The sequence below is a fragment of the Acinetobacter sp. CAU_H_29a_1 genome (assembly GCF_058599505.1).
Genome location: NZ_CM178655.1, coordinates 2,187,787 through 2,649,159, shown reverse-complemented (window position 1 = coordinate 2,649,159; position 461,373 = coordinate 2,187,787). Strand labels below are relative to the sequence as shown.

At 40.8% G+C, this 461,373-nt stretch carries 435 protein-coding genes, 19 tRNA genes, 1 other RNA gene, 20 pseudogenes and 5 other annotated features (2 of these 480 cut by a window edge); of the genes and pseudogenes, 267 read left to right on the top strand and 208 right to left on the bottom strand.

Annotation, left to right across the window (positions count from 1 at the left end):
- Together AC4MDD_RS13300 and AC4MDD_RS13295 are read right to left on the bottom strand one after the other, a co-directional pair.
- Positions 1-321 carry the 5' portion of an OmpP1/FadL family transporter gene (locus tag AC4MDD_RS13300; RefSeq protein ID WP_491881819.1) on the bottom strand. The gene continues 951 nt to the left of window position 1, outside the view, so only the first 321 of its 1,272 coding nucleotides appear in the window; the start codon lies at positions 319-321; its stop codon lies off the left edge, out of view.
- A 459-nt stretch (positions 322-780) separates the two neighbouring features.
- Positions 781-2,000, bottom strand: a protein-coding gene (locus AC4MDD_RS13295) for an IS3 family transposase (RefSeq protein WP_336000913.1) whose coding sequence is annotated in 2 segments (ribosomal slippage) — positions 781-1,724 and positions 1,724-2,000 — 1,221 coding nt in all. Because the reading frame shifts where the segments join, the coding sequence is not laid out codon by codon here.
- Positions 1,609-1,725, bottom strand: a sequence feature (AL1L pseudoknot). It overlaps the preceding gene by 117 nt.
- Positions 2,001-2,069: 69 nt before the next feature.
- Here AC4MDD_RS13295 and AC4MDD_RS13290 point away from each other — a divergent pair.
- Positions 2,070-2,516 carry a hypothetical protein gene (locus tag AC4MDD_RS13290; RefSeq protein WP_491881818.1) on the top strand — a complete coding sequence of 149 codons (447 nt, stop codon included), beginning with the start codon at positions 2,070-2,072 and terminating at the stop codon, positions 2,514-2,516.
- A 12-nt stretch (positions 2,517-2,528) separates the two neighbouring features.
- Entirely contained in the window at positions 2,529-2,837 is a 309-nt protein-coding gene (locus tag AC4MDD_RS13285) for a hypothetical protein (RefSeq protein WP_227509192.1), read from the top strand.
- Positions 2,838-2,938: 101 nt separating this feature from the next.
- Here the strand turns inward: AC4MDD_RS13285 and AC4MDD_RS13280 are convergent, their stop codons facing one another.
- Complete coding sequence (locus AC4MDD_RS13280; protein WP_491881817.1) at positions 2,939-3,958, bottom strand: AraC family transcriptional regulator; 1,020 nt, start codon at positions 3,956-3,958, stop codon at positions 2,939-2,941.
- A 70-nt stretch (positions 3,959-4,028) separates the two neighbouring features.
- Between AC4MDD_RS13280 and AC4MDD_RS13275 the strand changes: the two genes are divergently transcribed.
- Positions 4,029-5,119, top strand: a protein-coding gene (locus tag AC4MDD_RS13275; RefSeq protein ID WP_100607965.1) for an IS4-like element ISAba1 family transposase whose coding sequence is annotated in 2 segments (ribosomal slippage) — positions 4,029-4,569 and positions 4,569-5,119 — 1,092 coding nt in all. Because the reading frame shifts where the segments join, the coding sequence is not laid out codon by codon here.
- A gap of 27 nt (positions 5,120-5,146) precedes the next feature.
- On the opposite strand, the gene AC4MDD_RS13270 is transcribed toward AC4MDD_RS13275, so the two are convergent.
- Positions 5,147-6,559: a surface lipoprotein assembly modifier gene (locus tag AC4MDD_RS13270; RefSeq protein ID WP_283290187.1), complete on the bottom strand. Its 1,413-nt coding sequence runs from the start codon at positions 6,557-6,559 to the stop codon at positions 5,147-5,149.
- 83 nt (positions 6,560-6,642) lie between these two features.
- Positions 6,643-10,056, bottom strand: a complete 3,414-nt coding sequence (locus AC4MDD_RS13265) for a factor H binding protein domain-containing protein (protein ID WP_491881816.1) — start codon at positions 10,054-10,056, stop codon at positions 6,643-6,645.
- 207 nt (positions 10,057-10,263) lie between these two features.
- On the opposite strand from AC4MDD_RS13265, the gene AC4MDD_RS13260 reads away from it, so the two are divergent.
- The 3 genes from AC4MDD_RS13260 to AC4MDD_RS13250 all read left to right on the top strand — a co-directional run bounded on the left by AC4MDD_RS13260 (position 10,264) and on the right by AC4MDD_RS13250 (position 14,814).
- A protein-coding gene (locus tag AC4MDD_RS13260; protein ID WP_125625403.1) for an IS4-like element ISAba33 family transposase occupies positions 10,264-11,354 on the top strand; the annotation gives its coding sequence in 2 pieces (ribosomal slippage) (positions 10,264-10,804 and positions 10,804-11,354; 1,092 coding nt in all).
- Between the two features lie 181 nt (positions 11,355-11,535).
- Positions 11,536-12,981, top strand: coding sequence for a coniferyl aldehyde dehydrogenase (locus AC4MDD_RS13255; protein WP_491881815.1), 1,446 nt, complete (start codon positions 11,536-11,538; stop codon positions 12,979-12,981).
- 114 nt (positions 12,982-13,095) lie between these two features.
- On the top strand, positions 13,096-14,814 hold the full coding sequence (locus AC4MDD_RS13250; protein WP_491881814.1) for a GMC oxidoreductase: 1,719 nt from the start codon (positions 13,096-13,098) through the stop codon (positions 14,812-14,814).
- A 286-nt stretch (positions 14,815-15,100) separates the two neighbouring features.
- Here the strand turns inward: AC4MDD_RS13250 and AC4MDD_RS13245 are convergent.
- Positions 15,101-16,191, bottom strand: a protein-coding gene (locus AC4MDD_RS13245; RefSeq protein WP_341120667.1) for an IS4-like element ISAba33 family transposase whose coding sequence is annotated in 2 segments (ribosomal slippage) — positions 15,101-15,651 and positions 15,651-16,191 — 1,092 coding nt in all. Because the reading frame shifts where the segments join, the coding sequence is not laid out codon by codon here.
- Positions 16,192-16,482: 291 nt separating this feature from the next.
- Between AC4MDD_RS13245 and arsC the strand changes: the two genes are divergently transcribed.
- The 6 genes from arsC to AC4MDD_RS13215 all read left to right on the top strand — a co-directional run bounded on the left by arsC (position 16,483) and on the right by AC4MDD_RS13215 (position 20,757).
- On the top strand, positions 16,483-16,917 hold the full coding sequence (gene arsC / locus AC4MDD_RS13240; protein WP_195728750.1) for an arsenate reductase (glutaredoxin): 435 nt from the start codon (positions 16,483-16,485) through the stop codon (positions 16,915-16,917).
- Positions 16,918-16,976: 59 nt separating this feature from the next.
- On the top strand, positions 16,977-17,297 hold the full coding sequence (locus tag AC4MDD_RS13235; RefSeq protein ID WP_491881813.1) for a metalloregulator ArsR/SmtB family transcription factor: 321 nt from the start codon (positions 16,977-16,979) through the stop codon (positions 17,295-17,297).
- A gap of 6 nt (positions 17,298-17,303) precedes the next feature.
- Positions 17,304-17,777, top strand: a complete 474-nt coding sequence (locus tag AC4MDD_RS13230; RefSeq protein ID WP_004723198.1) for an arsenate reductase ArsC — start codon at positions 17,304-17,306, stop codon at positions 17,775-17,777.
- 7 nt (positions 17,778-17,784) lie between these two features.
- Entirely contained in the window at positions 17,785-18,828 is a 1,044-nt protein-coding gene (gene arsB, locus AC4MDD_RS13225) for an ACR3 family arsenite efflux transporter (RefSeq protein WP_491881812.1), read from the top strand.
- A 5-nt stretch (positions 18,829-18,833) separates the two neighbouring features.
- Positions 18,834-19,538 (top strand): arsenical resistance protein ArsH, encoded by a 705-nt coding sequence (gene arsH, locus AC4MDD_RS13220; protein WP_114836886.1) that lies wholly within the window; start codon positions 18,834-18,836, stop codon positions 19,536-19,538.
- Positions 19,539-19,692: 154 nt separating this feature from the next.
- Complete coding sequence (locus tag AC4MDD_RS13215) at positions 19,693-20,757, top strand: ArsO family NAD(P)H-dependent flavin-containing monooxygenase (RefSeq protein ID WP_491881811.1); 1,065 nt, start codon at positions 19,693-19,695, stop codon at positions 20,755-20,757.
- 274 nt (positions 20,758-21,031) lie between these two features.
- On the opposite strand, the gene AC4MDD_RS13210 is transcribed toward AC4MDD_RS13215, so the two are convergent.
- The 3 genes from AC4MDD_RS13210 to fahA are packed head-to-tail and all read right to left on the bottom strand — an operon-like array spanning position 21,032 to position 23,572.
- The gene (locus tag AC4MDD_RS13210) at positions 21,032-21,607 is read right to left on the bottom strand and encodes a VOC family protein (protein WP_005005954.1); all 576 of its coding nucleotides are present in this window, start codon (positions 21,605-21,607) and stop codon (positions 21,032-21,034) included.
- A 21-nt stretch (positions 21,608-21,628) separates the two neighbouring features.
- Entirely contained in the window at positions 21,629-22,267 is a 639-nt protein-coding gene (maiA, locus tag AC4MDD_RS13205; protein WP_491881810.1) for a maleylacetoacetate isomerase, read from the bottom strand.
- 21 nt (positions 22,268-22,288) lie between these two features.
- Positions 22,289-23,572: a fumarylacetoacetase gene (fahA, locus tag AC4MDD_RS13200; RefSeq protein WP_491881809.1), complete on the bottom strand. Its 1,284-nt coding sequence runs from the start codon at positions 23,570-23,572 to the stop codon at positions 22,289-22,291.
- A 185-nt stretch (positions 23,573-23,757) separates the two neighbouring features.
- Between fahA and AC4MDD_RS13195 the strand changes: the two genes are divergently transcribed.
- The gene (locus AC4MDD_RS13195) at positions 23,758-24,579 is read left to right on the top strand and encodes an IclR family transcriptional regulator (protein ID WP_278345210.1); all 822 of its coding nucleotides are present in this window, start codon (positions 23,758-23,760) and stop codon (positions 24,577-24,579) included.
- Positions 24,580-24,836: 257 nt separating this feature from the next.
- Here AC4MDD_RS13195 and AC4MDD_RS13190 read toward each other — a convergent pair whose 3' ends face one another.
- The 14 genes from AC4MDD_RS13190 to AC4MDD_RS13125 form a co-directional block, all read right to left on the bottom strand.
- Positions 24,837-26,063 carry an amino acid aminotransferase gene (locus AC4MDD_RS13190; protein ID WP_491881808.1) on the bottom strand — a complete coding sequence of 409 codons (1,227 nt, stop codon included), beginning with the start codon at positions 26,061-26,063 and terminating at the stop codon, positions 24,837-24,839.
- Between the two features lie 29 nt (positions 26,064-26,092).
- Positions 26,093-27,493, bottom strand: a complete 1,401-nt coding sequence (locus AC4MDD_RS13185; protein WP_004981288.1) for an amino acid permease — start codon at positions 27,491-27,493, stop codon at positions 26,093-26,095.
- A gap of 165 nt (positions 27,494-27,658) precedes the next feature.
- Complete coding sequence (hppD, locus tag AC4MDD_RS13180; RefSeq protein WP_062034383.1) at positions 27,659-28,720, bottom strand: 4-hydroxyphenylpyruvate dioxygenase; 1,062 nt, start codon at positions 28,718-28,720, stop codon at positions 27,659-27,661.
- A 781-nt stretch (positions 28,721-29,501) separates the two neighbouring features.
- Entirely contained in the window at positions 29,502-29,705 is a 204-nt protein-coding gene (locus AC4MDD_RS13175) for a helix-turn-helix transcriptional regulator (protein ID WP_119064304.1), read from the bottom strand.
- The gene (locus tag AC4MDD_RS13170; protein ID WP_491881807.1) at positions 29,702-29,941 is read right to left on the bottom strand and encodes a hypothetical protein; all 240 of its coding nucleotides are present in this window, start codon (positions 29,939-29,941) and stop codon (positions 29,702-29,704) included. The genes AC4MDD_RS13175 and AC4MDD_RS13170 overlap by 4 nt, the downstream gene beginning before the upstream one ends.
- Positions 29,942-30,024: 83 nt before the next feature.
- A complete protein-coding gene (locus AC4MDD_RS13165; RefSeq protein ID WP_491881806.1) occupies positions 30,025-30,234 on the bottom strand; it encodes a hypothetical protein in 210 nt (69 codons plus the stop codon).
- A complete protein-coding gene (locus AC4MDD_RS13160; RefSeq protein ID WP_491881805.1) occupies positions 30,227-30,529 on the bottom strand; it encodes a hypothetical protein in 303 nt (100 codons plus the stop codon). The genes AC4MDD_RS13165 and AC4MDD_RS13160 overlap by 8 nt, the downstream gene beginning before the upstream one ends.
- Positions 30,529-30,798: a hypothetical protein gene (locus AC4MDD_RS13155; protein WP_491881804.1), complete on the bottom strand. Its 270-nt coding sequence runs from the start codon at positions 30,796-30,798 to the stop codon at positions 30,529-30,531. The genes AC4MDD_RS13160 and AC4MDD_RS13155 overlap by 1 nt, the downstream gene beginning before the upstream one ends.
- Before the next feature lie 9 nt (positions 30,799-30,807).
- Positions 30,808-31,122, bottom strand: coding sequence for a hypothetical protein (locus AC4MDD_RS13150; RefSeq protein ID WP_275895069.1), 315 nt, complete (start codon positions 31,120-31,122; stop codon positions 30,808-30,810).
- Complete coding sequence (locus AC4MDD_RS13145; RefSeq protein ID WP_491881803.1) at positions 31,122-31,382, bottom strand: hypothetical protein; 261 nt, start codon at positions 31,380-31,382, stop codon at positions 31,122-31,124. The genes AC4MDD_RS13150 and AC4MDD_RS13145 overlap by 1 nt, the downstream gene beginning before the upstream one ends.
- Before the next feature lie 9 nt (positions 31,383-31,391).
- Positions 31,392-32,075: a hypothetical protein gene (locus tag AC4MDD_RS13140; protein ID WP_491881802.1), complete on the bottom strand. Its 684-nt coding sequence runs from the start codon at positions 32,073-32,075 to the stop codon at positions 31,392-31,394.
- Positions 32,076-32,098: 23 nt separating this feature from the next.
- Positions 32,099-32,371, bottom strand: a complete 273-nt coding sequence (locus AC4MDD_RS13135) for a hypothetical protein (protein WP_491881801.1) — start codon at positions 32,369-32,371, stop codon at positions 32,099-32,101.
- A gap of 81 nt (positions 32,372-32,452) precedes the next feature.
- Positions 32,453-33,313 (bottom strand): DUF2303 family protein, encoded by an 861-nt coding sequence (locus tag AC4MDD_RS13130; RefSeq protein ID WP_491881800.1) that lies wholly within the window; start codon positions 33,311-33,313, stop codon positions 32,453-32,455.
- 51 nt (positions 33,314-33,364) lie between these two features.
- The gene (locus tag AC4MDD_RS13125) at positions 33,365-33,697 is read right to left on the bottom strand and encodes a YfdP family phage-associated protein (RefSeq protein WP_005400134.1); all 333 of its coding nucleotides are present in this window, start codon (positions 33,695-33,697) and stop codon (positions 33,365-33,367) included.
- A gap of 159 nt (positions 33,698-33,856) precedes the next feature.
- Between AC4MDD_RS13125 and AC4MDD_RS13120 the strand changes: the two genes are divergently transcribed.
- Together AC4MDD_RS13120 and AC4MDD_RS13115 are read left to right on the top strand one after the other, a co-directional pair.
- Positions 33,857-34,132: a hypothetical protein gene (locus tag AC4MDD_RS13120; RefSeq protein ID WP_491881799.1), complete on the top strand. Its 276-nt coding sequence runs from the start codon at positions 33,857-33,859 to the stop codon at positions 34,130-34,132.
- 184 nt (positions 34,133-34,316) lie between these two features.
- On the top strand, positions 34,317-34,694 hold the full coding sequence (locus tag AC4MDD_RS13115; RefSeq protein ID WP_419380971.1) for a hypothetical protein: 378 nt from the start codon (positions 34,317-34,319) through the stop codon (positions 34,692-34,694).
- Here AC4MDD_RS13115 and AC4MDD_RS13110 read toward each other — a convergent pair.
- Positions 34,691-35,005, bottom strand: coding sequence for a hypothetical protein (locus AC4MDD_RS13110; RefSeq protein WP_419380972.1), 315 nt, complete (start codon positions 35,003-35,005; stop codon positions 34,691-34,693). The genes AC4MDD_RS13115 and AC4MDD_RS13110 overlap by 4 nt on opposite strands.
- Before the next feature lie 28 nt (positions 35,006-35,033).
- Positions 35,034-35,813, bottom strand: coding sequence for a LexA family protein (locus AC4MDD_RS13105; protein ID WP_491881798.1), 780 nt, complete (start codon positions 35,811-35,813; stop codon positions 35,034-35,036).
- 4 nt (positions 35,814-35,817) lie between these two features.
- On the opposite strand from AC4MDD_RS13105, the gene AC4MDD_RS13100 reads away from it, so the two are divergent.
- From AC4MDD_RS13100 to AC4MDD_RS12930, 35 genes are all read left to right on the top strand, one after another.
- The gene (locus AC4MDD_RS13100; RefSeq protein ID WP_010326038.1) at positions 35,818-36,048 is read left to right on the top strand and encodes a transcriptional regulator; all 231 of its coding nucleotides are present in this window, start codon (positions 35,818-35,820) and stop codon (positions 36,046-36,048) included.
- Between the two features lie 67 nt (positions 36,049-36,115).
- A complete protein-coding gene (locus AC4MDD_RS13095; protein WP_491881797.1) occupies positions 36,116-36,616 on the top strand; it encodes a phage regulatory CII family protein in 501 nt (166 codons plus the stop codon).
- 46 nt (positions 36,617-36,662) lie between these two features.
- Positions 36,663-37,391 carry a phage antirepressor KilAC domain-containing protein gene (locus tag AC4MDD_RS13090; protein ID WP_491881796.1) on the top strand — a complete coding sequence of 243 codons (729 nt, stop codon included), beginning with the start codon at positions 36,663-36,665 and terminating at the stop codon, positions 37,389-37,391.
- Entirely contained in the window at positions 37,391-37,810 is a 420-nt protein-coding gene (locus AC4MDD_RS13085) for an HNH endonuclease (protein WP_491881795.1), read from the top strand. Before AC4MDD_RS13090 ends, AC4MDD_RS13085 begins: the two co-directional genes overlap by 1 nt.
- Positions 37,791-38,627 (top strand): phage replication initiator YdaU family protein, encoded by an 837-nt coding sequence (locus AC4MDD_RS13080; protein ID WP_491881794.1) that lies wholly within the window; start codon positions 37,791-37,793, stop codon positions 38,625-38,627. Before AC4MDD_RS13085 ends, AC4MDD_RS13080 begins: the two co-directional genes overlap by 20 nt.
- Positions 38,624-39,232 carry a restriction endonuclease gene (locus AC4MDD_RS13075; protein ID WP_491882622.1) on the top strand — a complete coding sequence of 203 codons (609 nt, stop codon included), beginning with the start codon at positions 38,624-38,626 and terminating at the stop codon, positions 39,230-39,232. The genes AC4MDD_RS13080 and AC4MDD_RS13075 overlap by 4 nt, the downstream gene beginning before the upstream one ends.
- Positions 39,229-39,492 carry a hypothetical protein gene (locus tag AC4MDD_RS13070; RefSeq protein ID WP_078388967.1) on the top strand — a complete coding sequence of 88 codons (264 nt, stop codon included), beginning with the start codon at positions 39,229-39,231 and terminating at the stop codon, positions 39,490-39,492. Before AC4MDD_RS13075 ends, AC4MDD_RS13070 begins: the two co-directional genes overlap by 4 nt.
- Positions 39,489-39,851 carry a hypothetical protein gene (locus AC4MDD_RS13065; RefSeq protein ID WP_491881793.1) on the top strand — a complete coding sequence of 121 codons (363 nt, stop codon included), beginning with the start codon at positions 39,489-39,491 and terminating at the stop codon, positions 39,849-39,851. Before AC4MDD_RS13070 ends, AC4MDD_RS13065 begins: the two co-directional genes overlap by 4 nt.
- Positions 39,844-40,278: a hypothetical protein gene (locus AC4MDD_RS13060; protein WP_491881792.1), complete on the top strand. Its 435-nt coding sequence runs from the start codon at positions 39,844-39,846 to the stop codon at positions 40,276-40,278. The genes AC4MDD_RS13065 and AC4MDD_RS13060 overlap by 8 nt, the downstream gene beginning before the upstream one ends.
- Before the next feature lie 13 nt (positions 40,279-40,291).
- Entirely contained in the window at positions 40,292-40,711 is a 420-nt protein-coding gene (locus AC4MDD_RS13055) for a Mor transcription activator family protein (protein WP_491881791.1), read from the top strand.
- A gap of 60 nt (positions 40,712-40,771) precedes the next feature.
- Positions 40,772-41,152 (top strand): hypothetical protein, encoded by a 381-nt coding sequence (locus AC4MDD_RS13050; RefSeq protein ID WP_491881790.1) that lies wholly within the window; start codon positions 40,772-40,774, stop codon positions 41,150-41,152.
- Positions 41,152-41,769 carry a lysozyme gene (locus AC4MDD_RS13045; protein ID WP_348923313.1) on the top strand — a complete coding sequence of 206 codons (618 nt, stop codon included), beginning with the start codon at positions 41,152-41,154 and terminating at the stop codon, positions 41,767-41,769. The genes AC4MDD_RS13050 and AC4MDD_RS13045 overlap by 1 nt, the downstream gene beginning before the upstream one ends.
- Before the next feature lie 6 nt (positions 41,770-41,775).
- A complete protein-coding gene (locus AC4MDD_RS13040) occupies positions 41,776-42,369 on the top strand; it encodes a hypothetical protein (RefSeq protein WP_491881789.1) in 594 nt (197 codons plus the stop codon).
- A 62-nt stretch (positions 42,370-42,431) separates the two neighbouring features.
- On the top strand, positions 42,432-42,935 hold the full coding sequence (locus tag AC4MDD_RS13035; protein WP_279698867.1) for a terminase small subunit: 504 nt from the start codon (positions 42,432-42,434) through the stop codon (positions 42,933-42,935).
- The gene (locus AC4MDD_RS13030; RefSeq protein ID WP_491881788.1) at positions 42,928-44,928 is read left to right on the top strand and encodes a phage terminase large subunit family protein; all 2,001 of its coding nucleotides are present in this window, start codon (positions 42,928-42,930) and stop codon (positions 44,926-44,928) included. The genes AC4MDD_RS13035 and AC4MDD_RS13030 overlap by 8 nt, the downstream gene beginning before the upstream one ends.
- A 76-nt stretch (positions 44,929-45,004) precedes the next feature.
- Complete coding sequence (locus AC4MDD_RS13025; RefSeq protein ID WP_131230003.1) at positions 45,005-45,250, top strand: hypothetical protein; 246 nt, start codon at positions 45,005-45,007, stop codon at positions 45,248-45,250.
- A 2-nt stretch (positions 45,251-45,252) separates the two neighbouring features.
- Entirely contained in the window at positions 45,253-46,137 is an 885-nt protein-coding gene (locus AC4MDD_RS13020; protein ID WP_491881787.1) for a hypothetical protein, read from the top strand.
- Complete coding sequence (locus AC4MDD_RS13015; RefSeq protein ID WP_491881786.1) at positions 46,134-46,469, top strand: hypothetical protein; 336 nt, start codon at positions 46,134-46,136, stop codon at positions 46,467-46,469. The genes AC4MDD_RS13020 and AC4MDD_RS13015 overlap by 4 nt, the downstream gene beginning before the upstream one ends.
- A gap of 115 nt (positions 46,470-46,584) precedes the next feature.
- Complete coding sequence (locus AC4MDD_RS13010; RefSeq protein WP_491881785.1) at positions 46,585-47,130, top strand: hypothetical protein; 546 nt, start codon at positions 46,585-46,587, stop codon at positions 47,128-47,130.
- A gap of 3 nt (positions 47,131-47,133) precedes the next feature.
- Positions 47,134-48,693 (top strand): phage portal protein, encoded by a 1,560-nt coding sequence (locus AC4MDD_RS13005; RefSeq protein ID WP_491881784.1) that lies wholly within the window; start codon positions 47,134-47,136, stop codon positions 48,691-48,693.
- Positions 48,694-50,673: a phage major capsid protein gene (locus tag AC4MDD_RS13000; protein ID WP_491881783.1), complete on the top strand. Its 1,980-nt coding sequence runs from the start codon at positions 48,694-48,696 to the stop codon at positions 50,671-50,673. It abuts the gene before it with no gap.
- Positions 50,674-50,718: 45 nt separating this feature from the next.
- Entirely contained in the window at positions 50,719-51,027 is a 309-nt protein-coding gene (locus tag AC4MDD_RS12995) for a hypothetical protein (protein ID WP_119064367.1), read from the top strand.
- Positions 51,027-51,356, top strand: a complete 330-nt coding sequence (locus AC4MDD_RS12990; RefSeq protein WP_119064369.1) for a head-tail joining protein — start codon at positions 51,027-51,029, stop codon at positions 51,354-51,356. The genes AC4MDD_RS12995 and AC4MDD_RS12990 overlap by 1 nt, the downstream gene beginning before the upstream one ends.
- Positions 51,353-51,862 carry a hypothetical protein gene (locus AC4MDD_RS12985; protein ID WP_491881782.1) on the top strand — a complete coding sequence of 170 codons (510 nt, stop codon included), beginning with the start codon at positions 51,353-51,355 and terminating at the stop codon, positions 51,860-51,862. The genes AC4MDD_RS12990 and AC4MDD_RS12985 overlap by 4 nt, the downstream gene beginning before the upstream one ends.
- Complete coding sequence (locus tag AC4MDD_RS12980; RefSeq protein WP_490752127.1) at positions 51,847-52,422, top strand: hypothetical protein; 576 nt, start codon at positions 51,847-51,849, stop codon at positions 52,420-52,422. Before AC4MDD_RS12985 ends, AC4MDD_RS12980 begins: the two co-directional genes overlap by 16 nt.
- Positions 52,419-53,054, top strand: coding sequence for a phage baseplate assembly protein V (locus AC4MDD_RS12975; protein WP_491881781.1), 636 nt, complete (start codon positions 52,419-52,421; stop codon positions 53,052-53,054). Before AC4MDD_RS12980 ends, AC4MDD_RS12975 begins: the two co-directional genes overlap by 4 nt.
- A complete protein-coding gene (locus tag AC4MDD_RS12970; RefSeq protein ID WP_178318471.1) occupies positions 53,054-53,392 on the top strand; it encodes a GPW/gp25 family protein in 339 nt (112 codons plus the stop codon). The genes AC4MDD_RS12975 and AC4MDD_RS12970 overlap by 1 nt, the downstream gene beginning before the upstream one ends.
- Positions 53,389-54,306, top strand: coding sequence for a baseplate assembly protein (locus AC4MDD_RS12965; RefSeq protein ID WP_491881780.1), 918 nt, complete (start codon positions 53,389-53,391; stop codon positions 54,304-54,306). Before AC4MDD_RS12970 ends, AC4MDD_RS12965 begins: the two co-directional genes overlap by 4 nt.
- The gene (locus AC4MDD_RS12960) at positions 54,303-54,833 is read left to right on the top strand and encodes a phage tail protein I (RefSeq protein ID WP_490752133.1); all 531 of its coding nucleotides are present in this window, start codon (positions 54,303-54,305) and stop codon (positions 54,831-54,833) included. Before AC4MDD_RS12965 ends, AC4MDD_RS12960 begins: the two co-directional genes overlap by 4 nt.
- Complete coding sequence (locus AC4MDD_RS12955; RefSeq protein ID WP_491881779.1) at positions 54,833-55,768, top strand: phage tail protein; 936 nt, start codon at positions 54,833-54,835, stop codon at positions 55,766-55,768. Before AC4MDD_RS12960 ends, AC4MDD_RS12955 begins: the two co-directional genes overlap by 1 nt.
- A gap of 8 nt (positions 55,769-55,776) precedes the next feature.
- On the top strand, positions 55,777-56,259 hold the full coding sequence (locus AC4MDD_RS12950) for a hypothetical protein (RefSeq protein WP_491881778.1): 483 nt from the start codon (positions 55,777-55,779) through the stop codon (positions 56,257-56,259).
- Between the two features lie 76 nt (positions 56,260-56,335).
- Positions 56,336-57,529, top strand: a complete 1,194-nt coding sequence (locus AC4MDD_RS12945; protein ID WP_491881777.1) for a phage tail sheath subtilisin-like domain-containing protein — start codon at positions 56,336-56,338, stop codon at positions 57,527-57,529.
- Positions 57,530-57,541: 12 nt separating this feature from the next.
- Positions 57,542-58,051: a phage major tail tube protein gene (locus tag AC4MDD_RS12940; protein ID WP_279734042.1), complete on the top strand. Its 510-nt coding sequence runs from the start codon at positions 57,542-57,544 to the stop codon at positions 58,049-58,051.
- 3 nt (positions 58,052-58,054) lie between these two features.
- Positions 58,055-58,330 carry a phage tail assembly protein gene (locus AC4MDD_RS12935; RefSeq protein ID WP_491881776.1) on the top strand — a complete coding sequence of 92 codons (276 nt, stop codon included), beginning with the start codon at positions 58,055-58,057 and terminating at the stop codon, positions 58,328-58,330.
- A 270-nt stretch (positions 58,331-58,600) separates the two neighbouring features.
- Complete coding sequence (locus tag AC4MDD_RS12930) at positions 58,601-59,212, top strand: hypothetical protein (protein WP_428871827.1); 612 nt, start codon at positions 58,601-58,603, stop codon at positions 59,210-59,212.
- Between the two features lie 62 nt (positions 59,213-59,274).
- Here the strand turns inward: AC4MDD_RS12930 and AC4MDD_RS12925 are convergent, their stop codons facing one another.
- Positions 59,275-59,505 carry an excalibur calcium-binding domain-containing protein gene (locus AC4MDD_RS12925; protein WP_428871826.1) on the bottom strand — a complete coding sequence of 77 codons (231 nt, stop codon included), beginning with the start codon at positions 59,503-59,505 and terminating at the stop codon, positions 59,275-59,277.
- 125 nt (positions 59,506-59,630) lie between these two features.
- Here AC4MDD_RS12925 and AC4MDD_RS12920 point away from each other — a divergent pair, with 125 nt between their 5' ends.
- Positions 59,631-60,404 (top strand): DNA-methyltransferase, encoded by a 774-nt coding sequence (locus tag AC4MDD_RS12920; RefSeq protein WP_491881775.1) that lies wholly within the window; start codon positions 59,631-59,633, stop codon positions 60,402-60,404.
- On the top strand, positions 60,401-61,759 hold the full coding sequence (locus AC4MDD_RS12915; protein ID WP_491881774.1) for an ISL3 family transposase: 1,359 nt from the start codon (positions 60,401-60,403) through the stop codon (positions 61,757-61,759). Before AC4MDD_RS12920 ends, AC4MDD_RS12915 begins: the two co-directional genes overlap by 4 nt.
- A gap of 52 nt (positions 61,760-61,811) precedes the next feature.
- Here AC4MDD_RS12915 and AC4MDD_RS12910 read toward each other — a convergent pair whose 3' ends face one another.
- The gene (locus AC4MDD_RS12910) at positions 61,812-62,063 is read right to left on the bottom strand and encodes an Arc family DNA-binding protein (RefSeq protein ID WP_428871825.1); all 252 of its coding nucleotides are present in this window, start codon (positions 62,061-62,063) and stop codon (positions 61,812-61,814) included.
- Positions 62,064-62,173: 110 nt separating this feature from the next.
- Here AC4MDD_RS12910 and AC4MDD_RS12905 point away from each other — a divergent pair, with 110 nt between their 5' ends.
- From AC4MDD_RS12905 to AC4MDD_RS12880, 6 genes are all read left to right on the top strand, one after another.
- Positions 62,174-62,338: an Arc family DNA-binding protein gene (locus tag AC4MDD_RS12905; RefSeq protein ID WP_428871823.1), complete on the top strand. Its 165-nt coding sequence runs from the start codon at positions 62,174-62,176 to the stop codon at positions 62,336-62,338.
- A 111-nt stretch (positions 62,339-62,449) separates the two neighbouring features.
- A complete protein-coding gene (locus AC4MDD_RS12900) occupies positions 62,450-63,343 on the top strand; it encodes a KilA-N domain-containing protein (RefSeq protein ID WP_428871822.1) in 894 nt (297 codons plus the stop codon).
- 91 nt (positions 63,344-63,434) lie between these two features.
- Positions 63,435-65,795 (top strand): phage tail tape measure protein, encoded by a 2,361-nt coding sequence (locus AC4MDD_RS12895; RefSeq protein ID WP_491881773.1) that lies wholly within the window; start codon positions 63,435-63,437, stop codon positions 65,793-65,795.
- Positions 65,795-66,253 (top strand): phage tail protein, encoded by a 459-nt coding sequence (locus AC4MDD_RS12890; protein ID WP_490752145.1) that lies wholly within the window; start codon positions 65,795-65,797, stop codon positions 66,251-66,253. The genes AC4MDD_RS12895 and AC4MDD_RS12890 overlap by 1 nt, the downstream gene beginning before the upstream one ends.
- Positions 66,254-66,463, top strand: coding sequence for a tail protein X (locus AC4MDD_RS12885; RefSeq protein WP_119064391.1), 210 nt, complete (start codon positions 66,254-66,256; stop codon positions 66,461-66,463).
- Positions 66,454-67,446 carry a phage late control D family protein gene (locus tag AC4MDD_RS12880; RefSeq protein ID WP_491881772.1) on the top strand — a complete coding sequence of 331 codons (993 nt, stop codon included), beginning with the start codon at positions 66,454-66,456 and terminating at the stop codon, positions 67,444-67,446. Before AC4MDD_RS12885 ends, AC4MDD_RS12880 begins: the two co-directional genes overlap by 10 nt.
- A 52-nt stretch (positions 67,447-67,498) precedes the next feature.
- Here AC4MDD_RS12880 and AC4MDD_RS12875 read toward each other — a convergent pair whose 3' ends face one another.
- The 3 genes from AC4MDD_RS12875 to AC4MDD_RS12865 form a co-directional block, all read right to left on the bottom strand.
- Positions 67,499-68,743: a tyrosine-type recombinase/integrase gene (locus AC4MDD_RS12875; RefSeq protein ID WP_491881771.1), complete on the bottom strand. Its 1,245-nt coding sequence runs from the start codon at positions 68,741-68,743 to the stop codon at positions 67,499-67,501.
- Between the two features lie 167 nt (positions 68,744-68,910).
- Positions 68,911-68,986 (bottom strand) — tRNA-Arg (locus AC4MDD_RS12870).
- A gap of 79 nt (positions 68,987-69,065) precedes the next feature.
- Positions 69,066-70,418: an amino acid permease gene (locus AC4MDD_RS12865; protein WP_491881770.1), complete on the bottom strand. Its 1,353-nt coding sequence runs from the start codon at positions 70,416-70,418 to the stop codon at positions 69,066-69,068.
- A gap of 331 nt (positions 70,419-70,749) precedes the next feature.
- On the opposite strand from AC4MDD_RS12865, the gene prpF reads away from it, so the two are divergent.
- Positions 70,750-71,940, top strand: a complete 1,191-nt coding sequence (prpF, locus tag AC4MDD_RS12860; RefSeq protein WP_491881769.1) for a 2-methylaconitate cis-trans isomerase PrpF — start codon at positions 70,750-70,752, stop codon at positions 71,938-71,940.
- Between the two features lie 316 nt (positions 71,941-72,256).
- Positions 72,257-73,168, top strand: a complete 912-nt coding sequence (locus AC4MDD_RS12855; protein WP_058952533.1) for a polyprenyl synthetase family protein — start codon at positions 72,257-72,259, stop codon at positions 73,166-73,168.
- 142 nt (positions 73,169-73,310) lie between these two features.
- Here the strand turns inward: AC4MDD_RS12855 and AC4MDD_RS12850 are convergent, their stop codons facing one another.
- The 4 genes from AC4MDD_RS12850 to AC4MDD_RS12835 all read right to left on the bottom strand — a co-directional run bounded on the left by AC4MDD_RS12850 (position 73,311) and on the right by AC4MDD_RS12835 (position 76,367).
- Complete coding sequence (locus AC4MDD_RS12850) at positions 73,311-74,168, bottom strand: SPFH domain-containing protein (RefSeq protein WP_004981272.1); 858 nt, start codon at positions 74,166-74,168, stop codon at positions 73,311-73,313.
- Positions 74,169-74,183: 15 nt separating this feature from the next.
- On the bottom strand, positions 74,184-74,657 hold the full coding sequence (locus tag AC4MDD_RS12845) for an NfeD family protein (protein ID WP_004694603.1): 474 nt from the start codon (positions 74,655-74,657) through the stop codon (positions 74,184-74,186).
- A gap of 97 nt (positions 74,658-74,754) precedes the next feature.
- Positions 74,755-75,672, bottom strand: a complete 918-nt coding sequence (locus AC4MDD_RS12840; protein WP_242760163.1) for a patatin-like phospholipase family protein — start codon at positions 75,670-75,672, stop codon at positions 74,755-74,757.
- A gap of 65 nt (positions 75,673-75,737) precedes the next feature.
- Complete coding sequence (locus AC4MDD_RS12835; RefSeq protein WP_491881768.1) at positions 75,738-76,367, bottom strand: 1-acyl-sn-glycerol-3-phosphate acyltransferase; 630 nt, start codon at positions 76,365-76,367, stop codon at positions 75,738-75,740.
- 136 nt (positions 76,368-76,503) lie between these two features.
- Between AC4MDD_RS12835 and AC4MDD_RS12830 the strand changes: the two genes are divergently transcribed.
- The 5 genes from AC4MDD_RS12830 to AC4MDD_RS12810 all read left to right on the top strand — a co-directional run bounded on the left by AC4MDD_RS12830 (position 76,504) and on the right by AC4MDD_RS12810 (position 83,109).
- Positions 76,504-77,760, top strand: a complete 1,257-nt coding sequence (locus AC4MDD_RS12830; RefSeq protein WP_491881767.1) for an MFS transporter — start codon at positions 76,504-76,506, stop codon at positions 77,758-77,760.
- A gap of 141 nt (positions 77,761-77,901) precedes the next feature.
- Positions 77,902-79,026 carry a porin gene (locus tag AC4MDD_RS12825; RefSeq protein ID WP_491881766.1) on the top strand — a complete coding sequence of 375 codons (1,125 nt, stop codon included), beginning with the start codon at positions 77,902-77,904 and terminating at the stop codon, positions 79,024-79,026.
- A 422-nt stretch (positions 79,027-79,448) separates the two neighbouring features.
- Positions 79,449-81,107: a phosphoethanolamine transferase gene (locus AC4MDD_RS12820; RefSeq protein WP_491881765.1), complete on the top strand. Its 1,659-nt coding sequence runs from the start codon at positions 79,449-79,451 to the stop codon at positions 81,105-81,107.
- A 3-nt stretch (positions 81,108-81,110) separates the two neighbouring features.
- Positions 81,111-81,791, top strand: a complete 681-nt coding sequence (locus AC4MDD_RS12815; RefSeq protein WP_004981249.1) for a response regulator transcription factor — start codon at positions 81,111-81,113, stop codon at positions 81,789-81,791.
- A gap of 1 nt (position 81,792) precedes the next feature.
- Entirely contained in the window at positions 81,793-83,109 is a 1,317-nt protein-coding gene (locus tag AC4MDD_RS12810) for an ATP-binding protein (RefSeq protein WP_279676748.1), read from the top strand.
- On the opposite strand, the gene AC4MDD_RS12805 is transcribed toward AC4MDD_RS12810, so the two are convergent.
- Positions 83,099-83,809 (bottom strand): phosphatase PAP2 family protein, encoded by a 711-nt coding sequence (locus AC4MDD_RS12805; protein ID WP_491881764.1) that lies wholly within the window; start codon positions 83,807-83,809, stop codon positions 83,099-83,101. The genes AC4MDD_RS12810 and AC4MDD_RS12805 overlap by 11 nt on opposite strands.
- A 163-nt stretch (positions 83,810-83,972) precedes the next feature.
- On the opposite strand from AC4MDD_RS12805, the gene AC4MDD_RS12800 reads away from it, so the two are divergent.
- Entirely contained in the window at positions 83,973-84,665 is a 693-nt protein-coding gene (locus AC4MDD_RS12800) for an HAD family hydrolase (RefSeq protein ID WP_491881763.1), read from the top strand.
- A 70-nt stretch (positions 84,666-84,735) separates the two neighbouring features.
- Here the strand turns inward: AC4MDD_RS12800 and AC4MDD_RS12795 are convergent, their stop codons facing one another.
- Positions 84,736-85,923: an ammonium transporter gene (locus AC4MDD_RS12795; protein ID WP_130235131.1), complete on the bottom strand. Its 1,188-nt coding sequence runs from the start codon at positions 85,921-85,923 to the stop codon at positions 84,736-84,738.
- Between the two features lie 725 nt (positions 85,924-86,648).
- Here AC4MDD_RS12795 and AC4MDD_RS12790 point away from each other — a divergent pair.
- Positions 86,649-87,371: a carbonic anhydrase gene (locus AC4MDD_RS12790; RefSeq protein WP_491882621.1), complete on the top strand. Its 723-nt coding sequence runs from the start codon at positions 86,649-86,651 to the stop codon at positions 87,369-87,371.
- 62 nt (positions 87,372-87,433) lie between these two features.
- On the opposite strand, the gene AC4MDD_RS12785 is transcribed toward AC4MDD_RS12790, so the two are convergent.
- The 5 genes from AC4MDD_RS12785 to AC4MDD_RS12765 form a co-directional block, all read right to left on the bottom strand.
- On the bottom strand, positions 87,434-88,159 hold the full coding sequence (locus tag AC4MDD_RS12785; protein WP_010326224.1) for an amino acid ABC transporter ATP-binding protein: 726 nt from the start codon (positions 88,157-88,159) through the stop codon (positions 87,434-87,436).
- Positions 88,160-88,173: 14 nt separating this feature from the next.
- Entirely contained in the window at positions 88,174-88,857 is a 684-nt protein-coding gene (locus tag AC4MDD_RS12780; RefSeq protein WP_491881762.1) for an ABC transporter permease subunit, read from the bottom strand.
- Positions 88,857-89,600 carry an amino acid ABC transporter permease gene (locus AC4MDD_RS12775; RefSeq protein WP_004981232.1) on the bottom strand — a complete coding sequence of 248 codons (744 nt, stop codon included), beginning with the start codon at positions 89,598-89,600 and terminating at the stop codon, positions 88,857-88,859. Before AC4MDD_RS12775 ends, AC4MDD_RS12780 begins: the two co-directional genes overlap by 1 nt.
- A gap of 68 nt (positions 89,601-89,668) precedes the next feature.
- Complete coding sequence (locus tag AC4MDD_RS12770; protein WP_279739637.1) at positions 89,669-90,613, bottom strand: transporter substrate-binding domain-containing protein; 945 nt, start codon at positions 90,611-90,613, stop codon at positions 89,669-89,671.
- A 568-nt stretch (positions 90,614-91,181) separates the two neighbouring features.
- The gene (locus tag AC4MDD_RS12765) at positions 91,182-91,604 is read right to left on the bottom strand and encodes a hypothetical protein (protein WP_004694572.1); all 423 of its coding nucleotides are present in this window, start codon (positions 91,602-91,604) and stop codon (positions 91,182-91,184) included.
- Positions 91,605-91,892: 288 nt separating this feature from the next.
- Between AC4MDD_RS12765 and AC4MDD_RS12760 the strand changes: the two genes are divergently transcribed.
- The 4 genes from AC4MDD_RS12760 (at position 91,893) to AC4MDD_RS12745 (ending at position 94,613) form a co-directional block, all read left to right on the top strand.
- Positions 91,893-92,171 (top strand): hypothetical protein, encoded by a 279-nt coding sequence (locus AC4MDD_RS12760; RefSeq protein WP_159151709.1) that lies wholly within the window; start codon positions 91,893-91,895, stop codon positions 92,169-92,171.
- A 163-nt stretch (positions 92,172-92,334) separates the two neighbouring features.
- Entirely contained in the window at positions 92,335-94,041 is a 1,707-nt protein-coding gene (locus AC4MDD_RS12755; protein ID WP_005399955.1) for a mechanosensitive ion channel, read from the top strand.
- Positions 94,042-94,101: 60 nt separating this feature from the next.
- Positions 94,102-94,293, top strand: a complete 192-nt coding sequence (locus AC4MDD_RS12750; RefSeq protein WP_010326226.1) for a hypothetical protein — start codon at positions 94,102-94,104, stop codon at positions 94,291-94,293.
- A 167-nt stretch (positions 94,294-94,460) separates the two neighbouring features.
- Positions 94,461-94,613: a hypothetical protein gene (locus AC4MDD_RS12745; protein ID WP_005399953.1), complete on the top strand. Its 153-nt coding sequence runs from the start codon at positions 94,461-94,463 to the stop codon at positions 94,611-94,613.
- Positions 94,614-94,634: 21 nt separating this feature from the next.
- Here the strand turns inward: AC4MDD_RS12745 and AC4MDD_RS12740 are convergent, their stop codons facing one another.
- The 5 genes from AC4MDD_RS12740 to AC4MDD_RS12720 all read right to left on the bottom strand — a co-directional run bounded on the left by AC4MDD_RS12740 (position 94,635) and on the right by AC4MDD_RS12720 (position 100,222).
- Complete coding sequence (locus tag AC4MDD_RS12740) at positions 94,635-95,834, bottom strand: BaiN/RdsA family NAD(P)/FAD-dependent oxidoreductase (RefSeq protein ID WP_491881761.1); 1,200 nt, start codon at positions 95,832-95,834, stop codon at positions 94,635-94,637.
- Positions 95,835-95,898: 64 nt separating this feature from the next.
- Complete coding sequence (locus AC4MDD_RS12735) at positions 95,899-96,768, bottom strand: 1-aminocyclopropane-1-carboxylate deaminase/D-cysteine desulfhydrase (RefSeq protein WP_491881760.1); 870 nt, start codon at positions 96,766-96,768, stop codon at positions 95,899-95,901.
- A gap of 62 nt (positions 96,769-96,830) precedes the next feature.
- Positions 96,831-97,991: an HlyD family secretion protein gene (locus AC4MDD_RS12730; RefSeq protein ID WP_491881759.1), complete on the bottom strand. Its 1,161-nt coding sequence runs from the start codon at positions 97,989-97,991 to the stop codon at positions 96,831-96,833.
- Between the two features lie 32 nt (positions 97,992-98,023).
- Positions 98,024-99,661, bottom strand: coding sequence for an MFS transporter (locus tag AC4MDD_RS12725; protein WP_491881758.1), 1,638 nt, complete (start codon positions 99,659-99,661; stop codon positions 98,024-98,026).
- 12 nt (positions 99,662-99,673) lie between these two features.
- On the bottom strand, positions 99,674-100,222 hold the full coding sequence (locus AC4MDD_RS12720; RefSeq protein WP_178905302.1) for a TetR/AcrR family transcriptional regulator: 549 nt from the start codon (positions 100,220-100,222) through the stop codon (positions 99,674-99,676).
- 545 nt (positions 100,223-100,767) lie between these two features.
- Between AC4MDD_RS12720 and AC4MDD_RS12715 the strand changes: the two genes are divergently transcribed.
- Positions 100,768-100,971, top strand: a complete 204-nt coding sequence (locus AC4MDD_RS12715; protein WP_279670532.1) for an NF038215 family lipoprotein — start codon at positions 100,768-100,770, stop codon at positions 100,969-100,971.
- 207 nt (positions 100,972-101,178) lie between these two features.
- Here AC4MDD_RS12715 and AC4MDD_RS12710 read toward each other — a convergent pair whose 3' ends face one another.
- Positions 101,179-101,634 carry a DIP1984 family protein gene (locus AC4MDD_RS12710; protein WP_491881757.1) on the bottom strand — a complete coding sequence of 152 codons (456 nt, stop codon included), beginning with the start codon at positions 101,632-101,634 and terminating at the stop codon, positions 101,179-101,181.
- 471 nt (positions 101,635-102,105) lie between these two features.
- Positions 102,106-103,725 carry an oleate hydratase gene (locus AC4MDD_RS12705; protein WP_491881756.1) on the bottom strand — a complete coding sequence of 540 codons (1,620 nt, stop codon included), beginning with the start codon at positions 103,723-103,725 and terminating at the stop codon, positions 102,106-102,108.
- 441 nt (positions 103,726-104,166) lie between these two features.
- On the opposite strand from AC4MDD_RS12705, the gene AC4MDD_RS12700 reads away from it, so the two are divergent.
- The 5 genes from AC4MDD_RS12700 to AC4MDD_RS12680 all read left to right on the top strand — a co-directional run bounded on the left by AC4MDD_RS12700 (position 104,167) and on the right by AC4MDD_RS12680 (position 108,036).
- Positions 104,167-104,790: a LysE family translocator gene (locus AC4MDD_RS12700; RefSeq protein ID WP_078388386.1), complete on the top strand. Its 624-nt coding sequence runs from the start codon at positions 104,167-104,169 to the stop codon at positions 104,788-104,790.
- Between the two features lie 110 nt (positions 104,791-104,900).
- On the top strand, positions 104,901-105,572 hold the full coding sequence (locus AC4MDD_RS12695; protein WP_491881755.1) for a CsgG/HfaB family protein: 672 nt from the start codon (positions 104,901-104,903) through the stop codon (positions 105,570-105,572).
- A 13-nt stretch (positions 105,573-105,585) separates the two neighbouring features.
- On the top strand, positions 105,586-105,963 hold the full coding sequence (locus AC4MDD_RS12690) for a DUF4810 domain-containing protein (RefSeq protein WP_078388388.1): 378 nt from the start codon (positions 105,586-105,588) through the stop codon (positions 105,961-105,963).
- On the top strand, positions 105,960-106,640 hold the full coding sequence (locus tag AC4MDD_RS12685; protein ID WP_491881754.1) for a DUF799 domain-containing protein: 681 nt from the start codon (positions 105,960-105,962) through the stop codon (positions 106,638-106,640). Before AC4MDD_RS12690 ends, AC4MDD_RS12685 begins: the two co-directional genes overlap by 4 nt.
- A 91-nt stretch (positions 106,641-106,731) precedes the next feature.
- Positions 106,732-108,036 carry an IS4 family transposase gene (locus tag AC4MDD_RS12680; RefSeq protein WP_062032364.1) on the top strand — a complete coding sequence of 435 codons (1,305 nt, stop codon included), beginning with the start codon at positions 106,732-106,734 and terminating at the stop codon, positions 108,034-108,036.
- Between the two features lie 110 nt (positions 108,037-108,146).
- Here the strand turns inward: AC4MDD_RS12680 and AC4MDD_RS12675 are convergent, their stop codons facing one another.
- Positions 108,147-109,121, bottom strand: a complete 975-nt coding sequence (locus AC4MDD_RS12675; protein WP_491881753.1) for an MBL fold metallo-hydrolase — start codon at positions 109,119-109,121, stop codon at positions 108,147-108,149.
- Between the two features lie 145 nt (positions 109,122-109,266).
- On the opposite strand from AC4MDD_RS12675, the gene AC4MDD_RS12670 reads away from it, so the two are divergent.
- From AC4MDD_RS12670 to AC4MDD_RS12650, 5 genes and pseudogenes are all read left to right on the top strand, one after another.
- Positions 109,267-109,839 (top strand): hypothetical protein, encoded by a 573-nt coding sequence (locus AC4MDD_RS12670; RefSeq protein ID WP_491881752.1) that lies wholly within the window; start codon positions 109,267-109,269, stop codon positions 109,837-109,839.
- A pseudogene (locus tag AC4MDD_RS12665) lies at positions 109,814-110,556 on the top strand (IS3 family transposase); the annotation flags it as partial. The gene AC4MDD_RS12670 and the pseudogene AC4MDD_RS12665, both read left to right, overlap by 26 nt.
- Positions 110,089-110,205: a sequence feature (AL1L pseudoknot), on the top strand. Its footprint overlaps the pseudogene before it by 117 nt.
- Before the next feature lie 504 nt (positions 110,557-111,060).
- On the top strand, positions 111,061-112,302 hold the full coding sequence (ltrA, locus tag AC4MDD_RS12660; RefSeq protein ID WP_004826931.1) for a group II intron reverse transcriptase/maturase: 1,242 nt from the start codon (positions 111,061-111,063) through the stop codon (positions 112,300-112,302).
- Positions 112,303-112,381: 79 nt separating this feature from the next.
- Positions 112,382-112,867 (top strand): annotated as a pseudogene (locus AC4MDD_RS12655) (IS3 family transposase); the annotation flags it as partial.
- Between the two features lie 133 nt (positions 112,868-113,000).
- Positions 113,001-113,576, top strand: coding sequence for a toll/interleukin-1 receptor domain-containing protein (locus AC4MDD_RS12650; RefSeq protein ID WP_491881751.1), 576 nt, complete (start codon positions 113,001-113,003; stop codon positions 113,574-113,576).
- 62 nt (positions 113,577-113,638) lie between these two features.
- Here the strand turns inward: AC4MDD_RS12650 and metG are convergent, their stop codons facing one another.
- Positions 113,639-115,696 (bottom strand): methionine--tRNA ligase, encoded by a 2,058-nt coding sequence (metG, locus tag AC4MDD_RS12645; protein ID WP_491881750.1) that lies wholly within the window; start codon positions 115,694-115,696, stop codon positions 113,639-113,641.
- A gap of 351 nt (positions 115,697-116,047) precedes the next feature.
- On the opposite strand from metG, the gene AC4MDD_RS12640 reads away from it, so the two are divergent.
- The gene (locus AC4MDD_RS12640; protein WP_491881749.1) at positions 116,048-116,848 is read left to right on the top strand and encodes a hypothetical protein; all 801 of its coding nucleotides are present in this window, start codon (positions 116,048-116,050) and stop codon (positions 116,846-116,848) included.
- A 149-nt stretch (positions 116,849-116,997) separates the two neighbouring features.
- The gene (locus tag AC4MDD_RS12635; RefSeq protein WP_491881748.1) at positions 116,998-117,462 is read left to right on the top strand and encodes a hypothetical protein; all 465 of its coding nucleotides are present in this window, start codon (positions 116,998-117,000) and stop codon (positions 117,460-117,462) included.
- A gap of 43 nt (positions 117,463-117,505) precedes the next feature.
- On the opposite strand, the gene AC4MDD_RS12630 is transcribed toward AC4MDD_RS12635, so the two are convergent.
- A complete protein-coding gene (locus tag AC4MDD_RS12630; protein WP_058869148.1) occupies positions 117,506-117,835 on the bottom strand; it encodes a hypothetical protein in 330 nt (109 codons plus the stop codon).
- A 317-nt stretch (positions 117,836-118,152) separates the two neighbouring features.
- Between AC4MDD_RS12630 and apbC the strand changes: the two genes are divergently transcribed.
- Positions 118,153-119,430, top strand: coding sequence for an iron-sulfur cluster carrier protein ApbC (apbC, locus tag AC4MDD_RS12625; RefSeq protein WP_114837858.1), 1,278 nt, complete (start codon positions 118,153-118,155; stop codon positions 119,428-119,430).
- A gap of 51 nt (positions 119,431-119,481) precedes the next feature.
- Here apbC and AC4MDD_RS12620 read toward each other — a convergent pair whose 3' ends face one another.
- The 3 genes from AC4MDD_RS12620 to AC4MDD_RS12610 are packed head-to-tail and all read right to left on the bottom strand — an operon-like array spanning position 119,482 to position 122,971.
- The gene (locus AC4MDD_RS12620) at positions 119,482-121,494 is read right to left on the bottom strand and encodes a TRAP transporter permease (protein ID WP_491881747.1); all 2,013 of its coding nucleotides are present in this window, start codon (positions 121,492-121,494) and stop codon (positions 119,482-119,484) included.
- On the bottom strand, positions 121,491-121,964 hold the full coding sequence (locus AC4MDD_RS12615; RefSeq protein WP_114837856.1) for a DUF1850 domain-containing protein: 474 nt from the start codon (positions 121,962-121,964) through the stop codon (positions 121,491-121,493). Before AC4MDD_RS12615 ends, AC4MDD_RS12620 begins: the two co-directional genes overlap by 4 nt.
- On the bottom strand, positions 121,961-122,971 hold the full coding sequence (locus AC4MDD_RS12610) for a TAXI family TRAP transporter solute-binding subunit (RefSeq protein ID WP_114837855.1): 1,011 nt from the start codon (positions 122,969-122,971) through the stop codon (positions 121,961-121,963). The genes AC4MDD_RS12615 and AC4MDD_RS12610 overlap by 4 nt, the downstream gene beginning before the upstream one ends.
- Positions 122,972-123,289: 318 nt before the next feature.
- Between AC4MDD_RS12610 and AC4MDD_RS12605 the strand changes: the two genes are divergently transcribed.
- The 9 genes and pseudogenes from AC4MDD_RS12605 (at position 123,290) to AC4MDD_RS12565 (ending at position 132,967) form a co-directional block, all read left to right on the top strand.
- Positions 123,290-124,380 (top strand): IS4-like element ISAba33 family transposase gene (locus AC4MDD_RS12605; RefSeq protein ID WP_491882620.1). Its coding sequence is split into 2 segments (ribosomal slippage): positions 123,290-123,830 and positions 123,830-124,380, totalling 1,092 coding nucleotides; the frame shifts between segments, so codons are not numbered across the junction.
- A gap of 141 nt (positions 124,381-124,521) precedes the next feature.
- Positions 124,522-125,115 (top strand): LysE family translocator, encoded by a 594-nt coding sequence (locus tag AC4MDD_RS12600; protein WP_114837866.1) that lies wholly within the window; start codon positions 124,522-124,524, stop codon positions 125,113-125,115.
- Between the two features lie 114 nt (positions 125,116-125,229).
- On the top strand, positions 125,230-125,799 hold the full coding sequence (gene dcd / locus AC4MDD_RS12595) for a dCTP deaminase (RefSeq protein WP_004694514.1): 570 nt from the start codon (positions 125,230-125,232) through the stop codon (positions 125,797-125,799).
- A gap of 237 nt (positions 125,800-126,036) precedes the next feature.
- Positions 126,037-126,597, top strand: a pseudogene (locus AC4MDD_RS12590) (hypothetical protein); the annotation flags it as partial.
- Positions 126,598-126,653: 56 nt separating this feature from the next.
- On the top strand, positions 126,654-127,682 hold the full coding sequence (locus tag AC4MDD_RS12585) for an IS701 family transposase (protein WP_007116247.1): 1,029 nt from the start codon (positions 126,654-126,656) through the stop codon (positions 127,680-127,682).
- Between the two features lie 15 nt (positions 127,683-127,697).
- Positions 127,698-128,585: pseudogene (locus AC4MDD_RS12580) on the top strand (hypothetical protein); the annotation flags it as partial.
- Positions 128,586-128,594: 9 nt separating this feature from the next.
- Positions 128,595-129,278: a hypothetical protein gene (locus AC4MDD_RS12575; protein ID WP_114837864.1), complete on the top strand. Its 684-nt coding sequence runs from the start codon at positions 128,595-128,597 to the stop codon at positions 129,276-129,278.
- 26 nt (positions 129,279-129,304) lie between these two features.
- On the top strand, positions 129,305-131,590 hold the full coding sequence (locus AC4MDD_RS12570) for a DUF6160 family protein (RefSeq protein ID WP_491881746.1): 2,286 nt from the start codon (positions 129,305-129,307) through the stop codon (positions 131,588-131,590).
- Positions 131,591-131,614: 24 nt separating this feature from the next.
- The gene (locus AC4MDD_RS12565) at positions 131,615-132,967 is read left to right on the top strand and encodes a hypothetical protein (protein WP_491881745.1); all 1,353 of its coding nucleotides are present in this window, start codon (positions 131,615-131,617) and stop codon (positions 132,965-132,967) included.
- Between the two features lie 59 nt (positions 132,968-133,026).
- Here AC4MDD_RS12565 and AC4MDD_RS12560 read toward each other — a convergent pair whose 3' ends face one another.
- The 4 genes from AC4MDD_RS12560 to AC4MDD_RS12545 form a co-directional block, all read right to left on the bottom strand.
- Positions 133,027-134,745, bottom strand: coding sequence for a proline--tRNA ligase (locus AC4MDD_RS12560; protein ID WP_491881744.1), 1,719 nt, complete (start codon positions 134,743-134,745; stop codon positions 133,027-133,029).
- Between the two features lie 95 nt (positions 134,746-134,840).
- Positions 134,841-137,945, bottom strand: coding sequence for an efflux RND transporter permease subunit (locus AC4MDD_RS12555; RefSeq protein ID WP_491881743.1), 3,105 nt, complete (start codon positions 137,943-137,945; stop codon positions 134,841-134,843).
- Positions 137,946-137,965: 20 nt separating this feature from the next.
- Positions 137,966-139,093: an efflux RND transporter periplasmic adaptor subunit gene (locus tag AC4MDD_RS12550; protein ID WP_491881742.1), complete on the bottom strand. Its 1,128-nt coding sequence runs from the start codon at positions 139,091-139,093 to the stop codon at positions 137,966-137,968.
- Positions 139,094-139,150: 57 nt separating this feature from the next.
- Positions 139,151-139,789 (bottom strand): hypothetical protein, encoded by a 639-nt coding sequence (locus tag AC4MDD_RS12545; RefSeq protein ID WP_087010454.1) that lies wholly within the window; start codon positions 139,787-139,789, stop codon positions 139,151-139,153.
- A gap of 280 nt (positions 139,790-140,069) precedes the next feature.
- On the opposite strand from AC4MDD_RS12545, the gene pilG reads away from it, so the two are divergent.
- From pilG to AC4MDD_RS12525, 4 genes and pseudogenes are all read left to right on the top strand, one after another.
- Positions 140,070-140,453, top strand: a complete 384-nt coding sequence (gene pilG / locus AC4MDD_RS12540; RefSeq protein WP_004694493.1) for a twitching motility response regulator PilG — start codon at positions 140,070-140,072, stop codon at positions 140,451-140,453.
- Between the two features lie 30 nt (positions 140,454-140,483).
- Entirely contained in the window at positions 140,484-140,852 is a 369-nt protein-coding gene (locus AC4MDD_RS12535) for a response regulator (protein WP_004694491.1), read from the top strand.
- 5 nt (positions 140,853-140,857) lie between these two features.
- A complete protein-coding gene (locus tag AC4MDD_RS12530) occupies positions 140,858-141,394 on the top strand; it encodes a chemotaxis protein CheW (RefSeq protein WP_279691184.1) in 537 nt (178 codons plus the stop codon).
- Positions 141,395-141,444: 50 nt separating this feature from the next.
- Positions 141,445-142,509: pseudogene (locus AC4MDD_RS12525) on the top strand (chemotaxis protein); the annotation flags it as partial.
- A 17-nt stretch (positions 142,510-142,526) separates the two neighbouring features.
- Here the strand turns inward: AC4MDD_RS12525 and AC4MDD_RS12520 are convergent.
- Positions 142,527-143,617, bottom strand: a protein-coding gene (locus AC4MDD_RS12520; RefSeq protein ID WP_100607965.1) for an IS4-like element ISAba1 family transposase whose coding sequence is annotated in 2 segments (ribosomal slippage) — positions 142,527-143,077 and positions 143,077-143,617 — 1,092 coding nt in all. Because the reading frame shifts where the segments join, the coding sequence is not laid out codon by codon here.
- 72 nt (positions 143,618-143,689) lie between these two features.
- On the opposite strand from AC4MDD_RS12520, the pseudogene AC4MDD_RS12515 reads away from it, so the two are divergent.
- A pseudogene (locus tag AC4MDD_RS12515) lies at positions 143,690-144,706 on the top strand (methyl-accepting chemotaxis protein); the annotation flags it as partial.
- Between the two features lie 165 nt (positions 144,707-144,871).
- Positions 144,872-145,666 (top strand): annotated as a pseudogene (locus tag AC4MDD_RS12510) (Hpt domain-containing protein); the annotation flags it as partial.
- A 26-nt stretch (positions 145,667-145,692) separates the two neighbouring features.
- Here AC4MDD_RS12510 and AC4MDD_RS12505 read toward each other — a convergent pair.
- Positions 145,693-146,393, bottom strand: a protein-coding gene (locus AC4MDD_RS12505) for an IS1 family transposase (protein ID WP_491881741.1) whose coding sequence is annotated in 2 segments (ribosomal slippage) — positions 145,693-145,769 and positions 145,769-146,393 — 702 coding nt in all. Because the reading frame shifts where the segments join, the coding sequence is not laid out codon by codon here.
- Positions 146,394-146,470: 77 nt separating this feature from the next.
- On the opposite strand from AC4MDD_RS12505, the gene AC4MDD_RS12500 reads away from it, so the two are divergent.
- Together AC4MDD_RS12500 and AC4MDD_RS12495 are read left to right on the top strand one after the other, a co-directional pair.
- Positions 146,471-150,145: a hybrid sensor histidine kinase/response regulator gene (locus AC4MDD_RS12500; protein ID WP_491881740.1), complete on the top strand. Its 3,675-nt coding sequence runs from the start codon at positions 146,471-146,473 to the stop codon at positions 150,143-150,145.
- 4 nt (positions 150,146-150,149) lie between these two features.
- Positions 150,150-150,611: a hypothetical protein gene (locus AC4MDD_RS12495; RefSeq protein WP_078425400.1), complete on the top strand. Its 462-nt coding sequence runs from the start codon at positions 150,150-150,152 to the stop codon at positions 150,609-150,611.
- A gap of 59 nt (positions 150,612-150,670) precedes the next feature.
- On the opposite strand, the gene dapE is transcribed toward AC4MDD_RS12495, so the two are convergent.
- From dapE to AC4MDD_RS12480, 3 genes are all read right to left on the bottom strand, one after another.
- Positions 150,671-151,804, bottom strand: a complete 1,134-nt coding sequence (gene dapE / locus AC4MDD_RS12490) for a succinyl-diaminopimelate desuccinylase (protein WP_078388413.1) — start codon at positions 151,802-151,804, stop codon at positions 150,671-150,673.
- 116 nt (positions 151,805-151,920) lie between these two features.
- A complete protein-coding gene (locus AC4MDD_RS12485; RefSeq protein WP_010326244.1) occupies positions 151,921-152,067 on the bottom strand; it encodes an entericidin A/B family lipoprotein in 147 nt (48 codons plus the stop codon).
- Between the two features lie 157 nt (positions 152,068-152,224).
- Positions 152,225-153,103 carry a DUF1853 family protein gene (locus AC4MDD_RS12480; RefSeq protein ID WP_491881739.1) on the bottom strand — a complete coding sequence of 293 codons (879 nt, stop codon included), beginning with the start codon at positions 153,101-153,103 and terminating at the stop codon, positions 152,225-152,227.
- 97 nt (positions 153,104-153,200) lie between these two features.
- Between AC4MDD_RS12480 and AC4MDD_RS12475 the strand changes: the two genes are divergently transcribed.
- From AC4MDD_RS12475 to AC4MDD_RS12415, 13 genes are all read left to right on the top strand, one after another.
- On the top strand, positions 153,201-153,593 hold the full coding sequence (locus AC4MDD_RS12475; RefSeq protein WP_062034333.1) for a YbaN family protein: 393 nt from the start codon (positions 153,201-153,203) through the stop codon (positions 153,591-153,593).
- On the top strand, positions 153,593-154,096 hold the full coding sequence (gene elsL / locus AC4MDD_RS12470) for a cell wall-recycling L,D-carboxypeptidase ElsL (RefSeq protein WP_178896076.1): 504 nt from the start codon (positions 153,593-153,595) through the stop codon (positions 154,094-154,096). Before AC4MDD_RS12475 ends, elsL begins: the two co-directional genes overlap by 1 nt.
- Positions 154,097-154,402: 306 nt before the next feature.
- Positions 154,403-154,478 (top strand) — tRNA-Val (locus AC4MDD_RS12465).
- Between the two features lie 25 nt (positions 154,479-154,503).
- Positions 154,504-154,580: transfer RNA gene (locus AC4MDD_RS12460), tRNA-Asp, on the top strand.
- Positions 154,581-154,629: 49 nt separating this feature from the next.
- Positions 154,630-154,706, top strand: a tRNA-Asp gene (locus AC4MDD_RS12455).
- A gap of 21 nt (positions 154,707-154,727) precedes the next feature.
- A tRNA-Val gene (locus tag AC4MDD_RS12450) sits at positions 154,728-154,803 on the top strand.
- 13 nt (positions 154,804-154,816) lie between these two features.
- Positions 154,817-154,893 (top strand) — tRNA-Asp (locus tag AC4MDD_RS12445).
- Positions 154,894-154,960: 67 nt separating this feature from the next.
- Positions 154,961-155,036 (top strand) — tRNA-Val (locus AC4MDD_RS12440).
- An 11-nt stretch (positions 155,037-155,047) separates the two neighbouring features.
- Positions 155,048-155,124, top strand: a tRNA-Asp gene (locus tag AC4MDD_RS12435).
- A 64-nt stretch (positions 155,125-155,188) separates the two neighbouring features.
- Positions 155,189-155,264: transfer RNA gene (locus AC4MDD_RS12430), tRNA-Val, on the top strand.
- Positions 155,265-155,314: 50 nt separating this feature from the next.
- Positions 155,315-155,391 (top strand) — tRNA-Asp (locus tag AC4MDD_RS12425).
- 88 nt (positions 155,392-155,479) lie between these two features.
- Positions 155,480-155,555 (top strand) — tRNA-Val (locus AC4MDD_RS12420).
- A gap of 85 nt (positions 155,556-155,640) precedes the next feature.
- A complete protein-coding gene (locus AC4MDD_RS12415; RefSeq protein ID WP_004694470.1) occupies positions 155,641-156,102 on the top strand; it encodes a DUF2750 domain-containing protein in 462 nt (153 codons plus the stop codon).
- 17 nt (positions 156,103-156,119) lie between these two features.
- Here AC4MDD_RS12415 and AC4MDD_RS12410 read toward each other — a convergent pair whose 3' ends face one another.
- The 4 genes from AC4MDD_RS12410 to yccS form a co-directional block, all read right to left on the bottom strand.
- On the bottom strand, positions 156,120-156,899 hold the full coding sequence (locus AC4MDD_RS12410; protein ID WP_491881738.1) for a YdcF family protein: 780 nt from the start codon (positions 156,897-156,899) through the stop codon (positions 156,120-156,122).
- Between the two features lie 94 nt (positions 156,900-156,993).
- Positions 156,994-159,660, bottom strand: a complete 2,667-nt coding sequence (locus AC4MDD_RS12405) for a PepSY domain-containing protein (protein WP_491881737.1) — start codon at positions 159,658-159,660, stop codon at positions 156,994-156,996.
- A 171-nt stretch (positions 159,661-159,831) separates the two neighbouring features.
- Positions 159,832-160,392, bottom strand: coding sequence for a hypothetical protein (locus AC4MDD_RS12400; RefSeq protein ID WP_491881736.1), 561 nt, complete (start codon positions 160,390-160,392; stop codon positions 159,832-159,834).
- Between the two features lie 85 nt (positions 160,393-160,477).
- The gene (gene yccS, locus AC4MDD_RS12395) at positions 160,478-162,652 is read right to left on the bottom strand and encodes a YccS family putative transporter (protein WP_491881735.1); all 2,175 of its coding nucleotides are present in this window, start codon (positions 162,650-162,652) and stop codon (positions 160,478-160,480) included.
- Between the two features lie 141 nt (positions 162,653-162,793).
- On the opposite strand from yccS, the gene AC4MDD_RS12390 reads away from it, so the two are divergent.
- Positions 162,794-163,984: a multidrug effflux MFS transporter gene (locus AC4MDD_RS12390; RefSeq protein WP_491881734.1), complete on the top strand. Its 1,191-nt coding sequence runs from the start codon at positions 162,794-162,796 to the stop codon at positions 163,982-163,984.
- An 84-nt stretch (positions 163,985-164,068) separates the two neighbouring features.
- On the opposite strand, the gene AC4MDD_RS12385 is transcribed toward AC4MDD_RS12390, so the two are convergent.
- Positions 164,069-164,284, bottom strand: coding sequence for a nitroreductase family protein (locus tag AC4MDD_RS12385; protein ID WP_491881733.1), 216 nt, complete (start codon positions 164,282-164,284; stop codon positions 164,069-164,071).
- An 80-nt stretch (positions 164,285-164,364) separates the two neighbouring features.
- Positions 164,365-164,568 carry a hypothetical protein gene (locus AC4MDD_RS12380; RefSeq protein WP_491881732.1) on the bottom strand — a complete coding sequence of 68 codons (204 nt, stop codon included), beginning with the start codon at positions 164,566-164,568 and terminating at the stop codon, positions 164,365-164,367.
- A gap of 518 nt (positions 164,569-165,086) precedes the next feature.
- Between AC4MDD_RS12380 and AC4MDD_RS12375 the strand changes: the two genes are divergently transcribed.
- The 3 genes from AC4MDD_RS12375 to AC4MDD_RS12365 all read left to right on the top strand — a co-directional run bounded on the left by AC4MDD_RS12375 (position 165,087) and on the right by AC4MDD_RS12365 (position 169,676).
- Entirely contained in the window at positions 165,087-166,379 is a 1,293-nt protein-coding gene (locus AC4MDD_RS12375; RefSeq protein WP_491881731.1) for a DcaP family trimeric outer membrane transporter, read from the top strand.
- Between the two features lie 505 nt (positions 166,380-166,884).
- On the top strand, positions 166,885-168,126 hold the full coding sequence (gene gltS, locus AC4MDD_RS12370) for a sodium/glutamate symporter (RefSeq protein WP_004981109.1): 1,242 nt from the start codon (positions 166,885-166,887) through the stop codon (positions 168,124-168,126).
- Positions 168,127-168,200: 74 nt separating this feature from the next.
- Positions 168,201-169,676: an alanine/glycine:cation symporter family protein gene (locus tag AC4MDD_RS12365; RefSeq protein ID WP_078388425.1), complete on the top strand. Its 1,476-nt coding sequence runs from the start codon at positions 168,201-168,203 to the stop codon at positions 169,674-169,676.
- Between the two features lie 54 nt (positions 169,677-169,730).
- Here the strand turns inward: AC4MDD_RS12365 and chrA are convergent, their stop codons facing one another.
- Positions 169,731-170,909: a chromate efflux transporter gene (gene chrA, locus AC4MDD_RS12360; RefSeq protein WP_491881730.1), complete on the bottom strand. Its 1,179-nt coding sequence runs from the start codon at positions 170,907-170,909 to the stop codon at positions 169,731-169,733.
- 138 nt (positions 170,910-171,047) lie between these two features.
- Between chrA and AC4MDD_RS12355 the strand changes: the two genes are divergently transcribed.
- Both AC4MDD_RS12355 and AC4MDD_RS12350 read left to right on the top strand, forming a co-directional pair.
- Positions 171,048-172,046, top strand: coding sequence for a patatin-like phospholipase family protein (locus AC4MDD_RS12355; RefSeq protein ID WP_078388427.1), 999 nt, complete (start codon positions 171,048-171,050; stop codon positions 172,044-172,046).
- Positions 172,047-172,340: 294 nt separating this feature from the next.
- Positions 172,341-172,862 carry an acyl-CoA thioesterase gene (locus AC4MDD_RS12350; protein WP_004694449.1) on the top strand — a complete coding sequence of 174 codons (522 nt, stop codon included), beginning with the start codon at positions 172,341-172,343 and terminating at the stop codon, positions 172,860-172,862.
- A 245-nt stretch (positions 172,863-173,107) separates the two neighbouring features.
- Here AC4MDD_RS12350 and AC4MDD_RS12345 read toward each other — a convergent pair whose 3' ends face one another.
- Positions 173,108-173,311 carry a hypothetical protein gene (locus AC4MDD_RS12345; protein WP_004694446.1) on the bottom strand — a complete coding sequence of 68 codons (204 nt, stop codon included), beginning with the start codon at positions 173,309-173,311 and terminating at the stop codon, positions 173,108-173,110.
- 474 nt (positions 173,312-173,785) lie between these two features.
- Here AC4MDD_RS12345 and AC4MDD_RS12340 point away from each other — a divergent pair, with 474 nt between their 5' ends.
- The 4 genes from AC4MDD_RS12340 (at position 173,786) to AC4MDD_RS12325 (ending at position 177,783) form a co-directional block, all read left to right on the top strand.
- Positions 173,786-174,787 (top strand): CobW family GTP-binding protein, encoded by a 1,002-nt coding sequence (locus tag AC4MDD_RS12340; protein ID WP_491881729.1) that lies wholly within the window; start codon positions 173,786-173,788, stop codon positions 174,785-174,787.
- 71 nt (positions 174,788-174,858) lie between these two features.
- Positions 174,859-175,389, top strand: coding sequence for a YaeQ family protein (locus tag AC4MDD_RS12335; protein WP_004694442.1), 531 nt, complete (start codon positions 174,859-174,861; stop codon positions 175,387-175,389).
- Between the two features lie 49 nt (positions 175,390-175,438).
- Positions 175,439-175,777: an FKBP-type peptidyl-prolyl cis-trans isomerase gene (locus AC4MDD_RS12330; protein ID WP_004981094.1), complete on the top strand. Its 339-nt coding sequence runs from the start codon at positions 175,439-175,441 to the stop codon at positions 175,775-175,777.
- A gap of 158 nt (positions 175,778-175,935) precedes the next feature.
- Entirely contained in the window at positions 175,936-177,783 is a 1,848-nt protein-coding gene (locus AC4MDD_RS12325; protein ID WP_491882619.1) for a sensor domain-containing diguanylate cyclase, read from the top strand.
- Between the two features lie 32 nt (positions 177,784-177,815).
- On the opposite strand, the gene AC4MDD_RS12320 is transcribed toward AC4MDD_RS12325, so the two are convergent.
- Complete coding sequence (locus AC4MDD_RS12320; protein ID WP_078388431.1) at positions 177,816-178,262, bottom strand: GNAT family N-acetyltransferase; 447 nt, start codon at positions 178,260-178,262, stop codon at positions 177,816-177,818.
- Between the two features lie 33 nt (positions 178,263-178,295).
- On the bottom strand, positions 178,296-178,997 hold the full coding sequence (locus AC4MDD_RS12315) for an IS1-like element ISPa14 family transposase (RefSeq protein ID WP_219349264.1): 702 nt from the start codon (positions 178,995-178,997) through the stop codon (positions 178,296-178,298).
- A 399-nt stretch (positions 178,998-179,396) separates the two neighbouring features.
- On the opposite strand from AC4MDD_RS12315, the gene AC4MDD_RS12310 reads away from it, so the two are divergent.
- Entirely contained in the window at positions 179,397-179,873 is a 477-nt protein-coding gene (locus tag AC4MDD_RS12310; protein WP_491881728.1) for a hypothetical protein, read from the top strand.
- Between the two features lie 8 nt (positions 179,874-179,881).
- On the opposite strand, the gene AC4MDD_RS12305 is transcribed toward AC4MDD_RS12310, so the two are convergent.
- Genes AC4MDD_RS12305 through AC4MDD_RS12295 form a run of 3 tightly spaced genes read right to left on the bottom strand, consistent with a single transcriptional unit; the run spans position 179,882 to position 182,231 of the window.
- The gene (locus tag AC4MDD_RS12305) at positions 179,882-180,466 is read right to left on the bottom strand and encodes a TetR/AcrR family transcriptional regulator (RefSeq protein WP_491881727.1); all 585 of its coding nucleotides are present in this window, start codon (positions 180,464-180,466) and stop codon (positions 179,882-179,884) included.
- Positions 180,467-180,472: 6 nt separating this feature from the next.
- Positions 180,473-181,381, bottom strand: a complete 909-nt coding sequence (locus tag AC4MDD_RS12300) for an alpha/beta hydrolase family protein (RefSeq protein WP_491882618.1) — start codon at positions 181,379-181,381, stop codon at positions 180,473-180,475.
- 52 nt (positions 181,382-181,433) lie between these two features.
- Positions 181,434-182,231 (bottom strand): crotonase/enoyl-CoA hydratase family protein, encoded by a 798-nt coding sequence (locus tag AC4MDD_RS12295; RefSeq protein WP_491881726.1) that lies wholly within the window; start codon positions 182,229-182,231, stop codon positions 181,434-181,436.
- Positions 182,232-182,430: 199 nt separating this feature from the next.
- On the opposite strand from AC4MDD_RS12295, the gene pnuC reads away from it, so the two are divergent.
- From pnuC to AC4MDD_RS12280, 3 genes are all read left to right on the top strand, one after another.
- The gene (gene pnuC / locus AC4MDD_RS12290) at positions 182,431-183,006 is read left to right on the top strand and encodes a nicotinamide riboside transporter PnuC (protein ID WP_005399896.1); all 576 of its coding nucleotides are present in this window, start codon (positions 182,431-182,433) and stop codon (positions 183,004-183,006) included.
- An 8-nt stretch (positions 183,007-183,014) separates the two neighbouring features.
- The gene (locus AC4MDD_RS12285; RefSeq protein ID WP_005399895.1) at positions 183,015-183,284 is read left to right on the top strand and encodes a hypothetical protein; all 270 of its coding nucleotides are present in this window, start codon (positions 183,015-183,017) and stop codon (positions 183,282-183,284) included.
- Positions 183,285-183,418: 134 nt separating this feature from the next.
- Entirely contained in the window at positions 183,419-183,928 is a 510-nt protein-coding gene (locus AC4MDD_RS12280; RefSeq protein ID WP_201703955.1) for a DUF2505 family protein, read from the top strand.
- Between the two features lie 70 nt (positions 183,929-183,998).
- Here the strand turns inward: AC4MDD_RS12280 and AC4MDD_RS12275 are convergent, their stop codons facing one another.
- Positions 183,999-185,276, bottom strand: a complete 1,278-nt coding sequence (locus AC4MDD_RS12275) for an MFS transporter (protein ID WP_491881725.1) — start codon at positions 185,274-185,276, stop codon at positions 183,999-184,001.
- A 213-nt stretch (positions 185,277-185,489) separates the two neighbouring features.
- On the opposite strand from AC4MDD_RS12275, the gene def reads away from it, so the two are divergent.
- Positions 185,490-185,975, top strand: coding sequence for a peptide deformylase (def, locus tag AC4MDD_RS12270; RefSeq protein WP_004694417.1), 486 nt, complete (start codon positions 185,490-185,492; stop codon positions 185,973-185,975).
- Positions 185,976-185,989: 14 nt separating this feature from the next.
- Here def and AC4MDD_RS12265 read toward each other — a convergent pair.
- A pseudogene (locus AC4MDD_RS12265) lies at positions 185,990-186,771 on the bottom strand (AraC family transcriptional regulator).
- 104 nt (positions 186,772-186,875) lie between these two features.
- On the opposite strand from AC4MDD_RS12265, the gene AC4MDD_RS12260 reads away from it, so the two are divergent.
- On the top strand, positions 186,876-188,090 hold the full coding sequence (locus AC4MDD_RS12260; RefSeq protein WP_491881724.1) for an MFS transporter: 1,215 nt from the start codon (positions 186,876-186,878) through the stop codon (positions 188,088-188,090).
- A gap of 136 nt (positions 188,091-188,226) precedes the next feature.
- A complete protein-coding gene (locus tag AC4MDD_RS12255; RefSeq protein WP_491881723.1) occupies positions 188,227-188,685 on the top strand; it encodes a hypothetical protein in 459 nt (152 codons plus the stop codon).
- 2 nt (positions 188,686-188,687) lie between these two features.
- Here AC4MDD_RS12255 and AC4MDD_RS12250 read toward each other — a convergent pair whose 3' ends face one another.
- On the bottom strand, positions 188,688-188,891 hold the full coding sequence (locus tag AC4MDD_RS12250; protein WP_148826465.1) for an amino acid transport protein: 204 nt from the start codon (positions 188,889-188,891) through the stop codon (positions 188,688-188,690).
- Positions 188,892-188,971: 80 nt separating this feature from the next.
- On the opposite strand from AC4MDD_RS12250, the gene AC4MDD_RS12245 reads away from it, so the two are divergent.
- The gene (locus tag AC4MDD_RS12245; protein ID WP_491882617.1) at positions 188,972-189,352 is read left to right on the top strand and encodes an endonuclease domain-containing protein; all 381 of its coding nucleotides are present in this window, start codon (positions 188,972-188,974) and stop codon (positions 189,350-189,352) included.
- 89 nt (positions 189,353-189,441) lie between these two features.
- Here the strand turns inward: AC4MDD_RS12245 and AC4MDD_RS12240 are convergent, their stop codons facing one another.
- Together AC4MDD_RS12240 and metH are read right to left on the bottom strand one after the other, a co-directional pair.
- The gene (locus AC4MDD_RS12240; RefSeq protein WP_279044053.1) at positions 189,442-189,837 is read right to left on the bottom strand and encodes a hypothetical protein; all 396 of its coding nucleotides are present in this window, start codon (positions 189,835-189,837) and stop codon (positions 189,442-189,444) included.
- 444 nt (positions 189,838-190,281) lie between these two features.
- Positions 190,282-193,968 carry a methionine synthase gene (gene metH / locus AC4MDD_RS12235; protein WP_279044051.1) on the bottom strand — a complete coding sequence of 1,229 codons (3,687 nt, stop codon included), beginning with the start codon at positions 193,966-193,968 and terminating at the stop codon, positions 190,282-190,284.
- A gap of 426 nt (positions 193,969-194,394) precedes the next feature.
- Between metH and AC4MDD_RS12230 the strand changes: the two genes are divergently transcribed.
- A complete protein-coding gene (locus AC4MDD_RS12230) occupies positions 194,395-196,014 on the top strand; it encodes an inorganic phosphate transporter (RefSeq protein ID WP_491881722.1) in 1,620 nt (539 codons plus the stop codon).
- A gap of 88 nt (positions 196,015-196,102) precedes the next feature.
- Here AC4MDD_RS12230 and AC4MDD_RS12225 read toward each other — a convergent pair whose 3' ends face one another.
- From AC4MDD_RS12225 to AC4MDD_RS12215, 3 genes are all read right to left on the bottom strand, one after another.
- On the bottom strand, positions 196,103-197,650 hold the full coding sequence (locus AC4MDD_RS12225) for a hypothetical protein (protein ID WP_491881721.1): 1,548 nt from the start codon (positions 197,648-197,650) through the stop codon (positions 196,103-196,105).
- A gap of 144 nt (positions 197,651-197,794) precedes the next feature.
- Positions 197,795-197,962, bottom strand: a complete 168-nt coding sequence (locus AC4MDD_RS12220; RefSeq protein WP_004694400.1) for a hypothetical protein — start codon at positions 197,960-197,962, stop codon at positions 197,795-197,797.
- Between the two features lie 128 nt (positions 197,963-198,090).
- Positions 198,091-198,708: a rhomboid family intramembrane serine protease gene (locus tag AC4MDD_RS12215; protein ID WP_005399883.1), complete on the bottom strand. Its 618-nt coding sequence runs from the start codon at positions 198,706-198,708 to the stop codon at positions 198,091-198,093.
- A gap of 160 nt (positions 198,709-198,868) precedes the next feature.
- On the opposite strand from AC4MDD_RS12215, the gene nfuA reads away from it, so the two are divergent.
- Both nfuA and AC4MDD_RS12205 read left to right on the top strand, forming a co-directional pair.
- Positions 198,869-199,507 carry a Fe-S biogenesis protein NfuA gene (gene nfuA, locus AC4MDD_RS12210; protein ID WP_004981041.1) on the top strand — a complete coding sequence of 213 codons (639 nt, stop codon included), beginning with the start codon at positions 198,869-198,871 and terminating at the stop codon, positions 199,505-199,507.
- A gap of 173 nt (positions 199,508-199,680) precedes the next feature.
- Positions 199,681-201,737 (top strand): annotated as a pseudogene (locus tag AC4MDD_RS12205) (TonB-dependent receptor domain-containing protein).
- Between the two features lie 54 nt (positions 201,738-201,791).
- On the opposite strand, the gene AC4MDD_RS12200 reads toward AC4MDD_RS12205, so the two are convergent.
- Positions 201,792-202,793, bottom strand: coding sequence for a hypothetical protein (locus AC4MDD_RS12200; protein ID WP_491881720.1), 1,002 nt, complete (start codon positions 202,791-202,793; stop codon positions 201,792-201,794).
- A gap of 15 nt (positions 202,794-202,808) precedes the next feature.
- Positions 202,809-203,840 (bottom strand): alpha/beta fold hydrolase, encoded by a 1,032-nt coding sequence (locus AC4MDD_RS12195; RefSeq protein WP_491881719.1) that lies wholly within the window; start codon positions 203,838-203,840, stop codon positions 202,809-202,811.
- Between the two features lie 310 nt (positions 203,841-204,150).
- Here AC4MDD_RS12195 and AC4MDD_RS12190 point away from each other — a divergent pair, with 310 nt between their 5' ends.
- Positions 204,151-204,765, top strand: coding sequence for a carbonic anhydrase (locus tag AC4MDD_RS12190; protein ID WP_004981036.1), 615 nt, complete (start codon positions 204,151-204,153; stop codon positions 204,763-204,765).
- 30 nt (positions 204,766-204,795) lie between these two features.
- Here AC4MDD_RS12190 and AC4MDD_RS12185 read toward each other — a convergent pair whose 3' ends face one another.
- A complete protein-coding gene (locus tag AC4MDD_RS12185) occupies positions 204,796-205,437 on the bottom strand; it encodes an arylesterase (protein ID WP_126035831.1) in 642 nt (213 codons plus the stop codon).
- 11 nt (positions 205,438-205,448) lie between these two features.
- Here AC4MDD_RS12185 and AC4MDD_RS12180 point away from each other — a divergent pair, with 11 nt between their 5' ends.
- Together AC4MDD_RS12180 and AC4MDD_RS12175 are read left to right on the top strand one after the other, a co-directional pair.
- Positions 205,449-206,177, top strand: a complete 729-nt coding sequence (locus AC4MDD_RS12180) for an ABC transporter ATP-binding protein (protein ID WP_491881718.1) — start codon at positions 205,449-205,451, stop codon at positions 206,175-206,177.
- A 2-nt stretch (positions 206,178-206,179) separates the two neighbouring features.
- Positions 206,180-208,669, top strand: coding sequence for an ABC transporter permease (locus AC4MDD_RS12175; protein ID WP_491881717.1), 2,490 nt, complete (start codon positions 206,180-206,182; stop codon positions 208,667-208,669).
- Positions 208,670-208,699: 30 nt separating this feature from the next.
- Here AC4MDD_RS12175 and AC4MDD_RS12170 read toward each other — a convergent pair whose 3' ends face one another.
- A complete protein-coding gene (locus AC4MDD_RS12170; RefSeq protein ID WP_491881716.1) occupies positions 208,700-209,515 on the bottom strand; it encodes a rhomboid family intramembrane serine protease in 816 nt (271 codons plus the stop codon).
- 77 nt (positions 209,516-209,592) lie between these two features.
- On the opposite strand from AC4MDD_RS12170, the gene mtgA reads away from it, so the two are divergent.
- Together mtgA and ppk1 are read left to right on the top strand one after the other, a co-directional pair.
- Positions 209,593-210,267 carry a monofunctional biosynthetic peptidoglycan transglycosylase gene (gene mtgA, locus AC4MDD_RS12165; protein WP_004694386.1) on the top strand — a complete coding sequence of 225 codons (675 nt, stop codon included), beginning with the start codon at positions 209,593-209,595 and terminating at the stop codon, positions 210,265-210,267.
- A 110-nt stretch (positions 210,268-210,377) separates the two neighbouring features.
- Positions 210,378-212,462 (top strand): polyphosphate kinase 1, encoded by a 2,085-nt coding sequence (gene ppk1, locus AC4MDD_RS12160; RefSeq protein WP_004694385.1) that lies wholly within the window; start codon positions 210,378-210,380, stop codon positions 212,460-212,462.
- Positions 212,463-212,550: 88 nt separating this feature from the next.
- On the opposite strand, the gene oxyR is transcribed toward ppk1, so the two are convergent.
- The 4 genes from oxyR to rubA all read right to left on the bottom strand — a co-directional run bounded on the left by oxyR (position 212,551) and on the right by rubA (position 215,874).
- Entirely contained in the window at positions 212,551-213,453 is a 903-nt protein-coding gene (oxyR, locus tag AC4MDD_RS12155) for a LysR family transcriptional regulator OxyR (RefSeq protein ID WP_004694384.1), read from the bottom strand.
- A gap of 13 nt (positions 213,454-213,466) precedes the next feature.
- Positions 213,467-214,405, bottom strand: coding sequence for an alpha/beta fold hydrolase (locus AC4MDD_RS12150; protein WP_004694383.1), 939 nt, complete (start codon positions 214,403-214,405; stop codon positions 213,467-213,469).
- Positions 214,406-214,462: 57 nt separating this feature from the next.
- Positions 214,463-215,641, bottom strand: a complete 1,179-nt coding sequence (locus tag AC4MDD_RS12145; protein WP_004694382.1) for an NAD(P)/FAD-dependent oxidoreductase — start codon at positions 215,639-215,641, stop codon at positions 214,463-214,465.
- A 68-nt stretch (positions 215,642-215,709) separates the two neighbouring features.
- Positions 215,710-215,874 carry a rubredoxin RubA gene (gene rubA / locus AC4MDD_RS12140; RefSeq protein ID WP_004694381.1) on the bottom strand — a complete coding sequence of 55 codons (165 nt, stop codon included), beginning with the start codon at positions 215,872-215,874 and terminating at the stop codon, positions 215,710-215,712.
- Positions 215,875-216,389: 515 nt separating this feature from the next.
- Here rubA and AC4MDD_RS12135 point away from each other — a divergent pair.
- Positions 216,390-216,932 carry an adenine phosphoribosyltransferase gene (locus AC4MDD_RS12135; RefSeq protein ID WP_058869209.1) on the top strand — a complete coding sequence of 181 codons (543 nt, stop codon included), beginning with the start codon at positions 216,390-216,392 and terminating at the stop codon, positions 216,930-216,932.
- A gap of 36 nt (positions 216,933-216,968) precedes the next feature.
- On the opposite strand, the gene AC4MDD_RS12130 is transcribed toward AC4MDD_RS12135, so the two are convergent.
- Positions 216,969-217,475 carry a YqiA/YcfP family alpha/beta fold hydrolase gene (locus tag AC4MDD_RS12130; protein ID WP_114837258.1) on the bottom strand — a complete coding sequence of 169 codons (507 nt, stop codon included), beginning with the start codon at positions 217,473-217,475 and terminating at the stop codon, positions 216,969-216,971.
- A 277-nt stretch (positions 217,476-217,752) separates the two neighbouring features.
- On the opposite strand from AC4MDD_RS12130, the gene lysS reads away from it, so the two are divergent.
- Complete coding sequence (gene lysS / locus AC4MDD_RS12125) at positions 217,753-219,279, top strand: lysine--tRNA ligase (RefSeq protein ID WP_491881715.1); 1,527 nt, start codon at positions 217,753-217,755, stop codon at positions 219,277-219,279.
- A gap of 44 nt (positions 219,280-219,323) precedes the next feature.
- Here the strand turns inward: lysS and AC4MDD_RS12120 are convergent, their stop codons facing one another.
- A complete protein-coding gene (locus tag AC4MDD_RS12120) occupies positions 219,324-220,658 on the bottom strand; it encodes an IS4 family transposase (protein WP_201953753.1) in 1,335 nt (444 codons plus the stop codon).
- Between the two features lie 152 nt (positions 220,659-220,810).
- A protein-coding gene (locus tag AC4MDD_RS12115) for an IS3-like element ISAba22 family transposase (RefSeq protein WP_491881714.1) occupies positions 220,811-221,976 on the bottom strand; the annotation gives its coding sequence in 2 pieces (ribosomal slippage) (positions 220,811-221,718 and positions 221,718-221,976; 1,167 coding nt in all).
- Between the two features lie 506 nt (positions 221,977-222,482).
- Here AC4MDD_RS12115 and cysD point away from each other — a divergent pair.
- Positions 222,483-223,397, top strand: coding sequence for a sulfate adenylyltransferase subunit CysD (gene cysD / locus AC4MDD_RS12110; RefSeq protein WP_004694369.1), 915 nt, complete (start codon positions 222,483-222,485; stop codon positions 223,395-223,397).
- Between the two features lie 166 nt (positions 223,398-223,563).
- Positions 223,564-225,180 carry a sulfate adenylyltransferase subunit CysN gene (cysN, locus tag AC4MDD_RS12105; RefSeq protein ID WP_491881713.1) on the top strand — a complete coding sequence of 539 codons (1,617 nt, stop codon included), beginning with the start codon at positions 223,564-223,566 and terminating at the stop codon, positions 225,178-225,180.
- A gap of 72 nt (positions 225,181-225,252) precedes the next feature.
- Here cysN and AC4MDD_RS12100 read toward each other — a convergent pair whose 3' ends face one another.
- Together AC4MDD_RS12100 and AC4MDD_RS12095 are read right to left on the bottom strand one after the other, a co-directional pair.
- On the bottom strand, positions 225,253-225,723 hold the full coding sequence (locus tag AC4MDD_RS12100; protein ID WP_005399975.1) for an IS5/IS1182 family transposase: 471 nt from the start codon (positions 225,721-225,723) through the stop codon (positions 225,253-225,255).
- Entirely contained in the window at positions 225,671-226,066 is a 396-nt protein-coding gene (locus AC4MDD_RS12095) for a transposase family protein (RefSeq protein WP_039889777.1), read from the bottom strand. The genes AC4MDD_RS12100 and AC4MDD_RS12095 overlap by 53 nt, the downstream gene beginning before the upstream one ends.
- Positions 226,067-226,241: 175 nt before the next feature.
- Here AC4MDD_RS12095 and AC4MDD_RS12090 point away from each other — a divergent pair.
- Positions 226,242-226,514 (top strand): annotated as a pseudogene (locus AC4MDD_RS12090) (hypothetical protein).
- Positions 226,515-226,633: 119 nt separating this feature from the next.
- Here the strand turns inward: AC4MDD_RS12090 and AC4MDD_RS12085 are convergent.
- Complete coding sequence (locus tag AC4MDD_RS12085; RefSeq protein ID WP_234962829.1) at positions 226,634-227,797, bottom strand: sterol desaturase family protein; 1,164 nt, start codon at positions 227,795-227,797, stop codon at positions 226,634-226,636.
- A gap of 244 nt (positions 227,798-228,041) precedes the next feature.
- Here AC4MDD_RS12085 and AC4MDD_RS12080 point away from each other — a divergent pair, with 244 nt between their 5' ends.
- The 6 genes from AC4MDD_RS12080 (at position 228,042) to AC4MDD_RS12055 (ending at position 231,875) form a co-directional block, all read left to right on the top strand.
- Positions 228,042-228,563: a PadR family transcriptional regulator gene (locus tag AC4MDD_RS12080; protein ID WP_491881712.1), complete on the top strand. Its 522-nt coding sequence runs from the start codon at positions 228,042-228,044 to the stop codon at positions 228,561-228,563.
- A gap of 9 nt (positions 228,564-228,572) precedes the next feature.
- Positions 228,573-228,881, top strand: coding sequence for a DUF3861 domain-containing protein (locus AC4MDD_RS12075; RefSeq protein WP_491881711.1), 309 nt, complete (start codon positions 228,573-228,575; stop codon positions 228,879-228,881).
- Positions 228,882-228,951: 70 nt separating this feature from the next.
- Complete coding sequence (locus AC4MDD_RS12070) at positions 228,952-229,164, top strand: DUF2798 domain-containing protein (protein WP_491881710.1); 213 nt, start codon at positions 228,952-228,954, stop codon at positions 229,162-229,164.
- A gap of 230 nt (positions 229,165-229,394) precedes the next feature.
- A complete protein-coding gene (locus AC4MDD_RS12065; protein WP_491881709.1) occupies positions 229,395-230,387 on the top strand; it encodes an NAD(P)H-quinone oxidoreductase in 993 nt (330 codons plus the stop codon).
- A 203-nt stretch (positions 230,388-230,590) separates the two neighbouring features.
- Positions 230,591-230,821 (top strand): hypothetical protein, encoded by a 231-nt coding sequence (locus tag AC4MDD_RS12060; protein WP_406935408.1) that lies wholly within the window; start codon positions 230,591-230,593, stop codon positions 230,819-230,821.
- 148 nt (positions 230,822-230,969) lie between these two features.
- Positions 230,970-231,875, top strand: a complete 906-nt coding sequence (locus AC4MDD_RS12055) for a helix-turn-helix transcriptional regulator (RefSeq protein WP_004694351.1) — start codon at positions 230,970-230,972, stop codon at positions 231,873-231,875.
- A 140-nt stretch (positions 231,876-232,015) separates the two neighbouring features.
- Here AC4MDD_RS12055 and AC4MDD_RS12050 read toward each other — a convergent pair.
- Both AC4MDD_RS12050 and AC4MDD_RS12045 read right to left on the bottom strand, forming a co-directional pair.
- Positions 232,016-232,101, bottom strand: a tRNA-Leu gene (locus tag AC4MDD_RS12050).
- A gap of 10 nt (positions 232,102-232,111) precedes the next feature.
- A tRNA-Cys gene (locus AC4MDD_RS12045) sits at positions 232,112-232,185 on the bottom strand.
- Positions 232,186-232,337: 152 nt separating this feature from the next.
- Between AC4MDD_RS12045 and folD the strand changes: the two genes are divergently transcribed.
- Together folD and AC4MDD_RS12035 are read left to right on the top strand one after the other, a co-directional pair.
- Positions 232,338-233,186: a bifunctional methylenetetrahydrofolate dehydrogenase/methenyltetrahydrofolate cyclohydrolase FolD gene (gene folD, locus AC4MDD_RS12040; RefSeq protein ID WP_491881708.1), complete on the top strand. Its 849-nt coding sequence runs from the start codon at positions 232,338-232,340 to the stop codon at positions 233,184-233,186.
- A gap of 336 nt (positions 233,187-233,522) precedes the next feature.
- Positions 233,523-234,209 (top strand): class I SAM-dependent methyltransferase, encoded by a 687-nt coding sequence (locus tag AC4MDD_RS12035; RefSeq protein WP_491881707.1) that lies wholly within the window; start codon positions 233,523-233,525, stop codon positions 234,207-234,209.
- A gap of 21 nt (positions 234,210-234,230) precedes the next feature.
- On the opposite strand, the gene AC4MDD_RS12030 is transcribed toward AC4MDD_RS12035, so the two are convergent.
- Positions 234,231-234,659: a hypothetical protein gene (locus tag AC4MDD_RS12030; RefSeq protein ID WP_491881706.1), complete on the bottom strand. Its 429-nt coding sequence runs from the start codon at positions 234,657-234,659 to the stop codon at positions 234,231-234,233.
- 171 nt (positions 234,660-234,830) lie between these two features.
- A complete protein-coding gene (locus tag AC4MDD_RS12025; RefSeq protein WP_491881705.1) occupies positions 234,831-236,150 on the bottom strand; it encodes an MFS transporter in 1,320 nt (439 codons plus the stop codon).
- 537 nt (positions 236,151-236,687) lie between these two features.
- On the opposite strand from AC4MDD_RS12025, the gene glpD reads away from it, so the two are divergent.
- Positions 236,688-238,205 carry a glycerol-3-phosphate dehydrogenase gene (gene glpD / locus AC4MDD_RS12020; protein ID WP_491881704.1) on the top strand — a complete coding sequence of 506 codons (1,518 nt, stop codon included), beginning with the start codon at positions 236,688-236,690 and terminating at the stop codon, positions 238,203-238,205.
- A 71-nt stretch (positions 238,206-238,276) separates the two neighbouring features.
- On the opposite strand, the pseudogene AC4MDD_RS12015 reads toward glpD, so the two are convergent.
- Positions 238,277-238,360 (bottom strand): annotated as a pseudogene (locus tag AC4MDD_RS12015) (hypothetical protein); the annotation flags it as partial.
- Positions 238,361-238,447: 87 nt separating this feature from the next.
- Between AC4MDD_RS12015 and tnpA the strand changes: the two are divergent.
- The 4 genes and pseudogenes from tnpA to AC4MDD_RS11995 form a co-directional block, all read left to right on the top strand.
- Positions 238,448-238,831: an IS66-like element accessory protein TnpA gene (gene tnpA, locus AC4MDD_RS12010; RefSeq protein WP_491881703.1), complete on the top strand. Its 384-nt coding sequence runs from the start codon at positions 238,448-238,450 to the stop codon at positions 238,829-238,831.
- A complete protein-coding gene (gene tnpB, locus AC4MDD_RS12005) occupies positions 238,828-239,163 on the top strand; it encodes an IS66 family insertion sequence element accessory protein TnpB (RefSeq protein ID WP_004684362.1) in 336 nt (111 codons plus the stop codon). Before tnpA ends, tnpB begins: the two co-directional genes overlap by 4 nt.
- A gap of 74 nt (positions 239,164-239,237) precedes the next feature.
- A complete protein-coding gene (tnpC, locus tag AC4MDD_RS12000; RefSeq protein WP_491881702.1) occupies positions 239,238-240,842 on the top strand; it encodes an IS66 family transposase in 1,605 nt (534 codons plus the stop codon).
- A 26-nt stretch (positions 240,843-240,868) separates the two neighbouring features.
- Positions 240,869-240,988, top strand: a pseudogene (locus tag AC4MDD_RS11995) (transposase domain-containing protein); the annotation flags it as partial.
- On the opposite strand, the gene AC4MDD_RS11990 reads toward AC4MDD_RS11995, so the two are convergent.
- A complete protein-coding gene (locus AC4MDD_RS11990; protein WP_491881701.1) occupies positions 240,985-241,311 on the bottom strand; it encodes a hypothetical protein in 327 nt (108 codons plus the stop codon). The pseudogene AC4MDD_RS11995 and the gene AC4MDD_RS11990 overlap by 4 nt on opposite strands.
- Before the next feature lie 104 nt (positions 241,312-241,415).
- On the bottom strand, positions 241,416-243,248 hold the full coding sequence (locus AC4MDD_RS11985) for a phosphoenolpyruvate carboxykinase (GTP) (RefSeq protein WP_005399853.1): 1,833 nt from the start codon (positions 243,246-243,248) through the stop codon (positions 241,416-241,418).
- Positions 243,249-243,663: 415 nt separating this feature from the next.
- Here AC4MDD_RS11985 and AC4MDD_RS11980 point away from each other — a divergent pair, with 415 nt between their 5' ends.
- From AC4MDD_RS11980 to groL, 4 genes are all read left to right on the top strand, one after another.
- Positions 243,664-244,587: a diacylglycerol/lipid kinase family protein gene (locus AC4MDD_RS11980; protein WP_279698884.1), complete on the top strand. Its 924-nt coding sequence runs from the start codon at positions 243,664-243,666 to the stop codon at positions 244,585-244,587.
- Positions 244,584-245,360 (top strand): metallophosphoesterase family protein, encoded by a 777-nt coding sequence (locus AC4MDD_RS11975; protein WP_491881700.1) that lies wholly within the window; start codon positions 244,584-244,586, stop codon positions 245,358-245,360. Before AC4MDD_RS11980 ends, AC4MDD_RS11975 begins: the two co-directional genes overlap by 4 nt.
- Before the next feature lie 194 nt (positions 245,361-245,554).
- The gene (locus AC4MDD_RS11970) at positions 245,555-245,845 is read left to right on the top strand and encodes a co-chaperone GroES (RefSeq protein WP_010326285.1); all 291 of its coding nucleotides are present in this window, start codon (positions 245,555-245,557) and stop codon (positions 245,843-245,845) included.
- A 67-nt stretch (positions 245,846-245,912) separates the two neighbouring features.
- A complete protein-coding gene (groL, locus tag AC4MDD_RS11965; RefSeq protein WP_004694331.1) occupies positions 245,913-247,547 on the top strand; it encodes a chaperonin GroEL in 1,635 nt (544 codons plus the stop codon).
- Positions 247,548-247,800: 253 nt separating this feature from the next.
- Here groL and AC4MDD_RS11960 read toward each other — a convergent pair whose 3' ends face one another.
- Together AC4MDD_RS11960 and AC4MDD_RS11955 are read right to left on the bottom strand one after the other, a co-directional pair.
- Positions 247,801-248,016 carry a hypothetical protein gene (locus AC4MDD_RS11960; protein ID WP_094148767.1) on the bottom strand — a complete coding sequence of 72 codons (216 nt, stop codon included), beginning with the start codon at positions 248,014-248,016 and terminating at the stop codon, positions 247,801-247,803.
- 323 nt (positions 248,017-248,339) lie between these two features.
- Positions 248,340-249,038 (bottom strand): hypothetical protein, encoded by a 699-nt coding sequence (locus AC4MDD_RS11955; RefSeq protein ID WP_491881699.1) that lies wholly within the window; start codon positions 249,036-249,038, stop codon positions 248,340-248,342.
- A 607-nt stretch (positions 249,039-249,645) separates the two neighbouring features.
- Between AC4MDD_RS11955 and AC4MDD_RS11950 the strand changes: the two genes are divergently transcribed.
- Positions 249,646-250,596: a MobA/MobL family protein gene (locus tag AC4MDD_RS11950; RefSeq protein ID WP_151862591.1), complete on the top strand. Its 951-nt coding sequence runs from the start codon at positions 249,646-249,648 to the stop codon at positions 250,594-250,596.
- Positions 250,597-250,655: 59 nt separating this feature from the next.
- Here AC4MDD_RS11950 and AC4MDD_RS11945 read toward each other — a convergent pair whose 3' ends face one another.
- Both AC4MDD_RS11945 and AC4MDD_RS11940 read right to left on the bottom strand, forming a co-directional pair.
- Positions 250,656-251,504: a hypothetical protein gene (locus AC4MDD_RS11945; RefSeq protein ID WP_491881698.1), complete on the bottom strand. Its 849-nt coding sequence runs from the start codon at positions 251,502-251,504 to the stop codon at positions 250,656-250,658.
- Positions 251,491-251,832, bottom strand: a complete 342-nt coding sequence (locus AC4MDD_RS11940; protein ID WP_094148771.1) for a hypothetical protein — start codon at positions 251,830-251,832, stop codon at positions 251,491-251,493. Before AC4MDD_RS11940 ends, AC4MDD_RS11945 begins: the two co-directional genes overlap by 14 nt.
- A gap of 1,100 nt (positions 251,833-252,932) precedes the next feature.
- Between AC4MDD_RS11940 and AC4MDD_RS11935 the strand changes: the two genes are divergently transcribed.
- The 3 genes and pseudogenes from AC4MDD_RS11935 to AC4MDD_RS11925 all read left to right on the top strand — a co-directional run.
- Positions 252,933-253,541: a hypothetical protein gene (locus tag AC4MDD_RS11935; RefSeq protein WP_094148777.1), complete on the top strand. Its 609-nt coding sequence runs from the start codon at positions 252,933-252,935 to the stop codon at positions 253,539-253,541.
- A gap of 30 nt (positions 253,542-253,571) precedes the next feature.
- Complete coding sequence (locus AC4MDD_RS11930) at positions 253,572-254,921, top strand: CAP domain-containing protein (protein WP_491881697.1); 1,350 nt, start codon at positions 253,572-253,574, stop codon at positions 254,919-254,921.
- Positions 254,911-255,471, top strand: a pseudogene (locus AC4MDD_RS11925) (hypothetical protein); the annotation flags it as partial. The gene AC4MDD_RS11930 and the pseudogene AC4MDD_RS11925, both read left to right, overlap by 11 nt.
- Before the next feature lie 37 nt (positions 255,472-255,508).
- Here AC4MDD_RS11925 and AC4MDD_RS11920 read toward each other — a convergent pair.
- A protein-coding gene (locus tag AC4MDD_RS11920) for an IS3 family transposase (protein ID WP_491881696.1) occupies positions 255,509-256,728 on the bottom strand; the annotation gives its coding sequence in 2 pieces (ribosomal slippage) (positions 255,509-256,452 and positions 256,452-256,728; 1,221 coding nt in all).
- Positions 256,337-256,453, bottom strand: a sequence feature (AL1L pseudoknot). (Overlaps the previous gene by 117 nt.)
- A 51-nt stretch (positions 256,729-256,779) precedes the next feature.
- Between AC4MDD_RS11920 and AC4MDD_RS11915 the strand changes: the two are divergent.
- From AC4MDD_RS11915 to AC4MDD_RS11895, 5 genes and pseudogenes are all read left to right on the top strand, one after another.
- Positions 256,780-257,142 (top strand): annotated as a pseudogene (locus AC4MDD_RS11915) (hypothetical protein); the annotation flags it as partial.
- 96 nt (positions 257,143-257,238) lie between these two features.
- Complete coding sequence (locus AC4MDD_RS11910) at positions 257,239-257,484, top strand: type II toxin-antitoxin system HicB family antitoxin (RefSeq protein ID WP_199935025.1); 246 nt, start codon at positions 257,239-257,241, stop codon at positions 257,482-257,484.
- 32 nt (positions 257,485-257,516) lie between these two features.
- Positions 257,517-257,798, top strand: coding sequence for a hypothetical protein (locus tag AC4MDD_RS11905; RefSeq protein WP_094148776.1), 282 nt, complete (start codon positions 257,517-257,519; stop codon positions 257,796-257,798).
- Between the two features lie 20 nt (positions 257,799-257,818).
- On the top strand, positions 257,819-258,457 hold the full coding sequence (locus AC4MDD_RS11900) for a DUF6088 family protein (RefSeq protein ID WP_227556820.1): 639 nt from the start codon (positions 257,819-257,821) through the stop codon (positions 258,455-258,457).
- A 256-nt stretch (positions 258,458-258,713) separates the two neighbouring features.
- A complete protein-coding gene (locus tag AC4MDD_RS11895; RefSeq protein ID WP_094149123.1) occupies positions 258,714-259,019 on the top strand; it encodes a hypothetical protein in 306 nt (101 codons plus the stop codon).
- A gap of 405 nt (positions 259,020-259,424) precedes the next feature.
- On the opposite strand, the pseudogene AC4MDD_RS11890 reads toward AC4MDD_RS11895, so the two are convergent.
- Positions 259,425-259,874, bottom strand: a pseudogene (locus AC4MDD_RS11890) (SDR family oxidoreductase); the annotation flags it as partial.
- Between the two features lie 64 nt (positions 259,875-259,938).
- Between AC4MDD_RS11890 and AC4MDD_RS11885 the strand changes: the two are divergent.
- Positions 259,939-260,871, top strand: a complete 933-nt coding sequence (locus AC4MDD_RS11885) for an IS5-like element ISAba12 family transposase (protein WP_490792603.1) — start codon at positions 259,939-259,941, stop codon at positions 260,869-260,871.
- Positions 260,872-261,327: 456 nt separating this feature from the next.
- Here AC4MDD_RS11885 and AC4MDD_RS11880 read toward each other — a convergent pair whose 3' ends face one another.
- Positions 261,328-262,305, bottom strand: coding sequence for a GlxA family transcriptional regulator (locus AC4MDD_RS11880; RefSeq protein WP_125275154.1), 978 nt, complete (start codon positions 262,303-262,305; stop codon positions 261,328-261,330).
- Positions 262,306-262,437: 132 nt separating this feature from the next.
- On the opposite strand from AC4MDD_RS11880, the gene AC4MDD_RS11875 reads away from it, so the two are divergent.
- A complete protein-coding gene (locus tag AC4MDD_RS11875; RefSeq protein ID WP_094149107.1) occupies positions 262,438-263,322 on the top strand; it encodes an MBL fold metallo-hydrolase in 885 nt (294 codons plus the stop codon).
- Positions 263,323-263,405: 83 nt separating this feature from the next.
- Positions 263,406-263,948: a cysteine hydrolase family protein gene (locus AC4MDD_RS11870; protein ID WP_087014584.1), complete on the top strand. Its 543-nt coding sequence runs from the start codon at positions 263,406-263,408 to the stop codon at positions 263,946-263,948.
- Between the two features lie 76 nt (positions 263,949-264,024).
- Here the strand turns inward: AC4MDD_RS11870 and AC4MDD_RS11865 are convergent.
- From AC4MDD_RS11865 to AC4MDD_RS11840, 6 genes are all read right to left on the bottom strand, one after another.
- Positions 264,025-265,190, bottom strand: a protein-coding gene (locus AC4MDD_RS11865) for an IS3-like element ISAba22 family transposase (RefSeq protein WP_085940844.1) whose coding sequence is annotated in 2 segments (ribosomal slippage) — positions 264,025-264,932 and positions 264,932-265,190 — 1,167 coding nt in all. Because the reading frame shifts where the segments join, the coding sequence is not laid out codon by codon here.
- A 139-nt stretch (positions 265,191-265,329) separates the two neighbouring features.
- A complete protein-coding gene (locus AC4MDD_RS11860; protein ID WP_087014582.1) occupies positions 265,330-265,551 on the bottom strand; it encodes a DUF6500 family protein in 222 nt (73 codons plus the stop codon).
- A gap of 56 nt (positions 265,552-265,607) precedes the next feature.
- Entirely contained in the window at positions 265,608-265,826 is a 219-nt protein-coding gene (locus AC4MDD_RS11855; RefSeq protein WP_010326906.1) for a hypothetical protein, read from the bottom strand.
- A gap of 4 nt (positions 265,827-265,830) precedes the next feature.
- The gene (locus tag AC4MDD_RS11850; protein WP_010326905.1) at positions 265,831-267,126 is read right to left on the bottom strand and encodes a Y-family DNA polymerase; all 1,296 of its coding nucleotides are present in this window, start codon (positions 267,124-267,126) and stop codon (positions 265,831-265,833) included.
- 12 nt (positions 267,127-267,138) lie between these two features.
- Positions 267,139-267,774 (bottom strand): LexA family protein, encoded by a 636-nt coding sequence (locus AC4MDD_RS11845; protein ID WP_010326904.1) that lies wholly within the window; start codon positions 267,772-267,774, stop codon positions 267,139-267,141.
- A 107-nt stretch (positions 267,775-267,881) separates the two neighbouring features.
- Positions 267,882-268,532 carry an SOS response-associated peptidase family protein gene (locus AC4MDD_RS11840; RefSeq protein WP_010326903.1) on the bottom strand — a complete coding sequence of 217 codons (651 nt, stop codon included), beginning with the start codon at positions 268,530-268,532 and terminating at the stop codon, positions 267,882-267,884.
- A gap of 215 nt (positions 268,533-268,747) precedes the next feature.
- Here AC4MDD_RS11840 and AC4MDD_RS11835 point away from each other — a divergent pair, with 215 nt between their 5' ends.
- Positions 268,748-268,888, top strand: coding sequence for a hypothetical protein (locus tag AC4MDD_RS11835; protein WP_004981682.1), 141 nt, complete (start codon positions 268,748-268,750; stop codon positions 268,886-268,888).
- 67 nt (positions 268,889-268,955) lie between these two features.
- Here AC4MDD_RS11835 and AC4MDD_RS11830 read toward each other — a convergent pair whose 3' ends face one another.
- The 5 genes from AC4MDD_RS11830 to AC4MDD_RS11810 all read right to left on the bottom strand — a co-directional run bounded on the left by AC4MDD_RS11830 (position 268,956) and on the right by AC4MDD_RS11810 (position 273,924).
- Positions 268,956-271,034: a catalase gene (locus tag AC4MDD_RS11830; RefSeq protein ID WP_491881695.1), complete on the bottom strand. Its 2,079-nt coding sequence runs from the start codon at positions 271,032-271,034 to the stop codon at positions 268,956-268,958.
- A gap of 290 nt (positions 271,035-271,324) precedes the next feature.
- Positions 271,325-272,008, bottom strand: coding sequence for a DUF421 domain-containing protein (locus AC4MDD_RS11825; protein WP_491881694.1), 684 nt, complete (start codon positions 272,006-272,008; stop codon positions 271,325-271,327).
- Between the two features lie 71 nt (positions 272,009-272,079).
- Entirely contained in the window at positions 272,080-272,376 is a 297-nt protein-coding gene (locus AC4MDD_RS11820; protein ID WP_004981674.1) for a hypothetical protein, read from the bottom strand.
- Positions 272,377-272,483: 107 nt separating this feature from the next.
- Positions 272,484-272,660, bottom strand: a complete 177-nt coding sequence (locus AC4MDD_RS11815; protein WP_491881693.1) for a hypothetical protein — start codon at positions 272,658-272,660, stop codon at positions 272,484-272,486.
- A gap of 238 nt (positions 272,661-272,898) precedes the next feature.
- Positions 272,899-273,924, bottom strand: a complete 1,026-nt coding sequence (locus tag AC4MDD_RS11810; protein WP_491881692.1) for an IS30-like element ISAba125 family transposase — start codon at positions 273,922-273,924, stop codon at positions 272,899-272,901.
- Between the two features lie 442 nt (positions 273,925-274,366).
- On the opposite strand from AC4MDD_RS11810, the gene AC4MDD_RS11805 reads away from it, so the two are divergent.
- Positions 274,367-275,773, top strand: a complete 1,407-nt coding sequence (locus AC4MDD_RS11805) for an iron-containing redox enzyme family protein (protein WP_078424965.1) — start codon at positions 274,367-274,369, stop codon at positions 275,771-275,773.
- A gap of 200 nt (positions 275,774-275,973) precedes the next feature.
- Here AC4MDD_RS11805 and AC4MDD_RS11800 read toward each other — a convergent pair whose 3' ends face one another.
- On the bottom strand, positions 275,974-276,207 hold the full coding sequence (locus AC4MDD_RS11800; protein WP_004772208.1) for a DUF2171 domain-containing protein: 234 nt from the start codon (positions 276,205-276,207) through the stop codon (positions 275,974-275,976).
- A gap of 264 nt (positions 276,208-276,471) precedes the next feature.
- Between AC4MDD_RS11800 and AC4MDD_RS11795 the strand changes: the two genes are divergently transcribed.
- The 6 genes from AC4MDD_RS11795 to AC4MDD_RS11770 all read left to right on the top strand — a co-directional run bounded on the left by AC4MDD_RS11795 (position 276,472) and on the right by AC4MDD_RS11770 (position 282,245).
- Positions 276,472-277,485 carry an acyl-CoA/acyl-ACP dehydrogenase gene (locus AC4MDD_RS11795; RefSeq protein ID WP_151862442.1) on the top strand — a complete coding sequence of 338 codons (1,014 nt, stop codon included), beginning with the start codon at positions 276,472-276,474 and terminating at the stop codon, positions 277,483-277,485.
- Positions 277,473-278,249 (top strand): PIG-L deacetylase family protein, encoded by a 777-nt coding sequence (locus tag AC4MDD_RS11790; RefSeq protein ID WP_491881691.1) that lies wholly within the window; start codon positions 277,473-277,475, stop codon positions 278,247-278,249. The genes AC4MDD_RS11795 and AC4MDD_RS11790 overlap by 13 nt, the downstream gene beginning before the upstream one ends.
- A complete protein-coding gene (locus AC4MDD_RS11785; protein ID WP_078424968.1) occupies positions 278,242-278,841 on the top strand; it encodes a class I SAM-dependent methyltransferase in 600 nt (199 codons plus the stop codon). The genes AC4MDD_RS11790 and AC4MDD_RS11785 overlap by 8 nt, the downstream gene beginning before the upstream one ends.
- Positions 278,838-279,503 (top strand): glycosyltransferase family 2 protein, encoded by a 666-nt coding sequence (locus tag AC4MDD_RS11780; protein ID WP_491881690.1) that lies wholly within the window; start codon positions 278,838-278,840, stop codon positions 279,501-279,503. The genes AC4MDD_RS11785 and AC4MDD_RS11780 overlap by 4 nt, the downstream gene beginning before the upstream one ends.
- A 46-nt stretch (positions 279,504-279,549) precedes the next feature.
- A protein-coding gene (locus AC4MDD_RS11775; RefSeq protein WP_100607965.1) for an IS4-like element ISAba1 family transposase occupies positions 279,550-280,640 on the top strand; the annotation gives its coding sequence in 2 pieces (ribosomal slippage) (positions 279,550-280,090 and positions 280,090-280,640; 1,092 coding nt in all).
- A gap of 414 nt (positions 280,641-281,054) precedes the next feature.
- Positions 281,055-282,245 carry an MFS transporter gene (locus AC4MDD_RS11770; protein ID WP_151862440.1) on the top strand — a complete coding sequence of 397 codons (1,191 nt, stop codon included), beginning with the start codon at positions 281,055-281,057 and terminating at the stop codon, positions 282,243-282,245.
- A 61-nt stretch (positions 282,246-282,306) separates the two neighbouring features.
- Here the strand turns inward: AC4MDD_RS11770 and AC4MDD_RS11765 are convergent, their stop codons facing one another.
- Complete coding sequence (locus AC4MDD_RS11765; RefSeq protein WP_125274839.1) at positions 282,307-283,743, bottom strand: trehalose-6-phosphate synthase; 1,437 nt, start codon at positions 283,741-283,743, stop codon at positions 282,307-282,309.
- Complete coding sequence (otsB, locus tag AC4MDD_RS11760; RefSeq protein ID WP_125274840.1) at positions 283,731-284,582, bottom strand: trehalose-phosphatase; 852 nt, start codon at positions 284,580-284,582, stop codon at positions 283,731-283,733. The genes AC4MDD_RS11765 and otsB overlap by 13 nt, the downstream gene beginning before the upstream one ends.
- 261 nt (positions 284,583-284,843) lie before the next feature.
- Here otsB and AC4MDD_RS11755 point away from each other — a divergent pair.
- A pseudogene (locus tag AC4MDD_RS11755) lies at positions 284,844-285,047 on the top strand (transposase); the annotation flags it as partial.
- Between the two features lie 46 nt (positions 285,048-285,093).
- On the opposite strand, the gene xseB reads toward AC4MDD_RS11755, so the two are convergent.
- Together xseB and xseA are read right to left on the bottom strand one after the other, a co-directional pair.
- Positions 285,094-285,288, bottom strand: a complete 195-nt coding sequence (xseB, locus tag AC4MDD_RS11750) for an exodeoxyribonuclease VII small subunit (protein ID WP_094148961.1) — start codon at positions 285,286-285,288, stop codon at positions 285,094-285,096.
- The gene (gene xseA / locus AC4MDD_RS11745) at positions 285,281-286,543 is read right to left on the bottom strand and encodes an exodeoxyribonuclease VII large subunit (RefSeq protein ID WP_094148960.1); all 1,263 of its coding nucleotides are present in this window, start codon (positions 286,541-286,543) and stop codon (positions 285,281-285,283) included. Before xseA ends, xseB begins: the two co-directional genes overlap by 8 nt.
- Before the next feature lie 562 nt (positions 286,544-287,105).
- Here xseA and AC4MDD_RS11740 point away from each other — a divergent pair.
- Both AC4MDD_RS11740 and AC4MDD_RS11735 read left to right on the top strand, forming a co-directional pair.
- Positions 287,106-287,333, top strand: coding sequence for a hypothetical protein (locus tag AC4MDD_RS11740; protein ID WP_004984985.1), 228 nt, complete (start codon positions 287,106-287,108; stop codon positions 287,331-287,333).
- 94 nt (positions 287,334-287,427) lie between these two features.
- On the top strand, positions 287,428-287,697 hold the full coding sequence (locus AC4MDD_RS11735; protein WP_004984984.1) for a hypothetical protein: 270 nt from the start codon (positions 287,428-287,430) through the stop codon (positions 287,695-287,697).
- A 25-nt stretch (positions 287,698-287,722) separates the two neighbouring features.
- Here AC4MDD_RS11735 and AC4MDD_RS11730 read toward each other — a convergent pair.
- A protein-coding gene (locus AC4MDD_RS11730; protein WP_125625403.1) for an IS4-like element ISAba33 family transposase occupies positions 287,723-288,813 on the bottom strand; the annotation gives its coding sequence in 2 pieces (ribosomal slippage) (positions 287,723-288,273 and positions 288,273-288,813; 1,092 coding nt in all).
- A 574-nt stretch (positions 288,814-289,387) separates the two neighbouring features.
- Between AC4MDD_RS11730 and AC4MDD_RS11725 the strand changes: the two genes are divergently transcribed.
- The gene (locus tag AC4MDD_RS11725) at positions 289,388-289,597 is read left to right on the top strand and encodes an acyl-CoA thioesterase (RefSeq protein WP_151862436.1); all 210 of its coding nucleotides are present in this window, start codon (positions 289,388-289,390) and stop codon (positions 289,595-289,597) included.
- A gap of 230 nt (positions 289,598-289,827) precedes the next feature.
- Here AC4MDD_RS11725 and AC4MDD_RS11720 read toward each other — a convergent pair.
- Positions 289,828-291,047, bottom strand: a protein-coding gene (locus AC4MDD_RS11720; protein ID WP_485138916.1) for an IS3 family transposase whose coding sequence is annotated in 2 segments (ribosomal slippage) — positions 289,828-290,771 and positions 290,771-291,047 — 1,221 coding nt in all. Because the reading frame shifts where the segments join, the coding sequence is not laid out codon by codon here.
- Positions 290,656-290,772, bottom strand: a sequence feature (AL1L pseudoknot). It overlaps the preceding gene by 117 nt.
- A gap of 408 nt (positions 291,048-291,455) precedes the next feature.
- Between AC4MDD_RS11720 and AC4MDD_RS11715 the strand changes: the two genes are divergently transcribed.
- Positions 291,456-291,815: a hypothetical protein gene (locus AC4MDD_RS11715; RefSeq protein ID WP_227556819.1), complete on the top strand. Its 360-nt coding sequence runs from the start codon at positions 291,456-291,458 to the stop codon at positions 291,813-291,815.
- A gap of 22 nt (positions 291,816-291,837) precedes the next feature.
- Here AC4MDD_RS11715 and AC4MDD_RS11710 read toward each other — a convergent pair.
- A pseudogene (locus tag AC4MDD_RS11710) lies at positions 291,838-292,770 on the bottom strand (IS5 family transposase).
- Between the two features lie 79 nt (positions 292,771-292,849).
- Here AC4MDD_RS11710 and AC4MDD_RS11705 point away from each other — a divergent pair.
- Genes AC4MDD_RS11705 through AC4MDD_RS11695 form a run of 3 tightly spaced genes read left to right on the top strand, consistent with a single transcriptional unit; the run spans position 292,850 to position 293,958 of the window.
- Positions 292,850-293,278, top strand: coding sequence for a hypothetical protein (locus AC4MDD_RS11705; protein ID WP_094148950.1), 429 nt, complete (start codon positions 292,850-292,852; stop codon positions 293,276-293,278).
- A gap of 3 nt (positions 293,279-293,281) precedes the next feature.
- Positions 293,282-293,584 carry a hypothetical protein gene (locus AC4MDD_RS11700; protein WP_201703900.1) on the top strand — a complete coding sequence of 101 codons (303 nt, stop codon included), beginning with the start codon at positions 293,282-293,284 and terminating at the stop codon, positions 293,582-293,584.
- On the top strand, positions 293,572-293,958 hold the full coding sequence (locus AC4MDD_RS11695; RefSeq protein ID WP_151862434.1) for a DUF3325 domain-containing protein: 387 nt from the start codon (positions 293,572-293,574) through the stop codon (positions 293,956-293,958). Before AC4MDD_RS11700 ends, AC4MDD_RS11695 begins: the two co-directional genes overlap by 13 nt.
- A gap of 76 nt (positions 293,959-294,034) precedes the next feature.
- Here AC4MDD_RS11695 and AC4MDD_RS11690 read toward each other — a convergent pair whose 3' ends face one another.
- The gene (locus AC4MDD_RS11690) at positions 294,035-295,252 is read right to left on the bottom strand and encodes a tyrosine-type recombinase/integrase (RefSeq protein WP_094148954.1); all 1,218 of its coding nucleotides are present in this window, start codon (positions 295,250-295,252) and stop codon (positions 294,035-294,037) included.
- Positions 295,253-296,213: 961 nt separating this feature from the next.
- On the opposite strand from AC4MDD_RS11690, the gene AC4MDD_RS11685 reads away from it, so the two are divergent.
- The 3 genes from AC4MDD_RS11685 (at position 296,214) to AC4MDD_RS11675 (ending at position 299,161) form a co-directional block, all read left to right on the top strand.
- The gene (locus AC4MDD_RS11685; protein WP_491882616.1) at positions 296,214-297,473 is read left to right on the top strand and encodes an anaerobic sulfatase maturase; all 1,260 of its coding nucleotides are present in this window, start codon (positions 296,214-296,216) and stop codon (positions 297,471-297,473) included.
- 142 nt (positions 297,474-297,615) lie between these two features.
- Positions 297,616-298,392, top strand: coding sequence for a sulfatase-like hydrolase/transferase (locus AC4MDD_RS11680; protein WP_491881689.1), 777 nt, complete (start codon positions 297,616-297,618; stop codon positions 298,390-298,392).
- 55 nt (positions 298,393-298,447) lie between these two features.
- Entirely contained in the window at positions 298,448-299,161 is a 714-nt protein-coding gene (locus tag AC4MDD_RS11675) for a sulfatase-like hydrolase/transferase (RefSeq protein WP_491881688.1), read from the top strand.
- Positions 299,162-299,275: 114 nt separating this feature from the next.
- Here the strand turns inward: AC4MDD_RS11675 and AC4MDD_RS11670 are convergent, their stop codons facing one another.
- The gene (locus tag AC4MDD_RS11670) at positions 299,276-299,752 is read right to left on the bottom strand and encodes a copper resistance protein NlpE (protein ID WP_491881687.1); all 477 of its coding nucleotides are present in this window, start codon (positions 299,750-299,752) and stop codon (positions 299,276-299,278) included.
- A 277-nt stretch (positions 299,753-300,029) separates the two neighbouring features.
- Here AC4MDD_RS11670 and AC4MDD_RS11665 point away from each other — a divergent pair, with 277 nt between their 5' ends.
- The gene (locus AC4MDD_RS11665) at positions 300,030-300,626 is read left to right on the top strand and encodes a 1-acyl-sn-glycerol-3-phosphate acyltransferase (protein WP_171263891.1); all 597 of its coding nucleotides are present in this window, start codon (positions 300,030-300,032) and stop codon (positions 300,624-300,626) included.
- Between the two features lie 69 nt (positions 300,627-300,695).
- Here the strand turns inward: AC4MDD_RS11665 and AC4MDD_RS11660 are convergent, their stop codons facing one another.
- From AC4MDD_RS11660 to mrdA, 5 genes are all read right to left on the bottom strand, one after another.
- Complete coding sequence (locus AC4MDD_RS11660) at positions 300,696-301,031, bottom strand: hypothetical protein (protein WP_224466888.1); 336 nt, start codon at positions 301,029-301,031, stop codon at positions 300,696-300,698.
- 164 nt (positions 301,032-301,195) lie between these two features.
- Entirely contained in the window at positions 301,196-301,768 is a 573-nt protein-coding gene (locus AC4MDD_RS11655) for a sulfite exporter TauE/SafE family protein (protein WP_491882615.1), read from the bottom strand.
- Positions 301,769-301,777: 9 nt separating this feature from the next.
- Positions 301,778-301,930: a hypothetical protein gene (locus AC4MDD_RS11650; RefSeq protein ID WP_491881686.1), complete on the bottom strand. Its 153-nt coding sequence runs from the start codon at positions 301,928-301,930 to the stop codon at positions 301,778-301,780.
- Between the two features lie 206 nt (positions 301,931-302,136).
- Positions 302,137-302,703, bottom strand: a complete 567-nt coding sequence (gene rsmD / locus AC4MDD_RS11645; protein WP_491881685.1) for a 16S rRNA (guanine(966)-N(2))-methyltransferase RsmD — start codon at positions 302,701-302,703, stop codon at positions 302,137-302,139.
- Between the two features lie 2 nt (positions 302,704-302,705).
- Complete coding sequence (gene mrdA, locus AC4MDD_RS11640) at positions 302,706-304,751, bottom strand: penicillin-binding protein 2 (protein ID WP_491881684.1); 2,046 nt, start codon at positions 304,749-304,751, stop codon at positions 302,706-302,708.
- Between the two features lie 241 nt (positions 304,752-304,992).
- On the opposite strand from mrdA, the gene AC4MDD_RS11635 reads away from it, so the two are divergent.
- The 4 genes from AC4MDD_RS11635 to AC4MDD_RS11620 all read left to right on the top strand — a co-directional run bounded on the left by AC4MDD_RS11635 (position 304,993) and on the right by AC4MDD_RS11620 (position 307,907).
- On the top strand, positions 304,993-305,511 hold the full coding sequence (locus AC4MDD_RS11635; RefSeq protein ID WP_491881683.1) for a hypothetical protein: 519 nt from the start codon (positions 304,993-304,995) through the stop codon (positions 305,509-305,511).
- 63 nt (positions 305,512-305,574) lie between these two features.
- The gene (locus tag AC4MDD_RS11630) at positions 305,575-306,891 is read left to right on the top strand and encodes a DUF445 domain-containing protein (protein ID WP_004694304.1); all 1,317 of its coding nucleotides are present in this window, start codon (positions 305,575-305,577) and stop codon (positions 306,889-306,891) included.
- 76 nt (positions 306,892-306,967) lie between these two features.
- Positions 306,968-307,627 carry an adenylate kinase gene (adk, locus tag AC4MDD_RS11625; RefSeq protein ID WP_004980915.1) on the top strand — a complete coding sequence of 220 codons (660 nt, stop codon included), beginning with the start codon at positions 306,968-306,970 and terminating at the stop codon, positions 307,625-307,627.
- Positions 307,628-307,709: 82 nt separating this feature from the next.
- A complete protein-coding gene (locus AC4MDD_RS11620) occupies positions 307,710-307,907 on the top strand; it encodes a hypothetical protein (protein WP_168159165.1) in 198 nt (65 codons plus the stop codon).
- Positions 307,908-307,919: 12 nt separating this feature from the next.
- Here the strand turns inward: AC4MDD_RS11620 and nth are convergent, their stop codons facing one another.
- Both nth and AC4MDD_RS11610 read right to left on the bottom strand, forming a co-directional pair.
- The gene (gene nth / locus AC4MDD_RS11615; RefSeq protein WP_010326297.1) at positions 307,920-308,630 is read right to left on the bottom strand and encodes an endonuclease III; all 711 of its coding nucleotides are present in this window, start codon (positions 308,628-308,630) and stop codon (positions 307,920-307,922) included.
- 2 nt (positions 308,631-308,632) lie between these two features.
- Complete coding sequence (locus tag AC4MDD_RS11610) at positions 308,633-309,427, bottom strand: RnfABCDGE type electron transport complex subunit B (RefSeq protein WP_491881682.1); 795 nt, start codon at positions 309,425-309,427, stop codon at positions 308,633-308,635.
- Between the two features lie 346 nt (positions 309,428-309,773).
- Here AC4MDD_RS11610 and gdhA point away from each other — a divergent pair, with 346 nt between their 5' ends.
- Positions 309,774-311,117 (top strand): NADP-specific glutamate dehydrogenase, encoded by a 1,344-nt coding sequence (gdhA, locus tag AC4MDD_RS11605; RefSeq protein ID WP_004980905.1) that lies wholly within the window; start codon positions 309,774-309,776, stop codon positions 311,115-311,117.
- A 76-nt stretch (positions 311,118-311,193) separates the two neighbouring features.
- Here gdhA and AC4MDD_RS11600 read toward each other — a convergent pair whose 3' ends face one another.
- The 3 genes from AC4MDD_RS11600 to rlmH form a co-directional block, all read right to left on the bottom strand.
- On the bottom strand, positions 311,194-311,976 hold the full coding sequence (locus tag AC4MDD_RS11600) for a DUF4377 domain-containing protein (RefSeq protein ID WP_491881681.1): 783 nt from the start codon (positions 311,974-311,976) through the stop codon (positions 311,194-311,196).
- Between the two features lie 142 nt (positions 311,977-312,118).
- Positions 312,119-312,895: a dioxygenase family protein gene (locus AC4MDD_RS11595; protein ID WP_491881680.1), complete on the bottom strand. Its 777-nt coding sequence runs from the start codon at positions 312,893-312,895 to the stop codon at positions 312,119-312,121.
- 108 nt (positions 312,896-313,003) lie between these two features.
- A complete protein-coding gene (rlmH, locus tag AC4MDD_RS11590; protein ID WP_004980899.1) occupies positions 313,004-313,486 on the bottom strand; it encodes a 23S rRNA (pseudouridine(1915)-N(3))-methyltransferase RlmH in 483 nt (160 codons plus the stop codon).
- Between the two features lie 146 nt (positions 313,487-313,632).
- On the opposite strand from rlmH, the gene AC4MDD_RS11585 reads away from it, so the two are divergent.
- On the top strand, positions 313,633-314,574 hold the full coding sequence (locus AC4MDD_RS11585; protein WP_159127829.1) for a M28 family peptidase: 942 nt from the start codon (positions 313,633-313,635) through the stop codon (positions 314,572-314,574).
- Between the two features lie 245 nt (positions 314,575-314,819).
- On the opposite strand, the gene AC4MDD_RS11580 is transcribed toward AC4MDD_RS11585, so the two are convergent.
- From AC4MDD_RS11580 to AC4MDD_RS11565, 4 genes are all read right to left on the bottom strand, one after another.
- Complete coding sequence (locus tag AC4MDD_RS11580) at positions 314,820-315,200, bottom strand: VOC family protein (RefSeq protein ID WP_279746554.1); 381 nt, start codon at positions 315,198-315,200, stop codon at positions 314,820-314,822.
- A gap of 130 nt (positions 315,201-315,330) precedes the next feature.
- Positions 315,331-317,760 (bottom strand): endopeptidase La, encoded by a 2,430-nt coding sequence (lon, locus tag AC4MDD_RS11575; protein ID WP_491881679.1) that lies wholly within the window; start codon positions 317,758-317,760, stop codon positions 315,331-315,333.
- Between the two features lie 148 nt (positions 317,761-317,908).
- Positions 317,909-318,499 carry a 5-formyltetrahydrofolate cyclo-ligase gene (locus AC4MDD_RS11570; protein ID WP_491881678.1) on the bottom strand — a complete coding sequence of 197 codons (591 nt, stop codon included), beginning with the start codon at positions 318,497-318,499 and terminating at the stop codon, positions 317,909-317,911.
- Positions 318,500-318,570: 71 nt separating this feature from the next.
- Entirely contained in the window at positions 318,571-318,966 is a 396-nt protein-coding gene (locus AC4MDD_RS11565; RefSeq protein ID WP_205666915.1) for a MerR family transcriptional regulator, read from the bottom strand.
- 82 nt (positions 318,967-319,048) lie between these two features.
- Here AC4MDD_RS11565 and AC4MDD_RS11560 point away from each other — a divergent pair, with 82 nt between their 5' ends.
- The 9 genes and pseudogenes from AC4MDD_RS11560 (at position 319,049) to AC4MDD_RS11520 (ending at position 333,946) form a co-directional block, all read left to right on the top strand.
- On the top strand, positions 319,049-321,964 hold the full coding sequence (locus tag AC4MDD_RS11560) for a heavy metal translocating P-type ATPase (RefSeq protein WP_004694276.1): 2,916 nt from the start codon (positions 319,049-319,051) through the stop codon (positions 321,962-321,964).
- Positions 321,965-322,306: 342 nt separating this feature from the next.
- Positions 322,307-323,218: a LysR family transcriptional regulator MumR gene (gene mumR, locus AC4MDD_RS11555; RefSeq protein ID WP_491881677.1), complete on the top strand. Its 912-nt coding sequence runs from the start codon at positions 322,307-322,309 to the stop codon at positions 323,216-323,218.
- Positions 323,219-323,564: 346 nt separating this feature from the next.
- Positions 323,565-324,819: pseudogene (locus tag AC4MDD_RS11550) on the top strand (NRAMP family divalent metal transporter).
- 35 nt (positions 324,820-324,854) lie between these two features.
- Positions 324,855-325,637, top strand: coding sequence for a LamB/YcsF family protein (locus AC4MDD_RS11545; RefSeq protein ID WP_491881676.1), 783 nt, complete (start codon positions 324,855-324,857; stop codon positions 325,635-325,637).
- Positions 325,630-326,436, top strand: coding sequence for a putative hydro-lyase (locus AC4MDD_RS11540; RefSeq protein ID WP_491881675.1), 807 nt, complete (start codon positions 325,630-325,632; stop codon positions 326,434-326,436). Before AC4MDD_RS11545 ends, AC4MDD_RS11540 begins: the two co-directional genes overlap by 8 nt.
- Positions 326,437-326,469: 33 nt before the next feature.
- The gene (locus tag AC4MDD_RS11535) at positions 326,470-328,053 is read left to right on the top strand and encodes a 5-oxoprolinase subunit B/C family protein (protein WP_491881674.1); all 1,584 of its coding nucleotides are present in this window, start codon (positions 326,470-326,472) and stop codon (positions 328,051-328,053) included.
- A complete protein-coding gene (locus tag AC4MDD_RS11530) occupies positions 328,053-329,774 on the top strand; it encodes an acetyl/propionyl/methylcrotonyl-CoA carboxylase subunit alpha (RefSeq protein ID WP_491882614.1) in 1,722 nt (573 codons plus the stop codon). Before AC4MDD_RS11535 ends, AC4MDD_RS11530 begins: the two co-directional genes overlap by 1 nt.
- Positions 329,775-330,156: 382 nt before the next feature.
- A protein-coding gene (locus tag AC4MDD_RS11525) for an IS3 family transposase (RefSeq protein WP_223235881.1) occupies positions 330,157-331,289 on the top strand; the annotation gives its coding sequence in 2 pieces (ribosomal slippage) (positions 330,157-330,409 and positions 330,409-331,289; 1,134 coding nt in all).
- 437 nt (positions 331,290-331,726) lie between these two features.
- Positions 331,727-333,946, top strand: coding sequence for a TonB-dependent receptor (locus tag AC4MDD_RS11520; protein ID WP_491881673.1), 2,220 nt, complete (start codon positions 331,727-331,729; stop codon positions 333,944-333,946).
- A gap of 121 nt (positions 333,947-334,067) precedes the next feature.
- Here the strand turns inward: AC4MDD_RS11520 and AC4MDD_RS11515 are convergent, their stop codons facing one another.
- The gene (locus AC4MDD_RS11515; RefSeq protein WP_078389624.1) at positions 334,068-334,721 is read right to left on the bottom strand and encodes a YajG family lipoprotein; all 654 of its coding nucleotides are present in this window, start codon (positions 334,719-334,721) and stop codon (positions 334,068-334,070) included.
- A 354-nt stretch (positions 334,722-335,075) separates the two neighbouring features.
- On the opposite strand from AC4MDD_RS11515, the gene AC4MDD_RS11510 reads away from it, so the two are divergent.
- The 3 genes from AC4MDD_RS11510 to AC4MDD_RS11500 are packed head-to-tail and all read left to right on the top strand — an operon-like array spanning position 335,076 to position 338,943.
- Entirely contained in the window at positions 335,076-336,692 is a 1,617-nt protein-coding gene (locus AC4MDD_RS11510; protein ID WP_491881672.1) for an alkaline phosphatase, read from the top strand.
- 14 nt (positions 336,693-336,706) lie between these two features.
- Positions 336,707-338,218, top strand: a complete 1,512-nt coding sequence (locus AC4MDD_RS11505; protein ID WP_491881671.1) for an alkaline phosphatase — start codon at positions 336,707-336,709, stop codon at positions 338,216-338,218.
- Positions 338,219-338,253: 35 nt separating this feature from the next.
- Entirely contained in the window at positions 338,254-338,943 is a 690-nt protein-coding gene (locus tag AC4MDD_RS11500; protein WP_491881670.1) for a hypothetical protein, read from the top strand.
- Between the two features lie 74 nt (positions 338,944-339,017).
- On the opposite strand, the gene AC4MDD_RS11495 is transcribed toward AC4MDD_RS11500, so the two are convergent.
- Together AC4MDD_RS11495 and AC4MDD_RS11490 are read right to left on the bottom strand one after the other, a co-directional pair.
- A complete protein-coding gene (locus AC4MDD_RS11495; RefSeq protein ID WP_491881669.1) occupies positions 339,018-340,019 on the bottom strand; it encodes a helix-turn-helix transcriptional regulator in 1,002 nt (333 codons plus the stop codon).
- Complete coding sequence (locus tag AC4MDD_RS11490) at positions 340,016-340,942, bottom strand: diguanylate cyclase domain-containing protein (protein ID WP_058869258.1); 927 nt, start codon at positions 340,940-340,942, stop codon at positions 340,016-340,018. The genes AC4MDD_RS11495 and AC4MDD_RS11490 overlap by 4 nt, the downstream gene beginning before the upstream one ends.
- A 324-nt stretch (positions 340,943-341,266) precedes the next feature.
- On the opposite strand from AC4MDD_RS11490, the gene AC4MDD_RS11485 reads away from it, so the two are divergent.
- The 5 genes from AC4MDD_RS11485 (at position 341,267) to AC4MDD_RS11465 (ending at position 347,830) form a co-directional block, all read left to right on the top strand.
- On the top strand, positions 341,267-343,753 hold the full coding sequence (locus tag AC4MDD_RS11485) for a TonB-dependent receptor (RefSeq protein WP_491881668.1): 2,487 nt from the start codon (positions 341,267-341,269) through the stop codon (positions 343,751-343,753).
- A gap of 76 nt (positions 343,754-343,829) precedes the next feature.
- Entirely contained in the window at positions 343,830-345,809 is a 1,980-nt protein-coding gene (locus AC4MDD_RS11480) for a phytase (RefSeq protein ID WP_491881667.1), read from the top strand.
- A 105-nt stretch (positions 345,810-345,914) separates the two neighbouring features.
- A complete protein-coding gene (gene tolQ, locus AC4MDD_RS11475; protein WP_039889736.1) occupies positions 345,915-346,613 on the top strand; it encodes a protein TolQ in 699 nt (232 codons plus the stop codon).
- A gap of 12 nt (positions 346,614-346,625) precedes the next feature.
- On the top strand, positions 346,626-347,072 hold the full coding sequence (locus AC4MDD_RS11470; protein ID WP_490752339.1) for an ExbD/TolR family protein: 447 nt from the start codon (positions 346,626-346,628) through the stop codon (positions 347,070-347,072).
- Positions 347,069-347,830 (top strand): energy transducer TonB, encoded by a 762-nt coding sequence (locus AC4MDD_RS11465; protein WP_218954028.1) that lies wholly within the window; start codon positions 347,069-347,071, stop codon positions 347,828-347,830. Before AC4MDD_RS11470 ends, AC4MDD_RS11465 begins: the two co-directional genes overlap by 4 nt.
- 1,052 nt (positions 347,831-348,882) lie before the next feature.
- On the opposite strand, the gene ssrS is transcribed toward AC4MDD_RS11465, so the two are convergent.
- The 3 genes from ssrS to AC4MDD_RS11450 form a co-directional block, all read right to left on the bottom strand.
- Positions 348,883-349,066, bottom strand: a non-coding RNA gene (ssrS, locus tag AC4MDD_RS11460) — 6S RNA.
- Between the two features lie 99 nt (positions 349,067-349,165).
- The gene (locus AC4MDD_RS11455; protein WP_004694243.1) at positions 349,166-349,450 is read right to left on the bottom strand and encodes a cell division protein ZapA; all 285 of its coding nucleotides are present in this window, start codon (positions 349,448-349,450) and stop codon (positions 349,166-349,168) included.
- Positions 349,451-349,452: 2 nt separating this feature from the next.
- Positions 349,453-350,004, bottom strand: coding sequence for a hypothetical protein (locus tag AC4MDD_RS11450; protein ID WP_004980866.1), 552 nt, complete (start codon positions 350,002-350,004; stop codon positions 349,453-349,455).
- A 64-nt stretch (positions 350,005-350,068) separates the two neighbouring features.
- Here AC4MDD_RS11450 and AC4MDD_RS11445 point away from each other — a divergent pair, with 64 nt between their 5' ends.
- From AC4MDD_RS11445 to AC4MDD_RS11435, 3 genes are all read left to right on the top strand, one after another.
- Positions 350,069-350,701, top strand: coding sequence for a UPF0149 family protein (locus tag AC4MDD_RS11445; RefSeq protein ID WP_004980864.1), 633 nt, complete (start codon positions 350,069-350,071; stop codon positions 350,699-350,701).
- Between the two features lie 80 nt (positions 350,702-350,781).
- Positions 350,782-352,104, top strand: a complete 1,323-nt coding sequence (pepP, locus tag AC4MDD_RS11440; RefSeq protein ID WP_491881666.1) for a Xaa-Pro aminopeptidase — start codon at positions 350,782-350,784, stop codon at positions 352,102-352,104.
- Positions 352,105-352,249: 145 nt separating this feature from the next.
- Positions 352,250-352,513, top strand: coding sequence for a hypothetical protein (locus tag AC4MDD_RS11435; protein WP_491881665.1), 264 nt, complete (start codon positions 352,250-352,252; stop codon positions 352,511-352,513).
- Here AC4MDD_RS11435 and AC4MDD_RS11430 read toward each other — a convergent pair.
- Positions 352,496-353,715 (bottom strand): IS3 family transposase gene (locus AC4MDD_RS11430; protein ID WP_336000913.1). Its coding sequence is split into 2 segments (ribosomal slippage): positions 352,496-353,439 and positions 353,439-353,715, totalling 1,221 coding nucleotides; the frame shifts between segments, so codons are not numbered across the junction. The two genes, AC4MDD_RS11435 and AC4MDD_RS11430, sit on opposite strands and share 18 nt — an antisense overlap.
- Positions 353,324-353,440: a sequence feature (AL1L pseudoknot), on the bottom strand. Its footprint overlaps the gene before it by 117 nt.
- Positions 353,716-353,799: 84 nt before the next feature.
- On the opposite strand from AC4MDD_RS11430, the gene AC4MDD_RS11425 reads away from it, so the two are divergent.
- The 6 genes from AC4MDD_RS11425 to AC4MDD_RS11400 all read left to right on the top strand — a co-directional run bounded on the left by AC4MDD_RS11425 (position 353,800) and on the right by AC4MDD_RS11400 (position 359,326).
- Complete coding sequence (locus AC4MDD_RS11425; RefSeq protein ID WP_491881664.1) at positions 353,800-354,489, top strand: aminoglycoside phosphotransferase family protein; 690 nt, start codon at positions 353,800-353,802, stop codon at positions 354,487-354,489.
- Between the two features lie 88 nt (positions 354,490-354,577).
- The gene (locus AC4MDD_RS11420; RefSeq protein WP_126035910.1) at positions 354,578-354,967 is read left to right on the top strand and encodes a tautomerase family protein; all 390 of its coding nucleotides are present in this window, start codon (positions 354,578-354,580) and stop codon (positions 354,965-354,967) included.
- A 364-nt stretch (positions 354,968-355,331) separates the two neighbouring features.
- Entirely contained in the window at positions 355,332-356,360 is a 1,029-nt protein-coding gene (locus AC4MDD_RS11415) for an IS701 family transposase (RefSeq protein WP_491881663.1), read from the top strand.
- An 89-nt stretch (positions 356,361-356,449) separates the two neighbouring features.
- Positions 356,450-357,658 carry a 2-octaprenyl-6-methoxyphenyl hydroxylase gene (gene ubiH, locus AC4MDD_RS11410; RefSeq protein WP_491881662.1) on the top strand — a complete coding sequence of 403 codons (1,209 nt, stop codon included), beginning with the start codon at positions 356,450-356,452 and terminating at the stop codon, positions 357,656-357,658.
- Positions 357,655-358,899 (top strand): FAD-dependent monooxygenase, encoded by a 1,245-nt coding sequence (locus AC4MDD_RS11405; protein ID WP_491881661.1) that lies wholly within the window; start codon positions 357,655-357,657, stop codon positions 358,897-358,899. Before ubiH ends, AC4MDD_RS11405 begins: the two co-directional genes overlap by 4 nt.
- Before the next feature lie 175 nt (positions 358,900-359,074).
- Positions 359,075-359,326: a hypothetical protein gene (locus AC4MDD_RS11400; protein WP_004694228.1), complete on the top strand. Its 252-nt coding sequence runs from the start codon at positions 359,075-359,077 to the stop codon at positions 359,324-359,326.
- Positions 359,327-359,458: 132 nt separating this feature from the next.
- On the opposite strand, the gene AC4MDD_RS11395 is transcribed toward AC4MDD_RS11400, so the two are convergent.
- The 7 genes from AC4MDD_RS11395 to AC4MDD_RS11365 all read right to left on the bottom strand — a co-directional run bounded on the left by AC4MDD_RS11395 (position 359,459) and on the right by AC4MDD_RS11365 (position 365,921).
- A complete protein-coding gene (locus AC4MDD_RS11395; RefSeq protein WP_279043529.1) occupies positions 359,459-360,115 on the bottom strand; it encodes a DUF2238 domain-containing protein in 657 nt (218 codons plus the stop codon).
- A 96-nt stretch (positions 360,116-360,211) separates the two neighbouring features.
- A complete protein-coding gene (gene purB / locus AC4MDD_RS11390) occupies positions 360,212-361,600 on the bottom strand; it encodes an adenylosuccinate lyase (protein ID WP_004980844.1) in 1,389 nt (462 codons plus the stop codon).
- 57 nt (positions 361,601-361,657) lie between these two features.
- Positions 361,658-362,389 carry a high frequency lysogenization protein HflD gene (gene hflD, locus AC4MDD_RS11385; protein WP_004980842.1) on the bottom strand — a complete coding sequence of 244 codons (732 nt, stop codon included), beginning with the start codon at positions 362,387-362,389 and terminating at the stop codon, positions 361,658-361,660.
- A gap of 13 nt (positions 362,390-362,402) precedes the next feature.
- Positions 362,403-363,536, bottom strand: coding sequence for a tRNA 2-thiouridine(34) synthase MnmA (mnmA, locus tag AC4MDD_RS11380; RefSeq protein WP_004694222.1), 1,134 nt, complete (start codon positions 363,534-363,536; stop codon positions 362,403-362,405).
- Positions 363,537-363,540: 4 nt separating this feature from the next.
- The gene (locus AC4MDD_RS11375) at positions 363,541-364,026 is read right to left on the bottom strand and encodes an NUDIX hydrolase (RefSeq protein ID WP_005399799.1); all 486 of its coding nucleotides are present in this window, start codon (positions 364,024-364,026) and stop codon (positions 363,541-363,543) included.
- Between the two features lie 255 nt (positions 364,027-364,281).
- Complete coding sequence (locus AC4MDD_RS11370; protein ID WP_491881660.1) at positions 364,282-365,226, bottom strand: phosphatidate cytidylyltransferase; 945 nt, start codon at positions 365,224-365,226, stop codon at positions 364,282-364,284.
- Positions 365,223-365,921, bottom strand: a complete 699-nt coding sequence (locus AC4MDD_RS11365; RefSeq protein WP_491881659.1) for a lysophospholipid acyltransferase family protein — start codon at positions 365,919-365,921, stop codon at positions 365,223-365,225. Before AC4MDD_RS11365 ends, AC4MDD_RS11370 begins: the two co-directional genes overlap by 4 nt.
- 160 nt (positions 365,922-366,081) lie before the next feature.
- Here AC4MDD_RS11365 and AC4MDD_RS11360 point away from each other — a divergent pair, with 160 nt between their 5' ends.
- Positions 366,082-367,110, top strand: coding sequence for an IS701 family transposase (locus tag AC4MDD_RS11360; RefSeq protein ID WP_082188993.1), 1,029 nt, complete (start codon positions 366,082-366,084; stop codon positions 367,108-367,110).
- Here the strand turns inward: AC4MDD_RS11360 and AC4MDD_RS11355 are convergent.
- From AC4MDD_RS11355 to AC4MDD_RS11310, 10 genes are all read right to left on the bottom strand, one after another.
- A complete protein-coding gene (locus AC4MDD_RS11355) occupies positions 367,087-367,518 on the bottom strand; it encodes a hypothetical protein (RefSeq protein WP_491881658.1) in 432 nt (143 codons plus the stop codon). The genes AC4MDD_RS11360 and AC4MDD_RS11355 overlap by 24 nt on opposite strands.
- The gene (locus AC4MDD_RS11350) at positions 367,515-368,873 is read right to left on the bottom strand and encodes a phosphatase PAP2/dual specificity phosphatase family protein (RefSeq protein WP_491881657.1); all 1,359 of its coding nucleotides are present in this window, start codon (positions 368,871-368,873) and stop codon (positions 367,515-367,517) included. Before AC4MDD_RS11350 ends, AC4MDD_RS11355 begins: the two co-directional genes overlap by 4 nt.
- 77 nt (positions 368,874-368,950) lie before the next feature.
- Positions 368,951-370,699: a bifunctional alpha/beta hydrolase/class I SAM-dependent methyltransferase gene (locus tag AC4MDD_RS11345; RefSeq protein ID WP_491881656.1), complete on the bottom strand. Its 1,749-nt coding sequence runs from the start codon at positions 370,697-370,699 to the stop codon at positions 368,951-368,953.
- Positions 370,700-370,723: 24 nt separating this feature from the next.
- Positions 370,724-371,362 (bottom strand): CDP-alcohol phosphatidyltransferase family protein, encoded by a 639-nt coding sequence (locus tag AC4MDD_RS11340; protein ID WP_005399793.1) that lies wholly within the window; start codon positions 371,360-371,362, stop codon positions 370,724-370,726.
- Positions 371,363-371,591: 229 nt separating this feature from the next.
- Positions 371,592-372,128, bottom strand: a complete 537-nt coding sequence (locus tag AC4MDD_RS11335; RefSeq protein ID WP_491881655.1) for a gamma carbonic anhydrase family protein — start codon at positions 372,126-372,128, stop codon at positions 371,592-371,594.
- A 95-nt stretch (positions 372,129-372,223) separates the two neighbouring features.
- Complete coding sequence (dacC, locus tag AC4MDD_RS11330) at positions 372,224-373,372, bottom strand: D-alanyl-D-alanine carboxypeptidase PBP5/6 (protein ID WP_004694204.1); 1,149 nt, start codon at positions 373,370-373,372, stop codon at positions 372,224-372,226.
- A 117-nt stretch (positions 373,373-373,489) separates the two neighbouring features.
- Positions 373,490-373,876 (bottom strand): MCR_0457 family protein, encoded by a 387-nt coding sequence (locus AC4MDD_RS11325; protein WP_491881654.1) that lies wholly within the window; start codon positions 373,874-373,876, stop codon positions 373,490-373,492.
- A 193-nt stretch (positions 373,877-374,069) separates the two neighbouring features.
- Positions 374,070-374,444 carry an MCR_0457 family protein gene (locus tag AC4MDD_RS11320; protein ID WP_436905433.1) on the bottom strand — a complete coding sequence of 125 codons (375 nt, stop codon included), beginning with the start codon at positions 374,442-374,444 and terminating at the stop codon, positions 374,070-374,072.
- A 255-nt stretch (positions 374,445-374,699) separates the two neighbouring features.
- Entirely contained in the window at positions 374,700-374,975 is a 276-nt protein-coding gene (locus tag AC4MDD_RS11315; protein ID WP_491881653.1) for a putative quinol monooxygenase, read from the bottom strand.
- A gap of 8 nt (positions 374,976-374,983) precedes the next feature.
- Positions 374,984-376,138 (bottom strand): catalase family protein, encoded by a 1,155-nt coding sequence (locus AC4MDD_RS11310; protein WP_491881652.1) that lies wholly within the window; start codon positions 376,136-376,138, stop codon positions 374,984-374,986.
- A gap of 349 nt (positions 376,139-376,487) precedes the next feature.
- On the opposite strand from AC4MDD_RS11310, the gene AC4MDD_RS11305 reads away from it, so the two are divergent.
- From AC4MDD_RS11305 to AC4MDD_RS11285, 5 genes and pseudogenes are all read left to right on the top strand, one after another.
- Complete coding sequence (locus AC4MDD_RS11305; protein WP_104221957.1) at positions 376,488-377,369, top strand: IS982 family transposase; 882 nt, start codon at positions 376,488-376,490, stop codon at positions 377,367-377,369.
- A 32-nt stretch (positions 377,370-377,401) separates the two neighbouring features.
- Positions 377,402-378,105 (top strand): annotated as a pseudogene (locus AC4MDD_RS11300) (DUF1003 domain-containing protein).
- Positions 378,106-378,577: 472 nt separating this feature from the next.
- Positions 378,578-379,348, top strand: coding sequence for a 5'/3'-nucleotidase SurE (gene surE, locus AC4MDD_RS11295; protein WP_058869283.1), 771 nt, complete (start codon positions 378,578-378,580; stop codon positions 379,346-379,348).
- A 153-nt stretch (positions 379,349-379,501) separates the two neighbouring features.
- Positions 379,502-380,320 carry a peptidoglycan DD-metalloendopeptidase family protein gene (locus tag AC4MDD_RS11290; protein ID WP_005399783.1) on the top strand — a complete coding sequence of 273 codons (819 nt, stop codon included), beginning with the start codon at positions 379,502-379,504 and terminating at the stop codon, positions 380,318-380,320.
- Between the two features lie 95 nt (positions 380,321-380,415).
- Positions 380,416-381,345 carry a LysR family transcriptional regulator gene (locus AC4MDD_RS11285; RefSeq protein ID WP_010326350.1) on the top strand — a complete coding sequence of 310 codons (930 nt, stop codon included), beginning with the start codon at positions 380,416-380,418 and terminating at the stop codon, positions 381,343-381,345.
- Between the two features lie 208 nt (positions 381,346-381,553).
- Here the strand turns inward: AC4MDD_RS11285 and rsmI are convergent, their stop codons facing one another.
- A complete protein-coding gene (gene rsmI / locus AC4MDD_RS11280; RefSeq protein WP_419282243.1) occupies positions 381,554-382,399 on the bottom strand; it encodes a 16S rRNA (cytidine(1402)-2'-O)-methyltransferase in 846 nt (281 codons plus the stop codon).
- A 330-nt stretch (positions 382,400-382,729) separates the two neighbouring features.
- Here rsmI and AC4MDD_RS11275 point away from each other — a divergent pair, with 330 nt between their 5' ends.
- Genes AC4MDD_RS11275 through AC4MDD_RS11265 form a run of 3 tightly spaced genes read left to right on the top strand, consistent with a single transcriptional unit; the run spans position 382,730 to position 384,755 of the window.
- Positions 382,730-383,137 (top strand): YraN family protein, encoded by a 408-nt coding sequence (locus AC4MDD_RS11275; RefSeq protein ID WP_078388871.1) that lies wholly within the window; start codon positions 382,730-382,732, stop codon positions 383,135-383,137.
- Between the two features lie 60 nt (positions 383,138-383,197).
- Complete coding sequence (locus AC4MDD_RS11270; RefSeq protein WP_491881651.1) at positions 383,198-383,881, top strand: BON domain-containing protein; 684 nt, start codon at positions 383,198-383,200, stop codon at positions 383,879-383,881.
- Positions 383,871-384,755 carry an alpha/beta hydrolase gene (locus AC4MDD_RS11265; protein WP_491881650.1) on the top strand — a complete coding sequence of 295 codons (885 nt, stop codon included), beginning with the start codon at positions 383,871-383,873 and terminating at the stop codon, positions 384,753-384,755. Before AC4MDD_RS11270 ends, AC4MDD_RS11265 begins: the two co-directional genes overlap by 11 nt.
- 41 nt (positions 384,756-384,796) lie before the next feature.
- On the opposite strand, the gene nudC is transcribed toward AC4MDD_RS11265, so the two are convergent.
- The 3 genes from nudC to dnaQ form a co-directional block, all read right to left on the bottom strand.
- Complete coding sequence (gene nudC, locus AC4MDD_RS11260) at positions 384,797-385,573, bottom strand: NAD(+) diphosphatase (RefSeq protein WP_491881649.1); 777 nt, start codon at positions 385,571-385,573, stop codon at positions 384,797-384,799.
- On the bottom strand, positions 385,573-387,216 hold the full coding sequence (locus tag AC4MDD_RS11255) for a chemotaxis protein (protein WP_491881648.1): 1,644 nt from the start codon (positions 387,214-387,216) through the stop codon (positions 385,573-385,575). Before AC4MDD_RS11255 ends, nudC begins: the two co-directional genes overlap by 1 nt.
- 126 nt (positions 387,217-387,342) lie before the next feature.
- Complete coding sequence (gene dnaQ / locus AC4MDD_RS11250) at positions 387,343-388,764, bottom strand: DNA polymerase III subunit epsilon (RefSeq protein WP_491881647.1); 1,422 nt, start codon at positions 388,762-388,764, stop codon at positions 387,343-387,345.
- 208 nt (positions 388,765-388,972) lie between these two features.
- On the opposite strand from dnaQ, the gene AC4MDD_RS11245 reads away from it, so the two are divergent.
- From AC4MDD_RS11245 to AC4MDD_RS11220, 6 genes are all read left to right on the top strand, one after another.
- Positions 388,973-392,242, top strand: a complete 3,270-nt coding sequence (locus tag AC4MDD_RS11245; RefSeq protein ID WP_491881646.1) for a LysM peptidoglycan-binding domain-containing protein — start codon at positions 388,973-388,975, stop codon at positions 392,240-392,242.
- Between the two features lie 35 nt (positions 392,243-392,277).
- The gene (locus AC4MDD_RS11240; RefSeq protein WP_491881645.1) at positions 392,278-394,119 is read left to right on the top strand and encodes an extracellular solute-binding protein; all 1,842 of its coding nucleotides are present in this window, start codon (positions 392,278-392,280) and stop codon (positions 394,117-394,119) included.
- 21 nt (positions 394,120-394,140) lie between these two features.
- Positions 394,141-395,202 carry a microcin C ABC transporter permease YejB gene (gene yejB / locus AC4MDD_RS11235; protein ID WP_491881644.1) on the top strand — a complete coding sequence of 354 codons (1,062 nt, stop codon included), beginning with the start codon at positions 394,141-394,143 and terminating at the stop codon, positions 395,200-395,202.
- Positions 395,202-396,215, top strand: a complete 1,014-nt coding sequence (locus AC4MDD_RS11230) for an ABC transporter permease (protein WP_279670381.1) — start codon at positions 395,202-395,204, stop codon at positions 396,213-396,215. Before yejB ends, AC4MDD_RS11230 begins: the two co-directional genes overlap by 1 nt.
- Positions 396,190-397,779, top strand: coding sequence for an ABC transporter ATP-binding protein (locus AC4MDD_RS11225; RefSeq protein ID WP_491881643.1), 1,590 nt, complete (start codon positions 396,190-396,192; stop codon positions 397,777-397,779). Before AC4MDD_RS11230 ends, AC4MDD_RS11225 begins: the two co-directional genes overlap by 26 nt.
- Before the next feature lie 118 nt (positions 397,780-397,897).
- Positions 397,898-399,142 (top strand): NADH:flavin oxidoreductase/NADH oxidase family protein, encoded by a 1,245-nt coding sequence (locus tag AC4MDD_RS11220; protein WP_491881642.1) that lies wholly within the window; start codon positions 397,898-397,900, stop codon positions 399,140-399,142.
- Positions 399,143-399,149: 7 nt separating this feature from the next.
- On the opposite strand, the gene AC4MDD_RS11215 is transcribed toward AC4MDD_RS11220, so the two are convergent.
- Entirely contained in the window at positions 399,150-399,815 is a 666-nt protein-coding gene (locus AC4MDD_RS11215; protein WP_491881641.1) for a glutathione binding-like protein, read from the bottom strand.
- 62 nt (positions 399,816-399,877) lie between these two features.
- On the opposite strand from AC4MDD_RS11215, the gene AC4MDD_RS11210 reads away from it, so the two are divergent.
- Positions 399,878-400,486, top strand: coding sequence for a YiiX family permuted papain-like enzyme (locus tag AC4MDD_RS11210; protein WP_491881640.1), 609 nt, complete (start codon positions 399,878-399,880; stop codon positions 400,484-400,486).
- Positions 400,487-400,563: 77 nt separating this feature from the next.
- On the opposite strand, the gene AC4MDD_RS11205 is transcribed toward AC4MDD_RS11210, so the two are convergent.
- From AC4MDD_RS11205 to AC4MDD_RS11180, 6 genes are all read right to left on the bottom strand, one after another.
- Positions 400,564-400,639 (bottom strand) — tRNA-Glu (locus AC4MDD_RS11205).
- A gap of 47 nt (positions 400,640-400,686) precedes the next feature.
- A tRNA-Glu gene (locus AC4MDD_RS11200) sits at positions 400,687-400,762 on the bottom strand.
- 24 nt (positions 400,763-400,786) lie between these two features.
- Positions 400,787-400,862: transfer RNA gene (locus tag AC4MDD_RS11195), tRNA-Glu, on the bottom strand.
- Between the two features lie 132 nt (positions 400,863-400,994).
- Positions 400,995-401,900 carry an alpha/beta fold hydrolase gene (locus tag AC4MDD_RS11190; protein WP_491881639.1) on the bottom strand — a complete coding sequence of 302 codons (906 nt, stop codon included), beginning with the start codon at positions 401,898-401,900 and terminating at the stop codon, positions 400,995-400,997.
- Between the two features lie 80 nt (positions 401,901-401,980).
- Positions 401,981-403,393 carry an amino acid permease gene (locus AC4MDD_RS11185; protein WP_491881638.1) on the bottom strand — a complete coding sequence of 471 codons (1,413 nt, stop codon included), beginning with the start codon at positions 403,391-403,393 and terminating at the stop codon, positions 401,981-401,983.
- 109 nt (positions 403,394-403,502) lie between these two features.
- Positions 403,503-403,578 (bottom strand) — tRNA-Glu (locus AC4MDD_RS11180).
- Between the two features lie 256 nt (positions 403,579-403,834).
- Between AC4MDD_RS11180 and AC4MDD_RS11175 the strand changes: the two genes are divergently transcribed.
- Positions 403,835-404,925, top strand: a protein-coding gene (locus tag AC4MDD_RS11175; RefSeq protein ID WP_491881637.1) for an IS4-like element ISAba1 family transposase whose coding sequence is annotated in 2 segments (ribosomal slippage) — positions 403,835-404,375 and positions 404,375-404,925 — 1,092 coding nt in all. Because the reading frame shifts where the segments join, the coding sequence is not laid out codon by codon here.
- Positions 404,926-404,945: 20 nt separating this feature from the next.
- On the opposite strand, the pseudogene AC4MDD_RS11170 reads toward AC4MDD_RS11175, so the two are convergent.
- From AC4MDD_RS11170 to pyrC, 5 genes and pseudogenes are all read right to left on the bottom strand, one after another.
- Positions 404,946-406,373: pseudogene (locus AC4MDD_RS11170) on the bottom strand (amino acid permease); the annotation flags it as partial.
- A gap of 125 nt (positions 406,374-406,498) precedes the next feature.
- Positions 406,499-406,660, bottom strand: coding sequence for a hypothetical protein (locus tag AC4MDD_RS11165; RefSeq protein ID WP_491881636.1), 162 nt, complete (start codon positions 406,658-406,660; stop codon positions 406,499-406,501).
- Positions 406,661-406,785: 125 nt separating this feature from the next.
- A tRNA-Glu gene (locus tag AC4MDD_RS11160) sits at positions 406,786-406,861 on the bottom strand.
- Positions 406,862-406,881: 20 nt separating this feature from the next.
- Entirely contained in the window at positions 406,882-407,541 is a 660-nt protein-coding gene (gene rnt / locus AC4MDD_RS11155; RefSeq protein ID WP_491881635.1) for a ribonuclease T, read from the bottom strand.
- Positions 407,526-408,560 carry a dihydroorotase gene (gene pyrC / locus AC4MDD_RS11150; protein ID WP_178928079.1) on the bottom strand — a complete coding sequence of 345 codons (1,035 nt, stop codon included), beginning with the start codon at positions 408,558-408,560 and terminating at the stop codon, positions 407,526-407,528. The genes rnt and pyrC overlap by 16 nt, the downstream gene beginning before the upstream one ends.
- A 151-nt stretch (positions 408,561-408,711) precedes the next feature.
- Here pyrC and AC4MDD_RS11145 point away from each other — a divergent pair, with 151 nt between their 5' ends.
- Complete coding sequence (locus AC4MDD_RS11145) at positions 408,712-409,974, top strand: GGDEF domain-containing protein (protein ID WP_178928078.1); 1,263 nt, start codon at positions 408,712-408,714, stop codon at positions 409,972-409,974.
- 55 nt (positions 409,975-410,029) lie between these two features.
- Here AC4MDD_RS11145 and argG read toward each other — a convergent pair whose 3' ends face one another.
- Positions 410,030-411,373 carry an argininosuccinate synthase gene (argG, locus tag AC4MDD_RS11140; protein ID WP_004694013.1) on the bottom strand — a complete coding sequence of 448 codons (1,344 nt, stop codon included), beginning with the start codon at positions 411,371-411,373 and terminating at the stop codon, positions 410,030-410,032.
- A 626-nt stretch (positions 411,374-411,999) separates the two neighbouring features.
- Here argG and lldP point away from each other — a divergent pair.
- The 6 genes from lldP to AC4MDD_RS11110 all read left to right on the top strand — a co-directional run bounded on the left by lldP (position 412,000) and on the right by AC4MDD_RS11110 (position 419,948).
- The gene (gene lldP, locus AC4MDD_RS11135; RefSeq protein ID WP_178928077.1) at positions 412,000-413,667 is read left to right on the top strand and encodes an L-lactate permease; all 1,668 of its coding nucleotides are present in this window, start codon (positions 412,000-412,002) and stop codon (positions 413,665-413,667) included.
- Positions 413,668-413,699: 32 nt separating this feature from the next.
- Positions 413,700-414,443, top strand: a complete 744-nt coding sequence (gene lldR / locus AC4MDD_RS11130; protein ID WP_419274953.1) for a transcriptional regulator LldR — start codon at positions 413,700-413,702, stop codon at positions 414,441-414,443.
- 2 nt (positions 414,444-414,445) lie between these two features.
- Positions 414,446-415,600 (top strand): FMN-dependent L-lactate dehydrogenase LldD, encoded by a 1,155-nt coding sequence (gene lldD, locus AC4MDD_RS11125; protein WP_116762315.1) that lies wholly within the window; start codon positions 414,446-414,448, stop codon positions 415,598-415,600.
- A gap of 249 nt (positions 415,601-415,849) precedes the next feature.
- Positions 415,850-417,544 (top strand): D-lactate dehydrogenase, encoded by a 1,695-nt coding sequence (gene dld / locus AC4MDD_RS11120; RefSeq protein ID WP_491881634.1) that lies wholly within the window; start codon positions 415,850-415,852, stop codon positions 417,542-417,544.
- Positions 417,545-417,733: 189 nt separating this feature from the next.
- On the top strand, positions 417,734-419,770 hold the full coding sequence (locus AC4MDD_RS11115; RefSeq protein WP_491882613.1) for an FAD-dependent oxidoreductase: 2,037 nt from the start codon (positions 417,734-417,736) through the stop codon (positions 419,768-419,770).
- Between the two features lie 87 nt (positions 419,771-419,857).
- A tRNA-Ser gene (locus AC4MDD_RS11110) sits at positions 419,858-419,948 on the top strand.
- 103 nt (positions 419,949-420,051) lie between these two features.
- On the opposite strand, the gene AC4MDD_RS11105 is transcribed toward AC4MDD_RS11110, so the two are convergent.
- Positions 420,052-420,474: a hypothetical protein gene (locus AC4MDD_RS11105; RefSeq protein ID WP_005242960.1), complete on the bottom strand. Its 423-nt coding sequence runs from the start codon at positions 420,472-420,474 to the stop codon at positions 420,052-420,054.
- A 417-nt stretch (positions 420,475-420,891) separates the two neighbouring features.
- Here AC4MDD_RS11105 and AC4MDD_RS11100 point away from each other — a divergent pair, with 417 nt between their 5' ends.
- Complete coding sequence (locus tag AC4MDD_RS11100; protein ID WP_491881633.1) at positions 420,892-421,959, top strand: 4-phosphoerythronate dehydrogenase; 1,068 nt, start codon at positions 420,892-420,894, stop codon at positions 421,957-421,959.
- Entirely contained in the window at positions 421,956-422,939 is a 984-nt protein-coding gene (gene epmA, locus AC4MDD_RS11095) for an EF-P lysine aminoacylase EpmA (RefSeq protein WP_491881632.1), read from the top strand. The genes AC4MDD_RS11100 and epmA overlap by 4 nt, the downstream gene beginning before the upstream one ends.
- A 52-nt stretch (positions 422,940-422,991) precedes the next feature.
- Here the strand turns inward: epmA and AC4MDD_RS11090 are convergent, their stop codons facing one another.
- The 6 genes from AC4MDD_RS11090 to ahcY form a co-directional block, all read right to left on the bottom strand.
- Positions 422,992-424,215 carry a multifunctional CCA addition/repair protein gene (locus AC4MDD_RS11090; protein WP_491881631.1) on the bottom strand — a complete coding sequence of 408 codons (1,224 nt, stop codon included), beginning with the start codon at positions 424,213-424,215 and terminating at the stop codon, positions 422,992-422,994.
- A gap of 83 nt (positions 424,216-424,298) precedes the next feature.
- Positions 424,299-426,578 carry an NADP-dependent malic enzyme gene (locus AC4MDD_RS11085; RefSeq protein WP_017397204.1) on the bottom strand — a complete coding sequence of 760 codons (2,280 nt, stop codon included), beginning with the start codon at positions 426,576-426,578 and terminating at the stop codon, positions 424,299-424,301.
- Positions 426,579-426,726: 148 nt separating this feature from the next.
- The gene (locus AC4MDD_RS11080) at positions 426,727-429,594 is read right to left on the bottom strand and encodes a bifunctional diguanylate cyclase/phosphodiesterase (RefSeq protein WP_491881630.1); all 2,868 of its coding nucleotides are present in this window, start codon (positions 429,592-429,594) and stop codon (positions 426,727-426,729) included.
- 182 nt (positions 429,595-429,776) lie between these two features.
- On the bottom strand, positions 429,777-430,493 hold the full coding sequence (locus AC4MDD_RS11075) for a 16S rRNA (uracil(1498)-N(3))-methyltransferase (RefSeq protein WP_491881629.1): 717 nt from the start codon (positions 430,491-430,493) through the stop codon (positions 429,777-429,779).
- Between the two features lie 40 nt (positions 430,494-430,533).
- Entirely contained in the window at positions 430,534-431,370 is an 837-nt protein-coding gene (metF, locus tag AC4MDD_RS11070) for a methylenetetrahydrofolate reductase [NAD(P)H] (protein ID WP_491881628.1), read from the bottom strand.
- Positions 431,371-431,555: 185 nt separating this feature from the next.
- Entirely contained in the window at positions 431,556-432,938 is a 1,383-nt protein-coding gene (gene ahcY / locus AC4MDD_RS11065; RefSeq protein WP_491881627.1) for an adenosylhomocysteinase, read from the bottom strand.
- A 220-nt stretch (positions 432,939-433,158) separates the two neighbouring features.
- On the opposite strand from ahcY, the gene AC4MDD_RS11060 reads away from it, so the two are divergent.
- Together AC4MDD_RS11060 and AC4MDD_RS11055 are read left to right on the top strand one after the other, a co-directional pair.
- Positions 433,159-433,692, top strand: a complete 534-nt coding sequence (locus tag AC4MDD_RS11060; protein ID WP_114837006.1) for a cysteine peptidase family C39 domain-containing protein — start codon at positions 433,159-433,161, stop codon at positions 433,690-433,692.
- 20 nt (positions 433,693-433,712) lie between these two features.
- Entirely contained in the window at positions 433,713-434,663 is a 951-nt protein-coding gene (locus AC4MDD_RS11055; protein WP_491881626.1) for a DUF4424 family protein, read from the top strand.
- Between the two features lie 268 nt (positions 434,664-434,931).
- Here AC4MDD_RS11055 and AC4MDD_RS11050 read toward each other — a convergent pair whose 3' ends face one another.
- The 4 genes from AC4MDD_RS11050 to AC4MDD_RS11035 all read right to left on the bottom strand — a co-directional run bounded on the left by AC4MDD_RS11050 (position 434,932) and on the right by AC4MDD_RS11035 (position 437,950).
- Complete coding sequence (locus AC4MDD_RS11050) at positions 434,932-435,450, bottom strand: tetratricopeptide repeat protein (RefSeq protein ID WP_491881625.1); 519 nt, start codon at positions 435,448-435,450, stop codon at positions 434,932-434,934.
- 79 nt (positions 435,451-435,529) lie between these two features.
- Positions 435,530-435,868: a DUF3325 domain-containing protein gene (locus AC4MDD_RS11045; RefSeq protein WP_491881624.1), complete on the bottom strand. Its 339-nt coding sequence runs from the start codon at positions 435,866-435,868 to the stop codon at positions 435,530-435,532.
- Positions 435,865-437,592 carry a PepSY-associated TM helix domain-containing protein gene (locus AC4MDD_RS11040; protein ID WP_491881623.1) on the bottom strand — a complete coding sequence of 576 codons (1,728 nt, stop codon included), beginning with the start codon at positions 437,590-437,592 and terminating at the stop codon, positions 435,865-435,867. Before AC4MDD_RS11040 ends, AC4MDD_RS11045 begins: the two co-directional genes overlap by 4 nt.
- Positions 437,593-437,599: 7 nt before the next feature.
- Entirely contained in the window at positions 437,600-437,950 is a 351-nt protein-coding gene (locus tag AC4MDD_RS11035) for a hypothetical protein (protein WP_005399742.1), read from the bottom strand.
- Positions 437,951-438,223: 273 nt separating this feature from the next.
- Between AC4MDD_RS11035 and AC4MDD_RS11030 the strand changes: the two genes are divergently transcribed.
- A complete protein-coding gene (locus tag AC4MDD_RS11030) occupies positions 438,224-438,484 on the top strand; it encodes a hypothetical protein (RefSeq protein ID WP_125273050.1) in 261 nt (86 codons plus the stop codon).
- A gap of 191 nt (positions 438,485-438,675) precedes the next feature.
- Here AC4MDD_RS11030 and AC4MDD_RS11025 read toward each other — a convergent pair whose 3' ends face one another.
- The 3 genes from AC4MDD_RS11025 to lipA form a co-directional block, all read right to left on the bottom strand.
- Positions 438,676-441,150 carry an acyl-CoA dehydrogenase gene (locus AC4MDD_RS11025; RefSeq protein ID WP_491881622.1) on the bottom strand — a complete coding sequence of 825 codons (2,475 nt, stop codon included), beginning with the start codon at positions 441,148-441,150 and terminating at the stop codon, positions 438,676-438,678.
- A gap of 261 nt (positions 441,151-441,411) precedes the next feature.
- A complete protein-coding gene (locus AC4MDD_RS11020) occupies positions 441,412-442,716 on the bottom strand; it encodes an IS4 family transposase (RefSeq protein WP_062032364.1) in 1,305 nt (434 codons plus the stop codon).
- A gap of 124 nt (positions 442,717-442,840) precedes the next feature.
- Positions 442,841-443,854, bottom strand: coding sequence for a lipoyl synthase (gene lipA / locus AC4MDD_RS11015; protein WP_004693928.1), 1,014 nt, complete (start codon positions 443,852-443,854; stop codon positions 442,841-442,843).
- 208 nt (positions 443,855-444,062) lie between these two features.
- On the opposite strand from lipA, the gene sthA reads away from it, so the two are divergent.
- Positions 444,063-445,478, top strand: coding sequence for a Si-specific NAD(P)(+) transhydrogenase (gene sthA, locus AC4MDD_RS11010; protein ID WP_004693926.1), 1,416 nt, complete (start codon positions 444,063-444,065; stop codon positions 445,476-445,478).
- A 310-nt stretch (positions 445,479-445,788) separates the two neighbouring features.
- Here sthA and AC4MDD_RS11005 read toward each other — a convergent pair whose 3' ends face one another.
- Both AC4MDD_RS11005 and AC4MDD_RS11000 read right to left on the bottom strand, forming a co-directional pair.
- A complete protein-coding gene (locus AC4MDD_RS11005) occupies positions 445,789-445,929 on the bottom strand; it encodes a hypothetical protein (RefSeq protein ID WP_004693924.1) in 141 nt (46 codons plus the stop codon).
- Between the two features lie 420 nt (positions 445,930-446,349).
- Positions 446,350-447,282, bottom strand: a complete 933-nt coding sequence (locus AC4MDD_RS11000; protein ID WP_491881621.1) for a hypothetical protein — start codon at positions 447,280-447,282, stop codon at positions 446,350-446,352.
- A 266-nt stretch (positions 447,283-447,548) separates the two neighbouring features.
- Here AC4MDD_RS11000 and AC4MDD_RS10995 point away from each other — a divergent pair, with 266 nt between their 5' ends.
- Complete coding sequence (locus tag AC4MDD_RS10995; protein WP_004693920.1) at positions 447,549-448,019, top strand: YaiI/YqxD family protein; 471 nt, start codon at positions 447,549-447,551, stop codon at positions 448,017-448,019.
- Between the two features lie 13 nt (positions 448,020-448,032).
- Complete coding sequence (locus AC4MDD_RS10990; RefSeq protein ID WP_491881620.1) at positions 448,033-448,944, top strand: DMT family transporter; 912 nt, start codon at positions 448,033-448,035, stop codon at positions 448,942-448,944.
- Positions 448,945-448,959: 15 nt separating this feature from the next.
- Here the strand turns inward: AC4MDD_RS10990 and AC4MDD_RS10985 are convergent, their stop codons facing one another.
- Positions 448,960-449,529 (bottom strand): PilZ domain-containing protein, encoded by a 570-nt coding sequence (locus AC4MDD_RS10985; RefSeq protein ID WP_010326393.1) that lies wholly within the window; start codon positions 449,527-449,529, stop codon positions 448,960-448,962.
- Between the two features lie 24 nt (positions 449,530-449,553).
- On the opposite strand from AC4MDD_RS10985, the gene AC4MDD_RS10980 reads away from it, so the two are divergent.
- The 3 genes from AC4MDD_RS10980 (at position 449,554) to AC4MDD_RS10970 (ending at position 454,038) form a co-directional block, all read left to right on the top strand.
- Complete coding sequence (locus tag AC4MDD_RS10980; protein ID WP_004980646.1) at positions 449,554-450,789, top strand: lipoprotein-releasing ABC transporter permease subunit; 1,236 nt, start codon at positions 449,554-449,556, stop codon at positions 450,787-450,789.
- Positions 450,782-451,465, top strand: coding sequence for a lipoprotein-releasing ABC transporter ATP-binding protein LolD (lolD, locus tag AC4MDD_RS10975; RefSeq protein WP_004693913.1), 684 nt, complete (start codon positions 450,782-450,784; stop codon positions 451,463-451,465). Before AC4MDD_RS10980 ends, lolD begins: the two co-directional genes overlap by 8 nt.
- Positions 451,466-451,566: 101 nt before the next feature.
- Entirely contained in the window at positions 451,567-454,038 is a 2,472-nt protein-coding gene (locus AC4MDD_RS10970) for a DNA internalization-related competence protein ComEC/Rec2 (protein WP_491881619.1), read from the top strand.
- On the opposite strand, the gene AC4MDD_RS10965 is transcribed toward AC4MDD_RS10970, so the two are convergent.
- A complete protein-coding gene (locus AC4MDD_RS10965; protein ID WP_491881618.1) occupies positions 453,938-454,927 on the bottom strand; it encodes a lysophospholipid acyltransferase family protein in 990 nt (329 codons plus the stop codon). The genes AC4MDD_RS10970 and AC4MDD_RS10965 overlap by 101 nt on opposite strands.
- Positions 454,928-455,054: 127 nt before the next feature.
- Between AC4MDD_RS10965 and sppA the strand changes: the two genes are divergently transcribed.
- Complete coding sequence (gene sppA / locus AC4MDD_RS10960) at positions 455,055-456,074, top strand: signal peptide peptidase SppA (protein ID WP_491881617.1); 1,020 nt, start codon at positions 455,055-455,057, stop codon at positions 456,072-456,074.
- Positions 456,071-456,871 (top strand): alpha/beta fold hydrolase, encoded by an 801-nt coding sequence (locus tag AC4MDD_RS10955; RefSeq protein WP_491881616.1) that lies wholly within the window; start codon positions 456,071-456,073, stop codon positions 456,869-456,871. Before sppA ends, AC4MDD_RS10955 begins: the two co-directional genes overlap by 4 nt.
- 53 nt (positions 456,872-456,924) lie before the next feature.
- Here AC4MDD_RS10955 and purN read toward each other — a convergent pair whose 3' ends face one another.
- Positions 456,925-457,554 (bottom strand): phosphoribosylglycinamide formyltransferase, encoded by a 630-nt coding sequence (gene purN, locus AC4MDD_RS10950; protein ID WP_078388910.1) that lies wholly within the window; start codon positions 457,552-457,554, stop codon positions 456,925-456,927.
- A gap of 5 nt (positions 457,555-457,559) precedes the next feature.
- Positions 457,560-458,630 carry a phosphoribosylformylglycinamidine cyclo-ligase gene (gene purM, locus AC4MDD_RS10945; protein ID WP_491881615.1) on the bottom strand — a complete coding sequence of 357 codons (1,071 nt, stop codon included), beginning with the start codon at positions 458,628-458,630 and terminating at the stop codon, positions 457,560-457,562.
- A gap of 132 nt (positions 458,631-458,762) precedes the next feature.
- On the opposite strand from purM, the gene cxpE reads away from it, so the two are divergent.
- From cxpE to rbtA, 3 genes are all read left to right on the top strand, one after another.
- Entirely contained in the window at positions 458,763-459,983 is a 1,221-nt protein-coding gene (gene cxpE, locus AC4MDD_RS10940) for a chloramphenicol efflux transporter CxpE (RefSeq protein ID WP_087010788.1), read from the top strand.
- Positions 459,984-459,998: 15 nt separating this feature from the next.
- Complete coding sequence (hda, locus tag AC4MDD_RS10935; RefSeq protein WP_004980630.1) at positions 459,999-460,703, top strand: DnaA regulatory inactivator Hda; 705 nt, start codon at positions 459,999-460,001, stop codon at positions 460,701-460,703.
- Positions 460,704-460,825: 122 nt separating this feature from the next.
- A protein-coding gene (gene rbtA / locus AC4MDD_RS10930) for a rhombotarget A (protein ID WP_491881614.1) crosses the window boundary here: on the top strand, positions 460,826-461,373 show its beginning. Its footprint extends 1,258 nt past the window's final position; 548 of the gene's 1,806 nt are visible here — the first part of the coding sequence; its start codon is at positions 460,826-460,828; its stop codon lies off the right edge, out of view.

The window sequence follows — 461,373 nt, the reverse complement described above, 5'->3', positions numbered from 1 at the left end:
GTCGTAAAGTAAACCAAAAGAAAAATGATCTGTTACTTGTAGTTTTAGTGCAGCACTTGGGAAGTAATAATCATCGCCCATGTCACTTAGGTTAGTATTTTGTAAGCCAATCGCACTTGGAGGTGCTGCGCTTGGTGAATATCCATTACGTACTTTACCTGAGACACTTGGATCTAGTACAGAAATACCTGCTTCAAAGTAGTTACCAGGTTGCAAGAATGCAGAGATTGACTGACCTGAACGATCTAGAGCAGCAGCAAATGCCCCCGTCATTGGTACAGTTGCTAAAATCATTGCTGTCGTTAATGTCTTTAATTTCATTCTACGTCTTTCCTTGAGGTGCAAATGCAAATGTTTGTTGCTCATTTTGTGTTTATGTTTTTTGGCTTTTGGAGAAGTCGGTTAACCGAAATCATTTGTTACTCCGTGTCACAAAAATAGCACAATTAAAATAAGAGTAAATACTCTAGGTATAACTAATCAGTTCAAAAAGTAATCATAATAGAGTTTTTATACTAAAAATATACATTTATACAACCTAAATTAATGAAAAATATAAATATATAATTTGAAATATAAATTTTATTTTTTGGTTAAATTTTAATCAATTGAGCTTATAGATAAACCATTTTTGTGATGCTGATCACTTGTTTCATTACTGTATTTATAATACAAAATTATATTTTGTAGATCATTTATTGATTATTTTTATTTAGAAGATCGAGTTATTGTTTTTTACATGTGAACCGTACCGACTATATCGGAGACAGTTTATTTAAGTTATGCAACACAATCTAAGGTGTTGATTTTATCATAGTACATATTTTCAAACTCAAATGGTGAAACATAGCCAATAGAACTATGTAGCCGCTTTTTGTTAAACCAGTCTACCCAATTCAATGTAGCTAATTCAACATCAGCTAAGCCTAACCAATCAGATTTCAAATATTCAATCACCTCCGTTTTATATAAACCATTCACTGTTTCAGCCAGTGCATTATCATACGAGTCTCCCGTTGTTCCTACAGAGGCTCTTAAGTTCGCAGTTTCCAATCGCTGAGTATAGCGGATTGAAAGATACTGCACCCCTCGGTCACTATGATGAATCACATTCTTAGGCATACCCCGACTATTGAGTGCATGCTCAAGGGCATGAAGTACCATATCGGTATTCATTCGGGTGGAAACTTTCCAACCAACGATTGCTCGTGAGAACACATCAATGATAAATGCCGTATATACCCACCCAGAATGAGTCTGAATATAGGTAAAGTCAGCGACCCAAAGGTTGTTGGGATGTTGAGCTGTGAAATCACGCTTAACTAAATCATCAGCTCTTTTTTGCTGATCATCATGATGTGTCGTACGCTTATTCTTACCACGCCATACACCTTGTATTTCAAGTTGTTTCATCAAGCGTGTTACCGTGCAGCGGGCAATAGAATATCCTTCTTGTTTAAGTTGTTGCCAAACTTTACGAATGCCATAACGCCCATGGCTCTCTTGCCAAATTAACTTAATTTGCTCAGCATAATGTTGATCGTGTAAATCTCGTTTCGAACGCTTTTCAGGGTTCTGTACTAGATCAAGCTGGCGATAGTAAGTGGATGAGGCAATTGGCAATATTTGACAAATCGCTTCAACACCATACAGGGCTTTATGATCACGAATGAAATCAACCATTATTTGTGTGGGCGGCCTAACTCCGCCTGTGCGAAAAAAGCAGCTGCCTTACGAAGAATTTCATTGGCTCGTTGTAGCTCTTTGTTTTCACGTTCTAGTTGTTTGATACGCTGTTGATCTGACAGAAGTTGCACTACGGCTGGATTCTGTAGTTGTTTATGTTTTTGATGCCAAGCACGCAAAGTTTCAGGGGTACAACCGATTTTAGGAGCAATAGCTGTAATTGCAGCCCAAGTAGAAGGATAATCTTGTTCAGATTCAAGCAGCAAACGTACTGCTCGTTCTTTGATTTCTGCGGTGTATTTTAATCTTGTCATAGCGACATTCTCTCAAGAAAATGTGTCTCCTACAATCTCGGTACGGTTCACTTACTTCTTCTTAGCATTTTGGGAGGATTAGGAGCTTCTCAGGCTTATGCCGACGATGGTGCAGATTTGGCCCAACAGTTATCAAATCCTGTCGCGAACTTGGTTAGTGTGCCATTTCAGTTAAATTATGATGAAAACATTGGTGCGGCTGAAAATATAGAACGTTATCAACTCAATATTCAGCCTGTTATCCCGATTGAATTAAATGAAAATTGGAATTTGATCTCTCGTACTGTATTACCCGTAAATTATCAATTTTATAATGAAGGGGGGCGTGATGATGATTGGGGCGTGGGTGATATTGTACAAAGCTTATTCTTTTCTCCCTCAAAAACATCGGACAGTGGGGTTACATGGGGTGTAGGTCCTGCCTTTCTATTTCCAACTGCTTCTGAAAAAGCCTTGGGTGCAGATCAATACGGTGCTGGCCCAACTTTTGTCGTTTTGAAGCAAAGTCACGGTTAGACATTTGGGGCATTGGCAAACCATATTTGGGGAGTAGAGCATGAAGATGATGTTGAGGCGATCAGTAGTACCTTTGTGCAACCTTTTATTAGTTACACTTATCCAAATAGTACGACGGTGGCATTGAATACTGAAACGACATATGACTGGAATGCAGAAGAAGCCACAGTTCCTGTCAACTTGACTGTGACCAAAGTGATTCGCCTAAATGGTCAGGCGATTAGTGTGGGCGGTGGTGCTCGATATTGGGTTGATGATACTGACGGCAGCCCGAAAGGTTGGGGGGCACGTTTGGTCGCATCCTTTGTTTTCCCGAAATAATCAATTGAGTCTGTATTGATTAGAGTGACATTCAATGGATTTAAACTATATGCTTGAATTCGTTGGGTACTTTTTATTTAACGAAGTAGCAAAACCAGAAGTCATACAATATGGCTTCGACTTTTGTCTCTTAACTCGGTTGGAGGAACGCCAAACCAGCTTTTAAAGTTGCGACTGAAAATAGATAATTCTGCATAGCCCAACTGTAGAGCAATATCCGTCAAATTCACATTGCCTGTATCAAGCATACGAAGTGCTTCTTTTTTTCGGACATTTTCGAGTATATCTCGATAGGTTGTTCCTTGTATTTTTAAAGCGCGCTGAAGCTTTTTCGGATGCATGCCCATACACAGCGCGATATTTTCAATGCTGCAGTCTCCTGTCGCCATCAGCATGCGGACTGAACTCTCTATCAGTGCGGTATTGTCTTCAGTTTTGGTGCTGCTTTGTGTTTCAAGCTGCTGTACGATCAGTTGATTGATGGCATCTTCATTAAAATTATAGGGTTTATAGCTTAAAAAGCTTGCGGGAAAATAAAGCGCATCTTCATCGGTTTCAAACTCTACCTGACATGAAAAATGTGCTTGGAAAGTTTGAGCACCTTTTTGTGGTGTTTTTTGCTTGAAGCAAATTTTTTCTGCATGCCACTGTGGGCCAATCAAATCTTTTAAAATATTCGCGACAAGGCAAATGGCCAGTTGTGATTTTTGTGGTACATCGGTGTTGTATTCACTTAAGCGCACAAAGTTCAGCTTACAGAGCAGAGCATTATGTTGCGAGACTTGGAAGACAATGCCTTCAGCATGTAAATAGACATATTTTTGCGTCACGCTTAAGGCTTCAAGTATGGTCGTTTGTCGGGACATATAGACGCCAATCAAACCGATTGTGCTAATATTTTGGAGTGCACCGAGTTTTAAACCGAAGCAATCATCCTGACAAGCTAAGGCCGCTTTTTCCAATAAATTTAAATAATGATCATAATGAATAAATGAATCTGGATCACGGAGTAAAGCAGGTAAAATCCCGATCTCTTTCAAGATTTCTATAGGATTTATGCCATAACTACGGACTAAATCTTCAAAACCGCCGAGGCTGGCTGCACGAATATAACTTCCCACTCTGTACACGACAAAAATAGATAACTCATTGAAATAATGTCACAATAATTGTTTTCTAACGACGAATACTATGATACATCTCAATGAGTTATATCTTATCTTAAACAAATCTCTAAAATGGAACAAGTCACATTTAAAGTGCTTTGCGCTCATCATGCTTGTGATTATTTTAAAGCAAACATGTAATCTTTCTTCTGCATCTAAAGCCTTGCCCATCAAGTGCTTACCACAATCATTTTATCGACGTATGCAGCGCTTCTTTGCAGGTCAGTATTTTGATTATCGTCAAATTTCTCAGTTGATTTTCAATATGTTTTCATTCGACCAAGTGCAACTGACTTTAGATAGAACCAATTGGAAATGGGGAAAACGAAATATTAATATCCTGATGCTCGCAATCGTTTATCGTGGAATAGCGATACCTATCCTTTGGACATTGCTTAATAAACGTGGAAATTCAGATACGAAAGAGCGTATTGCTTTGATTCAACGCTTTATAGCCATTTTTGGTAAAGACCGTATTGTGAATGTGTTCGCAGACAGAGAGTTTATCGGTGAGCAGTGGTTTACATGGTTAATTGAACAAGACATCAACTTCTGCATTCGTGTTAAAAAAACTTCATTGTCACCAATCATTTAGGAAAGAATCATAAAATTAGTGATTTATTTCGCCATCTTAAAGTTGGTCAAATTGAATGTCGTAAACGACGGATTTTGGTTGGTCGGGTGAAACTATATATAAGTGCACTACAGTTAGAAAATGGAGAGCTTTTACTCGTCGTTTCTCCTCAGTTTAATGCCAATGCTATTCAGGATTATGCATTACGCTGGGAAATTGAAACCTTATTCAGTTGTCTCAAAGGACGCGGGTTTAATCTTGAAAATACGCGCTTGACAGACCCTAGACGAGTGAAAAAATTGATTGCGGTGTTAGCTATAAGCTTCTGTTGGTGTTACTTAACGGGTGAATGGCAACATGATCAAAAAAAAGCGATAAAAATAAAGAAGCATGGACGACTCTCAATGAGTTTATTTCGCTATGGTTTAGACTATGTTCAAATGGCGATTCAGCGTTTAATTGGTTTTGGGAAAAAAGAAGAGTTTAAGGAAATTTTGGCAATTTTAAGAAGGCAGAACCCTGATAGGATAAGGGTTCTGTGAAATTTGTCGTGTACAGAGCTTATTTAATTAAAAACTCTTATCAAAAGAGATAAACCAATTATTATTTTGGCGATCATATAAATCTAAATTACTAGCAATTTTTTGATGGCTATAATTTAACTTTGGTTTAAATCCATGCCATTGTAATTTTTTATGCGACAAGCTGGCATTGAACTGATACTCGTCATCATGGCGTTTTTTGTCATACCAAAAGTTATCTGCCCAAAAGTCTCGCTTGGCATAGCGAATACTGCTACGCCATACGAGTTGTTCGCCAGAATACACGCCGCCTAATCGAATACCTTTTCGGTTCGAAGACTCTGCTTCATCAGATAAGTCATCGCGCATATAGTCAGCCCCACCATACACTAACCAATTTGGCTTTGGTTGATACAATACAAGCCCAGCAATACTGTTGCTATGACCATCATAACGATCGGCGATACTGCTATCTTGATAGCGTTTTTGAATATGCCCAACATTGCCTGAGAGTTGCCATTGTTGATTAAGCTGACGATTGTATTCAAGGGTGGCACCATAGTTTTGGTTATAGCGCTCGCCACCTAACCAGTTTTGTTCAAACAGTGGAATAATACCCCATGATTGGTGAATGTCCTTATAGCGGTAGCCTAAATTGGCTCTTGCGGTGATCTCGCTATAGTCATGGTTATCCCAATAATCGACGCCATCAACCTCGAAGTTGCTATATAAATAATGATTACCGCTTAAGTTTAGTTCACGTGATGTACCCAACGTATAGTCGATACCGTGTGCCGATTGGGGCAAGGAATCGCCGCTACGGACAAAAGTGGCATTACCCAATCTAATTTCTTTGAGATCGGAAGCCTGATTGACGTTATCGGTGGATTCATAACTTAAATTTAGGCTCGGTTGCCAACGTTGTGCCTTTTGCATGTTGGCTAGAATTTGATCGACTAATCGCTGTAGTGGCAGGGCTAAATGCGGTTGAGCAAGCTCTAATTCAGTCTTGGCAGCTTGATATTGTTTGTCTTCAAACAGCATCATGGCTAAGTCAAAACGTGGGTAATGCAAATCCGGTTGCCGTGCTAAAATCTGACGGTATAAAGCAATTGCTTGTTTTTGTTTGCCCTGATGGCGATACAGTGCGCCCAAACCATAGTCATAAAGGGTTTGGTCTTTGTCAGCCACCTGTTGGTATTGCTTGAGCAGTTGTTCTAGTTGTACCCAGTCTTTGCCCATGATGGCGGCGTTGATACGTGTTTCCAGAGTGTTATCTGATGCAACCGGTGCTGCGGCAGGGGTGGCGATTTTAGGCTGATTTAGCAGGAGATCAGGCTTAACTAGTGGATCTTTGTCAAAGAATACGTTGGGTTCCTGGGTCAGGTTTTGCGGTGGTTCTTGGGCATAGAGCGGAGTGCTTAAGGCGAGCGTGCATAATATCAGGTGTTTTTTTTGCATGAGTTAATGACCGGTAAGACAGTAAAAACCGTCTGAAGTCATAGCAACTTCAGACGGTGATTTAATGGTTAAGGAATGAGCAGTTATTTGGTGATTTCGCCGCGTATGCCGCCAAAGCCGATTTCGTATTTACTATTAGCATTTTTATAATTGGAATAATCACGCCCAGCACCATTCATTTCAACAGAGCCTGAAATTTCCTGAGCCTGTGAGCCATAAAAGCCTAATGAATAATTACCAGTCGTTCCATCAAGACCTTTAGCTGTGCTAGTAATTCCTACTACATCATTTCCTTTTAAATTAATTTTGCTAATAGCACCTTCATCAAGGTTAATTTTACCACCATAATTGCTGGCTTTAAGCAAATAACCTGATCCAGTTTGCTTAGAAAAATCTACATTGTAAGCAAGATCAAAGCTATCATTTAAACGCACCCCGGAACCTGTATAAGTGGCTTTACCTTCAGTGGGAATAGCTACAGATTTAGTGTCAAAGCCAGCTATATCTACGTTATAAGTTGAGCCATTTTGCAACTGATTGACATCATCTTTAACATAACTATATAACCATGTCCCTAAAACCATAGAATATGGTTGTTGGTAACTATAGTTCCAACCTTTACGTTCAGTATACTTACCCTCGCTATTTAGCGTACTTTCATTAATATCCTGATTTTTATAATCATTTAGAGAGAATTTGTTCTTATCAGCAAACGACTTTTCAATTTCAGTAGCTTGAATTAATGCCTCAATATTCAACGCAGTTTTAAGCTGTTCCTGTGAAGTATCGAGATTTTTAGTTGCATAGGTCTGAGCATGGCTATCAGTTAGACCAATCGCTGTACCTTGTGCTACCAACTTGGCTAAATCATCGGCTTGGATTTGAATAGCTGTTTTTAAAGCATCAGCGGCATTATCTTTACCAACATAGGCATCAGCATAAGCTTGGGCACGTGTGACAGATAAACCTGCATCAGTTGCGACCTTTTTCAAGGTAGCATTAGCATCTTTTTGACCTGCAAAGCCGATTTCTTTTTGATCAATCGTGGCTTTACCTGCCACTTCATCAGCCTGTGGACCGAACAGACCCAGCGTATAGGAGCCTGCTGCATTCGCTTGCGCACTACCACTTACACCAGTAACTGATTTGCCATTCAGATTGACTTTGGTCAAATCACCTTCTAGCAATTTAACCGCACCAAATTCTGACAAGCCTTGAATGTCGCCTGAACCTTTACGCTTATCAAAATCAACCAGATAGTTTAACTTACCATTGTCAGATACAGCCGAGAATGCACCGCCGGTATATACGGCTTTACCAGTAGTCGGTACATTTTGGTCAAGAGTAGCTAGACCAGCGACTTTATCAATCTTAAACGTACTCGAAGTCGATGAGTTAGAGCTACTATAATGATCTGTAGTTGTACTGATTGTACCCTTACCTACCACTACCGAATAAGGTTGATTATAGGTCTTATCAACCGATTCCTCGGTTTTAGTGTATTTTGTGTAGGTTGTACCATAAGGCGTGGTAATTTGACCATTACCTGAAATTTGAGAAGTTACCTTAGTATCATTGGTTAAACCACTACCTGTATATGTGCCACCTTTATCAGCCGTTACTGCCTTAGCAACATCCGCCGTCAGCGCATTAGCTACATCACCATCTGCTGTATTCACATTATTATTAGCAAAGGTCTGCGCACGAGTCGCATCCAAACCAGCAGTCTGCGCCTTAGCAAACAAATCCAGTTTCTTATCAGCAATCCGTTTGTTTTCCGCCACAATACCATCAAGGGCAGTTTGTGCAGCATTAGCGTCGACTTCTTTGTTAGCTGCTGCATAGGCAGTAGCTTGGGCGTCAGTTAATCCTGCGGCTTTGGCTTTAGCAACCAAGGCAACACGGTTGGCTTCAATCTTCGCTAAACGTTCTGCTTCGGCTTTTTCGGCAGCAGCTTTTTCAGCGGCTAATTTTTCAGCAACTAAATTATCCAATGCCTTTTGAGCGGCAGCAGCGGTTGCTTCTTTATTAGCTGCTGCATAGGCAGTTGCTTGGGCGTCAGTTAATCCTGCGGCTTTGGCTTTAGCAACCAAGGCAACACGGTTGGCTTCAATCTTCGCTAAACGTTCTGCTTCGGCTTTTTCGGCAGCAGCTTTTTCAGCGGCTAATTTTTCAGCAACTAAATTATCCAATGCCTTTTGAGCGGCGGCAGCGGTTGCTTCTTTATTAGCTGCTGCATAGGCAGTTGCTTGGGCGTCAGTTAATCCTGCGGCTTTGGCTTTAGCAACCAAGGCAACACGGTTGGCTTCAATCTTCGCTAAACGTTCTGCTTCGGCTTTTTCGGCAGCAGCTTTTTCAGCGGCTAATTTTTCAGCAACTAAATTATCCAATGCCTTTTGAGCGGCAGCAGCGGTCGCTTCTTTGTTAGCCGCTGCATAGGCAGTGGCTTGGGCATCGGTTAACCCTGCGGCTTTGGCTTTAGCAACCAAGGCAACACGGTTGGCTTCAATCTTCGCTAAACGTTCTGCTTCGGCTTTTTCGGCAGCAGCTTTTTCAGCGGCTAATTTTTCAGCCACTAAATTATCCAATGCCTTTTGAGCGGCAGTAGCGGTCGCTTCTTTGTTAGCTGCTGCATAGGCAGTGGCTTGGGCGTCAGTTAACCCTGCAGCTTTGGCTTTAGCAACCAAGGCAACACGGTTGGCTTCAATCTTCGCTAAACGTTCTGCTTCAGCTTTTTCAGCAGCAGCTTTTTCGGCAGCTAATTTTTCAGCCACTAAATTATCCAATGCCTTTTGAGCGGCAGTAGCGGTCGCTTCTTTGTTAGCCGCTGCATAGGCAGTGGCTTGGGCGTCAGTTAACCCTGCGGCTTTGGCTTTAGCAACCAAGGCAACACGGTTGGCTTCAATCTTCGCTAAACGTTCTGCTTCAGCTTTTTCAGCAGCAGCTTTTTCGGCAGCAGCTTTTTCAGCCACTAAATTATCCAATGCCTTTTGAGCGGCAGTAGCGGTCGCTTCTTTGTTAGCCGCTGCATAGGCAGTGGCTTGGGCATCGGTTAACCCTGCGGCTTTGGCTTTAGCAACCAAGGCAACACGGTTGGCTTCAATCTTCGCTAAACGTTCTGCTTCAGCTTTTTCAGCAGCAGCTTTTTCGGCAGCTAATTTTTCAGCCACTAAATTATCCAATGCCTTTTGAGCGGCAGTAGCGGTCGCTTCTTTGTTAGCCGCTGCATAGGCAGTGGCTTGGGCATCGGTTAACCCTGCGGCTTTGGCTTTAGCAACCAAGGCAACACGGTTGGCTTCAATCTTCGCTAAACGTTCTGCTTCGGCTTTTTCGGCAGCAGCTTTTTCAGCGGCAGCTTTTTCAGCGGCAGCTTTCTCAGCAGCAGTCTGTTCAGTAATTACTGGAGAAGTAGATGTTGTTGAATGACTTCCACCACTACTACAAGCAGCAGTACTTAGTGCCAAAATAATAGCAGCACTTAGCGTTGTTAAATTCATTGATTGCATAGATACCCTAAATTAAATTATGGATTTAATGTGTAATTAATGTTTGTTTGTATTACATTACGTTTCAACTTATTATAGTAAATATCTAACTAAAAAAATGAGTATTCTTAAAAAAAAACTTTTTTTTCTTTGTACACGACAAAAAAAGATAACTCATTGAAATAATGGCATAATACTTGTTTTCTGACGACGAATATGATGACACATTTCAATGAGTTACATCTCATCTTAAACAAATATCTAAAGTGGAACAAGTCACATGCAAAATGTTTTACACTGATTATGCTTGCATTAATTGTAAAACAGACATGTAATCTTTCTTCTGCATCTAAAGCCTTACCCATCAAGTGCTTACCACAATCATTTTATCGACGTATACAACGCTTCTTTGCAGATCAGTATTTCGATTATCGTCAAATTTCTCAGTTAATTTTCAATATATTTTCATTCGATAAAGTCCAATTAACTTTGGATAGAACTAATTGGAAATGGGGAAAACGAGATATCAATATCTTGATGTTAGCCATCGTCTATCGTGGAATAGCGATACCTATTGTTTGGACATTGCTCAATAAACGTGGAAATTCAGATACAAAAGAGCGTATTGCTTTGATTCAACGCTTTATCTCCATTTTTGGTAAAGATCGTATTGTGAATGTGTTTGCAGACAGAGAATTTATCGGTGAGAAATGGTTTACATGGTTAATTGAAAATGACATTAACTTCTGTATACGTGTTAAAAAAACTTTATTGTGACCAATCACTTAGCCAAGAATCATAAAATTAGTGATTTATTTCGTCATCTTCAAGTTGGTCAAACTGAATGTCGTAAACGACGTATTTGGGTTGGTCGAGTGAAACTGTATATTAGTGCGCTACGATTAGAAGATGGAGAACTTTTACTTGTTGTTTCTCCTATGTTTAATGCTTCTGCTATTCGTGATTATGCATTACGCTGGGAAATCGAAACCTTATTTAGTTGTCTCAAAGGACGTGGATTCAATCTTGAAAATACTCGTTTAACAGACCCTAGACGAGTCAAGAAATTGATAGCAGTGCTAGCTATCGGTTTCTGTTGGTGCTATTTAACAGGTGAATGGCAACATGATCGGAAAAAAGCGATAAAAATAAAGAAGCATGGACGACTTTCAGTAAGTTTATTTCGCTACGGTTTGGACTATGTTCAAATGGCTATTCTACGTTTGATTGGTTTTGGAAAAAAAGAAGAATTTAAGAAAGTGCTAGCAATTTTAAGAAAGAAAAAGCCTGATAGGACAAGGGTCCTATGAAATTTGTCGTGTACAGAGAACTTCCCATTACAACATTCCATGTTGTCCTAAAAGATCAATTTAGTGTCCTAAAAAGTCAAGCATAATTCAAGTCATTTGTTAAAGTAGGATAAGAGATTGTCTCAACCAACATAGAAAAGAAGTATTGAATCACCATTTTTAACCGTGAAAGGAAAAGCATATGCAACTTACGGTTCAGTCTCATATCGAGCAAACAGTGATAGAACAGACATTACACGATTGTTTTCAATTACAGCGCAAAAGCTTTCATCAGCAAGGCATTGAAACGATTGCGCAACGTAAGCAACATTTACTGAATTTAAAAGCATTGATTAACGATCACCGTGAAGCAATTATTGACGCCCTGAATCGTGATTATGGCAATCGTTCACGTCATGAAACCTTATTGGCAGAAATTATTACTGTCACGGATGACATTAACGGCAGCATCAAACATTTGAAGCAGTGGACTAAAGTACAAAAACGACATGTCGATCATAGCCTGTATTTTGGTGCGAAGAACCGCGTAATTCCTCAGCCACTGGGGGTGATTGGAATTATTGTGCCGTGGAATTTCCCCATCAATTTGATGTTTTCACAGTTGTCGGCCGTGTTTGCTGCGGGAAATGCGGCTATGGTTAAAATGTCTGAAAATTCAAGACATTTGGCTGAATTGCTGATTGAGTTAAGCCCCAAATATTTTAAAGCGGAAAAATTACAGATTTTCGATGAGACTGGTGAAGTGGGCATCACTTTTTCAAAACTGCCGTTTGATCACTTGATGTTTACTGGCTCTGGTGCGACAGGGCGTAAAGTCATGGCTGCTGCAGCACAAAACTTAACCCCTGTGACTCTGGAACTGGGTGGTAAATCTCCTGCGGTGATTGACCCTGAATACCCTATTGAGAAAGCTGTAGAACGCATTATGTTTGTGAAACAGTTTAATGCGGGACAAATTTGTACCAATGTCGATTATTTATTTGTACATGAGTCGAGGTTACAAGCGTTTATTCAAGCGGCATCAGTTTGGGTGCAGGAACATGTGCCTGATATTCATAGCAAAGATTATACTTCTGTGATTGATGAGCGTGCATTTCAGCGCTTAGTACATAGCTTGGCAGATGCTGAAGCCAAAGGGGCTAGTTTAATTAATTTAAATCAGCAAGAGCCAGATGCTGCGACACGAAAATTTCCACTGACTTTGGTGTTGAACAGTAATGATGAGATGGAAATTGATACGCGTGAAACCTTTGGCCCGATCTTGATGGTCAAAACCTACCAGAAGCCTGAAGATGTGGTTGACTATATTGTTCAGCGTGATCGTCCATTGGCCTTTTATCCATTTAGCAATAACAAAAGCTTAGTCGAATTTTATATCAGCAGAGTTATGTCGGGCGGGGTTTCGGTCAATGATGCCTTATTTCATGTCAGGCAACATGACTTACCATTTGGTGGGGTCGGTGCCAGCGGGATGGGGCATTATCATGGCTATGAAGGCTTTTTGACTTTTTCTAAAATGCGCCCTGTATTTTATCAGGCAGGTTTCTCAAGTTTGAAGTTTCTCGCGCCACCGTATGGAAAATTTGCTAATTGGCTGCTGAATTTATTGATTCGAATGAAGTCATAAGCGCTTAAATGTTAAAACCTCAACATCACTTTTCATTTCAAGATGGGTATTTTGAAGTGAAGGGATTGGTGTGTTTAAAAACAGAAAAATAAAACTATTAAAGGAGTTAATAGGATGAAGAATACAGATTTTGATTTTGATCAAATCGTGATTGGCTCAGGCTTTGGTGGATCGGTCAGTGCTTTACGCCTCAGTGAAAAAGGCTATAAAGTCCTGATTTTGGAGAAAGGTTTACGCCGTGAAGACAAGGATTTTCCAACCACCAATTTAGACACCAAAAACTATTTGTGGCGGCCTGAACTGGGATTCAGAGGTACGATGCAATTTACTTTCACCAGTAAAACCACCATTTTGCATGGAGTAGGCGTCGGTGGGGGCTCACAAATTTATGCCAATGTACACTTAATTCCACCTGATGCGGTTTTTGAGTCCGAGGCATGGACCAAGATTCGTAAAGACTGGAAAGAAACCTTAAAGCCGTTTTATGGTCTCGCTCAACGCATGTTAGGTACAGCGAATAATACTTATACCAATATTGCAGACGACACGTTAAAAGAAGTTGCGAGTGACATTGGATATGCAAACTCCTTTAAAACGGTGAATACGGGGGTCTTCTTTTCGCAAGTAGCTGGTCAGGAAGGACAAGTAGCGAAAGATCCGTATTTCAATGGAGCTGGACCAGATCGTAACTCCTGTATTTATTGTGGTAGTTGTATGTTGGGCTGTCGTAATAATGCCAAAAACACCCTCATGAAAAACTACTTGTATTTTGCTGAACGTAATGGCGTTGAGATTCGACCAAGTTCAGAAGTGGTGAAAATTACACCATTGAATGAAGATGGTAGCGCAGGTTACGAAGTAATAGTCAAAGAAACTCTTGGGAAACAAGTTCGTCAGTATAGTTTGCGCAGTCGAGGGGTAGTGTTATCTGCAGGGGTGATGGGTACGGTACCGATGTTGTTAAAAATGCGTGATCAGCATAAGACTTTACCCAATATTTCTTCATTGCTTGGACAGGAGGTTCGGACGAACTCAGAAACCCTGACCACAGTGAACAACACAGGGAAAAAACTGGATGATGGGGTGGCAATCAGCTCTTTTATTTCGGTCGATGCAGATACCAATATCGAGGTCACACGTTTCCCTGAAGGTGCAGATGCTTCATGGATTTATATTCCATATGTGCCGATGGTGACTGGTCAGGGCTTTATGCGCTTTATGAAGTTTGTGTCCAATACACTGTTACATCCCTTAAAAACCTTTAAAGTACTGCGTTATAAGGGTAAAGCCAAAGATTCGATCATTTTATTGGTGATGCAAAAATCTGAAGCATTCATTCATTTTGAATGGCGTAGAAAGTGGTATAGATTATTCCAGAATAGTATCACTGCCGTGCAAAAAGAAGGGGACACGCCACTCACCGTTTCATTCCCAGCGGCTGAAGAAGCCACTAAAATGATTGCACAAAAGTTAGGTGGAGAACCGGGTTCTGCACTCACCGAAATTTTACTGGGAACGCCAACGACAGCACATATTATGAGTGGTGTCGCGATGGGCAATGACAAGTCGAATGGCGTTGTGGACTTCACTGGTCAAGTCTTTGGTTATCAAAATTTACGCGTATTAGATGGTTCGATTGTACCTGGAAATTTAGGTGTGAATCCCTCACTGACCATTACCGCACTGTCTGAATTTGCGATGAGTCAAATCCCAGTGTTCTCCGCAGAGCGGGCAGCAAAGATTCAGCGTATCGAATTTAGTCAGCCTTTGGACGGACAGGTGTCTGACTTGAAGGGTACTGGTGATTTAGCCAGTGCATTAACTAATGCTTAAAAAAGTGGATACGGTTTGGGCTGGTGATGGTGCCTAATACGGCAAATTTGACATCTGAAGCAATACAATCTTGAGATCATTATCCCTCTAACGCTGTATGACAGTGTTAGAGGGCGTTGCTGATTTTATGGGCTATAATTCAGAAATTCCTAAGCTAAGAAGAGAGCGAAAAGCTGTCTTACCTTGTTACCGATTAATTGGGCGGGCATTACTGAGTCTATTCGTAAACCCAAAAGCCATGGTTTATTTTTTCTTTTTATAAAATATGCTCTGTACACGACAAATTTCATAGGATCCTTGTCCTATCAGGCTTTTTCTTTCTTAAAATTGCTAGCACTTTCTTAAATTCTTCTTTTTTTCCAAAACCAATCAAACGTAGAATAGCCATTTGAACATAGTCCAAACCGTAGCGAAATAAACTTACTGAAAGTCGTCCATGCTTCTTTATTTTTATCGCTTTTTTTCGATCATGTTGCCATTCACCTGTTAAATAGCACCAACAGAAACCGATAGCTAGCACTGCTATCAATTTCTTGACTCGTCTAGGGTCTGTTAAACGAGTATTTTCAAGATTGAATCCACGTCCTTTGAGACAACTAAATAAGGTTTCGATTTCCCAGCGTAATGCATAATCACGAATAGCAGAAGCATTAAACATAGGAGAAACAACAAGTAAAAGTTCTCCATCTTCTAATCGTAGCGCACTAATATACAGTTTCACTCGACCAACCCAAATACGTCGTTTACGACATTCAGTTTGACCAACTTGAAGATGACGAAATAAATCACTAATTTTATGATTCTTGGCTAAGTGATTGGTCACAATAAAGTTTTTTTAACACGTATACAGAAGTTAATGTCATTTTCAATTAACCATGTAAACCATTTCTCACCGATAAATTCTCTGTCTGCGAACACATTCACAATACGGTCTTTACCAAAAATAGAGATAAAGCGTTGAATCAAAGCAATACGCTCTTTTGTATCTGAATTTCCACGTTTATTGAGCAATGTCCAAACAATAGGTATCGCTATTCCACGATAGACGATGGCTAACATCAAGATATTGATATCTCGTTTTCCCCATTTCCAATTAGTTCTATCCAAAGTTAATTGGACTTTATCAAATGAAAATATATTGAAAATTAACTGAGAAATTTGACGATAATCGAAATACTGACCTGCAAAGAAGCGTTGTATACGTCGATAAAATGATTGTGGTAAGCACTTGATGGGTAAGGCTTTAGATGCAGAAGAAAGATTACATGTCTGTTTTACAATTAATGCAATCATAATCAGTGTAAAACATTTTACATGTGACTTGTTCCACTTTAGATATTTGTTTAAGATGAGATGTAACTCATTGAAATGTGTCATCATATTCGTAGTCAGAAAACAAGTATTATGCCATTATTTCAATGAGTTATCTTTTTTTGTCGTGTACAAAGTAAAATATGACAAGTAAAATCAAAATAATAACTAAGATCAAAGTAATCATAACTGTTTCCATAGCTTGACCTCTAAATCTTGGATTTTATCTAATTTTAACACGCTCATTCGATCACTATATATTCAAAAAAGATCATTTTTCATTCTTTAAATATGGAATTGCATATATATGTTTATTCATATATAAGTATATATAAAGATTCAATTGAGTTTGAGCAAATGACTGCTACTCCAAAAGTTAAGATTTATCATAACCCTGAATGTGGTACATCACGTAATACATTGGCATTAATTCGTAATGCCAATATTGAACCTGAAGTGATTGAGTACCTTGTAACACCTCCATCTAAAAATGAACTAATTCAAATGATCGCGGATGCAGGTTTAACGGTGAGAGAAGCGATTCGTAAGAATGTTGATCCTTATCGTGATCTCGAGTTGGGCCGTGAGGACTGGACGGATGAACAGCTTTTAGATTTTATGCTGCAGCATCCAATTTTGATTAACCGTCCATTTGTAGTGACTGAGTTAGGAACTCGTTTAAGTCGTCCGTCAGAATTGGTTTTAGAAATTCTGCCACTCCCACAAAAGGGTGCTTTCACTAAAGAAGATGGTGAACAAGTACTGGATGCAAATGGGCAGCGATTGAAATAAAAATTTCATGGATATATGTGAATATTGATATATCCATATATTTGAGTGAGTAAAAAAATATGGATCAAATCAATTTCTTTAAATGTTTGGCTGATGAAACGCGATTCAACATCGTCATGTTGGTTCTTGGAAATAATGAACAATGTGTTTGTGATTTGGCTGAAAAATTAGAGTTGAGCCAACCCAAGATTTCACGGCATTTAGCCTTATTACGCTCTTCTGGTCTTTTACAAGATCGACGTCAAGGGCAATGGGTCTATTACAGTCTCAATCCCAATTTACCCACTTGGTGCGTAGACGTACTTAACACCCTTAAAAATGCTGATTTACAGCCAAAAGTTGCTCCATCATTTCAACAAATCAATAGTTATTGCGAGTAGAACAATATGAAATTCCTTTTTTTATGTACTGGAAATAGTTGTCGTAGCATCCTGTCAGAAGTGCTGTTTAATAGTCGTGCCCCAGAGGGTTGGAAAGCATACAGTGCAGGTAGTAAGCCATCAGGGCAAGTACATCCATTGACCATTGAAACATTAGAAAATTTGGGTCTTTCAACAGATGGTTTGTGGAGTAAAACCATTGATGATTGTGAACAATATCAACCTGACGTGGTGATTACGGTTTGTGATTCGGCAGCGCAAGAAGCGTGTCCACTGTATTTAGGCGGAGCAATCAAGGCACATTGGGGCTTGGCTGATCCTTCGCATTTAGACTTGCCGAAAGAAGAGAAGCTCAAAGCATTCCAAGTGACTGTAGACCATGTCAATCGTCGTTTAGATGCATTGTTGGCACTCGATACAGCGCACATGTCTCGTCCTGAATTGATTGCTGCAATCAATCACATCTCAGATATTGAATGAGAACATCATGGCTCAACAAAGACTGTCATTTTTAGATCGTAACCTCACGCTATGGATTTTCATTGCGATGGGGTTGGGAATTGCGATCGGTGTGTTCTTTCCACAAGCCTCAGTGGCATTGGATAAAATGAGTGTGGATTCCGTCAATATTCCAATTGCGATAGGTTTGATTTTGATGATGTATCCACCTTTGGCAAAAGTGGATTATGCCGCGCTACCACAAGTGTTTAAAGACAAAAAAACCTTAACTTTGTCTTTGGTACAGAACTGGGTGATAGCACCAGTACTAATGTTTACATTAGCCATTATTTTTCTACATAGCTATCCAGAGTATATGACAGGCTTAATCCTGATAGGACTGGCTCGTTGTATTGCGATGGTCTTGGTGTGGAACGGTTTGGCCTGTGGGGATAACCAATATGTTGCTGCATTGGTGGCCTTTAACAGTATCTTCCAAATTTTATTTTTCAGTACCTATGCTTGGTTGTTCTTGACCTTCTTACCACCTTATTTTGGTGTTGCAGGGCAAGTGATCAATGTCGATTTCTGGACGATTACCCATGCGGTACTGGTGTATTTGGGAATTCCATTTTTCCTTGGCTTTATGACGCGATTCACTCTAGTGAAAGCTAAAGGTTTGGATTGGTATCAACATGTCTTTTTACCGAAGATCGGTCCGCTGAGTCTGTTGGCTTTATTATTCACGATTGTGGCGATGTTTAGCCTGAAAGGAAACGATGTGGTGAGCTTGCCACTCGATGTCTTGCGTATTGCCATTCCATTGACCATTTACTTTATCGTGATGTTCTTCATCAGCTTCTTCATGAGCAAATGGATGGGGAACGATTATCCTAAAACCACAGCCATTTCTTTTACTGCTGCGGGAAATAATTTTGAATTGGCGCTGGCTGTAGCCATTGCAACTTTTGGTTTAGCTTCACCTGTGGCGTTTACTACTGTAATTGGTCCACTGGTTGAAGTACCAGTGTTGATTGCTTTAGTCAGTGTGTCTTTGTGGCTTAGAAAAAAGTTTTTTAAAGAAGAGGTGTAATTTCTATGACTCTCCCAAATGTAGATATGAATCTTCTCGATCAACCGACTTTAGAAAAAGTACAAGCTAAAGAGCTGGATCATCCACCCCGTATTTTGCTGCTGTATGGTTCAAACCGTGAGCGTTCATACAGCCGTTTGGCTGTAATGGAAGCAGGACGTATCTTGGAGCAGTTTGGTGCCGAAGTAAAAATCTTTCATCCTAAAGGGCTGCCTTTACCTGAAGATGCGGACACTGAGCATCCCAAAGTTAAAGAGTTGCATGATCTACTCGCATGGGCAGAAGGGATGGTATGGTGTTCGCCGGAACGTCATGGCTCCATGAGTTCAATTTTTAAATCACAAATTGATTGGATTCCACTGGCAGGTGGTGCGATTCGTGCAACCCAAGGCAAGACTTTGGCGCTCATGCAAGTCAGTGGTGGTTCGCAGTCTTTTAATAGCTTAAACCAGATGCGTATTTTAGGCCGCTGGATGCGCATGATCACCATTCCAAACCAATCGTCTATTCCCAAAGCTTTTTTAGAGTTTGAAGAAGATGGACGAATGAAACCTTCAGCCTTTTATGATCGAATTGTCGATGTTATGGAGGAGCTGTATAAATTCACGCTACTGACGCGTGGGCAAAGTCAGTACCTTACAGACCGCTATTCAGAGCGAAAAGAGTCGGCAGAAGAATTATCTAAGCGTGTCAATCAACGGAGTTTATAAACTCTAGATGATCAAAGATGTTGAAAAGTAGCTTGTGTAATTGAAAAGTCCAATTACAGATTTGATCAGTTTTTAAAAGTCACTTAGTTTGTTGAATAGACTGGGCTTTTTTAATTATGAATATGGCTTCACTATAATCAAGAGGAGAGATGCTTTGGCACAACTACAAGCACAAGTCGATGTGGTTATTATTGGTGGTGGTCAGTCGGCACTTGCTACAGCTTATTTTCTCAAACGTAAAAAAGTTCCATTTGTGATTTTAGATGATCAATCGCAGGCGGGCGGTGCATGGCTGCATGCTTGGCAGTCGCTACATCTTTTTTCACCGCATACATGGAGTTCGTTGTCGGGTTGGATGATGCCAACGACTGAACACACCTACCCAACGCGAAATGAAGTGATCGAGTATTTGTTGGCATACGAGCAACGCTATCAATTTCCGACCATTCGGCCAGTCCATGTCGATCATATTGAACAAAAAGATGACTATTTAGATGTGTATGCTGGCGAACAATATTGGCGAGCTAAAGCGGTGGTCAGTGCTACAGGAACATGGAGTCAACCTTATATTCCACATTATGAAGGACATGAGCGATTTGAAGGGATACAAATACATTCAGCTCATTACGTAAATCCAGAGCCTTTCATCAATAAAAAAGTGATCGTGGTTGGAGGTGGCAACTCTGGTGCACAAATTCTTGCTGAAGTCTCAAAAGTTGCAGATACCACTTGGGTCACAGTAACACCACCTCAATTTTTATCGGATGATGTTGATGGGCGGGTCTTGTTTCTTCGGGCAACGGAGCGTTTAAAAGCCCAACAGGAAGGTAAAGTGATCAATCAGCCTGTTGGTGGTCTGGGTGATATTGTCATGATAGACACTGTCAAAGAGGCCCGTGAACGTGGCGTATTACATAGCCGAGAACCGTTTAATGCATTTGAAGAACATTCAGTTGTTTGGGCGGATGGTACAACACAAGCCGTAGATGCTGTGATTTGGTGTACAGGGTTCAAAGCTTCACTGAATCATTTAATAAGTCTTGATGTGGTAGAACCTGATCAAACGGTTGCTGTCCATAATGGGCGTTCAATGAAAGTAAATAATTTATGGTTGGTTGGCTATGGTGAGTGGACAGGCATGGCATCGGCGACTTTAATTGGAGTGTCCAGAACAGCAAGAGCTGCGGCTGATGAAATTGCTGCCTACTTGACTAGCTAAAACGTATAAGTTTAAATGGATGCATAGACAGGTTTCATACATGAACAATTCGATTTGATTCGATACGGAGGAGGACGGAAATAGAATTCGCCGTGAAGCAAATGGAAAGCAATTATTGATGATTGATAGGAGATTTAAGCTACTCTAAGTAGCTAATTAAAATAAGAAAACCTATCTATTGAAATCAGAAAAGCAGCCGAAGCTGCTTTGTGTTTTTTTATCATCGTTGAACTTGCCTCTAAGGCATTCACCATCAGCACAACTTCCGCCAGACTTAGGCGTCTACTTTGGCGGTACGAGAGTTATGGCTTAATTCATCTGCATGTAGGAAATGCGTATGCTGCGGTGCGCGTTTGGTTTTGCTCCATTCTTCCAGCATGTCATATTTCATTTGTTCAGTAATCATGGCAATTTTTTGTGGTGCTTTTTCATCGTCATAGGCCAGTTCCAAACGATGGCCATTTGGATCAAAGAAATAAATTGAGTGGAAAATACCATGATTGGTAATGCCCAAGACCTCTATGCCATTGGCTTCTAGGTGTTCTTTAGCATCAATCAGTGCCTGACGGTCTTTGACTTTGAGTGCAATGTGCTGCACCCATTTTGGGGTGTTTTCATCACGACCCATTTCAGGCTGGGTTGGTAGTTCAAAGAAAGCCAGCACATTACCGTTTCCTGCGTCTAGGAATAGGTGCATATAGGGATCAAAGGCTTTGGTTGAGGGGACATGGTCTTCAGCAAAGGCGAGAATGAAATCCATATTTAGATTTTTTTTGTACCATTCCACCGTTTCTTTGGCATCTTTACAACGGTAGGCCACATGGTGGATTTTTTCAATTTGAATGGTCATTTTTATATCCTTATAAAAAACTTAAGCAGCTTCAGGCTGCATTTCAGGTGCAGCGTGTTGAAAGGCCTCTAAACTGTTGCAATGGGTATAGATCGAACAAATTTTTGGATAATCGGATAAATCAAGATTAAAACGTAGAGCGTTATAGACTTGTGGAATCAGGCAGCAATCTGCGAGGGTAGGCTGATTGCCAAAACAGAATTTGCCATTTGACTGTTCCAGTTGTGCTTCAAGGGCTTTAAAGCCCGTTAAAACCCAGTGTTTATACCAAGCTATTTTCTGCGCATCACTTATTTCCAATGTACCCGTCAGGTACTGAAGTACCCGTAGGTTGTTGAGTGGGTGGATGTCGCAGGCAATACTCAAACTAAATGCACGGATCAAAGCACGCTGCTGCAAGTCTTGAGGGAGCAAGGCCATGTCTGGGAATTTTTCTTCTAAATATTCAAGAATACTTAGCGATTGAGTCAGAACAAAATCTTGCTCTGCCCATGTGGGCACCAGCTCACTCGCATTGATCTGACGGTAGCTTTCACTATGCTGCTCGCCGCCATTATTGACTAAGTGCACAGGTACATGTTCAGCAGTCAGACCTTTTAAATTCAGGCCAATACGAACTCGGTAAGCCGCAGAACTACGAAAATAGGTATACAGTTTCATGGGCAACATCCTGGTCTGCAATTATTGGGTAAAACCAAAATCCACTGCTGGCAGAATTTTGCCGCTGACTTCACCAAAGCCAATACGCAAATCATCTTTTTCGCAATAGCCTTTCATAATGACGGTATCGCCGTCTTGAATGAAGTTACGCTGTTCGCCATTTGATAGCGTTAAAGGTTTGGTGGCATTCCAAGTGATTTCGAGCAATGAACCATAAGAATCTGGAGTTGGCCCTGAAATGGTCCCTGAACCCATCAAATCACCGACCTGCAAGTTACAGCCCGCAATCGTATGATGTGTCAGCTGCTGAGCCATGGACCAGTACATATATTTAAAGTTGGTTTTGCAGATCACATCACTTTTTTCGTCATTCTCAGGCTGAATTTCAACCGAAAGATGAATGTCATAGCTGTTGCTGCTGTTGTCTTCACACAGATAAGCCAAAGGTTTTGGCTCTTGTTCAGGCGAACTGGTTTTAAATGGCTCAAGTGCTTCCAGCGTCACAATCCAAGGTGAAATAGACGACGCAAAAGTTTTGGCATTAAACGGACCAAGTGGCACATATTCCCATTGCTGCAAGTCACGAGCAGACCAGTCATTAAACAGCACCATACCGAAAATATGATCCCAAGCGTTTTCAATTGGAACAGGTTGACCCAGCTGACTTGCCTTGCCTACGATAAAACCAGTTTCAAGTTCAAAGTCGAGTTTACGGCAAGCAGAAAATACGGGACGTTCTGAATCTGGCAGCTTGATTTGTCCTGATGGACGGACAATGTCTGTACCACTCACAATGACCGAGCTGGCACGACCGTTATAACCAACAGGGAGTTCTGACCAGTTGGGCAGCAGCGCATTTTTCGGGTCACGGAACATGCAACCGACATTGGTGGCATGTTCTTTAGACGAATAGAAATCGGTATAGCCTGAGATGTTTACAGGCATATGCATTTTAACGTCTGATTGTTTGAAGAAAACCTGATCACGCAGGGTCTGATTATCACGAAGTTCAGGATTATCTGCGGACAACAAAACTTGTAATTCAGCGCGGACCTTAGACCAATTGGCTTGACCTGATTCAATAAACAAATTCAGTGTCGGCTGATTAAAGAGCAGTTTACCATCTGCCACTTTGCAATAACCATGCGCTTCCAGTACCGCCAGATCAATTACCCATTCTCCCAGTGCTACGCCAGCACGAGGCTGCGAATTGTGTTTTTCACTAAAAATGCCATAAGGCAGGTTTTCTAGCGGGAAATCTGAATGTGCAGCAATTTCAACAAATGACTTCAAGCGTTTGCTCATGGATATTGATCCTTTCCGTGGAAAATTTAAGTTCTAGATAGAATCATACTTATATTTTAAAATTACGCAATAAATAATTTATTTATGAATAGTGTAAATTATTGAGCTATACTACTCTGAATGAGAGAGTCAGGTTTAGATGGCTCACATTTTTGATTTAAGTAGTACAATTCACCAATGGAGTTATGACAACTAATGCAGCTATGCAGGGTAAAGCGATGAGTGTTGAGGAAGAAAAAATACAGGGAGGGGTTCAGTCTCTGGAAGTTGGATTAACCGTATTAGATGCATTAACTGCACATAATGCACCGATGATGTTAAAAGAGCTGTCCGAAGTTTTATCCATGCATCCGGCCAAAGTACACCGTTATGTGGTGAGCTTGATTCGTAAAGGCTATGCTCAGCAATTAACGGATGGGCGTTATAGTTTAGGTGAGCGTGCACATGCTTTTGGGGTGAATGCACTCAAACGAACAGATATGCTGGAATTAAGCCAGCGTTATATTCAGGACATTCAGCAACATCTGAATTGCAGTATTCATGTCAGTAAATGGTTTGCCGATGGCGCGGTCGTGGTTCAGTCTCTAGAATCTAACCATGTCTTTAATATTATTACCCGAGTCGGTTCACGCATGCCGCTGCTGAAATCTGCGACAGGGCGCTTGCATGCCTGCTATCAGTCTGAGCACATCATCAAGCCATTATTGGAAAAAGAATGGGAAAGTAGCGTTAAGTCAGAGCAGTATCCTGCAAATTGGGAAGATTTTTTAGAGCTGAAAGCGAAAATCCTGAGTCAAGGTTATGCTTCAGTCACAGGAGATATGATGGCTGGGATCAATGCGATTAGTATTCCAGTCTTTAATTTCACGCAGCAACTGGATCATGTCATTACTTGTATTGGCACAGAAGATCAGTTACCCGAAGGGCAAATGCAGCAAGCAATTGATTATGTACTTGGCGTACAGCGACAGATCGATGCTTTATTTTGTCCAGCTGCTGCCATATAAAAGCGTCGATTGCATTGAAAAGATGAATTAAGTTTTAAATCCGCCCTTTGGTGGATTTTTTTATGGGATGTGGTCGTGCTAGACAGTATAAATATTTCATTTTCTGCCACGCTGTCTAAAGGAAAAGGGGAAATTAGGAAATAGACAGTGACGCTTAAACCCGTAGACTTAGGTTGCCTTGATTCAAGTTCTGAAAAATAACGATAAAAAAGGCTTCTAACCCTAGAGTGAGAAGCCTAAGTGAACATGATATATTTTTAAGCAAGCACAGACTCAGCGGAGCTTGCCGCTTTAAGCACAGTCGCCATCGACTCAGCCACATAATCAATATTGTTTAAATTTAGGCCAGCAGTACACATACGGCCGCTGCGGACTAAATAAATACCATAATCGTGTTTCAGCAAATCGACCTGTTCTGCACTTAAGCCCGTATAACTAAACATGCCTTGTTGCTGGGTCAGATAGCTAAAGTCCATATCTGGTAGCGCTTGACTGAGTTTGTCTTCAAGTAAGCGACGCATCAGTAAAATGCGCTGACGCATTTCTTCTAATTCAGACTGCCATAGCTGAGACAATGCTGTGTCATTTAATACCTGACTCACCAATAACGCACCGTTAGCTGCTGGGCTAGAATAAATGCGACGGACTGTCGCTTTAAGCTGGCCCAATACATTTTGGGCAATGTTTGCGTCATCGCAGACAAAGCTCAAGCTACCAACACGTTCGCCATATAAGGAAAAGATCTTGGAAAAAGAATGGCTGACAATAAAGTTCATACCAGACCGATCTAGCGCGTGGATTGCATAAGCATCTTGTTCTAATCCTTGACCAAAACCTTGATAGGCCATGTCCAAGAAAGGAATCAAGTCATTTGCTTTTAGAACCTCAATCACTTGATCCCATTCATGAGGTTCTAAATCTGCACCTGTCGGGTTATGACAGCAAGGATGCAGTAGTACGATACTTTGAGCAGGCAGCTGCTTTAAGGTATCTAGCATCGCAGTTAGATTCACGGCATGGGTGTCCGCATCATAATAAGGGTAGAAATGGGTTTGAACACCAGCACCATTAAAGATCGCAATATGGTTTTCCCAAGTCGGTTGACTGACCCAGATCTCGGACTGCGGAAAGTATTTGTTTAAGAAGTCTGCACCTACTTTGAGTGCACCAGAACCACCCAAAGTCTGAATGGTGACGACACGCCCTTGCTGACGAGCAGGGCTAGCCTGACCGAAAATGAGTTCTTGTGCAGCCTGATTAAAGCTCTTGAGTCCATCCATAGGCAAATAGACTCGGACTTTGTCATAGTCAGGAATTAAATGAGTATAGGCTTTTTGAACCGACTGTAGCTGTGGCACGATATTATCTTCATTATAATAAAGTCCGATACTGAGATTGACCTTATTCTGGCGCGTATCTTTGCTGAATTCCTCCATCAGAGAAAGAATCGGGTCACCTGCATAGGCATCAATATGTTGAAACATGAATACATCCTAATATGATAAATACGATATTACGCTTCTGGTAAGGAAGTGATTTTACTTTTTTCAAGCAACGCAACATGATCTTCTTGCTTCCGTTTAAAGAGATAAGCCGTCAGTAAAATCGCAATCCAGACTGGAATCATGAGAACTGCAATTTGCATATCTGGGCTACGACTCATAATGAGCAGAATACTCGCCATGAAGGCAATACATAAATAATTGGTAAATGGATAGGCCACACTTGGAAAGTGAGTTTTTACCTGCATGCGATTCATGGCTTTTTTAAACTTTAAATGTGTATAAGAAATCACGACCCAGTTAATCACAATAGCCGCTACGACCAGCATCATGAGTAAGTTAAATGCTTTTTCAGGAAATAAATAGTTAATCAGAACACATATTAAAGTAAAGAAAGCTGAAACCATAATGGCATTTACAGGAATACCACGCGGATTAATTTTGCTTAAAAATTTTGGGGCATTGCCTTGTTGTGCCAGACCAAGCAGCATTCGGCTGGTACAGTAATTGGTGCTGTTATAGACAGAAACAGCCGCAGTCAAAACTACAAAATTCAAAACAGCGGCCACGGTTTGGCTGCCCAACGAGTCGAAAATCAATACAAAAGGACTACCTCCTTCAGCCATCATATTCCATGGATAAAGTGACAAAATCACGACCAAGCTTAAGATATAAAATAACAACACGCGGTAAACAATTTGATTGACGGCTTTTGGGAGGGTTTTCTGAGGATTATCTGTTTCTGCTGCTGCAATACCTACCAGCTCAATTCCACCGAAAGCAAACATAATCATGGCCATAGCCATCACTAAGCCTGTAATACCATTGGGGAAGAAGCCACCGAGCTGCCATAAATTTTGTAAGCTAGACTGGCTATGACCACTACCGCTAGCCAGCAAGTAACTACCAAAAGCAATCATGGCAATAATTGCCACGACCTTAATAATGGCTAACCAGAATTCCATTTCACCAAATAATTTCACGTGCAGTAAATTAATGACATTAATGAAAATAAAGAAACCCAAAGCAGAAACCCACGTTGGAATATCAGGCCACCAGTAATGGATATAGAGGCCGACAGCGCTGAGTTCAGCCATACATACTAAAATATTGAGTACCCAATAATTCCAGCCAGACATAAAGCCCGCAAATTTGCCCCAGTATTTATAAGCAAAATGACTAAAAGAACCACTCACGGGTTCATGCACAATCATTTCACCGAGTTGGCGCATCATAAGAAAGGCTATAAGGCCTGCGATGGCATAGCCTAAAATAACAGAAGGTCCTGCGAGTTTGATGGTTTGTGAAATACCGAGGAATAACCCTGTGCCGATAGAACCACCGAGGGCGATGAGCTGAATATGACGATTACTTAAACCTTTTTTCAGGTTTCCTTGTTCAATGTGCTGCATTTTTATTCTTCATCCATGTGAGATAAAGCCCTGAGCCATGATGATGTTTAGTTATTTTTATATTGTCATCGGAGCGGACTTTAATTTTTACGAGTATAATTTTTGCGCAAAAGTTAAATTTCCCTGTACATAAAACTATATGTACAGGGAAATTCTAGAAATCGTTTAAGCTTTAGATACATCTAAAACGCCACGTTTAATTTGGTCGCGTTCAATCGACTCAAATAGCGCTTTAAAGTTGCCTTCACCAAAACCGTCGTCATCTTTACGCTGAATAAATTCAAAGAAGACTGGGCCTAGCATATTTTGAGAGAAAATTTGCAAGAGGAGACGCTTATTACCGTCTTTAGTATTGCCATCCAGCAAAATGCCACGTTTTTGTAGTTCATCAGCAGGTTCGCCGTGGTTAGGCAAACGTTCATCTAGCATTTCATAATAGGTATTGGGTGGAGGTGTCATGAACTTGGCACCTAAAGCTTTGAGTTTGTCCCAAGTGCTAATTAGGTCATCACAAATGAAGGCAATATGCTGAATGCCTTCACCGTTAAATTCATTGAGAAATTCAGCAATCTGACCATTTCCTTTATCCGAATCTTCATTGAGCGGAATACGGATTTTGCCATCGGGCGCCGTGAGTGCCTTGGATGTCAGGCCAGTATATTCACCTTTAATATCGAAGTAGCGAATTTCTTGGAAGTTGAAAATCTTTTCATAGAAATCAGACCAATACTGCATACGGCCTTTATACACATTATGGGTCAAATGGTCGATTTCATATAAACCTGTGCCGACAGGATGGGATGGCACATCATCAAAGAAGATGAAGTCATTTTGGTAAATGTCACAATCGACGAGGAAAATAGGAGAGCCGCCAATCCCTTTAATTGCTGGGATATTTAGCTCCATCGGACCAACTTGGTTGTAAATTGGTTCAGCACCAATTTCTATCGCCTTTTTAAATGCCTTTGCCGCATTCTTGGTACGGAAGCCCATTGCACAGGCAGAAGGGCCGTGTTCTTTATAGAAATAAGCTGCATACGATTCAGGCTGATAATTAAGAATGATATTAATTTTGCCCTGACGCCATAAATACGCATTTTTAGACTTATGCTTTGCCACTTTGCTGAACCCAATGGTTTCAAACACCGCATCTAGCTGACCATCTTTAGAAACAAATTCAATAAATTCGAATCCACACAATTCTAGTGGGTTGGCTAATTCATTCATACAACGTCCTCATTTCTTTTTTAAGCAATCCTATTGCTTATCTTTTTAACGATTCCTTTCAGAGCCAACGGACTGGTCGCTACAATTCTAGAGCGAGAGAGACAAATCCGTTTGTCTGAAATGGGGCACTTGTTCAGCAGCATTCTCAATGTTGAGTGAGCAAGTGTAGAAGTTTTAATTCATCATACTTGATCTAAATTATTATTCAATACGTAATTTGATTACGTAATAAATAAAATTGGCAAATGATTGACCTATAAATTAAATTAATATTATTCATAAAAATATTTTTTAAAATAGGGGGCACTTTGTTATACCAAGATTTCAGAATGAAATCTGTGCTATAGCACTAAAATAGAAGGGAAAAATTGTGTATGGAATTTGGCTCATTCCGTGCATCTGTTGAGAACAGCTATTTTAAACAGCCAAACAACTGATTCGAGCACGAAAATTAATTGTAAAGTCTCTAGAACAGTTTGACTTAGTTAGACCTGATTTGAAAACCCAGATGTAGGTGTCGCCGCGAGCGAGTTTGAGCGGCTGTTGAATCAGCGTCCAAGTTTGAAGGGGATTATTAGTATCACATGTGATAAATCGAATTTTTAGTGTTTATGATTAAGCTTAGAGAGGTTGAAAACAACCATAAAATGGTGCGCTCTGCGGGACTCGAATGATGGGGTTAAGAATCTAATAATTAATAATTAATATTTTTAATTGGCTATATATACCGTAAAAAATACCGTAAAAAATAAAAGTACTCATATTATTAAAAAGCCTCTTATTAGGAGGCCTTGGCTTTGTGTTGCAAAATCCATTCATCAAGTTCAGATTCTTTCCATCGAGCAATTTTACGCTTTCCAGTACCCAGTAATATTGGTTGAGGGAATTCACACTGCTCGATCCATTTATAAATGGTTGACTTGCCAATTTGAAGTTTTGCTATAACTTGATCAATTGGCAATAATTTTGTTGACTGATCGCTCATGACACCTCTCCTAAAGACTTCACCACACCAACTGGCAACCCAAACACATCACGGAAAGCCTTATCAAATTCACCGCTTTGGATGAACTGATCGATCAGGTTTACTTGCTTATCGATCTCTAATTCTTTGTCGACATTTGTTTGTTGAATTTCAGTCATTAGACGCCTCGGTAGTTGAATAAAGAATGTCGGGTTCTGCCGTAAGCTCGAAAGTCTTTTTACATTCCGGGCACTCAACTTTCCATTCACCTAAAACATCATCTTCATGGATGCAGGTATCTTCTTTATTCATGCCGTGTTCGCAATAAGGGCAGTAAAAATCAGTCATTGGTTGGCTCCTGTGCTTCATCCCAATTCACCCAAGCAGTTTCACCATCTGCTTCTATTTCACCAGTATGCCCACACTCACCACATGTAACTTTGTCGCCGCTATAAAGCCATTCGTTTGTACCTTCAACTGTTTCAACAACATGTTCTGAGCAATCGCATTTTGGGCAAGAGTCGAGCCAATCAATTTCGATTTTATTCATGACTTTGCTCCTGTGCTTCATCCAATACTGCTGCAATATCTGTAAAACTCACATAATCGTCACCAAGTGCTTTTTTACCAAAACTGTCCATATTTGCCATAAGTTGAGCAAGTTGATGTTTATCAACCAAAACAAAACCTTCAGGCACCGCTTGAGCTTTGTCTGATTGCCATGCATCACGTGCACCTTTTAAATATTCACGTTCAGCAATAGTTAAATCTCTTTCTTTGCATGCTTGGTAAAGCTTCGCTACCTCTGGTAAGGCTGCAAAATCTTTATCGTTCTGAACAACCATCACTCCACCTCATCCAAAAAAGTTGTTTCATCCCACCAATTAGGGTTTTCTTCCAAATATTTAGAATGTTCATCAGCAGAGCGATTCCATTCTTCAAGTGTGATTGCTTCAGCGATACAGTCACCAACAAATTCAAAAGCCTGAATAGCCTCTTTACGCAAACGTTGAACAACCTGCTCACCCAATTCTTTTGATGGAACAGGGTATAAAATTTCTTCTGAATCAGGTTCTTCGGGAATATTGACTGCCCATAATTTGTTATCTTCCATCACGCCACCTCAATCCATTTGCCAGTGCATATAGCAATCAACGCCATTATTTTTCATGTAATCCATTGCAACTGATAAGCCTTTACAGTTTTTATTACCCTGACCAAATGAACTACTTAAAATAAATGTTCCTGGGAAACTCCAATGCTTATAGCAGTTGATACCAGCATTATTTAACGTGCTTTCACGAACACCTTTCAGACCACTGATACAAATGCGGTCATTGTTGGCGGTACCACCATCATCAACGTGTTTTGCAGCTTCACGACCTAGACTTAGCGCTTCATTGATTATTTTACTTAAGTCGCTGTATTTGTTTTCCATCACGCCACCTCAATCTTTTTATTCAATGCTTCAATAAATTGCTTACCAATAACTAACCAGTGATTTAGAAAATCCCACCAAAGCAACTGGCATGCTTTATTCATTTTTCCGTTCTGCCAAAGCACTATTTGTCTGCGATCTTTCGGCATTTTCGGATTAATACAAGTGATAGAACCATCAGCATTTGTCTTTGCGGTAAAACCAACAACAGATAAAAACATCGTGAATTGGTCCATGTGTCTTTTAGGGACTTTTTTCATTTTAGTGACTCACTCATCCTCATCTTCTTCGGATGGGTCATATCCCTTGAGCTCTTTGCATAAGGAGTCGCAATCTTCTTTTATTGTGTCTCTTTCTGATTCAAGTACGCCGTCTTTGTAGTTTCGAATGAACCAAAAATTATGGCCTTCATCAAAAGCTTTAACGGTGCAACTTAATTTAAATTGAGCAATCCATGCGTCCAAAACAACGATAGGTGAGTTCCAAGCGGTATCAAAAGTCACTTGGGCATCTGCCACATTCACATCGTATGCATTCCACTTCGTTCCCCAGTTTGGGATCGCCCATTGGTACCAAGTTTTAGCGCCGTGGTTATCTACGTTCGAAATGATCTGTTGCCCGAGCTTTAATAGGTTTTCAGGGGTTTCAGAATTGTCATCAATTAGATGTTTAGCGGTAGCTAGATCACGTTGAGCTATAGCTTCTTTTGAAGAGAAAAAACCATCTTCGAAGTATTTCTCAATTTGATCGGCTGTAATCTCTGACTTGAAGCCTTCAGACAAAGCATATGCGAGTGCAGCATCAGTACGAGATCCTGATTCAACATTTAGAGCTTCAGGAATTGGAATGACTTTATTGAAGTCAAATTCACATGCATCTGTACGCATGAAATCAAGTGCATCTTTTGCATTTGCAGAAGTGATCTCAATCTTATTAGTCACATGGTTTGGCATTGTAATATTCCTATGTTTGAAAATTAGTTTAGAGACGCAAACTGCATTTGATGCTTAACTGCCATAGCTTTCTGATGTTCAACATCGTCGGCACAGCCTTTCAAAATAACTAAACAAATACCGAAAATACTGATCATTAGTAGGGTGCTTGCTGCAAAGTTCTTTACGAACTCGATAACTGGCTTATGTTGTGGCTTGGTTTCTTCCAAGGTCGGTTCTTGGTAGAGGATTGCAGAAGTTTGGCTTTTGGTTGCGCCAAACTCAGGTAGTTTGCTATGCGATGCGCGTTGATTCATAATTAGTCCCGTAAGCTTGCAAGTGTTTACAAAGAGCCCTGATCGCCGTGCAAAGTAATCAGGGCTTTTTAATGTCTAAAATTAAGCTGTGAATGTTCCGATACGAACAGGGTTGTCAGGCAGTAATTCAATTACTTTGGCTTTAAAGTCTTGAATGATTTCGTCTAGCAATAATTCTTCTTTTACGATCTGAATTGAGAAGGCTGGCTTGTCATCATTTGTGTGGATGACTAAACGCAGAACAATAAGACGCTCATCTAAACCAAAATAAGCAGAGTCACGGATCTTGAAATATGCAGGCGTAAATTCTTCTTTAGAACGCGCTTCAACTTGGTCAAAGCGAGAGCGACTTTCAGACATATTGCCAACTGAGTGATCAGCGCTAACCGTCGCATCAATTTTCATATTGCGGACAGCTGCCAATGCTTGCGCACCGCCAATTACATTACCTACAGCATCAGTAATTTCTAATACGCTTACCCAGTCTTCTAAGAAGACAGCAAAATCACGTTGAGAAAGTTTGCGGTCTTTAAGTGCATTCAGCTTTGACCAAACAACCGTTGGTTCTAGTTGTAATAGGGCTTTATGGTCGCAATGGCCTTGTGAAAAACCTTTTAAAGAAAAGTTTAAAATTGCAGTAGCAGATACGTTTTTATGATCAACAAATACTGGTGCAGGGGTAGGCACAACCAATTCATCTTCATTTTTGTGAGGGTTACTATCTAAAACAAAGCTTTTGAAATCTTCAAAAGATGGGGTTTTTAGCAAACCGCGTGCACGGTTGCGACCATGTGCGAAAACCTCCAGATCCTCAATGCTGTAATCGTTATTTACAGCAATTAAGTCACCGCGTACCAATTTTTCAACAGGTGGTTCAACACTAATTGGTTCTAAGTGACCGATTGAAACGCCTAGAGTTGATTCTGTGTTTGAGTTTTCCATTTGGAACATTCCTATTGATGGTTAAAAAAATTAAAGGTTTTGTGTTGTTGGTTAAGCTTTTTCGAATTCGTTAAACAATTGTTTTGTGTGATTGGCAAAGATAGTGACGCTGCCATCGTTGTTTAAATACATTGGTGTTTCAGAGGTTGTGTCTTCTGAGCGTTTGCCTTTGGCAGTAGGTTCTACATAGGCAAGGGTGTGCGAGATATTCACTTGGTTTGATTCACCAATACGTGAAATGTCGATAGTCACTTTGACTTGGCCTTTTTTGCCGTTTGCTACAACGCCTTGAGCTACTTCTGAAATAGCGATACCAAGTTGCTGCGAGAAATTACCGCCTGAGAGGTCGGCAACGAATTGAGGTGCATCTGTTTGTTTTGTCATTTTTGGTTTACTCACATTGGGTTGGTGTGTGATTTAAATACTACTTTAAGTAGAATTATTGTCAATAGATAGTAGAAAATATTTTCTACCTAAAGTTGTAAATATGATTTAATAGGCAAAAGAAAACCCACCGATGGGGTGGGTTGGATGGAGTTTGTTATGTCAGAAGATCAAAAATATAATCTCATGTTGGCTTTAATTGCAAAAGGGGTTTTAAACCCTATTGAACTTCAAGAAGTTTTTGCTAAGTTGGAGGCTATACTTAATCCTGAGAAATTTAGAGAGCATCAAGTATGTTGTAAATGTAAGAATCAAAATGTGAATGTTCGCCTTGAAGGTATATTACACGGTAAGACTTTTCTTGATCGTTTAGCCAACTTTGTATATTTGCTAGAAGATGAGAAGCGAGAGCAAGCTCAAAAAGAAAAACACTAGAGGAAATTATCTCATAACCATTTTGTGATTCTGCACCTGCTAACTCATTAAATCTATTAGGGTTAAATTGATGGTCTTTCAGAATCAATAAAGCTTTCATTTTTTTCTCCACCCGATCTGTTGTAAGGACTGTGTCGGGTTCACAGTTAATTTTATAAGTACATTTGAATTAGGAATTTAAAATATGAATATCAAACATAATCCAGCAAGTGTTAGTCATTTAACTTCGGGTGACTGGCGTTATAGAACCCTATTATTATTAACGAGAGCTGGGATAAAAGCCCCTGAGGAAATTATTGAAAAAACCAAAGCCCTTGAAGAATATTTTTTTAAAGGAAACTTTAATGACTTTGAAGCGAAAAGTAGTGAAGATCTCTTACTTTTAAACTTTAAAATGAAGATGGTTCATTTTTATTTAAGTGAAAATACCGCCAATATTGATGATATTGTGAAAACGATTGATAAGTTAAAACCTTATTTTTTAGACCACATCATAGAGTCGGTAAAAGACAAACCTTTATCCGAAATAATGAGTGATAGATGTGGTGCAAACTTCTACTAGCCTTTTAATGATTTAATTAATTTCTCTTTCATGTCGATTAATTGTTCTGCAACACCATTTTGATTAGCTCCCTTGATTTCCCAATCTTCACCATCAAACATTAAGGGAGCAACAAAAACATGACCATGGTTTCCTACTAAATCATCAATATCATCTATAAATGAGCTTAGTCGATAATTTACATATTGTAGAATATATGCATCATTACTAATTCTAACAAAATCAATCATATCTTTTGAAAAAAAGCCTTTTAACTTTAGATGTGTGTTTTGGTTATTATTTTCAATAACAAGTATATATACAGTATCCATAATTAATCCTTTTTACTTAATTCAGCTTTTATATTTTTCTATACAAACCAACAACCTTGCCAACCAATCTACAATCTTCGCTAAGTTTAATAATCTGCTCTGGCCAGTTGGGATTTAACGGCTGTAAGTACTTGTTATCACCTTCAATAATTAATTTTTTAAAGGTAGCTTCAGTTTCTCCATAGCACGCAATAATGACTAAATCGCCAGTTTGTAAATCAAAAGTTTGCACCTCAGGATTCACATAAATACGGTCGTCTGGAAGAAAGAAGGGTGACATTGACATGCCAGTAACTTTTAAGCCGTAACCACTTTTTCCACAGTCTTTATTTGGTGGAAGCCATTCATCAATTTCAGTGTCTTTTAAAACGGTCTCAATTGAAGAAAGTGAGCCTGCCGCAACCCATGAAATAACAGGAATAGGGCGACCCTCTAAGGGGATTTTTTTTGATAGATCAATGTTGTTATCAAACTTTATACCGTGATCTAAATAACTGATGTCCACATGAAGAACATCAGCCAGTACCTTTAATTTTTCTTCACGCGGTTTAGCAGTACCCAGCGTGTAGCGCCGTGCCATTTCATAAGTGACCCCAAGAGCATCTTTTAATTGGTTCACTGTTTTAATTTCAGATCCATCTCTGTCCATTAACTCTTTAAGCCTTAATGAAAAATCAAGGTATTTCGGCTCAGACATTAAGGGCGTCCTATTTTCTACTGTAGGTAGAATTTTATCTTGTATTTTAGGTTGCACCAATTCTATTTTTGGTAGTATATTATCTTCTACTTTAAGTAGTGAATTTAGCATAATTATGATTTCCCCATTAGAAGCTTTTAAAAAAGCTGTGCAAATCGCTGGGTCGCAAGCAGCCTTGGCGCGCGGCATTGGAATTACACCTTGGGCACTAAGCAAATGGAATCTTTCAAAAATTCCTACAGATCGTTGTGAGCAAATCCAAGAATTCACCAATAACCAAGTTTTAGCAGAACAACTGCGTCCCGATATCAATTGGGCTTATTTGCGCTCAATTAAACCGAATTAACTTCATAACCCAATTATGTTTCGGTCAATGTTTTAAATAAACGTGAAAAATCAAAAGGATTTCACAAATGCAAGAAATATCACTTAGCCGCGAAGCACAAACGGCCATTTTTAAAATGATCAACCAGACTAAGGGTATTTCACCAAAAGAAATTGCTCAGGTTACTGGTGATTCGCATAACACAATCTGCAACTACGGAAACGTAGGCATGCCAAACCACCTACCGAGTTTAAAAAAGCTCGAAACAATCATGATGTATACGCAGAACCCAGAAATTTTAAAAGTGTGGGCACATCAACTTGGCTATGCATTGGTACCAGTGAGCTGCGACTCAAGCAAACATCATGAGTTATCAATTTTTGAAGCAATGATGCAGCACAACATTAAGAGCGGAAAGGCAAACCATGTTGTGTATGAAGCTTATGAAGATGGCGTTATCACACCTGCGGAATATGAAGAAATTCACCAGTTGACGCAGAGCTTAACAGAGTTGATCGCAGCGGTTGATCAAGCAGCGCTTAAGCAAATGAAGAAATACACATCAAGCGCAGAAACAGAAAAAGCCTGATGGACGAGATCAGGCTTTTAACGTTGATAACCAAAAAGGAAATCAAATGAACATGCCAATAAGTATACCACAAGCAATTACAGGTTCAATCAATCACATTGAAATTGCTCAGATTGCTCATACAGAACCGCGCAATGTGAAGCTTTCTATTGAGCGTTTAGCTAATAAGGACGTAATTCAACTACCGCCAATGGCGAAAGTTGAAAACAAACAATCACTTAGCCCTAATCGCTTCTCTGATGCATACGTTTTTAGCGGTGAGCAAGGGAAATTAGACAGCATTACCGTGGTTGCACAGCTTTGCCCTCAATTCACGGCGCTCCTGGTAAAGCGTTGGTATGAGTTGGAAAGCCAAACTGCAAAGCCTGTCGAACTCAGCCGAATGGATCTAATCCAATTGGCCTTAGCTGCTGAACAAGAAAACCAAGCGCTTAAGGACCATGTCGCCGTGTTAGAGCCTAAGGCACAGGTCATGGATGTGATTGCAGACACTGTAAACACGTATTCAATCCGTGATTCAGCAAAGACCATCGGCATTCAAGAATCAAAGCTCATTGACTTCATGTTGAAGAAGCACTGGGTATACCGAGAAAACAGCCGTCACCGACGGTTATGTGCATACGCGCAACGAGTAGAGCAAAAGGTAATGGTAAACAAGGTTTCACAGGTGATTGCATGTGTAGAGGGTGACAAGGTGTACACCCAAGCACGCATTACAGCCTTTGGATTAACAAGATTGACGGCGCTCGTTGCTGCTGCGGGGTTATTAAACTAATGAGTGGAACATATAAATTTGACTGTGAAACACCAGAGGTGTGTCGAAACTGCGAAGAAGAGTATTCAAACCCAGCTTACACAAATATTTGTGCAGATGTTGTTATTTGCAACCTTTGCGCGAACACCATTTTAAATGTGGTTCATAAAGCACAGTACGGTACGTTTTTTTCTTGGACAGAAGAGACTCCAGTTCTACAGAAGGGTTATAAGAAAAAACACATAGGTAACAGCTTGAGAATGGCTGTATATGAGCGAGACGGCTTTAAGTGTGTGACCTGCGGGATTCAAAAAAACCTTACTTGTGACCATATCAAGCCAGAATCAATTGGTGGTGAAACTACATTCGAAAATCTTCAAACCATGTGTAAAAGCTGCAATTCAAGCAAAGGAGCTCGCTATGTCAAAGCTTCTGATTAACGAATCACCATTACAGGTTCAGCCATCACTAGCCAAAGCTATTGGTTTAAATGAAGCTGTTTTTTTACAACAGCTGCATTATTGGCTAGGTGTTTCAAAGTTTGTGCGAGACGAGAAGAAATGGGTTTATAACACCTACGATGAGTGGCTAGACCAATTTAAATATATGTCGCTTTCAACCCTAAAACGCACAATAAAATCGCTTAAAGATCAGGGGTTATTGTGTGTAGAGCAATTTGATAATAAGCGATCAAATCAAGTTAATTATTATGCGATTAACTATGAGGTCTTAAATAAAATTGGTGAGGAAAATAGCCAAGCTATTGATTCTATTGATAAGGTCAAAATGAGCCAATGCAATGGCTCAAAATGGACTGATGGATTAGGTCAGAATGAACCAATGGATAAGGTCAAAATGAACCAATCTCCATTGGGTCAAAATGAACCAATCTGTAATACAAGAGACTCTCAGGAGACTTCGCAGGAGAATAATAAGAAAAAAAATAAATTTGATGCAGCTCAGGTTGAGTTACCAGTGAATGTAAATCGTGATTTGTGGATTCAGTTTGTTGATATGCGCAACAGCATCAAAAAACCACTGACTGAAAACGCCGTGAAGTTGCTGATCAACAAATTAATTGGTTTCGGTATAGGGGCAAATCAATCCTTGGAATCGTCGATCATTGGCAGTTACCAAAGCGTGTACCCACCGAAGAACACATCAGCACCAGTTCAACAACCTTCGGAACGCCGTCGTTTTGGTAGCCAAGCAAATCAACCAGTACCAATGCGAAATGTTCAAGGAGAGTGTGCATGAGCAATATCCAATTATTCGAACAAGCATTTGCGATTGATTTCCCGATTGAAGTAGCGGACATGGTTCTTCAGCGCATGAGTGATCTTTACGGGTCAGCATTCACGAAAAATTTTGAAGTTTATGCGGATGAAGAACTTCGCCAATTGGCCTGCACAGTCCTAAATGGCCTAACCCCAGCAGATATCGCACGTGGCTTAGCGCGCATGAACTCTGAAGAGTGGTGCCCGAAGAATTTACCGACATTCCGCAGCTGGTGTGAACAGGGCGGTGATTGGTGGACTGCTGATATGGCGTGGGCAAAGGCCATGCAGTTTGGATCAGATCCACAAACGAAGATCACAACGCTGACCAAGCGCGTACTTGATGAAGTTCGCCATGTGTTGAGCGCAGAGGGACAGAAATCAGCTCACTTCGCTTTCAAAGATATTTATGTGGATTACCTACGCCGTGCTAAGGCGAGTGGCAAGACTCAAGAAATGTGGGTGAAGCCTAAGGCTCCAAAGCAGCTCGATAACAATGACCGCAATCGTACTGGTGTTCCTTGCCCGCCTGAGTTGGCAGCAAGAATAGGGAAGACGTTTAATCGTGTTGGGGGTGAAGTGTGAATCAAGCATTTTCAAAGCTCAATAGCGCCGCCGTGCTAGAGCGTGGAATCGATGTTCTTTTAGTTGTTAAAAACACATCAGTAGCAACAGCATCAGAAATACAGCTACAGGTAATGCCGCAGGTGACGAAACGTGCTGTACAGCGCTATTTAAAAAATTTGGTTCAGATGGGGCTTCTGTATGCAAAACACAGTGAAGGCCTAGAAAATCGATATTACCTGAGTGGTAAAGCTAAACAGTTATTTGAGGTGAAGGGATGAATAAAGGCGACCGCGTAAAAGTGGATTTTGTTGGTGAATCAGCAACGATTTACTCAGGCAAACGCTTCACTGGGTACGGTGTATTGGATCGTGTTGAAGATGGTCGGGTATTTGGGCGCTTAGATGATGGAACGCCGTTCATGTGTTTGTGTGCTGATGTGGAAGTAATCCCACTAGTGGATCGCACTGAAGAATTTGAAGCATTTTTTACAGCACAACCATTCTTTAAAAACTTGAGATTTATACACGGCGATAAGCTCTTTGATTTTGACAAGGGCATCGGGTACCGCAATTTAACCGTTCAAGTTGGCTATGTGTGTTTTTGCAAAGGTGATGGGGAGTTTGTATTGAATGACTAAGTATCTCATTGGCATCGATACAGGTGTGAACACAGGCTACGCCGTGGCAGAAGACAAAGGCAATGGTGGTGAACTATTTGAAGTTAGATCCTTAACGATTACTCAGGCCATGAGTCGCACGCTTGAGTTTGTTGTGCACTATGGAAAAGAAAACGTCTGTTTATTCATTGAAGATGCTCGGCAGCGCACCTGGTTCACTGGTGGTCGTGAGAAAGCACAAGGTGTTGGATCGGTAAAGCGTGATGCACAGATTTGGGAAGATTGGTGTAAGGAGCAAGGGTTGAATTACTTAATGATTCATCCAGCAGCCAATGCAACCAAAACAAAGGCCGATGTATTTAAAAAGCGCACCGGTTGGATTGAACGTACGAATGAGCATGCGCGTGATGCAGCAATGTTGGTTTTTCGCCGTATAGCTAAACACTAGATAGGGTCGTGATATGGAAAGTATTGGTGATTTGAATGGGGATTTAAAAAGTATTGCTGAGGTCATTGGTCGACATAATGCACTTTATCTTGTTAGCCAATGCCCACGATACAAAACAGAAAAACGTGCAGGACAGGGACAATTACTTCTTTATGTGCCAAAACTGAAAAGACTCGAGATGAATCATTTCCTTGTAAAAACTCTTGGTTATCCAGATGCAGAAAAACTTTCCAAAGAATTTGGTGGAGAGTTACTTGTGTTAGCTCAGTGTAAACAACTCATTTTGAAAACACGCGACAACGGTATCCGCCAAATGATTAAAAGCGGTTTGGGTATTCAAGAGCTTGCGAATATTTTCAATGTAACTGAACGAATTGTATCAAGAATCTATGAGGTGGAATTAAGTAAACAGCAGATGACTTTTAAATTGTGAATAATGAAAATTCAATTGTGATACTGAACAATAAAAAAAATTATCGCAGGTATTTGTGCAATGGGTGGAAACGAATGGTGGGTCGCTATACTTAAATTCCTAAGTGACTCTCTTAATGTAATGCAGTATTGGATTGCAGGTTTAGTGGGGGCAATAGTGGCTACTAGATACAACAAAGAGCAGCTTAAAACACCCAAAGACTACGCCGTGTTTTTACTGTCGGGTGCATTTACAGCACATTACCTCACTTTACTCATTATGCATTACACGGCGCTTGCACCGAGTCATGCGGGTGGTATTGGTTTTTTGACTGGAGCGCTTGGTGGGTTGGTCTTACAAGAGTTCTTCGCTTGGATTAAATCGGGTGCATATAAGCAGGTCGGATTTACATCATTTTTCATAGAAATGATGAAAAACTGGTTTAAGCGGGGTGGTAAGTGATGAGTATTGATCAATCGAGTCAAGTTGCACAGGCATATTCATGGTTACGATCAATGTCAGGCGGAAAGCTTGAGCAGTCACAAGTGATTGCTGGCGATGAAATTATTGCATGCCATGGCTTAACAACATTCGCAACGCTGATCGGGTTTTCATTAACTAATACTGTAAGTGGTCATTTTGATATTTCAGGTTATGGCTATTCCATCATCCGTGAAAGTGAAGGCTTTCGGAACCAAGCTTATAAAGATACTGGCGGTGTTTGGACGATTGGCTATGGAACGATCAAGTATCCAAATGGTGTGACCGTCAAACAAGGTGATACCTGCACCCAAGGCCAAGCAAACTTATGGCTGATGAACGATTGCAAATGGGTGGATGCATGCCTTGATAAACACATCAAAGTAAAACTCAATCAAAACCAATTCGATGCATTGGCTTCATTTGTTTACAACGTTGGCGAGACAGCATTTGTGAAAAGCACCATGCTGACGCTAATCAACCAATCAAAGTTTGGATTAGCTGCTAATCAGTTCGACCGTTGGATCTATGACAATGGCAAAGTCATTAACGGGCTGGTGAACCGCCGTGCTAAAGAAAAACTTCTATTTTTGAAATAGGTCGATATGAACATCAAACTCATTGTTGCTCTTGGCTTCTTACTGACCAGTATTTTCATTGGTTGGTGCTGTTATGACTATGGATATAACAGTGCTCAATCAGAACAAATACAGACTTATGAGACGCAGCTCGAAGACCTTAAAACACAGGCTGATAATGCGTTAAATCGTGAGCGTAATAGTTACAAAAAACAAGAGCAACTTGAGACTAAGTACCTTGAAAAGATTAAGGAATTACAGCACAATGAAACAACTCTTATTGATGAGTATCGCGCTAACAATCTCAGCTTGCGCGACTCACTCAAAGCCAAGAAATGTCCCGATGTGTCCATCGTTGCCGACAGCACCGTCAGTCATCATGCAGCCACAACAGGCGGACTTCACGACACAGATGTCGAATTTCTTATTCGGTATGCCGCAAGAGCAGACGCCGTAGCAGAGCAACTCAAGAGTGCTCAAGCGCTGATCCAGCAGGACAGAGCCTTATGCAACGGTCAGACCGAACCATCTAATATCAATGAAAAAATAGTTTCCCAAGGTACTTCCAGAGGGGCACCCAAGGCGGGGGCAAAGACCTCGCAGGTTTTCATATCTGTGTGAATTTCAAAATCGCTACATACTACTACTTCTTAAATATAAATAGGTTTGGATGATGTCTTGTCATGACGAATGCTGTAAAGGGTCAAAACGTAAGTAGAGCAGGGCTTGCAGAGGTTTTTGGGGTTGCTTTAACAACCGTTGATTCGTGGGTAAAAAAAGGCTGCCCAGTAGTAGTGCGTGGTCATGGAAAGGGGCAAGAATGGAAGTTTAATACAGCCCAAATTTCATCATGGCTCCAAGACGAAGCAGTTGATCGAGCAACAGGTGGCATTCCAGATGACCTCGAAGAATTAAAATTGCGTGAGCAAAAAGCAAAAACAGAACTTACTGAATTAGAGTTGGCCACAAAAAAAGGTGAGGTTGCATTAATTGCAGAGTTTGAGCGTGCTCAAGCAATGGTATTTGCTGCTATACGTGCAAATATTATGAATGTGCCGCAGCGTGCCGTTTTACAGCTACTTGGTGAAACTGATGAAAGAGCTTTTAAAGAGAAATTAAAAGCTGAATTGGTCTTGGCGCTTGAAACTTCAGCGGAAGAGGAGCTGGAGGAGGAAGAGATTGAGTGATTTATCTATATTCAGTAATCACGGATCTGTTTTAGATGCTGTAAAACGCTCTATGCATCATCTGGTACCGCCACCAGATATTTTGCCAAGCAAGTGGGCAGAAAAAAATATTAAAATCCCTGTGGGTAATGCGATACCGGGTCCTATTAATTTTGATAACGCACCTTATCAAAGAGGGATGATTGACGCCATTAAAGAATATGGTGTTCGTCGCATCACCTACATGACAGGCGCGCAGCTTGGTAAAACTACCATTCAGCAGTGCGCAACCGGTTATTTCATTGCTCATGAGCCTAAATCACAAATATTCGTACAGCCAACACAAGGCGATGTGCAAACTTTTCTAGAAACTAAGCTTCGTCCAATGATTGAAGCGAACAAATCTATTTCTCAAAAGATGGCCAAGCCTCGTAGCCGTGATGGTGTGAATAACAGTCGCATGATTTCTTATGTTGGCGGGTGGTTGATGTTTTCATGGGCAGGTTCTCCAAAGACATTGCGCTCACGTTCTGCACCAATTACGCATGCCGATGAAATTGACGGCATGGAGGCAACGGCAGAAGGTGATCCAATTGAATTACTTGCTCAGCGTTCAGCAACATTTGGCGACCAAGCATTAAGAACTGAATCAAGCACACCAACCATTGCAGGTGCAAGCCGTGTTGAAAATGCATTTAAGCAAGGCGATATGCGCCGTTACTATGTGCCATGCCCACATTGCAATGAAGCGCAATTTTTAAGGTGGGAAAATGTTACTTGGCAAGGCCGTAAATCTACTAACATTCAAGATGCAAAAGAAGATCTAGACCAAGAGCATGATGTGGAAACTGCAGGTTATCGCTGCGAATGCTGTGGTGACATTTGGTCTGATGGTGAGCGCATTGCATCGATTCGCAATGCTGAAAAACTTGGTCATGGTTGGAAAGCCGAAAAGCCTTTTAAGGGGCATATTAGCTTTCACGCACCAGAGATGCTTTCTACATTCCGTAAGATGCGTGACATCGTGCAATCCTATTTGGATAAATTGACACTTGATGATTTACAGGTATTTGTAAATGTGTCACTGGGTGAAACTTATGAAGAAAATGGAGATAAGGCAGATCCTGAAATACTTCAATTGCGTGCTGAGGAATATGTCGCACGTGTGCCGAACGCAGGTGTCTATCTAACTTGTGGTATCGACATGCAGATGGATCGTTTAGAACTTGAGATTGTCGCTTGGGGAGTCGGTGAGGAAAGTTGGTCTATTGATTACCGTGTACTTTGGGGTGATCCGCTGGGTGATGAAATCTGGGAAGAATTAGACGACATTCTTGAAGCTACGTATTTGCATGAATCGGGTGCACAACTGAGTGTTTCGGCTGCATGTTTAGATACGGGTGGTACCGCTGGCTATACACAAAGGGCTTATGAATATGTAAAGAGCCGTAGAAACAGAAAAGTCTTTGCGATTAAAGGGCGTGCAGGTTGGGGGATGCCGATTGTGCAAAGCCCTCAGCGTAAACAGTCAGGTAAAGATAAACGAAAAATTGATTTATTTATTGTCGGGGTCGACGAAGCAAAACTGACAGTCATGCGCCGTTTAGATTTGGAAAAGAAAGGACCAGGATATTGTCACTTTCCACATGACCGAGAAATGGAGTGGTACCGACAATTAACAGCTGAAAAATTGATTATTCGTTATGTGAAAGGACAGCCGATTCGTGAGTGGCACAAACCAGATCGGGCACGTAATGAGGCACTGGATTGTCGTGTATATGCTTTGGCTGCTTTAAAAATTATGCAGCCGAATTTAAAGCGTGTAGCTGAGCGTGTATCAATAGATGTGTCAGATCAACCTGTGATTGAAAATAAAGAGAATACCGAATCTAAGCCTAAAACTGTTGTTAAACGTAAGGTTGTTAAAAAGCCACAAGCAAAAATAGTCATGCCAGCTATCAAGAGTGCTGTGGTTAAGAAAAAACGAATATTTGGAAATAAGAAGCCGTCCTAAATACCAACAACAAAACTGAATAATGATTTCAAAGTTAGCTTTGACTACATTCAAATTTTATATTTGAGTAAATAAAATGGTTACTGAAATCTCTCCAGCTGAGCTAGTTACTCTTAAAAATGGTCAAATTTACAAAATAAAAGGCTTGTCATCTCTATATACATATCAATCAACAGCAACAGCGAGTGCTGTGTATGGGAGTCACGATCAAGTCAACTGGGTCAAGATTGTAGATTTGGCTATTAATGATTCATCTGTATTACAGCAAAGCTGGCATTACATCAAAGTTGTTGGTGGTGATGTTTTATTAAGACGAGGTTAATTATGGCTATCGTCAATTCAAGAGCAGCTATTGAGCCCAAAACTGGTAAAGCTGCCATTTTTGTTAATGAAACCATACACTCACTAATGCGCAAACTATTCTCAAACGGTGAACAGGGCTTCTTCTACGACCCTAATGATCTAAGTACTATGTATCAGGATGCTGCGGGGACTATTCCAGTTACAGCGGCAGGGCAGCCAGTAGGGTTGGTGTTGGATAAGAGTAAGGGGTTGGTTCTGGGTAGTGAGTTGTTTGATGATGCTAAGGTTACTTCTCTTGGTGGCTCAACAAAGATTTCAGCAAATACATACAATGTATTCACTGCTGATTCAACAGCATCTTATGTGGGTATTCCGACTGTAGGGGCTAATAAGAGATGGGCGATTGTAGACTTTGAGGTGGTACGTCAAGGTAGTGGAGGTATACGAATTGATCATAGTGTTGGAATTTCATACATAGTACCTAAAAGCGTAGGTAGGTACAGAGTAATCTTGCTGTGCAATCGCACAGATAATACAATTTATTTCCATAGGGACGTACATCCAACTGATGTGGATATAAAATTTCATTCGATTAAGGCTATTTCTGGAAACCATGCCTATCAATCCACTTCAGCTTCTCGCCCTATTTTACAAGACTCCCCGCGTCGAATTGATTTTGATGCTGTAGACGACAAGCTCATCACAAACCTACCTGCGCAATTAACAGGATGCACAGTGATTCGATCGGTTCCAAATGTCGGTACGCAGATTCTCACCAATCAAACCATCCCTGCAACTTATGAGGACAATAAAGACCATTGTGGATTGTTGGTGATTAACAGGGCTTTAACTCCCAGTGAAGCATCTGCTATTACTACTGAATTCAACAAGAGGGCTGGTGTATGAAATTTAACTTATCAGTCGTCAACATCATCCCCGATGCTCACAAAGACGCGATCAATCAAATTGCTGAACTCTACGGATGTGGTGAAAACAACTTATCTGTAAAGTTAATTGACAGTAATGGTGTAATCTATTGGGGCTGTCATTCGTGGTGGAAGCCTGAAGATTATGCTTTATTCAGTGATGATGAATTGCGACAGCAGATAGTGCCTACAGAGTTACAGCCATCGCTTGAGTTTCTGTATGAGCGCCTGATGCTTGATGGTGATGCTCAGGAGAATTGGCAGGCTGCATTAGCCTTAAATGGGCTTTCTGAAGTTCTGGAAGAAGTTTAAATTTAAATTTTTACAAGCATCCGAAAGGGTGCTTTTTGCAATTGTGAATAATGAAAAAAAACGCCTAAAAAATAATGATAAGACCAAGAAAACACGCATTTTTGGTTAAAAATACATGAGTGGTCAGCAATTTCCAAACCAAATCAAATCAGGTACTACGTTTAAATTTAGTTTGAATTTGACCGCTTATCCTGCCTCCGATTGGACAATTCACGCCTATTTACGTGGTGCTGATGCAATTGATATGCAGGCAGAACCACAGGGCAATATGCATATTTTCAATATTTCAGCTTTGGTTACTAAAGAATACAAAGCGGGTCATTACGGCTATTCACTTCGAGCAATTCAAACTGAATCTGGTGAAGTTGATGAACTTGAAGCTGGTGCTGTTGAGATTAAAGCAGACTTGGCAGCGATATCTACAAGCCAAGATTTAAGAAGTCATGCACGTAAAACATTAGATGCAATTGAGGCAACTATTGAAGGGCGTGCATCTCTTGATCAAGAACGATACAGAATTAACAACCGTGAACTATATCGAACACCACTAGAAACTTTAAAGAAACTACGTGATCAGTATCGAGCAGAAGTGAGCCGTGAAGAAGCAAAGCTATCCGGCAAAAGCATGTTCGGTAAAACATTACGTGTGCGTTTGGGGTAAACCATGTTTGGATTAATAAAGAAAGAAGACCAAATCAGAACTCCACACGTTACAGAATTGAATGACGTAACTGTGAACAAGCCTAAAAAACTATATCGAAATATGGTTCGCTCTTTTAAAGCTGCTGTTTCAAGCCGCTTAAACAGTAAGTGGCCATCTATGCCGATCAGCGCGGATATAGTAATTGAACGCAATCAAAGAATTTTAGTTGCACGTAGTCGTGAGCAATGCTCAAACAATGACTATGCGAAAAACTATGTTCGCATGGTGCACCAAAATATTGTTGGCCCTACTGGTGTGACACTTCAAGCACAAGTTAAAAACTCCGCAGGTAAACTTGATGCCCAAGCCAATGATGCACTTGAGTTTGCATGGTCTGATTGGTCGAAAAAAGAAAATTGCGATATTCAATCAAAGAAAACATGGCGCTCTATTCAGCGTACTTGTGTGGTTTCAGCCGCCAAGGATGGTGAATTTTTTGCACGGATCGTTCGCGGTGGTGACGCTGGGCCGTGGGGGTTTTCGTTACAGCTGATTGATGCACAACGTTGTCCAATTGATTACAACGCTAAGTTGAAAAATGGCAGATTTATTCGCCAAGGCATTGAGTTTAATACTTATGGCAAGCCAATCGCATATTACTTTAATGCTACAGATGGTGATGATGTTTACTATCGAACAGCGACTAATAATTACACTCGCGTAGAAGCATCTGATGTAATTCATGGATTTTTAGAAGACATGGTTGGGCAAAAGCGTGGCTTGCCTTGGACTTCTACAAGCTTATTCCGATTACATCAAATTTCAGAATTTGAAGACTCAGCTATTGTGAATGCACGTGTATCTGCTTACAAAATGGGTTTTATTCAGTGGCGTGAGGGGTTCGGTCCTAAATTTGAAGAAGACGACGAGATTCAAATTGAATCGCAAGCGGGCGAATTTCCGATGCTGCCAGAAGGCGCTGAACTTAAAGAGTGGTCGCCAAATTATCCAACCGGTGAATTTCTACCATTTCACAAAGCAATGCTTAGATCGATGGCCGCAGGTTTGGGGGTTTTATATAACAACCTTGCTTCAGATTTGGAAAACGTCAACTTCTCAAGTATTCGTCAGGGCACATTGGATGAGCGCGAACACTGGAAAGAACTACAACAATGGCTAATTGAAACGCTGATTGAGCCTGTATTTTTTGAATGGCTCAAATATTCGCTATTGAAAGGCCATATTAAGAAAAAAAATGGTTCTTCATATCAAGCCTTGGAACTTGACCGATTAAGCAAGGTTTCTTGGCAAGCACGTCGTTGGACGTGGATCGATCCATCAAGCGAAGTAGCAGCCGCTGAAAAAGCAAAAAATAACATGCTGACTTCTCCAGGCTCTGTAATTCGCGAACAAGGTAAAGATCCGCAGACTGTGTGGGCGGAATCCGCGCGTGATTTAAAAACAATGAAAGACGAATACATTAATCAAGGTTTTTCTGCTGAAACCGCAGAAGAAATGGTGCTTGCCAGCATGGGGCGCAAACAAACAGGGGCGGTAGGTCGTCCAAAGGAAGGTATGTAAATGAAAATTAACCGTATCAATTTAGCGATGGCTTTGGCTGGTACCTATTTTACACGTGATGCATCAAACACTGTGTTGCCTGAATTTAACAAGGAGGCATTAACGCGTTCTTTTACTTTTGAGCGCGCTTCAATTGATGAAGAAAAACGCACTGTAGAGCTTTCATTTTCAAGTGAAGTGGAGGTTCAGCGTTGGTTTGGTTTTGAGGTACTAGATCATAGTGCTGGCGCTATGCGTATGGACCGCATTATTGGTGGTTCTTTGTTGCTGAATCATGATTGGGATGATCAGGTAGGTGTTGTTGAATCTGTGCGCATTGATGCAGATCGTAAAGGTCGTGCGGTAGTTCGTTTTGGGCGCTCAGCACATGCAGAAGAAATTTTTCAAGATGTTAAAGATGGTATTCGTAAGCATGTATCTGTGGGTTATCGCGTACTCGGTGCCAAGTTAAAAGAAACACGTGATGATAATGATGTCTATCTCATTACAGATTGGGAGCCTTATGAGATTTCACTTGTATCTGTACCTGCGGATATCACAGTGGGGGTGGGGCGTTCTGCAATTGTGAATAATGAAAACACGCCTGCGAATTTGCAAAATGAAAAAATAAACAATACTCAAATTCCTCATCAACAGAGAACACACATTATGAATTGGGAATATTTTACTGACGAAAAGGGCAACCAAGTACGTCAACAAGTAGACGCAGAAGGCAAGCGTTTTGGTGCAATCGAATTGGTTCGCGCTGTTGATGATACAGCAGAGCAAGGCGCGCAAGCAGAGCGCAAACGTGTAAGCGATATTATTGCTTTAGGTGAGCGTTTTGGTGCGGGTGACTTGGTTCGTCAATTTATTGATGAAAATAAAACAGCAACAGATTTGCAAGCTGCAATTTTAGAACGAACCCATAAAAAACAAAGCAAACCGTTACGCGAACAAACGCGTGATAGTAACCTTGGTTTATCTGATTCAGAAGTTCAGCGTTTTAGCTTGGTTCGCGCAATTCGTGCATTACTTCCAAATGCAACACAAGCAGATAAAGAAGCAGCTGCTTTTGAAATGGAATGTAGCCGTGAAGCTGAAAAAGCGTATGGTCGTACTGCACAAGGTATCTTAGTTCCATCAGATGTATTAAATCGTGCATTTGAAAAAGGGGGTACTACAAGCTCTGGCGCAAGCATTGTTGCTGAAGACCATCGTGCAGACATGTTTATTGACATGCTTCGTAACCGTACATCAATCATGGGTCTTGGTTATGTGATGGGCGGTTTAGTAGGTGATGTTGATATTCCAAAACAAACCGCTGGCTCAACAGCATATTGGTTGGGTGAAGATGAAGAGGTTGGTGCTTCAAACCCTACCACTTCACAATTGAAAGCATCTCCTAAAACAGTTGGTGGCCGTGTTGAGATTACACGTAAGCTTTTACAACAAAGCTCTCCAGCAGCAGAAGATTTGGTTTGGAATGATTTAAACCGTTCAATTGCATTGAAAATTGACCATGCTGCTTATTACGGTTCAGGTTCTGCAAATCAGCCACTAGGCCTTAAAAATATTTCAGGCATTAACGCCGTGAATTTTGCTGCGGATAATCCTACTTTTGCTGAATTGGTGAAAATGGAGTCTGAAATTGCATCTGATAATGCAGAAGCAGACCGTATGGCATATGTGATTAACGCAGCAATGCGCGGTCATGCAAAAACAACAGCGCGTTTTGGATCTGGTACAGAAAGTACAATCTGGGAAGCAGGCAATACAATGAACGGCTACCGCACAGAAGTAACCAATCAAATTGCCAATGGTGATGTGTTCTTCGGTAACTTTGCTGACTTAATCATCGCACTTTGGGGTGGTCTTGATATTACTGTCGATCCGTATTCATCAAGTGCTAAAGGTGGCGTGCGCATTGTTGGCTTCCAAGACGTAGACTTTATTCTTCGCAATACTGCATCAATTTGCTATGGCAAGAAACCAGCTTAATGCTGGTTTCTAACCTGTCTTTAGACTTTATATAGGCATATAAAAATGGTTAAGAAACTAACTGTAGTTATCGCTTTAACTTCCGCTGTTGCAATTGATGGTGAAATTCGTGTTGCAGGCGCTGAAGTTGAAGTTGATCAAGATCTTGCAAAAGATTTATTGGCGCGTGGTCGTGGCGTATTGGTTGAAGCAACCGATTCCACCCAAGAGGGGGATGAAGAGATTGATTTGGCTAAAATGACAAAAGCTCAATTGGTTGAATTTGCACTACATGAATATGAAATTGAACTTGATGCATCGCTTACCAAGGATGCGTTAATCGAAGCGATTCAAGCAGCTGCGGAAGACGAATAATGACTTCGCCGAGTTGGGAAAATTTAGACGTTTTCCTACAAACTGATGCGGTAGGTGGCTTTGCTATTACCGCAACGATTCAGTTTGCGGATGGGTCTGATGATAAGCCAGTAACAGGCATATTTGATGAGCCATATCTAAATGCTCAGCTTGGCGAATATGAAGTTGACGATGCTCAGCCACGCTTTACATGTAAATCAAGTGATGTGAAAGGTGTGGCGCGTGGTGATGACTTGTTACTCCCCGACGGTCGCAAATTTCATGTGATGACATATCCACAGCAAGACGGTACTGGAATGTCTATTCTTAAGCTTGAAGTGAATGCATGATTTCTCTTGATATTAGTGCTCAAGGCATTGAATCAATTATTGCTGAGTTAGAGCCTACGGAAAAACAAGTTAATGCTGCATTAAGCCGTACTTTAAATAAGATGGCCAAGTGGATTCAAACGAGAACTGTAAAAGGTTTGAGTGTTGAATTACAAGTTATGCAGAAGGTTTTACGCAGAAGAATGCGTAAGACGACGATTCTAAAAACAAGTACAGGTTGGACAATCAATCTTTGGTATGGCTTAAACGAAATATCATTGATTCATTTAAATGCACGTGAAACTAAACGTGGCGTGACTGCTGGTAGACATAAGCGAGACAGTGCTTTTATTGCCAAAGGTCAAGTTTTTAAAAGACAAGGAAAAGAGCGTTTGCCACTTGAAAAGCAAACGTTAGAAATTAAAGAAAAAGCAGATTCATATTTAGATGGACAGGCTTTTTCTAATGGGTACCAAGAGCAATTTTTTAAAGTTTTGGAGCATGAATTAAAATGGCAGATGCGATAGAGGGCACAGACATCGTTGCAATGCATGAGAACATTGTAAAAAAACTTTCAGATCAATTTAAAGATGATTTTAAGTTGATTGAATTTTATCGAAGTGAAAATGAACGCTCGCCATTAAAAAAAGAAAATTTACCAGCATTGTTGCTTGAGGTTCCTGACTTTGAATTGAATCTGGAAGAAGATGCAGGTACAGAGCAATTGCCTATGTTTGCTCGCATTGAAGCGCGCGTTGTTATTGATGCAATGGAAAAAGAACAAGACAATCCAACTTTTGCAAAATTAAAGGTAAGAGCACTTGCCTTAAAACTCGCTCAATACCTTTTTAAAAACAAACATTTTCACGAATTAAAAACAGGTCCATTAACTCTTTTAGATGTGACCGAAGATGCATTTTACCCAGGACTTGATCGGTTTGATGTTTGGCGTGTGGATTTTTCCATACCTATTCATATTGGTGAAAGTATTTGGAAATCTGGAGGTGTGACGCCTACAGCATGGTTTGGTTGGTCGCCTGAAATTGGTAGCGCTCATTCAAGTGCTTATCAGGAGATACTGCCATGAGTTATGCATTAGCACAGATGGATCGCATCCTTGCAAACCTTATAAAGATAGGTCGTGTAGATAGCGTTGATTTAGCCGCTGGTACTGCAACAGTAAATTTTGATGGTGAGTTGGTATCGGGTCTTGAGTGGGCTAAATCACGTGCTGGAGCAGATCGTTCATGGAATGGTGGTTATACCAAAGGCGAGCAAGTTGTAGTGCTATCTCCATCGGGTGATTTGTCACAAGGTGTTATTGCATTTGCGATATCTCAAGATGCTTTTCCGAATGCTGGTGATAGTGAAAATCCGAAGCGTGTTTTTGCGGATGGCACAACTATCGAGTATGACAAATCAAGTCACACACTATTCGTTGATGCCTCGGCTTCTAGTGGTCATGTCGTTATTCGATGCAATACAGCTCAAATCCAAGCTGAATCAACAATCACTATGGATGCACCAAATACAATTTGTACTGGAAATTTAACCGTAGCTAAGTCATTAAGCATGGGTGCTGGCGGTGGAACTGCGACGTTGGAAGGAAATGTCTCTTTTAGTGGTGGTTCATTAACCCATGACGGGAAAAATATTGGTGAATCACATACGCATAAAGGTGTCCAAACTGGTGGTGGCAACTCAGGAGGCGTGAACTAATGGGTATGAATGCTGAAACGGGTCGTGAATTGACAGGGTTGGAGCATTTAAAACAATCGATTGCTGACATTTTAAATACTCCGATTGGTTCGCGTGTGATGCGCCGTGATTATGGCTCTCGATTATTTGAGTTAATTGATGCTCCAATTAATAGAAGTACAGTGGTTGATATTGTTGCAGAAACCGCAGAAGCACTGATGAAGTGGGAAGATCGCCTTGTGGTTAGTGCTGTAGATGTAACGAGCGCAGTAGTAGGACAGATTGTTCTAAGAATTACTGGTAAATACAAACTTGATGGAAAAACTGTTCAATTAGATGGGATTGTGGTGGGCAAATGAGTACAGTCGATTTTTCACAGCTTTTACCGCCTAGCTTAATCACAGAATTAAGCTACGAAGCTATTTTCACAAAAAGAAAAGAAAGCTTCATATCTCTATATGATGCATCTGAACAGCAAGCAGTACGAGAGTTATTGCAACGTGAATCTGAACCAGTAGTGAAGTTACTACAAGAAAATGCATATTTGGAAATGCTTTATCAAGCAAAATGTAATGCTGACGCTAGATCTTTATTGCTTGCTTATGCGGAAAAATCAGATTTAGATCATTTGGCTTTAACAGAATACGGGCTAACACGCTTAGTCGTCACGCCTGCTGATAACACAGCGATACCGCCAGTTGAAGCTGTGTATGAATCTGATGAGCGATTGCGTGAGCGTTGTATTTTGTCCTTTGATGGTATGAATACGGCTGGATCTGCAAATGCGTACCGTTATTTCACATTATCGGCAGATGGTCGCGTTGATGGTATTAAAGTCCGATCAGAGCCTGAGAATCCATATTTATTAGATGTTGTGATTACACAGGTTGATAGTATCAATGGGCAAGCATCAGAAGAGTTGGTTTCAATTGTTCAAGCTGCATTAGATCCTGATCATGTGCGTCCTATCTGTGATAGACCAACAGTAAAATCTAGTTTGGCCACAAATTACCAAATTGAAGCAGTTTTATATGTGGGTAAAAATGCTGAAGATGCATTGTTACTTGAAGCTGCAAATATTCGATTAGATAAATACATTAAAAATGCTCAAAAAAACGGTGAAAGTATTTACCTATCTGCAATTTATGCTGCATTGCATGTAGATGGGATTGAGCGAGTACAAATTATTTCACCGACAGCAGATTTGGTAATGGATAATTATCACCATCCATATTGCACCACTAAAAGTATTACGGTTGGAGGTGTAATTTGACAAGTTTACTTCCTCCAAATTCAACAGACTTAGAGAGAAAATTTGCTGAAGCAGGTAAAGATGCTTTTGATTTACCATCAATTCGTATCATCAAAGATATCGATCAGGTGCCAGCGCAGTTTTTACCATTTATCGCATGGCAAAAGTCAGTGGACTATTGGGATGAAAATTGGCAGGAAGCGTTAAAACGTAAAGTCATTAAAGAATCACGAGCTTTACATCGTTTAAAAGGCACGCCAGCAGCAATTAAACGTGCACTAGAACCCTTTGGTTATGAAGTGAACTTAATTGAGTGGTTTAAAGCGGTACCTAATTTAGTGCAGGGCACTTTTAATTTAGAGCTAAACGTCATTGGCAAAAGTTTAAATGCAGAAACATACGCTGAAATTAATCGCTTAGTTTCGGAATCAAAAGCAGCATCACGGCATTTAGCAAACCTTACCGTAACAATTAACCCAATTTTAACGATACGCAACCTTATTGTGCATCAAACAGCATTAACGTATATAAGTGAGCCGAGGTCATAATGCCTGAGTATTATAATGTCACAACTAATTTAGGCGATGCTGAAATAGCAAATGCTATCGCCACAAATACAAAGTTGAATATCACTCATATTGCTTTTGGTGATGGTAACGGTTCAGTACCAACGCCAACAAAAACACGGACATCTTTAGTTCGTGAAGTTCATCGTCAAGCTGTCACTAAATACGAGCGACACGCAACAAATGCTAATTGGATTGTGATTGAAACTATTATTCCATCTGATATCGGTGGCTTTACAATTCGTGAAATTGGCATTATCGCGAATGGAAAGTTGATTTCACATGGTTCACATGCACCTTTTGAAAAGGTAGCTGATCCAAGCGGTGTGAGTGAATATCGACTTAGATTTACGCAAAACGTAACGGATGGTTCTGTTGTTGAATTAACATTAGATCAGTCTTTGATTTATGCCACACAAGCATGGATTGACGAAAATTATATTAAACGTTCTGAAATCGTAGATAACTTAACAACGGATGATGCAGACAAAGTTGCTTCTGCACGTACTGTAAAAGAACTGCAAGACAATAAACTTGAAAAGACCGATTTAAAAGATGCAAGCGCAGATCAAAAGGGCGTAGTAAAACTAAACAACACACTAACCAGTACAAGCACTACACAAGCATTGACTGCTGCACAAGGTAAAGTTCTAAATGATAAAGCATTTGGAGTATCTCAATCATCTAAATCAGTAACTCTTATATCTGGTACAACATACACAAACACAAAGAATAAACCTATCACCATTGCTGTGGCGACTAATGGTTCAAGTAGTAAAGCTGCTTCTATAACAATAAATGGTATTCAACTATTTAGCACAACATCCTCAAATCTGTATTCTTGTGGGTTTACAGTTGGAGTTGGTGAGTCATATAACGTGACAGGTAATAACATTACAGCAATTGAATTTTCATGAGTATTAAGATGCAAAAATATATTAAAACTGATTTATCAGAAATTCGTTATTTTGAAGACGAAGTCAAAGTCTGTGATTGGATTGATTTAAAAGAATATCGATTAATGACTGAAACAGAAATTATAAAACATGAAACACCAAAACCAACAGAATTTCACACTATTTGGGTGTGGGATAATGAGCCTAGTGCAGGCCATTGGGAAGATGGTCGCACCGAAGAAGAAAAGCTTGCATATAAGCGTTCACAGTATCCAAAACTAACACGCTATCAATTTATGCGTGGCATGTTGGAGTATGGTTACAAATCATCTGACATTGAAGCTCAAATCATGCTCATTGAAGATGAATACACACGTGAATTAACAATGATCGGGTTTAAAGATGCGACTAACTTTGTTCGTACAGACCCAAGTATTGATGTTATGCGTGGCATGTTAAAAAGAACAGATTTAGAAATTGATGAGTTTTGGGAACTGTGTATGACGTTTTGAGTCACAATTGTGAATAATGAAAACTACTACATAAAGCGTAAAAATTAACTAAAATCTTCAACTGAGATTGCGGTTAATGAGCGATTTATTTTTACATGGGATTCAAAACGCCACAGTAGATGATGGTGAACGTCCCATCACTACTGTGCGTAGTTCCACTATTGGCGTGATTGGGTCTGCACCAGAAGCCGATCCTTTAATTTTTCCACTGAATAAACCTGTTTTAATTGCAGGGTCACGCACGCTTGCAGCTAAGCTTGGTGAAACAGGAACATTGCCACAAGCACTAGATTCTATTTTCGACCAAATTGGCGCCGTGGTTATTGTTGTACGTATTGATGAAGAAGAAACAGATCCAGCTACATTAGCAAATGTAATTGGTGGAGTAGATGCAAACACTGGTACTTATGAAGGTGTGCATGCATTCTTAGCATCTGAAAACATCACGGGCTTTGTCCCTAAAATTCTAATTGCGCCTGGTTTTACACATACGCGTACAGAAGCTGTTGGCGAAACACCAGCTACATCAAATCCAGTTGTTGCGGAATTAATTGGTATTGCAGAGCGCTTAAAAGCAGTCATTGTTGCTGATGGTCCTAACACTAATGATGCTGATGCAATTGCATACTCAGAAGACTTTGGTTCTAAACGCGTATTCCTTGTTGATCCTAAAGTTCTAAAATCAGTCGACGGTGAAACTTCTCAAGAATGGGCAAGTGCTTGTGTTGCTGGTTTAATTGCTAAATCAGATAATGATCGTGGTTGGTGGTGGTCTCCGTCTAACCAAGAAATTAATGGTATTGTTGGTACTGCTCGCGCAATTGATTTTGCAATGGGCGACGCGAATTGTCGTGCGAATTTGCTCAATGAAAAAAATATCACAACAATTATCCGCCAACAGGGTTATCGTCTTTGGGGCAACCGCACACTTTCAAGTGATTCAAAATGGGCATTCTTATGTGTTGTACGTACAGCAGATATGATTGATGAATCATTAAAAGCGGCACACCTTTGGGCTGTAGATCGTGGCATTACAAAAACTTATGTAGATGATGTGATTGAGGGGGTGAATGCTTACTTGCGTTACCTCACAAACATCGGTGCTATTTTGGGTGGTTCTTGTTGGGCGGATCCTGATCTAAATTCAGCAGATCAAATCGCACAAGGGAAAATCTATTTCGATTTTGACTTTACGCCAGTGTATCCAGCCGAGCATATTATTTTCCGTTCTCATTTGGTTAATGACTATATCAAAGAGATTTTTTCTTAAGGAGTATTTGAGATGGGTGTAGCAAAGGATATTCGTAAGAATTTTAATTTATTTGTTGATGGTCGTGGCCATGCTGGTAACACAGATGAAGCCAATATGCCTGAATTGTCTTTACAAACTGAAGAATACCGCGCTGGTGGTATGGATGCCCCGATTGATATCACAATGGGGATGGAAAAGTTAGTTGCTGACTTTACTTTGAATGCACATGATCGTGATGTCTTGTCTTTGTTTGGTGTGAAAGAGGGTAAAGAGACCGCATTCACAGTGCGTGAAGCGATGGAATCTTATGATGGCACAGTAACAGCCGTGGTTCATAATTTGAGAGGTAAAATTGTCAAAATTAACCAAGGCACCTCAAAAGCTGGTGAAGCACCTAAAGATAAATATGACTTGTCTTTGACATATTACAAGCAAACGATTGGTGGTCAGGTTATCCATGAAGTTGATGTGATTAACATGGTTCGTATTATTAACGGTACAGATGTGCTTGCAGATATTCGCTCAGCATTAGGAATGTAAAAGATGGAAAATCAGGAAAAAGCTTATATTAAGGAAGGTGAGGGCAAAAACACAATTGAATTAAGTCGTCCTTATGGTGGCATTCAATTTGTAGATATGCGTGAGCCAACAGTACAAGATTTACTGACAGCTGAATTACAAAGCAAAGGTAAGTCCAGTGCTGAACAAGAAATTACGATGTTTGCAAATCTTTGCGAAATTGAACCCGATTTTATTAAAGGTTTGGGTTTACGTGATTATGGTCGTATTCAGGATTCATATCGACTTTTTACATCTTAAGTGCAAATAACATTCGTCAGCATGTAATTGCACTATCATCATTTACATCATGGTCATTGACTGAAATTGAGAAGTTACCAATTTCAAGATTGATTTGGTGGTGTGATGGATTGCCAAGAGAATAAAGCACCTTAGGGTGCTTTCTCTAATTCCTCATTTGAAATTTGGAAATCTTAAAGGGTGGCATTTGAGATGCGGCCCTTTATTTTTGAATATGATTGTTTTTTGTTATGATGTTGGCACTTTTACTTGATAAGAATAGGGTTATATATGGGGGCTTTGAATAATTGCATTCTAGTACTTCTAATTGCAGTATTGGTTGGATGTTCCTCTGATGAGACGCCAAAAACGCAAGAACAAGTTGCGGCAGATAATGCTGAGAAAATCAAAAAAATTACAGAATCAGTAAAGTTGAGTGTGTCAGATAATACGCCTATTGATCGAATACAGGCTGTTATTGAATCGCTTGATGAAATTGAAGATGAAATTCAAGACGCTCAATTTTTTAATAATCAAATTATCAATATTCGATTGAAAGCACATGATTCCACAGATTATTTAACAGTCGTTCACACTGCGGAAAATGCTAAGAAGGTCATTGATGCATTAAAGAAAGAGAATGTTACCGATCTCAAACAATTTAATGTTATGCAGAATGTGACCCTAGTCGATAAATACAACAACAAACATGATAGTGAACTTTATACACTAAAGTACAATTACCCAGAGCTTATGAAATTTAATAGTGATGGGAGTACAACATATTTTAATTTTCTAAAGTTTGCTGAGTACTCAGCTAATAATAGGCTTGGGAGTGAGACTTTTTTAAATTTTTGTCTTGAAGGTGCTCAGTTTACTGGGGATTTTTGCAAGATTAGATAGTTTTAATAGAAGTAAAAATGATGCTCAGATTTGAGCATCATAGAAAATGCTTTGATCTGCTATCATTTTTTCTTAGTGGGGCAGTTTTTACCATTACCACCAGGTAGACAATCACAGGCTCTACCATCACCGTCACGATCTAGGCTTTTCCATCCTGCTTGACCTGACTTTTTGCGTGCTTCATACCAATTTTGTGCTTGCTGTTGAGTAGAAAAGTCTTTGCATTTTTTCGCTGCGGCAAAGGTTGTTGTAGCGGGTAGTATTATTAGCAGTGTAAGTAGGATGATTTTCATTGTGTTTCCAAAGAATAAAAGCAATAGATGTATATTTAAATTATTTTTTGGCTCTACGGAATAACGTGTGTAATTGATTAAGCTATGTTATATTCTTATTCAGGAATATCGTGTGGAATATAACAATGAATTATAACTTGTTCGGCAATGTTGGTACCGATAAAAACATAGAGTTACTTCATGGTGATTGCCTTGATTTAATGATCTCTATACCTGATAAGTCAGTTGATCTAATCCTTTGTGATTTACCATACGGTACCACTTGTTGTGCTTGGGACATTGTTATTCCTTTTGATCAGCTGTGGGGACATTACGAAAGAATTATCAAAGATGATGGAGCTATCGTTTTATTCTCTGCACAACCTTTCACAGCAGTACTTGCAAGTTCTAACTTAAAACTATTTCGCTATGAATGGATTTATGAAAAACCCGCAGCCACAGGTTTTTTAAACGCAAATAAACAACCTTTAAGAGCGCATGAGAACATTCTTGTTTTTTACAAGAAACAGCCAACATATAATCCTCAAAAAACATTTGGTCATCAAAAGAAAAAAGCTCGACGAAAAGATATAGGTAGTGAGGTTTATGGTAAAGCTTTAAAGATTCAAGATTATGAATCAACAGAGCGGTACCCAAGATCAATTCAAGTTTTCAATAGTGACAAGCAAAACAATGCTTTACACCCTACACAAAAGCCTGTTTCTATATGCGAATATTTAATAAACACATATACAAATCAGGGTGATTTAGTGCTTGATAATTGCATGGGTAGCGGTACCACTGGTGTAGCTTGCGTTAATACAAACAGAAGATTCATCGGCATTGAAAAGAATGCTGCATACTTTGAAATAGCTCAAAACCGCATATTAAACCTACTGCAGATGGATGTGGCCGTATGACTGACATCCTAGCTCTTTCAAATTGGGCCGTATTAAGTGTTGAGCATGGTAAAGAGTTAATTATCAAAGCTGAATACTTGGTACAGCCTGATTGCTGTTTAAAATGTGGCTCTGAGCACTTCTACAAACATGGCCCAAAGACCGTAGCTTACCGTGATGGTCCAGTGCGTGGCTCACCTGTCATTGTTCAGGCTGTATTGAAGCGATACCGTTGCAGAGATTGCGGTGGTACGTTCATTCAGCCTATTGATGGTATTGAGCCAAATACACGAATGACAGAGCGTTGCGTCGAGATTATTCAAAATGAATGCTTTACCGATACCTTTGTGAACATTGCAAAGCGTATAGGTTGTGATGATAAGACCATACGTTCCATAGCAAATGAGTACGTTAGCCGCCTAAATGAAGCGTATGAGCCTGATTTAAGTGGCTGGATCGGCATTGACGAAACCATGATTGATGGCAAGCAACGCTTTGTAGTTGTTAATGTTGAGCAGCGTCGATACATCGACATGTTTGATACACGCGATAAGGCTGCTGTTTCCAACTGGCTGCAACGCAACAGGAATGCACATATTGAAGGCTTTGTCATGGATATGTGGAAGCCCTACAAAGATGCTATTCGAGCTGTATTTCCAAATACACCGATCATTGTTGATAAGTTCCACGTTGTCCGCATGGCAAACCAAGCTATGGATGGCGTACGTATTCAATTATCAAAAGATCGCACGAAAGCGATTGGCAAAGACTGGATGCGTCGTAAATCCCTGCTTCGTATGCGTTATAAGGACCTTGATGAACATGGTCTGTATAACACTGATATGTGGCTTGCAAACGAACCACATGTAGCAATAGCGCATAATCTTAAAGAGCTGTTCTACTGTATCTATGACCAAGATAATCGGGCAGATGCAGAGCAAGTACTTAATGACTGGCTAGACATCATCCCACCAGAGATGAAGAAAACAGCCAAAGACTTCAAGCCGTTGGTTACAGCAGTTAAGAATTGGCGAGAGGAAATACTTGCATACTTCGACAAGCCATTAACAAATGGTTATACAGAAGCTATGAACGGTGTGGCCAAAGTAATTAATCGTCAAGGTCGAGGTTATAGTTTTGAGATGTTAAGAGCAAAACTATTGTTCAAAGATAACCATAGAGAGATTCTTGGCAATGTTGTCAAACATTCAGATTTCTTGTCTGAGGAAGAACTAATTGCATTAATAGAACAGTCTCATGTATGTCAGATTTGTTCAGCCAAGCCTATAGGTGAAATATCTGGTATAGGACTTGGCTACTGTAGTTCTTGTTTTGATAAATTGCTTAATGAGGAAGTAAATTCCACACAGAGTTAAGAAATTTAACCATGCTCTATGGAATAGACTTACACATCATATTCCGTAGAGCCTATTTTTTAATGCGTGCGACTTCTTCTACCGTAAGATGAAGTCCTCTTGAGTTTAATTTATTGAAAATAAAATATATAAGTTCATCAGCACTCAAATCATCAAGAGATTTATTAATATTTTTAAAACTTTGCTCTAAGCGATAAACAGCTTCAGCGTTAATTGATCGACCGCTCAATTTAGCAGCCTCTTCTACCTGTTGTTTCAATTCAGCGGGTACTCGTAGATTGAATTGCGGGTCAGTTCTAGCCATTGTGTAATATCAAAAGTTATCTGTAGGTTGTAAGAATATGTTAGTACGGTGCTTGACATCAATATTAGCACCGTATTAGCATTAGCACTGTAATATTACAGAGATTCGAAATGGCGAGAACCGATAAGCAAATGAATTTCCGCATGCCACATGAGAACGTGGATAAAGTAAAAATTCATGCAAAAAATGAAAAACGATCAGTAACGGCTCAGTTAAATCTGATTATAGAAGAATGGCTTGAAGCAAAAGAACGAAAAGAGAGTGCGAAAGCATGAAATCAACTTCGGTCAATTTGACCGAACAGCAGACAACAAAAAAGCGCACCCTGACCTGAGAAATCAAATGCGCTTTCGTGTTGTTTAACCCAAACCAATAGGATTAGAACTATGTCTAATTTAACACAAAATTTCTCAAGTCCAAACAACCAGCCCTTAGTCATTGGTGAATTTGCTATTCGCCAAGACGATGAAGGTAGATATTCACTTGCTGATTTGCATAAGGCGAGTGGTAATCTTGCTAAGCACAAACCTTCTAACTTTTTGCGTGTTGAACAAACACAGGAGTTGATTAAGGAAATTGAGCAATGCTCAGATATAAGCCTTTGTGAAAACAACCACTTCTCAAATATGAGAAGTGCTGTAAAAGTAATTAATGGTGGTAATAATCGTGGTACGTACGCGGTTAAGGAAATGGTTTACGCATACGCAATGTGGATCTCCGCAAAATTCCATTTAATGGTTATTCGTGCTTACGATGCTATGGTTATGCAATGGCAGATTAGCGATAGAAAATCCATTTCACCTGAGCAACAGGCTTTATTACATGAGATTGTAGATCGTCGATCTAAAGGTGAGCGTAAGATTTATGCTGAAATGTGGAGTCGCCATAATCGACACTTTAAAATCCCACGTTATGCGGAACTTTTAGCTATTCATTTTCCTGAAGCAGTGCATTATTTAGAAACAATGGAGCTTAAGGCTAAGATTGTTGAGCCAAAACAAGACTTGATTGCGGTAGATCGACACTACGATCAATCAGTGCAAGGGTTAGCTTGGCACATGCTTTGGGTTCGTGAGTGGTGGCGTGAGTTTGGTGAGGCTATTCGCACTATTAGCCCGCACATGGCTGGCGCGGTGCATGACCACTTTCAGGATGGTGCAATGTTTGCTTTTCATTTCATAGATAAAGACGAGTTGAAGAAGCAGCGTGATCGGATGGATTACTATCAATGGCATCTAAACCCCGCAGAACGCATGGCATTAGATTACAAGCGCAAATAAAACACAAACCTCCTTCGGGAGGTTTTTCTTTGCATAAGTGAATAATGAATAAAAGGCATTAAAAATAACAAAATGGCACATTGGTTTAATTGTGTCAGATGCAATGTCAAATAAGAAATTAAATGCCATCATCACGATTGGTGGTGAAGTTGCAGGCTCTTTACGCACTGCGATAGGAAGTACCACATCACAGCTCGGTAAAATTGGGTCTGAAATTCAGCGCGTTAAAAAACAGCAATCTATGCTAGGCGAATCTATTCGCACATTCGGAAGCATGGGTAAAAATGTTGATAATTTACGTGCACGGTACTCTGGTGTTACTGATGAATTGAAGCGCTTAACGCGTGCACAAGAAAAATTAACAAAAGTCGAAGCATCAAGAGTTGAAAATCAACAAAAGCTTCATGAGCTCACAAGTCAAATCGGATCTACTGTTGCAACTGCAGTTTCATTCGGTGCGCCTATTGTGATGGCTGCTAAGTTTGAAACAGCAATGCTTGGCATCGCAAAACAATTAGATGGTGCGCGGGATGAAAGCGGGAAGCTAACCAAAGACTTTTTTAATATGCAGAAAGAAGTTCAATTGCTTGGACGAGAACTACCAATTGCCACAAATGAAATCGCTCTTATGGTTGCTGAATCATTAAAAATGGGTGTGGCCAAAAAAGATGTAATTGAATTTACAAAAGTTGTTGCTGAGATGGGGACAGCATTTGAATTACCAGTTGATCAACTTGCTCAAGATATGGGTAAGATTGCTAATATGTATAAGATTCCAATAAAGAATATTGATGATTTAGCAGATACCATTAACTATCTTGATGATAATGCTATTGCATCTGGTAAAGATATTATTGATTTTATGCAACGCGTGGGTGGTACAGCGTCCATGGTTAAAATATCAGACAAGCATACAGCTGCCTTGGGTTCAACATTGCTTACACTTGGTGAAAAAGCTGAAACGTCATCAACAGCCATTAACGCTGTATTCTCAAAACTAGGCGCCGCTAATACTCAGTCAAAACCATTTAGAGAAATGGTCGAAGAATTAGGCTTGACGACTGGTCAATTGGGTCGTGGAATGCAAACTGATGCAATCGGCACTATTTTTGAAGTAATGGATAAGATCAAGAAGCTTCCTAAAATTGCTAAGGATGGTCAAACATCACAGATTGATGCTGTTGCAACTTTATTTGGTGCTGAACATTGGGATACATTCTCTAAATTAATGGAGAATAGGGCCGAGTTAGAAAAACAATTGCGCCTTTCTACAAGTAGCGATGCAAGTGGAAGTATGAGTCGAGAATTTAAGGCTCGAATGGAGACAACAGAGGCGCAGTGGCAAACATTTAAAAACCGAGGTTCGGAATTAGCTGTCAATATTGGAAGTGTTCTTTTACCTGCAGTAAATTCAATTATGGCAAGTGTTGGAAATGTCGTTTCTGTATTTGCAGATTGGTCTAAAGAGCACCCTAAGCTAACTAAATTTATAGTGACCACAGTTGTAGCGCTAGGTGCATTTAAAGTTGGCTTATTAGCGGCTCGTCTAGCAATCCTTGCTATTAAATCACCATTTTTATCTTTATCTAGTGAATTTGTAAAATTGTCTGCTTCTGGTGGTATTACAGGGAAAGTATTTACAGCTTTACTTAATCCAGTAGGTTTATTGAAATCCGCATTCGGTATGGTTGTTCCAATAGTTAAGCAGGTTGGTTTTATTCTTTTACGCACGCCGTGGGGGATAGCTGCTGCAGCAGCTGTCGCAGCAGGTGTTTTGATCTACAAATATTGGGATCGCATCAAAGCGTTCTTTAGTGGTTTTTGGACTGGATTAAAACAAGGACTTGAACCTGTAGTCGCATCATTCACTGATCTTTATAAATCGATGTCATGGCTAGAGCCAGTAATTCAAATGATTGGTAATGGTATTGGGATTGTCTATGACTGGTTTATGAAGCTTATAGCGCCAACAAAGGCCACGGATGAACAGTTAAGAAATGCTACAAGTGCGGGTGAATCCTTTGGCAAGATTGTTGGTGGAGCAATCAACATTGCTTTGGCACCTGCAAAAGCGCTTATGGGTGTACTTGAGTGGATTCATAAACATATTGGTGGGGTGATTGGTCAAGTCGCGGATCTGGCAAATAAGGCGCCCAGTGTTGGAAGTTTTTTTGGTTCGGTTAAAAGTACTTTTGGTTTTGGAGCATCCGAGCAGAAGAAGCCTCAAGCATCTCGCGCCGTGCCATATCGTACTGCTGGGCCAGCTCCTCAGATTCGTGGTGCAAATACTAAGAGTATTGCACCACAGCAACACATTACACAGTCTTTCACTGTGACCGCCGCACCAGGACAAAATCCAAATGAAATTGCCAATTTGGTGATGCAAAAACTGAAGAGTGCGAATGCCGTTGCCCAACGTGGCTCAATGATCGATGCGGGGTATGCACAATAATGGACGGTCAAATTTTTGGTACATTCCTCTCAATGATGAAGTTGGGAACATTTAGGTTTTGTATTTATACAGCTGCATATCAAGAACTGAATCGAACCACAAATTATAAGTGGGGAGAACAAGCGGTTTTTGGCGGTTGGGATAACTTACAGTATTTAGGACCGGGTGAAGATGCAATTTCATTAACAGGCGTAGTTTACCCTGAGTTTAAAGGTGGTACGGGGCAAATTGACGACCTAAGAGCATTGGCTGCAACAGGACAACCTCAATTACTTGTGAGTGGTACAGGTAGAATTTTAGGTTATTGGGTCATCAATAGCATTACAGAAGGCCAGACTAGGTTTGCTGCTTTTGGTGTTCCTCGCCGGCAAGAATTTACAGTGAATATGCGTAAATACTCTGATAGTCCTGAGCGCTTAGGTTTACTTGGCACACTAATGAATGCAATAGGTATATAAATGGCTCAATATTCAACGAAAGATGGTGATACTTTAGATGAAATCGCTTATCGCTATTATGGAAACACGAACAACAAAGTCGTGGAAAACATTATTGAAGCGAATTTTGGTATTACAGATTATCCAGCAATTTTACCTGCGGGTGTTTTGATTGAGCTGCCTGAAGTAACACAATCAACTGAAAAGCAGAAGGTGAAATTATGGGATTAAAACCTTGCTTCTCTGTCATTGCGAATGAAACTGATATCACCAGCATCATTTCAGATTTATACGAATATATCTCTATTACTGATGGCACAGGCTATGAATCAGATACTTGCGAAATATCTTTAATTGATGACCCTATTCGTCCTATTGAGTTACCCAAAAAAGGGGCTGAGTTAAGAATCTTTATGGGATACGACTTAGCAATGGTCGATATGGGGCTTTTTATTGTTAGTGAAGTTTCGTTGTCTGGACCACCTGAAAAAATGGTGATTCGTGGTCGTGCGGTACCACAACTTACAAGTAAAAATGGCATCACTTCATTAGCTTCCCAAAAAACAAGATCATGGCCAAAGGACACAACCATCTCTACTGTGGTGAGTAAAATTGCAAAAGAGCATGGCCTTGATTCGCTGGTAAGTGAAGCGGTAGCACAAATTAAGTTGCCACACTTTGATCAGTCGGATGAATCAGATTTAAACTTTTTACTACGTATTGCAAAACGCTATGATGCTGTTTGCAAACCCGCAGGCGGAAAACTGCTTTTTGTGAAACGTGGTGATATTGATTTACCGACTCTGACGTTAGCAAAAGAAGAAGTTAGCGACTGGGAAATGACATCAAGTACAAGTGATAGCGCGGGTACTGTGATTGCTTATTGGCATGATAAAAAGGGCGCTAAAAAGCATGAGGTGAAAGTTGGTGATGGTGAGCCAGTTAAAAGATTAAGACATACTTATCAAGATGAGAAAAGTGCATACGCAGCTGCCCAAGCATCACTTGATCAAGCGCGCCGTGATGAGGAAAAGTTAAGTTTAAATTTACCAGGTAATCCTCAAATTTCGGCAGAAATGCCAATAACACTTGTGAATTTTAGAGAGGGTATTGCTGGAGATTGGATTGTTGAGCAATGCGCGCATAATATTGATAAGAGCGTTGGTTTTAAAACATCTGTTAATAGTGTAAAAAGCTTAAAAGAGGAAGAATAGTCGTAGTTGGAGTGGATTTACAATCTTATTCCGTAGAGCCAAAAAATGTGGTTTACATAATTTCACGGCTTTTAACTTCGCGAGATTTAGAGTAATTATTTTTGATTTCATCGCAATAATCAGACCAGTGTTGCATCATTTTTCTACGTTTATCCAAATGTTTAGTTCGATTATAAGCGCGACCATGCATATCTTTAACTTTGTGCGCAAGCTGTTGTTCAATAATCTCAATAGGGTAGCCCAAGACTTCTTCAAGTATTGTTCGAGCGGATGCGCGAAAACCATGTCCACATACCTGCTCAGATGTATAACCCATTCTCCTGAGCGCTTGGTTAATGGTATTTTCAGACATTGGCTTTAACTGCGTGGTAATCGCAGGGAAAACAAATTCACTGCATCTTGTGATGGGTTGCAGATCAATTAGCGCCTCAACAACTTGTTTAGATAGTGGGACAATATGCTGAACACCAGTTTTACTGCGAGTCTTTGGTGGTGTGTAGGCCCAAGTGCCTAGATCTAAATCTATATCAGACCATTTTGCATGACGTAATTCACCCGGACGAACAAATACGAGAGGTGCGATTCTTATCGCAGTCTTTGTAATAAAAGTTCCTTCGTAGAAATCGATATCATAAAGCAACTGAGCAAAGTCAAACACTTCTGTAAGCGCGGATAAATGCTTTACCTGAGGTGCTTTCAATGCGCCTCTTAGGTCTTGAGTAACATCACGCTCACAACGACCAGTGGCAACTCCATATCTAAAGATTTGACCGCATTTTACTTTTACTTTTTTTGCGGTTTCGAGCTTGTCTTGTTTTTCATAGAAACGGCAAATATTAAGCACCTCAACAGGTGTAATTTTATCGATCGGTTTTTTACCGATATATGAGTTAATAACTTCAAGCAGACGAGCTTGACCTTTAATCGTAGACTCAGCCAAATTTTGTTTAGAAACCCATTCTGCAGCAACACCCGCAAAGGTATTTTTCTCAGACAAAATGTGTTCTTGAATGATGCGCTTTTTCTCTTCATGCGGATCGATGTCTTGTGCTATGAGAGAGCGTGCATCTTCACGTTTCTGTCTTGCTTCAGCAAGGCTTACCTCAGGATATGGCCCAAAACTTAAAGTATTTCTTTTTTTAGTGAATGGTCTGGAATAATCAAAACGCCAAAATTTCTGTTGGTTCTTGTCAATATAAAGATACAAGCCATAGCCATCCGATAGTTTGGCTGGCTTGCCTTCTGATTTAGCTCTTTTTATCTTTGCATCGGTAAGTGGCACAACGGTTTTAGGCATTTTTGCGGTATCACTTTTGCGGTATTTTCACTCATACCGTAAAAGATACCGTGAAAAATACTGTGTTATGGTGGACTATCATGGACTATTAAACGATATAAAACCCGCCAGATCAATTGATTTCACTATGCTTTATGGACTATGGTGGCCGACCATAGAACTTAAAGTGGTGCGCTCTGCGGGACTCGAACCCACGTCGGTCGCTTAGGAGGCAACTGCTCTATCCAGTTAAGCTAAGAGCGCAAAAGTGCGGTTAATGTAGCTGATTTTACTCAAAAAAAATAGTTATTGCCGAAACAATAACTATTTAAAAATGAATATTTTATGCTTTTCTATACAGAATTTTGTATAGAACGAACATTAATACGATCCAGATTGGAATCATGATCACAGCGCCGCTTAAACCTTGAGTCCACATGATGTAAAGCACTACAGCAATAAATGCAAGAACAAGGTAGTTACTGAAAGGCGACCAAAGTGCAGGAAATAATGGTTTTTTCGCTTCGCTTTTCATGGCCTTCATAAATTGAAGATGAGTTAAGCTGATCATGGCCCAGTTCAATACCAAAGCACCAACAACAATATAAATTAAGTTGCTGAGAGCATCTTCTGGCGCAAAATAATTCAACAGTACACAACCGAAAATGAGCAATGCTGAAAACAAGACTGCTGGAATTGGTACGCCTTGCTTATTGGTTTTACTGAATATTTTAGGTGCATTACCTTGCTGTGCTAAACCAAACAGCATGCGGCTGTTAGCATACATACCGCTGTTATATACAGAAAGTGCTGCAGTCAAGATAATAAAGTTCAGTAAATGCGCAGCCCAACCGATACCTAATTGACTGAAGATCATTACAAATGGGCTCTTATCTAAGCCACCAAGTTGCAAATCATTCCAAGGTACAAGCGATAACAAAATGGTCAATGAACCCACATAGAAAATGAGGATACGGAATACCACTTGGTTGATTGCTTTAGGAATTGATTTTTGTGGATTATCAGCTTCTGCTGCAGCCATACCAATCAATTCAATACCGCCAAAGGCAAACATGAGGAAGGCAAGCATATAGAAGAGACCTTCAACGCCATGTGGGAAGAAACCGCCATGTGACCAAAGGTTGCTAAATGAAGCCGTGGAATCTGCACCTGCCGTGGCCAAAAGATAAAGACCAAATACAATCATGGCGACGACGGCCGTGACTTTGATAATAGCTAGCCAGAACTCTGATTCACCGTAAAACTTCACATTACCTAAATTGACTAAGGTAATGATAACAAAGAAGGTTAAAACAGATGCCCATGCAGGAATATGAGGCCACCAGTAGTTGATATACTTCGCAACAGCGGTAAGTTCGGTCATGGCTACTAGAACATATAGAATCCAGTAGTTCCAGCCAGCCAAAAAGCCTGCAAATTTGCCCCAGTATTTGTTTGCAAAATGACTAAAAGAACCGGCTACAGGTTCTTCAACGATCATTTCCCCGAGTTGACGCATGATTAGAAATGCAATTAAACCGCCAATTGCATAGCCCAAAATAATGGATGGGCCAGCAGATTCAATCACATGTGCGGAACCTAAAAATAAGCCAGTACCAATTGCGCCGCCCATGGCAATCAATTGAATATGACGGTTCTTTAAGCCACGCTGAAGTTGAGACGACTCTTTATTCAAGTTATTTCAGCCCGACAATGGATAAGTGTTTCCGATTGTAATAGATCGCGAAGAAATCGCATAGTAGCTCAAAATTCATGAAAAAAAGTTATTATTCATATGAAAAATAATGTGTAATGAATTGTAAATAAAAAACATATGAATCAATATATTAATTTTATTTAAATTATCAAATTGGGAATTTTATTTGGAAACCGGACGTTCACAAATGATGTTTTTTTAGACTTAAGTCTGTATTTTACGTAGGCATAGGGAAAAAAGGTATGATGATCCTAAGTTAAATCAGATCTTTTGACTTAACACAATGATAAATATGAAGGATTCAATAAAAATGAGTTTTGCACCGCAAATCAAAATTCCAGCAACGTATATGCGTGGAGGGACCAGTAAGGGCGTATTCTTTAAATTAGATGATCTCCCAGAAGCTGCGCAACAGGCTGGACGCGTTCGAGATCAGTTATTGCTCCGTGTAATTGGTAGCCCCGATCCTTATGCAAAGCAGATTGATGGTATGGGTGGTGCAACATCGAGTACCAGTAAAACGGTGATTTTAGCGAAGAGCCAACAGCCCGAACATGATGTCGACTATTTATTTGGGCAAGTGTCGATTGATCAGCCTTTTGTCGACTGGAGCGGAAACTGTGGCAACTTAACGGCTGCTGTAGGCTCATTTGCGATTTCAAATGGTTTGGTCGATGCTGCACGTATTCCAGAAAATGGCATCTGCACAGTCCGCATTTGGCAGGTGAATATTCAAAAAACCATTATTGCACACGTACCTATTACGCAGGGGCAAGTTCAAGAAACAGGTGATTTTGAACTTGATGGCGTGACGTTCCCAGCTGCAGAAGTGCAAATTGAATTTTTAGATCCAGCCGATGATGGTGAAGATGGTGGTGCAATGTTCCCAACAGGGAATCTGGTTGACACTTTAGAGGTTCCAGAGATTGGTCGCTTTCAAGCAACGTTTATCAATGCAGGTATTCCGACCATTTTCTTAAAAGCAGAAGACATTGGCTACACGGGGAGTGAATTACAAGACGCAATTAATGGCGATGCCAAAGCTTTAGCGCGTTTTGAAACCATTCGTGCCTATGGTGCAAAACAGATGGGGCTGATTCAAGACATTTCTGAAGCTGCCAGTCGTCAACACACGCCTAAAATTGCTTTTGTTTCTAAGCCAAAACAATATGTCTCGTCGAGTGGTAAAACCATTACAGAGCAAGACACCGATTTATTGGTTCGTGCACTTTCTATGGGTAAATTACACCATGCGATGATGGGGACAGCAGCTGTTGCCATTGGTACCGCAGCAGCGATACCAGGAACCTTGGTCAATTTGGCCGCGGGTGGTGGAGCACGTGAAGCAGTTCGTTTTGGCCATCCTTCAGGTACCTTACGTGTCGGAGCGCAAGCGATACAAGAAAAGGGTCAGTGGGTAGTGAAAAAAGCTGTCATGAGCCGTAGTGCTCGTGTGCTGATGGAAGGTTGGGTGCGTATTCCCGCTGAAAGCTTGGATTAACACGATGTAAAAAGCCTCTCTCTGTAGAGGCTTTTTTATGTCAACTCTAGGCCTGTGATAAGCATGCTAAAAATAACCAAGAGCATGAGTGGTGACTTTTAGGGCTTGATTGCTTGAGTAATGATTGCTTGAAATAGTAGAAAAGTCATTCTTATCACCTCGTCTGCAAAAATTAATAGAATACTGCGCCTTGTTTGTACTTTCGGCATAGAGAAAGCGGGCAGAAAGCAGTATCATGCCAACAGATCACTTCAAATGATCGACTCAGTCAAACTGAGCACCAGATTAATTTATCCTATTGTTATTCGAGGCGAATGTGTCAGCACTAACCGACGTATCAGCAAATGCACTCCAACAGGCTCAACAACGTATTCACGATGATTTATTGACTGCACTTGATGCTTTTTCAATTCCGGAACCGTTAAAGAGTGCTGTGCATCATGCGGTCATGTTAGGTGGAAAACGTGTGCGTCCTGCGCTGTGCTATGCCACGGCACATTTAAATCCAAACAATAATGCAGCTGCCGTGCGCCGCGCCGCTGTAGCTGTGGAACTGATTCATTGTTATTCCTTGGCACATGATGATTTGCCGTGTATGGACAATGATCTTTTGCGTCGTGGTCAGCCGACCTGTCATGTGGCTTATGGTGAAGATACGGCTTTGCTTGCGGGCGATATCTTACAGTCCATGGCATTTGAAATTTTAGGTAGCCGTCTGTTTGATGCTGGCCCAGTGGTTGATCAAGGTATTGTACTGAAGCAGATGCAAATTTTAGCGACAGCGAGCTCTAAAATGGTGTGTGGCCAAGTCCTTGACCTGCAAGCCGAAGGTAAACGTGTCGATCAGACTGCACTTGAAAATATCCATCGAAATAAAACGGGTGCATTGATTTCTGCTGCGGTGATGATGGCCGCAGTGACTGTATTTGATGGTTGCGATCAAGCGATTCCAAAGTTACGCGAATATGCGCAGGCAATTGGTTTGGCTTTTCAGGTGCAAGACGATATTTTAGATATCATTTCAAATACAGATGTCCTGGGTAAAACTGCAGGGAAGGATGAGCAAGTCGAAAAATCGACTTATCCAGCTTTGATGGGACTTGAGGCTGCACAAGACTATGCCAAGACTTTGCATGATCAAGCCTTTGCTGCTTTGGCTTATTTCCCAACGGATGCGGCAGCAGAACTTAATCAGATTTCACAGTTTTTATTGGCTCGTCAAAGCTAAGTTTTAGTGTTTATATTAAAAAAGAGGACCTAGCGTGTCCTCTTTTTTTTAATGCTTGTTTCTTAGAGGCTTGAGTTTTTCCTCAACCAAAATAGTGAGGACAGCTCGAAAGATGTCCTCATTCAATGAAACTAAGCATTAGTTAGATGTCTTTACGTCCCATAACACCACGGATGGTACTTAAAATATCGGCTGGCAACACCACTGTTTTAGCATTGTTCGATTTAGACATGTCTTGCATCGCTTTGACATATTGTTCACCCAATAAGTAAGCCACAGGAATTTCCTTGTCACCTACAGCCGAAGTGACCATTTCAATGGCACGCTGAGAAGACTCTGCTAAGACCACTTGTGCTTCTGCGTCACGACGAGACGCTTCTAAACGGCCATCTGCCTCTAAAATCGCTGCTTGTTTTTCACCGTCTGCTTTGGTCACGGTCGCACGACGTTGACGCTCAGCCGCCGCTTGAGCTTCCATTGCTGCTTGCATGGTTGAAGAGGGTTGAATGTCTTGGATTTCAACGGTTTTTAGAGTAATGCCCCAGTCTGAAATATCATCAGAAATGGCGGCTTTAAGTTTGGCTTTAATGTGATCACGAGATGATAGTGCATCATCGAGATCCATTTCACCAACGATTGAACGCAGTGACGTTTGCACTAAGTTTTGAATGGCCCATGTATAGTTTTCAATTCCATAAACGGCATTTACAGGCGTGGTGATATTGATGTAGGCCACTGCATTCATAAGCAAAACGGCATTATCGCGGGTAATCACTTCTTGAGAGGGAATGTCTAATACAATGTCTTTGGTCGTCACTTTATAAGCCACTTCATCGACATAAGGAATCACAAAGTTGAGACCTGGATTCAACGTGGTATGGTATTTACCCAGACGTTGCACGATCCATTTATAACCTTGTGGAACAATACGGACACCTTTAAAAATGGTGACAGCGGCAAAAGCTAAAATTGCTAAAACGACAATAAATCCACCAGACATATGCTTAACTCACTTTTATCTATTTTCGTTGGTTGAGAGATGTGCTTTGACCATTAAATCATTGCCCAGTATTTCAACGACACGCACTCGGTCGCCGACGTGGACTTTATCTAAAGTACGACAGTTCCATTCATCTGAACCGAGTACTGGAATGGGGAAACGAACGCGAATGTGTTCACTTTCAGGACTCGCTTGAATCACCATGCCAATTTGACCGATGGTTGCTTCGCGAGACAGTCCTGCTTTGGTTTTGTCAGTCGAAAGCGGTTTAATAAATTTAAACCAAAGTAAAGTGCATAAAATCGACAAAATAATCCACGTCACAAACTGCGTGGTAACACCCATCATGGGGAACATCCAGTACAAAATACCGACCATAATGGCCGCAATACCGAACCACAATGCGGCAAAAGCAGGCAGAATCAGCTCTGATAACATTAACAGAACGCCCAATACAAACCAGTGCCAAGGTTCAAAAGCAAATTCCATACATCTACTCATATATTCGTTATAGGGATATAGATGCAGAAGCATCTATATCAATTTAGCAGATGAATAAGTCTTTGAATATTAAAAATCAAATTTTTTAGAATTTGGCTTTGGGCGCAGGTTTAAAAGCAGCTGGGGTCTTTTTAAAATCGCCTATGGCTTTTTCGATCGATTTAATTTTGAGCTGCGCGGCTTTTTCACCTTCTAAAATAGATTGATTGCTGGCTTTTAAGTCTAAAGTACCTAGGTGGCCAACTTTGGGTTGAATCACTACAGTTGCTTGGCTTAGCTCTTCATTGATGCTTTGCTGCCCCATAATATTAATGGTCTGATCGAGCAAACCCCACATATTCAGTGGCTTGTTTCCAACGGGACGGGCTGAAATATCAACCGCAATTACAATATCCGCGCCCATGTCCTTGGCTGTTTTGACTGGAATTGGGCTGACCAGACCGCCATCGACATATTTGGTTCCACCAATCACCGCAGGGACAAAAACGTTCGGAATACTACAGGATGCTCGAACAGCTTGGCCCGCATTGCCTTTAATAAAGTCGGCTTTTCGTCCTGTATCCAGACGGGTAGCGACTGCAGCGAAGCGGATAGGGAACTGTTGAATCGGTTTGTTGCCGACATGTTTGTTGACATAGTCTTGCAGCTTTTGACCTTGAACAAACCCTTGGGAGTTGAGGGTTAAGTCTCGAATGTCCGATTCTTTTAAGGTCAAGGCAATTTGCTGAAGTTGGAAAGGCGTTTTACCACTGGCATAGATACTGCCCACAAAACTTCCCGCACTGGTTCCCGTAACAATTTTAGGTTTAATACCATGTGACTCTAAAACTTTAAGTACCCCAATGTGTGCAAAACCTTTGGCACCGCCACCGCCGAGTGCAATCGCAATCACAGGTTCACGAGCTTGAATGGGAGTTGTTGTTGGTGTTTTCTTTGATGCAAGATCACATCCTGCCATAGTCAGTGTGAGTGCACCAATCAGAGATAAACGAGCAAAATTCATGGTCAAAAATACTAAAACGCAAAACAAATAATGCTGCACATCTCAGCAGATTCGACCTTGATTTACTAGCTATTTTTTAAGCGTTTTTGTAAAGGCTTGACCAACCATTTTGGGTTTTTCGCTGAAAATTTGCCGATATACAGATCTAAAATATGCTCTAGGTCTTGCTCAAAATACCCTGTGGGATGAAACACGCCCAAGCAGTAGATAGTTTTTTGCGCATAGTCAAAGGAAAACATCACAATTGGAATCTGTGCACCATACGCAATGCGATAAAAGCCACTACGGATGGCTTCGGCTTGCTTACGTGTGCCTTCAGGCGCCATACCGACCCAAATTTTTTCTTTGCTGTGAATAATATCGATAATATTTTGGGTTAACCCTTGAGCATGGGTACGATTGACTGGAATGACGCCAATCCACTCAAGTAACGGTTTCAGTGGGGTATGAAACAAACTGTTCTTGCCAAAAATGGTGATTTGCAGGCCTAAGCCCAATAGAGCCGTAAAGCCATGCCATGCATCGATATTTGAGGTATGCGGTGAAATAATTGCTACCGCTTTAGGTAGATTGGGAAATTTGCCAACAAAGCGCCAACCTTGCGCCAAATAAAGCTGCTTAAAAATAGCGCGAGTGAATGCAGATGAGTTACGACTTGGAACTTGATCTGGTAGCTCTGGAAAATATTGGTTCATTGTTATTATACTCAATCGACCAAGATGTATATGATCTCATCATAAGCACTGATCGGCTTGAATTCATTGGCAAAAAAAGTGAAGGGATAGCGATCTCAGATGAACATTTTGACCAATCCATGTATATAGGAACAGCATGCTACAGACTCGCAATGTATATATTTTGCTGTTTTCATTGTATTGGGCGCAGGGCTTACCTGTTGGGTTTATGACCCATGCCTTGCCTGTCATTTTAAGAGCACAGGGTGTGTCATTGGCACAGATTGGGGGCTTCGGACTGCTGATGTTGCCGTGGTCGATCAAAGTGTTTTGGGCACCAGTATTAGATCGTTTTGGAATCACCCGTTTTGGCCACTATCGGAGTTGGATTATTCCATTGCAGTTCCTTACGGTGCTGGTGCTGATCGGACTGTCTTTCCTCCCGATTGATGGATTAAATCAACCTATTTATTTATGGGCTTTCTTTGTGGCCCTCCTGAGTATGAATTTGCTAGGGGCAACGCAAGATATTGCAACCGATGGATTGGCGGTCAATATTCTAAAAGGGGAACAACAGCACTGGGGCAATACCTTTCAGGTGATTGGATCGCGTCTGGGTTTTATTGTCGGTGGTGGGGCAATCTTGTGGGCATTAGATTGGCTGAGCTGGCAGAGCACTTTTTTGATGCTGGCGGCAATCGTCTTTATAAACACGTTGCCGATTTTAATTTATTCAGAGCCAAAGCATCGAGAGGTTCCAGCAGCTCAGATCACACCTTTCAATCTCCAACAGATCAAAAACTATTTGGCTTATTTTGTCCAGAGTCCCGTACTCGCAGCATGGTTAGCAGTGCTGTTGAGCTTTAAAATTGCTGATGGTTTAGCAGGGCCACTTTTAAAACCTTTAATGGTCGATTTGGGGCTGAGTTTTTCTCAGATAGGGCTTTATGTCACCATGCTAGGTGCATGTGCCGCCTTAATAGGTGCAGGACTTGCGGGCTATAGTTTGAAGTTGATTCGCCGTGCCACGGCTTTAGTGCTGTATTCAGTGCTTAAAATATTCAGTCTGGCGGCTTATACATGGTTAGCCTTTCAATATGAAAACCAGCACAGTATTCAGCCGTGGCTGATTTATCTGATTAATGCCTTTGAAGATATGACCTCATCGATGCTGTTGGTGGTCATGCTTACCCTAGTAATGCAATACAGTCGTAAACATCTGGCAGGCACGGACTTTACTTTTCAAGTGGCGCTGATGGCCACTGTCAGTGGTGGTTTGTATAGTGTGAGCGGTCTACTGGGAGATTGGCTCGGCTATTTTAATTATCTGTGTATGATTGTGGTCATTGCGATGTTGAGCCTGTGGTTTATCTTCAAATGGCGTGGCATTGCGATGCATTCAGACCTTTCATAATTCATTCATAAATAAATCATAAAAAGTGCTAAATAGTAATGTAAACAATTAAAAAATATAACTAAATAATTTTTTAATTGTTCTGTCATATATGTCTGAACGGTAATATTTGTAACAAATTTACCGTAGGATATTTTGATAATGAAAACACAAATTGCAGCCGCAATCGCTTTAAGTTTAGTGGCAGGGGTAACATTCGCAGCACCTACTTTTTATGGTGAAATTGATGTCACGGCCGATTATTTACCTGAAGACAATGCTTCGCCAAATAAAGACCGCGATGTGGTCGAGTTGAATTCTAACAACTCCTTTTTGGGGTTAAAAGGCGAAGAGAAGCTGACAGATCGCTTAAATGCACTATACCAAGCTGAATTTACCTTCTACGTGGACAATGGCGGTAGCACGGATACTTTCGTTCCGCGTAATTTACTCGTTGGCTTACAAGACCAGAAATTGGGTACATTGAAAGTCGGTAAAATTGATACCCCCGTTAAACAACTGTCTTCAGTGGTAGATACCTTTAATAACTATGTGTCCAACAAAGCCGATGTGGCGGGGATTTTCACGGGTGAAAACCGAGTCAATAACGTGCTAGTCTATGAAACACCTGCTTGGGGAGTGGGCGCAGGTAAACTGAAAGCTGCGGCACTGTTAGCAACAGGTGAAGCTGGTGGTATTGAAAAATCTAAAGGCGGGGCAAAAGTTGCAGGGCGTGGTCTGGGCGATGCTTGGTCAGCATCAGTAGTCTATGACAGTAAAAAGTTTGTTGCAGGGATTGGTTATGATAAGGCCATTCCGTCAACCTTTGCAGGACGTGGCACTTTAAATGCTTCAGCGGCTGAAGTGACTGGCGGGGTTGCAGGCAGTGCTTTTGCAGCAGCAGATACCTTACGCGCGATTGGTCGAGTAAATCTCAATAATGGTTTGGCGCTGAAAGCCTTATATCAAACTTCTGAAGTGGCGGATGTACAAGGCAATGATGCTGCCGCAGCTGCCATAGACGATGCACAAGGCTGGTTGGTTGGGGCTGAATATAACTTACCGACTGCCAAAGCTTGGACAGTGAAAGCGCAATACAGTCAAAACTCAACCAGCTTTAAAACATCTAAAGATGACTTTGATGCACAGCAGTTTATTGCAGGTGCTGATTATGCCTTTACTAAGCAAGTTAAAGCTTATGGTTACGCAGGGATATTGACACTTGAACAAGCATCATTTGAAACCAAACAACCTGTAGTAGGCACGGGAATTGAATACAAATTTTAATGTTTAAGTGATAGAAAGGGCAAAGTCTCTAAAGATTAATGCGAATGAGTTAAGGAGTTTTATAGAAACTCCTTAACTTTTTGTCGCTTACGATGGAATCTTCGTATTTTAAAATTCAATATTTGGAGCTCGTCCGTTCTTTTGCGTAGCCAAAAGAACCAAAAACATTTGTCTTCCGAAAAACCTTTTCCTTTTCTGCATTTAAATGATCATTTTGCAAAAACATTCCTTTTAAATGGACATGCAGGTTGCGGATGACGTTTCCGCGTATCAAATAATATTGGGCGGCTCAAAAAGGGCATCTGATTGCTTAACTGATCGGTATGACTTTATATATTCGGCCACAGCGCCTTTTTTATTTAAGCGAGTTTTAAGTTTAGAAAACTACATTGGGGCATCCGCTCAGCAAGACATGATTTAAAATGTTCAATTTGCAGTCTATATTTAAAGAAGTTTCACTTTCGCGCTTTAACGTATATTTGGCGCTGTGGTTAGCCGTGGTTTTAAACGTGATGTTCTATAAGCAAGTTCAGTTGCTTACACCGTATCACGGTTTCAAAGCTTATGCCTTTATCGGCGCTACTGTTTTGGTGGTGTTGGCTTTTTATCATTTGGTTTTTCAGCTGTTACAGTGGCGACCGATGGCTAAAGGGTTGGCTGCGTTATTGATCATCATTGGTGGAATGAGTGCCTATTTTGTCAACAGTTTAGGCGTTTCGATCACACCAGATCAAATTCAAAACATGATGCAAACCGATGGCAATGAAGTGCGCGACTTGTTGTCATGGCGTCTTGTGCTGTGGATTGGGGCGATGGTAGTACTACCTTTAGTCGTTTTATTTAAGGTTAAAATCCGCCGTGATCCTTTTAAAACCGTGTTATTGCACAAGCTGTTCGGTAGTGCAGTTTCTATCTTGCTGATTGCAGGCATGTTGTTTATTTTCTTTGTCGATTATGCCGCGATTTTCCGTGAGCATCGTGATCTCAAAGGGATGATTTCACCGCAAAATGCGATTAGTTCAACGCTGTCATATTATAAAAAAAATCGACCACAGCAGCATTTACCGTTGGTGACTTATGGTGAAGATGCCCATTTGGTGAAGCAAGTCGGACAGCAAAACTTGCCGAAATTGATGGTTTTGGTGGTCGGTGAAACGGCACGTGCAGAAAGTTTTTCTTTAAATGGCTATGCGAAAAAGACCAACCCTGAGCTGGAAAAACTCAATGTCATCAACTTTAATCAAGTCAGTTCTTGCGGGACAGCCACTGCGGTTTCTGTGCCTTGTATGTTTTCAGGCATGCCACGTGAAAACTATGATGCACAGTTAGCGCACCACCGTGAAGGTTTATTAGATCTTGCACAGCGTGCTGGTTACAAAGTGACATGGATTGACAATAACTCTGGCTGTAAAGGCGTTTGTGATCGGGTTGAGCAGTATAAAATTCCAGAACCGATACAGAAAAAATGGTGTTCAGCCGATGGTGAATGTACCGATGAAATTTTGGTGGATAGCTTAAAAGCGTATATGGCTGGTATTGCGGCTGATGATAAAACGCCACGTTTAGTTGTGTTACACCAAATGGGCAGTCATGGACCAGCTTACTATAAGCGTTCAACGCCTAAGTTTCAGCCTTTCCAACCGATGTGCGAAACCAATGCCATTCAAGCCTGCACACCTGAACAGCTGAAAAATAGTTATGACAACTCCATTGTTTATACCGACCATGTGTTGAGTCAACTGATTGGTGTATTGAAGCAAAACTCAAACTTTGAAACAGGTTTTTGGTATTTATCTGACCATGGTGAGTCGACTGGTGAGCACGGTCTGTATTTACATGGTTCACCTTATGCTATTGCACCGAGTCAACAGACCCACGTACCGATGCTGATGTGGTTTTCAGAAACATGGCAAAAGCAGAATCCGCAACAAATCGCTTGCTTAGGGCAACAAAAAAGCCAAGAATTAAGCCAAGATCATTTGTTCCCAAGCTTACTGAGTTTACTTGGGGTAAAAAGTACGGTGATTGATTCAAAAAATAATATGTTAGAACACTGTACTGCGACCAAAGCGAGCGCTTAGACCATGTCAAAAATATTGATTATTGAAGATGATTTTATGATTGCAGAGTCCACACAAACGCTGCTGCGTTATCAGCAGTTTGATGTGGTATGGGTCAACAATGGTTTTGATGGTTTAAAGCAATTACAACAATATCCATTTGATGTGGTGTTGTTGGATTTGGGCCTGCCGATGATGGATGGGATGCAGGTCCTAAAAAATATTCGCTCGCTTTATCCGACTTTGCCTGTGCTGATTATTTCGGCACGAGATCAGTTACAAAACCGAGTCGATGGTTTAAACCAAGGCGCGGATGATTACTTAATTAAGCCTTATGAGTTTGATGAGTTACTGGCACGTATTCATGCACTATTACGTCGTAGTGGCGCGTTAAAACAGCAAAAGCAAAGCCAGACTTTGAGTTATGCAGGTCTAGAGTTAGATGAAGATTTGCACTTAGCCAAGTACAAAGGGCAGACCATTGATTTATCGAACCGAGAATGGGCTATTTTAATTCCTCTGGTCAGTCATCCCAATAAAATTTTTTCCAAAACTAATTTGGAAGAAAAGCTCTATGACCTTGACTCGGAAATTAACAGCAATACCATTGAAGTTTATATTCACCATTTGCGTGCCAAACTTGGCAAAGACTTTATCCGTACCATTCGAGGTTTAGGCTATCGTTTGGGGCAGGTTGAAGCATAAAATGGCGAAGTCGACTCCTGTTTCCTTAAAGCGTCAACTGATTACCTATACCTCTTTATTTAGTATTGTGATGGGCTGTTTGTTGGTGATTGCAGCATATCGCATTGCACTTGAAGAGACCAATGAGATACTCGATGCACAAATGCGTAATTTGGCTGAGCGTGTTGCAGCGCATGATCCCGCTCCAATTAAGAGCGAGTTTGAAGCGGACAGACACTATCACGAAGAAGATTTATTTGTAGATGTCTGGTCGTATGGACTGCCTGAACAACGGCAACATGAGTTTGATTTATTAATACAACCTGTTAAAAAAGCTGGATTTTATACCCATCACACAGCACAAGGCTTATGGAATACCTATGTGCTGCCAACAGAGAAGTACCAGATTCAAGTCAGCCAGCAGCGCAGTGTAAGACAAAAACTGGCTTTAGAGCTGGCGGCCAATATGTTGATTCCATATTTACTGTTTATGCCTTTGGCTTTATGGGGACTGAGTTGGATTATTGGGCGTAGTCTAAAACCCTTAGATGAGTTTAAAGCGGAACTTGCACAGCGTGAACCCTATGAACTAAGTGAGATTCGGCCCGATGGTTATCCACTGGAAATTCTTCCGACCATTAATGAAATGAATCGTTTATTTGAACGAATTTCGCTGTCGCAACAAGAACAAAAGCAATTCATTGCCGATGCTGCGCATGAGCTCAGAACCCCCATTACAGCACTGAATTTGCAAATGAAAATTTTGCTGCATGAATTTCCTGAACACCAAGCCTTAAAAAACCTAAGTTTAGGCTTAATTCGGACTCAACATTTGGTGTCACAACTGCTCAATTTGGCAAAACAGGATGCTTCTGTACCGAGTTTAGAACCTACACAAAGACTAGGGCTAAGTGATGTAGCGGTTGAATGTATGGAGCAACTGATGGAGCTGGCGCTAGCGAAAAACATTGATTTGGGCTTAGAACAGCATGAAGCACTTTGGATAGAAACTCAAAGTTCAGCCTTACATTCGATTGTTTATAATCTCTTGGATAATGCGATTAAATATACCCCTGAACAGGGCGTGATTAATGTCTCTATTTATCAGCAAGATCAACAAGCGATTGTTCAAATTGAAGACAGTGGGCCGGGCATTGCACCAGAACTTTATGATCATATCTTAAAGCGCTTCTATCGCGTACATCATCATCTGGAAGTCGGCAGTGGACTGGGCTTATCCATTGTCGATAAAGCCGCGGAAAAAATTGGCGCCAAACTGCACTTTGGACAAAGTACAGGATTGGGCGGCTTACAAGTTCAAGTGATCTTTAAGCTGTAGTTTCGGCTTGAGTTGGGCTGGACAGTGTAAATTGCTTATAACACAGCGCATATGCCAGTACATTGACCAGCCAAATCACCCATGCCGTCCATAAATTGTGACTGAGGAAATGTGCACCCCGCATCATTTGCGCCCAACCCATTACAAAGCCTAGAACTAGGGCAGCAAGCAAATAAAACCACGCCCGTTTGGGTTCATTTAGACGGTATACGAAATATCCCACAAAGAGCGCAAAACCTGTCGCAGCATGTCCTCCAGGAAAACAATGTCCTGCGCTGGCGGATAAGTCCCAAAAGAAATCATGTGTCGTGGCTAGAGTCATGTCCCATGGACAGGCATGTGCGGATTGTGATTTTAAAATCCCAATGAGACTGGTACTGATGAGTACTAAACCAATGAAATAGCCATTTTGCCAACGCTGGGGTTTTAACGCAGCCCATTTATATGAAGCGAGCCATTTCAGCAAATAAATCACATACACCGCGATGATGATGTCTTTGACATAACGGTGATTCAGTTCTGCTAAGGCCCAGTCGCGCTTTAGTGGAAAATGACCTGTTTGATCCATAAAAGGGTGAATCAGTTGTAAGTCGATGGTGCCCGCCACAGGGAAGAGCAGCCACAATACGGCAAAACCTAGCGTCAAAATAAAAAACTGAAGGATGAAAAAACGTTGCTGATCCGACACAAGTGAGGCCATGTTCTGAAAATAAGCGCTATTCCAACAGCGTCAGCTTAAACGAGGCTTAACATAAACGCTGTTTCATCTGCTTTAGCATTATCTATGCTTTGGTTATCGCTTTAAGGCGAATAAAAAGTGCCAGTTCAGTGTTACATTTGCTCTAAATACATGAGGTTTAAACATGTCGATACATGCTGTTCTATTTGATTTGGATAATACTTTGACGCATCGTGGACGAAGTGTTGCGGTTTTTAGTCAAGGCCTTGCCGACTATTATCAAAGCCAACTTAACTGCGTTGATGTGGAGCAGATTGAGTCGATTGTGAATCGGATTGATAATGGTGGTTATCCCTTAAAAAAGTATTTAACCCATCCCAGTATCGGTGCTTCTGTGGCTTATGCGTTGCTAAAAGAATTAAACTGGCAGGTGGCTCCGCATTTAGAAGAGTTAAGCAATTTCTGGTTTGAACAGTTTGGTTGCAGCGCTGTGGCAATGCCTGAGGCTGAGCAAACACTGACCCATCTAAAGCAAGCAGGATATAAACTCGCCATTATTTCAAATGGCGGTCATTCCACACGGCTGTCTATATTAAATGGCTTGGGCTTTCAGCATTATTTTGATGTGATCAATAGCTCTGGATTGTTTGGCCAAGCCAAACCCCAAGCTGATATTTTTATTGACACCGCACAGCAACTGGCTGTTGAGGTGGAGCAATGCTTATTTATCGGTGATCATCCTATTAATGATGTACAAGGTGCACAGCAGGCAGGAATGCAAGCACTGTGGTTATCAGGCTTTCATGTTCCTTCAGTACAGATGTCTGCACCGAGTATCACTGTATTGTCCGAGATTTTTGATTATTTAGAACGCTAACAGCCTCTTATAATTTTGAATACGAATAAAAAAAAGCGGCCCATGTGAGCCGCATTAAAATGGAAATGCTTTAGAACATACTGTCATCTGAGTTAGCAGAGATTTTATGAATAGATAAATCTGCACCGCGGAATTCATCTTCTTGGCTTAAACGGATGCCCATCGTGGCTTTTAAAGCGCCATAGACCACCAATCCGCCAACGACAGCTATACCAATAGCCAATAGCGTACCAATCAGCTGTGACATCATCGCAACACCGCCCAAACCACCAAGCCATTTTTGACCAAAGATCCCGACTGCAAGCCCCCCAAAGGCACCACAGACGCCGTGCAAAGGCCATACACCGAGTACATCATCGACTTTTAGCTTGTTTTGAGTGTAGGTGAAAAGTTTGACAAAAATCAGTCCAGCAATAGCGCCAATCACCAATGCCCCAATCGGATGTACGACATCTGAACCTGCGCAAATTGCCACAAGACCCGCTAAAGGGCCATTGTGTAAGAAGCCAGGGTCATTTTTTCCTGCGAAGTTGGCTGCCAAAGTACCGCCAACCATGGCCATAAGTGAGTTAATCGCCACCAGTCCTGAAATTGCATCTAAACGCTGCGCACTCATCACATTAAAGCCGAACCAACCAACAATCAAAATCCATGAACCTAGAGCCAAGAACGGAATAGACGAAGGAGGATGCGCACTGACACGGCCATCTTTTTTGTAGCGACCATCACGTGCACCGAGTAGAACCACCGCAGCCAGAGCGATCCATCCTCCCATAGCATGTACCACCACTGAACCTGCGAAGTCATGGAAACTTGCACCGAAAGTGTCTTGTAGCCACTGTTGTAAACCAAAGTTGCCATTCCATGCGATTCCTTCAAAGAAAGGATAAACCAAGGCCACCAATAACACGGTTGCAATTGCTTGTGAGCGCATTTTGGCACGCTCGGCAATACCGCCTGAAATAATGGCTGGAATTGCGGCCGCAAAAGTGAGCAGGAAAAAACAGCGCATCAGGTTATAGCCATGATCCGCCGCTAAGGTATCTCCGATATGGAAAAAATGATGCCCATAGGAAATGTAGTAACCTACAAAGAAGTAGGCGATTGCGGAAAGTGAAAAGTCCGTTAAAATTTTGCTTAAAGCGTTGACTTGATTTTTATGACGAACTGTCCCTAGTTCTAAAAAAGCAAAGCCCGCATGCATGGCAAGGACTAAAACCGCACCAAGAAGAAGAAAAAGTAAGTCAATATTTTGCATGTTTAGGTTCCATTTGAGTGCAAAATTTTGCAAAAAGAAACTCAGTATACTGATGCCTGTAATTTCGTGAAGATCTCAGCAAAAAGGAAATATTGATTAAGTTTTGCTTAAAAATAATAAGACTCGATATAAAGCAAAACTATGCACCATGATGGTGTTTGTGCATTGCAGTGGTGCATGGGTTAAAATATAAGTTAATATTAAGTTTATGAATATATTATGTTTATCTAAGTTTCTTTATTTTAAATATACAGGTGTATAGTTTATCTTTTGAGTGAAACCCAAAAAGTAGCAACACAAAAAAATGATAAAAAAATTCGGTTAGCAGCTATTGTGAGCCGAGTCTCCGTTGCTTTGTTCTCTTTTGGAACGCACATACCATGAAATGTGCGTGCTGATTGTGCATCAGTGAAAGTTTTTAAACATGATTGTATTTTCTCATTCTTATTTTAATTTATCACTGATAAAACATGAATAATCACATAACTATATGTAATTAATTGTAATTATTGTCATATATGATCAGTCCTATTTCATCGTTTTACATCTACAACGAGACAAAATAGTCGGGCAATATTGGCTTTTTGCTGAAAAGTCATGATTACAGAGTTTGCACAAAAAACAAAGACAAGCAGGCAGAATTGGCATTTTAGGTTTTGCTGCTTGAGCGTGATTTCTTAGAGGATATTGGGGCGTTTTAAACTGATATTTTTTGATGGATTATGATGAAGAAAAAACTAATAGCAATATTGTTTGGTCTCCCATGTGTGATGGCTTGGGCCAGTAGTGAAGTAACTTCGGATTGGGGTTATCAAGCACAAACAGCACCGCAGTATTGGAGCCAGCTCAACACCAAATACCAAACTTGTGCGGGGCATAATCAATCGCCCATTAATCTTGAGCATGTGATTTCAGCAGACCTTGCGCCACTTGATTTTGATTATAAAACGGCTGCAACGAGTATTGTGAAGCTCCCTCATACTTTACAAGCCAATTTTCATCAAGGCAGTTATTTAAGTTTAGAGGGAGAACGATTTCAATTATTGCAAATGCATTTACATAGCCCTTCAGAAAATACGATTCACGGCAAAAGTTTTCCGATGGAATTACATTTAGTCCATGCTTCTGAAAAAGGAGAGCTGGCTGTGGTTGCGGTGATGTATGAACAAGGGAAAAAGAATCAAGCACTTGATGGACTATGGCAGCAGTACAGGTACCCCCAGAAAGTACTCACTTTAAACGCAGATCAATTTCTGCCGACACATCGCGAGTACTACCGCTTTAATGGTTCGCTCACGACACCGCCGTGTACTGAAGGTGTACGTTGGGTGGTCTTAAAAGATATTCAGCAGGCATCAGCACAGCAAATCGCAAACTTCGCTGCACTGATGGGGTATCCGAATAATCGTCCTGTTCAAGCCACCAATGCGCGCTTGGTTTTAGACTAGAGCGTGAATTAAAAAAGCAGATCGTGTGATCTGCTTTTTTAATGTGGGATAACCCGTCTGTGCTAGTGCAAGATCTTGTCTAAGAACTGTTGAGCACGATCACCACGTTTGGTGTTAAAGAAATCATCTTTGCTACAGTCTTCGACAATTTTACCTTGATCCATAAACAACACACGGTTGGCCACTTGGCGGGCAAAGCCCATTTCATGGGTGACACACATCATGGTCATGCCTTCATGTGCTAACTCGACCATCACATCAAGAACTTCATTAATCATTTCAGGGTCAAGCGCCGATGTCGGCTCATCAAACAACATGGCAATCGGATCCATACTTAAGGCGCGGGCAATTGCGACACGTTGCTGTTGTCCACCCGAAAGTTGTGCTGGAAATTTATGTGCATGTGCACTTAGCCCAACACGCTCTAAATAGCCTAAGCCTTTCTTTTTCGCTTCAGCTTCAGAGCGTCCCAATACTTTAATTTGGGCAATGGTTAAATTCTCGGTAATACTGAGATGCGGAAACAACTCGAAGTGCTGAAACACCATGCCCACGCGACTACGTAATTTGGTCAAATCTGTTTTAGGGTCTTTGATGGGAATTCCATCGACGGTGATTTGACCTTGTTGGAAAGCTTCTAGTCCATTCACTGTTTTAATCAGGGTCGATTTGCCTGAGCCGGATGGACCACAGACCACCACTACTTCACCTTGGCAAATTTGTGTGGTGCAATCGGTTAATACTTGAAAATCGCCATACCATTTACTGACATTTTGGAGGTCAATCATTACTTTTTGGTCGCTCATATGCTTAACCTCCTTTGTAATCGTTTTACTGCATATGTGGCTAGCATACTGATGGTGAAGTACACTAGGCCTGCAAATAAAATATATTGCGTTAATAGAGACATCAAATCGCCCCGCACGTAGTTGGTGCGGAAAAAGTCGAGTAGGCCAATGGCGTACACCATGGTCGAGTCTTGGAACAAGATGATGGTTTGCTGTAACAGCAGCGGTGTCATTTTACGAAAGGCTTGCGGCAAAATGATTAAGCGCATGGACTGACCATAGGTCATGCCTAGTGCATAAGCCGCGGCAGACTGTCCTTTAGGAATCGATTGAATCCCTGCACGTACAATTTCCGAGAAATAAGCCGCTTCAAACAGCATGAACGCCACAATACTTGAGACCAAAGCGGTATCAATGGTCAGGTAATTTCCCGTGACTGTGGTGTAGATGAACGGTACAGCAAAGTAGAACCACATCAATACCAACAGTAGAGGAATCGAGCGGAATAAATTGACATAGCCTTGGGCAATTAAATTCAAGATGCGAATTGAAGACAAACGCATCAGTGCCAACAGCGTGCCAATGAAAATACCACCAATGGTGGCGATGATGACCACTTTTAAAGTGATACTTAAACCATGCCATAGGGCGGGTGCAGATAACTGCAAATCATGGGTAAATGCGGTGAGCCATTCCATTATTTAGCTCCTGCAATTAAACCTGGGACACGTAAACGTTTTTCCAGCAGCGTCATTAAGGTAATTAAGCACACGTTGATAACGATGAAAATAATCGTGACATAGGTATAGATTTCAATGGTGTTCTGCGTATATTCGCTGATGGTTTTCATCTGCGAAATAATCTCGGAAACCCCAACTAAAGAGGCCACAGAAGTATTTTTGACGCAGTTGGTCAGCTCTGAACTCAGAGGCGGCAAAATCGTACGGAAGGACTGCGGTAAAATGACATAGCGGTATAGCTGTGCGGTACTAAAACCCATGGCATAACCTGCATTGACCTGTCCAGTAGGTAAAGCTTCAATACCTGTGCGGACTTGTTCGCAGACACGTGCTGCAGTAAACAGTCCAAGACCAATACTGGCTGAAATCAGCGCTGTTGTTCCTGCACTTAAATCATTAATCCACCATGACTTAATCGGGCCAGGTAAGAAATTCGGCACAACATAAAACCAAATAAATAATTGGATCAGTAGAGGTACATTACGAAAAATGGTGACGTAGCCAGTGCCGATAGCACGTGCGGTTTTATTGGGAAGCGTGCGCATAATGCCGAGAATACTTCCGAGCACCATTGCAATGCTCCAAGCCACAATGGCAATAACAACCAGCCAGCCTAAACCAATTAAAATCCAACTGAGATAGGTGCTATCTCCGACGCCTGTGGATTGCCAAAGGACGCCCCAGTTCCAGGTATAATTCATGACAATCCCCTAAAATAGGTCAGGCAAAGAAACTTTGCCTGAGTGAACATTAATCTTTCCTTTATCGTTTACTGATCACGGTCATGTGGGTTTGCAATTAAGGCTTTAAGTTGGTCTGACATAGCAAAGTTCAGGTTAATATTTTTCGGTGGAATCGGTTGTTCAAACCATTTGTTGTACATTTTGTTAATTTCACCTGAGCTATAAGTGGCTTTAATTGCATCATCAACCACTTGCTTAAAGCCAGTATCGCCTTTACGCAACATACAGCCATAAACTTCTTGAATTGGTGCTGTACCAACAATGTGCCACTTGTTTGGATCTTTGGCTTTCGATTTTTCTCCAGCAAGTAAAATGTCATCCATCATAAACGCAGCAGCACGACCGCTTTGGAGCATCAAGAATGATTCAGCATGGTCTTTGGCAGAAATCACTTCACCAATACCGAGTTCTTTTTCATGCTGACGGATATAGCGTTCAGAGGTTGTCCCTGCTGTCGTTACTAATTTTTTGCCTTTTAAGTCAGCAAAGTCCTTCACACCTGAATCGGTTGCAGTAAGTAAACGTGAACCCACTTCAAAGAAGCCCACAGAAAAATCAACTTGTTGCTGGCGTTCTTTGTTGTTTGTAGTTGAACCACATTCAAGATCGACTGTGCCATTTGAAACCAATGGAATACGGTTTTGGCTGGTGACTAAGTTATAGCGAACTTTTAAATCAGGCATATTCAGCTTTTGTTTAACAGCCTCAACCACTTTGAGCTGTAAATCATGTGCATAACCGACAGGTTGATTTGGGTTGTCTGCGATATAGGAGAATGGAATAGAGGAGTCACGGTAACCTAAAACAATGGTTCCTGATTTTTTAATCTTATCTAAAGTGCCTGACTGTGAAGCATCTGCGCCAGTGCTAGCTGCATCCGCTGCAGGTGCTTTGTTGTCGCTGCATGCACTGAGGCTCAGCGCAAGTGCACTTGCACAAAATAAGGTAGAAAGATTACGTTGCATGGTCATGTACAAACTCCTTTTGTTTGCAGCATCAATTGCATTGTTTTTATCAAAAACGTCAGAATTGGGATAAAGCTTTATTCTGTGCAAAAGATGTTCTTTTTATGGTATTTTTTTACAGCTTAGTCTGCATCTTAATCGAGATTGCTTTTGCTGCTCAAGAGGGATATTTAATATTTTGTTAATAATGCTTTAAATAAGTGCATCGCTATATTCCTCTGATATTAAAAAATAAAATTATGCATAATGCGTGCCATTTCAAGTTTTATAATTCATTTTATTGGGCTAATGTCTAATGCTATAGGGTTGGTTATGCGTTTCGTTATGAATGCATGACAGAATGGATTTTGTTCGTGTAGAACATGCTAAAACGGCAATAAAAAAGAAAAGTGCTTTATTTTGAAGATGAACTGTTTTATGACGCAGTATATAAAAGTCAGTTAGATTCGGTTTACTGTCCTACGTTTTCCGCAGCAGATTAAAAACTAAAAAATAAAAGCGACTGTACGTTATGAACAAATGACGGGGCACAATCGCAAGGGGAGGAGATGAGCAGGTGTGTATCGAGAAGTGCTTAGTGCACAAACATATCCATATATTCACGGATTTCAGAAATAGCCGTTTCAATATCCGTCGTCAGCCATGTTGGCTCAAACAGTCCAATATAGTGATCTAAACGGTCTTGAGGTACAACTAAACGCACAGGACATTCTTCTTCCAGTAAGCGCCAAGGAATGATGGGTGTTTCATTGTCTAAAAAGGCTTGCACATTTCGAATGTCAATAATCATGGCATTGACACATTCAGGAAAAGGCATCACTGAAAACTCTTCAGTACGACGACGGAAAAACTCCAGATCGCCCCATTTTAGAATATAACTAGGCTTAGAAAATTCAATAATACCAATAAGATGTTGGTCTCGCGTGTAGTGCAAATGACATTGGTGCGTAACATCAGTGTCTAAATCAAGCGTTACACTTTGTTGACGATATGCCATAAAGTCCAAAAACAGCTAAAACAAGGTGCATAATTATAGCGCAAATTCAGTTGAAGAGCGCTGTTCGCCAGACTCTTTTTGTCTACGCCTATATGAAATACTTTTTATATGACCTTTAACATTGATTTGACAGAAGAGTGACTTTTTTTAAAACCATAAAAAATAACAATTTAACTTAAAATAAAGCGCTTGTTTACTATCTCACTATGCTTTGAAACACAATGCTACACAAGCAGTTGTTAGTATGAGAATTCGACAACTTGATAATAGAAAATTGAGGGGGAACATATGCCACATGATTTCAATAAACCGTCCCATGTACAAACGCCAGAGGAGCGGCAGAAGAAAAAACGCGTGCCCTTGTATATATTGGCATTGGTCGGAATTTTCTTAATCGCATTATTATTTTATATGTTTGCAGATACCAAGCCAAATCCGAATGAGGCGCCTCCAGGTCATCCGAATCCGAGCGCAGAGCCTGCAACACCGAATAATAGCACCACTGCAACAGCAGGTGACGAAGCGGTAGCCACCGATAGCAATACGGCGACTGCAACTGACCGCTAAATGTGACTAAAGCCCTTGTAATGTACAGGGGTTTTTTCTTTAGCAGTCATCAAAAGGTATTCCATTTCTCATTCATACCTCATGGCAGACAATCACTTCAAAACTAAAATCTGTAGTTGAGCAAAGGTCGCTGTGATGTAGACACAACAAGAGGGAGAACAAAATGAATGATTATGTAGGGCATCAGGGTCGATTTGATGCGATGTATTATTGGGACCAGTTTCACCCAATCCTGTCCGCAATCGCCATCCTGATCATTGGTTGGATTATTGCATTATTGATTGCAGGTGCTGTGAAAAAGGTTTTAACCAAACTCGGGACCAACCAAAAACTTTCCAGTGCTACTGGCCATCGCTCGAATATTGAAAATATTATTTCTCGAGTTGTGTTTTGGCTCATCTTGATTATTGCGGTGATCGGTGCACTCAATGTTCTCAATCTCACCAGTGTAAGTGGGCCATTTAGTAATATGGTTCAACAGTTCTTGTTGTTTATACCACAATTGTTGGCTGCTGTTGCTGTGGGCTTTATTGGCTGGATTGTGGCAAAGCTGGTCAAAGTGGGTTTACAAAAAGGATTGGATCGAACTCAGTTAGATGAAAAACTCAGTCAGGATGTCGGAGTCAGTACGCTGAGTCAAAACATCAGTGAAATTGTCTATTGGTTGATTTTATTACTATTCTTACCCATTGTTTTGTCGATACTCGGTCTGACTGGGCTGCTCTTTCCGATCCAAAATATGGTCAATGAAGCCGTACTGTATCTACCAAATATCTTTATTGCGGGTGTAATTGTTTTTGCAGGTTATATTCTAGCCAAAATTGTACGGGGCATTATTGAGGGCTTATTGAGAAGCCTAGATGTACAAAAACAGGTTGAAAAAGTAGGACTGTTTAAAAACTCAGATTTGGCTAAAGTGCTCGGATCTTTTGTTTTTGCAATGGTTATTATCACAGCGCTGATTATTGCGTTTGAAGCTTTAGGCATTGATGCAATTTCTCAACCAGCGACGGCCATGCTGTATGAAATCATGAATGCAATTCCGCACATCATTGCAGCGGCATTAATTTTAATTTTGGCCTATGTGGTGTCACGTTTTGTCGCAAGTCTTGTGGTTGAAGTCTTGTCGGGAACAGGTGTAGATGACATTCCAAACAAAGTTGGCTTGCAACGTTTCTTAGGAAACACCAAAGCGTCTTGCGTCGTGGGTTATTTCATTGTGTTCTTTACCATGTTATTTGCGGTCTCTGAAGCAGCAAATCGACTCGGCTTTGAACAGATCAGTGGTTTGATTGCGATGTTTATCCAGTTTGGTGCAAACATCCTATTGGGTGCAGTCATTTTGGGTGTGGGCTTCTGGTTGGCGAACTTGGTTGCACAGGTGATTGAGCGTGGTGAATACAACAGTTCTCGTTGGGTGGCGAACATTGTTCGTGTCTTGATCATTGGCTTAGTGTTGGCGATGGGCTTGCGTGCAATGGGTATCGCAGATTCGATTGTGAATTTGGCCTTTGGCTTAACGCTTGGTGCGGTTGCTATTGCTTTTGCACTGGCTTTTGGTCTCGGTGGGCGTCAACCTGCGGAACGGGTTTTGACCGATTTGTTAGATAAAGCCAAAAAAGAAGGTACGCAACCGAATCCACTTTATCAGGCCAAAGCTGAAAGCACACAATCCGCACAAGGCAAAGAAGAGCATGCCTCACTGAAAGAGCAAATGGATACACCAACGGTTGCAGAGGAATATCAACATGCAGATGATATTCCAACTACAGCAGAGGTCGATCCTGCGCATAAACCTTTAAATAAACCTTTTGGTTCAACGGGTGAAGCTGAGCAAGATATTGATGTTCATCCCAAAGATCCAGACTAAATTAATCACCCTAAACACCGACCACTGATGGTGGTTGGTGTTTTTTATTGGAGTAAACCGATGTCAAAAAAAGCCCCAAATAAATACTTTGCCCCAATCATCATTGCAGGTATTACGGTTGGATTTTTTGTGAGTGCTTATAAATTTGTATTTGCAAAACCGAAGATCGATACAACAACACACGCTAATGTTGAAAAAATACCGACTGCGGCAACTGAAGGCCGTGATGCGGATGAATCTGATGAAAAATAATACAAAAGTCTATAGTGAGGAATGAAATTTAATTTGGTATGTTTGATGCATGTGGAATATGGATATTTCATAAATTAGAAATACTTACATGCCTATACTTTTGTGATAGCTGCATGGACATTTCACGATTTATTTTTATAAATTGCAGTTTAAAAAGGAAAAAACAGATGATACAAATATTAAAAAAAACATTGATGGCGAAACGTTCAGTGATCCAGCCGAGCCATGTCCATATTGCCATTGCGAAAATGGACTTAGCACTTGCCCGTCAGCGGAAGCAAAAGCAGTGCGTACTGCTACGCACTGATTATTTAGAATAATTTATCATTTAAGCAGATGGTTTAGACATATTCTGATGCGGCATGCGCAGATGACCATGCCCATTGGAAGTTAAAACCACCCAAATGTCCTGTCACATCCAATATTTCACCGACAAAGTACAAGCCTTTTTGCTTTTTACTTTCCATGGTTTTCGATGAAACTTCAGTGGTGTCTACACCGCCTAAAGTCACCTCAGCAGTACGGTAGCCTTCAGTTCCTGATGGTTTGACTTCAAACGCATGCAAGCGTGTTGCAATGTGCTCCAGTTTTTCATCCGACAGTTGGCCAATCGCTGTTTCAGCCAGTTCAGACCAAATGAGGTTTTGCAGTTCAAGCACCACACTTTTAGGCAAATGTTCACCCATTAAAGTGCGAAGTAAGGCTTTGGGTTGACTGTGCTTCTTAGCTTTTAAATAGTCGTGCAAATCCACACTTGGCAGGAAGTCAATTTTGAAGCTTTGTCCGACATCCCAATAATTCGACAGTTGTAGCGAGCTTGGCCCACTGAGTCCACGATGGGTAAATAAAAGGGCCTCAGTGAAAGCGTTTAAGTCATTTGATAAAGTCGCATCGACCGCGTTGCCACTTAGGCGAGTGGTCACTTCTTTAAAGCTATCTGAAAAGGTAAAAGGCACCAAACCTGCGCGAGTTGGATATACATGGTGACCAAATTGCTTTGCAATTTCATAGCCAATGCCTGAACCGCCTAAGGTCGGAATAGATAAACCACCCGACGCAATGACTAAAGATTCGGCTTCAAAATAACCCAGTGTCGTAGCAATTTGAAAACCTTGCTCATCGAGTGCGGTAATGGCTTTTACTTCACAGTTGGTTTTAATGTCGACCAAACCTGTTTTTTCACACTCGCTCAATAGCATGGCTAAAATTTCTTTGGCACCTTTTAGGGTGAACAGCTGACCGTGTTTACGCTCTTCATATTCAATACCATACTCACAAACCATCCCAATAAAGTCCCAATTGGTATAGCGAGTGAGGGCTGAAATCACAAAGTGTGGATTATGTGAAATAAAGTTGCTTGGCTCGACATACAGATTGGTAAAGTTACATTTACCCCCACCTGACATGAGAATTTTTTTGCCGACTTTATTGGCTTTTTCTACCACCACCACTTTACGTCCGCGTTGAGCTGCCATATAGGCTGTCATTAAGCCAGATGCACCTGCACCTAAAACTAAGACATCATATTGATTTGCGGACATGACACACTCACGGGAGAATAAAGCAGGGCATTATAGACCATCTTTTTTGCTTTTTCAGGACTATCTAAAGTGTGGCTAAACGAGCTTGTAGCCCACCTGAATGAATCACCAAAATACGATGATCTAGGGGAAATGTACCTTGTTGAATTAAATCGGTTAAGCCCAACAGCATTTTGCCTGTGTAAATCTGTTCCAGTGGAATGTCATATTGCTGTTCAAAAGCATGGATAAACTGCAAGAGTTCAGCATTAGTTTTGGCATAACCACCACAACAATATTGATCAGTAATTTGCCAATTTCGTTTTTCAGTCAGTTGCTGTAGTTCTCGACTCAAAAAATCACCTTTGAGTGCGGAGAAGCCCAAAATTTGCTGTTGACGATCACTGGCTTCAATCAGACCCGCAATGGTGCCACCCGTCCCCACGGCACAACAAATCAGATCGAAATTTTCTCGATCCGCATCAGAGAGAATTTCTGTGCAGCCTTGAATGGCAAGGGGATTGGTTCCCCCTTCGGGAATCACATAATAATCAGGATAATCTTGTTGTAACTGTGCTAAGTATGCTGGATTTTGCTTTTGACGATAGGCTTCACGGGACACAAACTGCAATTGCATGCCGAATTGCTGTGCTGTATTTAAAGTTGTATTCAGGGGTTTACAGGCCAGTTCTTCGCCTCGAATAATGCCTAGACTCTCAAAACCAAATAACTGCGCTGCATAGGCCGTGGCGGCAATATGATTGGAATAGGCACCGCCAAAAGTCAGCAGTTTTTTATAGCCTTGTTGCTGCGCCGCCAACAGATTGTATTTCAGTTTAAAAAATTTATTGCCTGAAATGTGTGGATGGACCAAGTCTAAACGTTTGATGCTGATCTCAAATCCTTCGACAGTAATTTGCTGATAGGGAATGGTTTGGGCAATTTGGTCAAACATAGAATTTTATCAATTTGGCTCAAGGCATAGTGTAAGTGAAAAGTCGTGGTTTCTGCACAGAATTAACGCTGTGCAGATTGGGTATCGACCGAACTAATTACGGACATGCCTGGACGTAGGGTTTCAATGCCCGTTTGATTCGGATCAATTGCAATCCGTACCGCAATGCGTTGTACCACTTTGGTAAAGTTACCTGTCGCATTATCAGCTTTAAGCACGCTGAACTCTGAACCCGCCGCTGGGGAAATTTGCTCGACATGACCTGTAAATTTCTGATGATTGAGGGCATCCACCGTGAACCATGCTTTTTGCCCAATTTTCATGTTGGCAATTTGAGTTTCTTTAAAGTTTGCGGTGACCCAAGTCTGCTGTGGAATCAGATAGAGCAACTGTGTGCCTGCGGCCACATATTGTCCCACACGTGGATTGACTTCACCCAGTTGCCCATCCATCGGGGCGATAATACTGCTGTAGTTTTTGGTGGTTTGGGCTTGATCCAGTTGTGCAGCGGCATTGGTTACTTGCGCTTTGAGTCCAGTTTCAGCAACTTGTGCGGTTTTTAACGCTTCTTGAGCAACCAGTACATTGGCTTGTGCCTGTTGTAATAGGGCTAAGTTATTTTGCGTATCTGCAACGGCTTTGTCTTGTTCTGATTTAGATGCTGCACCAGAGTCCCCCAACTGTTGATAACGCTGCTGTTGTGCCAATGATAGTTGGTAGGCTGTTCGCGCTTGTTCAACTTTGGCTTCTGCCGCCACAATATCGGCTTTACGCTGAGCAATATTTTGGCTTTGATTGGACAGAGCATTCTGCGCTTGATCCACCCCAGCTTCAGCCTGTGTGACTTTTTGGTCATAGGTCGTGGCATCAATATGCATTAACACCTGTCCTTTTTTGACGTGATCAAAATCACTGACCAACACATCTTTGACATAGCCGTTAATTTGCGAAGAAAGCACTGTGGTTTTGCCTTTGACATAGCTGTTGTCAGTGGACTCAACGGTACTGTCAAATGGCCCAATTTTCCATGCCCATAAAATGATCCCGATACCGATGATGAGTATTAAAAACATCAAGATCAGTGTACGTTTCGCTGTTGGAATCAGTTTACTCGAAGGCGGCGTAATCGGTGTTGCTGCAGCCACGGGCTGTTCAGGCTGAGAGACATCTTCAGAACTTGCGGTTGTTTCAGCGGGAGCTACTGGTTTTTGATCTTCAGACATAACAATTTCTCAATAAATAGGGAGCAGTGGCATTAGACATGACCGATTTTCGCTTGTTGTCGCAGTTGATATTGATTCCGTGCAATCAGGAATGTCCCCCACAGCAATAGCAGCATGGCAACGACGCCATTGAAACTAATCACATCGTTATAGGCACGGACTTGAGCTTCTCGAGTCACCACTTGATTTAAATTTTTTAAGGCTTGTTGTTGATCCAGCGTGTAACTATGCGAACTTTGTTGATACGCTAAAAGACGCTGCGCAATCAATGGATTGGTTTCGGGGAGTTGTTGAATCATCTCAGCACGGTAGTTTTGGGTTCGGACTTGTTGATAGGTGGAGTAAAACGATGAACCCACTAAGCCGCCAAAAGTTTGGGTCGCTGAAAATAAAACAATGAACGTGACAATATGGGTGGGGCCTTTTTGCATGGCGCTTAAGATACCCGTGATCAAGAGTGGGCCAATAAACACACCACTGGCAAAGCCCACCAAAAACTGACTGCCGTAGAAGTTGGAAGGGCGAATATCGCTGGTGAGATGAAAATCCAACCCGCAAGCAATCAACACCAAAGCTTCGGCTAACAGTAGGTGCCAAATAATCCGTTCACGTGAAAAAGTAATCGCACTAAATAAGGTACCAGACACGATGCCTAAAAAGATCACCACATAGAGCGGGACAAATTGATCGGGGCCCATGCCCATAGTTTTGAGAAAACTCACGGCAGCATAACTTTGCTCCGACATTAAGAAGCGTATTGCAAAGGCACCGATGATAAAACGCACCGTGGATGATGTCCCCAGCCAACGCGTCATAATCAATGGATTGACCCGATAATGCTCGTAGACCAAACCAATCACAATTAGGCTGAACCCTGCAATGAGCAAATAGGCTAACCATTTCACTTCAAACCACCACAAGATAGGCCCTTGGGTCAGCACAATACACAAAAAGGCAAAACCGGGCGCAAGCAGAGCAAAGGTGAAGAAGTCTTGCTTTTCAAAAACAGCAATTCTTAAACTGCGGGGTAATTTAAGCGACACCACCATTGCGAAACAGCACAGCGCTAAACCAATTTCAAAGGTATACAGGACATTCCAGTTATTCACATCAATGAGGTATGGAGAAATGATCCATGCCAAGGGAATACCGAGTTGTTGGAAGCCTAAAGCCAAATAGATACTGCGACCAAAATTTTCCCGCTTAAAGGCCTGCATAATGTAATACATGCCTAAAGAGCTGAGTGGTGCTGCAACCATGCCGCTAATGAAACGTACCAATACCGCCATTTCAAAGGTATGCACAAAGACGTGTAAAACCAAAACCACAATAAAAATGAGTAGACCAATTTCAGAGAATAGACGCAGACCATATTGTTGGCGGGCTTTAAACAGAATCAGGTTCGCACTGACATTAGCCATGACATAAGCTGCGGGGATCCACGCTACCTCAGAAGGAGTAAGTCCATATTCACCCTGAATTAAGGGTAAATTTGCGGTAATAAAACCGTTACTGAGACTTGCAGACAGTGCGACAAACAAACCAATAAAAAAATAGATGAAGCGCTTAGGTGTGGAGTGCGCAATCACGGCAGGAGAGCCAGGCAGGGTTGGCTTTTCTTCTGCTGTCCAGTTTGGCGCAGGTTCGAGTAAACGCGGTGGCTGTGTCATGAGTGGTGACCTTTATGCCCGAATACCATTGAGGAGTAGCTCAATCGCACGTTGTGCAAGTTGTTGTTGCTCTGTATCGGTCAGCCCTTGAAATGAAGTCCTTAAAATGGCCGTAATCATGGCGTAATCTTGGGTGGTCAAATCAGGGCGACATACGCCGTGCCGAATGGCTTGATCAATCAAAGGCTGTAAAATCGCATCGCGGCGCGCGTAGATATCGACCATGACGGGATCATTCCGCTCAATCACCCGCCAATATTCCATCAGTGCAGTTAAATACGGCAAGTTATAGACATGGTTTTCAATTAAACGAATAAAACCATCCTCATATTGAGAAAACGCTTCAGCACGAACTGCAAGACGTTCCAAAGCTTGCTCCATGAGTGCAATCACTAAGGCACGACGGTCATCAAAATTACGATAAAACGTCGCCCGTCCGACATTGGCGGCATCAATTACCTGTTGTAAGGGCGCATTTATCCCGTGTGTGCGAAAAACCTGAACTGCGGCTTCCAGCAATTCCTCACGGTTTTGTGCAGCACGCTGTTGACGACTGGTCATGGTGATTATTTCATTTGATTTGAGGGTGCTATTATTTAACGGACAAAAGTGTCCGTTGTAAATATTCAATCCTGTAAGATTTTGTAAATTACTTTGTCTTTTTCTAATTTAATCTAATTTCGATAAGAAATAGGCGACTCGGAAACGTCATCTGCAACCTGCATGGTGTAAATAAGATAATGTTTTATTCGCTATATTTTAATGAATCCAAGAAATGAACAGGTTTTGCAGATGACAATGGTTTTGCCTACTTTTGCCTAAACAAAAGTAGGGCGAGCCGCAGGCTGATGAAGAAATTGAATAAAACAAGATAAGACTCCGCCAAGATAGTTTTTTAATACGTCGGATAAATATTTAGATCAAATTTTGGTTAACTTAAATCATTCATGTTATTGTTTTATCTATGAATGATTGATATTTATTTTAATAAAGAAAATACGCAGAGAACCCTCATGTAGATGGATAAGAGTTGTAACAAAGTCGATAGGATTGGAAAAATAAAAGTGCTATGCTGAAAGCACAATAATGATAAATGAGGGGATATGATGAAAACCTTATCTACCCTAGTATTGGTTTTATTGCTCACTCAACTGACCGCGTGTGATGCAAAAAAGGATTTGAATCAGCCTAGAACTGAAGCTCGTACCATGATTATTGGTGGTGTTCCTGTGCATGATCGTGATTATAAACTGCCATCACAAGATATGGCTTTTAATCAGAAATCGTCTACACAGGCTGATGCGTACTAATAGGTGAAAATAGGGAGGCATATTGTCAGTACATGGTGGTGCAAGGTGCGATGTGCAGTATAAAAGATGCATTGTGCTACGTCAGATTTGTAAAAATGTGAAGTAGACGTCTTACTTCCTGCAAACGTTTGTTGAATTAAAGCCTTACAAACGTATAAAAGGCCTTGTACTCGCCCAATATGCCCAAACTGTTGTGGCTCAAATTGGCTAGATCAGTTCGATTTGCCAATTTGAAGCTTGAATCTCTAAGTTATTTTGCCTGAGTTGCTGGCTAATTGCATCGGCTTGTTTTTGCAAGTCTGCAACCACAATAGTTTTAACCCAGCGAATTTCACTCGAACTATAACGACCATTTTCACGTCGTGAACTGTCGATGGCCTGTTGAATAATACGATGCTGTTGTGTGAGCAAATCACGTGTGTTTAAAACACTGAGCATGGATTGGCCCGTGCTGGTTTTAGCTTGAGCATTGGTCGCATGAATTTTTTCAATCAGATGATGTAACTCTGTATTTACACTAAAGGCCTCACCCATCAGCGCATTCGGATCTTCACTCAGTTCATCGCCTTCTTGGATTAGCACATTATTGTTGATGCGTTGTTGTAAAGAAGCGAGTTTGGTTTGTAAGTCACTACGCAATAAAAGTGCTTCTGCTAGTTTCATAGGTTTATTTTTAAAGTTTTAGATGAGTCTTATGCTGCATCTGTGCAGTCAAAGCTTCAAGTGAGTTTTGTAATTTTTATGAAATCTAAAATCATGAGAAAACGATAGAAAAGCACTTAGTCAGTTTCGGAGTGTTATTTAAAACGTGGAGATGTTTTTCCGATGTTGATTAGTCAATTTATTTACTAATGAGGTATAAAGTTTTATCTAATTTTGCTTTTTATCCAATTTAAAATTAGGTGCGTACACGGCCTCAACATTTCAATAAAGTACAAAAGGTGTTTGTGTAGGCAATACCCTTACTTTTGATAGGCCAAAAGTAAGCAAAAGCCTTTGTTATCCATACATAACATCCCTATTATGATGGATAACGTGTGGCATCCCTGCCACACTCGCGTATCCAAACGTTGCTTAAATTAAACTATGTAATAGTAGCGATATAAATATGTTCTTATCACTATTATTAAAAGCTTAGTGGAACACGGTTTCCAAAGCTTTCAAACCGACTTTTGGATCAAGCAGACCATTGTAAATTTCAGGGATTTCACGTTCCACCCCAAAGAATTCATAAATGGCAAGCATCGCCCCACGAACTGAATATTCCACAGTAAAGACCACGTCATCTTCAATTTCCACAAACTGTCCAAGGAAGGCAAAGTTTTGTGAGCCTTGTGGAATTACCTGTGGACGATCCCCCGGCTTACGGCAGGCGAATAGGGCAGAGGCATATGGCATCATGGCAGTGGTTACATTGGTGGTTGCCAAAACATGATCTAAAATGTCGTCAAAACCGAGCTGTTTAATCAGTTCTGTTAGGATTTCTTGCCCTGTGGCTTCGGACATTGGTTTCTTGATGTAATCGCCCATATGGTCAATTTGGAAACCGTAGCCCCATAAGGTATACAGGCCTTCAGGTAAGTCGGCAAAGTGTGGCTGTGCAGGAACCACAATGGATAAATGCCAACCCGACTCATACCAAGTCATTAGTGCGCCTGTGCCTGGTTCATTTCCCGTATAGTCAACAATGCGTTTAAGCAGCACGTCATCTTTCATGGTCAGAGTGAAAGACTCCCACTTATGTTCATCGACATTGCCATAAAAAGTCATTGGACGGCCAAAGTCTGGGGCTTTTTGTGCCAGTGTTTCCCAAAGTGTCCAGCCATGGTCTTCACGATTACGAACGAGGGGAGGCACGTCATGATTACCACCATAACGTGAGTCTGCTGTAATAGAGCCTAAAGTGAAAATGGCTAAATCATTGGCTTTCAGATTAATTTGCTCTGAGCCTTCAGGCAATTGTACATATAGGCGCGAGGCATGGCGCTCTTGAGTTTCAGCATTGGTGATGAAGTCCGCATCTGTGACGTAGTGTCCAAAACGCACATCGACCCCTTGTGCGACTAACCAACGCTGTAGGGGCAGGATCATTGAATCATATTGGTTGTACTTGGTACGTTTCACACCCGCTAAGGTATGAATGCGTGGCAATTCTTGGATAAAACGCAAGAAATAGCGCCTTAACTCTGCTGCACTGTGCCATTTTTGAAAAGCGAAAGTTGTGCGCCACATGCGCCAGAAATTGGTTTCAAAAAAGGCTTCATCAAAAAACTCATCAATGCGGCGACTGCCAATTTTTTCTTCTTTTGAAGCCAGTAAGCGGAGCATTTGTGCACGATGTAGCGTATTCAGCCCAAGCTTTGCTGCATCCGCAATGACATGTTCGGCATCAATCAAACGTGCATTGGCGTGGGTTTTCACTTTTTCATTAAACTCACGACATTCTTCACGCACCGAAATGTCTGGATTTTCCAAAGATGGAATACTGGAAAATAAGTCCCATAGGCACAAATAAGTTTCATCGGTCAGCATTCGCCCACCACGTGTTACCCAAGCTTGCGCGGCATGCGGTGTATGTCCACCATCCATCGAACCACCTGAAATATCGAGTTCTTCTAATATATGGATATTTTTGGTAGGGACTTTGGCATCACGGATTGCAAATGCAGCAGCAGCCATACCTGCGATACCACCACCAATAATCCAAAGATGGGACTGTTGTGCGTCTAATGGGGTGCGCTTCTTCTTTTGCATGGTTCACCTTTAATAATGATGTTAAAAACTATGAAGTATAAAATGTGATTTAGAAAAACCTTAAAAATAGTATGACTTTTTATATATGAAAAATGTATGAAATGGGAAGCAATTTACTCATTATATTTTGTAATCAAAAATAAGCACATGATGGCTATCTTTAATACACATTTGTCTTTTTATTAAAATTGAATATGATCTAAATATCTGATGTTGCAGTTTATTGTTGAGTAATTGCTCTAGTATTGTTTTCACTATGCCCTATGCTAAATTTCCTTAAAAATAGGCTTTTTTATTTATCATTAAAAAATATAATGGACGTACGTGCTGCGGCTTGATCACGATATAAATGTGAAAAATAACTGATAAAGTGAATATCGTAAAAACTTTGTTTAGCGTAAAATCGCAGCTGATCAAATTCTCTCAATTTAGAGGTCACTCTTGGAATCATTTTGGATTTTGGGCTCGATTGCCTTTGCATTAATGTTAGGCGCAATGAGCCCTGGACCGACGTCGATTTATGTAGCAAAAAATTCGATTGCGATTTCTCGAAAGCATGGCCTCTTTACCGCACTGGGGACAGGAACAGGCGCAGCTGTTTTTGGTCTGTTGGCTGTACTTGGCTTACAAGCCTTTTTGTTGGCAGTGCCGTCAGCGTATTTGGCCTTAAAAATTTGTGGTGGGATCTATTTGCTTTGGCTCGCATTTAAAATTATTAAACACGCCAAAGAGCCAATTGAGGCAGATCATTCCAGCTCAAAAGCAATGACTTTACGCCGTGCCTTTATGACTGGTTTAATTACTCAGCTCTCCAACCCTAAAATTGCGATTGTTCTAGCCAGTATTTTTACTGCACTTTTACCCAAAGAAATCCCAACTTATTACTATTATGTACTGCCTATTCTATGTTTCTTTATTGATGCGGGTTGGTGTTCGTTGGTTGCAGTGGCATTGTCTGCTGAAAAGCCGCGCCGCGTGTATTTGAAGTTTAAAGCCGTATTTGACCGCGCAGCAGGGGCGGTGATGACGGTGTTGGGTTTAAAACTTATTTTTGGAATGAAGTGATAAGGTTTTCAACAACAAAACTGGATTTTGTATAGGTAACTAAAAGCTAAATGGTTATAATCCCTTTGATTTTTTAATGATTTATAAATTAAAGATTTGAGGGATAAATTTTGAATAAATCTATATTTTTGGCCGTTTTGAGTGGCTTAGCATTATCTGCATGTTCAACAACAGAAACGTCAAAAACAATTCAATCACCGCAAGTAACAGCGGCAGTGGCAACAGTCAAATACGCTGGCACTAAAACGCCTGTTTCTGTAGGAAAATTTGACAACCGTTCGAGCTATATGCGTGGCATTTTTTCAGACAATGTTGACCGTTTAGGTGGTCAAGCGAAAACCATTTTAGAAACGCATTTACAGCAATCGGGCTATTTCTCTGTCCTAAACCGTGACAACCTTGCTGAATTACAACAAGAAGCAGGCTTTACTAAATCCTCTCAATCTATCAAAGGCGCACGTTATGTATTAACGGGCGACGTGTCTGAATTTGGCCGTAAAGAAGTCGGTGATCACCAGCTATTTGGCATATTGGGTCGTGGTAAAACCCAAATTGCTTATGCCAAAGTGAACTTAAACATTGTCGATGTAAAAACAGCAGAAATTGTTCACTCTGTGCAAGGCGCAGGTGAGTATGCACTCAGTGAACGTGAAATTTTAGGTTTTGGCTCTACCGCTTCTTATGACTCAACTTTAAACGGTAAAGTTCTAGATTTGGCTGTACGCGAAGCGGTTAATAATTTGGTGTTGGATATTCAAACCAATAAGTGGTCTGCGCAGTAACTGGTTTGAATCAATGAAAAAAATCGTATTGGTTTTAGGTGCGATCTGCACCATGACTTTGGTGGGCTGTGTTTCAGCGCCAAAATCGTTATATAGCTGGGGCGAATACCCGCAGCAAACCTATTTGATGTTGAGTCTGCCAGAAAAGACTTCTCCACAAGAACAGATTGGTAAACTTGAAAAAGATATTGAAAAAGCCAAAGCCAAAAATGCAGCAGTGCCTCCGGGCTTGTATGCACATTTGGGTTTGTTGAATTTAAATATCAATAATGGGCCACGTGCTGTTCAGTATTTTGAACTTGAACGTCAAACTTACCCAGAGTCGACAGTATTAATGGATCGTCTTTTGAAAAAAATGACGGCTCAGTCTGCGGCAGGGAGTGTGAAGTGAAAAATTTCAAAAAACTATGCGTACTTGGCCTTGCAATGACACTCTTCACAGGTTGTGCTACGACACCAAAAAGCAATCGTGACTTATCTGCATATCATGCCAATATGCCAAAATCCATTTTGGTGTTGCCGCCTGTGAATGAGTCACCCGATACACGGGCAACCTATGGGTATTGGTCTACCGTGACTTTACCTGTAGCAGAAGCGGGCTATTATGTGTTCCCCATTTCTGTGGTCGATACGCTATTTAAAGAAAATGGCGTAACCAATGGCTATGATGCGCAGCAAATTCCAATTCAGAAACTCAATGACATTTTTGGAGCGGATGCCGCACTGTATGTCAAAGTTAAAGAATATGGTTCTAAGTATCAGGTGATTCAATCGACTTCGACCGTTGCGGTCGAGGCAAAATTGGTGGATTTAAAAACCGGAGCATTATTATGGGAAGGTCAGGAAAAAATCCAACAAGCCAATAATAATAGCAACGCGGGTCTGGTCGGGATGTTAGTGGGTGCTTTGATTGACCAAATTTCGAATCACTTATCGGACAAAGCCTATGTACTGTCTAACAGTGTAAGTACGCAGTTGTATGCTCCGCAGTTGATGCAGCAAAAAGGGTTGTTATATGGACCTCGTTCTCCGCATTTTGTACAAAACTCGATGAGTCCACAGCAGTAAAAAAAATCCCCTCAAATGAGTAATGCCAGTCAGTTAAGCAAAAAAAGTTAAAATGCTGTAAAAAGAGCGTATGTAAATACGCTCTTTTTTTATGAATTTATCTCAGAATCTAGATTTAACATTAAAACAAACCTTACCTTCACTTTCACAATTCAGTGAATTGATTGATTTAAACTGGATTGAAGATTGCTTAGACCAAACAGGTAAAGCATCAATTCGAAAAAGAAAACTGCCTGCTGAACATGTTGTTTGGCTGGTAATCGGACTTGCTCTATTTCGAAATCAACCGATTTGGTATGTGGTTCAACAATTGCAACTTGTTTTCGGTACGGCAGAATACTGTGTACCGAGTGCATCCGTACAAGCAAGACAACGCTTAGGCTTAGAACCCATGAGTGCTTTATTTTCGACATTAAGTCAGGCATGGTTTAAAGACTCACAACAACAATATAGCAACTTTCACGGTCTATGCGTTTGTGCTGTAGATGGTGTGGTTTGGTCTATGCCTCATACAGAAGAAAACTTTAAGCACTTTGGTTCATCCAAAGGCAAAACAGCAGCTGCACCTTACCCACAAGTTAGAGCGACTTGCCTGGTGAATACCAATACCCATGAAATGATTGATGCCCAAATGGGCAGTATGGATCAAGGTGAATTAACCTTAGCCAGTCAATTAAAAGCACCAGTTCGCAGTATTACCCTATTTGATCGTGCTTACTTCTCTGCTGATTTTTTAGTGAGCTGGCAATCTCAGGCAGAAGAGAGTCATTGGTTGATGCGAGCAAAGGACAACCTGCGTTATGAAGTGATTCATCATAATGCGGCCCATGACTTTCAGATCAAAATGCCTGTTTCAGCAAGAGCAAAAAAGATAAATCCGTCATTGGGTGACTATTGGGAAGCACGTTTAATTGAAGTTGAATATGCAGGAAAAATAAGACGTTACATTACATCATTAACAGATTCTAAAGTTTATCCATTCAAAGACCTTGCAATGCTTTATATCCAGCGTTGGGAAATAGAAATGTGTTATCGGGAAATTAAAAGTGATTTACAGGATGCAAGGATTTTAAGAAGCAAACAACCTGATTTGGTCTATCAAGAATTGTGGGGGGTATTTATTGCATATAATATCTTAAGAAGACAGATGAGGTTTATCGCTGAACATGCAAAGGTGAGTCCTTTAAGGATCAGTTTCCATGTTGCATCTATGAGTATTATCAATATCTTAAGGCACACACCTTTAGAATCAGCAGGAAACCTACCCAAACATTTAGCGCAATTATTTGAACAATCTAAAATATTTGTATTACCTGAAAAAAGGCAAAGGCAATGTCCGCGAGTAGTGAAAATTAAAGCACAAAAATATCCAAGAAAATGCCAGTCAATTTCTTAACTGACTGGCATTACCTCAAATGAGGGGATTTTTTATGATTTAATAAACTTCTATTAGGTTTGAAGAGACTTTTAACTCTCAGCCCAAAGAAGAGGTAATTTTCGTATAAATTAATCCTTAAAATGCACAGGAATCCATTGATAGCTTTTTCCATCTGCCGAATAGATATGTCCAATAGCAGGGAATGGCAAGTGTGGTGCTGCAATGGTTTTCCCGCCTTTTGCATATTCAGAAAATTGCTTTAAGCGGGTTTGCACTGCTTTTTTGGGGTCGATATCATAATCGATTGCGGTTTCTGGCTTGTCGAATTGCACAGTATGAGAGTGCACAATGTCACCAATAAATACCACTGTTTCATCTTTGGTGTTCAGCTCATAGCTAAAATGTCCGGGTGTATGCCCCGCGGTATTAATGACTTTAAAGCCCTGAACTTGATCGCCCAATTGATACGTTTTGAAGCGTTGTTTGGCTTGATAGGGCGCAATGGCTTGTTTAATTTTTTCAACAGTTCCTAAGTAGCCTGCTTGCTTTTCTTTCGGGAGTTTGTCGACCTGTTTCGGGTTTAGCCAATAGTTCGCTTCATCGTTCGAGACATAAACCGTTGCATTGGGAAAGTTTGCCACGCCATTTTGACTAATGCCACACACATGGTCTGGGTGTAGGTGCGTCAGCAAGATGGTATCGACTTGCTTTGGTTGATAGCCAGATGCTTTTAAGTTGCTTAACACTGAACCCAAATGTGCGCCAAAACAGCTCGCAGCGCCGCTATCCACTAAAACCAGCGAATGGCCTGTATTCACGAGGAAGGCATTGACTGAGGTTTGTACGCCCTTGGCTTGGTCAGCAGCATATTTCTTTAAAATTTCATGTACTTCTTTTTCTGGAGTGTTTTGAAAGAGTTTAGGTGACATGAAGTTGGTACCATCGAGCAGGGCGGTGATTTGTGTATCACCCGCTTGGTATTGGTAATAGCCTGAAACTTGTTTTTGTTGGGGGATTGGGGCAGGGGGAGTAAGGGCGAAGGTTGATGAAAACGTAGTAGATATTAAACCTAAAGAGATGAGTACTGATTTCATGTTTATCATAGGAGTTTTTATAAATTAAAAAGTGATATGTTGTTTTAGCATAGAATAGTGCAACTTTAAATTTTGTATTTATATAAAAATACATTCATAATTTCTAGCAAAATTATTAATGTATAGATTGTGAAAGAAGGTTAGAGAAACGAGCATGCAAGAAAATTATGAAGAAAAAATTAAGCTGATACACAATATTTTAATTGCAGTTTCTACTGGTACGAACATAACTCCAATTTTGAATCAAAATTATTCACAACTTCGAAATGAGTTATTATCCTCTAAGTATAAGGATGTACTACCAATATATGTGAAAAGTAGTTTGGATTTAAAACAGTTTTGGTCAGTAATTAAAAATGAAAGTCCGACTTACAAAGGTCGTAGAGATATATTGAACAGCGATTTTCTAAAATTAGAAAGTTTATCTACTGATAATTATTCTGAAAAATATCATCTTAAAATTTTAACTAAGTCTAAAAAGAAATTTTATAAATGTGATATGACATTTGACGAATTACAGAAAGTTGTAAATTCATATCATTATGCTGAAGATATGGTAATACAAGGAAATACAATACTTGCTTCTGATATTGAATCAATTTCTCTTAAAGAGAGTGTTAAAGATTTCGAAATATTTGAAAGAGAAGCTAGTGAACCGTACCGGGTTTGTCGGAGAGTCAATATTCTGAGAGACTATCCCGATGACAAAATTAAAATATACCCCTGAAATCAGAGAAAGATCGGTTCAATTATTGATTGAATCCGAAAAAGATTATCCTTCTACTTGGGCTGCAATCACAGCAATTGCTCCCAAGATTGGCTGTACTCCTGAAACACTACGTTCCTGGCATCAGAAGCATTTGAATCAACAGAATCCAATCAAAGTACAGCAGCTTTCAGACCAAGAACGCATTAAACAACTTGAACGCGAAAATAAAGAACTGCAGCGAGCCAATGAAATTCTACGCAAAGCAGCCGCTTTTTTCGCCCAGGCGGAGCTCGACCGCCCACACAAATAATGGTGGATTTTATCCATAACAATAAAGCGTTATACGGTGTTGAGGCGATTTGTAGGATTTTACCGATCGCCCCTTCGACCTATTACCGGACTTTAGATCTCGCGGACAATCCAGAACATCGAGCGAAACGAGATTTACATGACTTGCATCATGCTGAACAAATTAAACGAATTTGGAAGGAAAGTTCAGGTCGATATGGTGTACGTAAAGTTTGGCAAAAACTGAAACGTGAAGGCTATATTATTGCACGCTGTACAGTTGCTCGATTGATGCAAAAGCTAGGTATACAAGGTGTTTGGCGTGGGAAGAATAAACAAACTACCCGTAGCAGAGATGATCAAAAACGAGCAGATGATTTAGTGAAACGGAATTTTAGTGCTGATCAACCTGACCACCTGTGGGTCGCTGACTTCAGTGTGCCGCAGCAAGCGGCGTAAGAGATGAGGGTATGGCCCCTCGCTATCGGCTTGCAGGAGCAGGTAGCAAACCACCATAAGCGGCTTGGATCAAAAGTCCCGGTCGTGAGCGTTATGGAAAAGGTATCGTAGAGATGTCAGGTAAGAATTAGGAAGGCGAACAACAGTGAACTGCCGTTCAAGTGTCGAAAGTACTCAAATGACATCAAAACCGGGGATGGAAGTTACCCCGCGATTAGTTTGGCCGTTACCTGCTTACGGGCCATTCGGTGTCCGGCGTAGAGGCAGCGCGATCCTAATTCAGGCTCTTACGTTGAACTGCGGGAACCTTCGGTGGCGATGTCAAGCGAAAGGCACAAGCTCAAAAGGCAAGGCTGATAATAGCAATGCGTCACCAAGGGGCGGAGCAACTCGTAGTAGTGTTGAAGTTACTGTAATGGTAATGGAGCGAAGGGGTTGCATTATCCAGGTCTACGGATTTGTCAACTGTGCAAGCAGGAGGAGCAAAACTTTATGACCAAACCATTTAATATTCCTAAAGCGTTAATTTGGGAGGCATTTAAAAAAGTCAAAGAGAATGGTGGCGCTCCAGGCGTTGATCATGAATCTATTGAGCAATTCGAAAAGCATTTAAAGAACAACCTATACAAACTATGGAATCGACTTTGTTCTGGCAGTTATTTTCCACCGCCAGTTAAGGCTGTTCCGATTCCAAAGAAGTCAGGTGGCGTGCGTATACTAGGTATTCCAACAGTTGCAGATCGAGTCGCGCAAACAGCAGTTAAGCTCTTATTAGAGCCGAAAATTGATCCATTATTTCATCCAAACTCATATGGATATCGTCCGGGGCGTTCTGCCCATGATGCAATTGCGATAGTGAGGAGACGAAGTTGGGATTATGACTGGGTTGTGGAATTTGATATCAAAGGTCTCTTTGATAACATCGACCATGATTTACTCATGCGTGCACTCAAGAAACACTGTGAAATTCCATGGATTCTTTTATATGTGCAACGTTGGTTAAAAGCACCAATGCAACACATAAATGGCCATCTTTTAGAAAGGAATCGCGGCACACCACAAGGTGGTGTTGTGAGTCCTTTATTGGCGAATTTATTTATGCATTATGCTTTTGATATGTGGATTACGAAACATCTTCAAAGTGTACGGTTCTGCCGTTATGCAGATGATGGCGTAATTCATTGTCGGAGTTTATCTCAAGCCAAACTTGTTTTACAAAAGATCGATGCACGATTTCGTGAATGTGGTCTCGAATTGCATCCAGACAAGACAAAGATTGTTTATTGCCAAGATATTAATCGTCGTAAAGCATATCCCGATGTTCAATTTACTTTTCTCGGGTACACGTTTAGGCCCCGTAAGGCTGTGGACAAGTATAAAAGAGTTTATGTAAATTTCTCTCCTGCAGTCAGTCGTGATGCACTTAAAGCAATGCGACAGACTATTCGGAAATGGCATCTACATCTGATGTGTAATCGCGAATTAAGTGATTTATCTGCAATATTCAATCCAATTCTTCAAGGTTGGCAGCAATACTATGGTCGATTCCATGGTTCAGCAATGTCAGCGATCTGGCAACACATGAATGCTTATCTTATACGCTGGATGAGGCGTAAGTATAAAAACTTGGCCCGTCATAAAAGACGGGCTAGATATGCCTTAGGGCGACTTGCGCGTGATTTTCCAAATGCCTTTGTGCACTGGAAAATGGGATGTTTACCATCGGTTGGATAATGGGAGCCGGATGAGCTGAGAGGTTCATGTCCGGTTCTGCGAGGGGCTAAGGGTGAAATTCCCTTGGTCTACTCACCCGTATATTCAAACCAATTCAGGTTGGGTCTATACCGCCTTTATTATTGATGTCTTCTCACGAGCAATTGTTGGATGGAAAGTATCAACACGCATGAATACAGACATGGTCCTGGATGCATTGGAGCAAGCATTGCATGATCGAGGCATGCCAAAGAACGTGATTCATCATAGTGACAGAGGCGTACAGTATCTTTCCATTCGCTATACCAATCGTTTAGAAGCAGCAAATTTACGAGCTTCAGTCGGTACAACGGGTGACTCATACGATAATGCTTTGGCTGAAACGGTGAATGGCTTATACAAAACAGAGGTGATTGAATATTTAAAAGCATATTGGCAAGGTTTAGCAGATGTACAACTTGCGACACTAAACTGGGTAGATTGGTTCAATAAAAAGCGTGTACACAGTGCACTGGGTTATGTATCGCCTTTTGAGTTTGAAGCAATGTACTATGATAAGATTAACCCGTTAGGTCAGGTGGCCTAACTTAAATAAAAAAGTCTCCGACAAACCCGGTACGGTTCATAGGGTAGAATTAGATAAAAAACGTGAACAAGATTCAAATAATGGTTTATTTATTGTAGGGGGGTATGATGCCAAAAGTTACGCTTTTAGCAAATTGAAAAATGTTACTGATAAATTTATCGTATATCCATTAGGTGCTTTAAGAGTAAAAGAACCGCCTGCGCCCTCAGTAGAAAACAAAGGAAATGCATTGAAGAAAATTTTTATTAGTCATGCAACAAAAGATAAAGAAATCATAGAAGAATTAATAGATTTATTAGAAAATATTGGTATAAATTCTGCTCAAATTTTTTGCTCTTCATTTGAAGGATATGGAATACCTTTAGGTGAAAACTTCCTAGATAAAATTAAACAAGAGCTATCATCAGAAGTACTAGTATTATTTGTTATTACTAAAAACTTTTATGATAGCAAAGTCTGTTTGTGTGAAATGGGTGCAGCTTGGGCTTTGTCTAAAGGTCATATTCCAATTGTGGTACCACCATTATCATACTCTGATATACAAGGTGTAATTCCTTTAACACAAGGTCTGCTGATTAATGATATCCCGAAATTAAATAGTCTAAAAGAAAAACTAGAAGAAATCTTTGAGATTGAAGGAAAAATAAGTTTGAATACTTGGGAAAGAAAGAGAAAGAAATTTATTACAAGTCTAAACGAGTTTATATAATTACTAATTATGAAAAAAAGCCCCTACAACGTAGAGGCTTTTTCTCATCTCAGATCTAAATCTTAAGACACTTTATCACCTGGTTTAGCGCCAGATTCAGGTGAAATCACCCAAACACCTTCGCCATTGCCCGCAGCTAAAACCATACCGTTAGAAATACCAAAACGCATTTTACGTGGTGCAAGGTTCGCCACCATCACCACCAATTTGCCTTTTAAGTCTTCTGGTTGGTAGAACTCACGAATACCACTGAATACGTTACGTGGTTCAGCTTCACCAACATTTAAAGTCAGTTGTAGAAGTTTGTCAGAGCCTTCTACCGTTGCAGCTTCTAAAACTTCAGCGACACGTAGGTCAACTTTCATAAAGTCTTCAATGCCAATCACTTCTGCCTCGCCAACTTTTGGCTCAGGCTTAGTCGAGGCTTTCTTCTCTTTTTTCTTCTCAACTTTTACAGGTTCAGCTGCAGCAGCTAAAGAGTCTTTAGATGCATCGACCATTGCCGCAACTGCTTTCGGGTCTACACGTTGCATTAAAGGTTGGAACAATGCAATTTCATGATCGACCAATGACGTTTGAGCAGAAGCAAAGTCAAAGCGGTCTAGTTTTAAGAACGCTTGCACTTGAGCTGCTAAAGTCGGAAGTACAGGTGCAAGGTACACAGCCAATTGACGGAACAGGTTAATCCCGACCGAACAAACATCGTGTACTTGCTGTTCTTCGCCTTCAACTTTCGCTAAAGCCCAAGGTTTTTTCTCATCGATATATTGGTTGGCTTTATCTGCAAGCGCCATGATTTCACGAATCGCAGCAGAGAACTCACGTGCTTCATAGGCTTTCGCAATTGAGTCACCCGCATCAATAAAGCTTTGTACCAATTCAGGCTCTGCACAAGTTGCTGATAATTTATTATCAAACTTGGTGTTGATGAATTTTGCACAACGGCTGGCAATGTTGACCACTTTACCAACTAAGTCAGAGTTTACTTTCTGAACGAAATCATCCAAGTTCAAATCAGAGTCTTCAACTTTATCAGACAGTTTAGACGCGAAGTAGTAACGTAAGTACTCAGGGTTCAAGTGTTCTAAATATGTTTCAGCTTTGATGAATGTGCCGCGAGACTTCGACATCTTCTGACCGTTCACCGTCAAGAAACCATTAACGAATAAACCTGATGGCGTACGGTAGTTTGCACCTTCTAGCATTGCAGGCCAGAACAGCGCGTGGAAGTAAACGATGTCTTTACCAATGAAGTGATAGACTTCTTTGTCAGAGTCTTTCTTCCAAAAGTCGTCAAAACTTAAATCAGGACGTTTAGCTTTGATATAGTTTTCAAAACTCGACATATAACCAATCGGCGCGTCTACCCAAACATAGAAATATTTGTTTGGCGCATCTGGAATTTCAAAACCGAAATACGGTGCATCACGTGAAATATCCCAATCGGATAAACCCGCTTCAAACCATTCATCCAGTTTGTTGGCAATTGAAACAGGTAGGCGACCTTGGTCACGTGTCCATTTTTGCAAATATTCTGAGAAATTCGGCAGTTTAAAGAAGTAATGATCTGACGATTTCTCAACAGGCGTTGCACCACTTAAAGTTGATTTCGGGTTTAACAGCTCGGTCGCATTGTATGTTGTACCGCAGACTTCGCACGCATCGCCATATTGATCTTCCGATTTACATTTCGGGCATGTGCCTTTAATGAAACGATCCGATAAGAACATGCCTTTTTCAGGGTCAAAAAGCTGGTTGACAGGGCGGATGGCAATATTGCCTGCTTCACGGTTTTTTACATAAATTTCAGAAGCGCGCGCGCGGTTTTCATTGCTGTGAGTTGAATCATAATGATCGAAATGCACGCTAAAACCGTCAAAATCACGGATGTGTTCTTTTTGCACATTAGCGATCTGATCTTCAGGTGAAATACCATTGGCTTCGGCACGTAGCATGATAGCTGTACCGTGAGCATCATCCGCACATACATAAGTCACATCGTGTCCCATTGCACGCATGGCACGAACCCAAATATCTGCTTGGATATAACCGAGTAAGTGTCCCATATGGATGGGGCCATTGGCGTATGGTAGGGCGTTAGTGACTAAAATATTACGCACGGATATGACTCTCTCATTCGTATTTTATATAAGGTCAACGATTTTACCTTAGATAGCCGCGACTTGCACAAGTGAATCGGTGAAAAGTTTTCAAATGAGACTAAAGCCCATATGAATTGATCGCTAGATTGAGCATCCATCGCTAATCTGAGCAAGATACTAAAAAAATAATGGGAAATGCATGGTCTAAAACGGCATAAAACAGCTTGTTCATCTTTTCATGAAAGATTGAATGGATTGTTCAAAATTCAAATGATGGAACTTAAAACTAATGCGTATTTTTCTCTATATTCATACGCCATTAACAGCGATAATACGTGCATTCAGCCCGTTTTTAAGAGTATGCCGTCCATGATCGATGATGATTTTGATTTCGACCAACCCGTGACCCGAATTCCGCAAAATCCACAAGCGACTAAACTATTGGGCAATCGACTTTTACAACACGCTGAACAATATCTTGCTTCAATGGGTAGTCAAGCTCATGCACAATTGGTCGAGTCGCTCCGTCAGCTAGAGTTGGAAGATCCGTACTTTGCAATAATGGCCGATCAGCTTGAGTATGAAAGTGATGAACCAATGGCCAATGACGTGCTCAATCTGTTGTTTTTCTGGCAAATGGCCAATGAAAAAGAAGCGGATATATCTGAGTTTCAATTGCCCAATTTAATCCAAACGGACTATTTCCAAGCGACTTTGCTTGAAGCTTACGACGCGATGGATTTGGGTGCATTCCAAGCTCAGCGCCGCAGCGTGATTGAAGAAACCTTAAAACTGTATCAACAGCAGTGTTATGCAGGGTGCATTACAGTTCTTTATGGTCAAATAGAAGGGATTTTGACAGATGCGCTGATTGAACATGGCTATTTACAGCAAAATCAAACCAAGTTTGTCGATGTGTATAAAATCGTACCGGGTTTGAAAGGCCATGAAGTCAAAAGCCTATGGCATAAAGTCAAAATTGCCAGTGAAATCAATCCGTATTTTCTGAGCCTTGAAGCATTGAAAATGGATGCGAGTTCTAGTGTCACCGCCACTCGTCATAATATGGTACACGGTGCGGACGTGATCCATTTCACGCAAGCACGCAGTTTCATTTTGTTTATTTGGCTGTTTGCAGTTATCAGTTTTATCAGTACGTTAAAGCGTTAGTCACTGCCGTTGAGTGGGACAGGATGGTGTTTAAATTGATGCATCCTGTACAGCTATTGTTTCCAAATGATGCAAATGACGTCAGCACTTAAAAAGCAAGGTATAACTCTTAGTTAAGCAAAATTTTAAATACGAAAGAGGGCTGTGACATGACGAATGACAATAAACTCGATGATTTAAAAACCAAAGCGACTGGGTTGGGCGAAGACTTGAAGTTGAAAGCTCAAGCGGCAAAACTTGAAGGCGAGAAAGTGCTGGAAGATGTCAAACATCAGGCTACTGAAGCCAAGCTTGATGCTGAAAAGCAGCTGACTGACTTAAAGCAGAACGCAGCAGAAAGTAAAGCCGAAGGCGATGCAGCTTTTGAGCAAAAGTTGGAGTCTGCACAAGCCAAAGCCGAGCATGCGAAACAAGTCGCACAGGAGAAATTGGATCACTTTAAAGTTGAAGCAGGGCATAAACTGGATGAGGCAAAACTTAAAGCCACTGAGTTAAAGCATGAGGCTGAAATTAAACTGGAAGAATTTAAGGTGCAAGCCACTGAAAAGTTTGACGAGTTGAAAAAGAAAGCCACAGAAACACTGCAAAAGTTTAAAAAAGACGACCAAGCTTAATCCGTCTGAAATGGCGAATGTTGGCCTTAAATGTTCGCTAATACTATGGCGTAGACTGTGTACTGAGTGCAGGGTCTGCGTCCAAGTTAAACCACATGATGCTCTGAATTTGATTGTTTACGGTGCGGATGGTGTAACGATAGTTTGCAATTTCATATACATATACCGTCTCTAGTGGGCTATTCGGCACACTGCTGATTGGGGTAGAGGACATAGAAATTGGCGATAAATCGATTTTTTTCTGCATGTCTTGAACTTGATCACCGATAGTCACCGTTTGACCCGCAGGGGTTTTAAATGAATTGGTTGATGTATCTGCAAAACTAAAGCTAGATATGGTGCAAGCTAAAACAACCACGGCCCAAAGTTTCATTTTTTTCTCCCCCAAATCGCGTCAAGATAGAACAATAGAATATAGATATTTTGCTATGCAATAACATCACCTTAAATGGGGAGATTGGATTTTATTTACAATTCTTTACGTTCAAATTTGATCCAATTCACCGATTTTATTTTTTCAGTTAGCTTAAGCGACTAAGCTTCGCCCTTTGATATTCAGCGTATAAAACCAACTAAAAAGCTAGGAATACTAAATTTCATGGCATAATCCATAAATACTGAACTTAACCTAAGTTCGTTTTGTGGTTAAACTATAGCATTCAGCTGAATACTCGAATTTGGAGTACATATATGTCGTGGCTTTCTTCTCTTAAATCAGTTTTTTCTCCTGCGCAGGAGGTAAAGGAAGAAGAAATCCAAACAGTACTGCAAAACTATATCTTGCCCAATTCAAACCATGCGTTGAAAGACCGCATTACTCAAGTGAATGTGCAGGGCAATATTCTGCAAATTACCATCAATACTTTTCCTGCCGAAGCCGATGATTTACAAAAGATTCATGATGATTTGGCGGTTGCGCTTGAAGCATGCGGTATCAAAGAATTAAACATGCATGTGATTCAACAAAAAACGGGACATAAAGAAAAGTCCGGTGGCTGTGGACATCAGCATGCTGAAGGTGAGAGCTGTTCAAGCCAAGCAAAAGAGGCTGCACCGAAAAGCAATTTACCCCCAGTGATTGATGCTTCAGGCTCAGCAGCCCAAGCTGCTGCACAACCCGTTGAAACTGATCCAAACAATCCACCCATTCAAAAAGCAGCGCCACAACAACGTGATGTGCCGAAGCATCCGCGTATTCAAAATGTGATTTTGGTGTCCTCGGGTAAGGGCGGCGTGGGCAAATCCACCACTACGGTAAACCTTGCACTTGCTTTGCAAAAGCTCGGCTTAAAAGTTGGGGTCTTAGATGCGGACATTTATGGTCCAAGTATTCCGACCATGTTGGGCAATGCGGGCAAAACGCCGATGATTGAAGCGGAAAATTTTGTACCCTTAGATGCCTATGGTTTGGCAGTGTTATCGATTGGGCATTTAACAGGTGATCATAATACTCCTGTGGCTTGGCGTGGGCCGAAAGCGACAGGGGCGTTGATGCAACTGTTCAATCAAACCTTATGGCCTGATTTAGATGTCTTGATGATTGATATGCCACCGGGCACAGGTGATATTCAGTTGACGCTTGCGCAGCGTATTCCTGTGACAGGTGCGGTGATTGTAACCACCCCGCAAAATGTGGCACTTATGGATGCGACTAAAGGCATTGAGTTATTTAACCGCGTACATATTCCAGTTATGGGTGTTGTGGAAAATATGTCGACCCATATTTGCTCAAATTGTGGATTTGAAGAGCAAATTTTTGGTACGGGCGGTGGAGATCAACTGTCGGAGCAATATGATATTCCGCTGTTGGGACGTTTGCCTTTAAATGTACAAATCCGTGAAAATGCGGATGCGGGTAAGCCTTCTGTTTTAGTGGAAGACAGTGCAGCAGACAGCTATATGCAGATTGCTGAAAAAATTGCAGCCGCACTGCCTCAGGCTGAAAAAGATCAGACTCGTATTTTCTAAATCAGCCATAAAAAAAGCCCAACCTGTTGAGTTGGGCTTTTTTTTACTTTTTTAGGAGAGTGAATAGGACTGATTTTGTTTTTTGGCTTGCATAATATTAATGCTGATCGCAATCACCACCATCACAATCCCGATAATATCAGTCACAGTTTCAGGGATAATCATACATAAAGCACCTGCACCTAAGAAAATCCGCCAGAACCAATTCAAACCAATTTTAAAGTAACCTTCAACTGCTGCACCCAGCGCCAAAATACCGACTACTGAGGTAAAGACAATACTCACAATAGTTGTCCATGCAGGAAAGGCAAACTCACGTGCATTGACTGCGACGTTGGCCGTATCAATCATCAGCATGGCAGGGTTATAGACGAACAGGAACGGGACAATGAAACCTGCCAAAGAAAGTTTCAAGGCTTGGAAACCTGTGCGCATTGGATCACCCCCTGCGATTCCCGCACCTGCAAACGCGGCTAAGGCGACAGGTGGCGTAATATTGGCAAACAGACCAAAGTAGAACACAAACATATGCGCCACCAGTGTGGGAATATCAAAGTTTGCCAAAGCGGGTGCAGCCATGGTCGCGGTAATGATATAGGCTGGAATCGAAGGAAGTCCCATACCTAAAATCATTGATGCAATCATGGTAAAGAACAGCGTTAAAAATAGGCTGCCTGCACCGATGCTCATAATTGAGGAGGTCATGACAGAGCCAAAGCTGGTCAGGCTCACTACACCAATAATAATCCCCACCACAGCACAGGCTGCCATGACCGAAAGGGATTGTTTTGCACCATCGGCGAGCGCTTCTAATATTTCTTTGAAGCCCATACGGGTCGATTTGCGGAAACTCGCCACAATCACAGTTAAGACAATGGTGTAGACCGCGGCATAACTGACAGGAATGGATTGAAAGAGGAAAAATACCAAAGCCACAATTGGAATAAGTAAGTGCCCTCGCTCTTTTAGGACATCTTTAACCCGTGGCAAATCCGCTTTCGGTACGCCTTTTAAATTGTCTTTACCAGCACGGAAATGGACTTGCGCCATCACACCTAAATAGTAGAGTAAAGCCGGAAGAGTGGCTGCAAGGGCAATGGTGCCATAACTGACACCCGTGGTTTCAGCCATAATGAAGGCACTGGCTCCCATCACCGGGGGTAAAATTTGTCCACCTACAGAAGCGCTGGCTTCAACAGCACCTGCAAAATTTTTGTGGTAGCCAATTTTTTTCATCAAGGGAATGGTGAATGAACCAGTACCTACGACATTGGCCACTGCTGTGCCATTAATACTGCCCATAAATCCACTGGAAATGACAGCAACTTTTGCAGGGCCACCTTGTTTATGTCCCGCAAGTGCCATCGCAAGATCATTAAACAATTTGCCCATGCCTGATTTCGCCAGAAAAGCACCAAACAAAATAAACAGGAAAATAAAAGTGACTGAAGCACCGATTGCGGAAGAATAAAGTCCTTCGGTTTTTAAATACATTTGCCCGAAAATATCACTAATACTATATGGACGCGTCAATAAACGATCAGGGACCCAGTCATAGTGGCTAAAAAACGGGTAAGACAGAAAGACTAAACCTAAAATAGGCAGCATCCATCCCATGACCCGCCGAGCACCTTCAACCACCAGAACCACGGCTAAAATGGCAAAAACAATATCTAAAGTGTTTGGAATACCCCCACGCGTGGTCATAATGGCTTGATATTCTTTCCAAAGGTATAAAAAGGTTGCTAAAGCGGCTAAGGCAAGTAACCAATCCAACCAAGGGATGCTTTGTCGTGAACTGGACTGACGCGCAGGATAAAGTAGAAAGATCAAAACTAAACCAATAGCGACATGGGCGGAGCGTTGAATCAGTTCGGGTAGTGGATTAAAGGTAATAAATAAATGAAATAAGGAATAGAAAATAGCAATCGCCGCTATGAACCATGCCACAGATTTGTTGCTTGGGGAACGAGTCACTGACTCACGATCAAATTTTTCTAAAATGGCTTGTTGTTGTTGCTCATCTAATTGTTCAGGGGCAACTTTTTCTTCATTTTGAGTCATCGGCATTCTCCGATCTGCCATGCTTTCCACAAGGGCTGTTGTTGTGCTGTAATTTGAACCAAGGTGTAATCTGGATATTGTTGAAAAATGGGCCAGACGCTCTGGTGAATGATGATACTGCCTTGCATATTCCTGGAAATGATCCAGTTGATTTGATCAATGCGCCGATTAACTTTCATTCTGACCATACCGTCTTTTTGAAAGATGATGGGGTAGTCATTCGGTGTGCCTGCACCGAAAGAAATCAGGTCGGTGTAGCGCAATATAAAGTGCTGTTGCTCCTGTTGATAGTTTTCAATCCAACGGGTTTTTTCAACTGAATGTTTCCACTGCAAACTAAATTGTGCTGTTGAAATTCGGCACTGCATTTGAGCAACAGTTACTTCGCTATAGCGAACAGGTAAGAACAACAGCCCGCATAAACCGAGTAGAAAAAGTGCAGTAAACACTGCACTTTTTTTCAGCTTCATTTTTTCGCTGCGAGTTCGTCGTAATAACGCTTAGCCCCAGGGTGTAGCGGAGCAACCACGCCTTTTTGAGCCGTTTCCAGATTAATTTCTGTCGCTGCCTGATGTGAGTTGGCCAACTGTCCTAAACTATCAAAGAAGGTTTTGGTCAGTTTATAGACATCACCTTCAGAAAGATCGGAACGGACCACTAAAGCATTCATAATGGCTGCAGTTGGAATATCTTCTGCATTGCCATAAGTGCCTTTCGGAATATTCAGAGATAGGAAATAGGTTTGGTTTTTGGCGATTTGTTTCACTTTCTCAGGATCGATCCCGACCAGTTGTAAATCGAAACCTTGTTGCAGTTCCATCAAGGATGAGTTGGGGATACCACTGGTTAAGAATGCAGCATCAATTTTTCCACCCTTTAAAGCATCGGCGGCTTCTGCATAGCCTAGATAGTCGACCTTCACGTCATTGTAAGTAATACCAAAACCATTTAAGAGGGTGCGCGCATTAACTTCAACCCCTGAGTTTTGTGCACCGACGGCAATGCGTTTACCTTTTAAGTCTTCAAGCTTTTTAATGCCTGATTTTTTTGACGCCACAATTTGCACATAGTTGGGATAAAGTGCTGCCACTTGTTGGACATTATCAATTTTCCCACTGGCAAAACTGCCAGTGCCATTCAGTGCTTCGGTTAAGCTGTCACTCATGACAAAAGCCATTTCGACTTTTTTCTGTTTGAGTAAGTTAAGATTTTCTACCGATGCGCCTGTGGTTTGGGTTTTTGAATTTACACCGTAGGTTTTATTATAAATTTCAGCCAAACTGGTGCCAATCACGTTATACGGCCCAGATGCACCACCTGTCGCTATATTGACAAATTTAGTTTGGAGTTTGTCGGATGCTTGTGCACTGGTTTCAGTTTGAGCATCACCTGAAGTCGTGGTTTTATTGTCACTTGAGCATGCTCCTAGACCTGCAAGTGCAATTGAAAGTAGCGTGAGTTGAGTCCATTTTTTCATATACTTTTCCTCGTTTTATTATCTTCAAAGCCATTCACTTGGCTCTTTTATCCTTGATTTAGCGTGATCAGATTGATGAATAAAAATACGCATGTTTTAAAAAGTAACTGATTAAAAATCATTTGAATAGTCTTTTTTCATTAGGCATGTCTATTTGATTTATAAAATCATTGATTTGAAAAAAGAATAAAGCATGTGGCGTCATTTTTATGAATGCTAGATTGGGTAAGGGTCTTATACGTTATTTCTTTGTACACGACAAAAAAAGATAACTCATTGAAATAATGGCATAATACTTGTTTTCTGACGACGAATATGATGACACATTTCAATGAGTTACATCTCATCTTAAACAAATATCTAAAGTGGAACAAGTCACATGTAAAATGTTTTACACTGATTATGCTTGCATTAATTGTAAAACAGACATGTAATCTTTCTTCTGCATCTAAAGCCTTACCCATCAAGTGCTTACCACAATCATTTTATCGACGTATACAACGCTTCTTTGCAGATCATTATTTCGATTATCGTCAAATTTCTCAGTTAATTTTCTATATATTTTCATTCGATAAAGTCCAATTAACTTTGGATAGAACCAACTGGAAATGGGGAAAACGAGATATCAATATCTTGATGTTAGCCATCGTCTATCGTGGAATAGCGATACCTATTGTTTGGACATTGCTCAATAAACGTGGAAATTCAGATACAAAAGAGCGTATTGCTTTGATTCAACGCTTTATCTCCATTTTTGGTAAAGATCGTATTGTGAATGTGTTTGCAGACAGAGAATTTATCGGTGAGAAATGGTTTACATGGTTAATTGAAAATGACATTAACTTCTGTATACGTGTTAAAAAAACTTTATTGTGACCAATCACTTAGCCAAGAATCATAAAATTAGTGATTTATTTCGTCATCTTCAAGTTGGTCAAACTGAATGTCGTAAACGACGTATTTGGGTTGGTCGAGTGAAACTGTATATTAGTGCGCTACGATTAGAAGATGGAGAACTTTTACTTGTTGTTTCTCCTATGTTTAATGCTTCTGCTATTCGTGATTATGCATTACGCTGGGAAATCGAAACGTTATTTAGTTGTCTCAAAGGACGTGGATTCAATCTTGAAAATACTCGTTTAACAGACCCTAGACGAGTCAAGAAATTGATAGCAGTGCTAGCTATCGGTTTCTGTTGGTGCTATTTAACAGGTGAATGGCAACATGATCGAAAAAAAGCGATAAAAATAAAGAAGCATGGACGACTTTCAGTAAGTTTATTTCGCTACGGTTTGGACTATGTTCAAATGGCTATTCTACGTTTGATTGGTTTTGGAAAAAAAGAAGAATTTAAGAAAGTGCTCGCAATTTTAAGAAAGAATAAGCCTGATAGGACAAGGGCCCTGTGAAATTTGTCGTGTACAGAGACGTTATTTATGTTAAGTATTGAATGAAAATTAAAAAAACTGTTATCACGGTTCACTAAATTTGATTGCTTTCAGCATGGCAAGTCATTACGCTTATAGTTATATATATGTGGGTCTGTGAATATGGTCACTTGGTTTTTTATTGGTTTAGTGATAACCATTCTTTTAACTCCAGGACCAACCAATACCCTACTTGCGTCTTCGGGCATTCAAGTCGGTATTCGTAAATCTTTGCGTCTCATTCCAGCAGAAGCTTTTGGCTATCTCATTTCAATCACGGCATGGGGCTTCCTTATTGGAAAAGTGTCCGTACACTTGCCTTTATTGCCGACTATTTTAAAACTGTTCAGTGCAAGCTATATCATTTATTTGGCCATCAAATTATGGCGTACAGCCGATGCTGAAGTGAGTTTTAATCAACCGACTATTCGGGCACGTGAACTGTTTTTTGCAACATTATTGAACCCTAAAGCATTATTGTTTGCTTCAGCCATTTTCCCAACCATTGCGTGGACAAAACTAGATTATTATCTGTCACATATGTCGCTGTTTTTGGTTTTGATTGTTCCAATTGCTTTCTTTTGGACTTTTATCGGATCAATTTTAGCGAGCAATAAAATTCGTTGGCTCAACCAATCTACCCTGCAAAAAACAGCATCACTGGTTTTGATGAGTTTTTCGATTCCGCTGAGCTATTCTGCGATTTTAAGTTTTTAATTTAGTAATTAAAGACAGAAATTTTGCGAACTTAAACGCGCTTATTTTCATTGAAAGCGATTTCAGTTAAAGTACAACGCAATTATTGAAATTAAGCTTTTTTGGAAAGAATAAATGGCTATTAAGTCCGATCGTTGGATTCGCGAAATGAGCGAAAAACACGGCATGATCGAACCGTATGCAGAAAACCAAGTTCGTTTAGATGAAAATGGTCAAAAACTCATTTCTTATGGTGTGTCGAGCTATGGTTATGATGTCCGTTGCGCGCGTGAGTTTAAAGTTTTTACCAATGTTCACTCGGCAATTGTAGATCCAAAAAATTTTGATGATAAAAGTTTTATCGACATTGAAGCTGATGTTTGTATTATTCCGCCGAACTCATTTGCTTTAGCACGTACCGTTGAGTATTTCCGTATTCCACGTAATGTGTTGACTGTGTGTTTGGGTAAATCGACCTATGCACGTTGCGGTATTATCGTAAACGTCACACCACTTGAGCCTGAGTGGGAAGGTCATGTTACTTTAGAGTTCTCGAATACAACTAATCTTCCTGCACGTATTTATGCAGGTGAGGGTGTTGCACAAATGTTGTTCTTCGAATCTGACGAAGTGTGTGAAACATCGTATAAAGACCGTGGTGGTAAGTACCAAGGTCAAACAGGTGTGACTTTACCGAAGACCTAAGTTGTTGATATTTAAGAAAGCGGATCATTGATCCGCTTTTTTTATGTCAATTCATTCATCGGAAAATAAATATTATCGGACAGTTGGTTTTGCATTTGTGCTGAGTTTCAGCATAATCAATTGTGAATTAGAGTGCTTTGGTTGACGCAAATAAAAATTATAGTGCGCAGAGTAGAATGCCAAGCAAAGGATGCAGTACATAAAGATGCGGAGCATCGAATAATAAGGATGGTCGAGATGACGAATCGTATATATCCCGAAGGATTGAAAAAATCCTGTTTAGCTAGTCTTGTCGGACTCATGCTTGCGCAGTCTACATTTGCCCTTGAGTCACTTTCCGATGAATATCTAGCGGATACTACGGGTGAAGGCATTGCTTTACTTCCTGAAAACTTCAAGATGGTGTTCCAAGGGGCCAATGATCTCTCCACGGCTTCTAGCTACAACCGTGGCGTGGCCAATCCACAACAATACGACACGGGTTTCATTCGTATTATTCCTGTGGGTGAGAACTACTCCAAATATACCGATGCTGATGATCTGAGTGCGAAACGAACCAAAGGGGACATCTTTATTTATGGTTTCGCACTTTCACGGTCTGATAATAATGCCAATAGTCGTTTCAGTAATCAGGGCTTCACATGGGGAAGTGATGTTAACCCTTGGTTATTTCGCGCTGGCACAGCCACGGGGATTAAACAGTTTCATCAGTCGAATGCAAGTTCAGATGTAAGTTTTCTAGGGCTGGAAGCGCCTTTAGCAACGGTTGTAGCGAGTGACACAGATAATAATATTAAATAGGACTTACGCATTGACGGATTCAAAAAAGTATTAAAATACTTTATAAAGTATCTGTGATCAGACGAATTAAACATGCTTCTACAGCAACTTGTACATTACCCATTTATATGGGCTTTCTCATGACAGAACCGAACTCTATTAGCTGCACACAACTTGCCGAGACTTATAACATCTCGCATGATAGTGTAAATCGCTTTCTAGAACGTGAAGACTACACACCTCACGACCTATATCAAGAAGCAATTCAACATATTGATAATAATAAACTTATAGTCAGTATTGATGATACTGTTTTAGATAAACCCTATAGTCAACATATGGACTTGGTTAGCTATTTTTGGTCAGGCAAACACCACCGATCCGTCAAGGGTATTAATCTCATTACCTTGTATGCGACAGATCAGAATGGTCAAAATATTCCAATTAATTTCCGAATTTATGACAAATCTGAAAGTAAAACCAAGAATGATTACTTTATGGATATGTTAAGTGAAGTACTCAGTTGGGGTGCAAAGATTCAATTTATTACAGGTGATAGTTGGTATTCATCGACTGGAAATCTAAAAACCATAAGAAAATATGGTATTCGATTTATGTTTGGTATCGACTGTAACCGTAAGGTTTCCCCAGAAAAAGGACAATGGTTTCAACTGCGTTTATTGCCAAATTTCCATCAGGGTCAAGTGGTCTGGCTCAAAGATTTTGGCTTTGTACAATTATTTAAGACTCAGTTAAAAGAACAGCAGAGGTTTTATATTGTGCATCAAGATGAAGATGATTTATTGTCCTTTGAGGGTTTTCATGAATTACATTCAAGTCATTGGAAAATAGAGCAATATCACCGGGTGATTAAACAGGTTTGTCATATTGAAAAGTTTCAAGTAAGACGATCTAAACTGATTTTGAATCATATTTTTTCAGCCTTGATGGCCTACGTCGAGATACAAAAGAACCAGTTTGAGCGGATCTTTGAAAATGTATATCGTTGGCAGAAGAAATTATTTAGACCAGTTATCAAAAACTTCATTGATGACTTTATTCTCGATAAAAATCATCTGCTACCACAGAGAATCTATAAATAATAGTGCGTAAGTCCTATTAAATTAGGTCTATGGTTGGATGCTTTTTCGCGTAGCTGGAATTCTCAAAATAAAGTGGACCCTATCACTGGTGCGCCAACAACAACCAACGCGGCAGCAGATCTTGATTTAAATTTAAATCAAAGAATACGTTTACAGGCCGTTGCCAATGGGTTGAGTTTAAATGGCTCACAGGTGCGTATGTTTCAAACTCAAGCATCTACCTTAGACCAGCAAAATAAAACCTTTGGGATGGCAGCCTTACTTCGGATCAATACCAATGATGATCCATCTGGATTGGTCTATGCCAACGATGACGCAAATAAAGCGCTATTGAATGCTAAAGTCCTTCGTCTGAGCACAGCTGCGACCAACGACGGTACGGCAGTCACACCTGCACTAGATCGTTCATTGGCTCCAATTTTTGATGCCAGCGAGGGACTTTATTTATACAGCCCAAATATTAACTTGGTCTTGGGTAATATGTATCAGCCTTTTGTTGTAGGTTCGGAAGGACGCAATATTATTCTCGAAGTCACGCGTATTCCGAATGTGCCTGAGATTTATAAGCAGATTTATACCTACTACCCAGATGTACAGGGTGGAAACAATGCTGACTATAAAGGATCAACATGTAATGTGGCCTATTGTGGTTCGAATTTTGTTCAAACGGGGGCAGGGAGTACTGCGATTCAATACCAAGGAAATAACGCAACACATAGCAGTATTTCGATTGGTAGCGTGACACGAGATCCGACCACCAATACGCTTAAAGCCAATACGGCAACACAGTCAACTGGTGTGGTATTCCGCGGGATTGGAACAGCAGTTCCTGTAAATTTAGGGTCAGTTGCTATAGATGGTGTATTGATCCAACACTTAAAAATTAAGACCACAGGGTTATAGGATACTGACATGATGAAAAAATTATGTGTAACCATGTTGATGTCGGTATCCATGTTGTCTCAAGCGGGTTTGGTAGATTTGGATAATAAGGAACTGGTCGGTGTGACTGGACAGGGCGGTGCAGATTTGAGCTTAACCCTATCGATCAACCACCAATATGCCAATGATATGAGTTTAAATACGATCTCTAGGATCAATGGTGTAGATGCAAATGGGCGAGCTATTGTCACTGAAGCCTATTATCAAATGCGTGCAAATCAAGATTGCGCTTTATTAGAACTGTGTCGTATCGCTATTTCTCCAAATAATCATAAGGAAAATGGGCAACGAAAATGGCTGGTTTTCAAGCAGTTCCAAGGCACCATGCAAATTGATAAATTTTCGCTGGAAGGTACCACAATTCTGAATAAAGAAGGTAAGCCACAAACTGCGATGATGTTAAAGTTTTTCGATGATAAACCCCTTAAAATTAGAAACTTAGGTTTTGCCAGCCTTTCAGTAGAAAGTGGTGAAAATGGATATTTCAATACCTCAACGTATAACAGTTATGGTACGAGTAAAACTGTACCCACTTTTGATAAAGGTCAGGAACAAGGTTTTATGGGCTTAAATGTTCACGGAAACTTACATCTGGATGGAAATCTAAAAATCTTTAGCTATAACTGTTCGGGCACTGCGGGTAGCCGCTGTTAGACATATAGTTTCAAAAGGATATTGAGATGCATAAAATAATAAAACTAAACCTTCTGACACTGTGTATTTGTGCAGCGAATCAAAGTTATGCATTACAAGCTTTGAATGATCAGATTTTAAGTGATGTAACGGGTCAAGATGGTATTTCAATTACCCATGAAGCTTCAAAAGTTGACATTAAACAATTGAATTGGGTCGATCCTGCGGAAGTCGGAAAAACACCGATAAAACTGGGTTTGCATAATATTGAAATGAAAACGGCAACTGGTTATAACAACATTAAAACCAAACTCGATTTTGATGTGGGAACAACACAATTAGCCAATGGTACGCAAGGGGTCGGCATTCAGCTCTCTGCCAGTGTGTCACCTTTTACCGCAACGGCTGCCCAAATCATGCTGATGTGTTCACCAAATTGTGCAACGGGTGAAACGGATCAAAATTTAGGAAGTATTAAGCTTTCAACTATTTCACCTTTTGAAGTGTACTTAGCAACGACGAATGGTCTGTTTAACCGTGACTCAAAGGTGCATTTAGATTTTAAATTGCAGAATGCTAGTATTAGTTATGGACAAAATAATCAAGATTTAACCTTAAAAGATTTCAACTTCAATTTATCTGCTGATGGATATCTCTATATCGATGAAACGGAAGGTGTAGTTCTCACCTCAAAGGGTAGTGTTGGCGATAATATTGTTGTTTTAGGTCGAGTGGAAGATAAGACAGATGTACATGACAGCCGTGTAGGCAATGCCACAAATCCGGGGTTAAACGTTGATTTACGTTATGGCTCAGCAAACTCGACTCATCGAAACTTAATTCGGATAGGGGCATCAGGTGCTTTAACCAATGGCAAGATCGCATTAAATGCTGACCAGACTGGTGTTGCTAAGTTTAATACGGTCAACCGTGTTAACGGTAATGTTCAAGAAAATGAGGTGGTTGCATCTGCAGGTTATGGTTTTAAGAATGCGGGCGGTTTACATTTAAATGTATCGGCTGACTTTACCCGTGCAGGGAATAGTTTGCTTGGTGCTAGCACACCAACAACGTTTGAATTAGGACACACTGGTACAGGCAGTTACGCCATCGAGTTTTCAAATTTATCACCGCTCAATGTACGTACTTCCACTGACCCCAATTCAGCAATAAACAGTCAAAATGTCTATATTGATTTTGGCCAGATTTATATCAATAACATTCGCACCAACTCAATGGGTTTTGTAGTCAATGACCAAATTAAGACGATATTGGGTGCGCAAAACTATGAGTTGATTTATAACCCATCACCAACGGGCAATGCTTCAAATATGGCTTTTATTGCTGTACGTGGACTCGATTTTCAAGCCATTGCACGTAAAGCTCGCTTTATTTCAGATAATTCTATTGCGGTAAACAATACTAACGAAGGGACATGGGGCTTAGGTATTCCAATTTATAACCTAAATGCCAATGCAGCATTTTTTGCCAAGAAATATACCAATACCGCTGGAACAGTGAAGGATGGGTTGGGTTATGACATCGCAGTATCAACTGATGGTTATGGTGAAGATAGTCAAGGCAACCCTAAAACAACGTCTATTATCGTCATTGATGGTGCGATGAGTAAGCATGGCGAAGAAGTTAACTACTATACAGGCTTACGTAATATTGATTCATATTTTAAAGCCAATGGTGTGATTGGTTTTAATGAAAATGAAATCTATATCAAAGCCGATAGCTTATTGTTTGCTGCCAATGCGGAAATCGCAATCGGGCAGCTTCCGGGTGCACTATATAATTGTCCAGCAGGGGTAAATAGTTGTGCCAAAGAAGTCGTACCGATTAATAACTTTGCCAAAAAAGATGATGTTCTCGCATCAATTGCTTTTATGTTAGATGGTAAAGGCGAACTCTTTATTATTCCAGGGCTTGAGGCCGTAGGCGGGACACCACAAAGCAATTATTTGTCATTTAAATCCAATTTTGAGTTTAATACACTGAGTAGCACAGACCTGAGTAATGAAAGTAAAAAAGGCAGTTTTATTAGTTTAAGTAATACCGATAGTAATGGAACAGCAACAAAAACCTCAAGTTTTAACTTAAACAAAATGCAAGGTCACTTGGGTTTGAATGGAAAAATTCATATGCAAAAGGACTCAGTGGTCATAGATAATCAAGTGCAATTTAACCATAAGGCATTAGCAGGGGGACAAGGGACTGCCTTTAGAACGGAGGTTGCATTGTCTCCAACAGGTACCATGCAGAAGGTTGCAGATATTGCCATTACGGGTGGGGCTATGCGTAGCACATTAGGGATTACGCCGCGCTAAAAAGGATGACAAGGAATAAATAAAATGAATAAGTCTTTAATTTCAATTCTAATCACAGCGACATTAGGCTTGAGTCAAAGTTATGCGATGACCGCTTTAAATGATGAGGAGTTGTCAGAAGTTGAAGGTCAGTCTTTGATGAACCTAGAGTTCCAGCAGGGGACAAATACAACCGATGCACAAGGGAAAACATATAACCAATCAAACATTGGTTTTTATAAGTTAGCTCTAAGTGCCGAATTGGAGTTGAATGCCAATATTAAAAAGCTTCAGTTGGGATGTGGTGGCGACAACAATTCCATTCGAGCCAACAGTTGTGATATTGATATCGATCATATTTCTTTAAGTGGATTGCCTGATGACCCGAACTATACATCAGATCAGCGTGCAGCAACTTCGGCATTAATCACAAATCCATTTATTCAATTTGCCATTAAAAATCCGACTTCAGCTGCAACACGTGAGGTGTTAGGGTTTCGTGTTAGTGCTGAAAAGATTAAAGGCTTGATGACATTAGGTACCAATAATGATGTAGATGCAAATAATAATGCGATACCCAATGGAATTAATACCTTTAGTGGATATATGAAAACCAAAACTGCATCAGGTACTGCAGTGACAGCAGCTCGTAGCATGACCTTTGCGGATACAGGATTAACTATGAATGGTATTGTGCAAGGACGATTACTCGGAAGTAGTTCTGGGACAACTTGTGTAGGTGGTTTTTTAGACCCTTGTTATGATATTTCATATACGTCTGATACTTATAATTTAAATCTATCTTCAACTACAGCGCCTTTTACGATTAATTCGACAGTTGTGTCGGGGACTCGAATGAAGGATGTAACTTTAAAAGGGACGGGTACTGTTGGGCAAATTGATTTTAGTGGACAATTAACAGCTAAAGTACTCGGTTTTTTAAACTTAGATAAACAGGTGTCCGGCAATATTACGGGGCTTAAAACAGATATTACAGTCAATCAAAGTTTAGGCTTAATTCATGCACTGTATTTAAACAACCCTGCATCATTATCCTTGCAATCCCAAGATATTTTATGGACGGGTGCTGCGGTTGGAGCAAATAAAGGCTGGTGGCTGGCGATGGAAGATGAAGTCGAGCTGGGCAGCTTAAGTCCAACCACTAAAGTAGCGATTACTAATGAAGTCTTAAAACAAACTATTGCGGGTATTAATAAAGATCTAACGGAAAATCCTCGAAATTGCGGCAACCTTTTAACAGGGTGTGTTGGTGGTTCAGCATTAGTTGTTGGGAATGTCGCAATGAATACGACGACTTTAGATTTTCCACTGACTAATTTAAGCTTACAAGGGCAAAACTTTAGATCAAATTGTTACGGTGGTTTAAAGTTCTGTTAAATATATGATTCCATAAAAAATCCCGCGATATACGCGGGATTTTTTTAATCTAAAATGAATTATTTTGTAATTTTCGCCAATAACTCTTCTTTAGAAATGTTTACAGATTCAGCGTCACGACGGCCTTTATATTCAAAAGTACCTGCATCCAAGCCTTTCTCACCAATCACAATACGGTGAGGAATACCTGTAAGCTCAAGGTCTGAGAATTTCACGCCTGGACGTTCGTTACGATCATCCAGTAAAACATCATAACCTGCTGCCGTAAGTTCAGCATACAGTGCTTCAGCTGCTTCCAAAGTGCGTGGAGACTTATGTGCATTCATCGGCACAATGGCAACTTCAAACGGTGCAATTGCCATAGGCCAAATAATGCCTTTTTCGTCAAAGTTTTGCTCAATTGCAGAGGCAACTACACGTGTTACACCAATACCGTAACAACCCATGGTTACAGTAAATGGCTTACCATCTTCACCTAAAACTTTACAACCCAAAGCTTCTGAATACTTTTGACCGAGTTGGAAAATATGCCCAACTTCGATACCACGTTTAATTTGCAGTGTACCTTTACCGTCTGGAGACGGATCACCCTCAACCACATTACGTAAGTCGTAGACTTCGGTAAACTGTGCATCACGTTCCCAGTTTAGACCAGTCACGTGTTTATCAACCTCATTTGCACCCGCAACAAAGTCAGACAGTACCGATGCAGCACGGTCGGCAATGACCGTTAAGCCTTTTTCTACCAAGCCTTGTGGTCCACAGAAACCAGCGGTTAAACCCAGTGCAACAAGTTGTTCTTCTGTTGCAAAAGTTAATGGTGATGCGATACGTGGATGTTTCTCCGCTTTAATTTCATTCAGCTCATGATCGCCACGTAAGAACAATGCCACTACCGGTGTTGCTTGGCCTTCTTCGGCTGCAATACCTTGTACTAACAAGGCTTTTACAGAGTGTGCAGGATCAGATTTTAAGAAGTTTGATACATCTGCAATGGTTTTTTGATTTGGTGTATCGACAACTTCTAATGCTTTGGTTGGCGCTGCACGTTCACCGACTAAAACAGCCTCAGCCATTTCAATATTTGCCGCATAGTCAGATTCAGTCGAGAAGGCGATATCATCTTCACCACTTGATGCTAATACGTGGAATTCATGTGAGCCTGAACCACCAATTGAACCTGTATCGGCTTGCACTGGACGGAAATCTAAACCTAAACGGCTAAAGATTTTGCAGTACGCGTCGTACATGATGTCATAGGTTTCTTGCAGTGATTCTTGGTTTGCGTGGAAAGAATAAGCATCTTTCATGATAAATTCACGTGAACGCATTACACCAAAACGTGGACGAATTTCATCGCGGAATTTGGTTTGTACTTGATAGAAGTTTGCAGGCAATTGTTTATAGCTTTTGAGTTCATTGCGCGCAAGATCGGTAATGACTTCTTCGTGGGTAGGACCAAGCACGAAAGGGTTGCCATGGCGGTCTTTGAAACGAAGCAGTTCAGGGCCGTATTGGACGTATCGACCAGATTCTTCCCATAAAGACGCTGGCTGAGTTACGGGCATCAGGACTTCGAGTGAACCCGCATTGTTCATTTCTTCATGAACGATCGCTGCAACTTTATTTAATACGCGAACGCCCATCGGCAGCCAAGTATATAAACCTGAAGCCAATTTACGAATCATCCCAGCACGTAGCATTAGTTGATGTGAAATCACTTCTGCGTCATTTGGGGTTTCTCTTAACGTTGCAAATAAAAAGCGACTCGCGCGCATGGAAACTGTCCTAAAATTTTAAACTTTGAAAGTCAAAGATTATACGATAAAAAATGAGGAGGCATGTCGACACCGCCTCAGAAAAATGTTGATTATTATGACATGGTTTTACGTACTTGACGCAGCATAAAGTTCTTAAAGTCATCTAAATAGGTGAAGATCACAGGAACCACCACCAAGGTCAGCAGTGTCGATGTAATGACACCGCCGATCACTGCATGTGCCATAGGTGCGCTTTGTTCCCCCCCTTCACCTAGCCCTAAAGCCAGAGGCACCATGCCCATCACCATGGCACTTGTGGTCATCAGAATAGGGCGTAGACGTGTTTTACCCGCATCAATAATCGCTTGATAACGATCAACGCCGTGATCCATGGCTTTTTTAATGAAATCGATCAATAGAATTGCATTCTTGGTCACCAGCCCCATCAACATGATAATACCGATAATAGAAAACAAGTTCATAGTGGAGTTAAATAAGAAGAGCGCTAAAAATACCCCTATCAGCGATAACGGAAGGGAAACCATAATCGCCGCAGGGTGAATAAGACTATTAAACTGAGAACCTAGCACAATATAAATAAACACAATCGATAAGGTGATAGCGGTCATGGCATAGCCTGCGGATTCAGCCATGTCTTTGTTTGTACCTTGTGTGTCAAAGCTATAACCTACAGGAAGGTCAAAGTTGTCTTCAATTTTTTTAATATCTACACCAATATCGCCTGCAGGACGACCTGCTGTGTTGGCTTCGACTAAGACTTCCCTTGCTAGATCGCGACGATTAATCTGCGATGCCCCCAGACTTTCTTCTAAATGTGCAACACTAGAAAGGGGAATCAATAAAGCTTGACCATTGGCATCCATTTTTTGCGATGTGAGGTAAAGGTTTTGTACATCACTAGGTAAGCTACGCGCATTTTCAGTTAGGCGCAGGTTAACGTCATAAGTTTCGCCTTTGTTGTCTTGCCATGTGGTGACATCATCCCCTGCAATCAGTGGGCGAATGACATTGGCAATTTGGTTGACCGATAGCCCCAAATCGCTGGCTAAGACCCGATTAATATGCACGCCTAAAGTCGGTTTAGGGGCTTTAAGTGAGCTTTCTAAGTCGACAATGCCTTTGACTTGCGCAATTTCAGCCATAAAGCGGTCTGATATCTTCTGGAGTTCGGCTAAGTCAGGACCTTTGATGGAAATCATTACGGGCTTTTGTCCGCCCGATACCGTTTCATCTGCCGAGGCAATTGAGGTCACAGTAATGCCACCTACTTGTTGTAGGCGTTGGCGGAACTCATTGTTTAAGTCGGTTAAGCTTTTCTTACGCTCTGTGCGTGGCGTAACGGTTACGCGAATACTGACATGGTTTTTACCACGATCCGTAACGCCATTAATCACCGCATAAGTTGCTCGAACGTCAGGGTGCTGCTGAATAATTTTATCGACTTGCAGCAGTTTAGCTTGTGAATATTCCAAAGAGGCGTCGACAGGTGTTTCGAACTTAATCCGAATCTCACCTTTATCTGGAACAGGGACAAACTCTGTTCCAATCAGTTTAGATAAGCCTAATGCACCGAACAGTGAAGCCACAGCAATCATGAGGGTGATGAGTCGGAAGCGCAGAGCAAGCTTGAGTAATTTCTCATAGCCATGGCTGAGATTATCTAGTTTGCCAGAAATCCAATTGAAAAAACGTTTGATTCGATTTGGTGGCTTATGTGGATTATGCTGTTCAGCCCAATGCGCAGATAGCATTGGATCTAAAGTAAAGCTGACAAACATGGAGATCAGCACAGCAGTACTGACGGTTACGCCAAACTGATAGAAAAATCGACCAATAATACCGCCCATAAATGCCACAGGTAAGAACACCGCAACAATGGTTAAGGTGGTGGCTAAAACAGCGAGTCCAATTTCTTTGGTCCCATCAAGGGCTGCTGTAACAGGGTCTTTGCCCATGTCTGCATGTCGCACAATATTTTCACGTACCACAATCGCATCATCAATCAGTAGACCAATGCTGAGTGATAGTGCCAGTAAGGTCATCATATTGATGCTAAAGCCAAAGATCCAAATAAACGTCAGAGTGCCAAGGAGGGCAATCGGCAGGGTCATGCCTGTAATGGCGGTGGAACGGAATGAGCCTAAAAACAGCAGGACAATCAAAACGGCAAGAGCTGCACCTTCAATAATGGTACGTGCAACATCGGTGATGCTGTTACGAATGCCTTTAGATGAATCTACCACGACTTTTGCTGTGGTGCCTTCAGGTAACTGTTTTTGAATATCTGCTAAGGTCTCATAAGCACCATCGACCACGTCAATCACATTTGAATCGGAACTGCGTAAAATATCAATCGCAACCGCAGTTTGACCGTCTAAATAGGCACTTGACTCAAGTTCGGCTTGGCTGTCTGAAATGCTTGCAACTTGGCGCAAATAAATCGGTACACCATTTTTATTGGCAATCACCAAATCGCCGAAGGCTAAAGGATGAATCACTTTAGACTTAATTTCGACCACAAGTTCACTGTTACCATGCTTCAACGTTCCACCCGGAATCTCAACATTTTCAGCTTTTACCGTGTTGATGATCTGGTCAATACCAATCCCAAAACTTTGTAATTTGTGGGGTTCAATCTGTATGCGAATTTGTCGCTTGGCATCACCCAATAAGTTGACGGTCCCAACACCAGAAACGGTTCTAAACTGTGGAACGATGCGCTGATCCAAATAAGAACTGAGCTCTTTTAGTGACATGTTTTGTGATTCAAATACAATTGACATCACGGCATTGGCAGAAGGATCGTAACGTTCAACGATCGGGTCTTGAATTTCGTCTCGAAATTGTGCGGTGACCGGTGCAATTTTATCGCGGACATCTTGCGCGGCTATAGCAGAAGAAACATCGAGATCAAATTCAGCAATAATGGTCGATAAGCCTTCGCTAGACTGAGAAATGACCTGTTTTAAACCTGAAATGGTATTGATTTGGTCTTCCATTTTCTTGGTGATTTCAGACTCAACCGTTTCAGGCGATGCCCCTGGATAGGTGGTATAAACCACCACGAAGGGGAAATCGACATCAGGGAACTCGTCAACCCCCATTCTTTGCCAAGAGGCTAAGCCTAAAACCATCAGACAGAACATCATCATGATGGTAAAAACAGGATATTTCACACTAATACGGGTTAACCACATAGCAACAACCTTTTCTTATTTTATGGATTGATTGTCACCATTTGATGCAAATCTTTTTCATTAAAATTTATACGACTGATGCGGTCGCCAGTTTGTAGTCCCTGAACCACAGCACTGTTGTTGCTATAGCGTTGTTCCAATACTTTTATGTGAATACGTTCAATTTTATTGTGGCGAATCACCCAAACATAAGGCGAATTTTGTATATCATGAATGGTATCAAGCGGGATAATTTGGCCTGTTATGGACTGTGAACCAAGTATATTCCCCTCCACAAAGGTACCGATACTCAATGAATTAATACTTTCAATTGGCTGAGCAAAAAACTCAATTTGACGGTTTGCGGGGTCTGTAATCGGAGAAATACGAGTAAGCTTGGCTGTCAGTTTTTGAGGATTGCCTTGCAACCGATATTCAATTTTTTCTCCCAAACTTAAAGCAGCTTGTAGATCACTTGGAATTTTGGCCTGTATTTCTAAATGACTCGGATCAATGATTTCAAATAGGGTTTGTCCTGCGGATACTGTTTGTCCAGGTTCTACCTGACGTTGAGTAATAAACCCTGAAATCGGGCTTACAATAGTGCCATCGCGATCTGCTTTTTCGGCTATATCGACATTGGCTTGTTGTGCGCGAACACTTTCTAATTGAGCTTGATAGTCTACAAGGCTTTGTTCATATTCCACTTTAGAAATAAAGCCCTGATCGAGTAAACGTTTTTTCCTTTGAACCATGCTTTTTGCAAGATTGGCTTGGGCTAGGGTTGATGCAAGATTGGCTTGAGCTTGGGCAAGACGCGCAGCATTATCTTGATTATTCAATCGAACCAGTACTTGGCCTTTTTGAACGGCTTGTCCAACTTGAGCGGAGACGGCGGTGGCTGTCGCTGTCACTTGAGCCTGAATGGAACTTTGATTGACGGCTCGAATAGTACCAGTAAAGGCTGTACGTTGGATAGAAGGCCCTTCTTGGAACTGGACCAAGTCTTGTGCTATCAGCTCGATTTTAGCTGTAGACGAAGTAGGGGAGGTGACTTCATCTTGTTTTTGGCAGGCAGAGAGGAGTAAGCACAAACACAGCGGACTGAGTTTTAAAATAGGGAGCACTTGGCGGCTTAATTTGTTTTTTATACGTAGTGCAGCCTGCATTGAGTCAAATCCTTTGGTCTAGCGGCGAAAGTCAGCACACTGTAAATAAGACGCAGATTATTCAAGTGTTTTTAAGCGAGCAATAATTCTGTCGTATTCAGCCTTGGTATTACGATAGTGACTTTGTAACGATTGTATTTGCTCTTTTTTCATCACAATATTTTTGGAATTGTAATCAATCATATCTTGGAGCGGCTTCGGATTGCTTTTGCCTTTACGCATGTTCTCTTTTTCTTGGCGTAAGAATCCAATGCGGTCATTCTGTAATTGTTTTAATTCATCTTGCTGAAACTTAATCTGTTTTAAAATATAGGAAAGGGCAGTATTGCGTTTTTGAGTGGCGACTTGGCTGTTGGTATAAGCACGTTTTAATTTAAGATCTGACTCGCGTTGCTTGGCTGCTGCTGCACGTTGTGGCGCATATTGCGCATCTTTTTCTGCGTTGTATGGGCGTGCCCGTTGAATCACTTGCATGTTGCTATCGAGTGCTTCATAACCATAACGAATATGGTTGGGGGTGACACTGCTACTGACGTTTGCGATGCCTTTACTGTCGTAATATCGATACCAGACCGCTTTAGGTGGATCGGCCATAATCGAGATGGTCTGTAAACTTAGCAAAGCCAGCAAAATGACTTTCGCAGTCATCCTTTTTTTTACGATCAAAGCAAGTTTGTGATTAAACTCCCTAAGCATCGATACCCCCAGTTTAAAGTTGACTAAATTACTTATTTACAAGCAATAAATAGTGCTATATTAGTCCTAAATTTAGGAATAAAAAATATAATCAGTCAAAAAAAAATCGACGGGTATAGGAAAGTGTGAAGCCGTTCTTGAAAAGAAGATGAAGTGTGGTTTTATGCGGAAACTGTTCGTTGAAAATATAAGTAAATATATGTTAAAAGTGTACGTAACTTGTAAAGCGTCTACGAATCTGTTTCTACAAACATTCTAAAAATGGGAAGGGTCATATTAAATGGACGATAAATTCCAGAATCTAAAAGTAATGGTCATTGATGATTCAAAAACCATTCGTCGCACAGCTGAAACATTATTGCAACGTGAAGGTTGTGAAGTGGTGACTGCAGTTGATGGTTTTGACGCATTGTCAAAAATTGCTCAAGCCAATCCTGATATCGTATTTGTCGACATTATGATGCCACGACTAGATGGTTATCAAACGTGTGCATTAATCAAAAATTCACAAAATTATCAAAATATTCCTGTCGTGATGCTCTCTAGCAAAGATGGTCTATTTGACCAAGCCAAAGGGCGTGTTGTCGGTTCAGATGAATATTTAACAAAGCCGTTTAGTAAAGATGAATTATTAAATGCGATTCGTAATCACGTTTCAGCATAAATAATATAAGTGTAATTGGGGGAAAAAATTATGGCGCGTATTTTAATTGTGGATGACTCACCTACAGAGACATTCCGCTTTAAAGAAATTTTGGGGAAACACGGTTTTGAAGTGATTGAAGCGTCGAATGGTGCCGATGGTGTAACCATGGCTCAAGCTGAACTTCCTGATCTTGTGTTGATGGATGTGGTGATGCCAGGCGTTAATGGCTTTCAAGCAACCCGTCAAATTGCGCGTGGCGCAACAACAAAACACATTCCCGTAGTGATCGTCAGTACTAAAGATCAGGCTACAGACCGTGTATGGGGTAAGCGTCAAGGTGCGTGTGATTATTTAACCAAGCCTGTTGATGAAAACCAACTGATTGATGTGATTAAGCAACACCTGAACGCAGGATAAGCTCTATGGCAGCAAATGGATTTATCGAATTACTTCGACTTGCTAAACGTGGTAATAAAAACTACGTTTCAAACGAAAATGAGGTAAACCGCTGGTCGGGCATTGCTTTTGAGATGATGGGGCAATATTTCGTTGCGCCATTAGGTGAAGTTGCAGAGGTGATTTATCCTCCGAAATATACCTTAGTGCCAAATACTCAACCTTGGGTTGTGGGTTTGGCCAATATTCGGGGACGTTTACTTTCTGTTGCCGATTTAGCGCACTATGTATCAGGGCATCGCAGTGCGTATTCACCAACTCAAAAAGTACTCTGTATTAGTCACAATGACCACTATGTCGGTTTAGTTGTAGATCAGGTTCTGGGGATTCAGCACTTTAATAAGAAAAGTTTCTTTTCTAAACATCAAGATTTAGATCGGAATTTAAAAGAATATTGCCAAGGGTATTTTCACCAACACAACCAACAATGGCATGTTTTCTTATTCAGTCGCTTATTAGACAATCCAAAGTATATGAACGCATCTATAAAATTTATAAATTAATATCATTGTCGCGCGCGAAATTATAAGGGCGTAAATCGGGGAGAAGCTGCATGGGCTTTAAACTTAAAAAGAAAAATACGGATGGAAGCAGTAACCGCTCAGGTGGAAATGCTTTAGTAGCAAAACTTCAATCACAGACGGAACAGTTTTCACGTGTATTTGGTGATAGTGAAAAGTCCAAGCCATTAATTTTGGGTGCGGCATTTTGTATCGTACTGGCAATTTTCTTACTGTTGTACCTATTCTATAGTGTACCTCGAAATAACGAATTCACCCGTAGCTTGGGTGATTTACGTCTTTTATCACAAACGATTTCGCGTCAGGCAACTGAAGCAACAGCATCAGGTACCCCAGAAGCCATTAAAAAACTGACAGAATCACAAAAGTCTTTTGCTGAAAATTTAGAAACAGTAAAAGATATTCACGCGAGCACAGACGCACTGCGTGAAGTAGATGCACAGTGGAAAAAAGTTTCTGAAAATATTGATTTAATTGCTTCACAACAAAAAATCATTAACCAACTCTACGATACCAACATTGCGATTAGTGAAAGTATTCCGGGGATTCAGGCCGAATACAACTTAATGGTTGACCAAATGGCACGTCAAAATGTGCCAGCTAACCAAGTCGTAATTGCAAAAAACCAAGTATTCATTGCGGAACGTATTTTACGTTCAATTGGTTCGGTATTAACCGGTTCAGACAACTCGCGTGAATCTGCGGATGACTTTAGCTCAGATACAGAAACCTTCGCGTCATACTTAAACGCACAGTTAAATGGCAGTGCGGATTTAGGTGTAGAGCGTATTAATGACCCTGAAATGCGTGACTCTTTAACCAGTATTCAATCTGAATATGATGATGTACTGAAGTCAGCAGCAGCAACCGTCTTAAAGAACTCATCACAAATCGTTAAAGTACGCCAAGCGTCATCATCGATTTTTGAACAGTCGGATGCTTTGTTAAGCAATTTGAACAAATTGTCAGGTGGTACAGGTTTAGCGATTGCAATTCCTGCCTTAGGTCTAATTCTAGCCCTGATTGCCTTCTTATTCTGTGTATTTAAATTACTTGTACTTCGTGGCGAATCAGATAAAAAACGTGTATCTCGTCTCTCTGTACACGACAAATTTCACAGAACCCTTATCCTATCAGGATTCTGCCTTCTTAAAATTGCCAAAATTTCCTTAAACTCTTCTTTTTTCCCAAAACCAATTAAACGCTGAATCGCCATTTGAACATAGTCTAAACCATAGCGAAATAAACTCATTGAGAGTCGTCCATGCTTCTTTATTTTTATCGCTTTTTTTTGATCATGTTGCCATTCACCCGTTAAGTAACACCAACAGAAGCTTATAGCTAACACCGCAATCAATTTTTTCACTCGTCTAGGGTCTGTCAAGCGCGTATTTTCAAGATTAAACCCGCGTCCTTTGAGACAACTGAATAAGGTTTCAATTTCCCAGCGTAATGCATAATCCTGAATAGCATTGGCATTAAACTGAGGAGAAACGACGAGTAAAAGCTCTCCATTTTCTAACTGTAGTGCACTTATATATAGTTTCACCCGACCAACCAAAATCCGTCGTTTACGACATTCAATTTGACCAACTTTAAGATGGCGAAATAAATCACTAATTTTATGATTCTTTCCTAAATGATTGGTGACAATGAAGTTTTTTTAACACGAATGCAGAAGTTGATGTCTTGTTCAATTAACCATGTAAACCACTGCTCACCGATAAACTCTCTGTCTGCGAACACATTCACAATACGGTCTTTACCAAAAATGGCTATAAAGCGTTGAATCAAAGCAATGCGCTCTTTCGTATCTGAATTTCCACGTTTATTAAGCAATGTCCAAAGGATAGGTATCGCTATTCCACGATAAACGATTGCGAGCATCAGGATATTAATATTTCGTTTTCCCCATTTCCAATTGGTTCTATCTAAAGTCAGTTGCACTTGGTCGAATGAAAACATATTGAAAATCAACTGAGAAATTTGACGATAATCAAAATACTGACCTGCAAAGAAGCGCTGCATACGTCGATAAAATGATTGTGGTAAGCACTTGATGGGCAAGGCTTTAGATGCAGAAGAAAGATTACATGTTTGCTTTAAAATAATCACAAGCATGATGAGCGCAAAGCACTTTAAATGTGACTTGTTCCATTTTAGAGATTTGTTTAAGATAAGATATAACTCATTGAGATGTATCATAGTATTCGTCGTTAGAAAACAATTATTGTGACATTATTTCAATGAGTTATCTATTTTTGTCGTGTACAGAGATCTCGTCTACAAGATGAATATGACCGTAACCAAAACGCGATTTTACGTTTACTGGATGAGATTGCCGATCTTGCAGATGGTGACTTGCGTTCATATGCTACGGTATCTGAAGACTTCACGGGTGCAATTGCCGACTCGATTAACTTCGCAATTGACCAATTGCGTGACCTTGTATCGCGTATTACTGAAACCTCTCAAGAGGTTGCACAATATACGGCAAGTACGCAGGGGATTACCAACCAGTTAGCCGAAGCATCTGAACACCAAGCGCAAGAAATTGCGGGTGCATCTGCCGCGATTAACGAAATGGCAATGTCAATTGACCAAGTATCTTCAAACGCTGAAGAATCTGCGGTGGTAGCGGAACGTTCAGTAAAAATTGCTGCAAATGGCGCGAATGTTGTAAACCGTTCAATTGAAGGTATGGATATCATTCGTGAGCAGATTCAAGAAACCTCTAAACGTATTAAACGTTTGGGTGAATCTTCACAAGAGATTGGTAACATCGTTGCCTTGATTAACGATATTGCCGACCAAACGAACATCTTGGCTTTAAACGCAGCGATCCAAGCATCGATGGCAGGTGAAGCAGGTCGTGGTTTCGCCGTGGTTGCGGATGAAGTACAGCGTCTTGCAGAGCGTTCAGCTTCAGCAACCAAACAGATTGAAACACTGGTGAAAACCATTCAGACCGACACCAACGAAGCTGTAATTTCGATGGAACAAACCACGTTTGAAGTTGTACGCGGTGCGAACTTATCTAAGGATGCGGGTGTTGCGCTAGATGAGATTCAAAACGTATCGGGTAATTTGGCGAAATTGATTGCAAACATTTCGGATGCAGCAAAGCTACAATCCGCGTCTGCAGGTCATATTGCAACTACGATGAATGTCGTACAAGAAATTACCTCACAAACCACCACTGCGACGTTCGATACAGCACGTTCAGTCTCTGAACTTGCGAACATGGCGGAAGCGTTACGTGAGTCTGTAACAGACTTTAAACTGCCTGATTAAGCGCTTGCTTCGGGGGAGGTATGCTGCTCATCGCTTGAGTAGCATACCAAAATCAGGATACACATCAACTCAATTAGCTTGAGCAAAAAGACTGGTTTGGGATGATGGTTATAATGAAGTTTATGCACCTTTTTTGGGTAGCTGACAACGCAAGAAGCCTTAGCTATGAAAGAAATATTAAAACATTTAGTTGAAACGACAACGCTTCCGGAAGATAGTTATCTAGATCAAGATGCAGAAATTCTTGAAATTTTTGTTGAAGAAATTGAAGAAATCTTCGTTGAGTTAGATCCATTATTTGAAAAGTGGTACGCTGAACCGACCCATCAAGAAACCTTATTGAGCATACGTCGTCACTTCCATACCTTAAAAGGCTCTGGTCGTATGGTGGGGGCAAAGTCAGCAGGTGAAACAGCATGGGGGGTTGAAGATACCTTAAATCGTGTGATTTCAGGTGCTGTACCGCTCACAGCAACGGTTCAAAAATTTGCTAAGACAGTATTTAAACTGTATCAATTTAAACTGTATCCGACTTTTAAAGCGGTGCAGGAAATTGATCTTGATCTTCGTCCATTGGTTTTAATTGGACAACAATTACAACAAAATCAAAGTTTAGAACCTGCTCTAGAAGAGTTGCTACAACTGTCTAATCATCTAAATAGTAATGATGTCGTGACGGGACTAGAGCTGAGCGATATCGAAGTGGCTGAATCTGAGCCACAAGTTGCAGACGTTTCTGAGCAGGATGATCAAGTGCATGATGTCCTTGAAGAAACTTTAGCGATTTTCATTGAAGAAGCGGAAGACCATTTAGCGACTATCGATCAGTTCTTAAATGCAGATGAAACCAAAGTACAAGATTACAATGGTTTAATCCGTGCTTTACATACATTGCGCGGTAGTTCGTCTATGGCGCAAATTGAGCATGTCTTTAATGCCAGCTCAAAAGTTGAAAATTTGGTGGTGTTTTAAAAAGTATGCTGACATTAAATGAAGCCATTATTGATGTAAAAGAAGGTTAAGTCGAAGGCTTTAAAATGGTTTTCAAGCTTTTTGGAGAATTACAACTTCTTCTAAAACCACGCCTTATTCGATGCCTTATTTTGCAATTATTACCTTCAATTCCTACAGTAAAAAACTTACCAATACTTTGCTTGCAGTTTTTAAAAGCAGTGATGAAACTGTCCCAATGATCACTTGCAATTCGGGTGTAGTGAATACCTAATTGTTTAAGCTTTGTCTTCAACCTTTGGACTGTAGCTAAATCTCTCTTACCCCAAACATAAGCAACAATCTCACCTGTTTCTCGATGGTAAGCGTAAATAAGCCATTGTTTATTATTTTTATTTCCAACAAAAGTCCAGAATTCATCTACTTCGAGAGATTCATAATGACTTTGTTTAGGCTGAATTTGATAGGCCGATTCAGTTAAAGTCCGTAAGACTTTACCGATACTAATGCGCTCAACTTCAGCGATATCTCGTATACCGCTGCCTCTGACCATTAACTGTAATATTTTACGAGTAATGCCAGAATTACATCCTAGATAGCTCAGAGCATGGTCACCAATAAACTGACGTTTGCAGTCTTTGCATTGGTAGTTCTGTTTCCCATCTACTTTGATGCCATTTTTCTTTATATTGTCACTGAGGCAGGTTGGACATTTGATTTCTAGAGTTATTTGCATTTCTCTATTTTATCAAAATTCAACCTGCTTTTTTTTAGCATACTTTTTGATACACCACCGAAAATTTATTTAAAACCTTGGTTCAAGAAGAGATCGTTTCTACTTCGAAGGAAATCTCTTTACTCACCCAATATGCTGAATTTGTACGTGACTATTTACATGTGCTTGGGCGTGGTACGAACGAACAGCTTGACGTGATTTATGCTACGTTCACTACGGCTTGGGATAACTATGGTTTCAGTATAGAAGACGTAGACGATGAACTGAACCCACAAGGTATGGTTTCGAAGCTGATCGAGTTAAATATTGATCTGCTGCTTGACGCCGAGTTTGAGTTTGATCAGCGGGCCAAAGCTGAATATCCAGACTATATTCAGCACTTAGGTGAACAAGCAAAACAATTGCTGGAATTCACCAATAACCGTGCTGCACAAGGAATCCATGACTTTACTTCTGAGCTATATGCTGGTTATCAAGCCTTACTGGAAAAGCCAGAATTACTCAATGTAGATTATGCATACGAGTTATTTGGTCAGGCACATCAAGAATTTATCCATTTATTTGACACTTTAGCTGCGGGTCAGCGTGTCATTCTGACTGAAGAAGTGCATAAAGTTCTGAATGAATTAATGGCCTTCGTACAGCAAGATGTTGAATCGACTTCGACGACGGTAATTGAACCTGTTGCTGAGGCTATTGTTTCTGGAAATACTTTACAACCAAGCCTTGATCTTGCGCAGATTTCGCAGCAAATTGCATCGGATCATCAGTACAAGCAATCGAATACGGCCAATACCGATTTTGATGATGATTTGCTCGATATCTTCTTGGAAGAAGCCGAAGAATTATTGATGGGGATGGATCAGGATCTCAATACTTGGTCTAAAAATGGCAATGATACCGCGGCACTCAATAATTTAATGCGTTATTTGCACACCTTAAAAGGTGGTGCCAATATGATTTCTGCACCTTTTATTGGTTCGATTGCACACGAATTAGAGTCTATTTATGAACGTGTGATTCGTCAGCAAATTGCCACAACGCCACAGTTGATCAGCATCATACGTTTAGTACAGGATGACGTCGCAGACCGAATTCAGGTCATTCGCACCGAGAAGGTTGATTATCCAGCAACAGCAACCATCAAGGTACTGCATAACATTCAGAGCTTAGTTGAGGGTACGACTGTTACAACTACAGTATCCGAGCCTTTAGTTGAAGCGTTTGTTGCGGCAGTTGAAGAACCTTTATCTAATATAGATAGAACGATTGAAGCTGAGGCAGCTGCGGTTGAGTCAGCAACTGCGATTGAAGAGCCGAGTGTAGTTGATAACACTGACGTTACTGTCGTTGAACAGCTGGATACTCCGTCACTTGTCCAAGAAGAAGCATTCAGCGCTGTTGAAGAAGCAGCTAGTCTTTTATCAATTGTTGAAGAAACCTTCTTGGAAGAAGCTGAAGAAATTTTAGCGACTACGGATGGCTTACTGAAACAGTGGACTGAACAACGTAGTGACCGTAGTGTGTTACTACAATTGCAACGTGCTGCGCACAGCTTAAAAGGCGGCGCGCGTATGGCGGAGAATGAACCCGTTGGTGCGATTGCTTATGAACTAGAAACCACATTTGAGCAATTTGCTGTACATAATTTCAGTTCAAACGTGTATGACCCATTATTGCAAACTGCATTTGAATGGTTAAAACAAGCCATCTTCAAACGTGATTTCAGTAATTATGATGGTTTGAAAAATAGCTTAGCATCTATTGATTATGTGGATGTGATTGCGCAATTACCGACGCGTGTAACTCAAATTGATTTACTCAATGCGGTACCAAGTTTTGAGTTTGTGCAGGGTGATGGTACGGAGCCGCCAGCAATGCTGGGTGAGTGGAAAGAAAAGACTCACTTGGATGGCGGTAATGAGATGATCCGTATCTCAGCTGATTTGGTTGAAAAAATGATCGACCTATCAGGTGAAAATGCAATTAACCGTTCACGTATTGAAATGGATTTAGGTCAACTCGGCAATACGTTGAACGAGATGGAGCTTGCAATTAAGCGTTTGGCAGATCAGTTACGTCGAATGGAAGGCGAGCTTGAGAGTCAAATTATTGCGAAGCATGGTTCTGAAAACTCGCGCTACGCAGACTTTGACCCCTTGGAAATGGACCAATATTCATCGCTGAATCAATTGTCTAAATCCTTAGCCGAATCAGCTTCGGATTTGGTCGACTTTAAGAGCACTTTGGCTGAGAAAATTCGTGATGCGGAAGGCTTGTTATTACAACAATCCCGTATTCAAGCAGAGATTCAAGAAAGCTTAATGCGGACACGTTTGGTACCGTTCTCCCGTATGTTGCCGCGTTTGCAGCGTATTGTGCGTCAGACTGCATCAACCTTGAACCGTCCAACGGAACTGGTCGTCCATAACACAGAAGGTGAATTAGACCGTACGATTCTTGAACGTTTGGTTACGCCGTTTGAGCATATGCTACGTAACGCAATCGACCACGGTATTGAAGATGCGGAACAACGTAGTGCTGCGAAAAAATCAGCGACAGGCCAAATTGAACTGAACATTAGTCGTCAAGGTACGGATGTTATCGTCAGCTTTAAAGATGATGGTAAGGGTATTGATGAAAGCACGATTAAAGCGAAAGCGCTAAATTTAGGTTTAATTAAAACCGATCAAGTGCTAGATAAACAGGAAATCTTGCAGTTTATTTTCCATCCGGGTTTTAGTACGGCCAAAGAAGTGACGCAAATTTCTGGACGTGGTGTCGGTCTTGATGTGGTGCAAAGTGAAATTAAAGCACTGGGCGGACATGTCACGGTTGAATCGGAAATTGGATTCGGTACGACCTTCATTATTCGCGTACCGACTACGGTAGCGGTGAGTGATGCCTTGATGGTGAAAGCCGGTGATCAACAATATGCGATTCCATTGGCGCAGATTGATCGTATTGTGCGTATTGCTCCAACAGCACTGGATCACTATTTCCACAGCAAAGATGACCAATTCAAAATTGATGGTGTGAGTTATAAACTGCGCTATTTATCTGAGTTTTTATCAAATCAGCCGATTCCGCGTTTGAGTAATATTGGACATTCATTGCCAGTGTTGTTAATTAAAGGCAACAGTGGACAAACCATTGCATTGTTGGTTGATCAGCTGATTGGTTCACGTGCGCAAATTGTAGTGAAGCCGGTTGGACAACAGTTTGCCAGCATTGGTGCAATTGCGGGTGCAACGATTTTGGGTGATGGCCATGTGTGTTTGATTTTAGATGGGCAGAACATTGCACGTCAGATTTTAAGTACCAAGCGTGTGACGCATGCCGCCGATCACCGTGATTTTGGTCGCCATCAGGATACGCGTCGTTTAGTGATGATTGTGGATGACTCGGTCACGGTTCGTAAGGTCACATCGCGCTTATTAGAGCGCCAAGGCTTTGATATTGTGACTGCAAAAGATGGTGTCGATGCGATGGAGCAGCTGGAGAGTGTTAAACCAGACTTGATGTTGCTGGATATTGAAATGCCACGTATGGATGGTTTTGAAGTAACGAACTTGGTTCGTCACCACGAAATTCACCAGAACTTGCCGATTATTATGATTACATCGCGTACGGGTGAAAAACACCGTGAACGTGCTTTCAGCTTGGGCGTAACGTACTACATGGGCAAACCATTCCAAGAGGCAGAATTACTTGCCAACATTCAGCAGTTATTGGCTGAAAAGCAGGGGTAAATAAATGAATGCAAATGTTTCAAAGAGCATGAATGAGCAAATCAGTCAGCAAGAATTGCAATACCTGATTACGGTATCAACAGGTTTTATTGATGCTTATATTATTGAGTGTCATGGTAAAAACCCCATGCTCTTGCCGCAAAATATTGTTCTGTCTGCGCTCGACAGCGATACGCAAGTGAAAACGGTGGAATGGCACGATCTTCATCTGCCTGTTTATGCCATCAACCGTCCAGACCAAATGGAAGGGGTGGCGCTGGTGATTGAAGGGGATGATGCTTCTCAGCGCTTTGCTTTGATGTGTAATGAAATGCCGAAGTCAATTCGTTTGCGTATTTCTGAAATTGTTGATGATGAAAGCCCTGTGAATGATCCCACCATTTTCCAGCTGGTGCGTATGGGTGATAAGACTTACCACGTACCGAATTTAAATAAAATTCAGGCGAGTTTAGGTCTTTCTACTTAAGTTTGAATGCAATAAAAAAGAAACTCAATTGAGTTCCTTTTTTATATGGATTTGTACGCTTATGCCAAAAGACCTTCTAAAATTTGTTCGTAAATTTCAGCAAGCGGTTCAAGATCAGCGACATTTACATGTTCATCAATTTGATGGATGCTGGCATTGAGAACACCAAGTTCAAGTACTTGAGCACCTGTAGGAGCAATAAAGCGACCATCAGATGTTCCTCCTGAGGTTGAAAGCTCAGTTTCTACACCAGTCACATTACGAATAGCATTTTTAGCCGCATTCACCAACTCACCCACTGGCGTCAGGAATGGTAAGCCTGAGTGTGTCCATTTAATGTCGTAGACTAAACCATGTCGATCCAAAATTTCTAAAACACGTGCTTTTAATTCTTCAGCGGTTAATTCAGTTGAATAACGGAAATTGAAAGTCACGATCATGGTACCTGGGACGACATTGGTTGCCCCTGTACCAGCTTGAATATTGGACACTTGGAACGATGTCGCAGGGAAGTATTCGTTGCCCTGATCCCAAACCGTATCACAGAGTTCAGCAACGGCTTTAGAGGCCATGTGAATCGGGTTAATGGCCAAATGTGGATAAGCCACGTGACCTTGTTTTCCTTTCACTGTCAGTACTGCATTGAGTGAACCACGACGACCATTTTTAACAATATCACCCAGTTGATGTGTACTTGAAGGTTCACCCACCAAACACCACTTCATTTTTTCATTACGGGCTTCGAGTGTCTCGATCACTTTGACTGTGCCATTGATCGATGGACCTTCTTCATCTGAGGTGATGAGGAACGCGATTGAGCCTTTATGATTTGGGTGTTTTGCAACAAAGCGCTCAGAAGCAACCACCATTGCAGCCAAGGCAGTTTTCATGTCTGCACTGCCACGACCATAAAGCTTGCCATCACGAATTTCAGGGGCAAATGGGTCTGAGTTCCAAGCATCTAAATTACCTGTAGGAACGACATCGGTATGACCCGCAAAGCAGAATACAGGTGCTTCAGTACCTTTTCGTGCCCATAGATTATCAACATCATCAAAGCGCATAGACTCAATGTTGAAACCAATTTTTTTTAAACGTTCAGCCATAATATTTTGACAGTTGTGGTCCACAGGTGTAACCGATGGCTGGCGTAACAGTTGGAGGCTTAAATCGAGAGTAGCAGAAGAGGTCATGCGCATTTCAAAGTCAATAAAACAGTCGGCACTATAATAGGCGATTAATCTCTGGAATGCGAAACTTAGCAATAAAAAAACCTTATCTATTGATAAGGTTTTTATGCAAATATTAACTACTTGCGGATTTCATCTTGGGTTTTTTCAGCGGTATGTGATACAGCATTACCTGCTGAAGAGACATCTTTACCCATACCTTTGACGGTATTACAGCCTGTTAAAACAAAAAGCATCACTAGTGAACTTAAAACAATTTTTTTCATCGCTGTCTCCAAAATTTTTAGTGTATTCATCAAATGATTTTGTTCTGATGTTGTTTAAGATTAAAAAATAAACACTTTAAACAATAGCATCGTTTTACAGGAGATGAGTAAGCGTATGTTGCGTTATGTATTTTTGTATACACTAACTTGTGCAAAATCAAGTTAAAATCAAATTTGGATTTCGGTACATATAAAACTGATTGTTTTGATTTTGTAAGTACAGGCCATTGGTCCACCAATGTGCATTTTCGCTGCTGACTTCCGCATTTGGGCAAATCCACTCTTGACGCTGTAGGCGATAGTAATTTAAGTCGGTCGTTGGAATGATGTTACCCCAAATACCTAGTCGACGGTCAGGATTGAGCCAATGGGGGAGGGAGTATTGGTTTAAAGCATCAACTGCTGTGAAACCATTTATTATGGGGAGAAAGAGTTGTCCCTTTAAAACGGCAAAGCGCGTTTGAATGTCTGTGTCTAAAGCTTGCTGGAATTGGAACTGTTTATGGGTAAAGTGTTTTAGTTTTCGGTTTAAAGTATCGGTACGATTCAACCCATACCATGTGGTTAAGCTCAGATCTGTTTCACCCAAATAATATTTCAACGCGACTTCCCAATGCTCGATTTGATTGGTTTCGGTATTTTTAATTAAAAAGTCCAGCTCACCTGTAGTCCGTGCCCCATCAATGATTTGAATACTATGCCCCAATAATTCATATGCATGATAGTGATGATCCCGTAACCAAAACCACATAAACATTTCAAAGCGTAGACCTAGACGGGTACTTTTCAACTGAGCCATAAAGTCTTCAAGTTCTTTAGGGCCTTGATCGAGCTGTTTAAGGCGAGGTAAATAGGTTTGAAAGTGCTGTTGCCAGATCTGTGAGGGATGAAAATGAAAAGTATGTTGTATATCGAGCTCTGATGGCAACGCAGACAAAATGTTTGGACTTGCTACAGCAAAAGCCAATTGGCGAACCAATGGATGTTTGAATTGGAGCCAAGGTTCGAACAACTGATGCTGTGAAATGAGATGCATGCGAGTGCCTTAAAAAAGAAGCTAAATATGCAGAAGGACAACGGATAAAATTAAAAAACACTTTATACTACCGCAATTCGGTGCTCAGGAAAGTGGTATGAAAACGTTGTTTTGGCGTTGTTTAGTGGTGATCTTTGTCATCCTAGGCTTTATCGGTGCACTGTTGCCGGGTATGCCAACAACTGTTTTTCTGATCTTGGCCGCTTGGGCTGCATCTAAAGGTTGGCCACAAATGGATGCTTGGTTACTCAACCATCCTAAATATGGTGCAACGTTAAGAGCATGGCGTGCCAATGGAACTGTACCACGTAAAGCGAAATGGTTTGCCAGTATCATGATGTTGATCAGTGGACTGATCATGCTACTGACCAATGCACCATTTTTAGTGAAATTATTTACCAATACTACCATGCTACTTGTCGCAATATGGTTATGGTTACGTCCAGAACCAAATACTGGAATAGATAAAAAACAAATAGAGGACAACTGATGTCTTATGTAATTGCAGATGCAGACGTCTTGATTGATCTGGCTGAACAGACTTTAACGCTGCCTAAAAAGAATAAATTTTATCTGATCTCGTCAGGAAAAAATGGTATTGGCGAAACTGAAAATAGTGGTAAAACCCCACGGGGTTGGCATCTCGTTGCTGAGAAGCATGGTGCTGAGCAACCGCAAAATGCCGTTTTTATTGCTCGAAAGCCTACAGGTGAAGTATACGATACCGATTTAGCCAAGCAGTTTCCTGAACGTGACTGGATTTTGTCTCGGATTTTATGGCTGAGTGGTTTAGAAGAGGGCTTTAATCGCGGGGAAGGATGCGATACCTATCAACGTTATATCTATATTCATGGAACACCAGATAGTGAACCCATGGGGATGCCGATGTCGCATGGCTGTATTCGTATGCGTAATACGGATGTCATGGAGTTATTTGAACTAATTGATTGCAATGCGCTGGTTTATATTTCCGAACATAAACTTGAACTCTAAAAATAGCTGTTAAAAAATGTGCAAGCTTATTTTATTGAGTATTCAACGCTGTAATTTAAAATATGAATATTGAGTAGAAGAAGGGGATTAATCATAGAAAATGTGTATTTTGAGGAAAAGAAATTTAGCGAATAATCATTTTAATTTTCGCAAATATGTTAAATAACATACAGAAAATACTTGTTTTTATACCATTTGACCTATTTTTTAATCACTCGATTGCAAAAAAGCGAAAACAAGCCGAAAAGCGTTTGACAGCCTGTAAAGATTCTCTATAATGCACCTCACAAACGATAAAGACGTTAAGGGCGCTTAGCTCAGTTGGTAGAGCGTCTGCCTTACAAGCAGAATGTCGGCGGTTCGATCCCGTCAGCGCCCACCAAGCCTTTACGTTAAAGATCTTATGTGCAGCGGTAGTTCAGTTGGTTAGAATACCGGCCTGTCACGCCGGGGGTCGCGGGTTCGAGCCCCGTCCGCTGCGCCACTTAAGATTTTTAATATTGTTTGTACCACATTAGTGACTTTGTGTAAGTGCAGCGGTAGTTCAGTTGGTTAGAATACCGGCCTGTCACGCCGGGGGTCGCGGGTTCGAGCCCCGTCCGCTGCGCCATTTATACAGAATCCTTAATGAGGGCGCTTAGCTCAGTTGGTAGAGCGTCTGCCTTACAAGCAGAATGTCGGCGGTTCGATCCCGTCAGCGCCCACCAGATTTTTTGCGATGCAGCGGTAGTTCAGTTGGTTAGAATACCGGCCTGTCACGCCGGGGGTCGCGGGTTCGAGCCCCGTCCGCTGCGCCATTCAAAGAATCGATTAAATTTAAGTTCCTGAGCTTAAGTTTAAAACTAAGACTGACAATCTTAATCAGGGCGCTTAGCTCAGTTGGTAGAGCGTCTGCCTTACAAGCAGAATGTCGGCGGTTCGATCCCGTCAGCGCCCACCATATTTTACGACGCAGCGGTAGTTCAGTTGGTTAGAATACCGGCCTGTCACGCCGGGGGTCGCGGGTTCGAGCCCCGTCCGCTGCGCCATTTAAAATATAAATTTAAGTCCCTGAGCTTAAATTTGAAAACTAAGACTGACAATCTTAAATCAGGGCGCTTAGCTCAGTTGGTAGAGCGTCTGCCTTACAAGCAGAATGTCGGCGGTTCGATCCCGTCAGCGCCCACCATATTCAAGCTGTAAAGCTTAATGACCCTAATTGCATTCGCAATTACCGTTGCAGCGGTAGTTCAGTTGGTTAGAATACCGGCCTGTCACGCCGGGGGTCGCGGGTTCGAGCCCCGTCCGCTGCGCCATTTTCTAGATCCCTTGTGCTAGTAAATGGAATCAAGCAAGATTTCTTTCTTGTATCATAAAAATAGCGACGCTATTTTTATTTCTCAAGGGCGCTTAGCTCAGTTGGTAGAGCGTCTGCCTTACAAGCAGAATGTCGGCGGTTCGATCCCGTCAGCGCCCACCATATTCCCTTATCGTAAAAACCTTGCTTATCTCAAGCTGTTTTCATACACTTCTGTGCAATAATAATTTTAAAATATGACAGATTTATGAGAAACCCATATCAACGCAAAGCTGCGTCTAAAAATCAAAATACTGCTTACGATCCTCTTGAAATCTATCGTCTTTTTATCGAAACTATCGTGCATCAAGGCCATGTTATTGCCTTATATCAAGATGGCTGGGCTTTATGTGCTACGCCGACCGGTCAACGTTCTTTTGCGATGTGGCAGAGTAAAGGTTTAGCGCAGCTTTTGGTGAAAGATAATTGGGCAGGCTACGAAATCCAGAGTATTGGTCTCAGCGATTTAGTCGAAAAAGTGATTCCATTCTTGCGTTCAGAAAAAACCACGGTCTCGATGAATTTAAGCCCCGAAGGGCAAAATGTCTTGGTTGCACCAGAAAAATTATTATTAGATATCAAAAACTATTTATATCAATTTTCAATGCAGAAGCCTGAATTATTTAAACAATTACAATTACCGTCGCCACGGACAATCCGTCTTCATTAATTCATGAGGATTTCATTTTAGTATTCATTGAGTAGCCAACCACTCCAATATGCAAAATACTCACGTAACCATGCATTATAGCGAGTGGCAAGAGGTGTCTGAGCGCTGATCATGATAGGCGTTTGATAACCCTGACGTATGGCTATAGCACGACTACGGGGGATATGAAAATCGCTGGTCACAATAGCAATCGGTTGCTGTAGGGAAATATGCTGCTTGGCTAAAATCTTTTTACTATTGATCAGATTTAACTCGGTACTGGTACTTTGATCTTCGGTGTAAATACGCTGTGCTGGGATATGGTGTACATCAATCAGATACTGCCGCATTGCTTCAGCTTCACTATTTTTTTGCTGAAAAGATAGGCCACCACTGACGACCACAATGCTGTTGGGATGTAGCTTGGCATAGTTTGCCGCTTGATCTAAACGGCTGGCCAATGTTGGACTCGGTTTTCCATGCTTCAGACCACTCCCAAGAACTACAATAGCGGGTACAGCAACATGAGGGGTATTTTGTTGATTTGAAAACCCTAAAAAGACGAAGAAAATGACTAAGCTAAAAACCCAAACAAAGAAAATCGCCCAAGCCCAACGCCATATTGATTGTCTGATTGTATTGGTTTGAATATAGGCGATAAGTTTAGGATAGGCGAGTGCATAAATGATTAGACCTAGTCCAATCAATAAGGGCAAGAGGGTGCCAAAATTAAAGCGTAGTTGTAAAACAAAATACAAGCCGTCTGCGAACAGTAATGACCCGATAATAAAACTAATGACTCTTTTTGATTTTTGCATACAGGCTTGTGGGTTATCGTTTGCATGATTCTAGCAAATTTACGCATGAAAAAACCGAGCGCTGTGGCTCGGTTTTTTCATTTAGACTTAGTGTTTAGTAAACATCGCGACGGTAACGACCTTCTTGACGGAGTTGATCTAATTTTTCTTCACCTAAGATTTCAATTAGCGCCGCATCGACATCGCTCGCCATCCCATTAATGCTACCGCAGACATAAATTACGGCACCATTTTCAACCCATGTTTTAAGCTCAGTGGCTTGTTCACGTAGTTTATGGTGTACATAAACTTTCTCTACTTGATCTCGTGAGAACGCTAAATCTAAGCGTTGTAGCATGCCTGTGATTTGCCACGCTTCAATCGTACTTTGATAGAAGAAATCATGTTCACGTTGACGCTCACCAAAGATCAACCAGTTTTGCGTATAGTCTAGGCGGGTACGTGCATGGAGTAGACTCATTAAACCAGCGATGCCTGTGCCGTTTCCAATACAAATGATAGGACGGTTGTCATTGATCAAATGGAATGATTCATTGGTACGAATACGTAATGCGATAGGTTGTTGAAGCTCGGCATGTTGGGTTAACCAACCAGAACCTAAGCCCAGTTCACCTTCTGAATCTTGCTGTTGGCGCACGACCAAACGTAACACTTGTTGAGTCGGTACACTTGCAATCGAGTATTCACGTGTAGGTAAAAGGCTCAACTGTTCCAGTAAATGTTCCAAATTGGCAAAAGGCTCAATCTCTGTGTTGAGGTTCTTATCCCAAAGCGCTTGCTCAATTGAAATGGCTAAAGACTCAACGATGCTCTGTGCTGCAATATGATGCTTTTGCATGAAGGCTTGGATACGTGCGGTGCTGTTACCTGGTTGAACTTCAGCAATATCACCTGCTTGCCATGTTGCATCGAAGTTGGTTTTTAGCTCAATATTATAAGCATGTGCTCCGACACTATTTGGATTGAGTACTTCACGTTGTGCCAAATTCCATTGATCAAAGGTTTTGTCAATATTCATGGCTTGAAGCTCAAGTTTGGTTGCAGAGGCAAGAGCACTGTTCCAACGTTGAATATCATTGTTATCTGCGTTGTTGACTTCAATTATTTCAAACAAAGCATGTGCGCCATTGGCTTTTAACCAACGGTCAATACGATGTCCAAAACTACAATAGGAGTCAGGATATTCTTGAGAGCCTAAAGCCAACACGGCATAGTGAAGGTGTGACAAATCCAAAGTTGTATTTAAAAATTTCTTTTCAAAACTACTGGCTAAGTCAGGTGCTTCACCCGTGCCATAAGTACTTGCAACAAGAAGCACTTGCTCAGCAGCTTTTAGGTCATCCTGTGTTAAGTGTTGTACAGCTTTAACGCTTACAGGTTGTCTTGCTTCTTGTAAGCTGGTTGCAGTACGCCAAGCAATTTGTTCAGAAACACCCGTTTGAGTTGCATAGGCAATGAGCCATGGTTTCGCATGTGGATCAACCGGAACATTCAACGCTCCACCACGGGCTTGCTGGGTGAGTTTCTTTTGCTTACGGCGTTTAAGATACAGCATCCAACCCGTTACAAAGAACAGTGGCATCATCAGTGATGCAAACATGGCAAAGAATTGATAAATTGGGCCAAAGAAGCTACCACGGTGCACAGGAAGCATACTGCTCATGATTTTTTCATTCAGCTTCTTCTGCTCATACAACTCCATTTTTTCAATTTGTGAAGTTTGATAATTGAAGACCGCTGAGTTTCTCGCCCGCTCATGCTGTGGAATTGCATCTACAAATGAAAGCTCAAGTGTACCGTCAGACTTTTTCGGAATATTTAGGGTCAGGGTTGAATAGTCTCGACCAACTTGTGCGTTAAATCCTGTCCATGTTTGGGTTAAAGCAATTTGCACTTGTTCAGGAGATAAGCCTTTACGCTCGCCATGTTGTTCGCCTTGCCCACGTTCGCCACGTGCAGCGTGCTCACCTTGTGGCCCGCCACGACCTTGCTCACGTGATTCGCCACCACGAGCACCAGCCTGTTCGCCACGTGGGCCTTGAGCTGCACCAGTATTTGGACGGGGTCCTTCTTGCATTTGTGCTTGTGGGCGTTCAACGCCGAGGACTTTAAACATGCCATCGCGCCACCAATCATAAGACCAGTACAGTCCTGTACAGGCCAAGATCAGATAAAAAATCACCACCCAAGTACCAACAACAGCATGCAAATCCCAAATGAAGTTACGTCCTTTCAATTTAGGTTTAATAAAAAACCATTGTTTGATGGAATGACGTTTGGGCCAACGTAAGTACAGGCCACTCAATACAAAGAAAATAAGCATGAGGGTACAAGCGCCAGTAATTTGTTTACCGACAGGACCAACAGTTAAATTACGGTGCAACTGTTGAATAAAGTTAAAAAACTCACGGCCTTTAACTTCGGGTAAGACTTTAGCAGTATACGGGTTCACCATCATGTTATAACCACGACGTGCGCCTTCTTTCTCGATATTAACCGTACTTGAAGTGGTTGGCTCTTGAGCAATCGTAATACTATTGATTTTGATGGCAGGATCTTGTTTTTGGAAATGTAGATACAGCTCAGCAGGGGTTAATTTATTGTTTTGTGTTGCTTGAACGGTATAGCTTTCTGGGTTCATCCATTTTAAGATTTGTTGTTCATAAGAATAGATGGCCCCTGTGACGCCCATAAGCGACAGGATAAGACCCGCAGTGATTCCCAAAAACCAATGCACTTGGAAAAATGTTTTTTTAAACATGGCGATACTTAATGGTGAGCGATTTGTTGTGCGGAAATTATACCTGAAGATTGAGAAGATAATATGGATTTAGAAATTAATATTTATTCTCATTATCATTTGTATTCGAGGGTTTGGGATATAAAAAAACCTCCAAAAGTTGGAGGTTTTTTACAGAGGAGAAAGCAGGACTTAAAGTGGCTGTGCTTCACCAACTGTTTCTTTTAAATGTTTACGAATCGTATTAAACGAGAAGTTTTTGCTATCCATGCGTTTTGGCAGAATGTATGCACCTTCTTCGCCTTTTACTTTGAATTTAATCAACAAAAACTCAGGTGTGTTGTACCATTCGTAGATGTCTTTCCAACCAATTGCACCGACACCTTCTTGCATTCCCATTTTCTGGCGCATAATCAGGCCGTGAGGTTGTACACCTAAACGAATGCCTTTAATTTCCTGTACTGGAAATTCATTCATTTTGCGCTTCACATACCATTCTAAACCGAATTTACGGACTAAAAGGTAAACTACGACGCAGGCGATTGCGACCCAACAAAAGATGGTTGAATAATTTTTGAGTAAAATTAGGCCAAGAATCGAAAGGGCTGTAACGACAGCCATGATGATCCAAGCTTTAATGCTAATTTTGTTTGTGCTACGCCAAATTTTTAATTGAGCATCGCGTTGTTCAGCTTCAGTGATTTCATAGGTCACAGGCTGTAAAGTATAAGCGTATAAATTTTTCGCGGTCATAGTGAAAGTAACAGATTTAAAACTGCAAAAAGTTTAGCATCATTTAGAGCATTTCAGTGAGTATATTGTTCCAAAATCACCCAAATTATAATGAAGCCAGTTCTGTGGCCTCATGATCCCGTTCGTGGCTTAAACTTTGCTTCAAACGACTAAACTGATTCAAGATGCTAAACATCAACGAAAGCTGTTGTAAAATGATCAATGCTTTCTGATCTTCCTCATTATTTTGGCTTAAACGCTGACGAATGGTCTGTAGCATATTTTGCGCAGTTAAATCAGGCATTTCATCCCGCAGGAGCGCACCTTGGATATTGTCAAAAGCGCGATCCATCAATTCTAAAATTTCTGGGTCGTCAATTTTTTCACGATGTGCACCCAACGCTGCAATATAGCTAATAAAGGTATGATTGAGGCACAAGAATTCAAACGCCAAGCTCTTTTGCGTTGGGTCAAAGTCGGGCTCGGTGGCTAAAGTTGAAATGAGTGAAGCAACTTCTGCATCAGTATTGTGTGCCGCACGACGAACCACGCGATAATTCAGGCCATTGTTGCGTCCAGACTTATACTGTTCAATCACCTCAGCCAAATAATCACATTGAGCGGAAAGCGAGCGGTAAATTGTGCGGGGGAGGCGACGGAACTTCCAGTCAGGGAAAATGAAACTCACGCCTAACCATGCCAGACCACAGCCAATTAAGGTATCCATCATGCGCGGAAGGGCAGCTTCATATCCCATACCATCTAAGTTGAAATTAATCAGCGCCAAGATAGTGATGAAAGCGGTGGCTTGAGCGTATTGTTTACTGCGCAGCTCAAAGAAAAGTACCCCGCTGATGACCAAGACGAGAAGTTGTCCTTCAATCGAAGGTACAAAGTACAATACGGCATACCCTAAAATGATTCCGACCAAAGTCCCTACGATACGTAAACGTAAACGACGTTTGGTTGCGTTGAAATTGGGCTGACTGACAAATAGTGCTGTAAGTAGAATCCAGTACCCATATTCAATGTTAGTGACTTGAACAAAGATATATCCAACCAATAGCACGATAGACAGACGAATCGCGTGTCTAAATAAAACCGATTCTGGGGTGAGATGTTGTTTAATCCGAACCTTAATGTCATCCCAGCCTTTTAGATCATCATCTTTGAGCTGGCTTTCGATATGTTTGGTTTTATCGAGTTTAATATTGCGTTCAGTTTCTAAGTTACGTAGCTGTGCATCAATCGACTTTAAGTTTTGATACAGTGAAAACAGAGCATTGACCCAAATTTGGTCATATTGTTGTTCGTCTCTGAGCTTTTCTAGTGATAAACGGAGATTTTCAAAAGCATGTTTAAAGCGCTTATTATGGGTATAGGTTTGACGGTTTAAAATGCTGCTGCTTAAGTCCTTACAGGCTTTGGCTTGAATGGATAAAATTCGTTGAAAGCGGAATAAAATATCGCTGTGTTGAAAAATTTTCGCCAGTTTTTGATAGTCAATATGTGCTGAATCTGCACGCTCGTGAATATCTTGCGCCACAAAATAATATTGCAGACTGCGACGGGTATCCCGTTGTCCACGGTCACCTTTTAAACGGGTGAGTAGGGCGGTTTTCATGTCGTTGAAAATTGCAATTAATTTACCATTTTCCAACGACAGTTCAATCATGCTCTGTTGATAGCTGTTTGCTGTCATATCGACATCAAACAGGTTGGATTTTGCAAACAGAAAATCGGCGAGTGAGGAATAACACTTCGATAGATTGTCTTGTACCTGACGAACGGGAAAGAGCAGAAAACTGATGGTTGAAATAACGCTATACCAAATTGCCCCAATCACCAGCAGAGACGGTTGTGTATACCAGTTGTCAAAAAGTCCGACACCGAGCATGGAGTAAACCGAAACCACTAAGCAACCATAGGAAATGGTGGCATAACGACGTCCCAGTGAGCCCAGTAAAATCAGACCAATACACGAAACGATTAGACCCAGTGCGAATAAAATTGGATGCGGAAATAAAAAGTAAATCGACGTTGCGGTAATGAAAAAGCCAATATAGGTAAAAATTAAATTCATGATTCGCACGGAAAAGCGGTCATCAATATCACTTAAACCTGCAGCAACTGCGCCGAGTGTCAGCGGAATAGTTGCCAGTTGAAAACCCATGAGATATGGAACAAAGGCAGTCCCTGCAAAAGTAATGACCATGCGGAGGTTATACATGAAGGTTGTATTATAAGTAGCCTGTTTTAGACTGGTCAGCCATGCTTTCAAAGGGCACCTTTGTTTGTCGCTTAGGGTTGGACAATTTTCAAATATGAGAATATGTGAAATTTCACCTGCTCTGGTATAAATCATACTATGGAGCGTGTAAACTTGTCTGCAAACTCTCCTTCCAAAACATAAATTAATCCTATGTCGACTACACAGGAAAAAGCGGTCTATTCCAACGCTTGGATTCTCTTACTTGCTTCACTGACTGCACTTGGTCCACTGTCTATTGATATGTATTTGCCTGCTTTGCCACAAATGGCAAATGACTTTGGGGTAAGCACACAAATGGTGGCCAACAGCTTACCTGCGTACTTCTTAGGCTTGGCTATTGGACAACTGATTTATGGGCCGGTAAGTGATCGAATTGGGCGGAAAAAACCGCTGTATTTTGGCCTAAGTCTCTACATTATTGCCAGTTTACTATGTGTGTTTGCAAACAGTGAGTGGAGTCTCATTGCCGCTCGGGTTTTGCAAGCCTTAGGCGGTTGTGTGGGCGTGGTGATTGCCCGTGCTGCGATTCGTGATCGTTTAGATATGCAAGCCTCAGCTCAAGCATTTGCCAGTATGATGATTGTGACCACCATCGCGCCGATTATTGCACCGAGTTTAGGCGCGCTGGTACTGAGTTTCAGTAGTTGGCATAGTATTTTTGCCTTTTTGATGGTCGTTGGTTTGGGAAGCCTGTGCTGCGTACACTTTTTCTTTGAAGAAACTTTAGATCCGAAGCGTCGTTTAAAGCTTAACTTTAATCAAGTTTTAAACCTCTACGGGGCGATTCTGCAAGATTCGAGCTTTAGACGACCGATGTTTGTTGGATGTTTTGCTGGGGCTGTACTCTTTTGCTATATCAGTGCTTCTGCTGCCATTCTGATGGATGGTTATGGCTTAAATCAGCAAGTTTTTGCCTATGCCTTTGGTGCCAATGCAGTTGGGATTATGCTGTTCTCGACCTTAAATAAACGTCTGGCACAAAAGTTAAGTGTTTTTCAGCGCTTAAAATTAGGCAGTTTTTTGCAGTTGGCTGGTGTGGGGCTGCTGTTGGTAGCGGGTAGCATGACGCATGCGCCCTTATATATCGTTTGCGCAGGGATGTTTCTCGCTGTCGCAGCAATCGGTTTTACAGGGCCAAATGCCATGGCGATTGCAATGTCTGAGCAGGGTGCACGGGCAGGAACGGCCAGTGCGATTATGGGCAGCATGCAATTTGGTTGTGGTCTACTTTGTGGCGTGATTCTTAATTTTCTACTCTGGCCGCCACTTTTGAATATGGCCATTGTTATGGCTATTTTTGTGGCTTTGGCTTTGTATTATGTGTTTAAGCTTGAGCACTAAAAAGCCTAAAAATTTAAGTCGTGACTATATAAAAAAGAGACTCATTTTAGTCTCTTTTTTATATTTAAATGAATGCTTTAAATCTCACTCATTGTTTAAGAATACTGCAAAATCTTCAACTGGTACGCCATGTGTTATAAAGCGATTGACGATCTGCTCAGGATCCGCATAACCCATCGTCATGCTGCAACCAATTTTCATTCTGTTCAGCACGAGAGCATGAAGATGATTCCATGCGGCTTGTAGGCAAGTGTCTAAGACTCGTACTTTGGCTGCAATCATGACATTTTGCATCATCATTACAAATTCATTTCGCGCCGATGCTCATAGCTTGATTAACTATTAAGAATAGTCCAACAGGTGTATCAAAAAATTAGTCATTACATGATTGCTGCTGTGCGATTTTCGCTTTTCACCTTTTTGAATATTAAGCAAGCCATATAAGCCCCAACCATTTTCGCTGCGGTGCTCAATAAAAGGCGAAATCCATTTTTCTGGATAATATGCAAAACTTTTTTGTTGTTCGATGTTTTTTCAGGATGTTCAGACGGTCTAAATTGAGTATGACAGGTTTGCTCAAACATTTTGTTAGGAGTTTTCCTATGAGCACATCTATTTACCATAACCGTGTATTCGTGCTTGGGGATATTTTATTCATCATGCTCAATAATCGTCTGAATAGTTAGACTTTTTTGGTGCAAAGCTGTGATTTTGACTCATCATTGGGCATAGGTGGTTATCTATTAGACTAAGACTTTAGTTATAAGAAAAAAATATAGATCTCAAATAAAACTCAGTCTATATTTAAGAAAATATGAAGAATTGTTACTTAATTATTGCAAAAGTCTGTCTAAATTGTAATTTGATGATTCAAAGCCAATCGCGAATAACATCAATTATAGTTTGAAATTGTGTGCATTAGACTTTAGTGGCAAGAGTAATAAAAGGTCATATCTTAAAACATCGAAATGTGCGATTTTTCATCTTTATAAGATTACTTTGCATATGAAAAGACCAAAACGGAGTGGTCTTTTGTGCAAAAAATTTTACTGAAATGGAATTTTTGATTCACTATTAACAATGTAATAAAGGAAGTTTGTGTATGCGTTTAGCCCTCAATAAAAAGCCATTTATCGCTCAAAGCCTAGCACTTAGTGTGGCTGCTCTGATGATGACAACAACTCATGCTGCAACCAAAGAACAACAAGAACTCGCTCAGTTACGTGCCGAAGTTGCAGAGCTAAAAGCATTGATGCAACAGCAGCAACAAGTTCAACAACAACAAGCCGTTCAGATTCAACAAGTCAAAGCACAGCCAGCTCCTGTAAAAGCTGAATCTCCACTGTCTTCGTTCAAATCTAAGTCTGGCGCAGACATTAATCTGTATGGTTTTGTTCGTGGCGATGCAAACTACATTATTGAAGGTGCGAATAATGACTTCAATGGTGTTGCTAAAGTAGGTGGAACTGGTACAAATGATCCTGCATCTGTCAAGGATAAATTGCTCGCGACAGCAAAAACTACACGTTTAGGTTTAGATTTCAATACCAATGTGGCTGGTGATAACAAACTGGGTGGTAAAGTAGAAGTTGATTTTGCGGGCTCGACTACAGATAGCAATGGTGCTTTACGTATTCGTCATGCGTATTTAACTTATAACAACTGGTTATTTGGTCAAACCACATCCAACTTCCTTTCTAACCATGCGCCAGAAATGATTGACTTCGGCACCAACGTGGGGGGTGGTACAAACCGTCTTCCACAAGTCCGTTATGGCTTTAATTTAGCGCCTGCAACGAAACTATTTATTTCTGCTGAAGAAGGTGATAGTAGCGGCAAAAACATTAAATACAGCGTACCGAACCTAACAGCGAAATTGACGCAAGGTTTTGCTGATGGCAAAGGCTCTGTATCTGCTCGTGCTTTAGTTGAAAATTATAAATCGGCTGATGACTCTGATACAGCTTGGGGCTTAGCTGCTGGTGTAAACTATCAAGTAATGGACCCACTAAAAATAAGTGCTGATGTGTCTTATGTGGATGGTAACAGTAACTACTTGTATGGCAGCAACTCTGCATATGTGGTTAATACTTCAAATGGCAAGATCGCACAAAATGAAGCGTTTGGTGTACAAGTCGGTGGTACGTATAAATTCAACGAAAAATTACGTTCGACTTTAGCGTATGGTGCTCTATTTGCAGATGACAGCACAGATTATGCAACTTTAAACTCAACAGCAAACGAAGAAGTTTATCAAGCATGGATTAACTTCATCTATTCACCAGTTAAGCCATTGGACTTAGGTGTTGAATATATCAATGGTAAACGTGATACCTTTGCTGGTAATAGCTACAAAGACAACCGTGTTGGCTTAATGGCGAAATACAGCTTCTAATCATGTGATGAAATAGTTGTAGTTTAAAAACAGGAGCTTTAGGCTCCTGTTTTGTTTTAGTCGAGAAATTTATACAGACTAAATACATTTTGAATATAGACTTAAGTATTAAGTCAGAAAAGAATAAGTGAAATAGTTGGAAATTATTGTAAAAAAATAAAGATTATCTATAAAAAATCTGCATAATGTCCGTCTTTCGCCCATATTGTGCATTTATTGCTTGTTTTTAAAGCAATATGGGGCGGTTTTGTGATTTTTTTCAAAAAACCGTATCTGTGTCCAAACATTATTGGGCATTACGTTATTTCAGTTTACTCATCGTGTAGAACTGAACATGTTATGCATCAGATCGCTTAGTTTGTTACCAATTTACCCGTTGCCTGAATTTCCATACGCAAGACTGAGTTTGTCTCAGATTTACGAAATATCTCTTGAAGTATCAATGGATTCGGTGGCTTATTAGCCAGATAACAAAATCTAAGCATCCGCTTTATGGACAATTGTCATGGAATTTACTTTTAACGCTTTTTATACCTTGATTGCTGCTGTCATCGTTTTGTTACTTGGCCGCTTCTTGGTAAATAAAATTGGTTTCTTGAAACGCTACAACATTCCTGAGCCTGTCGCAGGTGGTTTAGTTGCAGCGATTATCTCCTTGGTTGTGCATAGTCTTTGGGGCTATAGCATCACGACCAGTAGCGAATTGCAAACAAGTTTTATGCTGATTTTCTTCGCCTCAATTGGTTTAAGTGCAAACTTTGCCAAATTGCGCGAAGGCGGAATTGGTCTGATTATTTTCTTGATGGCTGTCGCTTCATTTATTGTGGTGCAAAACTTTGTCGGCATTAGCCTTGCAACTTTATTGGGTATTGACCCACTTATTGGTTTGATTGCAGGTTCAATTACCTTAACTGGTGGTCATGGTACTGCGGGTGCTTGGGGTGAAATTTTAGAAGTTAAGCATGGTATCCAAGGTGCATTAGCTTTGGGTATGGCGAGTGCGACATTTGGTTTGATTATTGGTGGTTTGATTGGTGGTCCTTTAGCGAAGTTACTCATTAACCGCTATCAATTGGCGACGCCACGTACCAATGAACAAATTGAAAAGAGTGATAACACACCACTAACTGATATTAATTCAACAGAATATGTACCGTTTGAATATCCACATCGTGTGCGTTTAATCACTGCGGATAATGCGATTACCACATTAGGTTTGTTTGCAGGCTGTTTGGCTTTTGCTGACTTTATGACCGGCCATATGAAAGGCACAATGCTTGAGTTACCGACTTTTGTTTGGGCGCTTGCAGGTGGTGTGATTTTACGTAATGTGTTGGAAGGTATTTTCAAAGTTCAAATCTTTGACCGTGCGATTGATGTATTTGGTAATGCATCATTGTCGTTGTACCTTGCGATGGCTTTGCTTTCATTGAAATTATGGCAATTGGCTGACCTTGCTGGTCCGCTTGTGGTGATTTTAGGTGCACAAACGATTACGATGGGCTTATATGCTGCATTTGTGACATTCCGTGTGATGGGTAAAAACTACGATGCTGCGGTGTTATCTGCGGGTCACTGTGGATTTGGTATGGGTGCAACCCCGACTGCGGTTGCAAACATGCAGGCGATTACCAACATGTATGGTCCTTCGCACAAGGCATTCTTGATTGTGCCTTTATGTGGCGCATTCTTTGTAGACTTGATTAACGTGGCTGTCATTCAGTCTATTTTGCAATATTTTAACTAATTGGAAATGCAATTTGCCCTAGGAAACTAGGGCTTTTTTGCTTTCAGGTCTCTCACAATAATTAGGATATCGAGATGAATGATCAATTAAATGAAACATTACTCGGGTGGGTGAATACACTGAATGGACCTCTGTGGGACTTTTTGGTGATTTTCCTTGTTGCGGTCGGTTTGTTTTACACCCTAATTACGGGTGCAGTACAGGTTCGCTTATTTTTGCACAGCATCAAGGTCATGAAATCAAGCCGTAAGGAATGTGATGATGATCATGGCATTACACCTTTTCAGGCTTTTGTCACTGGGCTTGCTAGTCGTGTGGGTGTGGGTAATGTTGCGGGCGTTGCGATCGCAATTGCGATTGGTGGACCGGGTGCAGTATTTTGGATGTGGGTCACTGCATTTTTAGGCATGAGTTCGGCTTTTGTTGAGTCATCACTCGCACAGTTATTTAAGGTGCGCGACCAAGAAAATAAACAGTTCCGTGGTGGACCTGCCTACTATATTACCCAAGGCCTGAAACAAAAATGGTTGGGTGTAGTCTTTGCTGTTGCGCTTATTTCAACCTATGGTTTTGTGTTTAACGCAGTACAAGCCAATGCAATTACAGGTGCGACAGCACATGCATGGGGATGGGATAAAGCCAATCTAGCATTTGAACTCGGTGGCATTCATATTGTGGTGTCTTGGGTTGGATTAGGTTTAGTCTTGTTGACTGCGATGATTATTTTTGGTGGGATCAAACGTATTGCCAAAGTGGCAGAAAGTTTTGTGCCATTGATGGCTTTGTTGTATTTGGCAGTTGCTTTATATATTGCCGTAATTAATTACGCTATTTTACCTGATATCTTCCAGCTCATTTTCTCTAAAGCTTTTGAGTTTGAAGCTGCTGCTGGTGGTTTCTTCGGTGCGATGGTTTCTATGGCAATGATGATGGGGATTAAACGTGGTTTATTCTCTAATGAAGCCGGTATGGGTTCAGCACCGAATGCGGCAGCTGCATCGGATGTAAAGCACCCTGTAAACCAAGGTTTGGTACAAATGCTCGGTGTATTTGTGGATACCTTCGTGGTGTGTTCATGTACAGCGATTATTATTTTGGCCTCAGGACTTTATCATGATGCGGGCTTTGAAGGCGTAGCGCTCACCCAAATGGCTTTAGAGAGCCAAATTGGTTCTTGGGGTGATGACTTCCTTGCGACGATTTTGTTCATGTTTGCCTTTTCATCGGTCATTGGTAACTATGCCTATGCAGAAGGTAATGTGCAATTTATCAATAACAATGCCAAGGTGATGTTCGTCTTCCGTATTTTTGTTTTGATTATGGTGTATCTCGGTTCAGTGATGAGTGTGCCTCTCATTTGGAACACTGCGGATTTGTTCATGGGTATCATGGCCACCATTAACTTGTTTGCCATTTTGTTATTAACACCATTCTTATTGATGCTGTTAAAAGACTATTTAGCACAGCTGAAACAAGGTGTGAAAGAGCCAGTGTTTAAATTGGATAACCATCCTAAATTTAAAGACAAAGTGAAATCAGATATTTGGTAATCTTTTAGCACATTAAAAAAGCCTCTACATTGATAGGGGCTTTTTTATGGCTATTTAACCGCTAAAGTAAAAGAACAGCTGATAGAGTGCAAAACTTAAAATCAGGCTTAGCCAAATAGGGAGTTTGGTTCGAAGCATTAAAATAACAGCGACCACAAAAACTAAGTCAGTCCAATGCTTGAAATAACTTTGTCCCATTTGTATCACTAAACACAGCAGTAAACTTACCACTGCAGCATTAATCCCAATCACGGCTTTTCGGATCGCAGCTTGCTGCATAAGCCAAGACCAATAAGGCAAGCTTGCAAAGATTAAAAAGAATGAGGGCAGAAAGATTGCTAAGGTGGCTAGAATCGCATTCAGCCAAACAAAGGGCGTTAAAGGTAATAAAGCACCTAAGTAACTGGCGAAACTAAATAAGGGGCCAGGCATGAGTTGAGCCAGCGCATAACCTAAGTCAAATTGTTCTGCAGATAAAATATGGCTGGCGACGAAGTCCTGATGTAAAAGTGGCAAAATAATATGCCCGCCACCAAAAACCAAAGATGCGGCTTGGTAAAAACTAAACAGGCTCTGTGAGAAGAGTGAAGGCCACACCATAAAAACTACAAAAGGCAAAACAAAGGCAATCAGCCAAAAATAAGTCCGCTTTGCATGGACTTTTGCTTTTAAGCTGCTGTCTTGAAGCTTTGATGTCGAATCTGATGCAAAATAAATCCCGACCAGAGCTGCAACCAAGATGACGATGACTTGGCTAAATGACCATGGGGCAAAGTAAAGAAACAAGGTGCTAAGTAACATCAGCACATATTGCCAAATAGTTTTGCAGAAACTTCTCAACATTTGCCAAAACGCCCAGACCACCACAGCAAAAACGATCAACTGAATGCTATGCAATGTCGTTGTACTGAGTTGATTGAAATACTGCTGACCCAGTACCGCGAAACATGCCATGAGGAGCATAGACGGCAAAGTAAAACCGAGCCAAGCCGCGCACGCACCGCGGTAGCCTTGGAGTTGATAACCAATGGCAATACCCACTTGGCTGCTGGTCGGTCCTGGGAGCAATTGTGCGAGAGCAACCAACTGGGCATATTCAGCATCACTCAACCACCGAAGTTGTTGTACAAAATGTCGGTGAAAAAACACCAAATGAGCAGCAGGGCCACCAAAAGACAAGCAGCCCAATTTTAAAAAATGCAGAAAGATGCGAATGAGCTGCTGAGTGTGCATGTTGAATTATGCTGAAAAATTGAAACAGATTATAATAGGGGAATATGACGCTTTTACGAAAAAAAACAGTACTTGGACTGCTGATTTTCATACACTATGCTGCTGGAAAATTTCGCGCTATCTCAACTTCGGTGAATCATGTTGAACATTAAACTTAGCCTTATGTCGTTTACATTGCTCGCTTTAGCTGGCTGTCAAAGCATGCCCAAAGTTGCGCAAGAAACGCCAAGTCAGGCTTTTTCAGCCGAAACTGAGTCAGGGGAAGCCCAAGAGCGACTCAACCAGATCAATTTTAAACAGCTCAAAAAAGAACAGAACCGTCCAATTATTGCCTTGGTGTTGGGGAGTGGTGGTGCACGTGGTTATGCACATATTGGCGCAATTCAAGTTTTAGAGCAGTCGGGGATTCGTCCCGACTTTATCGTGGGAACCAGTGCTGGTAGTATCGTCGGCTCACTGTATGCCAGTGGTAAAAATGCCAATCAAATTCGTGATATTGCGCTGAATATGAAAGCCAATGACGTGCGCGATATTCGTTTGGACATGAAAGGTTTCTTTGATGGTCAAAAAGTTGAAGACTATGTCAATGAACAAGTGAACGACATTCCACTTCAACGCTTACCTATCCCAATGTATGTGGTGGCGACGCAGTTAAAAGAAGGTAAAAAAGTCGTCTTTAACTATGGCAATACTGGGCAAGCGGTTCGGGCATCGGTATCGATCCCGAGTATGTTTATTCCAACCAAGATTGGTGCTGATGAATATGTAGATGGTGGTTTAGTCAGCCCTGTACCTGTTGATGTGGCACGCAAGTTAGGGGCGGATATTATTATCGCGGTCGATATTCTGGCGCAGCCAATGTATACCGAAACCTCAAATGTTTGGGGGCTGTTTAACCAAAATATCAATATTATGCAAAAGAACCTTGCACAAATTGAGCTGAAAAATGCCGATATTGTGATTCAGCCAGACTTACGTGAAAAGGTGCATATCTTTGATGTCAGCGGACGTGAGTTGACCATGCAAGCTGGGGTCGATGCAACCGTTGCACAGTTAGGACAGATTCAAAAAGTTTTTGCGCAGAAAAATTATAAGCAAAAATTGAATATTCAAAGTATTCAAGTAAGAACGCATTGATCTGGCGCGATGTAGAAATAAACCCTGAATGGGCTTTTCTATAACTCGAAATACAGTGGATCAGGCTCAAAGCCATTTATGTGCTAAGAAAATATCACAGCAACAATGTTTTTGAATAAATTAAAATTTAAAGAAGGCCTATAGATTCAAAAACTTAGTCTTCTTTATATATATTTTTTTGAATGATACTTAAATCACTATAAATAATAATGATGGTTTTGTTACCAAATTTAGCGTTCAAAACCGATATAATAAATGTCACATATCCTATTATCTTACCAATTAGAGAACGCGATGTCCCCATTAGATCAAATTGCTGCGGCTGCGGATGACCAGTCTGAACTCACTATGTCGGTCTTAATGACACCTGATATGGCGAATTTTTCAGGAAATGTGCATGGTGGCACCATTTTGAAACTGTTAGACCAAGTGGCATATGCGTGTGCGAGTCGTTTTTCAGGAAGTTATGTGGTGACCTTATCGGTTGATAAAGTTAATTTTAAAGAGCCGATTCATGTGGGCGAGTTAGTGACTTTCTTGGCAAGCGTGAACCATGTCGGTCGTACTTCAATGGAAATTGGTATTCGTGTTGAAGCACAAAATATTCAAAAGCGTACAGTACGCCATACCAATAGCTGTTACTTCACCATGGTTGCGGTAGATGAAAATGGTAAGCCAAAACAAATTCCTGCATTGAATTTGGACAATGACTGGAAGCGTTGCCGTTTTGAAGCGGCAGAACAACGTAAGGTCGCGCGCTTACAAGAGAACCATCATCCTTCGTGCAGTATTTATAAAAAAGCATCGCATAGTTAAGTTTTAAAAAAAGATCTCCTACACAGGGGATCTTTTTTAATGTCTGACGTTTATGTTTTGAATAGAAGCTTATATGGGAAAACTATGCAAATTTGGCTTTCTGCACCTGTTGATCTTGAACTGCTATAGTCCATGCGCATAAATATAAAGAAACCAAGATAGGATATATCTTGGTTTCAAGTGACGCTAAAAAGTTGTTGCGATCCAGCAGGAGAGTAAAGCCACTGGATCTCTCAACATTTGAATTATTTAGCGGCTTTTTCTTGATTCGGTTGTTCTGCAGATGCTTCCGAAGCTGGTGCATTTGCACTTAAGTCTGTAGTTTCAGCTGTTTCTTGGGTTGATACCACAACTTTGTCTTCTTGAGCTGGCGCTTGTTGAGGTGCAGCAAAAGTTGCAAAGCTCGCAGCTGTTAAAGATGTTGCAATAATTAAGTGAGAAAGTTTCATGGTTTTGGCATCCTTATATTTTATAGATAAAATAGTTCAGACTGATCATCACATCAATTTGAACTGAGCTTCATGCTATCGCCTGAATATCTGCGGTTCAATCGAAGCAACAATGTGAAAAGTGCACATTACCTAAAACTACAGATGATGAAAAAATAGTGAGATTTAAGTAACAAGTAGAAGTTTTTTGTGAATAGATTGAGAGTGAGTGAAGAATTAATGATCAATATGGATGTTTGAAAACTCACATAAACTGTACAAAGCATGCGAATTAAGTGCGAAACCCTAATTTCAGTACTGAGTAAAATGTAAGGAAGTTTGTCCAATAGGGGTATAAATGAATGAAATGTCAGCCAACTGAATGCTGAGTGTTCGATGCCATGGATTTGAGATGAGAAAATTGGTGATTTAAATTAAGATGATGGCTTATTTTATTGTGCTGTTTTTATCATTTTCCATGCTAGGTATAAAATTTTGAAACTGATGTCGATGCCGCAGGCGGTTCCTACGCATATTATTTCGGGCTTTCTGGGTGCAGGTAAAACCACTTTACTCATGCATTTGTTAAGTCAGAAACCTGAACATGAAGTTTGGGCGGTACTGATGAATGAGTTTGGGAAAATTGGCGTAGATCAACAGCTCATGCCACAAACGGAAGGCTATGCGGTAAAAGAATTACTCGGTGGTTGTTTATGTTGTAGCAGCCAACTACCGATGCAAATAGCATTGTCTCGTTTGCTCTCAGAACAAAAGCCTGATCGGTTGTTTATTGAACCCACAGGCTTGGGACATCCAGCACAGTTACTGGAGCAACTGACCGAGCCACATTGGCACTCGACCCTGCACATGCGTGCACCGATCACGGTGCTGGATGGTTCGCGTTTACATGATCATGCTTGGACGGCACAAAATCTTTATCAGGATCAATTAAAAGCGGCGCAGATTGTGGTGGTTTCGCATCAAGCTCATATGCAAAAAGCAGATCAAGATGCTCTTGAAAAACTGCAAACCGAATATCAGCCTTATGCTCAGCAGTGGCTGATGGCAGAGCAGGGCAAGATTGAGCTTGCGCAAATCGATTTTGAGTACATCGGAACAAAACGACTAAAGCAGCCTTTACTGAACATTCAGCAACAGTTGAAAGCGACTCAACAAGATTTTCCTGAGATTAAACAGTTGCCGTATCACTATGTAGAAACGGCGCAAGGTTATAGTGTTGCAGGTTGGAAAATGCCGAAGCGTTGGGTTTTTGACTTTTACGATTTATTAGATTTACTTTGTGAACAGCAAGATTGGCGACGGATTAAAGGAATTTTCCATACCAATCAGGGGTGGAAGGCATTTAATTTCAATCCTGAACAATTTAACTATCAAGATGTTGAAGAAGGGATTGATAACCGAGTTGAATTGATTGTTCAAAATGAAAGAGATTGGATAAGGTTTGAAAGTGCACTTTTTGCATGCCGCATTGAGTAATGACTTAAATTGTTTTAAGCAAAAAAAGCCGAAATCTTATATGCTAGTCGGCAAATTTGAGGATGGTATGTATGGCGCTTAAAGCTACAATTTATAAGGCAGATTTGAATATTGCCAATATGGATGTCCACCAATATGGGGACTATCAACTGACTTTGGCATTGCATCCTTCAGAAACCATTGAGCGTTTGATGGTGCGTTTGTTAGCGTTTGCACGTTTTGCGGATGAAGCTTTAGAGTTTACCAAAGACTTATTTGAAACCAATGAGCCTGCGCTGTGGGAAAAGGACCTCACGGGTCAGTTGGTGAAATGGATTGAAGTGGGCAGCCCAGACGAAGATAAAGTGAAAAAAGCCAGTGCACGTTGTAAGCAAGTGGCGATTGTCACTTATGGCACAGCGGTCGATGAATGGTATAAGCGCAACAGTAAGTTGAAGACATTGAACAATGTTGAAATTTGGCAGTTGTCGACTGCAAGTACTGAAGCAGTTCAGGCCCTGTGTGAGCGTACCATGCAACTTCAGTTGAATGTGATGGATGGTGAGTGGACCTTAATTGGTGACCATGCACAAGCCATTATTGAATGGACGAAATTGCAATAAGCATGCAGTTTAACTAGATTTATTGATTGAACAGGTTGGGAGCGAAAACATGAGCGCAGAATTAGAAATTATTGATTTGGTTGTCGGTGAAGGTAAAGAAGCGGTTAAAGGTGCTTTAATCACCACGCATTATACGGGTTGGTTAGAAGATGGAACCAAATTTGACTCATCTTTAGACCGCGGGAACTACTTTGAAACTGTGATTGGGACAGGCCGTGTCATTAAAGGTTGGGACCAAGGGATTATGGGCATGAAAGTGGGTGGTAAACGTAAACTCATCGTGCCATCACATTTGGCTTATGGTGAGCGTAAAATGGGTAATATTATTCCTGCCAATTCAAATTTGATTTTTGAAATTGAGTTGTATGATGTAAAAACACGTGATTAATCAAAAATATTGATAAATAAAAGAGTCAATTACAAGGATGTATTTGATTCATTTGTAAAAACACTTGGTTTTTAAGAAAAACATTTGTAGATTAATTATTAGGCAGAGCGTATTTAAGGGAAGAGTCGCTTTTGTATAGCTCATTGAGCAAACGTTCTTTGTTTGGGTTTGTTTTAAGCTGTTTGCTGGTTTTAAGTTTGATACCTTCGACGTGGGCACAATATGAAGCTGAGCCCACGCAGTATTATTTGCATCAAAAAAATGTCAATGACATTCAATTCACCGAACAAACCACCAGTTATTTAAAAGGTACATGGTCTTATTATGACCAAGAGCTGATTACTCGGCCCAATCCCAAATTAGTTTCAAAAGCAACGGAGTTGCCAATTTCGTTTAAGGAACTTACTGGCAGTAATATTGGTTACGGCACCTTTATTGCACATTTTAAAATTCCAGAGGAATTCATTGGCCGAAGATTAGCCATTCATATCCCCAATCAAAATTGTGCTTATCGGGTTTATCTCAATGGAGACTTTTTAGTCCGTTTGGGGGATGTCGCGGATAATGCGGGAGCACAGCAAACAGAAAATGCACCGCGGATTGCTTATTTTGTCCCTGACAGCCCCTATTTTACTTTAAGTATACAAGCCTCAAACTTTAACAATTTACGCGGCGGCCTTGAAAGCCCCATGCATATTGGCATTGCTAAAACGATTAATCGACATTATCAGCAACTGATGATGAGTATCGCCATGATCTGTGGCGTGGTGTTTGGTGTAGGAATGTTCACCACCATGTTCTCGATGTTCCGTGGTTCAGATGAACGGAATAGTAAAAGTATTTTTGTTTTTGGTATTTTTATTTTATTTCTTGCCTTACATAATCTTTTTACTGCGCCATATGCTTATACGACCTTCCTAGATATCAACTGGTTGTGGGGCATACGTTTAGAATATTTATTTATCTATTTAGCGGTCATATTTTTTTTGAGCTATATGTATTTGCTCAATCAGTACTATTTACAGCGTTGGATTTATACCGTTTCCATTTTGGTTTTGACCTTGAATATCGTCATTACCTTGTTATCCGAGCAAGTTGTTTTTGAGCAGCTGGCTTTTTATAGCGCATTTTTCAGTATTGTTATTTTGCTTAATTTTGCCTATGGTTTTTACCTTACTTTAAAGACCAAACAAAAATATTCGAAAATCAATTTATACGCCGTGGTATTGCTGTGTATATCGGTCATTCATGACTTTTTACTAACGCTACATGTGATTGATTCTATTCATCTATCTTTTATCTCTACCAGTCTGTATGCACTTTTGGTGATGTTCCGACAATCACGTAACTATGCTTATCAGACTTACCATACCGAACGTTTAAATAATAATTTAATTGAATTGAATGATTCTTTAGAGCAAAAAGTGCAACAGCGCACCTCTCAATTACATGACTTAAATGAAAAACTCGAATATCAAATTCAAATTGATGCCTTAACAGGCACCTATAATCGGCGTGCATTGAATCAGGAAATTCAGCAGCGCTTTATTGAAACACAACAAAATAGTCATGCAACTTTGGTTTTTGCCATGATGGATGTCGATTATTTCAAAAATTATAATGATTTCTATGGGCACCTAAAGGGCGATGAAGTTCTGCAAAATCTGGTCAAAGTGATTGGTGCAGTACTGCCACATAATGCCTACTTAGCACGCTATGGTGGGGAAGAGTTTGCCATTGTTTTATATAATGTCCCAATTGCGATTATTAGTCAGATTATGCAAACCGTTTTAGATGCAGTGCGTAGTTCGCGCTTTGAGCATCATAACCGCCTAGATGGCAAAGATTATGTAACTTTGAGTATGGGGGTGTCGTGGATGGATCATGAAACGATTTATGCCAATATTCATGACCTTATGAAAGCGGCCGATTTAAAGCTTTATCAAGCCAAAGAAGCGGGCCGTGATCAGATGAAAATGCCCAATGAATCCTATGAAAATGAGTGAATTTAGTTGAGTCATACTTCTGTTAATAAACCTTAGGATAAGAGTTTAACCATGGTCACCATTTTGGGATTTGGAATGTCTTGGACATGGATTTGAAAGCCATGTTTTTGATAAAAAGAGCATGCTGTTTGGGTGCTTTCTAAACTAATTTGGTGAATTTTTTTACGTTTAAGATGTTCAATAACGGTTTCTAATAAGGCTTTCCCAATACCGCGCTGTTGTTCAGCGGATGAAATATAATTGAGTAAAATACGACCTTGATCACTGACCATAATAAAACCCACTACGTGCTGATTGAGTACATAAACCCAGCTGTCGTTATAGTGCATCCACATAATCAGGTTGGATTGGGTTTTATTTTCTAGCCAAATTTGAATCGTACTTTCATGGCGATGATGGTCTTTGATACATGATCGAATACTGTCGTGCACGACATTTAAAATTTCAGGAATGTCCTGAAGTTGGGCTGCCCGTATCATCTTTTCGGTGGTGTTTCAAAAAGTATGCTGACATTAAATGAAACCATTATTGATGTAAAAAAAGGTTAAGTCGAAGGCTTTAAAATGGTTTTCAATCTTTTTGGAGAAATTACAACTCTTTCTAAAACCGCGCCTAATTCTATGCCTTATTTTACAATTATTACCTTCAATACCTACGGTAAAAAACTTACCAATACTTTGCTTGCAGTTTTTAAAAGCAGTGATGAAACTGTCCCAATGATCACTTGCAATTCGGGTGTAATGAATACCTAATTGTTTAAGCTTTGTCTTCAACCGTTGGACTGTAGCTAAATCTCTCTTACCCCAAACATAAGCAACAATCTCACCTGTTTCTCGATGGTAGGCGTAAATAAGCCATTGTTTATTATTTTTATTTCCAACAAAAGTCCAGAATTCATCTACTTCGAGAGATTCATAATGACTTTGTTTAGGCTGAATTTGATAGGTCGATTCAGTTAAAGTCCGTAAAACTTTACCGATACTAATGCGCTCAACTTCAGCGATATCTCGTATACCGCTGCCTCTGACCATCAACTGTAATATTTTACGAGTAATGCCAGAATTACATCCTAGATAGCTCAGAGCATGGTCACCAATAAACTGACGTTTGCAGTCTTTGCATTGATAGTTTTGTTTCCCATCTACTTTGATGCCATTTTTCTTTATACTGTCACTGAGGCAGGTTGGACATTTGATTTCTAGAGTTATTTGCATTTCTCTATTTTATCAAAATTCAACCTGCTTTTTTTCAGCATACTTTTTGAAACACCACCCATCTTTTCTTCTTAGAGCTATAGAAACAGCTATTTCATGCTAGCGACTGTATTTATTAAATTGAATTACTGTTAGTACGGATGTAACTTTGTTGTTCAATCGCACTAAGTTAATTATTTTTTATAGTGATTTTGTGAGTGAAAAATCACATATCGTGATGCCTTTCACGTTTGTGCGAATATGTGTTGAAGCACCTGAATTGGTCTGAGAATCAATACCCAATTACAAGTCATCGAATTGAGCATTTGAGTTCATACGTAGTCTGTTTTAATTAATTTGGTGTTTATTTGAGCGATAATGCTGTATTTTAAAAGGGAATATTGGTTACGAGAGCAGGGCATGGCGACATTTTTACTGATGATTTGCATACTCATTGCTTTGGTTGCGGCATCTATTATTGTAATCAAAATTCAAAAAAAGCACCGCTTTCTGAAGCGACAAAAAAAAGTGGTTGAATCGGAAGCAGTATCTCCGCAAATGGCAACGCATACCAATAGAGCACCTCAGGTTGAGCGTGTTATTGAAGTTGATGCTTATGAACAAGAGCTGTTCGATGACGTGGCGACTCTATTTTTAGATCAAGCGATATTGCTCACGGTCGAAGAAGATGCAACGTTAATGCAAAGCACATTATTGGTCAAAATGCGTGCGAAAACCCAGACGCAAATTCGCAAAATGGATTTAAATGAATGGTCTATTTTTTGGAGCTTTTATGATCAGTCGCTTGAATATTATGTAAGTCGTTATGGCATGTTTTATACGCATATTGACCGCAGTGGATGCGAGCATAAAAAAAGCTATCGTACTCGGGATTGATCTCTTGCTTAAGCCTCCACAGCGTCCATCACAGCTATGGATAACTGCTTAAGAATTCTTTCTGCAACATGAGTTAGATAGAAGTCATCCTGTTTTAAGCGTGTCATTAAGATTGCCCCCTCATAATCGGCAACACTGATTTTGGCCAGTACCTCAGCTTGAGCAATAGGCATGACTTGCTGAAAGTAGTGTAACAACGCCAATTCCCAATCTTGAAAAATCGACTGAATTTTGAGATGAATTTGTTCGGATAAATGCGGGATTTCCAAAGACAGCATTCCGACTAAGCAACCTTGAACACCCGCACTAAAAAAGCTGACAGCTTGTTGGTGCAAGTGTTCAAAGCGAACGTAATGCTCCAAGTGCGTATTACGCAAGATGCTGAACAGTTTATGGTTTAAGTATTGCTGGCTAACTTGCAAAATATCTAAAACCAAAGCTTCTTTATTGGGATAGTAATAATAAAATGCCGCTTTACTGAGCCCACAAGACTTTGCCAGTAAATCCATACTGGTGCCTGCATAACCATGGGTTTTAAAGGTTTGCATGCAGTGCAACTGGATTTGTTCTTTACTCAGTTTTTGTGGGCGCATAGAGCTTTAACGTTCCGTCGTGGTTGGTGATGATAAATAGCCATCAAAAGTGTTCAGCATATCGTTCCAGATGGCTTCAGCCCCTTGGCGGAAATATCCCATGTGTCCAATTTCTTTCAAGCCATAGTCACTGGCTTCAACGTTGAGATAATGCATGTTCGCATGCCGATAATGCTGCATAAATGCATGTCTTGAGTTGGGTAAAGCCCAGTCATCATCCAGTGCTGAAACAGCATAGATTGGGGTTTTGACCTGTGTATACTGTTCCTGCAAGTGTTGTTGCTCGGGATCTGCAAAAAAGTAGGTTGGATTTTTACACCATTTTCGCCACTGTGTGTAGACATCGACAGGTAAATCGGAGCCCATTTTTAGCAGGCTCCAAGGCAGGTAACCCTTTAGGGCGACCATCGGCGGGAAAATAAGATTCCACATCACATGCACTTTCATTTTCTCCCGAAACGGCATATAGCCATGCCAACCTGCACCTGTGCCGAAGCAATACATCGCAGTGACTTGGTCATGGTTGTGGGTTAAACCGAGCGCTTGGCCTCCATAAGAGTGTCCAACCACAAAAATAGGTTTGTCATCTTTGCGGATAGAGTCAATGGCAGCCGACAAGTCTAGCTGCCCCCAGTCCAAATAGGACATGCTAAAACCTTTGAGTTGCTTCGGTGCAGAAAGCCCCACACCACGATAATCAAAAGTTAGGACTTGATAACCTAGCGCTACTGCATACTCGGCAAAGCGGCGATAGAACTGCTGTGGTACACCTGTTGCACTGGCAACAATGATGTTGGCTTTGATCGGTTCAGATGAGTAATAACGTGTGCCAACGAGTACATAACCATCGGTTGCTGAAAATTTTACTGTTTGTTTCTCTATTTGAGTCGAATCTAAATGGGCTGTGGCTTGCATCATCATTTCTTCTTTTTTGTTAAATACTAAAGTGGGTTCCAGACTTTAAAGTTTATTGCCCTTTAAACTGAGCAGGGCGGCGTTGCAGCATTGCCATGACACCTTCTTGGGCATCTTGGGTTTTGAGTAGCGGGCTGAGGTGCTCTTGTAAATGTGCAAAGGCATAGTCTGCGCCATGTTGTACTGCTTGTTGTGCAGAAGCCAGCGTGGCTTGAACGGCGAGTGGAGCAGCATGTGCAATCGATTCTGCAAGGGCCAATGCTCGTTCTAATGCAGCGTTTGGCGTGGATGCTTCTACGACCTCGGTAATTAAATTGAGATCGAAAGCTACTTGAGCATTGAAGCTGTCACCTGTGAGTAGATAGCGCATGGCTTTGTTCCAACCCGCCGCTTGTACAAAGCGAACCGTTGCACCGCCAAAGGGTAAAATGCCGCGCTGTACTTCCATTTGGGCAAATTGTGTATTGGCATCGGCAATCACCACATCTGCATTGAGCATCAGTTCAATTCCCGCGGTAAAGCAAAAGCCTTGGACTGCCACAACCACGGGTTTGGTGCGAGGTCTGCAACTGGTGCCCCAAGGGTTAATTTGTGACGTGGGAAAGTCGAAAACGCCTGCATTGAGCTTGGGTTGCAATTCAACCAAATCAAGCCCAGCTGTAAAGTGTTCCCCGTGTGCAAAAATCACGGCACAGCGCAGTGAAGGCTCATCCTCATATTCGGTGAGGGCCAGTGATAAGTCATGAATCATATGACTATCGAAAGCATTGCGCTTGGCTGCGCGATCTAAACCAATTAAAAATAATGAACCGCGAACTTCGCGACTGACACGACCTTGTTGTTCTGACATTTTGATTATTCCTGTATCGTTTTATAAGTTTTTAAACGATTGTTAGAAAACTGTCAAAACTTATGCGTATTCATTCTGTGACTCGACAGTTTGATCCGATTCCCCGAAAAAAGAGCGACGTTTAGATTGAGTGGAATTGTCTTGCCTTTATTGAGTTTTTTTTCATAATAGCAGCACTTCTTTGAATACCAGTTGAACCATGTCTAGCCTTGAAATATTTGCAGTCATCATTAGCTTAATCGGGGTGACGTTGACCATTAAGCGCAATATGTGGTGTTGGTGGTTTAACTTCGCTGCTTTCTTGTTATATGCCTATTTGTTTTATACCTATAAGTTGTATGGCGAAACCATTTTGCAGTTTTTCTTTGTAGTGGTGAACTTTTACGGTTTTTATCACTGGCTCAAAGGTAAACAACAAGATCATGAGATTCGGATTGAACCGATTACAGCTCGGCAAGTGATTTTGCAAATGCTACTTGCCGCTGCGGCTGGTGCAGTATTTGGTTTGAGCTTAAAGTATTTGACCGATGCTGCTGTACCGCTATTGGATGCGCAGCTCGCAGCGTTTAGTCTGTTGGCGACTTATTGGACCAGTCGTAAACATATTGCGACATGGGTGCTGTGGGTATTTGTCGATATTGTTTATGTCGGTATGTTTATCTATAAAGATTTGTTCCTAACCGCGGCTTTATATGCAGGCTTTGTTGGCTTGGCGGCTTTTGGATGGTGGCAATGGACACAGGTACGCCATAAACAACAGCTGAAAAGTGTTTAGGCTAGGCAGTGTTGATTGACTTTAAACAAATACAATTGGCTCAATTTGAGTCGGTCATTGAACGGTTAAAGGGAAGTCCACAGCAATATTTGGACTTTGCTTCGGTTGCGGATTTTTATCAGGCCACTTGGCTGGATGACTTACCCAGTAGTGCAAGTTGGGCGGTCACAGGACTGGATGATGGGGCCGAGCATTTTGATATTCGCTTGGCCTGTTTTGAGCGCGTGGTTTTTATTCATATTGCAGATGATATTGTCATACAGAATGGCACACATTGAAATCTAGATCACGGTATAGTCGGTGCTGGAGCATCGTCTATATTTGACCTTTTTACAGGGTGACGAGATCCAGTTTTTCAGTCCTGATCAGGGCATGGATGTTTACAAAAACAAAAAATAAAGGATTTAATGTTATGGCACATCAGTTTGTAGTCAATGCCACCATCAACGGTGTTTCGTTGGATGACTTCCGTCGACTCGCAGCCAATATCAGCTTACATGAAAATGTTTGTCGTCGTATTCCTGGGGAGAAGTTGGAAATTTTGGAGTCGAATAAAGTTGGCGATATTTATACCCTTAAGCGCGCGTATAATTTGGATGTCAATATTCCCGATATTGCGAAGAAATTTCTAAAAGATGCATTTCGTTTACAACGTACCGACGTCAGCAATTTAGTTGTATTGAGCTCGGAAGTTCGTTTAGATCCTAACCTACCTTTAGAAGCTGTGTGCCAACGTAGTGTATCGGGTAATGATAAGCAGATTCACTTTCAACTGGAATGGACGGTAAAAGTGAAAGTGCCATTAATTGGCGGTATGTTAGAAAAACATGCTGAAGGCGAAATTCGTAAGTTTAGCCAAATCGAGCTTGATATTGTGGAAGATGAACTGCGCCAAAATCTGCATGCAGAAACTTTAAGCTAAAGGCTTTGACCTCATGTTTTCAAAGTAGCTTGCATAAAAAGAAACCCTTCGATTGAAGGGTTTTGTCATTTTAGTGCTTCGTCTCGAACCGAGTTCGATAAACCAAAGCTGTGAAGAAGCAAACCAAACAGACCAGCCAAATATAATACATCGCGCCAATGTTGCTATAGAGACTGAGCCATTGAACCAGAGGCAGTGTGATGCCTCCTGCAATGGCATAGGCGACATTGTAGGAAAACGAAATGCCCGAAAAGCGGATCGAAGCAGGGAACATCTTGACCATGCTATAGGACACAAGCCCAACCGTGCCTGAAAAGAATCCCAAAAGCATATACAGTGCAAACACCGTAGTTGGACTGACCGCACCTAAACTGTGATAGAAAATGGTTGCGATAGCGGCGACACCGAGCGAGCCAAAAACCAAGACCTTGGCTGCACCAAAGTGATCTGCCAATGTCCCAGCGAGTATGCATCCCAGCATTTGCATGATGATCGCAGCACTTTGCATTTGAAAAGCATCGCTACGTTCAAAGCCAAAGGCACCCGTCAGTAAGTTTGGCATGGCTAAAATCAGGACCACTACACAAGCAGTTAAGAACCAAGTCAAGAGCATGCCAATCACTACGGCGGTTTTATGGCTGGCGAAGACTTGTTTCACCGGCATTTCTTTAGACAGCTCTTTACGTGCTTGCATGGCTTTGAATACGGGTGTTTCTTTCAAATAACTGCGTAAATACAAGGCCACTAAGCCAAAAATACCGCCCACAATAAAGGGAATACGCCAAGCCCAATCATGTATAGCTGCTTCACTAAATTGAAGAGAAATGAATAGTGACATTAAAGCACCGAGCAAGATGCCGAGTGACAAACCAGCCGTAAGTAAGCCATTGGCAAAACCAATTTTTTCAGATGGAACATGTTCAGAAACAAAGGTCCATGCCGCTGGAATTTCTCCACCAATTGCAATGCCTTGTACCACCCGCATAAGGAGTAAGAGTAAGGGTGCGGCATAACCAATCGTTTCAAAAGTTGGCATAACCCCGATCATGAGGGTAGGCAAAGCCATGAGCAAAATAGATAAGCTAAATAGACGCTTGCGCCCGATGAGGTCGCCAAAGTGCGCCATGACTACACCGCCAAGTGGACGGAAGAAGTAACCTGCGGCAAAAATACCGTAAGTATTCAGCATAGCCCAAAATGGGCTGAGCCCTGCGGGAAAGAACAGCTCAGAAATAATTTTGGCGTAAAAAACATAAATAACAAAGTCATAGAACTCAAGTGCACCACCGAGTGATGACAGACCAAGGGTACGTTTGTCTTCTCTGGTCAAACGTGGTGTTGCGTCCATGCGTATAATTCCAAAGCTGAATAAAGGTTTATATTTGATTTTAAAGAAGTCTTTTTTGAATGAATAATCAATCTTTCTTTACGGTGTTTGAACTAAAAATTATACATGAATCAACATCATTGATTTGACGGTCAACGTAAATATATAACGCAGGCAAGATAAAAAGCTTATGATATAAAAAGAATAAATAGGTATAAAAATTAGGATTTGTGTATGAGTGTCATTTTACCTGTTGCGCAACGTGGTGAAGATATTTTAAGACTCAAAGCTGCTCGCGTCGCAGATGCAGAATTTAATAGCGACTGGCTCATGCAGTTGGCTTCTGCCATGATTGCGACCATGTTAGAGCGGAGTGGTGTAGGCATTGCTGCACCACAAGTCTATATTTCAAAGCGGGTTATTATTGTGGCTTCACGGCCAAATTTACGTTATCCCGATGCGCCTGAAATGGACGCCGTGGTGATGGTCAATCCTGAAATTTTAGAGTTTTCTCAAGCAACGACCTTAGGTGAAGAAGGCTGTTTAAGCGTACCGAATGAGCGTGGTCAGGTACAGCGTGCGCAAAGTATTAAGGTGCTGTATCACACTTTGACTGGTGAGGTAATGGAAAGCACTTTTGAAGGTTTTCCTGCGCGCATTGTGCAGCATGAAATCGATCATCTCAATGGTATTTTATTTGTCGATCGCCTGAGTGCTTAGGTGCGAGTATCCTTCTATTCATCTTTATATTTAAACTGTTGCGGGGTCTGTCCCAAATGACGTTTAAACATGCTACTAAATGCACTCGGATTGCTATAACCAAGAGATCTTGCAATCTGTGCGACAGATTCACCACTGGCAATTTTACTTAAGGCATGGGCAATATGCATTTGCTGAACCCATGCGCGATAAGACAGCCCCGTTTCCTTTTGGAACATGCGCATCAAGGTTCTGGAGCTGGTGCCAATTTCATCTGCCCATGTGCTTAAATCTTTTAACTGATCGGGGTACTTAACAGCGCTTGGCAAATATTCATTAAGCGTCGATCTTGCGGCCATGGAATCTGAATCGGCAACAGATTGGCCTTATGAATTTCATCAAAAATTAAAATTTGTAAAGATCGTGACAGTTCATCTGAGCTGATCAGCTTAGAAGGTGGAATGTGTTCAATCGCATTTAAGCGAATCAATAGTTCATGCAATAACTTGCTGACCCGAATAATAAAACAATGTTGCCCCAGCAGTGCAGCGGCATCGGCTTGAACCAATGCCGTATTGAGTTTTACTCGGCTTAATGAAATCACACTATGCTCGACATGGGTCGGAATCCAAAGTGCACACATCGGCGGCACGATCCAGACATGATTCGGGGTGAACACTTGAATCATCCCTGTCGAAGCATACAGAAACTGCGCCCGCGAATGTGTGTGTGCAGGGGTAATCTCTCGATAGGTATGCTCAGAAGACAGCCCAATCACCAATTCGGACATTTCGGTTTGAATCAGAGAGTTTGGCATGTGTGGTTTAAAATTGTCAGTTATACAATGATTATTGGAAGATAGTCTTATGAATGACATTTTACAATCAATACCTGATGAAAAATACATGGAGTTTGCGAGGTATGTCGTCTTCAATTCAAATGAAAGAGGGTATGGGCGAAGCTACGATCAATGAACAACCGCAAGGCATGATTATAAAAGTAGTGGGAGCGGTAGCGCATTTGCTCAATGACTTGATTCAAGCTGTTTTGCCAGCCATTTATCCGATGCTGAAAACCAATTTTTCCTTAAGCTTTGCGCAAGTCGGACTGATTTCATTGGTGTATCAAATTACGGCATCGCTACTGCAACCTTGGATTGGACTGTATACCGACAAACATCCGAAACCTTATCTGTTACCACTCGGCATGGTGGTGACTTTTAGTGGCATTTTACTGTTGGCCTTTTCACCGAATTTTATCGTACTACTTATGGCTTCAGCATTGATTGGTGTGGGGTCTTCAACTTTTCACCCTGAAGCCTCACGTGTGGCACGAATGGCTTCAGGCGGGCGCTTTGGCACAGCACAATCGACCTTTCAGGTCGGTGGCAATACAGGTACAGCGATTGGGCCTTTATTGGCGGCGCTGATCATTGTGCCGTTTGGACAGCATGCCGTGGCATGGTTGATTGTATTTGCCTTACTTGCGATTTGGGTGCTGTTTGGTGTCAGCCGTTGGAGCATCAGCCACAGTAAAAAACAATTGGCTGCCAAAGCACATCAAGTGCAAAGCAAACTACATGGGCGTCAATTGGTTATTGCGCTGTCGACCATTTGCGTGCTGATGTTTGCCAAATTTACTTACATTGCCAGTATCAGCAATTATTTCACTTTTTATTTAATGCATAAGTTCCATCTTAGTTTACAAAGTGCGCAGTTGCATTTGTTTGCCTTTTTGGCAGCGGTGGCTTTAGGTACATTTGCCGGTGGGTCAATTGGAGACCGAATTGGACGTAAAGCAGTAATTTGGGTGTCCTTTGTCGGCATGGCGCCGTTTGCTTTGATGATGCCGCATGCCAATTTATTTTGGATGACTGTGCTGTCGATTGTCACAGGTTTAGTGCTGTCCTCTGCCTTTGCTGCCATGGTGGTCTATGCGCAAGAAGCTGTTCCGGGACGGGTAGGGATGATTGCAGGTTTGATGTTTGGTTTAATGTTCGGTGTGAGTGGCATCGCTGCAGCAGGCTTAGGATATTTGGCTGATGTCAAAGGTATTGAATGGGTGTTTGGCGTGTGTTCGTTATTGCCTTTACTCGGTTTGGCAACCTTCTTTTTACCGAAGACTCAAGCAAACTAACTGAATACGGCTGACCTTCAGTTTCAATCGCGCTATCTTATCAAACGAAGATGGCGCGATTGCATTTCGGTAGTTTGATTATCGTTATGTATAAATACATTGGGGCTATGTGCTTTGACTTTGGAGTATTGAAGCGATGACTGATCTGAATGGTGTATTCAAATTTTCATTAGGCATAGATCAGCTTTCATTTGAAATGGATGGACAGCATATACAGTTGGATCAAGGGTTAAGCTTTATACAGTCAAACAGTATGCGTCATGAGGTGTTGGATGAGCTTGCGATTGAGTCAATGATTTATGTGATTGAAGAGCTGTTAGAGTCCGTTCAGATGCAATATGCCCAACCCAAAACTGCCGTGACTTCAGATGTATTATTCCAAAAGGTTTTAACATTATTTTTTTCAGATCAGCAGCAACTTGACCGTGTGCAACTTGAAAGTGCGTTTAATACATTTGTTGAGCGCAGGGAATACTATGTGTCTAAAGTGGCTGATGACGGTCTTTCTAGTTTGGTTTACTTTATTGTACTGCGGGAGATAATGCATCACTGGAATGTGGTGGAGATTCAATTAGAACAGCTTGATTTTGAGTGAGATTAAAAACGTAAAAAGTAGGGAGCAGCAGATAAAAGTAAGCCGATACCATCTAGTAATGCGTTACTTTCAATAAAGTAAGGGAAAACCATTAAAACCAGACCGACTACAAAGGGTACGGTCATTTTTTGTTTTTTGCCATAGAGAAAATAGCCTAAACCAATTGAACTAAAGATTACACCGAGGAAAAGTTGGGTTGAATTCATGATGATGTTTCGTGCATTGTCATTTTCTGCTAGATATTATGCCAAGATTCTTAAAAGAATATTTAAAAAAGAGCATCGTAATGCAACCCTACAATAAGAACTTAAAACAGCCATCTCGTGATTTACGTAATAATATGACTGATGCTGAACAACTATTATGGCAGAGATTAAGACGTAAACAGATTTTAGGGCTACAGTTTTATAGACAGAAGACGATTCTCAATTTTATCGTCGATTTTTATTGTCCTGCTGCAAATTTGGTGATTGAGTGTGATGGTGGGCAGCATTACACAGCAGAAGGGTTGGAGGCTGATCGGGCGAGGGATCAAGCTTTGGCGCAGTTGGGGTTGAACGTGCTGAGGTTTGATAATAGGCAGATTTTGACTGAGATTGATGGGGTGGTTGAGAAGATTTATTGGATTGCTAAACATAGATTGGAATCCCCCTCTTGCGAAACGTAGTTTCTCACCTTTGAAAAGGGAGACTTTCCGTGAAATTTATGATGGTTGTAGATTCGTGGTATTCCTCCCTTTTTTAAAGGGAGTGTAAATTAGATTTTATTGAAATTTTTCAAAAAATTAGTAGGATGTTGATGGAAGCGAATATGATTTTGAGATTTTAAATTTCGCTTTTTTTCCTTGAATGCTGGAACAATATAGCCCCATTCTGCATTTCTTGAGAAATATATGACATAGTCAATATCAGCATCTTCCCATTTATTTTCAACAACAATATTATCATCTGCAGAATATAAGCTTTTGACTTGGATACGATATACAGTACGGCCATCTAAAATTTGAATATCAGTTTTGGCATATACATCCAAACTAGGCATACTTGCATCCCAGCCATCACTTAAGAGCCAAGAGAGTAGTAAATATTCATAAGAATGATTTTTGTATTGAGATAGGGTTTGTTCTTTAAGCGCAGTCTGACGAACAGGCATAAAAACTCCTTAAAGCTTTTAATGCCGTAAGTCGTTTTGGCTATGGATTCACGGATACATAGATTTGATATAACTCTTAATAAAACCATGCTTTTATTTAAGAGGCACTACTACATTTACGTTACATAAATGTCCAATTGATATCGGTTACCAAACCCTTATTAATTAAAAGTGTTCTTAATTAATATTCATCAATATTCAGCTCATCGCGAGTCTGTAGTGTCTGAATTTTATTGAAAATATCTGGTCTACAATTTTTTGTCAAATTTTAAATCCCACCCAACCTCCCTTTGGAAAAGGGAGGAGCTGTCACGTAATTCATTTACTCACATGACATCCCCCTCTTTTTAAAGAGGGGTTAGGGGAGATTTTTTTATTTGGTTTGATACGAATTGATTTTCTTCCCCCTTTATTAAAGGGGGATTGAGGGGGATTGAGGGGGATTTAAACAATCGAATCATCTAAATTCGGCGCTAACCAACGCTTAGCTTCATCCAAAGTCCAACCCTTACGTTTTGCATAATCCTCAAGCTGATCTTGAGAAATTTTACCCACGTTGAAGTATTCACTTTCAGGGTGCGAATAATAGAAACCACTGACAGAAGAAGGTGGCATCATCGCAAAGTGTTCAGTCAGTTTCGTACCGATTTTTTCTTCAGAACCTAACCAGTCGAACAACACTGCTTTTTCAGAATGCTCTGGGCAAGCAGGGTAACCTGGCGCAGGACGAATACCGACATACTTCTCTTTGATCAATTCTTCATTACCCAAAGTCTCATCGGCTTTATAGCCCCAGAACTCTTTACGAATACGCTCATGCAAATGCTCAGCGAAAGCTTCGGCAAAACGATCCGCTAAAGACTGAACCAAGATTGCAGAATAATCATCACCTTTGGCTTTATATTCATTTGCCAATTCTTCCGCACCAAAGATCGACACAGTGAAACCACCGAGATAGTCAGTATTGTCTTTCGAGGTGCTAATAAAGTCGGCTAAAGATAAATTCGGCTTACCTGTGACTTTGTCCGACTGTTGACGCAAATGTTCAAAAGTATGCGTGACATTCTGCGCTGTTTCATCAAACACGCTGACTGTATCCGCAGCTGTACGTTGTGCAGGGTATAGACCAAATACAGCACGGGCATCGAAACGGTTATTTTCGATCACATCTTTAAGCATGGCTTGCGCTTGATTATACAAATCCGTTGCAGCTTCACCGACAATCTCATCTTCTAAGATTTTCGGGAATTTACCTGCCAAACTCCAAGAGATAAAGAATGGTGTCCAGTCAAAATACTCCACCAATGTTGCAAGTGGGTAGTTGGTGAGGACGTGTGTACCCATCGTATTTGGAATTGGTGGCACATAATTCGCAGCCACTTTAAAGCCATTTTCAATCGATTCAGCATAGCTGAGTTTGGCTGCTTTTGGCTGCTTATTGGCTAAACGTTCACGAATCTTGGCATATTCAGCGCGATGCTCAGCAATAAAGTTACCACGCATTTCTTTCGAGAGCAGGGTGGTTGCTACACCGACTGCACGCGATGCATCGGCGACATAAATCACCGCATCATTTGAATATTGCGGATCAATTTTAACGGCTGTATGCGCTTTCGATGTGGTTGCACCACCAATTAACAAGGGAATATTAAAGCCTTTACGTTGCATTTCTTTGGCTACAAACACCATTTCATCCAAAGATGGGGTGATCAAACCTGATAAACCGATAATGTCACATTTTTCATCAATCGCGGTTTGCAGGATTTTTTCCGCAGGCACCATGACGCCGAGGTCAACGATGTCATAACCATTACAGCCCAAAACAACACCCACGATATTTTTACCAATATCATGTACGTCACCTTTTACCGTTGCCATCAACACACGGCCTTTAGATTGTGCATTGCCTTTTTCGGCTTCGATGTACGGGTTCAGCCAAGCTACGGCTTGTTTCATCACACGTGCAGATTTGACCACTTGAGGTAGGAACATTTTGCCTGAACCGAACAAGTCACCGACCACGTTCATACCATCCATCAAAGCGCCTTCAATGACATCTAAAGGACGTTTGGCTTTCAGGCGAGCTTCTTCAGTATCTTCATCAATATACGTCGTGATGCCTTTAACTAAGGCATATTCAAGACGTTTTTCTACAGACTCATTGCGCCATTCAAGGTTTTCTGCTTCACGTTGCGCACCGCTATGACCACGGAATTTTTCAGCAACTTCGAGTAATTTTTCTGTAGCATTTTGACCAGATTCACCTTGGTTCTGGTTCAGGACAACATCTTCAACCGCATCTTTGAGCTCTTGTGGGATGTCATCATAAATCGCCATTTGACCTGCGTTCACAATCCCCATGGTCATGCCTTGTTTGATGGCATGGTAAAGGAATACCGAGTGAATCGCTTCACGCACAGGCTCGTTACCACGGAAAGAGAACGAAACGTTCGATACACCACCAGAAATCATGGCATGCGGTAGGTTTTGCTTGATCCAACCTGTGGCTTCAATAAAGTCTACGCCGTAGTTATTGTGTTCTTCAATCCCTGTTGCCACAGCAAATACGTTCGGGTCAAAAATAATATCTTCGGCAGGGAAGCCAACATCATTGACTAAAACATCATAAGAACGCTTACAGATTTCACGCTTGCGTTCAGCAGTATCAGCTTGTCCTGTTTCATCAAAGGCCATGACAATGATTGCAGCACCGTACTGTCGGCATAAACGCGCTTTTTCGACAAACTCGTCATAACCTTCTTTTAAGGAAATCGAGTTGACGACTGGCTTACCTTGTACGCATTTCAAACCAGCTTCAATGATTTCCCATTTTGATGAGTCAATCATGATTGGCACACGAGAAATATCAGGTTCAGAAGCGACAAGGTTAAGGAAATGCACCATCGCATTTTGCGAATCGAGCATCCCTTCATCCATGTTAATGTCGATGATTTGTGCACCAGCTTCAACTTGTTGTTGTGCAACTTCTAAAGCTTCAGCAAACTTTTCTTCACGGATGAGACGTAGGAATTTTTTTGAGCCTGTAACGTTGGTACGTTCGCCCACGTTAACAAACAAGGAATCATCATAAATATTAAATGGTTCTAAACCACTTAAACGACATGCGGGTCTGGTTTCAGGAATCTGACGTGGCTGAATGTCTTTAACAGCATTGTAAATGGCACGAATATGATCAGGCGTCGTACCGCAGCAACCACCTGTAATATTGATCAAACCACTTTCAGCAAATTCTTTGATGAAGGCTGCGGTTTGCTCTGGGGTTTCATCATATTCACCGAAGGCATTCGGTAAACCAGCGTTTGGATGCGCAGAAACAAAAGTATCTGCAACATCCGCAATGGTTTTTACGTGTGGGCGCATGGCATCCGCACCGAGAGCACAGTTAAAACCAATCGAAAGTAAATCGCCGTGACGCACCGAGTTCCAGAATGCTTCTGCGGTTTGACCTGTAAGAGTACGACCTGATGCATCGGTAATGGTGCCCGAGATCATGAGTGGAAGTTCACGACCAAGTTGCTTGAACACTTCCTTGACTGCAAAGATCGCAGCTTTACAGTTCAAGGTGTCGAACACAGTTTCGATCAAGAGGATGTCTGCACCACCCTCGATTAAGGCATGCGTTGCTTCAATATAGTTTTCTTTGAGTTCATCAAAGGTAATATTACGAAAAGCAGGGTCATTTACATTGGGTGAAATTGAACAAGTACGCGATGTTGGACCCAATACACCTGCCACAAAACGTGGTTTATCTGGGGTTGAATATTTGTCACATGCCGCACGTGCTAGACGTGCAGCTTCACGGTTGATCTCTGGAACGAGGTCTTCCATGTGGTAATCCGACATTGAAACACGTGTGCCGTTAAAGCTGTTGGTTTCAATAATGTCTGCACCTGCATCGAGGTAAGCTTCATGAATGCCTTGGATAATTTGTGGCTGAGTTAGCACCAAAAGGTCATTGTTGCCTTTGAGGTCAGAAGCCCAATCTACAAAGCGTTCACCACGATAATCTTCTTCTTCGAGCTTGTGACGCTGAATCATGGTACCCATCGCACCATCGATAATAAGGATGCGCTCGGCAAGAAGTGCTTTTAAGGTGGCAAGTGTAGACATTCAAAACTCACAAACAGGTTTTCAAAACGTGCAATATTTTAGCAGAAAAGCAGGTTGATTGATGCCTAATTCAAGTGGTATTGGCTATATGGCAAATAAAAAAGGCTGATTTAGCTTTGGTTTTCACGAAAGTGAAATATAGACCCGCTATGTTTATAGATCAGAATAAATAGAGATGAAAAATATTGATTGGAGCAGATTGTTACAGACAGCATAGTCAAATGTAAGAAAATAATTCAGCGTAATCCGCACCGAAAAGTTAAATTTTGAGCCAGTACATTGCGTTCAAGGCTTATAAGCGATTTACTGCTGATCTAAAATAAGCCAATTATGAAAAAATTGGCTTCATGTGACATGCATTTGTCATATAATTGTCACAATTAAATTGAACAATAGGGGATATTGATATCCTCTTTAGCCGTCTGCATGAATTCTAATATTCCTCCCGTCCAAGATCAGGTGCACGTGACACAGGTCAAGTCGACGAATGTGCACGTACCTACACCGAAATTTTTTATGCCGGTGTTTTTAACGGTCATTATTTCAACGCTAATTTATATTGGCTTTCAGCTTTCTGCTGACTTATCGCATGTTCCTGCACTGAATCTTTACTCTTTAATCCTTTTAGCGACGGCGTTGTTCATTGCTTTGGGTTTTGAGTTTGTAAATGGCTTCCACGACACTGCCAATGCGGTTGCAACGGTCATTTATACCAATGCACTGTCTGCGCCTGTTGCGGTGATGTGGGCTGGTTTCTGTAACTTCCTTGGGGTTATGGTTGCAAGTGGTGCAGTGGCTTACGGTATTATTGCGCTGCTGCCCGTTGAGTTGATTATGAATGTCAGCTCAGGTGCAGGTTTTGCCATGGTATTTGCAATGTTGATTGCTGCGATTTTGTGGAATTTGGGCACATGGTTCTTGGGTATTCCAGCATCGAGTTCACACACTTTGATCGGTTCGATCTTGGGTGTGGGCATCATGAACTACTTGATGCATTCAGGCAGTGGTGCTTCAGGTGTTGATATGGATCAGGTGATTAAAGTCGGTAAAGCTTTATTGTTTTCACCCATGATCGGTTTTGCTTTTGCAGCAGTATTGTTCTTATTGGTGAAAAAAATCTTTAAGAAACAACTGGAACTGTTCCAACCACCTGAAGGTAACAAACCACCACCGCCACTGATTCGTGCTATTTTGATTTTTACCTGTACCGGTGTGAGTTTTGCACACGGCTCAAATGACGGTCAAAAAGGTATGGGTCTAATCATGCTGATTTTGATTGGTATCGTGCCTTTGGCTTATTCTTTAAATAAGAATTTAGATTCACAGCACATTCAGTCATTTGCTCAACTTTCAGATCAAACGGCGGCTGTGATTTATCCGAATCATAACGATATTGCAGATGAAAAAGCCCGTACGGTGATCACGCAGTATATTCAAACTAAAGAAATGACCCCAGAAGTTGTACCTGCTTTAGCTAGTTTGACAGATCATTTGGGTGAGCGTGTTTGTCATTATGGAGATCTTAAAGATATTCCTGAAGCTGAAGTTTCTGCACTACGTAATGACATGTACTTAAGCACGACAGCGTTCAAACGTTTGGATAAAGCGGATCAATTGCCGGCGATGTCTGAAGCGGGCAAGAAGACGGTAAAAGAATATCGTAGTAACCTTGATTCATTCTTACAGTACATCCCAACATGGGTAAAAGTAGCTGTGGCATTGGCTTTAGGTCTAGGTACGATGGTGGGCTGGAAGCGTATTGTCGTGACTGTAGGTGAGCGTATTGGTAAAAACCATATGACTTATGGTCAAGGCATGTCAGCAGAATTGGTGGCGATGACCACGATTGCAGCCGCGGATGGCTTTGGTATGCCAGTATCGACCACCCACGTGTTGAACTCTGCGGTAGCAGGGACCATGGTGGCGAATAAGTCAGGTCTAAACTTTGCAACAGTGAGAACCATTCTTTCGGCTTGGATCTTTACCTTGCCAGCAACGATCTGTTTATCAGGTGGTTTGTTCTGGTTGTTCCTACAGTTTGTTTAATCTGATTGGTAAAAACCAATAATAAAAAACGCTACCGAAGGTAGCGTTTTTTTAGCTCTGTATTTTCTTGAAGCGGGTATTCAAGGTCTTACTTTTTCAGTAAAGCAAATACTTTGTTGAGTGGTAGCTTGTCTGCGGCAAAACCATAAAGTGCCGCAAAGGGGAGTGCGGTACGTGCTAAATAAGCTACACGCCATAAGCCACCGTGATTGGCACCATGCATCATCAGCTCTAATGGATGTTCAAGTTTGTTCTCTGGATTGGCTACAGACTCAGGATTACGCAGATCATGGATCCATAAAGCCGCCATGATTGCATTGGTGGTTTCAGGTTTAAAGGCTTCAACATCAAACAAGCTTGCCCCATTAAATGCGGCTTTGAGCAATGGGTTTTTGGTGACAGAGTGGGTTGTAGTTGATGGTGCAATATTAATGCTGACCCGCTGACCTTCTGAGCGAGCAAGCGTTGCACGCCACTGCTGAATACGTTTAGCCAATGCATAGTTCGGCCCTTGTTCAATGACTAAGCAGTCGGTGATGCCATAAGACTTGTCATTATCCGACTCGACGAGGTCATGTAGGTTTTTCTTAAAGAACAGTTGCCCGCTGAGGGTTGAAATACTTTTACTGATCATCTGCTGAGTTTTAGAGCGTCCACTGAACTTTTGCTCAGATGCTGTAATGACTTCCTCTGGAACTGCATAGACATCGGTAGGTGTACACATATACATCAAACTGGTGTCTGCTTTTTGTGCACTGACATATTGTATGATCGCATCCATTGCAACAGAAACACGGACATGCTTTTCACCATCTAAATACGCAATCGCTGCCAAATCTAACTGATGTGGGTTTTGTACCAACCATTGTGCAATTTCAGGGACTTGTGTCAGTAGGTTTGCGCCGAGTTTTTCTTTTAAAACAGCTATAGGTGTTTCTGCACTCAATGCTTCAACAGATGGGGCATATAACGTGGCATTGCCGTGTTGAATGGTGTCTAAAATTTTGCCCCATACACGGCTATTGGGTAAATCAACCGCCACAATATTGGCTTTCCATTGGGCTAACCATGTGAGTGGACCAGCTTCAGATGCCGCACCGAACAAAACCATAGTGCGGTCAGATAAATCAAACCATTCAGGATGTTCCACACAGGCAATCAGTGCTTCAGCATGACTGGGTTCAATCACACCTGCATCTAACCACGTTTGGATTTGTGCAAGTAAAGCACCTCCTTTGAGTTGTTGGCCTTTATAAGGCACTGACCACTCAGGTGCAGCATCACTCTCACCTTTGAGCTTGATGGTATACAGCGGTGTCGTTTTAAGTGACATTACATCTTTGAGGAGATGCTTTTGGCCATCGCGATAAAACTCAAACACATTCTGTGCTTTGTTGAGCCCATCTTGTGCCATTTGAATCGGTGTAATTTGATTACGAATCCCAAATTCAACTAAGGATTTAAAATAGCGTGGATATTGTTTACGCCAGTTCTTTTCTGTAAGTGCAGTAACAGAGCTTTGGTGATCAACATTGGCTAAGGCCTCTGCAATAATCTCTTTCCCTGTACGTGAGGTGCTAACTTTTTGTGTTTTCGAGTAAATTGGAAATTGAAGACCATCTAGGGGATTGGACATGCAAGAAATCTCACTGGCATTTGCTATTTATATACAGTTGTAAACATTATCTATGCCAAATCAAATTCCTGCTTGGCATTTCATGCCAAATTTATGTAAAAATATATGTAATAAAAAAGCCTTCTGAACAGAAGGCTTTTGAGTTTAGCAGCGACCTTTTTTGGCCTGTCCGGGTGGACAGAAATCGCCTTGGCCATGAGGATAATAAGAGCGATCAGGATCGACGATAATACTGCCTTCAGGGGTGTGTACCGCACAGGCTGTAAAACTGAGGCTGATCATTAAGGCTGCAAATATAGACATTATTTTCATCGCAATTTCCTTGGTTTATAGTTGTCCTGATGTTCATTGTAAAAATCAGGACCACCCGTTGCTGTGAAAAAATGTTACTGAGCTTATATGCGTACTGATGCAATTTATTTGCAACCAAGGGCTCAACTTTAAAAAGGTAACTGGGTTAATTTGCTCAGAAAGTGTGGGAGAAGACGCGGCTCTAAAATTAAGGTCATGATGACCCCATAAGCAGCTCCCCAAAGATGGGCACTATGATTGATGTTTGAGTTGCCTTTTTTACCTGACCAGATGCTATATGCCACGTACAACACTGCAAAAATAATCGCAGGTACTGGAATAAAAAACACAAAAATTAGCTTCCAAGGTTCAAACAACACATAAGCGAACAATACCGCAGAGACCGCACCAGAAGCACCAAGGCTTGCCCAACGCACATCATTTTTATGTTTTAAATAACTTGGTAAAATGGCAAAAATTAAACCACCCAAATAAAACAAAACAAAACCTAAGTCAAAGAAGTATTGGCGATAAAAACTTTCAATAATGCTGCCAAAGAAAAACAGGGTGAACATGTTGAACAGGAGATGCATACCATCGGCATGAATAAAGCCATGTGTAATAAAACGATCGTATTGTCCACGTTGCATCGCAGGAGGCCAGAAAATCAGACGGTTCATCACGTTCTGATTTGAAAATGCCACCATAGAAATAATCACCGTAATAATAATGATCGTAACTGTATGATTAAAAGGTAAATCCAACATTTCTGAGATGTTCTGCATATAACTATCTTGTGGTCATAATGCCATTAAATTGAGCGAAAAGATGAACTTTCACAATAAATCCGACAATTTTGGTTGATTTTTTTTAATTACCCCGCATCTTCAGTTAAAATAGCAACTTCAGCTTGAGGAAATGATTGTTATGTCGACTGAGAACAGCAGCACTGCAGTTGCAGAGGAAATTCCAAACTTATTGATTACTCCGACTGCACAAGAGTATTTACGTGATTTATTAGAAAAACAAAATACACCGGGCATTGCTGTACGTGTATTTGTTGAAAATCCGGGTACACCACGTGCTGAATGTTGTATGGCATATAGCGCGCCTGAAGAAGTGATCCCAACCGATTACCGTCAAGATTATCCAGACTTTCCTGCGTATATCGATACACCGTCTATTCCATATCTATTAGATGCGGTGATTGATTACAACAAAGACCGTTTTGGTGGGCAGTTGACATTCCGTGCGCCAAATTCGAAAGTACCACGCGTCGGTCCTGATGCATCGATTGAAGAGCGTATTACTTATATTCTTCAGTCTGAAATTAACCCTGGTCTAGCAGGACATGGTGGTAACTGTGCATTGGTTGAAGTTGTTGAAGATGAAGAGCATGGTTTAACGGCTGTACTGAAATTCGGTGGTGGTTGCCAAGGTTGTTCAGCAATTGATGTCACCTTGAAACAGGGTGTTGAAACGACTCTGCAACAACACATTCCTGAGTTACGTCGTGTTATCGACCAGACGGATCATACGCAGGCAGAAGGCGCGTACTTCAAATAATTTTAAACCATTTTGATAAATAACCTCCTTAAATTAGGAGGTTATATTTTATCTAAAGCTAAAATGTAATTGAGAATAATTATTAATATTAATTGAAATATGTTTACCATTTGTTAAAATGCCCTACGAAATTTATACAATTTCTCCTTTTTTTGTATTTGGGTGTATGCGTTATGGGTAAAAATCTAACGAGATCAACTTTGGCTTTAGCGGTTGTAGGAGCAATGAGTTCATTTGCGATGGCAAATGAAACAATTGAAACCACGAAAGAGAAAGAAACAACACAATTACAGACGATTGTTGTTACTGCAGCAGGGTACGAGCAGGATGTTACACGGGCACCAGCCAGTATGACCGTAATTACAAAGGAAGAGCTCGAAAAACGACAATATAGTGATATTACTGATGTACTACGAAACACACCCGGAGTTGTAATTTCTGGAGCGGGTTCAGCTCAGACTGTAAGTATTCGTGGAATGGGGTCAAACTACACTTTATTTTTGGTAAATGGGAAACGCCAATACTCTAAAGATGTAAACCCAAATGGTGATGATAGTGGTTTTGAAAAAAATATTTTACCCCCAATGGCTGCTATTGAGCGAATTGAAGTAATCCGTGGCCCTGCATCTACATTGTATGGAACAGATGCTATGGGGGGGTTATTAATATCATTACGAAAAAAGTCAGTGATGAGTGGTCTGGAACGGTTGAATTAGGCACTGTTTTACAGGATCAAGGAAATTCTGGTGATATTAAAAATGGGACAATCTATTTGGCAGGCCCATTAATTGAAAATAAATTAGGTATGCAGTTGGGTGTAAACAAAAGTCAACGTAATGAAGATAGTTATATTGGTGGTTTTCGTGGTACAGAAGTAGAAAGTTTAAATTCTCGGTTTACATATTTAATTAACGATACACATGATCTTGAGTTAGAGGCAAACTTTACTAAACAGGAGTCAGAATCTACAGCTGGGAAAACAATTCTAAGTACAGGAACCGATTCTTATGGACGGAATTACAGAGACGTATTTAGCTTGACTCATAATGGTCATTATAGCGACTTATTAAGCAGTAGCTCATATATTCAATATGAGAATTCAAAAAACCCAGACCGTGTAAACAGCTCGACAGGTTTAAGTGGTATTGAGTTGGAAACTTGGCTTGCTAATTCACAATGGAATTTACAGTTAAGTAACCATAATTTAATTTCTGGTTTATATTTTAAAAATGAATCGCTTGTTGACCGTGCAACAAACCAAAATGCGGATTTGCCTATAGCTGAGTTGGAGCGTTGGGGATTTGCTATTTTTGCAGAGGATACATGGTCGATAACAGATCAGTTTAATTTAACTACTGGCTTACGGTATGACCATGATGAAAATTATGCTGGAAACTTCTCTCCACGTTTATATGGTGTCTACAATCCAACAGATGCATGGACATTTAAAGGCGGGGTCTCTACTGGCTACAAGCAACCTGACTTAAAGCAATCATCAAGCGATGTACACTCTGTAACAGGTAAGGGTAGTGCCTTCATTATGGGTAATGATAATTTAAAACCTGAAAAATCAGTAAGCTATGAATTTGGAACAGCATGGCAAGGGGATAAGTCTAAAACATCATTAACTGTATTCCATACTCAATATAAAGATAAAATTACAGAAGTTCGTGATTGTTCTTCACCAAATGGTAGTAACAGTAATTCAGCAACTTGGACATGTGCTGACCCATTTGGTCGTATAGACTCGACAACAGGTAACATTCGCTTATGGAACTTTATTAGCTCAAGAATTAATGTTGATGAGGCTATAATGCAAGGTCTAGAAGCGACATTTGATACAGAACTTGCCGACGGTGTGAATTTAAGTACAAACTATACTTATACAGAAACTGAGCAGAAATCAGGCGCTCTAAAAGGTGAGCCTTTGAATCAAATGCCAAAACATATGTTTAATGCGACGGTAGATTTTGATATTAATGAAACATTAGATGTTTGGACGCGTTTGCACTACAGAAGTGAAACATCCGCATATTTAGGTCGTGCCAGTATGTCTGAGCCTACACCAGCATATCAATTTTTAGATGTTGGTTTTAACTATAAATTTACACCAAGCTTGAAAGGAAAATTTGGTGTCTATAATATTCTGGATGAAAAAGCTGAAGATGCTGATGGTGAACAAGTTCTAGACGGGCGTCGTTATGGCGTAAGTTTCTCTGCAAGCTTTTAATTTATAGAAATTGGCTTAAATAAAAAGACCCGTTCAAGTAACGGGTCTGTCTCTTTAAAGCTTTAAAATCGCTTGTGCTTGGTCAGAATAATAAAACTGTTCTAAATAATAGCGTGCTCGATCACGTAAGTAATGTGATCGGATGAGCTCTTGAATAATAGGATTCAACAAATTTTGAAGTTCATTTTGAATTAAAGCTTCGTCTATATTTAAGTCGCGTAGTAGTAAATCAAAAGGACGTTCTTGGTTGCGAATGTACCAAGCGTAAACACCATCATGCACCTGTTGCTGCAGATAGTCTGTTTGACGCATATGCTCCCAAATTTCGTGCCCCATAGTGACAGTTTGAGGCAAGTCCTGTACTTCAATATAATTTTTCAAAACTGATAAAGGCATATCTTTGATTTTGTGCCAGAGGTTGGCTTGAAAGTGATATAGCTTTTCATCATTAAAGTTTTGATTTAACACTTGTTCACTCATTTGACTGAGTTTTAAGATGTTCTTTTGTAAATAATGCCCAATAGTGTCATTTAGGTTTGAGTCTGTGACGGTTTCCAGTACGGACTTGCCCATTTTCATAAAACTAGAAACACCCGGCACACCTTTAGTCATCACAGAGTTGTTCAAATAGTCTTGAATCGAGTGTTGAATCAGCTGGGTAATCATGGCTGAAAAAGCTGGGTTATTTACCACAGTTTTAATCAGGCGTTGACGGTGCCCACTTTTACTCGCGACATACTGCGCAATTTTGTCGATGGTAAGTACAGGAATCACATCGGCAATTTTTGTTGTTTCATTGATGGGGTGAATCAAAGCAAACTTGATGTGCTCAGCAATTTGTGAAATCAGATGATCGGTTGCAGGTGTGGCTAGGATTTGTTTTTGCAAAAGTGCATTGATGCCTTCAAAGCTCCACAGTTGCTGCAAAGTTTGTTTTCTAAAGCAGTGATAAAATAGGGTGAATTCATTTTGTACTGTACTTGCTTGCGAAAACTCATGATCTAAAAAATTAAGATGAGCTTCAATGAGCTGCTCAATCATCGGGTGTTTCTGCATACGTACTCAACAAAATTAATTTAGTGGAATCAGTTTATCAGCCAATGGATTTTTTAACTTTTGTGTTTTTGCAAGAAAAGGCAGGTAGTGCTGTGCAACTGCTTGTTCTGCCTCCAAAAGTGGCATATGACCAACATTGTTAAGGATGACAGGAGCTTCAGCACGTTTCAATAAAGATTTGAGCTCATTCGCCACTTCGACATTAATAATTTTGTCCTGCTTACCCCACAAAATGAGGGTGGGTGCTTCAATATTTCGGGTCACTCGAGCAAAGGAGTCAGTGGTATAAATTCGGTTCAAGGTCACCAATTGATCAATCACTTTACTGTTTTTTTCAGCCTGAGTAATTAACTGTTTTTCTTGGGCGCGTTTTAAATAATAGGGCATTTTGATTGGGGTTTGCATGACACGTTGCATCACATCATCTAAATCGCCCGGCTTGCTTACAATCAAGTGCTTTAAATATTGAGGGTCTTTGGCATAGTTGGTGTTGGCATTCTTATAAATGCCTGCACTGTTTAATAAAAACAAACTTTGCGTGTCAAAAGGGTATTGCGCGGCATATAGGGTTGCAATAGAACCACCGATAGAATGTCCTGCAACATTCAGCTTATCTTGTATATGAATGGCTTCAATAAAACGACGGAGTCGCTCTGTGACATTTGGCATAGAGAGATCAAAATCATCAGGGACTTTGGTGTCGCCGTTGGTTGGAAGGTCAGGGATAACCACGTGGTAATAAGGCGTTAGAAACTGTGCTACACGGTTCCAATTGTCTCGATTTCCAGCAAAACCATGAATCAGCAAAATCGTTGGCTTATCAACGGCACCGCCTTCGTTATAGCTCCAAACGATATCATCCACTTTAAGTGTTTTGGTTTTTAAGCCGGCGGTGACGCGTTCTTGTAGAAGGTAGCTTTGTAAACTGAGTTTGTCTTTGATGATGGTATTTTCGACCGCATGGCTGGCGAAAGGAAATGACAAAGCTAAGGCGAATAGACCGGCCTTTAAACTTTGTTTCAAGACGGATTTTGAGCGCATCATCATGGTTCATCCTTAAACGGAGATGAATGAAAAAACTGACCGAATAAGATAAAAATGCTCTGATTTTGAATGGTTTTTATGTTTATTTACAGGTCTGTTTGATTCTAATAGCTTTCATGCAAATGTCATTAATTATTTATTTGAAAGGATATACTGCATTTGGATAAAGTGTGAACTGCATAACGATTTGTTTGAGATAAAATGCAAATTTAAAATTAAGCAAAAAAAGAAGTCGCTATGTTTTTTGCAAGTGACAATCAATTTCGCTGGGATTAAACTAGTCCAACTTAATAACAACCGAGTGGGAAAGGGAATGCTAACAGCTCAAGAAGCTTTAAGCCGTCTAAAACAAGGTAACCAACGTTTTGTAGCGGGTGAGACAACCCACCATAAGCAATTGTCTCACCAAGCACGAGCAGAGATGGCGGAAGACCAAAATCCATTTGCGATTGTACTGGGATGTTCTGATTCTCGTGTGCCTGCAGAAATGGTCTTTGACCAAGGTTTGGGTGATCTGTTTGTTATTCGTGTTGCAGGAAATGTGGTTGCACCTTCGCAAGTTGGCAGTGTTGAGTTTGCGGCTGAGCGTTATGACTGTGCGGTCGTTGTGGTTCTTGGTCATAGTCACTGTGGTGCGATTCAAGCCACCATTGACACTTTGATGAACCCAGATAGCCCACCGTCTGCAAACTTGATGTCGATTGTAAACCGTGTCCGTCCTTCAGTTGAAACCTTGATGCAAACTGAACTGAAACATGATTTATGCAAACTGTCTAAACACGCGGTGCGTTCAAATGTATTTGCCTCTGTAAATCAGTTACGTCATGGCTCAGCTGTGCTTGAAAGTTTAATTGCCAAAGGCAAGTTACAAGTGGTTGGCGCTGAGTACTCACTTGAAAGTGGTGAAGTGGTTTTTTTTGACTTCTGATCAGCGGATATGATCAGAATAAAAGGCGCTTTATAAAGCGCCTTTTATATAGGGATAAGCCAAATTTAATAAAATAGGCTGTGCTTTGCCATTTGGATGGACCAAATCTTTTTGCATCAAGCTTTTATTTCCCGCTACACCTTCCAAGAAGAAGGGCAGCAATTTCACTTTGTATTGTTGACTAACCACTTTGTAATTATTTTCAAATGCCTTGCTATAGGCTGTGCCATAGTTTGGTGGCATTTTCATTCCCAAGACAACCACAGTTGCATTGGCTTTTTGACTCTGTTGAATCAGTTGCACTAAATTTTTTTGAATCATCTGAGGTGGTTGACCACGCAGCCCATCATTCCCGCCAAGCTCAATCACCACCACATTTGGCTTATGCGTTTGCAACAGTTTGGGTAAACGAGCCAAAGCGCCACTGGTGGTTTCACCACTCACACTGGCATTGACCACTTTGTGTTGTTTCGGATACTGTTGGTCTAACCGTTTTTGCAGTAAATTTACCCATGCTTGCTGTGGTTCTATGCCATAACCTGCACTAATGCTATCTCCTAAAACCATCACGGTTTTTGCAAAAACCCAAGTGGGGCTTAGGCACAGTGCAAGCAAAACCAAGTATGAACTGATACGTTTTTTAAATTTGCGATTTTGCACGAATATTTGCATATAGGGATGTTATGACCCAAGTTCACAGTGATGTAAGCATCATGCCACAAGTGATTATTTCTGCCCAGCAACTGACACAAAAGATTAAACTTCCGCAAAAAGAACTGACCATTTTCTCAGATTTGAGTCTCAGCATATCAGCAGGTGAACAAGTCGCAATTACAGGACGTTCAGGTTCAGGAAAGTCTACCTTACTGGGTATTTTGGCGACTTTAGATCAGGCTAGCGGTGGTGAGTTAATCGTTTGTGGTGAAAGTATTTCCAAGCTCAATGAAGAACAGCGTGCACAGGTGCGTTTAAAGCATATTGGCTTTGTGTTTCAATCCTTTCAACTGCTGCCACACCTGACTGCTGTTGAAAATGTGATGCTGCCGTTACGGCTTCATGCATCATTTAACTTCGCTGAAGCTGAGCAACGCGCTTTGAGTTTATTGCAAAAGGTTGGATTAGAGCGACAGGCCACCCAAACACCGAAGGTACTTTCGGGCGGGGAGCAGCAGCGCGTTGCAATTGCTCGTGCGCTGATTGCTGAGCCAAAAATTATCTTTGCCGATGAGCCAACAGGAAACTTAGACAGTCAAACTGCGAGAGAAATTGAGCAGCTATTATTTCAATTGAACCGTGAGTTGGGTACGACCCTGATTTTAGTGACGCATGACCATACGCTTGCAGAACAGTGCCAGCGTCATTTTGAATTACTCGATGGTCAGTTGATCGAACATACTCGATCGGGAGGATGAAAATGAATTCTCTATTTCAGCCCTTACTGAAGCAAAGTTTTAAAAGTAGCGGTGTGTATTTATTGATTATTGCGTTGATTCTCACGATCAGTGCAACGACCGCGCTGAAGTTTAGTAATGAGCAAATTCAAAATGCTGTAGCTCTGCAAGCCGCTGAGATGCTAGCAGGGGACTTGGTTTTAACGGACAGTCAAAAACTCGACCCGAAATGGAAAGCACAAGCGACAGCTCTTGATTTAAAACAATCCGAAGTGACGGTCTTTAGTTCGATGGCATATACCGATGATCAGTTTGTTATGGTCAATGTTAAAGCCATCGATCAAGCCTTCCCTCTGCGCGGAGAGTTACGTATTCAGCCTGCGGCGAAGCATATTGCTTCGGGTGAAGTGTGGTTGAGTCAACGTGCTATGGATTTGCTACGGGTTAAACTGGGCGATCAACTCAATATTGCAGATGGTACTTTTAAGGTGACAGGCTTGATTGAGCATGACTCCAATCAAGAGTTAGGCTTTTCTGGGTTCTCGCCAACGGTGATTATTTCTGAAGCAGATATTGCCAAGACCAATGCCATACAAGTTGGTAGTCGTATTGACTATCGCCTACTGATGGCAGGTACGGCACAAAATTCTCAGCAGTTTGAAGCAAATTTTAAGAAGCAAAATGTATCTTCTGAAGATGCCGGTGCGGCAGCTCAAAGTCCTAATGCGGAAGGACCACAAAACAGCTTACGCTTACGCAATGCCAGTGAGGGTAATACCCGCTTAATGAAACCAATTGCAAATTTGGACACTTTTTTGCAGTTAGCTAATATTTTAACGATTTTGCTGTGTGGAATTGCGATTGCTTTGACCAGTCAGCGCTTTGTACAACAAAACCAAGATCACATTGCGCTATTGCGTTGTATGGGGGCTGCGAAGTCACAAATTCTTTGGGCTTACCTTAGCTTGTTGGGTGTGGTGTTCTTGCTTGCTATGCTGGTCGGGAGTGTCGTGGGGGTAGGGCTGGGTTATGGCTTGTTACAGTTGATGTTACAACTGATTCCACACTTAAGTATTGCGTTTTCAGCGTGGGATATGCTGCTCGGGCCGATTCCGATTGCTATGTTGACCAGTGCCGTAGTGCTTCTGGGGTTTGTCTTACCAAGTTTTTGGGAGCTTTTGAATACGCCACCGATTCGTGTCATTCGCAGTCAAGAAAAATCAGTTTCGTCTATGTTTTGGATATTGCTCGCAGGAACGGCAAGTCTAGTGCTGTTTAGTATCGTTCTGACTGAAAACATGGTACTGACAGCCATGGTGATTGGTGCGATTATTATTCTGTGTGCAGTGCTATACAGTGTGGTTTGGCTGAGTTTGAAATTTATCCGTGGCTTGAAAAATACGGTTTCAGCCTATGTCCGTACGCCTTACCAGACTGCGTTTCAGATTACCGCTTTGGCTTTGGGACTTAGTTTAATTACGGTCTTAGCCGTATTACGAACCGATTTGTTAGAGCGTTGGCAGCAGCAAATTCCTGCGGGAACCCCAAATCAGTTTGTATATGGTTTACCGCCTTTTGACATGCCTAAGTTAAAAGCACAAATTGAGCAGAATCACTGGAACAGTACACCGCTCTATCCTAATATTCGAGGCAGGCTGATTGCCAAAAATGGACAGCCTTTTGCTGCGGATTTGGTGAAGCAAAATAATTCCTTACGCCGCGAATTAAATTTAACCCAAGCAGACCGTTATCCTAAAGACAATGTAATTGTCTCTGGAGTATCAAACCTGACAGCAAAAGGACAAGTTTCGGTAGAAGCCAATACCGCAACAGAGCTTGGGATAAAAGTGGGGGATCAACTGACCTTTAGCTTACCTGAGGGTGTCATTCACGCCAAAGTGGCGAACTTACGAACTGTAGAATGGGAAAGTTTTAGCCCAAACTTCTTCTTTATTTTTGCGCCACAGACCATGGATGAAAATGCGGGCAGTTATTTGGGCAGTTTCTATGTTCCTGAGTCAGACAAAGCGAAATTGGTCAGCATTATTCAGCAATTTTCCAACACCGTATTTATTGATGTCAGTTTAATTTTAGATGAAATTAAGCGCATCGTGACGGTGCTGGTGCAGATTGTCACGATCCTTGCAGTTTTAGTGAGTATTTCAGGTATTCTGGTTTTAATTGCTTGTCTGAACTTACTTATGGATGAGCGTAAACGTGAAGTGGCGTTATTACGTTCATTTGGTGGTTCCAAGCAAAAACTCAGAAACATGCTCAGTCTAGAAATTGGCTTTATTGGTTTTATGGCAGGTGTGGTTTCTTGTTTGTTTGCCGAAGCGATAAGTGCGGTAGCATGTTATCGCATGGGATTAGCTATTCAGCCGCACTGGGAAATCTGGCTCATTTTACCACTGTTTATGAGCTTACTCTGTGCGCTGATTGGGCGTTATCGCTTAAGTTATCTCAGTGATATTCCGCCTTTACAAAGTTTGAGAGAGATTAATCAATCGTGATTGATCTCTTAACATGTTAAGCGTTGAATTTTAGAAATTGAGCTGTTGACGCATCATCATTAACACTTCTGACCATAAGGGTTGAATATAGACCACAAGGTTTTGGCAGTGTAAGTAAAACCAATACGAACCGCAGGCTGCCAAAACAAGGCTCAGCGGCATAATCCAACGCTGTTGTGTCTTTTGGGAGAGATACCAAAGTGCCGCCAAAACAGCACCCATCAACATGCCGCCAATATGTGCGGCATTGTTAATCCCTGAAATCATAAAGCCCATGGCTAAGTTGATTCCCATCACGATGAGCAAAGTCTTTTTATCTAAAATAAAACGTTGCCGTGGGAGCATCGGCAGTAGCGATAGAACCGTCAGCGCTGCACCCAGTCCCATGACGGCACCTGAAGCCCCTGCACCGACACGCGGCAAGAGTTCAGGGTTTGCTAAACCCACACGAATCAGTTCATAACTGTCTTGAATGGCGATATAACCACTGAGCAAGCTACCCATGAGACCAGCAAGAACATATAGCGCAACAAAATAGACACGTCCAAACATTTGCTCCAGCACACTGCCAAAAATATACAGCGCCCACATGTTCAACATGAGGTGAACCAAGCCAAAATGAAAGAACATACTGCTCAATAAACGCATCGGCTCAGCCAAGAAGGTAAGTGGTGCATAGTCTGCTCCCCAGCGTATGGCATCAGCTGTACTTGGATTGCTGACATCCATGCCATGCAGAATTTGCCAAAAAAACAACCCAACATTCACGGCAATAATGACGGCGGTAATCCACCATAAATGTACGTCAAATTTTGTTTTGATTTGCGGAGATGTAAGCTCGGTCATGCTATTCTTGCTAAAATTTTGCTATATTTGCCCAAGCTTAGCATGAATAAAAATGATTTTTGGAGTAAGCCACTGGCATGAAAGCTTTTATTGTTCGTAGTTTGTTAGTCGTTGTCAGCTTCGTGCTTTTGGTACAGTTGTGGATTTTTGCAAGTCTTGCGTGGTGGCGTTACAAGCCAGTGGAAACCACCATGTTTATGCGGATTGATTATTGGTCTGAGCCATCTAAGCCTATTCAACACGAATGGCGTGATTATGACGAGATCAGTGAGTACATGAAAAAAGCCATTGTTGCGGCTGAAGATGGCAAATTTATGCAACATCATGGTTTTGACTGGGATGGCATTCAAGCGGCGCTTGAGCGTAATAATGACACGGGCAAAGTAGTTGCCGGCGGTTCAACAATTTCTCAGCAATTGGCCAAAAACTTATTTTTATATAACAAGCGTTCATTCATTCGTAAAGGTCAGGAAGCTGTTGCAACTTGGATGATGGAACGGATGTGGAGCAAAGAACGCATCTTAGAGGTTTATCTGAACTCGGTGGAGTTTGGTGATAATATCTATGGCGTGGAAGCTGCAACCCAACACTACTTTGGTAAAAGTTCACGTAGCTTAAGCCGAGAGCAGGCGGTCTTTTTAGCGGCCATTTTACCCAATCCGAAATACTACCAAGACCATCAAAATGACCGTAAGTTGCAAAACCGTGAGCGCATGATTCGAAAGTATATGCGCTATAGCGATATCCCTTAATTTGATTGATGTGAAAAAGCCCAAATTTATGGGCTTTTTTTTATGAAATTGTCACAAAATTGAAGCATACTTATCATGATAAAACGCATTCAAATAATCAAAGGTTAGCTATGAATACGGCAGCAAGCACATCTCCGATACTACAACCTGAATACGCGTATAACGATCGCTATATTAACCGTGAGTTATCGATATTAGATTTCCATTTACGTGTATTGGAACAAGCCGTAGATCCTTTACATCCGCTGTTAGAACGGATGAATTTCTTACTGATTTTTTCACGTAACTTAGATGAGTTCTTTGAAATTCGTGTTGCAGGCGTCATGGAACAGTTGGATCTGGGTAATGAAAGTCGTAGCCCCGATGGCTTAACCCCACGCCAAGTCCTCGACCAAATTTCGCAAACTGCACATGCTGCAATTGAACGTCAGTATCGTATTCTCAATGATGAAATTCTGCCGAAACTACGTGAGGAAGACATTTGCTTCTTACGCCGTGGGGAACTGACGCCTGCACAGTCTTCATGGGTGAAGAAATATTTCCAAGAACAGGTTGCACCTGTCTTAACACCGATTAGCCTTGACCCTGCGCACCCATTTCCGCGTTTAGTGAATAAAAGTCTCAACTTTATTGTGACTTTGGAAGGGAAAGACGCATTTGGTCGTCAGATTGATTTGGCCGTTGTTCCTGCACCACGTTCATTGCCACGTGTGGTTCGTCTACCGGATGAACTCACAGGTGGAAAAGAGCATCATGTGATGCTTTCAGCTATCATCCATGAGCATGTTTCTGACTTGTTCCCAGGGATGACAGCAACAGGCTGTTATCAGTTCCGTGTCACACGGAATGCTGATTTGGCGCTCAACGAAGATGTTGAAGACTTAGCCAAAGCACTGAAAGGTGAGTTAAGTTCACGTCGTTTTGGACGAGCAGTACGTTTGGAAGTTACACAAAACTGTCCAGAACATATTTATAACTACTTGCTAGATGAATTTGATCTGCATCAGGAGCAGTTGTATAAAGTCGAAGGACCTGTGAACTTGGCGCGTTTATTGTCCAATTTTAAACGTCCACATCTACGGTATGACGCACATATTCCTGTTATTCCTAAAGTGTTGAAAAAGTCGGAAAGCATGTTCTCTGCAATGCAGAAGCAGGATATTTTACTACATCATCCGTTTGAGTCTTTCGCACCTGTGATTAACTTGTTGCGTGAAGCTGCACGTGACCCACAAGTGTTGGCGATTAAGCAAACCCTCTATCGCAGTGGTGCAGACTCTGAAATTGTACAAGTCCTAGCAGAAGCGGCGCGTAATGGTAAAGAAGTTACCGCGGTGATTGAGCTGCGTGCGCGTTTTGATGAAGAGTCAAATATCGAAGTGGCAAATGTGCTACAAGAAGCGGGTGCTGTGGTTGTTTACGGCATTGTGGGCTATAAAACTCATGCCAAAATGATTCTTGTGGTACGCCGTGAAAATAATAAACTCGTTCGTTATGTGCACTTGGGAACGGGTAACTACCATGCGGGTAATGCACGTATTTATACCGACTATGGTTTGCTTACGACCGATAAAGAGTTGTGTGAAGATGTACACCGTATTTTCCAAGAATTGACAGGCATGGGGAAAATGGCGAAGCTGAAAAAGCTACTTCATGCGCCATTTACGCTCCATGCTCAACTGATCCACTTTATTGATGATGAAATTGCCAATGCGAAAGCAGGTAAGAAAGCGCAGATTATTGTGAAAGTGAATGCACTAACCGAAGTGCAACTAATCAATAAGCTGTATGAGGCATCACAAGCAGGTGTACAAATTGATCTCATTATTCGTTCAATTTGTTGTCTACGCCCGGGCTTGCCAGGGCTTTCGGAAAACATTCGTGTACGTTCGATCGTGGGGCGCTTCTTAGAACATACGCGTGTTTTCTATTTTAGTAATAATGGCGATGCGCGTATTTATGGTTCGAGCGCCGACTGGATGGATCGAAATCTATTTAATCGTGTTGAGGCATGTTTCCCAATTGAAGATCCAGCTTTGAAAAAACGTATTTATCAGCAAGGGTTGTTGACCTATTTGCAAGATAATCAACAAGCTTGGTTACTACAGGGTGATGGAACTTGGCTTCGTGCGACGCTAGCTGAAGGCGAAACCGAGCATAATGCACAGCGTTATTTGCTAGATGTGATTAAATAACTTTAGGGATTGTGCTTGAGTCTACTAAAGATTTAGGCACAAAAAAAAGGAGTCATGTTTGACTCCTTTTTTATGCACAAAAATAAGCTTAGTGCAGATCTTGAGTAATTTTTTTCAGGATTTGTAATAGCACATCAAATTCGCTTTGTAGTGGGGTGCTTTTACGTGTCACCAAAGCCAAGATACGGCTTGGAGCAGCTTCAATTTGTTTGACCATCAAATCTGGATTCGCTTTAATCATATTGGTATGAATTGCGATTTCAGGTAATAAGGTAAAACCAAGATTAGCCGATACCATTTCCACAAGGGTGGGTAAAGAACTCGCTTTTAAACGATGATCGTTTTTACGCTCACCAATTGGGCAGGCACTTAGCGTATGGTCACGTAAGCAGTGGCCTTCTTCAAGCAACATTAAGCGTGAAAGGTCTAAGTCATCCAGCGATTTGGCTTGGCTTGCGATATCTGATTTATTGCAGACCAAAAACAAACTTTCTTTTGCGACTTCAGCAACTTTTAAGCCACGTGTATCAAAAGGTAGAGCCAAAACGACCATGTCTAAATTGCCATGTTCGAGTTTTTCTACAATTTTCTCACTTTGCGCTTCGTGTAAATGTAGTTGAATTTTAGGGAGTTGCTTATGCACTTCATCTAACAATTGCGCCAGAATAAATGGCGCAATGGTTGGAATAACACCTAGATGTAAATCACCAGTTAAAGGCTCGCTCATTTCTCGGCTTAAACGCATCAGGTCTTGAGCATCTGCCAGTAGAACACGAGCACGAGCAACGACTTGCTCGCCTAGAGGAGTTAAGCGCACATTTTGGCGATCACGCTCTACAAGTACGCCACCGAGTAGGCGTTCAAGCTCCATAATCCCGCCCGATAAAGTCGATTGGGTTACAAATGAACGGCGTGCAGCTTCAGTAAAATGCAGCGTTTCTGACAGTGTAACGAGATATGACAGCTGTCTTAAGGATGGTAATGCAGCCATAGTGTCCTAATGATTATGATTTAAAGTGTTGTGCAAATAATTCGCTAAGATTTGGAATGAAGTGCGGTGGGATATCATGCCCCATTCCATCAATTAATTCAAATTTAGCGCCCATAATTGCCTTTGCAACGGCCTTTCCGTGACTAGGCGGGAGTAAACGGTCTCGCGAACCGTGTACCACAAGGGTCGGTTGTTGAATCTGTTTGTCCAGTTGCAATAAAGAACCTGTACATAATATTGCTAAAAACTGCTGAAGTACACCCGCAGGGTAATAACTTCGGCGATATAATTTGCGAGAAGTCTGAATTGACTCGATTGGATTGTGATAATCAGGCGAGCCAATGATCTTAAACACTTTCAAAGAGTGGCTTACAATTCCTTCTTCATCAGTCGATTCAGGTCGACCAATTAGACTAAAGAGTTGCTTTGGAAAAGGCGGCGGCAGTAAAGGTTGGTTGTTACTGGTGAACATTAGGCCGAGCTTTTTGACCTTCTGTGGATGACGCGCTGCTAGAATTTGCCCAATCATACCACCCATGGATGCACCAATCACATAACTTTCATCTAAACCTAAACGGTCTAAAAGCAGTGCCACATCGTCAGCCATGTCGTATAAGTCATAAGGTGCACCACGGTTATCTAAACCTAAAGCAAAACGCCCCATCAGTTTGAGGGTGTTTAAGCGTGGACCTTGATGTTTAATTTTTGAAGATAAACCAATATCGCGGTTATCAAAACGAATGATACGAAACCCTTGATCAATCAGAGATTTACAGAAGAAATCAGGCCAAAATAAGAGCTGTGCTCCTAAACCCATGATCAAAACAATGGTCGGATGATGGTCTTCGCCACCGATTTCGACATGGAGTTCAATACCATTGCCTAAGTCGACTTTGGTTTCGCGCATGAAAGAGGTATAGGGTGAAAGATTATATTGGAGTGCGCTATTCATTATTGTAATCCTCACATAAAGGACATCTATTGTTATAAATGTCCTTTTATTTAAACTCTAAACCTGTGCTGGAATCAAGTCTGGAACCAGTTTTGTTAATGCTAAACGTTGTTTCGCTGCGGTTGCACCGAGCAGTACGAAGCCGCGAAGTGTACCTTGACTGTCTAGGGCTTTGGCAATCATGCCATCGTCTAATTCCTCAGTTTCCCAGTTCACCTCTGCATCGATTGGCGCAGGCAAAACAGTGAGCGGCGCAGCGGGTGTTTTAACTGCTACAGGCATAGCAGGGTAATGCACCGCAGTGGTCTCACCATTTAAGGTTTTGGCTAAAGCGCGTGCTTGTTGCATGATTGGCATCACATAAGGCAGCAAGAGTCCGCTCACTTCAGCACAATCTCCTACAGCATAGATATGCGGTTGATTGGTCTCAAGCTGTGCGTTGGTCAAAATGCCACGACTGGTTTGAATATCTGCTTCTTTTGCCAGAGAAATGCTCGGTTGTAAGCCAATCGCAGATAACACTACATCTGCAACCAAAGACTGACCATTGGCCAAGGTCACAACATAGTCGCCATTTTCAATTTTAGACACTTTTTCAACTGTAGTGCCAAGGACAAAATGAATACCCGTTGCTTCAAGGTTTTCTTTAAAGGCACTTGAAACATGCGCTGGCAACAAACGGCCCAAAGGCTGGTTTGCCAAGTCGATGACGGTAGCTTGATGGCCTGTATGTTGTAAATCATTGGCAAATTCGCAGCCGATGAGACCAGCACCTAAAATGACTACACGTTTGTCTGCACGCTTTTCAAGTTCTGCACGGAAGGTTTTATAGTCGTCTAGATTGTTTACAACTTGAATGTCATTGCTTCCATCACCTGCAATGGCTAAGCGAATTGGATTTGCACCTACTGCTAAAACCAATTGAGAGTAGGGCTGTGTAGATTCAGTGCCATCTTTAACAAGAGTTAACTGCTGTTGTTCAGCATGAATTTCTTTTACCCAAGTATGCGTAGCAATCTGCATTTTCAGTTGTGTTGCCATTTTCTCTGCATCACCCAAAGCAATTTGTTCAGGCGCTTTGTTGGCAACAAAGGCATTCGACAACGTTGGTTTGGCATAATTAGTCGCATCATCTGCACATAGCATGAGCAGCTCTTGTTCAGGGTTCAGCTTGCGAAATTCACGTGCTACAGCATAGCCTGCCATACCTGAGCCAATGATGACGATGGGATGCATAAGGTTCTCCAGAGATTATTTTAAAGACGTAAAAAAAGACCATGCAGCATGGTCTTTAACACTATGAATTAGATTTCAACCATTTCAAAATCGATTTTTGACACGCCACAATCTGGGCAAGTCCAATCGTCAGGGATATCATCCCATTTCGTTCCCGCTACGATGCCATCTTGTGGCCAACCTTCTGCTTCGTCATAAATCCATCCACAAACGATGCATTGATACTTCTTCATTTGACTCTCCAAAACGCTGAACAAGAAAGGGTTCAGCAAAATAATCCATTACGCAAGCTGCTATTCATCTGAGTGGTTAGCATGCTTCGCTAACCTAAATTTTTACGCAGTTCTAATACGAATGTAAAGTAAATATCGGAGTTTAATGATTGAATCTATCTGCTAAAAGCGATGATCAGGACAAAACGTATCATTTAAAACCAGATCGTGTTTTGCGAATGTGTGAAGGTTATAGATGATTACATCTAAAAAAGATGTGTTTTTTCAATCAACTCGTCTTTTAAAATCCTTAAAAATATAGACTATGGTCGTGATGCAAATGTGGAATTGAATTGCTATTTTAATATTGAGTACATCTATACCTAATATTTATCAAATAAATGATTTAATTGAAAACAATAACTTACATAAATATTTTGGTTGTTCAGTCGGCTGCATAGCCAGTGCTTGACTGTTTTTTTAATAGATAAAGCTGTAAAATTCATCTATTCCTTTTCAAATTTTATTGATCTCCTATGAACAACTTGTCTACAACGTTGTGGTCGCACATTCGTACGGTCCAAGATTTTCCAAAACCTGGGATTTGCTTCTTCGATTTAACGCCATTGTTTATGAGCAATATTGAGCCTTTAACCGACGCGTTAATTGCAAGTATTCCTGCTGAGCAGTTGGCGGAAGTAGACAGTTTTGTTGCTGTAGAAGCGCGTGGCTTTGTGCTTGCGAGCTTATTGGCACAGCGTTTAGGTAAAGGTTTATTGTTGGTGCGTAAAGCGGGCAAGCTGCCACCACCAGTGGTGGGCGTGGGTTATAGTTTGGAATATGGTTTAGACCGCTTAGAAATGGCAGCCAATACGCCATCGCAAAAAGTGATTATTGTAGATGACGTTTTAGCGACAGGCGGTACATTAAAAGCCGTTAAACAGTTGGTGGCAAAATGTAATCATGAAGTGCTCGGTGCCAGTATTTTTCTTGATTTGCCTGATTTGCATGCTGACTTAGGTTTAAAGATTTGGTCAGTGTTAGATGACAAATCAAAACCAGAATCTGTTGCTGCATAAGCACATTAAAAAGCCTTGGTACATCCAAGGCTTTTTTTATTTATATAAATATTGTTGTTCTAGATGTTCAATCAGTTGATTAATATTTTCTGGTTTAAGTAGTCGGTGGTGTCCACCTTCAACTGCTTGAATCAACATATAATTTTCTAAAACTTCCTGTGCTGCATACATATCAATTAATTCATCTCCCAGCTCCAAGTAGGCCACTTGCGGTACATTGTGGTCTAAGTCAGTCTCATCAATACTGGGGTAATCATCACGAAAGTCAGGGGCTAAGCGTGGGTTAGCAATTACACACGGAATTTGATGTAGCAGCGACATTTTTAATGCCCAATATGCACCAATACAATGCCCAACAATAATCTCAGGTTTTATTTTTTCAATAATATCGTCGTAGAAACTGGCTACGGTAGAAAAATTGAGATAGCGATAATCGATATCGATACAAAATTTCTGCTTTGCATCAATGGCATGGAACTTAGTGGACTCGCGAGAGGAGTCTAATCCATGCAAAAACAAAATTTTAGATTCGCATCTGCTCATGATTTATCATTCAATTAAAAAACTAAATTATTTTATGAGTGGAGAAAAGTTTACTTTTCCACGATTTATAATGTCCATTGTAGATGGATTAACCGTGAAATGAAGTTAGCTTTTGGTCTAAGAAATAGGCAGACCTTTTATAGGGTGGACGTCTAAGCTCTGAAATAAACAAGATGTATACTTTTTTATATACCGCGTGGTTTTTGATGATGCTCATTCGTCTGGAATTCTGCTATGCTATGCAACTTCCGTTTTTTAATACATATACGAGGCAGAGATGACGCAACAAAACGCTCAATCGACTTCTGAACAAGCCATTTCCGAAAACGATTTAATTGCACAGCGTCATGCCAAGTTAAAGCAGATTGAAGATCAAGCCAAACAAGCGGGCACTAGCCCATGGCCAAACACCTTTAAACGTGAACATTATGCGCAAGACTTACAAGATCAATTTGCAGACAAAAGCAAAGAAGAAATTGAAGCAGCAGAGCATGTTTATGTGTCTGTAGCGGGCCGTGTGATGTTGAACCGCGGTTCATTCATCGTGATCCAAGATATGACGGGTCGTATCCAGTTATATGTAGCGCGTAAAGAGTTAGCACCAGAAACCCTAGAAACCATTAAGAGCTTAGATCTTGGCGATATTATCGCGGTGAAAGGTTATATTGGTCGTTCAGGTAAGGGTGACCTTTATGTACATATTGAACACTTTGAGCTTTTAACCAAGTCGCTTCGTCCACTTCCAGATAAATTCCATGGTCTAAACGATACTGAAGTTAAATATCGTAAGCGTTATCTTGACCTGATTGTGAACGAAGAAACACGTAAGACTTTTGAAATCCGTGCCAAAGTAGTTTCAGGCATTCGTGCGTTCTTAACTGAACAGCGCTTCATGGAAGTAGAAACACCTATGATGCATGTGATTCCAGGTGGAGCGTCAGCGCGTCCTTTTGAAACACATCATAATGCTTTGGATATGCCACTTTTCTTACGTATTGCACCTGAGCTTTACTTGAAACGTTTGGTTGTTGGTGGTTTTGAGCGTGTGTTTGAAATTAACCGTAACTTCCGTAACGAAGGTGTTTCGACGCGTCATAACCCAGAATTCACTATGATTGAATTCTATCAAGCTTATGCAGACTATAAAGACTTGATGGAACTTACCGAAAATATGCTTGAGCGTTTAGCGCTGGACATTTTGGGTTCAACTGATGTGCCTTATGGTGAAGAAGTTTATAGCTTCAAAGGTCCATTCAAGAAAATTTCGATGTTTGATGCCATTCTTGCACACAACCCACAGTTCACGCCTGAAAATGTCAATGACCGTGAATTCTTGGCAAAATTTGTGCAAGAAGAGCTGAAAGAGCAGGTAAAACTAGGTTTTGGTCTGGGCAAACTTCAAACCATCGTATTTGAAGAAACTGTTGAAACTCAGCTACGTCAACCGACTTTTATTACAGAATATCCAGCTGAAACATCGCCATTGGCACGTCGTAATGATCATAACCCACACATTACTGACCGTTTTGAGTTCTTTATTGGTGGTCGCGAGCTTGCGAATGGTTTCTCAGAGTTGAATGACCCGATTGACCAAGCTGAACGTTTCCAAGCTCAGGTTTCAGAAAAAGACGCAGGTGATGACGAAGCAATGCACTACGATGCAGACTTTGTTGAAGCACTTGAGTATGGTTTACCGCCGACAGCGGGTGAGGGTATCGGTATTGACCGTTTAGTCATGTTATTCGCTAATGCAGCAAGTATTCGTGATGTGATTCTGTTCCCACACATGCGTCATAAAAACTAAGTTTGATATGAACATAAAAGCCCGCATTCATTGCGCAATGCTGTTCACTTAAGAGGAGCAGCATTTCGATCTACTGGATAACGGGTTTTTGACATCTTAACCGTTCGGGGTGTTGTTGCCCTCGAACGCCTTTCCAGAAACAGGCTACCTATCCCTGATCTCAGCTCCGATAGCCGCCTGCCAGTTCTTGATAATGGGTTGGCATTCGCCATCACGATCAGCTGAACGGCTATGTACTGGCATACAGGCTTGAAACGGATATCCGAAGGTGAACGCCCAAAGGCTACCGCTGCAAATGCCGCTTCTCGCCGGATAATATTGTAGGTCAGCAATAGACCCCACAGCTCTTGATAAACCAGCTCTACTGTCTTGCTGCGAAGCGTGATGGCATTATGCTGCATCGAGCTTTTGATATCCCGAAAACCTAATTCGATTTCCCAGCGTTCTTGATAGAGTCTAGCGATATCCTTTGCAGGATACTGATCGGCCGGCAGCGAGGTCAGAACCGTCTTTATTCGTCCCTTATCCACAGCATAACTGACTTGCCTGACTTCCCAGTATTCGGGGAGCATCGGGTTGTTCTTTCTTGCTTGGGGTGATACTTTCATCCGTACCCGCACGTCATCTTCTGCATACGTCTCGATCACCTCACTTTTCAGATTTTTGCGTTCCGGAATCAACCAGTGACGACCTTGACCCTGCATCGAGAGTGAAAGCAATAAGTCCGCACTCCAAAAACCCTTGTCAAACAAGGTGATCGAATGATCGGGAATCTGGCTGAGAAACTTCGACGCCAGAGGAATCTCCCCCCGGCGATAGGGACTGATCTGCGCATCGACTAATATATGCGAGCGCACATTCATCAGTGCGACGAGCCGTAGCATCGGAAATGGCGTCTGGCGCTGCGTGGAAGTATTCCCTGAGCCAAAATGCTCACGAAGATCATTTGTATCTTGGGTTCGCAAGAGTGCACCGTCGACAGCAAAGACCTGAAGCCCCTGCCATTGATCATCTGGGTAACGCTCATGTCCCCAGTGCTGACCTGTCTGGCGAAACAGCCACTCCACAGGATCTGCACCCAAACGCTTACGTGCTTCAGTTACCCCGCTGCGTGCCAACAGGTCAAGAGAGGCCAGTCCTTGAGCGCAAATATTTAGTCTTCTTGCCACTTCATGGACAGGCTCATCACGAAAAATCGCCATTCCGAGAACCAGCCAAAGAACCTGATCTGCGGGCAAGCGTCGCCTGCGGATAGTAGCCGAACTGCTCAATTTAAGTGCAGATTCAACCCACTCAATGGGGATATTATGAGTAAATGTATTCAGATCCGAGAAGTTAAACAGACTGTTGAGGTCGAGAAGATCCTGCTGAAACACCATAAAAAATCCAATGCCAAACCCGACATCGGATTCTCTAACAAACTCCGCCACGCTTCAATTGCTTAAGTGAACAGCATTGCGCATTCATTGCGGGTTTTTTATATTTTATGTGATATACGCTGAATTATCAGGAGACTTTCCCTTGGGAGATTCTAGGCAGCCAACTTATAAAAGTCTTCGGCCATTTGATTTGGTGTCTTAAAACCCAAACCCTTTTGAATTCTTCGATGATTATAAAATAACTCAATGTATTTTATAATATCTGCTTTGGCTTCTTCTCTGGTTTGATAGTTATAATGATGCACTAACTCATTTTTCAGTATTCCCCAAAAGCTTTCAATCGGTGCATTATCGTAACAGTCTCCGCGCTTGCTCATTGAACCTTGAAAACCATATTGCTCAAGTATATTTCGATATTCATGGCTGCAATATTGACTTCCTCTGTCTGAATGCACAATCAGTTCTTTGGTTGGTTTTTGATTGTGAATAGCCATATTTAGCGCATTACAAACAAGCCGTGCTGTCATGCGCTCATTTAAGCTATAGCCAACCACTTGCTTCGTGTAAAGGTCTTTTACCGCTGCTAAATACAGCCATCCTTCAACAGTCCATATGTACGTAATATCACTTGACCATGCTTGATTTGGTCTAGTCATTGAGAATTGTTGCTCCAGCAGGTTTTCATAGATCGCTCGATTATGGTCACTATTCGTAGTCCTTTTAAAACGCTTGTGTCGCTTACAATACAGGTGGTTCAGCGCTTTTATCTGACGTACAGCGTACATACTCATTTTTATACCCTGAGCTTGTAAGTATTTGGTTAATCGAATATAACCATAGCTCTGCCTTGTCTCCTCATGGGCTATTTTCACCAATATCGTCTGTTGATTTCGTTGAATCGTTCTTTTGCTCACGCCTCTCTTGAGCCAATCATAAAAACATGAAACTGAAACATGAAGTAATCGAGCCATTAAGGTAATTGGAAAAGAATATCTTTTTTGTTTCATATAGGCGTACCTTACTGACTTTCTTTGGCAAAGTACGCTGCTGCCTTTTTTAAAAATTCACGTTCCATTTCAGCTATTTTGAGCTGTTGTTTGAGTTTTTTATTTTCTTCGAGTAGAGCGTTTAGATCAGGTGAATACTGTTTTGTACCTGCTAAAGTTCCAGCCTTTGCTTTGGTATTCCAATTTGAAAGAGTTTGCATTGAAATGCTAAGTTGTCTGGCTGTTTCCGAGACATTGCCTTGATTGGCTTCAATTAATTTGATGGCTTCAGCTTTAAATTCTGTGGTGTAAGTCTTGTGTTTCTTGCTCATGGTAAACTCCTGATGAGTGTGTTTAGTTTACCAAGTTAAAACCTCCTGTTTTTTCAGCACACATCAATGGATTAATCTCAAAGTAATTGGCATCCAAACTTTTTGTCTATAATGTTGATATATAAAACGAACAAGCTGGTCTGCATCTAGTGTTATTCTTAGTTTCTAGGTTGCGAGTTTGGTGAGTCACATACATAGAACCTAAATGAAACCGACTTTAGGTATTTGTAGATGTATTACCTAGCATAAACATAGATGAAAACTCGAAGCATGGAAGGGTGAACAGGCTTAGTGCTTTGAATGAAGTGGATGTAATATTTGAGTTTATTTGGGGATATCTAATTGTTGAATAAAACTTATAGGGCTTATCAATTTTGTTTTATATGAGGTTTTTGCATATAAATATAATAAAACAAGCAATAGTGTGTATAACTAAATCTTTATAATGAATATATATATTTTTAAAAGTGTAATAAGTACACGATTTTTGTGAGTTGGTGCTGTCAATGTCATTAAATGAGGAAAGACTTACTCATCTTAAACAGCTTGAAGCTGAGAGTATTCATATTATCCGCGAAGTAGCTGCTGAGTTTGAAAACCCAGTGATGCTTTATTCTATTGGTAAGGATTCAGCAGTGATGCTGCATCTGGCGCTTAAAGCGTTCTATCCTGCCAAGCTTCCATTTCCGCTTCTGCATGTAGATACGGGCTGGAAATTTAAAGACATGATTGCTTTCCGCGACAACATGGCAAAAACCCATGGTTTTGATTTGATCGTACATCAAAACAAAGAAGGGAAAGATGCGGGCATTAACCCGTTTGACCATGGTAGCTCAAAGTATACCGACATCATGAAAACTCAAGGCTTAAAACAAGCACTTGATAAATACGGTTTTGATGCGGCATTTGGTGGTGCGCGTCGTGATGAAGAAAAATCACGTGCGAAAGAACGTGTCTATTCATTCCGTGACTCGAAACACCGTTGGGACCCAAAAAACCAACGTCCTGAACTTTGGAATCTTTACAACGGTAAAGTGAACAAAGGTGAAAGTATTCGTGTATTCCCACTATCAAACTGGACTGAGCTTGATATTTGGCAATACATCTACTTGGAAAGCATTCCATTGGTTCCACTTTATTTAGCTGCAGAACGTCCTGTGGTTGAGCGTAGTGGCACCCTGATTATGGTTGATGATGAACGTATGCCTTTAAAAGAAGGCGAAGTTCCACAAATGAAATCGGTACGTTTCCGTACTCTTGGTTGTTACCCACTTACGGGTGCAGTTGAGTCAACGGCAAATACCTTACCTGAAATTATCCAAGAAATGTTGCTTGCAACCAGCTCAGAACGTCAAGGTCGTATGATTGACCATGATGAGGCGGGCTCGATGGAAAAGAAAAAGCAAGAAGGTTATTTCTAACTGTTGATAAATCTCTCCCCTTGCGCAGCAGTGCTGCTCATCTTTTTCTAAGAGAGGAGAAAAGCCCTTCTTTTGTAAAGGGGAAAGTCTCCCTTAACAAAGGGAGATTTAGAGGGATTAAAGAGATTAAAAACCGATTTCTAAAGAATATGTGGAGTTTTGAGCAATGTCTCATCAATCAGAACTGATTAGCCAAGATATCTTGGGCTATCTAAAACAACATGAAAATAAAGACTTATTGCGTTTTCTGACTTGCGGTAACGTCGATGATGGTAAGTCAACTTTAATTGGTCGTTTGCTTTACGATTCAAAATTGATTTATGAAGATCAATTGCAAGCAGTAACTCGTGACTCTAAAAAAGTCGGTACGACAGGCGATGCACCTGACTTGGCACTCCTTGTCGATGGTCTACAAGCTGAACGTGAACAAGGCATTACCATTGATGTGGCTTATCGTTATTTCTCAACTGAAAAACGTAAATTCATCATTGCCGACACGCCAGGACATGAGCAATACACGCGTAACATGGCGACTGGTGCGTCAACCTGTGATCTTGCGATTATCTTGATTGATGCGCGCTATGGTGTACAAACTCAGACGCGTCGCCATACTTATATTGCAAGCTTACTTGGCATTAAGAACATTATTGTTGCGATTAACAAAATGGACTTAGTTGAATTTTCTGAAGCACGCTTCAATGAAATTCAGACGGAGTATGCAGGTTTTGTCGCGCAATTGGGTGACCGTAAGCCAAACAACATTATCTTTACGCCTATTTCAGCATTGAATGGTGATAACGTTGTCAATAAATCACCAAATACGCCATGGTATACAGGCGAAACGTTGATGGGTACGCTTGAGTCTGTGGAAATTAACCGCAGTTCAGTGACCAACGATTTCCGTTTCCCTGTGCAATACGTGAACCGTCCAAACCTCGACTTCCGTGGTTTCTGCGGTACGGTTGCGTTGGGTGATGTATCGGTAGGTGACAGAATAGTGGCTTTACCATCTGGTAAGTCGTCGACGGTTAAAGAAATCGTTACTTATGATGGTAATTTAGAGCGTGCCGTTGCAGGTCAAGCCGTAACGCTGACGCTGAATGACGAAATTGATATTTCGCGTGGTAACGTACTTGTGCGTGCGGATCAAGCTGCGCCAGAAATTTCACGTTCGGTCAATGCCACTGTGGTTTGGATGGCAGATCAACCGCTGGTGATTGGTAAGTTGTATAACTTAAAAGTGGGCACGCAAACTGTTCCTGCAAAAGTGACTGCAATTAACTACCGTACCAATGTCAATACATTGGAAAAGGTACAAGTCGATAGCCTTGAGCTGAATGCCATTGCTAATGTTACCGTTGAGTTTGATGCGCCTGTCGTCTTTGATCGCTACCAAGACAGTCGTTATACAGGTTCATTTATCTTCATCGACCGTTTAAATAACGTGACGATTGGTGCGGGTATGGTGGAGGAGTCTATGGAATGGTCTGCTCATAGCAACCCTGTCACAGCGGAAGACCGTGCTGCACGTTTAGGTCAAAAACCTGCTGCGGTAACTGTATCTGTGAAAGCACTTGAAAATGCACAAGTACTTGAAAACTTGTTAATTCAACAAGGTGTGGTTGCGATTGCGAAAGCAGGTCTAACTGCTGATCAGGTTGCACTAGTACGTGAAACAGGTGTGGTTGTGGTGACTGACCTTGTCGACGGTACAGATGTCGCATTCACTCAAGATGCGGTTGAAGAGCTGGCTGATAAAATTGTTGAATTGGTTCGTCTATAAGAGATTGAGCTGATTTGAAGGAACCCACCGTAAGGTGGGTTTTTTATTTCTATATTAGACCTCTTTCATAAATCATTTTTTACTCAGTTCCAAATTATAGATCCCAGCAATTAGATTGAACCTCAATCCCAATCTTTTTCCTCGATTGCGATATCGCTCAGCAAGGATTTTGAAGGTTTTCAAACTGCCAAATACATGCTCAATGCCAATTCTTCTTTTGTTAATTTCTCGATTGTAAAGCTTTAGCTCAGGATCTAGTTTGCAGCGTTTTTTTGCTTTTAATGGCAATAGGCTATTTCGATACACTGTGTAAATCCCTTGATAACCCTTATCTGCAAGTATAAAGGCACTTGCAGGAATCTGATTCAAATTGCGTTTGAAAAGTTCGAAATCATGTACAGCACCACGACTTGTGCATAAACTCAGAATTTGCTGAGTTTTATAATGAACAATGGCTTGAACTTTGAAAGTATGTGCCTTCTTCTTACCACTATAGCTTTTCTTCTGTTTTTTTAGGCCTTTGTATTGGAATTTCTGTGGCATCTACGATCACCACATTCCAGTCAATACCTTCGCCTTCAGGCAAATGCTTTGGTAAATTAAATAAATTGGACTTGATGAGGCAGTCCTCTACATGGTGTACGATTCTTGAAGCAGTGGGCTCTGACACGCCATAACTTGTTGCGACATGGAATAATGTTCGGTATTCACGCCAATAGCTTAAGCATAAGAGAATCTGATCTTCTAGGCTTAATTTAGATGGTCTACCTTTGGCAGGAACATGCATTTTCAATTGCTCAACCATTAAATTAAAGGTTGACCATGAGATGCCGGTATATCGCTTAAACTGTGTTTCAGAAAGCTTCTTTGAATAGATGTATTTCATTCAAAGATTATGCCTGAATGTTTAAGATTCTTCGGTACAAATAATCAGCAATAGATAGGTCGTTTTTTGATTTATGAAAGAGATCTATTAGATGGATAAATATTATTCAAATAAATAATGTGATATTTCAATAAAAATCCAGTGCTATAGAATGCCTCTTTTGTAGAGGGGTATTATGAAAAAAATATTATTATTTATTGGTTTAACTTTAAATTGTGGTGTTGATGCTAAACAGCCCGCGCAAAGTGATGAAGCGATTAAGCAAAAAATTATTCAACAATCGATATAAGCATATTCAGGAAATTGTTCTTGTCCTTACAATACTGCAAGAAATGGAAATTGGTGTGATAAACGTAGTGCTTACAATCGAGTCGGTGGCGCTGCGCCACTATGTTATCCAGAAGACGTGAGTGATCGTATGGTCAAAGAATTTAAAAGGCGAGCGTAATTTAAGTTTGATTTACAAGGCTTGGAAAATGAAAGAAAACCTGCGGAGATACAGGTTTTCTATTTTTGTGAGGGATTAGACAAGCTTCAATTATTGAGATTGTTAATCGATTGGTTTTGTTAGGAAGTCTCATTATCTTTGTTTAAGCGCTTTTTCAGCTTATTCACATAGCGTTTAAATGGCCAAGTAAACTGCTTCACAAAACTGTTTGGAATTTTATAGCCGACGGTGCCGTATACACTGGCCAAATGATTAGGCATATAAATCGATTTAAAAATCACGTCGTAAAGTGGAATAAAGGCTGCATAATTTTTATCAATCGCAGGCTTTTCAGAAGAATGATGCCAGTGGTGAAACTCAGGTGTTGCGATCAGCCAGCGCAGATAGGGAAAGCGGAAACGCACGTTTGAGTGAATAAAAATGGCATGGAAAGAAATAAAGACCAAATAAGCAAAGACCGCAGACGTATGAAAACCTAACAAGAAAATTGGCAAGGTTGCGATAAAACGGGTCATTAACACTTCAACAATGTGTAAGCGTGAAGAGGCTAGCCAGTCCATTTGTTCTGTTGAATGGTGAATGGCATGAAAGCGCCATAAAAAATTCACTTCATGCATCGCACGGTGTAACCAATAGGTGGTGAAGTCCACCACAATTAATAACTCAATAAACTGTAACCAAATTGGCTGCGCCTGCACATACGGCACAATTGGGTTATTAGGAATATGCGTGATCCAATACTGAATAGGCATGACCGTTAAAAACGAAAAAAGCTGAATGCCAATATGGCTAAACATGAAATATTTCATGTCTGTGACCCAGCCAACGCGCAGAATTTTCTGTTCAGTGTTCTTTGCAAAGAATCCTTCAAGCGGAATAAAGACTAAAGCAAGGATGATTAAAGTAATAACGAAATAATCAAAACCTGCATAAAAGGGTAGAGCAGGCAATGTCGGTGCTTTGATCAGCCCACAGCCTAAAATAGCTGCTAAAATGGTGATACACAAACCATAAAAACCATATTTATTCTGTTTAATGATCGCACTATAGGTACCAAAACCAGCACTAACGACGATACCGAACAGTAGGGTGTAGTAGAAAACATCATAGTGTTTGCTATATAGCGGGCGTAGTTCTGGTGTGGTGAGCACAGTGGGGAATAAAAAACATAAAGCAGCAAAAATACCCAAAAAGCCTAAGGAAACAGAAAGAAATGCACTGATCTTGCCTTGCCCAGCATTGAGTTGTAGGTTTTCAAATTTTTTTCTAAGTTGATCTGTCATTTTAATTTAATTCTGAATTTTAGGAGTTTTGTCAGAGTTCACTTGAGGGGGGGGGAACGTGAAAACAGAGGTTAAATTTTAGCGGTATTGCAACTGTTCAGCAATCTTATCTAAAAATATCAAGTAATCCTTCACATTTACCCATTTGATTTTAAATTTTGATGTTCTATTTCAGGGCTTGAAGTTGCAATTCTTAAAAAACAACTTAAGATATATCTTAGTAATTTAAAGATGTATCTTGTTTATGTCTAAAGCACAAAAAGTTGAACCCTTTACTCATTTGGAAATAGCGCCAGTGTTACGTAAACAGCGCCTATTTGAAGTGGGTCAGATGAAACTTTTAGCCTTACATCTCATTTCATTTGCACCTAAATATGGCTATGACCTCATTAAAGAGGTGGGTGAAATTGTGGGAGGGGGCTATTGCCCAAGTGCAGGAACGATCTATCCAACCTTGAATTATTTGGAAGAGCAACAGTTTGTTCAGGTCGCATTAGATGGCGCTGAACGTAAGCAATACCGTATAACAACCTTGGGTTTGAAGCATCTTGAGGCTGAGCAAGCAAATGTGGAAAAGATCTTATCTCGTTTCGACACGCGTAAACAAATTCAAAATAATGAACAATATCTTGATATTAAACGTGCGATGGAAAACCTCAAAGCTTCCTTAAAGCTCAAGATACAACACAGTGAGCTGAGCCCTGAACAAATTCGTGCTATTGCAGAACAAATCGATCAAGCAGCAGTGAATATTGCACGTCTCTAGGAAAACAGAATGAAACAACATACTTATGAAGTCACACTCAAACACATTGCAGATGCTCAAGGCAACCCGTCGACCTATACTGATACTTTGAGTTTTAACAGCTATAACCACGACGATATTTTTAAAGTGTTACAGGTGATTCAAAACAGTCTAATGCTGGATGATGAAGCAGCGAAATCATTTACTGTTGGTTTAAAGCTCTTTAGTGAGGTGATGCTAGAGCATAAAAACCTTCCGCTCTTTAAAGATTTTATGCCACATTTTGGGCAGTTTATGAAAGCTTTAAAACAAACCGTTAAAACGCCAAGCCAAAGCTAATTTTTATTTACTCAGGTCGATTATGTTCAACACACTCCCTAAAATTCATATCAAACACTTAAATTGATTAATGCCTTTATTGCTTTCAGGTCTGATGAGTGGTTCTATTTCTGGTTTTAACTTACTATTAAATAAAGGCCTAGTGCATAATTTCTTCCATCTTTGGCTCAAAAGCTGGAGCTTATCTTGGTTGATTGCATTTCCACTGATTATGGTGTTTTTGCCTTTGGTTCGTAAATTTCTAATGCAGTTTGTGTCTTTGCCTGATCAACCACGCAACTGAATACCTGTGCTTTTCATCTGACCTTACTAGTTCTAAGTAATGTTTGAGAGGGATGTTGAATGCAGTCGGATTGATGTCGCAGCTTGCTTTTTTTATCAATGATTAGTGCTATCACGCAGCAAAATAGTCTTCAGGCTATACATAAGTACGGTGTTATTCATTTCAATTTATTTCTATGATCAAATAGGTCTATGAAACTTGAAAAATATCGCAAGAGTTAGGAATAAATCATGTCACAAACAACGATGCAACAGGTCATTATTACAGAGCCGGGTGGTGTGGATAAGCTGGCATATGAAACAGTGACGATCCCTGAAGCAAAAGCAGACGAAGTCTTGGTTAAGGTCCATGCGTTTGGTATTAACCGTCCAGATATTTTACAGCGTCAAGGTTTATATCCCATGCCGCCGGGGGTAACACAAGTACCAGGGCTTGAGGTTGCAGGTGAGGTCGTTGCAGTTGGAGCTGAAGTTACCCAGTTTAAAGTGGGCGATAACGTTTGTGGTTTGACCAATGGTGGTGGTTATGCAGAGTATTGCGTGGTTCCACAAAGTCAAACTTTACATATTCCAAAAAATGTAAGCTTTGTGGAAGCGGCGGCTATTCCTGAAACTTTTTTCACGGTCTGGGCCAATGTGTTCCAAATGGGTAAAGCCAAAGCAGGGGAAGTAGTGTTGGTACATGGTGGAACCAGTGGCATTGGCACCACGGCACTCATGCTATGTAAAGCATTGGGCATTAAAACCTTTGCAACCGTCGGCAGCGATGAAAAAGTACAAGCCATTGCGAATTTGACAGATGCCATCAATTATAAAACCCAAGACTTTGAACACGAGATCAATGAGAAAACGGATAATGCTGGTGTTGATGTCATTTTAGATATGGTGGGTGCACCGTATTTAGAAAAGAATTTGAACTTGCTCCGCCGCGATGGACGTTTGGTTTATATTGCCTTTTTAGGGGGTGCAAAAGCCAAAGAGGTTAAGTTGGGGCAAATTATGATGAAGCGCTTAACCATCACAGGTTCGACCATGCGTGCACGAAATACCGCTGAGAAGGCTGAGATTGCACAAGGTTTACAAGATCATGTGGCACCGTTATGGGCCAAAGGCGATTGCTTGCCGATGATTTATCAAACTTTTGAGTTTGATCAGATTCAAGCAGCGCATGCCTGCATGGACACGGGTGAGCACGTGGGTAAAGTTGTGGTAACAATCCTGTAATATTTCTAGAGTATAAAAAGTAGAGCTGACATCATGTCGGCTTTTCTTTTGCCTAAAATTTTTCCAAAAAATAAAAATAATGTACTGAAAACAGAAAATAATTTCACAAAAATTAAAAAATGATAACTGTTCGACACAACCTGTCAAAACCGTGGTGTAAATTTGAAACTAAATTTAAACCTGACAAATTTACGTGGTTTTAAATGAAAAATAAAACAGAAAAGAGGGTTGTCATGAAAATTTTATCGACATCATATACACATGCGCATGGTTTCCGTGCGCTCAAGCGCCTGCATAAGGCGGTTATCTATAATAGTGTTTTACCTGATGAGTTACATAAGCTATATAAAGCTTTAATTCATTTTGAGCGTTATATAGAGCGTTTAGCGCATCAGCAAACTGTAGTAAAGAAGAAGAAATCTAAAAAACATTGATCGATTTTTTTTTGATAAAAACATGACATAGCTTGAAAGCTGACCGTTTGTCTTTTACTTAATATTATTCAGTGACTTATATTGAATATAATGCTTAGGCATTTAACTATAAATAAAGACACAACATTGATTGTGCAGCGAGGGCAATATGAAGCGTAAAGCTTCAACACATGAACGCCTTGCGGAGCGTTTAGCGAATATTTTGACTAAATTAAATACTGGATATCAATTAGGGGTTGCAGAACTAGCACATGAATTTCAGGTGAGTACGCGAACGATAGAGCGAGATTTTGATCGTCTCAATACGTATTTGCCTTTACTTCAAGATGAATATACCAAGAAGTACTTTTTAGATCCTGTTTATCTTGGGCGCTTTAAGCTACAAGACATTCAGAACTTTGCACAGCTTTCTGGGATTGGTGAGCTCTATCCATCTCTAGATATGTCTTTTCTACGTGGCCTGCTTGATGAGCGTGCAAATCAAGTGTTCTCTGCCAAAGGTTATTATTATGAAAATGCACAGCAATTTGCTGAACATTTTCAGGTTTTTGCGGGCGCGATTCATAAGCGTCAAAAAATCAGTTTTATTTATAATGATCGTTTACGCCATGTTGACCCGTATCGTTTAATTCATCATCAGGGAAGTTGGTATTTGGCCGCAGCTGTAACTGATGAATTACGTGCTTATCGTTTAAGTAAAATAGATCAAGTGGTTGTACATGAGTCGGAGCTTTTCGAGCACCATTTAGAAGTTTTGACCCAATTAGAGCTCAGTGAGGGGATTTGGTTTGCAAAGCATAAGCAAACGGTGAAAATATCGGTGCGACCTGAAGTTGCCTTATATTTTAAGCAACGTCTATTATTGCCAGAGCAACAAATCGTACTAGAAGATGCATCAGGTGGTTTGTTAATTGATTGTCAAATTTGCCATGAAATGCAACTTTTACCTTTGGTGCGCTATTGGATTCCATACATTAAAATTATTGAGCCAGCTCATTTTCAAGAAAAATTAGAACAAGATCTGCAACATTATTTATTACCACCCTTATCGTGATAAACGAATGAGATATTATTTTTAAGAGAGTCAATGTGCTCTCTTTTTTTTTGTGCATTGTATTATGCTTTTTCTGTAGGCATAAAAAAACCAGCTTAACGCTGGGTTCTTTATATGCACCATACTTAGAAGTATAAGAATGGTGCCCGAGGCCAGACTCGAACTGGCACGCTTTGTGGGCGGGGGATTTTAAATCCCCTGTGTCTACCGATTTCACCACTCGGGCTTTAACAAGATGGAGGCGGAGGTCGGAATCGAACCGGCGTCCACGGAGTTGCAGTCCGCTGCATGACCACTCTGCCACCCCGCCGCGTCTTGTTGATGCGTATATTAGCAAGCTCTGAAAAAAAAACAATAGTGCTTTCATTCGTATGCGCATAAAAACAGCATATAGCGAAAAATATTTAAAATTATCATGTATTATGTGCAAAATTGATTCATATCAACACTTGGAGATGTGCCGTGGCATTAGTTTTAGATGGTCGTGCATTGGCAAAACAAATTGAAGCTGACTTGTTAACTCGCGTTGAAGCGCTCAAAGCAAAATCAGGTCGTACCCCAATTCTTGCGACAATTTTGGTGGGTGACGATGGTGCATCTGCAACTTATGTTCGTATGAAAGGAAATGCCTGCCGTCGTGTTGGTATGGACTCACTTAAAGTTGAACTGCCAAAAGAGACCACCACTGAACAATTGTTGGCTGAAATTGAAAAACTGAATGCCAATCCTGATGTTCACGGTATTTTGCTTCAGCATCCAGTGCCTGAACAAATTGATGAGCGTGCATGTTTTGATGCAATCTCTCTTGCCAAAGATGTGGATGGCGTAACTTGTCTTGGTTTTGGTCGTATGGCTATGGGTGAGGCAGCGTATGGTTCTGCGACACCCGCAGGTATTATGACTATTTTGCAAGAAAACAATATCGAAATTACTGGAAAGCATGCTGTCGTTGTAGGACGTTCTGCAATTTTAGGTAAGCCAATGGCTGCGATGCTACTTCAAGCCAATGCGACCGTAACGATCTGTCACTCACGTACTCAAAACTTAGCTGACTTTGTGAAACAAGCCGATATTATCGTGGGTGCGGTTGGTAAGGCAGAATTGATTCAAAAAGATTGGATCAAACAAGGTGCAGTGGTTGTTGATGCTGGTTTCCATCCACGTGATGGTGGTGGTGTAGGCGACATTCAATTGGTCGGTATTGAAGAAGTCGCTTCTGCGTATACACCTGTTCCAGGTGGCGTGGGTCCAATGACGATTACGACACTAATTCGTCAAACAGTTGAAGCTGCTGAAAAAGCTTTAGGTTAATTTTTTAATCTAAGTCATAAAAGCTGCATGGGTAATTGACCTATGCAGCTTTTATTTTAAATTTTATCTGAAATATGAATGAAAAGTGGAATGGCGGAGTCTTTTCTTTAGGCTTTGAATGTTAGGACTAACCTTCGGTTCGACCTACTTTTGTTTTGGTAAAAGTAGGCAAAACCATTGTCATCCACAAAACTCGTCAAATGTTTTCGTATATTTGATTAATCACAGAAACTTTACGCTTTATATGAAAGCCTGCCTCGGACAGTTGTGGATGACATTTACGCGTATCTGGATACTGTGAATTAATTCTTAAATAATAAATTAGGTTTTATTTGAATGAGCTGTACTTTCCAATTTCCTCAAGCACCGAAACATTTGCTAAAAGCCTTGCATGAAGTGATTCCACACTGTGAATTGCTTGCGCAACAGCTTCCTGAAACATCTATTTCTTTGTGGCTCATTCCTCCCGTATTTCCAACCGATAAACTGGATGATGAAATTATTCGCCGTATTTGGAATGAAACACCATATTGGATCTTTTGTTGGGCTTCAGGTCTAGCCATGGCGCAGTGGTTACTGGCAGAGCCTCATCATGTCAAAGATAAGGTAGTGTTGGATTTTGGCGCAGGTTCAGGTGTGGTGGCGATTGCAGCCAAAATGGCGGGCGCAAAACGTGTGATTTGTTGCGATATTGATGCAGTTAGTTTAGATGCTTGCCGTGCCAATGCAGAACTTAATAATGTAGAGCTAGAGTATTTGGATGACTTGTATCAATCTGAACAGGTCGATGTTCTATTGGCTGCTGATGTTTTATATGATCAATGCAATCGTTTCTTTTTAGATGAATTTTTAAAGTTTGCACCTGAAGTTTGGGTGGCGGATAGTCGTGTTAAAAATTTTAGCCATCCGCAATACATGAAGCTCGATGAGCGTAGTGCCACAACTTGGCCAGATCTAGATGAGTCACCAGAGTTTCGTAATGTGAGTTTTTATCGAACTTTAGAGACTCAAAAAGGACACTAAACACTTTTTTATATGAAGGTATTAAGAGCAGGTATAGCGCACAACATGCAGTGTGCTTGGGCGTGCTTCAAGTGACTCGCGTGTTGCAAAGTTTTCACCTTGATGTAGGTCCGGTGTATTGCTTAATCCAAAAGTGGCACGAGTTTGACCAATTTGGCGTCCATATTGGGGAACATCTGCTGCAGTATTAGGAATGTCATTAATACTTAAAACCGCCAATTTATAATTCTTTTGTGAACCTAAAACTTTTTGGCAAGCACGTTGTAATTTATTTTCATCAAGTTGCTGATTTTTACGAGCAGCAAGCGTATAAGCAAGGGTAGCGTTCGACGCTGATTGATGTTCAATTTGATAGTCAACATTGCCATTGTATTGGCGAGGCGTGCTTTGACATGCAGATACTGCTAAAACGATACAGCTTAAGCCTAAAAGTTTATACGTATTTTTCATATAAAAAGTTCCTAACATTATTCTTGTTCTTAGTATGCCATACGCAGGTGTAATTCACGATATTTCAATCAATCAAGTTTCGGCAAGAAATTGATCAGACATAAAAAATGCCTTCATTCGAGAAGGCATTTTTTATGTCTAGCTTATTAACTTACACACTTACTTTAAGCATCAATGATCGGTAATCATACTGTGCTTTTTGGTGTCTTTCATAAAGATGTAAGTCAGTAGAGATAAACCAATCATGAAGGTGATGTAGTAAAAGAAGTAGTTTTCATTTCCTGCATTTTTAAAACTCAACGCTACAAGCTCTGCTGTGCCACCAAAGATGGTATTTGCAATCGCATAAGGTAGGGCAACCCCTAGTGCACGAATATGTGCTGGAAAGAGCTCTGCTTTGACTACGGCATTAATTGCGGTATAACCCGTTACAATTACCATACCGCTCATACATAGCATGAATGCGGTTGTTGGGCTGTTGGTTGAACCAAGACCGTTGAAAATTGGAATCGTGAACAGTACACCCAATACACCAAAAGTGATCATAATTGGTTTACGACCAATTTTATCAGACAGTGCACCCACCACAGGTTGCAATAGCATGAAGACAAAGATTGCAGCTGTGGTGATCTCTGTTGCTGTGGTTTTCTCAAAACCTGAGGTGTTGACTAAGTATTTTTGTAAATACGTGGTAAAGGTATTGAATGCCAGTGTTCCACCTGCAGTCAGCATAATTACGGTGAACGCTTGCTTTGGATATTTGGTAAATAAAGCAAGTGCGCTAGATTTTGGGCCACCATTTTTAGCTTGTTCCTGTGCATCTTTTGAAGATTGGGTTTCAACCAGACCACGACGAATCCAGAACACCACAATGGCAAGTACAGCACCAATGAAGAAGGGAATACGCCAGCCCCATTCAGATAACTGTGCTTCGCTCATCGTACGTTGTAAAATGATCAACACACACAGCGCCAAGAGCTGACCTGAAATGAGAGTCACATACTGAAAACTAGAGAAGAAACCACGATGGTTTTTCCCAGCCATTTCCGTTAAATAGGTTGCGCTTGAACCGTACTCTCCACCGACACTTAAACCTTGTAATAAACGGGCAAAGAGCAATAAGGCAGGTGCAAGCATACCCACACTGGCATAGGTGGGTGCACAGGCAATAATCAAAGATCCCACACACATTAAAGATACAGACAGAGTAAGACCTGATTTACGTCCTTTACGGTCTGCATAAATGCCCATGATCCACGCGCCAATAGGACGCATCAGGAAGCCCAATGCAAAGACGGCTGCAGCTTGTAAAAGTTTTACCGTGTCATCCCCTTCAGGGAAAAACTGTGGCGCGAAATATAAGGTAAATGCGGCATAGACGTACCAGTCATACCATTCAACTAAGTTGCCAGCTGAACCACCGAGAATCGATTTTAAACGGGTCTTTTTATCGATGCTTACTGGAGCAGCTTGGGGGGATAGATCAGTCACAAAAATTTCCCAAAGAGAAGTTCGGAAAATACATCTTTTAACTTTTTAAGTAGAAAAAGTTAAAACAATATATTTTAAGATTAAACAAAAAATTCTGTTTCGTTATACGCCCCTTATCTTTGGACTTCATTCGACTTTAGTCTAAATGTTAGTATGATTTATATGCTGTTAAGTTTTTCTAATGAATATCTTTATTTTAATGGGAAATTATCATTTTACTTATCTAAAACAAACTCTTGTGATTTTTCAATGTGTGAATAGTCAATTAAAATACAAGGGGTTATGGTATTTTTTCTTTTATGAGGATTGTTGTCTTTTTAAAGATAAAATTGTTTTTTAGCTTGTAAATTGGTCGACTTTTCACTGAAAAATCAAAATAAAAAATTAAATTGTAAAAACAGATGCGGTGATTAATTTATTTAGAGTAGCGAATTTTCTCTGGTTTGACTGGCTTTGGAATATGACAAGATTGGATTTTGATGTTAAGTTTAGCGTGAAGAACAAAAATAACACAATAACTCAACGAGAGAGGTGAATATGCAAGACACAGATGCCATTTATGATATTGCCGTTGTGGGCGCGGGCATCAATGGGGTGGGCATTGCAAATGATGCTGTAGGGCGTGGTTTAAGTGTTTTCGTCTGCGAAAAAGATGACTTAGCCAGTCATACGTCTTCAGCCAGTAGTAAGCTCATTCATGGTGGATTGCGTTATCTCGAACAAAAAGAATTTCGTTTGGTACGTGAAGCGCTATTAGAGCGTGAAGTACTATTAAAAAAAGCCCCACACTTGATCCATCCTATGCGTTTTATTATGCCGCATTTGCCTTATTTGCGCCCTGCATGGCTGATTCGTTCAGGCTTATTTATCTATGATTATTTGGCAAAACGAGAAACATTAGAGGGCTCGGAGCTTGTTCATTTTAATGTCGATAGCCCGTTAAAAGATACGATTAAACGTGGTTTCGAATATTCAGATTGTACTGTGGATGATGCGCGTTTGGTGGTAGTCAATGCAATCCAAGCACATGAGCTAGGGGCTCAAATTCGGACACAAACGAGATGTGTTTCTGCGGTTCAGCAGGAGGGGGTGTGGTGCCTAACCTTAGAGCATCAAAAACAACACTACCAAATTAAAGCTCGAAGCTTAGTCAATGCAACAGGTGCATGGGTCACAGATTTTATTCAACAACAACTGTCCCAAACACCAAAGGCAGGCATTCGATTGGTTCAGGGCAGCCATATCATTGTGAAGCGTTTATACCCTGAACAGCATGCATTTATTTTGCAAAATGACGATCAACGCATTGTGTTTGTAATTCCTTATTTAGATGAATACAGCCTGATTGGTACCACGGACGTAGAGTTTGAGGGTGATGCAAATCATGTCCATATTACCGAGCAGGAAACGGCTTATTTGATTGATGTGATTAATGACCATTTCAAGCTTCAATTACAGCAAGGAGATGTGATGTCAAGCTTTGCAGGCGTAAGGGCGCTGTATGATGATGCAAGTACCCAAGCCTCTAAAGTGACACGTGATTATGTACTGGCGATGTCTAAGCCTGTTGCAGATGAAGCGCCATTGTTATCTGTTTATGGTGGAAAGCTAACGACTTATCGCAAGTTGGCGGAAGCGGCTTTGCTACAGCTGAAACGTTATTTTCCACACATGAAAGCGGAATGGACGGCTGAGGCAAAACTCCCAGGTGCGGAAGGTTTTAGTTCAGTCGAGGTTTTATGTGCAGAGTTGATGCATGAAATCAAAGGGCTAGAGTCTCAAACAGCGCATCGTTGGGCAAACAGTTATGGTAGTCGAGTGTGGCATATGCTCGGTGAGAACAAAGATGTACAAACTTCTGGGCAGTCTTTTGGCCATGGTTTGTATCAGCAAGAAGTGGATTATGTGGTGAAACGTGAGTGGGCTGTCAGCAGTGAAGATATTTTAAAACGACGGACTAAACTGTATTTAAAATTTGATGCACTAGAAACTCAAGCTTTAGACCTCTACTTGCAGGATTTACACCTGCGTCGTATGCAAGGGGATGCTGCATAGTGTTGAGTGAGTGTCATGGTTACATTTAATTTCGTTCTATTAAAAAAGCCGCTATCGCGGCTTTTTTAAATTTAAATTTCGATTCCGCCAAGCGCTTTACAGTCTACAGGTGTCTTCCATTTTACAGCTGTTCCCCAAACAACTGGGCGGACAATAGTAAGCGTCCGCTGAACACACCTTATGAATTCGTCCTATAAGCCTTAATTTAGTCCTCACTTAAAAACAAGTGGGGACTTAAATTTATGACTACAAATAATCAGACATCCATCGCATCTCTTACGATAATACGAAGAACATATAGTGCTGAATTTAAACAGCATATCGTTCAGGCGTGTAAAGCATCGGAGGTTTCAATTGCTTCAGTCGCTTTGCAACATGGATTGAATACAAATCTTGTATCCAAATGGATTCGCTTAATTGATGCTAAGCCAAGGAGTGATCGCTCACCACTATCGAATAAACCTGCATTTATTGCCTTATCTTGCTCTGCACCATTAGATCATACTCCTACTGACATGTTAAAAGTTCAAATTACTTTACCCCACTCAAAAGCAGAAATTGGCTTGAAATGGCAAGTATCAGAAATATCTGCTTTAGCAGAATTACTCAAGGCACTTACAACATGATCCGTATCGATGAAATCTGGTTGTCTACCCAGCCCATGGACATGCGTGCAGGTATGGATACGGCCATGGCTCAGGTGGTGAGAGCCTTTGGCTACATTAAACCGCATTGTGCTTACCTGTTCTGTAATAAACGTGGCCATCGCATGAAAGTGCTGGTACATGATGGACTGGGGATCTGGCTGTGTTCTCGGCGGTTGGAACAGGGCAAATTTCACTGGGCTAAAGTTCATCAGGGTGAAACCCTGGCACTCAGTCCAGAACAGTTACAGGCACTGATCCAGGGTTTGCCTTGGCAGCGCATTGGACGACAGCAAGTGGTCACAATGCTCTAAACTAGCTTGGTCCATTCTGCTATTCTCCAAACGTTCTATTTCATTCTTCTCATGACCTCAGGCATACTGCGGTCATGAATACACTGCCTGATTTAAGCCAACTGACCCATGAACAACTGCTGGAATTTACCCGGCAGTTGGCAATGCAGCATCAGTCTTTGGCACAATCAAATCAAGAATTAGAAAAATCAAACCAGCAATTGGATGCCAAAGTTCAACATCTTTCCATTCTCACGCAAAAATACGAGCATGAGCTCGCACTATTTAAACAGCACAAATTTGGCAGTAAAAACGAACATCTCACCGCAAAACAAATCCATCTGTGGGATGAAGCGGTCGAAGAAGATATTGCCGCTGTTGATCTGGAACTGGAACGGCTGAATGCAGATAAAACTGATGCAGCGACACACAAAGCCACAGTCAACAAACCTAAACGTCGACTGCTGCCCGATCATCTACACACCATCCGTATCGAGCATGAACCAACATCAACCCAATGTGCTTGTGGCTGCACCTTGCGTCGTATCGGCGAAGATATCAGTGAAAAACTACATTTCAGACCGGCACAGTTCTATAAGGAACAGCATGTGCGTGGCAAATGGGTCTGTGATCAGTGTGACACCCTGACTCAGCAAGCGATGCCCGCCTATGTGATTGATAAAGGTATTGCCAGTCCTGAACTACTGAGCCATGTGTTGGTCTCGAAATACGCAGATCATTTACCGCTGTACCGTCAACGTCTGATCTATCAGCGGGCGGGAATCGAGCTTTCTAGATCAACTTTATCTGACTGGATAGGTCGCTGCGGTGTAGAACTGGAGCCTCTGGCCAATGCTTTAAAAGAGGTGGTGCTGCAACAGCGGGTGCTGCATGCAGATGAAACACCAGTCACCATCATGCGGATGGGTGATGATGAGAAAAAACCGAAGAAAGGTTATGTCTGGGCCTATGCAACAACCCAATATAATCCAATTCAAGCCGTGATTTATGACTTTCAGGATAGTCGTTCAGGCCAGCATGCTGAAGCGTTCCTGAAAGACTGGCAGGGCCATCTGGTCTGTGATGATTACAGTGGTTATAAAGCACGCTTTAAATCAGGCCAAGTTATTGAGGTGGGCTGCATGGCGCATGCGCGTCGTAAATTCCATGAACTGCATGTGACCAAGAAAAGTCAGGTCGCTGAACAGGCCTTAGTGCTGATTCAGAAACTGTATGCCATAGAAGCAGAACTCAGGAGAAAGACCGATGGTACAGCAGAACAGCGCCGCGAATACCGACAACAGCATAGTCAACCGGTGATGCAACAACTGTATGAATGGCTCAACCAGCATCAACTGACGGTGCCATCGAGTTCTCCAACCGCCAAGGCCATCAATTACACTCTGAAGCGTTGGCCAGCTTTAAGCCGCTATCTGGATGATGGCAATCTACCGATTTGCAATAATTGGGTGGAAAACCAGGTGCGGCCTTGGGCGTTGGGACGTAAGAACTGGTTATTTGCAGGTTCGCTGCGCAGTGGTCAGCGAGCGGCAAACATCATGACTTTAATCCAGTCAGCAAAGCTGAATGGGCTGGATCCGTATGCCTATTTAAGTGATGTGCTGAAAAGATTGCCGACCCATAAAGTGACCCAAATAGAAGAATTGCTACCACACCGCTGGAAATCCAACTCAAATTAAAAAATAGACATGGGGTTCAGCGGACGCTTACGAATGGGCTGGATCCGTATGCCTATTTAAGTGATGTGCTGAAAAGATTGCCGACCCATAAAGTGACCCAAATAGAAGAATTGCTACCACACCGCTGGAAATCCAACTCAAATTAAAAAATAGACATGGGGTTCAGCGGACGCTTACGGACAATACGCCAAGGCCAAAAGCCAAAACGTTGGCTGGCATTGTAGTTAATGACGACGTTACCACCGACTTGATGTGCACGTTCAGCAAAACGCGGATAGAGTTCAACCACACTGCCATAAGTGCCTTTAGCGACTTTGATGCGCTTTTTGATTTCAAATTGAGTTGAATCAGGTGTGCCTTTGATCGCGCAAACATGAAGTGCTGGCTGAGTTGTTGCTACTTCTGTTTGAGCCATAACTAGGCTTGATAGACCCATTAGACCAATTGTGAGTGTGAGTTTTTTAAGCATGAATTACCCCTTGATAAATTTTTGTTGAGTTATAAAGTTTTAAAATTATAAATAGATTAAAAAAAGACCGCTTACGCGGTCTTTTTTTTGGCTTAATTTAAAGATTAAGCAGATTGCTTAACAGCATCTAAAAGTTCGTTTTGGCGAGCTTTAAGTGCAGCTGGTAGGCGGTCACCAAGTTTGTCGAATAGTTCAGTATGGCTTTCAAGCTCTTTGATCCATTGATCTTTGTCTTGAGAAGTCACAAGGTCAAACTGTGCTTTAGTGAAGTCAGAACCTGTCCAGTTCAACTGTTCATAAGTTGGAACTAAACCAATTGGGGTTTCAACTGCATCAGCACGACCTTCACAACGGTCAATGATCCACTCAAGAACACGCATGTTTTGACCGAAACCAGGCCATACGAAGTTGCCTTCAGTATCACGACGGAACCAGTTCACGTTGTAGATGCCCGGAAGTTTGTTGCCCGCAGCTTTAGCTTTTACTGCTACTTCTTCACCAAGCTCTAACCAGTGAGAGAAGTAATCCGCCATGTTGTAACCCGCAAATGGAAGCATTGCGAATGGGTCACGACGAACAATACCTTGTTGGCCAACGGCCGCAGCAGTTGTTTCAGAGCCCATAGTTGCAGCTTTGTAAACACCATCTACCCAGTCAAATGCTTCTGAAATTAGAGGCACTGTGTCCGCACGGCGACCACCAAAGATGAACGCTGAAATTGGAACGCCTGCTGGATTTTCCCAGTCAGCATCGATAGAAGGGCATTGACCCGCTGAAACAGTGAAGCGCGCATTTGGATGAGCTGCTTTTTCTGCGCCAGTGTGAGGTTGACCTTTCCAGTTAGTCAGGTTAGCAGGTGCTTCTTTAGTTAGACCTTCCCACCATACTTCACCATTATCAGTTACAGCAACGTTGGTATAAATCACGTCTTTGTGAAGTGTAGCCATACAGTTCGGGTTGGTCTTGGTATTGGTACCAGGCGCTACACCGAAGAAACCTGCTTCTGGGTTGATTGCATATAAGCGACCGTCTTCACCTGGTTTGATCCAAGCAATATCGTCACCTACAGTTTCAATTTTCCAACCTTCGTAGCCTGCTGGTGGAATCAGCATCGCGAAGTTTGTTTTACCACAAGCAGAAGGGAATGCCGCTGCGATGTAGTGTTTTTCGCCTTGAGGGTTAGTCACACCAAGGATCAGCATGTGTTCTGCTAACCAACCTTGTTGACGACCCATAGAAGAAGCAATACGTAAAGCTAAGCATTTTTTACCTAACAATGCATTACCACCGTAACCAGAACCGTAAGACCAGATTTCACGTGTTTCTGGGTAATGCACGATGTATTTTTCAGGGTTGCAAGGCCATGCAACATCTTTTTCGCCATCAGCAAGCGGCGCACCAACAGTATGTACGCAAGGAATAAATTCACCGTCTGTACCAAGAACGTCATAAACAGCTTTACCCATGCGAGCCATTTTAGACATGCTAACTGCAACATAAGGAGAGTCAGTTAATTCGATACCAATATGCGCAATATGAGAACCTAATGGGCCCATAGAGAACGGTACTACATATAAAGTACGACCTGCCATTGAACCGTCAAACAAACCATTTAGGCGAGCACGCATTTCAGCAGGCTCTTCCCAATTGTTTGTTGCGCCAGCATCTTCTTGTTTTTCAGAGCAGATGTAAGTACGACCTTCAACACGAGCAACGTCAGAAGGATCAGAATTAGCAAGATAAGAACCAGGATGCGTTTCTTGGTTAAGCGCTTGCATTGTGCCGTTAGCGATCATCAAGTTGATATAACGTTGATATTCTTCTTCGCTGCCGTCACACCATTCAATTTTCGCTGGTTTTGTTAATTTTGCAATTTCTTCCACCCACGCAATAAGCTTAGGGTGACGAACGAATTCTGGTGCGTTCACTTGGGTCATGGTGAGGCCTATCTCAAATATGTACACGTTTGTACAAAGTACAATCTCAGCAATAAAATTTACTGCAGAGATGAAAAGATGAAAAAAAAGTGGCTGTATTAAAGCATAATTTGATAAAAAAAATAAGACCAAAGGCGTATCTAAATTATGAACAGTTCGATGGGGTTGCTTCATTTTAACTATTAAAAAACAATAGTTTGTTTTGATTTTTTGCTTTTATTTTGTGTATTTATTATATTTATGAGGATTATTCATTTAAGATATTAGTATTAAAATCATATGCTTGCATTTATTTTGTGATTGAGATTTATTATTGATTAAATAAATGGTAGTCATTTGAATTTTACATAACAAAACTGTTAAGTGTTGAATATTTGGACAAAAATAGAGCAGTTACTTCAATTTTAGGTGCAAAATGTCAGAACAACTCAAACCTTTATCACTTATTTATAATAAAAAATCAGGTTTTCATGCTGCAAATAAAGATGAAGTGTATGAACAGTTGGTAGCAGATTTGAGTACTGCGGGTTTTGAAATACAGTCATTTGAGTTAAGTGAGTGCATCAACTTTGATCAGATGATGCAAGATATTTTACTACGTCATCGTCAAGCGGAGAATGTAGGGGTCGTGGTTGCTGCAGGTGGTGACGGAACTTTAAATGCAGTTGCATCTAAATTGATGGGAACGGATATTCCTATGGGGATCTTGCCTCTAGGTACATTTAACTATGTTGCGCGAGTGTTGAATATTCCGTTGGATTTATTAGATGCGGCCAAAACAATTAGTGAAGGGCAGCCACGTTCTGTACATGTGGCACAGCTGAATCAACATATCTATTTGAACAATGCCAGTTTAGGGCTTTATCCTTTATTTATTCAAAAAAGAGAACAGTTTAATAAGCATTTTGGGCGCTTTCCATTGCATGCGTATACCTCAGCATTGGATGTTCTCATCCGCGACCGTAAAGAGTTAAAACTTGAAGTAGAAGTCGATGGACAGCGCTATCCAGTGAAAACGCCATTGATTTTCTTTGGCAATAATCAGCTTCAACTGGCTGAAATGAAACTACGTATTGCCGAGGCGGCGGAAGCAGGCAAAGTGGCGGGCGTGGTAGTAGCAAAAAGTGATAAGCGGACTTTGTTCAAGACCTTATGGCAGCTGATTAAAGGCAATTTAGATCAGGCTTCCGATGTCTATAGCTTTGCAGCAGATGAAGTGATTGTTCATTCAAAGCGTAATAAGCTTACGGTTGCGGTAGATGGTGAAATTGTCACGATGACACCACCGCTGAAAATTACAGTACGTAAACATGCGTTGAATATCATGGTTCCTGCATGATTTTACATTTGTCGGATTTACACTTTGGGACCGAACGCGAAGTCTGTTTGAAGGCCATTCGTCAGTTATGTGAGGAACATCCTTTTGAAGCAGTGGTGGTCAGTGGGGACTTGACGCAGCGTGCGCGGTTTATTCAGTTTTATGCTTGTCGGCAGTTTTTAGACAGTTTAAAGCTGCCGTATTTGGTGGTGCCGGGAAATCATGATATTCCGCTGTACCATGTATGGAATCGTTTTTTCAGCCCCTTTGCACGTTATCAACTATTTTTTGGGGGGATGGAAAATACCTTAGAAACTGAACATTTTTATGTCATTGGAGTGAATAGTATTCGTCGGCGTTACCACACGCGAGGGCATATTTCACTGAGCCAAATCCAAGAGATTGACCTGAAGTTGCAGCAAGCACCAGCGCACAAAATTAAACTGATCGCCGCGCATCAGCCTTTTTATACTCCGCCAGACCATAGTCATGGTGTGAAAGACTGTCCAATGCTTGGTCGTATTGCATTGGAGCAATGGAGCCAACATGGTTTAAATGGACTTTTACATGGGCATTTACACCACGCTGCCGTTTATGATTTGAATCAGATTTATCAACTTGGGGTATCGCATCCTGTGCTGGATATTCATGCGGGAACGGCAACGTCTTATCGTTTACATGCGGGCTTGCCCAATAGCTTGAATATTATTTTGCCGAATGCTGATGTACAACATTTGAGCTTTAACGCTGAAACAAATCACTTCGAGTTGATGCAGCAAAATACGTCAGATTGAATTGAGTGCCTAAACTTTGATGAGGTTTGCTTAAAAAGAGCGCAAAAATATAAAAATATTTTGTGTTTGCCCTTGAAGCGTTTTATTCCATCCCCACAAAAGTGTCATATCAAAATTTTGTTGATGACCTAGGAATAAGAAGTCATCTTCACATCGTAAACAACGGCATTTTAAAAATGTCTATGGAGCAAGAAATGAGCAAAATTCGTCCTTTACATGACAACGTTGTGATTCGCCGCGTAGAAAAGGAAACTAAAACTGCAGGTGGTTTAATTTTGAGTACTTCTGCTGCTGAACAGCCAGCTCAAGGTGAAATCATTGCAGTAGGCAATGGCAAAATTACAGACAATGGCGTTCGTGCTTTAGACGTAAAAGTGGGCGACAATGTACTGTTTGGTGCATATGCAGGCACTAAAGTTAAAGTTGAAGGCGAAGAACTTCTTGTGATGAAAGAGTCTGATATTTTAGCGGTTCTTGAAGGTTAATTCAGAACGTTCATTTGCTGTTTAAGCAATACAATTGATTAAAATTTAAGAATATTTGGAGTTTAGTATGTCAGCTAAAGACGTAAAATTTGGTGATTCAGCTCGTTCTAAAATGATTGCAGGCGTAAACGTGCTTGCAGATGCTGTAAAAGTAACTTTAGGTCCTAAAGGCCGTAACGTTGTGATCGACCGTTCTTTCGGTGCGCCGCACATCACTAAAGATGGTGTAACGGTTGCGAAAGAAATTTCTCTAAAAGACAAATTTGAGAACATGGGCGCTCAATTGGTTCGTGAAGTATCTTCTAAAACCAATGACATCGCTGGTGACGGTACAACAACTGCAACTGTACTAGCTCAAGCAATTTTAAATGAAGGCATCAAGTCTGTAACAGCGGGCATGAACCCAATGGACTTGAAACGCGGTATTGACCTGGCTGTTAAAGCATTGGTTGCTGAAATTAAAGCAACAGCAAAACCTGCTTCTGATACTAAAGCGATTGAACAAGTCGGTTCAATCTCTGCAAACTCTGACGAAACTGTAGGTAAACTCATTGCACAAGCAATGGAACGCGTAGGTAAAGAAGGCGTGATTACCGTTGAAGAAGGTTCAGGCTTTGAAGATGCTTTGGACGTTGTTGAAGGTATGCAGTTTGACCGTGGTTATATCAGCCCATACTTTGCAAACAAACAAGACACATTAACGGCTGAACTTGAAAATCCGTTCATCTTGCTTGTTGACAAAAAAATCAGCAACATCCGTGAATTAATTACTGTACTTGAAGCTGTTGCTAAAACTGGTAAACCACTTTTAATCATCGCTGAAGATGTTGAAGGTGAGGCTTTAGCTACACTTGTTGTTAACAACATGCGCGGAATTATCAAAGTATGTGCGGTTAAAGCGCCAGGTTTTGGTGACCGTCGTAAAGCAATGCTTCAAGATATCGCAATCTTGACTGGCGCGACTGTGATTTCTGAAGAAGTAGGCATGACTTTGGAACAAGCTTCTCTTCAAGACTTAGGTACTGCGCACAAAATCACTGTGTCTAAAGAGAACACTGTGATTGTTGACGGTGCTGGTGATGCAGCTCAAATTGCTGAACGTGTCACTCAAATTCGTGCGCAAATTGAAGAATCATCGTCTGAATACGACAAAGAAAAACTTCAAGAACGTGTTGCTAAATTGGCAGGCGGTGTAGCTGTAATCAAAATTGGTGCAGCGACTGAAGTTGAAATGAAAGAGAAGAAAGACCGTGTGGATGATGCGCTTCATGCAACACGTGCTGCTGTTGAAGAAGGTGTAGTTGCTGGTGGTGGTGTTGCACTGGTACGTGCTGCAGCTGCGCTTGACGGTGTAAATGGTGCGAATGACGACCAAAATGTTGGTATCAACATTTTACGTCGTGCGATTGAAGCGCCACTTCGTCAAATCGTTGCGAATGCGGGTGATGAGCCTTCAGTTGTGATCAATGCTGTGAAAAATGGCGAAGGTAACTTCGGTTATAATGCTGCAACTTCTGAGTATGGCGACATGCTAGAAATGGGTATTCTTGACCCTGCGAAAGTAACGCGTTCTGCACTTGAACATGCTGCATCTGTAGCAGGTTTAATGTTGACAACTGAATGTATGATTACTGACGTTCCAGAAGACAAGCCTGCAATGCCCGATATGGGCGGCATGGGCGGTATGGGCGGAATGATGTAAGCTGCCTATATTTTGATTAAACTACTGTAATTTAATATAATTAAAATTTTATTAAATAAACTTACTCACAGTGTTACTCACATTTGAGTTTGTTACAAAAAAGGTCACAAATTTTATTTGTGGCCTTTTTTTAATTTTATAGTCCTATGCTTAGTTTTCTTCAAGAAGTCATAGTATGGATTAAGAATTTGACTACTAGATGAGTGGATATGTTAAAAAATCAGGCACTTTTAGTCATAGAACAACATTTACGTCAATCTGGCGTAAGAATGGAATCTTCCTCATGAAGAATACAGGCAAGCACATAACTATTAAGCCAGTAATTTTTACGCCCATCTTTTATTGGTCTTTTCACACGACCGCTTTTAATTCGATCATATAGTTCTTTTTCAGAGATATTCATTCTCAAAGCAAATTCAGCTGTAGATACGCGCCTTTCTGTGTTTGTAAGATCTATGCATACACCCATATAAATCATCTCCTTTATTATCTGGTTTTAATAGATACACTCTTAAAATAAAGATTATCAAATCAATATAAAAAAAGACGAGAAAAGTTTAAAAAAACAAAAAAAAGGTTTATTTTTTAATTTATTATATCAGTAAAATAATCTTAAGTTTGTTTAGGTGGGTATTGATTAAATTAGAAATGGTTTTTTGTAAAGTGGTTTATTAAAAAATATTATTATAAAATAAGAGTGCTTAATTTATAGAAACGCACACGACTTAGCCGACCGATGGTGTCGGTCGGCTATTAACGTTTACTGCTTTTTTTCTGTTAATTTTTTAAAATTTACTCATCGTAAATTTTGAACGGATTATTTAATTTGAGTAAAATTGAGTTCTTTTTATTGTTAAATTTTCTTCCAGTTTCTGAAATATTAAATTCATTTATCTCTTCAGTGTTAAATGATTTTCTATCAAAATAATCATGTATTAAATGGAGTTTCATGATCTCAAATAATATCTCAAGTGGATCATCGTCAATATTATTTAATTTAAGTAGTGATAGTAATGTTCCGCCTATAAAAAACTTTTTATGATTCTCTCTATTTCTCTTTTTAGTGTTTTTCTGCTTTTCTAAAGCATCATCCGTGTCTAAGATGTTTTGATGGATTTTTATTTTTATATTGTCAGGTAGTTTTGACATATAATTGTCTAACATTTTTTCAGCTAAAAAATAATGTTTAAGCACTGGTGGAACAACTTCTTTGATATAGCTGTAATCTAAAATATCCCGTTCTATTTTTGTAATATGATGATCATCTTTTTCTAAGATAAGCGTAAGTGTTTCATTGTATTTGATTCTTCTATTTATATATTGATAGGTTTTCTTGAGCAAATATTTTTCTTTATCAATAAGTTCTCCTAATTTTTTTTGTTCGATTAATTGAATGACATCATAATGTGTTTTTTCGAAAGCGGGATTATTCATTGCAAAATATTCTATTGAATAAATGTGATCTTGTGTTGTTAATGCTGTACGACTCATCTTGATATTTTCTCACTAAAAAAATAAAAAATGTATATCACATGTCAATTTTAAAACTTGAGAAAAGTTTAAATATTCAAATAAAAGTTCTGCTTTTTTTCTGCTCTCTGTTAGTCCTGTTAATTTGGCTGTTAGTTCTTCTGTTAGTGATGAGAGATAAAAATCATTTTTTGCGAATGCAAAAAAAAGATTTTTATCTCGTCTCCGTGTTCATTTCAATTCGCTTTCAGCGAATCAAAATGAACCCTACGTCTCGCCCTGCGGAGCACTTTTAGTTTCTTAAGCTATTGTATTTAAATTATATTATTTATTGTGTATTGGAAAAAGCACTTGAAATGGCTAAAAAATATACAAACGTCTGTTACACGTTAAAAATTGGGGCTGTTACATGTTTTTTTGCTTAAAGTTTGTTCGGTGTTACACGTTAAAACGGGAGGTGTTACACGTTAAAACTGGGGGGTGTTACACGTTAAAAGTACGTATATTTATGATGCTGATATATTTTCTATAAAAAAATCGCATTATTTTTCATTTTCTACATCAAACGAATAAAATTTTTGAATAATTTTATATGCTCCATTTTCATTATTTGAAATTGGATTTGTATATGTATTATTTTGATTTACGTCATAATGTGAAAGAAATAAAAATTCAGCATAAAAATTTGCGTAGAGACAAATTTAGACATTCTTCAGAACTCGGTTATCACTACATTACGCGAACATTATATTTTTCAACGCATAAACAAGATATTGAAGAGCTTGAATATACAGCATCAGCCAATATGCCAATCTGGGCAGCTGATAGCCCCGAAGTATTTTGGAATGCAGCAGATCAATATGAAAGTATGAATGGTCGAACATCTACGCATATTACCGTTGCTCTGCCGAAAGAACTTGATTGTATGCAACGTATTGAATTGTCGAATCAACTTATAGATGAATTCTGCGGTCAATATCAGATGCCCTACAGCTTTGCCATTCATAATCATGTTTCAACCCTCGATGGGCGTTACGAACAACCGCATTTGCATTTATTATATTCAGAGCGAAGTATTTATGATGGTATTGAACGAACACCAGAACTGTATTTTCAAAGACACTGTCCAAAGAATCCTGAGAGAGGTGGTGCCAAGAAACTAACAGCAGATGTAATTGGACTCGGTCGTCATCAAATTAATCATTATCGAAAAATCACAGAAAATGTCATAAATAAATTTTTAAAAGAATATGCACCAGTTAAAGAAATTGAAATTTACGGTGTGAAACTACAGGTTGAAAATAAGGTCTCATGTTTATCGAATGAAGATTATAACCAAAAAAATGGGACAAATTTAAAAGATGTTCCGCAAATACCTCGCCATTATTTACATAGTAAAGATCCGGATATTCAAGAAAAAATTCAAATGGTTAGAAAAATAGTTAAAGAGATTCGAGAAGCGAATTTATATGAATTGCATCAAGCAGAGTATCAGTTTGAATTGTGCAAAAGAAATCAGTATCAATATGAAAATAACGATATTGCTCGGAAGCCTAAATCCAATGATTTAGACTTCTAATTTATTTTGATTGTCTGGCTGAGTCATAAGTAAGTTCAATCTGAATAAGTTGAACTTGCTCACTTGATTAAATACCTGTCGATTTGTAATTGCTCAAGTAGATGCCATTGATATCGCTCCTGACCACAAAAGGATTGTTTGATGTAGGCAATATGTCGAATCACGTGTTTCTGCTGTTTGAGTAAATTTTGGATGCGCTGATCTGCATAATGAATATCAACGCGCTGCTGCAACAGTGCTTGATAAAAATGACGATGATCAGGGTTCATATTTTTCAAAACTTCCTGTGGTGCAATAGGATAGAGTGGCTGACTCAATCCTTGTGCCGTCGTATGTTCAGAAATGACAATCTTCGACTGTACGGAACATTTCTCTTTTTTTAATGACTGCTCGTGTGTAATCGTCTGATCTTTGAGAGTGTGAAACGCCTGTTGAATTGACAGCGTTAGTGTATCAGCTTGAGTGTCTTTAACTGCATTTCTACTTCTTTCAGGCTTTGTAACAGTTGTATTTGTAGTTTGCATCAACGATTGCGGTTGAGCTTGAGTTTCAGTATTCGGCTGGATCAATTGTTTTAACTTTTTATAGTTAATTGAATAAAAGTTGGTTTGGAGCCATTTATTTTTTGAGAGCTTTTTAATCACTAAAATCTCTGCCTGTTTTAATTTAGCGACGATCCGTTTAATGGTTGAGACACTATAGATCCCGAGGGTTTGTTGCCATTGCTCATAGCTATGAAACCAATACTTTTTTCCTTTGTGGACTTGAGCATCACTTTTTTCTAAGCAGTAATGCAGCTTTTGTAAAAAAGTCGCGGCTGCGACGCCATACGCTTTTGCAAGCGTAGGCGAAGCAATTAAAGGGTAGTCCGAGGGAGCCAGCAGAATATGCTGATTATGCTTGGACATAACGTGCTCCCAAAAGACGCTCAGCACGTTCAATCAGGTTTTGACGTTGATGGGTTCGGAATGCCCAGAGCGATGGGGTATGATTATTTTGATTGAGTTTTGCGACTTCAGCGATTTGTTCATCATTCATCTGGCGCATGCATTGACGAATAATTTGGTGCGCATGTTCAAGCTCGGTCAGCATGGAGTCTGCAGTATCGAGTGCTTGATAAAGATGGGTTAAGCTTTGACGCTGGGGATTTGAAATGCTTTTGCCAAGTTCAACAATCAGTTGAGAGGCTTGTTTTTTAGATGTGCAAGTGTATGCACAATGAAATTTAGCGTTCATAGTCGTTTTCTCTGATAAGTTTTAAATACTTACCAACATCACTTTCCTACGGTGATGGTGGCAGCTCGACAGAAGTAGGAAATACCGTTCAGAGAGTACGGCCAGCACAAAGCTGTCCTGTCAAGCCGCCATAACGACTGCTAAAACAGTAGGCAAAAAAATAGCCGCTAAGCGACTTTTATTTACCGCTCTCTGATGATATCAGGTTTCCTACGCCTGAACACAGATTTTGCTGTGTCCTATAAGCTTATCTGCGTATCCATTGCACTGTCAACGCTGTATTTGATTATTTTTACAAAACGCAACATTTCATTAATTCATTGATTAAACTTTAGTTATTTTCGAAGTCTGACGGCTGGGTCTACCTATGATGAACAGGAAGGTATCGTTTGACGAAGTAGAGTTTTTCTTCAGATCCACTTAAAAAAGTGAATGTTTGGCGAAGATCTATTCAATCATTTTATTCATTTATTTTATTACAGAAGAGCAGTTCATTTTAGACCGATCCATAGCATCAAAATGAGCCCATCGATGGTTTTAATTTGAGCTTATGGTCGAAATCAACAACTTAACTGAATTTATTCAAGCCGATCATGTGAATTTTATCGTATCGCAAAATTGACTAAAGCGCTGGATAAATCTAATATGAGCTCGCTGGCCTACATTGCCAGTCGGTTTTAGCAGACCGTTGATCCAGCACAGAAAATAGCCTGTCTATTTTTTGTGGACCTTCTCGTCCCCCTTTTTTTCTATGGTAGGGCAGGAGGGGGACGTCTTTGACGTGCTGGTTCCTTGGATCCCAGTCTGCTAACCCTCTTTTGCTCTGCCACCATTATTTAGCAGTAATCGGCAGAGCTTCTTAAGATTCAAGGAGCTTCTCATGCTGTACCCATCTATTCTTTATTGTGCCTCCGCACCCGTTCAACCTTGTTGTTTCCTTCAACAGGGCATACAGCACTGATTTTAATTTTTAAGCTGTATTAAAAAACATTTTTACACGAACAATCTCTAAGGTGGATGGCTCAATCACGCCTATAAAAAATACTTATTTTTATATCCCCTTGTGATTGTCAATTGCATTGAACATGCGGGGAACAATGATGTCTGAATTCACTCAACCAAAAATCATTCCAATCGAAAATCGCCCACCAAAATCCAAAGTTTTTATAAAGTGCATCGTGGTGCCGATCGTCATTTTTTTAATTATGGCTAAAGTCTTTTCCTTTGGATGGTTTGGCTCTCTATTCTTTGGCATCTGGCTGTTGTGGTTTGTGATCACTTATTACTTCTATGAATATGGCAATACTTACTTTGCAGGCATGACGGAGCAACTGACCCGTCAAGGTGAACAGTTTAATTATCACAATCGTGGGGTCTGGATTAACAGTCAGCATAAAACCATTATTCTGTTTGATGAACCTGAACAGCGTTTAGTGAAATACCCATTTGACTATATTACCTCGGTTGGCCACTTCAACTTAGTTGAAGATAAAGTCTCTTATTCCAGCACAATCACCAGCAATCCGATGACGGGAACGCATATCCACCATCACGAACATCGCAGCCCAGTCAAAAGAGAATACCAAGTCAATATTGGAACACGCGACCCATTCAAACCGCATTACTGCCTTAAAGTGTTGTTTCCTTGGCGTAGCCCAAAAATGGCCAGTGAAATCCGCCAATTACTATCGGCTGATCATTACCAATAAAAACTAAGAATAAGAGGGGGGAATAAACGTATGAAACATTCAAAAATGGGGATACCATCGATTAGAACCAGCACCTTGATGCTGGCCATCAGTATGGCGATGGTCGGATGTGGTGGTGGTTCAAGTTCTGGTGGAGTAGAAGACTCAAATAATGGCAGCACTTCACCTCAACCCGTGACGTGTGCTGAAACAGAATATCTACAAGAAGGAATCTGTAAAAACAAGACAGCACAACGCTTTGAACCCTTAGAGATCCATCGCTTTCTCAAAGGTCAGGGCTATCAGTTAAATCTGAAGACGGATCAAGATCTGACCCTCAGTTTTAGCAGTCAGAGTCCAAGTATTTGTGACTTCGAACAAGGGGAGCTCAAAGCCTTAGATTTGGGCGAATGTAGTTTAAAACTGACACAGGCAGGAACCTCACAGCTTCTGCCTGTGAATAGCACAATGGTGGTGGATGTCATTGAGAATGATACAGAGGATCTTAAGGATCTGAATGCCTGTCAGGCAGGGAGGCCCAGTGAGGCGGAGCGTCAGCTGTTTATCAATACCTTGAATGAGATCCGTGCCTTACACCATCTGCCGAAAGTTCGCTATGACCAAGCCTATGAAGATCAGATGATGCAAGCCTCTATGTTACTGGCGGTGAATGAAAAGGCCTCACATTATCCGGATCGTACGTGGCGCTGCTTTAGTGATATTGGTTATCAAGGGACTTCGACATCGAACTTGAATTTTGTTCAAGCCTATCAGCCTTTAGCCAGCTACGGTGCAGATACCCATGTGATTAATTGGTTGATTGAAAAAAACTCGGTCAGCATTGGTCATCGACGTCATCTCTTAAGTCCCTTCCTGAGCAAAACTGCCTATGGCGAAGTCTCTAATACTGAGGCTAAAAGCGTAGCGACCATCTTAGGCGCTGCCATGAAAGTGGTCTATCCCTATGCATCGCAAACCCTAAGCACCACGATGCCGAAAGGGGTGATTGCCTATCCGTATCATGTGTATCCGAAGAAATTCTTTTCAAAAACTGAACCTTTATCCCTGTCGATATTAGTCAATCCACAGAATGCCTATGCCAATAATCAAGTCGATTTTTCACAGGCGAAGCTCACAGTGACGAGACGGGATAATCAGCAAGCTCAAACGATCAGCAACATCCAGTATGACAATATCAGCTATGGTTTATTGGCCAATAACCTGCAATTTCATTTTAGCGCAATGGAATACAACGTGATCTATGACGTTAATGTGCAGCATGTGATGGTAGATGGAAAAGCTGAAGACTATGCTTACTGGTTTAAAGTTGATGATCAGTCTGGTGAACAACGCTTATCAGGAGAACAACGCTCAGCAGGAGAACCATCCGATGACATTTAAGTTGAGATCATTTTTACTCGCCAGTGCTTCATTGTTGGCATTGCAGACTGTGGTGGCACAGCCTGTGACTTTAGAGCAGGGCTTAAACTGTTTGGATTGGGCCAAGCAAGAACAGTCTTTTAGCAATCAACTGGCCACGGGCGATTGGACGCATACAGTAGCATCTAAGCTAACAACGCTGCAACAACAATTTCAGCAGCAATACACCCAGCAAAAATCATCCGTTGTGGATGATCCAGACGATGAAAACTACTGTGAGGATTGTCCTGAAATCGAGGTCTATTTGCCCAACGATCAACGCAATCCGATTCAACGGATTGAGGCTTTGATGCAGGTCAGTGTGGCTGGGGCAAGTACTTTGATTTATCGCAATGATGACATGGCCCAAACCAAAGAAAAAATTGAAGCGGGTTTAAATATTCAGTTCAGTCACTATAGCGAACAGCAATATAAACGTTTCAAGCAGCAATGGGATCAAGCCTCAGCACATGACAATGAGAAACGAACGAAGACCCAGCAGGTCTTTCAACAGTATCCGCATTTAAAAGTGAACCGTACCGGGTTTGTCGGAGGCTTTTTTATTTAAGTTAGGCCACCTGACCTAACGGGTTAATCTTATCATAGTACATTGCTTCAAACTCAAAAGGCGATACATAACCCAGTGCACTGTGTACACGCTTTTTATTGAACCAATCTACCCAGTTTAGTGTCGCAAGTTGTACATCTGCTAAACCTTGCCAATCTGCTTTTAAATATTCAATCACCTCTGTTTTGTATAAGCCATTCACCGTTTCAGCCAGAGCATTATCGTATGAATCACCAGTTGTACCGACTGATGCTCGTAAATTTGCAGCTTCTAAACGATTGGTATAGCGAATAGAAAGATATTGAACACCTCTATCTGAATGATGAATCACATTCTTAGGCATACCTCGATCGTGCAATGCTTGCTCCAATGCATCGAGCACCATATCTGTATTCATCCGTGTAGATACTTTCCATCCAACAATTGCTCGTGAGAACACATCAATAACAAAGGCGGTATAGACCCAGCCTGAATGAGTTTGAATATACGTAAAGTCACCCACCCATAGTTGGTTTGGATGATCAGCATTAAAATTACGTTTCACTAAATCATCTGCCCGTTTTTGGTCATCTCGGTTACGAGTAGTTTGTTTATTCTTACCACGCCAAACACCTTGTATACCTAGCTTTTGCATCAATCGAGCAACTGTACAACGTGCAATAACATAACCCTCACGTTTCAATTTTTGCCAAACTTTACGTACACCATATCGACCTGAACTTTCTTTCCAAATAAGTTTGATTTGCTCTGCATGATGTAAATCATGCAGAGCACGTTTCGCTCGATGTTCTGGGTTATCAACGAGATCTAAAGCCCGATAATAGGTCGAAGCTGCAATCGGTAAAATTCTACAAATCGCTTCAACACCATATCGATCTTTATTGTTATGGATAAAATCCACCATTATTTGTGTGGGCGGTCGAGCTCCGCCTGGGCGAAAAAAGCGGCTGCTTTACGTAGAATCTCATTGGCGCGTTGCAGTTCTTTATTTTCGCGTTCGAGTTGTTTGATACGTTCTTGGTCTGAAAGCTGCTGTACTTTAACTGGATTTTGTTTATCTAAATATTTTTGATACCAAACACGTAGTGTTTCAGGAGTACAACCGATTTTAGGAGCAATAGCTGTGATTGCTGCCCAAGTAGAAGGATAATCTTTTTCAGATTCAATTAGTAATTGAACCGCTCTTTCTCTGATTTCAGGGGTATATTTTAATTTTGTCATCGGGATAGTCTCTCAGAATATTGACTCTCCGACAAACCTGGTACGGTTCAGGGCTTATGTCTTAGCCTATCAAGCTGGGCTTGTGCGGGCGCCAAAGAAAGCCTTGTGGGAAAACGTCTGGTGATGGACATCCCTGAGGTTCATTGTGCAGGTTTGTCCTTCTCGAAAAATGGCAAAGATGCGGCGATGTATGCAGAACTGGGGCAATGTCAGGATCCGATGCCGCTTAGAGTCAGATGGTTAGATGACAAGACCTTTATCTTAATTGAAAAAGTACGCCTCAATGAGACGTCTCCACCCCGTAGCTTCTTATACAAAGTCAAAAGCGTCAATCGGGATTATGTAGAGTTGACTCATATATCGACAGGGTGGCGAGACTCAAAAGACGATACGCTAGGTTATTATTTTAGATAACAAGATCGGAATAGTGATCAAGACAGGCCCTTACTGAGGCAGGGGCTTTTCAAACAAGAAATGAATGGTTAAATCAGTATTTATAGGAGTTCGATCATGAGGTGTAGTCCAGTGTTTTATCCAGCAAAATTTGAAAAAGAAGGACAAGCTTATAACGTCTCTTTTCGGGATATTCCAGAGGCAATGACTTGTGGTGATAATTTTGAGGATGCGCTACAGATGGCCAAAGATGCGCTGTTTACCAGTGTGGACTTTTATCGTGAAGAGGATCGGACTTTACCTCCACCGAGTGAATGCCAAGAAGGTGAGATCATGATTGCTTTGGATCTGGCACTGAAATAAATCTCAGATGCATCAAAAGTGAGGAGATCGAGATGGAAAGAAAAGAACATGAATATTTAGAGCAACACAAAGACTTAGAGCAAACGACAGATATTTTATGTGATGTTTGTATGGAATCCACTCAACTGAACTATGCTGTCCTGTCAGCCAATTGGGGCAGTGGGTCGAAGCATAATGGAGAACAGTATGAACTGCATTTATGTGAGGCGTGTTTCTTCGCTACTGTCGTAACGTTAAAAAGAGAGCATCGGGTGAAGCAGATGTTTAATGATGATTTTAATGAAGCTGCCTTAGAAAAATTTGGTCTGAAATAAGTATATCAAGATGACGGATTGTGCCTATAGACGACAATATTAAAAGACTTTTAGTAGAAGCTGAATTGAAAAACTTATCAGCAGGCTCTGTGTTTTCTATTCAAGATATCAGTGTTGCTCTTTCTAAGAAGCAGCTATTAAGCTTTTTATCTGCCTATCTGGATCAGGGGGAGGTCAGTCAGGTTATCCCTAATATTTACTATAAAGTTAAATTCTCAAATCTTTTTAATCCGCCGAGAGCCTTACCCCCAGATCTCTCCAAAGTGTTAGCCGCGATAACTCGATTAACCGGTGAGACGTTTCAATATGATGGAGGCTATTGTGCCAATCGTTTAGGTTTAAGTACTCAAGTGCCTCTATATCATGTCTTGCATACCAATGGCTGTTCAAGGCGATTCAAACTGGCTGGGGTAGATGTGGTACTGAATCACACGGATGATCAGCGACTGCTCCAATACCCTTTACAAAAAGTAGGTATGGCGATCTCTGCTTTGTACTATTTAGGACCAAATGTTGTGGATGATAAGATCATCAAAGCGATCAAAGATCAGTTATCACCTGAGGAGTATGCAAAGTTACTTTCAGCCGATTTACCGAAATGGATCAAAAGGTTGACGAGTGATTATGAAAATTGGACTGCTACCTGCATTAGGCTCTAAATCTCTTGCTTCAGTATTTAATGCTAAGAATGTTTTGAATTCCTCATATTTTTCCTGAGTCCAATAAACAAGACAGTATTTAGTAATTAATGGGTCTCAAATATTGTATACATTGATTTTAGTTATACTATCTTGCAGTAGTTTATTTCATACTACTTGATGATATTTTTACATACTAATTTTTAATTCACAGGGGTAAAGACGATGTACTATTTCGCAGAGGATCCCTTCTAGGTAATGTTACCTAGGAGGAACAATGAAAAAACTAAAACATCAATACAAGCAATCAATACAAAGTACTCGACACGATTATCTTTGGAAGGTTTACCCTAATGTCAGAAGTTCTATATTTAAGAAATTTAGTACTCAGCAAGAGCTTAGCTTTTATTTTTTGCATCGTATTGAATACAAAAGCTATTCGCTTAAAATTCGTGTAGCACGTGGTACAGGCTTACCTCATGTTTGGGATGATTTTCCGACTTGCGTTTATAAAGTTGCTAAAAGTTGGAAACATAATTCTAAGAGAGCACATCAATACTACAAAGAACATGAACAAAAATAAAAAATGGGAGCTGTTGATCAGCTCCCATTTTTGTTGTTTCGGCATAAGCCACTTAAGAAAATAGGGCTAAAATTCCCTCTTTGAAAAATCCGATTGAGTTTATCCTAGACAGTTTTAAGCAAATATCGGTAACTGTCAGATTAAGTCAGAACTAATACAATTTAATCCATCAACACCTTGCTCAGAATATCTTTTCCACCACTTACGTAAGAAGATTAGAGGTAATTCAGTGTAAACAAAAAATCTCTTTCAGGCTTCTTTTTTCACAACAAGTTTTTTTTTCTTCTTAAAATTCTAATAAATAGAGCAAAGCATTTTGTTGTATTAGCGTGCTTTGTATACGTAGATATATGATAGTCTCGTTATGCTATAAAAAGACCTCTAGAAAGAGGTCTAATTTCAAAATTAACCATTGACTATCTCCCCACCATTCACATGTATGACTTGCCCAGTAATATAGCTTGCATCGTCAGAGGCTAGGAATAAATATGCAGGAGCGACTTCACTTGGTTGGCCCATTCTACCCATTGGGGTATCTTTACCAAATTTTTCAACTGTTTCAGCATCAAAGCTACTTGGAATTAACGGTGTCCATATGGGACCCGGTGCCACACCATTTACTCGAATTCCTTTTTTCTGCTTCATTAAATGGTTAGAAAGACTACGCGTAAATGTTGTAATAGCACCTTTGGTACTTGCATAGTCAATTAACTCATCGTGACCTTGATAACTCGTAATACTTGTTGTATTGATAATACTGTCCTCTTCTTTCAAATGAGGAAGTACTGCTTGAGTCAGATAAAACATCGAGTAAATATTTGTTTTAAATGTTATTTCTAATTGTTCTATCGTTATATTTTGAAAGGGCTTTGTTGCACAAACCTATCTGTAAAGGGTTTTTCAGCGATATAATTTTCAAATGAAGAAGCCTACACACAAAATCTACCGCACAACCAATTGGCCCGCATATAACCGAGCACTCATGAGTCGCGGAAATATTGCCATTTGGTTTGATCCTGCTACGCAATGGTATGCGCCATCAAAAGGCAAACAAGGGCGAAATCAAACCTACTCCGACGCAGCCATCCAATGCTGCTTAATGATTAAATCCTTATTCCGTCTGTCTTTACGTATGGTCACTGGCTTTGTGCAAAGTCTGATTAAACTTTGCGGATTAAATTGGATAGCTCCAGATTACACCACGCTTTGTAGAAGACAAAAGCATATTGATATTGTAATCAGCTACCAAAAAAGTAGCGATGGGCTGCATCTACTCATGGACTCTACAGGCATGAAGTTTCTAGGTGAGGGCGAATGGAAACGCAAGAAACATGGACCTGAATATCGTCGCCAATGGCGTAAACTTCATATTGGTATAGATGCTAAAACCCTACAAATACGAGCAGTTCAGCTTACAACCAATAATGTCAGTGATTCACAGGTGCTTGGTGATTTACTTAATCAGATTCCACAAGATGAGCAGATTAACTCTGTTTATACCGATGGAGCTTATGACACCAAGCAATGCCGTCAGGTCATTGCAGATCGGCAAGGGCATGCGGTGATTCCACCTAGAAAAAATGCGAAACCATGGAAAGATACAAAGAGTAGCTCGCTAGAGCGAAATGAATTACTTCGAACAATTAAAAGTTTAGGCAGGACACTATGGAAAAAATGGTCAGGCTATCATCGGCGAAGTTTGGTTGAAACTAAGATGCATTGCATCAAATTATTAGGAGATAAACTCAGTGCAAGGAGTTTTGATAGCCAAGTGAATGAGATCCATGCACGTGTAGCAGTCCTTAACAGATTTACGGAATTAGGTCGACCACTTACCCAAGTTACGCCTTAAATTTGGCTCAATTAGGGGCGCTTTGCATTTCAAATCTTTGTGCAACAAAGCCTTTATAAAATGTATTCTGTTTACATCTATATCTGAAATTTATTTCACCTAACTGATATCAGAAGTAGCACAAATGGTTAGGCTGAACTCCATAGACTACAGTGGAGCGTTTCTATTAGGCAATACTTATGAAAAGTCACTATTACTATTGAGCATATAGTGTTTTGTAGTGTAGTAGATCAGTTCACTGTTTGGGGGAATGCAGGAGGTAAAAGTATGCAAGGGCTTATTAATCTACATGCTAAAGAAAAGGCTTTGTTTCTATCATGATCAAAACATTCATGCTGTGCATCCTGCTCTCAGCCTGAACAGCGGATTCGATTTTGATAAAGGTACATGTGACTGTCTTTGTGCAGTGTGTGAATTGGAATAGTCCATTTGTGAGGGCTGATTCGAATAATTCTTTTATGGAAAGTGGGGATGATTATCTTTTTTTTTGATCCCAAATGCTTTTCTCCATGCTAGTGGGCAGGTGCCATATTTTTCACGAAAATTTTTTCTAAATGACACAGTATTATTAAAACCTGAAAGCTCAGCTATCTTTTCGATAGACAAGTTTGTCGTTTCTAAGAGTTCACAACTTAATCTGATTCTTTCAGTATTCAGCCAATCGACTAAGGTCATACCTGTAGCTTTCTTAAAATGCCGTGTGAACGTCCTACGTGTCATATGTGTCCGTTCAGCTAGGCTTTCAATATTATGTTGTATAGCTAAATTCGTTCTTAAAAAATCAAGTAATAGGTTAATTTGTGCATCTTGACTCGATTCTGCTACTGGTTGTTCAATAAACTGAGCTTGTCCACCTTCACGGTGAGGCGGAATTACCATTACTCTAGAGACTTTATTCGCAATTTGTGCATTATAGATTTCACGTACCAAGTATAAACAGCAGTCTAATGCTGCACCTGTTCCAGCAGAGGTTACGATCCTTTGGTCTTCTACATACAAGGCATCATGATCAAGCTTAACCTGTGGAAATCGCACACAGAAATCTTGTTCAGCCATCCAGTGTGTAGCTGCTTTTTTATGGTCAAGTAAACCAGCATATGCCAATGCATAAGTTCCATAGCATAACCCTACAAGTCTAATTCCAGTCTGATATGCACAATTTAGGGCATCAATAAGTACTTGTTCAGGCTCGTGATTAAAATCATCCCACCCAGGAATAATAATAAAATCCGATTCTTTAATAAGTTCAATCCCGCCATCAGGCATAATCATCATTGATTGTTCTGTTTTTACAGGCTGACCATCTATAGAAAAAATTTTAAGGTCAAATAAGGGCTTATCTTCAATTTTGATATTGAAGATAATATAGGGGATAGAGAAGTGAAATGGATTTATATTGGGATAGACGAACAATCCAATCACTGGTATAGCCATTAAACCTACCTCTCTAAAATAATAAATATAGCATTTTGTCCCAATAGTTTCGATGATTGTCCTTCAGGACAATTTTTTTGTTTGATATTTTCTATCATGATCTAGGTATGACTAAATGATTGGATCTGGAACATGAATAAAATTGTAAGTAGTTCACTTATTACACTCTCTCTAGCAATGGCCTCAGTCCATTTATCTGCGAATGATAATGTGGTTCAGCGAGATACGTCTAAAGTTACGTATATACAAGAAATTCGCAATGCAACGATTAAAGTAACCTATGCTGATACGACTTTTTTAATTGACCCAATGTTTGCTAAAAAAGGATTCTATGAAGGTTTTCCTGATACTCATCGTAGCTATTTACGGAACCCATTAGTCGATTTGCCTATCAAGCCCGAAACGATTTTAGAAGGTGTAGATGCGGTAATCGTGACCCATACCCATCTAGATCATTGGGATGATGCAGCACAAGCGACTATTCCGAAAAACATGCCGTTGTTTGTACAGAATAAAGAAGACCAGAAAATCATTCAGTCACAAGGCTTCAAAGATGTTCGTGTATTAACTCAAGCGACCTTTGAAGGGATTAAGCTCACTAAAACTGGTGGTCAACACGGTACTGATGCCATGTACCGTATTCCTAAGCTTAAAGCTGGATTAGGTGAAGCAATGGGTGTGGTATTTGAAGCTGCTGGCCATGAAACTGTTTATGTGGCAGGAGATACCATCTGGCGTTCTGAAGTTGATCAAGCGATTCAAACATTTAAACCTGATGTGATTGTCTTGAATACAGGTAACGCCTTGGTTGATGGCTTTAAAGAATCCATTATTATGGGCAAAGAAGATACTTATCATGCAACTCAGAAAGCACCAAATGCTAAAGTGGTTGCTGTTCACATGGATGCAATTAACCACATGTCGGTAACACGTGCTGAGCTTGCAGATTACGTAAAGGACAAAGGAATCCAAGATAAGGTTTTAATTCCTATCGATGGTGAAACGCTTTCTTTCTAAAGTGACTTAAAGAAGTGGAAGCATTCCACTTCTTTAAAACATAAGTAGAACAAAACAAATATTAGTTAAGTAAAGGAATAGGTATGTCAAAATCAGCTTTATTAGTTATCGACTTACAAAATGAATATCTACCTACAGGTAAATTACCATTGGTAAATATTGAACAAGCTGCTGCTAATGCAGTGAAAGTAATTGCGAAAGCCCGTCAACTGGGTACTCAAGTGATTCATGTGCAACATATTGCTGATGCTGAATCTCCTATATTTGAACCTAGCTCAAATAGTATTGAATTTCAGGACACAGTTAAGCCGCAAGAAGATGAAGCTGTAATCATTAAAAATCACATCAATGCGTTCTTAAATACGAATCTCAAAGAAATTTTAGATAGCAATCAAGTGACTGAGTTAGTCGTGATTGGTGCTATGAGCCATATGTGTGTTGATGCTGCTGTTCGTGCTGCTTCTGATTTTGGTTACAAGGTAAAAGTTATTCATGATGCTTGTGCAACGCTAGACCAAGAATTTAATGGTATCAAAGTACCTGCTGGTCATGTACATGCAACATTAATGGCTGCTTTTGAATTTGCATATGCTCAAGTAATATCAACTGAAGATTATGTTAGCTAAAGACTAAGATTTTAATATTGTACTTTGTTTATAATGATATACGCTGAATTATCAGGAGACTTTCCCTTGGGAGATTCTAGGCAGCCAACTTATAAAAGTCTTCGGCCATTTGATTTGGTGTCTTAAAACCCAAACCCTTTTGAATTCTTCGATGATTATAAAATAACTCAATGTATTTTATAATATCTGCTTTGGCTTCTTCTCTGGTTTGATAGTTGTAATGATGCACTAACTCATTTTTCAGTATTCCCCAAAAGCTTTCAATCGGTGCATTATCGTAACAGTCTCCGCGCTTGCTCATTGAACCTTGAAAACCATATTGCTCAAGTATATTTCGATATTCATGGCTGCAATATTGACTTCCTCTGTCTGAATGCACAATCAGTTCTTTGGTTGGTTTTTGATTGTGAATAGCCATATTTAGCGCATTACAAACAAGCTGTGTTGTCATGCGCTCATTTAAGCTATAGCCAACCACTTGCTTCGTGTAAAGGTCTTTTACCGCTGCTAAGTACAGCCATCCTTCAACAGTCCATATGTACGTAATATCACTTGACCATGCTTGATTTGGTCTAGTCATTGAGAATTGTTGCTCCAGCAGGTTTTCATAGATCGCTCGATTATGGTCACTATTCGTAGTCCTTTTAAAACGCTTGTGTCGCTTACAATACAGGTGGTTCAGCGCTTTTATCTGACGTACAGCGTACATACTCATTTTTATACCTTGAGCTTGTAAGTATTTGGTTAATCGAATATAACCATAGCTCTGCCTGGTCTCCTCATGGGCTATTTTCACCAATATCGTCTGTTGATTTCGTTGAATCGTTCTTTTGCTCACGCCTCTCTTGAGCCAATCATAAAAACATGAAACTGAAACATGAAGTAATCGAGCCATTAAGGTAATTGGAAAAGAATATCTTTTTTGTTTCATATAGGCGTACCTTACTGACTTTCTTTGGCAAAGTACGCTGCTGCCTTTTTTAAAAATTCACGTTCCATTTCAGCTATTTTGAGCTGTTGTTTGAGTTTTTTATTTTCTTCGAGTAGAGCGTTTAGATCAGGTGAATACTGTTTTGTACCTGCTAAAGTTCCAGCCTTTGCTTTGGTATTCCAATTTGAAAGAGTTTGCATTGAAATGCTAAGTTGTCTGGCTGTTTCCGAGACATTGCCTTGATTGGCTTCAATTAATTTGATGGCTTCAGCTTTAAATTCTGTGGTGTAAGTCTTGTGTTTCTTGCTCATGGTAAACTCCTGATGAGTGTGTTTAGTTTACCAAGTTAAAACCTCCTGTTTTTTCAGCACACATCAATAATTTTTATTGTAATAATCAATATCCTATATCAAACCATGATAGAGTTAAGCGCTCTATCATTGTTTTTTATTACTTTGACTCACCTAAAACAAGTTGCCTAACTTTAACTGCTTTCTCGAAGTGATCTAATTTGTGTTTCATAATCCACCAGTGAGCAGCCTCCATTAATAGTTCTGGATTATCATTTTTATTCTTGAAGAAAGCATAAAAGGATAGACCGACATTTTCTCCTTTTTTCTCAATTTTCTCGTTGCACCCACGAATAAAAATTTCTTTTAATTCATCTCTCATTTTTGACCTACTTCAATTGTTCAATTTCTCTAAAACCCGTATTCCTGCCGATTGTTTTAGTTTACTGTTCCCAACACTGGAATCATTCTAGGTCCAGCCTGTCTAGCCTTACCAATAATCTCAACCAGCTCATCATAAGTCAGCTCAAACTTATCCTCACTGTCAAAGACATAGACCATATTCTTGTCTTTGAATTCTTCAGGAGTAGGCGGCACGAACCGCTTAGGAATTAAAATCTGTGCCAATTGTTCATTTGAAAGTTTAAATAAATGCATAGTCTTATCTCACTCTAAAGAGTTCATTCCATTCGGTTAAATAGTTTGGGGATTTGCGTTCTTGATTCATTTGCCAGTGTTCTTCTTTTCGCCCACACAAGCCCAACGACAGCGTGTTCTTGCCATACTTGTGGGTGATGTGATCTAAGGTGTCGGAGAGCTTGGCTCGCTTAATCTGTAGAGAATAATCGGTAAATAGGTCAGGGGAGAATTTGGTTTTAGGTATGATCTCCATCAGGATGATGCCTGCCTTTTTATACTTAAATCCGGGTTTGAATATTTCATCAATGGCCTGCATTGCTATGCGGGTAATCTCTAATACATCATCGCTGTGTTCATGTAGCTGCATAATCACGTAAGGTGTGTATTTTGCACATTTATCAAAGCGACCAGTTTGAATAAACACCCCAATCATTTTGCATAGGGACATATCATCCCGAAGCCTTGAGACAGCTCTTTGCACATATAAACGCACTGAGGATTTGATATTTTCAATGTCGTAAATCGGTTGGCCATAAGATTGGCTACTGATGATTTGCTTTTTAGCAGGCGCATCACTCTCTAGATCGATGCATGAGATCCCATTCAACTCGCGTACAGTCTTTTCCATAACAATACTGAACTGCTTTTTAATCTCTGCTGGATGCGCTTGAACTAAATCCAAAACGGTACGGATATTCATTGTATTGAGCTTTTTACTGTTCTGGCGACCAACTCCCCAAACCTCGCCAACATCGATCTGTGCAAGCATGGCTTCAGTTGAGCAGGGATCCATATCGACCAGATTGCACACTCCATTAAAGAACTTATTCTTCTTGGCTAGATGATTGGCAATTTTGGCTTCAGTCTTTGAACGTCCAATGCCCACACAGCAGGGTAAAGTGAGCCACTGCCAAGCAGTCTTGCGAATGTCTTGGGCATAGTCGGTTAAATCAAATAAGTGCTCATAGCTGGTGAGATCCAAGAAGCATTCATCAACTGAATAAATCTCTTGCTCTCCTGGTGCAACATACATCCCCAGTAAAGTCATAAAACGACGAGACATGGCCCCATATAGGGCAAAGTTGCTGGAGAACACCTGAACATCATGCTTCTTGATGATGTCTTGAATCTGGAATACCGGCACACCCATTTTAATACCAATGTCTTTGGCTTCTTGGGAGCGCGCCACGGCACAACCATCATTACTCGAGAGAACAATGACCGGACGATTATTAAGGGACGGATTAAAAATACGCTCACAACTGACGTAGCAGTTATTCACGTCCACTAACGCGAATATACGATTTTCAGCTTTCATTTTTTATACTTCTTATTTGCTGGTCGAGCGTCTATAAAATTGCTTGAGGTTGAAAGTCACAACCCCTTGGATAGAGATAGACTGGCTGTCTTTAGGAATAATATGCTCGTAAGCTGGATTTTCAGCTCTCAGCCAAATAGGGGGAAGTTCATAGTCTTCATCCCCAAACATTTCTTTGATTTCTTGTTTTGACATCTTAGCGGTCATCATTAACCGCTTAAGTGTTATTTCACGCTCATCGATGAGGGCTAAAACGATATCTCTATGCTGTGCTGTAATGCTCTTATCGACCAAGAAAGGGTCATCGATTTCAAAACCAGCGTAAAGCATAGACTCACTATCAACCCGTCCCATAAAAGTGGATATGGGGTTGAAGATAAGAAAGTCATTTAAGTCGATCGACTTATCGATATGGTCTTTGGTACCAAAAGCAGGACCAGCTGAAAAACGTTCCAGTGCAGACGGAATTTCGAGGCGGGTTTTGACTGAAATTTCTTTAAGATCAAACTTAGAGCCTAGCTCATGCTTTTTTTGTATTTTTTCAAAGACAGCATTGACTGTAGGACTAGGAGCACCATCGGGACCCATGAGTGTTTGAAGGAATGACCAGACGTCATCCGAGAAATAGATCGGTAGTTTCTTTGACATGTTTGACTCCTACGCTACGAGGCGTGTTTGGAACTGAACTCTTTTTTTAGAATAGTCTGCGCTGAATTAAATTTCAAATTTAAAAGCTGTGGATAATCAAGGCACCTTCAAATTAAATTAGGTTGAGCACCATTTTCGGATAAGTGGGATTTAGGGAAGGTGATGTACTCATCCTGCATTTCAAAGAAGAACTCATGCGCCTCTTTAAAGCTGCAATTCAGCCATTCTTCGCGGTATTCGTCAGGGATTACGATGATCGAGCGCTTCTCATCTTTAGGTTTATGGAATTGCTTCATAAAGGGGTGTTTATCGGCATTGATGGTGAGCATGCTCATTGATCGGATTTGCTCCCCATCGATGACAGCATTCTCGTATATGGCCGCCACAGTAAAGGGCATGCCATCCTCACGTGCAATCCCATACCAGTGAGATTTCCCGTCAATGTATTTAGGCTCAAAGATGGTTTCGACAGGGATTAAACCAAATTGAGACTTATGCCAAGCCTCCCTAAAACTGGGTTTTTCAGCGACCGTTTCAGTCCGGGCATTGTATGTGTACTTGCCGAAATTCTTTTCCTTGGCCCACTTAGGAATCATTCCAAAATTAACCGATCGCCATTCGATCTTGCCGTCATTGGAAAAGATCAAAGGAGAGGGATAGTTAGGAAATATGTCTTCAGGAAATTGCAATTGATCAGGTTCAGGGAGATCTATCAGGAATGCACGATTCTTTCTTATCGCTTCGAAGTTTGCGCACATAGACTTATCCCTGTTTATTCTTCATGATCATCGCTCAAATAGTAACCCAACTAAGAATAAAATGATTTCAAAACAATTTAGTATCGTCAACGCAGTGCTCACATAAGAATTTGCAGTATTAAACCTAAAAACAGTGAGTTTTACATATCTATAATTGATACTCAGCTCTACAAGTCATATTTATTTATATAAGCTATACTGGTGATGGAATCGCTATGACTAATAAACAAACGCAAGAGTCCAATCCTCAAAAAGAATCAAACGATGACAAGGGTGATCAGAAAACCTATCAGAATCCGGATCCCCAAAAAAAACCTAATGAAGAGCCCGAGAACCCGCTTAAAGAGCAGAAGTAGATCAAAAAGCCCTCGTCGAGGGCTTTTTGAAATCAAATGCTTACACTACTTTTAATCTCAAATAAATTCATGCTGGAATAGCTGCGACAACTTTTTCTCTATCCCACAAACGGTGATTTTGAATAGCTTGTTTGAATTGATCTTGGATCTCTTTAAAATTTTGAGTAGAGAATAGAGCTGCATCCTTAGTGAGCTGAAACTCATCTATTAAAGCGCATTTATCACCGAGGAAAACAATAGGTTTGAGATGCTTATATGTCTCTAATACATAATGTTTAGAAACTCCATCAGCCTTAAATACTTCTAAATTATTCCCATCAACCACGATTACGGCATCATAAGTCACTGAAGGCTCGCCATTTTGTCTCCCATCTACTGGTATTTCATTGCCATCACAAGATTTAACTGGGGCTGCGTTCGGTGCTAAAGTTTCCACAATAGCTTTTTCTGCTTCAGCCCATATTTTAATATCATCTATTGATGATGCATTTACACCGTCATGAACGAGCAAGGCAATTTTTCGCTGTTTAATATCAGATGCAGGAAAAGATGAGGTACTTAATCTCTTCGAAGATGCAATTGCGGGCTGGTGCAGACTATCTTGCTGTTTAGGGGGAGTTTTAATACCTAACTCTTTCGCAACATATTCAGCTAAGTCCAAGTCAATATTAGCTAAGACAGCGTAAACTACACGTCTGCGGATATCTTCCGATTTAACCTTAGATAATTCAAAAGAATATGCATCCTTAATATGCTGTTGTTCATATTTTTCCAAACTATGATAGTGCATTGTGGCTTGCGAGAAATGATCAGCGAAACTTTCTGGTCGAACTCTTAGTTTGCTGCCTTGTACTTCTTCAGGATGTGTCTTGAAGGCACCACCGTCATTAGGTGATTCTCTTGGCCAATTTTCATCAACAGAATTAGGTTCATAATTTGCCTTTCCTTTATAAACTTCGTGATTAGCATAACCACCTCGTCTATTCGTATGAAAAGGACAAACGGGTTTGTTAATTGGAATTTGATTAAAATTTACCGTACCTAGTCTGTGTAAGTGAGTATCCGTATAGCTAAATAGCCGTCCCTGTAAAAGGGGATCGTTACTAAAATCTATACCTGAGACAATATTTGCAGGACTAAAAGCAACTTGTTCTGTTTCTGCGAAAAAATCATCTGTATTTTTGTTTAAAACAAATTTACCTAGTGGAGTGACAGGTACAAGTTCTTCTGGGATTAATTTTGTAGCATCTAAGACATCAAAGTCCCATTGTTTTGCATCTTCTTCAGAGAAAATTTGTGCGCCTAATTCCCATTCCGGGTAATTGCCACGCTCAATAGCATCCCACAGATCACGTCTGTGAAAATCGGGATCTTTGCCATTAATTTTTAAGGCTTCATCCCAGACGACTTGAGCTACCCCTTGCTTTGGAGTCCAATGGAATTTCACTAAGAATGCTTCATTATTCTTATTAATCAATCTAAATGTATGAACACCAAAACCTTGTATAGAGCGTAGATTTCTTGGAATTGCTCTATCAGACATTATCCAAGTAGTCATATGTGATGCTTCGGTGTTTAAAGAAATAAAATCCCAGAAAGTATCATGGGCAGATTGACCAGTTGGAACTTCATTGGCATCTTCTGGTTTTACTGCATGAACAAAGTCCGGAAATTTAATAGCATCCTGAATGAAGAAGACAGGGATATTATTCCCCACCAAATCATAATTTCCTTCTTCAGTATAAAATTTTATAGAAAAACCTCGTACATCTCGAACGACATCAGCCGAACCTCGCCCACCTTGAACTGTAGAAATACGGACAAAGATAGGAGTTCGATTATTTGTGTCCGTTAGGAACTTAGCTTTAGTCCATTTTTCATTACCGGTATAAGCTTGAAAGTAACCATGAGCACCGACCCCTCGAGCATGTACAACACGTTCTGGAATACGCTCACGATCAAAATGAATAAGTTTATCCCTTAGAAGAAAGTCCTCGAGAAGAGTAGGGCCTTTCTCATTAATTTTTAGACTATTTTGATTATCAGCTACGGGAACACCTAAAGAAGTGGTAAGAGTTTTACCTATAGGATCCACGTATGCTTCCTCAGAAAGCTGGTCGATTTTTGGTGTATTTGGTTCTTTCATATCACATTCTCTTATACATTTGCTTTATAACGTTTTATGAAAATAAGTATTTATTTTCACGTAAGTTAATGGCTTATTTGTTGACGGATATTTTGTGCTTATACAATTTAATAGGTTATCTACAATCGAATATGAGTTACTTGCAAGAAAACTCTTTTTTGGATCAAAGATACCCATATAAACTTTAAGTATTTATGCTTTGAGTAAGGTAAAGAAATGTGTATTTTTTGTTCGCTTAAACTATTCATTTTAAATAATATTGAAATAATCTAAGTCAAAACAAAAGCTTATTAATTTTGATATTCCTCGCAATACAAACAGGATTTAGCCCATTTTGTATTTTGACAGCGAGGGTATTCTTCATTTAAATGATTTAAACGTTGGGTTTGACCACACAACATACAAGAATAAAAGTGATCGACATTATGATGATCTGCGATTTGGTATTCATCGGGAAACAGAGGAAGGCCCCATTTTATATTTTCTTTAGAATATGGGATCACGCTTAGGCAGCCATCAGTCTCAAGCAGTGCTATTTTAACTTGTCCGAGATGCTCTATTTTTTTTTGGCGCATTTCAGCAAAGAATTCATCGTATGAATACTTTTCTTGCTTAATATCTTCAACAATCAGTAAACCATTTTTGACGATGTATATAGGTCGACCTTCCAATACGGTCTCAATAGCATCGGATTTCATCATTAAATAAGTTGTTAAGCGATATAAAGCCATAATTACTGCAAAAACGATGACAGCATGTATGATCGGAACTTCTTCATAGAACATAGCATCGCCAGCAGCAGATCCTAAACTAAGAATAATTGCGATTTCAAAGATGGAAAGTTGCCTAACACCACGTTTACCAGAAAATCTTAAAACTAAGATAATCAGGAAGTACATCAAGACACTACGAAGTACAATTTCTGCTGCAAAAGTAAATGTAGTATCAGCTAATAGTATTTTTATAAAGTCCATTTTACACCTATTTAATTATTATTTAGATGTGCTGATAATGAGCCTAAAAGGCTCATTATCATTATATTGGCTTACATTTTGTCCCATGCATCTTTAATCGCATGTTTGGCTTGTTCCCACTTTAAGCGTGATTCAGCCTTTAGTTCTTCCCATTTTACTTTTAGATCACTTTCTGAATCCTCAAATCGTGCATCAGTACCACGCTCATTTCGGGCATGCTGACCTAATTCATAGGCTGAACGAAGATCACGGTCATAATCTACATCAGGAAGTTCTCGTTGGATATCGCCGTAATATGGGCGGTTTGAATAATCTGTACGCCAATCATGCTTGATTGGGTTTTCGTCTTGATGGTCATTGATAGTCATAATGAACTCCAATTCTATCCAACTAAGAATTCAAAAAAAATTCATAGTTGGATTTAATTAATGAATGAGTTTAAGAATTTAATAATATTATTCAACATGAAAAACTATTATTTCTGTTGAGCGTGTTGGTCATTTTTCTGGTTTTGGTTCGGTTGTTTTTGCTGATTCGGATTTTTTTGTGGTTGGTCTGGTTGCTGTTGCTGTTGTTGCTGATCTGGCTTTTTTTGCGTTTGATTTGGCTGCTGCTGTTGCTGATTTTTCTGCTGTTGATTTTGATTAGTCATTTTACTGAACCTCATAAGATTAGAATTAATCTACATTAATTAATCAGTAGATTTATTATTAATATCATAATTTGTGTTTTAAAAAACATCAGAGGTGTTACATTTTAATTTTTGAGTTAAATTGTGTTTGTTTTAAAGGTTTAGGTGTTGATAATAAATGGAAATATATATTTTGTTTTTTACAAAAGGCTAACAATGTTAAATTTTATTCTTAATTCAGATTTATATCTTGGCGAATTCAAACATGAGGTGCGACAGTTTCAAAAGCCTTATGATAATCAACAAGCTGAGCAAACTTCTCTAATGGTGTAAGCCAATCTAACGCTTTTCTAGGACGAGTATTCAGTGACATGGCAACTTGATTTAAATAATGCTGATCTGCCTGATTTAAATCAATCCCTTTAGGTAAATATTGCCTAATTAAACCATTCATATTTTCGCATGTGCCTTTTTGCCAGGGTGAATGTGGGTCACAGAAATATACATCTATGCCTAAATCTTCTTCGAGTTTTTTATGTTCTGACATCTCACGTCCACGGTCATAGGTCAACGTTTTACGCAGTTCTGCAGGTAAATATTTCAGAGCTTCAGTTAAAGCCTTGCGCACGGATTCTGCCTTTGCATCAGGTAATGTTGCCAAGATACAGAGCCGTGTATTTCGTTCAATAAGTGTTGCTATCGAACTTTTATTGTCTTTACCTTTAATTAAATCAGCTTCCCAATGACCCGGTATTTTTCTTTCTTGAACTTCGGCTGGGCGCTCATGAATAGTTTTAATATCCTGTAATATAGAATCTTTTTTAGGTTCACCGTTAGCTTTTCGCTTTTTATTTTCATGACGCAGACAGGATAATAAGTCTTTTTTCAACTCACCCTTTGGTAATGCTCGTATAGTTGAGTAAATCGTTGTATGGCTTACATTCATTGTTTGATCCAAATCAGGAAATGTCTTTAAACGCTTTGCTATTTGCTGAGGAGACCATAAACAACGGATCGCTTCAACAATAAATTTCCAAAGGATTGAATCGATTTTGAGTTTTCTATGACCACGTCTACGTCTAGCGAAGGTGTGATCAGAAGCATATCGGGCTTGATAAACGTCATTGATGCTATTTCTTTTAAGTTCACGATAGATCGTACTAGGATGTCTTTTAATAAGTTCAGCAAATTTTCTGGCTGAAAAGCCTTCTTTTCTTGACTCAAGCATTAATGCAGTACGATCTTCAAAGTTAAGATGATGGTATGACAATTTTATATACTCCATAAACCCTTTAAATTAATTAGGTGGTTTATGTCGCACTTCAAGTTTTACTCTGCCCTTTTTGATTGGATTTGTGTTTGTAATTTATTGATTTTTTTGAATTTGAAAAAATAAAAATCTGTGTTGGATCAATGAAATAACGAAAGGAATAATAACGGTGCTTGTACTTTCAATAAATAAAGTTAAAAATTTTATAAATTAGATATAATGCTTTTTACTAATTTTAAACACCATAATTTTTTTAATTCCAGTGAGTGTGATTTATATCACAGATTGTGAAATGTTTCTTTATTTCAAATATTATAATTATTTACTTAAATTTTTGTATTTTAAAATAAATAAACTAAAGGATTACATTTGTTAACGTTTCTTTTCAAAGTTGTTAATTAATTAAGTGCAAGTGTCAATTATGTTGGTATAAGTTATTTACCGCGAGAGAATTATAATGCCTACTGCAGTAAAAGAGAGAATTTTAAATTTAATAACCGATGCCCATCAGAAATATTTTGAAATAACACAATTTTTCTTAGATCCATCAGTGTCGCGTTCTGCAAAAGAGTTGAAAGCTTTTCATTTCCTAGAAAACGAAATACTTCATTTGGATAGTGATTTCTCTGATTTTCCTACTAATGTTGATCAATTGGCAGTCTGGATGCAGAAACAAAATAAAACACAATGCTTGCATTACAAAGAGTACTTAGAAAGGCGTGAAAATGGGAGTGCAAGGGAGTTTTTTGGAACTACAAGTAAAGCTTATGAGTTTTTATACAAAGTAGCACCGACCAAACGTGTAGACGGGGCTTGGCTTTATAGCTTTACACAGTACTGGAATGATCCAGCTTTTAGAGACTTTATACAGATATATGTTGAGGAGTTGGGGTTAGGTTCCAGTCAAAGTAACCATGTAAAACTTTTCAATAAATTACTTCTATCACTTGGTCTTCATCAATTTTCAATGAATTTGCCTGATGAATATTATCACCAGTCAGCAATACAATTAGCTTTAGCTTATGCTCCATCAGATTTTATACCCGAGATTGCAGGTTTTAATTTTGGATACGAACAACTACCACTTCATTTACTGATTACAAATTATGAACTTAAAGAGTTAGGTATTGATTCCAAATATTTTAACCTACACATTACAATTGATAACTTTGATAATGGGCATGCTCAATTAGCTACAAATGCGATTAAATGTTTAGCCAAACGCTACCCAAATCAATCCGAATTTATTCGTAAATTAAAGATAGGCTTTTTATTGAATAATCGGGGAGTTAGCTCAGTTCAAATAATAAAGAACCTAAATACTGAGCGAGTGGTTCTGGAAATTTTCAAGAGCAAAGCTTTGGTTGGAAAGCACATGCATAATGAGAAATGCAAGTTTAATAATAAGTCTGTAAATTCATGGCTATCAGAAGAAGATCAGGTTGAGGAATTCATTAGTGAGCTAATAAAAATAGGATGGATTAAGCTTAACGAAGATCCAGAACATAGCCGATTTTGGAAGCTGATCAATGAAGAAGATGGGAAAATGTTTGGAGTTTTCTCTGCTGCAGAAAAAACTTTTATTTATGATTGGATTGCTGGTGCTAATTTAAGTAGACGCATTAATCCAGTAAATTCAGAATATATAAAAAACTTTATAGAACTAAATGATTTTAGTTATTTGTCAGAAAAAGAATTATCGCTGTTACAGCAGCAAATTCAGATATCTACAAATACTGGGCATAAAATTAGCAAATTGATGCCATATTTAGCTCCACATCAACATCACCAAGAGATTGGTTTATGGGCTACGCAAAAAGTAGTTGAGTATATTTTCCCATTCTTAGGCAGTAATTTTAAATAAGAGTAGGCTAACTTATTAATTTATACAGAATAGATGTAGTCTATGACAAATAGATTGCATCTAGCTATTTTTTACAAGTATGAAATGAAATACCTATGACTCAAACGGACATTGCGAAGGATTAGGGCTTTTTTGAAATTACTTACAAAGAAATAAAGAGTACGATCAAAGTCTAGCCGTACTCTTTATTTTACGATAATTTAAATAGCTTGCCATTGTTGCTTAACTTCTTCTGAATTTTTAATCAGAACTACTTTGTCATCTTTGACCTCACCAATCCATGCCGTTGGGATCAGATGATGCTGATCATTTTCATCACGCGTCAGTTTGAGTTGGCTATCACCTTCGAGATGATCAACTGTTCCGACTTTGGTACCACAAGAAGCAATTACATCTGAATGTTTTTTAATATCTTGAATATTTAAAGTACTCATTTCTTAAACCTCTTTTATAAACATTACAACACAGAAGCCTTTAAGCTACTGCTTATTTCATCATAATTGTTGGATTTTAAATAATCCTTACATGATGATTTTATAGATTCACATAAACCTACTATTTAGTTAACAATGAAACAAAAAGAAATAAATAGTTAAATAATTACGAATAATTATCTTTTCATTACAATTTATCTATTTAACTAAACAGATTATTTCAATTATTATTTAAATAAACTCATTTGAATTAAAATTTTAAGAATGAATAGAAAAATATTTATAAAAGGCTCAACTTTAGACATATTAAATCGCTTTGAGCAGTATTCAGCTGAAGAAAAGCTAAGTCAACGTCCGATTGTGTTGAAACAGTTGATTCATTCTGTTGGACGATTGCCTGAACCTGCTTCGGGACAAACCTATCAACGCTGGCAAATTTTTGCCCAGATAGCTGGCTTTGACCTAAGTTTAGGAAAGCTTTTTGAGTCCCATTTTGATGCTTTAAGTATTTTGCATGAACTCGGTTATCAACATGAAATCAATGAGGAGACATGGGCTGTTTGGGCTGCCGATGGTGGACCCGTGCCGTTACAGGTCGAAAATGGGCTTTGTCATGGAATTAAGCCGTGGTGTTCAGGCGCTGAATTTATTCATAAAGCATTAATCAGTTTTAAAGATCAACAGGGGCAATATCAGCTCTGCATTATTGACCTCAACCAATCATTGATCACCATTGATCTGGCTCACTGGCAAGCTATAGGCATGAAGGGAACACAGACCGCAAGAGTCAATTTTCAGGGGATAGCAGTCAAACTCATTGGTCATCCCAATGACTACCTTGATCGGGTTGGTTTTTGGCATGGTGCTGCGGGTGTTGCAGCTTGCTGGTACGGTGCCGCGGTACGGTTAGTGGATGAGCTACAACAAAGTTGCCTTAAAACCCCTAATCCTTTTAAGAAAATGTATTTAGGGCGGTTGGTAACTCGACTTGCTGTAACCCGACAATATTTCCAATATATCGCGCAACTGATTGATAGCCAACCCAAGCTTAGCCATGAACGGGATGTACGGATCTTGCGTGCGCAGGCAGAACAAAGCTGTTTGGAGGTTATTGAAGGGGTAGGAAAAGCGCTTGGAGCACGGCCTTTTTGTGAACAAGCAACTTTTGCCAGCCTAATGGCTGATTTACCTGTATTTATTCGGCAAAGTCATGCGGCATTCGATGATGAGCAAATTGCTGAACGATGTTTACAGGAGCAAATATCATGGCAGCTCTAAAACATCCTTTAGTCGAAGATCGTATTATTGAAGGGCAAGGGACCTCCCGAGAACAATGGCTGCATGCATTTGAGCAGCAGCCGCTTTCTCTACTCAATTTTAAAAAATTTCAATCTAAAAGAATCTGGATTGTCGCACCCCATCCAGATGATGAGATACTGGGGTGTGGCGGCTTGATGCAACAATTAATTATGTTGAATTGTCAGTTGGTGATCGTTGCCGTCAGTAATGGGACACAAAGCCATCCACATTCAACCAAATACAGCCCAGATCAATTAGATCAAATTCGCCCACAAGAAAGCTTAGCGGCTTTACAGTGTCTAGATATTTCTGAATATGTTCAACGTATTGCATTAAATTTACCAGACGGGCAGATTCATTTGCACAGGGAACATCTGTGGCAAGAATTAGACAAGTTGGTTAAAGCGGAAGATATTTTAATTTGTAGCTATGCACTGGATGGGCATCCAGATCATGAAGCGGTAGGAAAGACTGTACAGGCATTTGCTCTAGCTCATGACATATCATATTTACACGTGCTGATCTGGGCTTGGCATTGGGCGCGACCACTAGATCCGCGTATCCACTGGCAAAAGGCTAGAGCTTACAACTTAACTCAGGCCCAATTAATCAAAAAACGTCAGGCCATCATGCAGTTTAAGAGTCAGATTGAAGCTGATGAAAGTACAGGCAATGCTGCGATTTTATCTCCAGCAATCATCGAACGTTTGTTAATGCCTTGGGAGGTTTATCTTTGTGAATGATTCTAATCAATATTTCGAAGCCTTATATCATCACAATAATGACCCTTGGGGCTATGATTTACATTGGTATGAAGCTCGTAAAAGGCAGATTTGTTTGGCATTGCTTACTCAACAGCGTTATTCATCAGTGTTGGAAATCGGCTGTTCCAATGGCCATTTAAGTGTACATTTAGCCAAACGCGCTGATCAGCTTTTATGTCTAGATTTTTCTGAACATGCTGTTCATTGGGCCGCTAAACGTTTACAGAATTTGAAGCATGTGAGCGTTCAACACCAAAAAATTCCTGAATATTTTCCTGAACAGAAATTTGATCTGATTGTCATCAGTGAAGTGGCCTATTACTTATCAAGCAATGAACTGCATGAACTGATCGATCAGCTCCAAGACAGTTTAACGCCACAAGGTGAAATCCTGTGTTGTCACTGGCGTCACGCCATTCAGGATTTTGAACTAGATGCTTATCAAGTCCATCATTATTTAAAACAATCTTTGTTGTTCACTCATTATTTAAGTCTGAATGATCCAGATTTCATCATTGATATCTGGACGGTAAATCCTTCATCTTTGGCAAAACAACAGGGCTTAGTATGAAAATAGGTATTGTTATCCCAGCCCATAATGAGGAACAGAATTTATCCGCTTGTTTGCAGTCAATTAAACACGCTATACAGCATATAGGTCACGGTCAGGTCGAGATTCTAGTGGTTTTAGACAGTTGTACTGACCAGTCCCTCATGATTGTAAAGTCACATCAAATGAATTGGCTTGAATGTAATTTTGCTTGTGTGGGCAAGGCCAGAGACCTTGGCATTAGGCAGCTAATCGATCAAGGAGTTACATGGGTCGCTTGCACGGATGCTGATACAATTGTAGATCCAGATTGGTTACTATGCCAAATGCGACATCAGCCAACAGATGCTATTTGTGGAATCGTTATACTGGATGATCTTAGTCACTTATCAATACAACAACAGCAAAAATATCTGACGCATTATCAAGACATGATGGATCATCAACATATACATGGGGCGAATTTAAGCTTTAGTGCCGAAGCCTATATTCAGGCGGGAGGCTTTGAACCTATTCCTTGTCATGAGGATGTCTCATTAATTGAAAAATTTATTAAGCAATGTTGCAAAATCACTTGGAGCAATTTGGTTCGCGTCACCACTAGCAGTCGATTAAATGGACGTGCACCTGAAGGTTTATCGTACTTTTTAAAACATTTCTCTGTACACGACAAAAATAGATAACTCATTGAAATAATGTCACAATAATTGTTTTCTAACGACGAATACTATGATACATCTCAATGAGTTATATCTTATCTTAAACAAATCTCTAAAATGGAACAAGTCACATTTAAAGTGCTTTGCGCTCATCATGCTTGTGATTATTTTAAAGCAAACATGTAATCTTTCTTCTGCATCTAAAGCCTTGCCCATCAAGTGCTTACCACAATCATTTTATCGACGTATGCAGCGCTTCTTTGCAGGTCAGTATTTTGATTATCGTCAAATTTCTCAGTTGATTTTCAATATGTTTTCATTCGACCAAGTGCAACTGACTTTAGATAGAACCAATTGGAAATGGGGAAAACGAAATATTAATATCCTGATGCTCGCAATCGTTTATCGTGGAATAGCGATACCTATCCTTTGGACATTGCTTAATAAACGTGGAAATTCAGATACGAAAGAGCGCATTGCTTTGATTCAACGCTTTATAGCCATTTTTGGTAAAGACCGTATTGTGAATGTGTTCGCAGACAGAGAGTTTATCGGTGAGCAGTGGTTTACATGGTTAATTGAACAAGACATCAACTTCTGCATTCGTGTTAAAAAAACTTCATTGTCACCAATCATTTAGGAAAGAATCATAAAATTAGTGATTTATTTCGCCATCTTAAAGTTGGTCAAATTGAATGTCGTAAACGACGGATTTTGGTTGGTCGGGTGAAACTATATATAAGTGCACTACAGTTAGAAAATGGAGAGCTTTTACTCGTCGTTTCTCCTCAGTTTAATGCCAATGCTATTCAGGATTATGCATTACGCTGGGAAATTGAAACCTTATTCAGTTGTCTCAAAGGACGCGGGTTTAATCTTGAAAATACGCGCTTGACAGACCCTAGACGAGTGAAAAAATTGATTGCGGTGTTAGCTATAAGCTTCTGTTGGTGTTACTTAACGGGTGAATGGCAACATGATCAAAAAAAAGCGATAAAAATAAAGAAGCATGGACGACTCTCAATGAGTTTATTTCGCTATGGTTTAGACTATGTTCAAATGGCGATTCAGCGTTTAATTGGTTTTGGGAAAAAAGAAGAGTTTAAGGAAATTTTGGCAATTTTAAGAAGGCAGAATCCTGATAGGATAAGGGTTCTGTGAAATTTGTCGTGTACAGAGAAAACATTTATAAAATTGACCTAATTCGAGAGAGAAAGTTAATCCACAGCTTTAGCGGGTGACATATATTATTCAGCTTTATAAATGAGCTATTTAATTCTGTCATCTTTACAAAATTTAAGTAAATTCATATCTTTGCCTAATTAAATTGAAAAGCTAAGAAGAAAAAGTGTTAAAAATAAATGCTTTAATTTTATTTGGATAAGTAATAATAAGTTATTGATATATATAAATTTTATTTTTGTAAAAAATACTGTTTTTAGATTGGTTTTGTGTATAATTTCGTCATAAAAGCCTCTGTGGATTTATAGAACTTCTCTATAGATTAGCAGGGGTTTTTCTATGGCGATTTATCCGAGATGGACGCTCTGAGTTAATTTGTGTGGATGGTATTAAATGATCCTTTTTTCCAGAACTGCTCTTATTGATCCTGAAATTCAATTAAGTGCTCAACGTCTTTCAACTCGTTTTAGCTTTTTCGGTCTTGGTTTCGCCACGGCTGCATGGGCGCCGCTGATTCCTTTTGCCCAGCAACGTTTACATTTTAATCATGCCGATTTTGGTTTGTTGCTATTATGCAGCGGCTTAGGTGCAATGCTAGCTATGCCTGCAACAGGTAAAATTGTTCAGCGTGTTGGTTGTCGTGTGCCGATCGGTTTCGCTTTACTCTTGCTTGCCGTTTTATTGCCAAGCCTAAGCTTATGGACCACGCCGTTAATGATGGCGATCACCTTATTCTTATTTGGTACAGCAGCAGGAAGTCTGGGCGTTGCACTCAATATTCAGGCCGTAGTGGTTGAGAAAAATAGCTTAAAATCATTGATGTCTGGCTTTCATGGTATGGCGAGTCTAGGCGGATTAGCTGGGGTACTGACGATTACTGCATTGCTTGCTTTAAGTATTTCGGCTGTTATGAGCGCATTTGCTGTGAGTTTACTGTTGGTAATTATTATTTTTCTTTCAGTGCCATACAGCATAAAAGCTGTAGAAAATACCAGTCTTGAAGCATCTTCGAAAGTGAAAAAGTCGATACGCCAGCGCCTGCCACAACCTTTGATTATATTAATTGGTATTGCCTGCTTCATCATTTTCATGGTGGAAGGCGCGGCGATGGACTGGAGTGGTATTTATTTAACGCAACAATATGGAGTTAATACCACTTTTGCGGGATTGGCGTATACCTTCTTCGCGATTGCCATGACCACAGGACGTTTTACGGGGCATTATCTGATCCGTTATTTTGGTGAAAAAAAGCTTTTAACCTATAGCGCGATTTGTGCAACTTTAGGTTTAGCTTTGGTCAGTATCGCGCCTTATTGGTGGCTGGTTTTAGTGGGTTATACACTGGTTGGGACAGGTTGTTCTAACATCGTCCCGATCATGTTTTCCCGTGCTGGACGTCAGACGGTGATGCCGAGCGCAGTTGCATTGTCTTGTGTTTCGACCATGGCTTATACGGGTATTCTGTTTGGACCTGCTTTCATTGGAATGGTGAGTGAGCTGATTGGCCTAAGTACAGTGTTTATGGCACTATCGGGTCTATTATTATTGATTGTGGCTTTAAATCGGTTTACTTATGTGAAATAAGCATCATAGTGAATTGAACTGGCAATATCTGGATACTGCCAGTTCCTTACAAATCGAAGTACTATAAATTTTGATAAATAGGGTTAACGTTACGCATTCCCAGGAATCTGAAATCCTGCATAGCGGTTTTGTTCTGTAAGTCGTTAAGAAATGCATTGCGCCAGTCATTAATATCAAAATCTTTTAAACCTTTCATTAGTTGTTTGTAGCGTGAAATACGTTCTTGTCGTGGCATTTCCAGTGCTGTTTTTAAAACATCGACCATTGCCGTTTTATCGGTAGGATCAACCAGTAGTGCTTCTGACATATGCTCTGCAGCACCTGCATATTTGGATAGAATAAGTACACCAGGATTTGATGGATTTTGCGCGGCAATATATTCTTTCGCGACCAGATTCATCCCGTCTCGTATTGAACTGATCCAGCACACATCGGCTTGACGATAGATTTGCATCAAATGATGATGTTTTATTGCATCATAAATACATTCCACGGGTTGCCACTCTTCCTTTGCAAATTCCTGATTAATCATCTCGATCTTAATCTTGAAACGCTCAAATAAACGTTGATAAGCTGGAACTTCCAAACGACATGGGCAAGCAATTTGTAAATGTTGAATATGCTGCTGATACTCAGGATATTTCTCTAAGAACTCTGCATAGGACAAAAAGCGTTCCAGTAAACCTTTTGAATAATCAATCCGATCTACGCCGATAATGGTTTTTGCAGCATTCAGCTCTACTGGACGGGTAAGGAAGTCTTGTACATCAATAAACTTATGGGCCGCTTTTTGAATCGCTGTTGGATTTACACCAATTGGGTAGCATTTAATTATGGTTAAACGTTGATGGTAGCTTAACAAAGTTTGTTGAATTTTCTGTGCGTTCAATAAAGATGTGCATACTTGCATACACACTTTTTGATCTTTATCTGTTTGTAGACCCACCACATCGTATTGGCATAGATCCTCAATCAATTGTTGAGCACATGGAATTTTTTGCCAGATAAATAAAGGTGCAAAAGGAATGTGCAGGAAAAATCCAATTTTATTCTGCATACCGAGTTCACGGCAATATTTCGCCACACTTAAAAAATGATAATCATGAACCCAAATGGTATCGTCTGGATCTGCAATTTCGGCAAGTTTTTGAGCGAATAAAGAATTTACTTTTTGATATCCTTCGTATTCTGATGTTTTAAACTCAATCAGGTCTGAACGATAATGCATGGCAGGCCAAAGTGAATTATTGGCAAACCCTGCATAATAATCTGAATATTGAGAATTTGTTAAAGGACAGGTGACATAATCAACTTTATCCTTCCGAAAAATATTAAAATGTACTTCCTCTTGCTTATGAACTCGTTCGCCATTCCATCCGAGCCATACACCACCAATATCATCTAATGCATCTTGTATAGCGACTGCAAGCCCACCTGCGGTAGTTTTTTGCCCGTTGGGAATAGTGACTCGATTCGATAAAATAATTAATTTAGACATGTTTTCTCTCCATCTAAGTTGTTGTTACCCTTAAAATTGTTATCATGGCTTCGAATATGGTCTAAAAATAATTCTAAGAAATCATATACTTGCTTTGTGTCTTTAAGCTGATATTTGGCATGGGTAAGCCCTTGACCGACTTTGATTGAGATGCCATCTTCCAACTGATTCACAAAATAAAAACCATCTTCGTCCGTAACGTCATCACCAATGAAAATTGGTGTGTAAACCTCATACTGGTTTAAATGAGCTAAAACTTCCTTGATTGCCAAGCCTTTATTGGCTTGAACGGGTATTAATTCATAAACGAATTTCCCTTGAATTAATCTTAGGTTGGGGAATATCTTTTGAGCTTCTAACATTATTTTTTTTGCTATATCTTCGAGCTCTGGAGCTTTCCTATAATGCAACGCAATTGATGATTTCTTGTTTTCAATCAGTAAACTTGGATAGGCGATACATGCTCGAGCTAAAATTTTGTAAATATTTGAAATTTCTAAGAAACTCTTTGGTGTATGTAATTTTTTTTCATTTCCTATATATATTTCTAATCCATGCAATGCGGCAATTGGAAGATCAATGGATTCAAATAATTTACGTGCAGAATCAATATCTCGTCCAGTCACAGCTATAACAGGAATCTTCTTTGAAATAATTTGTCTTAAAATATTTAAAGTCTTAGTCGGAATATAACTATCGATAGGATTTAATTGAAAATCAGATAAAGTGCCATCTATATCTAAAAATAGACATGGCTTATTGTAATTTGAGCTAAGCTTATCTCTTAAAGAGTTCAAGTATTCTAGTTTTGAAATTGATTTATCTATTATGTCTCTCAATTTTTAATATCTCATATTGCGATTATATTTTATTATAGATCGATATTTTTTTTATAATACTTAAGTTGTCAATAAGCAAACACAAGCAGAACGTAATTTACATTAGTAACGCTTAGAATACATCGTAAATCTTTCTTACATGTTTAATAAGAATTCATTTTTTATATTTATTATGTCTTTGTTACACAAAGACATATAAGTTGAAGTCGCTTTATTGCATAAATTTCTTCTTGAAGGTTTTTTCAATAATATAAATTCCAAATGAAGAAGCCTGTACCTAAAATCTATCGTACAATGAATTGGTCCACCAATAACCGAGCCTAATAAATCGAGGAAATATCTCGATTGGATTTGATCTTACAACTTAATGGTAGCCTCCTCCCAAAGGTAAACATGGTCGAAATTAAACTTATTTGAACACATCTATCCAATGTTGTTTTAATGATCAAATCCTTATTTCATCTAATGTAAACCAAAAAGTAAAATCAAATTTTCCCATATTATTAACTTATTATTCCTTAAATGTCTCATTCAAAGCATTTTGCACTGCGTCCACACGTGTTTTACAGGCTTTGTATGCCACCATAGACTCTTCAACGATTTTCATTAAATTATCAATGTCGGGCTCTTCCTGTGACTCCAATAGCTCGGCATTCTTTTTAAGGACTCCATAGCCTTCCTTGAAAGAGAGTTCTTTTTTACTCATTACCAATTACCTTCATTACATTTGCTTGAATGGTACCATCCTGTAATTCGACCTGGATGTTATCACCTGAAATCTGTTGAATAGAGCGAATAGCTTTCCCTTCACTACGAACTATTCCATAGCCTTTAGCCAGCACGTTTCGCGGATTCTGGATTAGGGTTTCACGCATCAGCGATTCGACTTGATTCGTTGCCAGTTTGATCTGTTGCTGGGCTAAGTAATGTAGGATGCTTCGCATCAAATCTACGCTCTTATTTGCTTCATTAATTTGCCCATGCGCAAGCGTCTTAATCACTCTCATGTATTGATCATTTTGGCTTTGGTACGTCGTGATTTGATGTTGGGATAATAGCTTAATGGTTTGGAATGAATCTAAGACACCCTGAGTCCGTTCAGCGATAAGATTACGAATACCACCAATTACCTTACTTGGTGTGTCAAATGAACGGTTTGCAACTTCATCCAATATCGTACGGTCTTTCTCGTGACCAATACCGACCCAAATCGGAACGGTTCGTTTGGCCAACAATGCTGCCAGTTCGAAATCATTTAAATAGGCAAGGTCGTTCACAGCACCGCCACCACGGATAATCACGATGAGATCGGGTGGCGTATTGAAATCAGTAGCCCATTGTCTCAGACCATTACTTAGAGAAGTGATGATACTCTGTGCTGCCGTGTTCCCTTGAAATGTGGCTGAATAGTATTTGAAATGACATACACCAGATTTTTCTAAAGCATCAGCATCTTTTTTGAAGTCACCTAAACCTGCCGCATTCTCAGGAGCAATTACCAGGACATTCTGAATATCAAACGGAGTAGGAATGAGCTTATTTTTATTTAACAGACCTTCAGTGGTTAGTCTTTCTAATATTTGTTGATAACGCCGTGCAATGTCTCCAAGGGTATAGCTTGAATCAATATCTTCAACATTAACTGAAAAGCCATACTGTGGATCAAACTTGGCTCTGACTTTTACCAGGACATTTAAATCTTTTGAAAGCTCTACACCGCTTTCCCTTTCAAACTTAAGCACCATTTTTTGAGCTGTAAATTTCCAGATGGTTCCTTTACAACTCGCTATAACTTTGTCGGTACTTTCATCCTTTTCAGCTAACTCAAGATAGTAATGTCCGCCCTTAATATTTAGATTACGGATCTCAGCTTTCACCCATACAGGCTCATTGAAAGTAATTTGAATGACTTCCTGTACGGTTGATAGATAATCACTGAGAGAAAACTGAGGTTCAGACATTAGATCAATTATTTGAAGTGCTTAGATGAATAGTATTAAAGCAAAGCCAGAAGTGCAAATTGAGAATATGCTCACTTGACCCTGATCAAGGTATATGGCATATTTCTGCTATAGTGGACGTACATATGGAAATTCACTTAATTACCGTAAAAAGCTCATCATTTGATGGGCTTTTTTTGTTGCTAGATAATTTGGAATAAAATGTGAATGAGGTCTCAATATAAACCAAGTATATTAGTTGGTATTAAGTTCTCCATGATAGTTAATATCAGTTTATACCTGCACCTTCCCCAAGTTGCAGGTTTTTTTTCTTCATTTTTTATTCGATTAATGATTTAATTATTTTGTTGTAAATAAAAACAACGATTCCTTGTTTCGGCGCAAAAGACCAAGGGGAAAGCCTTACAGAAATGTAGGGCTTTTTTAATAGGAGCTTAACTTAAATCGTATTGGTATAAATTTTAATTTTTTATCAGATGCTTAGTCGATAAAGTGCGTTCAAATAATTGCGCTTTTTTGTTGTGATATATTTTAATCATTACTTACAACAAGAAGAATAGAAATGAATATTTATATCGGTGGTGATTTAGATGGCAGGGTAATAGTGCTTGATAAACCATGTTTTAATGCTAAAAAAGTAAACAAGACAAAAGCAGCAAACTACATTAAGCAAATGTATGTCATACATGGTGACGTCTATTATTTTTGGCGTGATGCTGAGCTTAAATTATTGGAAGTTACTCAACGTATAGAGATCTTACTGGCAAAGACTAAGCGAAAATCTATTTAACTGTCCCTGATAGTAAGTTTTTTATTGTCTTTATCCGTAAAAGAAATTAGTTTAAATTGAACCAATTGTTAAAATAATTATGAGAACGGAAAAAATGAATAGAAAATTTGAACTACATGTGATTAGCCAGATCTATGACTTTTTAGTTGAAAGAGAGGCGTTTACCTCACTAAACCTTGATCGGAAAGTTACGGAGTTTTTTCGGGAAGTACATGTAGGGCGAGAAGAAGATTTTACAATTCTTGAATCAAATAAAATCTCAGGAAACTTTGGTGAAGTTTCCTATATCAATTTATTGAATGTCCCTAATTTCAACGATAAAGATAAATTTCTGAAATGGGCACATAAAGCTTTAAATTTATAAGTTGTAACTCTGTACACGACAAATTTCATAGGACCCTTGTCCTATCAGGCTTTTTCTTTCTTAAAATTGCTAGCACTTTCTTAAATTCTTCTTTTTTTCCAAAACCAATCAAACGTAGAATAGCCATTTGAACATAGTCCAAACCGTAGCGAAATAAACTTACTGAAAGTCGTCCATGCTTCTTTATTTTTATCGCTTTTTTCCGATCATGTTGCCATTCACCTGTTAAATAGCACCAACAGAAACCGATAGCTAGCACTGCTATCAATTTCTTGACTCGTCTAGGGTCTGTTAAACGAGTATTTTCAAGATTGAATCCACGTCCTTTGAGACAACTAAATAAGGTTTCGATTTCCCAGCGTAATGCATAATCACGAATAGCAGAAGCATTAAACATAGGAGAAACAACAAGTAAAAGTTCTCCATCTTCTAATCGTAGCGCACTAATATACAGTTTCACTCGACCAACCCAAATACGTCGTTTACGACATTCAGTTTGACCAACTTGAAGATGACGAAATAAATCACTAATTTTATGATTCTTGGCTAAGTGATTGGTCACAATAAAGTTTTTTTAACACGTATACAGAAGTTAATGTCATTTTCAATTAACCATGTAAACCATTTCTCACCGATAAATTCTCTGTCTGCAAACACATTCACAATACGATCTTTACCAAAAATGGAGATAAAGCGTTGAATCAAAGCAATACGCTCTTTTGTATCTGAATTTCCACGTTTATTGAGCAATGTCCAAACAATAGGTATCGCTATTCCACGATAGACGATGGCTAACATCAAGATATTGATATCTCGTTTTCCCCATTTCCAATTAGTTCTATCCAAAGTTAATTGGACTTTATCGAATGAAAATATATTGAAAATTAACTGAGAAATTTGACGATAATCGAAATACTGATCTGCAAAGAAGCGTTGTATACGTCGATAAAATGATTGTGGTAAGCACTTGATGGGTAAGGCTTTAGATGCAGAAGAAAGATTACATGTCTGTTTTACAATTAATGCAAGCATAATCAGTGTAAAACATTTTGCATGTGACTTGTTCCACTTTAGATATTTGTTTAAGATGAGATGTAACTCATTGAAATGTGTCATCATATTCGTCGTCAGAAAACAAGTATTATGCCATTATTTCAATGAGTTATCTTTTTTTGTCGTGTACAAAGAAGTTGTAATAAATCAGTGTAATTTAATAGGAATTGTTTCATTGTTTAACAAATTCAATTACATAAATAATAATGTGGTTACATTATGAACAGTAATTCATCATAAGGCGGTTAGATAAATACAAATCACAGTGATATGTTTGAATCAAAAGTTCTACATGGATGGAATTAAAGATGAAATTCTTAACTTTGGTGAGCATAGGTGCGGTAGCAACTTTCTGTTTATTGTTAAAGAGTCACACTACTGAAAATTCATTTCATTCAAACTTCGATAAAGTTGTTCGAAATGCTGTCTTACAGGGATTCATATAAATATAGATGCCTAAGACATATACTTTTTAGGTACTTAAAGGAGGAATAAGATGATCAGATTATTAATGTGTATATTTGGCCTTCATGGTGCTAGAGAGATTGATTACACCAATGACCATAAAGAAATTTGTGTATGCCGAGAGTGCTTGAAGAAAGTCAAGAGTCCTCATGATTAGGTATAATTTCTTTTTATGAAAAGACTGTCTAAAAAACCTGAGCATATAACCTCAAATTGGTCAACCGAGCAAGATAGTTTCTTAATTGAAAATAGTGTTATGGTGATTGAGGAACTTATTAATCATCTGCCTTTTACTGAAGATGAAATTATTAAGCGCAAAGAGGTACTAGGTCTCACTAGAAGACATAGACAGATGCGTAAACTTTTAAGCAATCCATCTTAAGAGAGTTCTAAGCCTCTATTTTTTTAAATGGATCAGACATAAAAGACCCTGTTCGATATCTATTATTCGCGGAGGTTTTTTCTCTCTTATGAAATGTTGTTATAAAACTTTATACACTTAATCAACGTCACAGTTACTTTTATAAAACCTCTTACATGTCTATCCCTAGAATTTGTGATAATTGTTTGCATTGAACCGTACCGGGTTTGTCGGAGGCTTTTTTATTTAAGTTAGGCCACCTGACCTAACGGGTTAATCTTATCATAGTACATTGCTTCAAACTCAAAAGGCGATACATAACCCAGTGCACTGTGTACACGCTTTTTATTGAACCAATCTACCCAGTTTAGTGTCGCAAGTTGTACATCTGCTAAACCTTGCCAATCTGCTTTTAAATATTCAATCACCTCTGTTTTGTATAAGCCATTCACCGTTTCAGCCAGAGCATTATCGTATGAATCACCAGTTGTACCGACTGATGCTCGTAAATTTGCTGCTTCTAAACGATTGGTATAGCGAATCGAAAGATATTGCACACCCCTGTCGGAATGATGAATCACATTCTTTGGCATGCCTCGATCGTGCAATGCTTGCTCAAGTGCATCGAGCACCATATCTGTATTCATCCGTGTAGATACTTTCCATCCAACAATTGCTCGTGAGAACACATCAATAACAAATGCGGTATATACCCAACCTGAATGAGTTTGAATATAGGTAAAGTCACCCACCCATAGTTGGTTTGGATGATCAGCATTAAAATTACGTTTCACTAAATCATCTGCCCGTTTTTGGTCATCTCGGTTACGGGTGGTTTGTTTATTCTTACCACGCCAAACACCTTGTATACCTAGCTTTTGCATCAATCGAGCAACTGTACAACGTGCAATAACATAACCCTCACGTTTTAATTTTTGCCAGACTTTACGTACACCATATCGACCTAAACTTTCCTTCCAAATTCGTTTAATTTGTTCAGCATGATGCTCATCATGTAGATCTCGTTTCGCTCGATGTTCTGGATTGTCAGCGAGATCTAAAGTTCGGTAATAGGTTGAAGCTGCGATCGGTAAAATCCTACAAATCGCATCAACACCATATAAGTCTTTATTGTTATGGATGAAATCCACCATTATTTGTGTGGGCGGTCGAGCTCCGCCTGGGCGAAAAAAGCGGCTGCTTTACGTAGAATTTCATTGGCACGCTTTAATTCTTTAATTTCACGTTCCATTTGCTTCATTTTTTCTTGATCAGATATCTGTTGTACTTTAATAGGATTTTGCTGATCTAAATGCTTTTGATGCCAGGCACGAAGTGTTTCAGGAGTACAACCAATCTTAGGCGCAATTGCTGTGATTGCAGCCCAAGTAGAAGGATAATCTTTTTCAGATTCAATTAGTAATTGAACCGCTCTTTCTCTAATTTCGGGGGTATAGGTTGGTTTTTTCATCGGAATAGTCTCTCAGAATATTGAGTCTCCGACAAACCTGGTACGGTTCACATTTAGAGTCAAATGCATTCTTAATGACTAGAGCATTAAATAGAACAATAGAAGGAGATGGATATGACCTCGCAAGAAGTACTCGTATTTTCAGCCTCAGCATTTGGTCTCACATTACTCATTTATGAGTTTGGACAGATGTCCATGATGTTTAGTTAAACCACCTTCGGGTGGTTTTTTATTGCAAGATATAACTACATCACAATATGGATAGAATATGTAAACTGGTTAAATTTTAGTGTAATTGTGAATTTACAATATTTACTGGAAGTTTCATTTACGTAACAAACGAGTAATTAATTATTGATTATGTATTCACATAATAGTTTAGGTATGATTTATATAAAGGAAATTATCATGCCACAATATCTAGCTTTGGCTGAAAAAGTCATAAAAGACATTAAGGATGAGGTTGGTATTGAAAGGGATCAAAAAGGCCTTTTCACATTGATAATCCTCAAAGTTAGAGAGTATACCCACTCAAGTAATTTAAAAGTTGATCATGAAATTTGTGCGACCATTTTTGATGATGAGAATAAAATTGAGGGTATTAAAAGGTTGGATTTAACCCTAATTCCTCGAATCTCAAATGAAGATGAGTTTCTGTTATGGTTAGCAGGTTTCATACAACATATTACTATTGATGAGAGTAAGAAAGACCAGATTCCACTATCTATAGTTATGAAGGGCTTTGTTGCACAAAGATTTAAAAAATAAAATACCCCTAAGTGACTCAAATTTAAGGCACAACTCGGGTGTGTGGTCTGCCTAATTCTGTAAATTTATTTAATATGGCTACGCGTGCATGGATCTCATTCACTTGGCTGTCAAAATTCCTAGCACTGAGTTTATCGCCTAATAACTTGATGCAATGCATCTTAGTTTCAACCAAACTTCGCCGATGATAGCCTGACCATTTTTTCCATAGTGTCCTGCCTAAACGTTTAACTGTTCGAAGTAATTTATTTCGCGCTAGCGAGCTGATCTTTGTATCTTTCCATGGTTTCGCATTTTTTCTAGGTGGAATCACCGCATGCGCTTGCCGATCTGCAATGACCTGACGGCATTGCTTGCTGTCATAAGCTCCATCGGTATAAACAGAGTCAATCTGTTCATCTTGTGGAATCTGATCAAGCAAATCACCAAGTACCTGTGAATCACTGACATTATTGGTTGTGAGCTGAATAGCGCGTATTTACAGGGTTTTAGCATCTATAGCAATATGCAGTTTACGCCATTGCCGACGGTATTCAGGCTGATGTTTCTTACGCTTCCATTCGCCTTCACCTAAAAATTTTAAACCCGTAGTGTCGACGAGTAGGTGTAACCCATCACGACTTTTCTGATAGCTTATCGCAATATCAATATGCTTTTGTCGTCTACAGAGGGTGGAGTAATCTGGTGCTGTCCAATTCAAGCCACTGAGTTTAATCAGGCTTTGAGCAAAGCCAGTGACCATACGCAAAGAAAGACGGAATAGAGATTTGATCATTAAACAGCATTGAATCGCTGTATCGGAATAAGTTTGATTTCGTCCGTGCTTGCCTTGTGGTTGTGCATACCATTGGGTATTCGGATCAAACCAGATTGAAATATTCCCTCGCTTGATTAAAGCTTAGTTATACGAGGACCAATTTGTTGTACGGTAGATTTTAGATGTAGGCTTCTTCATCTGGAAATTATATTGCTGAAGAAGCCTTCAAGAATAGCTTTGTGCAACAAAGCCAGTTAAAGCTACCAAAGCAGGCAAAGTGAGCTTTGGTCATCAACTGGTAGAAAAACTCAATATTGCCACAATTGCAGGTTTGCCTTTTGCTATTGCAATGTATTTTTGGGCAAATCGTTTGATTCCCGTACCATTTGATGGACGTGCGGATTGGGAAGTCCATAGCCTGTTTATTGCATGGTTACTCACTCTTATTTATGCAATTTTCCGACCATTGATGAAAGCATGGCGGGAGATTTTAGCTTTTGCAGCCTTAGCTTGGTTACTACTTCCTATTTTAAATTTTTTCACAACAGATCGGCATTTAGGTGTCGCCATTCCATATGGCGCTTGGGTGTTAGTTAATATTGAAATCGGATTGATGCTTATTGGTCTATTATTATTATGGGCAACATTGGAAGTACAGAAAAAAATAAACACCCCTATACCAATAAAAAATCGGCTAAACGGATAGTCAATGATGAAATTTTTTAATTTCTCTGACATTGTAAAATATCGTTGGATGGTGTTTGGTCGTTGTTTTCTAGCAGCTGTGGGTGGATTTTTGATTGCTAGCATTTCGGTATCTTTAATTGCATTGAGTTCTGAGCAAAAAGCACTTGCAACCTACACAGGTTTAATCATCAGTTTTATCATGTGGTTATTAATCATTATTTATGTATTTAGTGTCAAAAGTTCGATTAAAGCATGGTGGGCTATCCTAATAATTTTAATGGTTAAGGCTACGGTGAATTGGGGCTTAAAACAATGGATAGTTTAATGTTTGGTTTGTCGGTAATTACTGTTTTTGCGACCAATTTTATCGGTATGGCAAACCTTAATTTTGCGATGGATAAAGCTCACATACAATTAATCAAATGCAAGCCTTTCTGGCTACCTGTCACTTTCCTAAAGCCAGTGTATTTAAGAGTTATGGGATGGATTTTTCTAGCTGTAGTCTTGAAGCTAAGTATTCAAATATGGGGCTTTTCGATTGGATTGGCAGCATATTTTGGTGTATTGACGTTTGGGGTGGGAGTACTGGTTTTTTTACTCAGTTATCAACTAGCATGGGTTATCAGGCTAGTAGGTTTGGCTACAATACTATGCATATTTTATGTAGGAATAATAATTTATTATAAATCAAAATTGTAGCTGGTAATTGGAATGATGTGGTGTGCGTTTAAGAACACCACTCTTTCATATGTATACTTTATTTTAAAGTAGTTTATTAATATTCCCATTTATCAATCATATCAGCCCATGTTTGTAACATAGCCTTCCTGTCTTTCAGCCACTTGGCATGATCATAAGAGGCACGTGTTTTGTTGCCTTTGGCATGGGCAAGTTGTATTTCTACCCAATCAGTATTGAAATTTGCTTCATGTAATTCTGTCGATGCTGTAGCACGGAAGTCGTGCATAGAAATATGACCAATACCCAAATTATCTAAAGCAGAATTAAGGGTGTTCTTTCCGATCATGGAGATTCCATCATCGCCGGGAAAAATGTATTCACTGTTTGGGTAAAGAATAAATTGTTCCTTTAGAATTTCAATCAATTGACTTGATAAAGGAATTATATGAATACGATTCTTTTTCATATTTCTTTTGCCAGCTAAGACTTCTTCATTAGTTGCTCTAGGAATAATCCAAGTTTTATCTTCAAAATTAATAAATGTTTTTTTAGCTCTTCGTACTTCAATTGTGCGGAGCATGCTGTAAAGCAAAGTTAAGATAGAGTTTTTAGTGCTGGTACATCCTCCGTAACTTTTTATGGTTGGAAGAATGATTTTTTTATCTTCATCACTGAGTGGTTGGGCATGTTGAACATCAGGTCTATGGATATAACGTCTTAATGCATATGTGGGGTCGGTAGTTATTCGTTGGGTAATAATTCCATACTGCAGTACTTCAGCACAAATCTGTCGTACAAATGTTGCTTTCACTTCTCCAGTACCACGTCTACTTTTGCGTATGCGTGTAATAGTGTTGTCTATAATGGTTCTAATATCACTAGAATTGACATCCTTGATAGGGGTTTTTCCTATAACCGGATAAATGTCTTTAGAAAAATATCGAGTTCTATTCATAAACCAGTCTTTAGATTTTCCTGTTTTGTACTTCTCTAGATATTCTTCTGCGACATTTTTAAAGCTATCTGCATTTGATTGAATAGCAGCTGTACGCTCTTCTTTCTGAAATTGAATAGGATCAGTACCTTTAGCTAGCTTTTCTCGATACTCCATTGTTTTACTACGTGCATAAGCGAGACTAATTTCTGGGTATTGCCCGATGGTTAGCATTTTGGCAATATTTAAATAACGGTATCTATACCGCCAAAATTTGGCACCTGTGGGACGTATCTCAATGCATAAACCGGAATGATCTGCAACTCTATAAAGTTTTTCTTTAGGCTTTAATTGTTTGATTTTAAGATCGTTTAGCATGGTGTGTGAGTAACAAGTTTGTTAATTAGATTTACTCACGATCTTACTCACATTTTTTTGAAATGTCATTGCATGCTAGGTTATACAAGGTGAAAATAAAAAACCATGTAAAACAATATGTTGCTTTTGATTTCTGGAAAGGTGATATATAGTAATAAAGCAGTGAGGAATGATGTATTCTACCCCTAATTAAATAAGTGTTTGTAATTTATTCATAGTTACTCACATATATTTGAAAAAGAAAAAGGTCGCTCAATGAGCGGCCTTTTTTATTGTACTTTTTGATGTTTCTGACTGTCTCAAAAAACAAAAGATAAGACGGAGACGAGTCAGTGCATTAGGTATGAATGGAGCATTTAAAAATTCATTACTCAGCTTCGCTATTTATTAAAGTAGTCTATGTTGAAATTCTAAAAGTGAAGCTTCACTTTTTATAAAATACGTCTGGTTTAGGTTTAACTGAATGGTGTTTAGATTCGAACGATGACGTAGTTCAAGTATATAACGACCATAAAAAATGCAATTACCATTCTTTTGAGTGGTTTCTCTATTTTCAAAGTTTGATAACGTGCTCTACCAAGCGATGCGACTGTGTGAGATGGGTCAGTATTTTTCAGAATGCTTAAATTGGAATTGGCTGTTGATTTTTACTCTTACACAGTGGCTTTGCTGATGAAAATTAAGCTTAGGGACAAGAAGAGAATGAATTATAAATCATTGAAATTATCAAAATATCCGCAAGGTCATCTTATGGCAGCTTTCATGTTGCATGTTTAGCGGCAACGGTCATTCGGGTTAATCCATTCAAAATACAAAACGGCTCTAGTCTTTAGCAGACCTCATGTAGTGAATGAAATGAAACTCTCGAATCTCTTTTCGCAGAATGAATTGTGTACATGGTTTTGTACAGTTGTGAATTTGTGCCTGAACGCTGAAAAAAATGAGGACTCTAAAATTGCGAATGATACCTATACAGGCTGAATCTCCGCCTTTAAGAAGCCTGCAAGTGCAGGGACAAACCTATCGCTATCACGTGATGATCAAACCCACTGGGGCACAGTGCAACTTAGATTGTAGTTATTGCTTCTATTTGCATAAACAAGACATGTTACAGCAACCCAAAGTTCCGCGTATGTCTGAGTCGATGCTTGAGTTACATATTAAGCAATATATCGAAGCGCAAACGGGCAATGAAGTAGTTTTCAGTTGGCAGGGTGGTGAGCCTACACTTATGGGGTTGGAGTTTTTTCAGCGGGTGGTTGAACTGCAAAAAAAATATGCGAAACCGCATCAGCGTATAGAAAATGATTTACAAACCAATGGCACGTTACTGGATGAAAATTGGTGTGCATTTTTAAAACAGCATGATTTTTTGGTGGGTTTATCAATAGATGGGCCTGCCGAGTTACATGATATCCATCGCTATAACAAAGGTGGAAAACCGACGCATGCCAAAGTCATGCAGGCTGCCGCGTTATTGCGCCAGTATCAAGTTCCGTTTAATGCCTTATGTGTGGTGAACCGAGATAATGCGAAACGGCCGTTAGAGGTTTATCGTTTTATCCGCGATCAGGTGCGACCGCGCATGATTCAACTGATTCCTGGAATGGAAAGTGCCCAGTTTCAACAGACAGCACCAGGCCATTGGAATCCTCAAGATTTACCTAAATTGGGCAGTTCAGCAGCGCAGCCGGGCAGCTCAGACTCTGTGGTGACAGACTGGTCGATTGCTGCCGATGATTGGGGCATATTCCTTTCAACTGTGTGGAAAGAATGGTTACAGAAAGACTTTGGACAGGTCTTTATCGACCAGTTTGAAAACATGGTTTCCATGATGTTTGGCTATGGGGCACAGAAATGTGTGTCGGGTCAAATTTGCGGAAAATCCTTGGCGGTCGAGCACAATGGCGACCTCTTCTCTTGTGATCATTTTGTTTATCCCGAATACAAATTGGGCAATATTCACGAGATTCACCAAGGCGATTTATTTTTTTCTGAGCGACAAAAGAAATTTGCATATGCCAAATCAAAGTCACTGTCAGAATACTGCCAAAAATGTCCATATCTTCAATATTGCTGGGGCGATTGTCCGAAAGACCGTTTTCTCAAAACCCCAGATGGAGAGGCGGGTCTACATTATCTTTGCTCAGGTTTAAAACGTTTTTTTCATAGTGCACTTTTATCTAAAAATGAAATTGCTAAACGGATACGGCCGCATTAGGAAACTATTGTCACTAGTTTTTAGAAAAGCATTTTTCTAAAAATTAAATTTGTAAGGCACTGATATGGTTTTGCGTTTAGTGCCAATTGGGTTTGAAACAAGGATGAAAATTCGTTTTATACGAATGTGTTTAAGGAAAACCATGAAAAAAAACTTAATTTCACGCTCTTTAGCTCTGGTAGGTGGAGCATTACTTTCAACAGCACTCATGGCGAAACCACCCAATATTTTGGTGATTATGTCCGATGATGTAGGCTGGCAGAACGTCAGTGCTTATAGTCATGGTGTTATGGGCTATGACACGCCGAATATTGATCGTATTGCCAAAGAAGGCGTGATGTTTACCGATCACTATGCGCAGCCAAGCTCGACCGCTGGACGTGCAGCATTTATTACGGGACAGTATCCGATTCGTTCAGGTATGACTACAGTCGGTCGTCCAGGTTCTCCTTTAGGGATTAAAGCTGCAACACCGACTTTGGCAGAAGTATTGAAACCGCTGGGTTATATGAGTGGTCAGTTTGGTAAAAACCATTTGGGTGATCGCAACGATAGCTTACCAACGGTACATGGTTTTGATGAATTCTTTGGTAATTTATATCATTTAAATACGGAGGAATTTCCTGAACAGTATGATTATCCAAAAGATCCTGAATTTGTGAATCAGTATGGAACGCGTGGTGTATTGCACTGCTATTCGTCTAATGATGCCGATGAAACTGTAGATCCTCGCTTTGGTGTAATGGGGAAACAAAAATGTAAAGATTCAGGCCCTTTAACCCGTAAACGTATGGAAACGGTGGATGATGAGTTCATTGCTGCCAGTGTAGACTTCATGAAGCGCAGTAAAAAATCGGACAAGCCGTTTTTTGTGTGGCTGAATCCAAGTCGTATGCATATGTTTCCATTTACGTCCTGAGCATCGTTACTTAGCTGCCAAAGCCACCTCAGAAGATGATTTATACGGCAGTGGTATGGTTGAACACGATATGCAAGTCGGTCAACTCTTGGATGATATGAAGAAGATGGGAGTGTTGGATAACACCATCATTGTTTATACCACCGATAACGGCCCTGAGCACAGTGCAAAAAATCATGGTGGAACCACACCGTTCCGTGGTGAAAAAATGACGACCTATGAAGGGGGAGTCCGTGTTCCAATGATGGTGCGGTGGCCGGGACATATTCCTGCGGGACAAGTGAAACACGGCATTCAGTCGCATATGGATCTGTTTACAACTTTGGCGAATGTCGCAGGGAATAAAAATGTAGTCGAGGAAATGAAAACCAATCGTAAGCAAATTATTGATGGTGTAAACAATATCGACTATTGGACGGGAAAATCAAAAGAGAGTATGCGAGATAATTTTCTGTACTATCATGAATCGATTTTACGTGCAGTTCGTATTAATCAATGGAAAGTTCATTTTGAAACCAGTGAAAATTATTACGACCAATATCAAAAGCAAAAATTTCCAGTGATGTACAACCTTCGCCAAGACCCATTTGAGACTTTTGATAGTATCAGAGACCGTTCAGATATTATTCAAACCAAGCAATGGATTTCTGAACCCTTACAGGCATTACTGGGTTCACACATTAAATCTTTGATGGATTATCCACCGGTACAAAAAGCTGCAACACTTGATTTTAGCGAGCTAATTAAGAATATGCAGACTCAAAAGTAGTAAACTCTGATAAAGGTGGCCGAAGTAATTTGGCTCCCTTTTTTTTATGCTTGGGGAGTTCATGCTGTGACAAATAAATCGGTAATTTAAATAATGCATGATGTCGCGAGTTTCTTATTCTAGGGATTTGGTGAGTTTAAAGTTGAACTCAGGTTGATCCAGCACTTGGCCTTTGTCGCCACGCATTTCAATAAATTGAGCACCAATATAATAAATACGGCTATCACCTGATGAGTCGAGCTGTATCAGTTGATCAGAGCCATTCAAAAATTGAAATGAGCCTTTCACTTCATTCACATAATTATTATTCGATTTGCCTAAAAATTTTTGTTTCAGCACGAAATGATGATCTAAGGTCAGCTCAAGTTCAGTGTCGATCCCAGAACAATCGTGACAGGGCAGAACCCCTTGATATGTGCTTACCCAATCTAAGGCATTTGCTGTGTCTGGTGTATCCATCACGGTTGCGCTAGCACTGTCGTCCAGAGATGCCGTGACATTGTGATCTGGTGGAGGATTGTTTTCATTTGGCTTTGAGCATGCAGTTAACATGGTGAAAGATAGGCATAGTGCTAAAACAGTCTTTTGCATATACAGCACCCGATATTATTCATTGTTTAGTTTTACCTTACAGTAGTGCAAGAAATGAATCTGTGAAGATCTGTGAGTGCTTCTGTATCTTCAATAAAGAATACTATTCACGTATTTTTACCTTTAATCTCAAAGACCCTGTTTTTTCTTGAAATATTTGGAATTAAATAAAATATACGTTTATAGATTAATTGTTGTTTTATTGATCGTCTCGCCGTGTATTTGATCAGCAGCATTGCTAGAATCGGCGCGGATTTTCAGTAATGTGGTATTTTTTGTGTTCGAAAAGCTTGCAGAACAAAGTTTAGCCTTAATGGGGTGGAAGATTGATAATCATTGGGATTTGAATATCGATCAATGTGTAATGATTGCAGCGCCACATACCAGCAATTGGGATGCGCTGTACGCTCGTTTGGCATTAAAGGCCTTAGGTGTGCATGTCCGTATCACTATTAAAGACAGCTATATGAAACTACCATTTGGGCCATTTGTTCGTGCAATGGGCGGGATAGGTATTGACCGTCGTCCGAAGCATGAAGGTGAACCACGTCCAAGTATGGTGCAACTCATGAGTGATCTTTTTAAAGAACACCCTAAGTTGGTGATGTTGGTTACCCCTGAAGGGACACGTGCCAAGCAGGAACAATGGAAAACAGGTTTTTATCATGTTGCAGTTAGTGCAGGTGTTCCAATTGCGTTAGCCTATATGGACTATGCGAAGAAAAAAACTGGGGTGGGTAAAATTATTTATCCTACTGGGGACTACGAAAAAGATATGGCTGAAATTATGGCATTTTATGCGCAAATTTCTGCTAAATTTCCTCAAGATTTCAGTGTCGATACTCGCTATCACAACGACTCAACTGTGTCTTAACTTCAAATTTAAGTCATATGAAATAAAAAAGACAGCTTTCGAGCTGTCTTTTTTATTGCTAACCGTATTTTAAGGGCTCTGCTGAGGATTGGGTAAAACCCCACCTAGTGACTGGCATGCGGCCGTATAACTTTGTAGCTGTGTTTCAATCACTTCGGGCAGGGGCAGGTCAAAAATTTGATCGCCATGTTGATAGCTTTCTACATAGGATTGGGCTTTTTGTTTGCTGCTGGCAAGCACTTGTTCATGATAACTGGTCATGCTGCTGTGGTCTGCCTGATCGCGTTCTATATTTTGACAGTCAAAAGATTGGAGAAGTTTTTCGGCTTGTTTTATTTCTTTGGATGAGCTTATGGAGCAAGCACTGATAAAGCAAAGACTCAGTAGTGCAAGAGGCAGTTTCATATATGGTGAGCGGTGGGTTGGAAGGTGAGCCAATTGTATAAAGATTTTTGGAGTTGGAGAAAGCCCAGTAGAGCTAAGTTGTTTAAAGATAAGCCTATTTTGACACAAAACACACAATTGCTGATTCAAGCCATTGCCAAAGTGCAGAGTCAGGTTTTATAGCACTACAGAAAACTATAGCTGATACATAGAAAACAGCTTGAACTAAACAATAAACCCAGTACCGTATGTTTGAACTGCCGCTCAGAAATTTTATAAAACAATTGCGCGCCGAGCATGGCCGGTAGGCTCACACTCAAAAGTAAGATGCCCATATAGGGTAAATGTTGCAAGTTTAAATTTCCGCGGAGCAGATAGGTGAGTAAGGTGAATAGCTGAATGGCGAAATTAAAATGCCTTAAAATTGAGCGCTGTTGCTCTTTAGGAAGGTTTTTTAACATGACCCAAGCTGAAGGCAGTGAGCCACAAAAGCCTCCTAACCCACCCAATACACCTCCAAGAAAACCAATACTGCTATCGGCGTATTTTCCAGAGTTTTGAATGAAGTGAATCTGGGGATTAAGTAGCATCAATGGACACCAAAGAATCAGAAAAATTCCTAGAACCAGTTTAAAGGTATGTGCTTGAATGATGTCTAACAGATAGGTACCCAATGGAACGCCAATCAGACCTGCAAGGATATAAGGCGTAACAAGGCTTTTATCAAGTTGAAAGGCAGATTCCGACTTTAAGGAAATTAGGTGACTTCAGACTGAGGCGAACACCACCAAGGGCGCTGCGAGCTGAGGTGCCAAGATCCAGACCCAAAATGACATGGCAATTAAGGCAAATGCAAAGCCCGTGAGTCCCTGTACAAAACCCGCCACCATTGCACCTAAGATAAAGATCAACCAAGTCATATGCGATATATTTAAAATTTTAGCGAGTGTATGGTTTTTCGATCTGTCTACATAGTTTTAGACATGAAAAATGATTGAAACCTTAGCTTGATTTTGAATATGTATATTGATCTTCATACATAGCGTAGCTCAGAACCACACTAATATGCGCTAAGACCACTTTCTTTCGTGATGGTGTCAATCAAAAGGACATAAAAGTGTCTAGATTATGGGGAAACAACCACTTTCTTTTGATATAAACCTGCACGTACAGACCCAGCTTTGGTGTTCTTTATTTGAATCCAAGTGCTTGGAAGTTTTAACTGATTCAAATCTCGGTCGGCTTCCACATAAATATAGCCATTATTTTGAATCATCGGATCCGCCAAAAGTGCCAATTCTTCCCATAGCTCTAGGCTATACGGCGGGTCTAAAAAGACCAAATCAAATTGTTCTTTTAAGGTGGCTAATGCTTGCTGTGCAGTCGCTACTTTTAACTGGGCACGAGACTTAGGGACTTTAAGGAGTTCCAAGTTTTGTGTTAAAAACTGTGCTTGACTGCGGTCAGGTTCAATCATCACTACTTTTGATGCACCACGTGATAAGGCTTCAAATGCCAACGCACCCGAACCTGCACAAATATCCAAAACATTGGTATTTTGCACATCCCACATGAGCCAATTAAACAAAGTTTCACGTACGCGATCAGGCGTAGGGCGTAAACCTTCAATATTGGCAAAAGGCAGTTGACGACGTTTCCAGTCCCCTCCAATGATGCGGAGTTGGTTTTTCATAATTAGTCTGACTCCACAGGTGCAGAAGGTGGTGTAGCTGAACGGCTTGTATTTGCCGTTGTTGAAGCGGGTGCTGTATTGGAAGTACTGGTTGGTGTAGCTGCACTTGTCCCAGTTGTAGTCGCTGGTGGAGTGCTACCACTTGGTAATTCACCCGGTTTAATCCCCGCCGTCATCAAACCACCACTAATTTGATGGTTTTGTGGACGAATTGGGTTTTTATGACGTGTGAGCAGCCAGTAGTCTAAGATTGGACGAGCCAGCTGTGCCGCAGAACCACCATGACGACCATTTTCCCAAACCACTGCAATCGCAATTTCAGGGTTTTCCGCAGGTGCAAAGCCCACAAATAAACCGTGGTCTAACTGCCGTTCGGTTAACAGGGCTTCATTGTAGCGTTTGCCTTGGGCAATACTTTTGACTTGTGCCGTACCGGTTTTACCTGCAATTTTATACATTGGCGTGCGAATGCCACGTCCAGTCCCTGTTTCAATGACATCGACCATGGCATCACGCATTTGTATCCAGTCTTGATCGGTGCCATTGAACTGGATTCTGCCATCAGGTGCATTTAAGTCTTTATGTGGTTTTGCGCCTTTACTTGTTTGTAAAACATGCGGAATCACATGTGAACCATGGTTGGCGGTAATGGCTGTTGCCATGGCCAATTGCAGCGGTGTTGCTGTAAAAGCACCTTGTCCAATACTTACTGAAATGGTTTCACCTTTGAGCCACTTGGCATCTCGGGTACGCATTTTCCATTCAGGGTTGGGGTAAAGGCCAGTACTTTCACTTGGTAAATCCACACCAGTTTTTTCACCAAAGCCAAACTGACGCATCCATGTGTTCATTTTCTCAATGCCCATACGGAACGACAGAATGTAGAAGAAGGTATCACAAGAGACCACTTGTGATTTATGCAAGTTGACTACGCCGTGTCCTGATTTTTTCCAGTCGCGGAATTTATGTGAATCGCCCGGCAGTGTGAAATAGCCATGATCGGAAATGGCCGTGCCCCAATCAATTAAGCCATAATGAATGCCACCTAAACCAAACATCGGTTTAATGGTCGAGCCAGGTGGGTAAGCGCCTTGCACAGCACGGTTATATAGTGGTTGATCGAGGTTATCGCGTAAACCACTATAGTCGGTATGACTAATGCCTGTGACAAACAGGTTAGGGTTAAAACTTGGACTTGAGACCAAGGCGAGGATTTCACCTGTACGTGGATCCATCGCCACGATTGCACCACGACGACCTGCAAGCTGCTCTGAGGCAACCGTCTGCAAGCCATAATCGAGTGAAAGATATAAGTCATTACCACGAACGGGTTCTTTGCGACCTAAATGACGTAGCACGTTACCGTGCGCATCGGCTTCGACCGACTCATTTCCTGGTACACCATGCAGCAAATCTTCATAGGAGTTTTCTACCCCAATTTTACCAATCAGGTTAGTGCCCGCATACAAATCTTTATTGATGCTTTTTAATTCTTTATCGTTAATTCGACCCACATAACCAATCACATGGGCAAACAGTTCACCATGTGGATAGTAGCGCGTCATCTGGGTTTCGATGTTAACCCCAGGGAATTGATACTTAACTTCGCTAAAGCGAGCGATATCATTTTCATTGAGATTAAGTTTAATGGAAACGCGTTCAGTTTTACGTGAGGCTTTAATACGACTGTTAAAGCGCTCAATATCATCAGGGGTGAGTTCTAAGATTGGCGTTAAGCGTTCAATCGTGGCATCAATATCCGGCACATCCGCTCGACTCATCGTCGCGGTAAAGACAGGATAGTTGTCTGCCAACAGCACGCCATTGCGGTCATAAATATAACCACGCGCAGGGGCCAAAGGTTGTAGGCGGATACGGTTTTGATCGGATGCAGTTGAAAACTCGTCAAATTGAACCAGTTGCAAATAGGCATAGCGAGTGACTAAAATCAGCAAGAAGAAAACCACAATACCCATGGAAATAAAGGTACGATTTCGAAAAATGCGCTTTTCTTGTTGGACATTTTTTAAAGGAAAGTGCTGTTTCATACCAAATCGACTTAAACACATGGATAAAGAGGAGAATACCTGCGCGCTATTCTAACGCATGTCACACTGTTTTGATATTTGTTATCGCTGCTTCTGCTTTTCATTTTTGCCTAAATTTTGACTTTATAGACATCAAAAATATAAATTGCTGTATATAAGTGTTTTATAAATTCTGCTACAGTCAAAATCCTGTAAAAAGGTACCAATTACTAAAATAACATTACGGATAATGGTGACAATAATGACAAGAATTTATCCAGTGTTGGCACTTGTTGCCTGTGCAAACGTAGCCTACGCTCAAGATAATTCCTTTTTGCCAGATGCAAAAATTCCTGCTGGCAGTGCTCAAACGTGGAATGTAGGGGCTGGTGTAACGCAGAAATTACTGCACACCAATTTGGAATGGGTGAATCCTTATGGCATTGCATATGCAAAAGCTGGGGTATTTATCAATGATGATTACCCTGTAGGTGGTCAGTTGGGGTTTAGATTTCCTGTGCATTTTACTGGTAAAGATAAAAATGGTTATTATCTCGGTGTTTACGCAGGGCATATTGACAGCAAGAAAATAGATGGCGAGTACGAATCTCGCCTTGGTGGTGGTGTAGATCTTGCTTATGTGTTACTTAGTCCTGAACGAATCAGCACTTTCAGTGTAGGGATTGGTGCAAGCGAAAAACTCGAAGCCAAATCGGGCTATATGGTTGCAGAAACTGAACCGAGACTACAATTTTCCTATACTCTAAGTTTCGGTTTATAGACACAATATCTTTTTTAAAACGCTATATAATTCAGTTAATAAAATTAAATATGGAAGTTATGCATGCTTGAGTACGTCAATCAGTTGTGGCAAACCTTTTTGAATCGACCCGATTTTTGGGCTGTACTCAGCATTATTCCTGTGACTGCTTTTGTGACTTGGGCGCACGTTTGGATGGCCCTGAAAATGGTCTTTTACCCGATTACATTTTGGGGTTTTCATATTGGACCTTTGCCTGTGGGTTGGCAGGGTATTGTGCCCAGAAAAGCGGGGCGTATTTCAGGCATCATTACCGATAACACCTTATCTAAGCTTGGTTCTTTGCGTGAATTTTTAGATGCAATGGATCCTGAGGATATGGCGCGAATCATTGGTGAGCAAGTTGGTTTTGAACTTGAGCACCTGATTGATGAAGTCATGATTGACCGCAATGCAGTACTTTGGGAAAACTTACCTTATTCGATTAAGCGTCGAATTTATGCGCAGGCACACAAACAGCTTCCGGCTGTGCTCAGAGAATTAGTGACCGAACTGACCATGAACGTCGAGTCACTCGTGGATATGCGCGATATGGTGGTCAGCCAAATGGAAGGTGATCGCAGACTGATGGTGCGTATGTTCTTGAAAGTGGGTCAGAAAGAAATCAACTTTATTTGGCATATTAGTGCACTCATTGGGATGTTCTTTGGTATCTTCCAAATGATTGTTTGGTTTGTGGTGCCTTGGCATTGGACCGTGCCATTTTGGGCGGCAGTATGGGGCTTCTTAACCAACTGGATTGCGATTTGGATGGTGTTTAATCCAATTGAGCCACACTATGTTCGATACTTGCAACTGACTGAATTAACAAAAGATCGTAAGTTTCCATGGATTAAACCTGTGATTCCGCGCATTGGGACTTATAATGTACAAGGCGCTTTCATGAAGCGCCAAGAAGAAGTGTCTGATGTGTTTGCGAGTGTAGTCACAGAAGACCTGATTACGTTAAAATCCATCATGACTGAAATGATGTATGGCAATAAAAAAGACAAGACCCGTCGTATTGTCAAACGTCATATTAATGAAATCATGGAAACACCATTGGTGAGAACATCTTTGCAGCTGTCTTTGGGGCCACGTGAATACGCAAAACTCAAGACGGACTTGATTGATCGTTCAATTGAAATTACGATGGTGCCTGTATGCGACCCAGCGTTCAATGCGAGCCGTGCACAGAAAATCTATCAAATGTTTAGAGACCGTATTCGGGAGCTAACACCGAAAGAATTTCAAAACTTATTACGTCCTGCATTTCAGGAAGACGAATGGATTTTGATTTTATTGGGTGGGGTAACGGGCTTCATTGCGGGTACAATACATTTGTTTGTAGCTTTCTTATAATTAGATGCTAAAAATATGTCGAATTTTTCGACATGTACAAAGTGTCAAATACATTGTTTAAATGAGGATGTTTTTTATGCGCATTATCTTACTCGGACCACCTGGAGCAGGTAAAGGTACACAAGCTCAGTTGATCTGTAAGCGCTACAATGTCCCACAAATTTCAACCGGTGATATGCTCCGTGCTGCAATTCGTGAAGGAACTGAACTCGGTCTACAAGCTAAAAGCGTGATGGACAATGGTGGTCTTGTATCTGATGAACTGATCATTGGTTTAGTGAAAGAACGTATTGCGCAACCTGACTGTGTAAATGGCTGTATCTTTGATGGTTTCCCACGTACCATTCCTCAAGCAGAAGCGCTTGAAAATGAAGGCATCAACATTGATCACGTGATTGAAATTGATGTTCCTGACGAAGAAATCGTACAACGTCTTTCTGGTCGCCGTCAGCACCCTGCATCAGGCCGTGTTTATCACATCGTTTACAACCCACCTAAAGTGGAAGGTAAGGACGATGAAACTGGTGAAGAACTGGTACAACGTCCAGATGACCAAGAAGCAACGATTCGTAAGCGTTTAGGTTCATACCACACTGAAACTGAACAGTTGGTTGGTTTCTACCAAGGTCGCGCAGCGTCTGGTGAAAATGCACCAACCTACGACAAGCTGAATGGCTTACGTCCAATTGACGAAGTACAAGCAGATTTGTTTGCGATTCTTGATCAAGACAAATAATTGCATGTTTTAAACATGGCAATGTTTTGACATTGAAAGAGCTCTAAGTCATATTAGGGCTCTTTTTCTTGATCCTGTTAAAATGGAGTCGCGTGTGGCACAATTTGGAATCATTGTTTTAATTATTGTTGCTGCGGCGGTATTGGTGGGTTTGTTTTACATTAGCGTAAAAATGCTACGCGATGTCAGTAAACAAGAAAAAATGTCGAAGAAGCAACCAGAACGTCAGTTACATCCGAAGTTGCAGCAAGACTTAAAAGATAAATCAAATCAACAATAAAAAAACTGAACTTTAGTGTTCAGCTTCTATCGTCGTTGTGGCAATACGTGCTGCACCAAATTCAAAACGATCTGGCCAGTTACACACATCTGAAACGATGCATTCATGGCATTTAGGTTTGCGTGCGATACAGCAGTATCGACCATGTAAAATGAGCCAATGATGTGAGTCGACAATAAATTCTTTCGGAATGACTTTCACTAAACGGTGTTCGACTTCAAGCACATTTTTGCCGACTGCTAATCCCGTACGATTGCCTAAACGAAAAATATGCGTATCGACCGCCATGGTGGGTTGTCCAAAAGCAGTATTCAACACTACATTGGCTGTTTTTCGTCCTACACCGGGTAAAGCTTCTAAATCGGCACGGTTGTTTGGCACGATGCTGTTATGTTTTTCAATCAGCATCTTACAGGCTTTAATTACATTTTCGGCCTTCGCATTATATAAACCTATGGTTTTAATATAGGTTTTTAAACCATCGACCCCTAAGGCATAAATAGTTTCAGGTGTATTGGCAACAGGAAAGAGTTTATCGGTGGCTTTGTTGACACTCACATCTGTCGCCTGAGCAGACAAGGTCACAGCCACCAACAGCTCAAAAGGACTCGAATAATTCAATTCAGTTTTGGGGTTTGGACGTTGTGCACGTAAACGTTCAAAAAAGATTTGGATTTGCTTTTTGGTCATGTTTTTTACAGGTTTTCCGCTTGTGGTTAGCATGCTTAAGCTCCCTGTAACTGATGAAGCTGTTGGGTTAAGTCATCTAACAACAGACGTTTTTTCGCATCTTCACGAACACTGAGTTGCTTTTCTAATTTTTTAATTTGTACGCGTAATTTCGCCAGCTCAATGGTGGATTTTGCATCGAGCTTTGCTGCCATTTCTGGTTCTTTTTCAATGATCTGAATATCAGGTACAGTATCGTTCTGTGCTGAAAACTGGGCAAATAACGCCGTATCAATTTCTGCACGAACCACTGGGCCTTTACGGTGCAGACGCTGTTTTTCTTCACGTTGAATATGTGCGTAATAGCGTTGTCTTAAATCATCTTGCTCAGCTTTACGCAAGATTTCCGTCGGTATGCCGTCTACATCTGGAATAAGGTCAATACAGTCGACAGGACAAGGCGGAATACACAGTTCACAGCCTGTACACAGATCAGTCAAAATACTGTGCATAAGTTTACCTGAGCCAATAATGGCATCTACAGGACAAGCACTAATACATTTGGTACAACCAATGCATTCATCCTCACGAATGATTGCTTTCATTCTCTGTGGGCGGCCATCGGCTTGAATAGGCCAAACACTTTCTTCTGCAATTAATTCTGGCCGGTTTAGCAATTGAGCCAATGCATCGGCTACAGGCTGCCCGCCAGGTACACATTTATTGGCTGCTTCACCTTCGCTGATGGCTTGGGCATAAGGCAGACATCCATCACGATGTCCGCAGAGTCCACATTGGGTTTGGGGGAGGAGAGCATCGATATTTTGGATCAGGGAAATGTGCGAATTCATGCGTAAACCAATCCTGCAGATGAATTTGCAGAGATATTAGAAGAAATAGGTAGATCACTGAATTTTACCATGTTTTTTTTGATTAATCCTGTGTTCTAAAATGGTTCATTAACTGCATCATTTTTGAGCAAAAAAAGATTTTAAACCTGTGTTTTCATTGGTGTTTTTTATAACCAATTTCTAGGTATATTTTATATAAATAATTGTTATATAAATGATAAATATGTTTTTTTATAGAAATGTGTTGTGAATTGTTGGTAAAAGATATTTAATTGTTTGCGCCAAAATTTAACATTGTTTATAAAATTTGACCAATTTTGATCCATTTTCTGCTGAGGATTAAGCGTTGAAATATAACAGCCTTAATGAGTTTTTAGATTACGTGAAAACACGTGATGAACATCAACCCGAGTTTCTACAAGCGGTAGAGGAAGTCATGACCAGCCTTTGGCCGTTCATTGAAAAAAATCCTCGTTATGCAGACCATGGTTTGCTAGAGCGTTTGGTTGAGCCAGAGCGTGCGATTCAATTCCGCGTTTCATGGGTGGATGATCAAGGTCAAACCCATGTAAACCGTGCTTTCCGTGTTCAATACAACTCGGCAATTGGTCCATTTAAAGGTGGTATGCGTTTTCATCCATCGGTAAATCTCTCGATCCTAAAATTTTTAGGCTTTGAACAAACTTTTAAAAATGCATTAACCACACTTCCAATGGGCGGTGGTAAAGGCGGTTCAGACTTTGATCCTAAGGGTAAGTCTGAAGGCGAAATTATGCGTTTCTGCCAAGCGCTAATGATTGAGCTATACCGTCACCTAGGTTCAAATACGGATATCCCTGCGGGTGATATTGGCGTGGGTGGCCGTGAAGTGGGTTATATGGCTGGCATGATGAAGAAGCTGAGTAATGACACTTCATCTGTATTTACGGGTAAAGGTTTGACCTTTGGTGGTTCTTTGGCGCGTCCTGAAGCAACGGGTTACGGCACAGTGTATTTTGCTGAAGAAATGCTGAAAACACGTGGCGACTGCTTCCAAGGCAAAACAGTCACGATTTCTGGTTCTGGTAACGTAGCACAATACGCAGCTGAAAAAGCAATGTATCTGGGTGCAAAAGTCGTTTCATTGTCTGACTCTGCGGGTACGGTATATGTAAAAGCAGGCTTTACCGATGCTTTACTGGCTGAAGTGATGGAACTGAAGAATGTGAAGCGCGGTCGTATTTCTGAGTTTGCGTCTAAGCATGGCTTTGAATACTTAGAAGGGCAGCGTCCATGGTCTATTCCATGTGATATCGCATTGCCATGCGCAACTCAAAATGAGTTAGATCAGGCAGATGCTGAAGTGCTCCTTGCAAATGGAGTAATTTGTGTCGCTGAAGGGGCAAACATGCCTTCTACCTTAGATGCAGTCGAAAAATTCGTTGAAGCGAAAATTTTATACGCGCCAGGTAAAGCATCGAACGCGGGTGGTGTTGCGACTTCTGGCTTAGAAATGTCACAAAATGCTTTGCGTTTGGGTTGGACTTTTGAAGAAGTCGATGAGCGCTTACATGCGATCATGAAAGAAATTCACCGTAACTGTGTGAAATACGGTACGCAAGCAGACGGTACTGTGAACTATGTCAATGGTGCCAACATTGCAGGCTTTGTAAAAGTTGCCGATGCAATGCTCGCTCAAGGCGTATTCTAAGTTTATATACACTTAGAAAAATCCCAATAAAAAACCGAGGCTTGAGGCCTCGGTTTTTTTCTAGGTCATTGAACGATTACAATGCGCCTTTTACCGCTTCACGTTCAATAATCATGTCTTGAACATAAGCATATTTTGATTGGTCAGCCGCAGGGTTGGCAATTTCAAAACGTTTAACACGTACGATTTGACGCTCTTTAGGGTTATGAGTGAAGCCATCGATATGGTTATAGAATAAAGTCCAGTCTTTATCGACCTGTGTTTTTACGCCATTTTCAGCATACTTAATTTCACGAACTTGTAGGCATTCCATACGAGCAACACCTGCAGAACATGTTTTGGTCTCTGGTGAAATTTCTAAGAAAACAGTTTCACCTTGGCTTTGATATTTCGCTTCAGCAGTTTGCTTACCTGTGAATACAATTTTTTCACCTTTTGCCGATACCACGGTTAGTGTTGGTGCATCAGGATCATTAAGATTTAAAACAAACGGTGCTTTACGGTTGTCAAATAAATCTGCTGCAACGCCTTCTTGAGCCATGGCTTTTGGTTCACATGCCATTTGAGTCGCCATCAGGTTACCTGTCACGATTTGATTATTCTCAATTTTCCAACTGGTACCCATACCGTTACAACTGGTTGCAATGCCTAAGCGACCTGCTTGTTTGTCAAAGTTTAAAACCAATGGTTTAGGCGCATCTGTGGTGTTCGCACTCCAATGGTAGTTTGCGAGTGTTTGATCTGCATTTTGTTGTTGTAGTACAGACACAGCCAAATCTCCTACTTTTTGAATATCAGATGATTGGCAAGCAGCCAGTGCGAGTGGGAAAAGGACAATCGCTAAATATTTTAATTTCATGGCTTACAAGTTCTTGATTTAAAATAACAAGATACATGCTATCCGATGTTATTTTTAAAAGAATGGATACATTCAGTTCTTTTGGGTTTCAAAATGTATCCATAAATATTTTTTTGATTAATATATAAGTAAAATTTATACATTAATCAAAACGGTAAATGTCCATGCCCAGTGCACCCATAGTAAAACTACTATGCACAATATTGAAACGATGACCTGTACCCATCGCAAAGAATATTGGGGCAAAGTGTTCCAACGTTGGGTGGTTACGACGGACAAAAGGAATCGATTCCCAGTCTAAAACAGCGTCAAAGTCCTGATGACTAAGTTTCGCGACCACATGATTACGAAACGTCGACGCCCACTCAGGTACCGCTTGTGACTGACCATGCCAAGACAACTCGGCTAAGTTATGGGTAATACTCCCTGAGCCAATGAGCAAGACCTGCTGCTCGCGTAGTGGCGCAAGGGTTTGTCCAATTTTATAAATCTCCTCTGCCGACAGATTCATCGGGAGTGAAATTTCCACCACAGGGATGTCTGCATCTGGATACATATGGAGTAAAGGCATCCAAACGCCATGATCACGCGGACGGGTACTGTTTGCATGAGCTGAAAAACCAGCTTCTGCCAATAAATGTAGAATTTCTTCGGCTAGAACAGGTTGACCGGGTGCTGGGTAGCGAATGTCATAAAGCTCAGCAGGAAAGCCTCGAAAGTCATGCCATGTCTCAGGACGGACTCCAGTACTTACTTCAAGTGAGTTACTTTCCCAATGAGCAGACATAATCACAATTGCTTGTGGTGTCGGTAAGTTTAGACCCAAACGATGCAACGCAGGCCCAACTTGCTCTGGATTCAACGCAAGCATGGGTGAGCCATGAGAAATGAATAAGCCGGGTAGCGTTTGTAAGTTCATTGTGAAAGCCTAATAAGGGAAGATGAAAAGAATTTTGTCAGATTCTTATCATCTGTGTAATGGGGGAAATATCAACGTATTGTTCCAAAAATGGAACATTGCTTGAGCTTAACCTGCACGATGATAAGGGTGATTATGGTTAATACTCATCGCACGGTAGAGTTGTTCAATCAGCATCACGCGAACCATCGGGTGAGGTAAGGTCAGTTTGGATAAAGACCAATGCCAAGCAGCTGCTTTACGTACTGCTTCAGAGTGACCGTCAGGCCCACCAATAGCAAGCACAATATCATTGCCCTCAAGCATCCATCCTTTCATGGTTTCTGCCAGTTTTTCGGTGCTAAACTCACGGCCACCGACTTCTAAAGCAATCAGCACTTCGTTGCCTTTCATTGCATTTAAAATGCTATCACCTTCAATTTGACGGTATTTTAAAATATCTGCTTCTGAATCATTTTTACCGCGCTTTGCCATTGGCAGTTCAATAATCTGCGTTTGCACAAAGGGTTGAATACGTTTGAAATAATCTTCAAAACCAGTCAGTACCCATGCAGGCATTTTTTGACCAATGGTCAGAATACGGATTTTCATAATGGGTCATGTATAAGGAGACGATCCATTATAACGGTGAAAGCAAGGCTTTGCAGTGAGACGAAACAAAATGCAATTGAATTCACTGAACTAATGTTGCTTAATTCAACAGATGAGAGGAATAAGAAATACTTGGAATAATAACAATGTGGCTCAAAACTTTAAAAAAACAGGCTTTTTTGTTGATTGTTGTACTGGGTACTTTCACAGGGCAGGTGTTTGCAAGCAACGTCAAAATGGCTGATGAACAAAATCTACAAGTTTATTTGGAGCAAGTGATTGGTCAGGGCAAAGCACGTAACTATAAAAACCTTGATGAACTGAACCGTGTCTCTGCATGGATCAAAGAACAAATGCGCTTATTGGGCGTTCCGTGTCACTATCAAAACTTTACGGCCAATCAGCAAATTTACCGAAATGTAGTGTGTAGTTTAAACGTCGGACGGGCAGACCGCGTGATTGTTGGGGCACATTATGACGTCTTTGGCGATCAAGATGGTGCAGATGACAATGCCTCTGGCGTTGCAGGGGTAATTGAAACGGCGCGTATTTTGGCAGAGCAAAAGTCTAAACTGCCTAACAATGTGGACTTCGTGTTCTATAGTTTAGAAGAACCACCGTTTTCTAAAACTGAACAAATGGGCAGCTATGTGCATGCGAAATCGGTTCAGTCACAAAAAGATAAGATTAAAGGTGTGTATATTTTAGAAATGATCGGATTCTTTAGCGAACAACCCATCCAAAGCTATCCTGTGGGCTTAAAGTGGATTTATCCAACCCATGGTAATTTTATTGCGACAGTGAGTAACGTGAGCTCACGTGACTTAGGCGCAGGCTATTGTACAGCGATGCAGCAACTTGATCAGTTGGAATGTCAGCGTTTGGTTGCTCCAAGCTTTGCCAACGCTTTTGATTTTTCAGATCATTTGAATTATTGGGAGTTTGATATCCCCGCAGTCATGATTACCGATACCGCATTTTATCGAAATGGTCACTACCATACCAAAGCAGACCGCTTAGCGACGTTGAATTTGACCAAAATGGCGAATGTGATCGATGGGCTGGTACAGCATTTATTGAAACCTTAATGTATTTTGAGCCATAAAAAACGCAGTTCCCAAGTAGCGAGAACTGCGATAAAAGGTCATCCGTCTGGAGAATCAGATGACCATGCAATTTCAAATCATCAATAAAAAGAAACATACAGCGCGTATCTGTTCTTATTATTTATATCGGGCTTTTTATCGATTTTTCAAGTCTGAGTCATGATTGCAGAAAAGGTTTAATACAAAAATTCAAACCAACTAAGCGAAAATTTGGAGTTTCATTCGTTTCACGTCATGGAATGTAGGCCAATCATATTTCCTTCGCTATCAAAGGCCAGCACAATAAAACCATATTCACCAATGGCAGTTTTTGCTTCATGAATTTTTCCACCAGACTCAACAAGTCGGCTCGCTTCATTCGCACAATCGTCACATGAAAAATAGATTAAGGTACTGTTTCCTCCTGCGGATAGGCCTGGCATTTTCACCAGTGCACCTGAAGCGCCATAGGCTTGCATGTCTGAGGGGAAAGCCCACATTTGCAGTGAATTCTCATCCGTTGGTGGGGTTAATTCCGTTAATTGAATATTAAAAACAGATTCATAAAATTGTTTGGCACGAGATAAGTCATCCACATAAATTTCAAACCAGCCAATCGGGTTTTTCATTTTAGTTGTCCTACATGTATCTCTTGATCAAATTATTGTAGGAAATAAAAGCATAAAGATGTGTGGTGTTATCTACAGTAAATTGTAATAAAAAAGAGAGCCGAAGCTCTCTTTTTTTTAAGATGCAGAATTAGTGGCGTGCAGCTTTTTTGCCTTCGTCGACAGCTTTCACAATTGGTGCTTTGACCAAAGGTTCAGGCATAGAGGTCAACGCCAGTGGTAAAATCTCATCAATCGATTTCACCGCTTTAATCTCTAAACCTTCTTTAACATTGTCTGGGATTTCAGATAAATCACGGACGTTGTCTTGAGGAATGAAGACCAGCTTAATTCCACCACGGTGTGCAGCCAGAAGTTTCTCTTTTAAGCCACCAATGCGCATTGCACGACCACCGAGACTGGTTTCACCTGTCATGGCAATATCCGGACGAATTGGGATGCCTGTGAAAGCAGAAACCAATGCAGTTGTTAATGCTAAACCTGCAGAAGGGCCATCTTTCGGTGTTGCACCTTCGGGTAAGTGAACGTGTACATCTGTTTCATCAAAGCGAGATGCATCAATACCGAGTTCATCTGCACGGGTACGCACGACAGTCATAGCAGCAGTAATCGATTCTTTCATTACATCGCCGAGTGAACCCGTGGTAATGAATTTACCTTTACCTTTGACCGCTGCAACTTCAATGGTCAATAACTCACCACCGACTGAAGTCCATGCTAAACCGTTGACGCGACCGACTTGAGCTTCATCTTCCGCCATACCAAAGTCAAACTTATGTGGACCTAAGTAGTCTGGAAGGTTAGCCGAAGTCACGTCGACTTGCAGATTTTTCGCCTTTTTACTGACCGCTTCTTTTACCACTTTACGAGCAATTTTAGAGACTTCACGCTCTAAGCTACGCACACCAGCTTCACGTGTATAACGTTGTACGATGTCACGAATTGCTTCTTCATGAACAGTCAATTCTTTCGCACGTAGACCATTGTTCTTCATTGCTTTCGGAACAAGGTAACGCTCAGCAATATTGACTTTTTCATCTTCGGTATACCCCGGTAGACGAATCACTTCCATACGGTCAAGCAATGCTTCTGGAATATTCATGCTGTTGGCAGTACAGATGAACATCACTTCAGACAAGTCCAGATCAAGATCTAAATAGTGATCGTTAAACTTGCTGTTCTGTGATGGATCGAGTACTTCAAGCAACGCAGAAGCAGGGTCGCCACGGTAGTCTTGTGCCATCTTGTCGATTTCGTCGAGCAAGAACAATGGGTTCTTCACGCCGACCTTCGTTAAAGACTGCACAATTTTACCCGGCATCGCACCGATATAAGTACGACGGTGACCACGGATTTCCGCTTCGTCACGTACACCACCGAGTGCCATACGTACAAACTCACGACCTGTCGCTTTCGCAACCGATTCACCCAGTGAAGTTTTACCTACACCTGGAGGGCCAACCAAACAAAGGATTGGGCCTTTGAGTTTTTTCACGCGAGATTGAACTGCGAGATATTCCACAATACGATCTTTCACGTCATCTAAGCCGTAATGATCGGTATCCAAAATTTCTTGCGCTTTGCTTAAGTTAATGCTGACTTTGCTGGCCTTATTCCAAGGCGTGTCTAAGATAGCCTCGATATAATTGCGCACCACAGCCGCTTCACTAGACGCAGGTTGCATTGCTTTGAGTTTACGGAATTCGCTTTCTGCTTTTTTGCGCACGTGTTCAGGCAAATCAGCTTCAGCAAGACGTTTTTCAATTTCAGCAACGTCATCTTCCGCGCCGCCATTCATGTCAGAAAGCTCACGCTGAATGACCTTCATCTTTTCATTGAGGAAGTATTCGCGTTGATTTTTCTCCATTTGACGCTTCACTGAGTCATGTAGAGTTTGCTCAATCTGTTGTTCTTCAGATTGCTGCAATAAATACGTCATCAGTTCTTGTAGATGTGCTTCAAACTCATCGTGTTCGAGGAATTTTTGCTTTACATCAATATTCAGTGGAACACGGGTCGCTACGAAGAATAACAATTGGAGTAAATCGTCAATCTTGTTCGCAGCAGCAATCAGTTCACGTGCATTACGCAGCTTTGCTTCAGCATATTGAGCAAATAGGGCACGTAATTCTTGCACACGTGTTTCTTGCGTGGTTTCGTCAATGTGGACTGACATTGGGCTAAGCGCATGTTCTGCGGTTAGATAATCATTTTCATCAATGATTTTTTCTAGCTTTGAACGATGCAAGCCTTCAATTAATACTTTTATACAGTTTTCATCATTTTCATGATTCACAACTTGCACAATCTTCGCGACAGTACCGTATTGATATAAGTTGTCGTGATCAATTTCTTCTGAAAGAGAATCTTTTTGAGCAACCACAAATACTAGATTGTCACTGTTACGAGCCACATCAACTGCATTGATCGATTTTTCACGACCTACAAATAGCGCGATTTGCATGTGTGGATACACCACCACATCACGTAACGCTAAAAGTGGTAATACACTTGGAACCTGAGGCTCTAAGGTTTCTTGATTCATAATAATTTCAGACATGGGCACTCCTAATGAGTGACAACGGTGTTGCCATGTTTTTTATAGTGATGGGTATTTTAAAAAATACAAGGGTAGGTCAAAATAAATTGTATAAAAAATGACTAAACATGTGATTTTTAAGTATTCTCAACAGTCAAAAATGTCAATTTTAGCGCTTGAAGCGTAAATATTGTTGAGGGGTAAGCAGACCATCTAAAGGCTGATCCCATGTTTCTCGAATCAATCGCTGCGGCACCAACTGGAAGTGATGAGCCAAACCAAGACGAAATGGACGGTGATAGCGTGCAGAAGCCAAGGTTTTGTCGTAAAAACCTCCGCCCATGCCAATGCGTGTGCCATAAGGATCACACGCCAATAAGGGTATGAGTAGCAGGTCTAAATGTGAAACATGCTGACCACGTGTTGCCATAGGTTCTTGCATACCCAGCGGATGATGGGAAAAGCGTTTATTTTGAAATTGATGACGTGAAACTTTGACCCACACTAAGCGCTGATTCATATTGCAAATCATTGGTAAATACACTGCTTTTTTTTGATGAAAACAATATTCAATGATTTTACGGGTCTGAATTTCCCCAAAAGCATGTAGGTAGATCCCGACGCGAGTGGCATGTTTGAATTCGGGCACACGTCTTAGGCGTTGTAAAATTTGCAGTTCGGACTGCTGCTGTTGATAGGCGGAAACTTGTCTGCGTTGTTTGCGAAGCTGTTTTCTGAGTTGGGCAAGTTCAATCGACATGGTGAACGCAGTCCTGAGAATCGAAAAGGTGAGTGTGAAAATGAGCGCCAAATTTAAAAGATGGTATCTGTTTATGGCGCAGTCGTTGAACCTTTTTTCAGTTCTTGCAAAATTGGGCAGCAACTGTCAGTGGTGGTTTTACATTCATCCACCCAGTTTGAAAGGCGTTGTTTCAAAGCATTCAGCTCTTGAATCCGTTGATCAATTTTTTCCAGTCGTTGCTGAATCACATCACGGACTTTTTCTCGATCATCCAGTTGCAAATGTAGTAGATCTTGAATTTCGCTGAGCTGTAAGCCCGCATCTTTGCCTTTTTGTATAAAGCTCAACGTTTCAATATCTTGCTGACTATAGTAGCGATAGTTTTGCGTGGTTTCAGGAATGCGCATCAGACCAATCCGTTGATAATAACGAATGGTTTCCACATTCACCTGACAGTGTTTTGCCAGTTTGCCGATAGTGAGCATAAAATAATCTCCAAAAGGCTTGACTCAGTACCTAGGTACAGACTTTATGCTAACACAATCAAAAAATAAAAGGTGAGTCAGAATGAGTGAGCAACACAAAACGTCTTGCTGTTCCAAACAGAAATTAGCGCCGATGGTGGTGAATATCGATCCTGTCTGTGGGATGACGGTCGCAGAGGACTCTCCTCATGTGTATGAGCATCAATCAGTTCGTTATTTGTTTTGTTGCTCAGGCTGTTTAAAGAAATTTTCGGCCAATCCAGAGGCTTACTTAACATCAGAAAGAGCGCCCAGTGTTTGTTGTAGTCAATCCAAAACAGATATAAGCGATGCTTCATCTCAGGGGAAAGAGGAAAGTGCTGTAGTTACTTCCAAAGGTTGTGGTTGCGGATCAAAACCTGTGTCAGATGCAGAGAAGACCACATTTATTGACCCTGTGTGTGGCATGACTGTAACTGATTTAACTAAACCGCATACCGAGTGGCAGGGACAGGACTACTATTTTTGTAGTGAAAAATGTTTGCAAAAGTTTATTGCAACCCCAGAGGCTTATGTAAAAACTGAAGATGCAGTATCGGTGTCTACTTCTACTGCGGGCTGTTGTGGTTCAACTCCGAAAGAGGCAGAGAAAAAAGCATCCTGTTGTGAGCCTAAGCCGCAAACAGAATCAGACAACAAAGCAAGTTGCTGTGGTGGAGGAAAGCATGAACATACTGCTCCATCTGGATCAGCTGAGTTTATTGACCCCGTATGTGGTATGTCAGTCGATCCTAATACAGAGTTAAAAACGGATTATCAGCAACAGATTTATTATTTCTGTAATCCTTCTTGCTTAGATAAGTTTAAAGGGGATCCTGAGTTTTATCTGATTCCACCCGATCAGCGTCCTGTACCTGAAGGGGCTGCGGATATGGACTATACCTGTCCGATGGACCCTGAAATTGTACAAAAGGGACCGGGGACGTGTCCGATTTGTGGTATGGCACTCGAGCCGATGCAACCGACTTTAGATGATGCACCCAACCCAGAGTTGGTGGACTTTAGCCATCGCTTTTGGATGACCTTGCCACTGACGTTGATCGTGTTTGTACTGGCGATGGGTTCACATATTCACAGTTTCATTTCACCGCATATTCAGCCGTGGATTGAGCTGGTCCTCGCGACCCCAGTGGTGTTGTGGGCAGGTAAACCCTTTATTGAACGTTGCTGGACTTCGTATAAAACCCGCAACTTAAATATGTGGAGCCTGATTGGTGTTGGGGTGTTAGCGGCCTATATTTATAGTGTGGTGGCAACGATTTTCCCAAGTGTGATTCCAATGGAAGCCAAAACTGGGCATGGCGTTGCAGTGTACTTTGAAGCAGCCTGTATGATCGTATCTTTAAGTTTGCTCGGTCAAATCATGGAGTTAAAGGCGCGTGCTAAGACCGCAGACTCACTCAAAGCCTTACTCAAACTGCAAGCCAACACAGCCAAGTTGGTTCAAAATGATCAAGTGGTTGAAGTTGATATTGGTATGGTCAAACAAGGCGATATTTTACAAATTTCCTCGGGCGAGCAGATCCCACTAGATGGTGTGGTGGTTGAAGGCAAAACCTATGTCGATGAAGCCATGATGACCGGTGAACCTGTGCCTGTGAAAAAGCAAGTGCATGACACGGTGATCGGCGGGACGGTCAATCAACAAGGCAGTATTCGTATTCAAACTACGGCGGTCGGGGCGAATACCACTTTGGCGAAAATGATTCAAACGGTAGCAGAAGCACAGCGTTCTAAAGCACCGTTACAACGTTTGGCCGATGTGTTTGCCAAGTACTTTGTCATCATTGTGCTATTGATTAGTGTGTTGACCTTTGCCGCTTGGATGGTGTTTGGTGGGGCGCAATTTGATCTGGCACTGATGTGTGCGGTGGCGGTCCTGATTATTGCCTGCCCATGTGCGCTGGGTTTAGCGACGCCAATGTCAGTAATGGCCACGACAGGGCGCGCGGCACAAAAAGGGGTACTGTTTAAAGATGCAGAGGCAATTGAAGCTTTAAGTAAAGTGAATACGCTGATTGTCGATAAAACAGGGACTCTGACGGAAGGTAAACCAAGCCTTAAAGAAATTCAGTTGCTCAGCCCAAATGTGGAACAAGCGCAAGTGGAACAGTGGATTGCCTCGATTGAGCAGTATTCTAGTCATCCGATTGCCCAGACTTTGACACAGTTGGTCCCAGCGCAGCAATTGCTTAAAGTGGCAGACTTTGAGGATGTGACTGGTTTTGGCGTCAAAGGGCAAATTGGCGAGCAAACCCTCTATATTGGTAGCCAAAAGCTGCTTGAGCAACTCGGCATTACTTTGGATGATACTTTGCAAAGCCAGTTGAACCAGCAGCGTACGACAGGCAATGTGATCAGTTTCTTAAGCAATAGCCAAGAAGTGCTGGCTTATATTTCTATTCACGATGCGATTAAGGCCAATGCGCAGCAAGTCATTCAACAGCTGATTGATGATGGTGTTGAAGTGGTGATGGCAACAGGTGACCACGAACAAAATGCCCAGTTGGTGGCTAAGGAGTTGGGTATTCAACAAGTCTATGGCAACTGTACACCAACTGAAAAACTGGAGATCGTGAAGAAATATCAGGCTCAAGGTAAGATTGTCGCGATGGCGGGAGATGGCATTAACGATGCACCTGCTTTGGCACAAGCCAATGTCGGAATTGCCATGGGCAACGGAACTGATATCGCAAAACAAACCGCGCAAGTGACCTTGGTTAAAGGTGATATTCGTGGTGCAGCCGATGCGCTACATATGGCGAAACTGGGTGTGCGGAATATGAAACAGAACCTTGCTTTTTCCTTTGTGTATAACGGTTTGGGTGTACCTGTGGCAGCAGGAATTTTCTATCCATTAACAGGGTTATTACTCACCCCAATGTTCGCTGCGGTGGCGATGTCATTGAGCTCATTGTCCGTAGTCTTAAATGCTTTACGTCTACAAAAGAGTAAATAAGCGCTTTTAGATTTTTACGGTCTCTTTTTAAGTTGAGTTTTTAAAAAAGCATCTTTTCAACAAAGGTGCTTTTTTTATGATAATTCGTGATGGAATGAAGCGCAGCGCGAATAAATATTGATTTTACAAGCGTCTTTTTTTGATTCAACTTGATTTAAAGAGCCTTGATCCGGTTAGACCGAGTAAGGTTGTAAAAGACGCAAAATTGATGTATTTGGGCAATGCATAGCGCTTGAATGAGCGTCATCTTGTGAGTCATTTTGAAATTATATAAAACAGGAACTTAAAAAATAGTGGCAACTGCCGTACTATAAGCCGGATGGAGTAAAGGCAGGGTTCAGGGTGAATTTAAAAAATCTAGAAGCATTTTATTGGGTTGTGACTTTAAATAGTTTCAATAAGGCTGCCACAAAATTACAAACGACTCAGCCTGCCGTTTCACAAAAAATCACCTCTCTTGAAAATAATCTAGGTTTTAAAGTTCTCGATCGCAGCTTTCGACAGCTTAAACCGACTCATAAAGGCATGACCCTGTTTAAATATGCTGAAAAGTTTATGCGTTTGGAAACCGATTTGGTGGCTGAGCTGACTGAAAACCAACACCTCACAGGAACAATTCGTTTAGGTGTTTCCGAGACCATCGTTTATACGTGGTTGGTTGAATATATCGAAAAAGTACAAAAAGAGTTTCCTAAAGTTTCTGTGGAAATTGTGGTGGATTTAACCCCAAATTTGCAAGAAGGTGTGCGTACCGGGGATTTGGACATGGCCTTTTTGCTGGGCCCGACTTTGGCTTTTGAGTGTGTAGAGCAGGCGCTGTGTGACTTTGAGCTGAGCTTCTTGGCAGCTCCATCTTTTAAAGGTGGTGTAGGGCAAATGTCGTTTAAGGCATTGATGTCTCATACCATTTTAACCTACCCGAAAATTACCTATCCCTATAAAGAACTCAAGGCCAGAATGAAAGAACAGGCACTGGATGAGCCGCTTTCAATTACCAGTTATTCGCTTGCGACCTTATTGCGTCTTGCGGAGCAAGGTTTGGGGATCGCCGTTGTGCCGACCTTAACGGCCTTAAAGGAAATTACCGATGGTCGTTTAGAGATTTTAAATACCCCGATCCAGCTCAAAACCTTTCATTTCACCTCGATTTATATGCAAGGAAATGATGCTGCCTTGAAAGAGAAATTAACCGATGTCGCAGTCACTGTTTCTGAAAGTGCAATGAAAAGACTGCTTGAGAAAATTAAAAAATAATTGAGGCGTACGCAGTTTTTTTGACAAGCGACGTTTCTTTATCTCAAAACGTAATTTGTTTGAAAAACTATAAAAGCAGCTTATCGTGTGTGATAAGTAAAATTTATCATTAGACTTTTAATAAATAAAAAATAATAAAATACAGTTATTTAGTTTTAATAATGGATGTAAAAAGTCGTATTGTTCATCGCGTTTGCCTATGTTCTTATTTCAAATAGAAGATTTGATCCGCCATGGCTTTGGTTGGGCAACAGGGAATCTTTGTCAGTTAAAGGGATTTAAGAACAGAATTTGCAAACAAAATGATGTTCTTGGTTCAACTTGAAAATAGCGTTATTAAGCTCAAATGGACGAGGAACGCATTAAATATGTCTTTATTAAAATCTTCTTTTTTATCAGATCGCCAATGGGCCATTGTTGCTTCAATCTTCATGATGGCAACCTCCGCCATGGGACCTGGTTTTCTCACTCAAACTGCGGTCTTTACTGTGAAATTGGGTGCGGCGTTTGGCTTTGCCATTCTCGTGTCTATTTTGATTGATTATGTGGTTCAGCAAAACATTTGGCGTGTCGTAACGCTAACGCAAATGCGTGCCTCGGATATTGCCAATAAAGCCTTGCCGGGCAGTGGTTACTTACTGGCTTTTCTGGTCATTTTGGGTGGCTTTTTCTTCAGTATTGGTAATATTGCAGGTGCGGCTTTAGGTCTCAATGCCTTATTTGGTTTGGACACCAAATGGGGCGGCATTTTAAGTGGTGCTTTGGCCATTTTAATTTTTGCTTCAAGAAAAGCCACGCTGGCCATGGATAAAAGCATGATCGTTTTGGGGTTGCTCAAAATCATCTTGATTATCATTGTTGCCGTCATTGTGATGCCACCTGTGGGCCAAGCTGTTCATCAAACGTTTGCACCCGACCAGATTGATTTTGCCATCATCACCACGATTGTTGGTGGAACGGTCGGCGGCTATATCTGCTATGCAGGCGCCCATCGTTTACTGGATAAAGGTGCGGTTGGCCCTGAAAATATTGATGAAGTTGCAAGAGCCGCAACCAAAGGTATTGTGGTTGTAGGCATCATGCGTTATGTGCTGTTTTTAGCTTTCTTGGGTGTGGTGGTAAGTGGCGCAAGTATTGATTTAGCCAGCCATGATGCCAATCCCGCAGCGCAAGCTTTTCAATATGCCGCAGGAACTTTTGGTTATAAATTATTTGGTCTAATTTTCTGGGCAGCAGGGATCAGTAGTACCATTGGCGCCGCTTATACTTCGGTTTCATTCTTTACCGCATTTAAGAAAAACCTCAGTCCAAAGCAAACCAACTACACCACCATTACATTTATCTCTTTAGCTTTATTACTGTATGTCGTACTGGGCGCAACCCCTGCTGGATTATTGATATTCGTTGGTGGCTTTAATGGTTTGGTACTGCCGATTGGTTTAACTATTTTTGTTTATGTTGCCGCTTGCCGTAAAGATATGATGGGGAATTATAACTATCCAAAATGGTTACTTATTTTGGGTGTACTCACGTGTATGTTGACATGGTGGATGGGCTATATGTCCTTTACTACAGTCTTTAATTATTTAACCAAACTTTAAGCCAGACGACGGTGAAGTGATAAAGGAATTGAGCCATGTATGTAGATTTAAATAGTGACTTAGGTGAAAGTTTTGGTTCTTGGAAAATGGGTAATGATGATCAAATTCTACCCGTAGTGACAAGTGCCAACATTGCATGTGGCTTTCATGCAGGAGATCCACTGGGGATTTTAAAAACACTGCGTAAGGCTGTTGAATTAAATGTCACGATTGGCGCGCATGTATCTTATCCAGACCTCGTCGGTTTTGGTCGTCGCAATATGGATGTGTCACGTGATGAGCTGATTGCCGATGTGTTGTATCAAATTTCTGCACTGGATGGTTTAGCCAAAGTGGCTGGTTCTCAAGTGCAATATGTGAAACCACATGGTGCACTGTATAACACCATTGCACATGATCACGCTCAGGCCGCTGCGGTGATTGATGCCATCAAGATGTATAACCCAGAACTGGTTTTGGTGGCACTGGCAGGTTCCCACTTGGTTGAGCAAGCACGTGCAGCAGGCTTAAAGGTTGTATCTGAGGCATTTGCAGACCGTGCTTATAACAGTGATGGCTCATTGGTTTCACGACGTTTGGACGGGGCTGTTTTACATGACTCAGCCTTGGTGGCACGCCGTGTGGTGTTTATGTTGAAAAATGGCGGCGTTGATTCGATTGATGGTGTATTTACCCCGATTCAAGCGGACACGATTTGCTTACATGGTGACACCGCGGGTGCTTTAGAGATGTCGGCTGCGATTAAAGCTGAACTGCTAAATCATCATATTGAAATTCGTCCCTTTGTCTTAAAGCCTCAGGAAGTACGCAATGTATAAGGATATCCGAGTCGATTCAGCGCAGCTTGAAGCCGCTTTAGCCGCACGTTTAAAAATCCGTGCAGGCTTTGACAAACCAACGGCGGGTATGGCTGCGGGCATGACGCAGGTCAATATGATTTCGGTACCTAAAGATTGGGCTTATGATTTTCTACTGTATGCACATCGCAATCCGCAAAGCTGTCCTGTTTTAGACGTGCTAGAGGAAGGTGTTTATGCCACAAGACTGGCAGAAAATTCAGATATACGCACTGACTTTCCACGTTATCGCATCTGGAAAGAGGGTGAAATGGTCGATGAAGTCACGGATGCTAGTGACATTTATCATGCGCATCCTGACTTGGTGACGTTTCTAATTGGCTGTAGTTTTTCTTTTGAAACCGCATTGCAAGAAGCAGGTATTGAAGTTCGTCATATCCATGATCAGACCAATGTACCGATGTATTTGAGTAATATTCAGTGTCAGCCTGCGGGGCGTATTTCGGGCAACATGGTGGTGTCTATGCGCCCAATTCCATCCCATCAAATCGCGGATGCCGTCAAAATTACAGCACGGATGCCAAGTGTGCATGGTGCGCCTGTACATATTGGACATCCTGAAGGTTTAGGCATTCGTGATGTGAATCAGCCAGACTTTGGTGATGCTTCACGTATTGAGGCTGGGGAAATTCCAGTATTTTGGGCTTGTGGTGTCACCCCGCAAGCAGCGGTGATGAACTCAAAAATTCCTTTTGCCATAAGCCATGCTCCCGGTCATATGTTGATTACCGACATTCCTGATCGTGCATGGATAGCTTAAGCGGGACCAAAGAATACTTAAAAGGATAGGCATATGCGTTTTTTATCGGTAAACGCGGATTGTTTTCTTATAGAGCTTGCCAGCTTAGAGGAAACATTGGCGTTGTACAATAAATTGCACACGATGCAATTGAATGGAATTAAAGACTTAGTCCCTGCTGCAAAAACGATTTTGGTATTTTTTAATGAAATTGAGACCACCTTTAAAACACTGGTTACTTCGATTCAGACTGTAAAAATTGGTTCAGGCGGTGAGCGTAATGTCCAAGAATTGATTATTCCTATCTGCTATACGGGCGAAGATCTTGCTCAAGTTGCAGAGTTACAAGGGCTTTCAATTGCTGAAGTTATCTTGAAGCATCGTCAAAGTGTTTGGAATGTGGCTTTTATTGGCTTTGCACCGGGCTTTGCTTATATGAGCAGTCCCGATCGACCATTTACAGATATTCCTCGCTTAGCTGTGCCACGTAAAAAAATACCGTCGGGTTCTTTGGGACTGGCAGGACAATATTCAGGGATTTACCCGAAAGACAGTCCGGGGGGCTGGCAGTTGATCGGTACGACTGCTGAAAAAATGTGGGATCTGGAGCGTAAAAATCCAGCGCTATTGTTACCGGGGATGACGGTACATTTTGAAGATGTCACACATCAACCGACTACGGTTAGCGTAGCACAGCAAGTCACTCGTATAGTTGAGCCCAAACAATCCATGCCTTTGTTTACGGTAACTGCACCGAGCCTACAGATGCTGATTCAAGATGAAGGGCGTTTTAACCAGACCAAGATAGGGGTTGGTGTTGCAGGGGCGATGGATGTATCGGCGATGCACAGTGCAAATCGAATTGTTGGTAACCCAACTCCGACACCTGTGATTGAAGTTTTAAATGGTGGTTTGAAAGCCAAAATGCATCAGTCCGCAGTCATTTCGGTTACGGGAGCAATTTCAAACATCCACGTGAAATTTAGTGATGGCCAAAAGGCTGACTTTGAGAGTTATCAAGCGATTGCACTTGATGAAGGTGATGAATTTCAGATTCAAGCACCGACGGCAGGGCTAAGAAATTATCTGGCGATTCGTGGTGGTATCGATGTGCAGCCTGTGCTGAAGAGTGCTTCTTTTGATAGTTTGGCCGTATTAGGACCAGAGCCTCTAAAAATGGGGGATACGGTTTATCAAGGACAGGTTGAAGTTTCAAATATCAGTATTACTGAAATTGTGAAATTGAACTTGCCCAAAGTCGGCGATGTGGTTGAGCTCGACATTGTAATGGGACCGCGAACGGATTGGTTTGAAGCAGAGAGCATTGAGCGCTTATGTCAGCAAGCTTGGCTTGTGACCAATGAAAGCAATCGGGTTGGACTGAGGCTTTCAGGTGAACAACCATTGCAACGAAAAATTACCCATGAGTTGGAAAGTGAGGGAACTTGCATTGGTGCCTTGCAGATTCCACCCAGTGGACAGCCTGTATTGTTTATGAATGACCATCCTTTAACTGGTGGCTACCCCGTCATTGCGGCTGTGGCAAAGCACCATTGGGACTTGGTGGCACAGATTCCAGCAGGGTGCCAAATCAAATTTAAAAAAATGAACGAATTTACAGATTTTGAGAATGAATGATGACTACTGAAAAATTATTAATTGCAAACCGTGGTGAAATTGCCGTTCGTATTATTCATGCTTGCCGTGATATGGGTATTAGCTCAGTTGCGTTATATGCCGATGACGATATGGACAGTATGCATGTCGAACTGGCGGATGAAGCATGGGGTTTGGCCGGTGCAACGGCACGTGAAACTTATTTGAATATTCCAGCCATTCTTGAGGTTGCTAAAAAATCCAAGGCGACCATGGTGCATCCAGGTTATGGTTTTTTATCTGAACGTGCTGAATTTGCGCAGGCCGTAATTGATGCAGGCTTAAAGTGGGTCGGGCCGTCACCCAGTGCCATTGAAAAGTTGGGTGATAAAATTGAAGCACGTAAGATAGCTGCTTCAGTGGGTGCACCTTTAGTTCAAGGTACACAAGACCCCTTAAATAATGCTGATGAAGCCCTCGAGTTTGCAAAGCAGTTTGGTTTACCTATTGCGATTAAAGCCGCATTTGGCGGTGGTGGTCGCGGTTTAAAAGTCGTTTGGAAACTGGAAGATGTAAAAGAGCTGTATGATTCGGCTGTACGTGAAGCACAAGCCGCTTTTGGCCGCGGTGAGTGTTTTGTTGAGCAATACTTAGATCAACCTCGCCATGTCGAAGCGCAAGTGATTGCCGATCAACATGGCAATGTAGTGGTTTTAGGTACACGTGACTGTTCGCTACAACGTCGTAATCAGAAGCTTGTTGAAGAAGCGCCAGCGCCTTTTATCAGTGATGCAATTTATGAAGAAATTTTAACTTCAGCCAAAAATATCTGTCATGCAGCCAACTATGTCGGTGCGGGTACTGTTGAATATTTGCTGAGCCGTGATGGAAAGCTTTCATTTTTAGAGGTTAATACCCGCTTGCAGGTGGAACATCCTGTCACGGAAGAAACGGCCAATGTCGATTTGGTAGTTGAGCAAATTCGTGTGGCTCAAGGCCATGAACTTTCAATCAAAGAAACCCCGAAAGTGCAAGGGCATGCCATTGAGTTTCGTATCAATGCTGAAGACCCTGCTCGTGGCTTCATTCCTGCATTTGGTGTATTGAATTTATTTGAAGCCCCGTTTGGTCAGGGCGTACGCGTAGACACAGGTGTTCGTACAGGCTCTTTGGTGTCGAGTCATTTTGATTCACTCATGGCCAAACTGATTATCACAGGTCCAACACGTGAGGTTGCGATTGCCCGCGCTAAACGTGCGCTGAAGCAATTTAAAATTGAAGGGGTTGCGTCGGTTTTAGACTTTCACCGTGCAGTATTAAATGAAACTGATTTTACCGACACATTTGGTGTCCATACTCGTTGGATTGAAAATGATTTTAAACAGGACTTAAAGCCAACGAAACGCAGTATTCCGAATCATCAACAGCCGATGTTACTCAGCTATATTGAAATTGATGGGAAATTACATCGTTTAGGCTTACCTGCGGGCATGTTTGCACAAAATCCTACAATCACTGCTCAAGACCAACCAGCTACAGAAACAGCAGTGAGTGTTGAACACTTACTTGCACCAATCAATGGCGTAATTAGCGCTTGGAAAGTAGAAAACGGGGAGCAGGTCGTAGAGGGGCAAGTGGTTGCGATTATGGAGGCCATGAAAATGGAAGTTCCTGTACTTGCACATCAAAGTGGGGTAATTCAGTTGATAGCTCAGCAGGGAGTGACTTGTCACGCAGAGCATATTATTGGATCGATTTGCTAAAAAATTAAATCATGTGAATGAACCTGATGCAGCATTCAGCTAAGTCAGGTTTTTCGTTTTGAAACTCTTAAAAATTGAGGGCTGGTTAGCTTTGTTTTATGGACAAATGAAGTCGAAAGATGGTTCGATAAAGATTTAATAGTCCAATAAAAGCGTTATTTAAAGGGAAATCTTGTTTTTGGCGAGATGAGACAATATTAAACAGAGTTTAAATATATAATAAGGTGAAATAAATATTTGTATTTAAAAAATAAAATACAAAACTCTATGAAAAAATACCATATTGTTCAGAAGAGAGGTGGATCAGGAAATTTGAACAACACTTATAAGTGATATTTTGCTCCCCAAATGATGTTATAAACATCAATATATGGAGTATTTTATGGCACGTAGACCAAGAAGAAATCATTCAAATGATTTTAAAGCTAAGGTAGCACTTGCTGCGATTAAAGCAGAAAAAACACTTGCTGAATTGAGTGCTGAATTTGATGTTCATCAAAACCAAATTATCGACTGGAAAAATCAACTGATTTCAGCTTCCTCGCAAGCTTTCGATCAATCAAAAGCTCCAACAGAACCACCCATCGATCTAAAAAAACTACATGCAAAAATCGGTGAGCAGGCATTAGAAATTGATTTTTTAGAAGGTGTGTTGAAGAAACTGGGCCGCTTCAACCACAAAAGTTAATCGATGACTCACTTCAGATTTCAGTATCTAAGCAAGCTCAGCTGCTGAAAGTCTCCCGTGGTTGTTATTACTATCGCCCAAAACCTGTGAGTGCATCAGATCTGAAGCTGATGCGGTGTATGGATGAGTTACATATGCAATACCCTTTTGCAGGTAGCCGGATGATGCGTGATTTGTTGAATCGTCAAGGACATCATATAGGACGACGTCATACACGTACTTTAATGAAGAAAATGGGCATTAATGCGTTATATTGCAAACCAAATTTAAGCCAGGCTAATCAAGCTCACCGCAAATATCCATATCTGCTCAAAGGATTGGCTATTCAGCGCAGTAATCAAGTGTGGTCTACGGATATAACGTATATCCCTATGGCAAAAGGCTTTGTTTATTTATGTGCTGTGATTGATTGGCATAGCCGCAAGGTACTTGCGCATAGAGTATCGATTAGTATGGAGGTTACATTTTGCATAGAAACATTAAATGAAGCTATTGAAAAATATGGTCGACCTGAAATATTTAATACAGACCAAGGCAGTCAGTTTACCAGTGATGCATTTATTGATGTATTGAAATCAAATGGCATTCAAATCAGTATGGATGGTAAAGGTCGATGGGTTGATAATGTGATGGTTGAACGATTATGGCGGAGCGTTAAATATGAAGAGGTGTATCTCAAAGCCTACAGCAATGTTTTGGATGCGAAGAAGCAATTAAACGCATATTTTGAATTTTATAATTTGAAACGACCTCATTCGAGTCTGGACAAAATGACTCCAGATGAGTTTTACTATGACCAGCTACCACAACAAAATAAGGTAGCTTAACTAGAGCAGAGTATCACTTATAAATAAGCTTTTAGTTGTTCAAACATGTGGGACCACCTCTGAAGTATAAATAATGTGCCTACCATATGCCTACTTTTTAACGTTTTCAGCCTACCATTTGCCTACTAAATTTATTTGTAAAATTTAATAAAAAAAGGTGAATTAAACTGTTTTTTGAGATGTAGAGTTTACTCATTGCCGATTCATTTAAGCAAAAGCATCTGCTTTCTTATAAATCGTTTTCGATATTTGAAATTGAAGAAAGTAAATCAGGGTAGTTACTTCAATATTAGAAAATTACGTATCAAAATAGCTGAATATTTTTTTCTTTAAATTATTTATTTACAATAAATAATTTAAAGTTATTTGATAAAAAAATTGACTATAAAGTAAACAAGAATTATTTTGATAAAAATTCTTATTACTATTTGCAAATTATGAAAAAGCCCTCTTCAATATCTATGTCTAAAAAACTTTTCCCAATATTGGCAACAACAGGGGTAATTTTCATTTCTAATTCGAGTTTTGCAGAGAACTCAGAAAAGGTTTCTCCATCAGAAAACACTGTGCAACAGCTAGAAACAATGACATTCACAGCATCACGTGCTGATGGAGTACAAGAAAAATCCAAACAAACAACAAAAATAGATGAAAAGCAAATTGAACTTTTAAAAAATGGTTCTTCAGGGAATATTGCAACTGTTTTAGCAAAAGCTGTGCCTGGCTTATCTGATTCAAGTCGTACAATTACAGATTATGGACAAACATTACGTGGGCGAAATGCACTTATCTTAGTTGATGGTGTTCCGATGAATTTAACGCGTGATACTTCTAGAGGTCTTTCTTCTATTGATCCGGAAAGTATTCAAAATATTGAAGTTATTCGAGGAAGCAACGCCATTTACGGTAGTGGTGCAGCAGGCGGGATTATATCTATAACAACTAAAGCTGCTGGTGGAGAACCTACAGCTAAAACTGTTATTGGCTTACAAAGCCCTTTAACTAATTTCCGTACAGATGCATTAAGTGGGGATATTCACCAATATTTTACGGGAAGCTTGGATAATTTTGACTATGCATTGGACTTTGGCTATCAACGTATTGGTAGTCCATATGATGCCAGTGGTGATAGAGTTGCTCCAGAACCCAGTCAAGGTGATCTTTATGATGCTGATGCCTATAGCATCGGGGGTAAAATTGGCTATCATATTGATGACAATCAATACCTACAGCTTGCGGCGAATTACTATAATGCAGAACAAGATTCTGATTATGCAGCTGATACGAGCACAAAAAAATATCCTCTTGGTAGTGTACCTGCTCAAGCAATTAAAGGTTTAAAATTAAAAGATCAAAATAAAAATGAAAATCAAATCTATAATTTGACCTATATCAATAAAGATTTATTAGGAAATAAAGTTGATGCACAACTTTACTATCGAGACTTCTTTACTCGCTTCTCACCATTTGATGCGCGTGGTAATGCAAATCGTGGAAAACAAGTCGATCAAATTTACCAAGAAAATAATGTCCTAGGTAGTCGCTTAACAGTCTCGACTCCACTTGAATTCTTGGGTGATACAACTGTAGTTTGGGGCGGTGACTTTAGTCGTGAAAAGAGCGAGATGCCCTTGGATATTTTTGACCCTCAAATTTATGATCAGTCTGGTGGTCTAGAGTTTGTTAAAATTGGGAATCTTATTTATTTGCCTGAGCTCACAACTCAAAGTCTTGGCGGATTTGTTCAATTTAAGCATCAATTTAATGACCAATGGGCTGCTGAGATTGGAACTCGTTATGAAGATAGTTACGCTGAAATCGATAGTTTCATCCCATTATCTCAGTTAGGTAAACCAAACCCTTATACAGTCCAAGGGGGTAAAGTTAAAGCTGATGCATGGTTATATAATGCAAATCTTACTTTCTCTCCAACTGATCAACACTCGATATACGGCTCTTTTAATCAAGGCTTTCAACTTCCTGATGTTGGTTTAGTTATACGTAATGCTGGAGTCGGTTTTAACCTTGCTTCATCATTTTTAGAACCTGTAAAAGTTGATAATTATGAGCTTGGTTGGAAGGGTGATTTTAAAAATATCTCATCTAGTTTTGCCGTATTCCATTCAACCTCTGACCTTGGAGGTGTCCAATCTTTTAACAATGGATTGGTTCTTGCTAGAACAAAAGAGAAAGTTTCTGGTGTTGAAGCAACTATTGACTACATTGATGATGTTAATGTTTGGGGGACTGGGGGGAGTGTAACGTGGATGAAAGGTCGTGAAACTCCACAAAACACGAATAAAGAACAAGATATGACGGGCTTCAGAATCCCACCATTAAAATTGACTGGTTACATCTCTTATAGTCCAACTGATACTTGGACGAATAGACTACAGGCAACTTACTTTGGTGCGAAGGACTACAGGTTGAATGGCGTAAACGGTTTTGGTCGTTATGATGTGAAATCTTATACAACGGCCGACTTAATCAGTAGTTTTGCGCTTAACAAAAAAGATATTGTAACTATTGGTTTAGAAAATATGTTTAACCGAAAATATTACCCACTTTATAGCCAATTGCTAAGATCTGGTGACAACACAAGTCACTTAGTAGCGAATGGAGCAACGTTAAAAGTTTCTTATAGTCATAAGTGGTAGTACTTATCTTTATTTGTGGTTAAAAAAACATGGGTCATTAAAGAATGGCCCAAGTTTTAACGTATAACATTCGTTAGCTTTTAAGGCCCTCTACATAGGGCTTTTTTTACTTTATAGCTATTTATGGATTTGCTTTTGGCAATGCAGAAATTAATTTAGACTCATAATCATCAAGTACCCCATCAATGTTTTCTACCCATTTCGTACCATTGGCAATTTGAGCTGATTTTGTCACCTTGCTATAAATGTGGAGAGGGGCTGTATTCAAGTCTTTCGCATTCACGACATTTGTATCTATTTCTGAGTGAATTTTGATTGACGCAAATCCAGGCTGGAACCATGACCAAAATTTATTAATTTTAATGGTGAGGATTAGATCGGCATTTGCTCGATTGGTTTCATTGTCTGTAATGACTTCATAACCTGATTGTTTAAGTGCATGAGTTGTGCGTTTTTGTAATAACTCAGACACGGTCTCTTTTTCTAAAAGAATATCGCCTAACGCTTTTCCGTAGCCATTTCTTTTACGCGCAACAGCTTTTGCTTTTTCTTCAGTAGTTGCTTTGGCTAAACCATCCTTTAAAGACGGAATATCAGGTGTGGTTGGTTTGTCTTGGAATGTTCTATTATCTTCGACCAGCGCGATAATTGCTTTCTTAGAACTCGGCACTTCTTGAGAGGATGCGGAAGTATTAGGCGTTGGAACTTGAATCAATCCGCGTGATGTCGCACAGCCTGAAAGAGTGGTTATTAAGAGCCCCATAGCAAGTAACATGGAAGAGCGTTTCATTTAAGATCCCCGAGATTGGTGGTTATTGTAAAAAAGTGCATAAAGTTAATAAGATACGTTATAAAAAAGCTTAACTATTTCATTTTTAGCAGTAATTCAAAAGATTGGTTTGTAGAAGGCTGGGGGATTTTGATTGAATTTTACCAAAAAGTAAATAATAACCATTGTCAAATGAGAATAAAGACGTTAGATTGCGTTACAAATTTGATGGTTAATATTGATAATTGTAAAAAATGAAAAAGCGTTTCGAAAGTGAGTAAATTTATATTGATGCTTAAATGTCATCGGATTTAAATATCCGAAGTGTATGTTTCAGCCATCTTTAGATGGGTTGATGCAATGCTCGGTTTTCTTGAAAAATTCCAATTAAAAACAATCAGTGTGGCATATATAAGTTTGAGTGCTTTATTTCTCTCCGCTTGTCAAAGTAGTGATTTAATGCAAGCTCAACCAACTCATGCAGTACAACTACTCAAACAACAAAAAGTCCAACAACCGAAACGTGTAGTGTTTTTCTTGGGTGATGGAGTGGGCATGACCACGCTTACCGCTTCACGTATTTATGCTGTCGGTGAAGATGGTCAGTTAGCAATTGATCGGTTACCTGAGTCTGCCTTTGTTCGTACCTTTTCTGAAGATGCGCAAGTCACTGACAGTGCACCTTCGATGGGTGCGTACATGACTGGTGTGAAGATGAAAAATGAGGTGATCTCGATGCAGACAGGGACAATTGCAGTTGAACCTGATTCAGCTGGGAATAACCAGTGCGGGACTAACCCACAAAACAAAAATAAGCAAAACACACAGACTTTACTCGAATTAGCCAAAGCAAAGGGTTGGGGGACAGGGGTTGTGACCACGACGCGAATCACGCATGCCACACCTGCATCAACTTATGCACATATTTGCCACCGTGATGCTGAAAATGACATTGCATCACAATTAGTACCAAGCTCTAAAGGTGATGCTTATCAAAGTTATAACCTTAAACTCAAAGATGGAGTAGATGTGGTTTTAGGCGGAGGTAAGCGTCAATTTTTGCCTAAAGATGCAGGTGGAGAGCGTACTGATGGGCGCAATCTAATTACCGAGATGCAACAGGCAGGCTACCGCGTGGTTTTTGATGAAAACCAACTTTCCCAAGTGCAACTGGCGAAAAATGAAAAATTATTGGGTTTATTTAATCACAGCCATTTAAATTATGACTTAGATCGCACCAAGAAAAATTTGGCGGAGCCGAGTCTCAAGCAAATGACGCTGTCTGCTTTAGACATTCTGACGCAGAATAAAAAAGGCTTTTTCCTGATGGTGGAGGGTGGGCGTATAGATCATGCGCTACATGACACCAATGCCAAACGTGCTTTACAAGACACGATAGCTTTAAATGATGCTTTAGAAGCAACCATTCAAAAACTTAAACAAAGTGATCCTGAACTTAAAAATACACTGATTGTAATCACGGCAGACCATGATCACACCCTAGTTTTAAATGGTTATGCCAAGCGCACAGGAAAATATATCGAAGGTAAGGAAACCAGTGTGCTCGGTCTGGTGAAAAATTATGACCAAGCGGGCTTTGCTCAAGATATTCATGGGCAACCTTATCCGATTATCGGTTTTGGTACTGGCAAAAAACGCCCTACTCAAAACCGTATGGATGACTTGGTACTGAACTTAAAAGACAGTGATGTCTGTCATCCTGTACAAGAGCCAAAGGCACCACAAGGCGAAAAATATAGCTTCACTTATCCTTTGGCTGAAACGGGTTGGTGTACAGGCACTGCTGCGGATGATTTCCAACAAGAAGCTGTGATTCAAACGGGCTATAAAGATAAAGAAACGCATGGTGGTGCAGATGTGTTTTTAGGTGCGATTGGTCAGGGAGCCGATCAGTTCTCGGGTAGCCTTGAAAATATTGAAGTCAATCATCTGATTCGTAAGATCACAGGCTTATAGCAGAGGGATATCACATGAAACCTACTTTAAAAACCATCCCATACATGATGCTTCTGCTTACAGCGTCGATTTCTTCAAATGCTTTGTATGCTGCTGACACCACACTTACACTGACTAAAAACGTTATATTCTTTTTAGGCGATGGCATGGGACCAACCACAGTGACGGCAAGTCGTATTTATGCTGTGGGGGAAAATGGCAAACTGGCCATGGACAGCATGAAGCACGCAGCACGAATTAAAACCTATTCTGAGGATGGTCAAACCACAGATAGTGCTCCCTCTATGGGCGCCTATATGACTGGGCAGAAAAATAAAAATGAAGTGATTGCCATGACAACAGGAACGGTTGCGGTCGAACCTGAAGAGGGAAAATTGCCGAATGGAAAAAGCTTAGCGAAAGCCATCAACCGTTGTCCAGAACAGGGCAGTAGTATGGCAGCAGGGATGCCTGCTTTAAGCATTTTAGAGCTGGAAAAAACGAAAGGTAAAGCAGTTGGCGTAGTGACGACGACCGAACTCACCCATGCCACACCTGCGGCAACCTATGCACATATTTGTCATCGTGATGCGCAATACGATATTGCGCTTCAAGCTGTTCCAAAAGGTAAAGCTTATAATCCAAACTTATTGGATGGCATTAATGTCCTTATGGGAGGCGGCTTAAATCACTGGACGCCTTATGATGCAGTCTCTAACCCCAAAGGGCGCTTGGATGGCCGTGATTTATTGGCAGAGTTTAAACAGCAGGGTTATCAAACCGTTTTAAGTCAAAGTGATTTGGCGCAGACGGTCAATACTCAGAAAATTTTCGGCATATTCTCGACACAATCGCATTTAAATTATGATTTGGACCGACTAAAGAAAAATATAGAGACTGAACCGAATCTGGCGGTGATGACTGGTAAAGCGATTGATGCACTGCAAGCACAGAGTAATGGACAAGGCTATTTCCTGATGGTTGAGGGTGGACGTATTGACCATGCGCTACATGCCAATAATGCCAAACGGGCATTGCAGGAAACCAAGGCATTTAATGATGCAATTCAAACTGCACTGGATAAAGTGGATTTGAGCAATACCTTGATTGTAGTGACGGCAGACCATGACCATGTGATGACCTTTAATGGTTATGCCGCACGAACGGGTCAAACGACGGAAACTAATCCAGGTATTTTGGGGCTGAGCTATGATTATAATATTGCAAAAGAGCAAAATGCTTACAGCAAAGTGCTGGCTGATGGCCAAGTACATAATCCATACCGCGATGTAAATGGGGCAACAGGAACGACGCTTGTTTTTGGAAATGGTACGGGTAAACGTTTAGATATTCGTGACAGTATTAGCAACGAGCAAGCCTTTGCTGACGACTATAAACAAGAAGTCGGGGTACAACTGACGAAAAGCGAAACACATGGCGGCGGAGATGTGATGCTGTTTGCTGAAGGAAAGAATTCAAATCTATTCAAAGGCACACAAGAAAATACATGGGTATTTGAGCAATTGAAAAAGGCGTTTGGATTATAATGGATAAAAGATTTATACGGCCGTTCAAATTCAAAATGAAATTCTTAGCATTGTCTTTCAGTTTGCTCAGTCCATGGGTATGGTCGGCCGATGAATATCGTATTGATTATCAGATTGAACGGTTGAATGCCAATGGGGTCACGACCATTCAAAAATACAGTGAGAAAATAATTCGAGATGCGCAAAATATTTGGATTGAACGTTTAAACACACAAACGCATGCTGACGAAGCCCAGACACATAGCAACACTCATGTGTCTGCCAAAACAGACACCCATGAGCATGTGAGTTTTGACAGTGCAATTCAGTGGATGCAGCGCAAAGATGTAGTCGGGCAAGCAAACGTAGAAAGTCCGTTTCAGCGTTTTTATATTTTGCCAGATGAAAAAATGCGGGTGCAATTGCAGGATGTCGATCAAGAAATGCTAGGGATGAAAAACTGTTGGCGCTGTGAATATAGTTTGATTCATCCTGACATTTTAAAGCGAGCACAATTGATTCAACGTGATCCGAAGTTAGCGCATTATCAAATACGCAGTGCTGGGCAAACGTTGAATATTATATGGAGTGAACAGGATCAACTGGTTCAAAAATATGAATTGCTCAAACCGACCTCAGGCTATGCCAAAACCTTTACCGTGCGCAAAATTGGCCAACATGTTGCTACACCTTGGACACAAACAGAAAAATACAGCGAACGTGACTATGCGGACTTTAGTGATTAGCCGATGAGTTTTTGACTTTTAATTTCGGCATTACAACAGCAAAAACCGTGATTTTGAGAGTGAAAAATAAGGGATTAGGGTTGCGCAGCTTGTACAGTTAAACCACTCCACCGCTTAAACGCACGTCGAAAATTAGTGGCATCGTTAATTTGTAAATACTGAGAAATCTGTTCAGTTTTAAAACCATGTACACGATATAAAATGATGGCTGTATGCAAACGACTTTGATCGAGTTGTGCTTGAAAATGGGTCTGATGCTTTTTAAGTTTACGTTTTAATGTGGCTGAACTCATTTGAAAATAGTCAGCGGTTTGTTCGAGTTGAATATTATTTTGAATATTCTGCATTAAATATTGGTGCAAACTAAGTAAAAAACTCTGTTGAATATTTTGAGCCATCATTTCTTTCAGCGCATATTGATAACTGATTGAAGCTAAGGTCGAAGAGGCATTGGGAAGTTTTTCATAAATCAAATCGCGAGGTAGGCTCATCATGTTGATCGGGCGATTAAACTCTAAAGCACTGCCTAAATGTGTCCAATATTGTTCAATATAATCCGGTTCAGAAAAATTAAACTCGAATTTCCACGCTAATTTGGCTTGGTACAGTTGACGGCTAAACGCTTGTACTGCACTCATTGCGCTTTCGATTAAAAAGCGATTTTCAAGCTTGTTTTCATCTAACCAATAAATATGAATATGGCTTTGACTGTACATGAGTCGAGGGCATAACCATGGTGAAACGGACGCGGAAAATGTTAAATAACGGCTAAGTGCCTCATCGAAGGTCGATGCATAAAGCATAGATTTAATGGCGTCATTAAAGGGGGTGGTTAGGCTGCGTTGACCAAATAAAAAACTGATGTCCTGATTGCGAAAACACTGTTCAGCATTTTTTAAAACCTGTTGTAACTGTTGTTGACTAATTAGTTTTTGCCCCGAAAAGATATCTTCTAAGAAAATACTGCTGCCACTGAGCAGGACGTGATGTTCGACTTCATGACTCGCTGCCAAATCAATTAAAATAGACAATTGATGATGCGCAGGAATGTAGCTGTAGTCGCATTCAAAGCTCATACCATGACTCGCTTCGGTGAGTAGTACTGCTTCACTTGGAGCAACTGCTGATTTAAGGCACTCAAGAGTTGTTGGGCAGTTTGGTATTGTCCGACAGCGCAGCAGGTCGTGAGTGCTTTTAGAGGAATGTGCACGGACAGATCACGTTGATAATAAGCACTGACCATAAGCATGCGTTCAAGTTGAGCTGCCATTTTTTCAGCCTGTTGTAGCTTAGTCTCTGGTAATAGCATAATAAAACGATCTCCTGCGAAGCGACAGAGCAGGTCTTGTGGTCGTAAGTTTAAGCTAATCAATTGTGAAACATGCTGTAAAATAGATGTGCCTTCATCAAAGCCATATGTTTGATTAATCTGATTAAAATTATGCATATCTAACAATATGACGGACATGTCGCTGGGTTCATGCAAGTTTTGCTCAATTGCAGCTTTGAGCTGAGTTTTAAAGTAATGCGCATCGGCCAAAGGGGTGAGTGCATCGAATAAGCGATGATCCCGATAAATGCGTTCTCGTTTTTGCATGTGTTTAGAAATCGCCAGTTCTTCTTGATGCCAAAAATAAATCCCGATGGTAAATAGACACAGTCCAATTGGAAAAGGAATGGACTCAAGCCATGCATCCCACATGATTTCTTTAGGCAGGCGAATAAACTCATCTAAGCTGTCCATCCACATGTGGAAAAAAATAAAACACAGTCCATAAAAGATATAGTTGGTTACACGGCCCAAAGGACGGCTTTTAATAATAAAGAAAATCCAAATACCAATAAAAACAGTTGCTCCCCCTTCACCTAAAATATCGACCCAGTTCCATTCAGCAAATGACTTGCTCTGCCCAAGTAAGATAAACAACCAAAGGGATAAGCTACAGGCAGTCGCTACACATAATAAAGGCCAGCGGTAGTAAGCAAAGTATTTAGGCATAGCATTTTTTGAAATGATTTATTTTCGCCCAAGCTAAACAGATTTAGATGACAGTTTGATGGCAATGGCTAGGGTCAAAATAGATCAGGGTATTTTTGATTTTTGAGAATAAAAATGCTGAAAAACCCTATCTTTGAGGTGAATATGCATCATTCTGTATGCTCAGTATTTTCTCTATACAGAACAAATTAGCTCACTTTTTGCTGAAAAAGGCCAAAAACAAATAAAAAGGGCAGATCGTAAAAGGCACTGTCACATCATGTTCACATTCAATTTCTATTGTGCGTTCAAACCATGCCACTTTGGCTTGAGGGGAAGAACATAATGCAAAATAATCAGAGCCGTTTCATGAAACATAAGCGTGCGGGTTTTCAGCTCAGCACACTGGTCCTGTCAATGCTGAGCATGACGCATCTACATGCCGAAGATAACACGGTGGAATATGTACAGGTCATTGGTCAAGCTGCAAGTATGGATAAAGCACTCAAAGAACAAAAACGTGCCGACCAAATCAGCAGTGTGGTACATGCCGATGGCATTGGACAATTACCCGATGACAATGCCGCAGAAGCGTTGCAACGGATACCAGGTGTATCTACAGAGCGTGACCAAGGCGAAGGACGTTTTGTTTCCGTTCGTGGTTTAGGCGCTGACTTAAATGCAGTAACCATCAATGGTACTTTGGTTCCCGCACCTGAAAGCGATCGCCGTGGCGTGGCATTGGATGTCTTACCTTCAGAGCTGGTGCAGTCTTTGGCTGTGGTGAAAACCCTGACACCAGATATGGATGCCAACTCATTAGGTGGTACGGTGCAAGTCGAAAGTTTATCGGCTTTTGACCATGACGGTTTGTTTTATACAGGAACGGTTGAAGGTGGTTATGATGAAAAACGGGAAAAATATAGCCCTAAAGCATCTGGTGCTATCAGTAACCGTTTCAGTGTTGGTGAGGGGCAAGACAACCTTGGCGTGGCACTGGCACTGAGTTATCAAAACCGAAAATTTGGCTCGGACAATGTTGAAACGGGTGGGGCTTGGGATGGTGACGCACTTGAAGAAACCGCAATGCGTCAATATGACATCGAGCGTGAGCGCATTGGTGCGGGTTTAAACTTTGATTACCGTCCGAATGACACAGGCGAATACTATTTAAGAACTTTATATAGTCGCTTTAAAGACACTGAATCACGTCAGGAAGTGGCGGCTGAATTTTCTGATCCACAACTTGCAGGCCAGCGTGGTGATACAGAAGTGACTCGTTCACTGAAGAGCCGTGAAGAAACTCAAGAAATACAGTCTTTTGTCCTCGGTGGTAAGCAAGGTTTTGGCACGTGGACGGTGGAAGGTCAGCTCGGTTATAGCGAAGCATCGGAGGAAAATCCAGGGGGAATTTCGGGGGCAAAATACCAAGGTGATTTTAGTAATGTTGGATTTAATAGTACGCAAAAACCTGTAATTACGGCAGACCAAGATTTTTATGATGCGGCCAACTATGAGTTAGATTCGGTGTCGTGGGAAAAATCTAAAACCACCGATAAAGAATACAACGGTAAATTAGACTTTTTGAAAGACTATATGCTGGGGAATTATGCTGCTGCATTGAAGTTCGGCGGAAAAATCAGTCAACGTGAAAAAACCAACAATACCGATGAATGGAAATATGAAGATCTCAGTACGTCAAGTTCAGATTTCAATTCAAACAGCCATTATGAACTGGGTCAGTTTGGTCCAACCATTAATGAAAACGCTATTAAAGATAAAATCAGTGGATTAAATCCAAATGATTATGTGGTTGCTGACGGTTCAATCATTAATGACTTTAAGTCGAATGAAGACATACAAGCGGCTTATGTCATGAATACCGTAGATTTGGATCAACTGCGTGTGATTGCAGGCTTACGTTATGAAAATACCAACTTTGAAGCACGTGGTTTTGAGTTCAACGATGATGTGATCACTGCGACTAAATATAAAAATGACTATGATCATTGGTTGCCAAGCCTACATTTACGTTATCAATTGGCCGATAACGCTTACCTCCGTGCCGCTTGGACCAATAGTGTGGTACGTCCAAACTTTGCGCAAAGTGCACCAGGTGTTTATATCGATGGAGATGAAGCTGAGTTTGGTAACCCAATGTTAAAGCCTTTAGAATCTTCTAACTTTGATTTGGGGGTGGAAAAGTATTTTGGCAAAGCCAGTATGGTGGGTTTCTACGCATTTTATAAAGATATCGATAACTTTATTTATAACACCAATATTGCAGGAACAGGGCAATGGGCTGACTTTGATGAAGCTATTACCTATAAAAATGGTAATGAAGCAAAACTGTACGGGATGGAGTTTGCCTACTCACAAAAGTTTGACCATCTAGGAGCACCATGGAACGGGTTCTTGTTGGGTTTAAATACCACCTTTAGTAAGTCAGAGGCGGATATTGATTCGATGAAAGATGGCGAACTTCTGAGCCGTCGTATTCATTTACCAAACCAGTCGGATGTGGTCGGTAATGCCATGATTGGTTGGGAAAATGAGCGCTTTGGTGTACGACTTTCAGCAAATTATAAATCGAACTATTTGTATGCATTAGGTGATATCGACACGCCAGAAAAAGACATTTATACCGATGACCAAATCTTCCTTGATTTCAGTAGTCATGTGAATTTATCTAAAAACTTACAATTGAAGTTTGATGTGCAAAATATCACCGATGAAACTTATTACAACTATGCAGGCTCTAAGGCTTATAACGCTCAATATGAAGAATATGGCCCAGCATACAAACTTGCACTGACCTACACCCATTTTTAAGTCGAATTAAATTTAGTTCTCAGGTTTGCTCAGCAAAAGCAGACCTGAGTTTCCTTGCCCAATTTTGAGTGTCTCTATGAAATTTTCATCTTTTAAATTGTCTGCTTTAAGCAGTTGCTTGCTGTTATTGAGCGCATGCAGTCAGCACAGCGTGCCCCAAGCTCCGCAAAATAGCCAGTCGTTAAGCTCGGCTGAAATACCAATAGATCAGCCTATGGCAGCGAAGTTGCAATTACGTGAAGTCGACATGAATGGGGCAAAAACTGAGGATGTGCAATGGTTAAGCTTGAGTGCATGGCCTGAAGTTGCCGCACTGTTGAGCAGTAAAAACAAAGGGCTACAAATCTTAGATGATCAACAAAATGTACTACATCAAATTCAAGGTCAGTTTGGGCGTTTTGATTATCGGATTGGTTCGGAGCGTTTATTGATTGCTGCGTCAAATTTGCAACAACAGCAAATTCAACTGATGAGCATGAACTTAAAAAATAAAGCATGGGACAAACCCAGCTTTATTCCAAAGCGTTCATTTAAGTCTGAAGATGTTTGCCTATATACCGATGCTCAAGGGCTGAGTTTTGCTTTTTTAGTAGGCGAAGAGGGGCTTGGTGAACAATGGTTGGTGGCTCAGCATGAGAAGGCTTTGGTTCAACCACAGTTGTTACGCCGTCTCAGTTTTCCACCTGCCAGCAGTGTATGCAAAGTGAATGATAGCACCGCAGAGCTGTTTATTAATGAAGCGAATGTTGGCGTTTGGGCATATCCAGCTCATTCTGAAGCAGACATGGTGCGTCAGGCGGTGGATCTTGTGCAACCCTTTGGTTCGATTCAAAGTTCACCTTCTACAATTGCGATTGTAGATGATCATGTCGCTGTACTCGATGCAGAAAAACCTTTGCTTTATCGTTATCAAAAGCAAGATAAGCAATGGAAAGCACAGCCGCCTTTACAACTAGACACGGTGAAAGAAGCAGAGACTTTGAGTGTTCAAGGTAATTTAACTGATAAATCCTTGCTGATTTTAGATGATAAAACCGTGAAAGTGACAGATGTGGAATGGGAAACTCAGACCCAGACCAAAGCCCAAAATATCATCACTATTCCAGCAGAAGTGCAGACGGAGGGCGTGCCAAGTACAGGTGATGCGGCTGATGATCCTGCGATTTGGCATAACGCTACACAACCGAGTCAATCCCGCATTTTAGTGACAGATAAACAAGGTGGTTTACAGGTTAACGATTTACAGGGCAAAACCGTGCAGTATTTGCCAGTAGGGCGATTGAATAATGTTGATGTACGCCACGGTTTTAAATGGGGCAAGCAAACGGTCGATTTGGCTGTGGCATCGAACCGAGATCATAACAGTCTGCATCTCTTTGCGATTCAACCCAAAACGGGCAAGGTTTCTGTGCTCGGCGAGTTAGCAACTACATTGGATGATATTTATGGCATTTGTATGTACCGCGATGCTCAAGGGGAAATCTATGCCATTCCCAACGATAAAAACGGGACTTTTGTTCAATACCACATCACGGCTGCACAGCAAAAATTACGGGCTGAAGAAGTACAACGTTTTTCAGTTCAAACCCAACCTGAAGGCTGTGTCGTAGACGATGCCACAGGACGTATTTTCTTGGGTGAAGAAGATGTCGCGGTGTGGGTAAAAGATCTCAACCCAAAAACTCAGCTCCCTATGCAGCAGGTGATAGGTGTAGGAGAGGTGATGCATGATGACATTGAGGGAATGGGACTTTATCACGGTAAAAAGCAAAGTTATTTGGTAGTTTCAAGCCAAGGCAATGACAGCTTTGTGGTGCTTGATGCCGCAGCACCTTATACGGTTCGTGGCGCATTTCGTGTAGGCATCAATATCGACAAAGGCATTGACGCTGTGTCTGAAACAGATGGACTAGATGTGAGTTCCCTAAATTTTGGTGGCAAATGGAAGCAAGGCATGTTGGTGGTGCAAGATGGACGTAAACGTATGCCTGAAACTAATCAGAACTTTAAATATGTGCCGTGGGGAAAAATCGCTCAAGCCCTGCATTTGGACTAAATAGCGCTTTAGTACCTGAGTGAGTACATGAGCTGCTAAAGAATCACAGCCCATTTTAAAAATATATATGTACTGCACCATGCAGTAAAAAAATTGGAGTGCGTTATGCAAGCAACAATGGATCAAATGTCGGTTTGGATGTTGATTAGCCATGCCAGTGTGTTGGTGAAAGTAGTGATGTTGATTTTGGTTTTATCCTCAGTAGTAAGTTGGTATTTAATCGTGCGTCACGGTATGTTACTTCGTGGACAAGAGCAGCTTTGGAACCGCTTTTTAAAGAATTTTAGACAGCAAAAAGATCTCAATCTTTTACAGCAAGACTACCAACAGCCTGAACAACAAAAAGGAGTTGTCAGCATTTTTCAACATGGGATTGATGAATACCATCAATTGATCAAAGATGAGCAACTCACTACAAGTGATGTAATTGATGGGGTAGAACGTCGTTTGCTCAGCAGCATCAGTGAAGAAGAAGAAAAGCTTCAGCAAAATCTCACCTTTCTTGCAACAGTTGGTTCAGTCAGCCCTTATATAGGCTTATTTGGAACGGTTTGGGGCATTATGAATGCGTTTATTGGACTGTCTGCCGTTGAACAGGCAACCCTCAATACAGTTGCACCAGGGATTGCAGAAGCGCTGATTGCAACAGCCATTGGTTTATTTGCAGCTATTCCTGCAGTAGTCGCGTATAACCGCTTTTCGGCACGTGCTGACAAGCTTTCCAGTCGTTATTACGGTTTTGCCAATGAGTTGCAAACGCGTATTTATCGTTTGTTGGGGCACACTGAGCGCGCTTCGCGTTAAGGAGCAACAGCCATGATTAAGCGTCCTCAAAAATTAAAACTCAATGCTGAAATGAATGTGGTTCCTTATATTGATGTCATGTTGGTGTTATTGGTGATTTTTATGGTGACTGCACCGATGTTGACACAAGGCATTCAAATTGATTTGCCTAAAGTGGATGCCAATGTCATGCCCGCGTCACAACAGCAGCGTATTGTCACTCTGTCTATTCAAGCCAATGGTCAGTATTACTGGAATATTGGTCCGGAAGTGAATACCGAAAAAGTCACGGATCAGGCCATTGATTTAGCCACTATGCAACAAAAACTGGTTCCGATTATTCAAAAAGATAAAAGCTTACAGTTTTATGTACGTGCCGATCAGGATGCTGATTATCAACTGGTTGCACAGGCCATAGCATCCTTGCAAAAAAGTGGGGTAACGAACTTGGGGCTAGTGACAGAGGAACCACAATCATGATGACAACCGTTTCCAAAATTAGGTTTCGTGATCAAGGCCTAGCACTTTCGGTCACGGCTGGATTGCATATTGCGCTAATTGCATGGTTATGTACGGTTGAGATGCATGAAACATTGGCGGAACCCAAGCCGAAAACCATTCAATTACAATTTGTGCAAATACCCCCTCCAGCCAAACAACAACCTGAACCTAAAAAGCCTGAGCCGATAGTCGAAGAAAAACCCTTACATGAGCCTGTCAAGAAACAGCTTGAGAAACCTACTGAAGTCCAACCGAAAACCACCAAGAAGTTTGTAGAGTCACAGAGCAACAAAATTGTACCTACAGCGTCTAAACCGACACAGCAAGTCGTGACGGAAAAGCAAACGGCAGTAGCGGAATCTCAGAAAACAGTAGATACGCAGTCTCAAGCGGATATACCAACTCAGACGAAGACCCAGAAATCAGTAGAACCTAAAGCACAAACTCATCCTGAATCATTTGATGTTAAAAATTATCAACCTGTTACAAAAATAGCACCAGCTTATCCTGAACAAGCTTTGGATCGTAAGCTGGAGGGGGATTGTACGGTAGTGTATAGCGTGAATGAAAAAGGACGGGTAGAAAATCCAAAGGCACAAGGCGACTGCCATCCGATGTTTGTACGACCTTCGATTCAGGCTGCTCTCACTTTTAAATATCAGCCTCGTCTCGTCGATGGCAAACCGACCAGTGTGTCGAATGTTAAAAATACCTTCCAATATCGTATTGAAAGTTAATTTTATGTACTAGCTCAAACCTGAGCTGGCAGTTACTCATTCTTTCATATGTCTGTCTGGTTAAATTTGAACTAAATTCTTTTTAGCCTAAATTTTCTTTCTATCAAGAAACGTTTCAAATAGTGTCAGTCTACAGCACATTTTTCCTTGAAACGTTTTATGGAAACGTTCACAACCTACATATATTTAAGGGTTACTGCTTTTGTTTTTATGTGATTAATATTCTTAATGGCTAAATATAGGTCTTCATCATGTTGTTCTACTTGACTGAAAAACTTCGTGTCGATATCTATCAGAAGTCGGAGTATAGGTACGTTTTACGATTGATAGAACCGGTTTATTCAACTTAATGTCATCTCGTGCCATTTTAGCTTCCAAGCATTTAGTTGCTTCTTAAATAAAGTTCTTAAGATCATGTCGAGGTGATATGAAGTGAACAACACTTTTTGAATCAACTACACCATTCTTGCAAAATTCATTACTGATACGATGTTGACCTACTGGATTACAAAATCGTTGATGACCTTTGATGAGTAGTGAGGAATATTTTTTGGGTTATAAGCGTCATCTAAACTCGGGATTAATTCATCTATTTTCTTTGCTTGTATGAAATTAGGTTTCAATGGCTCTTTTTGAGTAACAGGTCCAATATCTTGATCGAAATAATAAATGTTTAGCATTTGTATGTGCTTGTTCTAGGGTGGTACACACCATGGTTACCAATAGTTTTCCTTTTATTTTGGCCATTCGGCATGAGTGTTTCAATAAAGTAGATTTTAGATTGGGTAACAACAACACCAAAGCCAATGGTTAGAGAGTCACGATAAAAAACTTTTTCCCTGATATCTCTAGAGGGAGACTATCAATAAATGGTTTTATTAGCTTATGTCTTTGCCCCATTGCACTTTTTAACTGATTGAAACAATACATAGAAATATAGCACAATAATTTTAGAGCCTACCGTAATGCCTACTTTTGATGATTTATGCGGATTGAAGTGAACAGAGCGAGGGAGGAGTTCAGTTATAAGCTTATTGTTATTAAAATAAATAAAGTACTCCGAAGATGCCGCTGCATGTGTCGTTACCCTGAACCCGATGAGTTCAAGGTGGACGCGACGTATACTTGCTGGGTTTCCCACATGAAAGTGGGCATACACTCTAAATATACAGAACACATCCATAAGTTTAAGTATCGGCAGGGGAATAGACCCGCTGGCGAACACCTCAGAGTTGCCTTAAGTATAACGAATCTCACGCTGATGGCAACTCATACACCGCTACGAACTGTAAACAACTGGAGTAAGTGTTGATACTTTATTCAATTAAGTCGAGTTTAAACAAGTTCCGCAACGTCATCGATAATATTTGCCAGTAATCGTTCTGCGTGCGCATACTCTTGTAGTGTTTTATTCATCGACAACACTTCTTGCATTAACTCTAGTGCCACCATAATGATAATTTTACTGGGTTCTACACGCGGTGCTTTACGACGAAACTCATCATATTTATCATTTAAAAGCAGAGCTGCACGTTCAAGGTCGGCTTTTTCTTTTTCCGTTGTGACTAAACGAAAGCTATGACCTAAGACACGTAATTCAACGGTAATTGGTTCGCTCATGATTAAACTTCCTCGCCAGCTTCAGTAGGGTGGGCAAGTTGTTGAATTTCTTGCGCGTGATGATCTTGCTCTGTACCTAAAATAGCCAAACGTTGGATGATGGCTTCGACTTTAGCTTTGGCATGCTCATTTTTTTGTAACAATCTTTCACGTTCTTGCTGAAGTGCTTGGATTTCTTGCTGAGCTTGACGCTGATCATTGTTCATTTTTTCTTTAATTGCACGTAATTCATTACGTTCAGCCAAGATTTCCTGAAAGCGATTTTTTAAATCCGTACAACTTTTTTCCAAACGACTATACCGATCGGCCAAAGCAGTCGCATCAGTGTTCAAGTGTTGATATTGGGTCTGAGCGCTGCTTAATTGCTCAGTTAAATCATCAATTTGTTCTTGCTTCTGGGTAATTAAGCCATTTTTTTGCACAACTTGAGAACGGTGCTGTTCTTCAGCATCCAGTTTAGCTGCATTTAAAGTGCTATTTTCACTTTCAAAATGAGCAAGTCGCGTTTTTAAAACGCCAATATGCGCCTGTAGACGCTGTAATTCTTCTAACATATCGTGGTCGCACAGTGCTGCAAACAAAGGTAATATATAAGAAGTATAGAGATTGGATAAACGAATGCAAGACGATATTTCAGGTTGGTCAGAATGGCAGCCAAATTTTTCTAAAATTGAAGAGATTTCTAGCCCAAGTGAGTTACATGGTTTACTCACAGGTATCATTTGTGTAACTCAGGCACCGAGCCGTGAAGAGTGGCAACACATCCTCACGACTTTGGAAATTCCAGAGTTAAGCGAAGAAGCTTTGGCGTTGTTAGCCGATGAAGCAGAAGATGTCGCACATGCACTTTCTGACGATGAATTGGACTATTTACCATTACTTCCCGATGACACTCATACGCTGGCAGACCGTGTACAAGCTTTGGCGGATTGGTGCGCAGGCGTAGTGCTGGGCTTTGGTTTAGCGTCTGGTCATATTCGTCCAGATGAAATGGAACTGATCGAACATTTACAAGATGTGGCGGCAGTTGAGTTTGAAGAAACCGATGATGATGAAGAGGGTGAGGAGAGCTATCAAGAGTTATACGAGTTTGTACGTTTAATTCCTGTGAGCTTATCTGTAGGCCGTAAAAAGATTGCGGTTGAGGAAAGTTCTCTGCTTAAACACTTTCATAACAAGCAACAAATTGATCGTTCTGTAACAGAAGCAAACAATGTTGTAGAAATGTTTACGCCGCATCGCCCAAGCTGATTGGCATAAGACTTGCTGCGCGTACATGATAGAGTGCGCGTGGCACTTATATTCTCTGGTATAAAAAAGACAGATCAAACATGAAACTAACGCAAGTGGATTTTCAGGAACGCCGTGACCGTTTGGCTGCACAAATGGGTCCGAACAGTATTGCCATTATTGCAACCAGTCCAGTGGCGATGCGTAATCGTGATGCAGACTATAAATACCGCACCGATAGCAGCTTTTTTTATCTGACAGGTTTTGCTGAGCCCGAAGCCGTAGCAGTCATTGAAACCTTTGCTGAAGATGATGAAGACGGTTATAGCTACAGTTTGTTCTGCCGTGAACGTGACCGCGAGATGGAAATCTGGAATGGTTATCGCGCAGGTATGGATGGCGCGGTAGATGACTATGAAGCTGACGAAGCGTATGCGATAGATTTGTTAGATGAAGAAATCATTGAAAAACTCTTAAGCAAAGAAAAATTATTCTATCGTATTGGGCAACAGCCTGAATTTGATGCGCGTGTAGCAAAATGGATCACGACTGCCAATGGTGAGTCACGTCGTGGGACTGCTGCACCTGCACAATTGATACAGCTAGACCGTATTTTAGATGAAATGCGTTTGTTTAAGTCAGAACAAGAAATTGCATTGATGCAAACAGCTTCAGATATTTCCGCACAAGCGCATACTCGTGCCATGCAAGCCGTTAAGCCGGGTATGATGGAATATGCTCTAGAAGCTGAGCTGAATTATGTATTTGGTCAGAATGGCTGCGTGCCGTCGTATAACAGTATTGTCGGTGGTGGTGAAAATGCCTGCATTTTGCACTATGTAGAGAACAACAAAGAGCTGAAAGATGGCGATTTGGTGTTGATCGATGCAGCGTGTGAATATGAATATTATGCTTCAGACATCACCCGTACTTTTCCAGTCAGCGGAAAGTTCAGCCCTGAGCAAAAAGCACTTTATAATGTAATTCTTGATGCACAACTTGCCGCAATTGACGCAGTGCGTATAGGGAACTCGTATAAGGAACCACATAATGTTGCTGTGCGCATTTTAGTCCAAGGTCTACTTGATCTGGGGATTATGCAAGGTGATATTGAAGAGATAATCCAAAAGGAAAGTTTCCGTCAGTTTTATATGCATGGTACAGGACACTGGCTCGGTATGGATGTGCACGATGTCGGTTCATATAAGCAAGAAGGTGTGTGGCGTGCTTATGAAGAAGGCATGGTGGTGACTGTTGAACCGGGCTTGTACATTGCACCTGATGATGAAACTGTCGATGCGAAATGGCGCGGCATTGGTATTCGTATTGAAGATGACATCGTAGCAACCAAAAATGGTCCACTGAATTTGACTGCGAAAGTGGTGAAGTCGGTAGAAGAGATTGAAGCGTTAATGGCGCGATAAATATAATTTACTGTATAAAAGCCGATCATGTGATCGGCTTTTATTTTTTATAAGGTATTTATGTTGAATAGAGAACTATAATATTTATAAATAAAAATTTTAGTTATTTCATCATCATTTTTATTCACAACAGAAATTAGGCAGCATGAAAGATTTATCTAAGTTAAAGCATAGGATTCAGGCAAAGACGTTAGATTTAGTTACACAGAGAAATGGGGCTTCAGTGTATCAAGGGCAATCCTCTCAAGGAGAAGTCTTTATCAAAATAGCAAATATTCAAACGGCTAATGATCGTTACTGTGAAATCTTAGAAGCTCTCAAAGAATTTCCACTAACACCAAAGGTATTAAATATGAACCGTACCGACTATATCGGAGACAGTTTATTTAAGTTATGCAACACAATCTAAGGTGTTGATTTTATCATAGTACATATTTTCAAACTCAAATGGTGAAACATAGCCAATAGAACTATGTAGCCGCTTTTTGTTAAACCAGTCTACCCAATTCAATGTAGCTAATTCAACATCAGCTAAGCCTAACCAATCAGATTTCAAATATTCAATCACCTCCGTTTTATATAAACCATTCACTGTTTCAGCCAGTGCATTATCATACGAGTCTCCCGTTGTTCCTACAGAGGCTCTTAAGTTCGCAGTTTCCAATCGCTGAGTATAGCGGATTGAAAGATACTGCACCCCTCGGTCACTATGATGAATCACATTCTTAGGCATACCCCGACTATTGAGTGCATGCTCAAGGGCATGAAGTACCATATCGGTATTCATTCGGGTGGAAACTTTCCAACCAACGATTGCTCGTGAGAACACATCAATGATAAATGCCGTATATACCCACCCAGAATGAGTCTGAATATAGGTAAAGTCAGCGACCCAAAGGTTGTTGGGATGTTGAGCTGTGAAATCACGCTTAACTAAATCATCAGCTCTTTTTTGCTGATCATCATGATGTGTCGTACGCTTATTCTTACCACGCCATACACCTTGTATTTCAAGTTGTTTCATCAAGCGTGTTACCGTGCAGCGGGCAATAGAATATCCTTCTTGTTTAAGTTGTTGCCAAACTTTACGAATGCCATAACGCCCATGGCTCTCTTGCCAAATTAACTTAATTTGCTCAGCATAATGTTGATCGTGTAAATCTCGTTTCGAACGCTTTTCAGGGTTCTGTACTAGATCAAGCTGGCGATAGTAAGTGGATGAGGCAATTGGCAATATTTGACAAATCGCTTCAACACCATACAGGGCTTTATGATCACGAATGAAATCAACCATTATTTGTGTGGGCGGCCTAACTCCGCCTGTGCGAAAAAAGCAGCTGCCTTACGAAGAATTTCATTGGCTCGTTGTAGCTCTTTGTTTTCACGTTCTAGTTGTTTGATACGCTGTTGATCTGACAGAAGTTGCACTACGGCTGGATTCTGTAGTTGTTTATGTTTTTGATGCCAAGCACGCAAAGTTTCAGGGGTACAACCGATTTTAGGAGCAATAGCTGTAATTGCAGCCCAAGTAGAAGGATAATCTTGTTCAGATTCAAGCAGCAAACGTACTGCTCGTTCTTTGATTTCTGCGGTGTATTTTAATCTTGTCATAGCGACATTCTCTCAAGAAAATGTGTCTCCTACAATCTCGGTACGGTTCATAAGTTTGAATGGGAAGGTTCTTCTATCCTTGTCATGAGTGCCATAGAAGGTAGGCAAGTCGATCAAGTATTAAAAAATTGTACGCGGGTACAGAAAATCTCTTTGCTTGGGAATGCAGGACGAGCTTTGGGCGAACTTCATCGTGCGCTTCCACAAACGCGCATATTGAATATGAGGTTCTGGCAAGATCGTGATGGCTTATCAACACATTGGGTATTGTGGAAGCAACAATTAGAATTAATGATCTCAAAATGGATGTCACGTATAAATCGATTGTCATCTGATTATCATGAGTTTTGCGACCAATTGAATGAGTTACGAAAATACGCTAAAGCGATATGTGAGCCGACACAGCTTCATTTACTGCATTGTGACTATATAGGTCGAAATATCCTTGTAGACAGTGAAAATCGAATTTCGGGTATTATAGACTTCGACGCTGCTCGTATTGGAGATGCGGTCTATGATTTAGCTAAAATTATTTGGGTGGATATAGATTTCTCTGATTTAGAATTACGAAATGCTTTTTTAGAGGGTTGGGAATGTACGTATAAGCAGACTGTGCCTAAAATGAAATTTCTATTCTATGTTGGCATTCAATGTCTTGCAGCAATCGCTTGGACAGATCAAAATCCTTCCGCTGATGGGACAAATCCTATTTTTCGTGCTTCCGCAATTCGGACGCTGAGAATTGCATTAAAAGAATTAGAGATGCTTGATTAGATTCTAAGACTCTTGTTTCGTATAAGCGCCATTTTGTTAAATAGGGGAGAAACTAAGCTAAAATTAGGGTTTTAATTTAGAGAAAGTAATGTCTCAGATAAAAATTTATGCTTTAAATGAAACAATAGAATTACATCGTGATAATTTAAGTAAAGCTATCCATCAGGCTTTAGTTAAAGAATTAAAATACCCTGAAGAGAAAAGGTTTCAACGTTTTATCGCACTAGAATCTAAGGATTTTGTATATCCAGTAGATCGCAGTAAATCTTATATAATTATTGAAATTTCTATGTTCGATGGACGAACAAAAGAGACTAAAAAAGCATTTATTAGGTCTCTATTCGAAAATATAAACAATCTATGCGGTATTGATTCAAATGATGTTGAGATAACTATATTTGAAACTCCTAAAGAAAACTGGGGCATTAGAGGGAGAAGTGCGGATGAACTACAGTTGAATTATAAGGTAAATGTTTAAATTTTCTAAAATTAACATAATACACCTTATACGAAATTATTGAAATTTATCCTTCTTAATCAATACTTTAATTAAAGTTGTTCTAGTGCTCTGAACCCTAGAACGGCTTTTTATTGATTCTTCACGTTCCACGCCTACTATTTAATCAGAGCTCCAGATTTTTCATAAGTTTGCTTAAACAGTGTTCTGAACAAGTTTTGATGAAAATTAAAAAAACTGTCTTTTCAGAAATCATGGCAGGGCACTTTACTGTGAAAGTACGTAAAAACATCCATTTCATTATAAAAAAGAAAATCTTTGATGTAATATAGGACTTACGCATTGACGGATTCAAAAAAGTATTAAAATACTTTATAAAGTATCTGTGATCAGACGAATTAAACATGCTTCTACAGCAACTTGTACACTACCCATTTATATGGGCTTTCTCATGACAGAACCGAACTCTATTAGCTGCACACAACTTGCCGAGACTTATAACATCTCGCATGATAGTGTAAATCGCTTTCTAGAGCGTGAAGACTACACACCTCACGACCTATATCAAGAAGCAATTCAACATATTGATAATAATAAACTTATAGTCAGTATTGATGATACTGTTTTAGATAAACCATATAGTCAGCATATGGACTTAGTTAGCTATTTTTGGTCAGGCAAACACCACCGATCCGTCAAGGGTATTAATCTCATTACCTTGTATGCGACAGATCAAAATGGTCAAAATATTCCAATTAATTTCCGAATTTATGACAAATCTGAAGGTAAAACCAAGAATGATTACTTTATGGATATGTTAAGTGAAGTACTCAGTTGGGGTGCAAAGATTCAATTTATTACAGGTGATAGTTGGTATTCATCGACTGCAAATCTAAAAACCATAAGAAAATATGGTATTCGATTTATGTTTGGTATCGACTGTAACCGTAAGGTTTCCCCAGAAAAAGGACAATGGTTTCAACTGCGTTTATTGCCAAATTTCCATCAGGGTCAAGTGGTCTGGCTCAAAGATTTTGGCTTTGTACAATTATTTAAGACTCAGTTAAAAGAACAGCAGAGGTTTTATATTGTGCATCAAGATGAAGATGATTTATTGTCCTTTGAGGGTTTTCATGAATTACATTCAAGTCATTGGAAAATAGAACAATATCACCGAGTGATTAAACAGGTTTGTCATATTGAAAAGTTTCAAGTAAGACGATCTAAACTGATTTCGAATCATATTTTTTCAGCCTTGATGGCCTACGTGGAGATACAAAAGAACCAGTTTGAGCAGATCTTTGAAAATGTATATTGTTGGCAGAAGAAATTATTTAGACCAATGATCAAAAACTTCATTGATGACTTTATTCTCGATAAAAATCATCTGCTACCACAGAGAATCTATAAATAATACTGCGTAAGTCCTATAATATAAATCCATTAAAACTTATAGGTATTTGAAGTTTTTTACTTTAGGTACACCATAAAAAGGATAGAAGCATGCAACAAGAAGTCATCATAGTCGGTGGTGGTATGGTCGGACTGAGTCTGGCGTTGATGTTAGCGAAACAAAACATTGCGGTGAAACTTTTAGAGGCGATCAAATACCCAAATTATGATGATGTAAACCTTGCGCCATACCATTCTAGTTTTGATGCACGAAACAGCGCACTGTCTCGTCGTACAGTTCAAATTTACCAAGAACTGGGTTTATGGAGCGCTTTACAAGAACATGCAACGCCTATTTTAGAAGTAAATATCACCGAGCAAGGTAGCTTTGGTAAGGCTCGTCTCAAAGCAGAACAAGAAAAAGTCGAAAGCTTCGGGCAGGTCATAGAAAATGCATGGCTCGGCCGTGTACTACTGACAGAAGTTCAAAAACAACCATTCATTGAGCTGATTGATGGTGTACAAGTCACCCAACTGACCCAAGATGCCGATATGGCTTACATAGACGCGAGTCGTGGAGAAGAACAACTGTCATTGCAAGCAAAACTCGTCATTGCTGCAGATGGACGTGATTCATTCTGCCGTAAAGCCTTAGGAATTGGTGCTTCAGAACATGATTATGATCAGGTCGCTATCGTCACTACAGTACAAACTTCAAAACCGCACAACCATGTGGGTTTCGAGCGCTTTAGTAGTTTAGGACCATTGGCACTGTTGCCGCTTCCAGGTGAATACCGTCGCTCCGTGGTTTGGCCTGTGAAAAAAGGTACTGAAGGTGAATGGTTGGGCGATGAAAATGACCAACATTTCTTAGATGCCTTACAAGACACTTATGGCGACCGTGCAGGAAAGTTTCAAAAAACAGGTAAGCGTTTTAGTTTTCCATTGTCACAAGTGTTAGCTGAAAAGCAGGCGGTAGGACGGGTGGTCTTAATGGGTAATGCAGCGCATACCATTCACCCCGTTGCGGGGCAAGGTTTTAACCTGTGTATGCGAGATGCGCACGTCTTGGTACGTTATTTAACGGAGCAAATTGCGCAAAATGCCGACTTGGGCGATGCCGTAATGCTGCAAGCCTATGAGGCTTCACGTTTGACCGATCAACAACGCGTAATTAAGTTCTGTGATTCGGTGGTACGAGGCTTTAGCAATAGCAATCCAATCTTAAAGTTTATTCGGAATACTGGTCTGGTCGCATTTGATACGATTCCAGGCATTAAACCACTCGTTGCCAACTATGCCATGGGGCTAAAAGCATGAGTCATGTTCAAACTGATGTTTTAGATGTGGTGATTATTGGTGGTGGTTTGGTTGGTGGACTGACTGCCTTGCTTTTGGCGCAAGGCGGTGTGCAAGCTACCGTACTGGATGCTGCACCTATTTTAGATGAACACAAGACCTTAAGTGTTGCCAACCCGCGTGTTTTGGCACTCAGTCAAGCAACGATACACCTGCTTAACACCGTTGATGTTTGGGATAAAATTGCCCGCCAGATGCCGTATAGCGGCATGCAGGTGTGGAATAAAAATGGCTATGGTGAAATTAACTTTGGTCATGAGTCCAAGCAGGAACCACATGGCGAACAAGCCCTCGGTTCTATGGTCGAGCCAAGTTTGCTTAATTTAGCGATTCAACAGCAGATGCTTGCTGTACTCAACGATTACCGCACCCAAGTTAAAGTTGCCCGTGTCGAAGAAGGTGTTGGGCTATGGTATATCCATTTGGCCGATGGTACGGTGCTGAAAACCAAACTGGTGATTGGTGCAGATGGTGCAAACTCTTTTGTACGGGAACAAGCGTTTATCGATATCGATGTGCTGGATTACAAACAGGCTGGTTTAAGCTGCGCCATTCGCACGGCACAGCCTCATCAACACGTTGCACGTCAGATTTTTTTAGAAACGGGGCCTTTGGCCTTTTTACCAATGGCGAGTTTAAAACCAGAGCAAGCAGGGCATTGGCAGTCTATCGTATGGACGCTCCCCGATGATTATGCAGAAGAATATGCTGCACTTTCAGATGCTGAATTTACCCAGCTGTTAACGCGAGAAAGTCATCACATGTTAGGCGAAGTGTTGGAAGCGACACCGCGTGCCACTTTCCCACTCAAAGCACGTGCTGCACAACAATATGTTAAAGCAGGCTTGGCTTTAATTGGTGATGCGGCTCATGTGATTCATCCCTTGGCGGGGCAAGGTGTGAATATTGGTTGTCTTGATGCGGCTGTACTGTGTGATGTACTACTACATGATCTAGCACGTGGCGTGTGGGCACATGAGCAAACACTGAAACGCTATGAACACCGCCGTAAAGGACAAAATGATGCCATGATGCATAGCATGTCTGCCATCGGTTGGATGGAAACCACACAACTCTTTCCTGTGGTATGGGCGCGAAACTTTGGTTTGAAACAGGTTGAAAAACTGCCTGTATTAAAAGATGCTTTTATGGCACAGGCCAATGGTTTAGGGTTGCTCAAAGAGACGCGTTATGCTGTGTAAGAAAGGAAGTGTTATTTTTTAGCCAGTCGTAAAATAAGATTACGATTTTGATTAAAAAAGATACGATTTTCCGTTGAATAAGACTATGCGAAAGGCTGAGAGCTTGTTAAATTTCAACATAATTGGAAACCAGTAATTCATGGGAACCTAAAATGTCATTTGTGGGGAGATTAAGATGACTGATTCAAATGATTATGATGATGTAGAAGACTCAGCAGTCGACGAAGACGAAGCTCAAGCAGCGGAAAAAGGCGCATCAGATTCTTCTGATAATGCTGCAAGTGATGGTGATGTCGCCGAAGCTGAAACACTTACGGTGACTGCAAAATTAAAACAACGTCAAGCACTTGAAGACGAAGTTGCGGCATTCCTTGCTCGCGGTGGCCGAATTACTGAAGTGCCAACAGATGAGTCTGCGAAAGACTAAGAGAGTTAAAAAACACCACGCCTGACGTGGTGTTTTTTATTGTGTTTTTAAAACTGATGTACAAATCACTTGTGCTTGAATGAGTCCTGTAATAGTCGTGATTTGTTGTGTTATAGGGATGGCAGCAAAGGACTACTTTTTCAATAGACAGACTATGCCTGTGATGATCGCGCCAACTGTGGCTAAAAGCATGTCTTGATGCGCGTCCCAAATATCACCTTGTTGCCCATTGTAGTTTTCAGCATCTTCAGGTGATAAGCCCATCGCAATAAACCATTCAATCCATTCGTAAATAAGGCTACTTGCCATTACAAATTGAATGACCAGCAAGAATAGGGTGAGTCTAGAAAGTTGGGGTAACCACACTTGAAACAGACGATAGAAAAATGGGTAGAGCAGTAGACCGTACGCTAAATGTACAAAGCGATCATACATATTCCGCGTCCAACCTAAACTTTGGTTGAGGTCTAGGTTTAAATACTGCATTGACCATTCATTATAGGGTACATAAGAATACAGATAATGCGCACCGAGTATATGAATCAGCAAAAACCCAATATAAAGCATAAAGCTGATTAAGCTGAGCCCCATTTTATAAAGACAAATGATCAGCGTAACCAACATGAATACAGTTCCAACCTGATGCAAAATATAAGAGCTGAGTTCAAGGGGATGGATCGATGCGAAAGCAATGGCGACAGCGAGTACAATGAGCGCAATCCAATGCGGTTTTTTCAGTTGATAGTCAAAGTAAGCTTTCGTTGTTGTACTTTTCAGGATTGTCATCATTTTTATTGGTTTTTCAATTATGCGTATAGGAGATTCTTGTTTGCATTATAGATAAAAAAGCGAAGCCGAAGCTTCGCTTTTTTTAATTTCTAAAAATTAGATTTTAGAAATTAAGTCAGCAACTTGTTTTGCTTGTTCAGCTGCGTTACCTGTATAGGTTGCAGGTGTCATTTCCGCTAAACGTGCGCGGTCAGCAGCAGGGACAGCTTCAAGTTCATTACCATTGACGAAGTCAACCATCATGTCACGCGTCATTGCTTGACCACGTGTCAACGCTTTTAGTTTTTCGTATGGTTTTTCAACGTTGTAACGACGCATTACAGTTTGAATTGGTTCAGCTAGAACTTCTTGCGCATTGTTCAAGTCTTCATCAATACGTGCAGCATTGAGTTCAAGTTTACCAATGCCTTTTGAACAAGCTTCAAAAGCAATCAAGCTTTGTGCAAAACCAACACCCATGTTACGTAGTACAGTTGAGTCCGTTAGGTCACGCTGCCAGCGAGAAATTGGAAGTTTTTCGCCAAGGTGCGCAAGTACAGCATTGGCTAAGCCTAAGTTGCCTTCTGAGTTTTCAAAGTCAATAGGGTTTACTTTGTGTGGCATCGTTGAAGAACCCACTTCACCATCTTTGAGTTTTTGCTTGAAGAAACCAAGCGAGATATAACCCCAAACGTCACGGTTAAAGTCGATCAAAATCGTATTGAAACGACGTAAAGCATCAAACAGTTCCGCCATATAGTCATGCGGTTCAATTTGAGTGGTGTACGGGTTAAAGCTTAAACCTAAAGACTCAACGAATGCTTGTGAGTGTGCAGGCCAGTTGATGTCTGGGTAAGCAGAAAGGTGAGCGTTATAGTTACCTACTGCACCGTTAATTTTGCCTAAAAGCTCAACTTGTTTGAATTGTTTGATTTGGCGCGCAAGACGATATGCTACGTTTGCCATTTCTTTACCCAAAGTGGTTGGGCTTGCCGTCTGACCATGTGTACGAGACAACATAGGTTGGTCAGCATGCTTTTCAGACAATGCCACGATTGAGTCAATGATTTGCTGCATAGATGCAACCAATACATCACGACCACTTTTCAGCATTAATGCATGAGACAAGTTGTTGATGTCTTCAGACGTACATGCAAAGTGAATGAATTCACCCGCATTTTTAAGCTCTTCGATGCCTTCAATTTTTTCTTTCAGGAAGTACTCAACGGCTTTAACGTCATGGTTCGTGGTACGTTCGATGTCTTTAATACGGTTGGCATCGCTTTCAGAAAAGTCAGCAACAATTGCATCAAGTGCAGCATTGGTCGCAGCACTGAAAGCAGGCACTTCAGTGATTTCTGGACGGTTTGCAAGCGCTTGTAACCAACGCACTTCAACAGTCACACGAGCATGGATTAAACCAAACTCAGAGAGGAAAGGACGAAGCGCATCACATTTGCTAGCGTAGCGTCCATCTAATGGAGAAAGTGCGGTTAAAGCGTTCATAGCGATTCCTTAAACTTTGGAATTAAACGTAAAACTAAAAAGCCCGTCGATCATGTGTTAAATCACCTGATACTGTAAACGAGCGAGATCTTGAATATCTTTAAGCAACTTGCGTTTGCTAAACACCATGCCCCATGAACTTCCACCGAGCTGACGCCATAAATGTGCCATTTGTAAGCCAGTGAAGAGGGACGCACGAATGCGGTTGGTATGCGATGAATCTTTAAATGCTTCTGCATTGCCCCGCACCATAATGCGTGGGTTAATTTGCCCAGCAGTGTCGACATAGGTTTGTGCGAGGTTGGCAATGATGCTTGGGTGTAAATAGTTATTATCGAAAAAAGAAAGTTGTCTTAAGATTTTTTGTTGGGACTGTTCAATAATTTCAACGAATTTGGGGTTGCTATACACTTTCTTTTCGAGTTGTAAGAGTGCCATGGCATAAGTCATGGGAAGTTTAGCAGTGGATAATTTGGGAATTCGAGTTTTTGGTGAGGTATTAAAGGGTTGGGTAATGCTACTTTCTAAGGTTTTTAGTCCTAAGGAGATGTCCGCCAGTTGATGAAAGAAGTCTAAAGTTTGTCCGCTTTGGTTGCCCTTTGGTCGGATATTTAAACTGGCTTTAATCAATTGCTCTAAATAGAAGTTACCGCTTTCCCCAATACTTTGCTGACCGCTTAAGGCGGTCATATGCGTTAGTTGCGCGGACTGAAAAACAGCCGCCAACGCCAAAGCTCGGTTTTGGCGTTCGTTCAAAGTTTGAGGCTGTTGAAACGGTAACTCAGCCATGTCTTAAAATCCTTTAAATAAAATCAGGTTTAGGAGCATTGGTATGATGAATCACGCCACCGCCTAAACAAACTTCACCTGAGTAGAATACGACACTCTGACCCGGAGTCACAGCACGTTGGGGTTCATCGAACTCAACACGTACGCCACCTGGGGTAGTCGGATCATTAAAGATCACACAATCTTGGTCATCTTGGCGATAGCGCGTCCGTGAGGTACAACGGAAACCTGTTTCAGGAATCTGCATTTCACCTGCGACCCAGTCAATCGTTTCACTCCAAAGCGCTGTGCTTTGCATGAGTGGATGTTCATGACCTTGACCAATCACCAAACGGTTGTTTTCAATATCTTTATGTAGAACGAACCATGCGCCTTCAGCCACACCTTTCAAACCACCAATACCAATACCACCGCGTTGACCGAGCGTATAGTACATTAAGCCGTGATGTTCACCAACCTCTTTGCCATCATCTAAGACGATTTTTCCAGCTTGTGCAGGTAAGTATTGTTTTAAGAAGTCATTAAAACGACGTTCACCAATAAAACAGATGCCTGTTGAGTCTTTTTTCTTCGCCGTGACTAAGTCATATTGTTCCGCAATTTTACGTACTTCAGGCTTTTCAATTTCACCGACAGGGAACAACGTCTTATTAATTTCACGGCCATGCACAGCATGTAAGAAATAGGTCTGGTCTTTGTTTTTATCTAAACCACGCAGTAAAGGTGCGTATTCCTCACCTTTAGAGTTGGTCATAGTTTCGCCGCGACGTGCATAGTGACCAGTCGCAATAAAGTCTGCGCCCAGTTGCATAGCATGATCTAAGAACGCACGGAATTTGATTTCTTTATTACATAAAATATCTGGGTTTGGTGTACGGCCCGCAGCATACTCCGCTAAGAAATGCTCAAATACCCGATCCCAATATTCCATAGCAAAGTTAGCGGTGTGTAACTTAATCCCTAGTTTGTCACAGACGGCTTGAGCATCGGCTAAGTCTTCCATAGCCGTGCAGTATTCCGTACCGTCATCTTCTTCCCAGTTCTTCATGAAAAGACCTTCAACTTGATAACCTTGTTGAAGAAGAAGAGCAGCAGAAACAGATGAATCTACACCACCCGACATACCGACGATGACACGTTGTTGCATAGGACTAGGCATCCAAACTTGAAATAAGGGGAGAATTTTGGTGCTCATAAACGAGCGATAAAGGATATTTTTGCCCCGCGAGTGCGTCTTGAACCGCTTTAATCACCAATGGACTACGTGCACGGGCCGTTTCGAGTAGTTCATCCAAAGTCATCCATACTGCACCCACGATACCTGTATCGAGTTCAGCGGTTGGACTGTGATGAAGTGACTGCGCTAAAAAGCAGAAACGATAATACGTGCGGTCTGGAAACATGGGTGGTGTATAGGTATAAATGCCCAATAACGCATCTATAGACACTTCATGTCCAGTTTCTTCCATAGTTTCACGAATGGCAGCTTCGATGAGTGTTTCACCTGATTCAACATGGCCAGCAGGCTGGTTAAATACAGTGTGTGTCACACCCGCAGTATGCTCTTCTACAAATAGAAATTTTCCGTCTTTTTCAACAACAGTTGCGACGGTGACGTGAGCTGTCCAAGCGGTCATATAAAAGCACCATGGGGTAAAAGGGCTATTCTACAAAATTTAGCAGTGCGTGGCTATGGAGATTTGCTTTGGTTTGAGACGTGTTGGGAAGCGGTTAAGAAAATTACAAAAGGACGCTTGTAAGGTAATACCACATAGACATTAGGCAGCATCGACAAAATATCATGAGGCAGAATACAAGCCAAGCGAGTGCTGAAACTGGGTTGGTCTGGGGGAAATTTATCGTTTAAATATTTGTCTAACCCAATTTGCCAATTAACTCCACCAATATCTAAGTATATGAAAGAAAATAGGTGCAGAAAAGCAAATAGAATCAATGCGGTCTAGCATTCCGCCATGGCCATGAATGAGTTGCCCCCAATCTTTCACCCCACGATCACGTTTAATTGCTGACATGACCAAACCGCCAAAAAAGCCAAAGATACAAACAACTAATCCAATACAAGCAGCTTGAACATAGCTAAAAGGCGTTAACCACGCCATTGCAGTACCTAAAGCAGTTGCTAATAGAATACCGCCAAGTAAGCCTTCTACCGTTTTCGATGGCGATAAAACGGGTGCGACTTTATGTTTTCCAAATAATTTACCGCACACATACTGCAAAACATCAGAGACTTGAACGACCATAATCAACCAAATCGCTAACCAAATCGGTTCGCCTTTAAATTCAGGTAATTTTAAATTCAACAAAGCAGGGACATGTGAAATGCAAAATACACTGACCATGAGTCCCCATTGAATTTTTGAGCTTCGTTCTAAAAAATGGGTGGTATCTTCTTGTTTTAAACTGGCAATTGGAATCAACAAAAATACATAGAGTGGAATGAAGATTGAATAAAGCCCATACCAGTCGGTATAAACCAAATAATATTGATAAGGAATAACAAAATAGAATGCAATGAGTAGAGGAAAATAATCGCCACGTCTGGTGGGAAGCAGGCTAATAAACTCACGTAATGCAAAAAGAGAAATAATCCCAAATAACACAATAAATGCAGTTTTACCCAATAGAATGGCCGCAGCGATCACGATCAGCATGACCCACCATGCATTGATTCGTGCATTTAAATTATCAATAACCGAAGACGGTTGAGTTCCTGCTTTTTGTTTGAGAATAAAACCGACAGTTGAAGCAAAAACCAAAATCCCTGCAAAAATAGCAAACAAGAGATAAGTTTTATCAAGATTATTTAACATCATTGATTTTCAACCTCTTTTAATTCTAATAATTGCTTTTGTGCATAATTGATAAAACTTGCCTTATCCATGTCTAAATGTTGTTCTAAAGGGCAACCAAAACATACTGTAGAAAGCAAAGGTAGAGGGATAAATGCGCCTTTGGGCATAACCCGTCTTAAATTTGAAATCCAAACGGGAACAATTTCAATGTCTGGAAACTGTTTGTGCAAACTATATAAGCCACTTTTGAAGGGTAATAATTCAATATCATCATTTAGATTGCGCGTACCTTCAGGGAAAAAGATAATCGAGTAGCCTTGTTCAAGTGCATCTTTAACGGGTTGTAATGGATCAGTGTGATCATCTCGGTTGCGTTGAATCGTTATACCATTGAAGGTATCTCTAATAAGGAATTGGCGAAAGCCATCTTTCAGCCAATAATCAGAAGCAGCCACAGGCTTGGTTTTCCGTCGCATGATTGTCGGCAAAGATGACCACAGCAGTATAAAGTCGATATGGCTATTGTGGTTGGCGTAATAAATACGCTGTTTGGGCACAGGCTGACAACCGATCCATAAACTACGTGTACCCGTTAGCAGACGCGCTCCACGCCGTGTAAAAAATGCAATTAAACGGGCAATAGAATGAGTCGCAAAATGACTTTGAGTTTGCTCTAAAGCTGTTTTTTTATCGTTTTGAAGCGGAGTTTTATTCATTGCATAAACCAATTTTATCAATAATTTCAATGGACTTTTAGCCAGTAGAAAGAGGTTTATTGTGCCAATAATTTATAAATTAGAATCATTAGAACTATATATTGTAGGACTTACGCATTGACGGATTCAAAAAAGTATTAAAATACTTTATAAAGTATCTGTGATCAGACGAATTAAAAATGCTTCTACAGCAACTTGTACTCTACCCATTTATATGGGCTTTCTCATGACAGAACCGAACTCTATTAGCTGCACACAACTTGCCGAGACTTATAACATCTCGCATGATAGTGTAAATCGCTTTCTAGAACGTGAAGACTACACACCTCACGACCTATATCAAGAAGCAATTCAACATATTGATAATAATAAACTTATAGTCAGTATTGATGATACTGTTTTAGATAAACCATATAGTCAGCATATGGACTTAGTTAGCTATTTTTGGTCAGGCAAACACCACCGATCCGTCAAGGGTATTAATCTCATTACCTTGTATGCGACAGATCAAAATGGTCAAAATATTCCAATTAATTTCCGAATTTATGACAAATCTGAAGGTAAAACCAAGAATGATTACTTTATGGATATGTTAAGTGAAGTACTCAGTTGGGGTGCAAAGATTCAATTTATTACAGGTGATAGTTGGTATTCATCGACTGGAAATCTAAAAACCATAAGAAAACATGGTATTCGATTTATGTTTGGTATCGACTGTAACCGTAAGGTTTCCCCAGAAAAAGGACAATGGTTTCAACTGCGTTTATTGCCAAATTTCCATCAGGGTCAAGTGGTCTGGCTCAAAGATTTTGGCTTTGTACAATTATTTAAGACTCAGTTAAAAGAACAGCAGAGGTTTTATATTGTGCATCAAGATGAAGATGATTTATTGTCCTTTGAGGGTTTTCATGAATTACATTCAAGTCATTGGAAAATAGAACAATATCACCGAGTGATTAAACAGGTTTGTCATATTGAAAAGTTTCAAGTAAGACGATCTAAACTGATTTCGAATCATATTTTTTCAGCCTTGATGGCCTATGTTGAGATACAAAAGAACCAGTTTGAGCGGATCTTTGAAAATGTATATCGTTGGCAGAAGAAGTTATTTAGACCAATGATCAAAAACTTCATTGATGACTTTATTCTCGATAAAAATCATCTGCTACCACAGAGAGTCTATAAATAACAGTGCGTAAGTCCTATATTGTATAAACAATATAGTTATTTGCAGTTTAAACAAACGGAAACAGCCTGCAAAGCGCAAAGACCAATCTCGACCCACTTTCGATTTTGGTATGAGCTTAAATTGCAGTAATGATTGATCAAACTGTTGCGTTAAGTCTTCGATGGCCACTGTATCAGATTGTTGCGCAATCACTTCAATGAGTTCAGCATCAAATTTCAACCTGAGTGCTAGGTAATGCTGTATCGCCATCAAACCGAAACATATAAAAATTAATATCCAAAACTCAAGAGATTGCCAGCTTTTAAGTAGTATAGCCAAAATGGTTAAGACAAACGCGACATAGCCTGAAAATAACAAACCATACGTTGTAGATAAAAGTTTTGCCGCCACATAAAATTGCATTTTCATGGGGCTGATCCTTTGAGTTTTAACTGATAAGTATTGAGATTTTTGATTTGTACATCGTTCAGTCTAACCCATGGTCTAGCGGATTGAACTATTTGAATGGCCTCATTTACCTGTGTTGCATGCTGCTGTTGCATAAGCCAAGCGCAGAGAATAGCACTACTTCTGGAATAACCCAGCGCACAGTAAATTAATACATGCTGTTGTGTGCTCTGGCTTGAAGCTGCTGCCATTAATTGGTTGAACACTTCAACCGCACGTTGAAGTTGGTCGGCCTGTAAAGGAATTAAGTCTAAACTTGAGTATTGAAAATATGAATTTTTTGAATTCACTGGCAACTCTGCAACACAATCAAAAACGGCCTGATATTTTTGTATTGTAGAACGTGTTGGGATGCGCCCTAAAAAAATGGTTGTGTTTTCAATTTTTAAAATTTTGGAGTCTTCGGGATGTTTCTTTGTCCAGATTCGACTGTTCAACCACGCAAAGATTAGGTAAGGGGCAAATAACATTGTAGCGGCAATGCTCAAACTTCCATCTGTTTGCTTTTGGAAGAAATGAGGGCGAACTAAATAGTAGCTTAAAGCAACGCCAAATAGACTGATTGCTGGATAAAGTAACCATAATCCCCAAGGTTGGAACAGATAGGCCAAGATTAGGAAAAGTAATGCGCCGCATAGGTAATAACTGCCTAACTTTAAATGCTTTGGCGTTAAAGTCTGCAAACCATCTTTTTTAAAGGGTGATTTTGCCGTAATTGGAAATAACCACAAACATAATGCACCCGCCAATAAACCTGTTGGAATATCTATAAAATGATGTTGCCATGTGGTGAGTACCGATATGCCAATTAAAAATGACCAAAGGTCGACAAAGTATTTCCACTGACCTGAGCTGTGTCTGCGGAAGAAGTCCCAAAGGATGACCAATAAAACGATATGGAGAGAAGGTGCTTGGTTAAAAGGTTTATCAAAACCCATCAAAACATCAAACCATAGGCCAAAAAAGCCATCTAAAGGTGGTCGTTCAAAACTAAATTTGAGTGGAAAAAGAAGAAAGCAACTGATCGAAATCAGCTGTGCGCTAAATAGCCGAAGTGCATGCTGTTTCAGCTCAAATTTATTCCAACATAACAGCAAAGATAGACCGTAAAAAAGATCAATGGACCAATATGGCACGATGCTCCATGACCAAAGCGGAATGTGTTTTTCCCAGTCATAGACAATACTCGGCACATTGGGCAGTTGTGATGCATAGTGATTTGCAAATCCATAAGTGAGAAAGAAAAACGGTGCAAGGAAAATCAAACACAGGATTCCCCATTTCCAAGTGCCTGTTTCTTTTTTCAGTATTTGCATAAAACGTCCACAGATTATTATTTTTAAGTTTTACATGGATGACATGATCCAAAGACTGATCATGTCATCCTGTGATTTTAAAGCTTTTGGGCAACGGACACGGTAAATATTCCAAACTCATCAATACATTGATCTACTTTTTTAAAGCCTGCTGCTTCTACAAGGGCATCCATTTCAGCCTGAGAACGTAAACGCATGACCCATGCATCACCTTCACGATGTGAGGTTAGGGCGCGTGCAATAAATTCTTGCTGAGGATGCCAAATTTGACCTGTGTAAATTAAATAACCATCTTTGAGGATGGCTTTGCTTAAACCTTCCAGTGATTGTCGCAGCAGGTCATTATCACTAAACAATTCATATAAGCCAGAAACCACAGCCAACGTCGGTTTCGGTTTAACAGATGCAAGGGATTGTGTATCAAATGCATCGGCTTGAACAAATTCAGCGACATCACTTAAGCCTCGTTCTGCAATCATTTGTTGCCCAGCTTGGACATTAATATCACTATAATCGCGCAATAAAATCGAGTCTGGGCGTTTCGGAAGTTGTGTAACTGCATCTAAAATATAACGACCGTGTCCTGAAGCAATATCCATAATTCTGAGTGGTTTACGCTTTTTGATGAGAATGTCAGCGTATTTCTGCACCAGATGTTCAATGTTCTGTTTACGGACACGAATACCACGCCAACCAATCGCATTGAGATATTGTCGGTCAATGATTTTACCAATTGGGTTGCTACTTTCAGTTTGATTGCGATAAACGAAGTCTAAAGTGCTACCTGAGTCATAGCCTGTATCTTCGCCAATTTTTAAGCCTTTAGACAATTGGCTACCGATTTTCAAATTCTTTTTGGTGATTTCCCAAAATGCATTCTTCATGGATTTCACAGGCAATGGAGAACTTAAGTTTTCAGCAATGGCACAACTTGAACCAATTTTATCTGCATTTAAAAGATCAGGTGCTTGATATTCCACAGCAAAACATTGCTGAATAAAACGACGGATTTTTTCAGTCGCTATATGACGGTCTTTTTCACCCAAAGTATCGTGAAAGAAGCCATCTAATATATGAAATTCTTTTTTGGGATGCGGTAGTTTTTGATAAAACTGTTGCTGCGGTTTTTGGAAGACCACAAAATCTGAGCCTGAACATAAAACTTGTGTTGGAACAAAGATATTTTGTGCATCCGCGACAATACGTTTTGAAGCATCATATAGCCCCAATAACATTCTGACTGAAATCGCTTTGGCAATTTTGGGGTCGGTATCATAGCTTTGAGCACGTTGTTTATCATGCGTGAGCATATTGGCTTTTACATAGCTTTGTATAAAGAAATTGCCACGCAACTTTGCCATCACCCTTAAGCTTGGTTCAGCAAAAGGCACATATAATTTAATATCAAAAGCAGGAGAGGCTAAGCAGAGCGCACGAATTCTAGGTGCATAATCATGCACCCAAGTTGCAGCTAAAACAGCACCAACACTTTGAGCGACTACGGCAATATTTTCCGCAGAAATGGCATATTGCTGTTCAATATGTTGTACGAAAACTTGAATGTCTTTGACACATGCAGAAAAGCTTGGCGCATCACCTCGCTCACCGGGCGAATGACCATGGCCACGTGCATCCCATGCAAAGAAATCGAAATCTGGTAAATTAAGTTCGTTAACTAAATGCGCCATACGCCCCGAGTGTTCATGGCCACGGTGAAAGAGAATAATGGCTTTTTTTGTTGTAGATGGTGTAGCCGTTGCCCAGTGTTGGTAAAACAGTTCGGTCCCATCATGACTGGTAAAAGTGTGTTGACTATTGTTATACATCTATTTTTACTCTGAATAATAAAATTATGAAGAAGTTGTCTTTAAACTATTTTTAATTCGGTTAAATATGGTGAGCAGAAGCAGTAGAGCAATGAGAATAAGAATGCCATTACAAATTCTACCGAGAAGTTGTAGATTTGTACTGATGTATGGAAATATCACAATAATAACAGCAATTAAACTGAGCCAAAAAGCGCGATCACTTTTACCCATTGGGCCATCGTAACGCCGTTCTTGGCCAATAAGTGGCGCCATTACACCTGCATATTCGCTGAGCAGGGCAAGAAAAACGACAAGCAATAATAGTTTTGCATTAATAAAACCAAAGGCAATAAAACAAAGATAGAGTGCGGTATCGGAAATAATGTCACACAATTCATTATAAAAAGCACCCAAGTTGGACTGCTGTTTAAACTCACGCGCTAACATGCCATCAATTGCATTGAAGGCCATACGAATGAGCATCCATAGTGGAAATAACAATAAAAGCCCAGAAATAGGATGGGCTAAATAATGTTGATATAGAAAATAGCCTAAGCAAATTGAAATAAACATCGCCAATAAAGTGACTTGATTTGCTGTAATTCCAGATTTATATAACAGTTGTACAAAAGGTCGTAATAGATTTTGAAATGCTGGTTTTAATTGATAGATAGATGGCATCGTTTTAATAGTTAATAATAGTTGTTGAAATTTTAGTCAGATTGCACAAGGTTTATCAAGTGCTATTAAGAGGCTAAAAATTAAATGATTTCCTTGTATGAATTTTCGGTGTTTATACTCACAGCATCGTCAGGCAATATGATATGCGAACAAAAAAACTCAAAAGCTTTGCAGCAGATTCTAAGAACATTATTGTATCTGTCAAATGCGGGGGAAATACTCCCAATGATTATGACTCTAAATAATGCCCCGATACTTTGACATAGTTTTGTGCTGAATACGGTAAAAATGCCAACTCTTTTTCTGTCAGAGGACGAACTTTTTTGGCAGGACTACCGACATATAAGTAGCCACTCTCAAGCACTTTCCCTGGTGGAATTAGTGTTCCTGCGCCAATCATAACATCGTCAGGAATGATAGCATCGTCCAAAACAATGCTATTGATACCAATCAAAACACGGTTGCCGATGGTACAGCCATGTAAGGTGACATGGTGACCAATGGTAACATCTTCACCAATGATTAAAGGCGAGCCATTTGGTTTATCTGCTTTTTTATGACTAACATGCAGCATTGCATGGTCTTGTACATTCGAGTTTTTACCAATCCGAATATGATTTACATCACCACGAATCACGGCAAAAGGCCACACAGAAACATTTTCAGCCAAGATGACATCACCAATCACTACCGACATTTCATAGATATAGCAGTTGTTGCCAAGCTGTGGAGTACTGTTTAAATAGGGGCGAATATTTTTAGCCATGTTGATGTTCTGCTTTTATGTAGGTACCCATTATAAAATAAAAAAGCACCCAGACCGAGGTGTGGATGCTTTAACTTAAGTCTAAATGTTGCTGCTTAGAATAAGTTTGAGAAGAATTGTTTGATGTGGTCAAGCATACGTGCAAAGAAACCTGCTTCTTCAACATCTTTTAGCGCCACAAGTGGTTTTTCAGCAATTACTTTACCATCAAGGCTTGCTACATATTTACCAACCACTTGACCTTTTTTCAACGGTGCAGTCAGTTTCGGTTGAACCACGAGTTGTGTTTTGATCGCGTTGGCTTGGCCTTTAGGCATAGTCACATTAAAGGTTTCAGCTAAACCAATTTGTACGTCACTTTCTTTACCAAACCATACCTTCGATTTTGCTAAAACTTGGTTCGCAGCTTGAACATTTTTAGTTTCAAAGTTTGCATACCCCCACGCTAAAATTTCACGTGTTTGCGTTGCGCGTTCTTGCATGCTTGGCGCACCAAAAATCACAGAAATCAAACGCATTGGGCCACGTTTAGCCGAAGTTGTTAAGCAATAACCCGCTTCGTCAGTATGACCAGTTTTTAAACCATCGACACTTGGGTCAGTATAAAGCAGGGCATTACGGTTGCCTTGTTTGATACCGTTAAAAGTAAATTCTTTTTCAGAATAAATCGGATAATATTTTGAACTGTCGTGAATGATGTGCTGTGCAAGCGTTGCCATGTCTTTAGCGGTCGAGTAGTGACCTTCAGCAGGCATACCTGTTGAGTTCATGAAGCTGGTATTGGTCATGCCGATACGTTTTGCTTCAGTGTTCATCATGTGAACGAAAGTGCCTTCGTTCCCAGCAATGTGTTCAGCCATAGCCTTAGATGCATCATTACCCGATTGGATGATAATGCCACGTAACATCTCTAATGCAGTCGCAGTACCATTTAATGGCACATACATACATGATTCCGAACTACTACCACGACACCAAGCAGACTCGTTCATCCGAACTTTTTCATCTTCGGTTAGCTCGCCCGCCAACAACTTTTGCTCAATAATGAAACTCGTCATCATTTTTGTCATTGATGCTGGTGCTAATTTTTCATTTTCATTTTTAGATGCGAGGATTTGCCCAGTCTCATAATCCATCAGCACATATGATTTATTATTTAGTTCTGGTGGTGAGGATAAGACAGTTGCTGCAAATGAAATGCTTGGTACGAGTAATGCCGCAGCAAGGGCGCTTTTTTGAATCATTCTAAGGGGTTCCGATTTCTTTAGTATAAGCACGAGAGCTCTGCATTTTAGGACAAAGTTCTGCCGACTTCTACGGGAGAAATCGGCTTATTTCAAAGATATTGTAACCAATTGGTATTATTTGCTGTAAGTGCTCAATTCTTTACAAATTTCTTGATTTTTCGCTTTACCTGCTTTTTTCGCATCGGCTTGAGCTTCGGCTAAAATAGGCTTAAATTTTTTCTCTTTGCTGAGGCTTTTAAGGTATTCAATCGGGTTTTTCTGTTGCGGTAGATACTCTTTGGCCAAAGTGTTGTAGCCATTTTCAAACTGACTCTGGTCTGAAACGAGACTTGGACAAACTTCTGATAGGACATAAATTGCAGCCAACTCTTGCTGCGTCACTTGTTGCAGTGGAGTCACTTCAATATTTTCGTCTTTATTGGCCGCATGAGCAGAACCGATGGCAATCAAAGAAGAACCACAAACTGCCAAAATCACTTTTTTCATTACATTTAAATTCATTCTAAACCCTAAGTGCATACATGTTGTTGCCATAATAGGATGAGCTTAAACAAATTTTAAGTAAATGTAAGCGTAAAAGTGTATAGAAGCTGTTGAAGTCGCTGCATCATTTTTACATTTTTCAGTCTAATAAAAAAAAGGATGAATAACCCCATTATTCATCCTTTTTTGCGATATAGATGTAGAACTTGAATTAACCTTCAAAGTTTACAACGTCATCACATACTGACTTTTGTTCTGCTTTGTCAGTACCATTTGCATCTGTACGAGCTTCTTTCAGAATCGATTGGTATTCGTTGTCTGACTGCAATTTTGCATAGGTCATCGACTTATCTGAGTAGTCTTGTAAATAGGTTTGAATTAAAGTTTGAATGTTGCTTTCAATTTTAGGGCCTTGACCCACCAAAGCAGGGCAAAATTCGGTCATGACTTGCGCTGCTGCAATATCTTCTTTTACGATGGTGTTGGCTTCTTCTGTGCTTAATCCCTCTAGTGCAAAAGCAGATTGAGAGATCATGATAGTCATGCCTAATCCGAAGAAATTACGTAATGTTAAGCTTTTAATCATTTTTAAAATCACATATTTATGGTGGATGCGGAGACTCAATATATATATTTTCAATTAGAATTCAATGAAAAGTTCTGACCAGTCATTTTTTGAATAAAGATTTTTGTGTTGAACCTTTTAATCGCCAATGATCATCCGAACTACTTCTAATCTTCAGTTTTGGTGGTCTTTAGGATGATCTGCTTGTTGGTGCGGGAATAATATTTAGGATAAAAAACGCGTATACGTGTAGGCAAGTTGTGAACCGAATAACTGTTAATCGCCCTCAGATATTTTATACTGCCGTTTAATATTTTGCGTTTTCACTCCCCAAATGGATGAGGCCGTTCTACTTTGGTGATGCTTAAAACTTTTCATGCTATCAAACACTTCCTGCACCTCCCAGATAAAAGGGTTGATGCTTTGCTTGACCTCAAAAGAAATACAACCGTCTTCTTGATGAGTTAATTCAATATGTGCTGGAAGGAGTTCTATCACCATACGGACTTCTTCTTTAGACATACAGATTAATAGGCCATTGAGTTTAACCATAGGACTCCTTATTGATCTTCGACATTGTTAGCGTTTGTTTGTTTAGCCGAATTCATCTCATGTCTGACGCGACTAATCTGGTCATATATGACTTTGCGCATTCGGTTTATCGCACCCAGTGGTTTATGTTCAGCTAATGCATGCCATGGTGTAAAGGATAGATTTTCACAAAACTTATTTTGCTCAGTGGTATCAAAAACTTGTTGAGGAATATGAATTGTGGCCACCTTATAGAAAGGAGCTTGGTCTTCTTTCCATTCAGTCATTGAGTCTTCAACAGACATTGTGCTGGATGTCCGGGGTTGTACTAGAAATTCCATGCAGGCATCACGATCTTGTAACGTCGTTCGAAGAGCCGCTCTTAAAAAGTCCTTTTGAGGAGTAACTGGAATCGGGCTAACAACGCTTGAACATGCACGAGCAGAGTACTTTACTGCTTGACGACGCGTGCCGACTCCTAACTGATAGGGCACCATAGACCAGTATCTGGTTTGCAGTGGATTTGAAATTTTATTTCTAGTGTTTAAGGCAATCCAAGTTCCTTTGGCTCCTAATGCAAAAGGGACATGCAGTTTTTTTAGCAATCGATCGCTATTGATATCTTGCATAAATGATAGATAACGAGCGGGGTCATTGGTAAAGAATACAGGGTGATTGATCATAATGAAATCTTGCGTAGCCGCAGGTTCATCTAAAAGGTTTTTCTCTGGCACGGCTAAAAGTTTGATCGCCATGCCGCGTGCATCTTTTTTTATATCTGCCTGTTTTGCATTACTCGATCCATTCGAAAAACGAATCCACGCTTGATAAGTTTTTCCTGGAATAAAAACACCATAAACCATGTTTTGAGGCAATGTTTCGTTTATCTTAAATTCTGCGCGTACGCAACCATGTGCTTTAGGGTGCGCATCACGTAGTGCGATATCTGTGGCATATTGTTTTCGGATCGTCATTTCAATGATGTTCGCGATTTCTTTAGCAGTGGCGGCCTCATTTGGATAAAGACTTTCACTTAGATCATGATCTACATCTGGGTATATAAAATCTTTAGGAGAAGTCAACATTACAGGTGGTGTATTCGCATCTACGTTAGCGGTGATACCTGTGAGCAATATGGCATGAAAAAGTAGACCCAAGTGTATAGGTCTTGCGGAGTTAGGCATTGATTGCCTCCTTGCTCTAAAGCTGGATTTTTTTAATTTTTAGCCTGATGATATGGACTTGTTTAGCCTTATTTGAGACACAGAATCATGATTATATCTGTGGCATTTTTTTATTCATGGCTACTGTCTAGAAAAATCTTAATGAGGAGCTACTCTGAGTGATGCTGAAAATTTGACATTAGTTTAAAATTTATTCGATGATGTTTATCTCCCCTAAAACTTATAATGATTACGCGAATCTCAACTTTTTAAGTCTTTGAAATAAAAAGGACATAATCCAATTTAATTTTCGACTAAGAAAAGCAAAGCAAAGCAAAGCAAAGCAAAGCAAAGCAAAGCAAAGCAAGTTATGTCCATTTACGAATTTATCATTTCTGTATTTTTAATCATAGAGCAATTTTACTCAGCGATTGTCATTCAACCTTTAAGAAGTAGAGGATTTCCACCCGCTTTAAGTGATATTGAAATTCTTACTATACAAATTGTGGGAGAGTTTCTTGGCTTAGATTCTGATAAAAATATCTGGTTCTACTTTAAAAACAATTGGTTTGAATGGTTTCCAAAATTAGGTTCCTATCCTAATTTTTGCAAACATTGCGCAAAATTATGGCATGTAAGTCAACAGATTATGTCACAACTAAAATCTTTTTTCGGTTTAGATAATATTCATTTTATCGATGGCTTTCCTATACCTGTTTGTCGTTATGCTAGAGCAAAAAAACATAAAAACTTCAAAGAGTCTGCAGGTTTTAGTTATTGTGCGGCTAAACAAGAAAAATATTATGGTTTCAAAGGACATATCGTTATTAACTTTTCAGGAATGATTACAGGCTATACTTTTGCTCCAGCTCATTGTGATGAACGTGATGTTGCACCAGAAATTACTCAAGATATTCAGGGATTACTTGGTGGTGATAAAGGATACTTAAGACCTGAATTAAAACACTATTTTATGTACCAAGATATTGATTTACAAACACCTTATAGAAAGAACATGACTGATAGCAGGTCTAAGGAAGCTATGGCGAGGCTCATGAATGCTCGTAGAAAAATTGAGACTGTTATAGGTCAATTAACTGAACGATTTCACATTCAAAAAGTAAGAGCTAAAGATTTATGGCATTTAACGCATAGAATTACGCGTAAGATTCTTTCACATACCATTGCAGTAATTTTAAATACACGATTAGGAAATCCACCTTTACAGCTGGAAAGCCTTATTCAAAGTTGAGATTGGGGTAATGATTATAAAAGAGAACGAGCATGAGCGAAAAAAATCAAAGTCATGAATGTTTAGTTTGTGGGCAGAAATTCCTCATTAAAAACCTCATTCCTATGGGGCAATACGAAAATCTATTACTGAAGAAATTTCACATGATTTTCCAGAATGGTCGCCTCAAAGTTATATATGCCAAGCAGACTTAACCAAATATCGAATTCAGTATGTTCATTCACTGTTAAAGTCTGAAAAGGGGGAAGTGACTGATCTTGAATATGAGGTGATTAAAAGTTTGCAACAACATGAAGTGATCACCAAAAATGTTGAAAATCAGTTGGATCAAAATTGGACTTTAGGGGAAAGGCTGGCAGATAAAATTGCGACCTTTGGCGGTAGTTGGGCTTTTCTCATGTGCTTTGCGACTTTCCTAGCTATTTGGATTATTGTTAATACAGTGGTCATGGTTACGCATCCTGCCGATCCTTATCCCTTTATTTTATTAAATTTAATTTTATCCTGTATTGCTGCGGTTCAAGCTCCTGTGATTATGATGAGCCAAAATAGACAGGAAGCCAAAGACAGATTGCGCTCGCAAAACGATTATAAAATTAATTTAAAGGCGGAGTTGGAAATTCAACATTTAAATGAAAAACTAGATCATCTGTTGATGCATCAGTGGAATAGGTTAGCCCAAATACAAGAAATACAACTGGATTTGTTATCCGAAATGAGTAAAAAACGCGAATAACTTGGCTCAATATCCAAACACTTAAAAGCATGTTCTGTAATAGTGAGTGATAGCTAAACTCGCTTTCTTAGATTTTTTAACTCTTTGCTTTATAGTTATTTTTCTATGTAAGAGAAGAGTGCTTTTACAAAATCAAGAGATTTATATTTTATCTTTTTGAAGGCGTACTCACCAGTAAACACTTTAAACGTATGCTTATTCTTCTATTTTTAAGCTCTCTCTTTTGTTCTGCCCATGCAAGAGTAAAGTACTCACCCAGATCAATGATTTCATCTTTTCAGATTGCCTGATCTCAATGTATAGTCTTTCTGCATCGAGGACTCTATAGCTTTTCTTTTCGCTTTAAAAATTTAGTTTTTTCAAGCTACCCATAAATCTACCTGTTTGAATTGCAGATTAAAAAGACGAAGACGAGTGCAAAATAGATGTATAAGGCTTTTACCGACTCATATAGATTGAAGAAGATCCATCAGTGAATATTTTAATAGCCAATGACGATGGTGTTTTTGCACCAGGTATTCAAGCGCTCGCACATGCTTTACGTCCATTAGGTCGCGTGGTGATTGTAGCACCTGAAAGTGAACGCAGTGGTTTTTCCAGTGCTTTGACTTTAGATCGCCCCTTACGCCCAATCGAAATTGCACCCGACATGTGGGCAGTCAATGGAACACCCGCAGACTGTGTCTATTTGTCCATGAATGGCTTATTTGATTTTGAGTTTGATCTTGTCGTTAGTGGCATCAATAGCGGGGCAAACTTGGGTGATGATGTACTCTACTCAGGTACAGTTGGAGCAGCCTTTGAAGGGCGTCTAATGAAACAGCCAGCCATTGCAGTATCACTTGCGGGCCCTGAAGTCCGTTCGTACAACCGCCCAGAAGACTATCATCATGCAGCACAGTGGGTGCATGACTTTGTGAAACAAGGTTTGCCCGCACTGCCACCACGCCATATTTTAAATATTAATATTCCTGATGTCGCTGAGTTACAGGGCGCTAAAATTACTTATCAAGGACGTCGTCGTCAGTCTAAGCCGATTACCAGTCATGTTGACCCACGTGGTCGTCAAGTGTACTGGATTGGGCTTGCAGGTGAAGCTGTGGCAGAACCGAAAAGAGGCTATGATGAGGTAGAGTCAGACTTTTTCGCTGTGGCAAATGGTTTTGTCAGTATTACGCCTATTCAGATGGATGCAACCAACTATGAAGTTTTGCATGCATTACAAGGGCAAATAAGTGCGTAAAAGTCGCTACAGCTGAGCAATACAAGGAATGTATTCAGCTGTTTGTTATAACTTTGTGAAAATACGCGCAGAGATACTATTTTCACATACTTTTTTGCTAATCTTAGCGCAAATTAAACTGATTATTTTTTGTATTTTTAGAGAGTAAGATAAATGTCTGTGTTGTCTCAAATTCGTTTCATTGCAATTCCTACAGCACTACTGAAAACTGTCGTGTTATCCACAGCTGTAGTTTCAACTGTTATTTTGAGTGGTTGTGCTTCTAAACCACAGGTTAACAATGCAACACGTTTTGCGAAAGCACCAGACTATTATACAGTTCGTTCAGGCGACACGCTGAGCGGTATTGCAACTCGTTATGGGCTGAGTTATACCTCTGTTGCAGACATGAATGATATTGCTGCGCCGTATCGTATTTATGTGGGGCAGTCATTACGTTTAAAAGGCTCGGGTAGCCCACGTACAACTACGACGCAACCTATTACACAAACCGCTCCAATTCAACGTCAAAATATTGGTCTCCCGAGTCAAAATACGACCACCACAACCACAACAACTCCTGCTAAAGTACCGACCGCACCTGTTGTGAGCTCGAAAAGTTCAACTTTACGCTGGGTAAAACCAAGTAATGGCGCTGTTTTGCAAGGTTATAATTTAGCAAATAATGTGAAAGGTATTCGCTATGCTGGTAACCAAGGTGATCCAATTTATGCAGCAGCAGATGGCCAAGTGGTGTATGCAGCAGACGGATTGAAAGAATATGGGAACTTAATTTTGGTTAAGCATATTGATGGTTATATCACAGCATATGCACACAACAGTGCGATGAATGTGAAGAGCGGTCAAAATGTGACGGCAGGACAGAAAATTGCTGAAATGGGCTCCACAGGTGCAACACGCACCATGTTAGAGTTCCAAGTACGCTTAGATGGCAAGCCAATCAATCCGACTATAGTTTTACCATTAAATTAAAAAATCTGGATGCAACGCAAAAAATTCACCGTATAATACAATGAGTTGTTTTTATCAAGTAGATGAAAACTTCTCATGAATCCAGAGAGAATTTTATGTTAGATCAACTACGGGCAATGGGTGTTTTTGCTTGTGTTGTCGAAAAGAGTTCATTTAGTGGCGCCGCGCGTGAGTTAGGCATCACTACAAGTGCTGTGAGTCAGCAAATTCGTTCTTTAGAGCAAGAGATGGAAGTTGTTCTTTTACATCGCTCAACAAGAAAGTTGAATTTAACTGAAGCAGGCCAGGCTTTTTTCCACAGCTGTCAAGAAATGCTCGCCGCTGCTGAACGTGGCAAAATACGTATCAATGAATTGCGCGATGATCTCGTGGGTGAGCTGCGAATAGCCACTACGCCAGAGTTAGGTGCCAATCATGTGATTCCTGCTTTGTCGCATTGGATGTCTGCACATCGCGGATTATCTATTCATATTGAAGCAGATAATCATTATGTGGATTTGATGAATGGGCGAATTGATATTGCCCTAAGAATGAGCCCAACAGTTGACGATCAAAGTGTACATGTCGTGCCATTGGCGCGCGTGGAACAGATTTTGGTTGCATCACCGAGCTATTTGAATCAGTCTGCACCAATTTCACGACCTGAAGATTTGAAAAATCATGATCTTATTCCGATCACGATTATGAAGAACAATCATGATTTTGATTTTAAAAATGTGGTGACAGGTGATGCGGTTAAACTTGAGATGAAATCAAGAGTAGCCAGTAATAATATTTTAGTGACAAAGACTTTATGCCAACATGGGCATGGAGTTGCACGTATTTTATATTTGGATGTACAAAAAGAATTGGTTAACGGTTCTTTAGTGGAAGTTCTTCCAGAGTGGAAGCTCCCTAACTTTACGCTATATGCCATCATTTCAAAGCATGAACAACAGCCGATGAAGATCCATCGTTGTCTGGATGCATTGAAACAATACTTTTGCCAACTACCCGGCGGTCGTATTTACCAAGAAGCAAGCTAATTCAATAGAGAATGTCATTGGCGATCAGTCAACCCATACAAATGCTTATAATTTTTAAATGATATAACAAAATAATTTGAGTTAAGCGGTTCACATGGATCCGCTTAACATGGAGAGCAGCAGAGAGAGGCCAAAGCACTTGAATCTGCCGCTCTTTATTTTTTTCATTCAAAAGAATAGCAATACTTTTCTTTCAATCCATCGAAGCCTATTCAGCCTGATCTTGTGTTAGTTCTAAAGCGCGTTGGTAAGCAATTTTCTTTTTAATGCCGGTCAAATCAGCCGCTAACTGTGATGCAGCTTTCACTGACAAATCTTCTAAGAGACGCGTTAAAAGTTGGTCGAGTTTTTCTTGTGCCATATCTTTTTCAGTGGTCGCGCCACCAACAACCAATACAATCTCACCTTTTTGTTGATGATGATCGTTTGCAATAAATTCAACCAACTCACCTAAAGTCATCTTCTTGATGGTTTCAAAGGTTTTGGTAATTTCACGAGCAAAACCGACAGGGCGGTCAGCACCAAAGACTTTAGTCATGTCACTGACACTGTCTAAAATACGATGTGGTGCCTCATAAAAAATCAGGGTTTGCGTTTCGTCTTTGAGTTTTTCCAAGCTTGCCAGTCGTTGGGTTTGTTTAGAAGACAAAAAACCTTCAAAGCTGAAACGATCACTTGGTAAGCCCACTGAGCTTAAAGCGGCAATGGCAGCACATGCGCCCGGTACAGGGATTACGCGGATATTATGCTCTTGTGCCGCACGAACCAATTTAAAACCTGGATCACTGATAAGAGGCGTTCCTGCATCACTGATAAGCGCCATATCTTCACCTTTCAACAAACGCTGAATAAGGATGTCAATTTTGTTGCTTTCGTTATGATCGTGGCATGCGGTGAGCGGTGTTTGAATATTAAAGTGTTTCAGTAATTGTGCTGAAGTTCGTGTATCCTCAGCAGCAATGATTTTGACTGATTTTAGTACATCAATTGCGCGGTAAGTCATGTCATCTAAGTGCCCAATAGGGGTTGCGACTACAAATAACTGGGCACTCATGGGTTTTCTCCGCGTTGCAAAATAATAAAATGATAGGTTGGCTTGAGTGCTTTGATGCATTCAACCGATACCGCGATAAGCATTCTACCTGAATTGTCCGTCGTGGCGTGAGTTAGAATATTGTCGGCGATGGATTTGCAGGAGTCGGGAAGACATTCGATTGAAATCTAAACGCCAAGAAGGCTTTAAAACGTAGAATGAAATGAATTGTTTGGTTCGAGAGACGCACAGCAGTGGTTTTAAATATCAAGACGTGAGATTTTTGATCGAAATTGAGCTTTTCAAAATGCACTGATTAAAAAATAAAAAGAAGTGGGGGAAGATAAAGAGATGAAGCTGGGACAATGGGCAGAGCAACAAGCTTTGACTGTGCTAGAAGAACAGGGGTATGTTCATGTACGGTCCAATTATCACTCGCGCTTTGGCGAAATTGATCTGATTGTACAAAAAGGGCAGGAATTGGTTTTTGTTGAGGTCAAAGCACGCTCAAAAACGCGTTTTGCGCAGGCTATTGAAACAATTTCCTATTCAAAACAACGCAAAATAGCAAAAACGGCCATGTTATTTTTACAAGATCATCCACATTTCCAGCAATATTATTGCCGCTTTGATGTGATTTGTTTTGATTTTTTTAAAGAAATTGCAAAAACCATACAGCAAGATTTTTCAAAATTCACTTATGATCAGCAATGGATAGAAAATGCTTTTACTTTTGATCAAGACTTTATTAATCTTTGAACAAAATCAAAGCTGAAATGCTGAATTAAAATAGTTTGAAAAGTTGAGGAGTCTTGCTGAGTGTTCAATCGTATTGCAATGACCGTATTATGCGTCGCAAGTTTATCTGGATGTGCAAGTTTCATTTCGGGTGGGACAGGAACAGCCGCTGTAGGAACAGAAAGCGGTGCACGTTCATTAGGGCAGGTCTTTATTGACTCTTCAATTGAGCGTACTGCAAAAATTAACTTATATAAATTGGACAGTCGTTTTAAACAGTCACGTGTCAATATCGAAAGTTTTCATGGGAATGTCTTATTAACAGGACAAGTACCTGATCAACACTTACGTCAGTTAGCTGAAGACAATGTACGTGCGATGTCGGATGTCAAAACCGTGCATAACTACATTACAGTTGGAAATCAAATTAGTTATAGCACCATCATGCAAGACACCTCAGTTACGGCAAATACACGTGGCTTGATCATGAAAGCTGCTGTTGTTTCAGATGCGAAAGTGCGTATTCACACCGAAGATGGCGTGTTATATGTGATGGGACGTTTAAATGGTGCTGAAATTACCGATTTAAACCAAGTTTTACAGCAAGTGGGGAATGTGACTAAAATTATCACACTGGTGGATAATATAGAGCAACAGTCCCAAGCGACTAGTGCGTTTGCGTCACCAATGATCAAGTCAACAGCGACAGAGCAAACGCCTGTTGCGATAGACCCAGACCAAGTTGAGCCAAATAATGTTCAATAAGCTTCAGCCTTTTGTTCAAAGACTGAATCGTTCGGTAGAGTATGCAAGATTACTCTATCGTGAGTTTCGTATTTATGATGTCGGTAGTTATGCCCTAAACCGTTTAACACCACGTAAGGGTTATTCGGTCCAAGAAAATGTGGCCTATGGGTTACGCGCGCGACATCGTTTAGATTTGTTTCGTACACAAGCACCGCGCGAACACCGGCCTCTGATTGTATTTGTGCATGGTGGTGCATGGATGCATGGTGATAAAAAAGATTATCGCTTTATTGGCGAAGCCTTTGCCAAAGAAGGCTTTGATGTGGCGGTGATTAACTATCACTTGGCGCCTGAGCATATTTTTCCTGCCTCTATTGATGATCTCAGCTTGGCTTTAAATTATCTCAATGTGCATCAGCTAAAATATCAAATTTCGACTGAAAAAGTCGTATTGATGGGGCATTCTGCGGGCGCATTTAATGTGATGTCTGCGCTCTATCATCCGAAACCGTATGAAATACAATGCCGTAGTCAAATTACCGCCATTATTGGTTTGGCAGGACCTTATCATTTCGACTATAAAGGCGATCCAATTTGTGCGGATGCTTTTGATCAGAACAGACCTTATCAAGAAGTGATGCCATATTATTTCGTCGAGTCGAATACAGTTAAACATTATCTGTTGGTTGCAGAGAATGATGATGTCGTCGGGTTGAGTAATGCTGTTGATTTGGATCGTAGGTTGAAAGAAAAAGGCAACTACAGTCAACTTTGGACGGTGCCGCGTATCGGTCATATTTCAATGATTGGTTCGGTATCGAGTTTGTTTAGTCGTTACTTCACGACCAAGCAAAAAATTATGCAGGCGCTCGAAGATGCGCTTAAGCACTAATTGGGTTTTAAAGTATATTTGTGTGGAGATGGTGAGTGAGCTTAGAGCCACTCACGTGTATCATCTGCGACCGTTGTGCCTTCTGTCGCATGCATGATCATGGCATGTGCAATACTGCCTTTGAACGGAATTTCAGGCAATTGATCAAACTTAAAGAATTGGGCATCGCTGATTTCTTCTTCTTGTAAGCAAAGCTCACCCGATGCGTATTCTGCTTTAAACGCAATCATTAAGTTACTTGGGAAAGGCCAAGGCTGACTCGCCAAGTATTGAACATTTTTAACTCGAATGCCGACTTCTTCCAAGGTTTCGCGGCGTACCGCTTCTTCTAAGGTTTCACCGACTTCAACAAAGCCTGCAATCAACCCATACATATTGCTACGGGTATTACGCGCATTTTTTGCCAACAGAATCTCATCTTCACCTCGTGTAATGACGGTGATAACACAGGGTTGTACTCGTGGATACTGATGATAACCGCAGGCAGGGCAGATCATGGCATATTCGCTGGCATGTGCTTCTGTGGCGTGGCCGCAATGACTACAAAATTTATGATTGCGACGCCATTCTAGCAGTTGAATAGCTCGGCTGGCCTGCTCAAATTGTGCGGTGCTCCAAAGTGGAAGCAACTGGCGAATTGGGATGAGTTCTAAACCTTCAGGAATCGGCTCATTGTCTAGCAGGTCTCGGGCAATCACTTGATCACCCGAGTGAAAACTTAAATCACTTGCTAGCTTTTCTACACGAGGCAATTGAAAGTTATGGTCCACCAACAATTGCTGTTGGCGGAAAATATAAGCAAGTGAAAGTTCTGACATTAGGCAACAGTCTTTAGTTTTTGGCTACTGTTCAATGCTACATCAAACATACTGCGTAATACAGGCTGTTTGTTTTTTAAGTTATCAATCAGCATATCTGCACTTGCGAGTGCATCAAGTACATGATTCACCTGAGCAGCAGTGAGCGCAGTTTCAGCCGTGATTTGTTGTTGCACAAAATCTGCTGAAATATTCAGGGCTGTTTGACCATTTGCTGCGCCTAAGAACAACATTGCGCCCGCAACTTCATGTAGTTGCGCAGGGGTGTTCTCAAGTGCAGCTAAATCTTGCTCTTCCTGATATTGAGCCAAAGCTTGACTACTTAAGTCAATAGACGTTTTAGCCTCTGACAATAACGCAGCATGGGCTTCATCTAAACGGTCTAGTGAAATATTCATGTTGTTCACACGAAGCTGTAGGCGGCTTGAAGTATGGTGACGTTCTAGCACGCCAATGGAGTTCATTGCCGACAAGATCACATTCATCAACTGCTGCGCAAAACCTTCATCTTTCAGCATATCTGCTTGACTAAGTGATGCTGCTTGACGGTTTAAGTCATTATGCGCCTCATTTAAGTTCAATACTTTGAAGATGTTCGCCAAATCGACCAGTTTTGCTTGGAGCTCTTGGGTCTTTTCAGGGGTCATGTTTTGATAGTTGTACTCAATGTCATTGCGGATTTGAGACATTTCGGTGGTTACCAAATCACTGATGGTATGCATCGTGTCGAAATCTGGGCCATACAGATGACGACTGAAAACTTGCAGCTGCGTATCTGTGAGTAGGTCGTCGCCAATATTGAGTTTGCCACGGATGTGTTGAGATACTTCGTCTTCTTGGCTGATACATAAGCTGAGAATGTTGGCAAGATCGGTGAGGCTGGCTTTGAAACGTTCAGGTGCAGTAAAGAACTGTGCAATGTTACGTTCGATGCTAATCAGAGTGCGTAAACGTGGTTCATTAATGAGCAATTGTTCAATTTGATTGAGTGCAACATAGACCAAGTTCCAATACTGTTTACTCGGTGTTTGTTCTGCTAGACCTGCTAAATAAGTGCCCACCAATTTCATTGCTTGTAAATCAAGTTCGCTTTCTTCTTGTTTCAGCATTTGGCTTAAAGACAGCTTGTACAGGCGGTGAACATATTGAGATTTTTCAAGACTTGGTGCTTGAGGGAGGCTGAAATCTGGGGTGATACAGTCTAGTAATGACTCAATGTGCTGACCTTCTTGCGTTAAAGGCTTTGCTAATGCAATTTCAAGACGGTTTAAGGTGTCGAGTAAAAACTGTGGAATTTTCACCTCTCTTAAGCAAATGAACTCAATATAGCGCTTCAGCATGGTCGTGCCTTCGCTGAGTGCAATCACATCTGGCGTATTAATCTGTGCAGGATTCCCTATGATCTTGCGCATAAGCTCTGCGGAATATTCAGCAATTTTGGCCAAGCTCGACATATCAATCAATGCAAGCACTTGAGCGCATTGCTCAAATTGGTTTAATGCATCGTCAATCCCAAAAGGTAAAGTCTGATCTTCTGCTAAGGTGCTCACAGCTGATTCAACCAGCTTAATGGAGTTATCCACTTCATTTTTTATTATCAGCAGCGCCGTTGGATCAAAATGAATAGAGGTTTGGTAAGACATTGATCTGCACCTATCCTAGTGTTTTATCGTGTTTATATGCGGCCCAAAGAAGGCATAGCAACTTGTTCATCACTATAGCCTAACTGAAAAATCTTGTAATACAAAAGTTAACAAAAACTTTAGAATTTATTTGGCAAAAAGGCAGGGTGTGCCATGTTTTTCTTGGTATTGTTTGACCCAAGTCTCATGTGCTTCAAGTTCTTCGGCTGAAGGCTGAATTACCGCCAGTTCAATATCCAGTGCTTGACGCTGACTTTGCCCATTTTGTTGTTCACTATGTGACAGGGCATCCATATCAAAGGAAACCTGACCACCTGTCATAGCCAAGTAAACGTCGGCTAGAATTTCAGCATCCAGTAAGGCCCCGTGGAAGGTACGGTCACGCTGCGGAATTTCGTAACGGCGAACTAAGGCATCGAGTGAGTTTTTTTGCCCCGGATGCTTAGATTTTGCCATCGCGAGGGTATCTGTCACCGCACAAACTTCAGAAAGCGCAACAAATCCTGCACGCTTGAACTCCATGTCTAAGAAGTTCATATCGAAGCTTGCATTATGCGCAATGATTTCCGCACCTTTGAGATAGGCAAATAAAGTGTCAGCAATCTCTTGATACAGCGGTTTATCTTTTAAAAAGTCATCAGAGATCCCGTGGACATTTTCAGAATCGCCCACAGGTTTTTTTGGGTTGATGTAGATATGAATCGAGCTGCCTGTGAGCTTTCGATTGACCATTTCAATCGCGCCAACTTCAATAATGCGATCACCATCTTGATAATAAAAACCCGTGGTCTCTGTATCGAGGATGAGCTGTCGAGGTCCAAAGACCTCAACCTTACGTGGAGTAATCACAATTTGCGGATGTTGTTTGAGTTGTGTTAAATCGACACTTGCCGCAACTTCAGGCGTTTGTTCAGTAGAAGCAACCGTTGTGCCAAGTTCTGGTTCAGCCATTAAACTTGGCTCTTGTTCTGCAACGTGTATTTCACTTTCGGCTAAATCTTCGCTGTCATCGGCTTCTTCGTCATCGAAACCCAAACCAAAAGGGTCGTTTAATAACCAGTCTGGTTCAATTTTTTTTTTATCTACAGATGGTTCTGTTGTCGTTGTTTTAGACTGACGAAGTTGAGCCTGTGTTTGATCGGCACCGAGGTTTGCCAATTGATCTGCCATTTCATTACCTTCATGACCTGCATGGCCTTTGACCCAGTGCCAATCGATATCACGGCCTTGGCAGGTTGCATCGAGTTTTTTCCACAAATCTGGATTTTTAACGTCTTTCCAGTTTTTCTTTTTCCAACCTGTAATCCACTCGGTAATGCCGCGTTTGACATAGGTTGAATCGGTCCAGACTACCAACTTCGCATCGGTTGGGCAGAAAAGAATGCCTTCAATGGCCGCGGTGAGTTCCATACGGTTATTGGTGGTGTTGTCTTCACCGCCACACAGTTTATGCTCTTCAGTTTCTGTAATAATGTACGCGCCCCATCCCCCAAGACCAGGGTTTCCACGACAAGCACCATCGACATACAGGGTAATTGTTTGTGACATACACAACTTCCGTAAACTGAAAATAAAACTAAGCGGGCACCATTGTATAACGCAAATGCACTAGAGAAGTGTATAAGATGCAGCTTTTTTAATTTCTTGTAACATTTATACTGATTTCAAGTTAAATTAACGCCTTGTGTCTGCGGCGTGCTTTACTACAATGGCAGATCTAAAAAATAAATTTTATACGAGTTGTTTGGATTTTCTTATGTATAAGTCAGCTGCCATTTTTGGCCAACCGATGTTACCGACATTATTTAAAATTACAGTACTCGGTTCAGCACTCGCGACACTTGGACTGGCTGGTTGCTCCTCGACGCAAAGTGCAACGCAAACATCTAAATCCAAACAAGTCGGATCGAACTACTTAGACGCAAATAGTCTAGATTCTTTAGAAGATTTACTTTCTGCAACCGACATGCGTGCGGTGGAAGGGGATCGACTGTTGGTGTTAAAGCACGGTGATGTTTGGAAGCGTATGACCGTGGGCTTTAAAATGAATAGCGATCATTGGAATCCGCGCATTGATGCACAGCGCGGGTGGTTCATTTCACGCCAGCCGTATTTGGATCGTTTAAGTGCACGTGCTTCACGTTATTTGTATCACACTGTTAAAGAAGCCGAGCGTCGCGGATTACCAACAGAGCTGGCTCTTCTGCCTGTGATTGAAAGTTCGTATGACCCTGCTGCAACCAGTAGTGCTGCGGCTGCGGGCTTATGGCAGTTTATTCCAAGTACGGGCCGCATTTATGGCTTAAAACAAAGTAGCCAATACGACGGTCGCCGTGATGTGGTCGAGTCAACGCGTGCTGCGTATGAGTTCTTGGGCAGTTTATATAATCAGTTTGGTTCGTGGGAACTTGCACTAGCGGCTTATAACGCAGGTCCGGGCCGTATTCAACAAGCGATTAACCGTAATAAAGCCGCAGGTTTGCCGACAGATTATTGGTCATTAAAACTGCCTGAAGAAACCATGAATTATGTGCCACGTTTCTTGGCGGTTGCGCAGATCATTAAAAATCCAAATGCCTATAACATTAATTTACCGCCGATTGCCAATCGTCCACACTTTAGAGAAGTTACTGTGGGTGCGGTGAGTTTAAATGAAGTTGCATCGATTACAGGTTTAAGTCGTGCCGAGCTGTATCAGTTAAATCCGGGACACCGTGGTGAATGGATTGATGGTGCAAGTCCAATGCGGATTTTAATTCCTGCGGATTTGAGTCCTTCAGTGGATGTACGTTTGAAAAAATTACAGGGTGGTTCAGGCGGCTTGTGGGCATCTGCAAATACCAAACTGCCTGAAAATAACCAAACGATTCAACCAAGCAAAATTGAACCGCCGACCTTAAACACGAAAGCGATTACACCGTCGAAAACTACACCACCTATTTTAGCGACGACAACCACAAAAAACACAACAGGAAAGCCTGTTACTTCGTCTACGGTAACGTCGTCGAGCAGTACTGCTATTGCGATGCCTACCCGTGGTTCAACGCCTAAAGGGTCTAATGCACTGGCTGCTTTTGCTGCTAATAGCGATATTCCAAGTGCGCCGCGTATTCCAGTTGCGGTTACGCCTGTCACGCCAGTGAAACCCGTTTCCGTTGAACCACCAATTTCAGCAGCAGAGCGTGAACAGTTAACCGCGGCAATTCAAGCCGAAGGTCAAAGCAAAACTGTCGATGAAGTTCTGAAACCAGTTGCGACGAAAGCAGAACAAGCTGAGGTGGTAGCTGAAATTCAGGCTTTAGCCCCTCAAGGGACAGAAATTGTAGATCCTTTGGATGGTAAAATTAAGCTGACTGCAATTCAAACCAGTCAGTCTGTGGCAGAGCTGCAAGGCAAAGAGTTAACCAAAGGTTTTGCTTATCCAAAATCTGTGGCAGACAATACCCGTTTAGATTCAGATGAAGTGAAGAGGAATCAAGGCAAAAATTTTGTTAAGACTGACTCTGAAATTGTGATTGTTCCGCCAAAAGGTAAACGTTCAACTTATACCGTACAACCGGGCGATACTTTGGCGCTGATTGCTGCCAAAAATGGGGTGAACTGGCGTGATGTGGCGAAGTGGAATCAAATGGATGCCAATGCCACACTTTATGTCGATACATCAATTTATTTATATGATGCAAAACCACAAGCTGAAAAAGTAGAAGTACGTTCTACCGTGAAAGCTGAGACTAAACCCGAGAGTTATACTGTTCGTGCCAATGATACCTTAACCGGTATCGCGGATGAGTTCGGTTTAAGCTTAAAACAGTTGGCCGACTATAACGGTTTAAGCGTGACGAGTGGTGTACGTGTGGGACAAAAGCTTTCTTTAAAAGAAACGGCTCAATCCCGTGCTAAAACCAATGATGAGAAAGCTACTAGCCAAACTAAAGTAGCAACTCAGTCGTATACGGTGAAACGTGGCGAATATCTGAAACTGATTGCAGACCGTTATGCGTTGTCAAATCAAGAATTGGCAGATTTAACACCGGGTTTAAATGCGGGCAGCAACCTGTTGGTGGGACAAAAAATTAATGTGCCACTCAATGATGTCAAAAGCTTAACGACAAGTAGTGCCAAAGCATCTCCAGTCAAAGCTGAGCCACAGTTCAAAGTTGAAAGTTATAAAGTACAACGTGGTGATACTTTGTATAGCATTGCATCACAGTCGAAGATGAGCCTGTCGGAGCTGGCTGCTCTCAATAATCTTTCAACCAATAGCGGCTTGCAAGTGGGTCAAAGTATTAAGATCCCTGCGGGTTCAAGCGTGCCAGATACTTATACCGTTCAGTCCGGAGACTCATTAACTGCGATTGCTTCGAAATATAATTTGGGTATGGATTATATTGCTGACCTCAACAACATGAGTCGTACAGCGGGCTTACGTGCGGGTCAAAAGCTCAAATTAACGGGTGAAGTGCCTGCTGTTGAAACGCCGAAAACAGTCGAAAAACAAACGACTGCAAGTAATAACTCAACGGATATTCACGTTGTGAAATCGGGTGAAACCCTAAATAGCATTGCGCGTAAATATCACTTGCAACTGAACTATTTGGCTGGATTAAACAACCTAAGCCGTACAGCCAATGTTCGTGTTGGTCAGCGTTTAAAAATTGAAGGTGATGTTGATTCAGCTCCAATCAAAACAGAAACAGTGGCAGCAAAGCCACAAGCAACTTCTAGCCGTGCAACTGAAGCTTATAAAGTGAAGTCAGGTGAGTCGTTAAACTCAATTGCAAACCGTGCTGGGATGTCTGTGTCAGAGCTTGCTAGTTTAAATAATTTGAGTCCGCGTGCGGGCTTACAAGTTGGGCAGACCATTCAAATCCCAAAACTGATTTCGCAGTACACGGTGAAACGTGGTGATACCTTAATTGGACTGGCAAGTCGTTATGGTATGGACACTTCGCAATTGGCTGAGCTCAATGACATTAAACCGAATACGCAGTTGCGCATTGGCGATGTAATTAAGGTGCCGAACTAATATTGAGTTGAAATGCAATTTCAGAGAAATCTCCGATGATGGTTAGAACAACGCTCTTGCTGTTCAGCCTTGTAACAATACCTTTAAAGGCATGGTCTGCACTGCAGCCCATGCCTTTTATTGCACCCTATAGTACGCCGAAATACAGCCAATTAGATCATCTGCCTTATGCCAATGTGCAGGCACCGAAGGGTGGTGAATTAACACGTGCAGTCATCGGGAGTTTTGATAACTTAAACAGTATGAATGGTCGCGGTACTGCGGTTGAGGGAACCAACTATTTATTTGACTCACTCATGAGTAGTTCTTTGGATGAGCCTGCGGTGATGTATCCATTGCTGGCAGAAAAGGTCAGTTATGACCCGAAAAATTTTAACGCGATCATTTTTCATTTAAACCCAAAAGCACGTTTTAGTGATGGCAGTCCTGTTACCGCAGCCGATGTAAAGTTTAGTTTTGATATCTTTCAAACCAAGTCCAATTTTGGTTTACAGATGTATTTGTCGGATTTAGCCAAGACTGAAGTGTTGTCCAAATACAGCGTCAAAATGCATTTTAAAACACGAAATAATGTGGAAATGCCTTTGATTGTGGCCAGAATGCCAATTTATTCCAAAAAAGACTGGCAAGGCAAAGACTTTAGTCAAACTTCGATCAAGCCGATTTTAGGCTCAGGCCCTTATCTCTTAGAGAAAATCAATGCAGGGCAGCGGGTTGTTTATAAGCGTAATCCAAACTATTGGGCCAGAGATTTAAAGGTTAACCAAGGGCGCTATAATTTTAACCGCGTGGGTTATGTGTATTATCGCAGCAAAGATATTGCTTTTACTGCGTTTAAGGCGGGTTTATATACCTTGCATGAGGAAGAGTCCGCACGACAATGGGTGACTGCCTATAACTTTCCCGCAGCGAAACAAGGTCTCGTTAAAAAATATCGCTTTAAGCATTTCAATCCGATTCCAACGCAAAGTTTTGTGTTTAATACCAGTCGTCAGCCTTTTCAAGATATTTATTTTCGCCAAGCTTTAACCTATGCCTACGATTTCGAATGGCAAAATAAAGCAATGTTCTATGGGCAATATCAACGTCTGCAAAGCTATTTTTCTAATAGTGAATTAGAGGCGAAGGGTCTGCCTTCGGCTGCTGAAATCAAAATATTGAAGCCTTATTTGGCGAAATTGCATCCCGTACAGCGAGATGGTGTTTTAAAGAACTGGCGTTATTCAGCTTCAGATGGATCGGGCTATAATCGAAATAATTTACTCATCGCACGACAGATTTTATTAAAAAATGGCTATACATATAATGCAAAAGGTCAACTGTTAGATCGGAAAAATAAGCCGATTCAGTTTGAGTTTCTGATTCAGCCGAGTGATGCTGTACGTGAAGTTACGCCTTTTGTTCGCCATCTAAAGCGCCTAGGAATACAGCTGAATATTCGACAGGTTGATACACCGCAGTACTATGAGCGGATGCGGACTCAAGATTTTGATATGACCCTACAAACGATGCCACAGTCTTTGACACCGGGCAAAGAACAGGTGCAACTGTGGGGCAGTGCTTCAGCCCATCAGGTGGGAAATTATAATTATTCGGGTATTCAAAATCCGGTGATTGATCAGATGATTCAACAGTTGATTCAAGCGCCTGATCGTAAGCAAGTGGTCGTTCAAACGCGTATTTTAGATCGCTTGTTGCGTGCGGGTTATTATCAAATTCCAACCTATGGTAAAGCGGATCAATGGTATGCCTATTGGAATATGTATCAAAAACCAAAACAGAGTCCGCAGTTGAATGTTGGGTTGGATTATTGGTGGAGTGATGCCAAACAGGCGAAACAGGTGAGTCAGTACTTAGGTCGGGCAGCCAAGCCATAAGCTGGCATAGGGGTTTTTGAGATGCGTATGTATATATTCAAAAGGCTGTTACTGATCCTTCCGACCTTATTTCTGATTTTGCTGATTAATTTTGCTGTAATTCAAATTGCGCCCGGTGGTCCTGTTGAGCAAGCCATTCAACAAGCGGAAGCTATGCAAAATTTGGGTAATCTGGGCGGTGCAGGTGGAGGCTCAAATGTCTATCAAGGCGCGCAAGGACTCAGTGATGAAATGCTCGCAAAGATCCAAGCACATTATGGTTTTGATCAGCCTATGCATATACGTTTCTTTGAAATGGTGAAAAATTATGCGCAACTGGACTTTGGCACGAGCTTTTTTAAAGACCAGCCCGTTACAGCGCTGATTAAGGATAAATTACCTGTATCCGTGTCTTTGGGGCTGTGGAGTGCTTTGCTGATTTATCTAATTTCCATTCCTTTAGGCATCAAAAAAGCCCGATTGCATGGCACGGTGTTTGATCAGTCGACCTCGCTACTGTTGGCAGTGGCTTACGCGGTTCCTGCATTTATTTTTGCAATTCTCCTGATTGTATTTTTTGCAGGCGGTTCTTATTTCCAATGGTTCCCTTTACAAGGTTTGGTCTCGGAAAATTTTGCGGACTTTTCGCTATGGGGCAAAATTAAAGATTATTTTTGGCATATGGCTTTACCGCTTTTGGCGATGGTGATTGGTGGCTTTGCCACAGTGACTTATCTCACCAAGTATTCGTTTATGGAAGAACTCAGCAAGCCTTATGTGCTGACGGCACGTTCCAAAGGTCTGACTGAGTCGCAAGTGTTGTATGGTCATGTGTTTCGCAATGCGATACTGATTGTGGTGGCAGGTTTACCTGAAGCTTTAATCGCTTACTTCTTTGTGGGCAATTTATTTATTGAGATCATATTTAATCTGGATGGTTTAGGCCTATTGGGCTTTGAGGCGATTGTGCAACGAGACTATCCTGTGATTTTTGGCACCTTGTTCATTTTTACTTTGTTGGGCTTGCTGCTGCGTTTAATTGGCGATGTGTTGTATCAGTGGATTGATCCGCGAATACATTTTGATTCGCAAGGGAGAGGCTGATGTCACCCATTTTACAGGCAGGTTTCAAACGATTTAAGCAAAATAAGCTCGGTCTTAGTTGTAGTATTTTATTTATCTGTGTTTTTGTACTGTCTTTAGCCTCAGAGCTAATCGCGAATGATAAACCACTATTGGTTAAGTATGATCAGACCTTATATTTCCCTGTATTGAAACACTATCCTGAAACGACTTTTGGCGGTGTTTTCGAAACTGAAACTGAATATAAAGATCCAGTGGTACAGCAGCTGATTCAAGCAAAAGGTTGGGTTGTTTGGCCGTTGATTCGATATTCATATCAAACCCCCAATGTAGATTTGACAGTCCCTGTACCGTCACCACCCACAATGCAAAATTGGCTCGGGACAGATGACCAAGGTCGTGATGTCTTGGCACGCGTGTTGTATGGTTTACGTGTCTCATTGCTGTTCGGTTTTATTTTGACTTTCAGTTCAGCTGTACTGGGCATAGTGATTGGAGCAATACAAGGTTATTACGGTGGTTGGATCGATTTAATCGGGCAGCGCATTTTAGAAGTGTGGGGCGGGTTACCCATGCTGTTCATGGTGATGATTTTAGTCAGTATGTTTAGCCCAAATATTTACTGGCTGTTTTTAATCATGCTGTTATTCAGTTGGACAATTTTAGTTCCACTGGTACGTGCTGAGTTTTTAAGGGCCCGTCAGCTAGACTATGTCCGTGCCGCGCGAAGTTTAGGTGTCACCAACCGAGCTATTATCTTTCGGCATATTTTACCCAATGCAATCAGCTCTAGCCTGTCACAACTGCCTTTTATTTTAACTGCCAATATTACAGCGCTAACAGCACTGGATTTCTTGGGTTATGGCTTACCGCCTGATGCGGCATCATTGGGCGAGCTTTTGTTACAAGGCAAGAATAATTTAAATGCACCATGGTTAGCACTGTCTGGCTTTTTCAGCTTGGCCCTTGTGCTTGCGTTGCTGATGTATATCGGGGAGGCTTTGCGCGATGCATTTGACCCTAGACGCCAATAGTACAGCCTCCATACTTAAAGTGAATGCACTGAGTATTCAAAGTGCAGAACGCCTATTGGTCGATCAGCTCAGTTTTGAACTGTATGCTGGGCAGACTTTGGCGCTGGTTGGAGAGAGCGGTTCAGGAAAATCGGTCAGTGCTTTATCCTTGATGGGTTTGTTGCCGAAAGTTTTACAAGTGCAAGGCTCAGTACTGTTAGACGGAAAAGAGCTACTCGAGCTGAGCGATGATCAGTTTAGGCAGATTCGTGGGCAAAAAATTGCAATGGTTTTTCAAGAGCCGATGACTGCCTTGAATTCTTTGCATCGAGTAGAAAAAATCATTGCCGAGACTTTGTGGTTACAGGGTTGGTCTAAAAAGCAAGCGCGGCAACGTGTGATTGCCTTGCTAGAAGATGTGGGCATTCCAAATCCTGAAAGTGTGTTGCAGCGTTTTCCTTATGAGCTGTCTGGTGGCCAACGCCAGCGGGTCATGATTGCTATGGCACTGGTGCAAGAGCCTGATATTTTGATTGCTGATGAGCCCACCACGGCACTAGATGTCATGCTGCAAGTTCAAATTTTAGACTTGCTGAAGTCTTTACAACAGCGCCATAACATGGCCATGATTTTGATTAGCCATGACCTCAACTTGGTGAAATACTATGCTGATGATGCCGTGGTCATCCATCAAGGTAAGGTCGTAGAGCAAGGGGCGGTTGCGCAGATTTTTGAGCAGTCGCAGTCTACTTATACTCAAAACTTACTCAATCATTCTTTTGGTCAAGCCATTAATGTACAAGATGCAGCACCTTTGCTCTGCTTAAAACAACTTGAGGTTAAATTTCCGATTAAAAAAGGCTGGTTTAATCGCACGACACAGTATCTTGCTGCGGTTGAAGCTTTGGACTTGAGCTTGGCTCAAGGGCATTCGTTGGGAATTGTTGGGGAAAGTGGTGCAGGCAAAAGTTCTTTGGCACTGGCTGTAGCAAGGTTGATTGAAAGTCGAGGGCAGATCCGGTTTGGAGAACATGATTTAAACCAACTCTCGCAAAAGGCATTACGTCCGCTTCGCGGTGATTTTCAAATCGTGTTTCAAGACCCGTTCGCAAGTTTGAACCCACGCATGAGTGTTGAACAAATCATTGCAGAAGGTTTAACTTTAAAGCCTTTGTCTTCATTTGAGAGGACGCAATGTGTTGAGAATGTCTTAACTCAGGTGGAGTTGCCAGTTATATTTAAAAGCTATTACGCGCATGAGCTATCCGGTGGACAGAGACAGCGTGTGGCTTTGGCACGAGCCTTGGTGCTTCAACCGAAACTATTGATTTTAGATGAACCAACTTCGGCCTTAGACCGAAGCACGCAGCGTTCGATTGTGGCGTTATTACGCCGCCTACAACACGAGCAGGGTATCAGCTATTTGTTTATTAGCCATGACTTACAAGTGGTACGTGCACTCTGCCAACAAGTTTTGGTTTTGCGACATGCCAAAGTAGTGGAATTGCAAGCCACTGAACAACTTTTTGAGCAACCGCAGTCTGACTATACGCGTCAATTGATTCAAGCCAGTCAGTATCAGTAAAATCATTTTCTAAATAAAAGATCAGAAATTTTGACAAAATGAATTGTCAAATTCTCTTGACTGTAGCCAAAAAACACATAGAGTAAAAACACTAAAAAATATTAAAGGATGAATTTTCATGAGCCAGCTTGCAAGCGCAATCGACATTGGGCAGGTCCATTTTAAAAATAAGATGATTAAAGGGGCGATGAGTGAAGCACTGGCCAATCATGCTGGCCAGCCGAATCATTTGCACTTAGGCTTGTATGAGGCTTGGGCAAAAGGAGGCCTAGGCTGTGCCATTACAGGCAATGTGATGGTGGACTTTCGAGCTAAAAATGAACCAGGCGTGGTGGTGATTGAAACTGAACGTGACTTAGAGCCACTAAAACAATGGGCTGCGATTGGTAAAAAATATGGCATGGTGCAATTGGTGCAGTTGTCACATCCGGGCCGTCAGTGTCCTAAGGGTTTAAATAAGGAAACGGTTGCACCTTCAGCAGTACCGTTTAGTCCCGCTTTATCAATGAGTTTTGGAACGCCGCGAGCGCTTCGTGAAGATGAAATCCTGGATATTATCCAACGTTTTGCAACTTCAGCTGCCATTTGTGAGAAAGCGGGCTTTGAAGGCGTGCAATTACATGGTGCACATGGCTATCTCATCAGTCAGTTTTTATCGCCATTGACCAATAAACGCCAAGATCAATGGGGTGGCTCTGCTGAAAACCGCATGCGTTTTTTATTGGAAATTTATAAAGCGGTACGTGCAGCGACCTCGGATCAGTTTATTATTTCGGTCAAACTTAATTCAGCAGATTTTCAGCGTGGTGGAATCTCGGAAGAAGATGTCATTGCGACATTTAAAGCTATTGATGCGGCTGGGATTGATTTGATTGAAATTTCAGGTGGTAGCTATGAAGCACCTGCCATGGCTGGGGTGAAGCAAGAAAAACGTAAAGCGTCGACCATTGCACGTGAGGCTTACTTCTTAGAGTTTGCTGAAAAAATTCGTGAACAAGTCCAGTGTAAGTTGATGGTGACAGGCGGTTTTCGTACGGCTGCGGGTATGAACGCAGCCTTAGAAAGTGGCGCGTGTGACTTTATTGGGATGGCGCGTCCATTTGCGGTAGAACCCGATGTGACCAATCGTTTAATTGCAGGGCAAGATGTACGTTATGCAGTCGATAAGATCAAAACAGGCATTTCGATGATTGATAAAATGGCGATTATGGAAGTGATCTGGTATGCCGCACAATTTAAGGATATCGCAGAAGGTAAACAACCAAATCCGAAAGTGTCACCGCTTAAAGTGTTTTTTAATTATTTAAAAGGCAATGTAAAGGCGGTGATTAAAGGGCAAGTCAACTCTAGAAAGTCAGCCTAAGTAGAACTTACTGTGTGATAGACCAATAGTGTTCAAAATAAGAAGCAGACCATTGCCCACGTGCCATAGCAGCATTAAAGGCAGGTCTGCTTTGTATTTGGGTGAAATAGAGTTGAATGGCGTGATACTGAGCAAACTGCGGAGTGGCATAACTGGCCGCATAGAGTGGAAACCACATCAAGATATCGGCATAACTAAACACATCGCCTGCAAAGTATGCATGCGCGCTTAAATGGGTATCAATTTCTTTAAGTTGTCGATGTAGCTCAGGGTTTAAATAAGCGTGATTGAAGGCGCCTTGAAAGGCCAAACTCACAATGCGCACAAGCAAAGGTGTTTGTTGTTTAATGTGTTGGAAAACTTGTTTCAATGCCAAATTGGGCATGAGACTGGCATCGCTATAATGGCTATAAAAACAGAAGTTCCAATACTGTGTATGGTCATGGGGAATAATCAACTTCTGGCACAGTTGGCATAGGTATTCTACAATTGCACTGCTTTCCGTAAGTCGTATCGTCTGAGTATTATGTGAAATGTCGAGCGTTGGAAATTTCAGATTTGTTTGTTTAGTTTGAGCTGTATCATAAAGTTTGAGTTCATAAGATAGTTCAAGTTCCTCAAGTAGCCAAAGAATACGTTGTGAGCGCGAGTTTTGAAGATGATGTAAGATCATAAATATTTTTAGTTTTAAGTGATTGATCGTATCTATAAAAAGAAGAATAAAGGAAATCTAGGATGAAAAATAGAAATGTTGCGATTTTAAGTGCTGTTTTACTGTTGGTAAGTCCTCAGCTGCTATGGGCGAATATGTCCTATCAAACGGGCGATATTATTTTTCATGTTTCGAAGTCTCAGCAAAGTTTAGGGATACAAAAAGCGACCAAGTCTCGTTATAGCCATATGGGTTTAATTGTTAATAGAAATGGAAAAGTATGGGTTTTAGAGGCAGTTCAGCCTGTAAAATATACGGCACTTCAGCAGTGGATTGATCGCGGGGTTGAGCGGCATTATGTGGTGAAACGCTTTAAAGCGAATTTGACTGTTCAGCAAAAGCAGCAACTGATCAAAAACGCAGAACAATACTTAGGTCAGCCTTATGATCTTTATTTTGAGTGGGACAATCGTGCGCTATATTGCTCAGAAATAGTTTGGAAGGCCTATCATGATGCTTTAGGTATTGAGTTGGCGCCGTTATCCAAACTGAAGCAATTTGATTTAAGTTCGTCTGAAGTCAAGCAACTCATGCAACAGCGATATGGGCAAAACATTCCCTTGAATGAAACTGTGATTGCGCCACAGGCTATTTTTGCCTCGACCGCTTTAGTTGAAGTTGATCGTAAATAGACAGGCAATAAAAAAGCCCAAGTCCTAATGCTTGGGCTTTTTTATGAGATGACTCTAGAAAAAATCAATCTCGAATATGGCGTCCCTACGGGGATTCGAACCCCGGTTACCGCCGTGAAAGGGCGATGTCCTAGGCCTCTAGACGATAGGGACAGTACAGAAGTGATATTTTAAAACCGATTACTTTTGATCTTAAGTAATGGCGTCCCTACGGGGATTCGAACCCCGGTTACCGCCGTGAAAGGGCGATGTCCTAGGCCTCTAGACGATAGGGACTTAATAAAACTTTACTTCTGAAATTGGCGTCCCTACGGGGATTCGAACCCCGGTTACCGCCGTGAAAGGGCGATGTCCTAGGCCTCTAGACGATAGGGACGTTTCAGAGGTGGGCGTATATTAGGGCGAAAACAGAGGGGTGTCAAACGCTTTTCTCTAAATAATTCCAGTTTTAAGTGTTGAGTGCATAAATTTAAAACAATCTAGATAAAATGATTAAAAATCATATGATTTAAGCCGATTTTTTAAGCAATTTAAGCAAGTTATTGATGAACTCGGGGTGGCGTAAATAGCCTTCGATCAGATGAGGATGAGCAATATCAGTAGTGATTTGCTTGTTGATAATGGCGGGAGTAAAAGCAAACGGTTTTTGGTTCAGTGGAAAAGCACTCAGAAAATCGGCATCTGAATAAAAATTGATCCAATCGCCATGTAAAGGTGCAGGCCGTTGAATAGGTTGCTGTAAATGACACTGGATAACGCGAAAGGCCAGTGGTGAACCGAGGGTAATTAGTGCTTGAATCTTAAGTTCAGGGTGTTGAATTAAATAATTATAGGCAATTACGCTGCCTAGAGAGTGGGCAACCACAATATTGGGTTTCGTACCATGTAAGTGCTCATGCAGACGTGTATGCACGGTGTGGATGAAGTGTGGATTGGATAAATATAGATACGCTTCCATCAAAAAACGATGAATAAAGCTGCTATGCAACTCTGGAAAGTGATTGATTAAACTGGCTAAGTCACGTAAGGCTAGATCTTTGCCGAGGAGGCTGATGTATTTAATTTTATTATTGAATGAGAGTTCATCTGAAATTGTGAGCTGAGGGTTTTTAGAAATTTCAGCTTGATGTTCGATATTGGGTGCAGCGGTGTGCGTCAGGTGAATAGGATGTAAAAAGGAAAAAGGAGACCAATCTTGTGGCATGAGGGTGCTGGCGTTGAGGGTATTTTCTAAATGCTGACGTGTTAGAAGATCTCCATAAAAGGCCAGCCGACTGTGCCGCTGAAGATAGGGAAGGTCATCTGTGCGGCCAAGTTCGCTCAGTACCTGTTGTAAGATCACAAGCCAATGTTGAAGCAGGGTACGTGCAGTCTTGTGCTGCTGATTCATCCCATGAATCCATACAATATTCATCGTGTATGCACCGATGATGTACTTGATAAAAACAGTATAAAAAAAAGAGCGACCGAAGTCGCTCTTTTTAACAATACGGATTAAGATTTCTTGTGATAAAAGGTGTAATAACTGGCATAACATACTGCAATAAACAGTAAACAACCAAAGAAGCTAATACGCATACTTGGATCAAACACCATACTGACGCAGGTGATAAAGCAGAAGATAAAGCCAAGGATTGGCACAATAGGAAACAGAGGTGCTGCAAAACCTAATTCTTCTTTTTTACGTCCTTGTTTATACCATTGGCGACGGAAGTTAAATTGGCTTAAGCAAATACTCATCCAAACGACGACCATGGTAAACGCTGCTATACCCAGTAAATTGGTAAAAATGGCTTCAGGTGCAAACTGCTCAGACAGTAAACCTGGCATACCCCCAATCATGGTCACGATAACTGCCACATAAGGGACACCACGTGCATTGATTTTTGAGAAGACTGCTGGCAACTGCTTTTGGTAAGATAGCGACCACATCATACGCGAAGCGGCAAATAGTCCTGAGTTCGCAGCAGATAGCAACGCAGTGATAATCACAAAACGAATAATATCTTCAGCATAAGGAATGCCAATGTGCTGGAATACAGTCACAAATGGACTGCTACTCACGCCTTCTGCTGCTAAACCTGCCTCTTGATGCGGAAGGAGTGAAGTCACGACCAAGATGGTGCCCACAAAGAAAATCAATAAGCGGAAAATTGCAGTATTGATGGCTTTGGGTACATTCTTAGCAGGATCTTTGGTTTCACCTGCAGCAACACCAATCAGCTCTGTACCAGAAAATGCAAAGTTCACGATCAACATGGTGGTAAAGATAGGGAATAATCCTTCTGGGAACCAACCCTGAGCTGTTAAGTTGCTAAATAAAGGCGCAGCTTCATAGCCTCTGTAGCCAATCACGCCAAAAATAGCGAGTAGACCCAATAAAATAAAAATAACAACGGTGATAACTTTGACTAAAGCTAACCAAAACTCAGATTCTGCGAACCATTTGGTCGAAATCATATTTAAACTAAATACAAATACACCAAAAATTAGGGTCCACATCCACATTGAACTATCTGGAAACCACTCCTGCATGAGCAGAGCGGCAGCTGTAAACTCGGTGCCTAGCGTGACTGACCACGTTAGCCAGTACAGCCATGTGATAGTATAACCTGTACCTGGTCCGATATAGCGTTTGGCATAGGCGCCAAATGAGCCAGACTCAGGCATATGAACAGCAAGTTCCCCTAAACACAGCATGACCATATATGCAATGATCCCGCCGAGGAAATAAGAAATAATGGCACCTACAGGCCCCGTTTGTGCAATGACTTCACCCGATCCTAAAAATAGGCCAGTCCCGATTGCGCCACCAAGCGAAATCATAACCAGATGTCGAGTACTCATAGCGCGTTTTAAAGGCGCAGAATTGCCCTGATGCGAAGCATCATTCGGAGATGAGTGCATAAGCGTTAATAAGTTCAGGAATGAAGCGGGCTATTGTAGTGAAAAACTGCAAATCTGCAATGAAATAATAGTAATTATGAATAAGTGTTGATCGGATAAGATCAAGATATGGCGTCCCTACGGGGATTCGAACCCCGGTTACCGCCGTGAAAGGGCGATGTCCTAGGCCTCTAGACGATAGGGACGTTGCGAGGTGATGCGTATATTAAGGATTAAAGGCCTATTTGTCAAAAGGGTTTTTGCTCTGTGATGGTTGAAAGTTCAAACATTAGGCAAAACAAGTAATTAAATTGAATGAATTTTTTATTGCTGCAAAAGTGAGCCCAAAAAATAAGCTTGAGCTCACTTTGCTGAAGGTACTTAGTTTTTACTCTGTACACGACAAAAATAGATAACTCATTGAAATAATGTCACAATAATTGTTTTCTAACGACGAATACTATGACACATCTCAATGAGTTATATCTTATCTTAAACAAATCTCTAAAATGGAACAAGTCACATTTAAAGTGCTTTGCGCTCATCATGCTTGTGATTATTTTAAAGCAAACATGTAATCTTTCTTCTGCATCTAAAGCCTTGCCCATCAAGTGCTTACCACAATCATTTTATCGACGTATGCAGCGCTTCTTTGCAGGTCAGTATTTTGATTATCGTCAAATTTCTCAGTTGATTTTCAATATGTTTTCATTCGACCAAGTGCAACTGACTTTAGATAGAACCAATTGGAAATGGGGAAAACGAAATATTAATATCCTGATGCTCGCAATCGTTTATCGTGGAATAGCGATACCTATCCTTTGGACATTGCTTAATAAACGTGGAAATTCAGATACGAAAGAGCGTATTGCTTTGATTCAACGCTTTATAGCCATTTTTGGTAAAGACCGTGTTGTGAATGTGTTCGCAGACAGAGAGTTTATCGGTGAGCAGTGGTTTACATGGTTAATTGAACAAGACATCAACTTCTGCATTCGTGTTAAAAAAACTTCATTGTCACCAATCATTTAGGAAAGAATCATAAAATTAGTGATTTATTTCGCCATCTTAAAGTTGGTCAAATTGAATGTCGTAAACGACGGATTTTGGTTGGTCGGGTGAAACTATATATAAGTGCACTACAGTTAGAAAATGGAGAGCTTTTACTCGTCGTTTCTCCTCAGTTTAATGCCAATGCTATTCAGGATTATGCATTACGCTGGGAAATTGAAACCTTATTCAGTTGTCTCAAAGGACGCGGGTTTAATCTTGAAAATACGCGCTTGACAGACCCTAGACGAGTGAAAAAATTGATTGCGGTGTTAGCTATAAGCTTCTGTTGGTGTTACTTAACGGGTGAATGGCAACATGATCAAAAAAAAGCGATAAAAATAAAGAAGCATGGACGACTCTCAATGAGTTTATTTCGCTATGGTTTAGACTATGTTCAAATGGCGATTCAGCGTTTAATTGGTTTTGGGAAAAAAGAAGAGTTTAAGGAAATTTTGGCAATTTTAAGAAAGCAGAATCCTGATAGGATAAGGGTTCTGTGAAATTTGTCGTGTACAGAGTAGTTTTTATTATGATAGAGCCAATAGTAACTAGCATAGCAAGCCGCCATAAAGAGTAAGCAGCCAATAAAACCTGAAAGCATTTCAGGGTCAGCCGCCATACTTAAGCCTGTTGCTGTACAGCAGATAAAGCCTAGGATCGGAACCAACGGATACCAAGGGGTACGGAATTTCAGCTCCGATAAAGCCCGACCTTGCTTTAACCATTGGCGACGAAAGTTAAACTGACTCCAGCAAATACTCATCCAGACAATCACCATAGTGAATGCTGCAATACCCATTAAGTTCTTAAAAATGACATCTGCACCAAACTGCTCAGAGAGCAAGCCTGGTAAGCCACCAATCATGGTGACCCAAATGGCAATATAAGGCACCCCAGTTTTACTTACTTTAGCAAAAAGCTTGGGGAGTTGGTTTTGTGAGGACAGAGCCCACATCATACGAGATGCAGCATATAAGCCTGAGTTCGCGGTTGATAATAATGCCGTGATAATTACAAAACGGATAAAATCTTCAGCATAGGGAATACCCATTTGGGTGAATACAGTCACAAACGGACTGCTGCTTAAGCCACCATGCCCGCCCACTTGCAAACCTGTGTTGGTGTAGCTGAGCAGTGAACTGATGACAATGATGGTACCAACAAAGAAAATAATCAGGCGCCAAACCGCAGCATGAATGGCTTTGGGCACATTTTTTTCTGGGTTTTCAGTTTCACCTGCGGCAATACCAATCATTTCTGTGCCATTAAAAGCGAAATTCACAATTAATAAGGTGGTAAACAAAGGAATAAGACCATTCGGTAGCTAGCCTTGCGCGGTCAAGTTGTTAAATAAGGGGGCAGATTCATACCCCTGAAAAGGGATGATACCGAAAATACAGGCAAAGCCTAAAAGAATGAAAATGAGTACAGTTGCGACTTTAATCATGGAGAGCCAAAACTCAGACTCTGCAAAAGCTCGGGTTGAGCTGAGGTTTGAAATCAGGACGCCACTGGCAAAGATTAGCGTCCATAACCAGATCGACGTTTGTGGGAACCATTCCTGTACCAAAATGGCTGCTGCTGTAAATTCGGTGCCGAGTGTTGCCGACCAGCCGAGCCAATACATCCACGACACCATATAACCTGTGCCAGGGCCAATATAACGTGTTGCAAAGGCACCAAATGAACCAGAAACAGGTAAATGTACTGCAAGCTCCCCGAGGCAAAGCATGACCATATATGCGATCAACCCGCCAATAATATAAGCCAGCACAGCACCAAGAGGGCCTGCCTGAGAGATCACTTCGCCTGAGCCCATGAACAGGCCTGTACCAATGGCACCACCAAGCGATAACATGATCAGGTGGCGCGAGCTCATGGCACGTTTTAATGAGGTATTTTGCGGTGAATCAGTTGAAGACTGCGAAGGCGGCGTTGCAGATTGCATAGAAAATCAAACAATGGGCTTAAAGTTATATTCTAGTTTTTAATAAGATGAAAAATCACGTGAATTGAAATTATCTGATGAACTCTCAGTATTAATTTAAAAAACAAATGCTTAAAGACTATTTTTTAGTGGTCGGGTGTTGGATAAGAAGAGCTGTTTTCAGCACTTGAATGTAGTTCTTGTGCAACAGGGTCTTGTTTGGTGTTATTGCTCCCTTGTTGGACAAACCATAGATAAAAAATAGAAGGCGATAGAATCAATAAAAAGATTAAAAATTTCTTAAGCATAGCAATCAACCTTGAAAAATACGAAGCATCGTATAGCGAGTGCATGGTTAAAATTGAAATGAAATATCGGTGGTCAATCAGAACCGATTAAATTAAAAGTGTTGTTTTGAAGAAATAGAATAAGATGGCGTCCCTACGGGGATTCGAACCCCGGTTACCGCCGTGAAAGGGCGATGTCCTAGGCCTCTAGACGATAGGGACGTTGCGAGGATGGCGGTATCTTATTGATCCGCCACCAGAGTGTCAAGTAGGTGTGGGGCGAGTTTGTTCAAAATATAACAGAACAGTTCGGCGGTCTTTTGAGTGTCGTATAAAGCCGAGTGGGCCTCTCTACCATCGAACTCAATCCCTGCTTGAATACATGACTTCGCAAGAACAGTTTGACCAAACATCACAGCACTTAAGGTGACGGTGTCAAATACAGAAAAACTGTGAAATGGGTTTTGATTTTTAGTCCCTGTACGTGCAATCGCTGCCTGTACAAAACCTAAATCAAAGTGGGCGTTATGACCGACCAAGACTGCATGTGTACAGTTTTGTTGGCGACGAACTTCATTAACGGCTTTAAAAATACGTTTTAATGCTGTTTTTTCGTCTTCAGCCATGGCCATGCGCATGGGGTTAAAGGGATCAATACCAATAAAGTCCAATGAGCGACGGTCTAGATTTGCACCTACAAAGGGGTTGATATGCGCGTGATGTGCAGGACCCGGTACAAATTGACCTTCTTCATTATAAATAATCGGAATTGCAGCAATTTCCAATAAGGCATCGGTCTGTGCATTAAAACCTGCTGTTTCGACATCGACAACAACAGGTAGAAAACCACGGAAACGCTGACCAATTATTGGCAATGTTTCATTTGTCACACTTTTCTCCATTGAATGGTTTTACCCGCATACAGCGGAATAATTTGTTCACCATCCAAATAGTCTAAACTCTCAGGGATGACTTGGTCTTCTTTTACCAGTGTAATTGTTGAAGTATTGCGCGGTAGACCGTAGAAGTCTGCACCAAAGTGGCTGGCAAAACCTTCAAGGCGTTCAAGCTTACCCACTTGATCGAATGCTTGAGCATAAAGTTCAATTGCCGTTGGTGCGCTGTAGCAGCCTGCACATCCACATGCATTTTCTTTGGCATTTTTAGAGTGTGGTGCACTGTCTGTGCCTAAGAAAAACTTAGGGTTGGCACTGGTTGCAACTTCGAGCAAAGTTTGCTGATGGGTTTGGCGTTTTAAAATGGGTAAGCAATAGAAGTGCGGTTTAATACCACCAACCAACATATCATTGCGGTTAAACAGTAAATGCTGCGGAGTAATGGTTGCAGCCACATTGCGGTCTTGTTCTAAAACAAAGTTAGCTGCTTCACTGGTCGTAATGTGTTCTAAAACCAATTTTAGTTTTGGAAATTGCTTTAGCAACGGAGAAAGAACTTCGTCTAAGAAACGCTTTTCACGGTCGAAAATATCGACATGATTGTGTGTAACTTCGCCATGCAGAAGTAATGGAACCTGATGTTCTTCAAGTTGCTCAATAACGGCATAGACTTTACGAATGTCGCTTACACCATTGTCTGAGTTGGTGGTCGCGCCAGCAGGGTAGAGTTTAATCGCATTTACAAACTCAGAGTTTTTAATTTTTTTGACTTCTTCAGGCGAAGTTGTGTCAGTAAAATACAACACCATACGTGGGTCGAAGGCATTGCCTTTTGGTACGTGCGCCATGATGCGTTCACGGTACGCATTCGCTTCCTCAACTGTTTTAACAGGAGGTACGGTATTTGGCATACAAATAGCGCGTGAAAACTGTTGGGCTAAATCGGGAACCGTACGTTGTAATGCAAGACCATCACGAAGGTGAGCGTGCCAGTCATCTGGCTGGAGAATCGTAATCGTATTCAAGGCGATTTCTGTCAAAGAAATAAAACAGATGATAATGCATATACAGCAAAAATGGTAATGACAAATAAAGGCATCTTGTCTGATTATTATGATTTATCTTTGTAAATTTGTGTTATTTTTAAGCAACTACAAGAATTAAATCTGGTCTGGTATGGAATATAAATACAACCTCGCCAAACTTCAGTACGATAAAGAAAAAATGGAAGAGCTGATTACACGACACAACCGTAGTATTGGTCAGGTTTTTCCTCAGAAATTAGAGCAAGAGTTTTGGCGACTAAACTTAGAGCGCGCGCGTCGCAATATTAATGACTTTCTTTGGTCTGGTGTTTTGGCTTATTTTGTTTTTGCCATTTTAATGATTCCGGGGGATTACTGGATTATTGAACATTCTCACTTTAAACAAGATTTTATTCATTGCTTGCTGGGCCTGCTAAATGGTGCAGTTTGTCTTTTATTCCTTTATGTTTTTTCACATTATACCAAACTAAAGCCTTTTTTTGCCTATGCAGCCATGTTTGCTGTGTTTTGGGCCGTAGTCTCGACGACTTGGTTGACCATGTCGGTACATACCGAAGCTTTGCGCCATCAAGCAATGATGATTATCTGCATGATTTATGTATTGGGGTTTTTACTGACTGGAGTAAAGCCAGGATATATTTTTATCACAGGAATAGTAGCTGCTGCCGTTTCATTTTTAGTGCTCATTTCAACTTTAGTTAAGTTTGATGCGATTGTGATGGGGCGTGTGATGTTTGGTAGCTGTTTGCTGGGGTTTATCATCAGTCGTATGATTTACGCCCGCGAGCGCATCATTTTTTTAAATATTCGCCGCGCTAAAATTAGTGAAAAAATACATCGAATACACACCTCAGAATTGCTGCATTTAAGTCAGAATGATGAACTGACGAAGATATCAAATCGGCGTAATTTTGACGAAATGATGGATACTTATTATGAGCAATCACGTCAGGATGAAACATCTTTATCCATTTTGTTTATCGATGTTGATTTTTTCAAAAAATATAACGACTTTTATGGTCACCAAAAGGGCGATGATGTGATTTCATCGATTGCAAAATCTATTAAAAATGCGATTCGGCATATGGATTTTGTGGCACGTTATGGTGGCGAAGAATTCGTAGTTTTATTGCCAGAAACCGATGCACATGGCGCTTATGCGGTTGCTTCGAATATTTACCGAGCGATTGAGCGGTTGGAAATTCCGCATGAAATGTCTGAAGTATCGCCATTTGTCACCATTAGTTTAGGGATTACAGTCTTTAAAGGCGAGGTTGATTTGAGCAAAGTCGAGTTGCTAGGGATCGCAGATCAGGCTTTATACCGTGCCAAGCAATTGGGGCGTAATCAGATTTATTATCAGCCTTTAACCACATCGACGTGTATAGAATGAATCGCTAAAATAAAAAAACCACTCATAAGAGCGGTTTTTTTGACATTCAACAAACTTACTTGTTTTTGTCTTTTAACTGTGGAACAGCAGAACCTGTACCGACTGCAAGCAAACCAGTATTGGTATAAATACCAAGTTTCGCACGAGTATCTGTGATGTCCAAGTTACGCATAGTTAACTGACCAATACGGTCCATTGGCGTAAACATTGAATCGCCTTTCTCCATCGTCAAACGCTCAGCTTCATAAGTGAGGTTTTCAGACTCTGTGTTCATGATGGTGTAGTCATTACCACGACGAAGCTCTAAAGTTACTGTACCAGTGATAGCTTTGGCAACCCAACGCTGTGCAGTTTCACGAAGCATTAATGCTTGAGAGTCGAACCAACGACCTTGGTAAAGCAAACGGCCTAAACGTAGACCGTTGATACGGTACTGTTCGATCGTGTCTTCGTTATGAATACCAGTCACCAAGCGCTCATAAGCAATATGTAGAAGTGCCATACCTGGTGCTTCATAAATACCGCGAGATTTTGCTTCAATAATACGGTTTTCGATTTGGTCAGACATACCTAGACCATGACGACCACCAATACGGTTGGCTTCAAGGATGAACTCAACAGGGTCTTCGATACGTTGACCATTGATTGCAACAGGGAAGCCTTCTTCAAAAGTAATCGATACTTCTTCAGCTTTAACTTCTACGTCGTCTTTCCAGAATGCAACGCCCATGATTGGGTCAACAATTTTGATACCTGCATTGAGGTATTCAAGATCTTTTGCTTCGTGGGTCGCGCCCAACATGTTTGAGTCAGTTGAATACGCTTTTTCTTTTGACATTTTGTAGTCAAAGCCGTTGTCGATCAAGAATTGCGACATTTCAGCACGGCCACCTAATTCATCAATAAACGTTTGGTCTAACCAAGGTTTATAGATTTTAAGTGCAGGGTTGGTCAACAAACCATAACGGTAGAAACGTTCAATATCGTTTCCTTTATATGTTGAACCATCACCCCAGATGTTGACATCATCTTCTTTCATTGCGGTAACAAGCATAGTCCCTGTTACTGCACGACCCAATGGCGTCGTGTTGAAATACGGTACACCACCAGTTGAAATGTGGAACGCACCACATTGAATCGCAGCAATACCTTCAAGTGCAAGCTGTAAACGGCAGTCAACTAAGCGAGCTTTTACTGCGCCATACGCTTCCGCTTTTTTTGGAATCGCATCGTAGTCGTCTTCATCAGGCTGACCTAAGTTTGCTGTATAAGCATAAGGTTCTGCGCCTTTTTGTTTCATCCACAAAAGTGCAGCTGAAGTATCTAGACCACCAGAGAAGGCAATACCAACTTTTTTGCCAACTGGGACATTCTGCAAGATAGTTGCATTATCAGTCATTGTTAATCCTAACGATATAAATATAGGCACCGAGAATAGGTGGCCTGAAAGAATACATATGTCCGCGATTGTAGCACTTTTCCAAATGGTTTTTCTAAAAAATCATAGGGCTTTAAAAATATTAAAGCTCATGTGCATATCGATACTGTTGAAAAATTTCTGGATAAAATCGGTTTCTATATTGTGTGCTCACTTTTTGTCTTTTTAGAAGATGTTTGGGCTGTAAATTAATCAGAAAAGTGGTGAAGTTTGTTTGGTTTTAAATTGGTGTTACCAATATTGTGTGATTTTTCCATTTTTTGAGTATTAAGATGGATTTAAGTTCGGTGATTATTTTTTATATTATTAGACTAAAGTCTAAAATTGGCATTATTTTCATAAAAATATCAGTAAAAACAATGATATTAATTTGATTGAAATATGATCTAGTTTATGAAGGTAGTTAATATTGGTCATACCAATATTAACTTTTAATTGAAGTTTTACTTCATTTTAAATCAAAATAAGCCAAGCATAAGTCATTATTGGTTTGTTTCTCTTTACGGTTGCTTATATTGGTCTGTCCAATATTGGCAAAAGTGCCAATAATATGCTCAAAATTAAATCTTAGTAAGCATTTCAAGGAGATGACAATGCTTCAATGGCAGCAAATGTATGACCCGATGGGGAATATTTGGATTTCAAGTCTAATTGCACTGATTCCGATTATCTTCTTCTTTTTGGCGCTCGCGGTATTTCGTTTAAAAGGCAGTGTGGCAGGTACCATTACCGTTGTACTTGCACTTCTTGTCTCTTTATTTGCCTATAAGATGCCTGTGCTGATGGCATTTGCATCGATGGCTTATGGTTTCCTCTACGGTTTATGGCCGATTGCATGGATCATTATTGGTGCTGTATTCCTGTATAAAATTTCAGTGAAGACAGGCCAGTTCGACATCATTCGTTCTTCTATTCTCTCAATTACTGAAGACCAGCGTTTACAAATGCTTTTGGTGGGCTTTGCTTTCGGTACCTTCTTAGAGGGTGCGGCAGGTTTTGGTGCTCCTGTGGCAATTACCGCAGCATTATTAGTCGGTTTAGGCTTTAAACCTTTATATGCAGCAGGTCTGTGCCTAATCGTAAACACAGCACCTGTGGCTTTTGGTGCAATGGGTATTCCAATTATTGTTGCTGGACAAGTCTCTGGTGTCGATACGATGGAAATCAGCCAAATGGTGGGCCGTCAGCTACCATTTATGGTGCCAATCGTGTTGTTCTGGATTATGGCAATCATGGACGGCTGGCGCGGTGTTAAAGAAACATGGCCAGCAGTTGTGGTAGGTGCAAGTAGCTTTGCAATTGCACAATACTTAACTTCTAACTTTGTTGGTCCAGAATTACCCGATATTACGGCTGCAATTGCATCCTTGGTTTCTTTAACAATTTTGTTTAAATACTGGCAGCCGAAGCACATTTTCCGTTTTGCAGATCAAGACGCAACGATGAGTGAGGATGTGGCTGCACAAAAACAGCAAAAATACACTGTAGGACAAATTGCAAAAGCATGGTCTCCATTCGCGATTTTAACTGTGATGGTGACGATCTGGAGTGTGAAACCGTTTAAGGATTTATTTGCCAAAGACGGTGCATTGCATGATCTCGTGATTTCAATCAAAGTACCATTTTTGCATCAAATGATTCAAAAAATGCCACCTGTAGTTGCTGAAATTAAAGACTATGACGCGATTTACAAATTTGATTGGATCTCGGCGACAGGAACTGCGATTTTTATTGCAGCATTGATCACTATTGCCTATTTGAAGATGAAACCGAAAGATGCTGTGGTAACTTTTGGTGAAACCCTGAATGAATTGAAAGTTCCCATTTATTCAATTGGTATGGTGTTGTCTTTTGCATTTATCGCAAACTATTCGGGTATGTCTTCGACCTTGGCTTTGGCCCTTGCACATACAGGTTCAGCATTTACGTTCTTCTCGCCTTTCTTGGGTTGGTTGGGTGTATTCCTTACAGGTTCAGATACTTCTGCCAATGCACTGTTTTCAGCGCTTCAAGCCACTACAGCTCAGCAAATTGGTGTGCCAGAAGTTTTACTGGTGGCAGCCAATACCAGTGGTGGTGTGACCGGTAAGATGATTTCACCTCAATCGATTGCAATTGCGTGTGCGGCGGTAGGACTGGTTGGTAAAGAGTCTGATTTATTCCGTTTTACCTTAAAACACAGTATATCGTTCACAATTATGATGGGTATTATGATTACTCTACAAGCCTATGTGTTCCCATGGATGATTCCATAACACAAATTGTGTATCAACGTTAAGGAAAGCAGATGAAAGTCTCCGATAAAGCTGTACAAAGCCTGCGTGTATTGATTGAACAAAGCAATATGCAAGTTGGAGACCGTCTGCCTGCTGAAAGAAAACTGTGTGAACAGCTTCAAGTCTCTCGCTCTTCTTTAAGAGAGGCCATTTCGCAGTTGACCAGCATGGGTATGTTGGTCAGCAAAGTGGGGGCGGGGACTTTTTTAAAACAATTACCAGCAACTTGGTCCAGTTATCAAATCGTACAACCGATTAGTAATTTGATGAATGAGGATCCTGCCTATCGATTTGATGTGCAAGAGGCGCGCATTATTTTAGAAGGTGGAACAACTTGGTATGCAGCACAACGCGCAACCCAAGAAGATCTGGTGAACATCCGACATCATTATGACCAGATTAACCATTTTCAGGCTTTGGGAAATGATGATGAGGCGGCTCGTGCAGATGCGAAATTTCATTTGGCGATTGCTGAAGCCTCTCATAATTTGGTTTTGATTCAGATGATGCGTGGTCTGTTCGATTTGTTGCAGTTCAACGTCGCTTTGGGACGTCGAAAAGTCTATAGCGAAGCACACCGTTTTGATCAATTGCATGATCAGCACTTTCAAGTCATGAATGCAATTGAACGTCGTGATCCAGAAGCTGCACGTAAAGCAGTCTGTGGACACATTGAGTTTGTAGTACAACAGGTGCGAATGATTGATGAGGAAGAAGCTCGTCGTCAGCGTGCCAGTCGATTAAACAGGATATAAGCATGATTATTTCTTCTGCCAATGACTACCGTGAAGCGGCACGACGTCGTTTACCGCCATTTTTATTCCATTACATCGATGGTGGTGCGTATGCAGAATATACCCTGAAGCGCAATGTAGAAGATTTATCAAAAATTGCTTTGCGCCAGCGTGTACTGAACGACATGTCACAGTTAAGTTTAGAGACCAAACTGTTTGATGAAACTTTGTCGATGCCTGTTGCATTATCTCCTGTGGGTTTAACAGGCATGTATGCACGCCGCGGTGAAGTTCAAGCTGCGGTCGCTGCAGATAAAAAGGGTATTCCATTTACACTGTCTACCGTTTCAGTATGTCCAATTGAGGAAGTGGCACCTGCGATTCAGCGTCCAATGTGGTTCCAGCTCTATGTACTACGTGACCGTGGTTTTATGAAAAATGCCTTGGAACGTGCTAAAGCAGCAGGATGTTCAACGTTGGTGTTTACCGTGGATATGCCTGTTCCGGGCGCGCGTTACCGTGATGCCCACTCGGGTATGAGTGGCCCAAATGCAGCAATGCGCCGTTATATGCAGTCGTGTTTCCACCCACACTGGGCGTGGAATGTCGGCATGATGGGACGTCCGCATGACTTGGGCAATATTTCTAAATACTTAGGTAAGCCTACAGGTCTAGAAGATTATATTGGTTGGTTAGGCTCTAACTTTGATCCGTCTATTTCGTGGAAAGACCTTGAGTGGATTCGTGAGTTTTGGGATGGCCCAATGGTCATTAAAGGAATTTTGGATCCTGAAGATGCCAAAGATGCAGTGCGTTTCGGTGCAGATGGGATTGTGGTTTCAAACCATGGTGGTCGTCAGCTCGATGGTGTTTTATCTTCTGCACGTGCACTTCCGCCAATTGCAGATGCAGTCAAGGGTGATATTAAAATCCTTGCAGATTCGGGTATTCGTAATGGTTTAGACGTGGTACGTATGCTGGCTTTGGGTGCGGACACGTGTATGCTCGGTCGTGCCTTTGTTTATGCTTTAGGTGCGGCAGGCGGTGAGGGTGTTTCAAATCTTTTAGAATTGATTGATAAAGAAATGCGTGTTGCTATGACCTTAACTGGTGCAAAAACCATTGCTGATATTACTTCGGATTGTTTGGTACGTTTAGAGCGAGAATTGGCTGAGTGATTCATTGCATTAGTAAAAGAGTTCTCACAGAGTAAACGTGCATTCAATAGGTATTTACATCAATACCGTGATTATTGCTATTTATATAATCCCTCCCAACCTCCCTTTAAAGGGAGGAGTTATACCGATTAGAATTTATGTTGTAGGTATAAATAATTTTTCTTTTACTTTAAATGTCTAAGGTAAAGAAAAAGTCCCTCTTTGGAAAAGGGGGATTCAGGGGGATTATAATCATTGGAAATAACAAATATGAACCCTCGGTCTCCACAACACACCATTGAAAATTTAATAAATATCGTCGGTAAACAACACGTTTTAACTGACGATAAAGACACACGTTTATACCGCCAAGGTCGTCGTTACGGTGCAGGAAAAGTACTGGCAGTTGTTGCACCAGGGTCATTACTTGAACAGTGGCAAGTACTACAAGCGGCTGTTGATGCAGAGTGTATTGTGATTATGCAAGCTGCCAATACAGGTTTGACTGGCGGCTCAACGCCTTTTGGCGATGACTATGACCGTCCTGTGGTTCTGATCAGCACGCGTCGATTGGTTGGAATTCAGGTTATTAATGACGGTCAGCAAGTGATTTGTCTACCTGGTGCAACACTAGATCGACTTGAAAAAGAATTGGTGCCATTTAATCGGGAGCCACACTCGGTGATTGGTTCATCGTGTATTGGAGCTTCGGTTTTAGGTGGTGTCTGTAATAACTCAGGTGGTGCTTTGGTGCGCCGTGGTCCTGCTTATACTGAGCTGGCACTGTATGCCCGTGTCAATGATGATGGTCAGTTAGAGTTGGTGAATCATTTAGGGGTAAATCTCGGAGAAACACCTGAAGAAATTCTAAGCAAACTTGAAACAAAAGATTATCAAATCGGTGATATTATCAATAACTCAGGCTGCTGCGCATCGGACCATCGTTATGGACATGATGTTAAACAAGTGGATGAAAATACGCCCGCGCGTTTTAATGCCGATCCGTCTCGTTTATATGAAGCATCGGGTTCAGCAGGTAAAGTATGTGTCTTTGCCGTACGTTTGGATACGTTTGAAAAAATTCCAAGTCAGGTATTTTACGTGGGTACAAATTCACATGATGATTTGACTGAAATCCGCCGTTTTTTACTAAAAGATTTGCCGCGATTGCCGATTGCAGGGGAATATATCCACCGCGTGGCTTATGACATTGGGGCGGAGTATGGTAAAGACACCTTCATGTTCATTGAAAAACTCGGCACAGCCAAAGTACCTGCTGCATTTGCAATGAAAGATAAGGTCGATGCGTACTTAGAAAAATTTGGTATGAAAGGACTGTCAGATAAAGTTTTGCAGCTGGTGACCAAATTTCTGCCCAATCATTTACCGAAACGGATGAATACTTTTCGTGACCTGTATGAACACCATTTGGTTATTCGGATTGAAAATCAAGATGTCGAGCAAGTTGAAAGCTTTTTAAAATGCTATTTCCAAGATAAAAGCTCAGGTGATTTTTTCCACTGTAGCGAGGAAGAAGGACGTAAAGCATTTTTACATCGTTTTGCTGTTGCAGGTGCAGCAATTCGCTATCGGGATACGCACCGTTCAGAAGTTGAAGATATTGTGGCTCTGGATATCGCATTGCGTCGGAATGATCGAGAGTGGGTGGAAACCTTACCCAAAGAGATGGATGATCTGATTGTTCATAAACTCTATTATGGTCACTTTTTATGTCATGTGTTTCATCAGGACTATATTGTGAAAAAGGGCGTGGATCCCTTGGCGATGGAACACCAAATGTGGCATTTACTGGATGCACGTGGGGCGGAATACCCAGCCGAGCATAATGTCGGACATTTATATGTAGCAAAACCTGCACTACGAACGCATTATGAAAAGCTTGATCCTACCAATAGTTTTAATGTGGGCATTGGTCAAACCAGTAAGCTGAAGCATTGGCAGTAAAAGGCTTTGGTCTAAAAAACTAAACCAGTGAGGGCAACGTCACTGGTTTTTTTATTGTCATATGTTTTTGAGAGCTCAGTTGAATTGACCGTAGATGCCAAGAATTTTTTATAAATTGTCATCCCAATAATTTAAAAAACAGCTAAAGTAGTATGCAACAAGTTGCAAAGCCAAAGATAAGGATTCATGATGACAACCAATAGCTATGCACATATTTTAAAACCCTTACATTTGGGTTTTACCACCATTAAAAACCGTGTGGTGATGGGCTCCATGCATACGGGCTTGGAAGATCGTTTTTATAATTATCCAAAATTGGCAGCATACTTCGGTGAGCGTGCTAAAGGCGGTGTTGGCCTGATCATTACAGGCGGGATTTCTCCAAACCGTCAAGGTTGGCTTCTTCCTGCGGGCGGGACGATGAATACGCTGGGGGATATTGCTCCGCATCGTTTAGTGACCCATGCAGTACATAAGCATGGTGCAAAAATTTTAATGCAAATTTTGCATGCTGGACGTTATGGCTACCAACCTTTTGTGGTTTCTGCCAGCCCAATCAAGTCGCCGATTTCGCCTTTTAAACCGCGTCAAATGTCTGAAAAGCAAATTTTGAATACCATTGATGACTATGTTAACTGTGCCAGTCTTGCAAAAAAAGCAGGCTATGACGGTGTAGAAATTATGGGTTCAGAAGGTTATTTACTGAATCAGTTCTTAAGCCGTCATGTGAATCAACGTGAAGACCGTTGGGGTGGGCCGATTGAAAACCGTATGCGTTTTGCGGTCGAAATCGTCAAAGGGATACGTGCACAAGTCGGTGAGAAATTTATTATTTGCTTCCGTTTGTCATTGCTCGATTTGGTGCATGACGGTAACACTATGCAAGAAGTAATTACTATTGCGCAAGCACTAGAAAAAGCAGGCATTACCTTGTTGAATACAGGAATTGGCTGGCATGAAGCACGTATTCCAACCATTGTGACTTCGGTACCACGTGCTGCTTTTGTTGACTATACTGCGGAAGTGAAAAAGCACGTGGCTGTACCAGTGATTGCTTCAAACCGTATTAACATGCCAGATACGGCAGAAGAGATTTTAGCGTCGGGCAAAGCTGATATGGTACAAATGGCGCGTCCGTTATTGGCTGATGCTTTTTGGGTGAATAAAACAGCAACCAATCGTGTAGACGAGATCAATACGTGTATCGCTTGTAACCAAGCATGTTTAGATCATACTTTTAAAAATCAGCGTGCAACCTGTTTAGTCAACCCACGTGCAGCGTTTGAAACAGAGTTGGTTTATTTGAAAGCGAAACAACCGAAACGAGTTGCTGTTGTTGGTGGTGGTGTCGCAGGTATGTCGGCCGCGACGGTTGCAGCCAGTCGTGGTCACCAAGTGACTTTGTTTGAAGCAAGTCATGAGGTGGGTGGTCAGTTCAACTTGGCAAAAGTTGTACCGGGTAAAGAAGAGTTTCATGAAACCATTCGTTATTTCAAAGTACAGATTGAAAAAACTGGCGTCGACTTACGTTTAAACACCAAGGTGAATCGTGAGCAGCTTGAGCGTGAAGGCTTTGAGGAAATTATCATTGCAACAGGTGTTGTGCCACGTGCATTACGTATCGAAGGGAGTGACTTACCGCAAGTTTTGTCTTATGCAGAAGTGTTACGCGGCGCACCTGTCGGTCGAAAAGTTGCGGTGATTGGTGCTGGGGGGATTGGTTTTGATGTGTCTGAGTATTTATTGAAACCAGAGCATCAACCTCAGCCACAACCGCTTGCAGATTGGCAACGTGAATGGGGTGTAGATCCAAACCCGAATTATGTCTCTGAAGGGGGCATGCAGATTGCAAAAGTTCATCCGCCTATTCGTGAGATTTATTTATTGCAACGTAAAACCTCTGCATTGGGTGCCGGCTTAGGTAAAACCTCAGGCTGGGTACACCGTGCACAGTTGAAAAAACATGCAGTTCGAATGCTACGTGGGGTGCAATATAAAGCAGTGACTAATGAAGGTCTTTGGATAGATTTGGCAGGACAAGATCAATTGTTACGTGTCGATACCATCGTTGTGTGTGCAGGACAGGAGTCAGTGAAAGATCTGATGCCAAGTGCTGAGCAAAATACGTTAGCCAATTATCACATTATTGGTGGTGCTAAACTCGCAGCTGAGTTAGATGCAAAACGTGCCATTCGTGAAGGTGCAGAAGTTGCTGCAAAATTGTAAACGTTTGATGAAACAATATGCAGTTGGTTGCTTCAAGGTGAATTTTCACTTGTCATTGAAACAAAAGCTCCGTATGATGGCGCACATGGAAGCGTGGCAGAGCGGTTTAATGCACCGGTCTTGAAAACCGACGAGGGCTTATACCCCTCCGTGAGTTCGAATCTCACCGCTTCCGCCAAATATCAACGACTTAGCCCTGACATCCTCAGGGCTTTGTTGTTTCTAGGCTTATGCAACGTAAGCCTGTAGTAAGCATAATAAAAACTTGGTTTGAGTTTAAATTATTGTTCAAGACTAAATACAATCTCAAATTGGATACCGTCCCAAATAGTTAATTCACCGATCCAATCGGTTTTTGCATTAAATCTTTTGGGGTATTGACTGCCATCTTTACCATCTAAAATATTCTGAAAATCCGAGCTTTTATCGAGCATAGCTATAATTGGTCTAATTTTTAATTTTTCTTCTAATGCAAGATCAAGGTTTTTCTTAAATTCATTACGTCCATTACCAGACCATCTATCAATACGGTCACGATAAACTTGTTTTCTTTCAGTTGGATGTTTGGACATTAAAGGTTTATGACCCCATAAACTAACAATTAGTTCATTATTAGAGCTAATTGAGGATACTGACCAGTTTGGATTTTTTAGATCAGCATCAAATTTTTTAAACTCAGAAACGATACCCACAATAATACTCATATTCAAATTTACCCTTGTTTAAGATATGCTGATCGGCATAAATTACAAGTATTTAAGGTTAATAAATGTCTGATACTCCGACTGTTTGGGGTGTACACATGGGTGTACATGTTGGAACTGAGCCTGTTGAAAAAAATTACATTGTCAGTGGCAGTGAACTTTGTTTCATAAATACCTAAAACTATGGTTTTATTATATTTATTTTTTATTGAAATTTTCGAAAATTCATTAAAAATCAATATCTTGCAAAATATTTATGCAACAAAGCCAATCTATATTAAACCAGCCTTTCAAGGATTCGGTTTTTTACCATGAAGATGAAACATCGTGACTGTTTATTCAGATGTATTGCAGAGCAACATAGTGTTGAGCTTGTGCAACGGTTATCATAGAGTCAACAAAGCGTTGGAAGACATTATGAAAATCGTGGCAGATGAAAATCTCGCATTTACCGATTATTTTTTTGCCGAATTTGGTGAAATTGAGCACAAAGCAGGGCGTACTTTAACACATGCCGATGTTGTAGATGCCAAAGCACTGTTGGTGCGTTCCGTAACTCAAGTCAATCCAGCATTAATCAATAACACCACACTTCAATATGTGGGTAGTGCAACCATTGGTACAGACCATTTAGATATTGAAGCCATTGAGAAACAGAATATTCAATGGGCGAATGCCGCAGGTTGTAATGCGCAGGCGGTGGCTGAATATGTAATTACGGCTTTACTCCATCTCAATCCAGCATTGCTGAACGCTAAAGAAAGTTTTACTTTGGGCATTATTGGCCTAGGAAATGTCGGTTCTCGCTTAGCTTATATGGCCAAACTATTGAGCTGGAATGTGATCGGTCATGATCCTTTTGTACAGCAAGATACGATTCAGCAGGTCGATTTAAATACCTTATTAAGTACTGCCGATGCGATTTCATTGCATGTGCCTTTAACCAAAACAGGATTACATCCAACCTACCATTTGTTCAACGCCGAAGCTTTCGCTGCGATGAAAGCGACAGCAATATTGATTAATTCTGCGCGTGGACCTGTAATTGAAGAGCAAGCTTTATTGGCCGACATCGAAAAAACGCAGCGCAAAGTGGTATTAGATGTCTTTGAACATGAGCCTGTGATTTCTGAACAAGTGTTGAAAGCTGTGAGTCTAGTGACGCCACATATCGCAGGTTATAGCTTAGAAGGCAAAGCGCGTGGTACACAAATGATCTATGAGGCTTTCTGTAAAACTTTCCAATTTGAAGCAGATAAAAGCTTCGAGTCGCAGTTGCCTGTGTGCGCGCAGTATTTTGAAGGGCAAGATTTGAAATCTGCACTTCAAAAGCATTTAAATGAAATCTACCCGATTGCACGAGATGACCAAGCCTTACGTGCTTGCTTAAAAGAGGGGATGATCGATCAAAAAGCCTTTGATCATTTAAGAAAAACTTATCCATTACGCCGTGAATGGGCTGCACACGGAGGACCGAAGGCATGAGTCAGGACATGATCCATTATCAGCCAACCTGTGACTTAAAAGCCATGCGTGCTCGCGCGCAAATGTATAGCCAAATTCGCCAGTTTTTTGCTGAACGTGAAGTGCTTGAGGTTGAAACCCCGATTTTATCTCAAGCTGGTGTGACCGATGTGCATTTGGCTTCAGTTCAAGCACAGCGCCATGTACAAGGTAAGCAACAAACACATTATTTGCAGACCTCACCTGAGTTTGCCATGAAGCGTTTATTGGCCAGTGGTAGTGGGCCGATTTATCAAATCTGTAAAGTTTTCCGTGATGATGAACATGGTCGTAAACACAATAGTGAATTTACCATGCTGGAATGGTATAGACCGAATTTCAGTTTGAAGGATTTGATGTTTGAAGTGACAGACTTATTGAATGTCACATTAAAGCAACGTTTTGATGAGGTTCGTCCTACCATTTTAAGCTATAAACATGCGTTTATGGATCGCTTGGATTTGAACCCACTGCAAGCCAGTTTGAAAGAATTAAAAGACTGCTGTAATCGCGTGGGTTTAAATTTGGACTTGGGTGATGACCGCCTTGGCTATATCGATTTACTGTTTTCACATTTTGTAGAGCCAAGTCTAGGTTTTGATACGCCCGTATTTCTAACCGATTTTCCGCCAGAGTTGGCCTCGCTTGCCAAAACTAAAACGGATGAAGACGGTGAATGGGTTGCAGCACGTTTTGAGCTGTATATTGAAGGTTTGGAACTCGCCAACGCTTATGATGAGTTGATCGACGCGGAGGTGTTGCGTTCACGTTTTGAAGCCGATAATGCTGAACGTGAAAAGTTAGGCTTACATGTGATGCCAATTGATGAGTTTTTATTGGCTGCTTTGCCTCAAATGGCCGCATGTGCAGGTATTGCGTTAGGTGTGGATCGTTTGTTAATGATTGCAACAGAACACATGCAGTTGGAAAAGGTGATTACCTTTCCTGCATCCATTTCTTAAGTGAAATTAAATAAAGCGCCGATTGTGGCGCTTTATTTAAGTCGATCAAGGTTTAACTGTACTGAGCCTTTAGCTCTCCAATCGCGTGTATTCGACGTTCAATCAGCATTTCACCGATATCCGGACCTTTGATATCCGCAGGTAGGTCTTGTGCTTTGATATTTCGCACCACATCCATCACCTTTAAAATATATGCAGACTGTGGGTATTCTCGATCCTCAAGCCCTAAACGACCACGTGAGTCACATTCACAGGCCTGTACAAAGGCTTCAACCCGTTCTGGGCGGCGTAGTACATCTAAGCGTTGAAGTAAGCGCCACAAAGTGCCTGGTTTTAAGGTCAGGGCTTGATGACATTTCAAATGTTCTTTACAGACCGTAATAGCGAGCTGTTTCATCTGCGTTGGGACTTTTAGACGTTCACACACCTCAGTCACAGGTTTGACCCCGCGTTCTTCATGCATGATATGACGTGGTAGCTCATCTACAGGTGTCAAAGCTTTGCCTAAGTCATGCACTAAAACAGCAAAACGAACATCCAGTGCATAGTTGGCACGACATGCTTGCTGTAAGGACATCATGGTATGAATACCACAGTCAATTTCAGGGTGATACTCAGGGCGCTGTGGAATACCGTAAAGAGCCTCGATTTCAGGAAAAAGCACTTTTAAAGCACCACAGCGACGTAACACTTCAAAGTATTCATCGGCATGATCTTCCATCAGAGCACGAGAGGTTTCTTTCCAAACACGTTCAGGAGTCAGTGCTTCCAGTTCACCTGAGTCTGCGAGTTGCTGCATCAGTGCCAACGTTTCTTTGGCCACCGTAAATCCTAGGGTTTTATAACGTGCAGCAAATCGTGCAACACGGAGGACACGTAGCGGGTCTTCTACGAAAGCATCAGAAACATGCCTTAAAACACGGAGCTCTAAATCGCGTTGGCCGCTATAGGGGTCATACAGTGTACCTTCCGCATCCATGGCGATGGCATTGATGGTAAGGTCGCGTCGAATTAAATCTTGTTCTAAGGTAACGGTACTGTCGGTATAAAACTCAAAGCCATGATAACCCTGTCCCGACTTACGTTCGGTGCGGGCAAGTGCATATTCATCTTTGGTTTCAGGATGTAAAAAAACAGGAAAATCTTTACCTACAGGTTGGAAACCCTGGGCAAGCAGTTGTTCAGGCGTTGCACCGACAACTACATAATCTTTTTCGTGATAGGGGTGACCCAGAAGCTGATCTCGGACCGCACCGCCTACTAAATAAACTTGCATGAAAAAACCTCTATTCTTGCAGCCATCATGCTACAGAATAGAGGTTTTCTCAAGTCACAAGATACGTGTATAACGACAAACAATTAGTCGCCGTTTTTCTCCGCTTCTTGAATTTCCGCTACAGTCAGCGCTGTCATATTCACTAAACGACGTGTTGTTGCTGTCGGTGTAAGAATATGAACTGGTTTCGCTGCGCCAAGTAGGATAGGGCCAATGGTGACATTATTACCTGAAGTTGATTTCAACAGGTTAAATGAAATGTTGGCTGCATCCAAGTTTGGCATGATCAATAGATTCGCAGAACCTTTGAAGCGCGAGTTTGAGTATGCAAAGTTACGGATGTTTTCATCCAATGCCGCGTCCGCATGCATTTCACCTTCAACTTCAAGTTCTGGCGCGATTTGCGTCAAAATTTCAAACACTTTACGCATTTTTTGCGCGCTTGGATCAGTTTGATCTGAACCGAAGCTTGAGTGAGAAAGTAGAGCAACACGCGGTGTCATACCAAAACGACGTACTTCTTCAGCGGCTAAAATTGTCATTTCAGCCAGCTGTTCAGCTGTTGGGTTGGTGTTGACATAAGTGTCAGCAATGAACAGGTTACGGTCTTCAAGCATTAAAGCATTCAATGTAAAGAAAGAGTTGTGACCTTCTTTTTTACCAATGATGTTTTTCACGAAGTCTAAGTGAATGTCGTAGCTTGAATACGTACCACATAGCATGCCGTCTGCTTTACCATGTTTCACCAACATCGATGCGATCAAGGTTGAACGACGACGTGCTTCACGTTGCGCATATTCAGGTGTTACACCTTTACGCTGCATAAGTGTGTAGTAGTCATCTGCAAACAATTCATAGTCAGGGTTTTTTTCTTGATCGACAATAGTGATGTTCACACCATGTTCAAGACGTAAGCCTAACTTTTTAATGTTCGCTTCAATAACCGCAGTACGACCAACTAAGATTGGTTTTGCAAGATCTTCATCGACCGCAATTTGTACTGCACGAAGTACGCGTAGGTCTTCACCTTCAGCATATGCGATACGTTTCGGGTCAGATTTTGCTTGAGCAAAAATAGGTTTCATCATCAGTGCTGAGTTATAAACAAACTCAGAAAGACGTTGACGATATGCAGAGAAGTCTTGAATTGGACGACTTGCAACACCTGAATCCATGGCCGCTTGTGCAACAGCAGGTGCAATTTCTAAAATCAGACGTTGATCGAGTGGACGTGGAATAAGGTAGTCACGACCAAAAGATGCTGATTTTTCACCATAAGATGCTGCATCTGCTTCAATGTGTGCCATACGCGCAATTGCATAGACACATGCGATTTTCATCTCTTCATTGATCGTTGTTGCGCCTACATCAAGAGCACCACGGAAAATGTAAGGGAAGCAAAGTGCGTTGTTCACTTGGTTTGGATAGTCTGAACGACCTGTCGCCATGATCACGTCATCACGAACTTCATGTGCATGTTCAGGCAGAATTTCAGGATCTGGGTTGGCAAGTGCGAAGATAATCGGATCTTTCGCCATCAACTTAACCATTTCTTTGGTTAAGATACCCGCAGCAGATAAGCCGAGGAACATGTCTGCGCCTGCAATCACGTCAGCCAGTTGAGTGCCTTCAACATCTTGTACATAACGTTTTTTAGAGTCGTCTAGACCTTCACGTTTTGTTGTAAGTAGACCTCGTGAGTCTGCAACAATAATATTTTCTTTTTTTGCACCAATGGCACAAAGTAAATCTAGGCAAGACAGAGCCGCAGCACCTGCACCTGAAGCGACGATTTTAATTTCGTCAATTTTTTTGCCATTCAATTGCAAAGCATTCAGTAAAGCAGATCCAACGATAATGGATGTACCATGCTGATCATCGTGGAACACAGGGATATTCATACGTTCACGAAGTTTTTGTTCAATATAGAAGCATTCTGGTGCCTTGATGTCTTCAAGGTTGATACCACCAAAAGTCGGTTCTAATGCAGCAACAATATCGACAATTTTGTCAGGATCATTTTCTGCAATTTCGATGTCAAATACATCAACACCTGCGAATTTTTTAAATAAAACGCCTTTACCTTCCATGACAGGTTTAGAAGCTAGTGGACCAATATTACCTAGACCCAAAACTGCAGTACCATTTGTGATTACGGCAACAAGGTTCCCACGTGCAGTATAAAGCGCTGCTTTTGAAGGATCTTTTTCAATTTCAAGACATGGTGCTGCGACACCAGGTGAATACGCCAAGGCTAAATCGTGTTGGTTGACCAGCTGCTTGCTAGGTGTAACGCTGATTTTCCCTGGGGTTGGAAATTCGTGATAATACAAAGCTTGCTGTTTTAATGATTGATCGTCCATCTGAATCTCTTTGTAGCGTGGGTTAGCCAGCGGAGCTGGTAGTTTTTAGTAGACAAGACCGAATATACCATTAGTTGCTGGCATATCCCAGTGATAGCTGGTGCTTTTTAAGGCAAACTTAGAGCTAAAACAGTCTGATTTATATTAATTATGTATACGAGGGTGTGTCGAGATGATCTCTTAAATATTGGGTAGCATCGAGCTGAGGAAGAGGTTTGGAAAATAAATAACCTTGCGCGATATCACATTCTAAGTTTTGTAGGTAACTCAGTTGTTGTTCGGTCTCAATTCCTTCCGCCACCACGGTCATACCCATGGCTTTCCCCATGGCAATCATGGCGCTCACAATGGCTTCTTGTTTGTAGTGTCCAATTTTTGAAATGAAGCTTCGATCAATTTTTAAAGTATCGATAGGGAAGTCAGTTAGGTAAGACAGTGATGAATAACCTGTACCAAAGTCATCTAAAGAAATATGAATGCCACGCAATTTGATGGTTTCAAGGAGGTTTTTCACTGCTTCTGAGTTTTCAACCAAAGTGGATTCTGTAATTTCTAATTCGAGGCTACTACCACTGATTTTATATCGATCAAGGGCTTCGTCTAAGTCCTTTAAAAGCTGTCCACGTTGTAATTGTTGGGCAACCACATTGACCGAAACACAGATATTATCAAAACCCAATTTATTCCATTCTTTGATTTGCTTAGCGGTTTGTAAAATTACAATGCGGCCAATATCTGAAATCAAGCTGGTTTTTTCTGCCATCGGAATGAAGAGACTCGGCGGCACGATGCCTTTGGTTGGGTGATTCCAACGTACCAACGCCTCAAAACCATAAATTTTCTGATTGTGAAAGTTGATTTTGGGTTGGTAATAAACCACCAACTCATTGTTTTGTATCGCTAGTCTTAAATCGCGCTCTAAATAAATCCCTTCTTCCAATGCAACGGTATTACTCAGGCTGTAGAACTTGGTCGCATTTCCACCTAAACGTTTTGCTTCACTCAGTGCCTGTTCTGCACAGTTGTTTAAGTAGTCCAGTTGACGACCATGTTCAGGGTACTGCGAAATCCCCATTGAAAGCGTAATAATATGTTCTTGATCAAAAATATCAAAAGGCAGACTAAAGGCTTTGTTAATGCGATCGATATGTTCCTGAACGGAGGGGCGAATATGAGAGACCTCATATACAATTGCAAAATCGTCACCATTTAAGTGAGCCACCATCAAGGCTTCAGCATTGGTTAAACGAAGGCGCTGAGCAACTTGGCGCAGAAGTTCATCTCCGCCATTATTGCTTAAGAATTCATTCAGTGGACGGAAACGGTCAATATTGAGTCGAATAATCGCCAGTTGTTTAATGCTGTCTTGTTGAGAAACCAAATACTGATGAAGCTGATAGTTATAGTAAAAACGGTTCGGTAAGTCGGTCAGCGTATCGTAGTTTTCTAAATAAGACAGACGCTGTTCTTGCAGTTTGCGCTCGGTTAAATCGGACACGATACCAATATAATGCGTGACACGATCTTGCTCATCGGTAATGGCATTCAGATGCATCCAAATACACAGCTCTTTGCCTGATAAGAACTTTTCATTAAGTTCACCGTCGTATTCGCCTTTTTTTAGGAGCTGTCCAATGATTTGGTTATGTGTGCTGCGTTGATGCGACTTATAGTTCGCAACAATATCAAACAGATGTTTGCCATTAATTTGTGCAGCTTCAAAGCCAGCCAAACGCTCAAAGAACGGATTTACGTCGATATAACGCAGGTCTTCATCTAAGATGAAAATCCCTTGTTCAGCTTGTTCAAGGACGCTCGCTGCTAGTCGAAGACGTTCTTGGTTGCTTTTTTCATGTTGAATATCGCGTCGAATACCGACCATTTGTAACGGTTTTTGATTGATTGGATCGCGAGCAATGACGCGTCCCGTGTCATGTACCCAGTACCATTTCCCGTTATTGTGTTGCACACGATAAGTGGCTTCATAGCGGTCTGAATGACCGCGTAAATGACTTTTCATTGCAGATTTAAACGGGGCAATATCATTTGGATGAATTAGATACTGAAGCTGAAGTTGATGCTCTGTGGAATTTTTAAGTACTTTTTCTTGTTTGTGATTGGTCAAGGAAATGAGCCGATCTTTAATATTCCAATCCCAAGGACGAATACCTGAAATTTCATGGGCAAGCGATAGGTTTTCTTGCTTATTTTTTAAGTCTTTATTGATTTGATTTACGTCAAAGGTTCGTTCACGTACTTTTTGTTCAAGCAATTGATTATTCAGTTGTAACTGTTGTTCAATTTCTTTGGATTTATTCACTTCGTTTTGTAGCTGTTTGCATAAATCATCGGTCCAAGCGACTTGTTTTTCAGCTTCTTTTTTCAGCTCTCGATTTTTAATTGAGAGGCGAGATAAGTGCTGATTAATACGGTTGGTGGCATTGGCACAAAGCAAAATCACAATCAGAATAAAGTTTACAGTGAGGTAAAAAAGAGTGTGATTGGCATCGAAGTTGATAAATTGCGAGAGGACATAAGGACTAATGGAGGGAATAAAAACCAAACAAAAATAACTAATGCGCTGCGTTAAATAGGTAAGGCAAACGGTCTGTGTGACGATCACTAAAAGTGCAGACAAGAGTAGGGCATTTGTATAGTTAAAATTGCCAGATAGGCTGGGTAAGTAGTAGTAAATACAGACGACGCCCGCTGCAACCAAAAGACCAATACTTAAACAAATGCCTTGAATCCAGCGGTGCGCATGTTTGGCAGAGTGATTTTTCGGGTTGAAATACACGGTGTTCACGAGCCAAAAAATGCTGAGAATAAACTCAGAAACAAAGAACCATAGGTTAAAATAAAAAGAATCTTGAGAAAAATTATAGTGATATGCACAGAAAATATAAAAATTAAGAATCAGTAAACTACTGATGAGGAAACGAAGATGGCTAATGGAATGCGATATTTGCGCAGTCTGCAAGTGCCGATCAAGATTTTCTGTAGAAATATCTGGCATGAATCGCGAAACCTTATTTTTTTTTATGACCCAATGGCGTTGTGTTGTGTCTTTTTTCAAATTTAAATACATTGTGTAAAACACAATCAATTTATATTTTGATATAAGTCAAGGGTAATATTGTTGTACATCATAATCAATATATTAACAGAACAAAAGGGTGACTCGGCTGTTTATGTGATTTAAAACACTAAATTGTAGTTGAGGATTGACAAAGCGACGACTGGTGCTGTCTCTGTACGTAATACACGCTCACCAATACACCAGTTAATAAAACCTTGCTCATTGGCTGTTGTAATTTCAGCCTCACTTAAACCACCTTCAGGCCCAATGAGGAGTGCAATGTTTGGTGTCGCATGTGCCAAAACGTCGAGTTTTTCTTTATTTGGGGCGAGTACAAGTCGCGTCGTAGGTAATTCAGATGCGAGCCATTTGTCTAAGCTGACTGGAGCATGGATAGTGGGAACAATGTTCATGCCACATTGTTCGCATGCCGCGATGGCAATGCCTTGCCAATGATCAATCTTCTTTTGGTCACGGTCATATTTCAAACGCATTTCACAACGTTCAGACGTTAATAGTTGAATTTCGGAAACGCCTAATTCAACTGCCTTTTGAATGACATAGTCCATACGATCACCTTTACTCATGACTTGACCGAGTAAAGTTTTAAACGCAGGTGTACGATTGGTTGGGTTAAAAGCAGTGACCTGAACTGATGCTGACTTTTTAGCAACGTCACTTAAGGTCACTTCATATTCACCGCCTTGTCCATTGAACAAGGTGGCTTGATCGCCAACTTGAGCGCGTAAAACTTTGACCCAGTGATGAAACACAGTTTCTGTTAGTTCAACAGTGTGATCAACATTGAGCTCTGCTTCCATAAAAAAACGAGGCATTCGGTTTTACTCTCAAATAGGATGAATCTAGTTTAAATGCTTATGCTAAATCGAGGTCTAGTACAAGCTGACGGGTTGGATCAGTCGTGTTCATGGTGTAGAAGTGCAAACTCGGTGCGCCACCTGCAATCAGGCGTTCGCAAAGTTTAACAATCACTTCATGACCAAATGCTTTGATGCTGGCAGTGTCATCACCATAGGTTGCCAGTTGCTTACGAATCCAACGTGGAATCTCAGCGCCTGTACCATCTGCAAAGCGAATCAAGTTGCTGGCATTGGTAATTGGCATAATGCCTGGTGCAACTGGAATGTTCACGCCTTCTTTTTGAATGCGATCTACAAAGTAGAAGTAGGCATCTGGATTAAAGAAGAACTGAGTCAGTGCCGCATTCGCACCTGCATTGGCTTTGTCGCAAAAACGTTGAATGTCTAGGTCAAAACTATCTGCTTGAGGGTGCATTTCTGGATAAGCGGCAACCTCAATTTTGAAATGATCGCCCGAATGTTCACGGATAAAACGTACCAAATCCGTAGCATAAGGTAGTTCCCCTAGGCCAACTTGACCTGAAGGTAAGTCACCACGCAGCGCCACAATACGGTCAATGCCTTGATCTTTATAAATGTCGAGTAACTCAGCAATACGTGCTTTGTCATCACCAATACAAGACAAGTGAGGGGCAACAGGTGTGCCTTTACCATTAAATTCTGCAATGGCTGCTAAGGTGCGTTCACGGGTTGAACCGCCTGCACCATAGGTAATTGAGAAAAACTCTGGGTTGAGCAGCTGTAATTCTTGGTGTACAACTTTCAGTTTTTCTGCGCCCGCATCCGTTTTGGTCGGGAAAAACTCAAAAGAAATAGGAATGTGTTTCGACATGTTCAAATCCTTTTTTATAAATGCTTTTTATTTAGACCTCTTCCGAGCCCTCTCTTGCGCGTAGATTTACAGCAGTGCTTAAAACCCGCTTTACAGGAGAGGGGACTTTCACTATAAATTGAATTAATAATGAAAAGTCCCTTCTCCCACTGGGAGAAGGCTAGGATGAGGGGGAAATATAAAACTTAGTATTTATAAGCATCCGACTTGAATGGGCCTTCAACTTGAACACCTAAGTAGTCTGCTTGTTCTTGAGTCAATTGAGTCAAGACGCCACCAAAACCAGCAACCATTGCTGCCGCAACTTCTTCATCTAATTTCTTAGGAAGTAGTTCTACGCGAATAGCCGCTTGTTTTTGATCTTCAGCAAGATCCGCAAATTTTTCAGCGAACAAGTGCATTTGACCTAGTACTTGGTTGGCAAAAGAACCATCCATAATACGTGATGGGTGACCCGTTGCATTACCTAGGTTAACTAAACGACCTTCAGAAAGCAGGATCAAGTAATTGTTTTCATCTTCTGAACGATACACTTGGTGAACTTGTGGCTTCACTTCAACCCACTTGTAACCACGTAAGTAGTTGGTGTCGATTTCAGTGTCAAAGTGACCGATGTTACATACAACAGCGCCTGCTTTTAATGAATCAAGCATTGCAGCGTCGCATACGTGGTAGTTACCTGTTGTTGTTACGATCAGGTCAGTGTTTTCAAGAAGGTCAACATTGATGTCTTCTTTCTTGCCTGTTTGTACGCCATTTTTGTATGGAGATACAACTTCGTAACCGTCCATGCATGCTTGCATCGCACAGATTGGGTCAACTTCAGTCACACGTACAATCATGCCTTCTTGACGAAGTGATTGTGCAGAACCTTTACCTACGTCACCGTAACCAATCACAAGTGCACGACGACCAGATAAAAGCATATCTGTACCGCGTTTGATGGCATCATTCAGTGAGTGGCGGCAACCATATTTGTTGTCATTTTTAGACTTAGTTACAGAGTCATTCACGTTGATTGCAGGAACTTTCAAAGTACCGTCACGAAGCATTTCATACAGACGTTGAACACCTGTCGTCGTTTCTTCAGTTACGCCGTGGATTTTTGCAATCACTTCAGGATATTTTTCATGAACAAGTAGGGTTAAATCACCGCCATCATCCAAAATCATGTTGGCATCCCAAGGTGTGCCATTCACATTGATTTGTTGTTCTAAACACCACATGTATTCTTCTTCTGTTTCGCCTTTCCAAGCAAATACAGGAACACCAGACGCAGCAATTGCAGCAGCAGCGTGGTCTTGAGTAGAGAAGATGTTACAAGAAGTCCAGCGAACTTCTGCACCTAATTCAACCAATGTTTCAATTAAAACAGCAGTTTGAATGGTCATGTGGATACAGCCAAGGATTTTCGCACCTGCAAGTGGTTTTGCAGCAGCATAACGCTTACGAAGACCCATTAAAGCTGGCATTTCAGCTTCAGCAAGTTTGATTTCTTTACGGCCGTAGTCAGCGAGTGAAATATCAGCAACTTTGTAATCTGTAAATGAAGCAGTAACCGCGTTCATCACGATCTCCTAATATAAAAAATTGATCATTCAGTTCGCGGATGCCGTTGTTGATTCAAAAGGGATTTGAACCGGATCGTCGAGCCTAGCGATTTCACATCTATGTACCTGTGAAAAAGTCGCAGCATCCCTCGACTAGCGAAGTATTGTACTTGGAAATTGATTCAGTTCCAACGATGTTTGTTTATTATCAACACAATCATCTTTTTTGAATTGTGTTATGGCTTTGAATATCCCTGAATCCTTAATGAACCTTGAAGCTAATGGCGGTATTTATGCGGTATGGATGCTACTCCAGCATTTATATATCGATGCGGATATTGAACAGTTGATAGAGGTCTGTGGTTACGATGCAGAAAACGGAACGACAACCATTGGCTTGGCAGTCGGATTAAAGAAATTTGGCTTTGATGTTCAATTTTATACTGATGAAGACCCAGAGCTTCAAGCACAAGAAAAATTGAGTTATGCAGAAGCTGAGCAACTAAACCTGCCAGTTTTAGCGGCTATCAATTACCAACAAATTCAACAGGCATTTGAGCAAAATAAATTTATCATTGTCTATTATGATACTTTAGATGGCATTGGAAATCATTCACTGGTTTATTCTATAGATGAGCAGGAAATCTGTTTCTTTGATAGTTTTGATGCGATGCCTGCATCTGTATTTGAACAGCAACGTCAAGTCGAGGGCATCTGCCGACAAGTGATCGTGCTTGATCATTCAAGCGCTCGCATGGAAACAGCACAATAAACATGAAAAGGAGGCATTAAATGAAAAAAATCCTTGGACTATGTGTGTTCATCTCTATGCAGATCAGTGCGAATGACAGCACGGGTTTTGTGGCAACGGGCGGTGTGCAATATCTGAAAAATCCAAAAATCAGTATGCAAAGTGAAGATTTGTTTATCAGTAAAAACATCATTCGGGTGAATTACCAATTTAAAAATCTTACAACTCAAGATATTACGGAAACTGTTTTATTTCCCTTGCCGCGTGTGGGCAGTTCGCGTGAAAGCGATTTTGCGCATACCGAACAATTGATTCAAAGCTTTAAAGTACAAGCCAATGCACAAAAGATTCAGCCAGAAACCCATGTGCGTACATTTTTACCCGCTTTAACAGCTAGTGGGGACTTCAATTCCAATGGTGAAGTCGTTGATGTGACTGCGGGTTTGAAAAAATGTGGTTTTTCAGATCGAGATTTGATGTATCCGTGGTTATTGCAACAAGACTCTACGCTTAATCAGCGTTTGTATCGTTGTCAGGACAAAACAGTGCAGCAGCTTTTAAAGCCCTATCAGGCGGATGATGAAATTTATTGGGAATCGCAAATTATTTATAGTTGGCAGCAGAAGTTTAAGGCCAATGCGTTGACCCATGTACAACATGAATACATGCCATTGGTCGGTGGTTCGGTCTCTTTATATCCAGAAGAAGATGAGAAGATCTATTGTATAGATCAAAACTTCAAAGCGGGTTTGAAAAAGGCCAAGTCGCAATATGCACCTTATCAAGCCTTGGGCTATATCTTAAAAACGGGTGCAAATTGGGCGAAACCTATTCAAAGTTTTAAACTGACCATTGAGCGTGACCCGAATGAGTTGGTTTCATTTTGTTGGAATGGTCAGGTGAAAAAGATCAGTTCGACACAATTTCAAATGACAGAAAAGAATTTTGTACCGAAGCAGGATTTGGATATTATTTTTGTGCGTAAGTTTTAAGTCCAATTTTTGGGGCGTTCTTTTTTTCGGTAAAAGAACCAAAAACATTTGCCATCCGCAAAATCTGTTCACTTTCTGAATGTCGAGCGCCTTTTGTTGCAAAAACAATTCATTTTAAAGGCGATTACTTCGTCTTACGCTGCAAATAAAAGCATTGCTTTTATTCTTGCTTAGGTTGCGGATGACCTTATGGCGTATCGAATGAAATTTAAAAAATGCCAGTCAGTTTATTCACTAACTGGCATGACATCAAAGGATGGACTTGTATTTATTCTTGTTCTGCGGCATCTGCTTTGTCGTGCCAGTATTTGGCTTTTTCTTCATCGGCATCGACACCTAATGCATTTTCATAAATGAATGCCAAATCACGCATGGCTTGAGCTTCACCCAGTTCCGCTGCTTGTTGTACCAGTTCAATTGACTTAGCGACATCTTTTTCAACCACATCACCACGACGGTAAAAACCAGCCAACTCTAATATTGCAGTAGGGTGTTTGAGTTCAGCGGCTTGTTTTAACCAGTGATGTGCATGTCCAAAGTAGGTTTCAGCATCGCTTGGATCTTCTTCACGAAGTTCTTTGGCATAAAAAGCATAACCTTCACCCAGCCAATACATGGCTTCCACATGACCCAATGCTGCTGCTTTGAGCGCCCATTCTTCTGCAAACGTAATGTCATCTTCATTTTCACTTTGCATATACAGTTCAGCAAGTTCAAATTGAGCGTCACTATTACCTGTTGTTGCAAGGTTGACCAATTCAGCAGGAATTTTAGGAGATTTAGGCATACAAATAACCAAAGATTTAAACTGTGGATAGCCTAATGCTTTCAAGTGAAAAAGCCAATCCGAAGATTGGCTTTTACGCTCAGATCAGGTGCAAAGTTAGGCTGAATATAAATAAGAGTAAAACTGAAACAGCGATATTCTTAATTTTTTGTTCAAAATAACTTAAGCAAAGTCCAACAAACAGTGCAGCGAAGCTAATTACGCCGACCCAATAACTGATTTCGGTGCTCCAATGTCCTTGCGTTAAGCAAATGAGCAAAGAAACAATTAACAGTAACCAACCCACAGTGGTTGCTAAGCGTGTTTGCTGAAGCGTCAGTTCTTTAGTAAAGATTTGCTTTTGGTGCTTAGACATACTGCTGGCAAGAGCAAAAAAACCTAAGGCTGCTAAAGCCCAAATGACCAGAAACCAAATCATGCTTCGGCCTCCTGAACAGGTGCTTTCACTTTTTTATCCGGCAAACCTTGATGTTTTTTAACTTTGTCATAAGCGAAATAGAAGATCACTGCCATTACCCACATGGCTAGGTCAACCGATGCAATCATCCATTGACCCTGTGCAATACTATTCCACAAAGCTTGACCGCCTGTCATCAAGTTGACCACTGGTAGCAAGGCGAAAGCGAGTGTTGCCAATAAAAGTAAGTCTAACCATGCTTGGCGGTGGTTACGGAAAATGGCATAAATCAGCGTGAGTAACCATACGGTAAAAAAGCTACGAATTTCCCAGTTCAGGCGCATTTCTACATCTGCTGGAATGAAACGGTTGGCATAAAAGTATGCCGCGCAGGCCAAAGGCAAACCAATAATGGCCGCAATATTTAGGACTTCAACCAGTCGGAAACCAAACGATTTATAGCCTTGTTTCTGCTGTTGGGGTGCACGTTTTACACACCAAAGGATCAGACCTGTCGCCACCATGAGCGTGCCTAAAATACCCGAGCAGAATAATAACCAACGCAGTGCTAAGTCGAGGCCACGCGCTTCGTGTAAGACAGTGACCACGTTATAAATGCCACTTGGAATCGATGGGTTTTTTATTCGTATATTTTTATCCGTTTCGTTTTTACCCGTGACGCCGTTATAGTTGAGGGTTGCATACATATTACGATGCGCGACGCTTTCGGCACGCAAGGCACGAAACTCAATTTTGGCTTGGTCTGTATTGGGTGAAATAATGTTAATTGAAGCAATTGGATTGTCTTTCCACTGTTGTTGTACTGCTACCATAATCGGCGCTAGTTCTGTCAGTGGGGCAGGGTGGAGTTCTGGTTGCGGACGTTCCTCACCACGACCTTGAGCATGTTCAGCGCGTTGCTGTCCCCGTTCTCCACGAGCTGCTCTTTCGCCTTCGCGTTGACTACGACCTTCGTGCTGCACATCTTCAGCCTTTTGGGGCTGCTCAATCATGCTGGCCTGTTGGTCACGTAAAAACTGTTGTCGATTTTCATAAGCTTGGTTAATTCCCCAAGGCATGAACATAAACATGAGTAGTAGTAAGCCACTAAAGGTAATCATTAGATGAAAAGGCAGTGCAAAAACAGCGGTTGCGTTGTGTGCATCTAGCCATGAACGCTGACCTTTGCCAGAGCGAAAGGTAAAGAAATCTTTAAAGATTTTTTTATGGGTAATGATGCCGCTAACAATTGCGACCAACATGAACATGGTGGCAATCCCGACCAACCAACGCGTCCACAGGCGGGGTAAACCGTACAATTCAAAATGGAAACGATATAAGAATCCACCACCACGCGTATCCCGTGGTTCAATCACTTCACCAGTCGCACTGTCTAAGGTGATGCGTGTTCCACCACGACGTGCTTTCGGGTCTTCACCAACGGCACGAATAGTCACTTCAGTTGTGGTTTGGCGTGAGTTGGGCAGTTGAATGTTCCAACTGCCAGCATCTGGGTGGTTTTTCTGTAAATATTTGAGCGCGACCTGCATCTGTTGCACTTGAGACTGCGCAGGGATAGATTGATGTGTTTCGGGTTTCATCCAAGTAGAAATTTCATTTTGGAAAAAACTCAGGGTTCCAGTTACAAAAATTGCATACAGCAGCCATCCTAAAATGAGACTGGCCCATGTATGCAACCATGACATGGATTGGCGCGGTCCTTCCGCTTTTTGATCAACACGCATTGAAAAACTATCCTAAAAATTTGAGTAGGGCATACAATGCAATACATGGCACAGCAATGCCGAGCGTTGCTTTTAAGGTTTTTTGAACCATAAAGACCCAAATAAAGGCAGCACAGTTAAGACAAAATGCAATGAGGGTGGCGCTCATGGCCGCATTTACAGGATTTGCAATAAAGACTTTAGCAATGGTTAATGCAGAGAGCGCAGCAAGGAGATAACCGCCAAGCAAGGCCAGTGCAAATCGGTACAACACCATCAAGCGGTAGCTAAGCGGTGTGTCGACTTTCTTCTTTTTGGCAGGCTTCGGACGGACTTTTTCCGAATGAACCAAGGCATCAATTTGAGTCGTGCTATTCATGGAAGAGAGTTGGTGTATTAGTAAACAATATTGCAAATGATAACAATTATTATTTAAATAAAATAGATGGTAACTTTATTTATTTTTTCTGTAACGGTAAGTGAGTTTGGTGAACAGAAAAATTTGGATTGTAGTCGCTGCCTTTTTAAATAGATTTGATTCTTCTTATTATTTTTCTGAGCAACAGCTACACATTGTTACCAAATCACATTACGTGCTGCTGTGTTCTACGTTAGTTTCATAGTCAAAACTTGTGCTAATTTGGAGGAAAAGATGGCTGCTTTTATTAATGCCGAACAGGCAAAAATTATGTCCAACCAAGCGTATTTAGATATTGGAATCTATAAATTACGTTTAGCTTCACTCATTGAGGAGAGTGCGAAACAGGGAAATACTGCGGTATTTACAGTTCTGCCAAAACATTTACCCCTAGAAGATATTCGTCATTTTTCAGCAGAATTGACCCAACTGGGATATCAAGTTCGTTTGGAAGTGGAAGAGTTCTATTATCGTTTAAACGTGTATTGGATTTAAAACTTCGCTTTGATGTCTTGGTTTATATTGTATGGATAAAATAAAAGCCCGTAGACGGACTTTTATTTTTTAGGAGTTTCGAAAACCGATGAAAGGTTATATAGCTGAATACTTAATTTATTATCACACCTAAAACCATAGGAAATGAGGTTTTACAGATGTTTCCATGTGCTAGTGTTTTTAGAATTTAGCTATAGTTGAATATAGGAAGCCTTAGTATTGTAAGGACTCTTTAAATCTAGTGTCTGTTCAAGCTCATGATCAAAAATATCGGTGAGCATACTATCGAAGCGTAGAGCATTGTAATGAATCAACTGATCGGCTTCCTGAGGGTTGATGAATCCTGTTTCAAGTGCGTGTTGGATATGTGATTCAAAATCTAAGCCTTCAAATTGTCCTTTGGATTCCGCTTTTTTAAACTTTGTCCACAGATGATCAATCTTTAATGCTGCTTGGAACGCATTTTCCATACGCCCAAAGACATCATCTGGATCGGTATTGTAAAAAACATGCTGTTTCAGTTGTTCACGGAACGGGTTATTTTCCATGATGGCAAGTCCTAATTGCATTTTTAGCTGATCACTTGGTTGCTGGGCAACACGACCAAAAGGGAAACAGATGAACTTGACTACACAAGCAGCGGCTCGCATAGGAAAATTTGCGAATAGTCCATCAAATGCATCCTGAATTTGGACAAATGCTTTTTCTAAAGCCAGTTGTGCATGCTGTTGTTCCACCTCACTACGTTGTCCTTTTTCATAAAACTTCAAAATAGCGGTCGCGATAAATAAATAAGCATGAATGTCGGCTAAACGCCCTGAAAGCATTTCTTTGCGTTTAATATCGCCTGCAAGTAAGCCTAAACACAGGTCTGCGGTTAAAGCGAAGTTGGCACTGAAACGGTTAATCGTTTTGTAAAAAGGACGTGAGAAAGCATCTGTCTGTGCGGAAGCATCTGAAGGGCCACCGAATATGCCATAACTCAATGAACGTGCTGCGCGGTTAAAAGTATAAGCTAAATGTTTAAAAAGTAGCGTGTCGAAAGGCGCTAAAGCTACCTTTGTATCTTCTGCTTGGAGGAGTTGTAGCTCTTCATATAAATAAGGATGACAGCGCATTGAGCCTTGACCAAAGATCATTAAAGAACGGCTTAAAATATTGGCCCCTTCAACGGTAATTGAAATGGGGATGGCCTGATAATTCAGTGCTAAAAAATTGCGCGGACCCATTTGTACCGCCCGTCCACCAACGACGTCCATCCCATGATTGACAATTTTACGCATGGTTTCGGTGGCATAGTATTTGGCCATAGCTGTCATAACAGCAGGTTTTCCACCTTCATTTAAACCACAGGTCACCATATAGCGAAAAGCTTCTAACATATACGCACCGCTGGCAATATCACTGGTGGCTTCTTGCACGCCTTCAAAATGTCCTACAGAAATTTTAAATTGTTGGCGGACTTTGGCAAAAGCACCGACACTTAAATAGGCCATTTCAGCGGAAGCAGTGGAGAGCGCTGGCAAAGAAATCCCACGACCTACGGCTAAGCATTCCATCAGCATGCGCCAACCTTTACCTGCATTTTCCACCCCACCAATAATCCAATCGAGTGGAATAAAAATATCTTGTCCATCGACCGTGCCATTCATAAAGGGTGAACCAGGATTATGTCGTGCACCGACTTGGACACCGTCATGACTGGCAGGTAATAATGCGCAGGTGATGCCGTATTCAGTTTTGCTTGCATCGCCTAATAGTCCATCAGGGTCATAGAGTTTAAAAGCGAGACCAATCACAGTCGCAATAGGCGCCAGTGTAATCCAGCGTTTTGAAAAGTTCATACGTAAACCAAGCACTTCTTGGCCTTCAAACACACCATAGCAGACCATGCCTGTATCCGGTATTGCACCCGCGTCTGAACCAGCCTCAGGACTGGTTAAACCAAAGCAGGGGATTTCTTCGCCTTTGGCGAGTCCGGGTAAGTAGCGTTGTTTTTGTTCCTCAGTTCCATAATGTAAAAGCAATTCACCTGGGCCTAGAGAGTTGGGCACCATACAACTGACGGCAGTGGTCAGTGAACGTGAAGAAATTTTGCTCATGATGCGGCTTTGTGCAAAGGAGCTAAAGGCACGACCGCCGTATTCTTTGGGAATAATTAAACCTAAAAAGCCTTGTTCTTTGATGTATTGCCATGCTTCAACAGGAAGATCTTTTAAGTGATGATGAATTTCCCATTCATTGAGTAAACCACAAAGGTGTTCAACTTCATGATCTAAGAAGGATTGCTCTTCAGCAGACAGAGTAGGGTAGACATAACCATCAAATTTTTTCCAGTCAGGCGCGCCCATAAATAACTCTTTTTCCCACCAACTGGTGCCTGCATCCAATGCTTCACGTTCGGTACTGCTCATACTCGGCATTGCTTTGGCTAAAGCTTTATAGGCAGGTTGAGTGATTAAAGACTTTCGTAATGGATCAATAACCACAATCAGGCTGAGAATAATTAAGGGCAGACCTAGAAGTAATGACCACGGACTGATAAAAATAGCAGCGAAGAGGGATGCAAAAATAATGATTGCAGTTGCCATTAAGCGACTGAGTTCAAAATAAAAAATAGCCCAGAGGATACAGATTAAAAACAGAATGGCGAAAATGAAACCCATTGAAACCTCCCGTTGTTTACACCGTGAGGTGAGTCATACGTTTTATAGAATTCCACGGAAAATAAGGCAAAACGTAGACTAAAAAGGTGTAATAAAATGAATTTGATGTGATGTGTAGCATCACGATTATTTTAGACTTTGAATTAGATTAGGGTGTTTATTGAACAATGACTGTGTTAGAAATGTATGAATACGTAATTGAAAAATATAAAGAACGAAGATCGTAATAAAAAAAGCCCTCATATGAGTAATGCCAGTCAGTTAAGAAATTGACTGGCATTTTCTTGGATATTTTTGTGCTTTAATTTTCACTACTCGCGGACATTGCCTTTGCCTTTTTTCAGGTAATACAAATATTTTAGATTGTTCAAATAATTGCGCTAAATGTTTGGGTAGGTTTCCTGCTGATTCTAAAGGTGTGTGCCTTAAGATATTGATAATACTCATAGATGCAACATGGAAACTGATCCTTAAAGGACTCACCTTTGCATGTTCAGCGATAAACCTCATCTGTCTTCTTAAGATATTATATGCAATAAATACCCCCCACAATTCTTGATAGACCAAATCAGGTTGTTTGCTTCTTAAAATCCTTGCATCCTGTAAATCACTTTTAATTTCCCGATAACACATTTCTATTTCCCAACGCTGGATATAAAGCATTGCAAGGTCTTTGAATGGATAAACTTTAGAATCTGTTAATGATGTAATGTAACGTCTTATTTTTCCTGCATATTCAACTTCAATTAAACGTGCTTCCCAATAGTCACCCAATGACGGATTTATCTTTTTTGCTCTTGCTGAAACAGGCATTTTGATCTGAAAGTCATGGGCCGCATTATGATGAATCACTTCATAACGCAGGTTGTCCTTTGCTCGCATCAACCAATGACTCTCTTCTGCCTGAGATTGCCAGCTCACTAAAAAATCAGCAGAGAAGTAAGCACGATCAAATAGGGTAATACTGCGAACTGGTGCTTTTAATTGACTGGCTAAGGTTAATTCACCTTGATCCATACTGCCCATTTGGGCATCAATCATTTCATGGGTATTGGTATTCACCAGGCAAGTCGCTCTAACTTGTGGGTAAGGTGCAGCTGCTGTTTTGCCTTTGGATGAACCAAAGTGCTTAAAGTTTTCTTCTGTATGAGGCATAGACCAAACCACACCATCTACAGCACAAACGCATAGACCGTGAAAGTTGCTATATTGTTGTTGTGAGTCTTTAAACCATGCCTGACTTAATGTCGAAAATAAAGCACTCATGGGTTCTAAGCCTAAGCGTTGTCTTGCTTGTACGGATGCACTCGGTACACAGTATTCTGCCGTACCGAAAACAAGTTGCAATTGTTGAACCACATACCAAATCGGTTGATTTCGAAATAGAGCAAGTCCGATTACCAGCCAAACAACATGTTCAGCAGGCAGTTTTCTTTTTCGAATTGATGCTTTACCTGTTTGGTCTAAGCAATCTTCAATCCAGTTTAAATCAATCAATTCACTGAATTGTGAAAGTGAAGGTAAGGTTTGTTTTAATGTTAAATCTAGATTCTGAGATAAATTCATAAAAAAAGAGCGTATTTACATACGCTCTTTTTACAGCATTTTAACTTTTTTTGCTTAACTGACTGGCATTACTCATATGAGGGCTTTTAATTTTTGCGTTTTAACTGTTTAACACCACAGCAAATTAAGCTTCAATTGTTTGAACAGCAATCTTTTTCGCAGGATCTGCTTTGCGACGTACTGCTGGTACAGGTTCACCATAGTATTGGCGGTCAGCGAAGTAGCTTGAACGAACCATCGGCGCTGCCCAAATATTTCTAAAGCCCAGCTTTTGACCATGCGCAGTGTAGCGTTCAAATTCTTCTGGTGTAACGAAGCGGTCAATCGGCGCATGCTCTTTTGAAGGCTGTAAATACTGGCCAATTGTTACATAGTCAACGCCGTGTGCATGCAAATCATCTAAAAGTGAAATGACTTCTTCTTCAGTTTCACCAATACCGACCATCAAACCACATTTGGTTGGAACGTCAGGGCAATATTCTTTAAACATTTTCAGCAAATTTAAAGAGTGTTGGTAGTCTGAACCTGGACGCATCGCTTTGTATAAACGCGGCACAGTTTCAATGTTATGGTTAAACACATCAGGTGGACACTCAGTCATAATGCGAAGCGCAATGTCCATACGACCACGGAAGTCAGGTACCAAAATCTCAAGTAAAGTATTCGGGCTTAATGCACGTGCTTCTTTAATACAGTCAACAAAGTGCTGTGCGCCACCGTCAAGTAAGTCATCACGGTCTACAGAAGTGATCACGGCATATTTTAAACCTAAGTTTGAAATCGTTTCAGCCATGTGACGTGGTTCGTCTGCGTCAAGTGCATTTGGACGGCCATGTGCCACGTCGCAGAAAGGACAACGACGTGTACAAATGTCACCCATAATCATAAAGGTTGCAGTACCGCCACCAAAACATTCGGGGAGGTTTGGACATGCAGCTTCTTCACAAACGGTATGTAGTTTTTGTTCACGTAGGGTTGATTTAATGCGTTGCACTTCTTCGGGTGCTGCCATTTTCACGCGAATCCAATCCGGCTTGCGTGGCGTTTCAACCGTAGGAATAACTTTTACAGGTATACGCGCGACCTTTTCTGCGCCACGAAGTTTGATACCCTGCTCAGGTTTACGGTTTTCAGACATATTCAACTATTCCACTGTTTTTGACGGGGGAGATGCTAAAAATAGCAGTATTAGTATAGCGGAAATGCGAATTGATAGGGCGGAAATACTATTCATTTACTAAATGTGGTTATCACTTAATATATGTAAGCTAAATACAGCAAATTGCCTGCAATTACGTCATAATATGCCCAAGATAAGTAATAAGTTTTTGAAGAAGGAGCGTTGAATGCCACGTAAAAAAGAGGTCGTTGGTGGAACTTTCGTTAAGTACGATGCGGTCGTTCTAGGTTCAGGCCCTGCGGGTGAAGGCGCGGCAATGAAACTTGCCAAATCTGGAAAGCGTGTTGCGATTGTAGATGTACGTGAGCAGCTCGGTGGTAACTGTACCCACGTGGGGACCATTCCAAGTAAAGCTTTACGTCAAACGGTATCGAGTATTATCCGTTATCGCCGCGACCCAATGTTTAAAAAAATGGGCGACTGGCGTCAGTTTACAATGAAGCAAGTGCTTCAAAATGCACATAAAGTGATTCAACAACAGGTTGATACACACTCACGTTTTTATGACCGCAATAAAATTGATATTTACCATGGTCGTGCCTATGTTCAAGACCAAAATACGGTTTTAGTGTTTAGCCCTGAAGGCATCAAAGAAACGATCATGTGCAAACAAATCGTGATTGCAACGGGTAGCCGTCCATACCGTCCTGCGGCGCTTGATTTTAATCATCCGCGTGTATTCGATTCGGACAAAATTTTAGACCTTGATTATTCGATCCAAAAAATCATCATTTATGGTGCGGGTGTGATTGGCTGTGAATATGCGTCTATTTTCATTGGACTAGATCATAAAGTTGATCTGATTAATACACAGCATAAATTGCTGAGTTATCTAGACGATGAAATTTCTGATGCTTTGTCTTATCACTTACGTCAACAAGGGGTCTTGATTCGCCATAATGAGCAGATTGATCATCTTGAAACGTATGATGATCACGTGGTGCTACATTTACAAAGCGGTAAGAAAATTAAAGCAGATGCTATTTTGTGGTGTAACGGTCGTTCTGGAAATACGGATGGCTTAGGTCTAGAAAATGTTGGTATTACGCCAAACAGCCGTGGTCAGATTACAGTCAATGATCAATACCAAACCGAAGTGGAAAACATTTACGCTGCGGGTGATGTGATTGGTTGGCCTTCACTGGCTTCTGCTGCATATGACCAAGGTCGTTGCGCAGGTGCAAACATGAGCGGTGAAGTGGGTGTAGAACCTGTGGTTGATATTCCGACAGGCATTTATACCATTCCAGAAATTTCTTCGATTGGTAAAACTGAACAAGAGTTAACCGAAGAAAAAATTCCGTATGAAGTGGGGCAAGCTTCTTTCCGTCATTTGGCGCGTGCGCAAATTACAGGTGACACAGTGGGTGAGTTGAAAATTTTATTCCACCGTGAAACTTTGGAAGTGCTGGGTGTACATTGCTTCGGTAATAACGCTTCGGAAATTATTCATATTGGTCAAGCGGTGATGAATAGTCCAAACAATACCATCAATTATTTCGTAGAAACGACGTTTAACTATCCAACGATGGCTGAAGCGTATCGTGTAGCGACCTTAAATGGTATGAACCGTTTGTTCTAATTTTTATAGTATTTTCAGAGACCTGCAAGTTTAGACTTGCAGGTTTTTTATATCTAAAATTGCTATTTTTTATTGTAGGTTTGTCTCAATGTCTAAAACTTTTCACCAATTTGTGCGGTGGTAGGTGAGTGTGACAAGTAGGGGGGGGGGAGTAACTTTGCTTATGGGATACAAGTAGTTTTGTGGGTGCCATGTTTCTTAGCATAGAACATGGAAAGAATGATCCAGTGATACGGCGTAGCAGATATTTTTAGACATAAAAAAACCAACAAAGTTGGCTTTCTTGAATTAGGCTGCGACGTGAAATCAGTTACAGGATGAACTGATGTAAGAAGTAGGCAGAAATCATCATGCCTAACACAAAAAACATGCACGAATAAGCGTCAAGCTGATAACGCTTTTCTAATTGATGTTCAACATGCTGTATATTTTCTTCTTGCATAATTTTCATGGAAGTTTTTATTCCGATTTAATTATCGTTAAAATCCTATTGCATTTTTGTATTTTTAACATAAAAAAATGCTTAAATAAAGTACTAATTAAAAATAATCAGATCTCCACTATACATAATCACTTAAATATTCAAGTTTATGCTGAGTTAACCCAGAAGCTAGCAGATACCAATAACTAACTATCTGAAAGTCATAGAACTTAGGATTTTATAATTCATCGTTAAAATAAGATAATTGAATTTAAAACTGTGGATAAATGTGCTTTTAAATGAATTTAAAATAGCAAGAGATAATAAAATATGTGGATAAGTTTTATACAAATGAATTCAAATTAAAATAAAACGTATTGATATAAATAAAGAAGCCAACGTAACCTATACATCGAGCTTGCATAGTTTACGTTGGCTTATTTTTATAAATTATTGATTTAATGCATAAATATTGGCTTGAATCCAAATATTGCCGCGAATGTATTGTCCAATATTAAAGTTGGTATACTCTGGATTTTTAGTGGCAATACGAATCAGTGTTGCAGGTTGGTTGTCTTCATGAATCAAGGCAACATCAAGCAGAGTGTAGTCTTGTTCCATAAATTGCATGCTGGTTTTGCCCACAATATTCCCTTGAAACCATGCTTCATCTTCCTGACCGATCTTTTCGCCATACAAATAAGCGACCATTTTTGAAAAATCGACAGTCACAGGTTCTTTGTCATCATCCGACTTTGGTTCCCATGCATCAATCTGTTCTTGCAGGTTTGCAGGAGCAATGCCATTGTTTGCTGCCAAAATATCGTTCAAGGCACGATGATGTTTAATCGATGCAGGATCATCAACCACCAGTTGCTCGTGATCTGCGACTGCTTCTAGTTCATATGCCCATGCATTGAGATGTGCGATATAGGTTTGGTCTTTTTGGTATTGAGCATGATTGACGCTATATAAGCTGTCATAAGCATAGACGATACTGTTATTGCCTAAGTTTAAGCGTAAAACGGCTTGTGTGTTGGATTGACCGCGAATGATGCGTTCAACCACAGCAGACACTTTATAGGGGCTATTAAAACTTGGAAATGCAGTTTTAACAGCCTTGGGTTTATTGTCTTCAACCGCGATGACTTGAGTCAGTTGAACAGCCGCTTGACTTGGACCTTGAATGAGCCAACAACCCGCATCCATATCTTGTTCAGTCTGGCATAAACCCATCGGCATGATTGGTGCATTTAAAGCTAAACCTAACCATTTAGGGACATCTTGTGCAGGGTTATCGGTGAGTAAATTCCAATGCTCGACGTGGCTACCAAAGTTTTGGTCATCAATGGTGATTATTTCTGGACTATTTTGATTGTTCATATGCACGATTGAATGAGGTTATATATCCCTATTAAATCGAGGGTTATTTCTATATTTCAAGTCCTATATTTTATTTTTACTGGAAAATCATCAAAAAAGACTAAAGCCTTACTTTATTTGATAGACAAAATAGTAAAAGCATTTCCTTGTGATACTTATAAAGTATGACACAAGCTTTGTATTAGGGATTTTGAGCGGTTTTATCTATTATGCTCAAGCACTGAGTTTGTTAGACTAAGGTAGTTTCTTTTGTTTATGGATGTGCAGTGCTGCCATTTAAACTCTGGGTCGATGCAGATGCATTGCCTAAAATTTTACGTGAAGTGATTTTACGTGCTTCTGATCGTTATCAGCTTGAAGTGACCTTTGTGGCCAATCAAAATGTCGGGATTACGCCTTCCGTTCGCATTAATTCAATTCAAGTGATGAGTGGGGCGGATGCCGCGGATAAAGAAATCATCGAACGCATGAAAGAGAATGATATTGTGATGACACAAGACATTCCGCTGGCGGCGCAGGTGATTGAAAAGGGTGGAATCGCAATTCATCCACGTGGTGAAATCTATACTACAGCCAATGTCAAAGCGCGCCTACATTTACGTGATTTTATGGATTCATTACGTGGAGCAGGAGTAAACACGGGTGGCCCACCGCCTATTTCTGAACGTGATAAACGAGAATTTTCTAGTTCTTTAGACCAAACCATTCAAAAGCAAAAACGCAAAACCGCCATTTAGCATCGAGCTGATTATGTCTTCTAAAGCCAATCTGATGGCAACCTATGGATTATTGGTTTTTATTTGGTCCACAACGCCTTTAGCGATTGTGTGGAGTGTGACCGATTTACATATGCTGTGGGCGTTGGTATTACGTTTTTTCATCGCGCTGCCTTTGGCGATTTGTTTGTTATTGATTTTAAAGCGACAGTTCCCCACTGATAAAGTCGCTTGGCATAGTTATTTGGCTGGTTCTTTTAGCTTGATTGGCTCGCAGTTTTTTACCTATGTGGCCACCAACTATATTAGTTCAGGCATGATTGCATTGATGTTTGGCTTAGCACCGATTATGGCAGGGCTGATCGGACGTTTTTACTTTAAGAGCTATTTGAGTGCGATGCAGTGGCTTGGGATGTGTATTGCACTGCTGGGACTTGCGATAATTTGCCTTGCAGGTACAGCACAGCATGTCCATCCGTTTGGGATTGGACTGATGTTACTGAGTGTATTTTCTTATGCAGCCTCTATTTTCTGGGTGAAAAAAGTCAATGCGAATATTGAACCCGTTGCACAAGCGACAGGTTCAATTTTGGTGTCGACATTGGCGGCTATATGTATTGTGCCGTTTATTTGGCAGCATGCACCGCAGCAAATGCCCGATTTGAAAACTTGCTTGGCGCTGCTATATACGGTCGTCATGGCATCATTGATTGCGATGTTCTGTTATTTTAAATTGGTGCAGAAAATTCAACCTACGACTTTATCGCTGACTACCGTCATGACACCGATGATTGCTTTATTTATAGGTGCTGTGCTGAATCAAGAAAAACTCTCGATGATGGTGATTTTGGGTGCAGTGGTTTTATTGTCAGGTTTGTTCGTTTACTTTTATAAAGATCTTCAGGCAAGTCGGAAACTTGCCCAAAAGTTAAAAAGCCAAAACTAGTCCAAGGTTCTGGCTTTAATGATCTTCGACCGTCAAAGAAATACAGTCGGCCAATTTGACACGATCTTGCGGGTGCAAGGTAATAAAGTATGCTCCCGTACGGCACTTGCCATTTTCCTCTTCATTGCTGTACACCACTTGTGCAATCGCGGCAATATGGAAGAAGTTTTCAGGGTGGCTCAAGGTTAAGTGGATATAGGTACCATCTTGAATTTGTTTTTCGCTATAGAAACTCAAACCACTTTCAGAAAAATTCACATGTTCAGGCGTAGGTAACATGGTTTGTACAATTGTGTCGTACAAAGACCCCGTGATCAGGTTTAATTTCTGGTTAAATAGGGATAAGATTCGAGCAATTTGTTGATCTTTTTCAGATAATTGTTCTAATTCGTAGTTTAGTGCATGATCAAATTGATCTAATTCTGCGAGTAGTAGAAAATAGCGCGGTAAAACAAAATTAGGATCGTAAGGGTCATTCAGGGCAACATCATCAGAAATGATCTGATAGTTAATTCTCAAGGCTGCATCGATTCGTGACATCACACGACGTTCTGGTTGAACGTTTTGATGCTGTAAATTTTCCATAATTATGACCTCGGACTAGATGGTATGTTTAAACCAATCTCGCTGTATATAGGGTTGAGATATACTCGCGCACGGCGTAGCAACCACTTTATTTCTTTTATTGCACTGGTTTCGATGATCGGTCTAACACTGGGTGTGGCTGTACTTATTACAGTCTTATCTGTAATGAATGGTTTCGACCGAGAGTTGAAAACACGTGTACTTGGAATGATACCTCAAGCCACTGTTTCTTCAACACAAATTTTAACAGATTGGCCTGAACTTGCAAAAAAAATTGAGACAAAGGAACACGTCACAGGCGTAGCACCGTTTACTCAATTGCAGGGGATGCTTACGGCACAAGGCCAAGTGGCTGGAATTATGGTCACGGGGATCGAACCTCAATATGAAAAAAAGGTTTCGATTATCCAAGACCACATGGTTGAAGGTGGTATTGATAACTTAAAAAAAGGTGAGTTTGGTATTGTTTTAGGCAAACAAATGACCGATGCCTTAGGTTTAGGTTTAAATGATAGTGTGACTTTGGTTTTACCGGAGGCAACACCATCACCAGCGGGTGTGGTACCGCGTTTTAAACGTTTCAAAATTGTGGGCATTTTCAGCATTGGTGCTGAGGTCGATTCGATGATGGGCTACATTGCCTTGAATGATGCATCAACGTTGTTACGCTTACCTGATGGCGCGCAAGGCATTCGCTTGAAATTGGATGATATTTTTGCAGCACCTAAAGTGGCTGATGAAATTGTCATGGATCTGCCAAGCGGTTTTTATGCTTCGAATTGGACCTATACGCACGGAAATTTGTTTAGTGCGATCCAAATGGAAAAGGCCATGGTGAGCTTATTACTCTTCCTAATTGTCTTGGTGGCTGCATTTAATATTGTGTCGTCCTTGGTAATGGTCGTGACCGATAAAAAATCGGATATTGCCATATTACGTACTCTTGGTGCATCACCTGCGACCATTACTCGTATTTTTATGGTTCAAGGCACGATTATTGGTGTAATTGGTACGGTATCGGGCGCGATTCTCGGCATTGTTTTCGCGTCTGGAATTAGTGGTTTTGTGGGTTGGCTAAACAACGTGATGGGACTGCATCTGTTTGATGCCTACTTTATCAATTACTTACCATCGTATTTAAGATGGCAAGATGTATTAACCATTGTGTCACTGTCTTTAGTTTTAAGTTTCCTTGCAACAATTTATCCTGCAATGCGTGCTGCAAAAATCCAACCCGCGGAGGCATTACGTTATGAGTAAAATTGTTTTAGAAGCACAAAATATTGAAAAACATTTTACCGATGGTAAGTCGACCGTTGAGGTGATTAAAGGCCTCTCTCTACAAGTCAAAGCTGGTGAATTCGTTTCGATTGTGGGGTCGAGTGGTTCGGGAAAAAGTACTTTGTTGCATGTCTTGGGCGGTTTAGACCGTCCGAGTTCTGGGCAGGTTTTTTTGCAGGGTAGTCGTTTTGACAGTTTAAATGAAGCTGAACGTGGTTATTTACGTAATCAACACTTAGGTTTTGTTTACCAGTTCCATCATCTGTTGCCTGAGTTTACCGCTTTGGAAAATGTGGCAATGCCACTGATGTTACGTCAAGGTACTAACTTTAAAGATGTACAAAAGCAAGCCGAATATTTACTCGAACGTGTCGGATTGACGCATCGTTTAACCCATAAACCGGGTGAGCTCTCGGGTGGGGAACGTCAACGTGTTGCATTAGCGCGTGCATTGGTGGCCAAGCCAGCATTAATGATGGCGGATGAACCGACAGGCAACTTAGATCGGAAAACAGCAAGCAAAATTTTTGAGCTGCTGATGGATTTACGTCAAGAGTTCAATATGGCGATGTTGATCGTGACACATGATGAACAACTGGCTCAGTCCGCCGATTCTATTTTGCATATGCAAGATGGTCTTTGGGTCAATGACTAGGCTGAGAGCCGATAAAAATATGAGATAAAGCCACTATCTATTGAAGCCCACTTCGGTGGGCTTTATTATGGCGCCAATAAAAAAAATAACTGAATAAAAGAATGAAGTTTTTATATGCTGCTGCTTGGATTGTAGGAATTGCATTGATGGGGCAGAACGTCCCCATTCTAAATCACCTTTTTTATCCAGCGCTGATTTTGGTCAGCGTACTTTTGCCGTTACAGTTTTTTCTCTTTAAGCACAAACACGCCCTTATTTTGCAGTTTATATGCGGACTGATTTATTCCATGTTTTTTTTAACTGCGGGATATCATTATGCACAATCGGCTTTGCAGCAGCGTCTAGCTTATAAAGAAACAAAAGTTGAAGATGCTGAAATTATTGTTTATATCGCAAAAATTAACCAACTGGGTGCTGAGACCATTCAGCAAGAAATACAGGTCTTGAACCGACATGTGCAACCAGTGCAGTGGTTGAGTTTTCAAAAAAGGATCTCGGATGAGCAAGAGGTCTTGGAACTTGGGAAATACTACCGACTGACAGGGGAAATACGTCCTGCACATAGTTATTCGGTGCAAGGTGTATTCGATGTTGAGCAGTGGTATCTGCAACGTAATCTTATGTCGGGTTTTAAACTCAAGCACATACAACCCTTGTCTGAATCAGAAATTTCTGCATTAGGCTATACTAATTATTTAAGAAAACAGCAGGGCATACTCAATAAAATTCAACTGGGTATAGAACAACAGCGATTAAATATTCGTTATTTTATTTATAACCAGCCTTTAAGTCATAAGGGTCTAATTCTAGCGCTCCTGACTGGGGATGAAAGTTTCTTAGATAAGGAGACGACAGCACTTTTTCAACGCTTTGGCATTAGCCATTTATTAGCGATTTCTGGGCCACATGTGCTGATCTTTGCCGTGATGCTGTGTTGGCTTTTACAAAAGGTGCTAAATCGTTATTGGCCACAGATTTTTCTAAAAATCCCACGACCTTATGCATTGTTATTGCCATTTTGTTGCTGCGTATTGCTGTATTGTGCCTTTGTCGGTTTTGAGATTCCTGCACTTCGTACTTTACTCAGTTGTTTCTGTTTAAGTGTGTTGATTTGGCTCAGGCAGAAAATTTCAGCTTTGACGTTACTCTTATTGAGTGCATCCCTCCTTTTACTGTTTGATCCTTTTTCAATTCTATCAGCTGCCTTTTGGTTGTCCTATGGTGCGTGCTTTGTGCTTTTACGCATTTATCAAACCACGATTCGGCTCGATTTGACTCGCCCGCAGTCTTGGCAGAAAAAACTCGTTTTTAGCCTAAAACTTTTGGTTGAGTCGCAGTGGAAAATATTTGTGGCTTTGATGCCTTTGGTGATTATTTTCTTCAAGCAAGTCTCATGGGTGAGCCCAATCAGTAACCTTGTCGCTATTCCACTGATCAGTTTACTGGTTGTACCACTGGAGGTTTTGGCAGCATTTACTTTTTATCTTTTTGAACCGCTGAGCAGCCTTTTGTTTCAGTTGGCAGATTGGGTGCTGGTATTTTTATTGGGCATACTCAATGTGCTGGATGTGCTACTACCGATTAAGTTGTACCCGATTGCTCTCAATACTTGGCAAGTCATTTTACTGATTGTGCTCTTAATCATTGTTTTTATGCCCAAACCGAGTCTACCAAAATCATGGCTCGTGCTAGGTTTGATTCCTTTGTTGGGGTTCAGTAGCCAAAGCAGTCCTTTTGAGTTGATCGTCTTGGATGTCGGTCAGGGACAAGCGGTGTATATGCAACATGGGCAACAGCATGCCATGATTGATGTTGGTGGCTCCTATGATGAATCGAAGTTTAGCGTTGCTAAGCAGATTATTCAGCCATTTTTATCGAAGCAAGGCGTGAGCCAATTAGATCAGCTGATACTTACACATTTGGATCAAGATCATAGTGGAAGCTATGCCACATTAAAAAATGAGTTGTCGATCAATCAAGTTTACTCTAATCAGCAATTGGATGTGGCAACTACGTCAAACTTTAACTATTGTCAACAAGGTCAGATCTGGCACTGGTCAGAACAAGTGGAAATCAAAATTTTGTCACCGAAAGCCAATCAATTGGCACAAGTGCCATATCAGCAAAATGAGCTATCTTGTGTGGTCTATATACAGGTGAAGGATGTACAGCCTTATCAGTATTTTCTGATTATGGGGGATGCAGGCTGGCAAACCGAGTTTCAATTATTACAGGATTATCCAGACTTAAAAGTTGATGTATTGGTCTTGGGCCATCATGGCAGTCGACATAGTTCAGCCTATGCATTTTTAAAACATTATCAACCGAAATTAGCAATTGCCTCAGCAGGGTTCAATAACCGCTATGGGCATCCAAGTACAGTAACGCAAGCCCGTTTGAAAGCTTTAAACATCCCACTCTTAACAACAGCAGAGCAAGGCAGTATCGGTTTTATTGCGCAGTCTACAGGGTTTATTGAGCTGACGGCACAACGTCAGACTCGACAGTGGTTGCAGTCGACTGAATCTGTTGTTCCATACGCAGTTGCTCTAAACGTGTCACAGCCTCATTAAAGGGAAGGTTATACAGTGTTCGAAGCTCAGGATTGGCTTTAAAGCGCTTATAGGTCCAATGATAATGCTCTGGGTGACGACGAATTAGGTCCTCAATGGCTTGGTGAATGACGAAGGTGCCATCATTGGCTGTACCCTGATAAATACTTTCACTGATTTCTTCAATGTACATATCAAAGCCATCGTCATTACGAATAGCATAGAGCAGTAAAGCCTTGGCTTTGGTTTTTTGAATCAGTTTGGCGCTCAGGTTGCTTGAAGCTAAAGGAAAGCCAAAATAAGGAATCATTTCACCGCCTTGTTTTGGGGTATGATCGGGCAGAATTACGGTTGTTCCCCCTTGTTTGAGCGCCTTAAAAATTTGGCGTACCCCAGATTCATCGGTAGGGACAAGATGAGCACCTTCACGGCTGCGTGCCTCACGAACAAATAAGTCAGCGCCAGGATCCTTAACTGGCTTGTACATAATGGTCATTTCAGTAAATTGGGCGACATAACTATTCATAATTTCCCAAGTCCCAAAATGAGGTACGATTAAGACTAAACCTTTTTGAGCAGCAAGCGCCTCATGTAGCAAATGTTCGCCATGTACTTTTTGGATGCGTTCAATATTTTTCTGATTGCTTGAACCCCAAATACTAAAAAACTCAAAATAGGTGGTCAGTTCATTACGTACTGCTTGTTTCGCAATCACTTCGCGTCGCTCATCACTCAGCTCAGGCAGTGCAATTTTTAAGTTGAGTCTGAGAGCATCATTGTTTTTACTGATTTTTAAAAGATTGACTAAGCCTGCTAAACCCTTAGCAAAAAAACGTGCAAATTTAATAGGTTGTTTGCTTACAAAACGCAGTAAAAGATAAGTCGAGTTTTGCTCTTGTACTTTAGTCATTCTTTAGAGTCAATGGTAAATGTGGATAAAAACATAAAATATTATAGGCTAAAATAAACTGTTTCGACAGTTTTCTACAAATCAGTGTATATAATGAGGGCAATTTTATTCAAGTTTGGATTGTTATATGTCCGATTGGCCACCAAAACCAGAAAATGAAACGCCGAAACAACAGCCTGTACATGAACAACCGACAGGAAACGAATGGAAAATTTTAGAGAAAGCAGTTTTAGCTTCCGTTGAGGAACAACGTCGTGCACGTCGTTGGGGCATCTTTTTCAAATGTCTAACTTTTGCCTACCTTTTGTTTATTCTATTTGCCATGACCAAGAGCTGTTCGACCAGTGGTACGGATACAACTGCATCTAAACATATAGCTGTAGTTGATATTGTGGGTACCATTGCCGCTGATGAGCAAAGCGTAAACAGTGATGACACGATTAAATCATTAAAGAAAGCTTTTGAAAATAAACAAAGCCAAGCGGTAGTGCTTAATATTAACTCACCGGGCGGTTCTCCGGTTCAGTCGGATGAAATCTGGCAAGAAATTCAATATTTGAAAAAAGCGCATAGCGATAAAAAATTGTATGCGGTGATTGGTGATACAGGTGCATCAGGTGCTTACTATATCGCATCTGCTGCGGACGAAATCTTGGTGAATCCTTCGAGTTTAGTGGGTTCAATCGGTGTGATTATGCCGAACTATGGCGTGAATGGCCTCATGCAAAAACTGGGTGTTGAAGACCGCACTATGACCTCTGGTCAAAACAAAGCTTTATTGTCAATGACACAACCCGTTAACCCAGCGCAGCGTGCACATGTTCAAGGTGTACTTGATAATGTACACGAGCATTTTATTAATGCTGTGAAACAAGGTCGTGGTAAGAAGTTAAAGTCGAACGATCCTGCACTCTTCTCAGGTCTTTTCTGGACAGGGGATCAGGCGGTCAAACTGGGTATTGCTGATCGTATTGGTAATTTACATACTTTAAAACGTGAACTAAATACCGATAAAGCGATGGATTATACGGTGGTACATAGCCCACTAGATGCTGTATTAGGCCGTTTAGGTGCATCTATGGGAGCTGGTTTTGCATCTTCAATTTCAAATCAAATGCAATCTGAACAGACCACGAAACTCCAATGAAGCCTTTAATTCATTTTGCGCACGCCAATGGCGTGCCTTCTAAGGTCTATCAGAAATTATTTGATTTATTGTTAGATCAGTATGATGTGATCTATGTCCCTTTATTAGGGCCAGATAAAAACTACCCGATTGATAACCATTGGAAAAGCTTAACTCAGCAAGTGATTGACAGTATTGTTCGTCAGGCACAGGGTCGTAAAGTGATTGGTTTGGGACATTCATTAGGATCAGTGCTGACGTTTCAGGCGGCATTACAGCGTCCTGAGCTATTTCAACAAGTCATCATGATGGACCCGCCTTTGATCATGGGCAAAGCCTCGTTTGCATTACACTTTGCGAAAATGTTGAAGTTAAAAATGGTCGATACTATGTCTCCAGCAGCGCTATCTTTAAGGCGTCGTGACCATTGGGAAAGCCGTGAACAAGCGGCTGAACTTTTACGTCCGAAAGGCTTTTATAAAGACTTTGATCCAGACTGTTTTCAAGCTTATATTGACTATGCTTTAACGGAAGATCGCGTCCGTGGCGGTGTTGAACTTACGATTGCAAAAATGGATGAAGTTCATATCTTCAGGACCAATCCTTCTTTATGGTGGCTACCTCAGGGTAAACCACAAGTGCCGATGCATTTGCTGATTGCTAAAAAAGGTCCTTTTGTTGGTCCAGGGTTTCCACAAATAGTGAAAAAGAAATTTGGCATTCCTTATCAAATCGTTGAGGGAAGCCATATGTTTCCTTTAGAGGGACCAGAAGAAACGGTTGCTTTGATTAAGATGCTGATTCAAGAAAATGTTTAATAGTACTTTTTAGCAACCATAAAAAAACGCCTCCTTGGAGGCGTTTTTTTATTTTAAAATTTGCAAAACTGAATCGGCTCGTGCATCAGTGTATTGCGGTAGAGAACACCTTGGTCTGTATGCTGAATCGTTTGTGTACAAATCCACTCTACCACTTGCGGGTAGATGATATGCTCAAGCGTATGGACACGTTGGGCCAAACTATTCACACCATCATGTGAACCAACTTTCAGTACACCTTGTGCCAAAGCTTGACCTGCATCGAGTTCAGCCGTCACATAGTGCACGGTACAGCCATGCAGTTGATCGCCAGTATTTAGTACGCGCTGATGGGTATGCATACCTTTGTAATGCGGTAGAAGAGAAGGGTGAATGTTGATCATTTTCCCTTCCCAAGCACTGACAAATTTCTCACTTAAAATACGCATAAAGCCAGCAAGAACCACCAAGTCCACATCCCAATCGAGTAACTGTTGATGCATGACATCATCAAAAGCTTCACGATGAGGATACTGTTTGTGTTCAATGACCGCTGTCGCAATACCTGCATTTTCAGCACGCTGTAGCGCATAGGCTTCAGGTTTGTTGGAAATCACACCCACAATTTGCCCTGACAGATTGGCATCAATCAAGGCTTGAAGGTTTGATCCACTTCCTGAAACCAGAACAGCAATTTTAATCATACGAATTAAGCGAATATCACACGGATTTTTTCGTCTGCGCCTTCAACTGACTCAGCATTGTCTGCGATATGCCCCATAGTGAAAGCTTTTTCACCAAGGCTATTGAGTCGTTCAACTGTTTTATCCGCATCAGCAGCATCGACAACTAAGACCATGCCTACGCCACAGTTGAATGTGCGATACATTTCGAACTGTTCAACACCACCTTCACGTTGAAGAAGTTTAAACAATTCTGGCCATTCCCAAGATGCTTCATTCACAACAGCTTGAGCACCATTCGGCAATACGCGTGGTAAGTTACCTGGTAACCCACCACCAGTAATGTGTGCCATTGCGTGTACATCAACTTCTTTTAAAAGTTGAAGAATAGGCTTCACGTAAATACGTGTTGGTTCCATTGCAACATCGGCAAGTGGACGATCATCAACGATTTGAGTCAAGTCAACGTTTTTCACGTCTAAAATTTTACGAAGTAGAGAGTAACCGTTTGAGTGAGCACCACTTGATGCAACACCAATTAAAACGTCACCCGCCTTGACTTTAGAGCCATCAATAATTTTGCTTTGCTCAACTACGCCTACACAGAAACCTGCCAAGTCGTAATCTTCGCCTTCATACATGCCAGGCATTTCGGCAGTTTCACCACCAACCAATGCACAACCAGCAAGTTCACAGCCTGTACCAATACCCGTAACTACGTTTGCAGCTACATCTACATTAAGATGGCCAGTTGCATAGTAGTCAAGGAAGAATAATGGCTCAGCGCCACATACAAGAAGATCGTTTACACACATTGCAACCAAGTCTTGACCAATCGTGTCATGACGGTTCAAATTCAATGCTAAACGTAATTTTGTACCAACACCGTCTGTGCCAGATACGAGAACAGGTTCTTCATAACCTTTAGGGATTTTACAAAGTGCACCGAAGCCACCTAATCCGCCCATTACTTCAGGACGAGTAGTACGCTTCGCGACAGATTTGATACGATCGACTAACGCGTCGCCCGCTTCAATGTCGACACCTGCATCTTTGTAGCTTAAACCAGTGTTTGGGGTAGAAGTTGAGTTGCTCATAATGAAGTCTCCGCATTCGCGGGGCGATTATACCTGAATATACGAAACACATATGTTATTTCTGCGCTAAAATGTTATCTTTACTAAAATATTTTTCTCAATAACGATTAAATCTGACAAAGGCGAGATTGCATGCAAGATCGTACACTTAAACGTATTTTTATTTTGGCAGGAATCGCGCTCATACTCTGGGTGTTGTATCTACTCAAGCCTGTTGTTTTACCTTTTATTGGTGCATTTTTAGTCGCTTATCTGTTTAGTCCACTGGTTGATAAACTGCATAAAATTGGCTTACCACGTTGGTTATCTATTAGTGCTGTTTTTATCGGTATTGGCGTTGTCATTACATTGGCATTTTGGTATTTGGTTCCACTGGTGTGGGAACAGCTGATGTATGCGAAGAACAGCATTCCTTCAGGTATACATTGGGCGAATTATAAATTCCTGCCTTGGTTATCTGACAGTTTTAATTTGGTCCCAATGGAATTAGATGTTGATCAGATTTCAGCTGCGATTATGGAATATGTACAGACCAACTATAGTGCAGACAGTATTCAGGCTATGATTGCCAAATTGGCTCAGTCTGGACTGAACTTCATTCAGATTGGTGGTACTGTTGTGCTGATCCCAATTATTGCATTCTATTTCTTATTGGATTGGGATCGCATGCTGGACAGTTTTCGTCGTCTTATTCCGCGGCGATATGAAGAACAGACCTTAGTCATTGTTAAAGAATGCCATAGTGTACTTGGTGCTTTTGTCAAAGGTCAGTTCTTGGTCATGGTACTCTTGGGCGTGGTCTATGCAATGGGCTTACAGCTAATTGGACTTGAAGTAGGTTTGATTATTGGGATGGTGGCTGGGCTGTGCAGTATCATTCCTTACTTAGGTTTTGCTGTCGGGATTATTGCCGCAGTGATTGCAAGTTTATTCCAGTTTGGTATTGATTGGATGCAATTACTCTTGGTTGGTGTAGTCTTTATGATTGGTCAGGCAGTGGAAGGCTATATCCTACAACCTTTCTTGTTGGGCGATAAAATTGGCTTGTCTCCAGTTGCTGTGGTATTTGCAGTGCTGGCTGGTGCGCAATTGGGCGGTATTTTAGGGATGTTGATTGCGTTGCCTGTGGCTGCTGTGATTGTGGTGTTATTAAGACATGCACGTGAGTTTTATGAAAATAGCCCAATGTACAGCACACCTACTTTTGTTGTGCAAGATTCATCCGCGGGCTCAATTACGATTGAAACTGATCAGGTCGATGTCGATATTGAACTAAAAAATCAAGCGGTAAAAGCTCAGCAAGCATCTGAAAATTCAAGTAAGATTGATCAGATAGACCATAAAGAACTTTAGGATACTCAAACCAGCATGCGTCAATTGCAACTAGATATTGAACCCCAACTCGATGCTCGAATCAGTGATTTTTCTGGGCCGGGATGGGGGCCTGTTATCGATGCGATTCGTCAATTACATGCAGGTTTAATGAATCGTTTTTATGTGTATGGTGGTGCGGGTTCTGGAAAAAGCCATTTACTTTCAGCAATTTGTGATTCTTATTTGGATGTGGGGAAAACAGCGATTCAAGTTTCTCTACTTGAGTTGCTGGATGCGCCAACAGAAGCAATCACCTCTTTAGAGCGTTTTGACCTTGTCGCTTTAGATGACATCGAAGCCATAAGCGGTGTGCCGCATTGGCAGAAAGCGGTTTTTCACCTGATCAACTACAACAATGAAGAAGGTGGCCAGTTGGTGTTCTCTTCTCGTGTTGCACCGATTGAATTAAAACTTGAACTACCCGATTTACAATCTCGCCTGACGCAGGCTGTAAGTGTGAAAGTACCAAACGGAAGTTTGTATGCCGATCGTTCTACATTGGTGATGTCGGTTTTATCGCGTCGTGGGATTCATATCGATCAACAGATTATTGATTATTTGCTCGCGCATGGGCCACATCAAACCTCGGTGTTATTGCAAAGTTTAGAACAACTGATTCAACTGTTAAAAGGTGAGAAAACCAAACTGAGTAATGCAAACCTCAGACAAATTTATGCGCTAATTGACGAATATCGGTAAATCATAATATTACTTGAGAAATTGTCCGAGCTGTGACAGAGTACGAAAAATTGTTAGATATTGCAGGGATTTTGCAATCTAAGAATAAAAAGAAAAGATAAAATAAAAGCAAGGAGATCGTTATGCTCAAGAAGAGCATAGGTGTAGCTACGCTATTGGTGGCGAGTCATGCCTATTCGGACAATATTAAGGTGACCATCACTGACGATATTGTCAAAAATGACACGGAATGTTCACTTCGCGAAGCTATCGACTATATTAATCAAGGCATGCCTGAAGCAGGTTATTATGGCTGTGGGGGAAAAGATGCGATTTCCACCGTCATGCTTGAGAAAAATAAAACCTATTTGCTAAATACCCATCTTGCAATCAAAAAAGATTTAACACTCAGAACAAGTTATGACAGTTCTGTGGAGGAAGAAACTGTTCAGGGTTTAAGTAATGCCATCTTAAAAATGAATGGTTCTGACAACTTATTAAGGGTTGATAATGCTGAGAATGCTTTAATTCGTGTGTTAGTAAAAGAGGTTACTCTACAGGGCTGTGCGAAAGACTGCGGTGTGAATCAAGGTGGTTTAATTTATAACAATGAATATTTAGGTCTTGAGTACGTCAAATTAACAGGTGGTTTTGCAGGGCAAGGGGGGGCGATTTACAATGTCGCAACCTT

Coding starts and splice junctions, on each gene's coding strand:
- AC4MDD_RS11835 (WP_004981682.1), top strand. CDS start 268,748: ATGACTAATAAACAAACGCAAGAGTCCAATCCTCAAAAAGAATCAAAC.
- mrdA (WP_491881684.1), bottom strand. CDS start 304,751: ATGAAACAGCACTTTCCTTTAAAAAATGTCCAACAAGAAAAGCGCATT.
- AC4MDD_RS11765 (WP_125274839.1), bottom strand. CDS start 283,743: ATGTCTAAATTAATTATTTTATCGAATCGAGTCACTATTCCCAACGGG.
- AC4MDD_RS12690 (WP_078388388.1), top strand. CDS start 105,586: ATGAAAAAAATCGTATTGGTTTTAGGTGCGATCTGCACCATGACTTTG.
- AC4MDD_RS11495 (WP_491881669.1), bottom strand. CDS start 340,019: ATGAGCTTTGAATGCGACTACAGCTACATTCCTGCGCATCATCAATTG.
- AC4MDD_RS13015 (WP_491881786.1), top strand. CDS start 46,134: ATGAAATTTAACTTATCAGTCGTCAACATCATCCCCGATGCTCACAAA.
- AC4MDD_RS12885 (WP_119064391.1), top strand. CDS start 66,254: ATGGCTCAATATTCAACGAAAGATGGTGATACTTTAGATGAAATCGCT.
- AC4MDD_RS11500 (WP_491881670.1), top strand. CDS start 338,254: ATGAAATTCTTAGCATTGTCTTTCAGTTTGCTCAGTCCATGGGTATGG.
- pnuC (WP_005399896.1), top strand. CDS start 182,431: ATGTCTAGCCTTGAAATATTTGCAGTCATCATTAGCTTAATCGGGGTG.
- AC4MDD_RS12910 (WP_428871825.1), bottom strand. CDS start 62,063: ATGGCTAGAACTGACCCGCAATTCAATCTACGAGTACCCGCTGAATTG.
- AC4MDD_RS11345 (WP_491881656.1), bottom strand. CDS start 370,699: ATGTATAACAATAGTCAACACACTTTTACCAGTCATGATGGGACCGAA.
- AC4MDD_RS11670 (WP_491881687.1), bottom strand. CDS start 299,752: ATGCAAAAGACTGTTTTAGCACTATGCCTATCTTTCACCATGTTAACT.
- AC4MDD_RS11340 (WP_005399793.1), bottom strand. CDS start 371,362: ATGCCATCTATCTATCAATTAAAACCAGCATTTCAAAATCTATTACGA.
- AC4MDD_RS12130 (WP_114837258.1), bottom strand. CDS start 217,475: ATGAGCAGATGCGAATCTAAAATTTTGTTTTTGCATGGATTAGACTCC.
- AC4MDD_RS12945 (WP_491881777.1), top strand. CDS start 56,336: ATGAGCGATTTATTTTTACATGGGATTCAAAACGCCACAGTAGATGAT.
- AC4MDD_RS13055 (WP_491881791.1), top strand. CDS start 40,292: ATGGAAAGTATTGGTGATTTGAATGGGGATTTAAAAAGTATTGCTGAG.
- lolD (WP_004693913.1), top strand. CDS start 450,782: ATGAGTAAAATTGTTTTAGAAGCACAAAATATTGAAAAACATTTTACC.
- AC4MDD_RS11800 (WP_004772208.1), bottom strand. CDS start 276,207: ATGAGTACTTTAAATATTCAAGATATTAAAAAACATTCAGATGTAATT.
- AC4MDD_RS12330 (WP_004981094.1), top strand. CDS start 175,439: ATGAGCGCAGAATTAGAAATTATTGATTTGGTTGTCGGTGAAGGTAAA.
- AC4MDD_RS12680 (WP_062032364.1), top strand. CDS start 106,732: ATGAATTTATCTCAGAATCTAGATTTAACATTAAAACAAACCTTACCT.
- AC4MDD_RS11325 (WP_491881654.1), bottom strand. CDS start 373,876: ATGAATTTAAATGTAATGAAAAAAGTGATTTTGGCAGTTTGTGGTTCT.
- AC4MDD_RS11675 (WP_491881688.1), top strand. CDS start 298,448: ATGGTTGAACACGATATGCAAGTCGGTCAACTCTTGGATGATATGAAG.
- AC4MDD_RS12810 (WP_279676748.1), top strand. CDS start 81,793: ATGGCGAAGTCGACTCCTGTTTCCTTAAAGCGTCAACTGATTACCTAT.
- AC4MDD_RS12350 (WP_004694449.1), top strand. CDS start 172,341: ATGTCCCCATTAGATCAAATTGCTGCGGCTGCGGATGACCAGTCTGAA.
- AC4MDD_RS13190 (WP_491881808.1), bottom strand. CDS start 26,063: ATGTTTCAACATATTGATGCCTATGCAGGTGACCCGATTCTTTCTCTG.
- AC4MDD_RS12355 (WP_078388427.1), top strand. CDS start 171,048: ATGTTGAACATTAAACTTAGCCTTATGTCGTTTACATTGCTCGCTTTA.
- AC4MDD_RS11990 (WP_491881701.1), bottom strand. CDS start 241,311: ATGCTTAAAAAACTCACACTCACAATTGGTCTAATGGGTCTATCAAGC.
- AC4MDD_RS11830 (WP_491881695.1), bottom strand. CDS start 271,034: ATGAAAGAACCAAATACACCAAAAATCGACCAGCTTTCTGAGGAAGCA.
- AC4MDD_RS12875 (WP_491881771.1), bottom strand. CDS start 68,743: ATGCCTAAAACCGTTGTGCCACTTACCGATGCAAAGATAAAAAGAGCT.
- AC4MDD_RS11105 (WP_005242960.1), bottom strand. CDS start 420,474: ATGAGTATTATTGTGGGTATCGTTTCTGAGTTTAAAAAATTTGATGCT.
- AC4MDD_RS13040 (WP_491881789.1), top strand. CDS start 41,776: ATGAACATCAAACTCATTGTTGCTCTTGGCTTCTTACTGACCAGTATT.
- AC4MDD_RS12905 (WP_428871823.1), top strand. CDS start 62,174: ATGGCGAGAACCGATAAGCAAATGAATTTCCGCATGCCACATGAGAAC.
- AC4MDD_RS11450 (WP_004980866.1), bottom strand. CDS start 350,004: ATGTTAGAAGAATTACAGCGTCTACAGGCGCATATTGGCGTTTTAAAA.
- AC4MDD_RS12560 (WP_491881744.1), bottom strand. CDS start 134,745: ATGCGCGCGAGTCGCTTTTTATTTGCAACGTTAAGAGAAACCCCAAAT.
- cysD (WP_004694369.1), top strand. CDS start 222,483: ATGTCATTAAATGAGGAAAGACTTACTCATCTTAAACAGCTTGAAGCT.
- arsH (WP_114836886.1), top strand. CDS start 18,834: ATGACTCTCCCAAATGTAGATATGAATCTTCTCGATCAACCGACTTTA.
- mtgA (WP_004694386.1), top strand. CDS start 209,593: ATGAAAGCTTTTATTGTTCGTAGTTTGTTAGTCGTTGTCAGCTTCGTG.
- AC4MDD_RS11405 (WP_491881661.1), top strand. CDS start 357,655: ATGAGTCATGTTCAAACTGATGTTTTAGATGTGGTGATTATTGGTGGT.
- AC4MDD_RS11145 (WP_178928078.1), top strand. CDS start 408,712: ATGGAATATAAATACAACCTCGCCAAACTTCAGTACGATAAAGAAAAA.
- purN (WP_078388910.1), bottom strand. CDS start 457,554: ATGATTAAAATTGCTGTTCTGGTTTCAGGAAGTGGATCAAACCTTCAA.
- AC4MDD_RS10985 (WP_010326393.1), bottom strand. CDS start 449,529: ATGGAAAATTTACAGCATCAAAACGTTCAACCAGAACGTCGTGTGATG.
- AC4MDD_RS12390 (WP_491881734.1), top strand. CDS start 162,794: ATGTCGACTACACAGGAAAAAGCGGTCTATTCCAACGCTTGGATTCTC.
- AC4MDD_RS12770 (WP_279739637.1), bottom strand. CDS start 90,613: ATGACCATGCAACGTAATCTTTCTACCTTATTTTGTGCAAGTGCACTT.
- metH (WP_279044051.1), bottom strand. CDS start 193,968: ATGTCTACACTTGCCACCTTAAAAGCACTTCTTGCCGAGCGCATCCTT.
- AC4MDD_RS12840 (WP_242760163.1), bottom strand. CDS start 75,672: ATGAATTTTGCTCGTTTATCTCTGATTGGTGCACTCACACTGACTATG.
- mnmA (WP_004694222.1), bottom strand. CDS start 363,536: ATGCAACAACGTGTCATCGTCGGTATGTCGGGTGGTGTAGATTCATCT.
- AC4MDD_RS13255 (WP_491881815.1), top strand. CDS start 11,536: ATGCAACTTACGGTTCAGTCTCATATCGAGCAAACAGTGATAGAACAG.
- AC4MDD_RS12620 (WP_491881747.1), bottom strand. CDS start 121,494: ATGACTCAAAATGAAGAAAAAGTTGCCCCTGAACAATTAGATGAGCAA.
- AC4MDD_RS11895 (WP_094149123.1), top strand. CDS start 258,714: ATGAAAAAACTAAAACATCAATACAAGCAATCAATACAAAGTACTCGA.
- maiA (WP_491881810.1), bottom strand. CDS start 22,267: ATGAAACTGTATACCTATTTTCGTAGTTCTGCGGCTTACCGAGTTCGT.
- arsB (WP_491881812.1), top strand. CDS start 17,785: ATGGCTCAACAAAGACTGTCATTTTTAGATCGTAACCTCACGCTATGG.
- AC4MDD_RS12170 (WP_491881716.1), bottom strand. CDS start 209,515: ATGACCGAGCTTACATCTCCGCAAATCAAAACAAAATTTGACGTACAT.
- AC4MDD_RS11940 (WP_094148771.1), bottom strand. CDS start 251,832: ATGAACGCTAAATTTCATTGTGCATACACTTGCACATCTAAAAAACAA.
- AC4MDD_RS11815 (WP_491881693.1), bottom strand. CDS start 272,660: ATGACTAATCAAAATCAACAGCAGAAAAATCAGCAACAGCAGCAGCCA.
- AC4MDD_RS12745 (WP_005399953.1), top strand. CDS start 94,461: ATGATACAAATATTAAAAAAAACATTGATGGCGAAACGTTCAGTGATC.
- AC4MDD_RS12195 (WP_491881719.1), bottom strand. CDS start 203,840: ATGATGATGCGCTCAAAATCCGTCTTGAAACAAAGTTTAAAGGCCGGT.
- AC4MDD_RS12980 (WP_490752127.1), top strand. CDS start 51,847: ATGGCAGATGCGATAGAGGGCACAGACATCGTTGCAATGCATGAGAAC.
- AC4MDD_RS11115 (WP_491882613.1), top strand. CDS start 417,734: ATGACAACCAATAGCTATGCACATATTTTAAAACCCTTACATTTGGGT.
- AC4MDD_RS13130 (WP_491881800.1), bottom strand. CDS start 33,313: ATGGAAAACTCAAACACAGAATCAACTCTAGGCGTTTCAATCGGTCAC.
- AC4MDD_RS12215 (WP_005399883.1), bottom strand. CDS start 198,708: ATGTTGGATTTACCTTTTAATCATACAGTTACGATCATTATTATTACG.
- AC4MDD_RS12830 (WP_491881767.1), top strand. CDS start 76,504: ATGCTACAGACTCGCAATGTATATATTTTGCTGTTTTCATTGTATTGG.
- gltS (WP_004981109.1), top strand. CDS start 166,885: ATGGAATTTACTTTTAACGCTTTTTATACCTTGATTGCTGCTGTCATC.
- AC4MDD_RS11210 (WP_491881640.1), top strand. CDS start 399,878: ATGAAAAATAGAAATGTTGCGATTTTAAGTGCTGTTTTACTGTTGGTA.
- AC4MDD_RS12410 (WP_491881738.1), bottom strand. CDS start 156,899: ATGCAAAAATCAAAAAGAGTCATTAGTTTTATTATCGGGTCATTACTG.
- AC4MDD_RS11505 (WP_491881671.1), top strand. CDS start 336,707: ATGAAACCTACTTTAAAAACCATCCCATACATGATGCTTCTGCTTACA.
- AC4MDD_RS11225 (WP_491881643.1), top strand. CDS start 396,190: ATGCATTTGACCCTAGACGCCAATAGTACAGCCTCCATACTTAAAGTG.
- AC4MDD_RS11880 (WP_125275154.1), bottom strand. CDS start 262,305: ATGGCTATACCAGTGATTGGATTGTTCGTCTATCCCAATATAAATCCA.
- AC4MDD_RS12535 (WP_004694491.1), top strand. CDS start 140,484: ATGGCGCGTATTTTAATTGTGGATGACTCACCTACAGAGACATTCCGC.
- AC4MDD_RS13115 (WP_419380971.1), top strand. CDS start 34,317: ATGAATATCAAACATAATCCAGCAAGTGTTAGTCATTTAACTTCGGGT.
- AC4MDD_RS11445 (WP_004980864.1), top strand. CDS start 350,069: ATGCAAGACGATATTTCAGGTTGGTCAGAATGGCAGCCAAATTTTTCT.
- AC4MDD_RS12970 (WP_178318471.1), top strand. CDS start 53,054: ATGGGTATGAATGCTGAAACGGGTCGTGAATTGACAGGGTTGGAGCAT.
- AC4MDD_RS12375 (WP_491881731.1), top strand. CDS start 165,087: ATGCGTTTAGCCCTCAATAAAAAGCCATTTATCGCTCAAAGCCTAGCA.
- AC4MDD_RS11000 (WP_491881621.1), bottom strand. CDS start 447,282: ATGAACAATCAAAATAGTCCAGAAATAATCACCATTGATGACCAAAAC.
- AC4MDD_RS10955 (WP_491881616.1), top strand. CDS start 456,071: ATGAAGCCTTTAATTCATTTTGCGCACGCCAATGGCGTGCCTTCTAAG.
- AC4MDD_RS11770 (WP_151862440.1), top strand. CDS start 281,055: ATGATCCTTTTTTCCAGAACTGCTCTTATTGATCCTGAAATTCAATTA.
- AC4MDD_RS12575 (WP_114837864.1), top strand. CDS start 128,595: ATGATGAAAAAATTATGTGTAACCATGTTGATGTCGGTATCCATGTTG.
- AC4MDD_RS11080 (WP_491881630.1), bottom strand. CDS start 429,594: ATGCCAGATATTTCTACAGAAAATCTTGATCGGCACTTGCAGACTGCG.
- AC4MDD_RS12630 (WP_058869148.1), bottom strand. CDS start 117,835: ATGAAACTTTGGGCCGTGGTTGTTTTAGCTTGCACCATATCTAGCTTT.
- AC4MDD_RS13265 (WP_491881816.1), bottom strand. CDS start 10,056: ATGAATTTAACAACGCTAAGTGCTGCTATTATTTTGGCACTAAGTACT.
- AC4MDD_RS12730 (WP_491881759.1), bottom strand. CDS start 97,991: ATGTCTGAAGATCAAAAACCAGTAGCTCCCGCTGAAACAACCGCAAGT.
- AC4MDD_RS12765 (WP_004694572.1), bottom strand. CDS start 91,604: ATGGCATATCGTCAACAAAGTGTAACGCTTGATTTAGACACTGATGTT.
- AC4MDD_RS12785 (WP_010326224.1), bottom strand. CDS start 88,159: ATGATTGACCTCCAAAATGTCAGTAAATGGTATGGCGATTTTCAAGTA.
- epmA (WP_491881632.1), top strand. CDS start 421,956: ATGAGTCAGGACATGATCCATTATCAGCCAACCTGTGACTTAAAAGCC.
- AC4MDD_RS13175 (WP_119064304.1), bottom strand. CDS start 29,705: ATGAGCGATCAGTCAACAAAATTATTGCCAATTGATCAAGTTATAGCA.
- AC4MDD_RS13195 (WP_278345210.1), top strand. CDS start 23,758: ATGACAACTAATGCAGCTATGCAGGGTAAAGCGATGAGTGTTGAGGAA.
- AC4MDD_RS11955 (WP_491881699.1), bottom strand. CDS start 249,038: ATGAGTCGTACAGCATTAACAACACAAGATCACATTTATTCAATAGAA.
- AC4MDD_RS12120 (WP_201953753.1), bottom strand. CDS start 220,658: ATGGTGTTTCAGCAGGATCTTCTCGACCTCAACAGTCTGTTTAACTTC.
- AC4MDD_RS11840 (WP_010326903.1), bottom strand. CDS start 268,532: ATGTGCGCAAACTTCGAAGCGATAAGAAAGAATCGTGCATTCCTGATA.
- AC4MDD_RS11970 (WP_010326285.1), top strand. CDS start 245,555: ATGAGCAAAATTCGTCCTTTACATGACAACGTTGTGATTCGCCGCGTA.
- AC4MDD_RS11365 (WP_491881659.1), bottom strand. CDS start 365,921: ATGAATAAAACTCCGCTTCAAAACGATAAAAAAACAGCTTTAGAGCAA.
- AC4MDD_RS12735 (WP_491881760.1), bottom strand. CDS start 96,768: ATGTTTGACCAAATTGCCCAAACCATTCCCTATCAGCAAATTACTGTC.
- AC4MDD_RS13010 (WP_491881785.1), top strand. CDS start 46,585: ATGAGTGGTCAGCAATTTCCAAACCAAATCAAATCAGGTACTACGTTT.
- AC4MDD_RS12415 (WP_004694470.1), top strand. CDS start 155,641: ATGAGAAACCCATATCAACGCAAAGCTGCGTCTAAAAATCAAAATACT.
- AC4MDD_RS12495 (WP_078425400.1), top strand. CDS start 150,150: ATGAATGCAAATGTTTCAAAGAGCATGAATGAGCAAATCAGTCAGCAA.
- AC4MDD_RS13150 (WP_275895069.1), bottom strand. CDS start 31,122: ATGGAAAACAAATACAGCGACTTAAGTAAAATAATCAATGAAGCGCTA.
- rubA (WP_004694381.1), bottom strand. CDS start 215,874: ATGAAGAAGTATCAATGCATCGTTTGTGGATGGATTTATGACGAAGCA.
- AC4MDD_RS12055 (WP_004694351.1), top strand. CDS start 230,970: ATGAAGCGTAAAGCTTCAACACATGAACGCCTTGCGGAGCGTTTAGCG.
- AC4MDD_RS11680 (WP_491881689.1), top strand. CDS start 297,616: ATGAAAAAAAACTTAATTTCACGCTCTTTAGCTCTGGTAGGTGGAGCA.
- AC4MDD_RS12555 (WP_491881743.1), bottom strand. CDS start 137,945: ATGTGGTTAACCCGTATTAGTGTGAAATATCCTGTTTTTACCATCATG.
- AC4MDD_RS12200 (WP_491881720.1), bottom strand. CDS start 202,793: ATGCAGAAACACCCGATGATTGAGCAGCTCATTGAAGCTCATCTTAAT.
- AC4MDD_RS12385 (WP_491881733.1), bottom strand. CDS start 164,284: ATGATGATGCAAAATGTCATGATTGCAGCCAAAGTACGAGTCTTAGAC.
- AC4MDD_RS12145 (WP_004694382.1), bottom strand. CDS start 215,641: ATGCATCCCATCGTCATCATTGGCTCAGGTATGGCAGGCTATGCTGTA.
- rsmD (WP_491881685.1), bottom strand. CDS start 302,703: ATGAAAAACCAACTCCGCATCATTGGAGGGGACTGGAAACGTCGTCAA.
- AC4MDD_RS11735 (WP_004984984.1), top strand. CDS start 287,428: ATGAATAGAAAATTTGAACTACATGTGATTAGCCAGATCTATGACTTT.
- AC4MDD_RS11565 (WP_205666915.1), bottom strand. CDS start 318,966: ATGCTCACTATCGGCAAACTGGCAAAACACTGTCAGGTGAATGTGGAA.
- AC4MDD_RS11610 (WP_491881682.1), bottom strand. CDS start 309,427: ATGAATTCGCACATTTCCCTGATCCAAAATATCGATGCTCTCCTCCCC.
- AC4MDD_RS12275 (WP_491881725.1), bottom strand. CDS start 185,276: ATGGACGCAACACCACGTTTGACCAGAGAAGACAAACGTACCCTTGGT.
- AC4MDD_RS12075 (WP_491881711.1), top strand. CDS start 228,573: ATGAAACAACATACTTATGAAGTCACACTCAAACACATTGCAGATGCT.
- AC4MDD_RS11950 (WP_151862591.1), top strand. CDS start 249,646: ATGTATTATTTTGATTTACGTCATAATGTGAAAGAAATAAAAATTCAG.
- AC4MDD_RS13020 (WP_491881787.1), top strand. CDS start 45,253: ATGGCTATCGTCAATTCAAGAGCAGCTATTGAGCCCAAAACTGGTAAA.
- AC4MDD_RS12990 (WP_119064369.1), top strand. CDS start 51,027: ATGACTTCGCCGAGTTGGGAAAATTTAGACGTTTTCCTACAAACTGAT.
- AC4MDD_RS11540 (WP_491881675.1), top strand. CDS start 325,630: ATGTATAAGGATATCCGAGTCGATTCAGCGCAGCTTGAAGCCGCTTTA.
- AC4MDD_RS11215 (WP_491881641.1), bottom strand. CDS start 399,815: ATGATCTTACATCATCTTCAAAACTCGCGCTCACAACGTATTCTTTGG.
- AC4MDD_RS11320 (WP_436905433.1), bottom strand. CDS start 374,444: ATGATTAAAAGCTTAACATTACGTAATTTCTTCGGATTAGGCATGACT.
- AC4MDD_RS12035 (WP_491881707.1), top strand. CDS start 233,523: ATGAGCTGTACTTTCCAATTTCCTCAAGCACCGAAACATTTGCTAAAA.
- AC4MDD_RS10970 (WP_491881619.1), top strand. CDS start 451,567: ATGAAGTTTTTATATGCTGCTGCTTGGATTGTAGGAATTGCATTGATG.
- nth (WP_010326297.1), bottom strand. CDS start 308,630: ATGCTAACCACAAGCGGAAAACCTGTAAAAAACATGACCAAAAAGCAA.
- AC4MDD_RS12995 (WP_119064367.1), top strand. CDS start 50,719: ATGGTTAAGAAACTAACTGTAGTTATCGCTTTAACTTCCGCTGTTGCA.
- AC4MDD_RS11240 (WP_491881645.1), top strand. CDS start 392,278: ATGATGGTTAGAACAACGCTCTTGCTGTTCAGCCTTGTAACAATACCT.
- AC4MDD_RS11435 (WP_491881665.1), top strand. CDS start 352,250: ATGAAAGATTTATCTAAGTTAAAGCATAGGATTCAGGCAAAGACGTTA.
- AC4MDD_RS11185 (WP_491881638.1), bottom strand. CDS start 403,393: ATGCACTCATCTCCGAATGATGCTTCGCATCAGGGCAATTCTGCGCCT.
- AC4MDD_RS12180 (WP_491881718.1), top strand. CDS start 205,449: ATGACCCAAGTTCACAGTGATGTAAGCATCATGCCACAAGTGATTATT.
- AC4MDD_RS12900 (WP_428871822.1), top strand. CDS start 62,450: ATGTCTAATTTAACACAAAATTTCTCAAGTCCAAACAACCAGCCCTTA.
- AC4MDD_RS10980 (WP_004980646.1), top strand. CDS start 449,554: ATGTTTAAACCAATCTCGCTGTATATAGGGTTGAGATATACTCGCGCA.
- AC4MDD_RS11055 (WP_491881626.1), top strand. CDS start 433,713: ATGAAAAAAATCCTTGGACTATGTGTGTTCATCTCTATGCAGATCAGT.
- AC4MDD_RS11400 (WP_004694228.1), top strand. CDS start 359,075: ATGACTGATTCAAATGATTATGATGATGTAGAAGACTCAGCAGTCGAC.
- AC4MDD_RS12400 (WP_491881736.1), bottom strand. CDS start 160,392: ATGACCGCGAAAAATTTATACGCTTATACTTTACAGCCTGTGACCTAT.
- AC4MDD_RS12755 (WP_005399955.1), top strand. CDS start 92,335: ATGAATGATTATGTAGGGCATCAGGGTCGATTTGATGCGATGTATTAT.
- AC4MDD_RS11370 (WP_491881660.1), bottom strand. CDS start 365,226: ATGATGTTAAATAATCTTGATAAAACTTATCTCTTGTTTGCTATTTTT.
- lldP (WP_178928077.1), top strand. CDS start 412,000: ATGACAATGCTTCAATGGCAGCAAATGTATGACCCGATGGGGAATATT.
- arsC (WP_195728750.1), top strand. CDS start 16,483: ATGACTGCTACTCCAAAAGTTAAGATTTATCATAACCCTGAATGTGGT.
- AC4MDD_RS11685 (WP_491882616.1), top strand. CDS start 296,214: ATGATACCTATACAGGCTGAATCTCCGCCTTTAAGAAGCCTGCAAGTG.
- AC4MDD_RS11620 (WP_168159165.1), top strand. CDS start 307,710: ATGGAGTCGCGTGTGGCACAATTTGGAATCATTGTTTTAATTATTGTT.
- AC4MDD_RS11355 (WP_491881658.1), bottom strand. CDS start 367,518: ATGAAAATGCAATTTTATGTGGCGGCAAAACTTTTATCTACAACGTAT.
- AC4MDD_RS11425 (WP_491881664.1), top strand. CDS start 353,800: ATGAGTGCCATAGAAGGTAGGCAAGTCGATCAAGTATTAAAAAATTGT.
- AC4MDD_RS12915 (WP_491881774.1), top strand. CDS start 60,401: ATGACTGACATCCTAGCTCTTTCAAATTGGGCCGTATTAAGTGTTGAG.
- AC4MDD_RS11855 (WP_010326906.1), bottom strand. CDS start 265,826: ATGCATTTATTTAAACTTTCAAATGAACAATTGGCACAGATTTTAATT.
- AC4MDD_RS11310 (WP_491881652.1), bottom strand. CDS start 376,138: ATGCCTAACTCCGCAAGACCTATACACTTGGGTCTACTTTTTCATGCC.
- AC4MDD_RS12800 (WP_491881763.1), top strand. CDS start 83,973: ATGTCGATACATGCTGTTCTATTTGATTTGGATAATACTTTGACGCAT.
- AC4MDD_RS13185 (WP_004981288.1), bottom strand. CDS start 27,493: ATGCAGCACATTGAACAAGGAAACCTGAAAAAAGGTTTAAGTAATCGT.
- rsmI (WP_419282243.1), bottom strand. CDS start 382,399: ATGAGTGCCCAGTTATTTGTAGTCGCAACCCCTATTGGGCACTTAGAT.
- argG (WP_004694013.1), bottom strand. CDS start 411,373: ATGACTGATAATGCAACTATCTTGCAGAATGTCCCAGTTGGCAAAAAA.
- AC4MDD_RS13085 (WP_491881795.1), top strand. CDS start 37,391: ATGAGTGGAACATATAAATTTGACTGTGAAACACCAGAGGTGTGTCGA.
- AC4MDD_RS12190 (WP_004981036.1), top strand. CDS start 204,151: ATGCTAACAGCTCAAGAAGCTTTAAGCCGTCTAAAACAAGGTAACCAA.
- AC4MDD_RS12615 (WP_114837856.1), bottom strand. CDS start 121,964: ATGAAGCTGAAAAAAAGTGCAGTGTTTACTGCACTTTTTCTACTCGGT.
- rlmH (WP_004980899.1), bottom strand. CDS start 313,486: ATGAAAATCCGTATTCTGACCATTGGTCAAAAAATGCCTGCATGGGTA.
- AC4MDD_RS13105 (WP_491881798.1), bottom strand. CDS start 35,813: ATGCTAAATTCACTACTTAAAGTAGAAGATAATATACTACCAAAAATA.
- purB (WP_004980844.1), bottom strand. CDS start 361,600: ATGAACGCTTTAACCGCACTTTCTCCATTAGATGGACGCTACGCTAGC.
- AC4MDD_RS11245 (WP_491881646.1), top strand. CDS start 388,973: ATGTATAAGTCAGCTGCCATTTTTGGCCAACCGATGTTACCGACATTA.
- chrA (WP_491881730.1), bottom strand. CDS start 170,909: ATGCACACTCAGCAGCTCATTCGCATCTTTCTGCATTTTTTAAAATTG.
- AC4MDD_RS11030 (WP_125273050.1), top strand. CDS start 438,224: ATGGCTGCTTTTATTAATGCCGAACAGGCAAAAATTATGTCCAACCAA.
- AC4MDD_RS12635 (WP_491881748.1), top strand. CDS start 116,998: ATGACGAATGACAATAAACTCGATGATTTAAAAACCAAAGCGACTGGG.
- AC4MDD_RS12805 (WP_491881764.1), bottom strand. CDS start 83,809: ATGGCCTCACTTGTGTCGGATCAGCAACGTTTTTTCATCCTTCAGTTT.
- pepP (WP_491881666.1), top strand. CDS start 350,782: ATGAAACTAACGCAAGTGGATTTTCAGGAACGCCGTGACCGTTTGGCT.
- AC4MDD_RS13080 (WP_491881794.1), top strand. CDS start 37,791: ATGTCAAAGCTTCTGATTAACGAATCACCATTACAGGTTCAGCCATCA.
- AC4MDD_RS11100 (WP_491881633.1), top strand. CDS start 420,892: ATGAAAATCGTGGCAGATGAAAATCTCGCATTTACCGATTATTTTTTT.
- AC4MDD_RS13135 (WP_491881801.1), bottom strand. CDS start 32,371: ATGAATCAACGCGCATCGCATAGCAAACTACCTGAGTTTGGCGCAACC.
- AC4MDD_RS11305 (WP_104221957.1), top strand. CDS start 376,488: ATGTCCATTTACGAATTTATCATTTCTGTATTTTTAATCATAGAGCAA.
- AC4MDD_RS12815 (WP_004981249.1), top strand. CDS start 81,111: ATGTCAAAAATATTGATTATTGAAGATGATTTTATGATTGCAGAGTCC.
- AC4MDD_RS12065 (WP_491881709.1), top strand. CDS start 229,395: ATGTCACAAACAACGATGCAACAGGTCATTATTACAGAGCCGGGTGGT.
- AC4MDD_RS12825 (WP_491881766.1), top strand. CDS start 77,902: ATGAAAACACAAATTGCAGCCGCAATCGCTTTAAGTTTAGTGGCAGGG.
- def (WP_004694417.1), top strand. CDS start 185,490: ATGAGTGTCATTTTACCTGTTGCGCAACGTGGTGAAGATATTTTAAGA.
- AC4MDD_RS12720 (WP_178905302.1), bottom strand. CDS start 100,222: ATGACCAGTCGTCAACAGCGTGCTGCACAAAACCGTGAGGAATTGCTG.
- AC4MDD_RS12255 (WP_491881723.1), top strand. CDS start 188,227: ATGACTGATCTGAATGGTGTATTCAAATTTTCATTAGGCATAGATCAG.
- AC4MDD_RS11005 (WP_004693924.1), bottom strand. CDS start 445,929: ATGAAAATTATGCAAGAAGAAAATATACAGCATGTTGAACATCAATTA.
- AC4MDD_RS12920 (WP_491881775.1), top strand. CDS start 59,631: ATGAATTATAACTTGTTCGGCAATGTTGGTACCGATAAAAACATAGAG.
- AC4MDD_RS11090 (WP_491881631.1), bottom strand. CDS start 424,215: ATGCAAGTTTATTTAGTAGGCGGTGCGGTCCGAGATCAGCTTCTGGGT.
- ltrA (WP_004826931.1), top strand. CDS start 111,061: ATGACCAAACCATTTAATATTCCTAAAGCGTTAATTTGGGAGGCATTT.
- AC4MDD_RS11560 (WP_004694276.1), top strand. CDS start 319,049: ATGAGTGAGCAACACAAAACGTCTTGCTGTTCCAAACAGAAATTAGCG.
- AC4MDD_RS12570 (WP_491881746.1), top strand. CDS start 129,305: ATGCATAAAATAATAAAACTAAACCTTCTGACACTGTGTATTTGTGCA.
- AC4MDD_RS11905 (WP_094148776.1), top strand. CDS start 257,517: ATGGAAAGAAAAGAACATGAATATTTAGAGCAACACAAAGACTTAGAG.
- AC4MDD_RS11805 (WP_078424965.1), top strand. CDS start 274,367: ATGCCTACTGCAGTAAAAGAGAGAATTTTAAATTTAATAACCGATGCC.
- AC4MDD_RS13250 (WP_491881814.1), top strand. CDS start 13,096: ATGAAGAATACAGATTTTGATTTTGATCAAATCGTGATTGGCTCAGGC.
- AC4MDD_RS12150 (WP_004694383.1), bottom strand. CDS start 214,405: ATGAATAGCGCACTCCAATATAATCTTTCACCCTATACCTCTTTCATG.
- AC4MDD_RS11570 (WP_491881678.1), bottom strand. CDS start 318,499: ATGTCGATTGAACTTGCCCAACTCAGAAAACAGCTTCGCAAACAACGC.
- pilG (WP_004694493.1), top strand. CDS start 140,070: ATGGACGATAAATTCCAGAATCTAAAAGTAATGGTCATTGATGATTCA.
- AC4MDD_RS13125 (WP_005400134.1), bottom strand. CDS start 33,697: ATGACAAAACAAACAGATGCACCTCAATTCGTTGCCGACCTCTCAGGC.
- AC4MDD_RS11845 (WP_010326904.1), bottom strand. CDS start 267,774: ATGTCAAAGAAACTACCGATCTATTTCTCGGATGACGTCTGGTCATTC.
- AC4MDD_RS12835 (WP_491881768.1), bottom strand. CDS start 76,367: ATGAACCAATATTTTCCAGAGCTACCAGATCAAGTTCCAAGTCGTAAC.
- AC4MDD_RS13060 (WP_491881792.1), top strand. CDS start 39,844: ATGACTAAGTATCTCATTGGCATCGATACAGGTGTGAACACAGGCTAC.
- AC4MDD_RS13090 (WP_491881796.1), top strand. CDS start 36,663: ATGAACATGCCAATAAGTATACCACAAGCAATTACAGGTTCAATCAAT.
- cysN (WP_491881713.1), top strand. CDS start 223,564: ATGTCTCATCAATCAGAACTGATTAGCCAAGATATCTTGGGCTATCTA.
- AC4MDD_RS11600 (WP_491881681.1), bottom strand. CDS start 311,976: ATGAAATTAAAATATTTAGCGATTGTCCTTTTCCCACTCGCACTGGCT.
- AC4MDD_RS11285 (WP_010326350.1), top strand. CDS start 380,416: ATGTTAGATCAACTACGGGCAATGGGTGTTTTTGCTTGTGTTGTCGAA.
- AC4MDD_RS12965 (WP_491881780.1), top strand. CDS start 53,389: ATGAGTACAGTCGATTTTTCACAGCTTTTACCGCCTAGCTTAATCACA.
- AC4MDD_RS11395 (WP_279043529.1), bottom strand. CDS start 360,115: ATGATGACAATCCTGAAAAGTACAACAACGAAAGCTTACTTTGACTAT.
- AC4MDD_RS12070 (WP_491881710.1), top strand. CDS start 228,952: ATGCCTTTATTGCTTTCAGGTCTGATGAGTGGTTCTATTTCTGGTTTT.
- AC4MDD_RS12310 (WP_491881728.1), top strand. CDS start 179,397: ATGGCGACATTTTTACTGATGATTTGCATACTCATTGCTTTGGTTGCG.
- AC4MDD_RS11420 (WP_126035910.1), top strand. CDS start 354,578: ATGTCTCAGATAAAAATTTATGCTTTAAATGAAACAATAGAATTACAT.
- lysS (WP_491881715.1), top strand. CDS start 217,753: ATGACGCAACAAAACGCTCAATCGACTTCTGAACAAGCCATTTCCGAA.
- AC4MDD_RS12610 (WP_114837855.1), bottom strand. CDS start 122,971: ATGAAAAAATGGACTCAACTCACGCTACTTTCAATTGCACTTGCAGGT.
- AC4MDD_RS13160 (WP_491881805.1), bottom strand. CDS start 30,529: ATGGTTGTTCAGAACGATAAAGATTTTGCAGCCTTACCAGAGGTAGCG.
- AC4MDD_RS12245 (WP_491882617.1), top strand. CDS start 188,972: ATGCAACCCTACAATAAGAACTTAAAACAGCCATCTCGTGATTTACGT.
- AC4MDD_RS11470 (WP_490752339.1), top strand. CDS start 346,626: ATGATTAAGCGTCCTCAAAAATTAAAACTCAATGCTGAAATGAATGTG.
- AC4MDD_RS12850 (WP_004981272.1), bottom strand. CDS start 74,168: ATGTCTGGTGGATTTATTGTCGTTTTAGCAATTTTAGCTTTTGCCGCT.
- AC4MDD_RS11040 (WP_491881623.1), bottom strand. CDS start 437,592: ATGCGTGTTGATCAAAAAGCGGAAGGACCGCGCCAATCCATGTCATGG.
- AC4MDD_RS11275 (WP_078388871.1), top strand. CDS start 382,730: ATGAAGCTGGGACAATGGGCAGAGCAACAAGCTTTGACTGTGCTAGAA.
- AC4MDD_RS12485 (WP_010326244.1), bottom strand. CDS start 152,067: ATGAAAAAAATTGTTTTAAGTTCACTAGTGATGCTTTTTGTTTTAACA.
- AC4MDD_RS13100 (WP_010326038.1), top strand. CDS start 35,818: ATGATTTCCCCATTAGAAGCTTTTAAAAAAGCTGTGCAAATCGCTGGG.
- AC4MDD_RS11335 (WP_491881655.1), bottom strand. CDS start 372,128: ATGGCTAAAAATATTCGCCCCTATTTAAACAGTACTCCACAGCTTGGC.
- glpD (WP_491881704.1), top strand. CDS start 236,688: ATGCAAGACACAGATGCCATTTATGATATTGCCGTTGTGGGCGCGGGC.
- AC4MDD_RS11870 (WP_087014584.1), top strand. CDS start 263,406: ATGTCAAAATCAGCTTTATTAGTTATCGACTTACAAAATGAATATCTA.
- AC4MDD_RS12335 (WP_004694442.1), top strand. CDS start 174,859: ATGGCGCTTAAAGCTACAATTTATAAGGCAGATTTGAATATTGCCAAT.
- AC4MDD_RS12475 (WP_062034333.1), top strand. CDS start 153,201: ATGAAAACGTTGTTTTGGCGTTGTTTAGTGGTGATCTTTGTCATCCTA.
- AC4MDD_RS11820 (WP_004981674.1), bottom strand. CDS start 272,376: ATGACTATCAATGACCATCAAGACGAAAACCCAATCAAGCATGATTGG.
- nfuA (WP_004981041.1), top strand. CDS start 198,869: ATGTCGACTGAGAACAGCAGCACTGCAGTTGCAGAGGAAATTCCAAAC.
- AC4MDD_RS11910 (WP_199935025.1), top strand. CDS start 257,239: ATGAGGTGTAGTCCAGTGTTTTATCCAGCAAAATTTGAAAAAGAAGGA.
- AC4MDD_RS13075 (WP_491882622.1), top strand. CDS start 38,624: ATGAGCAATATCCAATTATTCGAACAAGCATTTGCGATTGATTTCCCG.
- AC4MDD_RS11850 (WP_010326905.1), bottom strand. CDS start 267,126: ATGAAAGCTGAAAATCGTATATTCGCGTTAGTGGACGTGAATAACTGC.
- AC4MDD_RS11535 (WP_491881674.1), top strand. CDS start 326,470: ATGCGTTTTTTATCGGTAAACGCGGATTGTTTTCTTATAGAGCTTGCC.
- AC4MDD_RS12925 (WP_428871826.1), bottom strand. CDS start 59,505: ATGAAAATCATCCTACTTACACTGCTAATAATACTACCCGCTACAACA.
- AC4MDD_RS12185 (WP_126035831.1), bottom strand. CDS start 205,437: ATGCAAATATTCGTGCAAAATCGCAAATTTAAAAAACGTATCAGTTCA.
- AC4MDD_RS11715 (WP_227556819.1), top strand. CDS start 291,456: ATGCCACAATATCTAGCTTTGGCTGAAAAAGTCATAAAAGACATTAAG.
- elsL (WP_178896076.1), top strand. CDS start 153,593: ATGTCTTATGTAATTGCAGATGCAGACGTCTTGATTGATCTGGCTGAA.
- AC4MDD_RS11875 (WP_094149107.1), top strand. CDS start 262,438: ATGAATAAAATTGTAAGTAGTTCACTTATTACACTCTCTCTAGCAATG.
- AC4MDD_RS12365 (WP_078388425.1), top strand. CDS start 168,201: ATGAATGATCAATTAAATGAAACATTACTCGGGTGGGTGAATACACTG.
- AC4MDD_RS12280 (WP_201703955.1), top strand. CDS start 183,419: ATGGCACATCAGTTTGTAGTCAATGCCACCATCAACGGTGTTTCGTTG.
- dld (WP_491881634.1), top strand. CDS start 415,850: ATGAACCCTCGGTCTCCACAACACACCATTGAAAATTTAATAAATATC.
- apbC (WP_114837858.1), top strand. CDS start 118,153: ATGTCGTGGCTTTCTTCTCTTAAATCAGTTTTTTCTCCTGCGCAGGAG.
- AC4MDD_RS12530 (WP_279691184.1), top strand. CDS start 140,858: ATGGCAGCAAATGGATTTATCGAATTACTTCGACTTGCTAAACGTGGT.
- AC4MDD_RS13095 (WP_491881797.1), top strand. CDS start 36,116: ATGCAAGAAATATCACTTAGCCGCGAAGCACAAACGGCCATTTTTAAA.
- rnt (WP_491881635.1), bottom strand. CDS start 407,541: ATGGAGAAAAGTGTGACAAATGAAACATTGCCAATAATTGGTCAGCGT.
- AC4MDD_RS11265 (WP_491881650.1), top strand. CDS start 383,871: ATGTTCAATAAGCTTCAGCCTTTTGTTCAAAGACTGAATCGTTCGGTA.
- AC4MDD_RS12345 (WP_004694446.1), bottom strand. CDS start 173,311: ATGAAACTTTCTCACTTAATTATTGCAACATCTTTAACAGCTGCGAGC.
- AC4MDD_RS11530 (WP_491882614.1), top strand. CDS start 328,053: ATGACTACTGAAAAATTATTAATTGCAAACCGTGGTGAAATTGCCGTT.
- AC4MDD_RS12230 (WP_491881722.1), top strand. CDS start 194,395: ATGAATTCTAATATTCCTCCCGTCCAAGATCAGGTGCACGTGACACAG.
- AC4MDD_RS11585 (WP_159127829.1), top strand. CDS start 313,633: ATGTGGCTCAAAACTTTAAAAAAACAGGCTTTTTTGTTGATTGTTGTA.
- AC4MDD_RS12710 (WP_491881757.1), bottom strand. CDS start 101,634: ATGAAACTAGCAGAAGCACTTTTATTGCGTAGTGACTTACAAACCAAA.
- AC4MDD_RS13050 (WP_491881790.1), top strand. CDS start 40,772: ATGGGTGGAAACGAATGGTGGGTCGCTATACTTAAATTCCTAAGTGAC.
- AC4MDD_RS12135 (WP_058869209.1), top strand. CDS start 216,390: ATGAACAACTTGTCTACAACGTTGTGGTCGCACATTCGTACGGTCCAA.
- AC4MDD_RS12565 (WP_491881745.1), top strand. CDS start 131,615: ATGAATAAGTCTTTAATTTCAATTCTAATCACAGCGACATTAGGCTTG.
- tnpA (WP_491881703.1), top strand. CDS start 238,448: ATGACTACAAATAATCAGACATCCATCGCATCTCTTACGATAATACGA.
- AC4MDD_RS13230 (WP_004723198.1), top strand. CDS start 17,304: ATGAAATTCCTTTTTTTATGTACTGGAAATAGTTGTCGTAGCATCCTG.
- AC4MDD_RS11930 (WP_491881697.1), top strand. CDS start 253,572: ATGAAACATTCAAAAATGGGGATACCATCGATTAGAACCAGCACCTTG.
- oxyR (WP_004694384.1), bottom strand. CDS start 213,453: ATGGCTGCATTACCATCCTTAAGACAGCTGTCATATCTCGTTACACTG.
- sthA (WP_004693926.1), top strand. CDS start 444,063: ATGCCACGTAAAAAAGAGGTCGTTGGTGGAACTTTCGTTAAGTACGAT.
- AC4MDD_RS12955 (WP_491881779.1), top strand. CDS start 54,833: ATGCCTGAGTATTATAATGTCACAACTAATTTAGGCGATGCTGAAATA.
- AC4MDD_RS13210 (WP_005005954.1), bottom strand. CDS start 21,607: ATGACCATTCAAATTGAAAAAATCCACCATGTGGCCTACCGTTGTAAA.
- sppA (WP_491881617.1), top strand. CDS start 455,055: ATGTCCGATTGGCCACCAAAACCAGAAAATGAAACGCCGAAACAACAG.
- tnpC (WP_491881702.1), top strand. CDS start 239,238: ATGAATACACTGCCTGATTTAAGCCAACTGACCCATGAACAACTGCTG.
- tnpB (WP_004684362.1), top strand. CDS start 238,828: ATGATCCGTATCGATGAAATCTGGTTGTCTACCCAGCCCATGGACATG.
- xseB (WP_094148961.1), bottom strand. CDS start 285,288: ATGAGTAAAAAAGAACTCTCTTTCAAGGAAGGCTATGGAGTCCTTAAA.
- AC4MDD_RS12775 (WP_004981232.1), bottom strand. CDS start 89,600: ATGAATTATACCTGGAACTGGGGCGTCCTTTGGCAATCCACAGGCGTC.
- AC4MDD_RS12085 (WP_234962829.1), bottom strand. CDS start 227,797: ATGACAGATCAACTTAGAAAAAAATTTGAAAACCTACAACTCAATGCT.
- AC4MDD_RS12950 (WP_491881778.1), top strand. CDS start 55,777: ATGCAAAAATATATTAAAACTGATTTATCAGAAATTCGTTATTTTGAA.
- tolQ (WP_039889736.1), top strand. CDS start 345,915: ATGCAAGCAACAATGGATCAAATGTCGGTTTGGATGTTGATTAGCCAT.
- AC4MDD_RS13035 (WP_279698867.1), top strand. CDS start 42,432: ATGACGAATGCTGTAAAGGGTCAAAACGTAAGTAGAGCAGGGCTTGCA.
- AC4MDD_RS11740 (WP_004984985.1), top strand. CDS start 287,106: ATGAATATTTATATCGGTGGTGATTTAGATGGCAGGGTAATAGTGCTT.
- AC4MDD_RS11455 (WP_004694243.1), bottom strand. CDS start 349,450: ATGAGCGAACCAATTACCGTTGAATTACGTGTCTTAGGTCATAGCTTT.
- AC4MDD_RS13110 (WP_419380972.1), bottom strand. CDS start 35,005: ATGGATACTGTATATATACTTGTTATTGAAAATAATAACCAAAACACA.
- AC4MDD_RS12545 (WP_087010454.1), bottom strand. CDS start 139,789: ATGCTTAGGGAGTTTAATCACAAACTTGCTTTGATCGTAAAAAAAAGG.
- groL (WP_004694331.1), top strand. CDS start 245,913: ATGTCAGCTAAAGACGTAAAATTTGGTGATTCAGCTCGTTCTAAAATG.
- AC4MDD_RS13065 (WP_491881793.1), top strand. CDS start 39,489: ATGAATAAAGGCGACCGCGTAAAAGTGGATTTTGTTGGTGAATCAGCA.
- AC4MDD_RS13235 (WP_491881813.1), top strand. CDS start 16,977: ATGGATCAAATCAATTTCTTTAAATGTTTGGCTGATGAAACGCGATTC.
- AC4MDD_RS11795 (WP_151862442.1), top strand. CDS start 276,472: ATGAATAGAAAAATATTTATAAAAGGCTCAACTTTAGACATATTAAAT.
- AC4MDD_RS11075 (WP_491881629.1), bottom strand. CDS start 430,493: ATGCCTCGTTTTTTTATGGAAGCAGAGCTCAATGTTGATCACACTGTT.
- AC4MDD_RS11935 (WP_094148777.1), top strand. CDS start 252,933: ATGTCTGAATTCACTCAACCAAAAATCATTCCAATCGAAAATCGCCCA.
- lldR (WP_419274953.1), top strand. CDS start 413,700: ATGAAAGTCTCCGATAAAGCTGTACAAAGCCTGCGTGTATTGATTGAA.
- AC4MDD_RS12705 (WP_491881756.1), bottom strand. CDS start 103,725: ATGCAAAAGAAGAAGCGCACCCCATTAGACGCACAACAGTCCCATCTT.
- AC4MDD_RS12975 (WP_491881781.1), top strand. CDS start 52,419: ATGAGTTATGCATTAGCACAGATGGATCGCATCCTTGCAAACCTTATA.
- AC4MDD_RS12315 (WP_219349264.1), bottom strand. CDS start 178,997: ATGCAAATAACTCTAGAAATCAAATGTCCAACCTGCCTCAGTGACAGT.
- hflD (WP_004980842.1), bottom strand. CDS start 362,389: ATGGCTGAGTTACCGTTTCAACAGCCTCAAACTTTGAACGAACGCCAA.
- AC4MDD_RS12880 (WP_491881772.1), top strand. CDS start 66,454: ATGGGATTAAAACCTTGCTTCTCTGTCATTGCGAATGAAACTGATATC.
- AC4MDD_RS12930 (WP_428871827.1), top strand. CDS start 58,601: ATGGGGGCTTTGAATAATTGCATTCTAGTACTTCTAATTGCAGTATTG.
- AC4MDD_RS11350 (WP_491881657.1), bottom strand. CDS start 368,873: ATGCAAATACTGAAAAAAGAAACAGGCACTTGGAAATGGGGAATCCTG.
- AC4MDD_RS13270 (WP_283290187.1), bottom strand. CDS start 6,559: ATGCAAAAAAAACACCTGATATTATGCACGCTCGCCTTAAGCACTCCG.
- AC4MDD_RS12225 (WP_491881721.1), bottom strand. CDS start 197,650: ATGTCCAATCCCCTAGATGGTCTTCAATTTCCAATTTACTCGAAAACA.
- AC4MDD_RS12080 (WP_491881712.1), top strand. CDS start 228,042: ATGTCTAAAGCACAAAAAGTTGAACCCTTTACTCATTTGGAAATAGCG.
- lipA (WP_004693928.1), bottom strand. CDS start 443,854: ATGTCTGAAAACCGTAAACCTGAGCAGGGTATCAAACTTCGTGGCGCA.
- AC4MDD_RS11810 (WP_491881692.1), bottom strand. CDS start 273,924: ATGGAGTATATAAAATTGTCATACCATCATCTTAACTTTGAAGATCGT.
- AC4MDD_RS12795 (WP_130235131.1), bottom strand. CDS start 85,923: ATGCAAAATATTGACTTACTTTTTCTTCTTCTTGGTGCGGTTTTAGTC.
- hda (WP_004980630.1), top strand. CDS start 459,999: ATGCGTCAATTGCAACTAGATATTGAACCCCAACTCGATGCTCGAATC.
- AC4MDD_RS12240 (WP_279044053.1), bottom strand. CDS start 189,837: ATGCCTGTTCGTCAGACTGCGCTTAAAGAACAAACCCTATCTCAATAC.
- AC4MDD_RS12675 (WP_491881753.1), bottom strand. CDS start 109,121: ATGATAAACATGAAATCAGTACTCATCTCTTTAGGTTTAATATCTACT.
- AC4MDD_RS13045 (WP_348923313.1), top strand. CDS start 41,152: ATGAGTATTGATCAATCGAGTCAAGTTGCACAGGCATATTCATGGTTA.
- AC4MDD_RS12095 (WP_039889777.1), bottom strand. CDS start 226,066: ATGAAATACATCTATTCAAAGAAGCTTTCTGAAACACAGTTTAAGCGA.
- AC4MDD_RS11885 (WP_490792603.1), top strand. CDS start 259,939: ATGAAGAAGCCTACACACAAAATCTACCGCACAACCAATTGGCCCGCA.
- AC4MDD_RS13025 (WP_131230003.1), top strand. CDS start 45,005: ATGGTTACTGAAATCTCTCCAGCTGAGCTAGTTACTCTTAAAAATGGT.
- AC4MDD_RS11975 (WP_491881700.1), top strand. CDS start 244,584: ATGATTTTACATTTGTCGGATTTACACTTTGGGACCGAACGCGAAGTC.
- AC4MDD_RS11690 (WP_094148954.1), bottom strand. CDS start 295,252: ATGCTAAACGATCTTAAAATCAAACAATTAAAGCCTAAAGAAAAACTT.
- AC4MDD_RS12715 (WP_279670532.1), top strand. CDS start 100,768: ATGAAAACCTTATCTACCCTAGTATTGGTTTTATTGCTCACTCAACTG.
- prpF (WP_491881769.1), top strand. CDS start 70,750: ATGAGTTTTGCACCGCAAATCAAAATTCCAGCAACGTATATGCGTGGA.
- AC4MDD_RS12890 (WP_490752145.1), top strand. CDS start 65,795: ATGGACGGTCAAATTTTTGGTACATTCCTCTCAATGATGAAGTTGGGA.
- AC4MDD_RS12300 (WP_491882618.1), bottom strand. CDS start 181,381: ATGCAAGCCACAGCCCATTTAGATTCGACTCAAATAGAGAAACAAACA.
- AC4MDD_RS10965 (WP_491881618.1), bottom strand. CDS start 454,927: ATGACTAAAGTACAAGAGCAAAACTCGACTTATCTTTTACTGCGTTTT.
- AC4MDD_RS11050 (WP_491881625.1), bottom strand. CDS start 435,450: ATGCCTAAATCTCCTAAAATTCCTGCTGAATTGGTCAACCTTGCAACA.
- fahA (WP_491881809.1), bottom strand. CDS start 23,572: ATGAGCAAACGCTTGAAGTCATTTGTTGAAATTGCTGCACATTCAGAT.
- AC4MDD_RS12320 (WP_078388431.1), bottom strand. CDS start 178,262: ATGATACGGGCAGCCCAACTTCAGGACATTCCTGAAATTTTAAATGTC.
- AC4MDD_RS13155 (WP_491881804.1), bottom strand. CDS start 30,798: ATGGAAGATAACAAATTATGGGCAGTCAATATTCCCGAAGAACCTGAT.
- AC4MDD_RS12820 (WP_491881765.1), top strand. CDS start 79,449: ATGTTCAATTTGCAGTCTATATTTAAAGAAGTTTCACTTTCGCGCTTT.
- AC4MDD_RS11020 (WP_062032364.1), bottom strand. CDS start 442,716: ATGAATTTATCTCAGAATCTAGATTTAACATTAAAACAAACCTTACCT.
- AC4MDD_RS12640 (WP_491881749.1), top strand. CDS start 116,048: ATGATCGATGATGATTTTGATTTCGACCAACCCGTGACCCGAATTCCG.
- AC4MDD_RS13000 (WP_491881783.1), top strand. CDS start 48,694: ATGAAAATTAACCGTATCAATTTAGCGATGGCTTTGGCTGGTACCTAT.
- AC4MDD_RS11480 (WP_491881667.1), top strand. CDS start 343,830: ATGAAATTTTCATCTTTTAAATTGTCTGCTTTAAGCAGTTGCTTGCTG.
- ubiH (WP_491881662.1), top strand. CDS start 356,450: ATGCAACAAGAAGTCATCATAGTCGGTGGTGGTATGGTCGGACTGAGT.
- ppk1 (WP_004694385.1), top strand. CDS start 210,378: ATGAATACGGCAGCAAGCACATCTCCGATACTACAACCTGAATACGCG.
- AC4MDD_RS13145 (WP_491881803.1), bottom strand. CDS start 31,382: ATGAAAAAAGTCCCTAAAAGACACATGGACCAATTCACGATGTTTTTA.
- AC4MDD_RS12220 (WP_004694400.1), bottom strand. CDS start 197,962: ATGAAAATAATGTCTATATTTGCAGCCTTAATGATCAGCCTCAGTTTT.
- AC4MDD_RS11650 (WP_491881686.1), bottom strand. CDS start 301,930: ATGACTTGGTTGATCTTTATCTTAGGTGCAATGGTGGCGGGTTTTGTA.
- AC4MDD_RS11660 (WP_224466888.1), bottom strand. CDS start 301,031: ATGAAACTGCCTCTTGCACTACTGAGTCTTTGCTTTATCAGTGCTTGC.
- AC4MDD_RS12175 (WP_491881717.1), top strand. CDS start 206,180: ATGAATTCTCTATTTCAGCCCTTACTGAAGCAAAGTTTTAAAAGTAGC.
- AC4MDD_RS12480 (WP_491881739.1), bottom strand. CDS start 153,103: ATGCATCTCATTTCACAGCATCAGTTGTTCGAACCTTGGCTCCAATTC.
- AC4MDD_RS11725 (WP_151862436.1), top strand. CDS start 289,388: ATGAAAAGACTGTCTAAAAAACCTGAGCATATAACCTCAAATTGGTCA.
- AC4MDD_RS11490 (WP_058869258.1), bottom strand. CDS start 340,942: ATGCCTAAATACTTTGCTTACTACCGCTGGCCTTTATTATGTGTAGCG.
- nudC (WP_491881649.1), bottom strand. CDS start 385,573: ATGTCAGAACTTTCACTTGCTTATATTTTCCGCCAACAGCAATTGTTG.
- AC4MDD_RS11780 (WP_491881690.1), top strand. CDS start 278,838: ATGAAAATAGGTATTGTTATCCCAGCCCATAATGAGGAACAGAATTTA.
- AC4MDD_RS11985 (WP_005399853.1), bottom strand. CDS start 243,248: ATGACCCAAGTGAACGCACCAGAATTCGTTCGTCACCCTAAGCTTATT.
- AC4MDD_RS11220 (WP_491881642.1), top strand. CDS start 397,898: ATGAGCCAGCTTGCAAGCGCAATCGACATTGGGCAGGTCCATTTTAAA.
- hppD (WP_062034383.1), bottom strand. CDS start 28,720: ATGAATGAATTAGCCAACCCACTAGAATTGTGTGGATTCGAATTTATT.
- AC4MDD_RS11230 (WP_279670381.1), top strand. CDS start 395,202: ATGTCACCCATTTTACAGGCAGGTTTCAAACGATTTAAGCAAAATAAG.
- AC4MDD_RS12935 (WP_491881776.1), top strand. CDS start 58,055: ATGGAAAATCAGGAAAAAGCTTATATTAAGGAAGGTGAGGGCAAAAAC.
- AC4MDD_RS11630 (WP_004694304.1), top strand. CDS start 305,575: ATGCTTGAGTACGTCAATCAGTTGTGGCAAACCTTTTTGAATCGACCC.
- AC4MDD_RS11520 (WP_491881673.1), top strand. CDS start 331,727: ATGAAAAAGCCCTCTTCAATATCTATGTCTAAAAAACTTTTCCCAATA.
- AC4MDD_RS11035 (WP_005399742.1), bottom strand. CDS start 437,950: ATGAATAGCACGACTCAAATTGATGCCTTGGTTCATTCGGAAAAAGTC.
- AC4MDD_RS11860 (WP_087014582.1), bottom strand. CDS start 265,551: ATGAGAGATGAATTAAAAGAAATTTTTATTCGTGGGTGCAACGAGAAA.
- AC4MDD_RS12985 (WP_491881782.1), top strand. CDS start 51,353: ATGATTTCTCTTGATATTAGTGCTCAAGGCATTGAATCAATTATTGCT.
- ahcY (WP_491881627.1), bottom strand. CDS start 432,938: ATGAACGCGGTTACTGCTTCATTTACAGATTACAAAGTTGCTGATATT.
- AC4MDD_RS11375 (WP_005399799.1), bottom strand. CDS start 364,026: ATGACCGCTTGGACAGCTCACGTCACCGTCGCAACTGTTGTTGAAAAA.
- AC4MDD_RS12305 (WP_491881727.1), bottom strand. CDS start 180,466: ATGCGCCCACAAAAACTGAGTAAAGAACAAATCCAGTTGCACTGCATG.
- AC4MDD_RS11580 (WP_279746554.1), bottom strand. CDS start 315,200: ATGAAAAACCCGATTGGCTGGTTTGAAATTTATGTGGATGACTTATCT.
- lldD (WP_116762315.1), top strand. CDS start 414,446: ATGATTATTTCTTCTGCCAATGACTACCGTGAAGCGGCACGACGTCGT.
- AC4MDD_RS11060 (WP_114837006.1), top strand. CDS start 433,159: ATGGCTTTGAATATCCCTGAATCCTTAATGAACCTTGAAGCTAATGGC.
- AC4MDD_RS11045 (WP_491881624.1), bottom strand. CDS start 435,868: ATGATTTGGTTTCTGGTCATTTGGGCTTTAGCAGCCTTAGGTTTTTTT.
- xseA (WP_094148960.1), bottom strand. CDS start 286,543: ATGTCTGAACCTCAGTTTTCTCTCAGTGATTATCTATCAACCGTACAG.
- AC4MDD_RS12600 (WP_114837866.1), top strand. CDS start 124,522: ATGGTCACTTGGTTTTTTATTGGTTTAGTGATAACCATTCTTTTAACT.
- AC4MDD_RS11945 (WP_491881698.1), bottom strand. CDS start 251,504: ATGTCCAAGCATAATCAGCATATTCTGCTGGCTCCCTCGGACTACCCT.
- AC4MDD_RS13140 (WP_491881802.1), bottom strand. CDS start 32,075: ATGCCAAACCATGTGACTAATAAGATTGAGATCACTTCTGCAAATGCA.
- AC4MDD_RS12740 (WP_491881761.1), bottom strand. CDS start 95,834: ATGTCCGCAAATCAATATGATGTCTTAGTTTTAGGTGCAGGTGCATCT.
- AC4MDD_RS12780 (WP_491881762.1), bottom strand. CDS start 88,857: ATGGAATGGCTCACCGCATTTACCCATGATTTGCAGTTATCTGCACCC.
- dapE (WP_078388413.1), bottom strand. CDS start 151,804: ATGACCTCTTCTGCTACTCTCGATTTAAGCCTCCAACTGTTACGCCAG.
- AC4MDD_RS11290 (WP_005399783.1), top strand. CDS start 379,502: ATGTCTGTGTTGTCTCAAATTCGTTTCATTGCAATTCCTACAGCACTA.
- purM (WP_491881615.1), bottom strand. CDS start 458,630: ATGAGCAACTCAACTTCTACCCCAAACACTGGTTTAAGCTACAAAGAT.
- AC4MDD_RS11980 (WP_279698884.1), top strand. CDS start 243,664: ATGTCAGAACAACTCAAACCTTTATCACTTATTTATAATAAAAAATCA.
- AC4MDD_RS11960 (WP_094148767.1), bottom strand. CDS start 248,016: ATGGGTGTATGCATAGATCTTACAAACACAGAAAGGCGCGTATCTACA.
- AC4MDD_RS12030 (WP_491881706.1), bottom strand. CDS start 234,659: ATGAAAAATACGTATAAACTTTTAGGCTTAAGCTGTATCGTTTTAGCA.
- AC4MDD_RS11825 (WP_491881694.1), bottom strand. CDS start 272,008: ATGGACTTTATAAAAATACTATTAGCTGATACTACATTTACTTTTGCA.
- AC4MDD_RS12060 (WP_406935408.1), top strand. CDS start 230,591: ATGAAAAATAAAACAGAAAAGAGGGTTGTCATGAAAATTTTATCGACA.
- AC4MDD_RS12760 (WP_159151709.1), top strand. CDS start 91,893: ATGCCACATGATTTCAATAAACCGTCCCATGTACAAACGCCAGAGGAG.
- yejB (WP_491881644.1), top strand. CDS start 394,141: ATGCGTATGTATATATTCAAAAGGCTGTTACTGATCCTTCCGACCTTA.
- AC4MDD_RS11635 (WP_491881683.1), top strand. CDS start 304,993: ATGACAAGAATTTATCCAGTGTTGGCACTTGTTGCCTGTGCAAACGTA.
- AC4MDD_RS12550 (WP_491881742.1), bottom strand. CDS start 139,093: ATGCAGGCTGCACTACGTATAAAAAACAAATTAAGCCGCCAAGTGCTC.
- AC4MDD_RS12725 (WP_491881758.1), bottom strand. CDS start 99,661: ATGACACAGCCACCGCGTTTACTCGAACCTGCGCCAAACTGGACAGCA.
- AC4MDD_RS11315 (WP_491881653.1), bottom strand. CDS start 374,975: ATGGTTAAACTCAATGGCCTATTAATCTGTATGTCTAAAGAAGAAGTC.
- AC4MDD_RS11700 (WP_201703900.1), top strand. CDS start 293,282: ATGATGAAATTTTTTAATTTCTCTGACATTGTAAAATATCGTTGGATG.
- metF (WP_491881628.1), bottom strand. CDS start 431,370: ATGTCGAAACACATTCCTATTTCTTTTGAGTTTTTCCCGACCAAAACG.
- AC4MDD_RS11510 (WP_491881672.1), top strand. CDS start 335,076: ATGCTCGGTTTTCTTGAAAAATTCCAATTAAAAACAATCAGTGTGGCA.
- AC4MDD_RS11025 (WP_491881622.1), bottom strand. CDS start 441,150: ATGGGTTTCATTTTCGCCATTCTGTTTTTAATCTGTATCCTCTGGGCT.
- AC4MDD_RS11190 (WP_491881639.1), bottom strand. CDS start 401,900: ATGAATATTGTATGGATTCATGGGATGAATCAGCAGCACAAGACTGCA.
- AC4MDD_RS11165 (WP_491881636.1), bottom strand. CDS start 406,660: ATGCTTAAGAAATTTTTAATCTTTTTATTGATTCTATCGCCTTCTATT.
- AC4MDD_RS13165 (WP_491881806.1), bottom strand. CDS start 30,234: ATGAATAAAATCGAAATTGATTGGCTCGACTCTTGCCCAAAATGCGAT.
- AC4MDD_RS11485 (WP_491881668.1), top strand. CDS start 341,267: ATGCAAAATAATCAGAGCCGTTTCATGAAACATAAGCGTGCGGGTTTT.
- AC4MDD_RS12845 (WP_004694603.1), bottom strand. CDS start 74,657: ATGGAATTTGCTTTTGAACCTTGGCACTGGTTTGTATTGGGCGTTCTG.
- AC4MDD_RS13005 (WP_491881784.1), top strand. CDS start 47,134: ATGTTTGGATTAATAAAGAAAGAAGACCAAATCAGAACTCCACACGTT.
- dacC (WP_004694204.1), bottom strand. CDS start 373,372: ATGATTCAAAAAAGCGCCCTTGCTGCGGCATTACTCGTACCAAGCATT.
- AC4MDD_RS12940 (WP_279734042.1), top strand. CDS start 57,542: ATGGGTGTAGCAAAGGATATTCGTAAGAATTTTAATTTATTTGTTGAT.
- AC4MDD_RS11255 (WP_491881648.1), bottom strand. CDS start 387,216: ATGTCTTACCAAACCTCTATTCATTTTGATCCAACGGCGCTGCTGATA.
- AC4MDD_RS11465 (WP_218954028.1), top strand. CDS start 347,069: ATGATGACAACCGTTTCCAAAATTAGGTTTCGTGATCAAGGCCTAGCA.
- AC4MDD_RS11695 (WP_151862434.1), top strand. CDS start 293,572: ATGGATAGTTTAATGTTTGGTTTGTCGGTAATTACTGTTTTTGCGACC.
- cxpE (WP_087010788.1), top strand. CDS start 458,763: ATGCAAGATCGTACACTTAAACGTATTTTTATTTTGGCAGGAATCGCG.
- lon (WP_491881679.1), bottom strand. CDS start 317,760: ATGTCTGAAATTATTATGAATCAAGAAACCTTAGAGCCTCAGGTTCCA.
- AC4MDD_RS12380 (WP_491881732.1), bottom strand. CDS start 164,568: ATGTTTGAGCAAACCTGTCATACTCAATTTAGACCGTCTGAACATCCT.
- AC4MDD_RS12790 (WP_491882621.1), top strand. CDS start 86,649: ATGAAGAAAAAACTAATAGCAATATTGTTTGGTCTCCCATGTGTGATG.
- AC4MDD_RS12405 (WP_491881737.1), bottom strand. CDS start 159,660: ATGTTTAAAAAAACATTTTTCCAAGTGCATTGGTTTTTGGGAATCACT.
- AC4MDD_RS10990 (WP_491881620.1), top strand. CDS start 448,033: ATGTCTTCTAAAGCCAATCTGATGGCAACCTATGGATTATTGGTTTTT.
- AC4MDD_RS11790 (WP_491881691.1), top strand. CDS start 277,473: ATGGCAGCTCTAAAACATCCTTTAGTCGAAGATCGTATTATTGAAGGG.
- AC4MDD_RS12295 (WP_491881726.1), bottom strand. CDS start 182,231: ATGTCAGAACAACAAGGTCGTGTCAGTCGCGAAGTTCGCGGTTCATTA.
- adk (WP_004980915.1), top strand. CDS start 306,968: ATGCGCATTATCTTACTCGGACCACCTGGAGCAGGTAAAGGTACACAA.
- AC4MDD_RS12250 (WP_148826465.1), bottom strand. CDS start 188,891: ATGAATTCAACCCAACTTTTCCTCGGTGTAATCTTTAGTTCAATTGGT.
- AC4MDD_RS12100 (WP_005399975.1), bottom strand. CDS start 225,723: ATGCCACAGAAATTCCAATACAAAGGCCTAAAAAAACAGAAGAAAAGC.
- AC4MDD_RS12750 (WP_010326226.1), top strand. CDS start 94,102: ATGTCAAAAAAAGCCCCAAATAAATACTTTGCCCCAATCATCATTGCA.
- AC4MDD_RS13120 (WP_491881799.1), top strand. CDS start 33,857: ATGTCAGAAGATCAAAAATATAATCTCATGTTGGCTTTAATTGCAAAA.
- AC4MDD_RS12260 (WP_491881724.1), top strand. CDS start 186,876: ATGTCGTCTTCAATTCAAATGAAAGAGGGTATGGGCGAAGCTACGATC.
- AC4MDD_RS11085 (WP_017397204.1), bottom strand. CDS start 426,578: ATGGACGATCAATCATTAAAACAGCAAGCTTTGTATTATCACGAATTT.
- AC4MDD_RS11545 (WP_491881676.1), top strand. CDS start 324,855: ATGTATGTAGATTTAAATAGTGACTTAGGTGAAAGTTTTGGTTCTTGG.
- AC4MDD_RS11595 (WP_491881680.1), bottom strand. CDS start 312,895: ATGAACTTACAAACGCTACCCGGCTTATTCATTTCTCATGGCTCACCC.
- AC4MDD_RS12670 (WP_491881752.1), top strand. CDS start 109,267: ATGCAAGAAAATTATGAAGAAAAAATTAAGCTGATACACAATATTTTA.
- dnaQ (WP_491881647.1), bottom strand. CDS start 388,764: ATGTCACAAACAATTACCCTGTATGTCGATGGTGCTTGTCGTGGAAAC.
- AC4MDD_RS11515 (WP_078389624.1), bottom strand. CDS start 334,721: ATGTTACTTGCTATGGGGCTCTTAATAACCACTCTTTCAGGCTGTGCG.
- dcd (WP_004694514.1), top strand. CDS start 125,230: ATGGCTATTAAGTCCGATCGTTGGATTCGCGAAATGAGCGAAAAACAC.